Below are 449378 nucleotides of genomic sequence, written 5' to 3' on the forward strand. Positions count from 1 at the left end.
TGCGACAACGTCGACATCTTCATCATGCACCCGCACAACCGCGTGTCCGAGGTGCAGCGCCGGCAGATGACCACCATTCTCGGCGACAACATCCACAACATCGCCATCGAGGGCAACTTCGACGACTGCCAGGAGATGGTCAAGGCCAGCTTTGCTGATCAGGGCTTCCTCAAGGGCACTCGCCTGGTGGCGGTCAACTCGATCAACTGGGCGCGGATCATGGCCCAGATCGTCTACTACTTCCACGCCGCCCTGCAGCTGGGCGCGCCGGCGCGTTCGATAGCCTTCTCGGTTCCGACCGGCAACTTCGGCGACATCTTCGCCGGCTACCTGGCGCGCAACATGGGCCTGCCGGTCAGCCAACTGATCGTCGCCACCAACCGTAACGACATCCTGCACCGCTTCATGAGCGGCAACCAGTACGTCAAGGAAACCCTACACCCGACGCTGTCGCCGTCCATGGACATCATGGTGTCCTCGAACTTCGAGCGCCTGCTGTTCGACCTGCACGGCCGCAACGGCGCCGCCATCGCCGGTCTGATGGATACGTTCAAGCAGGGCGGCGGCTTCAGCGTCGAGGAAGACCGCTGGACCGAAGCGCGCAAGCTGTTCGATTCGCTGGCGGTGAACGACGAGCAGACCTGCGAGACCATCGCCGAGGTGTACAAGGAGTGCGGCGAACTGCTCGACCCGCACACCGCCATTGGCGTACGCGCTGCCCGCGAATGCCGCCGTAGCCTGGCCACGCCGATGGTCGTACTCGGCACCGCGCATCCGGTCAAGTTCCCGGAGGCGGTGGAGAAGGCCGGCATCGACGCGGTACCGGCACTGCCGCCGCACCTGAGTGATCTGTTCCGGCGCGAGGAGCGTTGCACCGTGCTGGCCAACGATCTGACGGTCGTGCAGCAGTTCGTTGCCGCTCACGGCAATCGCGGCAAGCCGCTCTAAGCGCAAAGCCCTGAAGAAAAAGCCGGCCTCTCAGGCCGGCTTTTTTATGCGTGCTACGAAGCGCTCGGCGAAGCGTTCGGCCAGGGCGGTGATGGTCAGGCTGGGATTGACGCCGACGTTGGCCGGGATGGCGCTGGCGTCGACCACATACAGGCCGGGGTGGCCGAATACCTGATGATCGACATCGATCACCCCGTCGGCGGGCGTTGCCGCCATGACTGCCCCGCCCAGCGGGTGAGCGGTGACCGACAGGTTGCCGAGGCTTTCCGGCAAAACGTTCATGGCGATGCCGTTGCTGACCTTGGCAAAGGCGCGGGCGGCGGCGTTGGCCTGCGGCAGGTAGGACGGTGCGCGCCGGCCGACGCTGACCGCCGACTGCAGGCTTTGGCGGCCGCCACGCAGCCAGTTGCGGGCGAAGGTCAGGCGCAACTGGTTGTCGGCCTGCTGCATCACCGTCAGTACCGAGACGCGCCGGTGCCAGTGGCGGGTGCGCCAGGCCAGGCTGCTGCCGAGCGGATGGCGCAGGATATGGCCGAGCACACGCAGGGCGCGGCTCAGCGGGCGGCTGCCGTCGATCAGCGGGCCCATGTAGAAGCGCATGAAGGCGTAACTGGCAGGAAAGCGGTTCTGCGTGATGTGGGTGCGCGGATCCGTATGGAAGTGGCTGGAAATCGTCGTGCCGTCGGTCAGGTCGATGTCCGGATCATGGCTGAGGATGCTGACGATGGCTTCGCTGTTGGTGCGCACATGTTCGCCCAGAGCGCGGGAGACGGCGGGCAGGGTGCGGAAGCGGTCGCGGGAATTGAAAAGGATTTCCAGGGTGCCGATCACGCCGGCGCTGAGGATGACCCGACGTGCGCTCAGTGGCGCCTGCGGCTGCTTCTGCCAGGGATGCCGGCGATGCAGGCGGTAGCCGCCGGCCCAGGGCTCGATATGGCTGACCCGGGTTTCGGCCAGCACCTCGGCGCCGGCCTGCCTGGCCAGGTGCAGGTAGTTGGTCTGCAGGCTGTTCTTCGCTCCGTGCGGGCAGCCGGTGATGCACTGGCCGCAGCGCGTGCAGCCGCTGCGCAGTGGCCCCCGGCCGTTGAAGAACGGGTCGTGCGGTGGCAGCGCCGGGTCGCCGAAATAGATGCCCTGCGGCACGCTGGAATAACTGTCGGCTGCGCCAAGGTGGGCAGCGGTCTGTTCCAGCCAGTGATCCTGCAGGCTGCGGTAGGGGTTCTCGGCGAGTCCCAGCATCTGCTCTGCGCGGGTGTAGTGGGGCGCCAGTTCGGTCTGCCAGTCCGGGCTCAGGTGGGCCCAGGCGTGATCCTGGTAGAAGGTCGCGCCGGGCTTGAGCAGTACGGCGGCATAGACCAGGCTGCCGCCACCGACGCCGATGCCGCGCACCACGCCGACGTGGCGGAACACGTCCTGTGCCAGCGGGCCGGTGAGTTTCAGCGAAGGTGCCCAGAGCAGGTGGCGGGTGGACTGGCCGCTGCGGGCGAAGTCCTTCGGCTGGTAATCCCGGCCCTGTTCGAGTACTGCCACCCTGAGCCCGGCCTCGCTCAGGCGCAGTGCGCTGACGCTGCCGCCAAAGCCGGAGCCGACAATGATCACGTCGTAATCAAACACCTGGCTCATGGTCACGGCTCAGCAGAAAGGGGAAGGCCAGGCGATTGAGCAGCGGCAGCTCGATGACGGTCATGCCCAGCAGGGTGTCGTCGTCGAGCTGGCGCAGCTCGTCACGCAACCAACGCCAGGGAATCGGGCCGGTGCTGCCGTAGCTCAGGTCTACCCCGGGTTTACCGTCGACCAGTGACGGCCGCTCGTTGCTGTGCATGGTGAATTTCTCCACCAGCTGTTCGCGGCGGCGCAGCACGTTGGTGGCGGTGAACGGGTCGATGAAACGCTTGCCCTGCCACCCTGGCAGGCCGCCCAGTGCGACGCTCGGTCCGGCGCCGAAACGTAGCCAGGCCGGGCCGATGAAGCGAGCGCGGTAGAACCCCTTGCGTGCTGTGGTGGGGGCGGGTGGTAACTCGCTGAAGACCTGGCGTAGTGTTTTCAGGGATGTGTAATCAAGCTTCGCTTGGGGCATCGGCGGGCATCCTGCACGGTGGCCGGTTTGGCTGTGATCAGCATGCCGAGCGAACGGGGCGTCGCCTAGCGCCTTGGCATGATCACCCTGCTAAATGGCTCCATGGCTGCGCAGTTCGCTGATCTGTCGGGCTTGGCGGTGCTCGCCTGTCTCAGGCTGCGGCGACCAGCGCCACCAGCGCCATCGTGATGATCAGCATCAGCCATATCAGAGCATTCATGCGGCTGGCGCGGATGGCCCCGGCACCGCGCAGAAACCTCGGTGGGTCGCTTTCCAGGTACTTGTCGATGCGGCGTTCGGCCTCCTGTTGGTCGGCTGCCAGGTATTCGCTCAGCAGGTCGATGGCTGCCTGGCGTTGGCCGGCATGCAGAAGGTGGCGGACTGCGGGTGGAAGTTCGTTCATGGCGCTGCCTGTCTCGGGGTGGCGGGTTGGGGTCATAACTGCGACCCGGTTAGCGCTTTTTCTTGTGCGCGTCGCAAGCGTCTGCGGTTTAATTCGACACCTCACGAATGGAAGTGTTTGCTCTAATCATGGATGAGCCCGAGTGCCTGCCTCTTTTCCCTCCTTTCTCTCTTCTCTTCGGCTTTTTGCGCCGCGGATGACCTCTTCGCGCTGATCTGACGAACGGCATCACATTTATCACATGTAATTACTTTACGACTTACATGTGAGGGTCTAGGCTGCGATTCATGGAAAGCAAATCATCAGCCCATTACCAGCGTCTTTATCGCCAGCGCCTGCGCGAGCAGGGGTTGGTAAAGAAGGAAGTCTGGATCTTGCCCGAGCACGCCCCCTTGTTGGTCGCGTTCGAGCGCAAACTGCGCCAGCCACAGTCGCTGCTGGCTTCGATGGAGAAGGAGGAGGGTATGAACATGCCTCAAGTTTGGACCGCTCAGGCGCTGCACGAGGCGCTGGCGGCAACGGAACTGTTCCAAAGCGGCCAGGCCAGTATCGAGCTGATTCAGGGCGCCGACGCCAGCCTGCACATCACCATGCGCGAATATGGCGATCTGCCGTTGTTCATCGCCGTGTTCGGCGAGCAGATCATCGTCGAAGCACTGCTCTGGCCCGCCAGCGACGTGCGTGATGCTGCGGCCTTCAACGAGGAAGTGCTGCGCACCCACAAGCTGTTCCCGCTGTCCTCCATCGGCCTGGAGAAGACGGTCGACGGGCGCGACTGCTACACCATGTTCGGCGCCCTGAGTTCCTACTCGAGCCTGTCTGACGTGGTATTCGAGATCGAGCTGCTGGCGGACAACGTGATCAAGGCCACCGAAGCCTACGAAGGCTTCCTCAAGTCTGACGCCTGAAAGGAGATAGGACGATGAATGTCTGGAGTAAGCTGCTGACGGCGCTGCGTGGCGGTGCCAATGAAATGGGCGAGGCGGTGGTCGACAGTCAGGCCCTGCGTATTCTCGACCAGGAAATCCGCGATGCCGATCTTGAACTGCGCAAATCCAAGGAAGCGCTGGCCGAGATCATGGCCAAGCACAAGCTGGCCAGCGACAAGGTGAGCAAGAGCGCGGCGAGCATTGCCGAGTACGAGCAGTACGCGCTCAAGGCGCTGGAGGCCGGCAACGAAACGCTGGCCAGGGAAGTGGCCGAGAAGATCGCCAACCTGGAGATCGAACAGGCCGGCGAGCGCGAGCAGGCCGAAGGTTTTGCCGCCAGCGTGGCGCAACTGCGCAAGGCCGTTACCCAGGCCGAAGGCAACATCAAGCGCCTCAAGCAGCAGGTGGATACGGTCAAGGCCACCGAGAGCGTACAGAAGGCGCAGATGGCCGTGGCCCAGCGCTACGGCGGCTCCCAGGCCAAGCTGCAGACGGCGGTGGAGTCGCTCGAGCGCATCAAGCAGAAGCAGGCCGAGCGGGCGGCGAAGATGGAAGCCTCGGCGGAACTGGCCGCTACCAGCGCGCCGGACGATTCGCTGGAGACCAAGCTGCGTGCGGCTGGCATCAAGGCCGACAATGCCAGTGCCGACAGCGTGCTGGCACGCCTGAAGGACAAATCCAAGGCTTGATCCTGGTGAAAGACACGGGGCGTTCGCGCCCCGCTTCCCTGATTCGGGAAAGGAAAAAATGGAACTCTTCCTGCAGACTTCGCTGTCATTCCCCACTGCCATCTACAGCTTCCTGCTGTGCGTGGCGGTCATCTACTGGCTGGTAGTAGCCGCCGGCCTGCTCGAGGTCGATCTGCTCGATATCGAGGCCGATTCGGTGATGGAAGGCAGCGGCCAGACCGAGGGCCTTGCCGGCCTGCTCTACAAGCTCAAGCTCGACGGCGTGCCGGTCACTCTGGTGCTCACGCTGCTGTTCTTCTTCGGCTGGTTCATTTGCTACTTCATCGAGCTGTGGCTGCTACGTCATCTGCCGCTGGGCATTCTGCGTTACCCGTTGGGACTGGTGGTCATCGCCGGCGCCTTCGTTGTGGCAGCGCCATTGTGCGCGGCGATCTGCCGCCCGCTGCGGCCGCTGTTTCACAAGGTCGAGGCCATCAGCAGCAAATCGGTGCTGGGCCAGGTGGCGGTGGTGCGCAGCGGTCGCGTCACTGCCAGTCATGGCGAGGCGGTGCTGGAAGATGGTGGTGCCGGTCTGATACTGCGCGTTCGCGCCGACGAGGCGTTGGGTTTCAAGCGTGGCGACCGTGTGGTGCTGCTCGAGTACCTGGCCGCCGAACATGCCTATCGCGTCATCACCGAAGAAGAATTTCGAGGCGTCTAGCCCGCCACCCATATGTAACAGAGGGCAGGCAGGTCATGCCGCACCTGCCTGCACAATTAGCAAAGGAGTGAAGCAGTAATGGAAAACCTCATCCCCTTCATTGTTGGGGCAGGGCTGGTCGTCCTCTTCGTGATCGCCCTGATCGCCTTGTTCAAGGCCTTCTACATCAAGGTTCCGCAGGGCACCGCGCTGATCGTCAACGACATGAGCTCGACGCCCAAGGTGCACTTCACCGGCTCCCTGGTGTACCCGGTGATCCACCTCAAGGAGTTCATGAAGATCTCCCTGATCACCCTGGAAGTCGATCGCCGCGGCAAGGACGGTCTGATCTGCCGTGACAACCTCCGTGCCGACATTACTGTGGCCTTCTACCTGCGCGTCAACGAGACCCAGGAAGACGTGCTCAAGGTGGCCAAGGCCATTGGCGTGGATCGCGCCTCCGACCGCGCTGCGGTCAACGAGCTGTTCAACGCCAAGTTCTCCGAGGCGCTGAAGACCGTCGGCAAGCAGTTCGACTTCGTCCAGCTGTTCGAGAACCGTCAGGACTTTCGTGATCGCATCGTCGAGGTGATCGGTAACGATCTCAACGGCTACGTGCTGGAAGACGTGGCCATCGACTATCTGGAGCAGACCTCCAAGGTATCGCTGGACCCGAGCAACATCCTCGACGCCGAAGGTATCCGCAAGATCACCGAGCTGACCGCTGCGCAGAACGTCATCACCAACGAACTGGAGCGCAACGAAGAGCTGGCGATCAAGAAGAAGAACGTCGAGACCCGCGAGGCCACCCTGGCTCTTGAACGCCAGCAGGCCGATGCCGAGGCTCGGCAGAAACGTGAGATCGAGACCATTCGCGCCCGTGAGGAAGCAGAAACCCTCAAGGTGCGCGAGGAAGAGCGCCTGAAGGCCGAGCAGGCGCGTATCCAGACCCAGCAGGAACTGGATATTCGGGCCGAGAACCACCAGCGCGAAGTGGAAGTGGCGCAACAGAACCGTCAGCGTGCCGTGGTCATCGAAATTGAGAAGGTCACTCGTGCCAAGGATCTGGAAGTGGTCGCCCGCGAGCGTGAGGTCGAGCTGCAGCGCATCGAGAAGGAAAAGGCGCTGGAAGAAGAGCGCAAGAACATCGCCGGGGTGATCCGCGAGCGCGTGGCGGTCGAGAAGACCGTGGCCCAGGAAGAAGAACGCATCAAGGAAGTACGCGAAGTCTCCGAGGCCGAGCGTCTCAAGCAGGTCGCCGTACTCAACGCTCAGGCCGAAGCCGAGCAGGAGCTGGTGCGCCAGGTCAAGCAGGCTGAAGCCGACGAGGTGCGCTCCAAGCACAAGGCCATCGAGATCAACACCCTGGCTCAGGCCGAATTGGAATCGGCGGCCAAGAGCGCCGAAGCCAAGAAGAAGCTGGCTGAAGGGATCGAAGCCGAGCGCGCTGCGCCGGGCCTGGCCGACGCGAAGGTGCGCGAAGTCACTGCTGCGGCAAAAGAGAAGGAAGGCCTGGCCGAAGCCCGCGTGGAGGCCGAGCGTCTGATCGCCGAAGCCAAGGGCGAGCAGGAAAAAGGTCTGGCGGAAGCGCGTGTGCTGGAAGCCCAGGCGGCCGCCAAGGAGAAAGACGGCCTGGCCGAAGCCAAGGTGCTGGAAGAGAAACTCAGCGCCCAGGCGCGTGGCGAAGAACAACTGGGTCTGGCCAAGGCCAAGGCGACCAAGGAGCAGGGTTCTGCCGAAGCCGCGATTCTGTTCGAGCGCCTGAGCGCCGAAGCCGAAGGCCTGGGCAAGAAGTTCGGTGCTCTGGATTCGCTCAGCGATGCGGCGCGTGCTCACGAAGAGTTCCGCATGCAGCTGGAGAAGAGCTTCGAGGAGGCCATGGCTGCCATCGCGGCAAACAAGGACATCGCCAAGGATCAGGCCGAGGTGCTGGCCGCGGCCATGGCCAAGGCGAAGATCGAGATCGTCGGTGGCGAGGGCGACTTCTTCAACTCCTTTGCCAAGTCGCTGTCGGTGGGCAAGGCCATCGAAGGTGTGGTCGGCAAGAGCCCGGTGGTGCAGGACGTGCTGTCGCGACTGTTGGCCGGCAAGGCGGCTGCAGCTCAGCCGGTCGCACCGAGCGCAGGCCCGGAGCAGGCCTGAGCACCTTGCCTGTAGGGTGGGCTTCAGCCCACCACTACCCATTGTGGGTGGGGCTCCAGCTGCGACAACCGTTGCCCGAGCCCCGGCGCATGGCCACCTAATTCGATCAATCAGGGAAATATGTGATGTCAGAGCCACGAGACTATCTGGAGATGACCTTCCGCTCGATCCAGTGCTTCAGCAACGATGGTCGTCTGGATGCGCAGGAGCTCAAGAGTCTGCTGGAGATCGCCGAGCGTGACGGCGTGATCGACGACAACGAAGTACGGGTGCTGCGCAAGATCATTGCCCAGGTTCGACCTGAAGAGATCGACGCGGCGCTGCGCGACAAGATTGCCATCGTCGAGAAGAAGATCGGCGCCTGACTTGCCGGATGGGTTCGCCCATCTGCCGCACGCCAGATTGCTGCGGCCCGATCTTCGCCGCGCAAGCGCCACCCGCATTCCCAGTCCCCTTACCTGGCTGAACAGGCGAGGGGGCTCGATGCCGAATATCCAGGAAGAACACGATGTCGGACGCACAAACACAGGACGTATTGGACCGGGCCGTTGCCGAAGGGGGCGCCTACGAGGTGCTGCACAAGCGCCTGCAGGAGCAGGGCCAGCGCCTGCGCGGACTGACCGAAGCACTCAATGGCCAGCGTCTGGCCGAGTTCGGCAGCAGTCAGATGGAAGCCATCGGCCGGGTACGCATCCGCACCGAAAACAACTGCATCGCCCGCGATATCGTCCAGGTCGGTGAGTGCCTGCTGTTCGGCTACAACGTGTTCATCGGCCTGAAGAAGGAAACCCACGTCGCCGACGTGTTCTCCCTCTATCGTCTGGTCGAGGGTGTCGAAGGCTTCGAGGCCGAGCCGGTGCCGCTGGAGGGCAGTTTCCTGTCCCAGGCCAGTTTCGTCGCCGATTTCAACGAGCTGTACACCTACTACAAGAACACCCGCCTGCTACAGCTGGCCATTCGCGACGGCAAGCTGCTGGCGAGTTTCCAGATTGGTGAGCGGATCACCGATATCCGTGTGTTCCGCTGGTCGATCTCCACGGACGGCAAGGACGTCCGCTACATCGACAACCGCGGCGAACGCGATATCGCGCTGCCGGCGCCGTTCGACTTCGAATGGCAGAAGACTTCCCGCGAGATGGTGGTCGCCGGCCGCCATCCGCACATGAACATTCTCGATACCCTGTTCGTCGAGACCATCGGTGGCGATCTGACCATCAAGGTCGAGAACAACACCGAGGACGGTCTGGGCATCTACCGCGAAACGGTGGTGGACAAGACCCAGTCGCTCGACGATGCGCAGATCGAATATGCCCGTCTGGGCAGCCTGATCCTGCTGAAGATCCTGCCGTACCGCGAGGAGCAGTGGCGCTACCTGGTGTTCAACAGCCTGACCAACCAGGTCGAACGCATCGACGCCATCGGCCTGGCCTGCGTACAGCTGCCGGAAGACCACGGCATCATCTTCCCCGGCGGTTACTACCTGCAGAGCGGCGAGTACAAGACCTTCGAGCAGCCCATGGGCGGCATGCGCTTCAAGCGCTCGGTGCGCTCACCCAACGGCGAGGACGTGTTGTACATCTTCTACCATCCAGAAGAAGGCCGTTCGGCGCTGTTCACCTACAACATGATCAACCGCCAGCTGCACAACCCGATCTTCGGCCACGGCTATGCGCGCCTGGAAGACGGGCGCATGGTTATCTTTTCCGCCGAGGGCAGCGAGCCGACCCGCATCCACCCGATGCAGATCTGGCAGACGCCGTTCGAGAGCGAGGACTACGCCGCCCGCCAGCCGGCGCGCAGCGGTTTCTTCGGGCGTATCGGCAACGCCGAGCTGGTGCGTGGCGTATCCGACCTGCTCAACCTCAGCCGCGAGATCGACAGCCGCGAAGTGTCGGTGGCGCGCTACACCCAGCTGTGCCAGAACACCCGCCGTCTGTTCGATGTCTACCACTGGCTGGGCGACGCCCAGTGCGCCGAGCTGGCGCCGCTGCTGCGTGAGATTGCCGCCACTGGCGAATTGGTGCTCGACGAATTCGAGAAGGTCGAGAGCATCCGCCAGCAGTCCGCCCGGGCCATGGCCGAGGCCGAGACGCGACAGAAGAGCCTGCTCTCCGGCCTGCTGGTGGATAGCTGGGACGAGGTGCAGCACTTCGTCGAAGCGCTCAATGGCATCAATGCCCAACGCGGCCAGTTGCTGACCATCCGCGACTACCGCTACATCGACGTGGCGCGTATCGATGCCATGGAGGCCGAACTGCTGGAAGCGCAGGAGCGCGTGGCCACTGCCACTTCCGCCTTCCTCGCCAGCGACGCCGCGCTGCAGCCCTACGTACAGCGTCTGAGCGAACTGGATGGCCTGGCGCAGAAGGCCGAAAGCGTCACCCAACTTAACGAGCCGCTGGCCGAGATGCAGGCCATGGCCGGTAACCTGGACATGCTCTCCAGCCTGATGGCCTCGCTGAAGATCGACGACGCCACCCAGCGCACCGCCATCGTCGAGTCGATTTCCGAGGTCTACGCCCACCTCAACCAGGCCAAGGCGCGTGCCGAGCAGCGGCGCAAGGGCCTGGGCTCGGCCGAGACGGTGGCGCAGTTCGGCGCCCAGTTCAAACTGTTCAGCCAGGGCATCACGAACGCCCTGGCGCTGGCGCAGGACCCGGAGAAGTGCGACGAACAGTTGTCGCGCCTGCTGGTGCAGCTCGAAGAGCTGGAAAGCCAGTTCGGTGATCACGAGGAGTTCCTCAGCGACATCCTCGGCAAGCGCGAAGAGCTGCTGGAGACCTTCGAGTCGCACAAGCAGAGCCTGCTCGACGACCGCCAGCGCCGTGCCCAGGGCGTGCTCGATGCCGCCCGGCGCATCCTCGACAGCCTGGGCCGGCGCACTGCGCGCCTGACCCAGATGGAAGAGCTCAATGCCTTCTTCGCCGCCGATCCGCTGATCCTCAAGTTGCGCGAGATGGCCGAGCGCCTGCGCGAGCTCAAGGACAGCGTCAAGGCCGATGATGTCGAGGCGCGCCTGAAGGCCGCCCGCGACCAGGCGGTGCGCGCCCTGCGCGACAAGAGCGAGCTGTTCGAGGAGGGCGGCAACGTCATCAAGCTCGGCCCGCGCCATCGCTTCAGCGTCAATACCCAGGAACTCGACCTGACCCTGATGCCACGTGGTGATCAGCTCTATCTGCACCTGACCGGCACCGATTTCCTCGAACCGCTGCATGACGAGACGCTGGACGGCCTGCGCGATTACTGGCAGGTGTCGCTGGAGTCCGAGTCGCCTGCGCTGTACCGCGCCGAATACCTCGCCGGCCTGGTGCTCGACGCCGCCGTGGCCGGCCGTGAAGGCCTGAGCCTGGATCTGCTCAAGACCCACCTGGCGCAGCCGGAAACCCTGACTCGCCTGATCCGCGACTTCGCCGCGCCGCGCTACAAGGATGCCTACGAGAAGGGCATCCATGACCACGACGCCGCGCTGATCCTCGCCCAATTGCTGCCGCTTCGCGAAAGCGCCGGGCTGCTGCGTTACGCGCCGGCGGCGCGGGGCTTTGCCGCGCTGTTCTGGAACCGCTGGGGGCAGGACATCGAGGCCGAGCTGTGGCCGGAGCGGGCGCGCAGCAGCCTGCACCTGCGCCAATTGTTCGGCAGCGAGGATGGCGTGCAGCGCCTGCGCGAAGAGATCGACGCGGCCATGCAGCGCTTCCTCGCTCAGCACCCGTTGCCAGTGGACGCGGCGCAGCGCCAGGCGGCAGCGGCCTATCTGGTCGAGGAACTGGCGGCCAAGCCCATCGAGTTCAGCTTCAGCAAGTATGCCCGGCAACTGCTCGACACCCTGCAGCAGCGCATGCAGGCCAGCCATGTCTGGGACGACTACCGCGCCGCGCTGGACAACCTGCGTGGCCGCCCGGTGCAGCGCTGGTCGCTGGCGCAGACCTGGTTCGACGGCCTGTGCGCGCAGGACGCCAGCATGGCCGAGCTGGCCGACTACGTGCCCGAAGCGATCGCCGTCAGCCTGCTGGATGACGAATTCCCGCGGCGTTTCACCGAGGTCGATCTGCGTTTCACCGTCAGCGGCCTGCTCGGCGATCATCCGCGTGTGCAGGACGGCACGCTGCTGCTGGCCATAGACGACTACTTCGCGCGCCTGCAGCAGCACCTGGATCACTTCGTGCCGCAACTGCAGCGCTACCAGGCGCTGCGCCAGGAAGTCATCAACCGCGAGCGCGATGCACTGCGTCTGAGCGAATTCAAGCCACGGCCGCTGTCGTCCTTCGTGCGCAACAAGCTGATCAACGACGTGTACCTGGGCTTTATCGGCGACAACCTGGCCAAGCAGATGGGCACCGCCGGCGAGAACAAGCGCACCGACCTGATGGGCCTGCTGATGCTGATTTCGCCGCCCGGCTACGGCAAGACCACATTGATGGAGTACGTGGCGCACCGTCTCGGCCTGATCTTCATGAAGATCAACGGTCCGGCCCTCGGTCACGAGGTGCGCTCGGTGGACCCGGCGCAGGCCCCGGACGCCACCTCGCGTCAGGAGCTGGAAAAGCTCAACCTGGCGCTGGAAATGGGCAACAACGTGATGCTCTATGTCGACGACATCCAGCACACCCATCCCGAATTCCTGCAGAAGTTCATCTCGCTGTGCGACGGCACGCGGCGTATCGAAGGCGTGTGGAAGGGCAAGACCAAGACCTACGACATGCGCGGCAAGAAGTTCTGCGTGGTGATGAGCGGCAACCCGTACACCGAGTCCGGCGACGTGTTCAAGATTCCCGACATGCTCGCCAACCGCGCCGACATCTACAACCTCGGCGACACCCTGGGCGGCATGCAGGAGGCTTTCGCGCTGAGCTACATCGAGAACAGCCTGACCTCCAACCCGGTGCTGGCGCCGCTGGCCACCCGCGACATGGCGGACGTCTACCGTTTCGTCGCCAAGGCCGAGGGCAAGCCGTTCTCCGCCAACGAGCTGAGCCATACCTACAGCGCCGCCGAGATCAACGAGATCACCGCCACCCTGCAGCGCCTGATGCAGGTGCGTGACGTGGTCGGTCGGGTCAACCAGCAGTACATCGTCAGCGCCGCGCAGGCCGACAGCTACCGCACCGAGCCGCCGTTCAAGCTGCAGGGCAGCTACCGCAACATGAACAAGATGGCGGAGAAGATCAGCTCGGTGATGAACGATGCCGAGCTGCTGCAACTGATCGCCGACCACTACCAGGGTGAGTCGCAGCTGCTCACCACTGGCGCCGAGGAGAACCTGCTCAAGCTCGCCGAATTGCGCGGCAACATGACGCCCGAGCAGGCCGAGCGCTGGGCGCAGATCAAGCGCGACTTCATGCGCAACAAGGCCATGGGCGGGAGCGATACGGATGTTGGCGGGCGTGTGGTGGCGCAGCTCAATGATCTGGTGGAAAGCGTGCGCGGCCTGGGTGCTGGCGGCAAGCCAGCCGGCGCGGCGCCGAGCATTCCCTGGGAACAGTTGCTGGCCGGGCTGGATAACCTGGGCAAGCTGCGCCCGCAGGTGGAGGTGGTTGCGCCGCCACAGCCGGGCACGCAAAAATTGCTCGAAAGCCTGGCCGATAGCCTGGAAAACAGCTTCCTGCCGCTGATCAGGGCGATGGACAAGAAGATCGACATCGATTTGCGTACCCACAATCGCATGCTGGAAATCTCCACGCAACTACGTGATCTCGGCACGCTGCTCGGGCATGAGCAGCGCAGCGATGCCGCGGACGACGAGGCGCCGTGAGGCGAGGCTGGCTAGTCGAGTTGCGCCCGCTGATCGTGATCAGCGGCGCGATGTTGCTGGTGCAACTGGTCAATGGCGCCCTCGGCGGCGCCTTGAACCTATGGGGCCTGGTGCCCCGGCATATCGAGGCGCTGCCCGGCATTTTCCTTGCGCCCTGGCTGCATGGCAGTTGGGCGCATCTGCTCAGCAACCTCAGCGGCCTGCTGGTGCTCGGTAGCCTGGTGCTGCTGCGCTCGCGCCGCGATTTCTTCTTCGCCAGTGCCTTCATCATCATCGGCAGCGGGGTGCTGGTCTGGCTGTTCGGCCGCACCGGCCTGCACGTCGGTGCCAGCGGCTGGCTGTTCGGCTTCTGGGGGCTGTTGCTGGCTCGGGCCTGGTTCGAGCGCAGCCTGCTCGACCTGTTGCTGGCGGTGCTGGTGTTCTTCCTCTACGGCGGCTGGTTCTTCGGCCTGCTGCCGCGTGCCGGCGTTTCCTTCGAATACCACCTGGCTGGCGCCTTCAGCGGCGTGCTATACGCTGCGCTGAGTCGCCGCCGCAATCAATGACGAAAGGGAATTTGCATGGACTTCAACCGCCTCGACCAAACCCTGCGCGACAGCCTCGCCGACCTGCGCCTGAGCAATGAAGAGCGCGACGAACTGCGTGAACTGGGCAACGACCTGAGCCCGGATCAGGTGCGCTTCATGCGCAACCGCGCCTTTGCTCTGGTGCGTGACCTGATCGCCAACCCCGAGGATGCCCTGCCGGCGCTGAAGTGGCTGGAGCAGGTGATCAAGACCCTGGAAGTGCGCTGTTCACCACTGCGCGGTCACAGCAGCGCGCACTTCAGCCCTGGCGAGAGTTGCCGCCAGCGCATCCGCGACCTGTGCCGCCAGGCCCGGGAGTCGGTGGATGTCTGTGTGTTCACCATCTCCGATGACCAGCTCAGCGACGAACTGATCGCCGTGCACCGCCGAGGCCTGGCCGTGCGCATCATCAGCGACAGCGAGAAGCGCTTCGACGTCGGCAGTGACATCCAGCAGCTGATCGATGCCGGCGTACCGCTGCGCATCGACAACAGCCCCTTCCACATGCACCACAAGTTCGCCCTGTTCGACGGCCGCCTGCTGCTCAATGGCAGCTTCAACTGGACCCGCAGTGCCAGCACCAGCAATGAGGAAAACCTGCTGGTGACCGACGACCCGCATCTGGTTGGCGAGTACCAGCGTGAGTTCGACAAGCTCTGGAGCCGTTATGCAAGCAATGAATGACGCATGCTTGCGCCACCTGTCCGGTGAGTATCCGCCTGTGGCGATTGACTGCGGCTGAAGGCTGGAGCGCTGTAACCGGTCCGCTATGGGGGCGCTCGGAACAGGTTCTATGATGAGCCTGCTTCCAGCCAGGCGGAAGCAGCAGAGACAGGCTATTCGAGGTAGACTTGTCGCCCTGTTTTTTCGCCAAGAAGCCCGCCATGGCCCTGCCGTCGACCACCTACAAGATCGAAATGAATCTCACGGACATGGATCGCAGCGTTTATGAAAACCTGCGTTTCACTGTCGCCCGTCACCCGTCCGAGACCGAAGAGCGTCTGGCTGTGAGGTTGATCGCCTACGCGCTGTTTTACGACGAGCTATTGGCCTTTGGTCGCGGTCTGTCGGATGTGGACGAGCCGGCACTGTGGCAGAAGAGCCTTGATGATCGGGTTCTACACTGGATCGAGGTGGGCCAGCCGGACAGCGAGCGCATCACCTGGTGCAGTCGCCGCGCCGAGCGCTTCAGCCTGGTGGCTTACGGCAATCTGCGGGTCTGGCAGGGAAAATGCCTCGAGCCGGTACGCAACCTGAAAAACATCAACGTGGTGGCTCTGGGGCAGGAGGCGTTGACCGATCTGGCGCAAGATCTGCCTCGCTCGCTGTCCTGGAGCGTGATGATCAGCGATGGCGAACTGTTCGTCACCGACGAGCGTGGACAGCACGAGATTCCGCTGGAGTGGCTGGTCGGCGAACGCTGAAGCCGGGCTACGGTTCGGTTCCCTCTCCCCTTGGGGGAGACAAACCCCGTCTCACCTGAAATAGACCCAAGATGCGCATCGAAGCCCGACCCTTACCTTCCCAGTTGCCTGATCTGGGCAATCTGCCGCCGCTGCTCACCCGTCTCTACGCCGCCCGTGGCGTGCAGTCCGCCGAGGAGCTGGACAAGGGCCTGGCGCGGCTTATTCCCTACCAGCAGCTCAAGGGCATCGACGCTGCCGTCGAGCTGTTGGTCGAGGCGCTTGCGCAGCGCCAGCGCATCCTGATCGTCGGCGACTTCGATGCCGATGGCGCCACCGCCAGCACGGTTGGCGTGCTTGGCCTGCGTCTGCTCGGCGCCGCGCATGTGGACTACCTGGTGCCGAACCGTTTCGAGTATGGCTACGGCCTGACCCCGGAAATCGTCGCCGTGGCGCTGCAGCGCAAGCCCGACCTGCTGCTGACCGTAGACAACGGCATCTCCAGCGTCGACGGCGTGGCCGCAGCCAAGGCCGCCGGGCTCAAGGTGCTGGTCACCGACCACCACCTGCCGGGGCCGGAACTGCCCGCAGCTGACGCCATCGTCAATCCCAACCAGCCGGGTTGCGCCTTCCCGAGCAAGGCCATGGCCGGCGTCGGGGTGATGTTCTACGTGCTGCTGGCGTTGCGCGCGCGTCTGCGTGAAAACGGCTGGTTTGCCAGCCGTGGGGAGCCGAACCTGGGCGAGTTGCTCGATCTGGTGGCCCTCGGCAGCGTCGCCGACGTGGTGCCGCTCGATGCCAACAACCGCATCCTGGTGCACCAGGGCCTGGCGCGCATTCGTGCCGGGCGCGCGCGGCCCGGGCTGCGCGCGATACTCGAAGTGGCTGGACGCGACCACCGGCGCATCACCTCCACCGATCTCGGTTTCATCCTCGGCCCGCGGCTGAATGCGGCCGGGCGCCTGGACGACATGAGCCTGGGCATCGAATGCCTGCTCTGCGACGACGAGGCGCTGGCCCGCGACATGGCGGTGCAGCTCGACCAGCTCAACCAGGATCGTAAGGCCATCGAGCAGGGAATGCAGCGCGAGGCGCTGGCTCAGCTCAAGGATCTGTCCCTGGACGACATGCCATTCGGCTTGTGCCTGTTCGAGCCGGACTGGCACCAGGGCGTGATCGGCATCCTCGCTTCGCGCCTGAAAGAGCGCTATCACCGTCCGGCCATCGCCTTCGCCGATGCCGGTGAAGGCATGCTCAAGGGCTCGGCGCGCTCGGTGCCGGGGCTGCATATCCGCGACGCACTGGACGCCGTGGCGGCGCGCCATCCGGGACTGATCAGCAAGTTCGGCGGGCACGCCATGGCCGCGGGGTTGTCGCTGCCGCAGGAAAACTTCGGCGCCTTCGCCGCTGCCTTCGACGCCGAGGTGCGCCGCCAGCTGTGCGAGGACGATCTGACCGGGCGGTTGCTGTCCGATGGTCAGCTCGATGCCACCGAGTTCCACCCGGAACTGGCCCGTGCCCTGCGCAATGCCGGCCCCTGGGGCCAGCATTTTCCTGAGCCGCTGTTCCATGGCGTGTTCCAGATCGTCAATCAGCGCATCGTCGGTGAGCGTCACCTGAAGCTGGTACTCAAGACCGAATGCGGCAGCGTGCAACTCGACGGCATCGCCTTCAACATCGACCGTGAGGTCTGGCCCAACCCCACCCTGCGTTGGGCTGAAGTGGCCTACAAACTCGACCTCAACGAGTTTCGCGGTAATGAGACGGTGCAGCTGATGGTGGCGCATATCGCCCCGCGCTAAGGCGCAAGGCTAGCCAGCGCCGCCTTGATCGCCGACGGGTTGGCTTCGCTGAAGGCCGTCTGCATCCAGGGCAATAGGCGGTAGTGCAACTGCCGAAATCGTTCGACGCTGGGCGTGGGTACTGGTGCGGGCTGTCAAGCGCCCCGGCGGTAATATCTGGAAGCATTCAGCCGGCTGCCGGGCAAACGTCCGAGGCCTACACTCGGCGAGATTTCCTCAGGAGGATGCGCGATGAATACCCGTGGCTTGCTCGATCAACTGCTCAAATCCGGTCAGGAGATGCTGCAACAGAAAGGTGCTGGTGGTGCCTCATCCGGGCTGGGTGGTGCGCTGGGTGGCCTGTTTGGCGGCGCTGCCAGCAAGGGCAAGGGGGGTGGCAGCGATCTCGGCTCGATGCTCAAGGGCGCCGGTGGCGGTGCAGCGCTAGCCATGCTTCTGGGCAACAAGCGGGTACGCAAGGTCGGTGGCAAGGTGGCGGTGTATGGCGGTCTGGCTGCACTGGGCGTGCTGGCCTACAAGGCCTACGGCAACTGGCAGGCGCAGCAAGCCCAGCAGGGTGGCGCGCAGCCGGTCGAGCCGCAAACCCTGGATCGCTTGCCGGTGCCGCAGGTCGAACAGCACAGCCGCGCCATTCTCAAGGCACTGGTGGCGGCAGCCAAGGCCGATGGGCATGTCGATGAACGTGAGCGTCAGTTGATCGAAGAAGAACTGGGCAAGCTGGCGCAGGACGCCGAGTTGCAGAGCTGGCTGCACACCGAGCTGAACAAGCCGCTGGATCCGGCCGACGTCGCGCGTGCTGCCAGCACGCCGGAAATGGCCGCAGAGATGTACTTGGCCAGCGTGCTGATAGTCGATGAGGAGCACTTCATGGAGCGCGCCTACCTCGAGGAGCTGGCGCGTCAACTGAAGCTGCCACTGGCGCTGAAGAGCGAGCTGGAGGCTCAGGTGCGCGCGCTCCCGGCTGGCGTCTGAGCCGTGTTCTCGTTTCAATCCGCATGCCGGGCATGTCCCGGCATCGCCTCACCCCCATGATCGTTCAGGTAGGCATCGACCGCCGCGCCAACGGTCGGTTGCAGGTGCCGTGCCTGACCGTCGTGCAGTAGGCCGAAGCGCCGCAGCTTGTCCTTGAGTGGCCCCTTCACCTCGGCGAAGTGCAGTTCGATGCCGGCCTCGGCGAGCATGCGCTCCAGCTCGCCGAGCATATCGGCAGAGGTCACGTCGATGCTGGTAACCGGCTCGGCCGCGATCACCACGCGGCGTACCGGTGCCGGAGCGCTTTCCAGCGCCTGCAGCAGGCATTGCTGAAACAGCTCGGCATTGGCGAAGAACAGCGGTGCGTCCCAGCGAAACAGCAACAGGCCGGGGATCTGTCGGGCATCGGGGTGTCGCTTGATGTCATGGTAGCCACGGATGCCCTCCACCTGGCCGAGAACGGTGTAGTACGGGCGCCAGCCGTCCCAGAGAAATTCGATCACCGCCAGCACCACGGCAATGCCGATGCCGGGGATCACGCCGAAGGTCACCACGCCGGCGAAGCAGGCCATCGACAGCCAGAACTCCCATTGCTGCACGCGGAAGATGCGCAGCAGATCGCTGACCACGAACAGGCCGATAACGGCGGCAATCACCACCGCAGCCAAGGCACTGGTGGGCAGGTATTGCATCATATCTGGGGCCAGTACTAGCAGTAGAGCGACACTCAGGGCGCCGACCACGCCGGCGATCTGGGTCTTGGCACCTGCTGCTTCGGCCACCGGTGTGCGTGACGCGCTGCTGCTGATGGGAAAGCCCTGGAACAAGCCGCCGGCCAGATTTGCCGCACCCAGGGCGACCAGCTCCTGATTGGGGTCTACCGGGCGTCCGGTACGGGCTGCGTAGGTGCGCGACAGCACGCTGGTGTCGGCGAACGCGACCAGGGCAACGGCGATACCACCCAGCACTACGCTGGCCAGATCGACACCGCTGAGACAGGGCAGGGTGAAGCTGGGTAGCCCCTGGGGCAGTTCGCCGAGCACCTGCACGCCCTGGCTATCGAGATCGAACAGAGCGACCGCCAGGGTTGCCAGGGTCACGGCGATGAGGATGCCGGGCAATTGCCGGAAGCGGCTCAGCAGCAGGATCAAGGTCAGGGTGCCGACGCCGACGAGCAGGCTGTAGAGATGAACCTGGCCCTCGCTCAGCGCGCTGACGATGGCCTGGATATCACTGAGCGAACCCTGGCTGTCGATGGAGAAACCGAACAACTTGGGCGTCTGGCTAATCAGCACGCTCAGCGCGATACCGTTCATGTAGCCATAGCGGATGGGCTTGGACAGCAGTTCGGTGATGAAGCCCAGGCGCAGCAATCCGGCAATCAGGCAGGTGAGGCCGGCCACTATGGCCATCATGCTGGCCAGCGTCACCGCACGCATCGGATCGCCGCCGGAGAGCGGCAGCACCACGGCGAGAATCAGTGCCGCCAGGGCCGAGTCCGGGCCGAGCACGAGAATCCGGCTGGGGCCGAACAGCGCGTAGGCCAGCAGCGGCACGATGGTCGCGTACAGACCATAGATGCCCGGCACGCCGGACGCCTCGGCATAGGCAATGCCCACCGGCACCAGCATGGTGGTCAGCACCAGGCCGGCGGCAATGTCCTTCGGCAGCCAGGCCAGGCGATAGTCCCTGAGCGTTTGCAGCCCCGGAAGCCAGCGCAGCCAGCCGCGCTGTCGCGATAAGCGGGGAAGGGGCTTGTGTGGCGTGCTGGCTGGCGCTGGTGGCATCACGGGTGGGCTCTGGCAGGATTACGTGCAAGTAAAGCGCAGAGCGCAGGTGCTTCACCATAGCTGCCAGGCGATGAAGGCGCATTCAGCATGCGCATCAGACCAAAAGACCATTCATCCCGGCCCCCGGCTTGTTTTAGGCTGAAGACCAACGACAAGAACGACACGCGAGGATGCCCATGTCGCAAGCGCCCTTGGATGCCTATGACTACCTGATCGTCGGTGCCGGTCCGGCCGGCTGTCTGTTGGCCAATCGGCTGTCTGCCGACCCTGGCGTCAGTGTGTTGCTGGTCGAGGCGGGCGGGCGCGACAACTACCCCTGGATCCACATTCCGGTCGGCTACCTGTACTGCATCGGTAACCCGCGTACCGACTGGTGCTACAGCACCGAGGCCGACCCCGGCCTGCATGGGCGCAGCCTCAAGTATCCGCGTGGTCGCGTGCTCGGCGGCAGCTCCTCGATCAACGGCATGATCTACATGCGCGGTCAGGCTGCCGACTACGACAGCTGGGCAGCGGCGGGCAATGCCGGCTGGGCCTGGCGCGATGTGCTGCCGCTGTTCAAGCGCTCGGAGCATCACTTTGCCGGCGCGAGCCAATGGCACGGTGGCGACGGCGAGTGGCGGGTCGAGCGCCAGCGTTTGTCCTGGGAGATTCTCGAAGCCTTCCGTGAGGCGGCGGCGCAGAGCGGTATCGCCAGCATCGATGACTTCAATGGCGGTGACAACGAAGGCTGCAGCTACTTTCAGGTCAACCAGAAGCGCGGCGTGCGCTGGAATGCCTCCAAGGCCTTTCTGCGTGATATCCGCCAGCGCCCCAATCTGCAGGTGCTGACCGGCGCCGAGGCCGAGCGACTGGAGCTGGAGGGCGGTCGTGTCCGTGCTCTGCATCTGCGTTGGCAAGGGCAGGCGCTACGCATTGCGGCGCGCCGCGAGATCCTGCTTTGCGCCGGCGCCATCGGCTCGCCGGCCTTGCTGCAGCGCTCCGGCATCGGCCCGCGGCCGCTGCTGGAGAAACTGGGGATCGGTGTCAGGCACGAGTTGCCCGGTGTTGGCGAGAATCTGCAGGATCACCTGCAGCTGCGCCTGATCTACCGCATCAGTGGTGTGAAGACGCTCAACCGCATTGCCGCTACGTCCTGGGGCAAGCTGGGCATGGCCCTGGAATACCTGCTCAAGCGCAGCGGGCCGCTGTCGATGGCGCCAAGCCAGTTGGGCGCTTTCGCCAAATCCGACCCTGAGCAGGCGCGCGCCAACCTGCAATATCACGTACAGCCGCTGTCACTGGAGCGCTTTGGTGAGCCCTTGCATGACTTCCCGGCCTTTACCGCTTCGGTATGCCACCTGCGCCCCCATAGCCGTGGCAGCGTGGCAATCGCCTCGGCTGATGCCGGTGCGGCGCCGCTGATTCGCCCCAACTACCTGAGCGACGAGCGTGATCTGCGCGTGGCCGCCGATGCCATTCGCCTGACCCGGCGCATCGTTGCCGCGCCGGCACTGGCCTGTTACCAACCGCAGGAATACAAGCCTGGCCCGGACTATCGCAGTGAAGAAGACCTGCAGCGCGCGGCGGGCGAGATTGGCACCACCATCTTCCATCCGGTGGGTACCTGTGCCATGGGCCAGGGCCGTGATGCCGTCGTGGATGCCCGTCTGCGTGTGCATGGCCTCGCCGGGCTGCGCGTGGTCGATGCCTCGATCATGCCGAGCATCACCTCGGGCAATACCTGCTCGCCAGTGCTGATGATCGCCGAGAAGGCTGCGCAGATGATCGCCGAGGACGCGCAGCCGGGTCGTGTAGCGGCTGGCGACTGAGGTGCGGCTTAGTTGTGCCCGCTCGTCGAGCTGACGTGGAACACGGCGCGGTTGCGCCCGGCATCCTTGGCCTGGTAAAGCGCCTCGTCGGCCAGTTGCAGGACGCTGTCGAGGTCTGCGTGATCAACGGGCCAGATTGCACCGCCGATACTGCAGCCGACGCGCGCTTCGCCGACCTCCAACGCGACGGGCTGGCCGAGCGCTGCGATGGCGCGTTCAGCGACCAGGCGCGCGTGATGCTGTGCGTCCTGCGCTGGTACTTGCAGCACCATGAGAAACTCGTCGCCGCCCAGGCGCGCGACCAGGTCGCCGTCACGCAGGCAACCACGCAGACGCTGGGCAATCTCGCGGAGCAGGTGATCGCCGGCGATGTGGCCATAGGTGTCGTTGACCGGTTTGAAGGCATCGAGGTCGAGATAGAGTATGGCCAGACAGCCATGCTGCAGGCGGCTGCGTTGCTGGGCCTGAGGCAGGAATTTTTCCAGTGCCATGCGGTTGGGCAGGCCGGTCAGGGCGTCATGATGGGCCAGGCTTTCCATCATCCCCAGTGCAGTCTGCTGCTGGGTCAGGCTGTTCACCAGATGGCGAATCGACTGGCTCAGTTGCTCGATTTCGCGGCTGCCTCTGAGGTTGGGTATTTCGCTGCTCTCACCCGCGCTGAGATGATCGGCGGCGTTGGCAATCTGTCGTAGCGGGCGGATGAAATAGCCGCTCAGCAGCCAGCCGAGCAGGGCGAACAGCAGTGCCAGGCCTGAGCCCCAGAGCAGGATGCTCTGCAACAAATCGCGTGCCGGAGCGTAAGCCAGCTCCAGCGGCTGGCGTGCCACGACCGTCCAGCCCAGCCCCGGGTAATCCTGGTAGCCCTGGCTCAGGGTCAGGCCCGTGAGGTACTCATTGCCGTCAGGCCATTGTTGCACCTGCCAGCGGCTTTTGCCGGGCTGTAGCCCTTCCAGCGCGGGCAGTTCGAGTTTCTGCCCGATCATCTGATGCGGGCCGAGCAGAATGCCCCGATCCTGGCCGATGACGAAGAACTCGACATTGCGCCGATCCTGCATGGGGCCGAGAATCGTCCGACGCACCTCATCGGCCCAGCCCCAGGACAGATGGCTGGCCAGAACACCAGCCAGGCTGCCGTCGCTGGCGAGAATAGGCAGGCTGATATCGACGAACTTCATCGCCTCGCCGCTTGGGTTGGGCAGCAACTTGGCCAGCAGCACGGCTTCGTGCACGTCACCGATGAACAAGCCGTTGCGTCCCTCCAGGTAAACCGGTCTCTGGGCGATGCTGACCCCCTCCAGAATGCCGTTGCTGGAGGCTAGAACCTGGCCGTTCGGGTCGGTGAAGCCGATCCAGGCGATGCTGGGGATTTCCTGCTGCAGGCTGTCGAGCAGGCGTCGCACCTCGCCAGCGTCCTCGGGCTGGCGCAGCGTCTGCAGGTTGCCGAGCACGCGCAATACGGCGGCGCGCGAGGCCATGTCACGATCCAGACGGTCGACCATCGCGTAGGACACTTCGGCCATGCTGCGGCCCTGATCCTGGCGAATTTGCTGACTGCTGTGCTGACCAATCAGGGTGCCCAGCAGCCAGCTCAGTGCGCTGACCAGCAAGGCGATGAAAAGGGCGATCTGGCTGCGCAGGCTGTACGAGGCGGGCATGAGGGATTCCAGAGTGGGCCACTGCATTCGGCTGTGCGCTGAGTATAGTGCGCCGTCGATCTGCTGTGGCGTGATCCACTCGCAATAGTGGGCTGCCAGTCTGTGCGGGCTCGGGTATAATCGCCGGCTTTTCCGTCCGATTTGCCGCGAGCGCCACTACCATGGAAATCAATCCGATCCTCAACGCCATCAAGGACCTGTCCGAACGCACCCAGTCAATTCGGGGGTATCTTTGACTACGATCACAAGCATGATCGCCTGATCGAAGTAAACCGCGAGCTGGAGGACGCCAGCGTCTGGAACAAGCCCGAGTACGCGCAAGCGCTGGGCCGTGAGCGCGCCATGCTGGCGCAGATCGTCGAAACCATCGATGACCTCACCGGCAGCCTGAGTGACTCCCGCGACCTGCTGGAAATGGCCGCCGAAGAGAACGACGAAGGCGCGGTGAAGGACATCGTCGCCGAAGTCGAGCGCCTGCGCGAAATCCTCGAAAAACTGGAATTCCGCCGCATGTTCAGCGGCGAGATGGATGCTAACAACTGCTACTTGGACATCCAGGCCGGCTCCGGCGGTACCGAGGCCCAGGACTGGGCCAACATCCTGCTGCGCATGTACCTGCGCTGGGCCGACAAGCGCGGCTTCACTGCCGAGATCGTCGAGCTGTCCGAGGGGGAGGTCGCCGGCATCAAGGGCGCCACCGTGCACATCAAGGGCGAGTACGCCTTCGGCTGGCTGCGCACCGAGAGCGGCGTGCACCGCCTGGTGCGCAAGAGCCCGTTCGACTCCGGCGCGCGTCGTCACACCTCGTTCTCGGCGGTGTTCGTGTCCCCCGAGATCGACGACAAGGTGGAGATCGAGATCAACCCGGCCGATCTGCGCATCGACACCTACCGCTCCTCCGGCGCCGGTGGTCAGCACGTCAACACCACCGATTCGGCGGTGCGTATCACCCACGTGCCGACCAACACCGTGGTGGCCTGCCAGAACGAACGTTCCCAGCACGCCAACAAGGACACCGCCATGAAAATGCTGCGGGCCAAGTTGTACGAGCTGGAGATGCAGAAGCGCAACGCCGCCTCGCAGGCGCTGGAAGACAGCAAGTCGGATATCGGCTGGGGCCATCAGATCCGTTCCTACGTGCTCGATGACTCGCGCATCAAGGACCTGCGTACCGGCGTCGAGCGCAGCGACTGCCAGAAGGTGCTCGATGGTGACCTCGACGGCTATCTCGAGGCCAGCCTCAAGCAGGGCCTGTAAGCCCAGTAACCCATCCGTGGGCGTCGGCCAGTCGGCGCCTGCTCAAATTTTGTACGACACGCCAGGCAGATAAAGCGACCATGAGCGACCAACAACTCGACCACAACGAACTGCAACAGGAAGAAAACAAGCTGATTGCCCAGCGCAAGGAAAAGCTTGCTGCCGTCCGTGAGCAGGGCATTGCCTTCCCCAACGATTTCCGCCGTGACAGCCTGTGCGCCGACCTGCAGAAACAGTACGAGGGCAAGAGCAAGGAAGAGCTGGAGGCCGCTGCCATCCCGGTCAAGGTGGCCGGTCGCATCATGCTCAACCGTGGCGCCTTCATGGTGCTGCAGGACACTTCCGGGCGTCTGCAGGTCTATGTCAATCGCAAGACTCTGCCGGCCGAGCAACTGGAAGCGGTCAAGCATTTCGACCTGGGCGACATCATCGCTGCCGAAGGTACCCTGGCGCGTTCCGGCAAGGGCGATCTGTACGTCGACATGCAGAACGTGCGTCTGCTGACCAAGTCGCTGCGCCCGCTGCCGGACAAGCACCACGGTCTGACCGACACCGAGCAGCGCTACCGCCAGCGTTATGTCGACCTGATCGTCAACGAAGAAGTACGCCACACCTTCCGCGTGCGCTCGCAGGTGATCGCGCACATCCGTCGTTTCCTCAACGAGCGCGGCTTCCTCGAAGTGGAAACCCCGATGCTGCAGACCATCCCTGGTGGTGCTGCGGCCAAGCCGTTCGAGACGCACCACAACGCCCTGGACATGGCCATGTTCCTGCGCATCGCCCCGGAGCTGTACCTCAAGCGCCTGGTGGTCGGTGGTTTCGAGAAAGTGTTCGAGATCAACCGCAACTTCCGTAACGAAGGCGTTTCGACCCGGCACAACCCCGAGTTCACCATGCTCGAGTTCTACCAGGCCTACGCCGACTACCGCGACAACATGGACCTGACCGAGGAGCTGTTCCGCGAACTGGCCCTGGCCGTGCTGGGCAGCACCGACGTGCCCTATGGCGACAAGGTGTTCCACTTCGGCGAGCCGTTCGTGCGTCTGTCGGTGTACGACTCGATCCTCAAGTACAACCCGGATATCACCGAGGCTGACCTCAACGACGTCGACAAGGCCCGTGCCATCGCCAAGAAGGCCGGCGCCAAGGTGCTCGGCCACGAAGGTCTGGGCAAGCTGCAGGTGATGATTTTCGAGGAGCTGGTGGAGAGCAAGCTGGAGCAGCCGCACTTCATCACCGAGTATCCGTTCGAGGTCTCGCCGCTGGCCCGTCGCAACGACCAGAACCCCAACGTCACCGACCGCTTCGAGCTGTTCATTGGTGGCCGCGAGATCGCCAACGCCTACTCCGAGCTCAATGATGCCGAGGATCAGGCCGAGCGCTTCCTCGCCCAGGTGGCCGAGAAGGACGCCGGTGACGACGAGGCCATGCACTACGATGCCGACTTCGTCCGCGCACTGGAGTACGGCATGCCGCCGACCGCCGGTGAAGGCATCGGCATCGACCGTCTGGTGATGCTGCTGACCAACTCGCCGTCGATCCGCGATGTCATCCTGTTCCCGCATATGCGTCCGCAGGCCTGATGGTCGATTAGAAAAGCCGCCTTCGGGCGGCTTTTTGCTGCCTGTCGTCCAGCTTTCGGAGCGTTTTAGCCGGTCGCCGGAGCAGCAAGCGAAACGGAGCCTTTTGGTTGCCCGTCCAACCCATTACTCTGCTTGCCATAATCAGAGCGTAGAGGATCGACCGACCGTGAGTTCCGTACCTGCCTCCCAGAACGCCACCCAGGCCGCCAATGCTGTCGTCGAAAGCGTCCAGTACCAGGGCCGCAAGGCCAGCCGTCAGGGCAGCGAGCAACGCCGTCAGGCGATTCTCGATGCAGCCATGCGCATCATCGTGCGCGAGGGTGTGCGTGCCGTGCGCCATCGTGCGGTAGCCGCCGAGGCGCAGGTGCCGTTGTCGGCCACGACCTACTATTTCAAGGATATCGACGACCTGATCACCGATACCTTTGCCCAGTTCGTCGAGCGCAGCGCCGCGCATATGGCGGCGTTCTGGGCCGGTACCCGGGGTGCGCTGGAAGAGATGGTCGGGCGCCTGGAGGGCGGCGAGCAGGCGCGCCGGCAGTTGGCCGAGGAGATTGCCGGGCTGGCGGTACAGTACGTGCAGCGCCAGCTGCGAGAGCGCCGTGATCACCTGATTGCCGAGCAGGCATTTCAGCAGGAAGCGCTGATCAACCCGCGCCTGCGTGAGCTGGTACGGGCCCACCGGCAGATTCTCCAGCAGGGCGTTACCCACTTCTTCGAGGTGCTGGGCTCGCGCCAGCCGGAGCAGGATGCCGTGCTGTTGACGGCCACCATCGTGCGGATGGAGTATCAGGGCCTACTGGACGGCGTGGATCATCTGGACAGCCAGGAAATGCTGGCCATCCTTAAGCGCTACATGAATCTGGTACTGGGGCTGTAACCGTCGATCATCGGGTCGCACGGCCTGCACAAGGAGAGCGTAATGAAAGCCTGGCGCGCACTGGTCGCCCTGTCCTTCCTGCTGTTGAGCGGTTGTCTGGTCACCTTCAAGGATCCGATCCCTGCCAACGAGGCCGCGCCCATTCCATTGCTGGGCGAATGGACCCGGCAGGACGAGTGGGGCGATCAGTTGTATCTGGAGATCACCCGCGCCGGCTCCAATCTCTATGAGGCGCGCATCTACGAAGGCAGCCCGGACAATGGCAGCCTCGAGGAATTCGGCTTCACCGTCGCTCACCATGGTCGCCGCTGGTACCTCTCGGCGGGCGTGCCGAAAAGCCTCGGCGCCAACTTCGCCATCGCCGGTTTCGAGCTGACCCGTGACAACGAGTTGGTGGTCTACAACCTCGACACCGAGCGCATTCTCCACGACATGAACATGGGCCTGCTGGAAGGGCAGACCGTCTCCATGCCCGAAGCAGACGGTGCGCTGATCACCAGCCCGCTGGACAAGGTGTTCGCCTACCTCGACGACCCGGCCAACGCCGATCTGTTCGTCGAAGTCGCGCGTTACCAGCGAGTGGCCGAATAGGAATTGCAATGAACAGCCAGCAAAAACTGGACGATTACCAACTCTGCATTCGCGCCCTGAGCGATCGTATCGTCGAGGCGCAGACCCCCATTCGTGTACTCGATGCGGTGAAGTGGGACGACAGCATCCGTGACGGTTTTCTCAAGGCCAAGGGCAAGCAGCCCCCGGCGGTGGACCGCGACTATTACCTGAGCCGGCCGCTGGCCTTCGATGCGGCTGCCAAACGGCTGGAGTTTCAGAACATTGAGCGTGACATCACCCGCCAGCTCGGCCAGTTCAACCCGGTCGGGCAGATCATGCGGCGCATGTGCAAGGAATACCGCATGGTCATCCGCATGCTCGAAGCGCGCGGCACCGAGGACTTCGGACTTATCAGCCAGGAGCTCTACGGCGCGGCCTCCGATGCCTTCCATGCCGGTGATCCGACCCTGGCCGATCTCGGCCTGATGCTCTCGGACTACCTCAACAACATCGCCGCGCGCGGCGATCTGGAAGACGAGCCCAAGGTGCTTGGCGCCGGTGACGCGGTGAGTATCCTGCAGCAGCGCCTGGCCGGCGTATTCGGTGACGACACCATCCGCGTGCTCGAGTCCGACGGCATCCTCGCCGATGCGGCGGCGGGCGCCGACTACATCAAGATCCGCAGCGATGCGCGCTTCAACGAGCGTGACGTCAAGGCGCTGGAGGTGCATGAAGGTCTGGTGCATGTCGGTACCACGCTCAATGGCCTGAACCAGCCGATCTGCACCTTCCTGTCCAAGGGCCCACCCTCGTCGACGGTGACCCAGGAGGGTCTGGCGATTCTGATGGAGGTGATCGCCTTCGCCTCCTACCCGACCCGTCTGCGCAAGCTGACCAACCGTACCCGCGCCATCCACATGGCCGAGGAGGGCGCTGATTTTCTCGAGGTGTTCGAGTTCTTCCGCGAGCAGGGTTACGGCCTGGAAGGCGGCTACAGCAATGCCAGCCGGGTGTTCCGCGGCTCCTTGCCGAACGGTCTGCCATTCACCAAGGATCTGTCGTACCTCAAGGGCTTCATCCTGATCTACAACTACATCCAACTGGCGGTGCGCAAAGGCAAGCTGGAGCAGATTCCGCTGCTGTTCTGCGGTAAGACCACCCTGGAAGACATGCGCACCCTGCGCCAGTTGGTGGACGAAGGTCTGGTGCTGCCGCCCAAATACCTGCCGCCGCAGTTCCAGGACATGAACGCGCTGTCGGCGTGGATGTGCTTTTCCAACTTCCTCAACCATCTGAGTCTGGACCGTATCGAGGCGGACTACGCCAACATCCTCTGACCGGCGCCGCTCAGGCGGCGCAGACTACTTCTGTAAAAGGACTTACTTCATGGAACACTCGGTTTTCGGGCGACAAGGACAGCTCACGGATAGGCTCATCAGCCCGGCCGTCTATAACCTGGTCATTGGCCTGACCCTGCTCTGGGGCTTGCTGTGCAACTGGTGGATGGTGGGCAATATCAGCACCGAGTGGCTACGCGGCATCAATCCCTGGGTATTCTTCGGCGGCTACTTCGCCTCGTGCATGCTCGGCGTCTCGCTGTTTGCCCGCTCCAACAACGCCCTGGTGAGCTTCATCGGCTACAACCTGGTGGTGGTGCCGTTCGGTCTGGTGGTCAATCTGGTGGTCAACCGCTATGACCCGAAGCTGGTGCAGGAGGCGATCCGGATCACCGCGCTGGTCACGGTGGGCATGATGATCCTGGGTACGCTGTTTCCGGCCTTCTTCAGGCGCATCGCTTCAGCGCTGACAGTGGCCCTGCTGCTGGTGATCGTCGTGGAACTGGTGGAAATATTCGCTTTCCGCGTCCATCACGGCATTCTCGACTGGATCGTAGTGGTGATCTTCTGCGGCTACATCGGCTACGACTGGGGGCGCGCCAACCGGATTCCGAAGACCCTGGACAACGCCATCGACAGCGCGGCGGCCCTGTACATGGACATCATCAACCTGTTCCTGCGCATCCTGCGGATACTGGGTCGTAAATGATTGGCTGATCCCGTGGTCTGTTTGCTGACGCGGGAAACCATCCGTGCCCGATAATCGCCGTGCCCGACAGACCAAGGAGACTCGTCCGTGCCCAGCCATCAACTCGAATACGAAATCCTCGGCGCATCAGCGCAATCGGTGGAAATCATCCTCGATCCCGGCGAGGCGGTGATCGCCGAGGCCGGGGCGATGAACTACATGACCGACGGCATACGCTTCGAAACGCGCATGGGCGACGGTTCGTCCAGCGGCCTGCTGGGCAAGCTGTGGAGCGCCGGCAAGCGCATGCTCACCGGCGAATCGCTGTTCATGACCCACTTCAGCAACACCGGCGAGCGCCAGGCACGGGTCGCCTTCGCCGCGCCTTATCCGGGCACCGTGGTGCCCATCGACCTGGCCACGATCGGCGGGCGGTTGATCTGCCAGAAGGATGCCTTTCTCTGTGCTGCGCACGGCACCAGCGTCGGCATCAGCTTCGCCAAGCGACTGGGCGCAGGTTTCTTCGGCGGTGAGGGGTTCATCCTGCAGAAGCTCGAGGGCGATGGCCTGGCCTTCGTGCATGCCGGCGGCACGGTGATTCGCAAGGAGCTGAACAACGAAACCCTGCGTCTGGACACCGGTTGTCTGGTGGCTTTCAGCAGCGGCATCGATTACGACATCGCCCTGGCCGGCGGGCTGAAAAGCATGTTGTTCGGTGGCGAAGGCATCCTGCTGACCACCCTCAAGGGCACCGGCACGGTGTGGATTCAGAGCCTGCCGTTCTCGCGTCTGGCCGAACGCGTCTATACCGCGACCGTACAGGCCCGTGAAGAGGTGCGTGCCGGTGGCAAGTAATCTGAGGAAGCTGGCCTTGCTGCTGGCCATGGCGTGGCTGGCCGGTTGCAGCGGCCTGTTGTTCTACCCCGAGCCGGGGCTGCCGATCACGCCCGAGCGCGCGGGCCTGGAATATCGGGATATAGAACTGCGCGCCGCTGATGGCACCCGGCTGCACGCCTGGTGGCTGCCGGCCAAGCCGGGTGTCGCGTTCAAGGGCACGGTGCTGCACCTGCATGGCAATGGCGGCAATCTGGCCTGGCACCTGGGCGGCGTGCACTGGCTGCCGGAACAGGGCTATCAGGTACTGATGCTGGATTACCGCGGCTACGGTCTGTCCGAAGGCAAGCCGCGTCTGCCCGAGGTCTATCAGGATATCGATGCAGCCTTCGCCTGGCTTGAGCAGGCGCCGCAGGTACAGGGCGCGCCGTTGTTTCTGCTGGGGCAGAGCCTCGGTGGTGCCCTTGGCGTGCATTACCTGGCGCAGCACCCCGAGCGCCTGTCGGCCTTGCAGGCCATTGCCCTGGACGGTGTGCCGGCCAGCTATCGCGATGTCGGCCGCTACGCCCTGAACAAGAGCTGGCTGACCTGGCCGCTGCAGGTGCCGCTGTCCTGGCTGGTGCCGGATAGTGACAGCGCGATTCACAGCATCGATCGGCTCGCCGGCATGCCCTTGCTGATCTATCACAGTGTTGACGATACGATCGTGCCGCTTTCCAATGGCCAGCGTTTGTATCAAGCTGCGCGCCCGCCACGTGCCTTTCAGGCTACTCGCGGCCCGCACGTGCAAACCTTTGCCGAGCCCGCCTGGCGTCAATCGCTGCTGGCGTTCTTCGCCGCGCCGCAGGCCTACGTAGAACAGGCGGGGACGGCCACCGAATCCGCAACAGAGAGTCCGCAATGACCGAACGCAATCCCATCCCCCTGATCCTCACGGGTGTCGCCAGCATCATTGGTACCATCGGCGTGCTCTGGTACTACGGCTATGTGCATTTCGCCAAACCGGAAGACGCGTTGCTGCTGTCCGACTTCACCATGCTCAAGACCATTCCGGGCGAGGACTACAAGGTTTCGCTGAAGCCCGCCAACCAGGTGGCGCAGTGCATCGACGGCGTGCTGGTCCTGTTCGACCTGCAGCAGAAGGGGCTGACCGGGGTACTGGTGGACAACAAGAAGCAGGCGGTGCGCTGCATGGGGCAGGAAACGCCGGCACTGGAACAGTAAGCAAAAGAAACCCGCCAAGCAGGCGGGTTTCTTCATTGTGGCGCTGCGTTCAGGCGCCGCTAGCCGAGCGCGGTGCGACTGGCTGGTTGTCGTTGGAGATGGTCACCTCCACTCGACGGTTCTGCGCACGGCCGGAATCGCTGGAGTTGTCCGCAACCGGATACTCCTTGCCGTAACCCTGGGCGACGATGCGTGTCGGCTCCACGCCGGCACGAATCAGCGCGCGACGTACCGATTCGGCGCGGCGCTCGGACAGGCTCTGGTTGTAGCTGGCCGAACCGACGCTGTCGGTGTAGCCCTCGACGATCACCTGGCGCTCCGGGTTTTCCTGGAGGAAGCGTGCCAGCTGGGTGACGTTAGGCAGTGCGCTGCTCTTGAGTTCGGCCTTGTTGAAGTCGAACAGCACGTCACCGAAGGTCACCAGAGTGCCGCGTTCGGTCTGCTTGGCGTTGAGGCTGTCCTGGAGTTTGCGAATCTGCGCGTCGCGGGCATCCAGCATCGCCTGAGTGCGTTGCGCTGAGGCGTTCTTCAGTTCGGCTTCAGCGCTACGCAGGGCGATGGTCTGCTTGGCCACCTCGACGCGCTGATTGGTCAGGTAGGCCAGCTGGTCGACCTTCTTCTCGTCTTCCTTGTCCAGGTAGGCCTTGTCGGCCTTGTTCAGCCAGTCCTGGGCTTCCTTGGTTTCCAGCGCCGCCAGTTTGGTCGCCTGCGGGTCGCTCTGCAGGGACGAAAAGTTGCTGCGCGCCGACTCCAGGTTGGCGTTGGGCTGGTGCGAGCAGGCGGCTAGGCCGACGCTCAGTGCCAGAAGGGCGGGGATCATCATGTGTTTACGCATGGCGTTCATCCTTTGATCTGTCAGCGAATGGGTGGGTGACATGCCGCTCACTGAGCGTTGCGCATGCCTTCCTCACGCAGGTCCTGAACACCCTGGCGGGCGTCCTGCAGCGCTTGTTCGGCCTTGGCGGCCTGGGCCTTGCGCTCGGCGACCCGGGCATCCCACTCGGCCTGCTCGGCCAGGCGGCGGGCTTTCTCGTAATCCTTGTCGTGCATGGCCAGCTCGGCTTCCTTGAACTTGTCCTGCGCCGCTTTCATTTCCACGGCGGCGAATTCGGTGCCTCCGGCGCTGATCGCCGCGTTCACGGCAGATTGCGTCACGGCGTATTGCTCGGTTGGCGGATTACCGGCGCAACCAGCGAGCACCAGGCTGCTACCCAGTACCAGGGCAGCCAGTTTGATCCCCTGCAGGCGGCTGTGAGGGGCTTTATCGGTACGGGTCTTCATGGCGGCTAACTCCATTTGAAACACTCCTATGAATGACGAAATCCGTGACAACTGGCCCGCCGTGTTGTCCGTCAAGAAAGAGGGTGGCATCACGGGAGGCCTGAAGTAGGGACTTGAACATTTCCTGAATAGTTCAGAAAAAAAGACAGCCTGCTCATGATCTGGCGGGCGACCCGGAACTCATCTGATCGGGCTTGGCGCGCTTCATAAGGAGAGCGGGGCTCCTGTGCGGGCCTTTGTTTCTAAGGGTGTTGAGGTGGTTTCAGGCTGGAGGAAGCCGCCGCCAGAAGGCTGAAAGCCTGCTGGCGCTGTCAGGACGAAGACGCTTTCAGGTAGGCGCTTCTCTGCCCTGATTGGATAATTTGAACGATATATCGAACGACTGCTGTCGATGTCGTCAGGGGCTTGTGCCCTGGGCCGATTCGAGCTCTCGCAGATACTTGCGTGACAGCGCCAGAAAGCGCGGTGTCGGGCCGATGTCTTCGTACAGCGGATCGCCCTGTTCGTCCAGGGCTACGACCTTGCTGCCGCGTACGTAGGGCAGACTGGCCTCCAGCTCTTCCAGTGCCGCGCCAATCAGTTCGCCCAGCAGTTCCTCGCTGTGATGCTTGGGATACATCTCGGTGAGCGCCGCCAGGCGGGCGGCCGCTTCGACATCCAGATGGATGTGATAGCGGGTCGGGGTCAGGTGCCCCCTGGCGTTTTGTTCCCAGTGTTTTGCCAGTTCGCGAATTCTCATGTCATCGCTCCTCACAAGGGCGCAGCGACGAATCGTCTGCGTCTATCGGCAAGCCTAGACCCGGCGCATGAGCTCGCATGGGCGCGCGTCGCACCCTTGTAAGAAGTTGGCGCGCTGGGCACTCTGTTGACAATGGTCAGGAGAAGGAGTGCGAAATGGCGGAAATAGATGCGCGCCTGCGTGAAGAGGTGCACCTGCTAGGCCAACTGCTCGGGCACACCATCAGCAACCAGTTGGGCGATGAGTTTCTCGACAAGATCGAACGCATACGCAAGGCGGCCAAGGCCGGTCGCCGTGGCTCCGACGCCGGCGCTGAGCAGCTCACCAGTACCCTGGGCGTCCTCGGTGACGACGAGCTGTTACCTGTGGCACGAGCCTTCAATCAGTTCCTCAACCTGGCCAATATCGCCGAGCAGCAACACCGGGTGCGTCGTCGCCGTGCGGATGAACCCGAGCCTTTCGAGTTGCGCGTGCTGGACGAACTGCTCGAGCGTCTGCTCGGCGCAGGGCAGGACGGCGATGAACTGGCGCGTCAGCTCGGGCGTGTGGATATCGAACTGGTGCTGACCGCCCACCCCACCGAGGTGGCGCGGCGTACCCTGATCCAGAAATACGACGCCATCGCCGCGCAACTGACGGCGCTGGATCATGGTGACCTGTCGCCGGCTGAACGTGAGCGCATCGTCGAGCGCCTGCAACGGCTGATCGCCGAGGCCTGGCATACCGAGGAAATCCGCCGTAGCAGGCCCAGCCCGGTGGACGAGGCCAAATGGGGCTTCGCCGTCATCGAGCACTCGCTGTGGCAGGCGGTGCCTCAGTTCCTGCGCCGTGTCGACAAGAGCCTGCAGTCCGCCACCGGTCTGCGTCTGCCACTGGAGGCGGCGCCGATCCGGTTCGCTTCTTGGATGGGCGGCGACCGCGACGGCAACCCCAATGTCACGGCACGGGTTACGCGCGAGGTATTGCTGCTGGCGCGCTGGATGGCGGCCGACCTGTATCTGCGCGATATCGATCATCTGGCTGCCGAGCTATCCATGCAGCAGGCCAGCGCTGATCTGCGCGCGCAGGTGGGCGACACTGCCGAGCCTTACCGCGCAGTGCTCAAGCAATTGCGCGAACGCCTGCGCGAGACGCGCAGTTGGGCGCAACAGGCCCTGATCGCCGATATCGCTCCCGGCGCGGCCGTGCTGCAGGACAACCGTGATCTGCTGGCACCGTTGCAGTTGTGCTACCAGTCGCTGCACCAGTGTGGCATGGGCGTGATTGCCGACGGTCCGCTGCTCGACTGCTTGCGCCGGGCGGCGACCTTTGGTCTGTTCCTGGTGCGTCTCGACATCCGTCAGGATTCCGCCCGCCACGCTGCGGCGCTGTCGGAGATCACCGATTACCTCGGCCTCGGTCGTTACGAAGAATGGGATGAAGAGGCGCGACTGGATTTCCTTCAGCGCGAGCTGGAGAGTCGCCGGCCGTTGTTGCCGGTCGACTATCGCCCCTCGGCCGATACCGCCGAGGTCCTGGCCACCTGTCGCGAAGTGGCCGCGGCTCCTGCCGCCTCGCTGGGTTCCTATGTGATCTCCATGGCTGGTGCCGCCTCCGACGTGCTGGCGGTGCAACTACTGCTCAAGGAAGCCGGAGTGCGCCGGCCGATGCGCGTGGCGCCGCTGTTCGAAACCCTGGCCGATCTTGATCAGGCGGGGCCGGTCATGGACCGTCTGCTGGGGTTGCCCGGCTATCGTGCACGCCTGCATGGCCCGCAAGAGGTGATGATCGGCTATTCCGATTCGGCCAAGGACGCCGGGACCACCGCCGCTGCCTGGGCGCAGTACCGCGCCCAGGAGGAGTTGGTGCGCCTGTGTAGCGAGCATCAGGTCGAGTTGCTGCTGTTCCACGGCCGCGGTGGCACCGTGGGCCGTGGCGGCGGCCCGGCGCATGCGGCCATTCTGTCGCAACCGCCTGGCTCGGTCGCGGGGCGTTTCCGTACCACCGAGCAGGGCGAGATGATCCGCTTCAAGTTCGGCCTGCCGGATATCGCCGAGCAGAATCTCAATCTCTACCTTGCCGCCGTGCTGGAGGCCACGCTGCTGCCGCCTCCTGCCCCGCAGCCAAGCTGGCGGGCGATGATGGATCGTCTCGCCGATGTGGGGGTGAAGGCGTATCGCGGCGTGGTGCGCGAGCATCCGCAGTTCGTCGAGTACTTCCGCCAGGCCACGCCGGAGCAGGAACTCGGACGTCTGCCGCTGGGCAGTCGCCCGGCCAAGCGGCGCGAGGGCGGAGTGGAGAGCCTGCGTGCGATTCCCTGGATCTTCGCCTGGACGCAGACACGCCTGATGTTGCCGGCCTGGCTGGGCTGGGAGCAGGCGCTTGGCCAGGCCCTGGCTGGTGGCGATGCCGAGCTGCTGAAGGACATGCGCGAGCACTGGCCGTTCTTCCGTACGCGCATCGACATGCTCGAGATGGTGCTGACCAAGGCCGATGCCGGAATCGCCGCGCTGTACGACGAGCGTCTGGTCGAGCCGGCACTGCAACCGCTGGGTGCGCAATTACGCGACCTATTGTCGCAGGTCTGTGCGGCGGTACTGGAAATGACCGGGCAGTCATGCCTGCTCGAGCACAGCCCGGAAACCCTGGAATCGATCAGCGTACGCAACACATATCTGGATCCGCTGCACCTGCTGCAGGCCGAGTTGCTGGCGCGTTGTCGACAACGTGAACAGGCGCCGGAGAGCCCTCTGGAACAGGCGCTGCTGGTCAGCGTGGCGGGTATCGCAGCGGGCCTGCGCAACACCGGTTGAGAGGTGGAAGGCGCCGGTCAGTGCACGCCTGCGCAGCGATGGATGCGCGCGCCGGGGCACCGGAGGTGGGTTTTTTATCCGACTTTTGGCGGCTTGTGCGGCTGGGATGCGCTGTGTATCTTGAGCAGCCTTCTGGCCGCTGACAGATCACCTCTGAAAACCACCTGCGTTGCTATCGCTGCGTTGAAGCCAGGCTCAAATGCTCATTTACACCCCGTAAACTCTGCTTTTTCGCCTGCCTTTGCCTTGCGCTGACCACCTCGCCTGGGTTTTTGGGGCTGCTCCGAGCTGCCGCTAACATTCAAGAGATTGGCCCCACGAGGCGAGTCCGACCGATTACTACATAACTCTTGAGGAGCACATCGATGCGCGTGATTCTGCTGGGGGCGCCCGGTGCCGGCAAAGGTACCCAGGCTCGCTACATCACCGAGAAATTCGGCATTCCGCAAATCTCCACCGGCGACATGCTGCGCGCAGCGGTCAAGGCTGGCACCGAGCTCGGTCTGAAAGCCAAGAGCGTGATGGATGCCGGCGGTCTGGTCTCCGACGACCTGATCATCAATCTGGTCAAGGAGCGTATCGCTCAGGACGATTGCGCCAAAGGCTTCCTGTTCGACGGTTTCCCGCGCACCATTCCGCAGGCTGAAGCGCTGCGCGATGCCGGTGTAACCCTGGATCACGTGGTCGAAATCGCGGTGGACGACGAGGAAATCGTCAAGCGTCTGTCCGGTCGTCGTGTACACCCGGCGTCCGGCCGCGTCTATCACACCGAGTACAACCCGCCGAAGGTTGCCGGCAAGGACGACGTCACCGGCGAGGAGCTGGTGCAGCGCGAAGACGACAAGGAAGAAACCGTGCGTCATCGCCTGTCTGTCTACCACTCGCAGACCAAGCCGCTGGTGGACTTCTACCAGAAGCTTTCCGCTGCGACCGGCACGCCGAAATACAGCCATATCCCGGGCGTCGGCAGCGTCGAAGACATCACCGCGAAGACCCTGGCGGCTCTGGACTGAGTCCACTCTGCCAGTCGTCAATGCACCAGGGCCCCGAAAGGGGCCTTGGTCGTTTATGGAACATGGATACGTTCTGGTCGCTCTCAAGCATGTCCCGGTTCGCCGGGCGGCTAGTATCGTGATGCAAGCCTCCGGCCTGTATCGGGGCGCGTCGACAACCTGTAAGGAAGAGGGCATTAAATGACCGAGAAACGCATCTGGCTGGGCCTTGCGATATCGCTGTTGAGCACTCCGCTGGTATTCGCCGAGACCGCCGTACAGGACAAGGCCGACTGTTCCGTGGCCGAATTCACCATGGGGTTGCGCTTTCAGCAACAGTCTGCGGAAGTGCAGGCGCTGCAGCTGCAGGCCTACAACATCGCCACGGAGAAACTCGACAAGGCCGTGGCGGCGGCGAAGGATCCATCCAGGCTGGCCATCGTCACCGACCTCGACGAGACCGTGATCGACAACAGCGCGCTGCTGGCCCGCGATCTGGCCAACTGTCACCAGTACGACGCCTGGGATACCTGGCTGCCCTGGGAGCGCGACGGTACGCCGGAGCTGATTCCCGGCGCGAAGAAATTCCTCGAGCATGCCGACAAGCTCGGGGTGACCATCCGCTACGTCTCCGATCGCGCCGAGGAGCAGAAGAAGTTCACCCTGGCCACCCTGAGCAAGCTGGGCTTGCCGCAGGTGTCGGAGGAGAGCGTACTGCTGCTCGGCCCGCCCAAGGTCGAGCGTCGTGCCATCGTCAGTGCCGATCATCAGATCATCATGCTGCTCGGCGATACCCTGCATGACTTCGATACGCGTTTTCGCAAGACCCCACTCGATGCACAACGCCAGACCGTCGCCGAGGAGTCCGACAAGTGGGGCGTGGAGTGGATCGTGTTCCCCAACGCCGGTTACGGTACCTGGTCCAAGGCCCCGCTCAAAGGCTGGGATGCCGAGCCGGTAGTCGAGCCCTGGTAAGAGCCTGTTCAGAGTCTGCTGTGCGTCGGCCCTGCCGCGTTAAAAACAGGCTTGGAAAGCCGCTTGCGGCTAACGCGCTTTAGCGCGGCCCGAAGGGCGAACGAAGTGAGGAATGCCCATGTACAAAAGTACAGTCGCCTGCGACCCCGGCCGTTCCTCGCCTGTTTGATTCGCTGGCGCTCACCCCTTAGGGCCAGCCTTCGGCTGTTACTCCCGTTGGTCGTTGCGCCTTGCATTGCTCTAGCTCGCGAGACTTTGAGCAGGCTCTAAGGGCGCCCGTCGGTCGCTCGGCGCTAGCCCGGCGCCGTCATGGTGCTGGAAAAAATGTCGTCGAGCCGGTCTAATGCCGGCTCTTTTCTTTAGCTGTCCGAATGCAATGACCACTCTCCTGGCCCTGGATACCGCCACCGAAGCCTGCTCCGTCGCGCTACTGCATGACGGTCGCGTGCTCAGCCATTACGAAGTCGCCCCGCGCCTGCACGCTCAGCGCCTGTTGCCGATGATCCAGCAACTGCTGGGCGACGCCGGTATCGCGGCTTCGGCGCTGGATGCCATTGCCTTCGGCCGTGGTCCCGGGGCATTCACCGGCGTGCGCATTGCCATCGGCGTGGTGCAGGGTCTGGCCTTTGCGCTGGATCGCCCGGTACTGCCGGTCTCCAACCTGGCCGTGCTGGCTCAGCGTTCGCTGCGTGAGCATGGCATGCATCAGGTCGCCGCAGCGATCGATGCGCGCATGGATGAAGTCTACTGGGGCTGCTATCAGGCCGAGGCCGGGGAAATGCGTCTGCTCGGCCAGGAAGCGGTGCTGCCGCCCGAGCAGGCCGAAGCACCGCGTGGTCACAGCGGTGAATGGTTCGGCGCGGGTACGGGCTGGGGCACCTTTGCCGCACGTATCGCTCTCAAACCCTCCGGGATGGATGGCAGCATGCTGCCGCATGCCGAGGACCTGTTGAGCCTGGCCCGTTTTGCCTGGACGCGCGGCGAGGCCCTGCCGGCTGACCAGGCGCAGCCGGTATACCTGCGTGACCAGGTGGCCACGCCGAAAGCGCCGCCGGCATGACGGCTGGTCGGCTGTTCGGCATCTAGACGCTCTTGGCATTTGCCAAGAGCGATGCCCGCCGCTACATTGCCAGCACTGTCCATTGTTCAGCCGAGCCCACCGAGCAGTTCTAGATGCGGATCGACGGTTACCTACCTTCCTACTCGCCAGATCGCGGCCCCCGTTCGGGAACTGCGGTTACGCCCTATCGCGAGGCGCAACGGGAAATCGAGGTCCGGCGTGAACAGCCTGCTGCCCCGGCCAGCAGCCAGGGCCTCGAACAGACCCCGCAGATTCGTCGCGTGCAGGCCGGCAGCAGTAATCCCGACAGCCAGCCGACCCGCTCGCAGAATCTTGGTTATCAACAACCCACGCTGAGCAATCGCGCCGCCCAGGCGCTGGCCAGTTACAGCACCACCGCCGCGTACGCCAACGACTACGACGCACAGCAAGTGCTCGGCCTCGATCTCTACGCGTAACTTCGTTTCATGGCGTGGCTCACGCCCTTCAGCCTGGTTGCCTGCATAGATCGATGAGCGTCGCGCTTCCCTATTTTCTTGGTTGTCCGTCCTGGAACGAACCAGCCTGGCGCGCCACGCTCTTTCCGCAGGACACGCGCCCCACAGATTTTCTCCGCCGCTATACCGAGGTGTTCAACGCGGTAGAGGGCAATACCACGTTCTACGCCAGGCCCAGCGAACAGACGGTGGCGCGCTGGGCGCTGGCGATGCCGGCGCACTTTCGTTTCTGCGCCAAGTTGCCGCGTGATATCAGCCACAGCGAAGACCTCTGCCAGCAGCTCGATGAGGTCGTGCAGTTTCGTCAGTTGCTGGCGCCTCTGGGTAACCGGGTTTCGCCTTACTGGCTGCAGTTGCCGGCCGCCTTCGGTCCTTCGCGCCTGGCCGAGCTGGCAACCTTCATCGAACAGTGGGGCGACTGGCCGCTGGCCATCGAGGTCCGGCACCCGGAGTTCTTCGCCAGGGGCGATGCCGAGCGCGTGCTCAATCGCCTGCTGCACGAGCGCGGTATCGAGCGCATCTGCCTGGACTCGCGCGCGCTGTTCAGTTGCGATTCGCAGGAGCCGGCCGTGCTGCACGCGCAGGCCAAGAAACCGCGTCTGCCGACACGGCCCACCGCGTTCAGCCGACATCCACAGCTGCGTTTCATCGGCCACCCAGAGCTACCGGCCAACGACCTCTTCATGCAGCCCTGGCTGGACAAGGTTGCCGGCTGGATCGAGCAGGGGCTCGCTCCCTGCGTTTTTGCGCATACCTCCGACAACCGCCTGGCACCCGAGCTGGCGCGGCGATTTCATCAGCAACTGATGCAGCGTCTGCCGGGCCTGGCCGAATTGCCGACGTTGCACACTGAGCCTGAACTGGAGCAGCTCGGCCTGCTCTGAAGGAAGATGGATATGCTGATACGGATAATTGGCCGTTTGCTGCTTCTCACCGTGCTGCTGGGCGTAGCACTGCTGGTGGCGCTATGGCGTGGCTGGCTGGAGGTGGCGCCGCGCTTCAACCCCTGGGCGCCGCTGGACGTGCGGGAAACACCGAACCTGCTGACATCATTCAAACTCTGGCGCCTGAGTGAGAACCGGGAGCTGTGCGGTCTGGCCCTGGCGACGTCTGACCTGCGTTTCACCCGGTTGCCTGACAGCACGCCGCACCCTGGCTGCCCGATTGAGAATGCCGTGCGTATCCACAGTGCCAATGTCGGCCTGAGCAGCAGTTTCATGGCCACCTGCCCGCTGGCAGTGAGCTTCGCCCTGTTCGAGCGTCATGGGTTGCAGCCCGCTGCGCAGGCGGTGTTCGGCCAGCCGGTCAGCCGTGTCGAACACGTTGGCAGTTTCGCCTGTCGCAGCATTGCCGGCAGTCAGCGACCCAGCCAGCATTCCTATGCCAATGCGCTGGACATGGTCGGCTTTCGCCTGCGCGACGGCCGGCGCATCAGCGTGCTGCACGACTGGCCGGGGGAGGGGGACAAGGCGCGCTTCCTGCGCCTGGTGCGGGAAGCGGCCTGCGACAGCTTCAACGTTACCCTGGGGCCGCAATACAACGCTGCCCATCGTGATCATTTTCACGTGGACATGGGCCTGTGGCGGATGTGCCGCTAACGCTTGGCCAGTAGCAGGTCGGCCGCCTGGCCGCTACGTCCATCGGCGAATTCGAACTGCCCCAGCTGAGCGATCTGGTCGTAGGCGCCGAGAGCGATGCTGACATCTCGGGCGCGCAGGTCGATGGCGCTGACGCCGGCCTCGCTCAGCGACTGCAACTGCTGACGGCCCTGCGCGTCGAAACGCAGCAGGCGCAGCTTGTCGAACACCGCATCGTCAGCATCGATACGACCATCGCCGTTGTCGTCGAAGCGCGCCAGTTCGGCGAAACCGTTGACGGCACCGTGCTGATCGCCGAACAGCTCGCGGCCATCGTCGATACGTCCGTTGCCATTGCGATCCAGAGCCAGAAGCGCGTCGTCGCCGGTGGGCACGCTGATCGAATCCAGGCGCCCGTCGGCATCCAGATCGAAGCGTATCGGTCGGCTCAGGCCGCTGGTGGAGAAGCCGTTGCCGCGCAGATCCAGCACCAGCGGGTCGACCTGTTGCGGGGCCTGTCCGCTGCTGACGTTGAGTTCCAGCTCGCGCTGCTCGATCACTGCCTGGCTGACAGCCGCTGCGCTGCCGGATATGGCAGGTGGCTGGGGTTCGGCGGTTTCCCGCAGCTCACGGGCAATCTCGCCGGGCTTCTGCTCGTCTTCGATACCCAGGGTGCGGCGCAGAATCTGATAATTGATCGATTCATGTGCTGCATTGCCGAGCTCCTCTTCCCTTGGGCGAGGGTTGGCAGAGCTGTTGCCTGGGCGTGGAACGGAGAGTACGTCGAACATGTTCACACTCGATGCGGCTGTCGGCGGCCGGGTCTGGCAGAATGCCGCTTCTTCGATATCGGCCGGGCGGCCGATGCTTTGAGTGAATTTTGGGCAGAACCAACCAATGACCGATGAGCGGCATAATGCCAGCATCCGGATCCAGGCCTTGCATCATCAGTACGCCGAGGCGGCGGCTCAATGGGCATCGCGTCTGGGGCTGGCACTTGAGGGGGAAACCGACTTCGCCTTGCAATTGGGTGATGACGGACTGCAACTGGTCGAACTGGGCGACAAGGCGCCCGGCCCGGTACGGGTGGACTTCGTCGAAGGGGCAGCGGCGCACCGGCGTCAGTTTGGCGGTGGCAGCGGGCAGATGATCGCCAAGGCAGTGGGAGTGCAGGCGGGGATTCGTCCGCGCATCCTTGATGCGACGGCCGGGCTGGGGCGCGATGCCTTCGTGCTCGCCAGTCTGGGCTGCGACATGACCCTGATCGAGCGTCAGCCGCTGGTTGCAGCGTTGCTGGAAGATGGTCTGCAACGCGCCCTGCGCGATCTCGAAGTGGCGCCCATCGTCGCACGCATGCGCCTGCTGAACGGTAATGCCATCGAGCTGATGCGTGCCTGGCAGGGCGAGGCGCCGCAGGTGATCTACCTCGACCCGATGTTTCCGTATCGTGACAAGAGCGCGCTGGTGAAGAAGGAGATGCGCCTGTTCCGCCCCTTCGTCGGCGACGATCTGGACGCGCCGGCGCTGCTCGAAGCGGCGCTGGCGCTGGCCACTCACCGTGTGGTGGTCAAGCGCCCGCGCAAGGCGCCGTCAATCGGGGGGAGCAAGCCGGGCTACGTACTGGAAGGAAAATCCAGCCGTTACGACATCTACCCGAAGAAGAAGCTGGAGCCTGTCGGGTAGCGGCTAGGCGTTCAGGTCCGATAGGCGCGCAGGAACAGTTGCACCGAATCCTGCACGTGATGTTCCGCGGCTTCATCGTCCAGCGGTTCGCCGCAGCCGATCAGCAGGCGGAAATGCGCGCCGCCCTTGAGCAGGCTGAAGAAGTGATCGGCGGCCAGGTGCGGATTGTCCAGGCTCAGCAGGCCGCGCTTGGCGGCCTTTTGCAGCAACTCTTCCATTTCTTCCAGCACGCGCTTCGGGCCGGCCTCGTAGAACATCTGCGACAGCTTCGAGCCCTGGCTGGCCAGGCTCACCATCATCCGATGCATTTCCACAGATTCGCGGCTGTTGATCAGCCTCAGGAAGCCCCGTGCAATGCCCAGCAGCTGGATTTCCAGCGGTACGTCATCCGGTAGTTCGAACAGCAGTTCCGGCAACTGTTCTTCGCACTTGGCCTTGATCGCCGCGGAGAACAGGGTCTCCTTGTCGGTGAAGTGGCTGTACACGGTGAGTTTGGAAACCCCGGCCTCGGCGGCGATTGCATCCATGCTGCTGCCGTCGTAGCCGTTACGCAGGAACAGGCACTTGGCCGCTTCGAGAATGGCGCGGCGTTTGGCGGGGTCCTTGGGGCGACCGGGACCGGATGGTTGTAACAACTTGTCAGGCATTGGCGAATTTTAATACTGGACTGGTGAGTTTGCTATTTTTACTATACCCGCCAGTACAAATATTCCAAAGGGCAATCCCGGATGCATCCATGCGTGCTTTCCGGAACCAGCCCCGAACCTTCCAAAGGTGTTGCACATGTCCCGCCACGTTCTCCCCCTGATCGCTTCTCTGGGTCTGGTCTTTGTATTGTCTGCCTGTGGCAATGGTGAGCAGATGGAGCAGCCGCTTCGCCCGGCCATGGTGGTGCAGCCGCAACCGGCCGCCGCTCTGGTCGACAGCTATCCGGGCGAGGTCCGCGCGCGCTATGAACCGGAGCTGGCCTTTCGCATAGGCGGCAAGGTGAGCAAGCGCATGGTGGACGTCGGTGATCGGGTGAAGAAGGATCAGGCGCTTGCCGAGCTGGACCCGCAGGACGTGCGCCTGCAGCTGGAAGCCACCCGCGCGCAGATGGCGGCGGCCGAGGCCAACCTGCAGACCGTGCGCGCCGAACGTGAGCGCTACAAGGCGCTGCTTGGGCGCAATCTGGTCAGCCGCTCGCAGTTCGACAACATCGAGAACCAGTATCGCGCCGGCGAGGCCCGCCTGAAGCAGGTCAAGGCCGAGTACGACGTGGCGCGCAACCAGACCGACTACGCCGTGCTGCGCGCGTCTCAGGATGGCGTGATCGCCCGTCGTACGGTCGAGGTGGGACAGGTGGTCGCCGCCGGGCAAACCGTCTTCACCCTGGCCGCCGATGGTGAGCGAGAGGTGTCGATCAGCCTGCCGGAACAGGGCTTCGGTCGTTTCGAGATAGGCCAGCAGGTGGAGGTGGAACTCTGGTCGCAGCCCGACCAGCGCTTCCCCGGCCGTATCCGCGAGATGGCGCCAGCGGCCGATCCGCAATCGCGTACTTTCGCCGCCCGTGTCGCCTTCACCGAGGGCAAGGTACCCGCCGAGCTGGGGCAGAGCGCGCGCGTATTCATCGCCAGCAGTGGCGAGGTGCCGCTGGCCGTGCCCCTGTCGGCACTCAGCGCGGAACAGGATCAGCCCTTTGTCTGGGTGGTAGATCCCGAGACACACGCCGTGCAGCGCCGTCTGGTGCGTGTTGGCGCCTATGGTGACGACCGCGTGCCGGTGCTGGAGGGGCTTTCCGCGGGCGAGTGGGTGGTGGCTGCAGGTGTGCAGATGCTGCGCGAGGGTCAGAAGGTACGCCCGGTCGACCGTGACAATCGCAATGTCGAACTGGCAGCCGAGGAGTAAGCCCGCATGAGCTTCAACCTGTCTGCCTGGGCGCTGCGCCATCGTCAGATCGTCCTCTACATCATGCTCCTGTTCGCCGTGGTCGGTGCGCTGTCCTATACCAAGCTGGGACAGAGTGAAGACCCGCCCTTCACCTTCAAGGCCATGGTGATTCGCACCAACTGGCCGGGGGCAAGTGCCGAAGAGGTGTCGCGCCAGGTCACCGAACGCATCGAGAAGAAGCTGATGGAGACCGGCGAGTATGACCGCATCACCAGCTTTTCCCGTCCGGGTGAGTCGCAGGTCACCTTCATGGCGCGTGACTCCATGCGCAGTTCGCAGATACCCGAGCTTTGGTATCAGGTGCGCAAGAAGATCAGCGACATTCGCCACACATTGCCGCCCGGTATCCAGGGGCCGTTCTTCAACGATGAATTCGGCACCACTTTCGGCAACATCTATGCGCTGACCGGCGATGGCTTCGACTACGCCGTGCTCAAGGACTACGCCGACCGGCTGCAACTGCAGCTGCAGCGGGTCAAGGACGTTGGCAAGGTCGAACTGGTGGGGCTGCAGGACGAGAAGATCTGGATCGAGCTGTCCAACACCAAGCTGGCGACCCTCGGCCTGCCGTTGTCGGCGGTACAGCAGGCGCTGGAGGCGCAGAACGCGGTGGCGGCTGCCGGGTTCTTCGAAACGTCCAGCGAGCGTATTCAGCTGCGCGTGACCGGGCGCTTCGAGTCGGTACAGGAAATTCGCGACTTTCCCATTCGCGTCGGTGACCGCACCTTCCGCATCGCCGATGTGGCCGAGGTCAAGCGTGGCTTCAACGATCCTCCCGCGCCGCGCATGCGTTTCATGGGCGAGGACGCCATCGGTATTGCGGTGTCGATGAAGGCCGGCGGCGATATCCTGGTCCTCGGCAAGGCACTGGAGGGCGAGTTCGCCCGATTGCAACAGACGCTGCCGCTGGGGATGGAGCTGCGCAAGGTATCGGATCAGCCGGCGGCGGTGAAAACCGGCGTGGGCGAGTTCGTCAAGGTGCTGGTGGAGGCGCTGGTGATCGTGCTTGCGGTCAGCTTCTTCTCCCTCGGCGTGCGCACCGGCCTGGTGGTGGCGCTGGTGATTCCGCTGGTGCTGGCGATGACCTTCGCCGCCATGTATTACCTGGGCATCGGGCTGCACAAGATCTCGCTCGGCGCGCTGGTGCTCGGCCTCGGTCTGCTGGTGGACGACGCGATCATCGCGGTGGAGATGATGGCGATCAAGATGGAACAGGGCTATGACCGCCTCAAGGCGGCCAGTTTCGCCTGGACCAGCACCGCGTTCCCCATGCTCACCGGTACCCTGATCACCGCCGCGGGCTTTTTGCCCATCGCCACGGCGCAGTCCGGTACGGGCGAGTACACCCGCTCGATCTTCCAGGTGGTGGCCATCTCGCTGATCGCTTCGTGGATCGCCGCGGTGATGTTCGTACCTTATCTGGGCGACAAGCTGCTGCCGGACCTGGCCAAGCTGCATGCGGCCAAACACGGCGGCAGCGACGCCGGTCACGACCCTTATTCGACGCCGTTCTATCGCCGTGTTCGCGCCGCGGTGGAATGGTGCGTGCGCCGTCGCGGTCTCGTCATCCTGCTGACCATCGGCCTGTTCGTCGCTTCGGTGCTGCTGTTCCGCTTCGTGCCGCAACAGTTCTTCCCTGCCTCCGGGCGCCTGGAGCTGATGGTCGACATCAAGCTGGAGGAGGGCGCTTCGCTGAGTGCAACCGAGGCCGAGGTGCATCGCCTGGAAGCACTGCTCAAGGAGCAGACCGGCATCGACAACTATGTTGCCTATGTCGGTACCGGTTCGCCACGTTTCTACCTGCCGCTGGATCAACAGTTGCCGGCGGCGAGCTTCGCCCAGTTCGTGGTTCTGGCTTCAAGCATCGAGGAGCGCGAGCGCTTGCGCACCTGGCTGATCCAGGTGATGAACGACGAATTCCCGGCGCTGCGCAGCCGCGTCAGCCGTCTGGAAAACGGCCCACCCGTAGGCTATCCGATTCAGTTCCGCGTCAGCGGGGAGCATATCGACGAGGTGCGTGCCCTGGCTCGTCAGGTGGCGGACAAGGTGCGCGAGAACCCGCATGTGGTGAACGTACATCTGGACTGGGAAGAACCGAGCAAGGTGGTGATTCTCAACATCGATCAGGACCGTGCGCGGGCGCTGGGGGTCAATACCGCCGAGCTGTCGCGTTTCCTGCAGGGCTCGCTGTCCGGAACCAGCGTCAGCCAGTATCGGGAAGGTAACGAACTGATCGAGATTCTCCAGCGCGGTACGCCGGAGGAGCGCAAGGCGCTGAGCCTGCTGCCGAGTCTGGCGGTACCGACCGACAGTGGTCGCAGCGTGGCGCTTTCGCAGGTGGCGACGCTGGAGTACGGCTTCGAGGAAGGCATCATCTGGCACCGCAATCGCCTGCCCAACGTCACCGTGCGTGCCGATGTGTATGGCAAGGAACAACCCGCCACTCTCACCAAGCAGATTCTGCCGACCCTGGAGCCGATCCGTGCCGAGCTGCCGGATGGTTATCTGCTGGAGGTGGGCGGTACGGTCGAGGACTCCGCGCGCGGGCAGAAATCGGTGAATGCCGGCGTTCCGCTGTTCATCGTGGTGGTGCTGACCCTGCTGATGCTGCAGCTCAAGAGCTTCTCGCGCTCGGCCATGGTGTTTCTCACCGCGCCGCTGGGGCTGATCGGAGTCACTCTGTTCCTGCTGATCTTCCGCCAGCCGTTCGGTTTCGTGGCCATGCTCGGCACCATCGCGCTGGCCGGGATGATCATGCGCAACTCGGTGATTCTGGTGGACCAGATCGAGCAGGACATCAGCCATGGTCAGGATCGCTGGCACGCCATCATCGATGCGACCGTGCGGCGCTTCCGCCCCATCGTGCTGACGGCGCTGGCGGCCGTGCTGGCGATGATCCCGCTGTCGCGCAGCGTGTTCTTCGGACCGATGGCGGTGGCCATCATGGGCGGCCTGGTGGTCGCCACGGCGTTGACCCTGCTGTTCCTGCCGGCTCTGTACGCGGCCTGGTTCAGGGTCAAGGAAAGCGAAGCGCGTTGACGGGGGATCTTCCGTTCTGACTCAGAGTCCGCCAGGGCCTGGGTCAGGATCGCGGACAATAAAAAAAACGGGAGCCTGGGCTCCCGTTTTTTTGGGTTCGGACTTATTCGTCCATCTGCGATTGCAGGTAGTTCTGCAGGCCGACGGCTTCGATCAGGCCGAGCTGGGTTTCCAGCCAGTCGATGTGATCTTCCTCGGAGCAGAGGATCTCTTCGAGCAGTTCGCGACTGGCGTAATCACCGATGCTCTCGCAATAGGCGATGGCGGCTTTGAGATCGCCATGAGCCTTGTGCTCGATCCTCAGGTCGCACTCAAGCATTTCCTTGGTGTTTTCACCGATCAGGATCTTGCCCAGGTCTTGCAGATTGGGGATGCCCTCGAGGAAGAGAATGCGCTTGATCAGCTTGTCAGCGTGCTTCATCTCGTCAATGGACTCGTGATACTCGTGCTCGCCGAGTTTTTTCAGGCCCCAGTCTTCATACATGCGCGCATGCAGGAAGTACTGGTTGATGGCGACCAGCTCGTTACCAAGAATCTTGTTCAGGTGTTGAATGACCTTCTTGTCGCCTTTCATGATCGCTCCTGCTTCTTCAATGACCGTAACGACCTTGAATTCTCGGTCTCGTTCCCTGTTATGTCAAACCTAAGTGTTTGAAAGATAAGTAAAAATAAAACCGAATAAGAATGTTTTCATTCCGCATCATGGCGCCAAGTTATTGAATTGGCGCAATAAAAAAGTTGTCGGTAGTTTGGTGATGAGGCGATCGGACGAATACTGGCATTTATTTATTTTTCCACACCCATGAAAAAGCCCCGCAGAGCGGGGCATGGATGCATGCAGAATCAGGCAGCGTGCGACGAGTGCGGATTGCGGCTGTTCAGGTAGTCCTGCACCCGGGCCTGCTCCGACGCTGTCATGAACAGGCCAAGCTTGTTGCGCCGCCAGAGAATGTCAGTGCTGCTGCGCGCCCATTCCTCGCGGCACAGATAATCCACCTCGAGGGTGTAGAGCCCGGCACCGAGATGTTCGCCGAGATCGGCCAGGTTGTGCGAGCCGTCGAGCAGGCGCCAGGTGCGACAGCCGTAAGTGGTAGCCCAGCGTCTGGCCAGGTTGGTGGGCAGCCAGTCGTGGCGTTTGCAGAGTGCTTCGACCAATGCGTTCTGGCTTTGCAGGTCTTCTCCGCCGGGTAGCGGCGCGCTGGCCGTCCAGCTCGGCCCGAGCTTGCTGAAGTAGGGCGCCAGTTGGTGCATGGCCGACTCGGCCAGCTTGCGGTAGGTGGTCAACTTGCCGCCGAATACCGACAGCAGAGGCGCTTCGCCCGGTGCGCCGGAGAGCGACAGGGTGTAGTCACGGGTAATGGCCGACGGCTCATCGGATTCGTCGTCGCACAGCGGCCGTACGCCTGCGAAGCTGTGCAGCACATCGTCGCGGCTGAGTTGCTGTTTGAAATGGTCATTGACCACCTTGAGCAGATAGTCGGTTTCCTCGGCGGTGATCGTGACCTGAGCCGGGTCGCCCTGGTATTCGCGGTCGGTGGTGCCGATCAGGGTGAAATGTTCCAGATAAGGAATGGCGAAGACGATGCGACGGTCTTCGTTCTGCAGGATATAAGCCTGCTCGCCGTCGTACAGGCGCGGTACGACGATGTGGCTACCCTGGATCAGACGGATGCCGTAGGGCGATTCCTGCCTGAGGTCTTCACGGATGAAACGCGCGACCCATGGGCCGGCGGCATTGACCAGCGCGCGGGCGCGAATGGACAGCAGGCTGCCGTCGCTGCGTTCCAGATGGATATGCCACAACCCCTTGCTGCGCCGAGCGCTGACGCAACGAGTACGCGGATGAATGTGCGCGCCCTTTTCCCGGGCAGCCATGGCGTTGAGCACCACCAGGCGGGCATCGTCCACCCAGCAGTCGGAGTATTCGAAACCGCGGCTGATTTCCGCTTTCAGCGGGCTGTCAGTACCAAAGCGCAGGCCGCGCGAGGCAGGCAGGCGTTCACGTTTACCCAGATGATCGTAGAGGAACAGGCCGGCGCGGATCATCCAGGCCGGACGCAGGTGCGGGCGGTGCGGCAGGACGAAGCGCATCGGCTTGACGATATGCGGCGCCTTGGCCAGCAGCACTTCGCGCTCGGCCAGGGCCTCACGCACCAGGCGGAACTCATGGTGTTCCAGATAGCGCAGGCCCCCGTGGATCAGTTTGCTGCTGGCCGAGGAGGTGTGGCTGGCGAGGTCATCCTTTTCGCAAAGGAACACCGACAGCCCCCGCCCGGCGGCATCGGCCGCAATGCCCACACCATTGATGCCGCCGCCAACAACAGCAAGATCGTAGACTTCCGCAACGGGGCTGGTAGATGGATCGTGGGTCATTTGGCACGCTCGGCTATTGGATTCGAATGTGTCGATGTTCACTTTCGAAAATATGCTAGACGATGATGCGCGACTACGCTAGCCCCGTGCGCGATTGCGCGCCGAGTGGCAGGCGTCTGGGGATGAGGGACAGGACGGATATCGGCCCGAACGGATCAGACCAGGTCGAGCTGAACCTTGTGGCTGTGCATCAGGCGCGTGATGGCAGCTGACGGCGCGCTATCGGTGAAGACCCGGTCGACCAGGGAAATCGGCCCCAGACGCACCACCGCGTTGCGCCCGAACTTGCTGGAGTCCACGGCGAGGAAAACCTGCCTGGCATTGTCGATGATCGCCTGGGATACACGCACTTCCTGGTAATCGAAGTCGAGCAGGCTGCCGTCGTCATCGATGCCGCTGATGCCGACGATGGCGTAATCAACCTTGAACTGCTGGATGAAATCCACCGCCGCCTGGCCGACGATGCCGCCATCGCTGCGTACCGTACCGCCGGCCACCAGCACCTCGAAGTCGGCCTTGGCGCTGAGCTGAGCAGCGACGTGCAGGTTGTTGGTGATGATCTTCAGGCCCTTGTGATTCTGCAGTTCGCGGGCGATGGCCTCGGTGGTGGTGCCGATGTTGATGAACAACGAGGCGTGATCAGGGATTTGTGCCGCCACGGCTTCGGCGATGCGCTGCTTCTCCTCACGCATCTGCCCGGCGCGCATGCCGTAGGCCGTGTTTTGAATGCTCGATGATTCACAGGCAGCGCCGCCGTGGGTGCGGCGCAACAGGCCGTGCTCGGCCAGCTGGTTGATGTCGCGGCGTATGGTCTGCGGGGTGACGGCGAACGCCTGGGCCAGTTCGTCGATGCTGACATAGCCGCGTTCGCGGGCGAGATTGAGGATGTCGTGCTGGCGGGGAGCGAGATTCATGAGCGCTTCCTGTGAGGGTTACCCATTATAGGCTGTAGATGCGGAGGATTTCGGCCTGTTAATGTAGGGTATCTTTCACAGCGTTTTCACATTCGAACATGACTCCTGCAATCGATCTGCTGAAGAAGGCCAAGGCCGAACACCGTGTGCACAGTTACCAGCATGACCCCAAGGCGCCGTCCTACGGGTTGGAGGCGGTGGAAAAGCTCGGTCTGGCGCCTGAGCGCGTGTTCAAGACGCTGCTCGCAGCCACCGAGAGGGGTGAACTGCTGGTGGCCGTCGTGCCGGTAGCCGGCAGCCTCGATCTCAAGGCGCTGGCGGCGGCAGCCGGAGCGAAGAAGGCTGATATGGCCGACCCGGCGGCAGCGCAGCGGGCCACCGGCTATCTGGTCGGCGGCATCAGCCCGCTGGGGCAGAAGAAGCGCTTGCGCACCTTTATCGACGACTCGGCGTGCCTGCATCCCACCATTCATGTCAGTGGCGGCCGGCGTGGGCTGGAGCTGGAGCTTTCGGCCGAGACCCTGGCCGAGCATACCAGGGGTGTTTTCGCTGCTATCGGCAAGGCCTGAAACGCGCGATAGGTTGCAAACAAAGTGGGTGATTTTGCGGTCAACAGCAGCGAACGCTGCAATAACAACAAGGAATCTTGCATGTCTCAATACCTGCTGGCCATCGATCAGGGCACTACCAGTTCCCGCGCCATCATCTTCAGTGCCCAGGGTTTGCCGGTCGCGCGTGCTCAGCAAGAATTCAGGCAGTACTTCCCGCAGGATGGCTGGGTCGAACATGACGGCGAGGAGATCTGGTCGTCCACGCTCAAGGTCTGTGGGGAGGCCATCGCCAACAGTGGCCTGTCAGCCGATGAGATCGCCGCCATCGGTATCACCAACCAGCGCGAAACCACGCTGGTCTGGGATGCCGCAACCGGCACGCCCATTCACCCGGCCATCGTCTGGCAGGATCGCCGCACCGCCGATTATTGCGCCGGGCTCAAGGAGCAAGGTCACGAAACGATGGTCGCGGCCAGAACCGGCCTGCTGATCGATCCGTATTTCTCCGCCACCAAGCTGCGCTGGATCCTGCACAACGTGCCTGGCGCGCAGGAGCGTGCGGAGCGCGGTGAGCTGCGTTTCGGTACGGTCGACAGCTTCCTGCTGTGGCGCCTGACCGGTGGCAAGGTGCACCGCACCGATGCCAGCAATGCGTCGCGTACGCTGATGTTCAACATTCACACCCAGCAGTGGGACGAAGAGCTGCTCGAGCTGTTCGGCATTCCTGCCAGCCTGCTGCCAGAGGTGCTCGATTGCGCTGCCGAGTTCGGTCATACCGAACCCGAGCTGCTCGGCACCAGCATTCCGGTGCTGGGCATGGCCGGCGACCAGCAGGCGGCCCTGATCGGCCAGGCCTGTTTCCAGCCGGGCATGGTCAAGAGCACCTATGGCACCGGCTGCTTCATGATCCAGAACACGGGTGAGCAACCGGTTACCTCGAAGAATCGCCTGCTCACCACCGTCGGCTATCGCCTCGACGGCAAGGTGACCTATGCCGTGGAAGGCAGCATCTTCGTTGCCGGCGCCGCGGTGCAGTGGCTGCGCGACGGCATCAAGCTGATCAGCCATGCGCGCGAGAGCGAGGCGCTGGCCGAGGCCACCGGGGAAGCCTGCGGCGTCTACCTGGTGCCGGCCTTCACCGGGCTGGGCGCACCTTACTGGGACCCGAAGGCGCGTGGCGCCATCTTCGGCCTGACCCGCGATACCGGGATCAAGGAGATCGTCACCGCCGGGTTGCAGTCTGTGTGCTACCAGACCCGTGATCTGCTCGAGGCGATGCGTCAGGACGGCGCTGCGGCGCCCAGCGCGTTGCGGGTGGACGGCGGCATGGTGGAGAACAACTGGGTCATGCAGTTTCTCGCCGACATTCTCGGCGTAAGTGTCGAGCGGCCCGAGGTCACCGAGACCACAGCGCTCGGCGTGGCCTATCTGGCAGGCCTGAAACTCGGCTTGTATCGCGACCTCGATGCCATCGCCAGCCACTGGCATCGCCAGCAGCGTTTCGAGCCGCGGATGAACGACGCGCATCGCGAGCGTCTCTACGCCGGTTGGCTGGACGCGGTGAAGCGGGTGCGCAGCGAGCCCTGATGCACCCCTGGCCGTAGGAGCGGCTGGGCGGCATTCCGCTTCAGCCGCGAGGCGCCTCAGGGAATCTGGAAAGCAGCAACTGTATCTGTTGCCGGTTACCTGGCGCAGGCATGCTGGCGTTTCTTGTCTGGCCAGGAACCCATCATGCCACTCGCTTTTCACCAAGTTGACGCCTTTACCGACCAGCCTTTCGCGGGCAATCCCGCCATGGTCTATCGCCTGGATGCCTGGCTGGATGCGGCGCTGATGCAGCGCATCGCCGCCGAGCACAATCTGGCCGAGACGGCCTTCGTGGTAACGGAAGGGGATGCCTGGCATATCCGCTGGTTCACCCCGACCAGCGAAGTGCCGCTGTGTGGCCATGCGACTCTGGCCAGCGCCAAGGTACTGTTTGACCTCTACCACGAAGCGGGCGACGTGCTGCAGTTCACCTGCCGGTCAGGGGCATTGCGGGTGACTCGCCAGGGCGGGCGGCTGGAGCTGGATTTCCCGGTGCGTCCGGTGGAGCCGGTGGCCGCGTCATTGCATGCAGATGTCGAATGCGCGCTGGGCCAGCCTGCGCAGCAGGTACTGGCATTGCTCAACGCCGATGGCAGTGTGCAGGAGTTGATGGTGGTACTGGCATCCGAGGCGCAGGTGCGCAGCTTCGCTCCCGATCTGCCGGCGCTGGCCGCACTGCCGGGCCTGGGCGTGCTGATCACCGGGAAGGGTGAGCGACATGACTTCGTCTCGCGTTATTTCGCGCCTGCCATTGGTATCGATGAGGACCCGGTAACCGGCTCGACTCATTGCATGCTGGTGCCGTACTGGGCCGAGCGCCTGGAACGAATCGAACTCAGCGCTTTTCAGTGCTCGGCGCGGGGCGGTGAGTTGTTCTGTCGCCTTGATGGCGAGCGGGTGAAGATCGCGGGCCACGCACGGCATATCGCCAGTGGCCAGCTGATGCTCTGATCAGTTGCTGCTGATCCGGCGCACGCCGCCGGAATCGCTCAGTTGCAACTGAGCGGCGACACTGCCCAGCGCAGGGAAGGCCACCAGGTGATCTGCGGCAATGCGGATGCCCACTTCGTCGCCTGGCTGGTGGTCGGCATGACTGGGGAAGATCGATTCCAGCTGGCTGCCGGTGGGCAGTTGCAGGCGGTACAGGGTGGCGGCGCCAAGGAAGGTCTTGCCGACGATGCGTGCTTTCAGATCGCTGCCTTCATCGGCAACGATGTCATCCGGGCGCAGCAGGACATCCACCGCGCTGCCTTGTGCCCAGGTGTAGGCGCGGTTGCCGCGGATCACGCCGAGTTCGGTCTGTACCGTATCCGGGCTGAGCAACTGGCCGCGAATGAAATAGCCCTGACCAATGAAGCTGGCGACGAAGGGGGTCAGTGGCTCGTGATAGAGGTTGAAGGGCGTGTCCCATTGCTCCAGGCGGCCATCCTTGAACACGCCGACATGATCACTGACGGCGAAGGCCTCTTCCTGATCGTGGGTAACCAGGATGGCGCTGGTGCCGCGGGTCTTGAGGATGTCGCGCACCTCGTGGCTCAGGCGCCGGCGCAGTTCGCCGTCGAGGTTGGAGAAGGGTTCGTCGAGCAGCAGCAGCTTCGGTTCCGGCGCCAGGGCGCGGGCCAGGGCGACACGCTGTTGCTGGCCGCCGGAAAGCTCGTGCGGGTAGCGCCTGGCCAGGTTGCCGAGCTTGACCAGCTCCAGCAGTTCCCGGGTCACGCGCTCGGCGTTGGCCTGTTTGCGAATGCCGAAGGCGACGTTATCCGCCACGCTGAGGTGAGGGAACAGGGCGTAATCCTGGAACACCATGCCGATGTGGCGTTTCTCTGGTGCCAGGGTGAAGCCGGCGCGGGAGATGATCTCGCCATCGAGTTCGATCTCACCTTCGAGCACCGGCTCGAAACCGGCGATGGCACGCAGCGTGGTGGTCTTGCCGCAGCCGGAAGGGCCTAACAGGCAGCCGATATCGCCGGCGTTGAGGTGCAGGTCGAGATCCTGCACCACCTTGTGGTTGTGGTAGCCGCAGTTCAGCCCGCGGAGCTGCAGCAGGGGCTGGCTCATGCGTGGTGGTACGCCGGCTCGACCAACAGTTCGAGCAGCGCCTTCTGTGCGTGCAGGCGGTTCTCGGCCTGATCCCAGGCAACCGAGCGCGGGTCGTCGAGCATGTCGACGCTGATTTCCTCACCGCGATGCGCCGGCAGGCAGTGCATGAACAGCACGTCCGGTGCCGCGTTATCGAGCAGGGCGGGGGTGACCTGATAAGGACGGAACAGCGCCATGCGCTGCTTGGCCTCGTCTTCCTGGCCCATCGAGGCCCACACGTCGGTGCTCACCAGATGCGCGCCGGCCACGGCTTCGCGCGGGTCGCGCAGTACCTGCACGCGGTTGCCGGCCAGGGCGAGGAAATCTGCGTTCGGCTCGTAACCTTCCGGGCAGGCAACCTTGAGCTGGAAGTCGAACTGGATCGCCGCTTCGATATAGGAGTTGCACATGTTGTTGCCGTCGCCGATCCAGGCCACCGTCTTGCCGGCGATGCTGCCGCGGTGTTCGAGGAAGGTCTGCATGTCGGCCAGCAACTGGCAGGGGTGCAGGTCATCGGACAGGCCGTTGATGACCGGCACTTTCGATTTGGCGGCGAATTCGGTGAGGTTGCTGTGGGCGAAGGTGCGGATCATCACGGCGTCGAGCATGCTCGACATGACGATGGCCGAGTCGCCGATCGGCTCGCCACGACCCAGCTGGGTGTCGCGCGGCGAGAGGAAGATGGCCTGGCCGCCGAGCTGGATCATGCCGGCTTCGAACGACAGGCGGGTGCGGGTCGAGGCTTTCTCGAAGATCATGCCCAACACGCGATTCTTCAGCGGCTCGAACAGCACGCCGCGGTTGCGCAGGTCCTTCAGCTCGATGGCTCGGCGGATCAACCCCACCAGTTCGTCCGGTGTGTAATCCATCATCGAGAGGAAGTGTCTGACGCTCATCGTTAACTACCTTTATCACTACAGTTCGCAAGCCTGTGTCCGGCGACAAAACCGACAAAAACAGCAGAGCTTGCGGCGGGAGGCCGCAGAATGCGACGAAATAGGGGAAGGCGCGATCCTATAAGGAAATGACGAGGTGGCGCAAGTTGGCACCCGCGGGCGCGCAGAATGCCGTTTTGTAAGCCTTTTGCCAATTCGACGTGCGAGCTGTCACAGAATCAAAAATCTGGCTTGCGAAGCTCTAGACCGGGCCTCTAGGATGCCGCCGCCTTTCCCAAGGCAATGTATTGCCCCCGCAATGGGGTCATCCATGGAATATATGTGCAAAGGAGTTTTGCATGAAACACGTAGCCTACGCCGCCGCTTTCTCCGCTCTCGCCCTGCTGACTGGTTGCGCCAGCCAGAACGTTAGCCAGCCGACTCTGCCCCTGGGTGGCAATGTCGACACTAACCTGAAAGCGGACGTCAAGGTTGGCGAATCCATCTCTGGTCAATCTTCGGTGAACATCCTGTTCGGTGTGTTCAAGCTGGGTGGTGACACTCAGTTCGCCGATGGCGTGACCTACGGTGGTGGCGAAGGTGGTTTCGCGCTGGGTCTCGACCCGGTTGCTTCCGCCAAGTCTGCAGCGGCCTACAAGGCGGTCAAAGCCTCGAACGCTGATGTAATTGTCGCCCCGCGTTACGAAGTGAACGTTCAGGACTACTTCGTATACAAGACTGTCAACGTCAACGTTACAGGCAAGAAGGGTACCGTGACCTCCATCCGTTAATCGGATCGTCGCGCGTGAATCGGCTGGCATGATGCCTGCCGATTCATGAGACGAACGCTGCTGGTGTCGTCTCCGGGCTCGGCTCATAGTTCATGACCTGCGACCTGACCGGTCGTCTCGGATCAGAACAAGAGGCCAGGCCATGACCAAGTCCCTCCATTACCGTGCGTGCCATCTGTGCGAAGCCATCTGCGGCCTCGCCATCGAAACCGAAACCCAGGCTGACGGCAGCACGCAGATTCGCTCGATCAAGGGCGATCCCCTGGACAGTTTCAGCCGTGGCCATATCTGCCCCAAGGCGGTGGCGCTGCAGGATATCCAGAATGATCCGGACCGTATTCGCCAGCCCATGCGCCGCATTGGCGAGCAGTGGCAGGCAATCGACTGGGATGAGGCATTCGTGCTGGTGGCCGAGCGCCTGAGCGCGATCCAGGCCGAACACGGGCAGCACGCGGTGGCCATTTATCAGGGCAACCCCAGCGTGCACAACTATGGCCTGATGACCCACAGCAACTACTTTCTTGGCCAGCTGAAAACCCGCAATCGCTTCTCCGCGACTTCGGTCGACCAGTTGCCGCACCATCTGACCAGCCATCTGATGTACGGCCACGGCCTGCTGATCCCGATTCCCGATATCGATCACACCGATTTCATACTGATCCTCGGCGGCAATCCGCTGGCCTCCAATGGCAGCATCATGACTGTGCCGGACGTGGAAAAACGCCTGAAAGCGATCCAGGCCCGAGGGGGCAAGCTGGTGGTGGTCGACCCGCGGCGCAGCGAAACCGCGGCCATTGCCGACCAGCATCTGTTCGTACGGCCGGGCGGGGATGCCGCACTGCTGCTGGCGCTACTGAATACGCTGTTCGAAGAGGGCCTGACCCGTGACAGCCATCTGCCGGTTGAGGGACTGGAGCCGGTGCGCGTGGCGATCGCCGAATTTCATGCCGAGGCGATGAGCGTGCGCTGTGGTGTGCCGGCCGACACCATTCGCCAGTTGGCGCGTGATTTTGCCGCAGCCGACAAGGCGGTCTGCTATGGCCGTATGGGGGTATCCACTCAGGCCTTCGGCACCTTGTGTCAGTGGCTGGTGCAGCTGATCAATCTGGTGACCGGCAATCTGGATCGCGTTGGCGGCGCGCTTTGCACCTCGCCGGCGGTGGACCTGGTGGCGAGCACCTCCGGTGGCCATTTCAACCGCTGGCAGAGCCGGGTGTCCGGCCTGCCGGAATACGGTGGCGAACTGCCGGTCTCGGCGCTGGCCGAAGAGATGCTCACCCCCGGCGAAGGGCAGGTCCGCGCGCTGGTGACAGTGGCCGGCAATCCGGTGCTGTCGACGCCCAACGGACGCCAGCTGGAACGGGCACTGGACGGCCTTGAGTTCATGCTCTCGGTGGATTTCTACATCAACGAGACCACCCGTTACGCCGACCTGATCCTGCCGCCGACCGCGCCGCTGGAGCACGATCATTACGACACCACCTTCAACGTATTTGCGGTGCGCAATGTCACCCGTTTCAACGAGGCTGTGCTGGCCAAGCCGGACGGTGCGCTGCATGACTGGGAAATCTTCGTCGGTCTGGCCAGGGCCTTCGCCGCGCGCAACAACCTCGAGCTGAAACCGACTCTGGCCCCCGAGCAGATGATCGACATGGGCCTGCGCTTCGGCACCTATGGTGACCGCAGCGCGCACAAGCTCAGCCTGGCCAGCTTGCGCGAGCATCCCCATGGGCTTGATCTGGGGCCTCTGCAGCCGAACCTGGCAGCGCGCCTGAAGACCCAGGGCAAGGCAGTGCAGGCGGCGCCCGAGCCGTTGCTGGCGGACCTGCTGCGCTTTGCCGGGCAGGAGCAGCCGGCGGCCCATGAGCTATTGCTGATCGGCCGCCGTCATGTGCGCAGCAACAATTCCTGGATGCACAACTATCACCGTCTGGTGAAGGGCAAACCGCGTCATCAGTTGCTGATGAATCCGGCGGATCTGGCCAGCCGTGGCCTGGCCGACGGGCAGCGCGTGCAGGTGCGTTCGCGCGTCGGCAGCATCGAGGTGGAGGTGACGGCCAGCGATGAGGTGATGGCCGGTGTGGTGAGTCTGCCGCACGGCTGGGGGCATGCGCGTCCGGGCGTGCAGCTGGACATCGCCCGCGCTCAGCCCGGCGCCAGCGCCAATGACCTGACCGATGAGCGCCGCCTCGATGCGCTGTCCGGCAATGCCGCGCTCAATGGCGTGCCGGTGGAGGTGGTGGCTGCGTAACGACCTGCTGCGCGTCGGCCCTGCTTCGTTAAAAACAGGCTCGGAAAGCCGCTTGCGGCTAACGCGCTTTAGCGCGGCCCGAAGGGCGAACGAAGTAAGTACTGCTCATTTACAACTCGTAAGGTCGAGCGCGACTCCGACCGCTCCTCGCCTGTTTTGACCAGCCGGAGGCTGTTACTAAAGTAGCGCCTTGCATGACTCTAGCTCGCGAGGTCGTAAACAGGTCTAGGGATGACGGCAAGGCCGAGCATTATGCTCGGCTTTTCGCTACAATCGCGCCACCGTGGCGACCGTCGGGTCGCGAAGTCTATGCTGAGGTGCCCCATGGATATCATCGAAACCATCAAAGAGCAGATCGCCAACAACACCGTTCTGCTGTACATGAAAGGCTCGCCCAACGCCCCGCAGTGTGGCTTCTCTGCCCGTGCTGCCCAGGTGGTGATGGGCTGCGGCGAGAAGTTTGCCTACGTCGACATCCTGCAGAACCCGGAAATCCGCGCCAACCTGCCGAAGTACGCCAACTGGCCGACCTTCCCGCAGCTGTGGGTCGCTGGCGAGCTGGTCGGTGGCAGTGACATCCTCACCGAGATGTACGAGAAGGGCGAACTGCAGACCCTGATCAAGGATGCCGTGAGCAAAGCCAGCGCCTGATTGCTTCTCGCAAAAAAGAACCCGCCTAGGCGGGTTCTTTGGTTTCTGCAGCAGGCTTTCTACTTCTGCAGCCACTGGCCATTCAGCTGGATGAACTGGCCCTTGGGCGTACGCTCGATGGCCTTCTTGCCGGCGATGGCTTCCACGTCGCTCAGGCTGATGCCGTTGTCCTTGGCCACCTTCTGGTATTCGGCGCGACGCGCCTCGTTGATCAGGCGGGCGATCTCGTCGGCCTGGCCGCCGGGCTTGACCACACCGAGATAGCCGTTGGGCTGCTCGCCCAGCTGGCCGCTGGCCTTGGCATTGCCCAGAGCACTCATGGCCTGGTTGAGGTTCAGGGCGTAGGCCGGCAGGCTCAGGGTCAGCGCCAGGAGCAGGGTCGAAATATATCGGGTCATCATGTTTCTCCTTAGAACAGGCCGCTGTCTTCGTTGAAGACATTGTCCAGCGCCTTGTCCACCTTGATGTAGATCTCGTGTTCGACCTTGACGTTGAGGTTGATGTTGATCGGCTCGTTGGGCATGGCCAGCTGTACCGTCGGGGTACAGGCCTGGCACAGCAGTCCCAGGCTCAGGGCTGCGAGGAGGCGGTACGTGCGCATGACGCTACTCCTTTGATTCCGGGGGGACACGCTGGCGCATCCGTTGCTGAATCCGTTGCTGGATGATGTCACTGACCTTGTCGGTCAGCTGCAGGCTAGCCAGCAGGGTCGGAATGTCTTCTTCGAGGTTGATGTTGAAGTGAATCGGGCGGCCCTGTTCGATGGCCGGGTTCTGTCCCTGTAAACGCATACCGAGGCGCAGTGTGCCGGACGGATCGTAGTCGAGGCTACTGCTGAGCACATCGTAGTGGAAGTCTTCCAGCGCATCGGTGACCAGCTTCATAGCCGGGTTGGCCTGACCCATGGCGCGGATGCGCGGCGAATGAAAGCGCAGGCGGCCGCCGGGGGCGCGTGCTTCGATCAGCCCCTGTTCGACGCTGATCGTCTCGCCCAGGCGCAGCGGCAGGGTTCCGTCGATCAGACCGTCGCCTTCCAGCCCTTCGGCCGGATAGACGCGAAACAGTTCCTGCAGATCCAGGCCGCTGAGTTTCAGTGGCAGCAACAGGCTGGGGCGATCCAGCGTCCAGGTCGCAGGCTCCAGATGCAGACGGCCGCCGAGGATACCCAGTTCGGCGCGCTGATGGCTGAGGCTGCCGGCCAGCGGATGCTGCAGACTGGCCTGGTAGCTGGCCTGTAGTTGCAGCGGGCCGAGCTCGATACCGGGGTCGATCTGTTTGGCGCTGAGGTTCGGCAGCTGCAGCGTCAGGCGGTCGCCCGCCAGTCGCAGCTGCAACTCGCCATCCACGCCGCTCAGCGTGCTGCGGTCGTAGATGCCGGCCAGTCCCTTGCCACTGAGCTGCGCCCGCAGTTGCAGGGGCTTGTCGCCGGGCAGCTCGAATCTGGCATTGCCCTGAAGGCGGCCGTTGTCCAGCGTCAACAGCGGCGGCCAGCTGGCCAGGGTTTGCGCCAGCGGATTGCCGGCGCGCAGGAAGAGTTCATCGAGCGTGGCGTTCAGTGCCAGCACATCGGCGGTGTTGGTCAGGCTAAGAGCCAGGCTCAGGCCCGAATCAGCCAGTAGGGTTCCACCGAACTTCTGGCTAGCGCTGTCTGCCTCCATCCGACCCTGCCACTGCCAGCCCTGAGCCTGCAGTTGCGGGTGGTTCAGGGTCTGCACGCGCAGCGTCAGAGGACCGGACAGCGTCGGCGCATGCGGTGCTCCGGCCAGGTCGAGGCCGGCGAGGGACAGCCGCGCCTGCTGCAGATCCAGATCGGCACCGCGCAGGCGCTGGATTTCCAGGCGGGAGTTGGCGGCGAGCGCGAGTTGCAGCCGTTGCGCCGTGGCATTGCCGGACAGGTCGAGATTGAGGTGCAGATCATCGGCTCGATTGTTGTCCAGGTCCACGCGCCTGCTGCGGGCATCGAGCTGCAACTGGCGCACTTCCAGTGCCCAGTCTCGCGCTTGTTGCAGGCCAAGCTCGGCGTTTGCCTGTACTTCGAGTGCCCCTTCTCCGGTGAGCTTCAGTTGCAGGGCCAGTTCGTTATCCGCATGGCGTTCCAGCGGCTGCAGTTGCAGCTGCAGACGGCCTGGCTGTAAACCTCTTGGCAATGCGGTCAGCCAGGGCGCCTCCTGGATATCGAGTTGCAGGTTGCCGTGCAGCTTGCGCGCTTGCCACAGACCGTTGGTGTTGAGCAGGTCGAGCTGCAGCTCACCGCTGAGCAGACCGAGGCCTGGCATTGGCCAGGGTTGCGGCAGCTGGGCGTCGACTCTCAGCCATCCCGGCGCAGCCAGCAGTTCGCCGAGCTGGCGGGCGGTTTGCGGCACCTGCAGTTGCCAGCGGGCGATGACGCCGGCTTGCTGCGGTGTCGCGGGCAGGTTGGCGGTGTCGAGTGACGTCCATTCGCTCAGCCAGGTGGCGACCCAGGTAATTTCCTGTAGCGCTGCGATCAGAAGGTTGCCGTTCCATTGCAGTGCATCGCCCTGAGCGGCCAGGTCGCTGCGCAGCTCCATCTGCTTTTGTTCGTCGAGGTGCAGGGTCATCTGCAGCTCGCGCGGGCTGTCCAGGGCGCCGTCGAGGCCCTGCCAGTGGGCCTGCAGAACTGCGCTGTGGTTTTCACGCAGCAGTCGCACATTTAGTTGCAAGGCATCGTCCAGCCGCAGCAGCTCGACTTCGCCATCGAGTGTGCAACGACCTTTGCTGCAAGGCAGCTGCGCCCGGATATCGCGCAGTTCGATTTGCCCCGGAAGCCAGTGCAGGGCATTGAGCACCGTTTGCAGGCTGGCACCCAGGTCGCTGTCGGCCGGGCTCTCCGCTTCTGTATCTTCCGGCCGCCAGTCCATCCGCACGCCTTGTGCAGTCAGGCGGTAGTGGGGGGCTTCGCTGGCCAGCCATTGCAGCTGCAACTGGCCGGCCTGGACGTGCAGTTCACCCTGGTGACGCTGCACCAGGCTTGCTTCGTGCAGCAGCAGGCCACGCCAGGTAAGGCTGATATCCTGCCAGTCCAGTTCGACATGCTGCTCGTCGAGCGCCCGCTGCAGGCGATAGCCGGCGTAGCCGGCCAGTAGCGCCAGCACCGCCAGAATCGCTACGCAGAGGCTCAGCCAGAAACGCCGGCGGCTCATGGGTTCTCCTTGCCGGATGCCGTTGCGGGACGGTACCCCAAGCACCGCAGAGTGCCAAGTCGATGCGTGGCGTTGTGTGCGCCAGCGGGGCGGGCCTGCATCGTTATCCTCTGCGAGATGCGGAGGGCGGCAATTGCCGCCATTGGCGATTGGCCGTTTGGATGCCCCGAAACAGAGCGCTGCGCGGATATGTCGCAGCGAGTTGTGCACAATGCTGAAGCAGGCTGTCACATCACTGTCAGAAACGCCGCTAAACGCTTGATTTTTCGTGGATGATTTTTAAGTCAATGAAAAATATGCATTTTTTTCATTGGTGAAAAAATCGACAGTTTGTCTGAGAGCCCCTGAATATCGGGCCTGGCACCTCTTTCGCCCAAGTTGTTCACGGAGTTATCCACAGCTTCTGTGGATTGTGGCGGAACTCTTCTCTGAAGCGGAAATCGGGCTGCGAGGCAAGACTTTACCTTCGGGAAAAAAGGAGTACAGTGGCGCGCCCCGGCAGCCACCCCCCGTTATTTATGCCTCGCGCTTTACCTCCTGCATCCACCGCAACCCGTTCCAGTTCTGCCCGCCTGCCCATGCGCGTTGCGCTATGGTTGCTCGACAGCCCGCGTCTGGGACAAACGCCCAGCGTCAAGCGCATCGCCGGCAACCTGCTCAAGCAGCCTGCGCGCAGAGGATGTGTGCAGGCGCAAAGTCGCCTGGGACAGTTGCTCTGCCGCGACTGCGACAATACCCGCGACCGCCGTATCGGTTATGAACTGCTGCGTCAGGCTGCGCGTGCCGGCGACCGCGGTGCTCAGCTGGAGCTGGAGCGCCTTTCGCGCTGAGTAGTCGAGCTGGCCCCTTGTGAATCGCCGGCTGGGTATACTGCTCGGCGGTCCAACATGGAGTGTCTATGCCAATCGATCCCCTCTCTCTTGCCATTGGTGCCGCCGTTGCGCTGGTTCCGCTGTTGGCCGCGCTCTGGTCACTGCAGCGCAGGCTGACCCGTGAGCAGGGCGAGCAGGCGCTGCTGCAGGAGCGCCTGGAGCATGCCCATCTGAGCCAGGCTGGTCTGCTGGCACAACTCGATGCCTGCCGCTCCGAGCTGGCCGAGATCAGCGAGATCAAGGTGGACCAGCAGACCGAGCTGGCCGGCCTGCGTCGTGAGAACGAACTGCTGCAGCAGGAACGGCAGATCGCCCGCGAGGCCGCGCAATCCTGGAACCAGCAGCGCGAGCGCAATGAAGCCGAACTGCGTCGTCTGACCGCAGAGTGCGCGGCCTTGGCGGCCGAGCTGCAGGAAAACCGCGACAACCAGCAGCAGCGCCTCGATGACCTGCAGGGCGCGCGCAACGAGCTGCGTGCGCAGTTCTCCGAGCTGGCGACGAAGATCTTCGACGAGCGTGAGCAGCGCTTCGCCGAAACCAGCCAGCAGCGCCTCGGTCAGTTGCTCGACCCGCTGAAGGAGCGCATCCAGGCGTTCGAGAAACGTGTTGACGAAAGTTATCAGCAAGAGGCGCGCGAGCGCTTTTCCCTGAGCAAGGAGCTGGAGCGTCTGCAGCAGCTCAACCAGCGCCTGGGTGACGAGGCGACCAGCCTGACCCAAGCGCTCAAGGGCCAGAAGACCCAGGGCAACTGGGGCGAGCTGGTGCTGGAGCGCGTGCTGGAGCACGCCGGCCTGGAGAAGGGGCGTGAGTACCAGACCCAGGTCAGCCTCAAGGGCGCCGGCGGCGAGCGCTTTCAGCCGGACGTGCTGATCCGCCTGCCCGGTGACAGGCAGGTGATCGTCGATGCCAAGGTCAGCCTGAGCGCCTATCAGCAGTATGTATCGACGGCGGAGGAGCCGATTCGACAGCAGGCGCTCAAGCAACATCTGATTTCGCTGCGCAGCCACCTCAAGGGCTTGTCCGGCAAGGACTACCAGCGCCTTGAGGGGCTGCACAGCCTGGATTTCGTCCTGCTCTTCGTGCCGATCGAGGCGGCTTTCGCAGCGGCGCTGCAGGCCGAACCGGACCTGTTCCAGGAAGCCTTCGAACAACAGGTGGTGATTGTCAGCCCGACTACCTTGCTGGCGACCCTGAGAGTGATCGACAGTCTGTGGCGCCAGGAGCGTCAGGGCCAGAATGCGCGCGAGATTGCCGAGCGCGCCGGCCAGCTGTACGACAAGTTCGTTGCCTTCGTCGCCGATCTGGACGAGATGGGCAGTCGCCTGCAGCAACTGGACAAGGCTTACGCCAGCGCGCGCAACAAGCTGGTCGATGGCCGCGGCAACCTCGTCGGCCGTGTGGAAAATCTCAAGCTGCTGGGCGCGCGGGCGAGCAAGAGCCTGCCGGGCGAACTGCTCGACCGCTCTGCAGATCTGCCGGCACTGGACGAACTGGGAGAGTGACTGGCCTCTGCCCGCTGTCGCAGCGGAGCTGGTCAAACGGGCCGACTGATGTCGGCCGTCTGTTTGGGTAGTCGCGCAGTGGGCCGTGGCTGCCGTCCTGGGCGTCGGGCGGTGAAGGGCAGGCGCCTGTCCCTAACCGCGCAGGACCAGATGACGGCTGAGCAGGGCGCGTAGCGCAGCCGGCTTGACCGGCTTGGGCAGGTAGTCGAGGCCGGCAGCATGCACTTCGGCGACCAGCTCCGGACGCCCGTCGGCGCTGATCACCACGCCGGGCACGGGCTCGCCCAGACGGGTGCGTAACCAGGCCATCAGTTCGGTGCCGGTCTCGCCCTCGTCGAGGTGGTAGTCCACCAGCGCCAGCTGCGGATGCACATCCTCGCTGAGCAGATGCTCGCACTCCAGGCGGTTGCGCGCTGTCCATACCTGGCAGCCCCAACGCGAGAGCAGGCTGTACATGCCGGTCAGGATGCTGTCCTCGTTGTCGATGCAGATCACCTGAGTGCCTTGCAGCGGCTGGCCATCGACCGCCGATACGACCGGGCTTTGTGCCTTCGGCGCCGGTTTTCTCGCCAACGGAACACTGACGCTGAACACGCTGCCCTTGCCCGGCCAGGAGCGCACTTCCAGGCGATGGCCGAGCACGCGGCACAGCCCGTCCGCAATCGCCAGGCCCAGCCCCAGGCCCTTCTCGGCACGGGTCTGGTGGCTGTCCAGGCGTTTGAACTCCTCGAAGATCACCTTGCGCTTGTCCTCGGGAATACCCATGCCGCGGTCCCAGACTTCCAGGCGCAACTGTCCGCCTTCGCGGCGTACGCCCAGCACCACGCGGCCCTTGGCGTAGCGGAAGGCGTTGGTCAGGAAGTTCTGCAAGATCCGCCGCAGCAGCTTGATGTCGCTGTCGATCAATTGCCGGCTGCCGTGCACGCGCAGGTCGATGCCCTGTTCGGCAGCCAGCACGCCGAATTCGGCGGCGAGGGTATCGAGCAGGCTGGACAGGGCGAAGGGGTGGCGATCCGGGGTGATCCGCCCGTTCTCCAGGCGCGAGATATCCAGCAGGTCGGTAATCAGGTCTTCGGCCGAACGCAGCGAGCTGTCCAGATGCCTGACCAGTTCCTGGGCTTCGCTGGGCAGGGCGTCGTCCTGGTGGGCCAGTGCCGCGGAGAACAGGCGTGCGGCGTTGAGCGGTTGCATCAGGTCGTGGCTGACCGCAGCGAGGAAGCGCGTTTTCGACTGGTTGGCGGCCTCGGCGTGGGCCTTGGCTTCGGTCAGCGCCTGGTTCAGCTTGGACAACTCCTGGGTCCGTTCGGCGACTCGCTGCTCCAGACTCTCGTTGGCGTCCTTGAGGGCACGCTCGGCTTCGCGGAACTCGGTGATGTCGGTGAAGCTCATGACGAAGCCGCCGCCCGGCATGGGATTGCCGATCAGCTCGATCACCCGGCCATTGGGGAATACCCGCTCATAGGTGTGGGCAGTGCCCTGGCGCATCCAGTACAGGCGCTTGGCGACGTTCTCTTCGACATCGCCGCCACCGAGCATGCCGCGTTCGGCGTTGAAGCGGATGATTTCGGCAATCGGCCGGCCAACGTAGATCAGGCCTTCAGGGTAGTCGAACAATTCCAGGTAGCGGTGGTTCCAGGCCACCAGGCGCAGCTCGCGATCGACCACGCTGATGCCCTGGGTGATGTTCTCGATGGCGCCTTGCAGGAGGGCGCGGTTGAACTGCAGCACTTCGCTGGCTTCGCCGACGATGCGCACCACGTCCTCGACCTGCATTTCGCGCCCTTCGATGGCCGCCTTGACCACCGCACGGGTGGAGGAGGCGCCCAGCACACCGGCGAGCAGCCGCTCGGTGTGGGCGATCCAGTCACTGTTGGCATGCTGGTTGGGATCGAAGTCGCGGCCCTTGCCCTGGCGCAGGGCAAAACGCAGGAAGCTCTTGCGCGCCCGCTCTTCACCGACGAAGCGACTCGACAGCATGATCAGGTCCTCGACCTGTACCGCCAGCAGGCTGCGACTGCTGGGTTTGGTGCCCAGGTCGTTGCCGATGAAGCGGCCGGCCTGCCAGTGCTCGGACACCCGAGTGCGCGAGAACCAGGACACCCAGGCGAACAGCAGGAAGTTGCCCGCCAGCGACAGCAGCACGCCGCGGGTCAGCGGGTCGACCTGCACGCCGATGGGGGCGTAGAGCAGGGTGGTCAGGCCGGGGAAGCTTTCCAGCGACCAGCCCATGCCCCGTGCTACCAGCGGCAGCACCAGAGTGTAGAACCACAATACCGAGCCGAGGATCAGTCCGGCGAACACGCCGCGGCGGTTGGCCTGTTTCCATACCAGCGCACCGAACATGGCTGGCGCCAGCTGGCCGATGGCGGCGAACGAGACCTGGCCGATGGTCGCCAGGCTGGCACCTTCGCCGAGCAGGCGATAGCAGACGTAGGCCAGCAGCAGAATCAGTACGATGCTGACCCGGCGGGCGGTGAGCATCCAGTGGCGAAATGCCTCGAACGGCCGCTCGGTACTCTGCCGGCGCAGCAGCCAGGGCAGTAGCATGTCGTTGGAAATCATGGTCGACAGCGCCACCGAGGCGACGATCACCATGCCGGTGGCCGCCGAGGCGCCGCCGATGAAGGCTAGTACCGCAAGCCCCGGGTGTGCCTCGGCCAGCGGCAGGCTGATAACGAAGGAGTCCGGTGTCACGCCGGCCGGCAACATCATCTGGCCGGCCAGGGCGATGGGCACGACGAACAGTACGGCCAGCACCAGATAGGCCGGGAATACCCAGCGAGCCAGGCGCAGGTCCTTGGGCTCGATGTTTTCCACCACGGTGACGTGGAACTGCCGTGGCAGGCAGACAATGGCGATCATGGCCATGCCGGTCTGTACCAGCATCGCCGGCCAGTTCACCGCTTCGTTCCAGAAGTCGTCCAGCTCGACGGTGTCGTGCGCCTGCTGCAGCAGGTCGTTGAAGCCGTTGTACAGGCCGAAGGTGACGAAGGCACCGACGGCGAGAAAGGCGAGCAGCTTGACCAGCGATTCGAAGGCAATCGCCAGCACCATGCCGCGGTGGTGCTCGGTGACATCGAGGTTGCGCGTGCCGAACAGAATGGTGAACAGCGCCAGCGCCAGCGATACGATCAGGGCGGTGTCCTGGGCACTGGTGCCGGTGTCCTGAGCCTGTGCGCCTATCAGTAGGTTGACCCCGAGCACGATGCCCTTGAGCTGCAGGGCGATGTAGGGCAGTACGCCGACCAGGCAGATCAGCGCGACGACGACGGCCAGCGACTGCGACTTGCCGTAGCGCGCGGCGATGAAGTCGGCGATGGAGGTGATGTTTTCCTGTTTGCTGATCATCACCATCTTCTGCAGCACCCATGGCATGGTCAGCAGCAGGATGATCGGACCGAGGTAGATCGGCAGGAACGACCACAGTTGTTCGGCAGCCTGGCCGACCGCGCCGAAGAAGGTCCAGCTGGTGCAATAAACGGCCAGAGACAGTGAATATACCCAGGCGCGGATCTTCGGCGGCATGGGCGCGCTGCGGCGGTCGCCATAGAAGGCGATGGCGAAAAGGATGGCCATGTAGATCAGGGCGACCGCGGCGATCAACCCGGGGGACAGCGACATGCAGACTCCGAAACGCAGAGGAACTAGATGAGCCTGGCCGCCGGGGCGAGGCTGATATCGATCAGTGTTGCACAAAGCCGCGGACTGTCGGCTGCGACCAAGGTCGCAGGGATGACGACAGGCTTTGCGACAGGGCTGGATTGTGCCGCAACGTCGGGCCTGATAGCGTGGGCCGTTTGTGAGCATGCCAAGGAAGGATTCCGAGGAAGTACCTATGTTCAAGCCGCAGCTGGTGACCTTGCAACGTGGCGCTTTGCGCCTGGAACCGCTTTCCGATGCGGATATTCCGGCACTGGTGGCATTGGCCGAGTCCAATCGCGAAGAGCTGTTGTACATGAGCGGCACCCAGCGTCTGGACTGGTATCGCAGTGCCCTGACCGATCTGCGCGAGCAACGCGCGTTGCCGTTCGTCATTCGTCTGGGCGACGAGCTGGTGGGCACCACGCGCTTCGCCGATTTCATGCATACCCTGCCGGCCTGTGAAATCGGCTGGACCTGGATCGACCGCAATCAGCATGGCAGCGGCCTGAATACCACCATCAAGTACCTGATGCTCAAGCATGCCTTCGACAACTGGGGCATGGTCCGGGTGCAGTTGAAAACGGCGGCCAGCAACCTGCGCTCGCAACGCGCCATCGAAAAGCTGGGTGCCGTGCGTGAGGGGCGGTTGCGCAATCACCGCCGGCTGGCCGATGGCCGCCTCGACGATACCGTGCTGTACAGCATCACCGATCTGGAGTGGCCGGCGCTGCGAGAGGCGATGGAGGCGGGCTTCGTCGCCTGAGCTGCATGCAAGCCCGCGAGCAGACCCGCTTCTGGCAGGCATCCGCGTTGAGCGGAGTCGAGCTGTTGCAGGCTCGCTACCTCGAACAACGCTTCGCGCCTCATGTCCATGAGGGCTTCGTCTTCACCGTGATCGAGCACGGTGCGCAGCGTTTTCACCACCGTGGCAGCGACCACCTGGCGCCACAGGGCAGCATGGTGCTGATCAACCCGGACGAAGTGCACACCGGTTCCAAGGCGCACGAGGATGGCTGGCGTTATCGCGGCTTCTATCCGGGTAATGATCAGGTGCTGGGGGCGCTGCAGGAGCTGGGGCTGGCCAAGACGGGCATGCCGTCGTTTTCCTTCAGCGTGCTGCATGATCCGCAGTTGCACAGCGCCTTCCTGCAACTGCATCGCCTGCTCGACGGCGGCGCCGAAGCACTGCAGCAGCAACTGGCCTGGCGCGAGGCGATTCTGCTGCTGTTCCAGCGTCACGCCAGGCTTGCCGAGCCAGCTGCGCCCGGACGTGAGCCCTGGGCCGTAGCCTGTGCCAAGCAGATGCTCGCCGACCGCCTGATCGAGCCGCCGTCCCTCGAAGAGCTGGCGGCTGCGGTCAACCTTTCACCTTTCCACTTCGCCCGGGTGTTTCGCCGTGCGACCGGTCTGCCGCCGCACGCATGGCTCAAACAGCGTCGTCTGGAACAGGCGCGGGCGTTGCTCAAGACTGGCTGCACGGCGGTCACCGTGGCGACGCAGCTGGGTTTTGCCGACCAGAGCCACCTGTCACGACAGTTCAAGCAGGTCTATGGCGTCAGCCCTGGCGAATATCGTAGCGCCGTGGCACGGATTGTGGCTGAGGGCGCGCCTCTTGGCGAACGGTGACAGTCAGCATAAAAAAGCCGGCGCTCCTTGCGGAGGCGCCGGCTTTTCAACCCGCTGTCCGATCAGAATTCGTGATCGGCGGTGTCCGGGTTCAGGTCGCTGATGCCCAGCTTGCCTGCTGCCTGCTCGATGGCGCCGGTCTGCTTGACCAGGGCTGCGATGGCGTCACGAACCAGTTGCTGGCCTTCGGCGTTGTCCGCTGCGATCAGCTGGTCGAAGTGCACGTTGTTCTTCTCGGCGCTGTCGACCAGGGCCTGCAGTTTGGCTTCGGTTTCCTGGAGGTCAGCCTTGAGCGTGGCATCGGCCTGGGCGTCGGCCTTGGCGACCAGCTCGGACAGGCTCGGGCCGGTCAGGGTGGTGCCGTCGGCTTTCTTGTATTCGCCCAGGTAAACGTTGCGAATGCCTTTACCGTTGTAGAAGTGCGAGTTGTGGGTGTTGTCGCTGAAGCAATCGTGCTCGTCTTCGGTGGAGTTGGCTTCCAGCGCCACTTTCATGCGCTCGCCAGCCAGTTCGCCGAGGGACAGGCTGCCCATGCCGAACAGCATCTTGCGCAGGCCGTTCTCGGCGGAGTCGGCGACCAGCTCGCTGCGGTAGTTGCCTTCCACGCCGTCTTTCCACTGTTCGACCATTTCATCCAGATCGCTGACCAGCAGGTCGGTGGCGGCTTTCAGGTAAGTGCGACGACGCTCGTTGTGACCACCGGTGGCGCCTTCGCCGACCAGATAGTCGGTGTAGGGGCGCTCGCCGGCGCCAGGGTTGGTGCCGTTCAGGTCCTGGCCCCAGAGGAGGAATTCGATGGCGTGGTAGCCAGTGGCGACGTTGGCTTCGGAACCGCCCAGTTCGTTCAGGCTGGCCAGCAGCTCGCCGGTGATCTCGCTGACATCGATCTTGTCTTCACCGACCTGAATCTCGGTGTTGGCGATGATGTTGGCCTGCGCGCCCGGGTTGCCCAGCGCGTGCTGGTAATCGTCGGCGACATAGTCGATCAGGCCTTCGTCCAGCGGCCAGGCATTGAGCTGGCCTTCCCACTCGTCGACTACCGGGTTACCGAAGCGGAACACTTCGGTCTGCATGTACGGCACGCGCGCGGCCAGCCAGGCTTCACGGGCGGCTTTCAGGGTCGCTTCGCTCGGATCGGCGAGCAGCGCATCGACTGCAGCCTGCAGTGCCTTGCCGGTGCTCGCGGCGTCGCTGAACACGGCCAGGGCGAGATCGGCGTAATGATTGACCACGGCCTTCGCCGCTGCCTCGTCGACCTTAGCCGCGGTGGCTGGAGCCGCGCTCTCGGTGGCGGCGGCAGGCGCTGCAGCCTGGGTGGCAGGGGCTTTGTCTTCGCCGCAGCCAGCGAGAGAAATGGCGATGGCCAGCAGGCTGGCGGAGGCCAGGGGCATACGAATCATGGCGGAGTCCTTTGCATGTACGAATGTGGACGGTACGCAGGGGTACCTGAAAAACCGCAACATAATGCAAATGTTTCGCATTATGTGTAAAGGCCATTATTCATCCTTGTGCAGGATATCGCTGCCCAAGGCCATCGCTGCCGCTAGAATGCCAGCACCTGATACGCAGTTCTGCATGGAGAAAACTGCATGAGCCTGACCGCCGTGATCGTTATCGTCGTCCTCGCCCTGCTCGGCGTCTACGCGGTGTCCCTCTACAACGGCCTGGTGCGCCTCAAGCATGGAGTGAGCAAGGCCTGGTCGAACATCGACGTGCTGCTCAAGCAGCGTCATGACGAATTGCCCAAGCTGGTGGAAACCTGCAAGCAATACATGCAGTACGAAGGCTCGACTCTGGAGCGGGTCATCGCCGCACGTAGCGCTGTGGCCAGCGCCCGCGAGCAGCATGACGTCGGTGCCCTGGGCAAGGCCGAGAGTGGTTTGCGCGCCGGCCTTGGCCAGTTGTTTGCGCTGGCCGAGAACTACCCCGAGCTGAAGGCCAACGACAGCTTCCAGCACCTGCAGCAGCGCATCAGCGGGCTGGAAAACGGCATCGCCGACCGCCGCGAGCTGTACAACGAAGCGGTCAACCTCAATAACGTGCGTATCGAGCAGTTCCCGGATGTGATCATTGCGCGCATGTTCAACTTCCCGGCTGCCGAACTGCTGGTGTTCAGCGACGCGGAAATGGCCGATGTGGATATGAAGTCGCTGTTCAAATGAGCTTCTGCCGATGATGCAGGCGGACCCCTTCGGCTTCTTCTTCACCCTGACGATTACCCTCTGCGCCTGCCTTGGCGGTGCCTGGTGGTGCCTGCGGCGCTGGTCGCAGGCGCGTCATTTGCTCGACACGCCGACTTCGAAGATTCGTTCTGCGGCACAGGGCTACGTCGAACTCTACGGGGTGCTTGAAGCGTTGCCGGACATGCAGATTCGCGGGCCGCTGACCGGCAAGCCATGCCTGTGGTGGCGCTTTCGTATCGAGGAGTACCGCTCCAGCGGCAAGAAGCGCAGCTGGCGGGTGATCGAGAGTGGCGCCAGTGACGCCTGGCTGCGCCTGGTCGATGGTACCGGTGAGTGCCTGATCGACCCGCGGGGTGCCGAGATCAAGGCTGCAGTGCGCGAGGTGTGGGAGGGCAATCTGCGCCACCCGCTGGGCCCGGCCAAGACCGGCCTGTTCGGCTTTCTCACCAGTGGTCAGCGTTATCGCTACAGCGAAGAGCGCTTTCACGTTGGCCAGCCACTCTATGCCATTGGCGACTTTCGTACCCTGGGCGCGGCGCAGCAGGGGTTCGACAGGCACGCTGCTCAGGGCGAGGTGATCCGTGAGTGGAAGGGGGACTACGCGGGGCTGCTGCGGCGCTTCGACAGCGACGGCAACGGTGAACTCGACGAACAGGAATGGAACCGCGTACGTCTGGCGGCGCAGCTGGAGGCCGAGGACCGGCACCGGCAGAAGGCCTACGAGCCTGCGCGGCACCAGATGGGCAAGCCTGGAGAGCGCCAGCCGTTCATCCTCTCCAACAGCGGAGAGGATGAACTGGCACGCAACTTCTACTGGCAGGCCGCTGGTGGCGCCGTGCTGTGTCTGGCCGGGGCATTGGCCACGGCCTGGTTGCTGGGTGTGCAGCACTGGTGAGGTGTTGGCCTTCGGCACACACAAACAAAAACGCCGCGATTCGTCGCGGCGTTTTTGTTTGCGCAGGTCAGAGTGTCGCAGCTGAGCTCAGGCGCCTTGCCTGCTTGAGGAACAGGGTCAGCTCACGCGCTGGCAGCGGCTTGCTGTACAGGTAGCCCTGACCCTCGTGGCAGCCCTGGGCAATGATGTAGGCCTCCTGTTCGGCGGTTTCCACGCCCTCGGCGATGACCTGCATGCCCAGACTCTTGCCCAACTGGATGATGGCGCGAACGATGGTCGCGTCGTCCTCGTCTTCGAGCAGGTCCTGCACGAAGCTCTTGTCGATCTTGATCTTGTCCAGCGGCAGGCTCTTCAGATAGCTCAGCGAGGAATAGCCGGTACCGAAGTCGTCGATGGCGATCAGCGCACCGGAGCGGCGCAGGCTGAGCAGGTGCTGGGCGGCGGTGCTGATGTCTTCCATCAGGCCGGTTTCAGTGACTTCCAGTTCCAGGCTCTTGGGCGGTAGGCGGTAGACCTGCATCAGGTTGTTGACTACGCGTGGCAGCTCGGAGTGGTGCAGCTGTACGGTGGACAGGTTGATGGCCATGCGCAGGTCGCTGAAGCCCTGGTCATGCCATTCGCGCAACTGGCGGCAGGTTTGGTCGAGAATCCATTCACCGATGGGGATGATGGTGCCGTTCTGCTCGGCCAGCGGGATGAACAGGTCCGGTGCGACGAAGCCATGTTGCGGGTGCTGCCAGCGCAGCAGCGCTTCGACGCCGACTACGCGGTGGTCGCGATAATCCACCTGCGGCTGGTAGACCAGATGTAGCTGGTTCTGCGCCAGGGCGTCACGCAGGTCTTTCTCCAGCTCACGGCGGCGGCGCATCTCGCTGTCGACGCTGGCGATGTAGAACTGGTAGCGGTTGCGCGAGCGACTCTTGGCCAGGGTCATGGTCTGTTCGGCTTTTTGCAGCAGCTTCTCGGTGCTGTCGCCGTCTTCCGGGAACAGGGTGATGCCGATGGTGGCGCGCAGGCGCACTTCATGCTGGTCGAGCAGGAAGGGCAGTTCCAGGTCGTCGAGCACGCTCTGCGCCAGTTCGGCAGCTTCATAAGGCTGTTCGATGTCGGCCTGAACCAGAGCGAACTGGTCGCCGCCCAGGCGGGCCAGCGCCCCCAGGCGACCGCTGTGGCTACGTAGGCGGTCGGAAAGAGCCAGCAGCAGCTGGTCGCCGCTCTGGTAGCTGAACTGCTCGTTGATACCCTTGAAGTCGTCGAGGCCGACGCAGAGTACGGCGACGCGGCGCTGCAGGCGGCCTGCATCTTCGAGAATCTGGTCGAGCTGCTGCTGCAGTTGCTGGCGGTTGGGCAGGCCGGTAAGAAAGTCGTACTGGGCCATGCGCAGCAGGCTGTTCTCGGCTTCACGACGCAGGTGGGTGTTGCGTTCGATGGAGGCCAGCAACTGATTGGCGGTGTTGATCCACAGACCCAGCTCGTTCTTCTCGTTGCCCTTGAGCATGGGCAGCTTGTGTTCGCTGGGGCGGTCCGGATTGATGTTGGTGAGATGCTCGATGATCTTCGACAGCGGTTTGGTCAGCAGCCAGTGGTAGACCAGATAGAGCACCAGGCCCATGGCCATGGCACGCAGCACGCCCGATATGAAGATGATGACCGAGTTGGTGACGAAGCTTTCGCCGTAGGGCGCTGTGTCCAGCGTGATATTGAGGTCGCCGTAGTATTCGCTGTAAGGACCGCGACCGACCAGTTTGGTAGAGAACTGCTGTTCCTGACCGAGAATCGGGTCGGTCAGCCAGCGCGTGGGCATCTGTGCCAGGTCGCGTGTGCGTTCGGCGAGCATCGGCTCATTGGGGTGACCGATGGACGCATAGCGCACCGACTCGTGCTGGAACAGACCCTCGATCACCTGCATGCCCATTTCCCGATCCAGGCTGTACACCGCCTGAGTCGAAGGATCGCGGAACATGCCGAGAATGCGGTGAGCGTCGTTGGCCACGGCCTGTCGGGTCTTGTAAGCGTCGAAGACGATTTGCGCACAACTCAGAACCACCCCGACAACGAGTGCGGAGAGCAGCACCACGCGGAGCAACTTGAGTGACAAGCTGTTCTTCAATTCCAGCTTCAAAGGCAATTCCTTATGTCGGTGCTTACGGCGTCAGCCAGACAAGAGTATTGGCAATCTAGTTCTGGCCGTCAAAGGGCCATCATGCCAAGTGGCACTATTTGTCCTACAAGAATCGTTCCCGATGCGAGTACGTGCAGGATGCCGAGCCACTGTTCTGTGTCGGTGCGATCGCGCCGGACTTGAGTGCCTTTGGTCCTGTTGTCTCCCCGGCGTCGTGGTGCCTCGCCAGTCTGCCGCATCACGAATCGACCGGCCCACCTCTCAAGAGAGCCTCGGAAACGAAAAACCCGGCCATATGGACCGGGTTTTCCTATTGCGGGAGCTGGACTCAGGCCGCGTAGTTCTGGGCAACGAAGTCCCAGTTGACTAGGTTCCAGAACGCCTCGACGTACTTCGGACGCAGGTTGCGGTAGTCGATGTAGTAGGCGTGTTCCCAGACGTCGCAGGTCAGCAGCGGGGTGTCGCCACTGGTCAGCGGGCAGCCGGCGCCGATGGTGCTGGCCAGGGCCAGGGAACCGTCAGCCTTCTTCACCAGCCAGCCCCAGCCGGAACCGAAGGTGCCGATGGAAACCTTGCTGAACTCTTCCTTGAACTTGTCGAAGGAACCGAAGGCGGCGTTGATGGCATCAGCCAGGGCGCCAGTGGGCTGGCCACCGCCGTTCGGCGACAGGCAGTTCCAGTAGAAGGTGTGGTTCCACACCTGAGCGGCGTTGTTGAAGATGCCGCCCGAGGAGGTCTTGACGATCTCTTCCAGGCTCTTGCCTTCGAACTCGGTGCCCGGCACCAGGTTGTTCAGGTTCACGACATAGGTGTTGTGGTGCTTGTCGTGGTGGAATTCGAGAGTCTCGGCGGAAATGTGCGGCTCGAGAGCATTCTTTTCGTAAGGCAGCGGCGGCAATTCAAAAGCCATGGTCTATCTCCTACTCAGGTCGTGTGCGATATGCGCCAGGCCGATCACGGGCGGCCCGTGGAGGGCGTCCGCAACGGCTGCGTCAGCTGCCATGCAAACACCTCTCTAAGCGGCGTCGAGTTTGTACCCTTTGCGCCGCAGACTCGGGATCATAGCACCCGGCTACGCCCATAACCACGCAACATCTGTGTGGGAAAGCCGGTGCCAGGGCCTTTGCGGCAGTGCTTTCGACCATCGTCCAGGCCAGCAGTTGCCTTGAGACGTCTGTGCAGGCCCTCGCGACCTGCAAGCAGGCGAGGTGAAGATGCGCAGGCCATGTGCCGTGAATGAAGATTCTGGGCCCTGCTGCAACGACGCCTGTACGGTGTACAGCGGACTTTGAACGGATTCTAGAGTGCGCCGGCCTTCTTCCAGGCCAGATAGCTGCTCACCAGCTCCGGGCCCAGCTCCCCCGGACGGGCATCGAGCGCAGGTACCTTGTAGGCGGCCAGACGCTCGTGCAGTTCGGCGCGGGCGTTGAGATAATCGAGTGTGCCGCAATAGGCCAGGGCCTGGTCGAACTGCTCCACCGGCGTCTGGCGCAAACGGTCCAGCGCTTCCTCGCGCAGGCTGGCGATCAGCACGCGATGCTGGCGTGACAGTCGGCGTACGGCAGCGAGCAGATCCTGATCGTCTTCGTCGCGCAGATTGGTCACCAGTACCACCAGTGCACGGCGGCGCTGACGCGCGAGCAGCAAGTCGGCAGCGGCGCTGAAGTCGGCCGGTTGCTGGCTGGTGTCGAGGTCATAGACGGCGTTGAGCAGCACGTTCAGTTGCGCAGGACCCTTGACCGGCGCTAGGTAGCGCGACTGATTGCCGGCGAAGGTCGCCAGGCCCACCGCGTCGCCCTGGCGCAGCGCCACGTAGCTGAGCAGCAGGCAGGCATTGAGGGCGTGATCGAAGTGCGACAGCTCGTCGTCCTGGCTGCGCATGCGGCGCCCGCAGTCGAGAAGGAAGATGATCTGCTGATCACGTTCGTCCTGATACTCGCGGGCGATGGGCGTGCGCTTGCGGGCGGTGGCCTTCCAGTCGATCTGGCGCAGGGTGTCGCCGTCACGAAATTCACGCAGCTGGTGAAACTCCAGGCCCAGGCCCAGGCCGCGACGTGGACGCTGGCGCACGCCCAGCTGGCTCAGCCAGTCGTCCACTGCCTTGAGTTGCGCACCGTAGAGACGGGCGAAATCCGGGTAGACGCGGCTTTCGTCAGCCAGTGGCAGCAGGCGCTTGGCCTGCCACAGACGCAGCGGGCTGGGCAGCGTCAGCTCGCACCGGGCGAAGTGGAAATGCCCGCGGATCAGCGGCTTGAGGCGATAGCTGACTTGTGTCTGCTGGCCGGGGTGCAGGGTGATGCGTTGCGGCAGGAAGTCGAAGGCCATGCCGTCAGGCACATGATCGAAAACCTCGATTTCCTGTGTCTGGGTGAAATCGTGATGGGCGATCAGCTGAACCTCGCTCCAGCGCCCCAGCGGCAGGTTTCCCGGCAGCACGCGCTCCAGACGCGGCGAGCCCTGGCGGCGCAGCCACAGCGCATCGACGGCAGCGATCAGCAGCAGGGCGAGCAGCAGCCCCCAGGCCAGCGGCATCAGGTGGTCGGCCAGGCGAATGCCGAGCAGGGGCAGGGCGCCGAGCAGCACGGCGGCGGCTAACAGGCCGCCGAGCAGCCCGAGGAGCAGGCGCGAAGGTTTCATAGGCGTGGTGCCGGTACCTGATCGAGCAACTGTTGCAGAACCTGATCCACCGACAGGCCTTCGATGTCCAGCTCGGGGGCCAGACGCACACGATGACGCAACACCGCCAGCGCACAGCCCTTGATGTCATCCGGCAGGACGAAGTCGCCGCCACGCAGCAGGGCACGGGCACGGGCACCGCGCACCAGGGCGATGGAGGCGCGCGGCCCGGCGCCCATGGCCAGGCCAGGCCAGCTGCGCGTGGCACGAGCCAGCCGTACAGCGTAATCGAGTACCTGATCATCCAGAGGCAGATCGCTGGCGATCTTCTGCAGCGCCATGACGTCCTTGGCCTGCAGAAGAGTACGCAGCGGGCTGACTTCGAGCATGTCGGCCTTGGCCGAACGGGTCACCTGGCGCACCATGTTCAGCTCTTCATCCTGCTGCGGATAATCCATGCGCAGTTTGAGCATGAAACGGTCCAGCTCGGCTTCCGGCAACGGGTAGGTGCCTTCCTGCTCGATCGGGTTCATGGTTGCCAGCACCATGAACGGCAGTTGCACCGCCAGGGCGCGACCTTCCAGGGTCACCTGGCGTTCCTGCATCACTTCCAGCAGGGCGGCCTGGGTCTTGGCCGGTGCGCGGTTGATCTCGTCAGCCAGCAGCAGGTTGGTGAAAACCGGGCCCTTGCGCAGCTTGAACTGCTCGCTCTGCATGTCGTAAACGGCATGGCCGGTGACATCGCTGGGCATCAGGTCCGGGGTGAACTGAATACGTGCGAAGTCGCCGCCGAAGCAGCGCGCCAGGGCGCGTACCAGCAGGGTCTTGCCGAGCCCCGGCACGCCTTCGACCAGCACATGGCCGCCGGCGATCAGCGCGGTGAGCACATCATCGATCACCGCGCCCTGGCCGATCACGGCCTTGCGCAGTTCGGCGCGCAGGGCCTGTGCCAGCTGGCTGGCGCGCTGACGTTGCTGCGCTTGCGGGGTGCTTGGCGGGGCACTCGGGGTTTCCTGCACCGGCAGGTTGTCGTTCTCTGGGATCTCGCTCATAGGGCATTCCTGAGGGTTTGCAGGTGGGCGACCTGGCGGGTGAAGTCACTGGCGGACAGACGCTGCGGCGGCAATGGGCGCATGGCCTGGCTGATGTCCTTGGCGGGCAGGCGGGTCAGGCGACCGAGCACCTGCCACTGATCGGCGACGGCGAGTTTCTCGAATCCAGGGTAGCGGCGTCGCGCTCGACGATTGATGTCCTGCTGCAGGCCCTTGAGCAGGCTGTGCTGGCCGCTGCGGCGCAGGAGGAAGTCGGCGCTGCCGCGCAGGTGTTCCTCGAGCTGACGACGGGCACGGCTGGCCGGAGCCTGCAGCGGGCCGTGGCGCACGCCGACGTGCCACAGGGTGGCGATGATCAGCAGGGCAAGCACCAGCAGGGCCAGCGGGAAATGGTGCAGAAGCATGCGTGCCAGGCCATCGCTGTCGGCGTGGTAGAGCAGGGTCACGGCGCTGTCCTGGCTCAGGTACCAGAGCAGCCAGGCATGGTCGTACTCGTTGATGTTGCGGTTCTGCCAGATCCACGGGTCACTGAGCACGGTGATCAGGCCGTCGCCGTGGTACAGCTGCAGCAGGTGCGTGGCGGCCTCGCTGTTGGCCCAGGCGTGCGCACGGTTCTGCGCGTCGTACAGATGATAATCGGTGTCGAAGGCGATATAGGCCGGCGCCTGCTCGTTCTCCAGGTAGAGCTTGGTGAGTTGCGGGTAGGTCTCGTGCTCTTCGTCCTGCTCGTTTTCCGCTTGCGCTTCGCTGGTTTCGTCGTCGTCCAGCTCGTCGCTCATGTACTGCTGGATGCCGAGCAGGTCGAGCAGCAGATCGCCGCTCTTGCCTTCATCTTCGTCCCACAGACGTTCGGCGATGAACAGCAGATGACCGCCATTGGCCGTCCATTGCAGCACGCGCTCGACCTGGCGCGGCGTCATGTTGCCGCGGTCGGCCAGCAGCATCAGGGTCTGGCCCTCGCTGGGCAGGCCGTCGAGCACTTCCAGACCTTCTGCGCGGTGGGCGGCGATGCCCTGCTTGCGCAGGAAATGTTCGGCGGCCAGATAGGGGCTGCTGGCAACCTCGGGGGCGGGGCCGTGCTCGACCACATCTTCATAAGGTTCGAGTTTGCCCAGCACATAACTGGCGATCAGCCCCACGGCCAGCAGCAGGGCCATGGCGAGGATGAATCCGGCGCGCCGACTCATGCCGCACGCTCCTGGCCGAACAGGCCGCGCCAGCCTTCGCAAAGGCCCTGGCGCAGCGCCTTGGATGGCAGGCGATGACCATAGGCCAGGGCCTGCCAGTGCTGGGTGAGCAGGCGACTGTAATCTTCCAGGCTCTGCTGGCCGAGGCCGGCAACCAGGCCGAGCACTTCCCCTTCGGTGTGCGATTGCTTCAGCGGCAGCCGGTGCTCGTGCAACAGGTGGCTGAGCAGGGCGCGGTAGAGCAGGCCCAGCGCCGCGCGCGGTTGTTCGGCCCAGAGCCGCTCGGCTTCGCTGGCGACGTCATCGGGCAGGCTCTCCGGGGCCAGCTCCAGGCCGAAGAGTTGCTGCGGTGCCACCGGTCGGCGCCGCGTCTGCAGACCGATGCGCTCGCCAAAGGCCTGCAGCCACTCGCGATAGCGCCACAGGATGAAAGCCAGCAACGCGGCCAGCGCCGCCCACAGCAGCACTTCGAAGATCTGCGCGACGATATCCAGACTCTTCCACCACTCGCCCAGCTTGAGCAGGTTCCTGAGCATGTCGAGGAAGGCTTCGACGTCTTCCGGGTTGGCTTCCTCGGCAGGCTTTTCTTCGCCCAGACGCCAGCGCGTGACGGTTTCGCGGTGCTGGAAGGGCGGTTCGTCGAGCAACGCTTCGATGCTGGCGCGGGCTGCCTGGCTGGTCAGCGGTTGCTTGAGCAGGCGAGGCGCATCGGGGCCTTGCGAGTCGCTCGGCTCAACTTCTTCGCTGACGATCGGCAGCGTGTCGGCCCAGGCCTTGTCGGGCAACTGCGTCAGCAGCAGGGCGCAACCGAGCAACAGGGCGTAGGCGCTGCCGGTCAGACGCTGGCGCAGACGGCGGAAGGTCAGCTCGATATCCCAGGCTTCCAGGGCGGTACGGCGGTTGAGATAGAGGGTGAAGCCGCAGGCGACATAGACCGGCTCCCAGAGGATCAGCAGCAGCACGTAGAGCAGGTTGGAAAGGTGCTCCAGCCAGAGCCACTGACCGTTTTCTGCGGCGATCAGACTTTCCCAGCTCCAGTCCAGCTCCATCTGTTGCGGCAGCATCATGTAGAACAGGGCGATCAGGCCCATCCACAGCGCTATTTCCAGATGCACACCGACCAGCGTCAGCCAGGTAGCGGCGCCGCTGTCACGCTGGCCGAGGACTACCAGGCGCTGACTGCGCGGTCGGCCGGAAAGACCTTCGAGCTGCTGCACGGGGAGGTCGAAACTGCGTGTCGGGCTGAGACGGCGCCAGGTCAGGCTGGCCAGCAGTTGCGGCCACAACAGTTTTGGCAGTGCGCGCAGAGACTGCTTCAGCGAGGGCGTATTGCCGAACAGCGCCTGCGAGAGGATGTACAGCGGCAGTCGCTCATAGGCCGGCTTGAGCCACCAGAACAGAACGATGGCCCAGCCCGGGTACTGCCAGAGCAGGGCGCAGAGCAGGGCGAACACGGGCAGGGTGACCAGTGCCCAGCTGGCCATCAGCAGGCCTGAGTGACGCCGGGCCAGCAGTACGCCGAGATCGATGGCCTCCCAGGCACTGCGCGGGCGGATGGCGACGCTGGCTTCAGTCAGGCGCATGCTGCCTCCGCCCGGCCAGTAGCAGATAGCCCAGTACCAGCACCCAGAGACCGACACCGACGATGTACTTGATGTTCGGACTGGCGAAGGTGGTGGACGACCAGAACGCTTCGATGAAGGCGGCCAGCAGCAGGAACAGGATCACCCCGCAGACCAGCTGAATCGCCGTGCCGGCCGCCAGGCGCAGGGCTTCGCCACGGGGCAGGCGGCCGGGGGCGAGCAGCGCCCATCCGAGCTTGAGACCTGCGGCGCCGGCCAGGGCTATGGCGGTCAGCTCGAAGGCACCGTGACCGATGACGAAGGACCAGAACGGCTCGCCATAACCGATGCGCGTCAGGTGGCCCGCCACGGAGCCGATCATCAGTCCGTTGAACAGCAGGAAGAACAGGCTGCCCAGTCCCAGCAGCAGACCGCTGGCGAAGGTCTGAAAGGCGATGCCGATGTTGTTCATGATGTAGAAGCCGAACATCACCCAGTCATCGCCGGAGCCCCGTTCGCTGAAGCGGCCGAGGCGGCGCGCGTCGGGATCGTACATGCGCTCCATCTCGCTGACCTGATCGGGGCTGACCAGGCTGAAGATCAGCTCGGGATAGAGGTAGGTCAGCAACCCCATCAGGGCCAGGCTGCCGAAGAACAGCAGGCTGGCCGCGCAGACGCTGCGCCATTCGCTGCGTACCAGGCGTGGGAAACCGCCGAACAGGAAGCGGACCATCTGCGCACCGAGGTGGCTGCGATGACGATAGAACTGCTGATGGCCGCGCATCGCCAGCTGTTGCAGCTGGTCGATCAGGTGACTGCTGTAACCGCGCGCCTGGGCCAGGGCCAGGTGCTGGCAGAGTTGTCGATAGCGGGCGGCGAAGCTCTGACAGGCCTGCGCCTCGGCCTTGCCGCGCTCGAGTGCGTCGAGCAGGTCGTTGAAGACATCCCAGTCAGGCTGATGGCGACTTTCGAACAGGCTCTGCTTCACGGTGCACTCCCCAGCAGGCCACGGGCAATACCATTGAGGCGCGGCTCGGCCTGCTCTGCAGGAACCTGCAACGGTTCGGCCAGAAGCGCAGCCAGTTCTGCTCTGCGTGCTGCGGACAATTGGCTGCCACGTTCGGCGAAACCGAGGATCGCGCGCTGCTCACCCAGGCTAAGCGGGAAGGGCGCGGATAGTGGTTCGGCGTCGGCGAGCTGCGGCTTGCTCAGCGGCGCGTCGCGATAGACCACCAGAGTACCGGCGGCAATATCGCCGAGGCGCTTGAACGCCGGATGGTTCAGGCAGCTGATGATGCCCAGGGTGTAACCGAACGGCAGGATGTCGACGAAGCGCAGCAGGTTGCGGGTCAGTGAAGCGGCCCAGCCGATGGGGGTGCCGTCATCGTGCACCACACGCAGACCGAGCATCTGCTTGCCGGGGGAGCGGCCCTGATTGAGCACCTCGAACAGCACCATGTACCACCAGGTCACCAGAAACAGCAGGATGGTGCCCAGACCCATGCCGAACTGACCGAGCAGGGCGAGAACAATGAACATCAGAGCGAGGATCAGGCCGCGAATGACCAGGTCGATGGCGAACGCCAGGGCGCGCGGAACCAGTCCGGCAGGTCGCAGATGCAGATCGATACCTTCCGGCGTTTCGATCTGATAGCGGGTGTCCAGAGGTGGCTGGGGGGATGAAAGGATTGCGCTTGAGCGTGAGGGCATCGGCGGACTGCATCAAGGAAAGCCCGATGCTAGCGAGCAGCGGGCTACGAACGCAACCGGGCCAGTGTTCTGGCCCGGGTGACGTCGGTTTATTGAGCGGCCGGCAGCACGCCGAATATGGTGCGATACAGCACACCCATGGCCACCACCATCAGCGGGATGGTCCACACCAGACCGATGCCCAGCGGGATGGCACTGACCATGACGATCAGACCGAGCACGATGAACAGACCGAATACCTTGAACCAGTGCTGGGTGATGGCCTTGCGCGAGGCTTCCAGCGCCTGCCAGGGCGACAGGCCGCGTTCGACCACCAGCGGGATGGCCAGCAGGTAGGCGACGCCCAGATAGATGCCAGGGATCAGCAGCAGGAACATGCCTAGATAGATCAGCAGCATCATCACCACCGCCGTGATGATCAGCGGCACGGTGCGGCCGAAGTGGCTGAAGATCTCGTTGAAGCTCAGTGGCTGCTCGGCGGCACGGCGAATGCCGACCATGTTGATGCCGGCCATGAAGGGGTAGGCCAGCGCCGACGCCAGCAGCGAAATCAGGATCTCGCCGACGAATACCAGAGCGATGCTGTCGCTCAGCGCACCGAAGATGCCAACGACGCCGCCGAGGATGAAGGTGGCAGCCAGAAGCACCACGTAGAACACCAGAAAACCACCGATGATGATGCCCTTGGTGCCCTTGACCTTGCTCCAGGACTCGCTCAGCAATTCGCCGATGCTGAAGTCGTAACCACGTGCCAGGGCCTCTTCGATGCTCGGTACCTGACCGGTAGGCGACTGTTGCAGGTCGCTGGCAGGTGCGGCATAGGGATTGGGGGTGATCACGTCACTCATGGCTGCGTCCTTGTACAGAGTGGGGGAAGGAGCACCAATGCTAATGGTTACAGCATTATTCTCAAGTGCAGTGCATCCGTTCATGCGGTGCCTGTGCGCTGGTTCATGCTTTGCCGGCGGTGCGGCGAGTCCGGAGGTCGATGATAGACTGCCGGCAATTTTGCCTTGGCCATGGAGCCGCCGATGACTTCCAGCATCTTCTGGTACGACTACGAGACCACCGGTATCAATCCGCGTTGTGATCGTCCGTTGCAGGTGGCGGGGATCCGCACCGACGAGGCGCTGAACGAGATTGGCGAGCCGCTGAACATCTACTGTCGGCCCAGCGACGACATCCTTCCCCACCCGGCTGCCTGTCTGGTAACCGGCATCGATCCGCAGCGTCTGCTGCAACAGGGTCTGGACGAGGGCGAGTTCATGACCCGCGTGCATGCCGCGCTCTCGGCACCGGGGACCTGTGGTGCGGGCTACAACAGCTTGCGCTTCGATGACGAGGTGACGCGCTACAGCCTCTATCGCAACTTCTTCGACCCTTATGCGCGCGAGTGGCAAGGCGGCAACAGTCGCTGGGACCTGATCGATCTGGTGCGTACCGCCTATGCGCTGCGGCCCGAGGGCATCGAGTGGCCTGAAGAAGAGGGGCGGGTATCGCTGAAGCTGGAGCGTCTGACCGAGGCCAACGGTATCGATCACGGTCAGGCACACGATGCGTTGTCCGACGTACGCGCGACCATTGGCCTGGCGCGCCTGCTGCGTGACCGGCAGCCTCGGCTTTACGATTTCCTCTATCAGTTGCGCAGCAAGCAGCGGGTCATGGATCAGATTCGTCTGCTGCAGCCGGTGTTGCATATTTCCGGACGTTTTTCCGCAGCGCGTCACTACCTGGCGCCGGTATTGCCGCTGGCATGGCATCCGCGCAATCGCAATGCACTGATTGTCTGCGACCTGCAGGCCGATCCGTCGCCCCTGCTGGAGCTGGATGCCGAGACCCTGCGCAGCCGCCTCTACACACGCCGCGAGGACCTGGCCGAGGGCGAGACGCCGGTACCGTTGAAATTGCTGCATATCAATCGCTGCCCGGTGGTGGCGCCGCTTTCGGTTCTGCGCGAGACGGATCGTCAGCGTCTGCAGCTGGACTGGTCGAGCTGCGAGCGCAATATGGAGGCACTGAAGAGCGGACAGCCGCTGTGGCAGGAAAAGCTGGCTGCCGTCTACCGTGAAGAATCCTTCGCAGGCAGTGGCGACCCTGAGCAGCAGCTCTATGACGGCTTTATCGGTGATCGTGATCGTCGTTTGTGCGAGCAGGTGCGCAGCGCTCAACCGCAGTCCCTGGCAAGCGACAAATGGCCATTCGACGATGCGAGACTACCGGAGTTGTTGTTTCGTTATCGCGCGCGCAACTTTCCCGAGAGTTTGTCGCCTGATGAGCGTCAGCGCTGGGTGGAGTTCTGCCGGCAACGGTTGAGCAATCCGGAGTTCGGTGCTCCTAATACGCTGGCGCAGTTTCACGCGGCGCTGGAGCAGTTGCGTGCCGACTGCAGGCCCGAACAATTGCAACTTCTGCAGCAGTGGCAGGCATATGCAGAAACGCTGCGTGCGCGTTTCGCCTTGGATGAGGTAGCTGTCTGAGTCGTATGAATAGGCTTGAACGGCGCGGGTGCGCCGATTCCGTTCGTCTGTTATCTGTAAGCCAAGTGCAGGTGGCGGGAACTTTTCGCAGGGAAATTATTGCGGCAGTCGATTTGCTTGGCCTGTAGTCAATTGGGCATGGCTAATTGCTATCACGTATTGCCCAAAACTGTCTTGTGTTCGAAGCGTAAAAAATATCGACAATAAAAAACGCCAGCATGGCTGGCGTTTTGCGGTGTAGCGCGGACGTTAGCCCAGCAGGGTGGCCCAGCCTTCGACGACGTCTGCGCCCCACTTGGCTTTCCACTCTTTCAGAGTCTTGTGGTTGCCGCCTTTGGTTTCGATGACTTCGCCGCTGTGCGGGTTCTTGTATTGCTTGACCTTGCGTGCGCGCTTTGTAACGGCCGGCTTGCTGGCTCGTGCGCCTTTGGTGCTTTTGGCATCCGGGTCGAGCAGAGCGATGATGTCGCGCAGCGACTTCTGATATTCACCCATCAGAGTGCGCAGCTTGCCTTCGAACTCCAGTTCTTTTTTCAGTTTGTCGTCTTGCGACAGGTTCTTCAGGCGCTCTTGCAGTTCTTTGATGGCTTCTTCTGTAGCGCGGTATTCATTGATCAGCGACATGGGCATACCTTGGCGTGAATAATTTTTGATTGTGAACAGTGGGCTAATAATAGTCAGGCACTAATAGCAAGTAAACAGCGGGTAATGAAATTACTACGGCGCAATGCAACCCTTTGTGTCGATGAGAGCTGAATTAAATCGACTGTTGCAATTAGACGGACAAGTATCCAGTGCTCTGGAACAGTGCATTACGCGGCGGATTGAACGTGGGCGTCTGCGCTCACGGCCTACTGCAGTTTTGCCGCCATGCCGCTAGAATGGCCGGCTTTATGCGCCGCCATTGGGATTTTCGTTATGCGCACGTTCAGATTGGTCATTTCCTGCCCCGACCGCGTCGGCATCGTTGCCAAAGTCAGTAATTTCCTCGCGACCTATAACGGCTGGATTACCGAAGCCAGTCACCACTCCGATACGCAGAGTGGCTGGTTCTTCATGCGTCACGAAATTCGTGCCGATTCTCTGCCGTTCGATCTGGATGGTTTCAAGCAGGCGTTCTCGCCCATCGCTCGCGAGTTTTCCATGGACTGGCGCATCACCGACTCGGCGCAGAAAAAACGCGTGGTGTTGATGGCCAGTCGGGAGTCGCACTGCCTGGCCGATCTGCTGCATCGCTGGCACAGCAAGGAACTCGACTGCGAGATTCCCTGCGTGATCGCCAACCATGACGATCTGCGCAGCATGGTCGAATGGCACGGCATTCCCTACTTCCACGTACCGGTCGACCCGACGGACAAGGCACCGGCTTTCGCCGAGGTGGAGCGTCTGGTCAAGGAGCATCGCGCCGATGTCATTGTCCTGGCGCGCTACATGCAGATCCTGCCTCCAGCGCTGTGCGCGGAATTCTCCCAGCGAGTGATCAACATTCACCACAGTTTCCTGCCGTCCTTCGTTGGCGCCAAGCCATACCACCAGGCGTCGATGCGCGGTGTGAAGCTGATTGGTGCAACATCTCATTACGTTACCGAAGAACTGGATGCCGGCCCGATCATCGAACAGGATGTAGTCCGCGTTACCCATCGCGACGACATCGAGGAGATGGTGCGCCTGGGCAAGGACGTGGAGAAGATGGTTCTGGCCCGTGGGCTACGCTATCACTTGGAAGACCGAGTGCTGGTGCACGACAACAAGACGGTGGTGTTCGACTGATCTTGCTGCGTGGGCCGGCCCGATGTACGTCAGAGGAGAATGCCCATGCTCAAGTCGATCAAGGTGCGCGATTACATGACTCGCCATCTGGTGACCTTTCGCGTCGAAACCGATCTGTTCAGCGCGATTCGCCTTCTGCTGGAGCACCGCATTTCCGGTGCCCCGGTGGTCAATGATCATGGCGAGCTGATCGGTTTGCTGTCGGAGGGCGACTGCCTGAACGGCATCCTCTCTGGTGCCTACTACGAGGCGACCGGGGGCACGGTCGGCGCCTACATGACCCGGGCGGTGGAAACGGTGTCCCCGGAAACCGACATCATCGAGGTGTCGCAGCGTTTCCTACGGGGGCGCCGCCGGCGCTTTCCGGTCGTCGAGGAAGGGCGCCTGGTCGGGCAGATCAGCCGCAGCGACGTGCTGCGGGCGGTCAAGGCCTTCGCCCAGCGCGACAACAACGCGCCCAAGGAGGCCAGTTGAACGACGATCCATTGGAGCGGGCAACAGCCAAGGCGCCGCCAACGCTCGGTGAGGGCTGCGTGCGCCGTTTTGACCCCGAGGCGCTGAGCGATTCGGCCGGCACCGATTTCGCCGGTGCTGCCGAACTGTGGCGCAGGCAGCAGGAAAATGCGGAGGAAGACCCCGGGCAGGACGCCTGAGGTTGGTTCGTTGCAGGCGCGAATGGGTTCGCGCCTGCCGCAGCTGCCGTGTCAGATGCGGAAGCTGTCGACCAGATGCTTGAGGCGTGCCGCCTGCTGCTCCAGGTCGGCGCAGGCACGCAGGGTTGCCTGCAGATTTTCCACACCCTCCTGGTTGAGAGTGTTGATCTCGGTGATATCCATGTTCAGGGATTCGATCACCGAGGTCTGTTCCTCGGTGGCGGTGGCTACCGACTGGTTCATCCCGTCGATTTCGCCGATGCGCGTGGTCACCGTGCCGAGGCGTTCGCCTGCCTGGTTGGCGATGGCCACGCTTTCCTCGCTGTAGCGCTGGCTTTCGGTCATGGTGGTGACCGACTCGCGCGAGCCGACCTGCAGCTCTTCGATCATCGTCTCGATTTCCTGCGCCGATTCCTGGGTGCGGTGGGCCAGGTTGCGCACCTCGTCGGCCACCACGGCGAAGCCGCGGCCCGCCTCACCGGCGCGTGCCGCCTCGATGGCTGCGTTGAGGGCCAGCAGGTTGGTCTGCTGGGAAATGCTCTTGATCACTTCGAGGATCTGACCGATATCCACGGTCTTGCTGTTGAGGGTTTCGATCTTGCTGCAGGCGTCGCTGATCTTCTGCGACAGATCGTTCATCGAGCGAATGGCCTGCTGCACCACCTGACCGCCGTCCTCGGCCTCGTGGCGGGCGTCGGTTGCCTGTTTCGAGGCTTCAGCGGCGTTGCGGGCAATCTCCTGGGCGGCGGCGCCGAGCTGGTTGATCGCCGCTGCCACGCTGTTGGTGCGGCTGGCCTGCTCGTCGGAGTTGGCCATCGAGGAATTGGAGGCGCCGAGTACCAGCTTGGCGACTTCGTTGACCTTGGTGGTGGTCTGGGAAACCTCGCGGATGGAGCTGTGGATGCGCTCGACGAAGCGGTTGAAGGAGCTGCCCAGTGCTCCGAACTCGTCCTGGGAGTGGATGGTCAGGCGCTTGGTCAGGTCGCCCTCGCCCTGAGCGATGTCCTCCATGGCCCGGCCCATGGCATACAGTGGCTGCATCAGCACGCGCAGCAGCACACCGAGCAGGGCAATGATCAGGATCACGGCGATGATCGTGGCGATGATCGCGGAGGCGCGGAACTCGGTGAGCATGGAGTAGGCGCTGGCCTTGTCCACGGACAGCCCGACGTACCAGTCCACCGACGGCAGGCCGGTGATCTGGCTGAAGGTATAGATGCGCGAAGCGCCGTCGAGGCTGGCCTCGCTGATGGCGCTGCTGATCTGCGGGGTGTCCTGCGCAAAGACCTCCTTGAGGTTCTTCATTACCAGGGACTGATCCGGGTGCACCAGGATCGTCCCGTCGCGGCTGACCAGGAAGGCGTAGCCGATGCCGTCGAGCTGCAGCGCGCCGAGGATATCGGTCAAGGTCTTCAGGCTGAGGTCGCCACCGACGATGCCGACCGAACCGGCCGGAGCTGCGATGGTGACGGTCAGGCCATTGCTGCCGGCATCGACATAGGGTTCGGTGAGTACGGAGCCGCCGGCGTTCCGGGCTGCGTTGTACCAGGAACGTGTACGGGGATCGTAATCGGACGGCAGTTCATCGTCAGGGCTCTGGAAGAAGTCGCCCGATGTGGTGCCCAGGTAGATGGAGACGAAATTGCTGCCGAGGGTTTTCTGCCTCAGTACCTGAAGAACCGCTGTTTCGCTGCTGTCGTGGCCGATGGTCTCGGCGGTGTTTTCCACTAGCAGGATGCGCCCGGAGAGCCAGTTGCGGATATTGCCGGAGGTGACGTCGCCCATCTCGCGCAGGTAGCTTTCCAGGTCGTCGCGGATGGCGTTGCGCTGCAGGTAATCGTTGTAAAGGCTGAAAAGGGTGAAGGCAGCCACCACGACCAGCGATGCTGCGAGAAGGATCTTGTGGCGAAACTGCAGGTTCTTTGTCATTTCGAACATTTCCGAAGATTTTTGAGGCGGTCTGGTTGGCGTCATCCGTCACGCACAAGAAGGTTCCGGGAAAACTGGGGTGAAAAGGCGTGATTCGCTATCGTCCTGCTACTAGTATCGGTTCAATAGCATTAAAGCTTTAGCCGGGGAGATGGCAAGATGCCTTTAGTTGCGCAGTTGGTGTTGGGGGCCGGCGTTGACGGTCAGTCTGTGGGGCAGCCGCTGCGGCTGGCCAACCGTCATGGTCTGATTGCCGGTGCTACCGGCACGGGCAAGACCGTTACGTTGCAGCGTCTGGTGGAGAGCTTCAGCGATGCCGGCGTCGCGGTATTCGCCGCTGACGTCAAGGGTGATCTGTCCGGACTGGGCGCCGCCGGTGCACCGCAGGGCAAGATTGCCGAGCGTATCGCCAGCATGCCATGGCTGAATCATCAGCCACAGGCCTACCCGGTGACGCTGTGGGACGTGCATGGTCAGAGCGGGCATCCTTTGCGCACCACGCTCAGCGAGATGGGCCCGCTGCTGCTCGGCGCTCTGCTGGAGCTGACCGACAGCCAGCAGGCGGCGCTCTATGCGGCTTTCAAGGTAGCTGATCGCGAGGGGCTGCTACTGCTCGACCTGAAGGACCTGAAGGCGCTGCTCGGTTACCTCAAGGATAATCCGCAGGTGCTCGGAGATGATGCCGCACTGTTTACCAGCACTTCCGCACAGGCCTTGCTGCGTCGTCTGGCAGGTCTCGAGCAGCAGGGCGCGGAAGCGCTATTCGGCGAGCCTGCATTGCAGCTCGAAGACCTGCTGCACCCGGATCGCGACGGCCGCGGGCGTGTGCATCTGCTGGATGCCTCGCGTCTGGTGCATGAATCTCCCAAGGTATATGCAACCTTTCTGCTCTGGCTGCTGGCCGAGCTGTTCGAGCAGTTGCCGGAGCGTGGCGATGCCGACAAACCAGTGCTGGCGCTGTTCTTCGACGAGGCCCATCTACTCTTTCAGGGCACACCGAAGGCGTTGCAGGAGCGCCTGGAGCAGGTGGTGCGGTTGATTCGCTCCAAGGGTGTCGGGGTGTATTTCGTTACCCAGTCGCCGGGCGACCTGCCGGATGATGTCCTGGCTCAGCTGGGGTTGCGCATCCAGCACGGCCTGCGCGCCTTCACCGCCAAGGAGCAGAAGGCCCTGCGCGCGGTGGCCGACGGTTTTCGCCCGAACCCGGCATTCAATACGCTCAGCGTGCTGACGGAGCTGGGCATAGGCGAAGCGTTGGTCGGAACCCTGGAGGAAAAGGGCACGCCGGCGATGGTTCAGCGTGTGGCCATTGCCCCACCGCAGTCGCGTGTTGGACCTCTTGCCGACCTCGAGCGTGCGGCACTGGTGCGCCAGTCGCCGCTGGCGGGGCGCTACGACAAGCCTGTTGATCGTGAGTCGGCCTATGAACTGCTCACTGCCCGTGCGGCTCAGGCCTCCGTTGAAGCTCCGGCGAAGCCGAGCGCGAAGACCAAGGCCGCTGCCCAGGAGCAGGGGCTGGGGCAGATGGCGGGTGATTTAATCGGCGGCGCTATGAAAAGCGCTTTGCGTCAGGCCGCCAACCAGCTTGGCCGGCAACTGGTGCGGGGACTGATGGGGTCGCTGATGGGGAGCAAGAAGCGTTAGAACCCGCCGACTGCAGCTGCGGTGGGCGCAGCTGCAGTGCCTTGCACTATTGCTCGGCGGTCGCTTCCTGTTGCTTCTGACGTTCTTTCTCGATCTTCTCGATTTCTTTTTCGAAGGCCTGGTCGAGCAGGCTGGGTTTCTTGCGCCAGGGTTTGCGGTCAGGGTCCGGCTGAGCGGCGTAGGTAATGACTTCTCCGCCGTAAACATCCTTGTAACGCTGCGCCTGGCGCTCGAGTTCGGCGCGCAGTTCGTCTTTCGTCACGTGTTTTACCTGTATGTTGTGACCGACCCACACGACACGTGAAACGCCTGGTTTCACTGCAGCGGTCAGGAATCGATCAGGGTGCTTTGCTTGGCAAGCGGACGGTTATGCAAAGTTTGCGCTTTGCATCGTCTACTTTTTCTTCGCTACTTATCTATCTGTAAGTTTTTTGCGAGAAAAGTTGCATTGTGCAACTGGCGATCATTATCTCCAACGTCCTCTGAAAGTCCAGCAGTCAGTCTGCCAGTGCCTGATAGTGCAAGCTGAAACTCAGTTGGCAGCTTTGTCCGGGAGCCAGTAACTGCAGACCTGGACGCTGTGGCAGATGATGTGCATTGACCGGGTGAGTCACGGGCTCGAAGCAGAAGAAGTTCTGCTCTTGCGGGCAGAACAACAGAAATACATCACAACCCTGGGCAGTGCAGACGAGTTGATAACCGGCGTCCTGTTGAATGATGCGGGCTTCGCCGGGCCATTGGGTGAAGGCATTGTCGACAAGTTGCTGCGGCAATAATGTTGGCTCGTCGAAGTTCCAGGCCTGGGGGCGTGCTACCCACTGACGGGAAAGTTTGTCTTCGCCACATAACCAGACGCCCTCGGCTTTCGCCTGTATCCGAGTGTGTGCATTGCGTGGCAGATAGGGATGCAGGCCGAGTCCATACCAGCTGGGCTGTTCGCCAAGATGGGTGGCCTGTAACGTCAGGCGCAGGCAGCCATCTGCGAGTTGGACATGCAGAGTGGCGCGGTAGGGGAACGGCGACTGGCTATCGAGTTGCAGGCTGGCGCTGTCGGATGTCACGGCGACTACCTGCCAGGGCTGTTGCCAGGCGGTGCCGTGAATCGGCAGCGGCTCATGGTCGGTATTGGCGCTCAGCGACTGCCAGCCGTCAGGCGTCTCGAAGCCGCCGCTACCGATCCGATTGGACCAGGGCAGCAATGGGTAGCAGGCAAGACGCCTGGGGTTGGCGGCGGTCAGCGCCTGTTCGTCGCTGTAACGAAGCAGCGGCCGGCCATCACTCAGGCGATTCCAGTTGACCAGACTTGCCCCCAGTTCCGGGGCCAGGGTCAGTTGTGTCAGGCTATCGCTCAGGGTCAGCAGAGTCGTAGGCATTTGGCGTTCCTGGCTGGCTGTAAATGTCGCGATTCATAGTGTCATCGTACAACTGCTGGGCTATCATTACGGCAAAGCCTCAAGTCGAGAAATCGTCCACCATGGAAACGCAGAACGCTCAACCCCGTGCTCGTCGCAAGCACCGCAGCCTGGCCCAGGAACTGGTGGCCGAGTTGTCGCAACGCATTCGCGACGGGCATATCAAGCGCGGTGAGAAGCTGCCGACGGAGTCGGCGATCATGGAAGAACAAGGCGTCAGCCGTACCGTGGTGCGCGAGGCCTTGTCGCGTTTGCAGGCCGCCGGCCTGGTGGAGACCCGTCACGGCATCGGCACCTTCGTGCTGGATACGCCCAGTGCCAGTGGTTTTCGCATCGACCCAGCGACCATCGTCACCTTGCGCGACGTCCTGGCCATTCTTGAGCTGCGCATCAGCCTCGAGGTGGAGTCTGCCGGAATGGCGGCCGCGCGCCGCAGCGATGCGCAACTGAAGGCCATTCGTGAAGCGCTGGATGCCATCAATGAAAGCGCCGCGCACGCCAGCGATGCTGTCTCCTCGGATTTTCAGTTCCATCTGCGCATCGCCGAGGCCACGGGCAATCGCTACTTCACCGATATCCTCAGCCATCTGGGTACCAGCATCATCCCGCGTACCCGGGTCAATTCCGCCGGCCTGGTGCGTGACGATCAGACTCACTACATGGCGCGTCTGGAGCGCGAGCACGAGCAGATCTTCGAAGCCATCGCGCGTCAGGACGCCGAAGCTGCGCGGGCGGCGATGCGTCTGCACCTGACCAACAGTCGCGAGCGCCTGCGCCAGGCGCACGAAGCGGCCGAGGCCGAAGCGCTGCACGGCTGAAAACGGATGAATTCTCTCGGCGGCCCTTGGCCGCCGAGTTCGTTTCTGCCGTGAGAAAAAGCGGGGGCGCATGACGCTCTCTAACGGCGATAGGCGAGAGCGACGATGCCGCCTACCACGATCAGGCCGCCGATCACCTGCAGAACCCCCAGTACCTGGCCCAGGATCATCCAGCCCAGGACCATGCCAGCCACCGGTTCCATGTTCATCACCGGTGCGTTGCGCGCGATGTTCAGACGCGGCATGCAGATGAACAGGGTGGAGAAGGCCGCGCCATAGAGCAGTACCAGGCAGGCCAGTGCGATCCAGCCGGCGCTGGCGTTGGGCAGGCTCAAACCACCGGGAATCAGGCCACTGGCTCCGAGCAGGGTGGAGGCACTGAACACCACGGCCAATGTCAGCATGCTGCGTACCGAACCGGCGAGGCTGGAGAGGCGATGCTCGGTCACCCACAGGGCGACAGCGAAAACGCCGGCAGCTGTCAGGCTGAACAGAATTCCCGCGATCCATTCGCCGTCCAGCACGGCGTTTCCCGTCAGGCGTCCCGGAACGTCGAGCACCAGTACCAGACCGAACAGGATGACGCCCATTATGCCCAGCGCCTGGCGCGTCGGTGCCGGGCCACCCAGCACCCAGGTGAGCAATGCCAGGAGGATCGGCGAAAGGTTCACCACCAGCAACGCCAGCGCCACTGGAATGCGCGCCACGGCCGAGTAGATGCAGAAACTCTGGATGGCGATCAGCAGGCCCAGAAGAATCTGCCAGCCCCAGGTCGCCGGCCCCAGTTTCAACGACTCGCGTCGCCACAGCACCAGCGCGACCAGCACCAGCAGGGTCACGCCAGCACGCGCGAGCATCGCCAGGAGCAGCCCCGTGTCGTGGTCGAAGGCGATCCGCGCGGCGATATGGTTGCCGGCGAACGAGCAGGCCAGCGACGCGAGGATCAGAACGGCGATGTGACGGGGAAATGGGGTGGAACCTTGCATGACTCAAATCCTGTCTTGTCATGGCCTGCAATCAGGCCCTAAAGCAAAACGCCGCCCGATGGGCGGCGTTTCGTTCACTGCCCGGGTTTGCTGTCAGAGCACCACGCTCGGCAGCCACAGCGAGATGGCGGGGATGTAGGTGACGGCCATCAGCACGGCGAACAGCGCGAGGTAGAACGGCAGCAGGGCCTTCACGGTGCTCTCGATGCTTACCTTGCCGATGGCGGCACCGACGAAGAGTACCGCACCGACCGGTGGCGTGATCAGACCGATACCCAGATTGACCAGCATGATCATGCCGAAATGCACCGGGTCGACGCCAAACGAGGTCACCACCGGCAGCAGGATCGGGGTCAGGATCAGGATCAGCGGCGCCATGTCCATCAGCGTGCCGAGGGCCAGCAGCATGAAGTTCACGCACATCAGGATCACGTAGCGGTTGTCCGAGAAGGTCAGGAACGCGGTGGTGATCTTCGACGGAATCTGCATCAGGGTCATGATGTAGCCGAAGCTGGCGGCGAAGGCGATCAGGATCATCACGATCGACAGCGTGCGCACCGTGCGATGCAGCATCTTCGGCAGCTCACTCCACTTGTAGTCGCGGTAGATGAACATGGTCACGAAGAAGGCCCAGACCACGGCAACGGCCGCCGACTCGGTGGCGGTGAACACGCCGCTGAGGATGCCGCCGAGGATGATGACCATGGTCATCAGGCCCCACAGTGCTTCGGCGCAGATCTTCAGCGCCTGGCGCAGCGGAATCACTTCACCTTTCGGGTAGTTGCGTTTCTTGGCGAACCATAGGCACAGCGCCGCCATGGTGAAGCTCAGCAGCAGGCCAGGACCGATGCCGGCGACGAACAGCGCGGCGATGGACACCGTACCGCCAGCGGCCAGTGAGTAGATCACCGAGTTGTGGCTGGGCGGGGTGAGCAGCGCCTGTACCGAGCCGGAGACGGTGACCGCGGTGGAAAACTCGCGCGGGTAGCCTTTCTTTTCCATTTCCGGGATCAGCACCGAACCGACCGAGGCGGTGTCGGCCAGGGAGGAGCCGGAGATGGCGCCGAAGAAGGTCGAGGCGGTGATGTTGACCAGCGACAGGCCGCCGCGGACGAAGCCCACCAGTACCCCGGCGAATGCCACCAGGCGCCGAGCCATACCGCCTTCGGCCATGATCGCGCCGGCCAGGACGAAGAACGGAATGGCCAGCAGGGAGAATTTGTTCACGCCGCCGGCGATCTGGATCATCACGGCGTGCAGCGGGATGTCGATGTACCAGGCGCCGATCAGGGTGGCCAGGCCAAGGGCATAGGCGACCGGGACGCGCAGCAGGATCAGGGCAATGAAGCTGCCCAGCAGAATGGCGGCATCCATTACACGGACTCCTTGGAATCTTCGCAGTTCTCGTAATCGACGACGCGACGCTTGTGCTGGTCGCCGTAGAGCAGTTGTTCGATGACGAACAGCAGGGTGATCAGGCCGCCCAGGGGAATTGGTGCGTAGCTGATACCGACGCGCATCCAGGTCAGCGTGCTGAGGTACTGATTCCAGGTGGCGACGCAAAGCTTGTAGCCCCAGATCAGCATGAACAGGGCGATGGCGCCCATGGCCAGGCGTACGAACAGGGTGAGGAAGGGTTGAGCGACTTCGGGAAGACGATCGCTCAGCACCTGTACGGCCATGTGCGCACCGGCGCGGTAGCTGGCTGCGGCGCCGACGAAGGTGAACAGCACCATCAGCAGGATGGCGATGGGTTCGGGCCAGCCCAGGCCCTGACCGAGTGTGTAACGGCTGAACACGCCCCAGGGGATGATCAGGGCCATGATCACGATGGCCAGGCTGGCGGTCGCGATACAGGCACGGTAGATGACGTCGTTGACGCCCAGAACCAGGTTTTTCATGAGACTTCACCGGTGGCGCGGCGCGGGCAGGGTTGCCGGCGCCGCGCGCTTGCGCGTGGATTACTGAACGGCTTCGATGCGCTTGATCAGATCGGCGAACTGCGCGCCGTACTTCTCACGTACCGGGGCGGTAGCGTCGTAGAATGGCTTGGTGTCGACTTCGATGAACTCGACGCCTTCAGCCTTGAGCTTCTCGTCGCTGGCCTTTTCCTTGGCAACCCACAGGTCGCGCTCTTCCAGCTGGGCCTCTTTGGCCAGCTTCTTGACCAGCTCCTGTTGCTCCGGAGTCAGCTTGTTCCAGGTGGTCTTGGACATCAGCAGCGGCTCGGGGAGGATCAGGTGGTGGGTCTGGGTGTAGTACTTGGCCGCACGGAAGTGGTTGTGCTCGAGCAGGGTCGGCGAGTTGTTCTCGGCGCCGTCGATCACGCCGCTTTGCAGGGCGCTGAAAATCTCACCGGTGTCCATGGCGATGCCATTGGCGCCCATGGCGTTGAGGGTGTCGATGAACAGCGGGTTGCCGATCACGCGGATCTTCATGCCCTTGAGGTCTTCCAGCTTGCGTACCGGCTTCTTGGTGTAGAGGCTGCGGCTACCGGCTTCCATCCAGGCCAGACCGACCATGTTGAAGTCGGAGTTGGTGATGGCGTCGAGGATTTCCTGACCGATTTCGCCGTCGACCACCTTGCGCATGTGTTCGATATCGCGGAACACGAAGGGCATGTTGAAGACGTTGGTGGCAGGCACCACCGGGCCAACCGAGCCGAGGCTGACACGGGTCAGCTGGACGGCGCCGATCTGGGTCTGTTCGATCACTTCCTTCTCGGAACCCAGCACACCGCCTGCGAACATGCGGGACTTGATTTCACCATTGGTGGCGGCTTCCAGTTTCTTGCCGAGGTTCTCCATGGCCACCACGGTCGGGTAGCCGGCAGGGTGGATTTCGGCAATCTTCAGGGTCGTCTCGGCCTGTACGAAGGAAGACAGACCGAGCGCTAAAGGAAGTGTGGCGAGAAGCAACTTGCGTTTGAGGTTCATGCGGAAAGCTCCGTCTTGTTGTTGTTGGTGAACAGCAGTGCAGTCCGGTGCCGCGAGCAGCCCGGGGTGAATCGGATCAGGGTTTGAAGGCAGGCTCCTCGATACCGCATACGCCCGCCTGTAGGGCGAAAACGCCGCCGGCCAGTGGCTGGTCGGAGAGGTCGCCGCCGGGGCGGATCGAGGTGACGAACAGGGTGTCCAGATTGGCGCCGCCGAAAGCGCACATGGCGGGCTTTTTCACGGGAACCGCCAGCGAACGGTCGAGGCGGCCATCCGGGGTGAAGCGATGGATCAGGCCTGCGTCGTTGCCGCAGATCCAGTAGCAGCCGTCGACATCCATCGCGGCGCCGTCGGGGCGGCCTGGATGCTGCTTCATGTCGATGAACAGACGACGGTTGTGCGGCGTACCGCTGTCGGTGTCGTAGTCGAAGGCCCAGACGCTCTGCACGGTCGGGTGCGAGTCGGAGAGGTACAGGGTGCGGCCATCGGGGCTGAAGGCCAGGCCGTTGGGCACGATGAAGTCATCGAGTACCTGTTGCAGCTGGCCGTCGTAGCGATACAGCGCCCCGACGCGTGCGCCCTGGGCCATGTCCAGCAGCATGGTGCCGGCCCAGAAACGGCCCTGACGGTCGCAGCGGCCATCGTTGAAGCGCATTTCCGGGCGGGCATGTTCGACGGTTGCCAGGCGTTCGGCCTGTACCTTGCCGTCGTCCTGCAGGCGCAGGTGGAAGATGCCGCTCTGCATGCCGGCGATCCAGCCGCCAGCCGGATGCATGGCGATGCAGGCGAGCATTTCCTCGGCCTGCCAGCTCTGTGTCTGGCCGCTGGCTGCAGACCAGCGATACAGGCGTCCGGCAGGTATGTCGGCCCAGTACAGGGCCTGTTCGGCTGTATGCCAGACCGGGCTTTCACCCGTGGCGTTGCGCGCATCGACAATCAGTTCGGCTGTCATGGCTGGGACGCTCTGTTTGTTGTTATGGCTGGGCGGTGTTGCGCTGTTTCAGTCGTCGCCGAACGGGCCAGCGGCCACGAAGGCGCCGCCCTGGTAAATACGGGCAGGGTCGTCAGCCGCCGGCATCGGCTGCGCTTCGACCTTGTCGCGAAACACTTCCGAGCTGTCCTTGGGCTGGAAGCCCAGGTGCGCGGCGTGGCTGTTGTCCCACCACAGGTCGCGGTTGTTCGACATGCCATAGACCACGGTGTGGCCTACGTTCGGGACGTAGAGGCAGCGTTCGAGCAGATGGGTGAGGTCGTCGTAGCTCAGCCAGGTGCTCATCATGCGGCGGTTGGCCGGCTCGGGGAACGACGAGCCGATGCGGATGCTGACGGTCTCGATGCCATAGCGATCGAAATAGAAGCTGGCCATATCCTCGCCGTAGGACTTGGACAGGCCGTAGTAGCCATCCGGGCGGCGCAGACAATTGGCGTCGAGGTGCTGGTCCTGCTTGTAGAAGCCGATGACGTGGTTGGAGCTGGCGAACACCACGCGCTTCACGCCATGACGGCGGGCCGCCTCGTAGATATGGAACACGCCACAGATGTTGGCACCGAGGATTTCTTCAAAGGGCCGCTCGACCGAGACGCCACCGAAGTGCAGGATGGCGTCGACGCCTTCGACCAGTTGATGCACTGCGGCCTTGTCTGCCAGGTCGCAGCGCACCACCTCTTCATGGGGGCCGGCAGCAGGGGCCATTTCGCCGATGTCGGACAAGCGCAGGATGTTCGCGTAGGGGCGCAGGCGTTCGCGCAGTACCTTGCCCAGTCCGCCGGCGGCGCCGGTCAGCAGCAAGCGATTGAAGGGGCGCAGTTCGCTGGAGTTCGTGGTCATGGCGGGGCCTGGACTCTTGTTGCTTGTTGTTATTGGTTGTCATACGTTGTCGTATGACTTGGATCGATTATCAGCACCAACCTGATCAATGTCAACGTGACGGAAAGGGAAAATTGAGGCGTACGCTTCGTCCGTCGCCTGGGCCAGCCGGATGCTCTCAGCCCAATCGGGAGCCGAGGCAGATTTGCAATGGATGGCTCTATCACGGTGCTTTATCGTGCTCGTGCGAAATATTGCGGAGGCGCGCAGATGGGATCGGGCGCATGGCGGGGCATAATCATTCCTTCGCCTTTGACTAAAGTTGTATGACAACGTATCTCGATGATGCCGTGTATAACAGTGGCTCAAGCGGGATGGAGGCATGACATGGGCAGAAAACCTGCCGGTATTCGCAGCAGTGCGGCACCGACTCTGATCGATGTCGCCAGGGTGGCAGGGGTGTCGCCAATCACCGTATCGCGCGCGCTCGGCCGTCCCGAGGTGGTGAGCGATGGGACCCGCAAGCGTGTGCTGGAGGCAGTGAGGGCCACGGGGTATGTGCCCAACCTCGCCGCGGGCTCCCTGGCATCCAGTCGCAGCCGGCTGGTGGCAATCTTTCTGCCGACCATCGCCAACTCGATCTTTGCCGACACCGTGCAGGCACTGACCGACCGCCTGGCCGGCGCCGGCTATCAGACCCTGCTGGGCCTGACCGGCTATAGCCCGGAGCAGGAGGAGGCCCTGCTCGAGGCGGTGCTGGGGCGGCGCCCGGACGGCATCGTGCTGACGGGAACCGAGCACACCCAGGCGAGCCGTGAACGCCTGGCGCGGGTCGGCATCCCCTTGGTCGAGGCCTGGGATTTGTGCGAGGACCCGATGGACATGCTCGTCGGCTTTTCGCACGAGGCGGTCGGCCAGGCGGTGGCGCGCTATCTGCTCGACAAGGGGTATCGTCGGGTGTCGGTGGTGAGCATTGATGACCCGCGTGGTCTGCGCCGTTATCGCAGCCTGGTGGCGGCGCTGCAGGGGCGCATCGCTGCGCCGGTGGCGGGGCAGATTCTGCCGGTGCCGGCGACGCTCGCGACTGGTCGCGAGGGCCTGGCGCGTCTGCTGCAGGAAGGCGCTGCCGGCGAGGTGGTGGTGTGCAGTTCCGATACGGTGGCGCAGGGGGTGATGGCCGAGGCGCTGAGCCGCGGCCTGCGCATCCCCGAGGATCTGGCGGTGCTGGGGTTCGGCGATCTTTCCAGTGCGGCGCACACCCATCCGCCGCTTTCTACCGTGCGGGTGGACGGGGCACGTATCGGCTGCGCCATCGCCGAAGCGCTGCTGGCGCGCATTGCCGAGCCGGCGGCCGCGCGTCAGCCGCTGCGGCTGGATGTCGGCTTCGAGCTGATCGAGCGCGCCAGCGCCTGAGACCGGCACGCCCGGTTCAGGCCAGGCGCAGGTGGTTGTCCCACAGGCCGGCCGGTAGCTGCAGGGCATCGGTGACGATACGCGCGCTGCGGCAATCGTACAGGCGGCAACGTCCCTGGCCCGAGGTGACGACGAAGCCGTCGACTACTGCACCGACACCTGCGCAGTCGGGTAGCGGCACGTCGAGGCGCACTTCGGCACTGTCCAGATCCCAGATGAAGAAGCGGTTGCCGCGCGGTGCGGTCATCGCCAGCAGGCGCAGTTCGTCATGGATGGCCACGCTGGCGGTGTACTGGTTCATCGCTGCGCGCTGCGCCTCGTCCAGGGCGAAAGGCTGATACGGCTGGCCGGGGCGCTTGATCGCCAGCAGCGGTACGGCGTCGTGCATGTCGCCCATGTACTGCTGGCCGCTGACCACGGTACCGTCGCGGGCCACCGCAAGATGACGAATGCTGTTCTGCTGCTCGGCCAGGTACTCCTTGCTGACCAGGCTGCCGTCGCGCTGCATCAGCACCAGGCTGGCTTCCATGGCATCGAGATTCATCTCGACGCGGCTTTCCGCTTCGGTGCGGATGCCGCCGTTGGCTACCACCAGGGTTTCGCCATCAGGCATCCACAGCAACTGGTGCGGGCCGATGCCATGGGTGCTGTGCTCGTCGCTGCGCTGCAGGCGTTCGCCGACCAGATGGTAGACACCGAGCACGCCGCGACCGGGTTCGGTGGTGTCGTTCTCGGTGGCGTACAGCCAGTCGCCGCCCTTGTGGAACACCGCATGGCCGTTGAAGTGGCGACCCGCCGGGGATTCGAGCGTTTGCAGCAGGCGGCCGTCGCGGGTGTCGATCAGGTAGCTTTCGGTGCTCGGGCGGCGGCCGACGAACAGTGCCAGCGGCAGGGCCGGGTGCGGCACCACATCGTGGCAGCGTTCGTTCACCGTTGTGGCAAAGGCACGCTGGCCGTCGAGGCGATAGCCGACCGCATAGTGCCTGCCATCGGCATCGTCTCGAGCCGACAGCAGCAGCGGTTGCCCGGAGGGGCCGAACAGCGTCCAGCCGCCGAATGCACCGGCAGCCGCCAGGCTGGCCGCTGCGGCGCCGAGACCGAGAAAGGTTCTGCGTTGCATCCGTCAGTCCCCGTCGTGGGCGTTGAAGCCGATCTGCACCCCGAGGGCCTTGGCCAGCTCGCTTTCCTGCAGGCGGTGCAGGCGGTTGAGGCTGTCGTACAGTTCGTTGAGCTGTTTGCGGCCGTCTTCGCTGGTCAGCAGTTCGGTCAGCGGCAGGTCGAAGGCGGCCAGGCGCTGGCGTGTATCGAGGTAGGCAGCGTCGATGCGTTGCACCAGCTCGGCCTGATCGCTGCCCAGCAGCGATTGCAGGCCGTCCTTGTTGTTGCCCTGCCAGAGCAGCTCGGCGCTGGCCAGTGCCGAGGCGAGGTTGGCCAGGCTGGCGCTGCTGCGCCAGGATTCGGCCTGGTAGGGCTGCGGAATGCCCTTGGTCTGTCGGCCGAGCGGCGCACCGAGCTTTTTCTTCATGCCGTCGATGCCGCTGACTTGAACGCGCAGCAGTTCCGCCACCGCTTCATTGGAGTCGGCGTAGCGCTCATTGGGGAACTGCTTGAGCTGCGCGGCCATGCCGCTCTTGTCCGTCTGCCATTGCGCCACGATGTCGGCGGCCAGGGCCTGCTGATGCTGGCCGATGGCCTGCAGCAACGGGCAGTAGCGGGCTTTCTGTTCATCCTGGGTCAGGTCGATGTCGGGGTCGAACAGTACGTACTCGGAGGCGGTCAGCCCCTGCACCACGACGCTGGCGCTGGCCAGGTCGGCCTGGGACAGTTGTGGCTTGCTCTTGAGCAGCGCCTCGACCTGGCGCTGCACCAGGTTCTTCTTGTCCGGCCAGAACTGCACCTGCCAGGCGCGGTTGCCCTCGGCCAGCGGGCCGAGCATCAGCGGCTGCAGCGCCGACCAGGCGCTCATTGCACCGAGAAAGGCCTGGCGCGCGGCGGGCAGATCGGCGCTGTCGGCGCAGAAGGCGGCAGCACGTTCGGCCAGTTGGCGATCGGCTTCCTGCCAGCTGGTGTAGGCCGGCAGCAATACGCCGTCGGTGAGTGCACCGGTGACCTTGGCGGTCTGATCCTGCTGGCCGCAGCCGACCAGGGCCAGGCCGAGCAGGGAGGCGATCAGGCTCTTGTGCAACATCTCGGGCTCCTTAAAGGGAATTGAGGAAGGCGAGCAGTGCGGCTCGCTCGTCGGCATCGAATTTCAGCACCTGCTGCTTGGCCGCTTCGGCTTCGCCGCCGTGCCAGAGTATGGCTTCCAGCAGATTGCGTGCGCGACCGTCATGCAGGAACTGGGTATGGCCGTTGACGGCCTGGGTCAGGCCGATGCCCCACAACGGTGGGGTGCGCCACTCGCTGCCGCTGGCGAGAAACTCCTCGCGGCCATCGGCCAGGCCTTCGCCCATGTCGTGCAGAAGCAGGTCGGTGTAGGGGCGGATCAACTGACTGGCCAGCTCCGGCTCGGCAGCGTCGGCCGAGGTGGTGAAGCTGGGGGTATGGCATTTCTGACAGCCGGCCTGATGGAACAGTCCCTTGCCCTTGAGCACTTCGGGGGCGTCGACGTTACGCCTCGCCGGCACGCCGAGGTTGCGGCTGTAGAACAGCACGCTGGCGAGGATGTTGTCGCTGACCTCCGGTTCGCCGCCATGGGGCACGGCCTGGCAGTCGGTTTGCGCGGCGGTGCAGTTGTCGTGTGGGAACAGGGTGGTGGTCAGGCCCATGTCATTGGCGAAGGCGTCGGCATTCTGCTGATTGAGGGTAGGCTGACCGGCTTTCCAGCCGAAACGACCGAGTACGCTGCGCTGCTGCTGGCGGTCCCAGACGATGTTGGGGCGCCCGGAGATGCCGTCACCATCGGCGTCATCCGGGTCGGCTGCGGCGAGGATGTCCTGTTCGGCGATGGCTTCGAGCAGGCCGAGGCCGATCATCGGCGGAGCGATACGGGTGGAGAACCGGGTCTCCGGATGCAGTTCGCCGTAACCGAGCTGGGTGATCTCCAGTTGCGGTTTGCGCAGCTCCACCAGCGTGCCGTCGGCGAAACGCACCGGCACACTGCTGTAGTTCACCCGCACCTTGCCTTCCGGGGCCACGCCGGGGTTGGCCATGTCCTGCAACTGAGTGCCGTAGGTGGGCTCGGCGACCACGCCCTGGCGTTGCAGCAACTCGGCATGCTCGGCCGCAGCAGGGATGGACAGACGTACCAGCATGGAGGCTGCGCTGAATGCACCCGGCTCGGGCGGGTGGCCGCGCCCGTCCTTGAGGTGGCAGTTCTGACAGGCGTTGGTGTTGAACAGCGGACCCAGGCCGTCACGTGCAGTGGTGGAGGCGGGCGCTGGCACCCAAGGATTGCGGAAGAAGCTGTTGCCGACGGAGAAGTCCAGACGCCGGCTAGGCGCCAGGTTGGCCGAGGGCTGGGAAAAGGCGTTGTGGTCGTACTTGCGTACCGTGGCGGCGCCAGCGGACAGGGCTTCGCCGGGTTCTGCCGCCGTGAACCTGGGTTGCTGATCGCAGGCGATCAGGATCAGGGACAGAAAGGGCAGCAGGCAGCGCTGGAACGGCGACATCGAGGAACTATCCGGGTGAGCAGGAAAACAGGGCTCCAAGGGTATCAGGCTGGCGTAATTTAAATAAGATCAATTAGCGTTATCTGAATGTGGCCAGAGGTCGCGGCAGGGCTTTGAAGGATACGAAGGGTGTATCGCCGGACATTGCGGTGGCCCGAGACTGCAACTGTGCGAGACGGAGCGCTAAGAGGTGTCCGGCCTGCGCTGCCATGTGACAACGAAACGGCCCCGCCAGTTGGCGGGGCCGTGATTTCCTGCAGATTCGCTCGGTTGCAGAGGGTAGCTCAGTGGCTGGGCTGCGGCCTCAATCCACCTTGAAATGGCTCACCAGCTGCTGCTGCTGGTCGGCCAGACGCGCCAGTTCGCGGCTGGTTACCGCAGTCTGCTCGGCGGCGGCGCTGACCTGGATGACCAGGTCGTTGATTTCGTTGACGTTGCGGTTGATCTCCTCGGACACCAGGCTCTGTTCCTCGGCAGCCGACGCCACCTGGATGTTGCGATCACTGATGCTGGCAATGCCGTCGGCGATTTCCACCAGCAGCTCGCCAGCTCTGACCACGTTGTTGGCGCCGGTCTGCGCCTTGTCCAGAGTTTCCTGCATGGAGCTGGCGGCGCGGTCGGAGCCGCTCTGCAGGTTGCTGATCATCTGCTGGATGCTGACGGTGGAGTCCTGGGTCTTCTGCGCCAGCTGACGCACTTCGTCGGCGACCACGGCGAAGCCGCGACCCTGCTCGCCGGCGCGTGCGGCCTCGATGGCGGCATTCAGGGCCAGCAGGTTGGTTTGTTCGGCAACGCCACGAATCACGTCGAGCACCGAGGAAATGGCGTCGCTCTCGCGCTTGAGGTCGATGATGATGCCGGCGGTCTGTTCGGCCTGTGTCGACAGGGCCTGAACAAGGCGTACAGTATTCTCGATTTCTGTCTTGCCCTGCACCGTGCTGTCGTTGACCCGGCGTGACATCTCCGCGGCTTCGGTGGTGCTGCGCGCGACATCGCGCACGGTCGCGCTCATTTCGTTGATGGCGGTGGCCACCTGATCCGTGCCCTGGCGCTGCTGCGCCACATTCTGGCTGGTCTGCAGAGCCACGGCCGAGGCCTCCTCGGCTGCGGTGGCGACCTGTGCCGCCGCGCCGCCGATTTCCTGGATCACTTCCTTGATCTGCTGGGCCATGTTGTCGAGGTTGCGTGCGATCACGCCGAACTCGTCGCCGCCTTCATAGTGGGTGTGAGCGGTCAGATCACGTTTGGCCAGGGCGACCAGGGTGTCGTTGACGTCGCTGACCGCCGATCTGATGTTGCCGATGATCAGCAGCGACAGTACCACCACGGCGGACAGCACGCCGAGCATGACGGCGATGGTCAGCCACAGGCTGCCGGTCGCCTCGTCATGCGCCTGCGTCGCCAGGTTGGCCACGTTCTGGCTCAGTTCGGTCTCCACCTCGCCCATCAGGTCGATACGGATGGTGGAAATCCTGAACCAGTCCTCGGCCGTTATGCCCAGCGGCTCACCGAGCGGTTTTTCGAAGGCCAGGCGTTGCAGGCGCGCCACCTCCTGCGAATCCGGCTGTTGCAGTACGTTGTCCAGCTTGCTGCGGAAACTGCTCGAGGCGCGACGCTGGAAGCCGTCCAGATAGGCCGAGAACTCGCCCAGGTTACGGCTGAAGCGCGACAGCAGGTCGGCATCGAAATGGTCCTGATTGAAGGTCAGGCTGAGCAGGACGCGTTCCCGCCCTGCGCGCTCCTTCATTTCCACGAACTGGTTGAGGGCGGCAAGCGCTCGCAGGATCTGCGGATCGTCGACGCTCGCCTCGAGGGAATGGGTGTAGCCGATCAGGGTGTTGATCAGGCTGGTGTAGCGGGAGCCCGATTCGGTGCTGCTCAGTGACAGGGCATCGACCTGCGGCCGCACTACGTTGAGTTCGTCGAGTGCACGCAGGGTTTCGTCCATGCCGGTAGAACCTTGTGCCTGTGCGCGCAGGTTGCTCGCCGCAAGGTCGGTGCCGCGGCGGAACTCGGCCAGTTTGTCCCCCATGTTTTTGCCGCTACTGCCGATGAATACGCCGCTGGCGCCACGTTCACGCTGCAGGGCGGTGATCACTGCGCTGATCTTTTGTGCCGCGCCGCTGGCGGTCACGGTGCGATTCATTTCGGTCAGTGTCTGGTACTTGCCGGTGACATAGACACCGGAAAAAGCCAGGAAACCGAGTAGTGGAAAGATCAATATGAGCAGTAGTTTCACGCTCAGCGGGGCATTCTTCAGCATCTATGCAAGGCCTCATCGTCTTGGATTGGATAGTTGGCAGACGAAGTTACGACGATTGCATCAGCTCTCCGGCCGATGTCTGAACAGGCTGTGAGGGATCTCGTGTCCCTCTGCTGGTGCGGTGTTGTTGTTGTGCTTCGTTGTATCGCTGCTCGGGGTGTTTCACGGACCTTGCCTGCTGTCCTGCTCAAGGCTGCGGCCGGAAACGACGGAACATACCTAGGGCATCGTATGCCCTGGGCTTTTCTTTAATGAAAGTGTCCGGTTGTACAGGTCGTTCGTCGCGATCCTGATTACGGAGTCAGGTTAAACGAGAATATTCACAGGTCTTTGATCTGTAGCAATATAGCGCTTTGCCATTATGCGCCGTTCGTCGCCGGGTGGATATTTTCTCCAGGGATTCGTTACGAACTACAAAGGCCGATCTGAGGTTTTGTCGCTGTTGCGTGCCTGCCGATCGCCGGTGGCGAGCAGCCCTGATCTGGAAGGAGCGCAGAGCTGTTTCCTGGATGGCGCCGGCTGATAGCGCATGAGTGGTGCGGTGCACATCGGTGGAGCGGAAGGTGGAGCGCGCCGCTGAGCAAGAATGTTCAAGACCTGCCTGGGCCTCTTGGTTAAGCTCGCCTGCCCAAGGAGGTTCCATGTCCCGTCATCACGAATTCACTCAGGGCGCCCGCGACATGCTGCCGATGCTGCTCGGCGCCATTCCCTTCGGCATCATCTTCGGCAGCCTGGCCGGGGCGGCCAGGCTCGATCCCTGGCAAACGCTGGGCATGTCTGCTCTGGTATTCGCCGGTTCCGCGCAGTTCATCGCCATCAGCCTGCTGGCGGGGGGCGCCGGTATCGCCGTGGTGCTGCTGACCACATTTGTGGTCAATCTGCGCCATGCCCTGTACAGCGCCAGCATGCAGCCCCATGTGCGCCACCTGCCCAAGCGCTGGCGCGTGCCACTGGCCTTCGGTCTGACCGACGAGGCCTATGCGGTGGTGGTGCAGCGTTATGCGCGGGGCGACAAGGGCACCTATCGCCATTGGTACTTCCTCGGCGCGGCACTGGCCATGTACTGCAACTGGCAACTGTGCACGCTGATCGGTGTGCTGTTCGGCCAGGCGGTGCCGAACATCGGCGCGTGGGGGCTGGACTTCGCCATGCTGGCGACCTTCATCGGCATCGTCGTGCCGATGCTGCGCAATCAGCCGCAGGTGGCCGCCGCTCTGGTCGCAGGTGCCGTGGCACTGGTCTGTCACGGCTTGCCCTACAAGCTCGGCCTGATGGCCGCTGCTGCCAGCGGCATCGTCGTCGGCGTGTGGTTGGAGCGGCGCAAGCCGGTACTGCAGGAGGAACTGGTCTGATGGATATCTGGTTGCTGATCCTAGGCATGCTGGCGATCACTTTCGTCACCCGCTACAGCCTGTTCGCCTTCCCCGACCTGCGTTTCCCGCCGCTGGTACGACAGGGGCTGCACTACGTGCCGACTGCCGTGCTCACCGCTATCGTGGTGCCCGGCATGTTGCTGCCGGACGGTCAGCACTGGGCGCTGGCCTGGAATAACGCCTACCTGCTGGCGGGCGTCGCCGCCATCGCCATCGCGGCGCTTTCGCGGCATCTGCTGGCGACCATTGGTGGCGGGTTGCTGGTGTTTTTCCTGTTGCGCTGGGCGTTCGGCCAGTTGCCCATCTGACGCGCCTTTCAGACCAGCGTGCTGACCTTCAGCTCGCGCTGGCTCAGGCGCAGGTATTGTTCGTTGGCATTGAGTAAAAGGGCCTGGTCGTCGACGCTCAGGTCTTCCTGGGCATGGCCTTGTGCCTGGCTGCGGTAGAGGTTTTCCCCGGGGCGGCGGCGCAGGCACTGGTAACGCTGCCGGCGCGGTTCCACCTTGAAGCTGAGCAGGTCGATGAAGGCGATCTGCATCTCGTCGCTCTGTCCGGTTTCCAGCGCGCTGCGCTGCAGCAGCGGGGTATGGGTGAAGGGCGAGGCGGAGAGCATGACATGTTGGCAGTTCTGCAGCTCGGGACGTAGCTCGCCGTTGAGCAGCCAGTTGCCACGAAGGTCACGCTGCAGGCTGAGGCTGCGTTGCCCCTGATTGTCGACCTTGAGCCAGAGACGACGGAAGCGCCAGCGCTCGTCGCAATCGATCAGGTAGTTGGCAACGATGCTGTTGCCCCTGATGACCTGCATGAGGTGGCTGGTGGCGTGGATGCCGTTGGCATCCTGGCTCAAAACCAGCGTTTCCACGCCGGGGGTGTGCCTGGGTTTCCATACCAAGGTCTGCTGCATCGCTCGACTCCGTGCCGGATGCGAAACAGGAGGGAAGGGCGGCTGCGCGCAGAACACGTTCCCTCGTGTTCAATGAGTTTTCGGCGCGCAGCATAAAGCGATATGCAATGTGATGTCTGTCAGCTTTTGCCGACAAGTGAGCAGGTTTTTGCGCTACAGATTCAGGCTTTGGGTTTGAGTGGTTGCTGCTCGAACTTTACCCCTTCCAGACCATGAACCATCAGTGCGCGGATATTGCCGTGGTCACTGCCCTGCGGGGTGGCCAGTACGCTGCGGTAGTGTTCGCCGAAGGCACGCAGCGCTTCCTCCTTGCTCAGGCCTTCCAGCAGTGCCAGGCCCAGGGTCTTGCAGGAGCCCTCGTTGTGCCCGGCGGCGTTTTCCACGTCGCCATTGCGGAAGGCGCTGGGTTGATAGTCATAGTGCTCGGCAACGAAGGCCAGGGTTTCACTGAAGGCGTAATCGTCCTGCTGCAGACGGCTGCGCAGTTCGGTTAGAGCGGTCATTCATGCTTTCCTTTTACAAAGGCGGCTTTCTGTTCGGCCGATGCTTCTTTCTGGTACCTGGCCTTCCAGTCGGCATAGGGCATGCCGTACACGGTTTCGCGGGCCTGGTCGGCGCTGACTTCGACGCCGAGGTCATCGGCGGCTGCCTTGTACCATTTCGACAGGCAGTTGCGGCAGAAGCCGGCCAGGTTCATCAGGTCGATGTTCTGCACGTCGGGCCGGGTGCGCAGGTGCTGGACCAGGGCGCGAAAGGTTGCGGCTTCCAGTTCGAGACGTTCTTGCTCGGTCATGGTGGGCTCTCCGGGGATGATGGCGGCGATGATAAGAGCCTCGCCGGGGAGCGACAAGCCGCCAGATGGCGGCCGTCAGCGGTGGCCGGCGAGGGTGATGGATACCGACTCGGCGAAACGCAGGGCGTGGGGTTTGTCCACTTCGACCTCGGCGTAACGCACGGCCTGGTGAGCCATCACCAGATCGAGGATTTCCTGGGTCAGGCGCTCGAGGAGGGCGAATCGGTTGCCTTCCACGTGGGCAATGATCGCCTTGGTGATGGTGCGGTAGTTCAGGGCGTGCTCGATGTCGTTGACCTGTACGGCGTCGACGGCCGGGTAGAGGATGGTCAGGTTGATCAGCACGTCCTGCTTGTTGTTGATCTCCTCTTCCTTGATGCCGATATAAGTGCGCAGGCGCAGATCCTTGACGCGGATGCGCGCCATCCCGGGTTCCAGTCGCGGCATTAGTTGTTCCGTCCGATCAATTGCAGAAATTCATGGCGAGTGTTGCAGGAGTCGCGGAACGCGCCAAGCATCACCGAGCTGCTCATCACCGAGTTCTGCTTCTCCACGCCGCGCATCATCATGCACATGTGCTTGGCCTCGATCACCACGGCGACCCCGGCGGCGTTGGTCACCTGCTGGATCGCGTCGGCGATCTGCTTGGTGAGGTTCTCCTGGATCTGCAGGCGGCGGGCGTACATGTCGACGATGCGCGCCACCTTGGACAGCCCGAGCACCTTGCCGGTGGGGACGTAGGCGACATGCGCCTTGCCGATGAAGGGCAGCAGGTGATGCTCGCACAGCGAGTAGAGCTCGATGTCCTTGACGATCACCATCTCGTCATTGGCGGACTCGAACAGCGCGCCGTTGACGATCTCCTCCAGCGACTGCTGATAACCGTGGCAGAGGTACTGCATGGCCTTGGCAGCGCGTTTCGGTGTGTCGAGCAGGCCCTCGCGCTCGGGGTTTTCACCGAGGCCTTTGATGATTTCGCGGTATTGCTGGGATAAGGGTTCGCTCATGGCAGTGTCCTGGGACAGTCGCTCACTTGAGGTGGCGGCCGCCGTTGAGGGTAAGGGTCGTTCCGGTTACGTAGGGATTGTCCAGCAGATAGCGCAGGCTCTGATAAAAGGCCTGCGGACCGGGCTCCATGCCCAGCGCCGATTTGGCCAGAGCCCTGGCCCGATAGGCCTCGTCATCACCCTCGTTGAACATCAGCAGCGCCGGGGCGATGGCGTTGACCTTGATGCGTGGCGCAAGGCGGGCGGCGAAAGACAAAGTCAGACTCTCCAGCCCGGCCTTGCTGGCGCAATAGGCGGGGCGATTGGCGCTGCCCTTGCGCACCACGTCGTCACTGACGTGAACAATGTCCGCCTGCGCCGACTGCAGCAGCAGTTCGCTGCAATGCAGGTTGATCAGGTAAGGGGCGAGCATGTGCACGTTGAACAGCTGGCGAAAGGCCTCGGCTTCTTCGCCCGGCGTCTCGTCCAGCCATTGCGAGGCGTTGTGCACTATTGCGCGCAGGCCGCTGCACTGTGCCCTGAGGCCGTCAATAAAGGCCAGAATCCCGCTCTCGTTACTGAAGTCGGCATGTAGGGCAATGGCGCCCCGTTCACGCAGCTGCGCAATGCTGTCGCGCTCCTCGCGGTAGCTGACGATCACCGGCTGGCCTTCGTCGAGCAGACGTTCGGCGCAGTACAGCCCGACCCTCTGGCCGGCACCGGTGATCAGGATGGGAAAGCTGGCAGCGCTCATATGCGACCTGTGCAAACGAAAGAAAGGCCTGGCTCGTACCGCCTCGGGATACCTGACCAGTGGCAGGCGGCATTCACCAGGCCGTGGGTAAAGCTATACCAGAGCTGCAGGTTGTACAAGCATGTGTGTCATGTGGTTTTGCTATCAGGTTCGGTTTCAAAGCCTATTCATTTGAGTTTTAAAGGTTTTTTCAAGATCTTTGGCGCTGGTTTGAGTTTGTACATGGCCTGTGCGTGGATTTATTTTGTACAGGTATTGATGTCTTGTACAACGAAAACGGCCAGCGAAGGCTGGCCGTTTCGGGAGAGAAGCAAGCTTTGTGTGCGTACTCAGGATTTACCGATACTGGCGGCTCGCCTGCTCAGACGCTGCGGGTAGTTGCCTTGCAGCCAGGGCTCCAGCAGGCGGGTGGAGAGGGGGATGAACAGGTAGGTCATCAGTGGCGTCAGTGCCAGTGTCGACAGCAGCACGCGAGTGACCAGTGACAGGTCGCCGAGCCAGGGCCCGAAAAGCAGGTTGAAGGCCAGGGAAACCGGAAAGAACGCCAGCCAGATCGCCACGCTCTGTTTCCAGCGGGGTGGCTGGCGGTTGGCACTGCCGAACCAGGCGTCGAGCCCTACAGCGCGCTTTTCATGAGGCTGGGCGAAGAGTCCTGCGCCACGCTGTAGCCAGGCCTGGCGTGAGGCGGAATGCTCCCAGGAGGCCATGGTCTGTTCGTCGCTGAAACGGAAAACGATCTGGAATTCATCGTCTCCGGCAGGTGGTGCCAGTACGCCGGAGCCAAGATAGCCGGGGAAGTCGGTAGCCAGGTGCTCACCTTCACGCAGCCAGGCGATGAAGTCGTGATAACGGCCGTTGGCGACGCGGCGCGCCACCATAAGGGTCACGGGGGACATTGTGTATCTCCTCGAATTTTGCCGTCAGCCGGGGTGTGGCATCGGCGCAACCGAACACGGGGTGGTGTGTTCGATGAAAATGCAGCAAGGATTATTCCCGTTTTGGAAAAATTAGTCAGCCCGGCCTGACGACGGGCCTCGGCTCGAGCGGCCGACGCCGCAACGTCGGCAAGATGTTCTGTCAGGGTGCGTCGGCTGTACCAGATTGGGGCGTTGGGAGCGGAACAGCTGATAGCTCTGTCCGGAAACGGGCATCGCGAAGTCGATCAGGGACAATTATGCAATGGCGCGTCTTGTATAGTTTCTGCACAATGTGAGCTCACCGACGCTGGGGGTACAATCCCCGCTTAATTCATTGCCGTGATGCCTGAAGCCATGCCTGAACTCGCCTCCGTCACATCGCTCGCGTCCAGTGCTCTGAAGCAGGAAGAACTGTTCCCCATTCGCGAGGTTTCCCGTCTTACCGGGGTCAACCCGGTCACCCTGCGCGCCTGGGAGCGGCGCTATGGCCTGATCCGGCCGACGCGTACCGACAGCGGTCATCGCCTTTATTCGCAGGCCGACATCGACGCCGTGCGCAGCATTCTGGCCTGGATCGAGCGCGGCGTGGCAGTCAGCAAGGTTGGCTCTATTCTGGCCAAGAGTGCCAGTAGCCGCAGTGTCGCCAAGCCGGCCTATGACGAAGTCAGTGGTGACGACTGGAGCCAGTGGCAGGATCAACTGCGCAGTGCGCTGCAGAATTTCGACGAACCGCGTCTCGAGCGCCTGTATGGTCAGATTTTCTCCTGTTATCCGCTGCCGGTGGTATTTCAGGACATTCTCATGCCGGTCTGGCAGGAGTTGCTGCTGCGCCAGGACGAAGTGGGCCAGCGTGGCGAGTGGCTGATGTTCGACGGATTCCTGCGTGGGCGTTGCTGGCAGCGTTTGCAGCTGGGCCGAGGGGAAGGCCGGAGCCGCGTGCTGCTGGTGGCGTTACCCAGCCATTGCCGCGAACTGGAATTGCTGGTTGCGGCCTTGCTGCTCGGCAGCCCGGACATCGAGATCACGGTTATGGGGCCAGGTGTGCCGATGAGCGATCTGGCGCTGATCTGCGAGCGCATGCGTCCGCAGGCGCTGGTGTGCTTCAGCAATCAGCCGCCAGGCGAAGAGTTCCCGCGGCAATTGCTGCGTCTGGCGCTCGGTCTGGAATGTCCGGTATTGCTCGCGGGGGATAGCTCCGATCTGGCCGAGGAGAGCCTTGCCGGCTCGTCCATCGCCTGTCTGGGCAACGAGGGGCGCTTGATGCAGCGTCGTCTGCAGCAGTTCCTGGCGGGCCATCTCGACACCTGAGAGGGCCTGCGCCACAGGCTCAGTCGACGGTTACGGTTTGCTGCTCGCAATGTTGATCGAACAGATACTGGCGCAAGGTCTGTTCATCCTCTGCATGCAGGGTCTGCAGGCGGTAGGCGTAACGCGTCTTGCTGACGCGTCTGGCCAGGCGCGCACGCAGTTGTACGCGCTGCTCCCTGGGCAGGAGTAGTTGCAGCAATTGATCCTTGGCTGGCGCACCGGACTTGTCGTACTCCACCAGCATGCCGTTATTGGAAAGCTCCAGCGCCCGCAGGCCGCTGGGGCGTTCCTTGCTATCCAGCAGTGCCAGCGCCGTCGGCAGGGCCAGTCGCCACGGCCGCTCGTTCACCCCTTGCTCGAAGATCAGCGGCGCACCCAGCTCCAGGCGCGACTGGCTCTGGTCATCCTGAATCAGGCGCAAAGGGAAACTGAGGTGCTGACTGTCGCTGTGGGTGCTCAGGCTCAGATGTTCTTCATTGCCCAGGCGATTCAACAGCTCACTGAGCCTTTCGCCCAGCGCCAATTGCGGCGCAGCACTCGGGCGTCGCGTATGCGATGGCTTGGAGAGAATCTGCTGGATGAAGTCCAGCTCGTCCTGAGTCAGCAGCGGGTCGCTTTGCATTGTTTTTTTAGCACGGCAAGGGGGCTAACCCTTGTGACTGCCGTACCGGACGATAGTTTTATCCGTTCGTCAGCTTTTCAGCCGCGCCAGCTCGGCCTTGAGTTCGGCCACTTCGGTCTCCAGTTCGCGCACGCGCTGCTTGGCTTCGACCTGCTCGGTAACATCCTTCTGAATGCCGATGTAGTAGGTCAGCTGGTCGCTCTCGTTGTGCACCGGGGTGATCGACAGCTCGTTCCAGAACGCACTGCCATCCTTGCGATAGTTGCGGATGATCTGCCGGCAGGGCCTGCCCGCCCTGACAGCATCGCGAATGGCCTGCAGGCCGATCTGCGCGCGATCGCCTGCCTGCAGGAAGCGGCAGTCCTGGTAGAGGATATCGTCGCAGCTGTAGCCGGTCAGGCGTTCGAATGCCGCATTGGCGTAGATCAGAATATTGTCTTCGCCCTCCTGCTCGGCCACCACGATCCCGTCGTTGGAGGCGTCGACTACCAGTTGCAGCAACTTGGCATTGATCATGGATTCGATATCCGCATACAGAGGTGCGCTGATTCTAAAACATCGGGTCGCACTGTCCACTTGCGGCATAATGCGCGGCGTTTTTACTGTTTCCGGAGTTGTCATGAAAGTCGCCATTGTCTCGGGCTCGGTCTACGGTACGGCCGGAGAAGTCGCACGCCACGCCGAGCGTCAGCTCAAGGCCGCCGGGCTGGAGGCCTGGCACAAAGCGAACATGAGTCTCGACGAGCTGCTGGATTTCGCGCCGGATGCTCTGCTCACCGTGACCTCCACCACGGGTATGGGTGAGCTGCCGGACAACCTGCTGCCGCTGTACAGCGAAATCCGCGACCGTCTGCCGGCCTGGGCTGGCAAACCGGCGGCAGTGCTGGCGCTGGGCGACTCCAGCTACGACACCTTCTGCGGAGGTGGCGAGCTTATCCGCGAGCTTTATGCCGAGCTGGGTCTGCGTGAGGTGGTCGAGATGCTGCGCCTGGACTCCAGCGAAACCGTGACCCCGGAGACGGATGCCGAGCCCTGGCTGCAAGCCTTCGCGGCGGCGCTGAAGGGCTGACCTGCACTGGCGGGCGCGTCAGCCCGGAGCTGGCGTGGCCGCGATAAGGGCGGCGAATATGTCCTTATCGCGCCGCGGCGTGACAGCGTCGTGACTCGCAAAGCCATCAAGATGGCTGCCAGGGCAACTACCGCCGTGCAGGCGCATGGCTAGACTGCGGACACCACCGATCAACAAGAACATCGAGGTGTCGCCGTGAATGCTCCGCTGAAACTCCCTGCCGTGAAGAATCAGGTATCCGAAGCCGAATGGCGTACCCGCGTCGATCTCGCGGCCTGCTACAGGCTGATCGCGCTCTACGGTTGGGATGACCTGATCTTCACCCATATTTCTGCCAAGGTGCCGGGGACCGAAGATTTCCTCATCAACCCCTATGGCCTGATGTTTCACGAGATCACCGCGTCGAGTCTGGTCAAGGTCGATCTGGCGGGCAACAAGCTGATGGACAGCCCGTTCGACATCAACCCTGCCGGTTACACCATCCACAGTGCGGTACACGAGGTGCGCCACGACGTGGGCTGCGTGCTGCACATCCACACCCCGGCGGGGATTGCCGTGTCGGCGCAGAAGCAGGGGCTGCTGCCGCTGTCGCAGCAGTCGCTGTTCGTCCTCGCCAGCCTGGCCTACCACGGCTATGAAGGGGTGGCGCTGAACCATGACGAGAAGGCGCGGCTGCAGGCAGACCTGGGCGACAAGAACTTCATGATCCTGCCCAACCATGGCCTGCTCACGGCTTTCGGCAGCATCGCCGACGCCTTCCTCGGCATGTTCACCCTGCAGCGGGCCTGCGAGATCCAGGTCATGGCGCAGAGCGGCGGTGCCGAGCTGATCCATATTCCGCAGCAGATTCTCGACGGTGCACGGGCGATGATCGCCGGCGTGATGAAAACGCCGCAGGGCATGGGCGGCTCGCTGCCCTGGCCGGCGCTGCTGCGCAAGCTGGACCAGCAGATGCCGGGTTACGACCAGTGAGTGGGCTGCCAGGCATCGCTCTGGATGAATGGCGCGCGCAAGGCCAGACGCTGGACTTTCGCGGTCACGCGATCCGTTACTGGATCGCCGGTGACCCGGCGGCCGAGCCACTGCTGCTGATTCATGGCTTTCCCAGCGCCAGTTGGGACTGGCATCGCCTGTGGGCGCCGCTGGCCGAGCGTTATCGGTTGATCGCTTGCGACATGCTCGGTTTCGGCTACTCGGCCAAGCCGCGCGGCCATGCCTACAGCCTGCTGGAGCAGGCCGATCTGCAACAGCTGCTGCTGGCGCATATTGACGAACAGCGCCCGTTGCACGTGCTGGCCCATGACTATGGCGACAGCGTGGCGCAGGAGCTGATCGCCCGGCATCAGGACGGGCACCTGCAACTGGCCAGTTGCGTGTTCCTCAATGGCGGTCTGTTCCCCGAAACCCACCATCCGGTGCGCGTACAGAAGCTGCTGCTCGGTCCTCTCGGGCCGTTGATCGGCCGGCTGTTCTCGCGGCGCAAGCTGGAGCAGGGTTTCTCGCGCATCTTCGGCCCAGGCACCCAGGCCAGCGCCGCCGAGCTGGATGCACTCTGGCAACTGGTGGCCTGCAACAACGGCCCGGCCGTCATGCATCGGCTGATTCGCTACATGCCCGAGCGGCGCCAGCAACGGCAGCGCTGGGTCACTGCCATGCAGGCGACTGACGTGCCGATGCGGGTGATCGATGGTGCCTTCGACCCTATTTCCGGTGCGCACATGGTGGCGCGCTATCGGGAGCTGATCGCCGACGCGGACACCGTTCTGCTTGAGGGTATCGGTCACTATCCACAACTCGAGGCCCCGGCTGCGGTGCTCGAGCACTATTTGCAGTTTCGTGATGCAAGGAGCTCACATGCGTAGACGTACCCTGCTCAAAGGCGCGGCAGCAAGCGGAGTTGCCGTGCTTGGCGCCGGCTACTGGGCATTGCCTACCGGCTCGCGGGCGGCTGCGGTCAGCCTGGATGGCGCGCGCGAGGTCCTGGCCGGGCTGCAGGGCAAGACGTTGCAGAGTCTGCGCGGCTGGAGCCCGAGCGAAGTGTTCAATCATTGCGCGCAGAGTATCGACTATTCCATCGACGGCTACCCCGAGCTGAAGCCCGCCTGGTTTCGCCATACGCTCGGGCCTGCGGCGTTCGCCGTGTTCAGCTCGCGCGGCGCCATGCGTCACCCGCTGGATGAAGCGATTCCCGGAGCCTCCGAACTGACCGAGCCGGCCAGTCAGGCGTTGGCGCTGCAGCGTCTGCAGGCGGCCTTCGAGCGTTTCGCCGGGCACCGGGGAGCGCTGCAGCCGCACTTCGCCTACGGCGCTCTGGATCATGCTGAATATGCCCTGGCGCATGTGTTGCACCTGTACAACCACCTGAGCCTGATCCGTCCGACCTGAACGTCGCGATAATTTTTCTCGAACCTCCTCGGCGCTGGGCGACTCACTAACTGTGTCACTCACAGAAAAGTCGAGGTCACTCATGAACAACATGAACAAGAAGTTATCTGCACTGCTGTTGAGCGGGATCATGGGCGCGATGGCACTGCCTGCCCTTGCCGAAACCGAATCCGATGGCACCAGCTCTCCGGGGCCGACCATGCCGTCCGCTCCGGGGGAGGCGCCAATGAATCCCGGCGATGAAGGCAACGGCATCCCGCCTGTTCAGGGTCCCAATACCGACGGCAATCCCGGTAGTGATGGCGGTGGCTCGGGCGATGGCACCGGCAGTGGTGCCGGTACTGGCGGCGGCAATGGTTCCGGCTCCGGTTCGGGCGCCGGTAGCTGACACGCATAAGGTCGCATTATCGACCGTCATTCAGGGGCCCCGCGCGCCTTGTTAAGCACGCGGGGCTGCCTGACACTCGGGAGCATTCACAACCTGCCCGAGGAAGCTGTTGATGAGCGATGCCATCCGTTTCGAAGATCAAGTGGTCATAGTCACCGGTGCTGGCGGAGGCCTGGGCCGTGCCCATGCGCTGCTGTTCGCCCGCCATGGCGCCAAGGTGGTGGTCAACGATCTGGGCGGCAGTACCCACGGTGAAGGGGCCAACGCCTCGGCCGCCGACAAGGTGGTTGAAGAGATCCGCGCGCTCGGTGGCACCGCAGTGGCCAACCATGATTCGGTTACCGATGGCGACAGGATCGTACAGACCGCGCTCGACCATTTCGGCCGCATCGACGTGCTGGTCAACAATGCCGGCATCCTGCGCGACAAGAGCTTCCACAAGATGGAAGACGCCGACTGGGACCTGGTCTACAAGGTTCACGTCGAAGGCGCCTACAAGACCACGCACGCCGCCTGGCCACATCTGCGCGAGCAGAATTTCGGCCGTGTGATCTTCACCTCGTCCACCTCCGGTATCTACGGCAACTTTGGCCAGAGCAACTACGGCATGGCCAAGCTCGGTCTTTACGGCCTGACCCGCACCCTGGCCATCGAAGGCCGCAAGAACAACATTCTGGTCAATGCCATCGCCCCAACGGGCGCCACGCGCATGACCGAAGGCCTGATCCCGCCGCAGGTGTTCGAGCAGCTCAAGCCCGAGCTGGTCAGCCCGCTGGTGGTGTACCTCGGCAGCGCGGCCTGCCAGGACACTGGTGGCCTGTTCGAGGTTGGAGGTGGCTGGGTCGGCAAGGTGCGCTGGGAACGTAGCCTGGGCGCCGGTTTCGATCCCAGGGCCGGTTTCAGCCCCGAAGACGTAGCTGCCCAGTGGCAGCGCATCTGTGACTTCGAAGGTGCAGCGCATCCGGCGGATAACGTCGAGGCGCTCAAGGAGATGATGGCGAACCTGCAGAAATACGCGCTCTGAGCGGTAAGCAGGTAAAAAAGGCCGACAGCGATGTCGGCCTTTTTCGTTGGCAGGCGGCATTTCTGACGCGCGATCGGCGAGGTGACGGACAAGCTAGACTCTGGTCTCGGGCCGCCCCCGGCAGTAGTACCCGGCTGTTACCTGTCGGAATGAACAGCGGCGAATAATGAGTTCGTTCCACCTACCTTCAGGAGACGATCATGGCTGCCAAGAAGATTCTCATGCTGGTCGGCGACTACGCCGAGGACTACGAAACCATGGTGCCGTTCCAGGCACTGCAGATGGTCGGCCACACCGTGCACGCAGTCTGTCCGGACAAGGTCGCCGGGCAGACGGTGCGCACCGCCATCCACGATTTCGAGGGCGATCAGACCTACAGCGAGAAGCCGGGTCACAACTTCGCGCTCAACTTCGACTTCGCCAAGGTACGTGCAGAGGACTATGACGCGCTGGTGGTTCCCGGTGGCCGTGCGCCGGAGTACCTGCGTCTGAATGGCGAAGTCGTGGCGCTGGTGAAGGCTTTCGCCGCAGCCGACAAACCCATTGCCGCCGTCTGCCACGGTGCCCAGCTGCTGGCGGCCGCCGGTGTGCTGGAAGGCCGCGAATGCAGTGCCTATCCTGCCTGTGGGCCGGAAGTGACGTTGGCCGGTGGCAAGTACGTGGACATTGCGGTGGATCAGGCACACGTGCAGGGCAAGCTGGTCACCGCGCCGGCCTGGCCTGCGCATCCGGCCTGGCTGGCAGCGTTTCTCCAGGTACTCGGCACGGAAATTCGCCTGTAACCGACGTGGCCCGGATGCCATCCGTAGGCGCATCATTTTACCCGGCTGCATCCGGGCTGCGACGCTCATGAGGAGACCAAGCCGATGTGCGAACTGTATGTGAAGGCCGACCCCATTCTGTATGAGTCGCGCTCGCGTTCATTGCGTATCCGCGGTGTGGTGACCACGCTGCGTCTGGAGAACCAGTTCTGGGACATCCTGCGCGAGATCGCCGAAGTCGACGGCATGACCACCAACCAGCTGATCGCCAAGCTGTACGAGGAGGTCATGGATTTTCGCGGCGAAGTGGTCAATTTCGCCTCGTTCCTGCGCGTCAGCTGCACCCGCTACCTGGCACAGAAGGCCGGGCGCCAGGCGCCGCTGCGGGTGGTCGGTGCAGGCGGCTGAGTTACTGGTACATCCAGAAATTCGGGTGTTCCTGTGCGCTCGGCGCGGCTGCTTGCTGGGTCGGGCGGGCTGGCTGAAAGATGCGCTTGATCAGGCTCATGCGAGGTACTCCTGTAAAGGTGAGTGACAGGCGTGCATGATCGAAGAAGCGATTCGATTGATAAAGCGGATTGCTTCTATCTTTGCAATCGAGTAAGTCTATTGTTGTTGCTGGGGACGCTCATATTGCGCCCCGGAGCGCCCGCGTGCAGAGGGAGGCGTTCAGCCTACCTGCGCAACCCAGTCGTTGAGGTTGTAATAGTTGCTGATGCGCGCGACCTTGCCGTCCTTGATCTCGAAGAAGGCGCCGGCCGGCAGTACGTAGGTCTGGCCGTTGGCCGGTGGCAGGCCTTCGTCGTCGGCCAGGTACTCGCCACGTACCACGAATTCGGCGGCGGCGCGGGTGCCTTCGGCGCTCTGCATGATCACGATGTCGGTCAGACGCTCGCGGTAGCAGCGGTTCATCTTGTCCATGAAGGCGGCGAAGGTGACCTTGCCGACCTGGCGTTCGCCCTGGTTGATGTCGTGCACCACGTCCTCGGTCAGCAGGTCGAGGAAGGCGGGCATGTCGCCGGCGTTGAACGCGGCGTAGTAGGCCTGAACCAGTTCGGTGGCGGTCATGGCTAAGTTCCTTTCGTAGCGTGGTTAGTGGTGGGTTGGCGCGCATGATAAGTTCGCGCTTTCGTGCCGGCATAGCCGCCGGCGTCACCCTGCTGCTGGCGAGCGACTCCAGATGGACATCGAATTGCTCCGGGGGCCACAGATAGCGCCCTACATCGAAGACCTGGCGCACCTGCGGATAATGGTCTTCCGCGAGTTTCCCTACCTCTACGACGGCAGCCTCGACTACGAGGCCGAGTACCTCGACACCTATGTGCGCAGCGCCGATAGCCTGTGCGTGCTGGTGCGTGACCAGGGGCGTGTGGTCGGCGCCTCCACGGCGCTGCCGCTGGCTGACGAAACCGCGGAATTCCAGCAGCCGTTCCTTGCGGCGGGCTGGGATGCTGCGCGGATTTTCTACTGCGCCGAATCGGTGGTGTTGCCGGACTGGCGCGGGCGTGGTCTGGGCGTGCGCTTCTTCGCCGAGCGTGAGGCGCATGCGCGTAAACTGGGCCGTTTCGACTGGTGCGCCTTCTGCGCCGTGCGGCGCCCCGCCGATCACCCGCGTCGGCCCGCCGACTATCAGCCACTGGACGCCTTCTGGGCACGCCGCGGCTATCGCCATCATCCCGAATTGCACACCCAGTACCACTGGCGCGACCTGGACGAAGCCGAGGAATCGGCCAAACCCATGTCGTTCTGGCTCAAGGAACTCACCTGATGATCAAGGTTGCCGCCTGCCAATATCACATCGATCTGCTGACCAGCTGGGAAGCCTACGCCGGGCACCTGACCACGCTGTGCGAGGACGCGGCCGGGCAGGGCGCCGAGCTGCTACTGCTGCCGGAGTACGCTGGCCTGGTGCTCACTGGGCAATTGCCGGAATCCGAGCGCAGCGATCTGCACGGTTCAATTGCCGGGATCCAGGCGCTGCTGCCGCGCTGGCTGAAACTGTGCGAGGGCCTGGCGCGGCGGCTGAAGATCCATCTGCAACCCGGTTCGGTGGCCGTGCTGGATGATGACGGCGTTTACCGCAACCGTGCCTGGCTGTTCGGCCCGGACGGCTGCCTGGGCAGCCAGGACAAACTGATGATGACCCGTTTCGAGCTGGAGCAATGGCAGATCGCCGCTGGCAGCGGGCTCAAGGCGTTCGACACGGCGTTGGGCAGGCTGGGCATCCTTATCTGCTACGACAACGAATTCCCGCTGCTGGCGCGCACCCTGGCCGAGGCTGGCGTCGATCTGATCCTGGCCCCCAGTTGCACCGATACCGAAGCGGGGTTCTATCGCGTGCGCATCGGTGCCCAGGCGCGCGCCCTGGAAAACCAGATCGCCGTGCTGCAGTCGCCCACGGTCGGCCTGGCACCCTGGTCGCCGGCGCTGGACGAAAATATCGGCCGCGCCGCGCTGTACGTGCCGTCGGACTACGGCATGCCGGCCAATGGCGTGATCGCCGAAAGCGAGGAGCTGTGCCCCGCGCGCAGTCACTGGCTGATCGCCGAGCTGGATCTGGCCGAGGTACGCCGTGTGCGCCAGCAGGGTCAGGTATTCACCCGGCGCGACTGGCCCCGGCAGTTCGAAGACGGCCGGCTGGTGTTGCGATGAACGCCCCGCAGACGCCGGATTCGCCGCTGCTTGCCTACGAACGGGCGCTGGCAGGCGGTTTTGTCGCCGATGCCGCGCAGCGCCGTGCCGTAGAAGCGCTGCAGCACTGCCATGAAGCCGTGCACCGTGGTGAGCAGACTCCTGGCGTGTACCTCTGGGGACCGGTCGGGCGTGGCAAGACCTGGCTGATGGACAGCTTCTACAACAGCCTGCGTGTGCCGGCGCGTCGGCAGCATTTTCATCACTTCATGCAATGGGTGCATCGCCGCCAGTTTCAGCTCACCGGCAACGCCGATCCGCTGCGTCTGCTGGCTGAGGAGCTGGGGCGAGAGGTGCGCGTGCTGTGTTTCGACGAGCTGTTCGTCAGCGACATCGGCGACGCCATGCTGCTTGGCCGCCTGCTCAGCCTGGTGGTGGCGCAGGGCGTGGTGCTGGTGGCCACCTCCAACCAGCCGCCGGATCAGCTCTATGCCGATGGCTACAACCGTGAGCGCTTCCTGCCTGCCATCGCCGCGCTCAAGGCGCACATGCGGGTGGTGACCGTGGACGGTGAACAGGACCATCGTCTGCATCCGGGCGCGCAGGTCCGGCGCTATTGGGTACAGCAGCCGCAGGTGCTGGCTGAGCAGTTCGCCCGTTTGAGCGAGAGGCAGGTCATCAGTCGCGAGCCTGTGGAACTCAGCCATCGCCGTATCGATGCCCTGGGGCATAGCCCGGCGGCGCTGTGGTGCCGCTTCCGCGATCTGTGCGAACAGCCGCTGGCCGCAGCCGATTTCATCGAACTGTGTGAGCGTTTTCCCGCCATTCTGCTCGCCGAAGTGCCGCGCCTGGGCGGCGAGCAGCGTGAGGGGCGCATCGCCCGAGGCACCGAGGACGGTGCCGAGCGGGTCGATGCAGGGGATCGGCAACTGCCGGCGTTGTCGCGTAATGACGATGCGGTACGCCGCTTCATCGCCTTGGTCGACGAGTGCTACGACCGCCGTGTGCCGCTGTACATCGAGGCCGAGGTGGCGCTGGAGGAGCTGTACACCCAGGGTTATCTCGACTTTGCCTTCCGCCGCACGCTGAGCCGTTTGCACGAGATGCAGCTGGAGCGCTTCGGGGCAAGCTGATTCAGCCGGCCAGGTACTGCTCCGTGGACACCACACTCGCATAGGCGAAGGCCAGTGCGGCCATATAGGCGGCGTGAACCTGAGCAGCCGCAATCGATTGCCCTTCGAATTCCTGGTCACGCGTTGCGCAGGCATCGTGGATCACCGTGGTGGCGTAGCCGAAGTCGCTGCTGGCACGTGCTGCAGCGTCGATACACATATGACTCATGGCGCCAACCAGGGTGATCTGCTCGATGCCGGCGGCGTCCAGCTGAGCCTTGAGGTCGGTGCCGAGGAAGGCGTTGACCCGATGCTTGAGCACCACCACTTCGCTCGCCAGGGGCTGCACCTGCGGATGGATGTTCGCACCAGCGCTGCCGGGGACGAAGAAGGGCGCGTCGGCGCTTTCGAATTCATGGCGTACATGGATCACCTTATCGTCCGCCTGGCGTGCTGCCGCCAGCACGCGGGCGGCGTTGGCGGTTGCTCCTTCCATGCCTTCGAGCGACCACTTGCCGCCGGCGAAATAGTCGTTCTGGATGTCGATCAGGATCAGGGCGCGCTTGCTCATGGTTGTCTCCGTGGGATGATGTGCGGCAAACCTTATCGCTCTGGCGAGCCTGCGAGGATGGGCGCGGCCGACAATCTGCGGGGAAAAACTGACAATGAGCGAACGCTGTCTGGAGATCGGCCTGTTGCTCTATCCCGGTGCCCAGCTGGCAGCGGTGTATGGCCTGGGCGATCTGTTCGCGGTGGCCAACCGCATGGCCACCGGGGAGGGGCGTGAGGGGCTGCCTCGGCTGCGGGTCAGTCACTGGCAGGCCGATGAAACAGGACAGCTTCAGCGCATGTTCGACAGCCTGCCGCAGGCCGAGGGTGCGCCGCAGGTGGTGATCTTGCCGCCCTGTCTGGACGATGCTGCCGAGCAGCCGCTCGCTGCCGTGTACCGTGACTGGCTGCGTGCACAGCACGGCGCCGGCGTGCTGCTGGCTTCGGTCTGTGCCGGCGCCTTTGCACTGGCCGAGTCCGGTTTGCTCGATGGGCGCACGGTGACCACCCACTGGGCACTGGCAGCGCAGATGGCGGCGCGTTTTCCGCAGGTGCAGGTATTGCCCGAACGCATGGTGATCGATGACGGTGACCTGATCACCGCCGGTGGTCTGATGGCCTGGACCGATCTAGGTCTGGCCATTGTTACTCGCCTGCTGGGGCCCACCATAGCTGCCGAGACCGCGCGCTTTCTGGTGGTGGACCTGAACCGCGAATCGCAGCGCCATTTCAGCAGCTTCGCGCCCAGCCTCGATCATGGCGATGCCGCAGTACTCGCCGTGCAGCGCTGGTTGCAGGGGGAGGAGGGCGCTGAGGCGAGCCTGGCCGATATGGCCGCGCGTGCCGGGCTGGGAGAGCGCACCTTTCTGCGTCGCTTTCGCGCCGCCACCGGGCTAAAACCCACCGAGTACTGCCAACAGCTACGCGTGAGCAAGGCGCGCGAAATGCTTGAGTTCACCCGCCAGAGCATCGACCAGGTGGCCTGGCAGGTGGGGTATCGCGACAGTGGCGCGTTTCGCAAGGTCTTCACTCGCCTGGTGGGCCTGTCTCCTGGCGATTACCGGCGGCGTTTCGGCACCACCTCGCGTTAGACCGAGTCTTCCGCCGCCTTACCTGCCGGATTGTCACGGGTCGGCATGGCGAGAATCTCCGGCAGCACGTCGCGGGCGAATACATCATGCAGGCGGCGCAATTCCGCTATCGGGTCGAGATGATGGTCGACGCGGATGTCCCATAGCGGGTACTGCTCCTGATCGACCACGTAGATCACCGCCGAGGATTCGCCGTGGCGATCGCCGCCGCAGTCGTCACCGGCCGCCAGGGCTTCGATCAGGCGCTCGATCAGCGGGCGCCTCTCATGCTCGCGGTAGGCGCGAGCGACCGCCTCCAGCACCTGCGGGCCGACCAGGCGATTGCCCTGTACGGAGAATTGCTCGCCAGTCAGCGAGCCGGCCCAGGGAATGCACTTATCGCCAGTCCAGCAGACCGTATCGCCGCGGGCGTCGATCAGGGCGCACTGGCGCAGCTCCATGCAGGGATCGCTGCTCCTGAGTCGCTGCAGTGCTTCCTGCGCCGAGAGCCCCTGACGCAGCAGGTCCAGCCCGTCCAGACCCAGATAGGGATTGACCTGCGCCTGAGTTGCCACCGCGCCCGCACCGGCTGTGGCATGACTGAGCAGTTTGCCGACGGCGGGCATGGCGGTGGCAGCAGCGACGCCGAACTGGCCTGTGCGCGGGCAACGCGCGATGATGGAAAAGGTCATGGCAACTCCTGGATGATTTTCAGCTTAGGCCATCACCTGGCCGCTATCGTTCCGCCTGGCTTTCCGCTGCTGCGCCTTTGCCTGATCAGCTCGGGCGTCGTCTAATGCGCAGCTGTTCACTGCCTGCTATGAGGAATGCCGCATGATCCTTGGTCAGTCGCTCGCGCAATGGCGCGCGGAGTTTCCGCTGCTCGACGAGCTGATCGCCCTGCGCGAGACCCATTGGTTCAACCCGGCTGTGGCGCCCGCTGCCGAGGCGCTGGGCGATGTCGGTTTGAATGCTGCCGATGTGGCTGATGCCCGCGCCCGCCTCGAGCGTTTCGCGCCTTATCTGGCCAGGGTTTTTCCGCAGACGGCCGGCAGCGGCGGCATCATCGAGTCGGACATCCTGCACCTGCCGCAGATGCAGGCGCTGCTGAGTGAGCAGATCCAGGCACCAAATGGCATTGGTGGGCTGTGGCTCAAGCGTGACAGCCATCTGCCCATCTCCGGTTCGATCAAGGCCCGCGGTGGCATCTACGAGGTGCTCAAGCATGCCGAGGAGCTGGCGTTGGGCGCCGGGTTGCTGAGCCTCGACGACGATTACGCCTGCCTCGACAGTGACGCGATGCGCGCCTTCTTCGGCGGCTATCAGGTGGCGGTCGGTTCCACCGGCAACCTGGGATTGTCCATCGGCATCATCAGTGCACGTCTGGGCTTCCAGGCCACGGTTCATATGTCCGCCGATGCGCGTCAGTGGAAGAAGGACAAGCTGCGCGCCCATGGTGTGACCGTGGTCGAGTACGCCAGCGACTACAGCGTTGCGGTGGAGCAGGGGCGGCGGCAGGCCGAGGCCGATCCGCGCTGCCACTTCGTCGACGACGAGAACTCCAGGCATCTGTTCCTCGGCTATGCGGTGGCCGGCGAACGCCTCAAGCAGCAGCTGGCGGCGGCCGGTGTCGTGGTCGATGCCGAGCATCCGCTGTTCGTCTATCTGCCTTGTGGCGTCGGGGGTGGGCCCGGTGGCGTGGCCTTCGGCCTGAAGCTGGCGTTCGGCGATGCGGTGCACTGTCTGTTCGCCGAGCCGACCCATTCACCGTGCATGCTGCTCGGCGTGCATACCGGCCGGCATGAAGAACTGGCGGTGCAGGATTTCGGCATCGACAACCGTACTGCGGCCGATGGCCTGGCGGTGGGGCGGCCATCGGGGTTCGTCGGCCGCGCCATGCATCGCCTGATCGACGGCTACTACACGGTCAGCGACGAGCAACTGTTCCGTTACCTGGCGTTGTTGGAACAGACCGAGGGCCAGCGTCTGGAGCCTTCGGCGCTGGCCGGGATGCCGGGGCTACTGCACGTGCTGGGCGAGCAGCAGGGCTATCGCCAGCGCATGGGGCTGACGCCACAGCGCATGGCGCAGGCGAATCATCTGGTCTGGGCGACCGGCGGCAGCATGGTGCCCCAGGCTGAAATGGACAGTTACCTGACGCGTGGCCGGCAACTGTTGCAGGACGCCTGACGGGCTGCGGATTCATGCCCTGAAAACGCAAAAGCCCGGCATATGCAGGCCGGGCTTTTTGCTTTGCAGCGTTGACGCTTACTTCACTTCCACCGCCAGGCTTTCGGCGATCTTCTTGTTCCAGATCGCGGGGCCAGTGATGTGTACGGACTCGCCGTTGGTGTCGACCGCGACGGTCACCGGCATGTCCTTCACTTCGAACTCATATATGGCTTCCATACCGAGTTCTTCGAAGGCCAGCACCTTGGACTTCTTGATCGCCTGGGCCACGAGATAAGCGGCGCCGCCGACGGCCATCAGGTACACGGCCTTGTTGTCCTTGATCGCGTCGATGGCGATCGGGCCGCGCTCGGATTTGCCGATCATGCCCAGCAGACCGGTCTGCTCGAGGATCTGACGGGTGAACTTGTCCATCCGCGTGGCCGTGGTCGGGCCAGCCGGGCCCACCACTTCGTCACCGACCGGATCGACAGGGCCGACGTAGTAGATGAAGCGACCTTTCAGGTCCACCGGCAGTTGCTCGCCCTTGTTCAGCATGTCGACCATGCGCTTGTGCGCAGCGTCGCGGCCGGTGAGCATCTTGCCGTTGAGCAGGACGGTCTCGCCCGGTTTCCAGCTCTGCACGTCTTCCGGGGTCAGGGTGTCGAGGTTGACGCGGCGCGCGCTCGGGCCGGCTTCCCAGACGATTTCCGGGTAAGCGTCCAGATCCGGCGCTTCCAGCGAGGCCGGGCCGGAGCCGTCGAGCACGAAGTGAGCGTGACGGGTGGCGGCGCAGTTGGGGATCATGCACACCGGCAGGGAGGCGGCGTGGGTCGGGTAATCCATGATCTTGACGTCAAGCACGGTGGTCAGGCCGCCCAGACCCTGAGCGCCGATGCCCAGCTGGTTGACCTTCTCGAACAGCTCCAGACGCAGCTCCTCGATACGATTCTGCGGGCCGCGCGCCTGCAGTTCGTGGATGTCGATGTGCTCCATCAGCACTTCCTTGGCCATCACCGCGGCCTTCTCGGCGGTGCCGCCGATACCGATGCCGAGCATGCCGGGCGGGCACCAGCCAGCACCCATGGTCGGCACGGTCTTCAGCACCCAGTCGACGATGGAGTCGGACGGGTTGAGCATGGCCATCTTCGACTTGTTCTCGGAGCCGCCGCCCTTGGCCGCGACGTCCACTTCCACCTTGTCACCAGGGACGATGGAGTAGTGGATCACCGCCGGGGTGTTGTCCTTGGTGTTCTTGCGGGCACCTGCCGGGTCGGCCAGGATCGAGGCGCGCAGGACGTTTTCCGGCAGGTTGTAGGCGCGACGCACGCCCTCGTTGATCATGTCGTCGACGCTCATGGTGGCGCCGTCCCAGCGCACGTCCATGCCGACCTTGATGAAGACGGTGACGATGCCGGTGTCCTGGCAGATCGGGCGGTGGCCAGTGGCACACATGCGAGAGTTGATCAGGATCTGCGCCATGGAGTCCTTGGCGGCCGGCGACTCTTCCTTCAGGTAGGCCTCGTGCATGGCCTGGATGAAGTCGACGGGGTGGTAATAGGAGATGAACTGCAGTGCGTCGGCAACGCTCTGAATCAGGTCGTCCTGCTTGATCACGGTCATTGGGGCGCTCCTCTATCAGGGAACATCTACAAGGAAGCGCCGGACAACGACCCGGCGCAACGGCGAAAAACTGTCGGGGGACGATTTCTACGTCGTCCTCGACGCTCGGCTTAGTGGCCGCCACGCAGGGCGGCAACGAAAAAGGCGCGGCAGTATACCGCGCCGGTCGTACAGGGCACAGCCGCCTAAGGTCGATGATGCTGGCTGCATGGGTTGTCGGCTCGCTAGGCAAGCTGTGATCACAGGGGTAGAGTAACGGCTAGATGCCAGTATGGGATGGAGCCCATGAGCTCAACTAAGCGCAGGGGCGTGCAACGCAGCCTGCAGAATCTCTTGCTCAAACGCTTCGCCATGGCCTTCGCTACCTACGCGATGATGGCCCTCGTCTGCTGGTTCGCTGTATTCAACGGAATGTTTCTCGGCTCGCTCAGCTCGGCCGCCTGGCTGACAGTCGGGGTGTTCGGCAGTCAGCTGGTGTTCCTCTGGCTGTTTCTTTCCGGGCGCAACCTGCGTTTCGAGGACCCCAGCCTGACCGAGGCTCAGGTGCTGGTCGCACTGGCCTGGCAGCCGCTGGTGCTTGGGCTGTACGACAGCGCCCGCGGCGTGATGATGGTCTTCTACGTGCTGATCCTCCTGTTCGGCGTGTTCCAGCTGGCGCCCAGGGTATTCGCGCGCTGCGCCGCCTTTGCCTTCTTCGGCTTCACCGCGATGGTGCTGGTGGAGGCCTACCGCATGCAGTTGGTGGATTCCAGCATGGCCTGGCTGCAGGTGTGGGTGCTGTTCATTCTGCTGGTCTGGCTGTGTCTGTTCTCCAGCTATGTGCAGGCCATGCGCAAGCGCATGCGCCAGCGCCGTTTCGCCTTGCAGGCGCATCAGGACACCCTGCGCGGAATGATGCGCCAGCTCGAGGAGCTGGTCGCCACCGATGAGCTGACCGGTCTGTTCAACCGCCGTCATTTCCTGCGTCTGGCCAGCCGTGAGCTGGAATACCTCGGGCGTGGGCGCCAGCACGGTCTGGCGCTGATCGACCTGGACCATTTCAAGCGGATCAACGATGCTCACGGTCATGCCGCTGGCGACCGGGTGCTGCAGACCTTCGCCGCGGTGGCCCGCGCCTGTCTGCGCGACGGCGATATCATTGCCCGCTACGGCGGTGAGGAGTTCGTGCTGCTACTGCCCAATACCGATGCCGATCAGTTCACCAGCTGCTGCGAGCGGCTGCGCGAGGCATTCGCCAAGGCCGAACCGGTGGGGGTGCAGGTCGAGTGCCTCAGCCTTTCCGTCGGCATGACGATGCTGACCGCCGGCGATGACCTCGACGACGCCCTGCAGCGCGCCGATCAGGCGCTTTACCAGGCCAAGCGCGGCGGGCGTAATCGCTGCGATGCCAGCTGGGAGCGTACGGGTGCCTGAACTGCGCGTGGGTGCCCGGCTACTGCAGGTAGCCCAGCAAACCAACCTGCTCGACGCCTTGCTTGGCGCTGACGTGGCAGTGCCCTACAGCTGCCGCGCAGGCAGTTGTCACGCCTGCCTGGTGCGCTGTGTCGACGGCGAACCGCAGGACCTGCGGCCCGAGGCATTGGCGCTGGACAAGCGAGCCGAGGGCTGGCGCCTGGCCTGCCAGTGCCAGGTGATCGGCGATCTGCAGGTCGAACCCTTCGATCCGCAGCGCGATGGCCTGGCTGCGAAGGTGGTCGACCTGGACTGGCCCGGTGCACAGGTTCTGCGCCTGCGTTTGCAGCCGTCGCGGCCGCTGCGCTACCGCACCGGTCAGCATCTGCTGCTGTGGAGCGGGCAGGGTGTTGCCCGGCCTTACTCGCTAGCCAGCGTGCCGGGCGAGGATGACTGGCTGGAGTTTCATATCGATTGCCGGCAGCCAGGCGCCTTCTGTGATGCCGCGCGGCGTCTGCAGGTTGGCGATGTGCTGCGCCTGGGCGAGCTGCGTGGCGGCGCACTGCATTACGACTCTGACTGGCAGACGCGCCCGCTCTGGCTGCTGGCCGCTGGTACCGGGCTGGCGCCTCTTTACGGGATTCTCCGCGAAGCCTTGCGTCAGGATCACCAGGGGCCGATACGAGTCATTCACCAGGCGCATGACGATGCTGGTCATTACCTCGCCGAGCCCCTGCAGGCGCTGGCTGCAGCTCATCCGAATCTGCAGGTGCAGTTGGCAACGGCGTCCGAGCAGGCGGCGGTTTTGGCGGATCTGCGGCTTGTTTCGCGGCAAACCATCGCCTTAGTCTGCGGCTCACCCGCCAGCGTGGAAGCCTTCGCCCGCCGCCTGTTTCTGATCGGCGTGCCGCGCAACCAGGTACTGGCCGACGTCTTTCTACCACGCGCATAGTCCGGCTGCGATGCCGGCAGGGAGTCGGTATGACCGTCTACGTCCTCGCCCAGCTGCGGTTTACCGACCGCTCTGCCTATGACCGTTATCAGGCCCGCTTCATGGAAGTGTTCCGCCGCTTCGACGGGCGCCTGCTGGCGGCCGACGAGCATCCGCAGGTACTGGAGGGTGACTGGCAGCGCGACAAGGTCGTGCTGATGGCGTTTCCCGATGCGGAAGCCGCCCGTGCCTTTACCGAGTCGCCCGAGTACCAGGCGATCTCCGTGGATCGCAAGGCCGGTGCCGATACGCTTTCCCTGCTGGTGCACGGTCTTGGCTGACACCGCGACAACAACGGAGCTGTAATGAGCGAACACCTGCAAATCGAACGTGACGGCGGTCTTCTGACCCTGCGCATGAACCGTCCAGACAAGAAGAACGCGCTGACCCGCGCCATGTATGCCGGCATGGCCGCAGCTCTGGACGAGGCCGACGCCGACCGGTCGGTACGTGCGGTGCTGCTGACCGGTGGCGAGAGCTGCTTTACCAGCGGCAATGATGTGGCCGATTTCATTCAGGCGCCGCCAAGCGGCTTGAACAGTGAAGTGTTCCAGTTCATGCGCGCGCTGTTCGATTTCAGCAAACCGGTTGTGGCCGCCGTGGCCGGCCCGGCCGTCGGTATTGGTACCACCTTGCTGCTGCATTGCGATCTGGTCTATGTCACCCGTGATGCGCAATTGAAGATGCCCTTCGTCAGCCTTGGCCTGTGCCCTGAATACGGCTCCAGCCTGATCCTTCCGCAGTTGCTCGGGCATGCACGTGCGGCCGAGTTGCTGCTGCTCGGCGAGAGCTTTTCCGGTGAGCAGGCGGCCCAGTGGGGCATCGCCAACCAGGCGCTGGACGATGGCGCGGCCGCACTGGGCAAGGCGCGCGAGGCCGCGCTGCGTTTTCTTCAGCTGGCGCCATCGGCTGTCGTCGACAGCAAGCGTCTGTTGCGCGCGCCAGGGCGCGAAGAGTTGCGCCGCGTGATCGAGGAGGAGGGCGCGCTGTTCGGCCAACGCCTACGTTCGCCCGAGGCCATCGAGGCGCTGACGGCATTCATGCAGCGGCGCAAGGCGGATTTCTCGCGGTTTTCCTGATTCTTCTCATTGCTCCCAAGGCGCGTCGACCAGGCTCTGCTGGAGAAAGTCGCACAGCGCCAGGACCTTGCGCGAAGCCCTGCGGGAGCGGGGGTACATCGCATAGATCGAATAGGGCTTGGGCCGCGCTTGGGGTAGCACCTCGATCAGCGAGCCGTCTTGCAGTTGCTGATGGATGAGGAAGCTGGGCAGCAGCGCAATACCCTGGCCGGCTGCTGCCAGCTCGCGCATGACCTCTCCGTTGTTGGTGGAAAAGCGCCCGCGCGGTGCTGCCGCGGACAGCTCGCCGTGTTCATCCTCGCCCTGAAATGACCAGAACTGTCGCGAAGCGACGTTGCTGTAGCCGATGCAGTCATGCGCGTGCAGCGCCTCGAGATTTTCCGGTATGCCGTGCAATTGCAGATACTCGGGGCTGGCGCAGAGTATCCGTGCGCTGCGGGCCAGTTCGCGAGCGATTAGGGCACTGTCGCCGATGCGTGAGACGCGAACGCAGACGTCATAACCTTCGCGCTCGAAGTCGCTGATGCGATCCTCCAGATACAGGCTGATCTGTAGCTGCGGATGCAGACGCATGAAGCGGGCGATCAGCGGCGCGAGCCAGAGAGTGCCGAAGCTCATGGGGGCCAGTACGTTCAGGCGGCCGCACAGGCCGCGGTCGTGGAGGCTCGCCGTCTCGGCTGCTTCGCTCAGTTCCTGCAGTGCTTCTTTGGCCCGCTGATAGAAGGCCAGGCCGGTGTCGGTCGGCACGACGCGGCGTGTGGAGCGCAGCAGCAGTTTGACGCCCATACGCTGCTCCAGGTCGCTCAGACGCTTGCTGACCACCGACTTCGATAGCGCCAGGTCGTCCGCTGCCCTGCTGACGCCCCCCAGCTCCACGACACGCAGAAAGGTTTCGATTTCCTGCAGATCCAGCTTCATGGGCGATTTCCCGAAAATGACTGCAGTGAGGATAACGCCCCTATATCAAGGGGCGCTGTTCGGTTTTTGCGAAAAGCTATTTCCCCGCCGCGCGGTCGATGCCGGCTGGACTTGCGACTAGGCTCAACGGTCTTCGGGATCGCTGTGATCTTGAGGCATGAGTCTTATCATCTGAACAGGAGTTTCCCCATGGCCTTCACTTACAAGCGTTTGGACAAGGACGATGCCGTCGTATTGTTGATCGATCATCAGGCCGGTCTGCTGTCGCTGGTGCGCGACTATTCGCCTGACGAGTTCAAGAACAACATTCTGGCCCTGGCGGATATTGCCAAGTTCTTCAATTTGCCGACCATCCTGACCACCAGTTTCGAGACCGGGCCGAACGGCCCGATCGTGCCGGAACTCAAGGCTATGTTTCCGGATGCGCCGTATATCGCCCGGCCGGGGCAGATCAATGCCTGGGACAACGAAGATTTCGTCAATGCGATCAAGGCCACTGGGCGCAAGCAGCTGATCATCGCGGGTGTGGTCACCGACGTCTGTGTAGCCTTCCCGACGCTCTCTGCGCTGGAGGCCGGCTATGACGTATTCGTGGTGACGGATGCCTCCGGAACGTTCAACACAGCCGTGCGTGACGCCGCGCTGGCGCGTATGGCTCATGCCGGTGCGCAACTGGTCAACTGGTTCAGTGTCGGTGGCGAACTGCATCGCGACTGGCGCAACGATGTTGAAGGTTTTGGCGGCATTCTCGGCGGCCACCTGCCGGCGTACGCCAACCTGATCCAGAGCTACAACCAGAAATGAAACGAGACCGCTGAAAATGAAAAAGGCCGCTCGATGAGCGGCCTTTTTCGTTGCTGCCAGCGTTACACCATCGGATCGCCGACGTGCAGGATCTTCATGGTGTTGGTGCCGCCGGTGCCATGGTAGCTGTCGCCCTTGGTCAGGATCACCCAGTCGCCCGGCTGCACCACACCACGTTTGAGCAGCTCGTCTACCGCAGCCTGGCTGACCTTGTTCGCCGGCAGGGAGGCCGGGTCGAACGGCACGGTGTAGACGCCGCGGAACAGCGCTACGCGGGCCTGGGCCTCGCGGTGCGGGGTGAAGGCGAAGATCGGGATCGACGAGCGGATGCGCGACATGATCAGCGGGCTGTAGCCACTTTCGGTCAGGCTGATGATGGCCTTGACGCCAGGGAAGTGGTTGGCGGTGTACATGGTCGCCAGGGCGACGCTCTCGTCGCAGCGCTCGAACTGACGGCCGATGCGGTGGCTGGATTTCTGGCTGGTCGGGTGCTTCTCGGCGCCCAGGCAGACGCGGGCCATGGCCTGCACGGCTTCGACTGGGTATTCGCCGGCGGCGCTTTCGGCCGACAGCATCACCGCGTCGGTGTAGTCCAGCGCGGCGTTGGCCACGTCGGAGACTTCGGCGCGGGTCGGCATCGGGCTGTGAATCATCGACTCCATCATCTGCGTGGCGGTGATCACGGCTTTGTTCAGGCGACGGGCGTGAGCAATGATCTTCTTCTGGATGCCGACCAGCTCGGCGTCGCCGATTTCCACGGCCAGGTCGCCACGGGCGACCATTACCGCGTCGCTGGCGCGAATCAGGCCGTCGAGGGCTTCGTCATCGGCCACGGCTTCGGCACGTTCGATCTTGGCCACCAGCCAGGCAGTGCCGCCTGCCTCGTTGAGCAGGCGACGGGCGTAATCCATGTCGGCGGCATCGCGCGGGAAGGACACGGCGAGGTAGTCCAGGTCCATTTCGGCGGCGACCTTGATGTCGGCCTTGTCCTTCTCGGTCAGCGCCGGTGCGGTCAGGCCGCCGCCACGGCGGTTGATGCCCTTGTTGTCGGACAGCGGGCCGCCGATCAGTACGCGGCAGTGCAACTCGTCCGCGCCCTTGAGTTCGACGCGCATCACCACGCGGCCGTCATCGAGCAGCAGTTCGTCGCCGACGTCGCAATCCTGGATCAGCGCCGGGTAGTCGATGCCGACCACTTCCTGAGTGCCCGCCGTGCGCGAGTGGCTGGAGGAGAGGCGGAACAGGTCGCCGTCCTTGAGCTCGATGCGCTTGTTCTCGAACTTGGCGATGCGGATCTTCGGGCCTTGCAGGTCGCCGAGCAGGGCGACGTGGCGGCCGTGCTTGGCGGCGAGTTCGCGTACCAGCGCGGCGCGCGCCTTGTGGTCGTCCGGCGTGCCGTGGGAGAAGTTCAGACGGGCCACGTCGAGACCGGCGAGGATCAGTTGCTCCAGCACTTCCGGCGAGCTGCTGGCCGGGCCCAGGGTGGCGACGATTTTGGTGCGGCGAAAGGTCATGCACGAACTCCCTAGTGAACTATGTCAGGGAGGCTACTACGACGTTCAGCTGTAGTCATTGTTCCCGTGCACTACCCTTTGCCTTCCGGTTTGATCACCAGCAGATCGCATTCGATGCGTTCCAGCACCCGCTCTGCGGTATGGCCTATCAACAGGCTATCCAGGTGACCGCGGGCGATGGCGCCCATCACCACCAGGCCTATATTGTGCTCGTGCACGAAGCGCGGAATGACTTCCTCGGTAAAACCGTCCAGCAGATGGGCATCCGCCCGATCGATGGCGTACTGGGCGATCAGCTTGTCGAAGGCCTCACGGTGTTCTCGGCTGCATCGTTTCACGTAGTCGTCATAGGCCTGCGCTACCTCGGCGTCGAACAGCAGCGAATGTGGCAGTGGCGCATGCGCATGCAGGTATTCGGCGTGCAGACCAAGGGCGGCCTGCAGGGCCTGGGCGGTGCGAATCAGCTGATGATCCAGGGCTGCGGGCTTGTCGGCGCTGTGCAGTGGGTCGAGCGCCGCGCACAGGCGCTGGCCTCGCAGCTTGGCATCGTGCACCAGCCAGAGTGGCACCGGGCAGCGGCGGATCAGTTGCCAGCTGGTGTCGCTCAGCAGCAGACGGCGCAGTGCGCTGCTGGGGTAGGTCGATTTGAACAGGATGTCCGGCTGCAGTACGGCAACGCGGGCGAGTATCTCCTCATGGCGGCGCTTGGCCCAGCGCACGTCCACCTGGATCTTGAAACCCTCGTCGCTCAGGTGGGCGACACTGGCGCGCAGATCTTCGCAGCTTTGCTGCAGGATGGCGTCACGGGCACGGTTGAGCAGCCGGTTGTCCAGCAGGCCGGTCTCCAGGCTTGGGTGGTACTCAACCTTCAGCAGGTGCAGCTCGGCGCCGACCTGGCGTGCTATGTCAACGGCCCGTTGCAGGGCGGGTTGTTGCTGGTGTTCGGCGTCGATGACGACCAACAGTCGTTGCAGGTTCATGGTGGCAGCCTCGCCTGGGTGGATACGGGTATTACAAACCTGATGGCGATGCGCGGCATTGACATGGGTCAGCGCATGCCCTGGCACTCAGTCGCCCTTGGATAACGGCACAAGCAGACGGAGCAGGCAGACGAAGGGTTGTCAGCAGCTCGCCTGCGCGCGGGCTGGAAGGGGCGATGCGACGGAGTCTAGTCAGCACGCCGGCTAATGCCAGGGCGCTGCCGGCAGGTCGGCGCTGTTCAGTTTTTCTCCGGGCGGTCGATACACTGCTCACTGGAGGACTTTCCCATGCGTACCCTGATCATTCTGGCCGTGGCCCTGGCTGCCACGGGTTGCACCCGTGTCTCGCTCGACCACCATCTGAACAACGCCTATCGCGCCTACAACGAAGGGGATTGTGCCCAGGTCGCGCTGGAGCTGTCGCAAGCCGAGCGCAAGAGCCGCTCGCGCAATTACCTGCAGCCGGAGATTTCCCTGCTGCGTGGCCAGTGTCTGGAGCGTGAAAGCCTGTTCGTCGACGCGGCACAAACCTATCAGTTCATCATCACGCGCTATCCGGCCAGCGAATATGCCTACCGTGCGCGTGCCCGCCTGCAGACCCTGGAGCAATTGGGGCATCACAGCCCGGCCCCTGCGGCCAAGACCATCCCCGCGCCGCTCTGAGCATTTCTCGGCGCCGCGGCGCGGTATAAGCTGGCGCATGGGCTCCATGGAGGATGAACATGCGTCACTTGCTGCTGATCGCCGCGCTGCTGCCGACTCTGGCGACGGCTGAAATCTATCGCTGGACGGACGAGCAGGGCCGCGTGCATTTCAGCGAGCGCCCCGTAGCCGGAGCTGAGACGGTAAAGGTGAAGCCGCAGGTGGTCGAGCGCGATGCCCAGACGCGTGAGCGGGAGGCGCGCACTCAGCGGTTCTACGATGCGCGGCGCGAAGAACAGCAGCAGGCAGAGGCCACGGCCGCCACGCGGCGCCAGGAGCGCAACAACGAATGCCGCGATCTGCGTCAGCGCCTGGCACAGATTCCCGAAGGTTATAGCTACTACCGTGAGGGCGCCGATGGCGAGCGCATCTACTACAGTGACAAGGAAACAGATGCCGCTCGTCGCCAGTTGCGCGAGTGGATAGCGCAACGCTGTACTTGAGGGTGGTTTAGCGGCCGCAGTGGGGCCATACTCAAGACCTTTTGTAGCGAACTGCCATCATGCGTAGCCAGCGCCGAATCGAACGCCATCAACTGCCCTACTATCTGAAGGTGTTCAACCGCATCACCGACAAACCGATGGGCTCCATCGGCAATGTCTCTCTCGACGGCCTGATGCTGATCAGTCAGCTGCCGATGCTGGTTGGCGCGCGTTTCGACATGCGTCTGAAGATTCCCGGCCAGCATGGCATGCATTTCATCGACTTCTCCGCCACTTGCCAGTGGTGCCGTGAAGACGTCACTCCAGGTGTCTACGATTCCGGTTTCGCGCTGGTCGCGCCACCTGCCGACTATGTCGAGATGATCGACGCCCTGCGTTACTACTTCAGCTTCCACAGCCTGGCGGCTTCCGCCTGATATTCCCCAGCTGCGAATCAGTGCATCGCCGGGACACGGGCCAGGTTGCGCAGCCGCTCGCTCAGTTTCAGGCGCAGGCCGTCTTCTTCGCAGAACAGCAGCGCACGCTCCAGGTCGTAGCGTTCGCCCTGCGGGCAGTCCAGTTGCCGGTAAACGTCGGCGCGGGCCAGATGGTCGCCCAGGTTTGCCGGCCCGAGTAGCAGGACACGTTCGGCATCCTTGAGCGCCGCCTCGGGGGCGTCGTGCTGCAGATGCAGCAGGCGCAGGTTGCGCGACAAGCGCTGCAGCATGGTCGGGGCGTCGGCCGTTTGCAGGTGCTCGGCGCTGAGTTCGACGCCCGTTCCCAACTGACGATGGAGGTGCTCACGGCAGTCGCGGGTGTACAGGCGGCGCCCGCCACACGGGTCGAGCAGGTGGTCAGCACCTGGTACGCGCAGCATGAAATGCCCGGGAAAGTTCACGCCTTGCAGCGGAATGTCCAGATGGCGCGCCATCTCCAGGGCTATCAGGGCCAAAGCCAGCGGCTGCCCGCGTCGGCGCCGCAGCACTTCATGGAGCAGAGCGTGGCGTGGACGCGTGACGCCTTCGTCGTCTTCCTGAAAATCCAGTTCGGCCAGCCTGCGCAGCAGCGGCTGGGCCAGTTCGCGGGCGGGCATGGCGGGGAGTCCGGCGCTGACCTGCAGCAACAGGTTGTGCAGATCGTTCAATGCCTGAGCGGGTTGAAGCTGCTCATCGTGTTCGGCGGCAATCCACAGCGCCGCCTCGAACAGGGCGGGGGGATCGCGTTGCAGGCACTGCAGGCAGGCTTGGCGTGGGCTCATCGCATTCTCCGCTGACTTCTGTTCTTGTAGCCCCTGGCGGGGGTGTCGTCCAGTGGGCTTCTCCTATACTGGGCGCTGAAGTCCGATCGGGAGCGCAGCCATGTTCAGCATGATGCAAGCCGCCCGCCTCGAGGCCCTGCACCTGGCCGTGGATCCGGCCAGCGGCCTCAAGGCCGTTATCGCCATTCACAACACCCGCTTCGGGCCTGCACTCGGCGGCTGCCGTTACCTGGCCTATGCCGATGAGCAGAGCGCTATCGACGATGCCATTCGTCTGGCTCAGGGCATGAGCTACAAGGCGGCGCTTGCCGGCATCGAGCATGGTGGCGGCAAGGCGGTGATTATCCGGCCGGCCCATCTGCCGTGCCGCGCTGCCCTGTTCGAGGCGTTCGGACGGTTCATCGAGACGCTCAACGGGCGTTACATCGCTGCCATCGACAGCGGTACCTCCAGCGCCGACATGGATTGCATCGCGCAATACACCAGTCACGTCACCAGCACCACGCGCGAGGGTGACCCGTCGCCGCACACGGCGCTGGGTGTGTTCGCGGGTATCCGCGCCACGGCCCAGGCGCGCCTGGGCAGCGATGATCTGGAAGGGCTGCGCGTGGCCGTGCAGGGGCTTGGCAATGTGGGTTTCGCCCTGGCCGAAGCACTGCACGCCGCTGGCGCCGAGCTGCTGGTCAGCGATCTCGATGCCGGTTGCGTGCAACTGGCCGTCGAGCAACTGGGCGCGCACCCGATTGCCAGTGATGCGCTGCTAACGACGCCTTGCGACATCCTTGCACCGTGCGGCCTGGGCGGGGTGCTGAACGCGCAGACGGTCGCTCATCTGCGTTGTGCTGCGGTGGCCGGTGCCGCCAACAATCAACTGGCCAGTCCTGATGTGGCCGACCAGCTGGAGGCGCGCGGAATCCTCTACGCGCCAGATTACGTGCTCAACGCCGGTGGGCTGATCTATGTCGCGCTGCGACATCGCGGCGAGGCGCTGCCGGCGATCACCGCGCACCTGGCGCAGATCAGCCGGCGGCTGACCGAAATCTATGCCCACGCCCAGGCTGAAAAACGTTCCCCGGCGCGAGTCGCCGACTACCTCGCCGAGCGCCTACTGTACGGCACCTAGCCGTTATCCGGGGCGATCCTGCAGGGCGGCGCGGTCAATGACCGTCGAATTCGCCCTGGTAACACACCGGCGAGCTGGGCGCGTCATGGCGCTGCAGTTCATCTTCGAGGAAATCGGCCAGTACGCGTGCGTTGTTGTGCGCCTCGTCGCGCGCCGCGTAGAGCAGCGTCAGCGTGCCGCTTGCCGCCCAGTGCAGCAGGCGTTGCCAGTGCTCGGGGTGGGCGCACAGTTCACGGCGGTAGGCGGTGCGGAACTCATCGAAGGCTTCGGCGCGATGGGCGAAGGACTTGCGCAGCTCACTGGAAGGAGCGACATCGGGTAGCCATTCATCGAGCGCCAGGGCCTCCCTGGACAAGCCACGAGGCCACAATCGGTCGATCAGTACGCGTTGGCCGTCACTGGCTTCTGCCTCGAGATAGACCCGCTTGCACCGGATCATGGAGCTGGCCTCCGTCGCCTGCGGCAATGCCGCACTTGGCGGTATCCGCGGGCTCGATTAGCGTGATGAGGGGAGGAGTCACCATGGACTATTTCATCATCGTCGTCACTACCGCAGCCGGCCTTTACTTTCACTGGTGGCTGTTTCGCCGTATTCGTCAGTGGAGCGATCGTGATCTTGCGCTGTCTTTCGCCGAAGGCGACGAGCACAAGCGCCAGTACATGCTGGAGCAACTGGCCCGTGCCCGGCGTGAAGGGGTCAAGCGGCGAGACTTGCCGGTCTGGCTGGAGCAGGCCGCAGCGCAGTATCCCGTCAGTAACGCATAGGTCGAAGCCCCGTTGGAGGAACGGGGCCGCGGTTCCTGGTCATTCGCTGGCGGTGTCGATTTCCAGTTCGTCGAGCGCGTCCGGCTGGCTCTTGAACGCCTTGGCGAATACATCGCGGTTCTTGGCCATGAAGATACCCAGCTCTTCGCCCTGTTCCTCGCTCAAGGATGGCACCGCCTTGTGCAGTACCTGACTCAGGCGCTCGGCCAGCTCCAGCATCTTGTCGTAACGGTCGGCTTCGGCCTTATCCATGAACAAGCGCTCCGGATCGCGGCTGCTGCGGTACACCACTTCGACGGCCATTCATCACCTCGTCTGCCTTCATATGTGTCGTAGGGATTTAACTGGTTTTTTATACAGTGGTGGCGAGGATAAAGGACTCGCTGCCGTTTGGCCAGTATTGCCTCCGACACAGAGGATAGAAGTCGCGACCGATGCCGGCCATTGGCCTGTGTCGTTCCGTCACATCCCTGCCTCATCCTCAAGCTGGTGTTTTTCCTGCATGCTCGACAGCGGGCATCGTTTCCGATGCCTGAACGTCATGCGTGCTTTGGGGAGAAGTGAAAAGATGAATTGGGCGGAACGTCTGCGTGAAGGCATGCATGGCCTGGCGGAGTCGCTGGGCAATCTGTTGATGGAGGCCTTCCATTACCTGGCGCTGTTCGCCATCGGGGCGATCACCGCGTGGGCGGGGGTGATGACTTTCATCGGCATGCTGGAAAAGGGTCACATCACGGTCGATGACATTCTGCTGCTGTTCATCTACCTGGAGTTGGCGGCGATGGTAGGCATCTACTTCAAAACCAACCACATGCCGATCCGCTTCATGATCTACGTGGCGATCACGGCGCTGACCCGTCTGCTGATTTCCGACATTTCCCACACGCACAAGCCGAGCTGGGGCGTGGTGATGGTGTCCGGGGCGATCCTGCTGCTGGCTCTGGCGATTCTGGTGGTGCGCTACGCCTCGTCACGTTTTCCGGCCGTGGCCGGCCCGCACCCCCGCAGCAAGGCGCGCAACCGCGAGGATGCCGAAGCCGAGCGCGACGATATGTCCGACTAAGCTGCCAGCGGGACGTCAGTCGAGCGGCGCGAACAGCGCCGCCAGATCATCCTCGTCCAACTGCCACTGGCCCTGGCTGCCGCCGTCGAGGACACCTTTGGCCAGGCTGGCCTTGGCCTGTTGCAGCTGCTGGATCTTCTCCTCGACGCTGCCGCGGGCGATCAGCTTGTAGACGAACACCGGCTTGTCCTGGCCGATGCGGTAGGCGCGGTCGCTGGCCTGGGCTTCGGCGGCCGGGTTCCACCAGGGGTCGAAGTGAATCACGGTGTCGGCGGCGGTCAGGTTGAGGCCGCTGCCGCCGGCCTTGAGACTGATCAGGAAAACCGGGAATTCCCCGGCCTGGAAGCGCTGTACCGGGGTACGTCGGTCCTGGGTGCTGCCGGTGAGCTTGGCGTAGGCGATCTTGCGCGTCTGCAGTTCCGTTTCGATCAGGGCCAGCATCGAGGTGAACTGGGAGAACAGCAGCACGCGGCGGCCTTCGTCGACCAGCTCCTCGAGCATGTCCAGCAGGGCGCTGAGCTTGCCCGAGTCGCTGGCGTTCAGTGCGCCGTGATCCTCGCCGAGCAGGCGCAGGTCGCAGCAGCTCTGGCGCAGGCGCAGCAGGGCTTCGAGGATCACGATGTGGCTGCGCGCCAGCCCCTGGCGGGCGATCTCGTCGCGTACCTTCTGATCCATCGCCAGGCGCAGGGTTTCGTAGCGGTCGCGCTGCAGCTGGGTCAGCTCGACCCAGTGGGTGATCTCGGTCTTCGGCGGCAGTTCGCTGGCCACCTGTTCCTTGGTGCGGCGCAGCAGGAACGGGCGGATGCGCCCGTTCAGATGATTCAGGCGCTGAGCATCGCCTCGTTTCTCGATGGGCGTGCGGTAGTCACGGGTGAAGGCCTTGGCGTCACCCAGCCAGCCCGGCATGAGGAAGTGGAACAGCGACCAGAGCTCACCCAGGTGGTTCTCCAGCGGCGTGCCGGTCAGGCACAGGCGCAGATCGGCCTGCACCTGAGCGGCGGCGCTGGCCGCCTTGCTGCGCGGGTTCTTGATGTTCTGCGCTTCGTCGAGGATCAGCAGGCGGTAGCGCTGCTGGTTCAGCGCCTTGAGGTCGCGCGGCAGCAGGGCGTAGGTGGTGAGGATCAGATCGTGTTCGGCGATCTCCGCGAACAGCGCCTTGCGCTTGCTGCCGTGCAGGGCCAGCACACGCAGCTGCGGGGTGAAGCGCGCCGCTTCGTCCTGCCAGTTGGGGATCAGGCTGGTGGGCATGACGATCAGTGCGGGCTTGTCGAGGCGCCTGGCCTGCTTCTCGCAGAGGATGTGCGCCAGGGTCTGCAGGGTCTTGCCCAGGCCCATGTCGTCAGCCAGCACGCCGCCGACGCGTAACTCGGCCAGGGTCTGCATCCAGTTCAGGCCCTGCACCTGATAGGTGCGCAGTTCGGCCTGCAGCCCCTCGGGCGGAGCAATTTCGCGCACTGCCAGGTTCTGCAGGCGCTCGGCGAAACCGCGCAGTTCATCACCGCCCTGCCAGCTCAGTTCCGGGCCATGGGCCAGTTCCGCCAGACGCGCGGCGTCGGCACGCCCCAGGCGCAGTGGCAGGTGGTCCTCGCCAGGGTCGCGGAAATACAGTTCGCCAAGCGTGGCCAATAGAGGCTTGAGGCGGGCGAACGGCAGGGCGATGCGTTTGCCGCCCTGCGGCAGGCTGACCAGCAGGCGATCCTCGTCGGCGCGCTGGGCCAGCGCTTCGGGTGCCAGCAGCCAGGGTGTGCGGCGAATGGCCTGGAGCAGAATCGGCAGCAGGCTCAGACGCTGGCCTTCGACTTCGATGCCCAGTTCCAGATCGAACCAGTTCTGCTGTGGGTCTTCCTCGACTTCTGCATACCAGTCTTGGACCTCGGCGAGGTTGTACTGGAAGTCCGGGCGCATGTGGATCTGCCAGCCCTCTGCGCGCAGTTGCGGCAGGTGATGTTGGACGAAATCCAGCCAGTCGCGCTCGCGCTCCAGCTCGAACGGCTCACCAGCCTCGGCCGGCAGGGCTTCGCTCTGGCGCAACGCCACCTGCAGGCCGAGGCTTTCCAGGCGCTTGCGCAGACCGGCTTCGGCCGCACCGTCGCGAATCAGGCGCAGATTGGTGTGTTCGTCGAGGCGCTTGACCAGATCCTTGGCCGGCTTGCCGAAAACCTTGTGCCCGGCGTAGTCGAAGGCCAGCGCGGCGCGGTGCTGGGTCTGCTCATGCATGCGTCCCTTGCGCGCGTCGAAATGCACGCGCACCTGGCTGCCCAGGCTGAGGATGGCGGAGGGCGCGGTACCTTCGAGGCGCGTTTCCGCCAGTTCCCTGTCCGCCACGATGATGTCCGAGAGGTCGCTGCCCGCGCGCTGCCGGGCTTCCAGGGTGAGCAGGGCGGCGACCACATGCTTGCAGTTGAAACCGACCGGGCAGTTGCAGTGGCCGGTCACGCTCCATTTACGCCCGTAGGGGTGCAGGGTGATGCGCTGCTGATAGGTCTGCCCGGCCGAGCCACGGCAATTGGCGAGCAGGCTGTTGTCCTTGAGGGTGAGCAGTTTGCTGCGTTTTTCCTCGGCGTAACCCTGGCCGCGGCGCAGGTCGCCGGCGCCGAATTCCGAACGCCAGTCTTCCTGGCGCAACTGGTGAATATCCAGAGGCATCAACGACGCCCCGGAGGGATAGGTAATGGGCGCATGACTGGGCCGTGGCAATGCAAAGCCGCAGATTTTCGCATAGCTGTGCGGCGATTAGCAGGCGGGGCGCAGAGATTGCCGACGAGTAGGGCGTGCGTAACCCGGCGTGGCAATGATGGCGGACTAGAGAAACGCCGCGCGGTACTGTCCCGGCGTGGCGCCCAGCCCCTGGCGGAAGCGGTTGCTGAAATGGCTGGCACTGGCGAAGCCGCAGGCCAGCGCCACTTCGCTGAGCGCGGGTTGTGACTGGCGCAGCATCTGGCAGGCGCGAGCCAGACGCCTTGCCAGCACGTAGCGATGCGGTGGCAGACCGAAACTGCTCTGAAACATGCGCGCGAAATGGTATTCGGACAGGGCGCAGAGCGCCGCCAGTTGGCTCAGCGGCAGCGGCGTTTCCAGATGCTGCTCGATGAAGTCGCGTACGCGCCGGCGTTGGCCTGGAGCCAGACCGCCCTTAAGGCGCAGGCCCTGACGCTGGCCAACCTGGTTGAGCAGGGCATGGTCGAGCAACTGGTGGGCCAGGCTGCTGGCCAGCAGGCGTTCACCCGGTTCCTGCCAGTCGAGGGAGCACAGCTGGCGAAAACGCGCCGCCTGCTCGGCATCTTCAAGGAAGGTTGCTTCCTCCAGTTGCAGACTGCGTGGTTCACGGTCGAGCAGGGCGACCGCACCGAGCGCGAACTGCTCCTGCTCGACATAGAGGTGAGCGAGCTGAATCTCGCCGTTGATGATCCAGGCCGACTGGTGCTCGGCCGGCAGGATGCACAGCTTGTCCGGCGCGCCCTTGTTGCCGGGCTGCTCGCGGCGAAAGGTGCCGGTGCCTCCGGCCAGGTAGCAGGACAGCGTGTGATGACTGGGGGCCAGGTAGTCGCGTGCGTCGTGGGCATTGCTCCAGCGGGCTGCAGCCATGCCGTTGCCCAGCTCGGCCATCGCATGCAACCGGGCGTTGGGCGAGCGGCTCATGCTCTGAAATACCTGCAGACGTTCGAATTGCGCCATCAGCTTCTCCTGATTCAGCCATGCTACGCCTGTCGACCGGCAAAACCAGTGGTCGCGAAAAAAATGCGCAAGTTTGCGCAAGTCTGGGGTCCTAATCTCTGGAGCACCTTTGGCTGGTGCCCGAATTTTTTTATTGCGACCCACGCGCAGTGTGAATACTCGGAGTATCGTGGCGTTCGCTGGAACACTCACCCGCATCCCGGATGCCCCTCCCGATGAAATTCCTGCGCCGGTTCGCTCTCGCCTCTGTGCTGGTCACTCCCGGCCTGCTGGCCGCTGCTCCGCCTGTCGATGACAAGTCGGCCTTCATCGCCGATCTGCTCGGGCGCATGACCCTTGAGGAAAAAGTCGGCCAGTTGCGCCTGATCAGCATCGGTAGCGACATGCCGCGCGAACGCATCCGCGAGGAGATGGCGGCGGGGCGTATCGGTGCCACCTTCAACTCGGTGGTGCGCCAGGACAACCGTCCGATGCAGGAGGCGGCGCTGCGCAGTCGCCTGGGCATTCCGGTGTTCTTCGCCTACGACGTCATTCACGGCCATCGCACTACTTTCCCCATTGGCCTGGGCCTGGCCTCGAGTTGGGACATCCCGGCCATCGAGAACAGCGCCCGGATCGCCGCCTTCGAAGCCAGTGCCGACGGCCTCGACATGACCTTCGCCCCGACCGTCGATATTTCCCGCGATCCGCGCTGGGGCCGTACCTCAGAAGGCTTCGGCGAGGACCCCTATCTGGTTTCGCGCATTGCCGAGGCGATGGTGCGTGGTTACCAGGGTGACGATCCCGCTGATCCGCAACGCATCATGGCCAGCGTCAAGCACTTCGCCCTGTACGGCGCGGTGGAGGGCGGGCGCGACTACAACGTGGTCGACATGAGCCCGATGCGCATGTATCAGGATTACCTGCCGCCTTACCGCGCCGCCATCGATGCCGGTGCCGGCGGGGTGATGGTGGCGCTGAACGCGATCAATGGCGTACCGGCCTCGGCCAACACCTGGCTGTTGCGTGATCTGCTGCGCCGCGACTGGGGTTTCAAGGGCGTGGTGCTCAGCGACCACGGCGCGATCACCGAACTTCTGCGTCATGGCGTGGCCGCCGATGGTCGCGAGGCCGCTCGCCTGGCTGTCACCGCAGGTGTCGGCATGAGCATGGCCGACTCCCTGTATGACCTGCAGCTGCCGGCGCTGGTGCGCAGCGGTGCGGTGCCGCAGAACGTGCTGGACGAAGCCGTCACCCATGTGCTGAACACCAAGTACGACCTCGGCCTGTTCCACGATCCGTTCCGCCGTATCGGCCGCGCCGAGGACGACCCGCCCGACGTCAATGCCGAAAGCCGTCTGCACCGCGCCGATGCCCGGGCCATGGCGCGTGATTCCCTGGTACTGCTGGAAAACCATGGCGACACGCTGCCCCTGAGCAGGAAGGCTACCGTCGCCCTGATCGGTCCGCTGGCCGACTCGCCGGTGGACATGCTCGGCAGCTGGTCGGCGGTCGGTGTGGCCGAGCAGGCAGTTACGTTGCGCAAGGGCCTGGAAGCGGCGCTCGAGGGGCAGGGCAAACTGCTCTACGCCGTGGGGGCCAACGTCACCGACGATGTGCACGTGATCGATTACCTCAACCAGCTCAACTGGGACCGCCCGGAAGTCGTGCCGGACAAGCGCACGCCACAGACAATGCTGGATGAGGCCGTGCGCCTGGCATCGCAGGCCGATGTCATCGTCGCCGCGGTGGGCGAAGCGCGGAGCATGTCCCACGAGTCCTCCAGCCGTACCCGCCTTGATCTGCCGGACAGCCAGCAGGCGTTGCTGCGTGCGCTCAAGGCCACCGGCAAGCCGCTGGTGCTGGTGCTGATGAACGGTCGGCCGCTGGCGCTCGGCTGGGAGAAGGAAAACGCCGATGCGATGCTGGAAACCTGGTACAGCGGCATCGAAGGCGGCCATGCCATCGCCGATGTGCTGTTCGGTGAACACAATCCCTCCGGCAAGCTGCCAATCACCTTCCCCCGTTCGGTGGGGCAGATTCCCAGCTACTACAACCACCTGCGCGTGGGCCGCCCCTACACCCCCGGCACGCCCGGCAACTACACCTCGCAGTACTTCGAGGAGCCCAACGGCCCGCTCTATCCGTTCGGCTATGGCCTGAGCTACAGCGACTTCCAGCTCTCTGCGCCCAGGTTGTCTGCCGAACGCATGAAGGCGGGCGAGAAGATTCACGTCAGCGTCACCCTGAAGAACGCCGGGCCAAGGTCTGGCGCGACCGTGGTGCAGCTGTATCTGCATGACGAGGCCGCTTCGGTGATCCGTCCGTTGAAGGAACTCAAGGATTTTCGCAGGGTCAAGCTTGAAGCAGGCGAGGTGCGCGAGCTGAGCTTCGAGATCGACGAAACCATGCTGCGTTTCTATGACGCCAGCCTGCAACTAGTTAGCGAGCCAGGTGCCTTCCGTGTCCAGCTGGGGCTGGATTCGGAGAGCGTGCAGGAGGCGCGTTTCGAACTGTTGCCTCGCCAATGAGGGCGGGGCCCGAGGAGGCGAAAACATACTCGCGGGAGCACCTGTGCCGGGTTTCGCGAACTGGTGATGATGCGCAGAGGTCACCGTCCGGTCGGCTTTCTGCAATGTGCTCGTATCGCCTTTGTACCCTTCGCCTTATTTCAATTTTCCGTAGCGGCCGCCCGTCGGTGGCCGCTACCTGTCAGTACGTGTTGCCCTGGAGGCTGTGTGTCGATGAGTCGTTGTTCTGGAGCCCGTATGGGCAGGGCCGGCAAGATGGCCCTCTGTATGCTTCCCCTGCTGTTTGCTGCCCAGAGCTGGGCTTTCGAACTGGATGATGTGGCCGTCAAGGCCAAGGCACTTGCCGCGGAAAGCTACAAGGCCGCGCAGAGCCGTTTGCCGGCTCCGCTACGCGAGCTGCCGTTCGCCGATTACCAGAAAGTGCGCTTCATCGAGGAGAAAGCCCTTTGGCGCGACGGCAAGACGCCGTTCCAGCTGTACTTCTTCCACCAGGGCATGCATTACGACGTGCCGGTGAAGATCAACGAAGTGACCGCCGAAGGAACCCGGGAAATCATGTACGACCCGTCGATGTTCGATTTCGGCGACCTCAACGTGAACCCCGATGACCTCAAGGACCTCGGTTTCGCGGGCTTCAAGGTCATCAACGAGATCAACGCCAATGGCCGGCATGACGAGGTGATGAGCGTGCTCGGCGCCAGCTACTTCCGCATCGTCGGCAAGGGTCAGGTATTCGGTCTGTCCGCACGTGGTCTGGCCATCGACACCGCGCTGCCGTCGGGTGAGGAGTTTCCGCGTTTCACCGAATTCTGGATCGAGAAGCCGCAAGCGGATCGCCGCAGCCTGGTGATCTATGCGCTGCTCGACTCGCCGCGCGCCACCGGTGCCTATCGCATGGAGATCAAGCCGGGCCGTGACAGCGTGCTGGACGTGCAATCGAAGGTTTACCTGCGCGAGAACGTCGAGAAGCTCGGCATCGCGCCGCTGACCAGCATGTACCTGTTCGGCGCCAACCAGCCCTGGCCGCGCCCGAACTATCGTCCGCAACTGCATGACTCCGACGGCCTGGCCATCCATGCCGGCAATGGCGAATGGATCTGGCGCCCGCTGAACAACCCGCAGCGTCTCAACGTAAGCAGCTACCGTATCGACAACCCGCGCGGCTTTGGTCTGATGCAGCGCGGCCGCGATTTCAACCAGTATCAGGATCTCGACGACCGCTATGAGCTGCGTCCCAGTGGCTGGGTGGAAACCGTCGGCGACTGGGGGAGCGGTCATGTCGAGCTGGTGGAGATTCCGACCCCGGACGAAACCAACGACAACATCGTCGCCCTGTGGCGCCCGGACAGTCTGCCAGCCCCGGGCGAGTCGCTGGATATGGCCTACCGCCTGCATTTCAGCCTCGACGATGCCGCCCTGCATGACCCGCAACTGGCGATGGTCAGCCAGACCCGCCTGTCCGAGGGCGATATCAAGCAGGCCAACCTGATTCGTCAGGCTGACGGCAGCACCGCGCTGGTGGTCGACTTCGTCGGTGAGCAACTGGCCAAGCGTTCGCCCGATGCCGCGCCTGTGGCTCAGGTCAGCGTCGATGACAACGCCGAGTTGCTGGAAGACAACCTGCGCTACAACCCGGTGAGCAAGGGCTGGCGCCTGACCCTGCGGGTCAAGGTCAAGGACCCGGCCCAGCCGGTGGAGATGCGTGCCGCCCTGATCGAGGACGGCAAGCCTGTGTCGGAAACCTGGAGCTATCAGCTGCCTTCCCATGAATAACGCCCTAGACGCTACACAGATCCGGGATTACCTGGGTGAACTGCCGCTCGATCCCGAGCAGCAGCAGGCTCTGGCCCAGCGACTGCAAGAGGAGGGTGGCGATCTCGCTGCGCTGCACCGCGCCCTGCAAGAACGGCAGTGCAACGTGGCCGGGCCCCTCGAAGCAACCCGCGAGATGCTCGACTCGGTGCCGGCCCGGCTGGCGCTGGGCTGGCCGGATGCACTCGAGCGTGGCTGCCGCATGGTGCAGGATCATCAGGGCCGTCCGACCATCGAGTCGACGCCGCCGATCAAGCGCACGCGCATGGTGCCGGAGCCCTGGCAGACCAACATCCTGCAACGTGGTTGGCGTCGCCTGAAGGGCGAAAAGCCCGCACCGCGCCCGCGTACGCGCGAGAGCGAGGACTTTGCCGAAGAGCGCTGGCGTCATGTCGCCGCGGTGCGTCGTGCCGCCCTGCTGGTATTGATGGTGGTACAGACGGTGGTCGCCACCTGGTACATGAAATCGGTGCTGCCCTATCAGGGCTGGTCGCTGGTCGATCTGGGCCTGGTGTTCGAGCAGCCGCTGCGCGAGTCCGCCCGGCAGATCCTGCCGTATGTGGTGCAGACCAGCATCCTGACGCTGTTCGCCTTGCTGTTCTGCTGGGTGTCGATGGGCTTCTGGACCGCACTGATGGGGTTCTTCCAGCTGCTCAAGGGGCGTGACCGCTACAGCATTTCGGCCAGCAGTTGCGGGGATGAGCCGATTTCACCACGGGCACGTACCGCACTGGTGATGCCGATCGCCAACGAGCACGTCCCGCGTGTGTTCGCCGGCCTGCGCGCGACGTTCGAGTCGCTCAAGGCCACCGGGCAGCTCGAACACTTCGATTTCTTCATCCTCAGCGACAGTAACGACCCCGATATCTGCGTGGCCGAACAGCAGGCCTGGATGGAGCTGTGCCGCGAAGTGGAAGGCTTCGGCCATATCTTCTACCGTCGGCGCCGGCGCCGGGTTAAGCGCAAGAGCGGCAACATCGACGACTTCTGCCGGCGCTGGGGCAGCAACTACTGCTACATGGTGGTGCTCGATGCCGACAGCGTGATGAGCGGTGAGTGTCTGACGCGCCTGGTGCGCCTGATGGAGGCCAACCCGGGTGCCGGCATCATCCAGACCGCACCCAAGGCCTCGGGCATGGATACCCTCTATGCGCGTCTGCAGCAGTTCGCCACCAGCGTGTACGGGCCACTGTTCACCGCCGGTCTCAACTTCTGGCAGCTGGGTGAATCGCACTACTGGGGCCATAACGCGATCATCCGCGTCAAACCCTTCATCGAGCACTGCGCCCTAGCACCGCTGCCGGGTACCGGCTCGTTCGCTGGTGCGATCCTCTCCCACGACTTCGTCGAGGCCGCGTTGATGCGCCGCGCAGGCTGGGGCGTATGGATCGCCTACGACCTGCCGGGCAGTTACGAGGAACTGCCGCCGAACCTGCTCGACGAACTCAAGCGCGACCGCCGCTGGTGCCACGGCAACCTGATGAACTTCCGCCTGTTCCTGGTGCGCGGCATGCACGCGGTACACCGCGTGGTGTTCCTCACCGGGGTCATGTCCTATCTGTCGGCACCGCTATGGTTGCTGTTCCTGGTGCTGTCGACCTGTCTGCTGGCGATCCACACGCTGATGGTGCCGGAGTACTTCCTGCAACCCAACCAGCTCTATCCCCTATGGCCCCGCTGGCAGCCGCAGGAGGCCGTCGCCCTGTTTTCCGCCACTATGACCCTGCTGTTCCTGCCCAAGCTGCTCAGTGTGCTGCTGATCTGGATCAAGGGCGCGGAGGCCTATGGCGGTCGCATGCGCGTGCTGTTGTCGATGCTCCTGGAGGCGTCCTGCTCGGTGCTGCTGGCGCCGGTGCGCATGCTGTTTCACAGTCTGTTCGTCACCGCCGCCTTCCTTGGCTGGTCGGTGCAGTGGAACTCGCCGCAGCGCGTGGATGACTCGACGCCCTGGAGCGAAGCCTTCCGTCGCCACGGTACCCAGGTGCTTATCGGCCTCGGCTGGACGGCGCTGGTGGCCTGGCTCAATCCGGACTTCCTCTGGTGGCTGGCGCCCATCGTCGTGTCGCTGGTGCTGTCGCCGGCGGTGTCGGTGCTGACCAGTCGCACGGCGCCTGGCCTGGCGGCGCGGCGCAACAAGCTGTTCCTGATTCCGGAAGAGCACAAGGTGCCGGTGGAGCTGAGCAACACCGCCAGGTACGAGCAGTTGAACAATTCACATGCGTTGCACAAGGGCTTTCTGCGTGCGGTGGTCGATCCGCTGTACAACGCCCTGGTCTGCGCGATGGCCCGTGCCCGCCACGCCAAGGTGGTGCCCGCCGCCGACGCGCTGCGCGAAGAGCGTATCGGGGAAATCCTCGACGCCGGGCCTGAAGGCAAGGTCGAGGCGACCCGCTGGCGTCTGCTCAACGACCCCGACGGCATGGCGCGTCTGCACGCGCGGATCTGGCAGGAAACGCAATATCGCGCCTGGCGCGAAGCACTGCGCGATGCCTGATCTGCCGACACGCTCCCACATCGGGGGCGTGTCGTGCTGTCTTTCTGACATACCCGTTAACATCTGCAGCTGCATCTGACCCCAGCAGCACGGCACCATTGCGTCTGGCTCGGGTCTATGCACGCACCGCAGCGTTTTGGTTGCCCGACCTGAATACCGTTTTCATTGATGACATTGGAGAGAAACACGATGTCGAGTCTGCATGACTCCGCTCAGCGCTACGGCGCCGTTACACGCCTGCTGCACTGGGGCATGGCCGTCTTGCTGGGATGGCAGTTCGTCACCGTTCTGGCCCATGCCCTGCTGGAAGACAGTGCGCTGGACAAGTTCGCCTGGAGTACCCACAAGTCAGCAGGACTGTTGCTGATGGTGCTGGTAGTGATTCGTCTGCTCTGGGCGCTGTACAGCCGAAACCGTCGGCCGGCAGCGGTCAGCACCCTGGCCCGTGTCGGCCACCTGGCGCTGTATGGACTGATGTTCGTCATCCCGTTCGTTGCCTTGCTGCGTCAGTACGGTTCGGGTCGGGAATTCGTCGCCTTCGGCATGAGCGTCATGCCAGGGTTCAACGGCAAGATCGAATGGATGACCGCTCCGGCGGGCCTGCTGCATGGCAATCTGGGCTGGCTGCTGCTGTTCATGGTGATCGGCCACGCGGCCATGGCGTTCATCCATCGCCGCCAGGGCGACGAGGACGTGCTGGCACGCATGATCGGCCGCTGAATCGGCCGGGTATGGCAAAAGGCTTACACGCCCTGGCGGCAACCGCCACTGTCGCCGGCCCGGCTCGATCCTTAATCTACGCACATCCCCTGCAGCGACGGAATGCTGAGGCTCAAGGAAGATGACCAGGCCAAGATGGCTACCGACAGGATGTCGGATGGTTGGGAAGAAACCCGCTTCGGCGGGTTTTTTGTCGTCTGCAGAAAAGTGCTCGGTGCCTGTTCGTATCAGGCCGGCGGCTGCTGTTCGGCCCGACCGGCCGCCAGGCTCCGGGTGGCGCCCTGGGTCTTGCGTGTGTACCACAGCACCCGGCTCACGCCGCGGGTGATGGCGACGTAGGCCAGACGCCGGGCCTCGTCCTGCATGGCCTGGTCGTAGCTGCCGCTGAAGAAGCCACAGTGGGTATAGAGCGCATTGCGCAGTGGGTGTTTTTCCACCGGCAGGCAGTCGTCGAGGATGATTGCCACCTCGGCCTGCAGCCCCTTGGCGCGGTGAATGGACAGGGCCTTGACCGGCAACGTCTTGTCCAGTTGCGCTCGCACCTGCTGCAGCGGCTCGTTGCGTCGGCTGAGCAGCAGCACGGCGGTGCGGTCCGCATTAGGGCGCTGGCTGACGTGCTGGCACTGGGCGGTGATCTCCTTGAGCAGCGTCGGCAGGCCGTTGGCCAGGTCGAAGCGCTGGATCAGCCTGACGCCATGGTCGCCCGGTTGCATGGCCCTGGCCGCGACGCAGGTCTTGGCCTGCTTGTTGTGCACTTCGGCCAGCACCTTTTCGGCATCACGTATCACCGGCTCGATGCTGCGATAGTTGGTGCCCAGCAGCAGAGTGGTGCTCTTGCCGCGGCCACGGCTGGGGAAGTGGCGGTCGAAATCAATGAACAGCTCGGGCGAGCTGCCGCGCCAGCCGTAGATCGATTGCCAGTCGTCGCCGATGGCCATCAGGCTGATGCGCTCGCCCGCAGCGTGCAGACGGCGGTGCACGGCCTGCAGCCACAGCACGATCTGCGGCGAGATGTCCTGGAATTCGTCGATCAGCAGGTGGCTCAGGGCGAGCAGGGCGGGGCCGGGTTTGCCATCTTCGCTGCTCAGTCGCTCGCTCAGCTGTGCGAACGCGCCATTGAAACTCATCAAACCCTGATTGTGCAGCAGCGCGCTGAAATGCTGGTGGAAGCGCTGCATGGCCTCGATGAAGTCCCGTTCGCGCGTTGCGCAGTTCAGCGCTTTTACATCGACACGGTCGAGACGAATCCCCAGGCTTTCGGCGAAGTCGATCTGCCCGTGCAGCAGCTCGAACAGCGGCAGGGCGGCGAATTCACCGGGCAGCTTGCAGACGTCCAGTGGCGCCCTGGTCCTGCCCTGTGGCGGCTCCTCAGGCGCCGGCAGCTTGAGCAGGCGGTGTGTCAGGGCGCGAAAGCGCGCATCGTCGGCATAGGCGTTCTGGTAGGCCTGCTTGAGCAGACGCTGCTGCGCGGGGCGCAGGCGCCCGCCAGCGAGCGGGTTGTCCGGCTCGTCGCCGGGGTCGTCCAGTTGCTCGAACCAGCGCGGGTTGCCCAGGCTTTCCTTGGCCAGCGTCGCCATGGCTGCGTGGAAGGTGCGCACGCACTGGCGCGCATCATGCGGGTAGCGCCAGAAGTCGAGCAGGCGTTGCAGGCGCTCGCGCAGCTCGTGGCAGGATGCGTTGGTGAAGGAGATCACCGTCAGGCGTTTCGGCTCGACCTCCAGGTGGCAGAGCAGGAACACCACCCGCAGCACCAGGGTGCTTGACTTGCCCGAGCCGGCACCGGCGAAGATGCGCGCCAGCGGTGCGCGGCAGAGAATCATCGCCCACTGTTCGTCCGACGGGGCGCCGATCAGCCCGGCATTCACCGCCTGAGTCACGCGCTCGCGCATGGCCTGCACCTGGGCGTCTTCGATCTTCAGCCGGGTGGCGGGGTAGATGCCTGCGGGGCCAGGCTTGCTGCTGGCGGCATTGCGGCTGCCGGCTTTCTTGTTGGTGGTGGACTTCTTCTTGCTCTGCTTGCGTGCGGGCTTGCGCGGTTGCGCAGCTTCGCGCTCGGCGCGCAGGTAGGCGGTGGTACGGGGGAAGTAACGGGCGAGGGCGCTGGAGAGCAGTTGTCTGTAGCGCGCGACGGCGGAAAGCATGCGGTGGTGATGACCTGGCTGGCAAAGCCGGAATGATAAGCCCTGGGGCGCGATGGCAGGCAAGGATGGCGCTTTGATAAATGCGCAACTTTGTGCAAGCGCGTGGCGCGTGGCGGTTCCAGACTGTGCTCAGTCCTGGGAGATTCTCGATGAACCTGTCGCTTTACCTGTTGACCGTACTGATCTGGGGCACGACCTGGATCGCCATCAAGCTGCAGATGGGCGAGGTGGCCGTCGCCGCCTCCATCGCCTACCGTTTCGCCCTGGCTTCGCTGGTGCTGTTCGCCATGCTCTGGTTCAGCGGCCGTCTGCAGCCGCTGGACCGCCGTGGCCAGGGCATCTGTCTGGTGCAGGGGCTGTGCCTGTTCTGCCTCAACTTCCTGTGCTTCTACACCGCCAGCCAGTGGATCCCCAGTGGCCTGATCGCGGTGATCTTCTCCACCGCCACGCTGTGGAACGCGATCAATGCGCGGCTGTTCTTCAGGCAGCGCATCGCGCCCAACGTGCTGTTCGGTGGTGCGCTGGGGCTGGCCGGCCTTGGCCTGCTGTTCTGGCCGGAACTGGCCGGGCACGAGACCAGCCGCGAAAGCCTGCTGGGTATCGGCCTGGCGCTGTGCGGCACGCTGTTCTTTTCTGCGGGCAACATGCTCTCCAGCCTGCAGCAGAAGGCCGGGCTCAAACCGCTGACCACCAATGCCTGGGGCATGCTTTACGGCGCGCTGATGCTGGTGGGCATCTGCCTGGTCAGCGGCACGCCGTTCACCTTCGAGTGGAGCGCACGCTATGTCGGCTCGCTGCTGTACCTGGCGATTCCCGGCTCGGTGATCGGCTTTACCGCCTACCTGACCCTGGTCGGACGCATGGGGCCGGAGCGCGCCGCCTACTGCACGGTGTTGTTCCCGGTGGTGGCGCTGAACATCTCGGTATTTCTCGAGGGGTACCGGTGGACGGTTCCGGCGTTACTCGGTCTGGGCCTGGTCATGCTGGGTAACGTGCTGGTGTTTCGCAAACCCAAGCCGGTGCTTACCGAGGCGCAGGCCTAGGAGCGCCCGCGCGCCCTTCGATCAACTCCTGCGAATCAGCGTGCGCAGCATGAAGCGGTTGGGATGGCTGGCGTCGGCCACATCGCGTGGCACCGGCAGTGGCTCGTTTTCCAGCCAGGCAGCGATCAATTCGCCCGATAGCGGAGCGGTGATCAGCCCGCGTGAGCCATGGCCGCTGTTGATGTACAGGCCGGGCAGCCAGGGGCAGGGTGTTTCCGGGATCTGCCGGGCGTCCCTGGCCAGTACGGCGTAGGCCTCGTTGAACGCCTGCTGCTCGGCCAGCGGGCCGACCAGCGGCAGGTAGTCCGGGCTGGTGCAGCGAAACGCCGCGCGACCTTGCAGTGTCGCCGGGTCGAGCGTCTGCGCATCCAGGCGTTCGGCCAGATCAAGGGAGATTTCCCGCAGCAGCTCCAGATTGCCTGCATGCTCGGCGACGCTGGGCGTCAGATCAGCGCTATGGAAGTCGAAGCTGGCGCCCAGCGTGTGTTCGCCGCCGCGCGGCGGGGCGACGTAACCTTCGGCGCAGACCACGGTGCGCAGCGCGCTGCTGGCCGCACTGGCCGGCAGGCGGCTGATCTGCCCGCGGATGCGCTTCAGCGGCAGGTTCGCCTCCGCCAGCAGGCGGGAGATTTCTGCGGCGCAGGCCAGTACCAGTACCGGGGCCTCGGCCAGCGTTGCGTTCTCCCCGGCCACGCGCCAGCGGCCATCCTGACGGCTCAGGCTCAACGCCTCCTGATAGGGGCGCAGTTCGATCAGCGGATGCTGTACCAGTTGCCGGCACAGCGCCGGTGGATGCACCCAGCCGGCATCCGGGTAGAACAGGCCGCCGGCGGGCAGGCCGATACCGGCAAGCTGCTCGGCTTCGTCCTGGCTCAGCGCATGCAGCAGGTCGCTTGGGAAGGCCGCAGCCAGTTTGCTCTGACGCTCGGCTTCCTTGGCATCGAAGGCCAGTTGCAGCACGCCGCAGGCATCCCAGTCGATGCCGCGTTGCAGGCGCTCGAGCAGACGACGGGTATGGCCGAAACCGGCGACGATCAGCCGCGACAGCGCGGTGCCGTGGGCCGACAGCTTGAGGTAGAGCACGCCCTGGGGGTTGCCCGATGCCTCGCGGGCGACATCGTCGTGGCGCTCCAGCAGGGTCACGCGCCAGCCGCGTGCGGCCAGGCTGGCGGCGGTGGCACAACCGGCCAGGCCGGCGCCGATCACCACGGCCTGGCGTTCGCCGGTAGGCAATGCGGGGCGGGCGAACCAGGGCACCGCACGCTGCATCTGCTGCGCCTGGAAAGGGCCGGCCAGCATCTCGCGCTTGTGGCCGAAGCCCTTGACCCGGACCATGGCGAAGCCCGCCGCGATCAGCCCGCGACGGACGAAACCGGCGCTGGTGAAGGTGGCCAGTGTGGCGCCGGGTGCCGACAGTCTTGCCAGTTCCGTGAACAGGGCGTCTGTCCACATTTCCGGGTTCTTCGACGGGGCGAAGCCGTCGAGGAACCAGGCATCGACCCTGGCGTCCAGTTGCGGCAGGCATTCGAGCACGTCGCCGACCATCAGCGTCAGCACAACACGCCCGCCGTCGAGCAACAGGCGCTGGAAGCCGGGATGGATGGCGCGGTACTGCGCCAGCAGTTGCCCGGCGTAGGGCGCCAGTTCCGGCCACAGGGCCAGGGCGCGTTGCAGATCCGCCTGGGTCAGCGGGAATTTCTCCACGCTGACGAAATGCAGCCGCGCATCCTGCGGGGCATGTTCGGCGAAGGCCTGCCAGGCACAGAGAAAGTTCAGCCCGGTGCCGAAGCCGGTTTCGCCGATGATCAGGCGTCCGCCAGCCGGCAGTGCCTGGCAGCGTTCGATGATGCGGTTGTGGGCAAGGAAGACGTGACGGGTCTCCTCCAGGCCGTTGGCGCGGGAGAAGTACACATCGCCGTAGCTGCGCGACAGCGGCTGGCCGTGCTCGTCCCAGTCGAGCTGGGCGTTGTGAACGTCGGACATGATGGGCCCCCGATAAAACAGGCGGCGATTCTAGCAGGCCTTTGCAAACTGTCTGCGTTGGCAATCTCGGATCGTTTTCGCCTTGTCTTGCCTTCCTCGCCTGTGTGCTTTTCCCGGCGCAGGTCAACCCGCAGCCAGTCGCCGTCAGGCAAAGTGGCGTTCCATCAATTAGTCTCTGATGACCATTGCAGGGAGGTCGTTGCATGTTCGAATCCGCCGAGATCGGCCGCAGTATCGACAAGGCCACGTTCGAGGCCGAAGTACCGGCGTTGCGCGAAGCCTTGCTGGAGGCGCAGTACGAGCTCAAACAGCAGGCGCGCTTCCCGGTCATCGTGCTGATCAACGGCGTCGAGGGTGCCGGCAAGGGCGAGACGGTCAAGCTGCTCAACGAGTGGATGGACCCTCGGCTGATCCAGGTCAGCACCTTCGATATCCAGACCGATGAAGAGCTGGCGCGGCCACCGGCCTGGCGCTATTGGCGCCAACTGCCGCCCAAGGGACGCATGGGCATCTTCTTCGGCAACTGGTACAGCCAGATGCTGCAGGGCCGCGTGCACGGCAAGTTCAAGGATGCCGTGCTAGACCAGGCCATCGACGGCGCCGAGCGTCTGGAACGCATGCTCTGCGATGAGGGTGCGCTGATCTTCAAGTTCTGGTTCCACCTGTCCAGGAAGCACATGAAGGCGCGCCTGGAAGCGCTCAGGGACGACCCGCTGCACAGCTGGCGCATCAGCCCACTGGACTGGCAGCAGTCGAAGACCTACGACAAGTTCGTGCGCTACGGCGAGCGCGTGCTGCGCCGCACCAGCCGCGACTATGCACCCTGGTACGTGGTCGAGGGTGTCGACCACTATTACCGCAGCCTCACCGTCGGGCGCATCCTGCTCGAAGGTTTGCAGGCAGCATTGGCCAACCCGCAGCGCAGCCAGATTCAGCCGCACGCGGCGCCGCTGGCGTCCAGCCTGGAAAACCGCGGCCTGCTGGCCAGCCTGGATATGACCCAGGCCCTGGGCAAGGACGACTACAAGGAACAACTGGCCGCCGAGCAGGCGCGTTTGTCCGGCCTGATGCGCGACAAGCGCATGCGCAAGCACGCATTGATTGCCGTGTTCGAAGGCAACGACGCCGCTGGCAAGGGCGGCGCCATCCGCCGCGTGACCGGTGCGCTCGACCCGCGCCAGTACCGCATCGTGCCGGTGGCGGCGCCGACCGAGGAAGAACGCGCACAGCCCTATCTCTGGCGCTTCTGGCGGCATATCCCGGCGCGTGGACATTTCACCATCTTCGACCGCAGCTGGTACGGCCGCGTGCTGGTGGAGCGGGTCGAGAGCTTCTGCAGTCAGGCCGACTGGCTGCGCGCCTACGGCGAGATCAACGATTTCGAGGAACAACTGACCAACGCCGGGGTGATTCTGCTGAAGTTCTGGCTGGCCATCGACCAGAAAACCCAGCTGAAGCGTTTCAAGGAACGCGAGCAGATCCCGTTCAAGCGCTTCAAGATCACCGAGGAGGACTGGCGCAACCGCGACAAGTGGGACGACTACGCCGATGCGGTGGGCGACATGGTCGACCGCACCAGCACCGAGATCGCGCCCTGGACGCTGGTAGAGGCCAATGACAAGCGCTTCGCCCGGGTCAAGGTGCTGCGCACCATCAATGACGCCATCGAGGCGGCGTTCGCCAGGGATTGAAGCTTGTCGCGGCTAAAGCGCATGCCGTTCAGCCGCTCTCACAGGTTACAACGGGGTCTGCTTTGATCGCGGCTGAAGCCGCTCCTACGGAAGATGTCTATTCGTCTGTAGGAGCGGCTTCAGCCGCGATACTTTTGTGTCGATCCCAAAGCTGCGGATTGCATCCGGGCTACGTCCTGCATCGAGCTGTATACGCCACATCAATGATGGTCGCGCCCCGTGATCGACTGGATTTATCTTCACGCCATTCGCCATCCAATAACAACGAGGTGCGTCATGCGTGAAGTGGTGATCGTCGATAGCGTCCGGACTGGCCTGGCCAAGTCCTTCCGCGGCAAGTTCAATCTGACCCGGCCGGACGACATGGCCGCTCACTGCGTCGATGCGCTGCTGGTGCGCAACGGCATCGACCCGCAGCTGGTCGACGACTGCATCGTCGGCGCCGGCTCCAACGAAGGCGCGCAGGGCATGAACATCGGCCGCAATGTGGCCGTACTCTCGCGTCTGGGCAATCCGGTGGCGGGTATGACCCTCAACCGTTTCTGCTCCTCGGGCCTGCAGGCCATCGCCATCGCCGCGAACCAGGTGGCATCCGGTTGCAGTGACATCATCGTCGCCGGCGGGGTCGAGTCCATCACCATGACCCTGAAAAGCATGAACATGGACAACCTGTTCAACCCGCTGCTGCAGCAGGACAATCCCGGCATCTACTACCCCATGGGCAAGACCGCCGAGATCGTCGCCAACCGCTACGGCATCACCCGTGAAGCCCAAGACGCCTATGCCCTGCAGAGTCAGCAACGCACCGCCCGAGCCCAGGCCGAAGGCCTGTTCGCCGACGAAATCGTGCCGATGACGGTGAAGTATCAGGTGGAAGACAAGGCCACCGGCGAGAAGAAGATCCTCGACGGCGTGGTCGAGGCAGATGACTGCAACCGTCCGGACACCACCCTGGAATCCCTGGCCAAGCTGCAACCGGCGTTCGATCCGGCGGGCAGCGTGACGGCCGGTAATGCCTCGCAGCTGTCCGACGGTGCCTCCATGACCCTGGTGATGAGCCTGGAAAAGGCGCTGGAGCTGGGTCTGACGCCCAAAGCTTACTTCCGTGGCTTCACCGTGGCCGGCTGCGAGCCGGACGAAATGGGCATCGGCCCGGTGTTCTCGGTGCCCAGGCTGCTCAAGGCCAAGGGCCTGAACGTGGCCGACATCGACCTGTGGGAACTCAACGAAGCCTTCGCCTCGCAGTGCCTGTACTGCCGCGACCGGCTGGAGATCGACAACGACAAGTACAACGTCAATGGCGGCTCCATTTCCATCGGCCACCCGTTCGGCATGACCGGCTCGCGTCAGGTCGGTCACCTGGTGCGCGAGCTGCAGCGCCGCGAGCTGCGCTACGGCATCGTCACCATGTGCGTCGGTGGTGGTATGGGCGCATCTGGCCTGTTCGAGGCCTATCGCGGCTAAACGATTTCAGGAGCGCTGTGCGTACGGGCGGTTATCCAGTGGCTGGCCGTGCGCACGGCGCAACCTGGGGTTTGTACCCAGCGCTGTTTATACTCGCGCTCTGCCTTTGACCGGAGCGCCTGCCGATGCCCTTTGCCGAAAACCTGATCGCTTTCACCCTGGCGGCCACGCTGCTGACCCTGACACCGGGAATCGACACTGCGCTGGTGTTGCGCACCGCGGCGGTAGAGGGCCGGCAGCAGGCGTTTCGCGCGGCGCTGGGCATCAATGCCGGTTGCCTGATCTGGGGCGCTGCCGTGGCCTTCGGCCTGGGCGCGCTGCTGGCGGTTTCCGAGTTCGGCTACAACCTGCTCAAGTACTGCGGCGCGGCCTATCTGGCCTGGCTCGGGCTGAACATGCTGCTGCGCCCGCGTACCTCGCTGGCGCCGCAACAGGCCAGCGGCGCACCTGGCGCCAACTGGTTTCTGCGCGGCCTGCTGGGCAACGTGCTCAATCCCAAGGTGGGGATCTTCTACCTGTCCTTTCTGCCGCAGTTCATTCCGCAAGGGCAGCCGCTGATTGCCTGGACCTTCGGCCTGGTGGGCATTCACGTGGCGCTCAGCCTGGTCTGGGCGCTGCTGCTGATCGGCGCCACCCGGCCGCTCGGCCACTGGTTGCGGCGTGAGGCGGTGATCAGGTGGATGGATCGCAGCACCGGGCTGATCTTCATGCTGTTCGCCGCGCGCCTGGCGTTCAGTCGGCGCTGATTCCGGACCTGACCTCATCATGAGGTACGCTGCGTCGGTGCAACAGATAGCCAGGCGGTGACGATGGATAGGTTTCAGGAAATGAAGGTGCTGCTGGCCGTGACCGAAGCCGAGAGCTTCGCCGGCGGCGCCAAGCTGCTGGGCATTTCACCCCCAAGTGTGACCCGCGCCGTCGCCGCGCTGGAGGCGCGTCTCGGTACCCTGCTGCTGGCGCGCAGCACCCGCAGCCTGCGCCTGACCGAAGCCGGCCAGCGCTATGTCGAAGACTGCCGACGCATTCTGCTGGAGCTGGAGGAGGCAGAGGAACTGGCCGCCGGTGGCAGCGTGCGGCCGCGTGGGCGGCTGACCGTGACGGCGCCGGTGATGTTCGGTGAACTGTTCCTGATCCCGCGCATCGCCCAGTACCTGGATACCTACCCGGACGTGGAAATCAACGCGCTGCTGGTCGATCGCGTGGTGAACATGATGGAGGAGGGTATCGACGTGGCCGTGCGTATCGGCTCGCTGCCCGAGGGGGATCATCCTGCGTTGCAGGTCGGGCAGATTCGCCCGGTGGTCTGTGCCGCGCCTTCCTTCCTCGAGCGGACCGGGCGCCCGCAGCATCCGGATGAGTTGCGCGATGCGCCCATCGTCATGTCCAGCGCCAGCGGTCTGCTGACGCATTGGAACTTCGTTGGCGCCGATGGCGGATTCGGCTTCACTCCTGCGCCACGCTTTACCGTCAGTTCCAACCAGGCGGCAATCGGCGCCGCGCGCCTGGGCTGGGGCTACACCCGGGTGCTGTCCTACCAGGTTGCCGATGCGGTTGCCCGTGGCGAAATCGAGCTGGTACTCGAGGCCTTCGAACCACCGGCCTTGCCGGTGCACATCATTCATCAGGGAGGGCGGCAGGTCTCGGCCAAGGTGCGCACCTTCGTCGACTTCTGCGCCGCCAGTTTTCTGGCCGATCCGGCCCTGCGCGCGGCTGGCGCCTCCTCTTCCGCATGAGCCAGCACCGCGAAATGCAGATATTCCTCGCCGTGGCGCAGGCGGGCAGCCTGGCCGCGGCGGCCAGAGCGCTGCAGCTGTCGCAGGCCACGGTGATGCGTAGCGTGGCTGCGTTGGAAAGCCGCCTGGACAGTACCCTGCTGCTGCGCGGACCACGTGGCGTCAGTCTGAGCCCGGCAGGTGCGGCTTTTGCCGACAGCTGCCAGCGCATACTGCAACGACTGGACGAGGCCGAGCAGTCGGTAACCGGGTTGCATGCCAACCCTGCCGGGCAACTGACCCTGGCCCTGCCGCTGTTGATGGCGCACCAGGTGCTGACGCCCATCGCCGTGGATTACCTGGCGGCATTTCCCGAGGTGAGCCTGGCTAGCCTGGCCCGCGAAGAGCTGCCGCGGCTGCTGGAAGAGGGCATCGACCTGGCTGTGGTAGTCGGGCACCTGCCCAGTTCGTCCGGTTTTGCCGTGCCTCTGGGGCAGGTGCGCCCGCTGATCTGTGCCGCGCCTGCCTATCTGCAGCATTGGGGCAGGCCCGCCAATCCGCAGGCCCTGGCGGAACATCGCACCATCGCCACCTCGTCGACCGGCCACGTGGGTGAGTGGCGCTTTGCCCAGGAAGCGGTGAAGGTCGTGCCACGGTTGACCTGCAGCACACCGCAGGGCTCCATTCGTGCGGCACTCGCCGGTTTTGGGTTGACGCGCTGTCTGAGTTACGAAGCCCATCATGAGCTGCAGTCAGGGCAGCTGCTGGCCGTACTCGAGGATTTCGCCGCGCCGCCCGTGCCGGTGCATCTGTATTACCGCGAAGGACGTCGTGCTGCCGCGCGGGTGCGCAGCTTCCTCGATTTCGCCGTGCCGCGTCTGCGCGCTCATCCGGCATTCAGGGTTGGGTAATTGCGGAAAGTGAAATAGTGGATTGTCTTGAGTGGTGATTCTTATCCGATGTGGGCGGGGCGAACATGGCTCCACCGTCGCGAAGGCATCTCGCCTCGCGGTGACCCGCCCATTCTCGAAGGAAGATCGCCATGTCCCGCCCCGCCATCCTGCTGTACAACTTTCCCCGTTCCGGTCACGCCCACCGTGCCGAGCTGATGCTCTCGCTGCTGCAGTTGCCCACCGAGATGGTCTTCGTCGATCTGGCCAAGGGGGAGCACAAGACGCCTGAATTTCTGGCCCTCAACTCCTTCGGCCAGGTACCGGTAATCGATGACGGCGGCACTATCGTCAGCGATTCCAACGCCATCCTGGTTTACCTGGCCAAGCGTTATGGCAACGCAGACTGGCTGCCCGAGGAACCGGCCGCTGCAGCCCGGGTACAGCGCTGGCTGTCGGCGGCAGCAGGGCCCCTGGCGTTCGGTGCCTGTGCCGCACGACTGGTGACGGTGTTCGGTTACACCTTCAACACCGAAGAAGTGATCAACCGTGCTCACGGTCTGTTCACCGTGATGGAAGGTGAGTTGAGCGAAACGCCGTTTCTCACGGGTGACAAGCCGAGCATCGCCGACATCGCCAACTACTCGTACGTTGCCCATGCCCCGGAAGGCAACGTCTCGCTGGAGGCCTACCCGAATATCCGCGCCTGGCTGGCACGCATCGAGGCACTGCCGGGTTTCGTGCCCATGCCACGTACTGCCGCCGGTCTGCAGGCCTGATACACCGTCGCTGCCGGGTTAACCGGCAGCACCTCTGAAGGAGGGCGCAGCGTGCACCAGCTTCCCAGCCACCGACAGTCGCCCTGGCATGCCGGTGAAAAGCAACTGCAGGAAAAGGTCGGCGTCGCCGAGCGCATGGAAGTGCTTGGGCAGAAAGTGATCCGCGACTACATGCCGGATCAGCATCGCGAATTCTACCGCCAGCTGCCGTTCATGATCGCCGCTGCCGTCGATGGCGCCGGCCAGCCATGGGCCACGCTGATCGAGGGGGAGCAAGGCTTCGTCACCTCGCCCGACCCGCGTCAGCTGTCGTTCGATCTTTCTGCCATGGCGCTCGATCCGCTTGACCCGGCCAGCAGCGGACTGGGGGCCGGCGAGGCGATCGGCCTGCTCGGCATCGAGCTGCACACCCGGCGGCGCAATCGCATCAACGGGCATATCCGCCAGGCCAGCGCGCAGGGTCTGGAGATAGCGGTGGAGCATTCCTTCGGCAACTGTCCGCAGTACATCCAGTTGCGCCAGTACCGTCGCGTGCACGAGCGCGGCGGCGAGCGTCTGGATGCGACCGAACTGGATGCGCGTGCCCGCGCGATGGTCGAGGGCGCCGACACCTTCTTCGTCGCCAGCTACATTGAGCACGAGGATGGCCGTCGCTCGGTGGACGTCTCCCATCGGGGCGGTCGCGCCGGTTTCGTGCGGGTCGAGGGCAATCGCCTGACCATTCCCGACTACGCCGGCAACCTGCACTTCAACACGCTGGGCAACCTCAGCGTCAATCCGCGCGCCGGCCTGCTGTTCGTCGACTTCACCAGCGGAGACGTGCTGCAACTGGGCGGCCGCGCCGAGATCATTCTCGAAAGCCCGCTGATCAACGCCTTCGAGGGCGCCGAGCGGCTGTGGACTCTCGACGTCGAGCAGGTGGTGCTGCGCCCGGCGGCGACCTCGTTGCGCTGGGCCTTCGAGGAATATGCACCGACCAGCCTGATGACCGGAACCTGGGCGGAAACCGAAGCGCGCCTGCGCGAGCGTGAGCGGCGCAACACCTGGCAGCGCTGGCGTGTGCAGAGCCTGCAGCAGGAGAGCAGCGATATTCGCTCATTCGTGTTGACGCCGGAAACGGGCGCCGCACCGAGTTTCGCCGCTGGCCAGCACCTGCCCATCCGTGTCACCACCGCTGCGGGCGAAACCCTGCTGCGTACCTATAGCCTGTCCAGTGCGCCGTCGGACGGTCAACTGCGTATCAGCGTCAGGGCGCAGGGTGTGGTTTCGCAGTATCTGCATGAGCAGGTACAGGTGGGAGATGTGCTGGAGGTGCGTCCACCACTGGGCAGCTTCACCCTGGACAGCGACAGTAACCGGCCGCTGGTGCTGATCGGCGCCGGCGTCGGCATCACGCCGCTGCTGTCGATGCTGCGTGAGCAGGTAGCGCTGGGGCAGGGCAGACGCGTGCATTTCTTCCAGGGCGCACGGACGCTCGCCGATCTGCCGTTTCAGGCCGAGCTGCGCGAACTGGTGCAACGTGCGGGTGGCTTGCTGCAGGTTCACCGTGCTCTCAGCGCTGCGGAGCAGGGCGCAGTGCTCGGGCGCGACTACGAGCAGCAGGGGCGCATCGATCTGGCGCAGATCAAGGCTGCGCTGCCGTTCGATGACTACGACTTCTACCTGTGCGGGCCGGCCGCCTTTACCCAGGCGATCTATGACGGCTTGCGCGATCTGAACGTTACCGACACACGTATCCATGCCGAGGCGTTCGGTCCCTCGACGCTCAGGCGTCGTACGGACGGCCAGACGACTGGCTTCGTGCAGCCGCCAGCCGCGAGTGACCCGGTGCCGGTGCATTTCAGTGCATCGAGCAAGGAAGCACGCTGGTCGCCGGACAGCGGCAGCCTGCTGGAACTGGCGGAAAGTCGCGGCCTGACGCCCGAGTTCAGCTGCCGTGGCGGCTCCTGCGGTACCTGCAGAACGCGTCTGGTCAGCGGTCAGGTGCACTATCCGAATCCGCCCGCCGAAGTGCCGCAGGACGGCAGCGTGCTGATCTGTTGCGCGGTGCCGGCGCAGAGCGAGCATGGCGTGCAACCGCTGGTGCTCGAACTGTGAGACGGCCGCACCCATGAGGCAGGAGGCCGAGAGCCGTTACCCCTGGCCTGACGTCGAATCCGGGGATTCATGACTGCCGCGAAGTGGGACGGCGACCCGATTGCGGGCGATAGCCAGGTGGTCAGTTGCTCAGATGCGCCCGTACTGCTGGCGATATTGCGCCGGCGTCATACCGGTCAGTGCCTTGAACATGCGCCGCAGGTTGGCTGGGCTGCTGAAGCCCAGTTCCGCGCTGAGCGTACTGAGCGGTGACGATGTCATGGCCAGGCGCTCGCTGACTTGATAGAGCTTGATGCGCCTGGCGTAGCTCGCCACCGGTTCACCCGTTTCTGCACGCACCTTGCGCGCCAGGGTGCGTTCGGACATTGCCAGCCTGCTGGCCAGGCCCTGCACGGTCAGTTGCTCGGCCGGTGTCTGCTCGATCAGGGCATGCAGGCGACGCAAAAGTCCGGGCGGTTGCTGCATCAGGCTGGCGCCCTGGAATGCGCTGTGAGGCACGGCTGGGCGGGGCAGCACCATCAACTGGCTGAGATCCTTGAAGGCGTCCTCGCTGACCTGACGCTCGATCAGCCCCTGGGCGATGGGCAGATAACCGTTGACCCCGGAGGCAGTGGCCACGCCCTGGGCGAACACGCAACTGCTCTCGCTCTGCCAGCGCACCCGCGCGAAGCGCTCGCGCATCATGTCCGCCAGCCACCAGGTTACCGTCGCCGCCTGATCATTGAGATGGCCGCTGGCCGCGAGCAGGCCGACCCCCGTGCAGTAGCTCCATAACTGCACGCGTTTGCTGGTGGACGAGAGTGTCTTGATCAGCCTGGTGTTGTTTCTCAGCACGGCATCGACCTGCTGCACCGACTCGGCCCAGAAACCCGGAACCAGTACTGCATCCAGCGTGCGCGGATCGAACCCGGTGCCCGCCTGCAGCACGACGCCATGGGCGCACTGCACCGGCCCGGCCTGCTCGGCGATATAGCGAACCTCGAAAAGCGCGTTTGCGCTCCGGCGATTGGCCGCATGCAGCAGGTCGGCGAAGGCGAGCAGCCCGGCCGGCATACAGTCGTGATACAGCAGCAAGCCAATGCGCATGAGTGATGGCCTGAAATGAATCTAAGATGTCCAATACTGCCATTATTGGCCGGAGATCGGATAGGCAGCATGGAACTCCCAGAACGCGAGGGCTTTCCATGAAGATTCAGCAGCTGCGCAACGCCACCATCATCGTCGAATTCGCTCAGCACCGTGTGCTGGTCGATCCCATGCTGGCCCCACAGGGCGCCCTGCCGCCGCTTCGACTGTTCGGTGCCCGGCAACGCAACCCGCTGGTGGAGCTGCCAAGCGGCGCCCGGGACGCGCTGGAGTCGGTCACCCACTGCCTGATCACGCACTGCCAGAAGGGGCATTTCGATCATCTGGATCGCGCCGGCACCCGGTGGCTGCGCGAGCGGCAGATTCCGGTGATCTGTACGCCGCATGATGCTGATTACCTGATGCAGCGCGGTCTGAACGTGCAGCCATTGCTGCCGGGGCATGAACGTTCCGTTCCCTTCCTTGGCGGACGTATACGCACCATTCGCTGCACCCATGGCCGCGGACTGGTCGGGCGCTTGATGGAGCACGGAGTCGGTTATCTGATCGAGATGCCGGGAGAACCGAGCCTGTATCTGGCGGGCGACACGCTGCTCACCGATGCCGTTCGCGCCTGCGTGCGCGAGCACCAGCCTGCGGTCAGCGTGGTGCCGGCAGGCGGCGCGCGTTTCGATCTGGGCGGCGACATCATCATGGGTATCGAGGAGGTCATCGAGTTCGCCCGGCTGAGCCGCGGTGCGGTAGTGGCCAACCATCTGGAAGCCATCAGCCACTGCCCGGTCAGCCGCGTGGCGCTGGCCGAAGCTGCTGCCCGCGCGCAGGTCGAACTGCTTATTCCGCGGGACGGCGAGGTGCTGGAGTTCTGAGTGGAAAGGGCGGCGGTCACCGCGCGCTTTCTCGGCTGAAGGCGAAGCGACCAAAGTTAACTTTAATGTCAACAGGGCTCGGCGTCCCTCATGACGCTGGCCGGGTGCTCAGCGGTCTACTGCAGCCTTCTGCTGGTGCGCCTTGCGCAGCCTGTCCAGGCGTTCGAGCGTCGAATCATCTGCGCCTGGTCCGGGACGCACTCCCAGCTCTTCAAGGGTGAGCGATTGGCCGTTGATGTCCATCAGCTGAACCGGAGCGAGCGGCGCCCCGGTCTTGCGATTGATGGGAACCATCGGGGCGCCACCCGCCAACGGGTTCCACTTATCCCCCCATTGCATCATCGCGATGATGATCACGTGCAGGGCTCGGCCTTTTTCGGTCAGGGTGTATTCGGTGCCGGCACCGACAGAGTGCTTGGTGACGATCCCGTACTCCTGAAGCAGCTTCAGGCGTTTGGAGAGGATGCCCTTGGATATCTCCAGGTTGCGCTGGAATTCATCGAACTTTGTCGTGCCCCAGAGCAGTTCGCGAATGATCAACAGGTTCCACCAATCGCCCAATACATCTACCGAACGGGCGACAGAGCAATTGCGATCCTCGAAGGTAACTCGTTCCACGTGCATGTCTCCGGGCGGGGTGGGGCGGCGCCGACACGAAAGTTATTGACAGGTTTCATGATAGCACCTGGTTTCCGTTGCTTTGGTTCTGTAATAGAACCTTTTCGCAGGGCAATCTATCGGAGGTCTATTCATGAACAAGCAACTCCTTACTGCGACGGCCTTCTTTGTCGTTGCCACCGCACAGGCCGAACCTCATGGCAGCTGCATTACCAATGAACTGGAGGACCACCTGATCACGGCTGATCTCGCGGTTGCCGCCGGCAACTGCCACCTGGCTCGTGCCGGTAATGAGGGCGAGGCAGTGTCGGCTCTGGAGTATGCGCATAGCTGGTTCCGACAAGCGCAGGAACTCGGTTCCAGTCAGGCACGCCAAGGTTTGGATGTCGTCGAACGGAAGTTGGCGCAGGCAGGGCGAAACCCATGATTAATGCCATCAGTATCTCGCTACCCCGTGCCTGGGAAGGCAGAACTACTGCACCATAATCCGACGGCCACAGCGATCCTGTTGAGCACTGGGCTCGAGCATTGCGATTACTACCAGCAGTGCCGATGTGGCTTAGAGCGCATGACGCGCCGTACGAATGGCAGCCCTACGTACCTCTGCTGTTTTTGCTTATGCGCTGGGCGCCTCGTCAGGTTTGCCTGGATTCATCTTGGAGAGCAGTCGCTTGGCGTTGGACGCGCAGTCCAGGTCGTCCGGTCTGGTTTCGACCTCGTTGATCGCCGCCAGCAGGTGCGTTCTGCTCCGGGCCAGGCGTAGCTCCAGCGCTTCGATGTCTCTCACTTTGGCTCGCAGGATGTCGAGCAGATATACAGATGTAGCGAAACGCATTGGCTCTTTTTCATTTGGAATTATGCAGACGCGGCTATCCACGCCTGCATAAGCTTTGCCTGTGCAGTTCGACGCTCAGATCGCCTGACCGCCGGATACCTCGATGCGCTGGGCGTTGATCCAACGATTCTGCTCGCCGAGCAGGCTGGCGATCATCGGGCCGATGTCGTCCGGTACGCCCACCCGACCCAGTGCGGTCATGTCCGCGAACACCTTGTTCAGATCCGGCATGTCACGTACGGCGCCGCCCAGGAAGTCCGTCTCGATGGCACCAGGAGCCACTGTATTGACTGCGATCCCCCGGCTGCCCAGTTCCTTGGCCATGTATAGGCTCAGCACTTCCACTGCGCCCTTGACCGCCGAGTAGGCGGAGAAACCGGGATAGGACACGCGAGTCAGCCCCGAAGAGATATTGACGATGCGACCGCCATCGACCATCAGCGGCAGCAATGCCTGGGTAAGGAAGAACACGCCTTTGAAGTGCACGTTCACCAGGGCATCGAACTGCGCTTCGGTGGTGTCGGCAATCGACGCCATGTCGCCATGGCCGGCATTGTTGATCAGGTGATCGAAGCTCTCGCGTTGCCAGGTCTCGCTCAGCGCCTGGCGCAGGCGTTGCACGAAACCCGCAAAGCTGGCGACGTTGCCCGCGTCGAGTTGCAGGGCGACCGCCTTGCGGCCCAGGGCCTGGATTTCGGCAACCACGGCCTGTGTGGTATCGGCCTGGCTGTGGTAGGTGACGACGACGTCGCTTCCCTGGCGGGCGATGCTCAGCGCGGTGTTGCGGCCGAGACCACGGCTGGAGCCGGTTACGATGGCGATCTTGGTCATGGTAAAAACCTCTCATGGGTGAACGGGATTGAATTGTGTGGCTTGTGGCGCAACCCCGTCCTTACCGAAACCTCGACGCTTTTTGCCTATTTCTCCAAGAGGAAAGACATGCTCCGGATCAGCCCCAGGAGTCGACGATGAGCACCGCATTGCTCGAGGTCGTCCGCGATTATCTGGACAGAAATGGCGACACCGGCGGGCTTGCGCAAAGTCCCGTTCCCGGCCTGACCGTCATTCGCACACCTGCATCGAGTGGGCTGGATTACGCCATCACCCGACCGCTGGTCTGCCTGGTACTGCAGGGCAGCAAGCGAGTCATGATGGGAACCCGCAGCTTCGATTTCAGCGCAGGTGATTCCCTGTTGATCACCGCCGATGTACCCACGGTCAGCCAGATCATCCAGACGAGCCGGGAAGCGCCCTATATCTCGCTGGTTATCGATCTCGATCCTGCACTGCTCACCGAGCTGATGGAGGAAATGAAGGCGGTGCCGAGTGCAGAGGCGGAGCCGATCCGCATCGAGCCGACCGATAGCGAAGTTGCCGAAGCGGCGCTGCGCCTGATGCGTCTGCTCGATCGTCCGGCTTCGGCGGCGGTGCTGCATGCTTCCTACGTACGTGAATTGCATTACTGGCTGCTGGCGGGGCGACATGGCCCGGCGATCAGTCGCCTGGGCTGGCCGGACGGCCATGCACAGCGCATTGCGCGGGCGGTGAAGGTGCTGCGCACCGAGTTCGCTCGGCCGCTGCCGGTGGAGCGCCTGGCATCCGTGGCAGGCATGAGTCCCTCGTCCTTCCATCATCATTTTCGCAACCAGACGTCACTGACGCCGCTGCAGTTTCAGAAGCAGCTGCGTCTGATCGAGGCGCGTCGCTTGATGACCGGGGAGGGCGCCAGCGCCAGCAGTGCAGCGTTCGCGGTGGGCTACGAAAGCGTGTCGCAGTTCAGCCGTGAATACCGCCGTCTGTTTGGCCTGCCGCCGGCCAGGGACGCCAGTGTCGCCTGTTGATCGGGAACGGTTTTCTCACCTGCAGCCCGGAAAATAATCGGCGGGTTCGAAACGTTCGCTCGCGTCCATGCGAATCCCACGCAGGTTGCGCGTCTCCAGATAGGAGGCATAGAGGGGCTCTGCGAAATAGCTGATCAGGATCGAGCGTCGGCGCATGCCGAGCCGGTTCAGACTGCCGCCGTGTATCAGGTCCACGTCGAACACCAGGATGTCACCGGCCGCGCCCGCAATCTGCACTGAGCAGGACTCGTCGTTGAAATCGACTGGTGGCTCGCCGGCAGGCGGACGGTGGCTGGCCGGGACGATACGGGTGGCACCGTTGTCCGGGCCGTAGTCATCGAAGTAGACGATGGCGTTGACGGTATCGCCAGGACGCTGCGCCGAGAGGTCGCGGTGCAATTGCTGATGACCACCTCCATTCAGTGGTTCGCGGCCTTCCACCTGAGCAAGGAAGAAACGCTCGCCGATCAGTTCGCCGACCACTGCCAGCAGCCGTGGCAGGCGGCACACGGCCTGAATCATGGCATTGTCGTCCAGCAGCGAGTGATGCCAGTCCGCGCCGCGCGGTACCGGCCATTGATTCGAGGGTGTAATGCCCGCATCGAACGCGGTGCGCAAGTCATCCAGCCACTCGACAGGAACCGCTTGGCGCAGCAATGCATAGCCATCCCGCTGGAGTTGTTCACGGTCAGTCATGGTCGGGTTCCTGCCATCCATGCCGCCAGAAGAAAGCAGCTGGCAGTCAAAGAGGCAAGCTCGTTTTTCAGTACCTGTCCTTCCGCCCACAAATTCAGCGCAGGGCCTGGCCAAGACTGAATACAATGGGCGCCTGAAATTTCCGCTCCATGCATATGGTTGCACCGTACGAGGAAACCGCCCCATGGCCTCCGCAGACAAACAGAAGAAGCGTGCCCAGCGGGCCAAGACCAAGGCCAGGCAGAACCGCATGGGCAAGCCCAGAGCCCAGGCCAATGTCGTCCATCCGATCCTGGCCAATCCGCTGATCGACGAGCCGTTCGATGATGTCGAGATCGATCTGAGTACCTTCGATTTCAAGGACATCGAAGAGAACGGTTTCGACCCGGCGCATTTCGATGACCTGTTTCAGGCGATGAAGGCCGCCGAGGGCATCAGTCTGCTCGCCATGTGCCTGGTGTTCCTGCAGTACCCGGTGCTGGAGCTGGTGGTCGCCGAGGAGTCCGAAGACGCCGCGACCGATTTCATGATGGGCCTGCTGATCGTCTATCGCGCCATCTTCCACGACGAAGACGAAGACGCCGCAATCGCCTGGATCGGCAGCGAAGCCTTCCAGAGCGCCTACAACGAAGCCTCGGCGATCCTGCAGCAGAAGAACGCCCGCGCCTGAGTGGTCACGGCGATCACCCCTTCAGCGCGGCCTCGATCCTGGTGATATCGATCTTGCTCATGCTTATCATCGCCTCGAAGGCGCGCTTGGCCGCCGCGCGGTCGGGGCTGGCGACGGCCTCGCTGAGCACACGCGGGGTGATCTGCCAGGAAATGCCCCATTTGTCCTTGCACCAGCCGCAGGCGCTGGCCTGGCCGCCGTTGTCGATGATGGCGTGCCACAGTCGGTCGGTTTCGGCCTGATCGTCGGTGGCGACCTGAAACGAGAACGCCTCGTTGTGCTGGAACACCGGGCCGCCATTGAGCCCGATGCAGGGCAGGCCGATGACGCGAAACTGTACCGTCAGCACGTCGCCTTCCTTGCCCGAGGGATAGTCGGCCGGAGCGTGGTGGACGGCGAGCACGGCGCTGTCCGGGAAGGTATTGGCATAGAAGGTTGCGGCCTCCAGGGCATCGTGGTCGTACCAGAGGCAGATGGTGTTCTTGCTGATCATGTGTGGTCTCCACGGCAGTGGGGGAAACCGCCAAGTCTAGCTGCCAGGGCCGGCGTGATCGGGACGTCCGTCGGTTGCCTACTGCCGGTGCCAAGGCGCGTCGCCGTGTGGCCTGGCAAATCCGCCGGTGCTTTCTAGTATCAACATGAGCCGCGGACACTGCTGGGCGTAGGGAGTCGGCGAGGACGGGCTCTTCCATGTCATCAAGGAGGAAACCCACATGAGCCTCTTGCTCGGCCCAATCCTGCACTTTCGCGGTATCCACGACGGCCTGTACCAGGTCTCCGCACTGGTCGTGGTGGACAAGGGCGATCCCAAGCCGCAACCGGTCGTCAGCCATTGCCGGGTCGACGCCCTGACCCGCATCGCCGCCATTCCCTTCGTCAAGCCGACCCAGGATGTCTGGCGCGCCGATCTGTCGGTGGAGCAGCAGCCTGGCAGCGCGCGCCACTGCAGCTGCAGCATGGCCGGCGGCAAGGCCAGTTTCCACGTGCCGCCGGCCGGGATCTCGCCGCGCGTGGCCTATGCCTCGTGCAACGGCTTTTCCGCCGACAAGTACCGCAAGAAGGTCAAGGAGCGGCAGAGCGAGCGCTGGTTCGACATGGCCGCACGGCACCGGATCAAGGGCGAGGAGTTCAACCTGCTGATGATGGGCGGCGACCAGGTCTATACCGACGACCTGATGGTGGTGCCCGGGGAGATGAAGGACTGGGCGGACCAGTGGCACAGCAAGCAGGTGGCGACCCGGTGGAACCGCAAGTTCGAGAAGCAGGTGGACGAGTACTTCGCCCAGCTCTACGTGCAGCGCTGGAGCCAGAGCGGCCCGCGCGAGATGCTGCAGGCGATTCCCTACATTGCCATGTGGGACGACCACGACATCATCGACGGCTGGGGCTCGTACCCGCAGGAGCTGCACCAGTGCGACGTCTACCAGAACCTGTTCCGCCTGGCGAGCCGCTACTACCGGCTGTTCCAACAGCAGCTGGGCGAGGGCGAGGTACACCCGGCCGCGGTGCCCGGCCAGTCACCCAAGGCCCGCGGCATGAGCCTGGCCTATTCCGGGCTGGGCGAATTCGCCTTGCTCGTCCCGGACCTGCGCAGCGAGCGCCAGCCGGACCTCACCGTCGACGGCGTATTCAGCCCCACGCGGATCATGTCGGAGTACACCTGGGACGCCGTCTACACCTGGATGGACAAGCTCGATACCACGCGCCACCGGCACCTGATCGTCTTCTCCAGCCTGCCGGTGGCCTACCTCGATCTGAACGCCGCCGAGGTGGCGCTCAATGCGCTGCCGGGACAGTGGGAACTAGAGGACGATCTGCGTGACCACTGGCGCAGCAAGCCGCACCGTGATGAACGGCAGCGGCTGATCAAGCGCCTGCTGAACTTCTCGGCGCGTGGCGCGCGGGTGACCATCGTCAGCGGCGACGTGCACGTGGCTGCGGCGGCGGTGATCGAGTCGAGCCTGCCGCAGCACGGCAACGGGGCCGGTGCCATCTTCCAGCTGGTCTCCACCGGGATCGTGCACACGCCACCGCCGGCCGTGGCGGTGTATTTCATGGAGAAATTCGGTGCCGGGGAGGAAACGGTGGAGTACGGCGTGCGGGCGCGGATGCTGCCGATCGGCTTCAAGGGCCATTATCTGGTGCCGGAGCGCAACTGGCTGAGTCTGGAGCCCGACAGCAAGAGTCGGATCTGGGCCAACTGGCACGTCGAGGGGCACGAACACCTGCTGACCCAGGTGATCGACCCGGTGGTGCTGCCCAGCGTGGTGCAGCCGGTGAGCATCCCGACCCCGGCCTGAGCCGCCGGGGCTGGCAGCGCCGTGGTCTAGCCGACCACCCAGCGCTGCCTCGCCCAGCCGCTGAAGCCGTCCACCGCCAGCACCAGCACCAGCATGGCCAGGATCACAGTGGCGGCCTGGGCTTCCTGGAACAGGCTGAGGGACATGTAGAGCATCTGCCCGAGGCCGCCGGCGCCGACGAAACCGAGCACGCTGGCCATGCGGATGTTGTTCTCCCAGCGGTACAGCGAGTAGGCCACCAGCTGCGGCCAGACGCCCGGCAGGGTGCCGTAGCAGAACGCGGCGACGCGCCCGCCGCCGCTCTCGCGGATGGCCTCGGCCGGTTCACGCGGGGTGTTTTCCAGCGCCTCGGCGAACAGCCGGCCGAGCACGCCGGCGGTGTGCAGGGCCAGCGCCAGGGTGCCGGCATTCGGGCCGAGGCCGGCAGCCAGCACCATCAGCGCCGCCCATACCAGCTCGGGGATGGCGCGCAGCGCATTGAGCAGCAGCCGCGTGGCGTGCAGGGCCAGGCCGCCGAAGCGTCCCGCGGCCGGCAGTGCCAGAGCCAGACCGAGCAGGGCGGCGAGCAGGGTGCCGATGGCCGACATGGCCAGGGTTTCCAGCGCACCACGGCCGATCGCCTGCAGGTGCGGTGCGGAGAAGTCGGGCTGGAGGAAGGCGCCGGCGTACTGGCCCATCTGCGCCAGGCTGTCGCCACCGACCAGCGCACCGAGATCGATACCCAGGTAGACGAACGAGGCGATCACTGCCACCAGGATGGCAGCCAGCAGGATCAGGTTACCGGTTCTCATGTCAGCCTCACGCGTAGCAGACGGCTGAGCAGGTCCGCGAGCAGCACCAGCAGCAGGAAGGTGAGCAGCATGCTGGCGACTTCGCCGCCGGCGAACATGCGCAGCGACAGGTCGATCTGCTGGCCCAGCCCGCCGGCGCCGACGAAGCCCATCACCACCGAGGCGCGGATCGCGCATTCCCAGCGGTAGACGGTGTAGGAAAGCATCTCCCCGGCTGCGTTGGGCAGTACGCCGTAGGCGAAGGCGGCCAGACGGCTGGAGCCGGCGCCGAGCAGGGCGCGGGCCGGGCGGGCATCGACCGACTCGAAGATTTCCGCATACACCTTGCCGAGCATGCCGGCGTAGGTGATGGCGATGGCCAGCACCCCGGCGGTGGGGCCGAGGCCGACCGCGCGCACGAACAGCAGCGCCCAGACGATCTCCGGCACGCTGCGCAGGAAGATCATCAGACCGCGTACCGGCCAGCGCGCCAGTTGCGCCCACCAGGCCGGACGGCCGCCACGGTGCACGGCCGACAGCGACAGGGCGCGGCTGGCCAGCAGGGAGGCGGGAAAGGCGATCAGCAGTGCCAGGCTCATGCCGGCGGTGGCGATGGCCAGGGTTTCCAGCGTGGCGCGGCCAAGCAGGGCGAGGAACTCGGCGTCATGCGCCGGTGGCCAGAAGCCCTGCAGGAAGTTGGCCATGGTGCGGGCGTTGTCACCGTTGAACAGCACCGCCAGGTCCAGTTCGCTGATGCGAATGCCAGGCCACAGCAGCACCAGCGCCAGCAGGGTGAGCAGCAGGCGGGGCAGTGCGGCGGGGTCGCGTGGAGCAGTCTTCAGCATCGCGGGATCTGCACCGTCTGGGGTTGCACCGGCGAACTCGGCGCGGCCTGCAACTGCTCGTTGGCATACAGCGCGTCCAGCTGTTCGGGCCGCACCTCGGCGGCCGGCAGGTCGAAGGCGATGCGCCCGTCGCGGATACCGATCACCCGTGGGAAGTGCGCCAGCGCCAGATCCACGGCATGCAGGCTGGCAACCAGGGTCATGCCGCGTTCGGCTGCTTCGCGGTTGAGCACCGCCAGGGTGTGCCCGGCCAGTACCGGGTCCATGGCCGAGACCGGCTCGTCGGCGAGGATCAGCTCCGGCGCCTGGTACAGCACGCGGGCGATGCCGACGCGCTGCAGTTGGCCGCCGGAGAGCTGGTCGCAGCGTTGGAAGAGCTTGTCGGCAATGTCCAGGCGGGCCAGGGCGGCCTGGGCACCGGCGGCGTCCAGCGGGTGCAGCAGGTTGAGCAGGCCCTTGGCCAGCGACCACTGGCCGAGCTTGCCGGCCAGCACTGCCGTGACCACGCGCTGGCGCGGCGGCAGCGGCGGTGCCTGATGCACCAGGCCGATGCGTGAGCGCAGGCGCTGGCGTTGGCGGGCCGGCAGGCGCCAGGGATTCTGTTGCAGCAGGTCGATCTTGCCCCGCGACGGTTGCAGGCTGGTGGCCAGCAGGCGCAGCAGGGTGGTCTTGCCGGCGCCGGAGGGGCCGATGATGGCCACCCGTTCGCCGGGGGCCAGGCTCAGATCGATACCATCGAGCGCGACCTTGCCGTTGGCGTGGGCCAGGCCCACGCCACGCAGGGTGACACTCACTTCAGCAGGCCGGCAGCGCGGGCGGCCTCCTCGATGCCCTGGTAGTTCTCGGGCTTGGTGTCGATGAAGCGGCTGGCGGCCTGCAGGTCGAGGATTTCCTTGTGCTCGGCCTTCGCCGGGTCGAGGGCAAGAAATGCGTTCTTGATCTTGGCCTGCAGCTCGGGGTCGAGATTACCGCGTACGGTCCAGTTGTAGTCGAAGTAGGTCGGGGTGGTGGCGAAGACCTTGACCTTGTCCAGATCGACCTTGTTGCTGTCGACCAGCTTCTGCCAGACCGAGGCGTTGAGCACGCCGGCGTCGGCCTTGCCGGCCTGGACCCAGGCGACGGTGGCGTCGTGGGCGCCGGAGTAGGCCACGCGGCTGAAGAATTCTTCCGGCTTGACGCCGTCCTGCAGCATGAAATAGCGCGGCATCAGGCTGCCGGAGGTGGAGGAGATGGAACCGAAGGCGAAGGTCTTGCCCTTGAGGTCCTGCAGCGATTTCACCGCCGGGTCGGAGGTGATGAATTTGCTGGTGAACTCGGCGTCCTGTTCACGCTGCACCAGCGGTACGGCATTGCCGGTTTTCAGGTGCGCCTGGACAAAGGTGAAGCCGCCCAGCCAGGCCATGTCGATGCGGTCGGCGGCGAGCGCCTCGACCACCGCGGCGTAGTCGGCCACCGGCACGAACTGCACCTTCATGCCCAGTTCCTGTTCCAGGTAGGCGCCCAGCGGCTTGAACTTGCGCAGCAGTTCGGTGGGGGCTTCGTCGGGGATGGCCGAGACCTTGAGGACATCGGCGGCTTGGGCGAATACGGCGGATACGGACAGCGCGAGACCGGCGGCGAGCGCCAGGGTGTTCTTGAACATTTCGGTTTCTCCGGTTCAATAGCGGGGAAGGCGCGCGGAGTATAGTGGCCCCGCGCCGCGCTTGCAGCACGTATGCGCTGACACTGGCGTTAATATGCGCGCTGGACATGAACTGCCTGGAGTTGATCGATGACTGCAACGCTGCCCGCCCTGGCTTTCGCCGGGATTGGCCTGATGGGCCTGCCGATGACCCGCCGCCTGCTCGCTGCGGGTTTCCCGCTGACCCTGTGGAACCGCACCCCGGACAAGTGCGCACCGCTAGTGGAACAGGGCGCGCATCGTGTGGAGAACCCCGCCGAGCTATGCCGCGATGCCAACGTGGTGATGCTCTGCCTGGCCAATACCGAGGTGGTGCGCGAGGTGGTGTTCGGCCCGGGCGGGATCGTCGAGGGTGCGCGGCCCGGGCAGTTGCTGGTGGACTTCTCCAGTCTGGATCCGGCTGCCACGCGCGAGATGGCGGCAGAGCTGGAAGCTCGCACCGGCATGCGCTGGGTCGATGCGCCGGTGTCTGGCGGTACGCCGGGCGCCGAGGCCGGCACGCTGGCGATCATGGCCGGCGGCCGCGAGGAGGACGTGGAGCGCGTTCGCCCGGTGCTGGCGCACCTGGGCCAGCGCCTGACGCGTATGGGCGAGGTGGGGGCGGGGCAGGTGACCAAGGTGTGCAACCAGATGATCGTTGCCTGCAATGCGCTGGTGATTGCCGAGGTTGTGGCGTTGGCCGAGCGTGCCGGCGTCGACACCAGCCTGATCGCTCCTGCACTTGCTGGCGGTTTCGCCGATTCCAAGCCGCTGCAGATCCTCGCGCCGCAGATGGCCGCCAGCCGGTTCGAGCCGATCAAGTGGCACGTGCGCACCCTGCTCAAGGATCTCGATACGGCGGTGAAGCTCGCGCGTGAGGAGGGCGGCTCCACGCCCATGAGCGGCCTGGCCGCGCAACTGATGCGCCTGCACGGCAGCAAGGGCTTTCTCGAGCGCGACCCCGCCACGCTGGTGGAAATGCTGCGGGAGCAGCGCCCATGAAGATCGCTGCCAACCTGTCCATGCTGTTCACCGAGCTGCCGCTGCGCGAGCGTGTGCTGGCGGCGATGCGAGAAGGATTCGACGGTGTGGAAATCCAGTTTCCCTACGAGCTGCCGGCCATCGCCTTGAAGGAAGTGCTGGAGCTCAGTGCTCTGCCACTGGTGTTGATCAACGCTCCGGCCGGCGACCTGATGAGCGGTGGCCCCGGCCTGGCCGCAGTACCAGAGCGCCGGGCGCAGTTCGACGCTGCTTTGCAGGAGGCGCTGACCTACGCCGCCATGGTGCGCCCGGCCTGCATCAACGTGCTGCCCGGTCGCCTGGCTGAAGGTGTGAGTCGTGAGCAGGCACTGGATTGTCTGATCGCCAACCTGCGCAAGAGCGCCGAGGCCTTTGCGCCGCTGGGTATTCGCGTGCTGGTGGAAGCGATCAACCCCATCGACATGCCGGGTTTCCTGATCAACACGCCGGAGCATCTCGATGAGCTGCTGCGCGCGGTGGATCACCCGAATCTGGCCGCACAGTACGACCTCTATCACATGGCGCGCCAGGAGCTGGACGTGGCGGCGGGCATGCGTCTGCTGGCCGGGCGCATCGGCCATGTGCAGTTCGCCGACGTCCCGGGGCGTGGTGCGCCGGGCACGGGTGAGCTGGTGTTCCCGGCGTTGCTCGGGGCCTTACGTGACAGCGGTTACAGCGGTTGGCTGGGCGCCGAATACAAGCCAGGTGAGGTGGGCACGCAGGCGAGTCTGGGCTGGTTGGCTCAGTGGCGGCAACGTAGCTAGGCGGCTGCGTATCGGTCTCGCTGCGCAGGCCGCACCCTACCGGCGATTGCCTCGGTTACAGTGCGCCTGCAAACTTTCCGGCGCAGGATGTTCGCCGCCCGCGGACTGCCTCAAGGCACCAGCAGGATCTTGCCGTCACGCTCGCCGCTGGCGGCAGCCGCTACGGCTTCCTTGATATGTGCCAGGTCGTAGGTGGCAGCCACACAGGTCTTCAGTTTGCCGCTGGCGATCAGTTGCACCAGTTCGCCGAAGACCTTCATCTGCTGCGCCGGGCTGGCCTGCTGAAACCATTTGGCCAGCCAGAAGCCGCGCAGGGTCACGTCGCGGAACACGAACGAGGCCGGCGAAACCTGGCAGGGCTGTCCGCTCATCATGCCGTAGTTCACCAGTACGCCACCGTTGGCCAGCGCCGCAGCCAGGTGATCGGTGCTGACGCCGCCGACAGCGTCGATCCCCAGGCGTACCTCGGCGCCGCCCGTGGCTGTACGCACACGCTTGGCCAGGTCTGGGCCATCCACCAGCACCAGGTCGCCGCCTTCGGCCTCGACAGCGGCAACAGCCGATTCGCGGCGCACCACGTTGATGGTCTTGAAGCCGCGCAACCTGGCCAGCTGGATCAGATAACTGCCGACGCCCGAGTTGGCGGCGTTCTGGATCACCCAGTCGCCCGGCTTGAGGTCGACGAATTCGCTGAGCAGCAGCGAAGCGGTCGGCGGGTTGACGGTGAGCATGGCCAGTTGCAGCGGGTCGGCATCCGGCAGCGGGATGAGCTTGTCCGCCGGCGCGTTCAGGGCCGTCACCCAGGTGCCGCAACCCACCGGCAGCAGCACGGTCTGGCCGACCTTGAAATTGCCGACGCCCTCACCGAGCGCTTCGATCTTGCCGACACCCTCGTTGCCGCCGATAGCCGGCAGCGGCGGCAGCATGCCATAGGCGCCGGTCAGGGTCAGCACGTCGGATGGGTTGATCGGTGCAGCCAGTACCCTGATCCGCACCTGCCCGGCGGCAGGCTCCGGCAGCTGCAGCGGCACGGCGCTGATGACGTCCTGCGGCACCGGGCCGCGGTGCTGGTATTCGGCTTTGAGCATGGTCGGATCTCCTGGAGGCAGGCGCAAGAATGCGTGCAGCCAGTCTAGCTGTGATAGGGCAAAGCGGAATGAATCGGCCGGCATCCACTCGGCTTATGAAAGGCCAGTAGCCGTCTATGCTCAGGCAGGTCCGACAGCGGGGTAGACGTTGTTCAGATGGTGACCATGAACAACCCGCGTTATCGAGAAGAGGCGCTGCAATCGATCGCAATCGCCTGCTCTACAGTGGCCGTACCGATGTGGTGGTGGACGACAGGCGGATCGTTCGCTACTTCGAACATGAGTTGAGCGAGCAGGTCGACGTGACCCAGTCTCTGGACTGGTTCGGGATCTTCCCTCCCGACGCCCTACCGCATCGGCTTTCGTCTGGACGAGCAACGGCTGCGCTTCGATGAAGGATTGCGCAGGTTGCGCGAGTCCGGCGACTACCGGCACATCGAGCAGCGTTATCTGGCCGACTGAAACCTGAGGAAACTTTTGCAGGGCTGCCTCGGCTGCAAGGCTGTTGCACCATGACCGTCTGCCTGACGACTGGAGACGCACCATGCAGCGCCTTAAACCCATCGCAGCCCTGGGCCTGATCGTCCTGCTCGGTTCCCAGTACAGCCTTGCCGAAGACCGCCAGCTTGCCTCGGAGCTGGGCCCGCTGCAGGTCCATACCGTCGCCAAAGGCCTGGCCAATCCCTGGGCCGTGGCCTTCCTGCCGGATGGCCAGGGCTATCTGGTCAGCGAGCGGCCGGGTGCGTTGCGCCGGGTCAGTGCCGAGGGCGAGGTGTCCGCGCCATTGCGCGGGGTGCCTGATGTCTTTGCGGTTGGCCAGGGCGGTCTGCTCGATGTGGTGCTGTCGCCGGGTTTCGCCGAGGATCGCCTGGTCTATCTGTCCTACGCCGAGGAAGGCGACGGCGCTGCCGGAACGGCGGTGGGGCGCGGCAAGCTGTCGGCCGATGCTTCGGCTCTGGAGAACTTCGAGGTGATCTTCCGCCAGCAGCCCAAGTTGTCCAGCGGCACGCACTTCGGCTCGCGTCTGGTGTTCGACCGTGACGGCTATCTGTTCATCGCCCTGGGTGAGAACAACAACCGGCCCACCGCGCAGGACCTGGACAAGCTGCAGGGCAAGCTGGTGCGCATTGATCCGGACGGGCGCATACCCGAGGACAATCCCTTCATCGGCCGCGCTGGTGCGCGGGACGAGATCTGGTCCTATGGCCATCGCAACCAGCAGGGCGCGGCGCTCAATCCCTGGAGCGGGCGTTTGTGGACCCACGAGCACGGCCCGCGTGGTGGTGATGAAATCAATATTCCCGAGGCCGGCAAGAATTACGGCTGGCCGCTGGCCACCCACGGCATCAACTACTCGATGCTGCCGATTCCCGAGGCGAAGGGCAAAACGGTCGAGGGCACCGAGGCGCCGCATCATGTCTGGGAGAAATCACCGGCCATCAGCGGCATGGCTTTCTATGACGCCGAGCGTTTCCCGGGCTGGCAGCAGAATCTGTTCATCGGCGCGCTGGCCGGCCAGGCGCTGATTCGCCTGCAGCTCGACGGTGATCGGATAGTGCATGAGGAGCGGCTGCTACAACCGCTGAAGGCACGGATACGCGATGTACGGCAGGGACCGGACGGCTATATCTACGTGCTGACGGATGCGCCGCAGGGCAGGTTGCTGCGCCTGGGGCTGGCGAGCGAGTAGAGCGGGGGAGCTGGAGGGGCCGGGTGCGCCATGCGCACCCGGGGCCGATCACTTCTTGCTGATGGTGATCTGGCGGGTGCCGCCGTAAGTCTGGCCGCTCACGCCCTTGGCGATCTGCTGGATCTCGCCACCGCTCTGCAGGAAGGCAGCGATTTGCGCCTCGATGGACTCGCGGGTTTCCACGGCAGGGGCGGGTTTGCTGACTCGGTTGGCAGATGACTTGACGCGAAGGGTGGCCATGACCTTGATCTCTTTCAGATTGGCGGCCGGTCATTATGCCTCAAACCGCCCGTTCCTGCTTGGATAATCACCCTGTCAGCTGCCATGGCGGTGCGCACGCGCGGTTCTTCCCGGCGCTTTATGGCTTGTATTCCAGACACTTATGCGGCCAGAGGACCGGCTGTCGATTCTTCACGCGGCAAGCCCTGACATCCCTGATCTCGGGTAGAATGGCCGGCTGTTTTGACGAGGTGGAACACGATGGCCGTTATCGGGCGGATGAATTCTTTGCAGGTGGTCAAGCACACCGACTTCGGTCTTTATCTGGACGGTGGAGCGGACGGCGAGATCCTCCTGCCCAAGCGCTACATCCCCAAGGACACGCCAAGCGAAGTCGAGGACTGGCTCAACGTGTTCATCTACCTCGACAGCGAAGACAAGCTTATCGCCACCACCCTCAAACCGAAGATCCAGCTCGGCGAGTTCTCCAGCCTCAAGGTGGTGGATATCAATCGCGTCGGCCTGTTCCTCGACTGGGGCCTGCCCAAGGATCTGCTGTTGCCGCATTCGGAAGAGAAGCGCCCGCTGCAGATCGGCGATTACTGCGTGGTCTATCTCTATCTCGACAAACGCACCCGCCGTCTCACCGCCACCGCGCGTCTGGATCGTTATCTGGACCAGGTGCCGGCCAGCTATCAGGTCGGCCAGGAAGTCGACCTGCTGGTGGCCGAACGTACCGACCTCGGTTTCAAGGCCATCATCGACGGCAAGCACTGGGGCCTGATCCACAAGAACGAGCTGTTCAAGTTCATCCGCAGCGGCATGCGCGAAAAAGGCTATATCAAGGAACTGCGCGCCGACGGCAAGATCAGCCTGAGCCTGCAGCCTATTGGCCATGAGGCCGCCAGTGGTCTGGCCGAGCAGATCATCGAGCGCCTGCGCGCGCAGGGCGGAGTACTGGCGCTGGGTGACAAGAGTCCGCCCGAGCTGATCGCCGAACAGTTTCGGGTGAGCAAGGGCAACTTCAAGAAGGCTATCGGCGGGCTCTACAAGCAGGGCCTGATCCGCATTCACGACGACCGTATCGAACTGCTCGACAACTGAGACAACAGTGACTTGAGCGGCGACGCGGCAACTCGCATAATGCCGGCGTTTTCCGCCGGTGTAGCTCAGTCGGTAGAGCAGCGCACTCGTAACGCGAAGGTCGCAGGTTCGATTCCTGTCTCCGGCACCATTCTCCGCAAAGGGTCAGCTTCGGCTGACCCTTTGTCGTTTCAGGGCTGAAAATCCCTCGCGCTGTTGTCAAAGCCGGTGTGATGATGGTTTCGGGTTACCGGTGCGCGACGCCTGGCCCTGCCCAGATGGGAGTAGTTCATGTTCATTCGTTCGCTCGTATTGATCCTGGTTGCGCTACTGGCCGGCGCTGCGTACGCCGATCAGCCGCAGACCATTCGCGTTATTCCCAAGAGCTACGTCAGCCCCGGTGCCAGTGGCAGCGTCTCGGGCTCGTCGAGCTACCAGCAGCACAATCTGTATGGCGGGCAACGTCTGCCACAGGGCACCGTGCGTCAGGAAAGCCATTACGGCAGCCAGTCCATCGAGACCCGTGGCGGCATTCGCCAGAGCACCGAGTATCCCGGAGGGCTGATCATCGAACGCCAGCCGGGCGGCGGCAGTTACCAGCAGCAACGCAGCCGCTGATTGTTCAGTGGCGAGCGGCTGGCGCGTCTGAGGGGCTTGGCGCGTCGGCAATCACTGCCCGGTTGCGCCCCTCGCTCTTGGCTTTGTACATGCATTCGTCGGCGCGCTGCAGCCAGCTTTCCCAATGTTCGCCGCCATGCAGTACTGCTCCGCCGATGGAAACGGTCACCGCCCCGCCCGGGCTTTTCAGCTCAGTGGCGACCTTGTTCAGCAGGTTCTGCGCAGCGGCGCGCAGGCCCTCGGCGTCGGTGCTGGGCAGCAACAGCAGAAACTCCTCACCGCCAAAACGGAACAGGCGATCATCCTTGCGGCAGTAGCGCTTGATCAGCTCGACGAAAGCGACCAGTACCTGATCGCCGACGTGATGGCCGAAACGGTCGTTGATCTGCTTGAAGTGGTCCAGGTCCATCACCAGTAGCCCATAGCTGTCACTGTGGCGGCGATGACTGGCCATGGCAGTCTTCAGTTCTTCATTCATTGCCCGGCGGTTGCGCGCGCCGGTGAGTGGGTCGTGGATCGCCAGCAGTTGCAGCTGGTCGCGCTGATTACGCGTGCGAAAGGCGAAGATGAAGCTGAGCACGCTGGCCATCAGGCCGGTGACCAGGAACGACACCATCTGGTAGTGGCTCTCGAACACGCTGCCGGGTATCAGCAGAGCGTGGCCGGCCAGGCTGACGAGTACCAGGGCGGTTGCCAGCAGGGCCTTGCCGGGGGAAACCATGAAGAAGTTGAAGAGGATCAGCGGGTAGATCCAGAACAGGCCGTTGACCCCAAGATTGATGACGACCAGCGTGGCGTTGACCGAGAACACCGTGGCCAGGTAGATGCCGGGTTTCACCGTGTCGCGGGCGATCCAGGCATAGAGCACGGCAAATACCGTGGACAGGACGATGATGGTGTCGGCGACGCCGACCAGATAGTTGCCGGTCAGCAGGCGGTAGACGGCATAGGGCGAGATGCCGATGATGCCGAACAATCCCATCAAAGTGATGATCGACAGCTGGAAATCGTTGCGCAGGCGCGTCAGCAAACGAGCAGTCTGGGTAGCCATGGCGTTACTTTTTAGTTGTTATGAAACAAGCATGCAGAGCTTGGACCGCGAATGGCAAGGGGCATTGCGGGGCAAAGTGCCAGTATTTCTGTCCGGCCCGACAGGAGGTCAGTGGATGCTCAAGGCAACCAGGGACTTGCTGCGCTGATATCGCAACAGCCGCTCAGCCAGCTCGGCGGGCAGGGCATCGCTGGCGCCGAAACCCTGCCGCTGATAGAAACCTTGCAGGTCGGGATGGCAGAACAGCCAGACCTTTTCCGGATGCGCAGCCAGGCAGCTTTTCAGCAATGCGCAAGCCACGCCGGCACCGCGTTGCTCGGGGGCGACGAACAGCGAGGTCAGCCATTGTCCTTGTGCGACAGGAGTCAGGCACAGCGCTGCGATGATATCGCCGGCATGCTGCGCAACCCACACCTCATCGCCGGCCCGGGCGCGCATGGGCGAACGATGGCTGCGGTAAAACTTGTTGGCCAGTGGCCTGAGTTCGGACGGCAGGCAGCGGTGGGCAGGGGTGAGCATGGCGATGTTGCGCAACGGGTGGGGTGGGCTATTAAACCACCGCTTTTTGGTTAACGGCTGCGCATTTGCCGCCTGCCGCCCCGTGACAGCCGCAGGTCGGTCGCCGCATCATGGCGCATTCCGCACACCGCTCAAGGATTTGCCGAGTGTCGAAGTCTTCCCAGTCGCCGGTGATATACGCCGCCCATAGCGTGACCGGACGGGTGCGCACGCACAACGAGGACGCCCTGATCTGTCGCCCCGAGCTGGGCCTGTGGGCACTGGCCGACGGCATGGGCGGGCATGCCCGTGGTGAAGTGGCCAGCGCTGCCGCGCTCGACGGCCTGGTCAGCGCGGTGGAGCAGGGCCGGGATCTGCGCACAGCGGTGCAGATGGCGCATGCGGCCGTCCTTGCCGCCGCGGCGGGCGATCATGAGCGCGCAGGGATGGGCAGTACGCTGGTGGCGGTGAAGCTGGACGGCACAGCATTCGAACTGACCTGGGTCGGCGACAGCCGTGCCTACCGCGTCGGTATCGATCATGTCGAGCAGCTCAGCCACGATCACAGCTGGGTTCAGGCCATGGTGGATAGCGGGCAGATGAGCCGCGCCGAGGCCCGTGAACACCCGCGGCGCAATCTGATCCTGCAGTGCCTGGGCCAGGGCGAGCCGCCTGAAGCGGATGTGCAGCGCGTGTGTCTGGACCCCGACGAGCTGCTGCTGTTGTGCAGCGACGGTCTTACCGCAGAGCTGGACGACGACGAGATCCAGCGTTGCTGCGCCGAGGCCGCTAGCCTGGAATCCATGGTGGAAGAGCTGATAGATCTGGCAAATGGCCATGGCGGCAGGGACAATATCACCTGCATCGTCCTCGCCTTCGGGCCGCCTGCCGATGACGGCGACGGTGTGGCGCCAGCGCCAGGCCTGTTGCGCAAACTGTTCAATCTCCGCTAACCGACCTTCATTCGAGCCGCATGAGCCAGCCTTCTATCACCATACCGGGATATGACATCCATGGCCGCCTGGGCAAGGGCGGCATGGCCGAGGTCTATCTGGTCACCGAACAGGCGCTGCAGCGCAAGGTGGCGCTGAAAGTACTTTCCCAGGGCGATGACGATTTCAGCCAGCGCTTCATCAAGGAGGGTCATATCGTTGCCTCGCTGCAGCATCCCTCCATCGTCACCATCTACCGTATCGGCCAGTTGAGCGATGGGCGGCACTTCTTCGCCATGGAGTATCTGCCAGGCGGCGACCTTGGCCAGTACCGGGGCACGGTGCTGGAACCTGCCCACGCCCTGCGCATCATCCGGCAGATCGCCAGCGCGTTGGCGATGGTGCACGGCAAGGGCCTGCTGCACCGCGACATCAAGCCCGGCAACATCCTCTTTCGCGGCGATGGCACTGCCGTGCTCACCGATTTCGGCGTGGCCAAGGAGTTGCAATTCGACAACGAGCTGACCCAGTCCGGCATCGCCGTGGGCAGCCCTGCCTATATCAGCCCGGAGCAGGCGCAATGCCAAGCGCTGGATGCGCGCAGCGACATCTACAGCTTGGGCGTACTGCTGCAGGAGATGCTGACCGGCAGCAACCCGTTTCGCGGCGCCAACTACACCCAGACCCTGATGAATCACCTGCAGCTGGAACCGCCGCTCCTGCCCGAGCACCTGGCCGGGCTGCAGTGGCTGCTCGATCGCATGCTGGCCAAGGACCCGGAGGATCGCTTCGCCGATTGCCATGTCCTTCTGGCCAGCCTCGACGAGCTGCAGGACAGCGAACAGGACCGGACCCGCCTGAGCGCAGCGGTCTCGCTCCCTTCACCGGCACGCAACCGGCGCTGGCCGGTCTGGGGCGCGCTTGGCGTGCTGCTGCTCGGCCTTGCCGGTGTGGGCGGCTATTACGGATACCAGCAGCAGAAGATCGGCAGCTTGCTGGCCACTGCCGAGGCGCGGCTGGCCGGGGGGCAGGTACTCGCCGCCGGGCAGGACAGCGCCGACTACTACTTTCAGCAGTTGCTGGCGCTCGATCCCGACAACCAGCAGGCGCTTGATGGCCTGGAGCGAGCCCAGCAGCTGCGCATCCAGCAGTTGCTGGATCTTGCCGAGCAGCGCCTGGAGCAGGGGCTGCTGGTGCTGCCGGAGAATGACAGCGCGGCGCACTACTTCCGCCAGGTGCTGGCTCAGGAGCCGGACAACCTGCTGGCACTGGCCGGTATAAACCGGGTCGCCCGGCGTTTCATCGAACAGACCGAAGCGGCCTATGCCCGTCGCGAGTTCAACCTGGCGCTGGAAAACATCAAGCTGGGCCTGGAGGCCGAACCGCACAACGAGCAGCTACTGGCGCTTTACGATGGCCACGAGCAGCGCGTCGCCGACGCCACGAAGCGGCCCCGCACGGCCACGCAGCCGGCGCGGCAGAATCCGATAAAACGTCTGCTGAACAACCTTTTCGACTGACCCGAGGGGAACACGAATGCTCCGATTGCAGTTCCTGGATAACCGTCAGGCGCCGGTCTGGCTGACCGAGGAGCGCCTGACCATCGGTCAGGACAGTCGTAATCAACTGGTGCTCAACGACCCGGAAGTGGTCAGCTTCCATGCCGAGATCCGTCAGGATCACGGCTATTACTACCTGAGCGATGTCAGCCAGGGTGGCACGCTGGTCAATGACCAGCGCATCGGCTCGCTGTTTCAGCTGCGTGCGGGAGACCGCCTGCGCATCGGCTCCGCCGAGCTGCTGCTGGTCGATCCGAGCCGGGCGCCGGCACGCCCGCAACCGCAGGCACCGCGCTGGTTCCTGCAGGTGATCCAGGGCGAGCACCAGGGGCGCAAGTTCCATATCCACGGTTCGATGACCTTCGGCCGCTCAAGTAAGTGTGAACTGTGTTTCAGCGACGCGGAACTTTCACGCCGGCATTGCGAGTTCTTCCTCAAGGACGACGTGCTCGAGGTCAAGGATCTTGCCTCGGCCAACGGCCTGACGGTCAACCAGCAGAAAGTCAGGAATGCGGTCTTGCAGCCAGGTGACCAGTTGAAGATGGGCTCGGTGACGCTACTGGTCATTGGTCCCAAGGTCAGCGTGAGCGATGCCCCTGACGAGGATGCCACCCAGTTCGTGCGGGTCGCCGATCTGCCTTTGCCGTCAGCCGCGCGCAAGCCGGCGGCCGCTCCGCGCACGCCGGCCCCGCGCAGCAACGGTGCCGCGGCCGCCAACCCGCTGCGTGCGGCTGCCGCTGCCCGCGGCGCACCGGCTCAAACGCAGACCGGGCAGGCCGCCGGCAGGCTCTGGCTGGGCGGTCTGTCGCTGCTGGCGCTGGGCTTCTGCCTGGGCGCTGCGCTGATGTACACGCTGCGCTGAGGGCCCGTCAGGCCGGGGTCAGGCGCCGCCTTTGCGCGCGAATCTCCGGCAGGTCTCTGCGGCGCAGATACACCCGCAGCGGTTCGGTGATATTCACCCGCTCATCGATGTTCTGTTCCTGCAGCCAGCCGAGGCGCTGCCGGTCCAGGCGCATCAGTGCGTCCTGATCCTGGCTCCAGACGTATTCGCAGGTGGGCGTGATGGTTTCGGCCGGCACGTCGAGGCCGAAGCTGTCCTCGGAAAAGCGCAACAGGTACTGGCCGGTCTTGGCGTTGAAGCCGACGAAACCCTGCAACTGGTCGGCGGCCTCGCAGATCTGGTTGGACGTGATACTCATGGCAAACCTCGCTTCCTATGGGTTTGCATGCAAGGCGAATGGTTCTGTTTATCGGCGCAGCCTAACGCCTGAGCCGATCACTTTACGTTGCCATGGATCAAGAAAGCCGTTGCAGGGCGGGCAGCACCTGCTGGCGAAGCAGTGGGGCCAGGTCATCGGGCAGGGGCAGAGTGGTATCGAGCCAGCGCAGCTCTTCCAGCTCGGCGGCGGCTTGAACCTCATGGGGCAGTACGGCGCGATAGATATCGGCCTGCACCCAGGTATCGGCTTCGTTGGCAGCGGGGGCGTTGAACTGGCCGAGCGGTTGCAGCGCAGCGGCGTCTAGTTGCAGCTCAAGCTCTTCCAGCAGTTCGCGCCTGAGCGCAGTCAGAGCGTCTTCGCCCGGCTCGTGCTTGCCGCCAGGCAGCATGAAGAAACGGGTGTTGCGCTTGCGTACCAGTAGCAGTCGGCCACGCTCGTCGAACAGACAGGCGGCAGAAATGTACAGAGTGGTGGTTTTCATGGAATAAGCAGCGGGCGCCCTTTCAGGGTGCCCGGCGACCTCAGCCGGCGAGGCCGACATAGACGTTCTGCACATCGTCGTGACCGTCGATGGCTTCGAGGAAGGCTTCGACTTCTTCCATCTGCTCCGGCGTCAGGCTGGTTACCGGGTTCTTCGGGCGGTAGCCGAGTTTGGCCGAGTTGACGGTGAAGCCCTGCTCCGGCAGCGCCTTGCACACGGCATCGAGGTCGGTCGGGTCGGTGATGAACAGGGTCGCACCCTCGTCATCGGGGACGAAGTCCTGGGCACCGGCTTCGATGGCGGCCAGTTCCGGGTCCGAGCCGTTTTCAGTGCTGGCTTCGATCAGGCCGACGTGGTCGAAGTCCCAGCTTACCGAGCCGGAGGCACCGAGCTGGCCCTTGCGGAACAGCACGCGGATTTCCGCGACGGTACGGTTGACGTTATCGGTCAGGCACTCGACGATCACCGGCACCTGGTGCGGGGCGAAACCTTCGTACTGGGTGCGTTCGTAGTTGATCACCTCACCCGATAGCCCCGCGCCTTTCTTGATGGCGCGCTCCAGGGTGTCCTTGGGCATGGAGGCCTTCTTGGCCTGATGCACGGCCAGGCGCAGCTTGGGGTTCATGTCCGGGTCGGCGCCGTTACGCGCGGCGATCATGATTTCCTTCACCAGCTTGCCGAAGATCTTACCTCGTGCATTGGCTGCGGCTTCTTTGGGTTTGGCTTTCCACTGGGCGCCCATCTGGGGTCTCCTGGCCGATAGGTGAAACGGCGTCGAGGCGCGCGGGGCGCATGACGGTTGGATAGGGGGCGGATTCTAGCAGGCTGCCAAAACGCCGGCGACCGGTGCTTGCCCGCTTTGCCCGACCCTAGATATAGCGCCAGATCAGCTGCAGCCCGGCCAGCAGAATACCCAGCCTGGCGATGCGGTAGAACCACAGGTGGTTGACGCGTGACTGCAACCACAGCCCGCTCCATACCCCGAGCGGCACGATGGGGGCGAGCATCAGGCTGAGCAGCAGGTTCTCCCGGGTGAACTGGCCGAGCGCCGCGTAGGGGAACAGCTTGGCCGCGTTGGTCAGCAGGAAGAACAGGTTGATGGTGGCGACGAAGCGCACCTTGTCCAGTTGCTGCGGCAGCAGGTGCATCATCACCGGCGGGCCGCCGGCGTGGGCGACGAAGCTGGTGAAGCCGGCCAGGCTCGACAGCAGGGTGCCACGGCCCTTGTGCAGTGGCCGCGGCGCCTGGTTGCCCGCCAGCAGACCCAGGCCGACGAAGGCGATGGCGATGCTGCCGATCAGCAGGCCGATGGCGCGTTCGTCGAAAAAGCCGAAAGTCAGCGAGCCGATGCCGATACCGATCACCGCGCCCGGCAGCATGAACTTGAGGTTGGCCGTATCCCACTTGCCCCAGTAGGCCTTCAGGCCGACCACATCGGCCAGGCAGAGAATCGGCAGCATCACCGCCACGGCCTGCTTCGGCGAGGTGGCCAGTGCCAGCAGCGGCACGGCGATGCCTCCCAGCGCACCACCGAAACCGCCCTTGGACAGGCCGGTGAGAAACACCGCCGGCAGGGCGAACAGCAGGAAGTCGTGCAGGGTCATGGGCTTGGCGTAACAGCGTTGAAGAGCGCGCAGGTTAGCAGTCGCGCGCGGCTGTGTGGCTTTTTTCCGTGCCCTCTGTGTCTGTCTGCATCGGGGTGAGGCTGCTCTAATGCCTGCTCAATCAAGGCGAGGCCTGTACTCATGACACCCAAGGATCTGCTGCTGGCGCTGCTGGTGATCGTCGTCTGGGGAATGAATTTCGTGGTGATCAAGGTCGGCCTGCATGGCATGCCGCCGATGCTGATGGGTGCCCTGCGTTTCATGCTCGCGGCCTTCCCGGCGATTCTCCTGGTGCGTCGGCCGCAGGTGCCGCTGCGCTGGATGCTGGCCTACGGCATGACCATTTCGCTGGGGCAATTCGCCTGCCTGTTCTATGCCATGTACGTCGGTATGCCGGCGGGCCTGGCATCGCTGGTGCTGCAGTCGCAGGCGTTTTTCACCCTGTTCTTCGCGGCGATGTTTCTTGGTGAGCGGCTGCGCGGCAGCAATCTGTTCGGTCTGCTGGTGGCCGCCAGCGGTCTGGTATTGATCGGCCTGCAGGGCGGCCAGGCGATGACCCTGGCCGGGTTTGCCCTGACCATCGCAGCCGCGTCGATGTGGGCTCTGGGAAACGTGGTGACGCGCAAACTGGGCAAGGTCAATCTGGTCGGTCTGGTGGTCTGGGGCAGCCTGATCCCGCCGCTGCCGTTCCTGGCGTTGTCCTTATGGCTGGAAGGACCGGAGCTGATCATCCGCTCGCTGAGCACGCTTGGCCTGGATTCGCTGCTGGTGCTGGCCTACCTCGCATTCGGCGCGACCATTCTCGGCTATGGCCTGTGGAGTCGCCTGCTGTCGCGTTATCCGGCCAGTCAGGTGGCGCCGTTCTCGCTGCTGGTGCCGGTGGTGGGCATCAGTTCCTCGGCGCTGCTGCTGGGGGAACGGCTTGGCGGTCTGCAGATGGTCGGCGCGGCACTGGTGATGGCCGGCCTGCTGATCAACGTATGGGGCGGGCGTTTGCTCGACAGCTGGCGCCAGCGCGCGCCGGATGTCGTTTAAGGCGGAGCGGGGCGCTTCTGCTGGCCCTGCCTTGCCGGCAGGCGATGCCGAGCCGCAGCGGCTTACAGGTCACTGCTCCGGCGCGCCCGGCAGTTCGTTGATTTCCAGGCGGTTGCGGCCATTGGCCTTGGCTCGATACAGGGCCTGATCCGCCGCCTCGATCAGGCTCACCGCCAGACTGGCGCTGTCCTGTGGACCGGGTATCAGGCTGGCTACGCCGACGCTCACCGTGATCCGGTGGAACGGGCTGCCCTGATGCGGCAGGTTGCATTGCGCCAGGCTTTCCATGAAGCCGAGGGCGACGGCTTCGGCGCCCTCGGAGGTGGTGTTCGGCAGGATCACCACCAGCTCCTCGCCGCCGTAGCGCGCAGCCAGGTCGCCGGGCCGGCGCATGCATTGCTTGAGGACGTTGGCAACGTTGCGCAGGCACTCGTCGCCTGCCAGGTGTCCGTAGTGATCGTTGTAGCGCTTGAACAGGTCGATATCGAGCAGCATCAGCGCCAGATGCGAGCCCCGGCGATGCGCCCGGCGAATCTCCACTTCCAGCGCCTGGTCGAAACTGCGGCGGTTGGCCAGACCGGTCAGGGCGTCCTGCGAGGCCAGTATTTCCAGTCGCGCATTGGCGTCGAGCAGTTCCTCCCGGGCAATGAGCAACTGACGTTCGACCCGCGAGCGGCGGCGCACATCGACCAGCAGGCGCTGCCCGATGAAGCCGACAGCGAGCAACAGGATCATCACCACCGTGGCGAACAGCCTGGCATCGCGACGCCAGGCTGTCAGCGCCTCATCGCGCCCGAGGGCGACCATGGTGATCAGCGGCATGTTGCTGTTGCGGCGGAAGGCGTACAGCCGTTCGACGCCATCGAGACGCGAAATCTGCGTGGTCAGGGCATGGTCGCGCTCGCGCAACATTTGAAAGATCGGCGAGCTCGACCAGTCCAGTCCCACGTCCTGCTCACGGAACGGCTGGCGAAACAGCAGAATGCCGTCGCTGGTGGACAGGCTCATCACCCCTTGCCTGCCCAGGTCCAGGCTGCCAAAGAGCTGGAGGAACTGCTCCACGCTCAGGGTGATGGCGACGACGCCGGAGAAACTGCCGTCAGCATCGTTCAGGCGCCGGCTGACGGTGAATATCCAGTCGCCGTTCAGTCGGCTCCTGATGGTCGGACCGATGAAGATTTCGGGCGAGGGATTGTCGCGGTGATGGATGAAGAACAGGCGGTCGGCTGCGTTGGGGCGTGCGTTGATATCGCCGCGTGATACCAGCAGGCGGTCGCCCTGTGCGTTATAGATGATGATGGTGCTGGCCAGTTTGAGGACCTGGCTTTGTTGCTGCACCAGCTTCTGCAGGCGTTCGAGGTGTGCGCGATCCTTGCCTTCCTGCTCCAGGCGTTCGGCCAGATCCACCAGTACCAGTTCGGATTGGCGGATGACGCCTTCGCTGTATTTGTCCAGGGCATGGGCCAGGTTGAGGTTGGCCACGTTCAGGTCGTTCAGCGCGCGCTCACGGGAGAACCAGATCTGCCAGGTGGTCAGTAACGCCAGCGACAGGCAGATGAACAGCAGCAGGATGGACGCGAGCCGAGTGCCGTGTTTCATAGACCCAGAGCCCTACGACGAGGACTGATAAAGGCTTGGGGTGAAAGAGCCAGCACAGCTGGCTCTGCTCTTGTCGAGGGTCAGTCCTGGCGGCTGGTGACTTCCAGCAGGTGATAGCCGAACTGGGTCTTGACCGGGCCTTGCACGACACCGACCGGCGCGCTGAAGACCACGGTGTCGAACTCCTTGACCATCTGGCCCGGACCGAAAGAACCCAGGTCGCCGCCGTTACGGCCGGACGGGCAGCTGGAGTTGTCCCTGGCCAGTTGGGCGAAATCGGCACCACCTTCGATGGCGGCTTTCAGTTCGTTGCACTTGTCTTCGCTGGCAACCAGGATGTGGCGGGCAGTGGCGCGAGCCATGGGAATACCTCCTAACGTTAGAGGTGCAGAGCCTAGCGCAATCACCCGGACAAGCAAACGGAAAGCTGTTTCGACCATTGTCCAGCCGTTGAATCTGTCTCTGCCGGGCCGCTTTTGCGAAAGGGCTTGAAGGCATGGCCAGGCAAAAGCTTGCCCAAGGCTGGCAAGCAACTGCCGTCGTGAATGCCGAACTCCCCGTGTTTACTGGCTTTCAGGGCTGGCCCGAAACCTGCTTTGCAGGTAGGGAATGCGTTTTGGGCGGGAGGCCATATGACCAGTATCAACAACAGCATGCCTGCCATGCTCAGCTACTACGGCAGCCAGGTCAGCAATCGTTCCAGTAGCGCCAGTGGTGAAACCGGTGGCCAGGCCGGCGAGGACCCGCTGGCCGATCTGCGGCGTTTCGCCAAGCAGATGGTCGCGCGCAGTGAGGGTGGGCTGCTGCGTGCAATGAATGGAGGTGCGGCGACGGCCAGCAATGGCTTGCAGCGCAGTTCCGAGAGTCAGCCAGCGGAGCCTTCGGTGATTGCGTTGCCGGATGTGATGCAACTGGATCGCGACGATGCCGCCAAGCTGCTGGCGCAGGTCCAGAAGATGGTGGACGCCGGTCTGGACGGCAGCGTCCGCATCGCCGGCCACAATGGCGACAAGCAGACCGACTCGCTGGAAACCTATCGCCAATGGCTGCAGGAAAAGGGCGGGATCAGCGTTTTCGCCTGATCACTCCACAGCCGCCCTGGTGTCGCCCATATCTTCCTCGCTGAGCACGAGGTTGCGTCCGGCGCGTTTGGCTGCGTAGGTGCGTCTGTCAGCGGCCAGCATCAGCTCGTCCAGCGATTGCCCGTCCGTGCCCAGGTTCGCTACGCCGGCGCTCAGCGTCATCGGCAGGACAGTGCCATCGATGGTCAAAGGTTGCTCGGCCAGGCGCCGGCGCAGGCTTTCAGCGATGTCGTGGGCCTGCTTCGCCGTGCTGCCAGGCAGCAGTAAGGCAAACTCCTCGCCACCCAGGCGACAGAACAGGTCATTGATGCGCAGCCGTTGAGTCAACACCCTGGTGAAATGCGTCAGGGCGCGGTCGCCGGCTTCATGACCGAAGCGGTCGTTGATCTGCTTGAAGTGATCGATATCAATGAACACCAGCGACAAGGGCGTGTCATTGCGCAGTGCATGGGCACGCTCGCGCTTGAACACCTCGGCCAGCTTCAAGCGATTCGGCAAACCGGTCAGGGCGTCGCTGGTGGCCTGCTCGGTCAGGCGCTTTTCGTTGCGCACGCGGCTGCATTCGTAGAGATGGGCGAAAATCATCACTGCCAGGCTGGACAGGCCCAGATTGGCGATGATCTCGACGTTATGCAGCAGACTGTCCGAATGAAATCTCCGGGTGAAGACGAACAGGCCGATGCTGACGAACAGCACCGAGCCGTACATGCCCAGACGCAGCCCCAGCAGCAGATAGCAGATGATCGGAATTGACTGAATCCAGGCGAACACCGCGAAGCTGGTGTGGGTCTGAGCCAGCGCCACGATCATGATGCTGAAGAACGGTACCAGGTAAATCGCGGTCAATAGCTGCAGGTTGCGCGTTCGGTCGAGGACGCACAGCAGATACAGCGATACCGCGGCATAACCGATCTCCAGGCCTGCCAGCAGCCAGTTGTCGTGCAGCAGATTGACCGCGGAGAAGAACAAACCGCCGCATAAGGTGATCCATAGCAAGGCTTTCAGGATCGGGCGCCTATGTCGCTCGTTCTGGGTGGAATAACCGGGCATCAGTGTCCTCGAGCGAGGTGAAGCAAGTGCGTAAGTGCAGCAGTGCCACAGGGCGAGCCATGCAGGAACCCTGCCGGGCACTGGCAGGACCAGTGTTCGCGAAGCATTCGAAGGGACGAGGAAGCCGGCCATGATGGCGCGCCGGAAAATACGTCAGAATCACGACGTTAGTTGGGAGAGGACAGTATGACAACAACAAGGAACAAATGGGGCTGGCAGTGCTGTCTGTTGGTGCTGTTGTTGGCGGGGGGAGCCGGCTCGGTGCAGGCCAGCGAGGATCTGGCACTGATCGAGACGATCAACGCCTATCGCAGTGAGGTGCAGCGCTGTGGCGTGCTGGCCTCCGAACCGCTGCCGCCACTGACCAACGATCCGCGCCTGATACTGCCTGCCAACGGCACCGGCGATCTGCAGGATTCGCTGAGCGCCGCCGGCTATCCACTGGTCAACGTCCAGGCCATTACGCTTTCCGGTCCCCGCAATGCGCAAGCTGCGATGCAGGCGTTGAGCGAGAGCTTCTGCCGCGTGCTGCTCGACCCGCAGTTCATCGACATTGGTGTCAATCAGCAGGACCGCGACTGGCGCATCGTGTTGGCACGACCGCTACTGAGCGGTCGCCTGCAGACCTGGCAGACCGAGGGGGAGAGCCTGCTGCTGCTGATCAATTCCGCTCGCGCCGAGGCGCGCCAGTGCGGCGACCAGGCGTTTGCCGCCACCGCGCCGCTGGTATGGAACGCTGAGTTGGGCAGTGCTGCCGAGAGCCACAGCCGCGCCATGGCCAACGGCAACTTCTTTTCCCATCAGGGGCGTGACGGTCTGACGCCGGGTGATCGGGCCGAGCTGGCAGGTTATGGCGGCAGCAGGGTGGGCGAGAACATCGCCGCTGCGCTGGATAATACCGCCAAGGTGGTCGAGGGCTGGCTGGCCAGCCCAGGGCACTGCGCCAACATCATGAACCCCGAGTTCAGCGAGCTGGGGGCTGCCTACGCCAGCGACCCACAAAGCGACGCCGGCATCTACTGGACGGCCTTGTTCGGCGGGCAGTGAACGACTCAGCTGATGCCGAACACTCTGGCTAGGTGCTGCTCGTAGCGCGCCACGTCTTGCTCGATGTTCGGCACCTTCATCACGTCGTTGCACAGGAAGGTGGGCAGGGCGCTCATGCCGAGGAACTCGTTGGCCTTGTGGAAAGGGAAATACACCGCGTCCACGCCCTTGCCCTCGAAGAAGTCGGTGGGGTCTTCGAACGCCTGCAGCGGCGCGTTCCAAGTGAGCGACAGCATGTACTGCTTGCCCTGGATCAGCCCGCCGCTGCCGTACTTCTGCGACGCATCGGAGCGAGTGCGGCCATCGTTGGCGTAGAGGCTGCCGTGACCGGCGGTGAACACCTCGTCCATGTACTTCTTCACCGTCCAGGGCGCGCCCATCCACCAGCCGGGCATCTGGTAGATCACCACATCGGCCCAGAGAATCTTCTGCACTTCTTCCTCGACGTCGTAGCCCTCGTCGATGAAGGTGGTGCGGATGTCGAATCCGGCGCGGTCGAGGAAAGCCGCTGCCGCCTCGTGCAGAGTGGCGTTGTAGCGGCCCTGAGAGTGGGCGAACTGCTTGCCGCCGTTGAGCAGAAGGATCTTTTTCATGAATGTCTCCTGGAAATGATGGGCGAAGGTTAAGTAATGGGATGGCTGGGAAACAGCCGCCGCCAGGCAAAGGATTGTTGACTGAAAGTCATGAAATAACGGGTGGGTCATGCGCTAGAGTGCGGGTCGATTGTTTCCCGTCGGAGTCGCACCCCATGTATGCCTTCATTGTTCAGGCTCACACCAAGCCACAGCAGGCCGATGCCTTCGAACGTCTGTTTCGCGCCTATGTCCAGCCCAGTCGCGCCGAGCCTGGTTGTGTCGAGTACCACATGCTGCGCGATGCGCAGGATTCTACGTTGTTCATCTTCTATGAGGTCTGGGCATCGAAGGAGGCGTTGGCCGAGCACATGGCGCTGCCGCACATGCGCGCTTTTCATGAGCGGCGCATGGACTACCTGCGTAGCGATCTGGTCATCCGCGAAGTCGAGATGCTCAGCCCGACCCGAGCCGTAGCGGCGTAACACGGGCGCCGTTGGCAGCAGTAAGCGCAGCGGGGCCGCGCAGGCGGCCCCGAATCCCGCGGGTCAGTGGCTGTAGCCGGTCGGTTTGTTGCGAATGGTCTTGAGCAGGTCGTCCGGGCTGATGTGACCGACCACCTGGGCCGCTGCGCTGCCCGGCTGCGGCAGGTCGAGGATGTGCCCTTTCATCTTGCCGATCACGTGCATCTCGCACGGCTTGCAGTCGAACTTCAGGGTCAGCACTTCATCGCCATGCACCAGTTGCATCGGCGCCACATTGGTGCGCACGCCAGTCACGCCCTTGGCCTGTTTCGGACACAGGTTGAAGGAGAAGCGCAGGCAGTGCTTGGTGATCATCACCGGCACCTCGCCGGTTTCCTCGTGCGCCTCGTAGGCCGCGTCGATCAGCTGGACACCGTGACGGTGGTAGAAGTCGCGGGCCTTCTGGTTGTAGACGTTGTAGAGGAACGACAGATGCGACTCGGGGTACACCGGCGCCGGGTCGGTCTCGGCCTTGCGCGAGCCGCGCGGGTGGGCGGCGACGCGGGCTTCGGTGAGCTTGTCGATGGCATCGCGACGCAGCGCCTTGAGCTGCGAGTTGGGCACGAAGAACGCCTGCGGTGCGTCGAGGGTGACGCCCTGGGCGTGATAGATGGTGGTACCGAGCTGGGTCAGCAGGTCGCGCAGGCCATCGAGTGCCTGCTCCGGCTTGTTGGCGGCGCCGAACGGGCCGGGCAGGGCGACCTCGACGCTGATGCCTTCTTCACTGGTAGCGGTCAGTTTTAGCGCATCCTCGCGCAGCACGGCCTTCCAGCTCACGCCGATACGGCGCTCGGCACTGGTGCGTTGCAGGGCCTGCTGCCAGTTATGGTCGAGGTTGCGGCTCAGCGGATGATTCGGACGCAGACGGAACAGGCCCTCGGGCATTTCGTTGGGCTCGACGCGGTAGCGGTAGCGCTTCTCGCCGTCTTCCTCGAATTCACCCTTGAGTTCGGCGATGTTGGCGCGAAAGCCCACGACCTCGCGCTTGACCAGCACGTTGAGTCCGTCGCCGTTGGACAGTGGCTCGTGGGTGACGGCGATCAGGTCGCGCTTGTTCACCTTCTCGACATGGCCGACAGGCAGCCCGGTGAAGGTCGGTGAATCGAAGGCGCCGATGTCCACCTTGCGCTCGGTGACGAAGTAGTCGGTGCTGCCGCGGTGGAAGGTCTTGTCCGGATCGGGTACGAAAAAGTGCGCGGTGCGGCCGCTGGAGGCACGGGCCAGATCCGGGCGGTCCTCGAGGATGGCATCGAGCTCGCGGCGGTAGTGGGCGGTGATGTTCTTCACGTAGGCCACATCCTTGTAGCGGCCCTCGATCTTGAACGAGCGCACGCCGGCCTCGACCAGGGCACGCAGGTTGGCGCTCTGGTTGTTGTCCTTCATCGACAGCAGGTGTTTCTCGTAGGCGATCACGCCGCCCTTTTCATCCTTGAGGGTGTAGGGCAGGCGGCAGGCCTGGGAGCAGTCGCCGCGGTTGGCGCTGCGTCCGGTCTGCGCGTGGGAAATGTTGCACTGGCCGGAGAAGGCCACGCACAGCGCACCGTGAATGAAGAACTCGATGGTCGCATCGGTGGCGTCACTGATGGCGCGGATTTCCTGCAGATTCAGCTCGCGGGCCAGCACCAGCTGGGAGAAACCGGCCTGGTCGAGGAACCTGGCCCGTGCCAGGGTGCGGATGTCGGTCTGGGTGCTGGCGTGCAGCTCGATGGGCGGGATATCCAGCTCCATCACCCCCATGTCCTGCACGATCAGCGCATCCACGCCCGCGTCGTAGAGTTGGTGGATCAGCGCACGCGCCGGTTCCAGCTCATCGTCATGCAGGATGGTGTTGATCGTGGTGAACACCCGCGCGTGATAGCGGTGGGCGAACTCCACCAGCCTGGCGATATCGCTCACTTCGTTGCAGGCGTTGTGCCGCGCGCCGAAGCTCGGGCCGCCGATGTAGACGGCGTCGGCGCCATGCAGGATGGCCTCGCGGGCGATCTCGACATCACGCGCAGGGCTGAGCAGTTCCAGGTGGTGTTTGGGCAGGGACATGGTTTTTTCTATTGGCAGGCTGAAGGCACGGAGGTCGCGCATTGTACCGGGCCTGGATGATCGGGGCATCCGCCATGTGCCGGACGGCGGATCGGGCTGTTTGCAACGCCTCAACTGTGGGACAGTAGCGCCCTTTTTCACGGCGAGGTCTGACGATGGACAACAGGGGACTGGAGAAGCTCGATCAGTGGCTGCTCAAGTACGGCAACGATGACTCGATCCTCTCTGCCAGCGAGCTGGACGGCTTCTTCGCCGCCGTCGTCTCCGCGCCGCGCCAAGTCGCGCCTGCCGTCTGGTACGCGGCGATCTGGGCCGACCAGCCGCCGCAGTGGCCGAGCGACAAGGATGGCGAGCGCTTCATGAAGCTGGCGGTGGAACTGATGAGCGAAGCCACCTACATGCTCAGCGAGGAGCCGGATGATTACGAGGCGATCTTCCTCGCCGACGACAACGGCAAGGGCGAAAAGCTGATCGTCTCCGAATGGTGCGCGGGCTATTTGCGTGGTGCTGCGGTGGCCGGCTGGCTGGAAGAGTCGCTGCCCGAGCCGGTGGCGGCCGCCCTGGCGCTGATCACCCTGCACGGCGACGAAAGCGGTAGCGAGCGGCTCAAGGCCATGTCCGATGCGGAATATGACGCCAGCACGGCGATGATCGAACCGGCTGCCGTCGAGCTCTACCAATACTGGCAGCAGAACCTCGACCCGCTGCTGCCGGTGCGCCGCGAGGAGGCCAAGGTGGGTCGCAACGACCCGTGCACCTGCGGCAGCGGCAAGAAATACAAGCAGTGCTGCATGCGCTGACGCCGACTCAGCTGGCGCCGGTCTTGCGTTGTGCTGAGCTGAAATACCCGCCCCGGTCAGGCGGGTATTTCGCTGCCGGGTTTACTGACGTGGCGCCAGGCTGCTTTCGCCCGTGACCGACCACAGGCGATAGCGCACCTCGACATCATCCGGCGCATAGATCACCAACGGCAGCCTGCTGTTGTAGCGCAGCAGTTGCGGCTCGCCGCCGACAGGTACGAAGGCCTGCTTGCGGCTGTCGTCCGGGCAGGCCATCAGCGTGCTCATGGCCGGGCCGACCTGGCCCAGTTCGTAGTAGCTGTAGCCCCAGCCTTCCACGGTCTTTTCCTGCCACTGGCCGCCCAGACGCTGATGGTTGCAGTCCACTTCCAGGGTCTTGCCGGCGATGATCTCGACCTTGTACTCGGCTTCGTTGGCCTGTGCCGGCAGCTCGATCACATGGCGGCTGTAGCCTTCGGCGGCTGCGGGGAAGGGTTTCAACGCCTCGGGCGTGGCGGCGCAGGCCGCCAGCGGCAGTGTGCAGGCGAGGGCGAACAACGGCAGTTTGAGTCGGTTCATGATGATTCCTTTGAAGGGCTTTTGAGCCATCCGTGAAAGGGAAGCCACCGAGGCGGCGAAGCAGCACAGACCCTTTTCAATAGGTCAGGTTCCCTTAGGTTTCAAGCCATTTTCGGCACCTCGCCAGGGCGTCTCGTCGGAGGCTTTCAGTCTGGTGGGCAGGGTTCGCGGCAGGGAGTCCATTAACAAAGCACTCTGGGCGAGCTCATGGCCAGACTGCGCAGGGTATCGTGGCTTTCGCTTTCCAATCAGGCCTCCATTCGTAAGATAGGCCTGGTATTTCACTTACCTTCCACCCTCTCTACCGCCGCGTCACTTTCACCGCTAGAGTGCCGGCGCTTTCATCGAACAGGAAACAGAACATGTCCGACCTCGACTCAACCGCCTCGCGCAGCTGGAAACTGCCTGCGCGCGCCATGCCGGTGGCCTTCGCCTTCTACATGTCGGGCATCATGGCGATGCTGATGACGCTGGTCATCACTGCCGCGAACCGCGGTATCGGCGAGGGTTATCTGCAGGCAGCGCTCAGCGCATACAGCCTGGCGATGCCTGTGGCTTTCGTCTGCGTGATGCTGGTACGGCCGATCGTACTCAAGCTGGTGAGCCTGACGGTGCGGGCGCCCTGAGAAATCCCGGGTAGCCCTGCTGGGGGCCGCCTTCGACGCCGACAAGGCGAACCGGTGTGCGCCTTGCGAGGCGCACACCGACAAGGGCGCGATGATCAGGCGAAGACGAAGTACTTGCGCACGGTCTCGACCACTTCCCAGGTGCCTTTCATGCCGGGCTCGACCACGAAGATGTCGCCGGCCTTGAGGTGAATCGGTTCCATGCCATCCGGGGTGATGATGCAGTAGCCTTCCTGGAAGTGGCAGTACTCCCACTTCACGTACTCCACGCGCCATTTGCCGGGCGTGCAGATCCAGGTTCCCATGATCTTGCTGCCGTCGTCGGAGGTGTAGGCGTTGAGGTTGACGGTGTGCGGGTCACCTTCGATGCGCTCCCACTTGCAGGCGTCGACGACGGGCATCGGCTGGGTATCGCGCAGAACGGTGATCGGTTTATTGGCCATTGGCGCTCCGGTATCGGTCGGAAAGGGCCTTCACCATAGAGCGGGGTGGCAAGGGGCGGTTGCCGGGACGCGACGCGGGGCTATTCATTCGCGCTGTGTGCGCGGCCTTGCGGCTCCTGTCGGACGCGATTCACCAGGCCGGCCCTGATCTTTGCTGGCGGGCGCTGCGATATTTCTCCATCCTCTGCGGTTGCTGCCGCTGCGCCTGGGATATGATGCGCGCCCCTCGAAATCCTGGCGGGTCATCATGTCCGGCAACGCCCTCTATACCGACTTGTCGGGCTATTACGATCTGATGTGCGCGGACATCGACTACGCCGCGCAAAGCCACTGCGTGCAGCGCCTGCAGCAACTGTTCGGCAACGGCGGCAAGCGTCACCTCGACCTGGCCTGCGGTACCGGCCCGCATGTGCGCCATTTTATCGATGCCGGCTACACCAGCGGCGGCCTGGACATCAACCAGCCAATGCTCGACCGCGCCGCCTTGCGCTGCCCCGAGGCGCGCTTTTCCCGGCAGGACATGTGCGGTTTTCAGGTCGACGAGCCGCTGGATCTGATTACCTGCTTCCTGTACTCGATCCACTACAGCGCCAGCATCGAACGACTCAAGGCCTGCATTTCCAGCGTGCATGCGGCTCTGGCCCCGGGCGGCGTGTTCTGCTTCAACGCCGTGGACAGACAGCGCATCGACAACGCTTCGTTCGTTTCACACAGCGCCTTGCATGGCGAAGGGCAGTTCCGCTTCAGCTCCGGCTGGTACTACCCGGGCGACGGCGAGCAGCAGGCGTTGCGCCTGCGCATCGAGCGTACCCAGGCCGAACGGACCGAGATATGGAACGACGAGCACCCGATGGTAGCGGTGAGTTTCGCCGAGCTGCAGGCGCTGCTGGCGCCATACTTTGAAGTGCAGGCGCTGGAGCACGACTATCAGCGCCTGACGCCATGGGATACCAAATCCGGTAACGCGCTGTTCGCCTGTAGCAAGCGCTGACCGACGCTCCTGAGCTCTACCTGCCGGCCCTTTGCTCTATCCGGGGGCGCATAACCCCGTCAGTGTTCCGCTTCACTCTTCATGGTCAGCCGCTGGGCATGGGGGCGCGTCCGGCGCCGACGGCTGCGGACGCCAGACGAGTCAAGGTGCCATCGATCAGGCGGGCTGCGCCTGGCGGGCAACGGTCATTTCCCCTTGCAGTTGCGCGACCAGCGCATCCACCTTGTTCAGTGCCTGGGCAACCGATGCGGCAAGCAGTTCGCCGTCGACCTCCTGCCCCTCGATGGCGATCTGGTGCACACGGGTGATGCCGATGAAGCCGAGCGCGGTGATCAGGTTCGGCTCCAGATGGTTCATGTGCGCCATCTCGCCGCCGGCATCGAAACCGATGCCGCCGCGTGCGGTGAGGATCACCACATGGCGTGGCCGGTCGGCCAGCATGGGCACATAGGGATCGAGCAGGTTGCTCTCGTCCACCTCCACGGTACGACCGGGGCGCACGATCTGATCGATCCACGCCTTGAGCGCGGCGGGCATGCCGAAGTTGTACAGCGGCGTGCCGATCACCAGCACATCGGCGGCAATCAGTTCGTCCACCAGACGATCGCTTTCGGCCAGCGTCTCACGCATCCAGGCTTCACGCTTGGGCTCGGGAGTGAAGGACGAGGCGATCCAGTCATGGCTGATGATCGATGGCGGGTTCTGGCCGATATCGCGGTAGGTGATGACGTCCTGCGGGCGTCGCGCCTGCCACTGGCTGACGAAGCGATGGCTGAGGTTGCGGCTGTGGGAACCGTGCAGATCCTGGCCGGCGAAGCCAGGGCGGGCGCTGGCGTCGAGATGCAGAATATGGGTCATGGTGAATCTCCTGCTTGAATTTGAATTCATCTGTGATTGGCAGCAGACTCAGGCTAGAGTCGCCCAATGTTGGCGACAAACGATCAATATTTTGTGAAACGGATGAGGAAATCTCAGCTATGGGTCGACGCCGGCTACCTCCGTTATCCGCCTTGCGGGCCTTCGAGGCGGCGGCTCGTCACGAGAGTGCCAAGCAGGCGGCGGAAGAACTCTCCGTGACGGCTACGGCGATCAGTCATCAGATCCGCGCGCTGGAAGAATCCCTCGGCGTCGCGCTGTTTCTGCGCAAACCGCGCCAGTTGGAACTGACCATGGCCGGGCGCGAGTTGCAGCAGGTGCTGGAAAGCGCCTTCGACAGCATCGGCGCAGCGGTCGAACGGCTCAGCGCCGCACCGCGCCGGCACGCGGTCACCCTCAGTACCACGCCTGCGATTGCGGTGCGCTGGCTGCTGCCCTGGGTCTGCCTGCTGCGTGACTCCCATCCGCATATCGACCTGCGCATTCACGCCTCGCACGAGCCGGTGGCGCTCGACGGTGTCACTGCGGATATCGCCATCCGCTATGGCGATGGCCGCTGGCCCGGGCTGGTGGCGGAAAAACTCTTCGACAACACCTTCGTTCCGGCGTGCAGCCCGCTACTGGAGCTGCACGACGTCACCGATTTGCCCAGGCATACGCTGATCCATTTCCGCAACCAGGCGGTGATGTCCGCACCGCTGGATTGGGCCGTCTGGCAGAAGAAGGCCCAGGTGACGGGGCTGGATGTCGGTGCCGGGCTGGTGTTCTCCGACGAGACCCATGCCGTCTCGGCGGCCATCGGCGCCCAGGGCGTGGCGCTGATGAGTCGGCAATTGATCGAAGACGAGCTGAAGGCTGGACGACTGGTGCAGCCCTTCGGTCCCGAGCTGGAAGGCAAGCCGTTCTATTTGGTGTACCCGGAAAGCCGGCGCAACGACCCGAGTATCCAGGCCGTGCGGCAATGGATCCTGACGGTGCCAGGCGGGTTGTGTTCGATCTAGAGGCAGTGGCCGGTATTTGCCGGGCGGATATCAAGCGCGCTAGGCGCCGGGTCGGGGCGCATAGCGTTTCGTCATCACCGCCCATTGCAGTGTGGGTGCCTCCTCCAGCTTCAGCGACCCGACCCTGAGTTGCACCATTGCCGGATCGTTGCCTGCATAAGCGACTGCTTCGTCGATGGCCCGCGTCCAGTCATGCTCGTCAAACCCAGCGCCGACCAGGATGGCGCTTCCACTCGCGGCGGACTGGTCGACGGCAAGAAGGCGCGACATGTACCAGAAGTCGTCGGACGCGCTGAGAAACAGCTTGCCGCGGTTGTTGTTGGCGAACGGGACTTTCAGTTCGATGTAGTGGTAGCCGTGGCCTGCGGCATCACGTACCCACAGGTCGCATTGCTTGGTTTCACGGTCCATCTGTCCGCGCCGCTGATCCAGCCAGACCTTGTACTCGACTCCCACATCCGTCTGCGGCTGCAGCTGGTAGCGTTCGGTCAGCCAGAGATAGAGCTCGATCTTCAGCCAGCCCTCGAAGCCGTTTCGCAGTTTCGACAGCTGGTACAGGGCAGGGGCGCGGCGAGTTTGCAGGTCGTCGAGAAACGCCGCAAAGGTGTCCGCGACATGGATGATGCCGGGCATCACAACTCCTTGGCATTCGTCCGGTTATCGGGCGGCAGGTAATAGGCGTCCCACAGCTTGTTGCGGAATTTGTTGCTTGGGTCGACGCGCCTTTTCAGCGCGAAGAACGCTTCGGCGTGTGGATAGGCGGCGAGGAACTGCTCACGGCTGGCGTGGATTTGATAAGGCAGGTAGTAGCTGCCCTGGTGGGCGATGGCGAGGTCGATCAGTTGCCGTGTCCAGTTGGCCACGGCGGTGCGCTCGTCGGGCGAGACGCCCTGGCGGTAGTAGATCACCAGCGCGAAGGTGTCTTCGCGGGCCCAGGCCAGCAGCGTACCCGGGTCGGCCTTGGCATGGCGGATGGAGATATTGGCCACCTTGACCTTGTGCTTCTTGAGCACATTTCCCATACCCGCGACGAAGTGCTCCAGCTGGGCTTGCGGGACGAAATACTCCTGCAGCACGTAACTGTAGCCAGGGCCGGATATGGGCTGCAGCTCGCGCACATCCAGACTGGCTTCATGGTTGCGCCACTGCACCTGTGGTCGTTTGAGCAGCAGCGGGTCGACCAGGCTTTCGCGTACCTTGGCGCTGCCATTGCTGCCGGCCACAGCCAGTGCGGCGCGCATGGCCTTGTAGTCACGCTCCAGCGGCACCAGGCGTTCGGTCACGGTCAGCGGTGCGTCGGTACGCAGGTAGGACACGGCACGCACGCTGTCGTAGTCGTCGGTGTAGAGGATGCCGTTGTGCATCACCATGTCCGGGTTGTCGAGGACCTGGCTGGCGAAGAACTGCGCATAGTCACTGAGCGGCATGACTTGCGTCTGACGCATCAGCCTGCTGTTCTCCACCAGCGGCAGGGTGGCCTCGACGATGACGCCCAGCCCGCCGTAACCGCCGATGGCGCCATGGAACAGCTCGCTGTTGTGCGTCGGGCTGGCGTCCACCACCTGGCCGTCGGCCAGCACCAGGCGCAACGAACGCACGCCGAGCACCAGCGGCCCCTGGCCGACGTAACGGCCATGGGCATTGACGCTGAGCGCGCCGCCAACGGTGAAGTTGGCGTAGGACTGCATGATCTGCGGCGACAGGTCGTGTGGGTCGATGTACTCCAGCACTTCGCGCCAGGTGATGCCGGCCTGTACACGAATCTCCCGGCGCTCTGCGGAAAACTCCAGCACCCGGTTGAAGCGGCGCATATCCAGCTGCAGGGCTTGCTCGGTCGCAGTCTGCCCGCCCATGCTGTAGCGCCCGCCGCCAATGGCGATAGGCCCGGGATGCGCGCGCACCGCCTCGACGATCTGTTCCAGCTCGGTAGGCGCCAGCACCTGCGCCACCTCGATGGGGTTCATGCCGCTGACGTCGTTGACGATTTCCACGGCATGGGTGGCCTGGCACAGCAGCAGGATAAGGAGGGGGAGAATGCGCATCGGACGTCCCTGTTCGCGGCAATGAAGCGGATGATCTTGGTGGCGCGGTGCATCGGTGGAAATGGCCTGCCATCGAGCGAGCGCTGGCGGCCATTGTTCCTCAACTGCTGTGGCGAGTGTCAATTGAAATAGCGGTGGCCCCCGCGGCTGGTACTCGTCGTGGCGGTCAGCCAGGGCCGGGCGGATTCAGGCCGGCAGCGCCGGGCGCACGCGCAAGGTCAGGCCGGCATGCACCGCCAGCGTGGCGATCACCAGCGCGCCACCGTAGAGCGTCGCATTGGCCGGCGTCTCGTGCAGGAAGTACCAGACCCACAGCGTACCCAGCACGGTTTCCAGCAAATAGAACAGCGCCACTTCGGCTGAAGGCAGGTAGCGGGTGGCGTTGTTGATCAGCAAGGTGGCCAGCGGCATTTGCACCAGGCCCATGATGGCCAGCGCCCAGTAGCTCGAAGCACCCAGCGCGAAGGGCTGCGCGTTGGGCCAGGCGATCAGTGCCGCCGCCAGCCCGCCGAGGGCGATCAGCGGCATGCGTTCCAGCGCCGGATGGCGGCGCAGCAGTGTCAGGTTGGCACCCACCGCCGCCGAGGACAGCAGCGCATAGCCGTTGCCGGCCAGGTCGCTGGCATCAAAGGCGCCGGCGAATACCAGCATGATGCCCAATGCCGCCACGCCAATGGCCAGCCAGGTGCGCAGCGCCACCTGCTCGCCGAGAAAGAAACGGGTGAACAGCGCGGCGAACAGCGGCGCCGTGCAGAGAATGACCACCACGTTGGCGACCTGGGTATGGATCACCGCAAGCACGAAGAAGATCGAGATCAGCGCCAGCAGCAGGGCAGAGCAGGCACTGAGCAGCGGATGCGCGCGAACGCTGGCGCGGCTCTTGGCCGACAGCGAGAACACGCCGAGGGCCAGGAACATCAGCAGCCCGCGCCAGAATACGATGCTCCAGCCATCGGCCTGGGCCAGACGTACCAGCAGGCCATCGAAGCTGAGAATCGCGATGCCGCTGGTCACAAGCAGCAAGCCCCGTGCTGAATCATTCATCCGTGGGTCCTCGGTAGGTCGTTGTCGGTATCGTGTCCTGGGCTGGCGAGCCCTCGAACGCGGGCGCAGCCAGTGCTAGCCCCGATGATGGCCGCGATCTGTGCCACTAACCTGCCCAGAAGCGCCCCGAGCACTGCGGTTAGCGACCTTGGCTGCGCGCACCGAGCGTGAGCCTGCCAATCGCAGACGACGTGGCGGTTCAGTGCAGCGCGCGCGAGGGCAGGCGTTCGTCGACCAGCTGCTGCGCCTGGAGCGCGAGCGCATCGAGATGCTGGTCGCGCTGCTTTTCCGCCTGCTGCATGGCGCGCTGGCCGTGCTGCTTGAGCAGGTAGGCGTGAATCTGCCGGACCTCCGTGGAGGCGAACACCGGCGCCAGGTCGGCGACGGCGAACATGCCGCTGGAGCGATAGTCGCGGCTGTTCATCACCACCTGCGCACCCTGGGCGGCCAGCACCTGCAAACCCATGGACTCGAACAGCGGCACCTTGTCCGCGGTGCAGGCCAGTTCCAGGTGCGGGCGTTGCTCCAGTACGCGTTGCAGCAGCGCCCGACCGATGCCCTGGGCGCGATGCTCGCTGTGCACAGCCAGATAGGCGAGAGTGCAGGCGGCAGCATCGTCCGGGCTGGGCAGGTACAGGGCAAACCCGAGCACACGGGCCGGATCTTCATCGTCCAGCGCCAGCAGCAACTGCACGGGGCCTTCGGCGTCGCCGTTCATGGTCTGCAGGTGCAGATGCAGCTCATAGCCGATCACGTACTGGTAAAGCTGGTACAGCGGGTTGCTCGGCAGCAGCGGTACCGCGCTGATGTCGGCGAAATAGTCGACCACCATCTGTTGCACCTGGCTCTTCAGTGACTCGGGCGACGGGCTGCTGAGGTGGGCAAGGGTGAACATCGGCAGATGGGTTCCGCTGGACAAGGGGGCACGATTGTAACCCGCAGGTAGCGCTCAGATCGTTTCCCGCAGATCGGCGCCGGCTGCTCCCGCTTCTTCCCCCGTCCGATCTACTACCCGCGTGCTGTTTCGCCCGCCGCGCTTGGACTGATAGAGCAAGGTGTCGCCTTGCTCTATCAGCGCCGCCAGGCTGGCCGGTGGCTGATCGAACAACGTGGCGCCTATGCTCAGGGTCACGGTCTGCGGAGTGGCAAAGGCTTGTGACGCCATGAGGTTGAAGCGCTGGCGCAGCGCATTGCCCAATGTCACGACGGACTCGTTCGACGTGTCGCTCAGCAGGATGACGAACTCGTCGCCACCCAGGCGTGCCGTCAGCGCGCGCTCCGGCAGATACGAGCGCAGTATCTCGGCGAGACTGATTAGCAGGCGGTCTCCCGCCAGATGGCCGTGAAGGTCGTTGACCAGCTTGAAGTTGTCGATGTCGATCAGCAACAGGGCGCCGGTGCGAGCGGGCGAGGTTTCCTTCAGCAGGTCGCCAGCTCGTGCCTCCAGCGCACGACGGTTGTACAGCGACGTCAGCGGATCGCGCGCGGCCAGGCGCTCGATGCGTTTTTCGCGGCGCCAGCGCACGGTACCGGTCATCGACAGGGAAATCAGCATCAGAGCCATGGCGCCTTCCACCAACGAAACCTGAATGATCAAACCGCGAAAGGCGCTGAGGTCGATCAGCGTGCCGGGCACCACGGCGGTCATGGCCTTGGCTACGTAGAAAAGGCCATGCACCAGCAATACATAACGCAACTGGGCGGCGCCCACGCTCAATGAATTGCCATGGGGGCGCAGCAGAACGCTGGCCTTGAGCGTGACCAGGGCGACCAGCATCGAGTTGGTGAGCAGCATGACCCTGGACCACTGCGGCCCATCCGGCAGGAGCAGCATCGCCAGCCAGGCGACAAAGACCAGGTACCAGGCCCGCGAGAAACGCGCCTCGGTGAAGCGGGCCACGCCCAGCAGGAACAACCAGTGGGCCGTCACCAGCAGGCCATTGGCCAACCAGATGCCGATCAGGATCAGGCCGCTGCCACGCAGCAGGGCCAGGGTTGAGCCGATGGTGATGGTTGCGAAGCCTGCGCTCCAGAACAGCAAGGGCGACTCCCGCACGTTATGCCACTCCACCGCCAGGTACAGCGCAGCAGCCGCGGCGAGGGCGACGGTCAGGGTCAGCATGGTCGGGGCGTCGAACGCCATGTTCTGGGTAGCCTGTGTGGATTGCACGATGAAGGATGCCTCGGCGTATGCCGGGCTTTTGGGGCGGCAGATTGTAAGGGCTCGCGGAGAATTTCAAAGGGCTGGCGGTCGGGTGCCTGCAGTGGTCCCACGCTTCGCGTCATGAACGCCAGCGCCATCCTGGCCTGGAGCGTCTCGGGTAGCATGGCGGCACATCGAACAGCGACCCGGAAGAGCCATATGCCATCGCCGAAACGAAAATACTCAGGCATCGAGCGCGAGCTGATCCGCGCGTTGACCCTTGCCTGCGAAACGGCGAAAAGCGAAATCGTCGGCTTCCAGTGGCTGACTCATGGTGTGGACTACGAACAGTTTCCGCAGAGCCTTGTGGTGACCTGGATGTTCGATAGCGAGGCGAGCAGGGCGCGGGCACTCGCCAGCCCGGACAAGGCGAGAATGCTGGCGCTGACCCTGGCGGCTTTCGACGAGGTGGGCATCAGCGTATCGCGCATCGTCGACCACGTGGCGTTCTCGGTCGAACGACCGGCAAGGGGCAAGCGTGGCTAAGGACATTGAAAACCCTTGCGTGTCGCTGTGTCAGCTCAACAGCGAGCTGTGCGTCAGTTGCGGGCGCACGCGCGAGGAAATCCGCAAATGGCGGGGCATGAAACGGCCCGAGAAGATGGCCACCGTGCAGAAGGCCGCAGCAAGGATGAAGGTGATTGCCAGGAAGAAAGGCAAGAACTAGCAAGACGGGCCGGATGGGAACTGCTGTCCCTACCGACCCGGTGCTCATGCACTATTACTGCGGCTCGGCTAAAAACGGTGCGACGCTACCGAATGGATAACTGCCCATTCCAATGCGCAAGGGGGCGATGGTCTTCGGTATGTTGGTGCCGACGACCAGCACATTATCAACAAGCACCTGCTCGCCGGGGTTACGGTTATCCGCTGCGACGATCAGGTAATAAGTGCCGCTGTGAGTAACCTGGCCCGCTAGCTCTTGATTAACCACACCGATCTGGCCACGTATCTGGCCAAAGCCACGACCAATCACTGTTGATTTCTCATCCAGCAAAATCAAGTAAGGCGATAAAACATACTTGCTAAAGCCAAGGCAACTGTTCACGCACCAGGAGTGAACCTTGATCAGAAAGGGCTTGTTGGCCTTGGGGTCGACGGAAAATACACGGTAGTTGGACGGTACCCCATCGACTAACAGACGAGGCTCCTGCGCACTGATCTGCCATTGTTTTGGACGCCATCCTGGGTTGATCTGCATGGGCTCGACAGTGGCATTGCGAACTGCTTCTGCGGGTGTTTTGGCCAGGGGGGTAGTGGAACCGACTACTTGCTCCTGATAGAGCCGCTGCGGGTTGGCGCTGCAGGCTATCAAACCCAGGCAAAGGCTCAGAAGAAGGATAAGGCGCATTGTATTTTCCTTGAAATGGGAAAAGTGCATAACGAATCTATCGTTCGGCTAAGGCGAATCAGCATGCAATGCTGAGCGAAGAACTCCTTCTGCGCAGGATCATCGGGCCGTTTCGCCGAAGCGATAATCCACCGCTACCAGCCGATCCAGTGAGTTGCCGTAATGAAAGGTGAATGGTCGCCCGGCAGCCATGATCCGCTTCAGGCAGCTTGCCTCGAACTTGCCAAGGTCGTTGGTGGTAAGGCCGCCTCTGTGGTCGATCAAACCTAGCTCACCGAAGAAGAACACCAGCTCATCGGCCTGGTTGTTACGGGCGTTGGCGCTGGTGATCAGCTTGTAGCGGTAATGGCCTTCGGCAACGGCCTGATCGAGGTCGCTGTTGCCGATACTCACCGACGTAGGCAGGCGGAAGCTCTGTGTCGCCAGAAACTGGTTGAGCATGTCGACGCTGCCGTGCTCGCCGGGGGCGTTCAACTGATAGTGGATTTGCGGCAGCGGCTTCTCCAGGCCCAGGGTGACCTGGCAGTGCACCGGGCTGGACTGGTACAGGCGGACACCCGGCGCCTCGCGCTCCTGGTACATCAGTCGTGGCGTGTCGAAGTATTCGATGCGGCTGGTGAATTGCGGGCGCATCATGTTGGCCTTTGCCTGCAGCATCCGGATCGTGTCGGCAAATGGATCACCCTTTACCACTTCGGGCTCCTGCTGCTTGATGCGCAAACGCACCTGTTGCGCCTCGGCACGTGCCTTGAGCAGATCGTCGAAGTAGGTGGTCAGGCTTGCCTGCTGTTGCTGGCTCAGCGCGTCTTCGGGGAAGGAGACGGCCACTGCCTTGCCATCGTTGCGTGTGTCGAGCGTCGCCTGGCTGCTGTCGATACCGGCGTTTTGCAGGCCATCGAGGATCGCTTGCTGGTATTGCGAGTCGAGCCCCCAGCCACTGGAAACAGGTTGCTCGAAGTGCAGAACCAGGCGTTCTTCCTTGCAGGCGCCAAGCAGTATCAGCGCGCCAAGCAGCAGGATGCGATGGACGTTCATTAGACCTCTCCCTAGGTCAGCAATGGGCCGCGCATGATAGCGCCTGGTTTGTGCGGGGGAAGGGAAGTGGGGCACGACCGTGGGAATTCCCCTGCGGGGCGTGGGCGATCAACCTTAGCTAACGTCCAGCTGGCGCTGGGTGATGTCCTTCATCTTGGCGCCGAGGATCGCCGCCTCGATTGCCTTCACCGTGTCCTTGGCCGGAGGCATTTCGAAGACGGCACTTTCGGCGAGGGTGTACAGGCGCTCGCCGCTATTCAGGGTCAGTTCGAGAAATGCCACGTGCTCCGACCAGGAGCGGTAGCGGCGCACCATGAAAAGGCTGTGCCTGGCCTTGGTCGAGCTGATTTTCGCCAGGGGAATCCGGCGGTTGCCGTCCTCGCTGCACAGCACCAGTTCGTCCGCGTGGATGAAGGCAGGTTGGCTTTTGGCGATCCGGCGCCATTCCACGATGAAGCGGCCCAAGATGATCAGCATGACGCAGGGCAGAGGCGAGAGCAGGGCGAATTCATCGTTTGCCAGGCCCTTCAGGGTGATGCCGGCCATGAGCAGCAGGAAGAGAAGGGTGATGATCCTGTAGAACTGGACATTGCCGAAGTCCGAGTGGGGCAGTAAACGAACTTCCATGCGTCATTTTTCCTGGGGGTTATTGCTGCGGAGTTGGGACAGCGTATTGCATCTGTTGTGGTGCTGCTGGGTCTGCTCCGCAAAAACGCGGGTGCAGCGATCTGTGGTGCTGAAAGTCACTCACCGTTTTCAATCAAGGAGTCCAGGAGTCCAGGCCTCTTGCTACGGAGTGAACTCGCCGCTTGTGTGTCGTTCTTGATACCGGTTCCGCCCTTACGGCGGGTCACTTCTGGCAAACGCCCCAGAAGTAACCAAGAGGTCTTTGCCCCTGGCATCCGGCCCGACTTCGTCGGGTTCCCTCGCTCCATCGTCGTTCCAGGGGCACGCCGCGAAGGGCCATCCCTGGCCCATCGCGGCTCTCGCGGCATCCATGCCGCTCAACCCCTTACACAACGATTCCACTCGGCCTCCTGACGGGGCGTTTGGCGTTGCCTAGGCGATTGGTGTTCCCAAAACACTAAAGAGCCAGAGCATCGTGGCAACGCCACGATGCTCTGGCTCTTTAAGCTCTGCTCTTGTTTGTTGCTCTGCCTTCCACAAAACGCTCATGCACCGCGATCCCCGAATCCCGTCAGGAGGCCGAGTGGAGGTGCTGTAGAGAGGGGCGTTTGGCATGGATGCCAAACGAGGAGTGATGGGCCAGGGATGGCCCCTCGCGACGACCCTCGGAGCAGCGCCGGAGCGAGGGGAGTTTCGCGCAGCGAAACCCGGATGCCGGGCGCGCTTTCTCTTTGGTTACTTTCTCTTTCGCGCGAGCAAAGAGAAAGTGACTCGCCGTAAGGGCGAAAAGGGTTATGGACGGCGCCGGTAAATCTTGGTCTGTCCCCGATTATCGCTTCATCCACCATTGCGGTGGTTGACCGGGCTACTCGCTTTAATTGGAAACTTTATGGATATTAATTTGACAAACTATTGTTGTTTTTGCTGGATTATCATTTTTTTTGTAGAGGACTATCCGCTCGGAAAATAATCCCAGAAGCCAGCTACCACATACAGCGTAGAATGTTGTGTCGTCTAATTTTGTGGATTTGTTCTTTATAGCGTATATGAGCTGAATATCTGAAGCTTGCAAGTTTATTTCTCTCTTCTTGGGTGGCTCTTGCTTTAGATCGTATTCAGTTAAATCATTTTCTTTCATCCATTTTATTATTGCAGATCTGAACTTGTTTTCCTTGGATAACATAACGAATCTTGGCGACATTTCAATCAATGCAAAAATAATCGCTGTAGAATAAAATCCTATATCGTCATTCCATATTGCAATCAGTTTTCCTGCAAGTACTGCGGCAATGAATATTGAAAATGTTCTGATCATTTCCGCTTCCCTCTGGTGTATGCTGATTTTTGAGCGACGCGGAGCGTGGGAACAATAAAAAAATCTGTCCTCTTTTCCGCTCAGCTATATCCACTCATAGTCCGGTTCTTCATTTTCAAGGTGATCTGCTGGTGTGGTTTGGTTTTTGTAATGGGGTTTTGTTTTTATTATGGTTAATAGTTCTTCTGATGTTATCTCTTGAGAGTCTTTGTAGGCGGTTTGATGGTATAGGCTTAGTATCTTTGGGTGGGATTTTAGTCTTTTTTGGTTGAATGTTTTTAAGAATGAATATTTTTCTATGTAGTATTTAAGGTCTTTGCCTTGGGGTGTTAGGCAGTTGGCGAATATTAGGTCTATTTCGGCAGAGCTGAATTGGGCTCTAAGCATGTTTGCGTATTGTCTTTGCTCAAGGTAGTTTCTTCGGTCTTTAGATAGCTGCTCTCGTAATTCTCTGAGAGTTTTTGCTTTCCCGGGTGAGAGAGAAGACTTTCCATAGCTGTCGATGTATTTCAGTATCTGATATAGACTTCGGAAATAGTGACCTATTTCAAGTTGATGTTTTCCGATTAGCGATCTGGCTCGCGCTCGAAATGCAGTGGTTTCTCTTTCTGGGAAATCACCTCTGCTGATTTGATTGAAAGGAATATGATCTTTTGCAATCTGTGCTAATGCTTCTCGGCCAGTGTGTAGCTTGTTATCGCTGTCTAGGTATTTTATGTTTTCAGTTATTTTCATGTGTGCGTTTAATAATCCAAAAAAAGCAGACTCAAAGCTTTGTCTTTCAAATATCTTGGTCTGGTTTTCTTGGGTTTTATGCGATGATTTTGCATCTTCTCGAGCTATTCGCGATTCCTCTCTAGCTTCTTTTAGTTCGTCGCTTTGTATTTTTAGCGTGTAGAGTAGGGTGAGAAAGGCTATGAAGCTCAAGGCAGGATTTAGTATGCCGCCAACGAAGTCTCCAATTTGTCCCCAGTGTTCTGCTGTTTTTGAGTTTGATATAGATAATATTGGTATGTCTATTCCAAATTGAAAGCGAATGATTACGAGCGCTGCAACAAATAGGCAGAGTGTTACTGCTATTGCCAATATGTACGTCATAGGGCGATGTTCTCGCCATAAAGTACCTAACAAATTGCGCATTCCCATACTAATTATTTCCAATAAAAAGCCCCGCACTAGGCGGGGCTTCTTATTTTCGCTTCAACCCCAACATCCATGGCAGGTGTAGGGTCAATCTACTCTGATGTCAGCGAGCCATCAATCCCAGCTCAACGCCCCACCAGTCTGATACTCGATCACTCGCGTCTCGAAGAAGTTCTTCTCCTTCTTCAGGTCCATGATCTCGCTCATCCACGGGAAGGGGTTGGTGGTGCCTGGGTACTCTTCCTTCAGGCCGATCTGGGTCAGGCGGCGGTTGGCGATGAATTTGAGGTAGTCCTCCATCATCGCGGCGTTCATGCCCAGTACGCCGCGCGGCATGGTGTCACGCGCGTATTCGATCTCCAGCTGGGTGCCCTGCAGGATCATCTGGGTCGCTTCGTCCTTCATCTGGGCATCCCACAGGTGCGGGTTCTCGATCTTGATCTGGTTGATCACGTCGATGCCGAAGTTCAGGTGCATGGACTCGTCACGCAGGATGTACTGGAACTGCTCGGCGGTGCCGGTCATCTTGTTGCGGCGGCCCATGGAGAGGATCTGGGTGAAGCCGCAGTAGAAGAAGATGCCTTCCAGTACGCAGTAGTAGGCGATCAGGTTCTTGAGGAACTGACGGTCGGTTTCCGGGGTGCCGGTGTTGAAGTTCGGGTCGGAGATCGAGCGGGTGTACTTCAGGCCCCAGGAGGCCTTCTTCGCCACGCTCGGGATCTCGTGGTACATGTTGAAGATCTCGCCTTCATCCATGCCCAGCGACTCGATGCAGTACTGGTAGGCGTGGGTATGGATCGCTTCCTCGAAGGCCTGGCGCAGAATGTACTGGCGGCACTCAGGGTTGGTGATCAGGCGGTACACGGCCAGTACCAGGTTGTTGGCAACCAGGCTGTCGGCAGTGGAGAAGAAGCCGAGGTTGCGCATGACGATGCGGCGCTCGTCTTCGCTGAGACCGTCTGTGGATTTCCACAGGGCGATGTCGGCGTTCATGTTCACTTCCTGCGGCATCCAGTGGTTGGCGCAACCATCCAGATACTTCTGCCAGGCCCAGTCGTACTTGAAGGGTACGAGCTGGTTGAGGTCGGCGCGGGCGTTGATCATCTGCTTGTCGCCGACCTGTACGCGTGCAGCGGCGCCTTCCAGATCGTCCAGACCTTCCTGGATGTCGAGGTCGTTCAGGGCCTTCTTGGCGCGGGCGACGGCGTCGGAGTCGTTGGCGTCGACGGCGCGGGCCTGCTCGACCGAACCGGCAGCTTCGTTGTCGAGCTTGTCGAAATTGGTGCCGGCGCTCTGCGCGTTGGCTTTGCTTGCGGCGGCTGCTTCTGCGCCGTCTTCCTTGTCGAATTCATCCCAGCTCAGCATGGCTTGGCTCCTGCGTGAGGGCCGGTGAATAAACCGGCCTGTATGGATATACAGATAATTTGAATTATGTTCCGTTGCGTGATGCGCGCAAGGGTAAACCGGTACCACTGGTCAGCAGGCGGTGGATTGCCGGCTGGCCGTTGCCCCTCGACCCGGAGGAGGAGGGGCGGGAATTTGGTGGGGGAGGGGTGACGGTTCTGCCTGGGCTTTGGGTCGCGGCTAAAGCCCCTCCCACATGTACAAGCCGAACCGCTTTCCCTCTCCCTAACCCTCTCCCGCAAGCGGGAGAGGGGACTGATAGTGTGTTGCTCTAGCTTTTTATCCAACCCTTCGAGCGTGTAGCTGAGCGAGTGAGCGCTAGGCGCCTGGTAGGTCGGAGCCCCTGAGCGTACTGCAGTACGTGATGGGGGCCGGCCTACCGGGCAACGACGCGGGCGCCGCTCAGATACGCGCGCCAGCCTTACGCTTACTGACAAGCTTCGCAGTCGGGTTCGTCGATGGCACAGGCTTTCGGTACGGGCGCCGGGGCCGGGGCGGCCTGCTGGGCAGGCGCCTGGGCCTTGGCCGAGAAGCCTTCGTCGCCACCAGCGGAAACTGCGTTGAGCTTGCCGGTGTTGATGGTGGACTTCTCGGTGCTGGTGGCGGCCAGGGCACGGAGGTAGTAGGTGGTTTTCAGACCACGGTACCAGGCCATGCGGTAGGTCACGTCCAGCTTCTTGCCCGAGGCGCCGGCGATGTACAGGTTCAGCGACTGAGCCTGGTCGATCCACTTCTGGCGACGGCTGGCGGCGTCGACGATCCACTTGGTTTCCACTTCGAAGGCGGTGGCGTACAGGTCTTTCAGGTCCTGCGGGATGCGCTCGATCTGCTGCACGGAGCCGTCGTAGTACTTCAGGTCGTTGACCATGACCGGGTCCCACAGGCCACGGTTCTTCAGGTCGCGAACCAGGTAGGGGTTGATCACGGTGAATTCGCCGGAGAGGTTCGATTTCACGTACAGGTTCTGGTAGGTCGGCTCGATCGACTGCGACACGCCAATGATGTTGGAGATGGTCGCGGTCGGCGCGATGGCCATGATGTTCGAGTTGCGGATGCCTTTCTTCACGCGCTCGCGGATCGGCGCCCAGTCCAGGGTCTCGGACAGGTCGACGTCGATGTACTTCTGGCCGCGGGCTTCGATCAGGATCTGCTGGGAGTCCAGTGGCAGGATGCCTTTGCTCCACAGCGAGCCTTCGAAGGTGCTGTAGGCGCCGCGCTCTTCGGCCAGATCACAGGAAGCCTGGATGGCGTAGTAGCTGATCGCTTCCATGGAGCGGTCGGCGAACTCGATGGCCGCGTCGGAGCCGTAGGCGATGTGCTGCAGGTACAGGGCGTCCTGGAAGCCCATCAGGCCGAGGCCGACCGGACGGTGCTTGAGGTTGGAGTTACGCGCCTGCGGCACGCTGTAGTAGTTGATGTCGATGACGTTGTCGAGCATGCGCACGGCGGTCTTCACGGTGCGGCCGAGTTTCTCGATGTCCAGCTTGCCGTCGACGATGTGGTTGACCAGGTTGACCGAACCCAGGTTGCAGACGGCGATCTCGTCGGCATTGGTGTTCAGGGTGATCTCGGTGCACAGGTTGGAGCTGTGGACCACGCCCACGTGCTGCTGCGGGCTGCGCAGGTTGCACGGGTCCTTGAAGGTCAGCCACGGGTGGCCGGTCTCGAACAGCATCGAGAGCATCTTGCGCCACAGGTCCTTGGCCTGGACGGTCTTGTACAGCTTGATCTTGCCGTACTCGATCAGGGCTTCGTAGTACTCGTAGCGCTCCTCGAAGGCCTTGCCGGTCAGGTCGTGCAGGTCCGGTACTTCGGATGGCGAGAACAGGGTCCACTTGCCGTCTTCGAAGACGCGCTTCATGAACAGGTCCGGAATCCAGTTGGCGGTGTTCATGTCGTGGGTACGACGACGGTCGTCACCGGTGTTCTTGCGCAGTTCGAGGAATTCCTCGATGTCCATGTGCCAGGTTTCCAGGTAGGCGCAGACCGCGCCCTTGCGCTTGCCGCCCTGGTTCACGGCCACGGCGGTGTCGTTGACTACTTTCAGGAAGGGTACGACGCCTTGGGATTTGCCGTTGGTGCCCTTGATGTAGGAGCCCAGCGCGCGCACCGGAGTCCAGTCGTTGCCCAGGCCGCCGGCGAATTTGCTCAGCATGGCGTTGTCGTGGATGGCGCCGTAGATGCCCGACAGGTCGTCCGGCACGGTGGTCAGGTAGCAGGAGGACAGCTGCGGACGCAGGGTGCCGGCGTTGAACAGGGTCGGGGTCGACGCCATGTAGTCGAACGAGGACAGCAGGTTGTAGAACTCGATGGCGCGGTCTTCCTTCTGCGGCTCTTCGATGGCCAGGCCCATGGCCACGCGCATGAAGAACACCTGCGGCAGTTCGAAGCGGATGCCGTCCTTGTGGATGAAGTAGCGGTCGTACAGGGTCTGCAGGCCGAGGTAGGTGAACTGCTGGTCACGCTCGTGGTTGATGGCGCGGCCCAGTTTCTCCAGGTCGAATTCCTTCAGCTTGGCGTCCAGCAGCTCGAACTCCACGCCTTTCTCGACGTAGGCGGGCAGGGCCTTGGCGTACAGGTCGGCCATTTCGTGGTGAGTGGCGCTGCCGGCGATGCCGAGGAAGCCCAGGGCTTCGGAGCGGATGTTGTCCATCAGCAGACGGGCGGTGACATAGCTGTAGTTCGGCTCACGCTCGACCAGGGTACGGGCGGTCATCACCAGGGCGGTGTTGACGTCCTTCTCGGCCACGCCGTCGTACAGGTTCTTCAGGGTTTCGCGCTCGATCAGCGAGCCGTCGACTTCGGCCAGGCCTTCGCAGGCCTCGCGGATGATGGTCTGCAGGCGGCCCATGTCCAGCGGCTGCAGTTCGCCAGCGGCGTTGGTGATGCGGATGCTCGGGTGCGGCTGGGCGATTTCGCTGCCGGCACTGGCCTTGCGCTTGCTGGCCTGGGCTTCGCGGTAGATCACGTAGTCACGGGCGACTTTCTGCTCGCCGGCGCGCATCAGGGCCAGTTCGACCTGGTCCTGGATCTCTTCGATGTGGATGGTGCCGCCGGACGGCATGCGGCGCTTGAAGGTGGCGGTGACCTGCTCGGTCAGGCGCGCCACGGTGTCATGGATACGCGACGAAGCGGCAGCGGTGCCGCCTTCTACTGCAAGGAAGGCCTTGGTGATGGCGACGGTGATCTTGTCATCGGTGTAGGGGACGACAGTGCCGTTGCGCTTGATCACGCGCAGTTGGCCGGGAGCGGTGGCAGCCAGATCCTGAGAGGATTCAGCGGCCTGCGGCGCCACGGCCTGCGGGTTCTCGCGAGTAGTGTCGGTATGCATGGAGATCTCCGTGTTCTGTAATTTTTGGTTGGACGTCACGATTGGAAACCGTGCCTTGTCCGCCGTTCATTCCATTAACAACTGAGCCGCACGCGGCAACGGGGCCGGGTACGGGGTGTCGCAAGAGCTGGCAGGGTGGGCACGACTTCAAGTGCCGTCCTGGCGCATCAGTCACAGCGGGGCGTTGCTGCACCCCGCCTACTACATATAGTGGTCGACTGGCGGACTCGGCCGCTGTCTGACCGGCTCACGACGCAGCGTTTGTCGTTGCGGCGTGGCTGTAACCCAGGCCTGGCCTGGGTCAGAGTAAAACGATTGACCGGAACATCTGGGAAACCCTGCGAAAAGGGCTTGCGCGATTCGTTCTTCTTGTGTCCGGTTTCTGGCGTCGACCCAACATCTGGTGGGTGCCGCGCAATGGGGATACAAGATAGTGCGCTGTTGGAGGCATTGCAAGGCGCGAAAAAAATAACAACCTGTGGATAAGGTGTGGGTGTCTTGTGGGCGCCTACAGCGTAAGCCGCGTGTTCTCTGGCTCTGACCCTCGGCGACCGTTCGTCGCCCCTGAAGGAAGGATTTCGCAGAGTTGGCGAAGCTGCTCGGCGGCGCACAGACTACCACTATATATAGTGCTTTTGGCATGTGCTGTGCTTGGCCAGGCTGGCCGGTCCGGGTACTGGTTTGCCGCTCGCGCCGGGATGCGCGCAGCCCCTAGAATGGCTGCTGTATTTGCGGCGCTTGCCGGTATGCGAAGGGGAGAGGGTGTGGAACAAGAAGCGTGGCAGATTCTGATCGTCGAGGATGACCAGCGCCTGGCGCAGTTGACCCGCGAGTATCTGGAGGGCAATGGCCTGCGCGTGGCCATCGAGGCCGACGGTGCCCGTGCGGCGGCGCGGATTCTCGCCGAGCAGCCGGATCTGGTGATTCTCGACCTGATGCTGCCGGGGGAAGACGGTCTGAGCATCTGCCGCAAGGTGCGCGATGGCTACAGGGGCCCGATTCTGATGCTCACCGCGCGTACCGACGATATGGATCAGGTGCTGGGCCTGGAGATGGGCGCCGATGACTACGTGTGCAAGCCGGTGCGCCCGCGCGTTTTGCTGGCGCGCATCCGCGCCCTGTTGCGCCGCCGCGAGGGGGGGGGGAGCGAGCGTGACGAGAGCCAGCCGCGGCGCCTGCAATTCGGCGCGCTGGCCATCGACAGTGCCATGCGCGAGGCCTGGCTGGGTGAGCAGGGCATCGAGCTGACCAGCGCCGAGTTCGATCTGCTGTGGCTGCTGGCGGTCAATGCCGGACGCATCCTGTCACGCGAGGAAATCTTCAATGCGCTGCGCGGCATCGAGTACGACGGTCAGGACCGCTCCATCGATGTGCGCATCTCCCGAATCCGCCCGAAGATCGGCGACGACCCGATGCATCCGCGGATGATCAAGACAGTGCGCAGCAAGGGCTACCTGTTCGTCGCCGAGGCCGCCGAAGCGCTGCCGCACGGCGACGCGTCGCCGCTGCTGCGCGATTGAACCTGCGGCCATGAACTCGATCTTCCTGCGCATCTATGGCGGCATGCTCGCCGCGCTGGTGCTGGTGGGGCTGCTTGGCATCGGCACGCTGCACCTGGTCAACGAGGTGCGCGGCGACCTATACCGCGAGGGCCTGGCGCGCGGCACCTTCCGCCTGATGGCGGACAACCTGCTGCCGATGAACGAGGTGGAGCGCAAGCGCGCTCTGGTGGTGTGGTCGCGCCTGCTCGGTATCCCGCTGGAATTGCAGGAGCTCAGCGACGTGCCGCTGGAAAGCAGCGAGCGCAGCCGTTTGCAGCGCGGCCACGTGCTGGTGCGGCAGACCGGGCCGCACTCGGCCAAGGTCTACGGCCTGCTCGACGGCAAGCAACCGCTGCTGCTGACCGGCGAGATCCAGCAGATCAGCGAGCAGCTGGCGCGGGCCACCAACTACCTGCTGATCGACGAACTGATCCGCTATCCGGTGGATGAGCAGCCGCAACGCCTGGCCGAGCTGAAGGAGGCCAAGCAGTTCGGCTTCGACCTGCAACTGGTGCGACTGGAGAACGCCACCATCGACCTCGATCAGCGGCGCCGTATCGACGAAGGCGACACGGTGATGGCGCTGGGCAAGGGCGGCGACTCCATCTATGTGTTCTCCGGCATCGTCGACACCCCCTGGGTGCTGGAGATCGGCCCGCTGTACCAGATGAACCCCTATCCGCCGCAGTTGCTGGTGCTGATCTGCGCGGTCGGCCTGAGCCTGATCGGGCTGATCGTCTACCTGCTGGTGCGCTCGCTGGAGCAGCGCCTGCGTGTGCTGGAGGGCGCCGCCACGCACATCGCCAGCGGCCGCCTGGATGCGCGCGTGCCGACGCGTGGTGCCGACTCGGTCGGACGCCTGGCCAGCAGCTTCAACGCCATGGCCGAGCACCTGCAGACGTCGCTGAGCACGCAGCGCGAGCTGGTGCGGGCGGTATCCCACGAACTGCGCACGCCTGTGGCGCGGCTGCGTTTCGGCCTGGAGATGATTGCCGACGCGCCGAACGAAAGCGCCCGGCGCAAATACATGGATGGCATGGACAGCGATATTCAGGACCTCGACAAGCTGGTCGACGAGATGCTGACCTACGCGCGCCTGGAACAGGGCTCGCCAGCGCTGAATTTCCAGCAGGTGGATCTCAAGGCCCTGATCGATCAGGTGATAGACGAGCTGGCGCCACTGAGCAACAAGGTGCGGCTGGAGTGCGGTGCGGTGCTCAGCGTGCAGGCCGACGGCGCCTGCTGGGTCGAAGCCGAGCCGCGCTACCTGCATCGGGCGGTGCAGAACCTGGTGAGCAATGCCATGCGTTACGCGGAAGGGCGGGTGCTGATCAGTTGTCAGGTCGGTTACAAGCGTTGCCGCATCGATGTCGAAGACGACGGGCCAGGCGTGCCGGAAGAGGCCTGGGAGCGTCTGTTCAGTCCCTTCCTGCGTCTCGACGACAGCCGTACGCGCGCCTCCGGTGGCCATGGCCTGGGCTTGTCCATCGTGCGCAGGATCATCTACTGGCATGGTGGTCGTGCACAGGTCGCTCGCAGTGGAAGCCTCGGCGGTGCGCATTTCAGTCTGGTGTGGCCGCTGCGTCAGGGAGAGTAGGAAGCGTTTGGGCCTGGTGAGCACGGCGCCGCCTGCGGATCGCGGGTGGGGTGCGCCGTGCTCGGCGAATGATCAGGCTTCCACCGCCACCAGGCTCAGCACCTTGTTATCGAACAGGGTGAACTGGCCATCCAGTTCGGCGCCGCTTCGCCAGTCCGCGTGCAGGTCGGTCAGCAGGCACAGGCGCGCGTTGTCCTGATCGATCTCCAGCAGCTCGGCGTCCTGGAAATAGAAGCGCGTCAGGGTCAGCGGGTAGAGCGCCTTGAACAGACTTTCCTTGAGCGAGAAGGTCAGGCTGATGCGCGCGGCGCGAGCTTCTTCATCCAGGCCTTGCAGGCGTTGCAGTTCGGCAGCGGTGAGGATTTCGCCCTGCAGGCGCCGGGCGCGTTCGGCCGGTAGCAGGCGCTCGACATCCAGGCCGAGGGTGCGCCATCGGCTGGCGGGCGCAACCAGCGCAGCGGCCCAGTTGTCACCGTGGGTGATGGAACCGACCACGCCTGCCGGCCATTGCGGGGCGCGGTCTTCGCCCACTGCCGGCACGCTGGCCTGGCCGGTCAAACGGCGCAGGGCTTCGCGGGCACAGAGGCGCCCGGCCAGGTACTCGGCCTGACGCTTGGCTGCGCCGCGCACGGGCGGGATGACGCAGCGGGCGAGATCATCTTCGGCGAGCAGGGCGGGGTCGAAGCGCGTGCTGATCAGCTGCGCGCCGGCGAGGGTGCGCGGCAGCGGGTCGTGATCGTCGAGGGGGCTGCAGCAGGCCGGGTGGTAGGCGTTCATGGGCGTGATTGTGCCGCGCGCCGGACCGTGCAGTCATCCGCCGTTTACATTTCTTTGCAGGCAGTTAACAAAGCTAAACGGACGTTGCGCCCGGGTTTTGCCAGACTGTAGTGGCATTCCTTCAGGGAGTGCAGGTGAGGTTGTAGTCAGTGCGAGGGCACTGACGTTTTCTCCGAGTTCGAGAACGGTAGCCCGGTTGGGCTGCCGTTTTTTTTGCGCCGCGTTCAGTGGCGCGCGCGTTGTAGGAGGCGCTTCAGCGGTGAAAGCATCGCGGCTACGACTGCATGGATGCAGGAGGTAGAGCGAAGCAGGATGCCCGAGCCGAAAGCCCCTCCCACGAAGGAGGGAACCGCCAAGGCGTTCGCATTTGCCCTGTGGCTTTCAGGCAGGCATTTGCAGTCAAATGCCAGTGCGGGCAAAAACCGACTCCCGCGAGGACCATGGACGATGACCCAACAATCGCAATTCGCCCTGCTTGGCAAGAAGCGCTTCCTGCCGTTTTTCGTGACGCAATTGCTCGGCGCCTTCAACGACAACATCTTCAAACAGTCACTGATTCTCGCCATCCTCTTCAAGCTCAACACCGGCGTCGACCGCGATCTTCTGGTCAACCTCTGCGCCTTGCTGTTCATCCTGCCGTTCTTTCTGTTCTCCGCCCTTGGTGGCCAGTTCGGCGAAAAATTCGCCAAGGATTCGCTGATCCGCAAGATCAAGGCGGCCGAAATTCTGATCATGCTCGCCGGTGCTGCCGGGGTGTTGCTGGATAACCTGCCGCTGATGCTCGTCGTGCTGTTCGCCATGGGCACGCAGTCGGCGCTGTTCGGCCCGGTGAAGTATTCAATCCTGCCGCAGCACCTCAGGGAGGAGGAGCTGGTGGGTGGCAATGCGCTGGTGGAAATGGGCACCTTCCTGGCGATTCTGGCGGGCACCATTGGCGCCGGGATCATGATGGCCAGCAGCAGCTATGCGCCCATCGTCGCCGGTTCGGTGGTCGGCGTGGCGCTGCTCGGCTATCTGGCCAGCCATGGCATCCCCAGGGCTGCGGCGGCGATGCCGGGGCTGCCGCTGGACTGGAACATCTTTCGCCAGTCCTGGGTGATCCTCAAGCTTGGTCTGGGCCAGCGCCCGGCGGTTTCGCGTTCGCTGGTGGGCAACTCCTGGTTCTGGTTTCTCGGCGCGATCTACCTGACGCAGATTCCGGCCTACGCCAAGGAATGGCTGTATGGCGACGAGAGCGTGGTGACGCTGATTCTCACCGTGTTTTCGCTGGGGATCGGCCTGGGTTCGATGCTCTGCGAGCGCATGAGCGGGCACAAGGTGGAGATCGGTCTGGTACCGTTCGGCTCCATCGGCCTGACCCTGTTCGGCATGCTGCTGTGGTGGTTCTCCGGCGGTTTCCCCGAAGGCGCAGCACCCCATGACTGGCTGGCGCTGCTGGGCTATGGCCAGGCCTGGTGGATTCTCGGCTGCATTCTCGGCATCGGCCTGTTCGGCGGCTTCTACATCGTGCCGCTGTATGCGCTGATCCAGTCGCGCACCGCCGAGCACGAGCGGGCGCGGGTGATCGCGGCCAACAACATCCTCAACGCGCTGTTCATGGTGGCCTCGGCCATCGCCGCGATTCTGTTCCTCAGCGTTGCCGGGCTGTCGATTCCGCAGCTGTTTCTGGTGGTGTCGCTGATGAACATCGCGGTCAACAGCTACATCTTCAAGATCGTCCCCGAGTTCAGCATGCGCTTTCTCATCTGGCTGCTCGGGCATTCGATGTACCGCGTCGAGCACAAGGGACTGGACGCCATTCCCGACGAGGGACCGGCGGTGCTGGTGTGCAACCACGTGTCCTTCGTCGATGCGCTGCTGATCGGCGGGGCGATTCGCCGGCCGGTGCGCTTCGTCATGTACTACAAGATCTACGATCTGCCGGTGCTCAATTTCGTCTTCCGCACCGCCGGCACCGTGCCGATCGCCGGGCGTAGCGAGGACCTGCTGATCTACGATGCCGCGTTCAAGAAGATTGCCGAGTACCTGCGCAATGGCGAGCTGGTGTGCATCTTCCCCGAGGGCAAGCTGACCGGGGATGGCGAGATCAACGAGTTCAAGGCGGGGGTCGAGCGCATCCTCGAAGAAAATCCGGTGCCGGTGATCCCCATGGCGCTGCAGGGGCTGTGGGGCAGCTTCTTCAGTCGCGATCCGCACAAGGGGCTGTTCAGGCGCCTGTGGTCACGGGTGTGTCTGGTAGCTGGTGCGCCGCTGGCGCCGGAGCAGGCCAGGCGCGAGGCGCTGCAGGCGCAGGTGGCAGAGTTGCGTGGGGATTGGCGATAGCGAAGGGTCGTGTGGGAGGGGCTTTCGGCTCGGGCATCCTGCTTCGCTTCCTGCATCCATGCAGTCGCAGCGGCGAAAGCGTCGCGGCTAAAGCCCCTCCCACATGACTGGATCCCGGCTTTCTCAGTGGCTCAACTTGAGCCCGATCAAGCCGCAGACGATCAGCGCGACGCTGACCAGGCGCAGCAGCGCCATCGACTCGCCGAACAGGATGATGCCGGCGATCACCGTGCCCACCGCGCCGACGCCGGTCCAGATGGCGTAGGCGGTGCCCAGTGGCAGTTCCTTCATGGCCAGGCCGAGCAGGCCGAGGCTGACCAGCATGGCGCAGGCGGTCAGCAGTGTGGGCAGTGGGCGGGTGAAACCATCGGTGTATTTCAGACCGATGGCCCAGCCGACCTCGAACAGGCCGGCGAGAAACAGAATGATCCAGGACATAGTCACCTCCAGTGGCTGAAGGGGCCGTCCCCGGATGAGCCACCCTGAACTCAGGGTGTGGAGGTCGTCCTCGCGTGCACCGTTATTGTGCATATCGGCGCGTCCGGAGCAAGGCGCCCCGGATTGGTGCGAGGCGTTGAATCACTCGGCGCTTTGTTTCGCGTCCTGGCCCATGCGGCGGTAGAAGGTCGCCAGCATCGGGCCGGAGAGGTTGTGCCAGACGCTGAACAGGGCGCTGGGCACGGCGGCCAGCGGGCTGAAATGTGCGCTGGCCAGCGCGGCGCCGAGGCCGGAGTTCTGCATGCCGACTTCGATGGACAGCGTCTTGCGCTGCGCCAGCGACATGCCGAACAGGCGCCCGGCCAGATAGCCCAGGCCCAGGCCGATGCCGTTGTGCAGGATGACCACGGCCATGATCAGCAGGCCGGATTCGGCAATCTTGCCCTGGCTGGCCGCGACCACCGCGGCGACGATGGCGACGATGCTGACCACGGAAATCAGTGGCAGTACCTCGACGGCGGTCTTCACCCGTTCGCCGAGCAGGCGCTGCGCGATCAGGCCAAGGGCGATGGGCACCAGCACCATCTTGAGGATGGAAATGAACATGGCACTGAACGACACCGGCAGCCATTCCGAGGCCAGCAGCCAGATCAGTGCGGGGGTGACCAGCGGGGCGAGCAGGGTGGTGACGGCGGTGATCGATACCGACAGCGCCAGGTCGCCACGGGCGAACCAGGTGATCACGTTGGAAGCGGTGCCGCCCGGGCAGCAGCCCACCAGGATCACACCCACGGCAATTTCCGGCGGCAGCACGAACACCTGGCACAGCAGCCAGGCGGTGCCGGGCATGATGATGAACTGGGCCAGGACGCCAAGCAGCACGGCCAGCGGGCGGCGGGCGACCTCCTGAAAGTCCGCGCCTTTGAGCGTCAGGCCCATGCCGAACATGATCAGCCCGAGCAGCGGCACGATCCAGGCAGTCAGTGGCAGGAACCAGCCGGGCAGGAAGAAAGCCAGGACGGCGAACAGCAACACCCAGACGGCGAAGGTGTTGCCGATGAAACGGCTGAGGGCGATCAATGCTTGCATGGGGCGAGGCCTGGGTTTTTCCGGAAACCGGAAAGCCTACCAGAAGCGACCTGGTCTGCCGCGGCAAAATGGGCAGGGCATCGCGAGCAAAACCTTTGCTGGGGCGCCTTGTCCGAATCTCTACAGAGACTCTTCGTCTGCCGGGTAACGGCTTGCCGTCAGGCTTTCCTTGATCTTGCGCAGGTGCGGCTGGAAGTCCACGCCGCGGCGCAGGGTGACGCCGGTGGCGAGCACATCGAGCACGGTGAGCTGGATGATGCGCGAGGTCATCGGCATGTAGATGTCGGTGTCTTCCGGCAGCGGAATGTCCAGGCTCAGGGTGCTGGCCTTGGCCAGGGGTGAGCCGGCTGCGGTGAGACCGAGTACCGAGGCGCCGTTCTCACGCGCCAGGCGTGCCACTTCTACCAGCTCGCGGGTACGCCCGGTGTAGGAAATGATCACGAACAGGTCGCCGGTATGCGCTACTGAGGCGATCATGCGCTGCATCAGCACGTCGGAATGCGCCGAGACGGCAAGGTTGAAGCGAAAGAACTTGTGCTGCGCGTCCAGCGCCACCGACGCCGAGGCGCCGAGGCCGAAGAAGTGGATCTGTCGCGCCTGGATCAGCAGGTCGACGGCGCGGCTGACGTGCTGTGGGTCGAGGCTCTGGCAGGCGCTGTCCAGTGAGGCGATGGTGCTGCCGAAGATCTTGCGCGTGTAAGCCTCGGGGCCGTCGTCGGCCGACACCGCGCGGCTGACGTAGGCGGCGCCGCTGGCCAGGCTCTGCGCCAGCTGCATCTTCAGTTCCGGGTAGCCGTTGGCGCCGAACGAACGGCAGAAGCGATTGACCGTCGGCTCGCTGACGCCGGCCGCCTGGGCCAGTGCGGCGATGCTGAAGCGCGTGGCCTGCTGTGGGTCATGCAGAATCACTTCGGCGACCTTGCGTTCGGCCTTGTTCAGGTCGTCCAGGCGGCTCTGGATCTGTTCCAGCAGGTTACGCACTCGGTCCATGGGGGCTCCTAACAGGCGATTTAACGGGCTTGGCGGCAGGGCAATAGGCAGCCAGACAGCCGGCCTATCCTACTGATGAGACCCCAGGGCCACCACAAGCTTGTCGGTGTTCGTAAAAAATGTTGTTGCTATGACAACATTTTTTCTTGATAAATGCAGTATCACCCGGTATTTCTAGTTCATCTTGATAAAAGAACAAACTCATGCCTGCGATGAAACTTGAATCCTGCACCTTGGCCCTGTTCGGCGCGCTGGGCGATCTGGCTCTGCGCAAGCTGTTTCCCGCGCTTTACCAGCTCGATCGCGCTGGTTTGCTGCACGATGGTACGCGCATTCTCGCGCTGGCCCGTGATGGCGGCGAACCGAGTCGTCATCTGCATGCCATCGAACAGGCGTTGCGTCTGTACGTGCCGGCCAAGGAGCTGACGGAGCCTGACCTGGTGCGCTTCCAGGCGCGCCTGAGTTACCTGACGATGGACTTTCTCCAGGCCAATGACTATGCCGCGCTCCTCGAGCATGTCAGCCCGCAGGATCAGCTGATCGCCTATTTCGCCACCCCGGCATCGGTGTATGGCGGCATCTGCGCCAATCTGGCAGCCGTCGGGCTGGCCGAGGGCACGCGGGTAGTGCTGGAAAAGCCGATCGGCCATGATCTTGCGTCCTCCCGTGCGGTCAACGATGCCGTGGCCCAGGTGTTCCCGGAGAACCGCGTCTATCGCATCGACCATTACCTGGGCAAGGAAACGGTGCAGAACCTTATTGCCCTGCGCTTTGCCAACAGCCTGTTCGAAACCCAGTGGAACCAGAACCACATCTCCCACGTGGAAATCACCGTGGCGGAGAAGGTCGGCATCGAGGGGCGCTGGGGCTACTTCGATCAGGCCGGGCAACTGCGCGACATGATCCAGAACCACCTGCTGCAGCTGCTCTGCCTGATCGCCATGGACCCGCCCAGCGATCTGTCCGCCGACAGTATCCGTGACGAGAAGGTCAAGGTGCTCAAGGCGCTGGAGCCGATCAGTGTCGAGCAGCTCGGTCAGCGCGTGGTGCGCGGCCAGTACGTCGCTGGCAGCAGTGATGGGCGGCCGGTGCCGGGCTATCTGGAGGAAGAGAATTCCAACACCCAGAGTGATACCGAAACCTTCGTCGCCCTGCGTGCCGACATCCGCAACTGGCGCTGGGCCGGTGTGCCGTTCTACCTGCGTACCGGCAAGCGCATGCCGCAGAAGCTGTCGCAGATCGTCATTCATTTCAAGGCGCCGCCGCACTACATCTTCGCCCCGGAGCAGCGTCAGCTGATCGGCAACAAGCTGATCATCCGCCTGCAGCCGGACGAGGGCATCGCCCTGCAGGTGCTGACCAAGGATCAGGGCCTGGACAAGGGCATGCAGCTGCGCAGCGGTCCGCTGCAACTGAGTTTCTCCGACACCTACCGCAGCGCGCGCATCCCCGATGCCTACGAGCGCCTGCTGCTGGAAGTGATGCGCGGCAACCAGAACCTGTTCGTGCGCAAGGACGAGATCGAATATGCCTGGCAGTGGTGCGATCAGTTGATCGACGGCTGGCAGCGCCTCGGCGAAGCGCCGAAACCCTACACCGCCGGCAGCTGGGGTCCCATGGCCTCGGTTGCGTTGATTACCCGGGATGGCAGGAGCTGGTATGGCGATCTCTGAACTGAAACTGCCGCAGGGCGTGCAGGCCCGCGCCCATGACGACGCCGGGCAAATGGCTCAGGCGATGGCGGTGTGCGTAGCCGATGCGCTGCGTGGGGCCATCGCCGGGCGTGGTCGGGCCACCCTGGTGGTGTCCGGCGGCCGTAGCCCGGTGCCGTTCTTCGAAGCGCTGGCGCAGCAGCAACTGCCCTGGGCGCAGGTGTTGATCAGCCTGGCCGATGAGCGCTGGGTGCCGATCAACCATGCCGGCAGCAACGAAGCGCTGGTGCGTCGTCATCTGCTGCGTGGCCCGGCGGCCGAGGCACGCTTTGTCAGCCTCTATCAGGTGGCTGGCAGCCTGGAGCAGGCGGCCGAACTGGCTGATGGAGCGGTCGCCGAACTGCCGCCCATAGACGTGCTGGTGCTGGGCATGGGTGATGACGGCCACACCGCCTCGCTGTTCCCGAACAGTCCCAATCTGCACCAGGCGCTGCAACCCGACTGCGCACGTCGCGTGCTGCCGATGCTGGCGCCGAGCGAGCCGGCGCAGCGCCTGACCCTGACCGTGCCGGTGCTGGCCAGTGCTCGCCTGCCGCTGCTGGCAATCCAGGGCCAGACCAAACTGAACATCCTCAGCGCGGCGCTGATGCCTGGTGAAATCACCGAGCTGCCGATTCGCGCGTTCCTGCATGCCCCTCTCGAAATCCATTGGTGCCCCTGACATGACCAGCCCTGACCAGGCCCAGCGCGCGCGCATGGCCAACAAAATCACCGAGATCGACCGCATCTGCGCTCAGGCGCGGATCATGCCGGTGATCACCATCGCCCGTGAGGCGGACATCCTGCCGCTGGCCGACGCCCTGGCCGCCGGTGGCCTGCGTGTGCTGGAAGTGACCCTGCGCTCGGAGCACGGTCTGGAGGCGATTCGTCGTCTGCGCGCCGAGCGCCCCGATCTCTGCGTCGGCGCCGGCACCGTGCTGGACGAGGAGATGCTTGCCGCGGCGACCGCTGCCGGTGCGCAATTCATCGTCACCCCGGGCAGCACGCGCGAGCTGCTGCTGGCGGCGCTGGACAATCCGCTGCCGCTGTTGCCCGGGGTGAGCAGCGCCTCGGACCTGATGGTCGGCTACGCGCTCGGCTACCGCCGCTTCAAACTGTTCCCGGCCGAGGTCTGCGGCGGCGTGGCTGCGCTCAAGGCGTTGTCCGGACCTTTCGGCGGCGTGCGTTTCTGCCCGACCGGGGGCATCAGCCCGGACAACCTGCAGCGCTACATGGCGCAACCCAACGTGATGTGCGTCGGTGGCACCTGGATGTTCCAGCGTGACTGGGTGGACAACCGCGACTGGGCGCGCATCCAGCAATGCAGTGCCGAGGCCGTGCAGCTGCTGGCCTGATACCCGCACGGCAGCGCCGCCGTTACCGGCGGCGCTGCCGTGCGATCTTCCCGCTTAATAATCTGTGCCTTGTCGGTCGCCTGCTACGTCCTCTGATCCCTCGTGCTGGCTTCAACAAGAACAATTCTCCAGCGAAACCCGAAACATCCGCAGTTGGAGAATCTCATGAACATCTGGTTCGCTAATCTCAGCGTGACCCGCAAACTTGCCCTCGGCTTCGGCCTGGTGCTGGCTCTTACCATGGCGCTGGCCTGGACGGCCTGGAGCGGCCTGAGCAACGTCATCCAGCGCAGCAGCTGGATGAGCGAAATCTCCCAGTTGAACGCCAACCTGACCAACCTGCGTATCGCCCGCCTGCAGTTCATGCTGGCCAGGGGCGATGCCCCGAGCAGCGAGCGCCTGCTGAGCAATCTCGACATCTATCTGCAGCAACAGAAAAAACTGCTCGGCACCTTCACCAACCCGGCGAGCGTCAAGCTGCTGCAGGAGCAGGATCGCTACAACCAGGATTACCAGCGCTCCCTGGCCGGGATGCGTGCCGCCTACGCCGCCGCGGCAACGGTACGGGATCAGATGAATGCCGAAGACCAGCAGCTGGGCACGCTGCTGGCGGCGATGCGGCGCAGCGTCGAGCTTCTCCCCGAGGACGACGCCAGGCGTTTCCCGCAATTGCAGGCGCTGACCACCACTCAGGGCGAGCTGTTGCGCGTGCGTTATCTGCTCGAGCGTTATGACAGTGCGCCCGATGCGCAGACCGAGCAGGCCCTGTCCGAGCGCATCGCCATGGCCCGGGCCAGCCTCGATACGCTGGGGCAGGCTTTCGGCAGCACCCAGCAGGACGCGGTACGTCGTATCGACGCCGCGCTCAAGCAGTTCGGACAGACCGTGCAGGCCGTCAGGAACGCCACCGCGGATATCGCCCGTACCCGTCAGGAGATGACCGATCAGCAGGGCGAGATCGTCCGTATCAGCGAGACGCTGTACAAGTCGCAGATCGAGCGCATGGCCATCGAGAGCGCCGAGGCGCGTATCTGGCAGATCACCGCCGTGCTCCTGGCGCTGCTCTTCGGCGTGCTGGCCGCCTGGATCATCACCCGGCAGATCACCCGTCCGCTGCAGGACACCCTGGGCGCAGTGCAGCGCATCGCCGAGGGCGATCTCACCGCTACTGTGCAGGTCGACCGCCGTGACGAGATGGGCCAGCTGCAGCAGGGCATCCAGTACATGGCCAACACCCTGCGCGAGCTGATCAGCGGCATCCGTGACAGCGTGGCGCAGATCGCCAGCGCGGCCGAGGAGCTGTCGGCGGTCACCGAGCAGACCAGCGCCGGCGCCAAAAGCCAGAAGAGCGAGACCGATCAGGTTGCCACCGCAATGCACGAGATGTCGGCCACCGTGCAGGAGGTCGCGCGCAATGCCGAGCAGGCTTCGCTGGCGGCCAACCAGGCCGATGGCCAGGCGCGTGTGGGTGATCAGGTGGTCGCCGAGGTGATTTCGCAGATCGAGCGTGTGGCGGCCGAAGTCAGTCGCTCCAGCGAGGCGATGGATAGCCTGCAGCAGGAGAGCAACAAGATCGGCAGCGTCATGGACGTGATCAAGTCTGTGGCCGAGCAGACCAACCTGCTGGCGCTCAACGCCGCCATCGAGGCCGCGCGTGCCGGCGAGGCCGGGCGCGGTTTCGCCGTGGTCGCCGATGAGGTTCGCGGCCTGGCGCAGCGCACGCAGAAGTCCACCGAGGAGATCGAGGCGCTGATCGCCGGCTTGCAGAGCGGCACCCAGCAGGTCGCTGCGGTGATGCGCAACAGCCGCAATCTGACCGACAGCAGCGTCGAGCTGACGCGCAAGGCTGGCGATTCGCTGGGCAGCATCACCCAGGCGGTGTCCAACATCCAGTCGATGAACCAGCAGATCGCCGCCGCGGCGGAAGAGCAGAGCGCCGTTGCCGAGGAAATCAGCCGCAGCATCCTCAGCGTGCGTGACGTCTCCGAGCAGACGGCCACCGCCAGTGACGAAACGGCCAAGTCCTCGGCCGAGCTGGCACGCCTGGGTGGTCAGCTGCAGTCGATGGTCAGCCGTTTCCGCGTTTGATCCTGCCTGCGCGGCGTACTCCCTGAGGCGCCGCGCAACCTGCCTCTACCGTGGTCGCAGTTGGCGGCCCGTCACAATACCTCTATCGCCCGTCTATTCTTCCATCGCCCTCTCGACAACTGCATAGAACCCCGCCCTGGGTTCAGTGTCAGCCATAGGGTGGCACCCCTGCGCGCCACTTCGACTCGACGAGGGAAATAGGGGCGTATTGCCCCGGTCCCGAGCCTGGCTTCCCGGCAGATTCTCGACCGAGGGTTCAGGCGCCGAGTTCACCGATTTGCGCGAGCAGCAACACCGTATCCGCGCGCATCAGCAGTGAAAAACAAGGAGAGCAACGATGAAGATACATGCCTATCTGATGTTCGACGGCCAGTGCGAGGAAGCCTTCAATTTCTACGCCGAGCTGCTGGGCGGCAAGCTGGAGCTGATGCGCTTCGGTGAAAGCCCGGATGCCGGCGAGATACCGCCGGAGTTTCACGAGCGGGTGATGCATGTGTGCCTGACGGCGGATGACCAGATCCTGATGGCGTCGGACACCATCCCGCAGTATCCGCACGAGGGCATCAAGGGCTGTTCGATCTCGCTGCAGGTGGACAACGTGCCGGAGGCCGAACGCCTGTACCAAGCGCTGTCGGCCGGTGGCCAGGTGCAGATGGAGCTGCAGGCCACCTTCTGGGCGACCCGCTTCGCCATGCTTACTGACCGCTTCGGCGTACCGTGGATGATCAACTGCGTGATCGACAGTCAGGAAGGTTGAGCCCACTCCATGTCACCTGCGAGGGCAGATGGTCATAGCATCTGCCCGCCGTGCTGCGGCGCGCCCTCCGACTGGTTCGGGGCCAGTCCGGAAACAAGGAGTGCGCTTCGCGGCTGAAGCCGCTCCTACGCTGTTGTTGCTCCGCTAGGCGCGGCCGGGGCCGCGAACTTCCTTTCAGCTCGCCAAGGTCAGTGGCTCGGGCTCTTCCTGAACCTGCACGCCTGCCAGGAAGTCCTCGCCCCAGCGGCGGATATCGTTGAAGCAGACGATATCGAACAGCTCGCGCAGACGCGCCTGGGCCTCGCTTTTGGGCAGGTTCAGCGCCAGGTAGCAGGTCTGCGCCAGGTCCGCCGGATCGTGCGGGTTGGTCAGCAAGGCACCCTTGAGTTCGGCCGCAGCACCGGCGAACTCCGACAGCACCAGCACTCCGCGCCCGCCGAGCAGTCCCTGTGCGGCGACGAACTCCTTGGCCACCAGGTTGAGGCCATCACGCAGTGGGGTGATCCACATGACGTCGGCCATGGCGTACCAGGCGCTGACCTCTTCGAACGGCAGGCTGCGGAAGAAGAACTGCAGCGGTGTCCAGCCGATGCGGGCGAAGCGTCCATTGATGCGCCCCACGGCCTGTTCGATCTGCGTCTGCAGCTCGTCGTACACCGTCATCTCGCGTGCTGCCGGCACGCAGACCGTCACCAGGGTGACCTTTCCGAGCAGTTCGGGATTGTCGTCGAGCAGGCGCTCGTAAGCGTTGAGCTTCTCCAGGATGCCCTTGGTGTAGTCGAGGCGCTCCACCGCGAGGATCAGCTTCACGCCCTTCATCTCTTCGCGCAGCTGGCCCATCAGTTCCTTGATCTTCGGTGCCTCCAGGGCATTGCGCACACGGTCGATGTCGAGGCCCACCGGGTGTGCGCCGAGCTTGACCTGGCGGGTACCGGTATCCAAGGCCGTGGTCATGCTTTCCAGTCCCACGGCGCAACCGTAGGTGATGAAGCGTGGCGCGCAGCTTTGCCGTTCCAGAGTCTTGAGCGGGAACACGCCACGGGCGACGTCGACGAAGTTCTCCACCTGACGCGGGATATGGAAACCGATGTAGTCGCATTGCAGCAGGCTGCCGACGATCTGTCGCCGCCAGGGCAGCACGTTGAACACGTCGGCCGAGGGGAAGTAGGTGTGGTGGAAGAAGGCGATGCGCAGGTCCGGGCGCAGTTCACGCAGGTAGGCCGGGACCATCCACAGGTTGTAATCGTGCAGCCAGACGATGGCGCCCTCGGCGGCTTCCAGCGCGGTGCGTTCGGCGAAGGCACGGTTGACTCTGAGGAATACCTGCCAGTCGTCCTCGTTGAAGGTGGCACGCTCCCAGAAGGTGTGCAGGGTGGGCCAGAAGGCCTCCTTGGAGAAGCGCTTGTAGAAGATGTCCACCTCCTCCTTGCTCAGCTTGACCCGCGCGGCGGTGAGCTTGGGATAGCGTTCGGCGTCCACCGTGGTGTGGCTGTCGAACGGTTCGTCGCCATCCTCGTGCACGGCCCAGGCGACCCAGGAACCGGGGCGGCCATCGCCGAAGAAGCTGAGCAGGGTGGGGATGATGCCGTTGGGTGAGGTGGGGCGTCGGCGCTGCAGCTTGCCGGCGGCGTTGCGGTATTCCTCGTAGGGCAGGCGGTGGTAGACCATCACCAGCTCGGCCTTGCCCGGCTGCGCGGCCTGACGGCGCTCGGCGGCGATACCGTGTTCACCGAGGAACCCGAAATGGGCGAAGGCTTCGAGAATGCCGCCGCAGCCCGGCCGGCTGGCGTGCAGAGTGCGCGAGTGGCTGCGCGTGGCGTCCAGCAGCGCCGCTTCCGACTGGCCGACGCAGACGCCATGGAAGCTGGCGCTGAGCATCGACAGGTCATTGAGCGTATCGCCAGCCGCCAGCACCTGGTCGTGATCAAGCTCCAGCCAGTCGGCCAGGGCCTGCAGGCTGCTGCCCTTGTTCACGCCCCTGGGCAGAAAATCCAGGTACAGCTCGGCGGAGTAGAGCAGGTCGCAGCCCAGCTCATCGGCGATCTCGCGTAGCGCCGGGTTGGCCGCCTGCTCGGGCGTGCAGAAGTAGGAGCAGCGGCGCGCCTGTGGCACGTCCTGGCGCTCCAGGCCGAACGGCTCGATGGCACCGGCCACCTGGCTTTCGCCGGGCCAGCGGGCATCGACCACGCTCTGCAGCGGCTGGATCGGCTGCAGGCTGTCGCCATGCACCAGGGTCGCGCCGACGTCGGCGATGATGTAGTCCGGCTGCGGCAGCGTCGGGTCGGCCAGCAGCGGCAGCACCGCTTCCAGGCTGCGCCCGGTGACGTAGGCGAGCTTGATCTCGGGATGGGCGGCGATGGTCTGGTAGAGGCTCAGGCGATCTTCGGGATCGCCGGCGAGAAAGGTTCCATCCAAGTCGGTGGCTAATAGCATCGTTGTTTCTCCAGAAGTGGCCGGTGCGGTGCGCTCAGGTGAGCGGCCGACGGGCCGGGGTTCTGGCTGCTTGGGGTAGGCTCAAGGCCTTGCCGAAACAGCCTTTAAGAGCCTGTCCCAAGACTGCTGCGCGTCGGCCATGCTGCGTTGCAGCCGAGCTCAGAATGCTCATTTACAACTCGTAAAGTCGAACGCGACTCCGATCGCTTCTTCGCTCGACTTCGTGGGGCCGCCATCGGTATTGCCTGGCTCTAGCTCGCGAGTCTTTGAACAGGTTCTATGACTTCAGGACCGAGTTGTCGTCTCCTCCATCTGTTCGTGGTCTTGCGCCGGCGCATCGGGCATCAGCTCCAGCACCGTCGGACTGGTCCGTAGCATCGGCACGAAGTGTGCGGCGTCGCCGCTGACCAAGTCGCTGACATGGCGCAGCCGATAAACGGTGTAGGCAGCCAGCAGGCCGAGGGTGCTGGCGAAGTACAGCGGCAGCGCGCTGGCGCCCAGTTGCTCCATCAGTACGCCGGCCAGCAGCGGCCCGCACACCGAGCCGATGCCGTTGACCATCAGCAGGCTGGCCGAGCCGGACAGGATCTCGTCACTGTGCAACTGGTCGATCAGCTGCGCCACGGCGATGGGGTAGATGGCGAAGGCCAGGCCGCCCCAGATGAATATCGCGCCGAGCAGCAGCGGGCCTGCCGGCAGCAGGCTCATGATCAGCGCCAGAGCGACTGCCAGTATCACCACCCGCAGCAGCACCTGGCGTCGGTCGTGGCGGTCCGAGTAGAGGCCGATGGGCCATTGCAGCAGGGCGCCGCCGAGGATTGTGGCGGTCATCAGCAGGCCGACGCCGGACGTGTCGAAGCCGGCGAGGCTGGCGTACACCGGCGCCATGCCCCAGAAACCACCCATCGCCAGGCCGGACAGGCCCGCGGCGATGATCGCCAGCGGTGCGACTCGCCACAGTTGGCGCAGGTTGGTTGGTGGCGATTCGGGCAGCGCCGGTTGTGCCTGGCGGGTGAGGGTGATGGGCATCAGCGCGGCGCTGATCAGAATCGCGGCAATGGCAAACAGGGTGAACTGCACCGGATCGGCCAGGTGCAGCAGTTGCTGGGCCAGCGCCAGGGCGCCGAGGTTGACTGCCATGTACACGGCGAAGACCTGGCCGCGTTTCTCGTTGGGCGCCTGGGCGTTGAGCCAGCTCTCGATGACCATGTACAGCGTCACCAGGCCCAGGCCGTAGAGCACGCGCAGCAGCAACCAGACCCACGGATCGATCAGCAGCAGATGGAGCAGGGCGGCGATGGCGGCCAGCGCGGCGCAACAGGCGAACGCGCGGATATGCCCGATGCGCCGGACCAGCGGAGTCGCCAGCCAGGTGCCGAGGAGGAACCCGACGAAGTACCCGGACATGATCAGGCCGAGCATCGTGGTGGAGTAGCCTTCAGCCACGCCACGCAGGGTCAGTAGGGTGTTGAGCAGGCCATTGCCAAGCAGGAGTAACGCGACCCCGCTCAGCAATGAACTGATGGGGGCAATCAGGGACCACATGCAAACTACCCTAGGGAACTGTGCCACTGATGGCAAGCATGAAGCACGCCAGTAGATCTGCGAGGGTTTTGTATCTGTCTGATTTCAAAGGTTTATTTTTGCCGATAAGCGGTTGTGTGATTTTCATGCGGTGAAAGATCGCACCGTCATGGTGCCTGCTCGGCAATCTGCAGAGGCAGCAGCGGCTGCTCCGTCTCCGCCAATGTGCGATTGATGCGCGTGATGAAATCGTTGATCTCCTCGCGATCACGTCGTTCGCTCAGATGGCGTTCGGCAGTGTCTCGCACGCTGCGTGCATGGCGCAGAAGGTCGGCGCGTTGCCGGCTGCTGGCAGGGCGGTGCAGCAGGTTCTTGAAGGCCTGCAGCAGGCTGGCCAGTACACAGACATCGGCGGCGCCATAGGTGCGTATCGGACCCAGCAGTTGCAGCAGCAGCTGGTCCAGCGAAAGCTCCTGGTAGCACAGCCGCGGCGGCCCGTCGGGCTGGCTGGCGAAGTCGCGTTCGGCCAGCGCCAGGCGCCGGCTCAACAGCACGCTGAGCAGGTCCACGGCCTTGATTGCCGTGCCCGGATCGTTGATGCCGGGGCTCAGGGCCTTCACGGCGATCTCCGACATCTGCCGGCAGCCGAAGAAGTAATGGCTGCTGGCGTACTCCTCGATGAAGAAATCGAAGCAGTCGAGCAACTGCTGGCACACGCCGTCATCCAGCTGGCGTTCCAGGCGAAACAGCGGATGGCCCTCGCTGACGAAGAAGCCGCGGTGGGCCAATACCGTCATCCGTACCTGATGACGTTGTAGCAGCGCGTTGACCTCCTTGACGTTGAGTTCCTTGAAGTAGCCGTTGCGCCGCGCATGCACGGTGACCCAGGCGCTGTCGTCCGGCCATTGCGTCCGGGCGGCGCGCGCAGCCGGGCCGTTCATGCAGACGTCGAGTTTTTCCAGGCTGGCGTTGTAGAGGTTGCCGAGAATGTGCTCGACCTGAATCGACTGCGAAATCGAGCGGATGAAGTGCACGAACAGGCCAAGGCAGACGATGCCCAAGGCCAGGGTTATGAGTACGCCGAAGCTGGGGATCCGCTCATCATTGCCCTGCTCGATGGTGGTGATCAGCAGCAGGGCGTAGAGGATGGTACCGAGGTAGAAACCCAGGGTTTTCTGATGCCCCTTGCTGCTGATCAGGCCGGGAATCACCCGTGGTGACAGCGACGCTGCGGCGTTGTTGAGCACCACCATGACCATCGAGAAACTGAACACCATCAGTGACAGGATGCCCGCTACCAGCGTGCCGAGGATCAGCCTGGCATTGTCAGCATTGCTGACCAGGCCAAGATCGAACTGTTTCTTGAGCGCCAACATCCATGGCTGGTACTCGGCCACCATGGTCAGCAGGCATAGCACGAAGAAGCCGGTGGCGATCAGCGTCGGATAGAACGCCAGGCTGTGGAGAATGCGCTGGTAGGCGCGAAAGAGGATGTTGCTGGGTGCGGCCATTGGCGAATCCGTCGTGAATGGCGATGACCGCACTATAGCCGTTAAGGGGCAGGCGGCAGCTCTAGAGACTGCCGCCTGCCTGCCTCAGTTCACGCAGACTCGGGCAATGGCGGCTGCCAGTTGGTCAAGTCGCTTGCCATCCAGCCCGGCGACGTTGGCGCGGCCGCTGCCCACCATGTACACGCTGAACTCCTCGCGCAGGCGTTGTACCTGCAGCGGCGACAAGCCGGTGTAGGAGAACATGCCGCGCTGTTCGGCAATATGCGCGAAACGCTCGCTCAAACCGTGTGGCGCAAGCGCTTGGACCAGGCCGCGGCGCAGGCTGGCCACGCGCTGGCGCATACCTTCCAGCTCGTCCAGCCAGAGGCCCTTCAGTTCGTCGTCGCCGAGTATCTGCGCTACCACCGCCGCGCCATGGGAGGGCGGCGTCGACCACAGGTTACGGGCGATGGAGGCCAGCTGGCTGCGGATGTCGATGAGTTTCTCGGCGTTGCCGGCGCAGACGATCAGGGCCCCGGTGCGCTCGCGATACAGGCCGAAGTTCTTCGAGCAGGAACTGGTGATCAGCAGCTCCGGCAGCTCGGTGGCGAACAGACGCACGGCCCAGGCGTCCTCCTCCAGCCCGTCGCCAAAGCCCTGATAGGCGAAGTCGATCAGCGGCAGCAGTTCGCGTGCCTTGACCACTTCCAGTACGCGCTTGAAGTCGCGCGGTGTCAGGTCGAACCCGGTGGGGTTGTGGCAACAGGCATGCAGCAGCACCACGTCGCCTTTGGGCAGGTGGGTGAGGGCGGCGATCATGGCCTCCACGTCGAGGCGGTTGTCGGCGCCGACGTACGGATAGTGGCCGACCCTGAGCCCGGCTTCGGCGAACAGGGTTTCATGGATCGGCCAGGTCGGATCGCTCAGCCAGATGCCGCGTCCGGGCAGGCAGTGACGGATGAAATCACCCGCCAGGCGCAGCGCACCGGTACCGCCGGGCGTCTGCGTGGCGCCGGCGCGCCGTTCGGTGAGCAACGGTGAGTTCGCACCGAGTACCAGCTGGCTCAGGAGCGCGCCGAACGCCGCGTCGCCGTGGCCACCGACATAGGTCTTGGTCTGCTCGAGGTCGATCAGGCGCTGCTCGGCCAGCTTCACCGCGCGGGGAACCGGCGTCAGGCCCTGGGCGTCCTTGTACACGCCGACGCCAAGGTCCAGGCGCGCCGGGTTGGTGTCCAGCCGATAGGCTTCCATCAGGCTGAGGATGGGGTCGCCCGGCACGCGGGCGACCTGGGCAAAGTGGCTCACTTGCGGCCCTCTGCGCTGGCGGCCAGCACATCGGTACGTGCGGCCATGATGAAGTCGTTGCGGTGCAGGCCGCGCATCTCGTGGCTCCACCAGGTGACGGTGACCTTGCCCCATTCGGTGAGCAGGGCCGGATGGTGGCCCACTTCCTCGGCGATGGCGCCAACGGCATTGGTAAAGGCCAGGGCATGGCGGAAGTTCCTGAACAGGTACACGCGCTCCAGCTCCATATGGTCGCCACGCACCTCGATGTTCCAGTCGGGGATCTCGCGGATCAGCTCGGCCAGTTCTTCATCGGACACTTTCGGCGCATCGGCGCGGCAGGCTTCGCATTGGGCTTGGGCAAGACTCATGGGGTTCTCCTGGGTTTTGTAGCCCGGATGAAATCCGGGGCCATGTCTGAGGGCCATCCCGGATTTCATCCGGGCTACTCGCTGGTGTATGGCCGCCACGCTCAGGGCGAATCGAGAGGATAGCGGCGACCATGTAGAAAAGGACGTTACGCTCTACGCGGCTTTCGGCGGAAATTTCGGCGCGTGCAGGCCGAGCGCCATGGCCTGATGCACCAGCGCCATGATGTCCTCCTGAGCCAGCTCGAACAGGCGCTTGAGCTCGGGCAGGACGAAGTACACCGGTTGCAGGATGTCGATGCGGTACGGCGTGCGCATCGCTTCCAGCGCATCGAAGGGCTGGTGCTCGGGTGCTTCGGACAGGGCGTAGAGGGTTTCCTTCGGCGAGGAGAGAATGCCGCCACCATAGATGCGCCGGCCCAGCGGGGTGTCAAGCAGGCCGAACTCGATGGTCAGCCAGTACAGCCGCGCCAGGTAGACGCGCTGTTCCTTCGTGGCCTTGAGGCCGAGCTTGCCGTAGGTGTGGGTGAATTCGGCGAACCAGGGGTTGGCCAGCAACGGGCAGTGGCCGAAGATCTCGTGGAAGATGTCCGGCTCCTGCAGGTAGTCCAGCTCCTCGGGCGTGCGGATGAAGGTGGCAACGGGAAACTGCTTGCTGGCCAGCAGCTCGAAGAATGTCTGGAAGGGGATCAGCGCCGGCACCCGTGCTACGCGCCAGCCTGTGGTGGATTCGAGCACACGGTTGATCTCGCCGAGCTGCGGAATGCGCTCTATGGGCAGGCCGAGTTGCTCGATACCGTCCAGGTATTCCTGGCAGGCGCGGTTCTGGATCACTTCCAGCTGGCGGGTGATCAGGGTATTCCACACCTGATGCTCGCTTTCCGGGTAATGGATAAAGCCACTGTCGTCCGGTTCCCGGGCCAGGTACTGCGTACTCTTCATCGCTGCCTCCTTCAGGGGGCTGTTGTTCTTGTCCTGACCCCAGCATGCCGCTGATTGCTCGGGTTGAAACGGTGCCGGCAAAGCGCACAGCCCAGGCTTGCGCTCGGAAACTGTAAAATTTTGATTACGATATTGCCGGTATGGCGATCTGTCGGCTTGCTGATGCGCTTTGGTGTCACATATTCTTGACGAAAATTATGCGCCATCGTCGAGTTCTGCGACCCGGCGGCTACAACAACAAGAGCCTTCGCCATGCGTATCAAGGTCCACTGCCAGAACCGAGTTGGCATCCTGCGTGACATCCTCAACCTGCTGGTCGACTACGGCATCAACGTCGCCCGTGGCGAAGTGGGGGGCGAGCAGGGCAACGCCATCTACCTGCACTGTCCGAATCTGATCAATCTGCAATTCCAGTCGCTAAGGCCGAAGTTCGAGGCCATTGCCGGCGTATTCGGCGTCAAGCGTGTGGGGCTGATGCCCAGCGAGCGTCGTCATCTGGAACTCAATGCGTTGCTCGGTGCGCTGGATTTCCCGGTACTGTCGATCGACATGGGCGGCAGCATCGTCGCCGCCAACCGCAGCGCTGCACAGCTGCTCGGAGTGCGTGTGGACGAGGTGCCGGGCATGGCATTGTCGCGCTACGCCGAGGATTTCGACCTGCCCGAGCTGGTACGCGCCAACAAGACGCGGATCAACGGCCTGCGGGTGAAGATCAAGGGCGACGTGTTTCTCGCCGATATCGCGCCGCTGCAGAACGAGCACGACGACAGCGAGGCGCTGGCCGGCGCCGTGCTGACCCTGCATCGCGCCGACCGCGTGGGTGAGCGCATCTACCATGTGCGCAAGCAGGAGCTGCGCGGCTTCGACTCGATCTTCCAGAGCTCGAGGGTGATGGCGGCGGTGGTCAGGGAAGCGCGGCGCATGGCGCCACTGGATGCGCCGCTGCTGATCGAGGGTGAAACCGGCACCGGCAAGGAGTTGCTGGCACGTGCCTGCCACCTGGCCAGCCCGCGTGGGCAGTCACCGTTCATGGCCCTCAACTGCGCCGGCCTGCCCGAGTCCATGGCCGAAACCGAGCTGTTCGGTTACGGCCCCGGCGCCTTCGAAGGGGCGCGCCCGGAAGGCAAGCTCGGCCTGCTGGAGCTGACCGCCGGCGGCACGCTGTTTCTCGATGGTGTCGGCGAGATGAGCCCGCGCCTGCAGGCCAAACTGCTGCGCTTTCTGCAGGACGGCTGCTTCCGCCGTGTCGGCAGCGATGAGGAGGTGTACCTGGACGTGCGGGTGATCTGCGCCACCCAGGTCGATCTGTCCGAGCTCTGCGCCCGCGGCGAGTTTCGTCAGGACCTGTATCACCGTCTCAACGTGCTCAGCCTGCATATTCCGCCACTGCGCGAGTGTCTCGACGGGCTGGAGACACTGGTCGAGCACTTTCTCGACTCGGCCAGCCGGCAGATCGGCTGTGCGCTGCCGAAGCTGGCGCCACAGGCCTTCGAGCGCATGGCCCGCTACCACTGGCCGGGCAACGTGCGGCAGCTGGAGAACGTGCTGTTCCAGGCGGTTTCGCTGTGCGACGGCGGCACGGTGAAGGCCGAGCATATACGCCTGCCAGACTACGGTGCGCCGCAGCCGTTGGGCGAGTTTTCGGTAGAAGGCAGTCTCGACGATATCCTCGGGCGCTTCGAGAAGGCGGTGCTGGAGCGGCTGTTTCGCGATCACCCGAGCAGTCGCCAGCTGGGCAAGCGGCTCGGTGTTTCCCACACCACCATCGCCAACAAGCTGCGACAGCACGGCCTGGGCAAGGAGTAGGTCCTCAGCGGCCTCCGCGCCAGGCCGCGACCACGCGCTCGCGCATGGTCCTGCGATCCTGCAGGCGGTCGATCATCCGCTCGGCCAGGTCGAGCCAGTAGGTATCGGCCTCGGCCTGCACCACGGTAAGGCCCGAAGCCAGATTGGCCCAGGCCGCTGGCAGGCGGCCGTGACGCAGAGCGAAGCCGCCGTCGCGGTCGCGTGCCAGATAGCGTACGCGGGTGATGCCGGCCAGCAGGATTCGGCCGTAGCACATCAGGCAGGGTTCGAGGCTGACGTAGAGCGTCAGACCGCGACGGTCGACCTGTGCATGCCCGGTTTCGAGCTGATCGAGCACCTGCATCTCGGCGTGGGCGGCGCTGGCGTAGGTCGAGGCGAACACCTGGTTGCGCCCGCTGCACAGTAACTCGCCCGCCTCATCCACCAGCAGGGCGCCGACTGCGTAACAGCCGTCCTCTATTGCCAGCAGGGCCTGCTCGCAGCACAGCCTGGCCCAGGTGTCATCGGCATGAGTGCTGGCGGGCGCCTGCTGCAACAGGGCCAGATGCTCGGGGGTCATGGCGTCTCCGGGGCCGTGAATGTCGCCGGAGGATTATGGCCCGCGCTGCGTGCGCTGCCCTACGACCTTGGTGCAATAGGCAGGTTGTGCAGGTGCAGCGACACTGGGCACGTCCCGATCATCCTGCGTGATATGGGTGCAAGCGTTTCCGCATTCCTCTCTGGGAATGCATTGAATGGGCGGGCGACCAATTGGTCGCCCTTTTTTTGTCTCCCGATTTCTCGCCGGGCCGCCCTAGACGCCCTGATTCAGCCGGTCGATCAGCGCCCGCACGCTCCCTGGCAAGGCATCCAGCTCGCGCACCAGCATGCTGCGCTCGCGTACCGCCCAGGCTTCATCGAGCTGCAGTATCGCCAGCTGCATGGTACGGCTGTGGCGGCGTGCGGCCGACTCGGGGATGATGCCGATGCCGACGCCGCCCTCGATCATCCGGCAGATCGCCTCGAAGCTCGATACCTGGATACGCAGCGCCAGATTGCCGCCGAGCTTCTCCACCTTTTCGCGCAGGAAGCTCAGCAGCGTGCTGCCTTCGTGCAGGCCGATGTGCTGGTAGGCGAGGGTATCGTGGAAACTCACCGACTGCCGTTGCGCCAGGGCGTGGCCCAGCGGTACCGCCAGCACCAGGCGGTCGGTGCTGAAATGCAGCGCCTGCAGGCCAGGCGCCTGCACCGGGCCGGCGATGATGCCCAGATCCGCCGCGCCATCCAGCACGCCACGGACGATGTCGCGGCTCAGGCGCTCCTGCAGGTCGACGGTGACGCCGGGGCGTTCGGCGAGAAAACCGGCCAGCACCTCGGGGAGAAATTCGGTGACTGCCGTGGTGTTGGCGAAGATGCGGATATGCCCGGCGGCATCGGTGCCGTACTCGGTGAACTCGCTTTTCAGGTAATCCACCTGGCGCATGATCAGCCGCGCATGCTGCAGCAGGCGCTGGCCGGCCGGGGTCAGCTCGACACCACGGCTGTCCCGGTACAGCAGGCGGCTACCGAGCTGGTTTTCCAGTGCCTTGATCCGCGCACTGGCGGCGGCCGGCGAGAGAAACGCCTTGCGCGCGCCCTGAGTCAGACTGGGCGACTCGGCGATATGGATGAACAGGCGCAGGTCGGGCAGATCGAAATGCATGGGGTTCCTCTGCTTCTGTGGGAGGGGCTTCAGCCGCGACGCCCTGGCTTCCTCAGAAAGCATCGCGGCTAAAGCCCCTCCCACCTAGAAATATGGCGTTCAGATTAACCGAACGCCGGTTTAAATAAATGCAGATTCTCTGAACGCAGGACGCGTCGCATGCTCCAGCTCACACAAGAACCGAGCTGGAACCTGCCCCATGAGTGATTCTGCTTTTTCCGCCTGGATCGGTCGTAGCGAAGAAACCCACGACCAACTCAGCCGCAATCTGGTCAAGCGCATCGCTGCCACCTTTGGCGAAGCCACGCCTGCTCATGGCGAGGCGCTGCCGCCGCTGTGGCACTGGGCGTTCTTTCAGGAACCGGTCGCCGAGAGCGGTCTGGGCGCAGACGGCCATCCGGCGCGCGGTGGCTTTCTGCCGCCGGCCGACAACCGCAACCGCATGTGGGCCGGCGGTCGTGTCGAGTTCTTCCAGCCGCTGCGTGTGGGCGGCGAAGCCAGCCGGGTATCGACCATCAGGCACATCGAGGAAAAGCACGGCCGCACCGGCGCGCTGCTCTTCGTCACCGTTCAGCACGACTACCTGCAGGACGGCCAGCTGGCCATCCGCGAAGAACAGGACATCGTCTACCGCGAGCCGACGCCACCCAAGACCGGCAGTGGCGAGCCGCTGATCGCCGGCGACTGGCGCGAGGCCGTGACCCCGAGCAGCACCATGCTGTTCCGCTACAGCGCGGTGACCTTCAACGGCCATCGCATCCATTACGACTGGCCCTATGTCACCGACACCGAAGGCTACCCCGGCCTTGTGGTGCACGGCCCGCTGATGGCCACCCTGAACCTGGGCGCCTTCTGCCGCGCCAATCCGCAGGCGCGTCTGCGCCGCTTCGCCTTCCGTGGCCTGCGCCCGATGATCGCGCCGCAGCCGTTCGAGGTTGGCGGACGCATCAGCGGCGACGGGCAGGCCGAGCTCTGGGTCGGCAACGAGTCCGGCCTGGCACAGCGCGCCGAAGTGCAATTCGACTGATTTCGTATGGCCTGGGGAACGAACCGGGCCATGACTTACCGAGGACCTGTGATGAACTACAACAACAACGAAGAACTCAATGCCATCCGCGAAGGCGTGCGCGCCCTGTGTGCCGAATTCCCTGCCGAGTACTGGCGCAAGATCGACGAGGAGAAGGGCTTCCCGGAAGAGTTCGTCAAGGCCATGACCGAAGCCGGCTGGCTGTCGGCGATGATCCCGGAAGAGTACGGCGGTTCGGGCCTGGGCCTGGCCGAAGCCTCGGTGATCCTCGAGGAGGTCAACCACTGTGGCGGCAACTCCGGCACCATCCACGGCCAGATGTACAACATGTTCACCCTGCTGCGTAACGGCAGCGAGGAGCAGAAGCGCTACTACCTGCCGAAGCTGGCAAGCGGCGAGCTGCGCCTGCAGTCGATGGGCGTGACCGAGCCGACCACCGGCACCGACACCACCAAGATCAAGACCACGGCGGTGAAGAAGGGTGACAAGTACGTCATCAACGGCCAGAAGGTGTGGATCTCCCGAGTTCAGCATTCCGACCTGATGATCCTGCTGGCGCGCACCACGCCGCTGGCCGAAGTGCAGCGCAAGGCCGACGGCATGTCGATCTTCCTCGTTGACCTGCGTGAAGCCATCGGCAACGGCCTGACCGTGCAGCCGATTGCCAACATGGTCAACCACGAGACCAACGAGCTGTTCTTCGACAACCTGGAAATCCCCGCCAGCAGCCTGATCGGTGAAGAGGGCAAGGGCTTCCGCTACATCCTCGACGGTCTCAACGCCGAACGTACCCTGATCGCCGCCGAGTGCATCGGCGACGGCCGCTGGTTCACCGAAAAATCCGCCCAGTACGCCCGCGACCGCGTGGTGTTCGGTCGCCCGATCGGCCAGAACCAGGGCGTGCAGTTCCCCATCGCCGAAGCCCATATCGAGCTGGAAGCGGCGGACCTGATGCGCTGGCGCGCCTGTGAGGAATACGACGCCGGGCGTAATGCCGGTGCCGCGGCCAACATGGCCAAGTACCTGGCGGCCAAGGCTTCCTGGGAAGCGGCCAACGCCTGCCTGCAGACCCACGGCGGTTTCGGCTTCGCCAACGAATACGACGTCGAGCGCAAGTTCCGCGAGACCCGTCTGTACCAGGTGGCGCCGATCTCCACCAACCTGATCCTGTCGTACGTCGCCGAGCACCTGCTCGAGCTGCCGCGTTCGTTCTGAGGAGCCTGTCATGAGCACGGATACCCGGAAACTCGCGGCCTTCCTCGCCGGGCTGCGTTACGACGATCTGCCGGCCCACGTACTGGATCGCACCGAAGACCTGTTCCTCGACTGGCTGGGCTCGGCCCTGGCCAGCGAGGGCGCGCGGCCGATCCCGCTGTTCGAGGCCTACGCACAGAAGATGGGCCCGGCCGATGGTCCGGCGCGCATCCTGGTCAACGGTCGCGGTACCTCGGCGTACTTCGCCGCGCTGGTCAACGGCGCTTCTTCGCATCTGGTGGAACAGGACGACCTGCACAACAGCTCGGTGCTGCACCCGGCCACCGTGGTATTCCCAGCAGCCCTGGCGGCCGCGCAGGATCTCGGCAAGTCCGGCCGTGAGCTGCTGCTGGCCTCGGTTGCCGGCTACGAGGCGGGCATCCGCATCGGTGAGTTCCTCGGTCGCTCGCATTACCGCATCTTCCACACCACGGCCACGGTGGGCACGCTGGCCGCTGCGGTGGCCGTGGGCAAGCTGCTGGATTTCGACCAGAAGCAGTTCGTCCATCTGCTCGGCAACGCCGGCACCCAGGCCGCCGGTCTGTGGGAGTTCCTGCGTGACGCCGCTGACTCCAAGCAGCTGCACACCGCCAAGGCGGCGGCCGACGGCCTGCTCGCGGCGTACTTCACCGAGCAGGGCCTGACCGGCGCGCAGAACATTCTCGAAGGCGAGCAGGGCATGGCTGCGGGCATGTCCAGCGACGCCAATCCGGCCGCGCTGTCCGACCGCCTCGGCAGCCGCTGGGCGCTGGTGGAAACCTCGTTCAAGTTCCACGCCTCCTGCCGCCACACCCATCCGGCCGCCGATGCGCTGCTCGATCTGATGTGGCGCGAGGGCCTGCGTCACAGCGACATCGCCCAGGTCATCACCCACGTGCACCAGGGCGCCATCGACGTGCTCGGCCGCGTGGTGGTGCCGCAGACCGTGCACCAGGCCAAGTTCTCCATGGGCACCGTGCTCGGGCTGATCGCCGTGCATGGCAAGGCCCAACTCACCGAGTTCGAGAACCTGGCGCTTACCGACGCCGATGTCGCCGCCTTCCGCGACAGGGTCAGCATGCGCCTCGATCCCGAGGTCGACGGCGCCTATCCGGCGCGCTGGCTGGGCCGCGTCGAGGTGATTACCACCGACGGTCGCACCCTGCGTGGCGCCATCGACGAGCCCAAGGGCGACCCGGGCAACAGCCTCAGCCGCGCCGAGCTGGAAGACAAGTTCCGCCGCCTGCTGGCTTTTGCCGGCAAGCGCAGCAGCGACGAGGCGGGTGTGCTGATCGAAAGGGTCTGGCGTTTGCGCGAGGCCGATGACCTGAGCCAGCTGGCCTGACCGAGGACACGGACATGAACAACGCACAACAAATCCGGCCACTGGACGGCATCACCGTGGTCAGCCTGGAGCACGCCATCGCCGCGCCGTTCTGCACCCGCCAGCTCGCCGATCTCGGCGCGCGGGTGATCAAGGTCGAGCGTCCCGGCAGCGGCGATTTCGCCCGTGGCTATGACGAGCGCGTCGATGGCCTGGCCTCGCACTTCGTCTGGACCAACCGCTCCAAGGAAAGCCTGACCCTCGACCTCAAGCAGGACGATGCGATGCAGGTGCTCGGCAGCCTTCTGGCCAAGGCCGACGTGCTGGTGCAGAACCTGGCACCGGGCGCCGCCGCGCGCATGGGGCTGTCGTTCGAAGCGCTGCACGAGCGCTTCCCGCAACTGATCGTCTGCGACATCTCCGGCTACGGCGAAGGCGGCCCTTACGAGCAGAAGAAGGCCTACGACCTGCTGATCCAGAGCGAGGGCGGTTTCCTCTCCGTTACCGGCGGGCCGGGCGAGGAGGAGATGGCCAAGGCCGGCTGCTCCATCGCCGATATCGCTGCCGGCATGTACGCCTACACCGGTGTGCTGTCGGCGCTGATGCTGCGCGGCAAGACCGGCGTCGGCAGCCGCGTCGACGTGTCGATGCTGGAGAGCCTGGTGGAGTGGATGGGCTACCCGCTGTACTACGCCTACAAGGGTGACACGCCGCCACCGCGAGCCGGCGCCGCGCACTCGACCATCTATCCCTACGGCCCGTTCCCCGCCGGTGACGGCGGCACAGTGATGCTCGGCCTGCAGAACGAGCGCGAATGGCAGGCGTTCTGCGCCAAGGTGCTGGAGCAGCCGGAACTGGCCGACGACGAGCGTTTCTCCGCCAACTTCAAGCGCTCGGCCAATCGCGGTGAACTGCGCGCGCTGATCGTCGAAGCCTTCTCGCGCATGAGCACGGCGCAGGTGATCGAACGTCTGGAGCTGGCGCAGATCGCCAATGCCCAGGTCAACGACATGGCCGGCGTCTGGGCTCATCCGCAACTGCAGGCGCGTCAGCGCTGGCGTCAGGTCGACAGCCCCAGTGGCAGTCTGCCGGCGCTGCTGCCGCCAGGGCGCAACAACGCCTTCGAACCGCGCATGGACGCCATTCCGGCGCTGGGTGAGCACACCGATACGCTGCTTGCGGAACTGGGCTACGGCGCCGGTGACATTCAGCGCCTGCATCAACAGGGGGCCGTGTGATGAGTCAGTCCATCATTCGCAGTGCCCTGTTCGTGCCGGCCAGCCGGCCGGAGCGCATCCCCAAGGCGCTCGCCGTGGGCGCCGATGCGGTCATCGTCGATCTGGAAGATGCCGTGCAGGAAAGCCTCAAGGTCCAGGCACGGGGCAATCTCGATACCTTCCTGCGTGACAACCCCGAGGCGCGCCTGCTGGTGCGCATCAACGCCCCCGAGCACGCCGAGCACGCGGCCGATATCGAACTCTGCGGCCGTCATCCCGGTGTCATCGGCGTGCTGCTGCCGAAAGTCGAAAGCGCGGCCCAGGTCGCCACGGTGGCCGCTTGCGGCAAGCCGGTGTGGCCGATCATCGAAAGTGCGGCGGGGCTGCTGGAACTGGCAGACATCGCACGGGCCTCGGGTGTCGAGCGCCTGTCCTTCGGTGCGCTCGATCTGGGCCTGGATCTTGGTCTGAGCAGCGGCAGCGCCGCGGCTGAACGCATGCTCGATCAGGCTCGCTACGCCCTGTTGCTGCATTCGCGCTCTGCCGGTCTGGCGGCGCCGCTGGACAGCGTGTTTCCGGCCATCGAAGACCGCGAAGGCCTGGCCCGCACCGCGCGCGATGCCCGCGACATGGGCTTCGACGGTTTGCTGTGCATCCATCCGACGCAGGTCGAAGTCATCCATCGTGCGTTGCACCCGGCCGACGCAGAGCTGGCCTGGGCGCGCCGCGTGATGGCGGCGGCCAACAGCGGCGAAGGGGTCTTCGTGGTCGACGGCCAGATGGTCGACGCCCCGGTGCTGGGCCGTGCCCGCCGCCTGCTGCTACGCGCCGGGGAGAGCCCGGCCTGAATACCGGCCGGCGGCGTTGCGTCGCCGGTCATTTCCTCCCACGTACCGACCTACAAAAACAACGAGGTAACGTCATGTTCAAACTCACCGCCAAGGCGCTCGCCTGCGCCGCGATTCTCTCCTGCGCCGGCCTGGTACAGGCTGCCAATGAGCCCATCCTCATCAAGTTCGCCCATGTGGTGGCGGACAACACGCCCAAGGGACAGGGCGCGCTGTTGTTCAAGAAACTGGCCGAGGAGCGCCTGCCCGGGCGGGTCAAGGTGGATGTGTACCCCAATTCTTCGCTGTTCGGCGATGGCAAGGAAATGGAGGCGCTGCTGCTCGGCGAGGTGCAGATGCTGGCGCCGTCGCTGGCCAAGTTCGAGCAGTACGCCAAGGCGGTGCAGATCTTCGATCTGCCATTTCTGTTCGACAACATGGAGGCAGTCGATCGCTTCCAGGCCAGCCCCGAGGGGCGCGGCCTGCTGACCTCCATGGAGGACAAGAACATCACCGGCCTGGCCTACTGGCACAACGGGCTGAAGGTGATGTCGGCCAACAAGCCGCTGCGCAAGCCATCCGACGCGCGTGGCCTGAAGTTCCGTGTACAGGCTTCGGCGGTGCTCGAGGAGCAGTTCAAGGCGGTGCGCGCCAACCCGCGCAAGATGAGCTTTGCCGAGGTCTATCAGGGGTTGCAGACCGGCGTGGTCAACGGCACCGAGAACACCTGGTCGAACTACTACAGCCAGAAGGTGCACGAGGTGCAGAAGCACATGACCGAGTCCGATCACGGCCTGATCGACTACATGGTGATCACCAACACCAAGTTCTGGAAGGGCCTGCCGGATGACGTGCGTAGCGAGCTGGAAACCATCATGGCCGAGGTCTCCGTCGAGGTGAACAGGCAGGCTGATGACTTGAACCGCAAGGCCAAGCAGGACATCGCCAAGGCCGGTACCACCGAGATCATCGAGCTGACCCCGCAGCAGCGCGCCGAATGGCGTGAAGCCATGCGCCCGGTGTGGAAGAAATTCGAGAATGAGATCGGCGCCGAGCTGATCCAGGCGGCGGAGAAGTCCAACCAGCAGTGATGTTGTGCTGCAAATGAAAAAGCCCGGTGCTTGCACCGGGCTTTTTTTGTCGCGGTTAAAGTCCCTCCCGCAACATTGGAAGAGCGTAGCCTTTGGGGTATGGCTAAAGCTGCACGCCGCTCAGCCCTCCCTCAGACCAGCGTCATCCTGTGGGAGGGCTTTGGCCGCGACTTGCTGCCGAGCCTCACAGCCCGGCTTCCTGCATCCACCTGGGCTTGGGATAACGACGGTCGGACTTGCCTGCCTTGAGAATGGCGCCCGGTACGTCGTGGCCGATCAGCCCGGGCAGGGTGGCGGCGGCTTCGAGCAGCGCGTCGAGATTCACCCCGGTTTCCAGGCCCATGCGCTGGAACATGTGCACCAGGTCCTCGGTGCAGATATTGCCGCTGGCACCCGGCGCGTAGGGGCAGCCACCGAGGCCGCCGAGCGAGGCGTCGAAGCGGTCGATGCCGGCATTCAGTGCCGCCAGGGCGTTGGCCAGGCCCATGCCGCGGGTGTTGTGAAAGTGCGCGGTGAACACCGCTTCCGGCCAGCGCTGCAGCGCTTCGCGGCAGATGCGCTCGACCTGCGCCGGGTCGGCCATGCCGGTGGTGTCGCAGAGGGTCACGCCCTGCACGCCGATCTCCAGCAGGCGCTCGGTCAGTTCATGGACACGGGCCTCGGGCACCTCGCCCTCGAACGGGCAGCCGAAGGTGGTCGACAGCGAGGCGTTGATGAATACGTCGCTGCCGCGGGTAACCTCGATGATCTCGCGAAACTGCGCCAGGGACTGCTCCGGCGTCATGCGCAGATTGGCCAGGCCGTGGGTGTCGCTGGCCGACATCACCAGGTTGATCTCGTCCACCTCGCACGACAGTGCGCGCTCGCAGCCCTTCACGTTGGGCACCAGCACGGTGTACTCGACGCCGGGCACGCGCTGGATGCTGCGCATTACCTCCTCGGCGTCGCGCAGGTTGGGGATGGCCTTGGGCGAGGTGAATGAAGTCACCTCGATCTTGGCCAGGCCGGTGTGGGACAGGCGGTCGATCAGGGCGATCTTGTCCTCGGTCGGGACGAAGGTGGCTTCGATCTGGAAGCCGTCGCGGGTGGCGACGTCCTGGATGTACAGGCGTTTGCTCATGGGAATCCTCAATCTCCGGGCGTTCCCGTGCTCTGCGCGGGAACGCATCTGGCGGCGCTTGCGCCGGCTGCTGGTACGGATGGATGCGCAGCATCCCGGGGGCTCCCACGCGGGGCGTGGGAGCCATCTGGCTAGATGATCCCGCGCTCGCGCAGACCGGCGACCTGCTCCGCACTCAGGCCGAGGCCAGCGAGGATGTCGTCGCTGTGCTCGCCCAGTTGCGGGCCACCGGTGCCGATGCGGCCAGGCGTGCGGCTGAGTTTGGGCAGTACGCCCGGCACCTTGAGCGGGCCGACGCTGGTCTGCACCTGCTCGATCATCTGCCGCGCCAGGTAGTGCGGGTCCTGCACGATGTCAGCGGCGGTGTAGGGGTAACCGGCGGGTACGCGGGCACCCTTGAGCGCTTCGATCACTTCGTCGCGGCCGCGCTGCGCGGTCCACTCGGCAATGGCACCGTCGATCAGCTCGGCGTGCTGACTGCGTCCGTCGTTGTGCTCCAGGCGTGGGTCATTGCCCAGGTCGTCGCGGCCGATCAGGCTCATCAGGCGCTTGTAGATGCTGTCGCCATTGCCGGCGATCAGCACGTAGCTGCCGTCTTTGCAGGGATAGGAATTGGACGGGGTGATGCCGGGCAGGGCGCTGCCGGCCGGCTCGCGGATGTAGCCGAAGGCGTCGTATTCCGGAATCAGGCTTTCCATCATGGCGAACACCGACTCGTACAGCGCCACGTCGATCTCCTGGCCCTCGCCGCTGCGGTTGCGCTCCTGCAGGGCCAGCAGCACGCCGATCACGCCATACAGCGAAGACAGCGAGTCGCCGATGCTGATACCCACGCGTACCGGTGCCTGGCCCGGGTAGCCGGACAGATGGCGCAGGCCACCCATGGCTTCGCCGATCACGCCGAAACCGGGCAGGTCGCGATAGGGACCGGTCTGCCCGTAGCCGGAGATGCGCAGCATGATCAGGCGCGGGTTGATCGCTTTCAGCGCGTCATAACCCAGGCCCCAGCCTTCCAGCGTGCCGGGGCGGAAGTTTTCCACCAGCACGTCGGCTTCGGCCACCAGCTTGCGCACGATGTCCTGGGCTTCAGTCTGTTTCAGATCGAGGGTCAGCGAACGCTTGTTGCGCGACTGCACGTGCCACCAGAGCGAGGTGCCGTCCTTGATCTTGCGCCACTTGCGCAGCGGGTCGCCGACGCTCGGCGGCTCGATCTTGATCACGTCGGCGCCGAATTCGCCGAGTAGCTTGCTGGCGAAGGGACCGGCGATGAGCTGGCCCATCTCGATCACCTTGAGCCCCTGCAGGGCCATGTTGCTGTTGTTGCTCTGAGTCATGGCTGCACCCGATTTGCCTGTGCGTTTCTTGTGCAGCGCAGAATGGCGCAGCGGCGCGGTGCCGACAATTGCTCAATGGCCAAGCTAGGCTTCGCGTATCACGAAGTGGCATGCTGTAAATCAGCTTTATGGCAGCCTCGCTTCGCCAGGCACGAAATGGAGACTCATCATGCGCCGTATCGATTTCGTCACTCTCAAGCTGTTCGTCGCCATTGCCGACGAGCGCAGCCTGACCCGCGCCGCCGAGCGCGAACATCTGGCCCTGGCAGCGGTCAGCAAGCGCGTCAGCGACCTGGAAAACCAGCTCGGCATCGCGCTGCTCTATCGCCAGCCCAAGGGCGTCGAGCTGACCCCGGCCGGGCATGCGCTGCTGCACCATGCGCGCAACATGATGGACAACCTCGAGCAGCTCAACGCCGACCTCAGCGAGTTCAGCGAAGGGGTCAAGGGGCATGTGCGCATCCATGCCAACACCTCGGCCGTGATCGAGTTCCTGCCCGAGGATCTGGCCAGCTTCAGCCGCCTGCACCCGCAGGTGAAGATCGATCTGGAGGAGCGGGTCAGCAGCGAGACCATTCGCGCCGTGCGCGAAGGTCTGACCGATATCGGCATCTTCGCCGGGCACGTACCGGCCGAGGATCTGCAGGTGTTCACCTACCGCCACGACCAGCTGGCGCTGGTGACGCCGCGCGAGCATCCACTGGCCGAGCGCGATGGCCTGTTCCTGCGCGAGGCGGTGGGCTTCGACTTTATCGGCCTGCAGCAGGACGCTTCCCTGCACAGCCTGCTGCAGCACTCGGCGCACAGCCAGGGCGTGGCCCTGCGCCTGCGCATCCAGGTACGCAGCTTCGAAGCCATCTGCCGGATGATTCACACCGGCATGGGCGTCGGTGTGCTGCCTGATCAGGCGGTACGTACCTACCTGCCGTCGCTCGATGTGCGGGTGATCCCGCTGCACGACCCCTGGGCCCGGCGCGAACTCAAGGTGGCGGTACGAAATCAGGACAACCTTTCGCTGACCGCGAAGCAGATGCTCGATCATCTGCGTAACAGTGGGGAGACAGAGGTGGATTCTGCGCTGCCTTCGTGAATGCCGAAGGCTCGGTTGTTCAAATGTGAATTTCAGCCGGCGGGGAGGGCGGAGTAGAGTCCGGGGCAATCGAAGGGGTTTTTCCCTCGACGCTCAGACAAAAACAACAGGAGCCTTCCATGAAGTTCTCATTCGTCCGTCGTGGGGTGGCCGGCATGCTCGCCGGTTGCGCACTGCTTGGCGCACTCTCGGCACACGCAGCCGATCCGATCTTGATCAAGTTTTCCCATATCACCGCCGACAGCACGCCGAAGGGCCAGGGCGCGCTGATGTTCAAGAAACTGGTGGAGGAGCGCCTGGCCGGCAAGGTCAAGGTCGATGTCTACGCCAACTCCTCGCTGTATGGCGATGGCAAGGAAATGGAAGCCCTGCTGCTCAACGAAGTGCAGATGCTGGCGCCGGCACCGTCCAAGCTGGAGCAGTACACCAAGCAGCTGCAGCTGTTCGACATGATGTTCCTGTTCGATGACGTGGCCGCTGCGCAGCGTTTCCAGTCCTCGGACAAGGGCAAGGCGCTGCTCAAGTCGATGGAGAGCAAGGGCATTACCGGCCTGGCCTACTGGCTCAACGGCATGCGTCAGCTCACCGCCAACAAGCCACTGGTCGAGCCCGGCGATGCCCGTGGGCAGAAGTTCCGCGTACAGCCGTCCGACCTGCAGGCCGCGCAGTACAGCGCCCTGCGCGCGGTGCCGCGCAAGATGAGCTTCGCCGAGATCTATCAGGGGCTGCAGACCGGTGTGGTCAATGCCCAGGACAACCCCTGGTCGAACATCTACTCGCAGAAGTACTTCGAGGTGCAGAAGTACATGACCGAGTCCAACCACGCCATCGGCAACTACCTGCTGATCACCAACACCAAGTTCTGGAACGGCCTGCCGGCGGATATCCGCAGCGAGCTGGAACAGATCGTCGACGAGGTGACCGTCGAGGTGAACAAGCAGGCCGAGGCGCTCAACGCCGAAGCGCGTCAGGCCATCCTCGCTACCGGCAAGAGCGAGATCATCACCCTGACGCCCGAGCAGCGTGCCGCCTGGCGTGACGCGGTACGTCCGGCCTGGAAGAAGTTCGAAGCCGATATCGGCGCCGACTTGATCGAAGCTGCGCAAGCCGCGAATCAGCAGTGAGCCCATGACCGCCCCGGGCCACGCATCCGGGGCGGTCTTTCATTCGCCGTCGCCTAAGGCGGCGTTTGCCAATAACGAATATCGCCCCGTTCCAGGCTCGGTTAGATTCGTCCGACTCCTGACAATCACAAGAACCTCGCGGAGATGCCATGAACGCCTTGCGGCGCGTCTGGGAGCACTTCGAGGAAGGCTTCATCGCTTTCCTCCTGGCAACCATGACGCTGATCACTTTCGTCTACGTGATCCTCAACAACTTCTACACCCTGTTCTACTGGCTGGGTGACTTCTTCGGCGGTAACGAGGCTTTGCTCGCTATCGGCGACTTCATTCTCGACCTTGCCCAGGCGATGACCTGGAGCAATGCCCTGACCAAAGCCCTGTTCGGCTGGCTGATCTTCTTCGGCCTGGCCTATGGCGTGCGCACCGCCGGCCACATCGGCGTCGACGCCTTGGTCAAACTCGCCCCGCGCGGTGTGCAGCGCGTGATCGGTGTGATCGCCTGCTCGGCCTGCCTGGGCTACGCCGGCCTGATCGCCGTTGGCAGCTTCGACTGGGTCAGCACCCTGTTCAAGGCCGGTATCGGCGCCGAAGACCTCGGCCACTACGGCATCCAGCAGTGGCACATCGGTATGATCGTGCCGTTCGGTTACGCCATGGTGTTCATCCGCTTCCTGGAAATCTTCGTCCGTATCCTGCGCAACGAGCAGACCGGCCTCGGCCTGGCTGACGAAGCCGCCGATGCGCTGAAAATCAATGAGCACGAGGAGGCCAAATAATGACCGTTCTGTTCCTCTTCCTGCTGCTGTTCCTGCTGATGTTCATCGGCGTGCCGATCGCCGCGTCGCTCGGCCTGGCCGGCTCGATCACCATCATGCTGTTCAGCCCGGACTCGGTACGCTCGCTGGCGATCAAGCTGTTCGAGACCTCCGAGCACTACACCCTGCTGGCGATCCCGTTCTTCCTGCTCTCCGGTGCGTTCATGACCACCGGTGGCGTGGCCAAGCGCCTGATCGACTTCGCCAACGCCTGCGTCGGCCACATCCGTGGCGGCCTGGCCATCGGTGCGGTGCTGGCGTGCATGCTGTTCGCCGCGCTGTCCGGCTCCTCGCCGGCCACCGTAGCGGCCGTGGGCTCCATCGCCATCGCCGGCATGGTGCGTTCTGGTTACCCGCAGGCGTTCGGTGCTGGCATCGTGTGTAACGCCGGTACTCTGGGCATCCTGATTCCGCCGTCGATCGTGATGGTGGTGTACGCCGCCGCCACCGAGCAGTCGGTGGGCAAGCTGTTCATGGCTGGTGTTATCCCCGGCATCATGCTCGGCGTGGTGCTGATGGTGGCGATCTACATCGTCGCGCGCATCAAGAAGCTGCCGGCCCTGCCACGCGCCAGCTTCCGCGAGTGGCTGCGCGCCGCGCGTGAAGCGTTCTGGGGCCTGCTGCTGATGGTGATCATCCTCGGCGGCATCTACAGCGGCATGTTCACCCCGACCGAGGCTGCGGCCGTGGCGGCGGTCTACGCCGGCTTCGTCGCCCTGTTCGTGTACAAGGACCTGAAGATCCGCGAGTGCCCGAAAGTGCTGCTGGAGTCCGGCAAGCTGACCATCATGCTGATGTTCATCATCGCCAACGCCATGCTCTTCGCCCACGTGCTGACCACCGAGCAGATCCCGCAGACCATCACCGCCTGGGTGGTGGATCTGGGCCTGCAGCCCTGGCAGTTCCTGCTGGTGGTGAACATCGTGCTGCTGGTGGCCGGTGCCTTCATGGAGCCGTCGGCGATCATCCTGATCCTCGCACCGATCCTGTTCCCGATCGCCATGCAACTGGGCATCGACCCGATCCACCTGGGCATCATCATGGTGGTGAACATGGAAATCGGTCTGATCACACCACCCGTGGGGCTGAACCTGTTCGTCACCTCGGCGGTGACAGGTATGCCGCTGACGGCAGTGATCCGCGCGGCGATGCCATGGCTGATGCTGTTGCTCGGTTTCCTGGTGATCATCACCTATGTGCCGGCGGTATCCCTGGCCCTGCCGAACTGGCTGGGGATGAGCTAGGACAACCGTTGATACCGTGTCTACCTCTGCGCCCGGCCTTGTGCCGGGCTTTTTTATCCGTGCGCCGCGACGTCTGCATGGCGCTGCAAAATTGGCTTGGAAGGCGCTGGGCAGGGCCTCGAGACCATGGTCTTAGAGCGGTAAGACCATGGTCGAATGGCCACACGAAGGGTCGGTGGATACAAAAGGCACCATACAAAAACAACTACCCACCGAGGTGATTCCATGAGTGCTGCGTCTATTTACCCTGTGCGTCCCGAGGTGGCCGCGCGGACCCTCACTGACGAGGCCACCTACAAGGCCATGTACCAACAGTCGGTGGTCAACCCCGAGGGTTTCTGGCGTGAGCAGGGCAAGCGCATCGACTGGATCAAACCCTACACCAAGGTCAAGCAGACCACCTTCGACGACCACCACGTCGACATCAAGTGGTACGCCGACGGCACCCTCAACGTCTCCTACAACTGCCTGGACCGCCACCTCGAAGAGCGCGGCGATCAGGTAGCGATCATCTGGGAAGGCGACGATCCTTCCGAGCACCGCGAAATCACCTACCGCCAACTGCACGAAGAGGTGAGCAAGTTCGCCAACGCCCTGCGTGGCCAGGACGTGCACCGTGGTGACGTCGTCACCATCTACATGCCGATGATTCCCGAAGCCGTGGTGGCCATGCTGGCCTGTGCGCGCATCGGCGCCATCCATTCCGTGGTCTTCGGCGGCTTCTCTCCGGAAGCGCTGGCCGGCCGCATCATCGACTGCAAGTCCAAGGTGGTGATCACCGCCGACGAAGGCCTGCGTGGCGGCCGCAAGGTGCCGCTGAAGGCCAACGTTGACGATGCGCTGACCAACCCGGAAACCGCCAGCGTGCAGAAGATCATCGTGGTCAAGCGCACCGGCTCCGACATCAAGTGGAACCAGCATCGCGACATCTGGTACGAAGACCTGATGAAGGTTGCCGGCAGCGTCTGCGCGCCGAAGGAAATGGGCGCCGAAGAGGCGCTGTTCATCCTCTACACCTCCGGCTCCACCGGCAAGCCCAAGGGCGTGCTGCACACCACCGGCGGTTACCTGACCTACGCTTCGCTGACCCACGAGCGCGTGTTCGACTACCGTCCGGGCGAGGTCTTCTGGTGCACCGCCGACATCGGCTGGGTCACCGGCCACACCTACCTCGTCTACGGGCCGCTGGCCAACGGCGCCACCACTCTGATGTTCGAGGGCGTGCCGAACTATCCGGACGTGCGCCGCGTGGCGCAGATCGTCGACAAGCACAAGGTCAACATCCTCTACACCGCCCCGACCGCCATTCGCGCCATGATGGCCGAGGGCAAGGCTGCGGTCGAAGGTGCCGATGGTTCCAGCCTGCGTCTGCTGGGTTCGGTCGGCGAGCCGATCAACCCGGAAGCCTGGCAGTGGTACTACGAGAACGTCGGCCAGAGCCGTTGCCCGATCGTCGACACCTGGTGGCAGACCGAAACCGGAGCCTGCCTGATGACCCCGCTGCCGGGCGCCCATGGCCTGAAGCCGGGCTCCGCCGCACGGCCGTTCTTCGGCGTGCAGCCGGCGCTGGTGGACAACCTGGGTAACATCATCGAAGGCCCTGCCGAGGGCAACCTGGTGATCATCGATTCCTGGCCGGGTCAGGCACGTACCCTGTACGGCGACCACGACCGCTTCGTCGACACCTACTTCAAGACCTTCCGCGGCATGTACTTCACCGGTGACGGTGCGCGTCGTGACGAGGACGGCTACTGGTGGATCACCGGACGCGTGGACGACGTGCTCAACGTTTCCGGCCACCGCATGGGTACCGCCGAAGTGGAAAGCGCCATGGTCGCCCACCCGAAAGTGGCCGAGGCCGCAGTGGTTGGCGTGCCGCACGACATCAAGGGTCAGGGCATCTACGTCTACGTCACCCTGAACGCCGGCGAGGAGCCCACCGAGCAGCTGCGTCAGGAACTGAAGAACTGGGTGCGCAAGGAGATCGGCCCGATCGCCACTCCGGACGTGATCCAGTGGGCGCCGGGCCTGCCCAAGACCCGCTCGGGCAAGATCATGCGCCGTATCCTGCGCAAAATCGCAACCGCCGAATACGATGCACTCGGCGACATCTCCACCCTGGCTGATCCCGGTGTGGTGCAGCACCTCATCGATACTCACAAGCAGATGCAATCCGCCTGCGCCTGATCGGCCAAGCACCGAAAAGCCCCGCCCGGCCACAAGCCCGGCGGGGCTTTTTCATTCCGCCGGTGCATTACAAAGTTGTAATGCTCCTGTCAGCCTGGCGTTGGTAGCGGCTGCGTACCTTTGCATCGTCGGCCACCCGGATGGGTGGCTCAAACCACAGACGAATGCGAGGGCAATGCCATGAACAAGATGGGTAGCTGGCTGGCGGCGGGTGCGCTGCTGATGATGAGTGCCGGGGCAGTGATGGCCGCCGATGTGGCGCCGGTCAAGGCCAACAACGTGGTGCTGGTGCACGGCTCCTGGGCCGATGGCTCCAGCTGGTCGGAGGTGATCGCGCGGCTGCAGGCGGCCGGGCTGAATGTCACCGCGGTGCAGAATCCGCTGACCTCCGTGGCCGATGACGTGGCCGCCACCCAGCGCGTGCTGGACCAGCAGGACGGCCCGACAGTGCTGGTAGGGCATTCCTATGCCGGCACTGTCGTGAGCGAGGCGGGTGTCGATCCCAAGGTCAGTGCGCTGGTCTACGTGGCAGCGCGGGCACCGGACGCCAACGAGGATTTCGTCGCGCTGTCGGCACGCTATCCCACCATGCCGGTACGCGCCGGTACCCAGGAGCACGACGGCTTCGTCACGCTCAAGCAGGACGCCTTCCTCAAGTACTTCGCCAGCGACGTGCCGCGTGACAAGGCCCTGACGCTCTACGCCGTGCAGCAACCCATTGCCAAGACCCTGTTTTCCGCGCGCACCCATGCCGCGGCCTGGCACGACAAGCCGTCCTGGTATGCGGTCTCCAGCAACGACCAGACCATCAATCCGGACCTGCAGCGTTTTCTGGCCAGGCGCATGGGCGCCAGCACCATCGAATTGCCGTCGAGCCACCTGTCGCTGGTTTCCCACGCCGATGAGGTGGCCGATCTGATCCTGCAGGCCGCCGGTCGCCAACCCTGATCCTTTCCGTCGAATGACCCAAGGGCGGCCGCGCCGCCACGACTCCTACCGAGGTAACCGAAATGAAAAACTTCCTGTTCGCCACCGCCATGCTGCTCGCCGCTGGTTCCGCCTTTGCTGGCACCCCGTCGCATGCGCCGGTCATCCACGACAAGGACGGCTTCTTTGTCCACCTGGACGTGGACAAGGTACTGTCGACCTCCGACGTGTCCTCGAGCTGCGGCGTGGTGCCGGCGCAGCTACGCTACCTGGACCACCAGGGGCGCGAGCACGTACTGGATTATCAGGTGCTGGGTGGCGGTTGCAGCGACCATTGAGAGCAGATGCCCGGGTGACCGTCCTGCCGCAGCGGGCGGGCGCCCCGGCGCCATCGCGAGACAAGGTGAACAACGATGAACATCCTCGTCGTCGAAGATGAGATCAAGGCCGGAAACTACTTGTGCAACGGCCTGCAGGAACTGGGGCACTCGGTCAGTCTGGCGCGCAACGGCCTCGACGGTCTGCACCTGGCGCTGGAGAACCCCTTCGACGTCATCGTTCTGGATGTGATGATGCCGGCACTGGACGGCTGGGAAGTGTTGCGCCGCCTGCGCAGGCAGACCGACACGCCGGTACTGTTCCTCACTGCCCGCGACGATGTCGCCGATCGCATCAAGGGGCTGGAACTGGGTGCCGACGATTACCTGGTCAAGCCGTTTTCCTTCGCCGAGCTGGTGGCCCGCCTGCGCACCCTCAACCGCCGCGGACCGCTGCGCGAGGAGGAGTTCCTGCAGGTCGGCGATCTGCAGATCGACGTGTTGCGTCGGCGGGTCAGCCGCGACGGTGTGCGCCTGAATCTGACCAACAAGGAATTTGCTCTGCTGCACCTGTTCGCCAGCCATCAGGGACAGGTGCTGTCGCGCACCCTGATCGCTTCACGGGTGTGGGACATGAACTTCGACAGCGATACCAACGTCGTCGATGTCGCCGTGCGCCGCCTGCGCATGAAGGTCGACGATCCTTTCGGCAGCCGGCTGATCCACAGTGTGCGGGGCATCGGCTACCGCTTCGACCTGCAGCCATGAAGCCCGCCAGCATTCTCGCGAGGCTCGCTGCGGTACGGCATTCGCTGACCCTGCGCCTGGCGCTGCTGTTTGCCCTGCTCAGTTTCGCTGCCCTGGCCGGCCTCGGCGTGGCGCTCTACCACGGCCTGGAGCGCGAGCTGATGCGCCGTGACGATGCCGCGCTGGTGTACCGCGTCGAGCAACTGCGGCGGTTTCTCGCCGACGGCAGCACTCTGGACCTGTTGCGCACCCGACCGACGCTGTTCGAGAACATGCTGGGCAATCACGAGTCCCTGCTGCTGGTAGGGGCGGCGGGTCAGCCGCCGTTGCTGCTGGTGAACCCCGGCGGGCTGCAGGTGCCGGATCTGCCTGCGGTGGACGTGAGCCGTTCGCTGCAACTGGACGACGTCCACCACCTGCCAGGTGTGGACGGTGTACCGATGTCGGCCCTGGCGGTGAGCATCGAGGCCGGTGAACTGGGCCGGCTGCAGGTGATCACCGGGCGTCTGATGAACGAGCGTACTGCGGTGCTGGCCAGCTACCGGCTGACGGTCTTTGTGCTTGCCGGCTTCGCCGCATTGCTGCTGGCCGTGTGTGGCTACGTGCTACTGCACCGGGGCCTGCGACCGCTGTCGCGGCTGGCTCGACACACCCGTCGCATTGGCGTCGGCAACCTCGGTCAGCGACTCGATGAGCAGGGCGCGCCACTGGAGCTGCGACCGATGATCGAGGCCTTCAACACCATGCTCGAACGCCTGGCTCGCGGCTTCGCCCAGCTCAGCCAGGTTTCCACCGATATGGCCCACGAGCTGCGCACACCGATCAACAACCTGCTCGGCGAAACCCAGGTAGCTCTACAGCAGAACCGCAGCGTGGACGACTACCAGCAGTTGCTGGCTTCCAACGTCGAGGAACTCGAACGACTGGCGCGGATGCTGGAGAACATGCTGTTTCTCGCCCGGACCGACCCGGCCGAGGCGCTGCGCCAGCGTCAGCTGCTGGACGCTGCCGACGAACTGGAGCGGATCGCCAGTTATTTCGAGGGGCCGGCGGCGGACGTCGGGATCAGCATCCGCTGCACGGGAACGGGGGCGATCTGGGCCGAGCCGATGCTGCTGCGTCGCGCGCTGGCCAATCTGTGCGCCAATGCCATCCGCTATGGCGCCGCGGATTCCGAGCTGTTCATTTGCGCCGAGTGCGATGAGGGCGGGACACGCCTGGCGGTGATCAATCACGGGCCGAGCATCGACCCCGAGCATCTGCCCAGGCTGTTCGAGCGCTTCTACCGGGTCGATGCTTCGCGTGAGAGTTCGGCGCAATCCAGTGGGCTGGGGCTTTCCATCGTGGCGACCATCATGCAGCTGCACCAGGGCCGTTATGCGGTGAGCAGTGCCGATGGGGTGACCTGTTTCGAGCTGTTCTTTCCCGCCCGCAGCGAGGCGGGCTGAGAGGAGGGCGGCAGCAGGATGCTGCCGCCGTGCGGCACTCAGAGGGCGCCGAATACCTTCTTCGCCAGGCTGGTGGCGGCAGCGGCCGGGTTCTGACGGATACTGGCTTCCTGCTTGGCGATCATCTCGAACAGGCCATCGAGTGCCTGCTCGGTCACGTAGCTTTCCACCGTGCTGCTCTTGGCGTCGACCACGCCGAAGCTGGCGGCCTGGCCGGCGAAGGCGTTGTATTGCTGGGCCAGGCCGACCTGGTCGGTGGCCTGCTTGACGATGGGCAGGAACCTGGCGCGGATCTGCTCGCGGCTGCTCTTGTTCAGGTACTGGGTGGCCGAGTCCTGCGGGCCGCTGAGAATCGACTTGGCGTCGGCCACGGTCATCTTCTTCACCGCGTCGATCAGCAGCGCCTGAGCCTCGGGAACGGCTGCCTCTGCAGCCCTGTTCATGCTCGCCTCGAGCTGGTCGACCTGGGCGCCCATGCCCATCATCTTCATGGTCTTGGCGGCTTTGCCGAGTTTGCCCGGCAGCTCGATGCGCACGTCCGGGTTGTTGCTGAAGCCGCCGGGTGTGCCCAGCTGCTTGACCGCTACCTGGGCACCCTGGATGAGTGCGTCCTTGAGACCACCGCTTGCATCCTGCTGGCTCAGGTCGGAAAGAGACAAAGCAAAAACGTTGGCCGAAAGCAGCAGGCCAGCGGCGAGGGTGGTGAGGCGCAGCATGGTGTTCATCCTTGCATCGTGGGTAATGGCGTCAGCTTAACCGAGTCTGCGGTGCTGACAAGCCAGGCGATGGGAGTGGATGGGCAGCGCGCATGGCTATGGCTATGATCAGGGTCATGAATTCACCATTGCCCCTGCGTAATCCATGCCCACCGGGTGCCTGCGACTGTCAGCGCGACGAGCTGCTGGACAGGCCGGGTGCCGATACGCGCATCCTGTTGCTGACGCGCAACGAGGAACAGCGTTTGCTCGAGCGCCTGGAGAACCTGCAGAGTCTGGAGGATCTGCAGCGCATGCAGCAGCGCATGTACGAGCAGCTGGGCATTCGCCTGCATATCGAGCCCGCGCATGGCGAGGTACGCAGCATGCGCGGCATCCACATGCAGTTCGACGCGCATCCGGGGCTGTGTCGCAAGACCCGGCAGGGCATCCCGGCGGCGATCCGCCGGGCCATGGAGAAGAACCCGGAAATCGCCTGGCGCCTGCTCGATTCCTTCGACCTGTTCGGCAGTTTGTAGCCGGGGCGCGGGCCGGCAGCACCGCTGGCGCCGATCCTCGTCACGTCATGGCTGCGCGGCAGCGCGGCGGAAGAACAGCGTCACCTGGCCCAGTTCGATGCCGAACTTGCTCATGCTCGAGCGGTTGATCAGGGTGTCGTCGTCCATCAGGTACATCCAGTCGTCGAAATAGACCACGTAGGTGCTGCCGTCCACCGGCAGGTTGAGGTGGTAGCGCCAGCGCAGGGCGTTGCCGGCCACTTCACCGGTGGCGCGGCCGACCACGTCATCGGCGGTGCCCACCCAGCGTCCGGCGCCATCCGGGGTCAGGGTCCAGACCCGGCGCTGGCGGGTGCCGTCGCTGTACAGGAAGCGCTCGTCGAGGATCAGCCTGTCGCCATCGCGACGGCTCTGGATATCGACGTGGAAGCGTTTGATCACCTCCCCGGAGCGATCCTGAAACATGCCCCAGGCCTGTACCGGGCCGGAGAAGAAGGTGGGCAGATCGAGCGCCGGTTTCTCGTTGGCGTAACGCTCGACCGGCACCTGGCCGCAACTGATCAGCATAAGGCTGCTCAGCAGGATGATCAGGGCTTTCATGACGTACCTCACGGGTTGAGGCCGAGCAGCGCAGTGCGCAGCCTCGGGCTGCGGGTTTGCGGGTCGAGCCAGATGGAAAAGAAGGCGCGGGCGAATTCGGGGTCGTCGATGACGTGCTGCAGCTTGCCGTCGACGTAGAACCGGCAGCCCCTGTCAGGCAGGAAGACACCGGTGAGGCGCGTGCCGTCTGCGACATCGACGAAGGCCTGGCGCATCTGTTGCGCCCAGTCTTGCTCTCGCTGGCGTGCGAGTGGCGCGGCGCTGATCCGGCGAATTTCGTCGAGGCTGGTGTCGACCAGGGTTTCCCGGCTGATGGAGCGGCGGTAGGTCAGCTCCAGAGCGAAGGGGTGTGAGAAATCCGCTTGCGGTGTCGCACTCCACAGCCTGGCGCCGTACACCGGGAAGCCGAACCAACTGAAATCCCCGCTGCCGATCAGGCGTGCCTCGGGCAGCTGTTCGCGCCAGCCGTCCTGGTTGTCGTTGGCCTGCGCCAGGGGGCTGCCGAGCAGTATCGCCAGCAGCAGGGGAGTACAGAGGCGCGATCTCAGGGTTGCCATGAAGCATCCTCCGCAACGGGAGCGCGCGGCCAGTGCTGGCCGCGGGTGGCGAATAAAAAGATCCGGCAACCAAAAAGGGGAGAAGTGGGTTGCCGGATTGCGCAGTTCGTCTGCCGCCGCTGATCAGGCGGCGAACTCCTCATCGCTGAAGGCCATCAGCGTCGCCTTGCCTGCCCTGATCTCGCTGAGCAGGGCGTCGCTTTCCGGAAGAATGCGGGCCATGAAGAAGTCGGCGGACTTGATCTTGGCGGCATAGAAGTGGGTTTCCGTGCTGCCGGCATCCAGCTGGCGCCGAGCCAGATGCGCCTGACGCGACCACAGCCAGGCCAGGGTGGTCAGGCCGAACAGGCGCAGGTAGGGCGTCGCCGCAGAGGCCGCCTGCTCAGGGTCCCTGCTGCCTTCGCTGGCCAGCCACAGGGTGGCCTGTTGCAGCTGTTTCAACGCCCGGGTCACGGCCGCGGTGTGCGGCGCTTCGGCGTTATGCCCGAGCCAGTCCTCGACCAGGGCGAAGAACTCCCTTACCGCGCGGCCGCCGCCAAGGGACAGCTTGCGGCCCACCAGATCCAGCGCCTGGATACCGTTGGTGCCTTCGTAGATGCGGGTGATGCGGCTGTCGCGTACCAGTTGCTCGATGCCCCAGTCTTCGGTGAAGCCCGAACCGCCAAGTACCTGCAGGCCCTCGTTGGCGCAACTGAAGCCTTCGTCGGTGAGGAAGGCCTTCACCACCGGCGTGAGCAATTGCACCAGATCATCGGCACGGCTGCGCGCCTCGGTATCCTCGGCGCCGTGAGCGATGTCCTGTTGCAGGCCGGCGAAGTAGGCGAGGGCACGGCAGCCCTCGATCATCACCTTCTGCCGCAGCAGCATGCGCCGCACGTCCGGGTGCACCATGATCGGGTCGGCCGGTTTGTCGGCTGCTTTGGGCCCTGAGATCGAACGGCTCTGCAGGCGCTCGCGGGCGAAGCCGAGGGCGATCTGGTAGGCGCTTTCGGCCACGCCCAGACCCTGCATGCCGACCATCAGGCGCGCCGAGATCATCATGGTGAACATGCAGCTCAGGCCCTTGTTCGGTTCGCCGATCAGCCAGCCCTTGGCACCCTCGAAGTTCATTACGCAGGTGGCTGAGCCCTTGATGCCCATCTTGTGCTCTAGGCCGCCGCAGAACACCGGGTTGCGGCTGCCGTCCTCGAGCAGCTTGGGCACCAGGAACAGGGAGATGCCTTTCACGCTGTCAGTGGCATCCGGCAACTTGGCCAGCACCAGATGCACGATGTTGTCGACCAGATCGTGTTCGCCGCCGGTGATCCAGATCTTGGTGCCGCTGAGCGCATAGCTGCCGTCGGCCTGCGGCACGGCGCGGGTGCGTATCAGCCCGAGATCGGTGCCACACTGCGGTTCCGTAAGGCACATGGTGCCGGTCCACTCGCCGCTGATCAGGCGCGGCAGATAGGTTTGCTGCTGTTCGGTTGTGCCGTGGCTGGTCAGGGCGTTGATGGCGCCATGGGTCAGCCCCGGGTACATGCCCAGCGACAGGTTGGCCGAGCAGGTCATCTCTTCCACCAGCATGTTCAGCACGTGCGGCAGCCCCTGGCCACCGAACGCCGGGGAGCATGCCAGGGCCGTCCAGCCGCCTTCGGCGAACTGTCGGTATGCGGCCTTGAATCCGTCCGGGGTACTCACGCTGTGTGTCACCGGATCGTACTGACAACCCTGTTTGTCGCCGGGGCCGTTGACTGGTGCGAGCACGTTCTCGGCGAGCCGGGCTGCCTCCTCGAGAATCGCAGCGCCGAGGTCGGCGCTGAACTCGCGATGTTCAGGCAGGGTTTGCAGCTGGGTATAGGCGTCGAGCAGTTCTTCGAAGACGAAGCGCATATCACGTAGCGGAGCACGGTAAGACGGCATGGTGATTTACCTATAGCTGTACATAGGTTGATGTGTGTACAGTTTTTGTATAGCTATATATGCCCTTTTGCAAGTCCTTGTCTGTGCGTTCGTGCATTGACTGCTGCGTCACGGCGCTTCTTGTGCAGGTTGTACAGGTTCTATCGGATCCGGAGATGAAAACGCCCGGCACATGTTCGACATGGCCGGGCGTGGGGCAGTGCGTTGCGCACCAGCGAATCACTCTGGCAATCGAGAGCGGGCGCAGGCCGCGCCGCCGATCAGAGCTCGTGTTTCACGGCCACTGCATTTCACCTTTGAGCACCTTGGCGCTCAGTTCCAGGCTGCTGTCATCCTCGAGGTCCGGGTAGCGCGCCTTCATCGCCGCGATCAGCGCGTCGCTGTCCTTGGCGTTGGGCAGTTCCTGCTGCAGTGCCAGCAGGTAGTCGCGGGTGAAGCGCAGGTCGTCCAGATTCATGGCCGCTTCGCCCAGGTAGTGGCCCGGAATCAGCGTGGCCGGTTGCAGGGCTTCGAGTTCATCCAGCGACTTCAGCCAGTTCTGTCTGGCCTCGACGCTCTGTGCGTCGGCCACCCACAGATGGATGTTTGCGCTGGTCAGCACGCCGCCGACCACGGCCTTGATGCCGGGAAGCCACAGGCTGGTGTGCTGCGGGTCATGGCCGACCACCTCGATGCGCTGGCCTTCCAGTTGCAGCAGGTTGTCTTGCAGCGGCTCCGGGACAAGGGTGCGCGACGGTGCGCTGTCCTTGAGAATCGGCCCCCAGTAGGCCAGCTTGGGCGCGCGGGTCTTCTCGATGTAGGCGACCGTGGCCGGGGTGGCCAGGACCCTGGCTTCGGGATAGGCGCGGGTGAGCACGTCGAGGCCGAAGTAGAAGTCCGGGTCGCCATGGCTGATGAATATGGTGGTCAGGCGCTTGCCGCTGGCCCGGATGCGTTCGACCAGCGCCTCGGCCTGCTGGTTGGAGAACTGGGCGTCCACCAGAATCGCGTCCTTCTCGCCGCTGATCAGGGTCGAGCTGACCGGAAATACGGCAGTTTCGCGAGGGTTGTAGGTTTCCAAGGTCAGCGGCTGGGCGAGCGCGCCGCCGGCAGCCGCGAGCAGGCCGAGGCCGGCGATCAAACGGGTAGTGAAAGACATGACGATCTCCAGGTAGGTGCGAGTGAGCGCATCTTATGCACTGCCAGGTGAGCAAAAAGCCCCGTAAGATGGCCATATTCATTGCGTAAATCGAGCGAATAACCATGGATCGACTGACGGCGGCACGAGTATTCGTCGAAGTGCTGGAGCGCGGCAGTCAGACCGCCGCGGCCGAAGCTCTGGACATGTCGAGGGCGATGGTCTCGCGCTATCTCGCCGAGCTGGAGGGCTGGGCCGGCGTGCGTCTGTTGCACCGCAGCACGCGGCGCCTGAGCCTGACCGCGGCCGGCGAGCAGATGCTGCCGCAGTGCCGCGAAATGCTGGAACTGGCCGAGCGCATGCAGGCCCTTGGTCAGGGACTGGATGACACCCCGCGCGGTACCTTGCGCATCACCTGCAGCCAATCCTTTGCCCAGGCCTGGCTGGTGCATGCACTGCAAGCCTTCACCGAGCGTTATCCGCGGGTCAGTGTCGACCTGCTGGTGGGCAGCGAGGCGGTCAATCTGGTGGAGGCACGTATCGACCTCGCGCTGCGCATCACCAATCAGCTCGACCCCAACCTGATTGCCCGGCGCCTGGCTGTCTGCCGTTCGGCGGTCTGCGCCAGTCCGGACTACCTGGCGCGGCACGGTACGCCCCAGCGCCCGGAAGATCTGGCGCGGCACAACTGCCTGGCCTACGCCTATTTCGGCCGCAGCCTGTGGGAGTTCGAGCATCAGGGGGAGGCGAGCGCTGTTTCGGTATCCGGCAACCTCAGCGCCAACGAGTCAATGGTGCTGCTGGAGGCGACGCTGGCAGGTGCCGGCATCAGCCTGCAACCTCTCTATTCGGTGGATGCACTGCTGCGTGAAGGTCGCCTGGTACGTTTGTTGGCCGACTACCAGCCGCCGGAGTTGGGCATCCATGCGCTCTACGGCACGCGCAGGCAGATGCTGCCGGCGATGCGTCTGCTGCTGGACTTCCTGGCCGAGCGGCTGGCCAGTGCAGCGTACTGGCCGCATTAGAAGCGGCTTGCATTTGGGCAGACCTCTTCAACAATTGAGAGTGATCGGACAAGGACCTTTCCATGTCAGCACTCTCGACCTTCGGCAAACGCGTTCGCCTGCTTTGGCAAGGTGCGGATCTGGCACTGGTCGGCCAGCAGCGCGAGCGGCGCATGCGTCTGCTGGCGAGCCTGGTCATGGTGAGCATGGGTCTGCTCTGGGGACTCTTCTTTTCTTTCCGCGGCTACTGGGCCATCGTGGTGATGGACGTGGTCATCATCCTCAGCGGTCTCACCGTATTCTGGCTGACCCTGCGCCACCGCGTGCGCACGGCCAACCTGATCCTGTTCAGTGCGCTGATCCTGCTCATCGCCGCCTCGACGCTGCTGCTCGACCCTCCCACGCTAGCGGCGCCGCGCGCCACGCATCTGTATCTGCTGCCGGTCGCCGTGGGCGCATTGATGGCCTTTCGCGACGAGCCGCTGGGGTTGCGTTACGGCATATCCCTGCTCAGCCTCCTGCTGTTCCTGGGGCTGGCTGCTTCCAACTGGCGACCAACCGACCTGCATGCCTTGCCGGACGACGTTCGGGTAATCGGCTCCTGGTTGCAGGGGGTGGTGGCGATGGCACTGTTCTTCGGGCTGCTGCATATCCTGCAAACCGACACGGCCGAGCGCTCGGAGCTGGATCATGACCTGCGTGCAGCGGTGCGCGAGCAGCAGTTCGTGCTGTATTACCAGCCGCAACTCGATGACAACGGGCGGGTGACGGGCGCCGAGTTGCTGATTCGCTGGCTGCACCCGCAACGCGGGCTGCTGGCACCCGGCGAGTTCATCGATCACGCCGAGCACACCGGGCTGATCATTCCCATCGGCCAATGGGTGCTGGAACAGACGGCCGCGCAACTGCGGCAGTGGAAGGATGATGCGCTGTATCGCGATCTCGGTCTGGCAGTGAACATCAGCCAGAAACAGTTCAGCCAGGCCAGCTTCGTCGCCGAGATTCTCGGCCTGATCGAGCGCCATGGCATCGATGCCCAGCGCCTGGAACTGGAGTTGACCGAGACACTGATCGTCCGTGATCTGGAGGACCTGGCACGCAAGATGACGGCACTGGTCGAGCAGGGCGTGCGCTTTTCGCTGGATGATTTCGGTACCGGTTTTTCTTCGCTCAGCCATCTCAAGCGTCTGCCGCTGAGCAAGCTGAAGATCGACCGCTCGTTCATCTGCGATGTGCTCACCGACGCCAACAGCGAAACCATCGTGCGCACCGTGATCGCCCTCGGTCGGAGCATGGGCATGACGGTGATCGCCGAAGGGGTGGAAACCGGGGCGCAGCGGCGCTTTCTGGCCGACAACGGCTGCACCCGGTTTCAGGGGTATCTGCTTGGCCGGCCGATGCCGCTGGCGGATTTCTGCGCCTTCGTGTAGCGCCACAATGCCTGAATCGGCGTTCCGTCCATCCATCATCGCCGGCTCCGAGTGAACTCGGAGCCAGGCTGCAATGTCTGTCTGCTGTCGGCCCGCACCGGCAGGAATGGATGGCTATTTGCCGCTAGTGTGGCGTCTTCGTCGCGGATTCTGCCTGGATCATGCCTGAGCATGCTTTCGAGCGCGTGGCCGGCACGTTCATCCCGTTCGCCGGGTTCGTCTGACTGCCACGTGAAGATCGCCCCATGTTTTTATTTCGTCATGTTCCTCTCCAACCCCGCATTCTCGGCGCCTGCCTACTGCTCGGTGGCCTGCTCGGCAGCGTACAGCCTGTTCTTGCCGAAGACGCGCCGAGCAATCAGCGCTGGGTCAGCGACAGCCTCAACACCTACGTGCGCAGCGGCCCCACCGACGGCTACCGCATCGTTGGCACCCTGACCTCCGGGGAGAAAGTGGAGCTGGTGCGCACTCAGGGCGACTACAGCCAGGTGCGCAGTGAAAGCGGCAACACGGTATGGATTCCCAGCCGCGACCTGCAGTCGGTGCCCGGCCAGGCCGAGCGCCTGCCGCAGCTGGAGCAGAAGGTCGCGGAGCTCAGCGCCGAACTCAAGGGCATCGACGATGCCTGGGAGGTGCGCGTGCAGGGCATGCAGGAAACCCTGGACTCACGCAAGAAACTGATCGACGAGCTGCAGGCTGCGCGTGGTGCGCTGGATGCCGAGCTGACCACCACCCGTTCGCAGCTGCGCGATGCCCAGGCGCAACTGGGTAACGAACAGCAGCAGGTGCTGATGCGCTACATGGCCTATGGCGGCAGCATCGCCGGCGCCGGGCTGCTGCTCGGCCTGATCCTGCCGACCATGCTGCGCGTACGACGCAAACGTAACGATCAGTGGGTATGAGCCCGCGCCGCCTCTGCTGCCTTTGATACAGCAGAGGCGGCAGACTCAGGCGCGAGCCGTCAGGTGGCGGGCGATGCCCTTCTTCAGCGGCAGCAGGCCCTGCGCCACGCGCAGACCGGCGCCGCGCAACAGACGCGCGGGAAGGTGATCGTTGGTGTACAGCTCCACCAGCAGGTTGGTGGCCTGATACAGCGGCCAGGTGGCCATGCGCAGCTGGCGCTCGTAACGCGCCAGCGGTGCCGCAGCGCCGACGTCCCGAGGTTTTCCACGCGCGGCGAGCAGCGCGTCACTGAGCAGCTGCACGCCGATCAGGCCGAAGTTGAAGCCGTGTGCGGTGACCGGATGCATGCCCACGGCGGCATCACCGAGCAGGGCGCAGCGGTTGCCGACCATGCGTCGTGCGTAGGCGCCAACCAGTGGATAGGCGTGGCGGCTGCTGACCAGCTGCATGGCGCCGAGGCGGTGGTCGAAGCGCTTCTCCATCTCGCGGGTGAAGATCGCTTCGTCCAGTTTCTGCAGGCGCTCGATTTCGCGCGGCGGCAGGGTCAGCACCATCGACGATTGCCGGCCATTGAGCGGCAGCAGGGCCAGCGTCTGGCCATAGCCGAACCATTCCCAGGCGATCTGCCGATGATCCTCTTCGTGCTGCATGCGGCACACCAGCATGGTCTTGCCGAAGTCCTTGAGCTGTGCGCCGATGCCGAGCTGGCGGCGGGTCTCGGAGAAGCGGCTGTCGGCGGCGACCAGCAGGCGTGGTTGCAGCACCTGGCCGTCATCCAGCACCAGCTTTACCTCGTTGGGGGGCTGCTCGATGGCGCGCACGCTGGTTTCACACAGCAGTTGCACATCGGCGCATTCGCTCACCGCCTGATAGGCAGCGCGGCGAATGGCCTGGTTGGCCACCAGGTGGCCGAGGCGTTCGGCACCGGCCTGTTCGGCGCGGATCTTCAGGGCGAACAGCGAGGGACCGTTGAATACCTGTGCATCGCGCAGTACGGCGATGTCGTCAGCCGGCAGGCGTGCCCACAGGCCGAGGCGTTCGAGCAGCGCCTGCGAGGCATGGGTGAGGGCGATCTCACGACCGTCGAAGGCCGGTTCGGCCACTGCCTGCTCGGCCTGACGCTCCAGCACGACGATGGACAGACCGTGCCCGGACAGGGCGCGGGCCAGGCAGAGACCGGCCGGGCCGGCGCCGACGATGACGATATCGGGTGACATGCTGCAGCTCTCCGTGCGAACTCGGGAAGGCCCGAGTCTAGGCGGCTGGTGGCTTGCAACTATTGTCCGGGATCATGTCGAAGGTGTGATGTGCCTCCCACAGCGCGACACAGGCTGGCGCTGTCTAACAAATATTGTTGTTATTACTACTTTGTCCCGGTTGATAGGCGTAATTTTCGGGTTTACTGTGTTTCGCGTTGTCTAAACTACAAAAATAAATCGAGTTTTGGAGTCGATAGCATGTCCCCTCGCTTTTCTGCGATTGCCATTGCGCGACCTGTCCTCGTCATGGAGGCATTCAGGTGAAACTGGCGCTGGTCGGCGACATCGGTGGTACCAACGCACGCTTCGCCCTGTGGCGTGACGATCATCTGGAGGCGGTACAGGTTCTGGCGACCGCCGATTTTTCCGGGCCGGAGCAGGCCATCATGGCCTATCTGCAAGCCCAGGGCCTGCCGCCGGGGGCCATCGGCTCGGTGTGCCTGGCCTGCGCGGGGCCGGTCGGCGGAGATCTGTTTCGTTTCACCAACAATCACTGGAGCATCGATCGCGCCGCCTTCTGCCAGAGGTTGCAGGTCGACGAGCTGCTGCTGATCAACGATTTCTCTGCCATGGCGCTGGGCATGACGCGCCTGACCGAGCGCGAGCGGATGGTGGTGTGCGAGGGGCAGGCGCAGGCAGAGCGGCCGGTTCTGGTGATCGGCGCCGGTACCGGGCTGGGTGTCGGTACGCTGCTGGAGCAGGCCGACGGTCGCTGGCTGGTGCTGCCAGGCGAGGGCGGGCACGTCGACCTGCCTGTCGGCAGTCCGCGCGAAGCCGAGCTGTGGCAGATTCTCCATCGGCAACTGGGCCACGTAAGGGCCGAGGACGTGCTCAGCGGCAATGGACTGCTGGTTTTGTACCGCGCCATCTGCGAGCTGGACGGCCAGCGGCAGCAACACCGGACGCCGGCTGAGATCACCGCTGCCGGCCTGGCCGGCGAACCCGTCGCCGCCGAGGTGCTGGAGCAGTTCAGCTGCTGGCTCGGGCGCGTTGCCGGCAACAACGTGCTGACGCTGGGCGCACGCGGCGGCGTATATATCGTCGGTGGTGTGGTGCCGCGTTTTGCCGAACGCTTTCTCGCCAGCGGTTTTGTCGCAAGCTTCCGCGACAAGGGCTGCATGAGCCATTACCTTGACGGCATTCCGGTGTGGCTGGTGACGGCCGAGTATCCCGGTCTGACCGGCGCCGGCGTGGCCTTGCAACAGGCGTCGGAGCGTAGCCCGGAGTCAACCCGGAAGAACCCTTGATAGACCCCCGGATTTCATCCGGGCTACACAGCCATAACAAGAAAGGTGGCGGACCATGAGCCAGCCCGGCAAGTCGATTCTGCTGGTCGATGACGACCAGGAAATACGTGAACTGCTCGATACCTACCTGAGCCGCGTCGGCTTTCAGGTGCGTGCCGTTGCCGACGGTGGCGCCTTTCGCCAGAGCCTTTGCGCCGAGTCGGCCGATCTGGTGATTCTCGATGTGATGCTGCCCGACGAGGATGGCTTCAGCCTGTGCCGCTGGGTGCGCGAGCATCAGCGCTTCGCCCAGGTGCCGATCATCATGCTCACCGCCAGTTCCGACGAGGCCGACCGGGTGATCGGCCTGGAGCTGGGTGCCGACGACTACCTCGGCAAGCCGTTCAGCCCGCGCGAGCTGCTGGCGCGAATCAAGGCATTGCTGCGGCGCGCGCAGTTCACCCAGGAGCGCAGCGGCGAGGTGCTGGCATTCGACGACTGGCGCCTGGACATGGTCAGCCACCGCCTGTTTCATCTTGACGGCGAGGAGGTGTTCCTGTCCGGCGCCGATTTCGCCCTGCTCAAGCTGTTTCTCGATCACCCGCAGCAGATCCTCGACCGCGACACCATCGGCAATGCCACCCGTGGCCGCGAGGTGATGCCGCTGGAACGCATCGTCGACATGGCGGTGAGCCGCCTGCGCCAGCGCCTGCGCGATACCGACAAGCCGCCGCGGCTGATCCGCACCGTGCGCGGCAGCGGCTATCAACTGGCGGCGACCGTCAGCGCGCAGGCCGGCGATGGCCGCTGAAGCGCGGCGCTGGCTGCCGCTGCCGCGCTCGCTGCTCGGGCGCATGCTGCTGCTCACCCTGCTGGCGATACTTGCGGCGCAGACGCTGTCCAGCGTCATCTGGCTGTCGCAGCTGCGCGCTACCCAGCTCGAAGGCCTGGTGACCACGGCGCGCAGCCTGGGTCATTCGATGTCGGCCAGCGTGCGCTACTTCCGTTCCCTGCCGGTGAACTACCGGCCGCTGGTGCTCGACCAGTTGCGCAGCATGGGCGGCACGCGCTTCGTGGTCAGCCTCAACGACCGCCCGTTGCAGATGAAGCTGCTACCGGCCACGCCGCGCAAGCAGGCGGTGACCGAGACTGTGACCGAGGTGCTGCGTCAGGCGCTGGGCAATGCAGCGGACATCTCGGTGACCTTCGTCAAGCCGGACGACCTGCTGATCTTCAACGGCGGCCTGAAACTCGACGAGCTGCCACGATCCTGGGCGCACTATGCGCTGACCCTGGAGCCGCTCAACCCGCCGGTGCTGGTGACGCAGATCCAGCTGGCGCCGGGGGAGTGGCTGTATATCGCCTCGCTGCTGCCCGAGCCCTACACCAATCTTGAAGAGCCTTTCCTGCCCACCCAGCAGATCTGGTTCATCCTCCTGACCAGTGTGTTCCTGCTGGTATTCATCGGCCTGCTGGTGCATCTGCAGAGTCGTCCGCTCAAGCGCCTGGCGCGTACTGCCCGGCACATGTCGCTGGGGGCGGAAGTGGAGCCGGTCGCCGAAGGCGGTGGTCGCGAGGTGGTGGAGGTGGCGCGTGCCTTCAACGCCATGCGCGAGCGCATCAGCCGGTACCTGACCGAGCGCAGCCAGCTGTTCAGCGCCATTTCCCATGACCTGCGCACACCGATCACGCGCCTGCGTCTGCGCGTCGAACTGCTCGACGACGAGAGCCTGCAGAGCAAGTTCGGCCGTGATCTCGATGACCTGGAGCTGCTGGTCAAGGGCGCGCTGCAATGCGTGAAGGACACCGACATCCACGAGAACATCGAGCCGGTCGACCTCAATCACCTGCTGCATGGGCTGATCGAGCCCTATCTCGGTTCGGGCCGGGTGACCCTCGATGGTGCCGCACTGGCGGCCTATCCGGGCAAGCCGCTGGCTCTGCGTCGCTGCATCGGCAACCTGCTGGACAACGCCCTGAAGTACGGCGAGCGCGCACACCTGCATATCGAGGACGATGACGAAGCCTTCGTCCTGCATGTCGACGACGAGGGGCCGGGGGTGCCCGAGCAGAAGCTCGAGCAGGTGTTCGAGCCGCACTTTCGCCTTGCCAGCCAGCAGCAGGGCTACGGCATGGGCCTCGGCATCGCCCGCAACCTGGCGCACAGCCACGGCGGCGAGCTGAGTCTGCGCAACCTGCGTGACGGAGGGCTGCGCGTGACCCTCTGGCTGCCGCGTCAACCCCGCTGAATCTGTGTCCGTGACCCCTCGATCTGAACTGCAGAATGCGCGGCATGCCGCCCCATGTAACCTGCCGGCGCCGCTTTGTAACAGCCTGGTGACCATCCAATACCCTTTGTTACCCCCGCCGTAGCGGGGGCTGGGTAGACTCGTTCGCAATGCAAGCACCACGACTTGCTCGCGAATAACAACAACAAGGTGTCTCATTCCATGAAAGCGATCTCTCGCCTCTCCTGTGCCATCTCCCTCGCAGTCCTGCTGCCCCTTTCCGCCACTGCCGGTGAAGTCGAAGTGCTGCACTGGTGGACCTCCGGTGGGGAAAAACGCGCCGCCGACACCCTGCAGAAACTGGTCGAAGCCCAGGGCCACAAATGGAAGGATTTCGCCGTTGCCGGTGGTGGTGGTGAAGCGGCCATGACCGTGCTGAAGACCCGTGCGGTGTCCGGCAACCCACCCGCCGCGGCGCAGATCAAGGGCCCGGATATTCAGGAGTGGGGCGAGCTGGGTCTGCTTGCCGACCTCAACGAGGTTGCCGCCGAACAGAAGTGGGACGACCTGCTGCCACCGCAGGTGGTCGAGGTGATGAAGTACCAGGGCGACTACGTGGCGGTGCCGGTCAACGTGCACCGGGTCAACTGGTTGTGGATCAACCCCGCGGTATTCGAAAAGGCCGGCGCCACGCCGCCGACCACCCTCGATGAATTCTTCGCCGCCGCCGACAAGCTCAAGGCGGCCGGCTTCATCGCCATCGCCCATGGTGGCCAGCCGTGGCAGGACGGCACCGTGTTCGAAGACCTGGCTTTCAGCATTCTCGGCCCCGAGGGCTTTCGCAAGGCCTTCGTCGAACAGGATCGCGACACCCTGACCGGCGACAGGATGGTCGAAGTGTTCGCAGCCCTGCAGAAACTGCGTGGCTATATCGACGCCGACGCCGCCGGGCGTGACTGGAACAGCGCCACTGGTCTGGTGATCGATGGCAAGGCCGGCATGCAGATCATGGGCGACTGGGCCAAGAGCGAGTGGACTGCTGCCGGCAAGGTCGCCGGCAAGGACTACGAATGCCTGGCCTTCCCCGGCACCCAGGGCAGCTTCGCCTTCAATATCGACTCGCTGGCCATGTTCAAACTGAGCAATGCCGACAACCGCAAGGCCCAGGAAGACCTGGCGCGCACGGTGATGGGCAACGAGTTCCAGGCGTTCTTCAACCAGAACAAGGGCTCGATCCCGGTGCGCATGGACCAGGACATGAGCAGCTTCGACGCCTGCGCGCAGAAGTCCATGGCCGACTTCAAGGAAGCCGCTGCCGATGGTGGTCTGCAGCCGAGCCTGGCCCACGGCATGGCCGCCTCCAGCTATGTGCAGGGTGCGGTGTTCGACGTGGTGACCAACTTCTTCAACGACCCCAAGGCCGACCCCAAGCGCGCCGCCCAGCAACTGGCCGCGGCGATCCAGGCGGTGCAGTGAGTCTGCGGGCCGCCCACGTGGCCCGGTGTACAAGGCGGGCATAGCCCGCCGCTTTCAAGCCTTCCATCCCGGGCGCATGTCTCCAGGCATGCATCACGGGATCGGCCGCGCCGCGTTTCCCTACTGTAGGGATTGGCAGCGGCGCAATCTGCAATGACGGAGTGATCCATGAGTTCAAATGCAGTCCTCGCCAAAGCCTCACCGCTCGATGCCCTGCAGCGCTGGTTGCCCAAGCTGGTGCTGGCGCCGAGCATGGTCATCGTGCTGGTGGGCTTCTACGGCTACATCGGCTGGACCTTCCTGCTGTCGTTCACCAACTCGCGCTTCATGCCCAGCTACAACTTCGTCGGGCTGCAGCAGTACATGCGCCTGTGGGATAACGACCGCTGGTGGGTGGCGAGCCAGAACCTGCTGGTCTTCGGCGGCCTGTTCATCGCCATCAGCCTGGTCATCGGTGTGTTTCTGGCGGTGCTGCTGGACCAGCGCATCCGCCGCGAAGGCTTTATCCGCACCATCTTTCTCTACCCCATGGCACTGTCGATGATCGTCACCGGCACCGCCTGGAAGTGGCTGCTCAACCCCGGTCTGGGTCTGGACAAATTACTGCGCGACTGGGGCTGGGAGGGCTTTCGCTTCGACTGGCTGGTGGACCCGGATCGCGTCGTCTACTGCCTGGTGATGGCCGCCGTGTGGCAGTCCTCGGGCTTCGTCATGGCGCTGTTCCTTGCCGGGCTGCGCAGCGTCGATCAATCGATCATCCGCGCTGCCCAGGTCGACGGTGCCAGCCTGCCGAGCATCTACCTGCGCATCGTCCTGCCGAGCCTCGGACCGGTGTTCTTCAGTGCGCTGATGATCCTCGCCCACATCGCCATCAAGAGCTTCGACCTGGTCGCCTCGATGACCGCCGGTGGCCCCGGCTACGCCTCCGACCTGCCGGCGATGTTCATGTACGCCCACACCTTCACCCGAGGCCAGATGGGCCTCGGCGCCGCCAGCGCGATGCTGATGCTCGGCGCGGTGCTGGCGATCCTGGTGCCGTATCTGTATTCCGAACTGCGAGGCAAACGCCATGACTGATTCCGTGCTCGATGCGCGTCTGGCGCCACATCCAGTGTCTCGGGTGAGGGCCTTCAGCCTCAGCCGCCTGGCCATCCACGCCACCCTGATCCTGGCCTGCGCGGTGTACCTGGTGCCGCTGCTGGTGATGTTGCTGACCAGCTTCAAGACCCCCGACGACATCCGCAGCGGCAACCTGCTGTCGATCCCGGACGTGTTCACCCTGATCGGCTGGCTCAAGGCCTGGGACGGTGTCGGCGGCTACTTCTGGAACTCGGTGAAGATCACCGTCCCGGCGGTGCTGATCTCCACGCTGCTCGGCGCGCTGAACGGCTACGTGCTGGCCATGTGGCGCTTTCGCGGTTCGCAGCTGTTCTTCGGTCTGCTGCTGTTCGGCTGCTTCCTGCCGTTCCAGGTGATCCTGCTGCCGGCGTCCTTCACCCTCGGCCAGCTCGGCCTGGCCAATACCACCGAGGGCCTGGTGCTGGTGCACGTGGTCTACGGCCTGGCCTTTACCACGCTGTTCTTCCGCAACTTCTACGTGAGCATTCCCGAGGCGCTGGTGCGCGCTGCGCGTCTGGATGGCGCCGGCTTCTTCACCATCTTCGCGCGCATCCTGCTGCCGATGTCGGTGCCGACCATCATGGTCTGCCTGATCTGGCAGTTCACCCAGATCTGGAACGACTTCCTCTTCGGTGTGGTGTTCGCCAGCGGCGACACCCAGCCGATCACCGTGGCGCTGAACAACCTGGTCAACACCAGCACCGGGGCCAAGGAATACAACGTCGACATGGCCGCGGCGATGATCGCCGGGCTGCCCACCCTGCTGGTCTACGTCCTGGCCGGTAAGTACTTCCTGCGCGGTCTCACTGCCGGCGCGGTGAAAGGCTGATGCCTTCAAGATTGGAGAAATGACATGGCTACCCTCGAACTGCGCAACGTCAACAAGTCCTACGGCAGCGGCCTGGCGGACACCCTGAAGAACATCGAACTGGCCATCGACTCCGGCGAGTTCCTGATCCTCGTCGGCCCCTCCGGCTGCGGAAAATCCACCCTGATGAACTGCATCGCCGGGCTGGAGGACATCAGCGGCGGGGCGATCCTGGTCGATGGCGCCGACATCAGCGGCATGAGCCCGAAGGATCGCGACATCGCCATGGTGTTTCAGTCCTATGCGCTGTACCCGACCATGACGGTACAGGACAACATCGCCTTCGGCCTGAAGATGCGCAAGCTGCCGCCTGCCGAGATCGAGGCCGAGGTGGCACGGGTGGCCAAGCTGTTGCAGATCGAGCATCTGCTGGGGCGCAAGCCCGGCCAGCTGTCCGGCGGCCAGCAGCAGCGCGTGGCCATGGGCCGGGCGCTGGCGCGGCGGCCGAAGATCTATCTGTTCGACGAGCCGCTGTCGAACCTCGATGCCAAGCTGCGTGTGGAGATGCGCACCGAGATCAAGCTGATGCACCAGCGTCTGAAGACCACCACGGTGTACGTCACCCATGACCAGATCGAGGCCATGACCCTGGGCGACAAGGTGGCGGTGATGAAGGACGGCATCATCCAGCAGTTCGGTACCCCGCAGGAAATCTACAACGACCCGGCCAACCAGTTCGTCGCCAGCTTCATCGGTTCGCCGCCGATGAACTTCGTCCCGCTGCGTGTGCAGGTGCGTGAGGGCCAGTGCTTTGGCCTGCTCGATTCTGGGCAGGCGCGTTGCGAGCTGCCGCTGGGCGCGGCGGCGGAGCTGGAAGGGCGCGAGCTGATCCTCGGCGTGCGTCCCGAGCAGATCCAGCTGGCCGGCGCCGCCGCGGCGCTGCCGAGCCTGCGCGCCGAGGTCGAGGTGGTCGAGCCGACCGGCCCCGACACCCTGGTGTTCGTCAGCCTCAACCAGACCAAGGTGTGCTGCCGCCTGGCGCCGGATGCCGCGCCGCAGGCCGGCAGCAGCCTCGACCTGCAGTTCGATCCGGCGCGCGTGCTGCTGTTCGACGCCAGCAGCGGCGAGCGCCTGCGCCCGGGAAAGCACCAGGCCACTGACAACAAGGTGGCCCAGTTCAAGGCTGTTTAGCCATGCAGCCCGGATGAAATCCGGGGATTGCCCAACCTCGCCGGATTTCATCCGGGCTACAGCGCATCAAGGTAACGAAACCCCGTCGCTGCGGCGGTTATCCGCAGCATCGCTCAATAAAAACAATCAGGAGCAACGATGAAGACCACACAGCAAACCCTCACCTGTTCGCTCGGTGCCCCCTGCCTGCTGGCACTGGCCTTGGCCACGCCGCAGGCGCAGGCCCTGGAGTTCAGCGGTTATGTGCGCAGCGGTATCGGTGGTGCGGATACCGGCGGCACGCAGCAGTGTTTCCAGTTGCCCGGCGCTCAGTCGAAGTACCGCCTGGGTAACGAGTGCGAGCAGTACATCGAGCTGGACCTGCGCCAGGACCTGTTTCGCCTGGATGACGGCTCGGTGATCAGCGTCGAGGGCATGGCCCAGCTCTACAATCAGTACGGCCATACCCCGAAGTTCACCGGCGATTACGGCTTCGCGCGGATGAACCAGATGTACGCGGAGTGGAGCAACATGCCGGCGCTGGGTGGCGGTTCGCTGTGGGCCGGGCGGCGCTTCTACAAGCGTAACGACATCCATATCTCCGACTTCTACTACTGGAACCAGAGCGCTACCGGTTTCGGTATCGACGAAATGAAGATCGGCGATCTGAAGTACAGCTACGTGTTCTCGCGCAAGGACAACTACGATCAGGAGCCCTACATCAACCGTCACGATTTCAACGTCGGCGGTTTCCAGGTCAACCCGGGTGGCGAGCTGGAAGTGGGCGTCAGCTACATCGACAAACCGGACAGCACCGACAGCCACAGCGGTTGGGCGGTCACAGCGCAGCACAAGCAGCAGGACTTCCTCGGCGGGGTCAACACCTTCGCCCTGCAGTACGGGCGCGGGCCGGGTACCGGTCTGGGCTACACCGGTGATCCGACTCTCGACAGCAGCAACCGCAGCTGGCGCCTGGTGGAGTTCTTCGACTTCCAGATGACCCCACGTCTCGGCGGCCAGGTCGAGCTGGTCTATCAGAAGGACAAGCGCCCGGATGGCGCGGATCAGAACTGGCTGTCCATCGGCGGCCGTACCAGCTACGCCTTCACCGAGCAGTTCAAACTGGTCGGCGAGATCGGCCGCGATCAGGTCGAGGCGCCCGGCGGCACGCGCAAGCTAACCAAGTTCACCATCGCACCGACCTGGTCGCCCGCCGGCCCCGGCTTCTGGGAACGCCCGGAAATCCGCCTGTACTACACCTACGCCAGCTGGAACCGCGCGGCGCAGCAGGCCGCCAATCTGCTGGCCGACGGCTCGGCCCTGTCCGAGAACGGCGCCTTCGGCAGCGCCCGCCACGGCTCCAACTTCGGCGTGCAGGTCGAATACTGGTGGAAGTAGCCAGTCGGTAGGGTGGATCGCGCCTCACTGATCCACCGTGGCTGCCAGGGTGGATGAAAAGGGCCCATCCACCCTGCGAAGCGCATTGCCGCGCCGCCAGAACCGTAGCCCTGATGCAATCCGGGGTGATTGATGCACCGGCCCCGGATTTCATCCGCACGTAAGGCGCGTCGTGCGCACCGGCGTCAGAGCAGGCCCGCCACCAGACGCCCGAGTACTTCCATGGCCTGCTCGCTGCGCGGATTCCACGGGTGCCCGTAGTTCAGGCGTGCGCAGTGGCGAAAGCCCTGGCTGGCGGAGAAGATCGGCCCCGGCGCCAGGCTGATGCCCTGAGCCAGGGCCAGGCGCAGCAACTGCAGCGAGTCCAGACGCTCGGGGAATTCGAACCAGAGGAAGTAGCCGCCCGACGGCCGCGTGACCCGCGTGCTGGCGGGAAAGTGCCGGGCGGCGGAGGCGAGCATGGCGCTCTGCTGCATTTCCAGGGCATGGCGCAGCTTGCGCAGGTGACGGTCGTAGCCGCCGTGCTGCAGGTAATCGGCCAGCGCTGCCTGGGCTGGCACCGAGGGCGAGATGGTAGTCATCAGCTTGAGCCGGGCGATCTGCTCGGCATAACGGCCGCCAGCCACCCAGCCTATGCGATAGCCCGGCGCCAGGCTCTTGGAGAAGGAGCCGCAGTGCATCACCAGACCTTCGCGGTCGAAGCTCTTCACCGGCTTGGGCGGGTGGCTGCCGAAGTACAGCTCGGCGTACACGTCGTCCTCGATCAGCGGCACCTGATGTTCGACCAGCAGGTCGTACAGCGCCTGCTTCCTGGCCTCGCTCATGCTCGCGCCGAGCGGGTTCTGCAGGCTGCTCATGAACCAGCAGGCCTTGATCGGCAGTTGCCTGAGACTGTCGGAAAGGGCGCCCAGGTCGATGCCTTCGCGCGGGTGTACGGGAATTTCCACGGCCTTGAGCTGCAGGCGTTCCAGCACCTGCAGGCAGGCGTAGAAGGTTGGTGATTCGATGGCCACCAGATCGCCCGGCTGGGTCACGCACTGCAGGCAGAGATTGAGCGCCTCCATGGCTCCGTTGCTGATCACCAGCTCCTCCATCGGCAGCATCACGCCACTGACCATGTAGCGCAGGGCGATCTGTCGGCGCAGGTCGGCGTTGCCGGCGGTCATGTCGGCGATGATCTCGTGCGGCGAGAGCATGCGCAGCGCGTGCGCCATGCTCTTGGCCAGGCGCGGCAGCGGGAACAGGTCGGGGCTGGGGAAGGCCGAGCCGAAGGGCACGGTGTGCGGGTCCTTGAGCGAGGCGAGCACGGAGAACACCAGCTCGCTGACGTCGACCTCGGTGGTCTGCGCGGCGTGGCCGGTCAGCTCAGGCTCATGCAGCGGGCGTTTGGCGTGTTCGCGCACGAAATAGCCGGAACGGGCGCGGGCCTGGATCAGGCCGCGGTCTTCCAGCAGGTAGTAGGCCTGGAATACGGTGGACGGGCTGACGCCATAGGTGCGGCTGGCATGGCGTACCGAGGGCACCTTCTCGCCGGGGCCAAGCACGCCGGTACGGATCAGCTCGGCGATCTCGTCGGCAAATTTTTCGTAGCGTTTCATCCTGTCCTGGTTCACCGCCGCAAAGGGTACGGGCGAACACTTTACGGGGTGAACGGCAGACATGGCAGTGCCTCGTGAAGGGGAGGGCGTACATCGGATGCAGGAGCGGATTCATCCGCGATGAATGCGGCGCAGCGGTTTCGCGGCTGAAGCGGAATGCCGCCCAGCCGCTCCCACAGGTTCGGGCTACGCTGCGCGCCCATTCGCCGCGGGGCGAAGTGCTAGCGCAGCGGCGCGAGGAAGGTGCTCCGGGTGCTGACGCGACTGTCCGCATCGGCCTGGTCGCGTACCTCGAAACGCAGGGTCTGCGGGCCGGCAGCGTTGTGCGAGGCCGTAAGCGCGACGCTTACCGGAAGGTCGCGAATCTCCCCTGGCGCCAGGTTCAGCGTGCTCGGGCCGTGCAGTTCGAAGGCGCCGGCATCGACCAGGTCGATGACATAGCTGCGCGCTTGCTGGGTCTTGTTGATGATCTTCAGGCTGTAGATGTTCTCGATCTGGCCCAGCGAGTTCTCGCGGAACAGGCCACGGTCGCGGGTCACGTCCAGGGAAATCAGCGGACGTTCGGCCAGTGCCCAGACGAAGGCACCGATCATCACCGCCAGCATGGCCGCGTAGCCGACCAGACGAGGGCGCAACCAGTGGGTCTTGCCACCGGCCAGCTCGTTCTCCGAGCTGTAGCGCACCAGGCCGCGGGCATAGCCGAGCTTGTCCATGATGCTGTCGCAGGCATCGACGCATGCGCCGCAGCCGATGCATTCCAGTTGCAGGCCGTCGCGGATGTCGATGCCGGTAGGGCAGACCTGCACGCAGACCGTGCAGTCGATGCAGTCGCCCAGACCTTCGGCCTTGTAATCGGCATCCTTGCGACGCGGGCCGCGGTTTTCGCCACGGGCGGCGTCGTAGGAAATGACCAGCGTATCGCTGTCGAACATCACGCTCTGGAAGCGCGAGTAGGGGCACATGTCGCGGCACACCTTTTCCCGCAGCCAGCCGGCGTTGATATAGGTGGCAGCCGTGAAGAACAGCACCCAGAACGCCGTGGTGGCGCCGACTTCGAGCGTCGCCAGGTCCACCGTCAGCTGGCGCACCGGGGTGAAGTAGCCGACGAAGGCCAGGGCCGTGGCCAGGCTGACCGCCAGCCACAGAGCGTGCTTGGCGCTGCGCCGAGCCAGCTTCTGCAGCGACCAGGGCGCGGCGTCGAGCTTGATGCGCTGGCCGCGGTCGCCCTCGGTGATCTGCTCCACGCGCATGAACACCCAGGTCCATACGCTCTGCGGGCAGGCGTAGCCGCACCAGACGCGGCCAGCCAACACGGTGATGAAGAACAGGCCGAAGGCGGCGATGATCAGGATCGCCGAGAGCAGGATGAAATCCTGTGGCCAGAAGGTCGCGCCGAAGATATGGAACTGACGGTTATCCAGATCCCAGAGCACGGCCTGGCGGCCGTTCCAATCGATCCAGGCGGTGCCGAAGAACAGCAGGAACAGCAGGCCGGCACCGAGCAGGCGCAGGTTGCGAAAACGCCCGGTGAAGCTGCGCGTGTGGATTGGGCCGCCGGCCTGGGCCGGTGTCAGGCGGATGGGTTTGGCGGTATCGAGGCTCCGCACGGGGATCATGTCGGTCATTTCATTGCCCTCATCAGGCGTTAATCAGGCTGGCGCCATGATCCGAGGGCAGCTGATAACGGAACAGACTCAGGTTTCCGAATAAAAAGCGGATCAGATGATCCGGGGAGTGCAGGGGAAGCGCCGTAGGGGCCGCCAAGCCGCGCAGTTTCTGGGGTTTATGGCTTTGATGTCTGACCCTGCGGATGCTGCTGCGGCATCGCGTCGCGCCAGTCAGCGCCCAGCACCGGTCACTGTTGTGTCATCTGATACGTTTTTTTAAGGCTTTTCTGGCGCTGTTTTCAGTGCACGTCTGGCAGGCATAGTCGACGGCCCGTGATCAGGAGGCCTGCCGGCATGTACCAATACGACGATTATGACCGCGCGCTGGTGCGCGAGCGCGTCGCCCAGTTTCGCGACCAGGTACAGCGGCGCCTGGCCGACGAACTGAGCGAAGAGGAGTTCCTGCCGCTGCGCCTGCAGAACGGCCTGTACCTGCAGAAGCACGCCTACATGCTGCGCGTGGCGATCCCCTACGGCACCCTGTCGGCCAGGCAGATGCGCGCACTGGCGCATATCGCCCGCGAGTACGACCGCGGTTACGGCCACTTCACCACGCGGCAGAACATCCAGTTCAACTGGATCGAACTGGAACGCGTGCCGGACATTCTCGACTGGCTGGCCGAGCACGACATGCATGCCATCCAGACCTCCGGCAACTGCGTGCGCAACATCACCACCGAGGCGTTTGCCGGCGTCGCTGCCGACGAGTACCTGGACCCGCGCCCGCTGGCCGAGATCCTCCGCCAGTGGTCGACGGTCAACCCGGAATTTCTCTTCCTGCCGCGCAAGTTCAAGATCGCCCTGTGCGCCGCCGAGCAGGACCGTGCGGCGATCCAGGTGCATGACATCGGCCTGCAGCTGTACCGCGACGAAGCAGGCGAATTGCGCCTGCGCGTGCTGGTCGGTGGTGGCCTGGGGCGTACTCCGATCATCGCCCAGACCCTGCGTGAAGGCCTGCACTGGCAGGACTGCCTGTCCTACGTCGAGGCCATCCTGCGTGTGTACAACCGCCATGGCCGGCGCGACAACAAGTACAAGGCGCGGATCAAGATTCTGGTCAAGGCGCTGGGCATCGAAGACTTCGCCGCCGAGGTGGAGCGCGAGTGGCAACCGATCAAGGACGGCCCGGCACGCCTTACCGAGGATGAGTACGAACGCGTCGCCGCCTCCTTCCACAAACCGGCCTACGTGCCGCAGGACGCCCTCGACCTCGACTTCGGCACCCACCTGGCGCGCGACGAGGCCTTCGCCCGCTGGGTCTCGCGCAACGTCATGGCGCATCAGGTGCCTGGCTACCTCAGCGTGGTGCTGTCGACCAAGCCGGGCATCAGTGCACCGCCCGGTGACGTCACCGCCGAGCAGATGGAGGCGCTGGCGGACTGGAGCGAGCGCTACGGCTTCGGCGAGATTCGCGTCGCTCACGAACAGAACCTGGTGCTACCCGATGTACGCAAGGCCGACCTCTACGCGCTATGGCGGGAAGCCGAAGCGGCGGGGCTGGGCACGGCCAATGCCGGCCTGCTCACCGACATCATCGCCTGCCCCGGTGGTGATTTCTGCTCGCTGGCCAATGCCAAGTCGATCCCCATTGCCCAGGCCATCCAGCAGCGTTTCGACGACCTCGACTACCTGCATGATCTGGGCGAGCTGAGCCTGAACATCTCCGGCTGCATGAACGCCTGCGGCCACCACCATATCGGCAACATCGGCATCCTCGGCGTCGACAAGAACGGCAGCGAGTGGTACCAGCTCACCCTCGGCGGCAGCCAGGGCCAGCAGGCGGCGCTGGGCAAGGTGATCGGCCCGTCGTTCGCTGCCGAGCAGGTGCCCGAGGTGATCGAGCGCATCGTGCGCACCTATGTCGATCAGCGGGAGGTCAACGAAGGCTTTCTCGACACCTTCCAGCGCATCGGCCTGGAGCCATTCAAGGCGAGCGTGTACAGCCGCGAGGAGGTGGCATGAACAACCTGATTCGCCTGGTCGAGGGCCAGGCCTGCATCGTCAGTGATGATCCCTGGCAACTCGACGCTGAAGGGGACGCGCCGCTGATCCTGCCGCTGGCGGCCTGGCGCGAGCGACAGCCTGTGGAAGTGCTGGAGGGCAGGGTGATGAGCGCAGATGGCCTGCTGCTGCAGGTCGACGACGAGCCGGAAGCGCTGCTGCCGTTTCTTGCCAGCCTGCCGCTGATCGCCATCGAGTTTCCCAGCTTCCGCGACGGCCGTGGCTACAGCCAGGCCTATCTGTTGCGCACCCGCCTGGGCTGGCGCGGCGAGTTGCGCGCGGTCGGCGACGTGCTGCGTGATCAGCTGGCGCACATGCGTCAATGCGGCTTTGATGCCTTCGCCGTGCGTGCCGACAAATCGGTGGAAGATGCAATCAAGGGCCTCGAAGGGCTCAGTGTGTTGTATGGTCGCTCGGCTATCGAACCGCGTCCGCTGTTTCGCCGGGGACGCCATAAGGAGGAATCGAGATCATGATGGTGCGTGGCCTGTTCTGGCTGGTATTGCTGCAGTTGTTCGGCGTGGCCCTCAACCATTGGCTGTTGCCGATGTTGCCGGCCTCGATCATCGGCCTGCTGCTGCTTTCGGTCTGGCTGATGTGGCGCGGCGCGGTGCCGGAGCCGCTGCAACAGGCTGCCGGCGGCCTGCTGCCATATCTGCCGCTGCTGCTGGCCGTACCGGCCTCGGGGATCATGACCAGCAGTGATCTGCTGCTCGGCGAGCTGCCGGTGATTGTCACGGCGCTGGTGCTGTCGTTGCTGGTGACCGTACCTTTCTGCGGCTGGCTGCTGCAGGCGCTGATCCGCCGTCAGGAGCGCAAGGGATGACCCAGCTCACTCACCACCCACTGTTCGCCATCGCCCTGACGCTGGCCGCCTTTCTCATTGCCGCCTGGCTCTATCGCCGCAGCGGCTGGCTGGTGCTGCAGCCAGTGCTGGTTTCGGTCACGCTGATCGTCAGCACGCTGCTGCTGTGCGGGGTCGACTATGCCACCTACCGCGCCGGTGCCGAGCCCGTGGCCTGGCTGCTGGGGCCGGCCACCGTGGCCCTGGCGGTACCGCTGCAACACAACATCAAGCGCATCCGCCAGCTGTTCTGGCCGGTGCTGATCACCCTGACCGCCGGTGGCGTCCTGTCGGTGGCGCTGACCCTGGCCATCGGCTGGGCACTGGGTGCCGACTGGAGCGTGGTGATGAGCCTGGCGCCGAAATTCGTGACCATGCCGATTGCCATGCCGGTTGCCGAGCAGATTGGCGGCGTGGCGTCGCTAGCTGCGGTGATGGTGATGCTTACCGGCGTGATTGGCACGGCCATGGGGCCGCTGCTGCTGCGCTGGGCCGGGGTGGACCACCCGGCTGCCCGCGGCCTGAGCTACGGCATCAACGCTCACGCCATCGGCACTGCGCACGCTCTGCAGGAGGGCGAGGAGTGCGGCGCCTTCGCTGCCCTGGCGATGAGTCTGCTGGGCATCGGCACCGCCCTGCTGTTGCCGCTGCTGCTGGCCTGACCCCGCGCAACCCCGCCTCTATCGCGGCTAGGCCGCTCCTGCAGCAGCTGCGCAGCTCTTGCAGGAGCGGCCTAGCCGCGATGCTTCTGGGCTGCTGCCAAAGCCCACGGCTCCGGCCAAGGGCTGGAATGATCATTCGCTTAGCGTCATCAGGATATCGGCATACCAGGTGCAGTTCAGGCCCAGAGCCTCGTCCTGCTGCTCGTCGCGGTCGCCGAGCAGGCGGGTGGAGTGGATGCCGAGCAGGTGCCAGGGTAGCTCGCCGTCGACGCTGGCGCGCTTGACCACCGGCGCGCCGCTGATGCCGCGATGGGTGCGGCCATCGGTGAGGAAATAGCCGAGCCCGTGGAAGCGCAGGCCGAAGGACGAAGCCAGCCCGGCCTGGCGTGCCACCGGCATGCGGTGCAGGTTGTCCTGAAAGCCCAGCGGGAAGCCCACCACCAGCAGGGGCGAGCCGATTTCCACAGGCTCGTCGGCCTGCAGCAGATGCCGTTCGCTGAAAGCCTGGTAAACGCTGCCTGGTGGCAACGCTGAACGATCGAGTTCGATCACCGCCACGTCGATCTCGCCGGCTGTATCGATGCCCTGACGCCACAGGCGTTCCTCGTCCTGGTAGAGGGCGATGGTGAAATCCGCCGTGCTGGCCAGATTCTCCGCGTCGGTGTGCAGCTCGATCTGCAGGGCGTCAGGTCGATGGGCGCTGGGTTCGTCGAGCAGCACATGGCGGCTGGTGACCAGAAACAGACGGCCGTCGCGCTGAAAGAAGAAACCGCTGGCGTTGGTCAGTACCTGCCCGGCCGCCAGGGTGGAGATGCGCGTTGCGCTGAGCATCAGGGAGTCGATCATGGCCATGGCCTCCTGCCGGTCTGTGGCCTAGTGCTGACCACGAAACCTGACAGGGGTTCGGCCGGGCGAAACCGGCGTGCCGGGCTACTGCGCCGAGCGGATGCTGCGCACGGCCTGGGCGGCCGTGCGACACCCGGTGCGGACATCACGGCGCTGCCGGTTCGTCCTCGTTGCGGTCCAGTGCCACCTGGCGGATGGACAGGCGAATCTCCGCCGGCAGTACGCGCTTGGCGGCGCCTTCGGCCAGTTCGCTGAGCAGCGGGTGATGGCTGAGCTTGCCGGCTTCGTCCTGACGCAGCACGCCCTGGTCCAGCAGGCTCTGGATGAAGTGGCGGAACAGGCTCTTGTCGAAGAACTCCGGGGCGTTCAGGCCATGCAGGATCGACAGGCGCTGGGCCATGGTGGTGCACAGGTCTTCCAGCTCCTCGGCGCTGATCCTGTTCTGCCCGGCGTTGAGCAGCAGAGCGATGGCCATGTAGAAACGCTGCAGGGTCTGCGCCACCGAGCGCGACAGCAGGGTCAGCAGTACGAACTGGCGAGAGCTGGGGGCCGGACGGATGTACATGTCGCCTTCGACCTTGAGCAGGCCCTGTTCGACGAACGCCGCCAGCCACTGGTCGATCACGCCTTCCAGCTCGCTCTGCTCCCAGCGGATGAACAGCTCGGACTGCAGATACGGATACAGCGCGCCGGTATAGCGCAGGATCTGCTCGCGGCTGATCCGCGAGCTGCTCTGGAAGAAGCTCGCCAGCAGCGCCGGCAGGGCAAAGATGTGCAGCACGTTGTTGCGGTAGTAGGTCATCAGGACGGCGTTCTGCTCATCCAGATAGAAGATCTTGCCCAGCGCGTCCTTTTGCTCGGCCAACAGATCCATGCCCTTGACGTGCTCGATCAGCGCCGTACCGTCACCCTCCGGCAGAGTGGTGTGCGGCGAGTAGGGCACCGCACGCAGCAGGGCCAGATAGAGGTCGAGCACCCGCGTCAGGGCGCGGTCGTCCAGGGCCAGCTTGCTGGTGGACAGCAGCGCCAGGGCAACCAAGTTGACCGGGTTGATCGAGGCCGCTTCGTTGAGGTGGCGCGCCACATGTTCGCCCAGGCGGTTGATGGTTGCGTTGAGCCATTCCGGGCGGTACTGCGGGCCCAGCTCCTGCTCACGCCAGCCGGGCTGCTGCTGGTCGAGGAACTCGGCCAGCTTGATCGGCTCGCCGAAGTTCACCGAGACCTGGCCGAAGCGCTGCTTGAGTGCGCCGAGCACCTTGAACAGGTCGAAGATCGACTCCTTCTTCTTGCTCGCGCCGCGCAGCTCGCCCAGGTAGGTGCGACCCTCCAGTACGCGTTCGTAGCCGATGTACACCGGCACGAAGACGATGGGCAGGCGATTGCTGCGCAGGAAGCTGCGCAGGGTGATGGCCAGCATGCCGGTCTTCGGCCTGAGCATGCGCCCGGTGCGCGAGCGGCCGCCCTCGACGAAGTACTCCACCGGGTACCCCTTGCTGAACAGGGTGTGCAGGTATTCGTTGAATACCGCGGTGTACAGCGGGTTGCCCTTGAAGGTGCGGCGCATGAAGAAGGCGCCGCCGCGGCGCAGCAGGCCGCCGATCACCGGCATATTCAGATTGATGCCAGCGGCGATGTGCGGTGGCGTCAAACCGTTGCGGAACAGCAGGTAGGACAGCAGCAGGTAGTCGATATGGCTGCGATGGCAGGGCACGTAGATGACTTCGTGGCCCTGGGCGATATCGCGCACGCCTTCGACGTTATGCACCTTGATGCCGTCGTAGATCTTGTTCCAGAACCAGCTCAGCACCAGCTCGAGGAAGCGGATCACCGTGTAGGTGTAGTCCGAGGCAATCTCGTTGCCATAGCGCAGCGCCTGGGCTTCGGCCTTCTCCAGGCTGATCTTCTCGCGCTCGGCTTCCTCGGCAATCGCCTGGCGCACCATCGGGTCATGCACCAGGCCCTTGACCAGGTTGCGCCGGTGCGAGACGTCCGGGCCGATCACCGCGGCCTTCTGGTTGCGGAAGTGCACGCGCAGGATGCGGTGCACCATGCGCAGGGTGCGCTCGCGGCCCTTGTCCTGCTCGACCAGCTCGCGCAGATGGATCGGCGTGGAGAACTGCACGCGGGTCTTGCGTCCGAGAATCAGGATGCTGACCAGCCGGCGCAGGCGTCCGGTGACTGCCCAGCTGTCGGCGAACAGCAGTTTCCAGGCGCTGGTCTCGTGGTCCGGCGACTGGCCCCAGAACACGCTTACCGGCACGATCTGCGCGTCGTCCACGGCCTGCTGGCTGAGGGCGGTGACTACGCGATCCAGGGTCGGCGAGATGCCGCGCTTGTCGTGGCGGCCGAACCAGTCCGGCTCCGGCGTCAGGTAGAAGAAGGCGGCGGGCTCGATATGCTCCCCGACAGCCACCGGCAATATCGGGCGCGGCAGGCCGGCCTTGGTGCATTCGCGGTCGACCACCGCCAGGTCGCTCACCGAGGGCTGCTGCAATACGTAGAACACCGGCTTGCTGCGGTCGAGCTTGAGGGTGAAGGCGGACTGATTGATGGTTTCCGAGCGTACCCAGAGGTACAGCAGGCGGCGCAGTGCGCTGAAGGCCATGCGGCGGAAAGGGGAGCGGGTCATACGGACTCTTGAACAGTTGAACGAGCGTAGGCTCGGAAGGGCGCTAGTTTGCCGCAACCCCGTCTGCCGGGCAAAAAACTTCCAGGAGAAGTTGCTGCGCCGCTACGCCGGCCGAATACCTAGGCCAGTTTCATCACCACCACGCCGGCTGCGATCACCACGCAGGCCAGCAGGCGAATCGGCCGCAGAGATTCCTTGAGCAAGACCATCCCCAGCAGCACGGCGAACACCACGCTGGTCTCGCGCAAGGCAGAAACCAGCGCCACCGGCGCCTGGGTCATGGCCCAGATGACGATGGTATAGGCCGCCATCGACATCGCTCCGCCAGCCAGACCGCCGCGCCAGTGCGGGCCCAATTGCAGGAAGGCGCGTGGCCCACGGCTGATGGCCAGTACCGCCGTCATCACCACGCCGTTGACCGTGAACAGCCAGAGTGAATAGCTCAGCGCGTCGCCATTGTTGCGCGCACCCATGGCATCGCTGAGGGTGTAGCCGGCGATGAACAGTGCTGTCATCAGCGCGCAGAACAGCATCATTCCCTGCGGCGTCTTGTGCTGGCCACCGCGCAGGGCCATCAGCCAGATGCCTGTCACCAGTACCAGCAGCCCCAGCAACTGCATTGCACTCAGACCGTCGTGCAACAACAGCAGCGAGAGCAGGGCGACCATCAGTGGCGAGCTACCCCGCGCAATCGGGTAGACCTGGCCCAGATCACCGTACTGATAGGCGCGGGCGAGGAAGAAGTTGTAGCCGACATGCAGCAGTGCCGACAGCGCGATCCACGGCCAGGCCGAAGCCTGCGGCAGCGCCACCAGCGGCAACGCGCAGAACGCCACCAGGCCAGCGCCGATCTGGATCAGGGTGGCGGTGAGAAAGCGGTCTAAACCGATCTTGAGTAGGGCGTTCCAGCCTGCGTGCAGGGCAGCGGCGACGATGACGGCGAGAAAGACCGTGGTTTCCAAAGTGGGCCTCTGAGGCAGGCGGTGTCGAGGAAATCTAACTGGAGCAGTGGGGTAGCGGCCCGACGCGACATGGCGGGGCGCCCTGGCAGTCTGCCGCAAGCCCGATTTCCGGGCAAAGCCCATTACAGCCGGCAGCGCAGTGATGCGGCATTCGATGCAGTCGATGAAGACGCCACTCGGATTGCCGCATGGATGGGCATGAGGTTTTGCGGGGCTAGCGGTCAGCGACAGGCCGGTGTGAGTTTCCATATGGGCCGCCACTAGCAGCTGCTTGCGCCATCTCCACTCCAGCAGGCCCATATACCGCTAACGCCCGAATTAGGACGGCCCGCGAAGCGGGTCAGGAAGAGTGAGTTGTCAGGGCGCACTCCCGCATAGAGAGTCATCAAGCTCGCTTCTTTGCATGCTAGAGACAACTCCAGAATCCACCTCCAACCGCAATACAGTGCGATGCACCTCCTGTCCATCTGGAGTAGTGCACATAGGCGAAAATCTCGCGAAGAAAACTCCGCTGAGCCAGTCTGCATGAACGCGGTCGCCAAACTCGGGATACACCTGCTCCAAGGGCATATCACCACTGCATCGACTTAAGCCGACTAACCAGATTTTCTGGTCAACCAGTTCGAACCGGCCCACAGGCCCGCCTATAGCAGAGCAGGCTTCAGCCCGCTTTGCGGCAAACAGGCGTTCTGTTCTGGGTAACTCAAGCCAGCAGCATTTCTCTGGATGGATCGGTCCGAGTTCATTTCCAACAAGCAGCGTATCAGCCAATGGCTGGGTTGCCGAAATCGGAGGAACGACGGCCATCAGCAGACCGAAGAGTACAAAGCGGAGATTGCAATGGTTCATGTGTACTTAACGTTTGGTTAAGGGCCGGGCTTTAGCCCGTCCCAGTGAGCGAAGCGAGTGATTTGAGCAGCTTGTTAGGCAATTAATCGCTGTTGTCATGCCAAAAAACATCGCCCTCATCAATATCTTCATCGTGAGCGTGAGCTATTGGGTGTTGGTTGGGGTTCAGCTGCTTTCCTCGATTGCCTTGTGCTTGGTCGTATTGCCGGTTTGTGCCGCTGGTGCCCTTGTTCGGGTTAACCTGATTTGCCTCATTGTCTTGAGGGGATATTTCTTTGAAGGCTTTCTCTAAGTCCATGATTAAGTTCCTCAGCTTGTATTTTTATAGAGCCTAACGTTTGGTTAAGGGGCCGGCTTTAGCCGGTCCCAGTGAGCGAAGCGAACGGTTTGAACCAATTGTTATGCGCATGCTACAACCCATTTGCAATGGCTTTTTGAATTATAGGCGCTACGGTTGTTTTGTTTATTCCGCGATCAATGCAGTATTTTGACTCAAGCCAGTTTGATAATTTCTTTTGCCCCTTGCTCGCATTACATGAGCAGCAGCATAGCGAGATGTTTTCTCGGGTAATTATCTTTGCATCATTGATTATGTGCTCCCAGCTGGCGCGCGTTTTCTTAGAGACTTTGGTGGTTGTGAACTCTACACCGCAATAAACGCATTTTTTGTCTCTTTCACGGACTTCCTTTTCGAGCCAGCTTGGGATGTTCCAACTGTTTGCCATATAGCTGCCTTGAGCGCTTGTGCATAACGTTTGGTTAAGGGGCGGGCTTTAGCCCGTCCCAGTGAGCGAAGCGAACGTTTTGAACCAGTTGTTAGACGTTGCTTGCACGCTTTCCTCGTAGGGCTTCAAAGATACCCATTGAGAGTTTTGGGTTGTAAGTCTTTCCTTTGAAAGACGTGATGCTTAGCCTGAGCAGGCTATATATTAGATAAAGCCCGAAAATTATGATTAATATGTTTGTGAGTAAGCCGCTTGATACGAGTGGTATTGTGAACTCTCCATCGCGGGATACGATTAGTAGTGAGCCAATTACTAGTCCGATAACGATGCTTATTAGAATTAGTGAAATGATTAGGTCAAAGGCCTTTAGTGTCGTGTCTTTTGCTAGATTTAGCGATAGCTTCTTGTATATGAAGTAAAGGATTGCAGGTAAGACTGGGAGTAGCCAAGGGGCAACTAAGTATGATGCAGCCAGAACCATAAGAGGTGTTGCTGCGGCAGTGGTACGATCCTTCGTCGTGTTGTTCACGTAATTTTCCTGCAATGTCTAACGTTTGGTTAAGGGGCGGGCTTTAGCCCGTCCCAGTGAGCGAAGCGAGCGTTTTGAACCATTTGTTAGGCGCAATGTTGGCGCTGACTCAATACGGCGCTTAACAGCTCAGGAATCCACTCGGGTTTGAATATGGTTGAATTCTCATTTTGCATTTCTTTAAGACTCCACCATTTCCACTTTTGAATAGTGCATTTTTCTTCGTCGGTCCATTCTGCGGCGAATATATTTGAATTTGGTGGGCACTTTACTAAATAGTATTTTTCTAGCCAGCGCGCAGGTGTTGAACGTGCTACAGCATATACTTCATCTCGCTCTTTCAAGAGATTTCCAATTTTCAGAGTAAGCCCGGTTTCCTCGTATAGCTCCCGTGCGGCTGCATCGGTGTAGCTTTCTCCCGACTTAAGCTCGCCGCCAGCGGTTGCCCAGAATGGTGCTTGATGCTCGTCCTTGTATAAAAATAACAAAAGACGTCCTTCGCTATCCACGATAAATAATCTAGAGGATTTTCTGACTTCCATTTCTGCCCCAAGCGTAATGCGTGCTTTGATTGAATTGTGCCTAACGTTTGGTTAAGGGGCCGGCTTTAGCCGGTCCCGAGTGAGCGAAGCGAACGACTTGAACCACTAGTTAGAGGTGCAGGCTCAAATATTTGCGGCAATACTTTGTTTTATTTCAAATTCAACATAGTCATTGAGTGAAACTTCGTCATGCGGCCACTTGGCGATGTTTATTATTATAGTTCCGCGCTTCTCGGCTTCGGTTTTCAAGGCGCCGCCAACCTTGTTTTCAGCGGTTATAATTATTGAGCCTAGACCCAAAGCCAGGAGGTCTCTGTCGGTCTCGTTTTTCCTTAATTTTGACTTTCTTGGCGGGCCAAGATTTTTTTGTGTTTCTTCCAAGAATTTAAGTTGTTCATCCGTGGCGAAAGACCCGGCATCAAAGCCACCAATATATCTGAGATTGTTTTCAGGGTTTTCTAAATCGCTGAACCCAAAAAATGATGCTTCATTAATGTACTGTTCCCCGATCAGTGATAATGCGTAAGCCTTGACGGATTTATCTTCGGGGATGTCGTATATTTCTTGTCGAACACCTTTGGTTATTATTATTTTGTAGATTTCTTCTGGAAATTCTTCTGCAAGGTTAACTTGGTGTTTGCATAGGGTGTTGATTGCGCAAGAGTCAATGTAAATCTTGAGGAGGTTTTGCATGAGATTTCCTTGCGCCTCTAACGATTAAGCTAAGGGCCGGCTTTAGCCGGTCCCAGTGAGCGAAGCGAACGATTTGAGCGCATTGTTAGGTGCTACTCATTTCTCGATATTTACGCCTGATCTTTGTGATTAGTTCAGGCTCGTCAATACCGTAATCCAAGCAAACAATTTTGCCTTTAATTTTTCCCCAGTTTTCTGGCTTATACTCCATGTCGGGATTGGGGTAGTAATTGCTATATTCTCCGTCGTTTGCGAGCTTGATCTCTTCAAAAGTTACTGGTTGGAGTGCTCTGTACATAACAAGAACGAGTCCCAGAGGATCGGAGAATCGAACTGGGCATAAGTGTGCCCATCCGAATTTTGGCTTCCATTCTCTCCACATCTCTGCTTCCCATCTATTGCAACGTGCTCCTCGAATAATATTTCTTATTCGAGGCACTTTTATTGCCCATCTTGATGTAATAAAAACTCTTCTATATACACCTGTAGGCATTCGATGGGTACCTAACGATTAAGCTAAAGGGCCGGCTTTAGCCGGTCCCAGCGAGCGAAGTGAGCGCTTTGAGCGCATTGTTAAACCCCAGTTACAAGTTTTTCTTGATGGCGCTAATTCGTTGTGCTTCCTCTAGCTTTTTGCGCTGAAGATAAAGAGAAATCAGGCCTGGCTCGGATTCTTTTTTAGAGAGCAAAAGTGCAAGAAAGCTAACTATGGGTGTTGAAATTAGTAAGATAAACAAGAATATCTCATGCTTTCCTGGCATTCCTTTGTCGTAGATCAGATAGCCAATCATTCCCATGAGCGCAATATTCAGGAGGATTGCAAGTTTTCGCATAATTCCCTCTGGGGTCTAACGTTTGAGCTAACCGGCGTGCAAAAGCAGAGTGAAGCGCCGCTTTTGCACGTCCGTGTTGAGCGATTTGTTAGCGGAATACATCAGAATTTAATCGAGCGTTTGACTCGCTCAAGTATCGGGCGCCATACAATCGCATCCGACTGCCTGTGCGACAAGGTTATTTCAATAAGACGATTGGAAACAGGAATCTTGTATTGCGTCACTTGCCAAGGAGAAGGCCCATTAACCCCCGCGCGAATGTAAGGCATTACGAGCACTCGGTAATTATTGAGCCGCTCAATGCGGACAGGCTGCATCTCAATTATCTTTGGGCCGCCAGACGCCTCAAGTTGCCTGAACATTTTTAACATTTCAGTTCCAACCTCTTGGAGGTCTGCGGGGGTAGCTGCTGCAAGATCGGATTGTGTGTAATCGGGGGGGGACGTGACACTTACACGAATCGTCGCACCGGTTGGATTAGGCGTAGCATTCATCGCCAGCAAGGATTCTTTTCGACCACTTGATCCTTCGATGCCGGCATTATCAGTCATTGCTTGGCCAGCAGCGCCGAGATTTTTGCGATTTTCCAGAGACAATACCGTCCAATGAGATGGAACATCGAGTGAGATGCCGTAGGCCAACTGAACACTACGAAATGAAGTGTCTTGCGCGAATGCTGAATGTGCAAGCAGCGTTAAGGCAATAAACGCGGCAAGAAATAGATGTTTGATATTCACTCTCATTGCTCCCCTCCTGCGCTAGGCGGTTGCTTTTTCTCTTGTCTATTAAGAAATGAGAAAAACAGCCAAGTAAATACAAATGCGCCCCCCATATCGAGTGGGTTTTGTGGACTGATCGGCACGCCGACGCTATCGGAAATGGCCTGATACCTGAGCACCTTCAGCACCGATAGCGCGACCACACTCACAATAAACATCAAAATGGTCAACGACCATGCAGCCAGGCGAGACGCCGACTTCTGCTTAAATGCAGTCACGTTCAGTAGCTTTGCCGCACCAAACACGAGCAGTCCGTAAATGAGCCAATCGACGAGCATGGGTAGTTCTTCTATCCGCTAACGATTAAGCTAAGGGGCCGGCTTTAGCCGGTCCCAGTGAGCGAAGCGAACGATTTGAGCGCATTGTTATGCGCTGAACTGGCCAAGAACGGCCATTAGCAAAATGGCAAATACGAGAATTCCAACGCAGCATACATATGCCTCATTTCTGGAGCCGCTTAACCACTCGTTTTTTGGGTATTTCCCAAAAGTGGCCACTTTTACAAATGGCCACCCTATGGCGTAGAAAAATGTTCCAAGTATTATTTCCGTTACTAAGTAGCCAAAAAACCGGACTACGAGGCTGAGAAGTTCTTCCATGTGTCTCCAGCGTATAACGATTAAGCTAACGGGCGGCCAAAAGCGCAGCTTTTGGACGTCCAGCGAACGGAGTGAGCGACAGTTGAGCGCATTGTTAGGCTACACCTCAGGGTGCTTTCTGTAGAGACTGAAGAGGATAGGCTTTGGTGGTGAGCGTCTAGTTCTCATAGCCATCTCTTTTGTCCCTTTTGGTATACGTTGATAGCAATCTTTTTGCCGATATTCTCTGGTTTACAGCAGTACAAGCCGGGACCATAGGGGCATCCCCAATATTGTTTACTATTAGGGTGGCGAGCATTCGATTGCTTTCGGTCTCGCAATACAAATTTCTCACCGCATCCTGCGCAAATGCGCTCTTTTTTCTGGAGGCCAAGAATTTTTAACCAGTCCATATGCGTGACCTCGCGCGTTAATGCACTACAGTACTTTCAGGCTGCTAACGTGAAGCTTGTTGGTAAATGGTGGCTGCTTCCTTCGACTTAGACGGCCAAGTATGACCACACTCACATACGCACTGATATGAGCCGTTCTTGTTGCGACCAGTGACTCTTACACGCCTGAATATCTCAGGGCTGACTTTCCCTCGTGCAATGCGATGACCATTGGCGTCGCGGCATTTGCTGCAATAAATAGCTTGAGTTGTCACTGGGTGCCTCCGGTAGTTTTTGTAGCCTAACGTTTGGTTAAGGGGCGGGCTTTAGCCCGTCCCAGTGAGCGAAGCGAACGGTTTGAACCTATTGTTAGGATTTGCCTTCGCGGAGTTGTTCGTTTAATGCACGAGCTTTTTTCTTGCATAAAATCATTGTTTTATAAGCAAGATTTTTGAATGCCATGTGATCTAGCTCTTCTAGAACTTGCTCAATAGGGACGAAACTGACACCGAATCCGGTGCTTGTTGATGGAATGCGTTTCACAGGCCTTAGATCGTAGTCTGTATGTGCGGCGACACGATTTCTTAGGTTTATAACTTTATTGTGAAGTACATATTCGTCAGGGCTAAGATCTTTCTCTAGTTTAAGCGAAACTTTTTGAGTGGCGCCCGATCCGTCGCTTTTTAAAAAGGGGCGAGAGTAGGCAACAATTGCCGCAACCATCAGGCCTCGTTTTATTATTGCTTGATCAGTTTCTGTGTAGGCTTCCAGATATTGATGCGCCTCACAGGTATCGTCGTCAGACAGACTTGCCCTGTTGAATTGCAGTTCAATGTTGTTTGAGCGCAGCATTATTAATGCTACTCCTAACTATTAATTAGACGACACGTATGTCGCGTTCCTACGCGACACCTGTCGCATAATCTTCCTTGTCGTCTTGCAAGTCCTTGTCTAGCTTGAAGGTTGTCGCGACAAACGCGACAGCACTCAGGGAGAAACGCGACATGGATGACGGCAAGCCCAAGTTGCTGGATCAACTGCGCCAGCAGATTCGAGTCAGAAACTATTCCATCCGTACCGAAGCTGTCTATGCCGAATGGGTAAAGCGTTACATCCGCTTTCACCACTACCGTCATCCGGCAGAGATGGGGGCGGCGGAAATCGAGGCTTTTCTCACCCATCTTGCAGTTAAGCGCGACGTGTCCGCCTCGACGCAAAACCAGGCGCTGGCCGCTCTGCTATTCCTCTACAAGGAGGTGCTCAAGCTGGATTTGCCCTGGTTGCAGGGTGTCGTACGGGCGAAGAAACCTAAGCATCTGCCGGTGGTACTAACCCGTGTTGAGGTCGACGCCCTGTTGGCTCAACTGCAGGGCGATAGCTGGATCGTTGCGAATCTGCTCTATGGTGCTGGGTTGCGATTGCTTGAGGCGCTGCGGCTACGAGTCAAGGATGTCGACTTTACCCGGCGGGAAATCATCGTGCGTGATGGTAAGGGCCAGAAAGACCGGGTAACCATGCTGCCAATGCGTGTTGTCGAGCCGTTACGGCAACATTTGAACAAGGTGCAGCATGTGCATCAGGGGGATCTGGCCGAAGGTTTCGGCGAGGCTAATTTGCCGTTCGCGCTGGCGCGCAAGTATCCGAATGCGGTGAAGGAGTGGGGATGGCAGTTCATTTTCCCGTCGAGCAATCGCTCTCAGGATCCTCGCGGGCACGGTATTTATCGCCATCACCTGCATGAGAAAACCATCCAGCGGGCTGTGCGTGAGGCGGCGCGGCGTGCTGGTTTGATCAAGCATGCGACGCCACATTCGTTACGCCATTCCTTTGCCACGCATCTGCTGGAGGCAGGTCAGGACATTCGCACTGTTCAGGAGTTGCTCGGCCACTCTGATGTGAAGACCACCATGATCTACACCCATGTGCTCAACCGCGGGGGGCTTGCGGTGTTGAGCCCTCTGGATCGCTGACCACATATTCCATTTACTACTTGTTTCGGGATGCTGACTGAACTTTTCAGTTTTGCTACGGTCTTGCCCTCGTCCGGGCCGGTGGTTTGCGTGCTCGGCGTTCTTGCGGCCTGCGCGTGTGCGGTGGTTTCGCTGAGCGCAGTGCCCTTCGCGACGGTGAGAGGCCATGATCGAAATAAGAAACCTGACCAAGCGTTTTGCGCAGCACACGGCGGTCAATGACCTGTCGTTCCAGGTCCAGCCAGGGGAAGTGCTGGGCTTTCTCGGTCCCAACGGGGCCGGCAAATCCACCACCATGAAGATGCTCACCGGCTTTCTTGCGCCGACTTCCGGCACGGCGAGCATCCTCGGTTGCGATATCCAGACCCAGACCCTCAAGGCCCAGCGGCAGATCGGTTATCTGCCGGAAGGCGCGCCGTGCTACGGCGATATGACGGTGCGTGGCTTTCTTGAATTTATCGCCGAGGTGCGCGGTTTTCGTGGTGCCGAGAAGACGCTGCGCGTACAGCGCGCTGTGGAGCAGGTGGAGCTGGAAAAGGTGCTGGAGCAGAGCATCGAGACGCTGTCCAAGGGCTTCAAGCGCCGCGTTGGCCTGGCCCAGGCGATTCTGCATGATCCGCGCGTGCTGATCCTCGACGAGCCCACCGACGGCCTCGACCCCAACCAGAAGCATCAGGTGCGCCAGCTTATTCAGGGGCTGGCCCGCGACAAGATCGTGATCATTTCCACTCATATTCTCGAAGAGGTAACGGCGCTGTGTACCCGCGCAGTGGTGATCGCCAAGGGCCGCTTGCTGGCCGATGGTACGCCGCTGGAGCTGGAAAGCCGCTCGCGCTATCACCAGGCGGTGACGCTGGTGGCCGATGAAGCGCTGGATCAGGCAGCCCTCGCGGCGCTGCCGGGCGTCGCCGGTGTCGAGGAGAACGCCCGCGAGCACAGCCTGAGCGTGCTGGCGCAGCCGGGCGAAGTGATCTTCCCGCAGGTCAATGCGCTGATTGCCGAGCGCGGCTGGAAGGTCAAGGAACTCAACGTGGAACGCGGCCGCCTGGATGAGGTGTTCCGCACACTGACCCGGGGAGAGCAGCCATGACCCAGTTGCCCGTGATCTTCAAACGCGAGCTGGCGAGCTATTTCGCCACGCCGCTGGCCTATGTGTTCATCGTCATCTTCCTGGTGCTGTCCGGGGTGTTCACCTTCTATCTGGGCGGCTTCTTCGAGGGCGGGCAGGCCAATCTGTCGGCCTTCTTCAATTTCCACCCCTGGCTCTATCTGTTCCTGGTGCCGGCGATTGCCATGCGCCTGTGGGCGGAGGAGCGCAAGTCCGGCTCCATCGAGCTGCTGATGACCCTGCCGATCACCCGCTTCGAGGCGGTCACCGGCAAGTTCCTGGCGGCCTGGGTGTTCGCCGGCATCGCGCTGCTGCTGACCTTCCCGATGATCATCACGGTCAACTACCTGGGCGAGCCGGACAACGGCGCCATCGTCACCGGCTATATCGGCAGCTGGCTGCTGGCCGGGGCTTATCTGGCCATCGGCTCGTGCATGTCGGCGCTGAGCAAGAACCAGGTGATCGCCTTCATCCTCGCGGTCAGCGCCTGCTTCCTGTTTATCGTCAGCGGCTTTCCCATGGTGCTCGACGCCTTCGCCTGGGCGCCGCAGTGGCTGGTCGATGCCATCGCCTCGCTGAGCTTCCTGGTGCGCTTCGACGCCATCAGCAAGGGCGTGATCGATCTGCGCGACCTGCTGTATTTCCTCTCGCTGATCGCCGCCTGGCTGACCGCCACTGCTGTGGTCATCGACCTGAAGAAAGCCGACTGAGGAGCGCCCATGAAAAAGCTGATCTATTCCGGCGCCGGGCTGCTGCTGATCGCGGTGGCCTTTGTCGCCTTCAACCTGCTGGCCGGTCTGGGCCTGGGCGGTGCGCGCCTGGACCTGACCGAGCAGAAGCTCTACACCATCTCCGCCGGCACCAGGCAGATCCTTGGCGAGCTGGACGAGCCGGTCAACCTGTACTTCTTCTACTCGGACAAGGTGGCCAAGGACCTGCCGGCGCTGCGCAACTACGCCCAGCGTGTGGAAGAAATGCTCAAGGCGTACCAGGCGCAGGCGAACGGCAAGATCCGCCTGCATATCATCGATCCCGAGCCGTTCTCCGAGGACGAGGACAAGGCCGCCGAGTTCGGCCTGCAGGGCATCCCGCTGCAGCAGGGTGGTGACTCGATCTACTTTGGCCTGGCCGGTACCAACGCGCTGGACGACACCCAGGTGATCCCGTTCTTCGCCCTGGATCAGGAGGAACATCTCGAATATGAGCTGAGCCGGCTGGTGCAGACCCTGGCCAAGCCGGAGCTACCGGTGGTCGGGGTGCTCTCCGGGCTGCAGATGACCGGCGGCTTCGACATGATGGCGCGGCAGCCGACGCCGCCGTGGATGGTGCTGGAGCAGGTGCGTCAGTTGTTCCAGATCGAGAACCTCAGGACCGATGTCGACCAGATTCCCGAGCAGGTCTCGGTGCTGTGGCTGGTTCATCCGAAGAACCTGCCCGAGCAAACCCTGTATGCCATCGATCAGTTCGTGCTGCGCGGCGGCAAGCTGATGGTGTTCGTTGATCCTTACGCGGAAGCGGATAGCGGCGACATGCCGGGCGAGATGGCGGTGGACAAGGGCTCGAACATCGAGGCGCTGTTCAAGGCCTGGGGCCTGCGCATGGTGCCGGACAAGGTGCTTGGCGACGGCTCCTATGCCATGTCGGTCAACCGTGGCCAGGGGCAGCGCCCGGTGCGTCATGCTGCCTGGTTGAGTCTGCCGCGCAAGGCGCTGGACCAGGCCGATATCGCCACTGCCGGGCTGGAGAGCGTCACCGTGGCCACTGCCGGCATTCTCGAGCCGCTGGAGGGGGCGAAGACGCGTTTCACGCCGCTGATGCAAAGCTCCGAGTACGCCATGCCCTTTGAGGCCCAGCGCTTCGCCATGCTCAGCAATCCGGAGGAGCTGATTCGCGAGCTGGAGCCGACCGGCGAGCGCTACACCATCGCCGCGCGCATCGACGGCCCGGCGCAAAGCGCCTTCCCCGATGGCATCGAAGGTCGCAAGGACGGGCTCAAGCAGGCTGAGAACATCAACGTGATCGCCGTGGCCGATACCGACATCCTCAGCGACCGCATGTGGGTGCAGGTGCAGGAGTTCTTTGGCCAGCGCATGCCGCAGCCCTGGGCCGACAACGGCAGCTTTACCATCAATGCGCTGGACAACCTGACCGGCTCCGAGGCGCTGATCAGCGTGCGTTCGCGTGGTCGCTTCAGTCGTCCGTTCGTGGTGGTCGAAGAGCTGCAGCGCGCTGCCGAACAGCGCTTCCGCGACAAGGAGCAGGCCTTGCAGGCGCGTCTGGCCGAGACCGAGCAGCAACTGGCGGCGTTGCAGCGCAACGATGACCCGAACCAGGCACTGGAGCTGACGCCGGAGCAGCAGGGCGCATTGCAGCGCTTCATCCAGCAGAAGCTGGAAATCCGAAAGGAACTGCGCGACGTGCGCTACCAGCTCAACGCCGATATCGAGGCCCTGGGCCGTACGCTCAAGGTGATCAACATTGCTCTGGTACCGGCGCTGCTGACTCTTGGGGTGTTGGCGCTGTGGCTGTGGCGGCGCCGTCGTCACGCGTGAGGGTTATCACCTGTGGGAGGCGCTTCAGCGGCGACAGTTGCGGCTAAAGCCCCCTCCCACGAACCTTGCGTAGGGTGGATGTCGCTGTTTACATCCTCCGCAACGGTGGATCGGTGAAGCGTGATCCACCCTACGCCGCTTCCGAGTCATCAACAGTGAGATGGGTATGGGACGTAAAGGTCTGATCGCATTGATCGTCATCGTGCTGCTTTGTGTGCTGGGTTACCTGGCCGTGCAGCACAGCCAGCAGCAGAACGTGGCGCAAATCGAGCAGGCGCCTTGGCTGGCGGCCGAACAGGGCTACCTGAACACCTTGCAGGCGCTGGAGGTCGAGCAGCCGGGGCAGCCGTCGGTGCGCATCGAACGTCGCGGCGAGCAATGGGTGGTGCCGGCCAAGGCCGACTATCCGGCCGCACCGCAAGCGCTGGCGGAACTGCTGCGAGCGCTGCGTGAGGCACGCAGCATCGAGGCCAAGACCGCCAACCCGCAGTGGCATGGCCGTCTGGGGTTGGCCGAGGAAGGCGAGGCTGAGGAGCAGGCGTTGCGTCTGAAGCTGCAATTCGAGGGGCATCCCGATCTGGGCCTGCGCCTGGGCAACCCGTCGCGTCAGGGCAGCGGACAACTGGTACGACGTGCCGGCGAGGATCAGGTCTGGTTGATCGACCAGCAGTTGCAGGTGCCGACTCGCGAGCTGGACTGGCTGGACCGGCGTATCAGCGATATTCCCTTTACCGCTATCGCGCGCGTGGAGTTGCGCTATGCCGACGGTGAAAAGCTCACGCTGAAGCGTGCCGATGCCCAGCAATACAACTTCTCCGTGGAGGAGCTGCGCAAGGAGCAGAAGCTCAGCTTCGAGGGTGCGGCCAATAGCGTCGCCCTGGTCTTCTCCAACCTGCAGTTCGCCGATGCCGCACCCTTGGCGCAGGTGGGTTTCAAACAGGCGCCGATGCTGCAGTTCAGTCTCGCGGGGTTTGACGGGCAGAAGTTCGAGGGTGCGCTGTATCAGCAGGGCGAGCAGCACTGGCTGGTGCTTGGCGAGCACCAAGGGTTCTCGACTGGCGAAGTAAGTGCGCGCAATGACTGGGCCTATCGACTGGAGCATGAACAGGTCCAGCGGCTGGCGATAAAGTTGCGAGATCTGTTGGCCAAAAGCTCGTAAATAAGGCTGTAACCCTTATAACTTCTGGGTTCGTGCCGGCTTCAAAAAAGTGCTTTTCAGTCACAATTCATGCTTTATACTCGGCCTTCGGCTGTAGCAAGAACGCGAATCGCTGGACCTGCTCCAAGCTCGATTGCCGGGGTGGCGAATGCTGAGAAGAACGTTTTTACCGAGCCGTCAAAGCGCCTTCGGGACATAAAAAAAATAGCGAGTTTGGAGAAGTTGGTAATGGCAGATCGTGAGACCGGAACCGTCAAGTGGTTCAATGATTCCAAGGGTTACGGGTTCATTCAGCGCGAAAGCGGCCCGGATGTTTTCGTTCACTACCGCGCCATCCGCGGCGAAGGCCACCGCACCCTGGTCGAAGGCCAGAAGGTCGAGTTCGGCGTGACCCAGGGCCAGAAAGGCCTGCAGGCGGAAGACGTCTCCGCACTCTGAGCTCCAGCTCGAATGTAAAAAAGGCCCGTCATCGACGGGCCTTTTTCGTTTATGGCGCAGGGTGGCTCTGTAGCCGGATCAGTCCGGGCAGCGGTCGAATTGCGCTGCTTTGCTCATCAGGCGGGCGAGGCGACCGCCTTTATTCGGTACGCCAGACGATCTCGGTTTCACCCTCGGCATCGACCTTGATCCAGCGGTCGGCCTCTTCGTCACTTTCATCTTCCACCCAGGTGCCCGGAGCGCAGCGGATCTGCACGCCGAGGGCGGCATGGGCGGCGCGGGCGCAGGCCAGGTCATCGGCCCAGGGCGTGGCGTCGCTTTCCAGGTACAGGCTGTGCCATTTGCCCACGGCCTTTGGCAGCCAGGTCACCGGCACGTCACCGGCCTTGCACTTGAAGGTCTGGCCCTTCTGCTGCCACTCGCTGCACGGGCCCAGGGCCTCACCCAGCCACTGCGTCACGGCATCACGCTCGGCGTCTTTCAGGTAGATCTCGATGTCGGGTTGGCGCATGGCATTCAGTCCTGAGTTTTGACGATCCAATCGTAGCGGATGGCGACGGTAACTTCGAAGGGCTCGGCAATTACCGCTTCACGGCGTTCGGCACTGGCGCGCCAGCCGTGCGGCGTCATGGCCAGCAGATCGGCACGGGCCTGGGCATCGGCCAGGTGCAACGGAAACTGCAGCGTCTCGCTGTGGGCCAGCTGCATGCCCGCCGGGATCAGCGCCAGGTGTTTTTCGTCGTCGTAGTCGCGCACTTCGTCGTACAGCTTCTGGCGCAGTTCCATCAGATGCACGCGGGTCGGCCCCATGCGAAGCAGACCACCGCCGGGGACGAGCAGGCGTTTGGCCTCGCTCCAGTCGAGAGGGCTGAATACGCTGGCCAGCAGCTCGCAACTGGCATCGGCCAGAGGCACGCGGGCCATGCTTGCCACCAGCCAGCTCAGCTGCGACGCACGTTTGCAGGCACGCTTGACCGCCTCGCGGGAAATATCCAGGGCGTAACCATCGGCGTGGGGCAGGGCGCTGGCGATCTGCTCGGTGTAGTAACCCTCGCCACAACCGATATCCAGCCAGCGCGCAGGTCTGTACTGAGCTGCCAGTGCGGCCAGGCGTGCGGCCAGCGGCGCGTAATGACCACCTTCGAGAAAACGTCGGCGTGCCTCGACCATGGCGGCGTTGTCGCCCGGGTCGCGGCTGTTCTTGTGCTGCACCGGCAGCAGGTTGTAGTAACCCTGCCGTGCGCGGTCGAAGCTGTGCCGGTTTGCGCAGGCCAGGCCGCTGGCGCTGGGCTCAAGCGGCGTCTGGCAGATAGGGCAGATCAGGCTCATGCCAGCAATTTCACCATCGTCTGGTAGTAAACCTCGGTAAGCAGGTCCAGATCGCTGGCCAGCACCCGTTCGTTGATCTGATGGATGGTGGCATTGACCGGGCCGAGTTCGACCACCTGGGTGCCCAGGGTGGCGATGAAGCGGCCGTCGGAGGTGCCGCCGGAGGTCGAGGGCGTGGTTTCGCGGCCGGTGACGCTCCTGATGCTGGCCGCCACGGCATCCAGCAGATCGCCTGGCTGAGTGAGGAAGGGCAGGCCGGACAGCGCCCAGTCCAGGTGGTAGTCCAGGCCGTGCTTGTCGAGGATGGCGGCAACGCGCTGCTGCAGACCCTCGACGGTCGATTCGGTGGAGAAGCGGAAGTTGAACACCGCTTTCAGTTCGCCGGGAATGACGTTGGTGGCGCCGGTGCCGGAATTGAGGTTGGACACCTGGAAGCTGGTCGGCGGGAAATAGTCGTTGCCGTGGTCCCAGTGCTCGGCAGCCAGCTCGGCCAGCGCCGGGGCGGCCAGGTGGATGGGGTTCTTCGCCAGGTGCGGGTAGGCCACGTGGCCCTGCTTGCCGTAGACGGTAAGGGTGCAGCCGAGCGAGCCGCGGCGGCCGTTCTTCACCACATCGCCGAGCAGGGTGGTGCTGGAAGGTTCGCCGACGATGCACCAGTCCAGACGCTCGTTGCGCTCGCGCAGGCGCTCGACCACCGCCTTGGTGCCGTGCTGCGCCGGGCCTTCCTCGTCGCTGGTGATGAGAAAGCTGATGGCACCCTTGTGGTTCGGGTAGTCGGCGACGAAGCGCTCCACCGCGATGATCATGCTCGCCAGACTGCCCTTCATGTCCGCTGCGCCACGGCCGCAGAGCATGCCGTCTTCATCGATGCACACATCGAACGGCTGGTACTGCCAGGCATCCAGCGGGCCGGTGGGTACCACGTCGGTATGGCCGGCGAAGCACAGCACCGGGCCGTCGCCACCACGTCTGGCCCAGAAGTTTTCCACCTCTTCGATGCGCATGGGCTCGACTTCGAAGCCGCAGGCGGCCAGACGGCGCATCATCAGCTCCTGGCAGCCCTCATCGACCGGCGTCACGGACGGGCGGCGAATCAGGTCGAAGGCGAGCTCCAGGGTCGGGGTGAGGGTGGCGGTCATTGCGGCTCCGGTACGGCGGCTGGCGTGAAGGCTGGCCATCTTAAAGCAAAAGTCGTTGTCGATCAGGTCATCAGGCGCGTGGTGTGGCGCATTCGCTGTGATGCGGCCAGTTGCGACGGGCCGACGGCTGACCTCATGCCGGGCTTGGGTGGGCAAGGTGCTATCCCTATAATGCGCGGCTTCCTGCAGGGGGTGAGATGAGTACAGACGATCAGCGATTCGGCGGCATAGCCCGGCTTTACGGCCAGGACGGCTACCAGCGTCTGGCCGCGGCGCATGTGGCGGTGGTCGGCATCGGCGGTGTTGGGTCCTGGGCGGCCGAGGCCCTGGCGCGTTCGGGGGTTGGCGAAATTTCCCTGTTCGACCTGGATGACGTCTGCATCACCAACACCAATCGTCAGGTGCACGCGGTCGAAGGCGCGGTAGGCAAGGCCAAGGTCGACGAGATGGCCGCGCGTATCCGCGCCATCAACCCAGCGTGCGTGGTGCATGCGGTGGCGGATTTCGTCACCCGTGAAACCATGGCCGAGTACATTACCGAGCAGCTCGACGGCGTGATCGACTGCATCGACAGCGTTCCGGCCAAGGCGGCGCTGATCGCCTGGTGCAAGCGGCGCAAGATCCAGATCGTCACCACCGGGGGCGCCGGCGGGCAGGTCGACCCTACGCAGATTCAGGTCACCGATCTGAACAAGACCTTCAATGATCCCCTGGCTGCCAAGGTGCGCTCGATGCTGCGCCGTGACTATGGCTTTTCCCGCACGCCGGGGCGCACTTACAGCGTGCCCTGCGTGTTCTCTACCGAACAGCTGCGCTATCCCAAGCCGGATGGCACGGTGTGCCAGGCCAAGGGCTTCGTCGGTGAAGGGGTGAGGCTCGACTGCGCCGGCGGTTTCGGCGCGGTGATGATGGTTACTGCCAGCTTCGGCATGGCGGCGGCGGCCAAGCTGGTGGACAAGCTGGTGGCGGGCGCCCGTCGCCCGGCAGAGCGCCAGTCCAGAGGTTGAACAAGTCAGGCGCATGGTGCGCTTGACCAGGCTGTGCGAAGGAGAGGTGCAGCGAAAGACAGGGACAGGTCGAACATGATCCGTAGCTGAGGTGCTTTGTGTCGTACCTGTTTATTTGCGTTTCGTTGACGAGACGCTGGGCACGGATGCTCGTTTCCCTGGTGCTGTCCCTGTTATCGATCGCGTTGCAGCCGGCTCAGGCCGAACCGCAGACGCTGCGTATCGGTACCGGCGACTGGGCGCCTTACGTCGACCAGTCGCGCAGCGACGGCGGCGCTCTGCCCAGACTTGTCAGCGCGGTTTTTGCCGAAGCGGGCTACCGCGTCGAGTTCATCTTTCATCCCTGGGCGCGCAATGTGCTGATGCTGCAGCAGGGCCAGTTGCACGCGATCATGCCCTATAGCTGCACGCCCAGCCGGCTCAATTTCGGTATCTGCAGCGATGCGCTGGTACGGGGGGAGATCGTGCTGTTTCATCGGCGTGATCAGGCGTTCGAATGGAGTGCGGTGGAGGATCTGCTGAAGTACCGGATCGGCACCACGCTCGGTTATTCCTATGGGCCGGCGTTCGATGAGGCGTTGCAGGCCGGACGTCTGAATGTCACGCAGAACGGCAAGGAGGACACCAGCTTTCGCCTCCTGGAACTGGGGCGCGTCGATCTGCACCCACAGGACCGGGCAGTGGGCTACGCCATGCTGCGTCGCCTGTTTCCGGAGGATGGCGGCAACATCGTCCACCACCCGCGTCAGTTGAATACCGAGCCGCTGCGCCTGCTGTTTCGCAAGGACGACCCCGAGGGCATCAGGCTGGTGCGCCTGTTCAATGCCCGCTTGCGCAGTTTCGCCGAGCGCGGCGACCTGCAGCGTCTGCAGCAGGCGCTCAATTCCGGTGATGCCGATGACTGGGTACCCAGCACTTCGGCTCTGGCGGCGCGGGACTGAGCCGCGTCCTTCAACCTTTTCTCAAGAGTTTCCTCATGCTCAATAACGATGTACTGCGCAGCCTGCGTTATCTGCTGGACGTCAGCGACGGCACGCTGGAGGCGTTCTGCCAACTGGCGGATTATCCCGTCGAGCCGGGGCTGATCCCGGCCTGCCTGCTGCGTGAGGACGAGCCCGGTTACCGCTCCTGCAGCGACGTCCTGCTGGCTCATGTGCTCGAAGGTCTGGTTTTCCACAAACGTGGCAGGGACGAGAGTCGGCCGCGTTTGCCGGTGGAAAAGCGCCTGAGCAACAACCTCATCCTGAAGAAGCTGCGTGTGGCCTTCGAGCTGCGTGATGACGACGTGCAGGCGATTCTGCAGGCGGCCGATCTGCCAATGACCAGAACCGAACTGGGGGCCTTGTTCCGCGCCCCGGGCCACAAGCACTACCGTGAGTGTGGCGACCAGATTCTGCGCAATTTCCTGCGGGGTTTGACGCTGCGCGAGCGTGGCGCTGGCGACTAACGGGCCAACTCGCGCATTCGCATCAGGACGGCGTTGAGGCCGTTGCTGCGAGAGGGGGAGAGCTGACGTTGCAGGCCGAGCTGGCTGAACCAGTCGGCCAGGTCGAGCGCGGCCAGCTGTTCATCGCTGAGGCCTTCCACCCGGGCCAGCAGCACGGCGAGCAGACCTCGCAACAGGCGGGCATCGCTGCTGGCGCGAAAGTGCAGGCGCCCGTCGCGGCGCTCGGCGACGAGCCAGACCAGGCTTTCGCAGCCATGTACGCGGTACTCGTCGACTCGCTCTGCATCGTTCAGCGGTTCCAGGCGTTCGCCCCACTGCATGAGCAGGCGGGCGCGCTGTTCCCAGCCAGGGCAGGAGGCGAAGGCGTCCAAGGCTTCCTGTGCGGACGCTGGCAGCTCGGCCGTCATCGCAACAGCTCCAGGGCGCTATCCAGAGCACTGAAGAATCGCTGCAGGTCGTTGCCATCGTTGTACAGGCCCAGCGAAACACGAATCGCACCGCTCAGGCCCAGGCCTTTCATCAGTGGCATGGCGCAGTGGTGCCCGGCACGCACGGCGATGCCCTGTTCGCTGAGCAGCTGTGCCAGGTCGGCGTTGTGTACGCCATCGACGCAGAAACTGGCCAGTGCCAGCTGCGGTTCGCCAAGCAGGCGAACGCCGTGGCGTGTCTGCAGGCCGGCCAGCAGTTCGGCATGCAGCGCCTCTTCATGACGCAGCACCGCCGCTTGATCGAGGCTGTTCAGCCAGTCCAGCGTGGCGCCCAGCGCTATCACCGCGGAAACCGCCGGCGTGCCGGCCTCGAAGCCGAGCGGTGCCGGGCGAAAGCGCGCTTGCTGATAATCAGCGTCGAGCACCATCTCGCCGCCGAACTGCCAGTGCCGCAGCTGGCTCAGCGCCTCGCCGCGTCCATAAAGCAGGCCGACGCCGTCCGGACCGTAGAGCTTGTGTGACGAGCATACGTAAAAATCGCAGCCCAGCGCCTGCAGGTCATGACGGCCATGCACCGCACCCTGGGCACCGTCGACCACGCTGAACGCGCCATGCGCGCGTGCCAGGGGCAGCAGTTCGCTCAGCGGCTGCCAGCGCCCCAGTACGTTGGACAGCTGCGAAACCGCCAGCAGGCGGGTGCGCGGTCCGATCAGCCGGGCGGCCTGGTTCAGGTCGATCATGCCTGTGTCATCCAGCGGCAGGATCACCAGTTCCAGACTGCGGCGTCTGGCCAGTTGCTGCCAGGGCAGCAGGTTGGCGTGGTGCTCCAGCGCGCTAATGACGATCTGCTCGCCTGGCTGCAGCAGGTGCTCCAGGCCGTAGGCCAGCAGATTCAGCGATTCGGTGCTGCCGCGGGTAAAGATGATCTCCTCGGCGCAGGCGGCATTCAGCCACTGCGCGGCCTTGCTGCGCGTTGCCTCGAAGGCGCGGGTGGCGCGCTCGCCCGGCAGGTGCTGGGCGCGGTGCACGTTGGCCGCGCCGCTGGCCAGGTAGCCGAGCAGGGCGTCCAGCACCGCCTGCGGTTTCTGCGCAGTGGCGGCACTGTCCAGATAGGTCTGGCCTTCGGCTTCGAGGGCGAGAATGCCGGGGAAGTCGGCGCGCCAGGGGGAGGTCAGGGGCATGAAATCTTCCAGAGGGTATCTGGCGGTCAAAGCCGGGTTCAACGCGTCAGGTGAGCCGCAATGAACACGCCGGGGCGGACGCTATGGCCCGCTCCCGGCGCGCTGCCGTATCGGCAAGCGTAGTCGCGTTGCTGCGACTTTTTAGTTGTGCGCGTGCAGCGCCTCGTTCAGCTCGATGGCCGACTTGTGTGTCTTGCACTCCACGGCGCCGGTCAGCGAATTGCGGCGGAACAGCAGGTCCGGCTGGCCGGCCAGGTCGCGGGCCTTGACCACCTTGACCAGGGCGTTGCCCTCGTCGAGCAGGTTCACCTTGGTGCCGGCAGTGATGTACAGGCCGGCTTCCACGGTATTGCGGTCGCCCAGCGGAATGCCGATACCGGCGTTGGCGCCGATCAGGCAGCCTTCGCCGACGCTGATGATGATGTTGCCACCACCGGACAGGGTGCCCATGGTCGAGCAGCCGCCGCCCAGGTCGGAACCCTTGCCAACGAACACGCCGGCGGAAACGCGGCCTTCGATCATGCCCGGGCCTTCGGTGCCGCCATTGAAGTTGACGAAGCCTTCGTGCATCACGGTGGTGCCTTCACCGATGTAGGCGCCCAGGCGTACGCGGGCGCTGTCGGCGATACGTACGCCGGCTGGCACCACGTAGTCGGTCATTTTCGGGAACTTGTCCACCGAGAACACTTCCAGCAGCTTGCCCTTCAGGCGTGCTTCCAGTTGACGCTCGGCCAGTTCGTTCAGGTCGACGGCGCCCTGGCTGGTCCAGGCGACGTTGGGCAGCAGCGGGAAGATGCCGGCCAGGCTCAGGCCGTGCGGCTTGACCAGACGATGCGACAGCAGGTGCAGTTTGAGGTAGGCCTCCGGGGTGCTGGTCAGCGCGGTGTCCTCGGCCAGAAAAGTGGCGACCAGCGGGTTGTGACTTTCAGCCAGGCGGGTCAGCAGCGCCGACTGGGCAGCGTCCACACCTTTCAGCGCTTCAGCCAGATCGGCCGCCTGCGCGGTGGTGAAGGCGATGGCCTGGTTGCCACCGGTATAGCCCAGCTTCTCGGCGGCCTTGGCCACCAGTTCGCTGGCCGGGTTGAGAACCGGCAGGGCATAGAAGACTTCCAGCCAGTTGCCCTGGCGGTTCTGGGTGCCAACGCCGAAGGCGATGCTGAAGAGAGAAGTGCTCATAGATGGGTTCCTTGCAACGAATCGGGTGAGATTGATCAGGCCAACGCGGCTTGGTAGTTGTCCGGTTTGAAGCCGACCAGGGTCTTGTCGCCCAGGTCGAGTACCGGGCGCTTGATCATCGAAGGCTGGGCCAGCATCAGTTCGATGGCCTTGGCCTGGTCGAGGTCGGCTTTCTGCGCGTCATCGAGCTTGCGGAAGGTGGTGCCGGCACGGTTGAGGACGGTCTGCCAGCCATGCTCGTTGCACCATTTTTCCAGGCTGGCGCGGTCGATCCCGGTCGTCTTGTAGTCATGGAAGGTATAGTCGACCCGATGCTCGTCGAGCCAGGTGCGGGCCTTCTTCATCGTGTCGCAGGCCTTGATCCCATACAGGACGTAACTCATTGATCTTCCTCTGATGAATGGCGTGCCGGGAGGTACGAAAAAACGGCTGCACATTATGCCATGGAGTCCGCCGGCGTGGCGGTCGGTGTCGCGCGGCGGTTTCGAGGCGTCTAGAATCGACAATCCTCACAGCCTTCGCCGGTCGTTCCTCCCCATGCAGCTTCTTCACACTATCCTGATCATGCTGTTCGTGGTCAGCGGCACCCGTATCAGCGCCCAGTTCATTCCCCTGCCTCTGCCGCTGCTGCAGATCCTGATCGGCGCGCTGCTGGCGATGCCGGTGCTGGGACTGCATGTGCGACTGGAGCCGGAGCTGTTCCTCTTGCTGTTCATCCCGCCGCTGCTGTTCGTCGACGGCTGGCGCATGCCCAAGGGGCAGTTCCGCAAGCTGCGTACGCCGATCCTGCTGCTGGCCTTCGCCCTGGTGTTCTTCACCATCCTCGGCGCCGGCTACTTCATCCACTGGCTGCTGCCGCAGGTGCCGCTGGCTGCCTGCTTCGCGCTGGCGGCGGTGCTGTCGCCCACCGATGCCGTGGCGGTCTCGGCCATCACCCACGGCCGCCTGCCGGGCACGCTGAACAACCTGCTGCAGGGCGAGGCGCTGATGAACGATGCCTCGGGCCTGGTGGCCTTCAAGTTCGCCGTCGGGGCGACCCTGACCGGGGTGTTCTCGATTGGCGACGCCGGCTTCCAGTTCGTGCTGGTGGCGTTCGGCGGCCTGGCCATCGGGGTGGCCCTCAGCTATCTGCTGGGGCGCCTGCGCGGCTGGATGATCGCGCAGGGCTGGGAGGACCCGGCGCCGCACGTCCTGCTGCTGTTGCTGCTGCCCTTTGCCGCCTATGTCGCCGCGGAGCACCTCGGGCTGTCAGGGATTCTCTCGGCGGTGGCTGCCGGGATGATGCAGAGCCGCCTCGACCTGCTGCCCAGACAGACCACCACGCGGCTGCTCAACCGCAGTGTCTGGACCCTGCTGGAGTTCACCTTCAACGGGCTTATCTTCCTGCTGCTCGGGCTGCAGCTGCCGGACATCCTCGAAGCCGCGCTGGCCGGGCACGATGACCCCTGGTTCTACGGCCTGTGGGCCCTGGGCTGCGTGGCGGCGATCTATGCGGTGCTGATGCTGCTGCGCTTTATCTGGGTATATGGCTACTGGCGCAGCTCCGGTGCGTTCCGCCGCTGGCGTGGCCGGCCGACGCGCTTCGCCGGGCAGTCGCGCATCGCTCTGAGCTGGGTACTGACGCTTGGCGGTGTGCGCGGTGCGGTCACCCTGGCCGGCGTGATGTCCCTGCCGCTGGTACTGAACAACGGTGAGGCGTTTCCCGAGCGCGACCTGCTGATCCTGGTCGCGGCCGGGGTGATCCTGCTCTCGCTGCTGATGGCCAGTGCCGCGCTGCCGCGGATCCTGCCGCTGGTGCCGCAGGACAACGCCGCGTTGCGCGAGCAGGAGCTCAACCAGCACCGTACCAAGGTGCTGGAATCGGCCATCCGCTATCTGGAGAGCGTCGAGGACGAACCAGCCGTGGACGCCGAGAGCGCCATCGCTCAAGTGGAAATCAAGGCCAAGCTGATGAGCGAGTACCACGACCTGCTGCTGCGCAGCCGTGAGGTCGACGATGCTCGCGAGCAACAGCGGGAGATGGATCGTCTGGAATACCGGCTGCGTCTGCAGGCCCTGCGCGTGCAGCGCCTGGAGCTGTACCGGATGCGCAAGGAGGACGAGCTGGACGACGACGTGCTGGCAGAGATCCTGCGCGACCTCGACATCGCCGAGGCCCGCCTGCACAAGGGCTGACGGCGTACCGCGAACCTCCTGCCTGGGCAGGAGGTTCGTTGTTGACGCCAGATTCAGGCCTTGCGGAGGAAGCGGGCGATGCGTTCAGCGGCCTCGATGCACTCGGCCTGAGGCGCGACCAGCGCCATGCGCACGCGGCCTGCGCCCGGGTTGACACCGTTGACCTCGCGCGAGAGGTACGAGCCCGGCACCACCGTCACATGCTCGCTGGCGAACAGCTCGCGGGTGAACAGGGTGTCGTCACCCGGTGTACGTGCCCACAGGTAGAAGCCGCCGTCCGGCCTCTGCACGTCCATCACCGGGGCGAGGATGTCCAGCACCGCGTCGAACTTCTCGCGGTACAGATCGCGGTTGGCACGCACGTGCGCTTCGTCATTCCAGGCCGCCACGCTGGCCAGCTGGGTTTGTACCGGCATGGCGCAGCCGTGGTAGGTGCGGTACAGCAGGAAGGCCTTGAGAATCTCGGCATCGCCGGCCACGAAGCCCGAGCGCAGGCCCGGCAGGTTGGAGCGTTTGGACAGACTGTGGAACACCACGCAGCGTTTGAAATCGCTGCGGCCCAGTTCGGCGCAGGCGGTCAGCAGGCCGGGTGGTGGGGCATCCTCGTCGAAGTACAGTTCGCTGTAGCACTCGTCGGCGGCGATGACGAAGTCATGCTCATCGGCCAGAGCGATCAGTTTCTTCAGCGTCTCGACCGGGATCAGCGCGCCGGTGGGGTTGCCCGGCGAGCAGAGGAACAGGATCTGGCAGCGTTGCCAGACCTGCGCCGGCACGGCGTCGAAGTCCGGGTTGAAGCCATGGGCTTCCAGGCAGGGCAGGTAGTGCGGCTCGGCGCCGGCAAGAAAGGCTGCGCCTTCGTAGATCTGGTAGAAGGGGTTGGGGCTGATCACCAGGCCCCTGGCGTCGCGGTTGACCACTGTCTGGGTAAAGGCGAACAGCGCTTCGCGTGTGCCGTTGACCGGCAGCACATGGCGCGCGGCGTCCAGCCAGCCCGCAGGGACGCCGAAGCGGCGTTCGCACCAGCCGGCAATGCTCTGGCGCAATTCGGGCAGACCCAGGGTAGTGGGGTAGACGGCCAGCTTGTCGAGATTGGCGGTCAGCGCCTGGCCGACGAACTCCGGAGAGCGGTGCTTCGGTTCGCCGATGGACAGGGCGATGGCACGCTTGTCGGCCGGCGGTTGCACGCTGCCGAGCAGGGCGCGCAGTTTCTCGAAGGGGTAGGGCTGGAGCTGGTCGAGAGCTGGGTTCATCGGTACTTCCGCAAATCAGATGGAAAATTGGGCCGGCTGGATACTGGGTTCGGACAGACGACGGATGATGGTTTCCTGCAGGCGTGCGCAGAGTTCGGGGTCGGACAGCGGCTGGCCCTTGTCGTCGGTAATGAAGAACACGTCCTCGACGCGCTCGCCGAGGGTGGCGATCTTGGCGTTCTGCAGCGACAGATCGTATTCGAGGAAGATTCGTCCGATCCGCGCCAGCAGGCCCGGACGGTCCGGAGCAGTCAGTTCGAGGATGGTCACCGGACGTTGCGCGTCGTTGTGAATGGTCACCTGCGGGGCGAAGGCGAAGTGCTTGAGCTGGCGCGGTACCCGGCGCTGGATGATGGTCGGGTAGTCGTCGGGATTCTTCAGCGCTTCGATCAGTCCTTCGCGAATCTGCTGGATGCGCGCCGGGTTGTTGCCGATCGAGCCACCGTCGGCGTCCAGCACCACATAGGTGTCCAGGGTGAACTGGCTGGTGGAGGTGATGATCCGCGCGTCATGAATGTTCAGGTTGAGCTGGCTCATCGCGGCCACGGTCACGGCGAAGAAGTCGTGCTGGTCCGGTGCGTAGATGAAGATCTGCGTCCCGCCTTCGAACTCGCGCTGGGTGGTTTCCTTCATCAGAACCAGCGGGCCGCCATCGTTGGGGTGCTGGAGAATGGCGTCGGTGTGCCAGGCCACGTCGCTGGCGGTGTGGCGCAGGAAGTAGTCGTCGCCAAGCTGGCTCCACAGTTGTTCGGCATCGTCCGGGTCGGTGCCACCGCGCACCAGGATGTCCAGTGCGGCGCTCTGGGTCTGGCGAATCTGTTCTTCGCGATCCAGCGGGTTTTCCAGACCACGGCGCAGGGCGCGCTTGGTCTCGGTGTAGAGCTGACGCAGCAGACTGGCGCGCCAGGAATTCCACAGGCTGGGGTTGGTGGCGTTGATGTCGGCCACGGTCAGCACGTAGAGATAATCCAGATGCGTCTGGTCGCCGACGAACTGGGCGAAATCGTGGATGACCTGCGGATCGGAGAGGTCCTTGCGCTGCGCGGTGGTGGACATCACCAGGTGGTTCTGTACCAGCCAGACGATCAGCGCGCTGTCCCAGGCAGGGAGATGGTGGCGGCGGGCGAAGGCTTCGGCGTCCACCGCGCCCAGTTCGGAGTGATCGCCGCCGCGGCCCTTGCCGATGTCGTGGTACAGGCCGGCGAGGTAGATCAGCTCCGGCTTGGGCAGCTTGTCGATCAGCTTGCTGGCCAGCGGAAACTTCTCGGCAAGTTCCGGCCAGCGGAACTTGCGCAGGTGCTTGATCAGGTTGAGCGTGTGCGCATCGACCGTATAGATGTGGAACAGGTCGTGCTGCATCTGCCCGACGATATGACCGAACTCCGGCAGGTAGCGGCCGAGAATGCCGTAGCGGTTCATCCTGCGCAGATTGCGGTGGATGCCTTCCTTGCACTTGAACAGTTCGATGAACAGGCTGGTGTTGCGAATGTCCTTGCGGAAGTCATCGTCGATCAGGTGCCGGCTGTCGCGCAGCAGGCGGATGCTGTCGGCGCGCACGCCCTTGATCTCCGGGTGCTGCGCCATCAGCACGAAGATCTCGATGATGGCGAAGGGCGTGCGCTTGAAGACGTTCGGGTGGGTGACTTCGATGTAGCGGTCGCGCACCTGGAAGCGGCTGTTCAAAGGCGTGGCCGGGCTGCTGTCGCCGGCGCGCAGGATGACTTCCTCGAAGTGCTGGTTGATCAGGTCCGATAGTTCGGAGATGCCCATGACCACGCGGTAGTACTTCTGCATGAAGTGTTCGATGCTGCGCTTGCCATCACCATCCTGATAACCGAACAGGGCGGCGATCTTCGCCTGGTAGTCGAACAGCAGGCGGTCTTCGGCGCGGCCTGCGAGCATGTGCAGGGCGTAGCGCACTTTCCACAGGAATTCCTGGCTGGAGGAGAGCAGGGTGTATTCGCTTTCCAGCAGGAAGCCCTGGCCGACCAAGGCTTGCAGGTTGAGCGTGTCGAACTGGCGGCGGGCTACCCAGAGTACGGTCTGGATATCGCGCAGACCGCCGGGCGAGCCCTTGACGTTGGGCTCGAGGTTGTATTCGGTGTCGTTGTACTTGGCGTGGCGCGCTCTGCGTTCGTCACGCTTGGCCTGGTAGAAGTGCTTGCTCGGCCACATCTGGTCTGTGCTGGTGACCTGCTGCATGCGCTGACGCAGACGCTCCGGGCCGGCGATGGTGCGGCTTTCCATCAGGTTGGTGATTACCGTCAGGTCGGCGCGCGCTTCTTCGGCGCACTCATCGACCGAGCGCACGCTCTGGCCGACTTCCAGGCCGATGTCCCAAAGCAGGGTGAGGAAGCCTTCGATGGGTTCGCGGAAGATCTCGTGATCGCTGCTTTCGAGAAGAATCAGCAGGTCGATGTCCGAGTAGGGATGCAGCTCGCCCCGGCCGTAGCCGCCGACGGCGAGCAGGGCGATGTCGGCATCCTCGCTCCAGGTGAAGCGTTTCCAAGCTTCCTGCAGGATCTGGTCGACGAACCAGGCGCGGTCTTCGACCAGGCGGCGAATGTCGCGGCCGGCGAGAAAGCGCGCATCCAGCACTTCGCGCGCACTGCGAATGACCTTCTTGAATGCTGCGATGGGGCTGGACTTGAGCGCCAGCTCGGCCTGGAACTGACCGCGGTCAAACAGTTCGGGGTCCATCTGCGGCATTGCAGTTGCCTTCTTCTATAGGGTTTTTCGGTCGGTCTTCTGGCGGGCGCGGCGCGCCCGGGTGCGTTTTAGTGGCCGGAGGAAGTGCGGGCGATGGTGTCGTCGCTGCGCAGGGTCAGGATCTCGTAGCCGTCAGCGGTCACCAGTACGGTGTGCTCCCACTGTGCGGAGAGCTTGCGGTCCTTGGTGATGGCCGTCCAGCCGTCACCGAGCAGGCGGGTTTCCGGGCGACCCTGATTGATCATCGGCTCGATGGTGAAGGTCATGCCTTCCTTGAGTTCCATGCCGGTGCCGGCCTTTCCGTAATGCAGTACCTGCGGCTCTTCATGGAACACGGCACCGATGCCGTGACCGCAGTATTCGCGGACCACGGAGAAACCGTTCTTCTCGGCATGCTTCTGGATTACTTCGCCGATGTCACCCAGGCGGGCGCCCGGCTTGACCAGTTCGATGCCTTTATACATGCATTCCTGAGTGACCTTGGCCAGGCGCTCGGCCCATTCGGCGACCTTGCCGACCATGAACATCTTGCTGGTATCGCCGTGGTAGCCGTCCTTGATCACGGTGATATCGATGTTCAGCACGTCGCCATCCTTCAATGGCTTCTCGTTGGGGATGCCGTGGCATACCACGTGGTTGATCGAGGTGCAGATCGACTTGGGGAAGCCCTTGTAGTTGAGCGGGGCAGGGATGGCCTTCTGCACGTTGATAATATAGTCATGGCAGATGCGGTCCAGCTCTTCGGTGGTCACGCCCGGCTTGACGTGCTCGCCGATCATCTCCAGCACTTCGGCGGCCAGGCGGCCAGCCACGCGCATTTTCTCGATTTCTTCGGCGGATTTGATGGTGACGGTCATAGGAGTTCTCGAGCGCGAACGGGAAAGGGCGTTATCTTAGCAGCTTCGCCACGCCAGCCCCAAAGGCCTGTCGCACCTGGTCGGTATGACGTAGTCGGGTTCTTTGCGTGCTCTTGTAGCCTGTGCCGGCTTTCTGTGGTATAAAACGCGCCGCTTTACGGGCATAGCGCCCGAAGGCTTAAACCCACACACGTATCGACACGGTTTCCTGGGTGCCCGCAAGGGTTGGAAGCTGGGATGCGTGGAGGCCTAACCCGACTTATCAAGGAACTATCATGTCCCAAGTCAACATGCGCGATATGCTGAAGGCCGGTGTGCACTTCGGCCACCAGACCCGTTACTGGAACCCGAAAATGGGTAAGTACATTTTCGGCGCGCGCAACAAGATTCACATTATCAACCTCGAAAAAACCCTGCCGATGTTCAACGACGCTCTGTCGTTCGTTGAAAAGCTGGCTGCTGGCAAGAACAAGATCCTGTTCGTCGGCACCAAGCGTTCCGCTGGCAAGATCGTTCGTGAAGAAGCTGCTCGCTGCGGCTCGCCGTTCGTCGATCACCGCTGGCTGGGCGGCATGCTGACCAACTACAAGACCATTCGTGCTTCGATCAAGCGCCTGCGCGAACTGGAAACCCAGTCCCAGGACGGCACCTTTGCCAAGCTGACCAAGAAAGAAGCCCTGATGCGTACCCGTGATCTGGAAAAACTGGATCGCAGCCTGGGTGGTATCAAGGACATGGGCGGTCTGCCGGACGCTCTGTTCGTGATCGACGTTGACCACGAGCGCATCGCTATCACCGAAGCCAACAAGCTGGGCATCCCGGTTATCGGCGTTGTCGATACCAACAGCAGCCCGGAAGGCGTTGACTACATCATCCCGGGTAACGACGACGCCATCCGCGCCATCCAGCTGTACATGGGTGCCATGGCCGACGCCGTGATCCGTGGTCGCAGCAACGCTGGCGGCGCGACTGAAGAGTTCGTCGAAGAAGCTGCTGCCGAGAGCGCCGAAGGCTAAGCGGTAACGCCAAGCATTTAGCGTTATGCGCTGTGCAAGAAGGGGGCTAGGCCCCCTTTTTGCCACTCAAAGATTTGATTTGGTTGAAGACCTACCGAGAGGATTTTCAAGATGGCAGAGATTACTGCAGCCCTGGTTAAAGAACTGCGCGAGCGTACCGGCCAAGGCATGATGGAATGCAAGAAGGCCCTGGTTGCTGCTGGTGGCGACATCGAGAAAGCCATTGATGACATGCGCGCTTCCGGTGCCATCAAGGCTGCCAAGAAGGCCGGCAACATCGCCGCTGAAGGCTCCATCGCCGTTCGCGTTGAAGGTGGCCGTGGCGTGATCATCGAAGTCAACTCGCAGACCGACTTCCTGGCTCTGCAGGACGACTTCAAGGCTTTCGTCAAAGAGAGCCTCGACGAAGCCTTCGACAAGAACCTGGCCGACGCTGCTCCGCTGATCGCTTCCCGCGAATCGGCTCGTGAAGCTCTGGTTGCCAAGTGCGGCGAGAACGTCAACATCCGTCGTCTGACCGCTGTTTCCGGCGAAACCGTGGGTGCCTACCTGCACGGCCACCGCATCGGTGTTCTGGTTGTCCTGAAAGGCGGCAACGATGAACTGGCCAAGCACGTTGCCATGCACATCGCTGCCTCCAACCCGGCTGTTGTATCGCCGGACCAGGTTTCCGAAGAGCTGGTTGCCAAGGAAAAGGAAATCTTCCTGCAGCTGAACGCCGAGAAGATCGCCGGCAAGCCGGAAAACATCGTAGAGAACATGGTCAAAGGCCGTATCGCCAAGTTCCTGGCCGAAGCCAGCCTGGTCGAGCAAGCCTTCATCATGGATCCGGAAGTCAAGGTCGGTGAGCTGGTGAAGAAAGCCGGTGCCGAAGTCGTTTCCTTCGTTCGTTACGAAGTGGGCGAGGGTATCGAGAAGGCCGAGACCGACTTCGCTGCCGAAGTTGCCGCTCAGGTTGCTGCCAGCAAGCAGTAATCGGCGGTTAGGCCAGTTGTCCCAGAGAGGCTGCCCGCTTGCGCGTGCGGCCTCTTTGCCGAATAAGGGGCGACAAATATACAAGCGGCCGTGCAACCTACGGTCGCCGGCACGTTCGAAGTGCCGGATAATTGCAGCGCGCAAGCGTGTTACAGAAGAATTTCATATCGCCGCAGGAGAGACTTGCAATGGCTCAGCAGACGACTGGTCGCCAACCTCGCTACAAACGCATTCTGCTCAAACTTAGCGGCGAAGCCCTGATGGGCTCGGAAGATTTCGGCATCGATCCCAAGGTGCTCGATCGCATGGCGCTGGAAGTCGGTCAGCTGGTCGGCATCGGCGTGCAGGTCGGTCTGGTGATCGGTGGCGGCAACCTGTTCCGCGGCGCAGCACTATCCGCTGCCGGCATGGATCGCGTCACCGGCGACCACATGGGCATGCTGGCGACCGTGATGAACGCGCTGGCCATGCGCGATGCGCTGGAGCGCTCGAACATTCCGGCGCTGGTCATGTCGGCGATTTCCATGGTCGGTGTGACCGACCATTACGACCGTCGCAAGGCCATGCGTCATCTGAAGACCGGTGAGGTGGTGATCTTCGCTGCCGGTACCGGCAACCCGTTCTTCACCACCGATTCGGCTGCCTGTCTGCGTGCCATCGAGATCGATGCCGACGTGGTTCTGAAGGCGACCAAGGTCGATGGCGTGTACACTGCCGACCCGTTCAAGGACCCGCATGCCGAGAAATTCGAGCGCCTGACCTACGACGAGGTGCTCGACCGCAAGCTGGGCGTGATGGATCTGACCGCCATCTGCCTGTGCCGTGATCACGCCATGCCGCTGCGGGTCTTCAACATGAACAAGCCCGGCGCCCTGCTGAACGTTGTAGTGGGTGGCGCTGAAGGAACTCTGATCGAGGAGGATGCACAATGATCAACGACATCAAGAAAGACGCTCAGGAACGCATGAGCAAGTCCCTGGAAGCGCTGGGCCGCAACCTGGCTTCCATTCGTACCGGTCGTGCCCATCCGAGCATTCTCGATAGCGTCAAGGTCCCGGCCTGGGGTAGCGACATGCCGCTCAATCAGGTCGCTGCGATCACTGTCGAAGATGCGCGTACCCTGAAGATCGTCGCTCACGACAAGAACCTCAGTGCAGCCATCGAGAAGGCCATCCTGACTTCCGATCTGGGGCTGAATCCGAGCAGTGCCGGTACCACCATTCGTGTACCGATGCCGGCCCTGACCGAGGAAACCCGCAAGGGTTACACCAAGCAGGCGCGTGGCGTTGCCGAAGATGCCAAGGTTGCCGTGCGCAACGTGCGCCGTGATGCTCTGGCCGAGCTGAAGAAGCTGTCCAAGGCCAAGGAAATCAGCGAGGACGAAGAGCGTCGCGCCGCTGACGAACTGCAGAAGATCACCGACAAGTTCATTGCCGAGGTGGACAAGGCTCTTGAGGTCAAGGAAGCGGACCTGATGGCCGTTTGACGGCTGGGCACCCACATGGACAAGAACAAGCAGGGGGCGGTGCCGCGGCATGTCGCCATCATCATGGATGGCAACAACCGTTGGGCGAAGAAGCGCCTGTTGCCGGGTGTGGCTGGGCACAAGGCCGGGGTCGATGCGGTTCGCGCGGTGATCGAGGTGTGTGCCGAGTCGGGCGTCGAGGTGCTGACCCTATTCGCCTTCTCCAGTGAAAACTGGCAGCGCCCGGCCGAAGAGGTCGGTGCGCTGATGGAGTTGTTCCTCGGCGCCTTGCGGCGCGAGGCGAAGCGTTTGCTCGACAACGACATAAGCCTGCGCATCATTGGTGACCGTTCGCGTTTCCATCCCGAGCTGCAGGCTGCCATGCGTGAAGCGGAGCAGCTGACCGCAGGAAACCGTCGCTTTACCCTGCAGGTCGCGGCCAACTACGGCGGGCAGTGGGATATCGCTCAGGCCGCTCAGCGCCTGGCGCGTGAGGTGCAGGCGGGGCATCTGCAGCCCGAAGACATCACCCCGCAATTGCTTCAGGGGTGTCTGGCTACCGGTGATCTGCCTTTGCCCGACCTGTGCATACGCACCGGTGGCGAGCACCGCATCAGCAATTTCCTTCTGTGGCAGTTGGCATACAGCGAACTGTACTTCTCCGACCTTTACTGGCCGGACTTCAAGCACGAGGCCATGCGCAAGGCGCTGGCCGATTTCGCTACCCGCCAGCGTCGCTTCGGCAAGACCAGCGAGCAGGTGGAAGCTGAGGCGCGCTCTTAATGCTCAAACAACGATTCATTACGGCGCTGGTGCTGCTACCCATCGCTCTGGGTGGGTTTTTCCTGCTCGACGGCGGTGCTTTCGCGCTGTTCATCGGTGCGGTGGTCACTCTGGGTGCCTGGGAGTGGGCGCGTCTTGCAGGGTTCGAGGCGCAGTTGCTGCGTGTGGTCTACGCAGTGGTCGTGGCTGCGCTGCTCGGCTTGCTCCATCTGCTCCCGGCTGTCGCTCCGGTTCTGCTGGTGCTGGCAGTTCTCTGGTGGTTGGTCGCGACCCTGTTGGTGCTGACTTATCCCGATAGCAGCCGTTACTGGGGTGGTGTGCCGGGTCGTTTGCTGATCGGCCTGCTGATTCTCCTGCCGGCATGGCAAGGGCTGGTTCTGCTTAAGCAATGGCCGCAGGCCAATGGGCTGATTATCGCGGTGATGGCGCTGGTCTGGGGGGCGGATATCGGTGCCTACTTCGCCGGCAAAACCTTCGGCAAGCGCAAACTGGCGCCCAAGGTCAGCCCGGGCAAGAGCTGGGAAGGCTTGTATGGTGGCCTCGCGGCCAGCCTGCTGATCACTCTGGCGGTCGGGCTGCAGCAGGATTGGTCGAGCAAGGGGCTGTTTCTTGCCATGGCCGGTGCTGCTGTGGTGGTGCTGATCTCCGTGGTCGGTGATCTGACCGAGAGCATGTTCAAGCGTCAATCCGGAATCAAGGACAGCAGCAACCTGCTGCCGGGTCATGGGGGCGTGCTGGATCGTATCGACAGCCTGACCGCGGCCATTCCCGTGTTCGCCACGCTGCTGTGGCTGGCTGGTTGGGGTTCGCTGTGAGCGCAGTGCAGCAGGTCACCGTGCTGGGGGCTACCGGCTCCATCGGTCTCAGCACGCTGGATGTGATCGCCCGCCATCCGGAACGCTACCAGGTTTTCGCTCTGACCGGTTTTTCCCGACTGGCGCAATTGCAGGCGCTGTGCCTGCAGCATCGGCCACGCTACGCGGTAGTACCAGATAGCGACTCGGCGCGCGCCCTGCAGGCCGAGTTGCGTGCAGCCGGGCTTGTCACTGAAGTGCTGGTCGGCGAAGAGGGGCTTTGCTCGGTATCTGCCGATGCGGCTGTCGACTGCGTGATGGCTGCCATAGTCGGGGCTGCCGGGCTCAAGCCGACGCTGGCAGCAGTAAAGGCTGGCAAGAAGGTGCTGCTGGCCAACAAGGAGGCGCTGGTGATGTCCGGCGCTCTGTTCATGCAGGCGGTGCGGGAGAGTGGTGCCACCCTCCTGCCGATCGACAGTGAGCACAACGCCATCTTCCAGTGCCTGCCGGGAGACTATGCGCGCGGGCTGCAGGCTGTTGGCGTGCGTCGCGTGCTGCTGACGGCGTCCGGCGGTCCGTTTCGCCAGACGCCGCTTGCCGAGCTGGAGCGTGTCACGCCGGAACAGGCTTGTGCGCATCCGAACTGGTCGATGGGGCGCAAGATCTCGGTTGATTCGGCGAGCATGATGAACAAGGGGCTGGAGATGATCGAGGCCTGCTGGTTGTTCGATGCCCGCCCCGAGCAGATCGAGGTGGTCATCCACCGGCAGAGCGTGATCCATTCCCTGGTCGATTACGTCGACGGTTCGGTCCTCGCCCAGCTGGGCAATCCGGACATGCGTACGCCTATTGCTCATGCTCTGGCCTGGCCGGAGCGTATCGAGTCGGGGGTGCCGCCTCTGGACCTGTTCGCCGTCGGTCGCCTGGATTTCGAGCGTCCGGACGAGCAGCGCTTTCCCTGTCTGCGCCTGGCCCGCGAGGTGGCGCAGGTTGGGGGCAGTGCACCGGCGATGCTCAATGCGGCCAACGAGGTGGCGGTGGAGGCTTTCCTGCAGCGGCGCATCCGCTTCACCGATATCGCAGGTATGATCGAGTCCGTGCTGAACGCGCAGCCGTCGCAGGCTGTCGAAGCGCTCGACGCGGTATTCGAGGCGGATGCACGGGCGCGTGAGCTGGCCGGTCAGTGGCTCGCGGGCCGTTGATGGGACTGCCGTCGCAGCGGCGTGTGCCAGAACCTGAGCGGCCCATGGGGCTGGAGAAAGTGAAATGAGTGGGTTGTATATGCTGGTTGGCACCCTGATTGCGCTGGGTGTCCTGGTGACTTTTCACGAATACGGACACTTCTGGGTGGCCCGTCGCTGCGGCGTCAAGGTTCTGCGTTTTTCCGTCGGTTTCGGTACGCCGCTGCTGCGCTGGCATGATCGCCACGGCACGGAATTCGTCGTGGCCGCCATCCCGCTGGGTGGCTACGTCAAGATGCTCGATGAGCGTGAAGGCGATGTTCCGCCCGAGTTGGTCGAGCAGTCCTTCAATCGCAAGAGCGTGCGCCAGCGCATCGCTATCGTCGCCGCCGGCCCGGCGGCCAATTTTCTGCTGGCGCTGCTGTTCTTCTGGTTCGTGGCCATGCTCGGTAGCCAGCAGGTGCGTCCGGTCATCGGTGCGGTGCAGCCGGAGAGCCTGGCGGAAGCGGCCGGGTTGCGCGCGGGGCAGGAAATCGTCGCGGTCAATGGTCAGGCCACCAGCGGTTGGGCAGCGGTCAATCTGCAGCTGGTACGGCGTCTGGGCGAAAGTGGCACGCTGGAGCTGCGGGTGACCGAGCCGGGTTCCACCGCCGAAACGCCCAGGCAGGTGCAACTGGACAACTGGCTGCGTGGTGTCGATGAGCCCGATCCGATCGGCTCGCTGGGTATTCGTCCCTGGCGTCCGGTGCTGGAACCGGTGCTGGCTGAAGTCGACCCCAAGGGGCCGGCCCACGCCGCAGGGCTGCGGGCGGGTGATCGTCTGCTGGCGCTCGACGACCAGCCGCTGGCCGATTGGCAGGACCTGGTCGACCGCGTACGTGCGTTGCCGGGTGAGACGGTCGCGCTGCATTTCGAGCGCGACGGGCAGGTTCAGGATGTACGCCTGACCCTGGCGTCGCGAGGGGAGGGTGAGGCCCGCAGTGGCTACCTGGGTGCCGGCGTTCAGGGTGTCGAATGGCCGCCGGAAATGCTCCGCGAGGTGCGTTACGGCCCGCTCGAAGGTGTCTTCGAAGGTATGCGTCAGACCTGGGCCATGAGCCTGCTGACCCTCGATTCGCTGAAGAAAATGCTGTTCGGAGAGCTCTCGGTAAAAAACTTGAGTGGGCCGATAACCATTGCTAAAGTGGCGGGCGCTTCAGCTGAGTCAGGGCTGGGGGATTTCCTGAAATTCCTTGCATATCTGAGTATTAGCCTGGGGGTTCTCAATCTGCTTCCCATTCCCGTACTGGATGGTGGGCATCTGCTGTTTTATCTGGTCGAGTGGGTGCGTGGTCGCCCCTTGTCTGAGCGGGTTCAGGGTTGGGGGATGCAGATCGGCATCAGTCTGGTCATCGGGGTCATGCTGCTTGCCCTGGTCAACGATCTCAGCCGTCTGTAAGCATTGCTGAATACGTTCTTTGAGATTTAAAGAAGTGTCGCTCAGGCGGCAGTTTTTATCGTCAGTTGGAATAAGAAAGGACTTCATGAAACGTCTGCTGCTACCTGCGGTACTGTCCGCATTGATGATCGCCGAAGTTCACGCTGAGTCCTTCACCATCTCCGATATACGCGTCAATGGCCTGCAGCGGGTGTCTGCGGGCAGCGTGTTTGGCGCGCTGCCGCTCAACGTGGGCGAGCAGGTGGATGATCGCCAGCTGGTCGATGCCACCCGCTCCCTGTTCCGCACCGGCTTCTTCCAGGACATCCAGCTTGGTCGCGATGGCGACGTGCTGGTCGTCACCGTGGTCGAGCGTCCTTCCATCTCCGGTATCGAGATCGAAGGCAACAAGGCCATCACCACCGAAGATCTGCTCAAGGGCCTGAATCAGTCCGGTCTGGCCGAAGGCGAGATCTTCCAGCGCGCCACCCTCGAAGGTGTGCGTAACGAGCTGCAACGCCAGTACGTTGCCCAAGGCCGCTATTCGGCCGAGATCGAGGCCGAAGTGATTCCGCAGCCGCGTAACCGCGTGGCGCTGAAGATCACCATCAACGAAGGTACCGTGGCAGCCATTTCCCACATCAACGTGGTCGGCAACACCGTATTCTCCGATGAAGACCTGGTGGATCTGTTCGAGCTGAAGACCACCAACTGGCTGTCCTTCTTCAAGAACGACGACAAGTACGCCCGCGAGAAGCTGTCCGGTGACCTGGAGCGTCTGCGTTCCTACTACCTGGACCGCGGCTACATCAACATGGATATCAGCTCTACCCAGGTATCCATCACCCCGGACAAGAAGCACGTCTACATCACCGTCAACGTCGAAGAGGGCGAGAAGTACAGCGTCCGCGACGTGAAACTGTCCGGTGATCTCAAGGTTCCGGAAGAGGACGTGCGTGCACTGCTGCTGGTCAAGGAAGGGCAGGTCTTCTCGCGCAAGATCATGACCACCACCAGCGAACTGATCACCCGTCGCCTGGGTAACGAGGGTTATACCTTCGCCAACGTCAACGGCGTGCCGGAAGCGCACGACGAGGACAACACCGTCTCCATCACCTTCTTCGTCGACCCGGGCAAGCGTGCCTACGTCAACCGCATCAACTTCCGCGGCAATACCAAGTCCGAAGACGAGGTGCTGCGCCGTGAAATGCGTCAGATGGAAGGTGGCTGGGCTTCAACCTACCTGATCGACCAGTCCAAGGTTCGTCTGGAGCGTCTGGGCTTCTTCAAGGAAGTCAACGTCGAAACCCCGCAGGTACCGGGTACCGACGATCAGATCGACGTCAACTACAGCGTCGAAGAGCAGCCGTCCGGCTCCATCACCGCCAGTGTCGGTTTCGCCCAGAACGCCGGTCTGATTCTGGGTGGTTCGATCAGTCAGAACAACTTCCTGGGTACCGGTAACAGGGTCAGCATCGGTCTGACCCGCAGTGAATACCAGACCCGCTACAGCTTCGGCTTCGTTGACCCCTACTGGACCGTCGATGGTGTCAGCCTGGGTTACAACGCTTTCTACCGCACCACCGACTACGACGAGCTCGATGTCGACGTATCCAGCTACTCGGTGGACAGCCTCGGTGCCGGTATCAACATCGGTTACCCGATCAGTGAGACCTCGCGTCTGAGCTACGGCCTGACCGTGCAGCAGGACAGTATCGATACCGGTCGTTATACCGTTGACGAAATCTTCGATTTCATCGATGCCGAGGGTGACAACTACCTGAACTTCAAGGGCTCCATCGGTTGGTCCGAGTCGACCCTGAACCGTGGCGTTCTGGCCAACCGCGGCCATTCGCAGAGCTTGGTATTTGAAACCACCTTGCCAGGTAGCGACCTGTCGTTCTACAAGCTCGACTACCGCGGCCAGGTGTTCACCCCGATCAGCGACAACTACACCCTGCGCTTCCACACTCAGCTGGGTTATGGCGAAAGTTACGGTAGCACTGCGGAACTGCCGTTCTACGAACATTACTACGCAGGTGGTTTCAATTCGGTGCGTGGCTTTGAGGACAGCAGCCTCGGCCCGCGCAGCACGCCAAGCACCGGCACCAAGCCAGGCACCCTGCGTGACCCGGATCAAGACCCGCTGCCGTTCGGTGGTAACGTTCTGGTGCAGGGCGGTGTCGAGATGCTCTTCCCGCTGCCATTCGTCAAGGATCAGCGTTCGCTGCGTACCGCGCTGTTCTGGGACGTGGGTAACGTGTTCGACACCAACTGCTCGTCCAGTCAGAAGAAGCTCAGCGACAGCTGCGACATCGATTTCAGCAACCTGGCCAGCTCCGTGGGTGTTGGTCTGACCTGGATCACCGCGCTTGGCCCGCTGAGTTTCAGTCTGGCCATGCCGATCAAGAAGCCGGATGATGCCGATACCCAGGTATTCCAGTTCTCCCTGGGCCAGACCTTCTAAAAGTCATTCACCGAAAGCCAACAGTTTTGTTGCAGGAGTGCATTGTGCGTAAGTTGACTCAACTGGTTCTGTTCACCGCCGCTCTGATCGCCACTCCGGCGTTCGCCGAGATGAAGGTGGCCGTGCTGAACTATCAGATGGCGCTGCTCGAGTCGGATGCGGCCAAGCGCTATGCGGTGGATGCCGAAAAGAAATTCGGTCCCCAGCTGAACAAGCTCAAGACCCTGGAAAGCGACGCCAAGCGCATTCAGGATCGCATGGTAAAAGACGGCGAGAAAATGCAGCAGGCCGAGCGCGAGCGCCTCGAGCTCGAATTCAAGCAGAAGGCCCGTGACTTTCAGTTCCAGTCCAAGGAGCTGAACGAAGCCAAGGCCATCGCTGACCGCGAGATGCTGGCCAAGCTCAAGCCGAACCTGGACAAGGCCGTCGAGGAAGTGATCAAGAACGGCAACTTCGACCTGGTGCTCGAGCGCGGTGCGGTGATCGATGTCAAACCTCAGTACGACATCACTCGCCAAGTCATCGAGCGCATGAACCAGATGCGCTGAGTATGAGTGTGACAGTTACTCTCGGCCAGCTGGCCGAGCGCCTTGGCGCCACCTTGCGTGGCGCTGAAGCCAAGGTCATCACGGGCCTGGCCACCTTGCAGGAGGCCGGGCCCGAGCAATTGAGCTTCCTGGCCAACGCCCAGTACCGCAAGTACCTGGCGCAGACCCAGGCCGGCGCCGTGTTGCTGACCGCAGCCGACGCCGAAGGCTACGCTGGTGATGCCCTGATCGTTGCCAATCCCTATCTCGCCTACGCTCAGCTTTCCCACCTGTTCGATCGCAAGCCCAAGGCTGCCGCCGGCATTCATGCCACTGCTCAGGTGGCTGAGGATGCCGTGGTCGATCCGAGTGCCAGCATCGGCCCCTATGCGGTCATCGAGAGCGGTGCACGCATCGGTGCTGAGGTCAGCATCGGTGCCCATTGCGTGATCGGCGCTCGCAGCGTGATCGGCGATGGCGGCTGGCTGGCTCCGCGCGTGACGCTGTACCACGACGTACGGATCGGCAAGCGTGTGGTGATCCAGTCCGGTGCGGTGATTGGCGGTGAAGGTTTCGGGTTTGCCAACGAAAAGGGCGTCTGGCAGAAGATCGCGCAGATCGGTGGGGTGACCATCGGCGACGACGTCGAGATTGGTGCCAACACCACGGTGGATCGCGGTGCGTTGTCCGACACCCTGATCGGCAATGGCGTGAAGCTGGACAACCAGATCATGATCGCGCACAACGTGCAGGTCGGTGACAACACCGCCATGGCCGGTTGCTGCGGCATTTCCGGCAGCACCAAGATCGGCAGGAACTGCATGATCGCCGGCGGTGTGGGCATGGTGGGTCATATCGAGGTGTGCGACAACGTGTTCGTCACCGGAATGACCATGGTGACCCGTTCCATCACCGAGCCGGGCGCCTATTCTTCCGGTACCGCCATGCAGCCGGCAGGCGAGTGGAAGAAGAGCGCAGCCCGCATTCGTCAGCTGGACGAGATGGCCAGGCGTCTGCGTGAGCTGGAAAAACAGCTGGCCGCCGTGACCCAGACGGCAAACGTCTCATCTGATGCCTGAGCACGGCGTGACCGTGCTCTTTTCTTTTCATACAGGCTAAACCGGACATGATGGACATCAACGAAATTCGTGAATATTTGCCGCACCGCTATCCGTTCCTGCTGGTGGATCGTGTGGTGGACCTGGACGTCGAAGGCAAGACTGTTCGCGCCTACAAGAATGTCAGCATCAATGAGCCGTTCTTCAACGGACATTTCCCGGAACACCCGATCATGCCGGGTGTGCTGATCATCGAAGCCATGGCGCAGGCTGCCGGTATCCTCGGCTTCAAGATGATGGGCGTCAAACCGGCCGATGGCACCCTGTACTACTTCGTCGGTTCCGACAAGCTGCGCTTCCGTTCACCCGTGACTCCTGGCGATCAGCTTGTACTGGAGGCGAAGTATCTGAGCGACCGTCGCAGCATCTGGAAATTCGAGTGCCGTGCCACCGTCGATGGCAAGGAAGTCTGCTCTGCTGAAATCATCTGTGCGGAACGCAAGCTATGAGTTCGATTGACCCTCGAGCGATCATCGACCCCAGTGCCAGATTGGCTGACGACGTCGTCGTCGGCCCCTGGAGCATTGTCGGGCCCGATGTGGAAGTCGGCGAGGGTACAGTCATCGGCCCGCACGTAGTGCTCAAAGGGCCGACCGTGATTGGCAAGCACAACCGTATCTACCAGTTTTCCTCGATTGGTGAAGACACCCCGGATCTGAAGTACAAGGGGGAGCCGACGCGACTGGTGATCGGCGATCACAACACGATCCGCGAAGGCGTCACCATTCACCGTGGCACCGTGCAGGATCGCAGCGAAACCACCGTTGGTGATCACAACCTGATCATGGCCTATGCCCATATCGGCCATGACAGCGTGATAGGCAATCACTGCATCCTGGTCAACAACACGGCGCTGGCCGGACATGTCTGGGTAGACGACTGGGCCATCCTGTCCGGTTATACCCTGGTGCATCAGTTCTGCCGTATCGGCGCGCACAGCTTCTCCGGCATGGGCACCGCCATCGGCAAGGACGTTCCGGCGTTCGTCACGGTATTCGGCAACCCGGCCGAGGCGCGCAGCATGAACTTCGAAGGCATGCGCCGCCGCGGTTTTTCCGCTGAAGCCATCGCCGCCTTGCGCAAGGCCTACAAGCTGGTCTATCGCCAGGGATTGACGGTGGAACAGGCGCTGAATGAGTTGGCCGAGTCCGCTGCGCAATTCCCGGAAGTGGCGATCTTCCGTGACTCCGTCCAGGCTTCCACCCGCGGCATCACCCGCTGATTCCTATGGCCAGACCCCTTCGCGTCGCACTGGTCGCCGGTGAGGCGTCCGGTGACATCCTCGGCTCAGGCCTGATGCAGGCCATCAAGCAACGCTATCCGGATGCCGAGTTCATCGGCGTCGGTGGCGCGCGCATGGAGGCCGAGGGGCTGAAATCCTACTTCCCCATGGAGCGTCTGGCAGTCATGGGGCTGGTCGAAGTGCTCGGCCGGCTGTTTGAACTGCTCGGTCGCCGCCGTCAGCTCGCTCGTGACCTCATTGCGGCGCAGCCGGACGTGTTCATCGGCATCGATGCGCCCGACTTCAACCTGGGCCTGGAACTCAAGCTGCGCCGTGCCGGTATCAAGACCGTGCATTACGTCAGCCCTTCGGTCTGGGCCTGGCGGCAGAAGCGGGTGCTGAAGATTCGTGAAGCCTGCGACCTGATGCTGACCCTGTTTCCCTTCGAGGCGCAGTTCTACGATGCGCATCAGGTGCCGGTGCGCTTCGTCGGTCATCCGCTGGCCGACGCGATACCGCAGCAAGCGGACCGTGCCGCTGCGCGCGAAGCGCTGGATCTGCCGCAGGATGAGCCTGTGATCGCCCTGATGCCGGGGAGTCGCGGCGGTGAGGTTGCGCGCCTCGGCGAGCTGTTTCTAGACGCCGCGATCCGCCTGCGTGCACTGCGCCCCGGTGTTCGTTTCCTCCTGCCTTGCGCCACGCCCGAACGCCGCGCGCAACTGGAGCAGATGCTCGCCGGGCGTGACCTGCCTTTGACGCTGCTCGACGGTCGATCCCATGAGGTGCTGGCCGCTTGCGATGCGGTGCTGATCGCCTCCGGTACCGCGACTCTGGAGGCATTGCTGTACAAGCGTCCGATGGTGGTGGCCTACCGCGTGGCGCCGCTGACCTATCGGATCCTCAAGCGTCTGGTGAAAAGTCCCTATATCTCGTTGCCCAACCTGCTGGCCGAGCGTTTGCTGGTACCCGAGCTGATTCAGGACGCGGCCACGCCGGATGCGCTGGCTCAGGCCGTGGCGCCGCTGATCGACGGGGGGCAGGTGCAGACCGAGGGTTTCGATGTGATCCATCGTGCATTGCGCTGCGACGCTTCGGTGTCGGCGGCTGACGCTGTGCTCAGACTGGCTGGGCGAGCCTGATGCAGCTGGGACTCGACTTCACGTTGGTGGAAGAGCTGGTCGCCGGCGTTGACGAAGTCGGCCGTGGCCCGCTTTGTGGCGCCGTGGTGACGGCGGCGGTGATTCTCGATCCGGCGCGGCCGATCATGGGGCTGAACGACTCGAAGAAGCTCACCGAAGCGCGCCGCGAAGTGCTGTTCGACGAGATCCGCGAGAAGGCCCTGGCCTGGTGCATCGCCCGCGCCGAAGTGGAGGAAATCGACCGCCTGAACATCCTGCATGCCACCATGCTGGCGATGCAGCGGGCTGTCGAGGGTTTGAATGTGATGCCGAAACTGGCGCTGATCGATGGCAATCGCTGCCCCAAGCTTGCAGTACCCAGTGCTCCGGTGGTCAAGGGCGACAGTCGGGTGCCGGCCATTGCCGCCGCCTCGATCCTGGCCAAGGTCAGCCGAGACCGCGAGATGGTCGAGATGGACCGTCTCTACCCCGGCTACGGAATCGCCGGTCACAAGGGCTATCCCACTCCCGTTCATCTCGAAGCGCTGCAGCGTCTGGGGCCGACGCCCATCCATCGGCGTTCCTTCGCTCCGGTACGCGCGCTGCTCGAGCCTGCGGCCGCAAATTGCATCGTCGCTGCGATCTGAACCTCTGGCCCTAAGCCAGACCCTCTTAGGCTACAATCGGCGCTTTGTCGTTTTCACCTGCAAGGCCGCCCATGACCCAAGCTTTCGTCCACCTGCGTCTGCACACCGAATACTCCCTGGTCGATGGTCTGGTACGGGTCAAACCGCTGATCAAGGCTGTCGCCGGGGCCGGCATGCCGGCGGTGGCCGTCACCGATATGAGCAACATGTGCTCGCTGGTGAAGTTCTACAAGGCCGCCATGGGCGCCGGCGTCAAGCCCATCTGCGGTGCCGATATCTGGATGGCCAGCGCCGAGGAAGACGGCCCGCTGACTCGCCTGACCTTGCTGGTGATGAATGCCAAGGGTTACCGTAATCTTACCGAGCTGATCTCCCGCGGCTGGGCCGAAGGGCAGAGCAACGATCTGGTGATCATCCAGCGCGACTGGGTCAAGGACGCTGCCGAGGGTCTGATCGCATTGTCCGGTGCGCGGGAGGGCGAGGTCGGCCAGGCGTTGCTGGCCGGTGATGAGGCGCTGGCCGAAACGCGCCTGCGCGAGTGGATGGCGGCGTTTCCGGACCGTTTCTATCTGGAAGTGCAGCGCACCAGTCGTGTCGGTGATGAAGAATACCTGCACGCGGCCGTGGCCCTGGCCGATCGTGTCGAGGCGCCGCTGGTAGCCACCAACGATGTGCGTTTCATCAAGCAGGATGACTTCGAAGCGCACGAAACGCGCGTCTGTATCGGTGAAGGCCGCACCCTGGACGATCCGCGCCGGCCGCGCAATTACTCCGATCAGCAGTACCTGAAAAACGCCGCAGAAATGTGGGAGCTGTTTTCCGACTTGCCGGAGGCGCTGGAAAACACCGTCGAGATCGCCAAACGCTGCAATATCGAAGTGCAGCTCGGCAAATACTTCCTGCCCGATTTCCCCACGCCCAATGGCATGGGTATCGACGACTACCTGCGTCATGCCTCCTTCGAGGGCCTCGAAGAGCGTCTCAAGGTACTGCTGCCCAAGGACACGCCGGACTACGAGGCGAAGAGGCAGGTCTATGTCGACCGTCTCAACTTCGAGCTCGATATCATCATCCAGATGGGTTTCCCCGGTTACTTCCTGATCGTTATGGACTTCATCCAGTGGGCCAAGAACAACGGCGTGCCGGTCGGTCCTGGCCGGGGGTCGGGTGCCGGCTCGCTGGTGGCCTACGTGTTGAAGATCACCGACCTCGATCCGCTGGCCTACGACCTGCTGTTCGAACGCTTCCTCAACCCTGAACGTATTTCCATGCCCGACTTCGACGTCGACTTCTGCATGGATGGTCGTGACCGGGTGATCGACTACGTGGCCGAGAAATACGGGCGCAACGCGGTGAGTCAGATCATCACCTTCGGCTCGATGGCGGCCAAGGCCGTGGTGCGCGACGTGGCGCGCGCGCAGGGTAAGTCCTACGGCCTGGCCGATCGCCTGTCGAAAATGATTCCCTTCGAAGTCGGCATGACTCTGGAGAAGGCCTACGAGATGGAGGAGCCGCTGCGCGAGTTCCTCAAGAACGACGAGGAAGCCCAGGAAATCTGGGACATGTCGCTCAAGCTCGAAGGTATCGTCCGCGGTACCGGCAAGCACGCCGGTGGCGTGGTGATCGCGCCGACCAAACTCACCGACTTCTCGCCAATCGCCTGTGACGAGGAGGGTGGTGGTCTGGTGACACAGTTCGACAAGGACGACGTCGAACAGGCCGGCCTGGTCAAGTTCGACTTCCTCGGTCTGCGTACCCTGACCATCATCAAGTGGGCGATGGAGACCATTCATCGCATCCAGAAGCGCGATGGCGCCTCGGACGAGGAACTGGTCAACATCGACTTTATCCCCCTGGATGACAAGAAAACCTACGACATGCTGCAGAAGGCGGAGACCACTGCAGTCTTCCAGCTTGAATCGCGCGGCATGAAGGAACTGATCAAGAAGCTCAAGCCCGACTGTCTGGAAGACATGATCGCACTGGTGGCTCTGTTCCGCCCCGGTCCGCTGCAATCCGGCATGGTGGACGACTTCATCAACCGCAAGCACGGCCGTGCCGAACTGTCCTATCCGCACCCGGACTATCAGTACGCCGGCCTGGAGCCGGTGCTCAAGCCCACTTACGGCATCATCCTGTACCAGGAGCAGGTGATGCAGATCGCTCAGGTGATGGCTGGTTACACCCTCGGCGGTGCGGACATGCTGCGCCGCGCCATGGGCAAGAAGAAGCCCGAGGAGATGGCCAAGCAGCGCGGCGGCTTCATCGAGGGCTGCGCGAACAACGGCATCGATGCCGAGCTGGCGGGCAACATCTTCGACCTGGTGGAAAAATTTGCCGGTTACGGCTTCAACAAGTCGCACTCCGCCGCCTACGGCCTGGTTTCGTACCAGACTGCCTGGCTCAAGGCGCATTACCCGGCACCATTCATGGCTGCGGTGCTGTCGGCGGATATGCACAACACCGACAAGGTGGTGATCCTGGTGGAGGAGTGTCGCAACATGAAGTTGCGCATCGATCCGCCGGACGTGAACGTGTCCGAGTTCAAGTTCACCGTCAATGACGATGGTCGTATCGTCTACGGTCTCGGCGCGGTCAAGGGTGTGGGCGAGGGGCCGGTCGAGGCCATCGTCGAATGCCGTGCTGAAGGCGGGCCGTTCAAGGATCTGTTCGACTTCTGCAACCGCGTCGACCTCAAGCGCATCAACAAGCGCACCCTGGAAGCGCTGATTCGCAGTGGTGCGCTGGATCGCCTGGGTCCGTATTACCAGGACGAGCTCAAGGCCTACCAGGCCAGCGTGGACAAGAACCGCGCCGTGCTGCTGGCTTCCATGGAGGAGGCCGTGCAGTCTGCCGAGCAGACCGCTCGTAGCGCCGAAAGTGGTCACATGGACCTGTTCGGCGGCCTGTTTGCCGAGCCCGAGGCAGACGTCTACGCCAACCACCGCAAGGCTCGCGAACTGCCGATCAAGGAGCGTCTGAAAGGCGAAAAGGACACCCTGGGCATCTACCTGTCCGGTCACCCCATCGACGAATACGAAGGCGAGATCCGTCGTTTCGCCCGTCAGCGCATTGTCGAGCTGAAGCCGGCGCGCGATACCCAGACCATTGCCGGGATGATCGTCAACCTGCGGGTGATGAAGAACAAGAAGGGCGACAAGATGGGCTTCATTACCCTCGACGACCGCTCCGGCCGCATCGAAGCGTCGCTGTTCGCCGATGCTTTCGCCAGTAACCAGGCTCTGCTGCAGAACGACGCGCTGGTGGTGGTCGAGGGTGAAGTGAGCAATGACGACTTTTCCGGCGGCCTGCGTCTGCGCGCCAAGCGCGTGATGAGCCTTGAAGAAGCGCGTACCAGTCTGGCTGACAGCCTGCGGGTAAAGGTGGCAAGCGACGCGCTCAAGGGTGATCGCCTGCGCTGGTTGGCCGAGCTGTGCAGCAAGCACAAGGGCGCCTGCCCGGTGACCGTCGACTACAGTGGCGAGGAGGCCCGCGCCTTGCTTCAATTCGGCGATGCCTGGCGAATCGACCCGGCGGACACTTTGATTCAGGCATTGCGTGACCAGTTCGGGCGCGACAACGTCTTTTTGCACTACCGCTGATATCTGAGAGGAAAATTCCTCTTCGTGACAGCAGAGGCACCCGAGGGTGTCGACCCGCTGCGCCCTATCCCTTAAGGTAGGGCGCCCAATGGATACAGCTCCCCGGCCACTTGGCCGTCGACGCAAGACGGATGACTATGAACCCGAATTTCCTCGATTTCGAACAGCCGATCGCCGACCTGCAAGCCAAGATCGAAGAGCTACGTCTGGTTGGTAATGACAACGCGCTGAACATCGGCGACGAGATTGCCCGCCTGCAGGACAAGAGCAGCGCCCTGACCGAAAGCATCTTCGGCAATCTGACCAGCTGGCAGATCGCGCAGCTCGCGCGCCATCCGCGCCGCCCCTACACCCTGGACTACATCCAGCACATCTTCACCGAGTTCGATGAACTGCACGGTGACCGTCACTTCTCCGATGACGCCGCCATCGTTGGTGGCGTGGCGCGCCTGGGTGATCAGCCGGTGATGATCATCGGTCACCAGAAGGGCCGCGAAGTGCGCGAGAAGGTGCGCCGCAACTTCGGTATGCCGCGCCCCGAGGGCTATCGCAAGGCCTGCCGTCTGATGGAAATGGCCGAGCGCTTCAAGATGCCGATTCTCACCTTCATCGATACTCCCGGCGCCTATCCGGGCATTGATGCCGAAGAGCGCGGCCAGAGCGAGGCCATTGCCTGGAACCTGCGGGTGATGGCGCGTCTGAAAACCCCGATCATCGCAACCGTGATCGGCGAGGGTGGTTCCGGCGGTGCGCTGGCCATCGGCGTCTGCGATCAGCTGAACATGCTGCAGTACTCCACCTATTCGGTGATTTCGCCGGAAGGCTGTGCCTCGATCCTGTGGCGTACCGCCGAAAAGGCGCCGGATGCCGCCGAGGCCATGGGCATCACTGCCGAGCGTTTGAAGGACCTGGGCATTGTCGATCAGGTTATCGCCGAACCACTGGGCGGCGCGCACCGTGATCCGGCCGCAGCCTCGGAGTCGATCCGTCAGGAGCTGATCAAGCAGCTGGCCAGTCTGCAGGAGCATGATACCGATGCACTGCTCAAGCGCCGTTATGATCGCCTGATGAGCTACGGCATCGCCTGAGTCGTTCTGTGCACATCTCAACGGGCCTTCGGGCCCGTTGTTGTTTAAGCTTGAACAATGACTGCTCTCGAACTACGCCTGCGCCAGGCTTTGCAGCCATGGCGTACGGTTCCTGCCTGGCGTATCGCATTCTCCGGTGGCCTGGATTCCAGCGTGCTGCTGCATTTGCTCGCCGACTGGGCGCGACAGGAACAATTGCCGCCGCTCAGTGCCGTGCATGTTCACCACGGCCTGCAAGCGGCGGCCGATGCCTGGCCAGGGCATTGCGAGCGCGTCTGCGAGCAGTTGGACATTCCTCTGGAAATCGTCAGGGTCCAAGTGGTGCCAGGCGCGAGTATGGAGCAGGCCGCGCGGCGTTCGCGTTACGCGGCATTCAGTGATCGGCTGGGGCAGGGCGAAGTGTTGCTTGGCGCCCAGCATCGTGACGATCAGGCCGAAACCCTGCTGTTTCGTTTGCTGCGGGGTGCGGGTGTGCGCGGGCTGGCTGCCATGCCGGCCAGTCGGTCACTGGGACAAGGCGTGCTGGTGCGGCCGCTGCTCGACTGCTCGCGCGCCGAGTTGCAGGCTTATGCGCAAAGTCATGGTCTGGTTTGGGTCGAGGACCCGAGCAATGCCGACCAGCGTTTCAGCCGCAATTTTCTGCGCAGGCAGGTAATGCCGCTGCTGGCTGAGCGCTGGCCTCAGGTCACTGCAAACTTTGCGCGCAGCGCCGGTCACCTGAGCGAAGCTGGGCAACTGCTGGATGAGCTGGCGCTGCTGGATATGGCGACAGCGCGTGGCGAGTCGGCCTTTCCCTGGTTGCCGCTGCCCTCTCTGGATCTTGCGGCTGTCGCCGCGCTGAGTGATGCGCGGCAACGCAATCTATTGAGGCACTGGTTGGCACCGTTGAGCCGAATGCCTGATAGCGATCACTGGGCTGGTTGGTATGACCTGCGTGATGCGGCCACGGATGCGACACCGATCTGGAAGCTGGCCGAGGGTGAGTTGCACCGCGCCGATGGTCGCTTGTGGTGGCTCAGTGGTGACTGGCTGATACCGCCGCAGCCGCTGGATCTACCCGTCGGTCCGCTTGCCGGACCGGTCGAGCTGCCTGGCAACGGTCGCGTGCATCTGTCTGGTGAGCTGCCGCCTGGTCGCTGGCATCTGCGTTACCGTCGGGGTGGCGAGTCGCTGCAGTTGGCGGAGCGTGGCAGGCGGGACCTCAAGCGTCTGCTCAATGAAATGCGCGTGCCGGCATTCGTCCGTCCGCGTCTGCCGCTGCTGTTCGATGGCGATGAACTGATGGCGATAGCGAATCTGACGCAAGCGCCGGGAATAGAGACCTGCGGGGTGCATCTGCACTGGTCGCCGCCTATCGGCGCGCAAGGTTTGAGCTGGTAAGGCCTTTCGGGTAGACTACGCTCCCGTCTTAATACAGCTTTTGCCGACTCCCTCAGGGAGCTTGGCGAGCTTGCCATTGTGTTGTCGATGGCGCTCCTTCGCTTTCCCCGGCGGCACTGACCGCTTAAACGCAGACTTCTAGGGTTTTTCATGACGCGCTACATCTTCGTCACGGGTGGTGTTGTTTCTTCATTGGGGAAAGGCATCGCCTCGGCTTCACTGGCGGCCATCCTGGAGGCGCGGGGCCTGAAGGTCACCATGCTCAAGCTGGACCCTTACATCAACGTCGATCCGGGCACCATGAGCCCGTTCCAGCACGGTGAGGTGTTCGTCACCCACGACGGCGCCGAGACCGACCTCGACCTGGGTCACTACGAGCGCTTCATCCGCACCACGATGAGCAAGAGCAACAACTTCACCACCGGCCGCGTGTACGAAGACGTGCTGCGCAAGGAGCGCCGTGGTGACTACCTGGGTGCCACCATCCAGGTCATCCCGCACATCACCGACGAGATCAAGCGCCGCATCATCAAGGGTGCCGGTGATGCCGACGTGGCCTTGGTGGAAATCGGCGGCACCGTGGGCGACATCGAGTCGCAGCCGTTTCTCGAAGCCATTCGCCAGCTGCGTGTGGAAGTGGGCGCCAAGCGCGCCATGCTGATGCACCTGACTCTGGTACCGTACATCGCCACTGCCGGCGAGACCAAGACCAAGCCTACTCAGCACTCGGTCAAGGAGCTGCGTTCCATCGGCCTGCAGCCTGATGTGCTGGTGTGCCGTTCCGATCATCCGATCGATGTGTCATCGCGTCGCAAGATCGCCCTGTTCACCAACGTCGAAGAGCGCGCGGTGATCAGCCTGGAAGACGTCGACACCATCTACAAGATCCCGGGCGTGCTGCATGCCCAGGGCCTGGACGACTTCGTCGTCGAGCGGTTCGGCCTGCAGTGTGGCCCGGCCGACCTGTCCGAGTGGGATCGCGTGGTTGATGCCAAGCTCAACCCGGAAAAAGAAGTCACCATCGCCATGGTCGGCAAGTACATGGAGCTGCTGGACGCGTACAAGTCGCTGATCGAAGCGATGAGCCACGCCGGCATCCAGAACCGCACCAAGGTCAACCTGCGCTACATCGATTCCGAAGACATCGAGAATCAGGGCACGGCACTGCTCGAAGGCGTCGACGCCATCCTGGTGCCGGGCGGCTTCGGTCTGCGTGGCGTGGAAGGCAAGATCAAGACCGTGCAGTACGCTCGCGAGAACAAGATCCCGTACCTGGGTATCTGCCTCGGCATGCAGGTGGCGGTGATCGAATACGCCCGTAACGTGGTGGGCTGGGCCGATGCCAACTCCTCCGAGTTCGACATGGCTAGCGGCCACCCGGTGGTCGGCCTGATCACCGAGTGGCAGGACGCGACCGGCGAAGTGGAAACCCGCAGCGTGAACTCCGACCTGGGCGGCACCATGCGCCTGGGTGCCCAGGAGTGTCAGTTGCAGCCCGGCTCGCTGGTGCATGGCTGCTATGGCAAGGACGTGATCGTCGAGCGCCACCGCCACCGTTACGAAGTGAACAACAACCTGCTGCCGACGTTGACCGAGGCGGGCCTGAAGGTCACTGGTCGTTCCGGTGACGGCGCGCTGGTCGAAGTGGTCGAGGCGCCGGATCACCCCTGGTTCGTCGCTTGCCAGTTCCACCCGGAATTCACCTCCACGCCGCGCGACGGCCACCCGCTGTTCAGTGGTTTCGTCAATGCTGCGCTGGCGCAGAAAGCGAAGAAGGTCTGACCCATGGCGCAGAAGATCATCAAGGTCCGCGATATCGAGATCGCCAACGACAAGCCGTTCGTGCTGTTCGGTGGCATCAACGTACTCGAATCGCGTGACCTGGCCATGCAGGCCTGCGAGGAATACGTACGGGTGACCGAGAAGCTCGGCATCCCATACGTGTTCAAGGCCAGCTTCGACAAGGCCAACCGCTCCTCCATCACCTCCTTCCGTGGTCCGGGCCTGGAAGAGGGCATGAAGATCTTCGAGGAAGTGAAGAAGACCTTCGGCGTGCCGGTGATCACCGACGTCCACGAGCCGCATCAGGCTGCTGCCGTAGCCGAGGTTTGCGACATCATCCAGCTGCCAGCCTTCCTTTCGCGGCAGACCGATCTGGTGGTGGCCATGGCCAAGACCGGTGCGGTGATCAATATCAAGAAGGCGCAGTTCCTCGCCCCGCAGGAGATGAAACACATCCTGCGCAAGTGCGAGGAGGCCGGTAATGACCAACTGATTCTCTGCGAGCGCGGCTCCTCCTTCGGTTACAACAACCTGGTGGTGGACATGCTCGGCTTCGGCATCATGAAGCAGTTCGAATACCCGGTGTTCTTCGACGTGACCCATGCCCTGCAGATGCCGGGTGGCCGTTCCGACTCCGCTGGTGGTCGTCGTGCCCAGGTCACCGATCTGGCCAAGGCCGGCATGAGCCAGGGTCTGGCGGGTCTGTTCCTGGAGGCGCATCCGGATCCGGAGAACGCCAAGTGCGACGGCCCATGCGCCTTGCGCCTGAACAAGCTGGAGCCGTTCCTCGCTCAGCTCAAGCAGCTTGACGATCTGGTGAAGAGTTTTCCGCCAATCGAGACTGCCTGAACCGAGCGCAATCCGGTAAAGTGCCGCCCCAGCAAAATCCCCCTGACCCGTGAGTCAGAGTGAGCCGTCGATCTGCCCTCGGGCGGCGGCGGCCCAGTGCAGCCTGCTGCTGCCGTCTTATCGTCAACCTTTGGAGCGTTATCAAGAATGGCAAAGATCGTCGACATCAAGGGTCGTGAGGTTCTCGACTCCCGTGGCAACCCCACTGTGGAAGCCGATGTAATTCTGGAAGGTGGGATTGTCGGCAGCGCTTGCGCTCCGTCTGGCGCCTCCACCGGCTCGCGCGAAGCGCTGGAGCTGCGTGACGGCGACAAGAGCCGTTACCTGGGAAAGGGCGTGCTGAAAGCCGTCGCCAACATCAACGGCCCGATCCGCGACCTGCTGCTGGGCAAGGACGCGGCTGATCAGAAGGCTCTGGACCGCGCGATGATCGAACTCGACGGTACCGAGAACAAGGCCAAGCTGGGCGCCAACGCCATCCTCGCCGTCTCCCTGGCTGCTGCCAAGGCTGCTGCACAGGCCAAGGGTGTGCCGCTGTACGCGCACATCGCCGACCTCAACGGCACGCCGGGTGTGTACTCCATGCCGGTGCCGATGATGAATATCATCAATGGCGGCGAGCATGCCGACAACAACGTCGACATTCAGGAATTCATGGTCCAGCCGGTTGGTGCCAAGACCTTCGCCGATGCCCTGCGCATGGGCGCCGAGATCTTCCATCACCTGAAAGCCGTGCTCAAGGCTCGTGGCCTGAATACTGCCGTCGGTGACGAAGGCGGCTTCGCGCCGAACCTGGCATCCAACGAAGATGCCCTGGCTGCCATCGCCGAAGCAGTGGCCAACGCCGGCTACAAACTGGGCGACGACGTCACCCTGGCTCTGGACTGCGCCTCCTCCGAATTCTACAAGGACGGTCAGTACGACCTGGCTGGCGAAGGCAAGGTGTTCAGCGCTGAAGGTTTCGCCGACTACCTGGCCGGCCTGACCCAGCGTTACCCGATCATCTCCATCGAAGACGGCATGGACGAGTCCGACTGGGCCGGCTGGAAAGTGCTGACCGACAAGATCGGCGAGAAGGTGCAGCTGGTCGGCGACGACCTGTTCGTTACCAACACCAAGATTCTCAAGCGCGGCATCGACGAGAAGATCGGCAACTCGATCCTGATCAAGTTCAACCAGATCGGCTCGCTGACCGAGACCCTGGAAGCCATCCAGATGGCCAAGGCCGCCGGCTTCACCGCGGTGATTTCGCACCGCAGCGGCGAGACCGAAGACAGCACTATCGCCGACCTGGCCGTGGGTACTGCCGCTGGTCAGATCAAGACTGGTTCGCTATGCCGCTCCGATCGCGTGTCCAAGTACAACCAACTGCTGCGTATCGAAGAGCAGCTGGGTGGCAAGGCACCATACAAGGGCCGTGCCGAGTTCCGCGGCTAACAACTGCGTGGTAGAAAAGGGCGACGCAAGTCGCCCTTTTTCGTGGACGCTTCGTCGATCTCTGGGAACCATTGCACGGATGCAGGTACAGAAACCCCATGTCACTCATCAGTCGGCTTCTTTTCAAGCATGAACGCAGCCCCTACCATGCCGATGACTCAATCTGCGAGCCGCTCCATGCGTAGTCCCTACTGGCTGTTCATCGCGCTGATCCTGTTGCTGGCCGGTCTGCAGTATCGTCTGTGGATCGGTGAGGGCAGCCTGGCCCAGGTAAGCCGTCTGCAGCAGCAGATTGCCGAACAGCAGGGCGAGAACGAGCGCCTGCTGGAGCGTAACCGCATCCTCGAGGCCGAGGTGATGGAGCTCAAGCGCGGCATGGAAACCGTCGAGGAGCGCGCGCGGCAGGAGCTGGGCATGCTCAAAGAGGGTGAAACCCTCTACCTGCTTACCGAATGACCACTTCCTTCTGGCTGGTGATTCCGGCGGCTGGCGTCGGCGCGCGCATGGCGGCCGACCGTCCCAAGCAGTACCTGGAGATCGCCGGGCGCTGCATTCTCGAACACAGCCTGCATTGCTTTCTCGATCATCCCGGCCTGCAGGGCGCGGTGGTGTGCGTGGCGCTGGACGATCCGTTCTGGCCGCAGCTTGCGGTTGCCAGTGATCCGCGTGTGCGTCGCGCGCCGGGTGGTCGTGAACGGGCCGATTCGGTACTGGCCGGGTTGCAGGTACTGCTTGCCGAGGGGGCAGGTGCAGAGGACTGGGTGCTTGTGCATGACGCAGCGCGCCCCAATCTCGTCCGGCAGGACCTGGATCGTCTGCTGACAAGCCTGGCCGATGATCCGGTGGGTGGCCTGCTGGCGGTGCCGGCGCGCGATACGCTCAAGCGTGCCGGGGCCGATGGCCGGGTGGAACAGACCGTGGATCGCAGCGTGATCTGGCAGGCTTACACGCCGCAGATGTTCCGCCTGGGCGCATTGCATGACGCGCTGAGCAAGGCTCTGCAGGCGCGGGTGGCGATTACCGATGAGGCCTCGGCCATGGAGTGGGCGGGGCAGGCGCCGCGTCTGATCGAAGGCCGGGCGGATAACCTCAAGGTCACCCGCCCGGAAGATCTGCACTATCTGCAATCTTTATGGCCGCACGGCCATTGAGTCCCTTTGCGCGTCAGTGCGCCCAGCGCTTGGCATCCTTGCCCAGGTTGCGATCCAGTGCGTGGCTCAGCTTGTTCATGGCACCATCGATGGCCTGATGCAGTTCTTCGGCATCGTGGGATACCGTCAGCGGATCGCGGCCCTTCATCCGCGCCTCGACCTTGCAACGCTTGTCCTGAGGACCGCTCTTGAGCGCATTCTCATCGGAAAGGTGGACCTCGATCCGGGTGAGGTGGTCCTCGTAGCGTTGGAGTTTGCTGCGGACGCGACTGCTGATGTCTTCCTGGAAGGCCATCGAAGAGGCGACGTGCTTACCGCTGTTGACCAGAACCTGCATAACCATTTCCTCATGCTGGTGAGTTCGTGAGGCCCCTTTGCCGGGGGGGCACTGGTTGTGACGCGGTTGCCTCGTTCAAGTTTCGCCCCGGCTTGTGACATTCCATGACGGTTCAGCCTGGTGACAAGATTGTTGCAGAGCATCAGGCCGGATCTAGGTACTCGGCACGCTGGCTCAGGCCAAGGCGCAGCGCGTCGATCAGCTGGCGTACCTTTGGCGACAGGTGACGTTGCTGCGGGTAGAGCGCCCAGACCGCGGTATTGGGTGGGCGGTGCTGCTCCAGCAGGGAGATCAGCCGTCCGCTGCGCAGGTGTTCGAGCACGTAGTAGTCCGGCAACTGGCAAAGGCCGAACCCACGCAGGGCTGCGTCGAGCACGGCCTGGCCGCTGTTGCAGCGCCAGTTGCCCTGCACACGCACCTGGGTTTCCCGGCCATTTTCGGCAAAGCTCCAGTGCTCGCTGCTACCGATCAGGCAGTTATGACGGGCCAGCTCTGACAAAGAATGCGGACGACCGTAGCGCTGCAGGTATTCGGGAGCGGCGCACAGATACATTTCGCGGGGTGCCAGGCGTGCCGCCATCAGCCGCGAGTCCTGCAGGCGCCCCAGGCGAATGGCCAGGTCCAGGCCTTCGTGCAGCAGGTCGAGCTGACGGTTGGACAACTCGATATCCACCCGCAACTGCGGATGACGGGCCATGAAATCGTTCACCAGCGGCACGATGAAGCGTTCGCCGTACGCCACCGCACAGGTCATGCGCAGCAGGCCCTTGGGCTCTGCGCCGAGGTCGCCGACCGCCCGCAATGCCTCTTCGCGGGCGTCCTGCAAGCGCTGGCAGTGTTGCAGGAACAGCTGACCCGCTTCGGTCAGGGCCACGCGGCGGGTGCTGCGGTAGAACAGGCGGCTTTGCAGTCGATCTTCCAGGCGCGCTACCTGACGGCTGACCTGTGAGGTGGACAGGCCCAGCCGCTCGGCAGCCGCGCTGAACTGGCCGCATTCTGCGACCGCGACGAACTCGTCCAGACCTTCCCAGCGGCTCATAGGCATTCTTTCCAGTGGAGAATAGGGAAACGCCCCGGATTGCCTCGGGGCATCTCTTTATCGGTGCGAAATATTATCCCTGTATGGCAATAATGTTTTGCTCTTGGTGAGATTATCTCGTTTTGGCCATGAACTAGACTGCCGGCCATTGTCCACGACTCCCAGGAGAGCTGTCATGATCAAGTCCCGTGCTGCCGTCGCCTTTGCCCCGAACGAGCCCCTGAAGATCGTCGAGGTGGACGTCGAGCCGCCGAAGGCCGGCGAGGTGCTGGTACGCATCGTCGCCACCGGTGTGTGCCATACCGATGCCTACACCCTGTCCGGTGCCGATTCCGAAGGCGTGTTCCCAGCGATCCTGGGCCATGAGGGCGGTGGCATCGTCGAAGCGGTAGGCGAGGGCGTCACGTCCGTGCAGGTTGGCGATCATGTGATTCCGCTCTACACCGCCGAATGTCGCGAGTGCAAATTCTGCCTGTCGGGCAAGACCAACCTGTGCCAGAAGGTGCGTGCCACCCAGGGCAAGGGTCTGATGCCGGACGGCACCACCCGCTTCAGCTACAACGGTCAGCCGATCTATCACTACATGGGCTGCTCGACCTTCTCCGAGTACACCGTGCTGCCGGAAATTTCCCTGGCCAAGATTCCGAAGGAGGCGCCGCTGGAAAAGGTCTGCCTGCTCGGTTGTGGCGTCACCACCGGCATCGGCGCCGTGCTCAACACCGCCAAAGTGGAAGAGGGCGCTACCGTGGCCATCTTCGGCCTGGGCGGTATCGGCCTGGCAGCGATCATCGGTGCCAAGATGGCCAAGGCCTCGCGCATCATCGCCATCGATATCAACCCGTCCAAGTTCGACGTGGCCCGCGAGCTGGGTGCCACCGATTTCGTCAATCCGAAGGAGCATGACAAGCCGATCCAGGATGTGATCGTCGAAATGACCGATGGCGGCGTGGACTACAGCTTCGAGTGCGTCGGCAATGTCGACCTGATGCGTGCGGCGCTGGAGTGCTGTCACAAGGGGTGGGGCGAGTCGACCATCATCGGCGTGGCACCGGCCGGCGCCGAGATCAGCACCCGTCCGTTCCAGCTGGTGACCGGCCGCGTCTGGCGCGGCAGTGCCTTCGGTGGCGTGAAGGGGCGTACCGAGCTGTCCAGCTACGTCGAGAAGTCGCAGAGCGGCGAAATCCCGCTGGATACCTTCATCACCCATACCATGGGCCTGGAGCAGATCAACGACGCCTTTGACCTGATGCATGAAGGCAAGAGCATTCGCACCGTTATCCACTTCTGATGATGCCGGGCCGGGGGGCGTGCAGCCCCCGGCGCTCGACGGAGCCACTCATGACTCTCGAAATCGTTTCCAGCAACAAGAGCTGCGGCGGCTGGCACAAGCGCTACCGTCACCGCTCCACCGCGCTCAACTGCGACATGGTGTTCGCCGTCTACCTGCCGCCGCAGGCGGAGCAGGGCGCCCGGCTGCCGGTGTTGTACTGGCTGTCCGGCCTGACCTGCACCGACGAAAACTTCATGCAGAAGGCCGGCGCGCAGAAGCTGGCGGCCGAGCTCGGCCTGATCATCGTCGCCCCGGACACCAGCCCGCGTGGTGAAGGTGTGCCGGATGACCCGGACAAGGCCTGGGATTTCGGCCTCGGCGCCGGCTTCTATCTCAACGCCACCCAGGAACCCTGGGCGCGCCACTACCGCATGTACGACTACGTGGTGCAGGAGCTGCCGGCCCTGATTGAGGCCAATTTCCCGGTCAGCGACAGGCGCGGCATCGCCGGCCACTCCATGGGGGGCCACGGTGCGCTGATCTGCGCGCTGAAGAATCCTGGCCGCTACCAGTCGGTCTCGGCCTTCGCGCCGATCAGCAACCCGTTCAACTGCCCCTGGGGCGAGAAGGCCTTCTCCAACTACCTCGGCGACGACCGTTCGCGCTGGCGCGAATGGGATGCCTGCGCGCTGCTGGCCGAGGCCACGGAGAAGCTGCCGATCTTGGTGGACCAGGGCGACCGCGACGACTTCCTCGACGTCCAGCTCAAGCCCCAGGCCCTGCAGGCGGCGGCCAAGGCCGCCGGCCATCCGCTGACTCTGCGCATGCAGCCGGGCTATGACCACAGCTATTACTTCATCGCCAGCTTCATTGACGATCATCTGCGCTACCACGCGCAGGCGTTGCACCAGGCATAGTCCGCTCTCTGGGCGAATTTCCCGGATTTCATCCGGGTTGCGGAGCAATGCGGTTAGAATCACGCCCTGACTTTTTCAGGGCGTTGTTCTTTATGCGTATCGGTCATGGCTATGACGTACACCGCTTCGGCGAAGGCGATTTCATCACCCTCGGCGGCGTACGGATTCCCCATAAGTTTGGTCTTGTCGCTCACTCCGACGGTGACGTGCTGCTGCACGCGCTGAGCGATGCCCTGCTCGGCGCGGTGGCGCTGGGCGATATCGGCAAGCATTTCCCCGATACCGATCCGACCTTCAAGGGCGCCGACAGCCGCGCGCTGCTGCGTCATGTGATGGGCCTGGTACGCGGCAAGGGCTACGTGGTGGGCAATGTCGACGCCACCATCATCGCCCAGGCGCCGAAGATGGCGCCGCATATCCCGAACATGCGTGAGCGTATTGCCGAAGACCTTGGCGTCGAACTGGATCAGGTCAACGTCAAGGCCACTACCACCGAGAAGCTTGGCTTCACCGGGCGTGAGGAAGGTATTGCGGTGCACGCCGTCGCCTTGCTGGTCAAGGCATGAACGAGCTGCAACTGCTTGGACCGCGCGCCCATGGCGAGCCTTGTGGCCGCGCCGTGCTCAAGGCTACGGCCGAGGATTTCCAGGTCGATGAGGTGCTGGATATCCCGCTTACGAACCAGGGTGAACACCTGTGGCTTTGGGTGGAAAAGCGCGGTCTGAATACCGAAGAAGCGGCCCGTCGCATCGCCCGTGCCGCCGGCCTGCCGCTCAAGGCGGTCAGTTACGCGGGGCTCAAGGATCGCCAGGCGCTGACCCGGCAGTGGTTCAGCCTGCACCTGCCGGGCAAGGCCGATCCCGACCTGGCAGCCGCGCAAGGGGATGATCTGCGCGTCCTGCGCAGTCAGCGGCATAACCGCAAGCTGCAGCGTGGCGCCCATTCCGCCAACGGTTTCACCCTGCGCCTGACGGCGCTCGACGCTGACCGGGATGCCCTTGAGCGGCGCCTGCAACGTATCGCCGCGCAGGGCGTGCCCAACTACTTCGGCCTGCAGCGCTTCGGCTTCGATGGCGGCAACGTCGAGCAGGCGCGCGATTTCGCCTCGCGTCAGGAGCTGCCTGTTCAGCGCAATCTGCGATCGCGTCTGCTCTCGGCCGCGCGCAGCTACCTGTTCAATCAGGTGCTGGCCAGGCGGGTGGCAGCCGGTACCTGGAATCAGGCGCAGGTTGGCGATCTGCTGGCTTTTACCGGCAGCCGCAGTTTCTTCATGGCGGGCGAGGAGGAATGTACTGATCCGCGCCTGGCCATTCTCGATCTGCATCCCACCGGGCCGCTGTGGGGGGATGGTCCGCTGCCGACCGGTGGCACCACCCAGCAGCTGGAGCAAGAGGTGGCCGATGAGGCCGCGCAGCTGGTGCAATGGCTGATCAAGGCGGACATGGCGCACGAACGGCGAATTCTGCGCCTCCCCATCGGCGGCCTGTCGTGGCATTATCCCGAGCCCGATATTCTGCAACTTGCATTCGTCCTGCCGGCCGGGTGTTTCGCTACCGTGGTGGTGCGCGAATTGCTCGATCTGGTGCCAGCAGGGCAGACGGATACTCCATGCGAATTCTGATTTCCAACGACGACGGGGTGAACGCGCCCGGTATCGCCGCGTTGCACCAGGCGCTGGCCGACTACGCCGAGTGTGTGGTGATCGCTCCTGCCGAAGACAAGAGCGGTGTCAGCAGCGCGCTGACACTTGATCGTCCGCTGCATCCAATGACACTTGGCAACGGTTACATCAGCCTCAACGGTACGCCGACCGATTGCGTGCACCTGGGGTTGAACGGTCTGCTCGAACAGACTCCGGATATGGTCGTTTCCGGTATCAACCTGGGGGCCAATCTGGGTGATGACGTGCTCTATTCCGGCACAGTCGCCGCCGCGCTGGAAGGTCGTTTCCTGAGCAGGCCGGCATTCGCCTTTTCGTTGCTGTCGCGTCTTCCGGACAATCTGCCGACCGCCGCCTATTTCGCCCGCAAGCTGATCGAAGCGCACGAGCGTCTTGAACTGCCGCCGCGTACCGTACTCAACGTCAATGTGCCGAATCTGCCTATCGAGCATATTCGTGGTGTGCAGCTGACCCGTCTCGGTCACCGCGCGCGTGCAGCAGCGCCGGTCAAGGTGGTCAACCCGCGCGGCAAGGAGGGTTACTGGATCGCGGCTGCCGGCGATGTCGAAGACGGTAGCCATGGCACCGATTTCCACGCCGTGATGCAGGGGTATGTATCGATCACGCCGCTAAGGCTTGATCGCACGTTCAATGAGGCTCTCGAAACTATGGATGGCTGGTTGGAGGGCATTTTCTGATGCGTGGCCAGGACGATATGCAACTCAGCGGGATCGGCATGACCTCGCAGCGTACCCGTGAGCGATTGATCCAGCGCCTCTACGAGGAGGGGCTGTCCAACGCGCGGGTACTGGAAGTAATCCGCCGTACACCGCGCCATCTGTTCGTCGACGAGGCGCTGGCGCACCGGGCCTATGAGGACACCGCGTTGCCCATCGGTCATAACCAGACGATTTCCCAGCCGTACATGGTCGGCCGCATGACCGAGCTGCTGCTGGCTGCCGGTCCACTGGACAAGGTTCTGGAAATCGGCACCGGGTCCGGCTACCAGACCGCCGTGCTGGCGCAACTGGTAGAGCGTGTATTCTCGGTGGAGCGCATTCAGGTGCTGCAGGATCGTGCCAAGGAACGACTGGTCGAACTCAAGCTGCGCAACGTGGTCTTTCGCTGGGGCGATGGCTGGGAGGGCTGGAATGCCCTTGGTCCTTACAACGGCATCATCGTCACAGCGGCCGCCGCCAACGTGCCGCAGGCGCTGCTGGATCAGCTGGCGCCAGGCGGGCGGATGGTCATCCCGGTGGGCAGTGGCGATGTGCAGCAGTTGCTGTTGATCGTGCGTGAGGAACATGGTGGTTTCACCCAGCACGAGCTTGATCCGGTGCGCTTCGTGCCGCTACTCAACGGGCCATTGTCGTGAGGTCGGCCAGGGACGATGAAAGATAACCTGCTGTTGTACTGCAAGGGGTTAGCCATGGGCGCCGTGGATGTGGTGCCGGGCTTCTCCGGGGGCACGGTGGCGCTGATCACTGGCATCTATCACCGCTTGCTGGCTGCCTTCGCTGCGATGCCGGAGGCATTTCTGCTGCTGCTTCGCGGCCGTATCAGTGATGCCTGGAGACGTTGTGACGCTACCTTCCTGCTGGTGCTGATGCTCGGCATTCTGACCAGCATCTTTACCTTGGCCAAACTGATCAGCTATCTGATGGCGGCACATCCGGTGCTGCTTTGGGCCTTTTTCTTCGGCCTGGTGCTGGTCTCGGTCTATCTGGTGGGGCGTGAAGTGAGCGTCTGGCGACCTGTCTGCCTGGTGGTTGCTGCGCTGGGCCTTGCGCTGGCGTTGTTCATCACTCTGTCGGCGCCCATGCAGCTGGCCGCAGATCCGCTGATCCTCTTTATTGCGGGTGCCATTGCCATCAGCGCCATGCTGCTGCCAGGAATTTCCGGCAGTTTCATCCTGGTGCTGCTGGGACTGTATCCGGTTGTACTGGGGGCGGTGAAGAATCTCGACATCCCGGTGCTGGCCCTTTTCAGTGCAGGTTGTGCACTGGGCCTGCTGGTCTTCTCTCGCTTTCTGACCTGGTTGTTGTCGCGACTGCGTGATCTGACCATGGCCTTCATGGCAGGGCTCATGCTCGGTTCGCTGGTCAAGGTCTGGCCCTGGAAGCAGACACTGACCTGGCAGACCAATCGCCACGGTGAGTCCTATCCGCTGCTTCAGGAGAATCTGTTGCCGCAGCGCTTTGTCGAGGTGACCGGGCAGGCACACCAGGCGGGGCTCGCCATCTGTCTGGCAATCAGCGCGGTGGTGCTGGTGCTGTTGCTGGAATGGCTGGCGCGGCGGCGTGCCGCTTCGCTCGGACAACCGGTATCCTGAATGGGCGATGCAATTGAGAAGGAGCCTGGGGTGATTCGTTCGGCCAGACGGGGATCGAACCCTCTGCATGTGCTGGCGCCTGCCATGCTGCTGGCGCTACTGGGTGGTTGTGCCAACTCGCCGCCCGGAGGCGTGGAAGTGGTCGACCGCTCTCAGGGGCAGGGCAGGGCGACGGTGGCGCAGCGTCAGCCGGTACGTACCGGTCAGTATGTGGTGCAGCGTGGCGATACGCTGTATTCCATTGCCTTTCGTTTCGGCTGGGACTGGAAGGCGCTGGCCGCTCATAACGGTCTGCGCGATCCCTACCTGATTCGGGTGGGGCAGATCATCCGTTTCGACAGCCGGGCACCGACAGCCAGCCAGCAGGTTGCTGTCGCGCCGCGACCGACGCAGCCGGCTGCTGCGGCTACTGCCAGACCGGCCGTCTCCCGGCCGCCGGCTGCTGGGACGACCAGCAGCACGCCGGTAACGGTGACGAAGCCTCCCTCGGGCAGCGCAACTGTGAACACGCCGGTTCAGCCGGTGGCGCGCTCGGCCAGCGGCTGGGCCTGGCCGGCCAACGGTACGGTGATCAGTCGTTTTTCCTCAAACGGTAGTTTGAATAAAGGCATTGATATAGCTGGGGAATTAGGACAGCCTGTTTTAGCTGCGTCTGATGGATCGGTGGTGTACGCCGGGAGTGGTTTGCGGGGCTACGGCGAATTGATCATCATCAAGCACAGCGACACCTACGTAAGTGCTTACGGTCATAACCGCAGGTTGTTGGTACGGGAGGGGCAGCAGGTCAAAGCCGGGCAAAGCATTGCCGAAATGGGGTCCACAGGGGCCGACCGGGTGAAGCTGCACTTCGAGATTCGCCGCCAAGGTAAACCTGTCGATCCGCTGCAATATCTGCCACGTCGCTGACCCGTCGCTGACCCGTTCCATCACGTAGGAGGGACGGGCTCAGGTGTGGCCAGGACGGTTCCGCCAGAGTCTGTTGTCGAACTCAGCTAAGGACAACAACAATGGCTCTCATAAAAAAAGAAGTGCCGGAGTTTGACGTCGACGATGAGCTGCTCCTGATGGAGCCGGGCATCGTTTTCGGCGAGGTTCAGGGCGATGATGAAGCACTGGTCACTCGTACCAAGGCCAAGAGCGCCACACCTTCCAAGCAGCACAAGTACATCGACTACACCCGGGCGCTAGACGCCACTCAGCTTTATCTCAACGAAATCGGTTTCTCTCCCTTGCTCACTCCCGAAGAGGAAGTGCACTTCGCGCGTCTGGCGCAGAAGGGCGATCCTGCCGGGCGCAAGCGCATGATCGAGAGCAACCTGCGTCTGGTCGTCAAGATTGCCCGACGTTACGTCAATCGAGGCCTTTCTCTGCTCGACCTGATCGAAGAGGGGAACCTAGGCCTGATTCGCGCCGTGGAGAAATTCGATCCGGAGCGGGGCTTCCGTTTTTCGACTTATGCGACCTGGTGGATCCGCCAGACCATCGAACGCGCGATCATGAACCAGACGCGAACCATCCGTTTGCCGATTCATGTGGTCAAGGAGCTCAACGTTTATCTGCGTGCAGCTCGTGAACTGACCCAGAAGCTGGACCATGAACCTTCCGCGGAAGAAATTGCCAACCTGCTGGAAAAACCGGTAGGCGAGGTCAAGCGCATGCTTGGCCTCAACGAAAGGGTGTCGTCGGTAGACGTCTCGCTCGGTCCTGATTCGGACAAGACGCTACTCGACACCCTGACCGACGACCGCCCGACCGACCCCTGCGAGCTGTTGCAGGATGATGATCTGTCGCAGAGCATCGATCAGTGGCTTTCGGACCTGACCGACAAGCAGCGTGAAGTGGTCGTGCGTCGCTTCGGATTGCGCGGACATGAGAGCTGCACACTGGAAGAGGTAGGTCAGGAAATCGGCCTGACTCGCGAGCGTGTGCGGCAGATTCAGGTCGAAGCGCTCAAGCGTCTGCGTGAAATTCTGGAGAAGAATGGCCTGTCCAGTGACGCATTGTTTCAGTGAGGTATCGCCTCGTTAGCTAAACCCGGCTCTGGCCGGGTTTTTTATGCGCTCTCATGTACGTCTTTACTTACAGTCGCTGTCAGTTTTTGTGCTGAAGCGAACTGCTTTTGGTTGTGGGTTCTATCTAAGTAACTGTTTTTAAAGTGAATTAAATATTTATTGAACGAACTGGGTAGATTTTGTTCAGGTTGTGCGGTGACTCCGAGCGGCTAATATCACACCCGTGCTCAGGGACATGCACAGATCATCAGGATGATGATCAGGATCATCGCAAGAAGCGATTCATCAGGACGATGAGTTGGGAAACAAAGGGATTAGGGAATAAAAGTGGGCGGCGCGAGCCGCCCCTTTTTTTGCCCGGCGTTTCTGGAGGGCAACCCGAGCTGCCGGAGCAGGCGTCGAAAGACCTTGCTGCAGAAAGCAAAAGACCCGCACATGGCGGGTCTTCGTTGTTCCGGGGCGAACTCAGCGCTCCAGATACTGCAGCTTGTCCTTCACGCCATCCCATTCCTCGGCGTCCGGCAGTGCATCCTTCTTCTCGGTAATGTTCGGCCAGACTTCGGCCAGATCGGCATTCAGCTCGATATATTCCTGCATATCCTCGGGCACTTCGTCCTCGGAGAAGATTGCCTGAGCCGGGCACTCCGGCTCGCACAGGGCGCAGTCGATGCACTCGTCCGGGTGGATCACCAGGAAATTCGGGCCTTCATAGAAGCAATCAACCGGGCAGACTTCCACGCAGTCGGTGTATTTGCATTTGACGCAGTTGTCGGTAACGACGAAGGTCATGTCTGATTCTCTCCTCGGGCGGCGGCCTGGACCCTTTCTGCGAAGGGCTACCAGGCGTTCTGTCTATGGCCGCGGCTCAGGCTGTAAACCGGGCGGTCGTAAAATTGCGCGCGATTCTAGCAGTTTGTTGTATTGAACGTTAGATCTGCGTCTTCCATGTATATAACAGCTCCAACGCCTTACGCGGAGTCAGATCATCCGGATTGATCTTGCTCAATTGCTCTATCAATGGGTGCGGTACGCTGGCGAACAGGTCACTTTGCATCGGCACCTGGGGTTGCCCGGGTTCCTGGCGCGGCAGATCGTGCGGCAGGCTGGTCGCTTCCAACCGCGCCAGATGCTCGCGGGCGCGACTGATTACCGTGCCTGGCACGCCGGCCAGTTGCGCCACCGCCAGACCATAGCTCTGGCTCGCAGGCCCTGGCTGAACGTGATGGAGAAACACGATGCGTTCGTTGTGCTCGGTGGCAGAAAGGTGGACGTTGGCCACCACCGGCTCGCTTTCCGGCAGCACGGTCAGCTCGAAGTAGTGGGTGGCGAACAGGGTGAAGGCGCGTAGGCGTGCCAGGTGTTCGGCCGCCGACCAGGCCAGCGACAGGCCGTCGAAGGTACTGGTGCCGCGACCCACTTCGTCCATCAGCACCAGGCTGCGCTCGCTGGCGTTGTGCAGGATGTTGGCGGTTTCACTCATTTCCACCATGAAGGTCGAGCGCCCGCCGGCCAGGTCGTCGCTCGAACCGATACGGGTGAAGATGCGGTCGACCAGGGACAGTTCGCAGGCTGCGGCGGGAACGAAGCTGCCTATATGGGCCAGCAGCACGATCAGTGCGGTCTGACGCATGTAGGTGGATTTACCACCCATGTTCGGCCCGGTGATGATCAGCATGCGGCGACTGTCATCGAGATCCAGGTCGTTGGCCACGAAGGGCGTGGTAAGCACCTGCTCGACTACCGGGTGACGGCCCTGGTCGATGCGCATGCACGGTTCATCGACGAAGCGTGGACGGTTCAGGTCGAGGTTCAGCGCGCGTTCGGCGAGGTTGCTCAGTACATCCAGTTCGGCCAGGGCTGCAGCGCTGTCCTGCAGCGGCGCCAGGTGGCCGATCAGTCTCTCGAGCAGTTCGTCGTAGAGCATCTTCTCGCGGGCCAGAGCGCGGCTCTTGGCCGACAGTGCCTTGTCCTCGAACTCCTTCAGTTCCGGAGTGATGAAGCGCTCGGCGCCCTTGAGCGTCTGCCGGCGGATGTAATCAGTCGGAGCGGATTCGGCCTGTTTGGTCGGCAACTCGATGAAGTAGCCATGCACGCGGTTGTAGCCCACCTTGAGGTTGGCCAGGCCGGTTCGGGCTTTCTCGCGCGCCTCCAGATCCATGAGGAACTGGCCGGCGTTCTCGCTCATCGCCTGCAGCTCGTCCAGCTCGGCATCGTAGCCGGTCTTCAGTACGCCGCCGTCGCGAATCACCGCTGGTGGATTGTCAATGATGGCGCGGGCCAGGAGATCGGCCAGCTCCGGGTAGGTGGCAATGGTTGTGGCCAGATGCTTGAGGTGCGGTGTTTCCAGCGAGGCCATCGCCTGCTGCAGTTCGGGCAGCGCGGCGAGGGCGTCACGCAGGCGGGCCAGATCGCGTGGGCGGGCGTTGCGCAGGCCGATACGGGCGAGGATGCGTTCCAGGTCGCCGATTTCCTTGAGCTGCGGTTGCAGTGTCTCGAAACGATAGCCGTCGAGCAGGCACGCGATGGCATCCTGGCGGGACTCCAGCACCGCGCGGTCGCGCAGCGGGCGGTTCAGCCAGCGCCCCAGCAGGCGGCTGGCCATGGCGGTCTGGCAGCGATCCATCACCGATTGCAGCGTATTGTCGCGGCCGCCGGAGAGGTTGATGTCCAGCTCCAGATTGCGGCGGCTGGCGCCATCGAGGATCACGGTGTCGTCCAGGCGCTCGTGACGCAGGCTGCGCAGGTGCGGCAGGGCAGTACGCTGGGTTTCCTTGGCATAGCTCAGCAGGCAGCCTGCGGCGCCGATGGCCAGGGTCAGATTCTCGCAGCCGAAGCCTTTCAGATCCTGAGTGCCGAACTGCTGGCACAGGCTCTTGAAGGCGCTGTCGCGATCGAAGTCCCATGGCGCACGGCGGCGTGAGCCCTTGCGCTTCTCGGCGGGCAGGCCCTGCGGCCAGTCGTCCGGGATCAGCAGCTCGGCTGGGTTCAGGCGCTCCAGTTCGGCCAGCAGATTTTCCCAGCCCTTGATTTCCTGAACGCTGAAGCGGCCGCTGGTGATGTCCAGCACGGCTAGGCCGAACAGGCGCTCATCGCCCAGTACGGCGGCCAGCAGATTGTCGCGATGCTCGTCGAGCAAGGCTTCGTCACTGATGGTGCCGGGGGTGATGATGCGTACCACCTGGCGTTCCACAGGTCCCTTGCTGGTGGCCGGGTCGCCGATCTGCTCGCAGATCACCACCGATTCGCCCAGCTTGACCAGCTTGGCCAGGTAGCCTTCGACCGAATGGAAGGGAATGCCGCACATGGGGATCGACTGGCCAGCCGACTGCCCGCGTGCGGTGAGGGTAATGTCCAGCAGCTTGGCTGCCTTCTTCGCGTCTTCGTAGAAAATCTCGTAGAAGTCACCCATGCGATAGAACATCAACTGGTCCGGGTGCTGGTTCTTCAGCTTCCAGTACTGTTGCATCATCGGGGTGTGTGCGGAGAGATCGGTCATGCCGTGCCTTACGTGCGGTGGGTGTGACGAAACGGGGAATCTTCCCATACTTCGCCTTTGCCGTGGACCCCGTCAGGCAGGCGATATGGCCTGCTACTGAATTGCAGCGGCTGGCGCTCATGGCCATTTCCACTGCCCGCGCAAGATGTGTAGGGTTGGGCACTCGATGAAGGAGGCGAACATGGACAGAATCAGTCAGCTGGCCGAGCAGCTTGGCGAGGCGCTGAAAAAGCAGGCCGCCCAGGTCAGTACTGCAGAATCCTGCACGGGAGGCGGTATCGCCGAGGCGATTACGCGCATACCGGGCAGCTCGGCCTGGTTCGAGGCCGGGTATGTGACCTACTCCAATGAGCAGAAAACCCGGCAGCTTGATGTTTGCGCTGATCTTTTCGCCAGCGTCGGCGCGGTCAGCCGGGAAGTGGTCGAAGCCATGGTACGCGGTGCGCAGGCGCACAGTCGGGCGCGTTACGCCGTTGCGGTCAGTGGCGTGGCAGGCCCTGATGGCGGCTCGCCGGAAAAGCCGGTTGGCACCGTCTGGCTGGCCTGGGGCGATGGCGAGAGCCTCTATAGCGTGCGCAAGCAGTTCTCCGGTAACCGTGACGAGGTGCGCCGACAGACGGTCGAGGCCGCTCTGGCGGGGCTTCTGCGCCTGTTGGAGAAGGAAAATCCCGCATTGGGGTAGGCGGGCGACTTGCCCTGTGGAATAATACTGTCTACTTATACAGTTGTTGGCGGCCGCTGAGGCCCTTCAGAGTACGTGAGGATGGTAATGGACGAGAACAAGAAGCGCGCTTTGGCGGCTGCCCTGGGGCAGATCGAGAAGCAGTTCGGCAAGGGCGCAGTCATGCGCATGGGCGATCATGAGCGTCAGGCGATTCCGGCCATTTCCACCGGCTCGCTGGGTCTGGATATCGCGCTGGGTATTGGCGGTTTGCCGAAAGGCCGTATCGTCGAGATCTACGGCCCTGAATCTTCCGGTAAGACCACGCTGACCCTGTCGGTCATTGCCGAAGCGCAGAAGCAGGGTGCCACCTGTGCCTTCGTCGATGCGGAGCATGCGCTGGATCCCGACTATGCCGGCAAGCTCGGTGTCAACGTCGATGACCTCCTGGTATCGCAGCCGGACACCGGCGAACAGGCTTTGGAAATCACCGACATGCTGGTGCGCTCCAATGCCATCGACGTGATCATCGTCGACTCCGTGGCGGCCCTGGTGCCCAAGGCGGAAATCGAAGGTGAGATGGGCGACATGCACGTCGGCCTGCAGGCCCGACTGATGAGCCAGGCGCTGCGCAAGATTACCGGCAACATCAAGAACGCCAACTGCCTGGTGATCTTCATCAACCAGATTCGTATGAAGATCGGCGTGATGTTCGGCAGCCCGGAAACCACTACCGGTGGTAACGCGCTGAAGTTCTATTCCTCGGTTCGTCTGGACATCCGCCGTACCGGCGCGGTGAAGGAAGGCGAAGAGGTGGTGGGTAGCGAAACCCGCGTGAAGATCGTCAAGAACAAGGTCGCTCCTCCGTTCCGCCAGGCCGAATTCCAGATTCTGTATGGCAAGGGTATCTACCGTAATGGCGAGATCATCGACCTCGGCGTGCAGCAGGGCCTGATCGAGAAATCAGGCGCCTGGTACAGCTATCAGGGCAACAAGATCGGCCAGGGCAAGGCCAATGCCGCCAAGTACCTGGAAGACAATCAGGAAGTGGCTCGCGAGATCGAAAATCAGATCCGCCAGAAGCTGTTGGTCAGCAGCGCTCCGGCCAAGGCTTCTGCTGACGATCTGGCCGACGCAGAAGTCGACTTCTAAGCCGTCAGCGCATGTCCGTCATACTGGATAATCCGCTTGCCGTCAGGCGAGCGGCCATGGATCTGCTGGCGCGACGTGAACATGGGCGCGTCGAACTGACGCGCAAGCTGCGCAAGCGCGGCGCACCCGAGGAAATGATCGAGGCTGCGCTGCAGCGCTTGGCCGAAGAGGGCTTGCTCTCGGAGGCCCGCTATCTGGAAAGCTTTGTCGCCTATCGGGCACGCGCCGGCTACGGTCCGCAGCGTATCCGTGAGGAACTGACGCAGCGAGGGCTGGCGCGCAGCGATATCGATCAGGCGTTGCGCGAGAGTGGTATCGACTGGTTCGAACAACTGCGTGAAACCTGGCAGCGCAAGTATTCCGGTCGTCTTCCCGGTGATGCCCGTGAGCGTGCCCAGCAGGGCCGTTTTCTGGCTTACCGTGGCTATTCGCTGGATATGATCGGGCGTCTGTTACGCGGTTGTGACGAGTAGTTGATCATTCCGCTGTCTGCACGGTCAGCTGGCGCAGGTGACTCGGTACGTCAGGTGCGCCAGCCAGACGCAAGCCTTCGCCCAGAGCCGTGGCGTCCTGGTGTTCCTTGGGCAGTAGAAGAAACTCGGGTGTGCCGGCTTTCTTCAGCAACGACAGCCGTGCATAGGGGATCGCATTGTCCAGCAGCAGCCCCATGAACGCAGGGTCGCTCCAGGCCGCTTCAGGCATGGCCAGCACGTGGTAGCAATTCTGCAAATCGTCCAGGCCGGCCTCATTCAAGCGGTAACGGACCAGATTGGCTGGCAGCTGTACCTCCAGCCCACGCCTGCGGGCGTAGGCAATTGCCCCGGCGAAGGACTCGCCTTGCATCTCACCTGACCAGAAGGTGCGCGAGCCACGCCAGTTGGCTTGACGCAACTCGATCGGCTCGCCAGCGAGAAAGCGCGGCAGTGCGAGGCTGATGGTCCTGACGAAATCTTTGTAACTGATGATGCGAACCTGCTTGCAGTGCTCGCTGGCCGCGTAGTCTTCGAAGCTTGCATAGCCTGGCGCCGGAAGCGGGCAGGCGAAACCGTCGATCATGCGCAGGTCGAAGGCCTGCAAGTGCTGCGTTTGCGCTTCCACGACCTGAGTCAGTGCTGCGTGGGCCTGGGCCTTGTCTTCCTGCACCGGGCCCGAGAGTGCGCCGCGAGGCAGGTTGAGCAGCAGCTGCAGTTGCGGGCCTTCGTGCCAGCAGATGCTCTTGACCGCGGCGGGCAGGGGTTTGAAGGGCAGGCGCAAGGCGCTCGCTCTGGCAAAGATCTGCCGTGAGCCACGCCCGAGCAGGCCCATGCGCTGAGCAAGAGCTGCCAGACGGCTGCTGAGGGTTGAGGATTCGGACAGGCTCATGGCCGACAGATCGTTCCTGAGGCGTCTATTGCAGTGTGGCAGACGCGCACGACTGTTGCCCATATGGCGCTGCGTAGCGCATGAGCGCCAGCGGCTGTACAGGTCTGTGGCAAAATAGCCGCATTCATTTGCGAGGGCGCCTCCATGCCCAGCTTGGTGCTGGATATTGCGTTATCGGCCGAACGATTGCAGGCCATCTATCGTGGCCACGCCAACCGGATTATGGCGCAAAGCCGAGACGGGCGCCGCGTCAGTTTGCCGGCCCACCACCTGCGGCCGTATCTGACCCACGCCGGCATCTATGGTTCCTTCGTGCTGGAATTCAGCAATACCGGCGAGTTGCTGAGCTTACGCCCTTTGGACTGATCTGGCGCGCTTGCCTCGCGCCGATGGTGCCAGCGCGGCTATAATCGCCGGTCTGCCAACCCTCTACCTGTCGAGCTAAGCCTGCCCATGTATTCCCTGGCCCGCGAGCTGCTGTTCAAACTGTCCCCGGAAACCTCTCACGAGCTGTCCATCGATCTGATCGGTGCCGGCGGCCGGCTGGGGCTCAATGGTTTGCTGACCAAGGCGCCGGCCAGCCTGCCGGTGAACGTGATGGGCCTGCAGTTCGCCAATCCCGTCGGTCTGGCGGCGGGGCTGGACAAGAACGGTGATGCCATCGATGGCTTCGCCCAGCTCGGTTTAGGTTTCGTCGAGATCGGTACCGTGACGCCGCGGCCGCAGCCGGGCAATCCCAAGCCGCGTCTGTTCCGTCTGCCCGAGGCCGAGGCGGTGATCAATCGTATGGGGTTCAACAACCACGGCGTCGATCATCTGCTGGCGCGGGTACGTGCCGCGAAGTTCAAGGGTGTGCTGGGCATCAATATCGGCAAGAACTTCGATACGCCGGTCGAGCGTGCGGTGGATGATTACCTGACCTGCCTGGACAAGGTCTACGCCCATGCCAGCTACGTCACGGTCAACGTCAGTTCGCCCAACACTCCAGGGCTGCGCAGCTTGCAGTTCGGCGATTCGCTCAAGGAGCTGCTCGAGGCGCTGCGTCGCCGTCAGGAAGACCTAACCCAGGAACATGGCAAGCGCGTGCCGCTGGCGATCAAGATTGCCCCGGACATGAGCGATGAGGAAACCGCGTTGGTCGCTTCTGCGCTATTGGGCGCGGATATGGATGCGGTGATTGCCACCAATACCACCCTCAGCCGCGAAGGCGTCGAGGGCCTGGCCCACGCCGACGAAGCTGGTGGTCTCTCCGGTGCGCCGGTGCGTGACAAGAGCACGCACATCGTCAAGGTGCTGGCTGGCGAACTGTCGGGCCGTCTGCCGATCATCGCGGTTGGTGGTATTACCGAGGGCAAGCACGCAGCGGAGAAGATTGCTGCAGGGGCGAGCCTGGTACAGATCTATTCGGGATTCATCTACAAGGGGCCGGCATTGATTCGCGAGGCGGTGGATGCGATTGCGGCGTTGCGCAAATAAGCGGCATGAATAAATAGGGCTCCCGAAGGAGCCCTTGGGCTTGCGCCCGCCGCCCGGAGGGGGTCGGCATGGTGAAGTCGGGTGTGATCCTGATCAGCCGACAGCGTGAAGTTCGTTGAGTCGATGAATACCGGCTGTGCCGGTCAGCCCATCCCAGTTGTCGCCGCGGCCCTCACGCCAGCCATTGAGCCAGGCCTGACGAACCGAGGGTAGGGTAAAGGGGCAGAGTTCGCGGGATTTACCATTGATGCCGTATTGATAGCCGCGCAAAAAAGCTCTTTCTAACGGATCACGCTTAAGTCTTCTCATAGGGTGTTGCCCTCACTGTTGACTGTTATGTCCCGTTGGCCCTGTAGCAGGGCCGGGCAGAAATCGTTCTGCCTACGAAAGCCCGCTGCCGGCGTGGCGGACTTTCTGTGCCTTCGCCGTTGCAGCGAAAGCCTTAGGTAGTGTTCTAACGAATGCACCGAGGGCTGTGAATGATCGATTTGTCATAAGGGCGTAACCTAAATGCGGGTCATGCCATAAGGGCGCTGGGAATATGTCCAGCCTCTGAGAGCGAAGCGCCGCCATAGCTGGCTGTGCGCGCCGATGCCTTCATTTTGCTAGTGCAAATGAGAGTGCTTACTTATTCCGACGAAGGGTCGCACTGTGACCTTTTGTCACTTATTTTGAGTCGAGGTGCGGCGAGGCACCTCCCTGATTGCCATAGGCAGCGGAACATTCATGTCTGATCGTTACGAAATCGTGCTGACCTGCCCCAAAGGGCTCGAAGGCCTGTTGCTGGAAGAGGCCAAGGCGCTGGGCCTGGAGGAGGCGCGTGAACAGACCGCCGCCGTCCGTGGGCAGGCCGAGATCGAGGTGGCCTACCGGCTGTGCCTGTGGTCGCGGCTGGCCAACCGCGTGCTGCTGGTACTGTCGCGCTTTGCCATGAACAACGCCGATGAGCTGTACGAAGGCGTCAAGGCGGTGGACTGGCAGGACCATCTTGAGCCGGCTGGCAGTCTGGCGGTGGAGTTCAGCGGCAATGGCTCCGGCATCGACAACACCCATTTCGGCGCGCTCAAGGTCAAGGATGCGATCGTCGACCGGCTGCGCACGGCTGGCGGCGAGCGTCCCAGCATCGACAAGCTCAACCCCGATTTGCGCGTGCATCTGCGCTTGGATCGCGGTGAGGCGGTGCTGTCTCTGGACCTCTCCGGGCACAGCCTGCACCAGCGGGGTTATCGTCTGCAGCAGGGCGCTGCGCCGCTGAAGGAAAACCTCGCCGCCGCGGTGCTGATTCGCGCCGGCTGGCCGCGTATCGCCGCCGAGGGCGGCGCGCTGGCCGACCCCATGTGCGGGGTGGGTACCTTCCTGATCGAGGCCGCGTTGATGGCTGCCGACATCGCGCCCAATCTCAAGCGCGAACGCTGGGGTTTTTCCAACTGGCTCGGGCATGTGCCGGCCATCTGGAAGAAGCTGCATGCAGAGGCCGAGCAGCGTGCTGCGGTGGGGCTGGCCAAGCCGCCGCTGTGGATTCGTGGTTATGAAGCCGACCCGCGTCTGATCCAGCCGGGGCGCAACAACGTCGAGCGCGCAGGCCTCTCGGATTGGGTGAAGATCTACCAGGGTGAGCTGGGCAGTTTCGAGCCGCGTCCGGACCAGAATCAGAAAGGCCTGGTGATCAGCAACCCGCCCTATGGCGAACGCCTGGGCGACGAAGCCAGTCTGCTGTACCTCTATCAGAACCTTGGTGAGCGTCTGCGTCAGGCCTGCCTGGGTTGGGAAGCGGCGGTGTTCACCGGCGCACCGGAGCTGGGCAAGCGCATGGGCCTGCGCAGCCACAAGCAGTACTCCTTCTGGAACGGTGCACTGCCGTGCAAGCTGTTGCTGATCAAGGTGCAGACCGAACAGTTCGTCACCGGTGAGCGACGCACCAAGGCAGCCGCCGAGCCCCTGGCCGAAGCACCGCAGCAGGCGCGTCTGTCCGAAGGCGGGCAGATGTTCGCCAACCGTTTGCAGAAGAACCTCAAGCAACTGGGCAAGTGGGCGCGCCGCGAAGGCATCGAGTGTTACCGTCTGTACGATGCCGACATGCCGGAGTACGCCCTGGCGGTCGACCTCTATGGCGACTGGGTGCATGTGCAGGAATACGCCGCGCCGCGTTCGGTCGATCCGGACAAGGCTCAGGCGCGTCTGCTCGACGCGCTGGCGGCAATCCCGCAGGCGCTGGGGGTGGCGCAGAATCGTGTGGCGATCAAGCGTCGTGAGCGCCAGACCGGCACCAAGCAGTATCAGCGTCAGGCTGCCCAGGGGCAGTTCATGGAGGTCAGTGAGGGCGGGGTCAAGCTGCTGGTCAATCTCACCGACTATCTGGATACCGGGCTGTTTCTCGATCACCGCCCGCTGCGCCTGCGCATCCAGCGCGAGGCAGCCGGCAAGCGCTTCCTCAACCTGTTCTGCTACACCGCAACGGCGACCGTGCATGCGGCCAAGGGCGGAGCACGCAGCACCACCAGTGTCGATCTGTCGAAAACCTACCTGGACTGGGCGCGGCGCAACCTGTCGCTCAACGGTTTTTCCGACAAGCATCGTCTGGAGCAGGGGGATGTGATGGCCTGGCTGGGCGAGGATCGCGGTGAGTACGATCTGATCTTCATCGATCCGCCGACCTTCTCCAACTCCAAGCGCATGGAGGGTGTGTTCGATGTGCAGCGCGACCATGTCGAGTTGCTCGACATGGCCATGGCTCGCCTGGCGGGTGGCGGTGTGCTGTATTTCTCCAACAACTTCCGCAAATTCCAGCTCGAGGAGAGTCTGGTGGCGCGTTACCAGGTCGAAGAAATCAGCGCGCAGACCCTGGATCCGGATTTTGCCCGCAACCCGAAGATCCACCGGGCCTGGCGTTTCACTGCGCGCTGACTGCTACAAAAATCGTCAGCGCTTGGGCTGCTGGTAGGTTTCCAGCAGAACCTGGTCAAGGACCGAGGCGGCGCCCCAGGGTTTGGGGTCGTTGAGGATGGCGACCACGGCCCAGTCCTGACCATTGCTGTCGCGGCTGTAGCCGGCGATGGCACGCACATTGTTCAGAGTGCCGGTCTTGATGTGCGCCTCGCCCACCAGCGGTGTGCGTTGCAGACGCCGGCGCATGGTGCCGTCCATCGCCACCAGCGGCATGGAACTGCGGAATTCCGCTGCATAGGGGCTGCGCCAGGCAGCCTGGAGAATCTGCGCCATCTCGCGGGCGCTGATGCGCTCGGCGCGTGACAATCCGGAGCCGTTCTCCATCACCAGATGCGGTGCGGTAATGCCCTTGCGTGCCAGCCAGTTGCGGATGACCCGCTGCGCAGCCATGGCGTCGTCCTGATCGGCTTCGGTACGGAATTGTGCACCGATGCTGAGGAACAGCTGCCGGGCCATGGTGTTGTTGCTGTACTTGTTGATGTCGCGGACGATCTCCACCACATCCGGTGAAAAGGCGCGTACCAGCATGCGCGCATCGTCCGGGACGATGCCCTGGCGGTCCTTGCCGAGAATCTTGCCGCCCAGTTCCTGCCAGATGCCACGTACCGCGCCTGCGGCGTAGCTGGGGTGATCCAGCAGAGACAGATAGGTCTGCGCGCTGCAGCCTTCGGCCAGCTGGCCGCTGACGATCAGTGTGGTGCCGTCGAACTGGTCCACCGTGTTGTAGCGAATGTCCGGCCAGGATGGGCACTTGCCGGCCTTGAGCAGACGCACCTGATTGTCGATGCGTATCGATGCGATGGGTGGGTCCATGGCGATACTCACCTTGCCGTCTTCGGCACGGGTGATGAAGCGTTGCGCCTTGAGGTTGACCAGCAGCGAGTCCGGGTTTACCAGGAAGGGCTTGTTGGCGTCGCCGCCGTCGTCATTGAAGGCCGGCAGCTGAGGGGCGACGAAGAAGCTGCGATCCAGCACCAGATCGCCCTGGACCTGACGTACGCCGTTGATGCGCAGGTCGCGCAGCAGCAGCCAGAGCTTTTCCATGTTCAGTTTCGGGTCGCCGCCACCCTTGAGGTAGAGATTGCCGTGCAGCACGCCGTCCTTCAGGGGGCCGTCGGCATAGAACTCGGTCTGCCACTGATGATTGGGGCCCAGCAGTTCCAGTGCCGCGTAGGTGGTCACCAGCTTCATGGTGGAGGCCGGGTTGACCGAAACATCGGCGTTGAACTGCAGGCCACCGGTCTGCCCGCCCAGGGGGACGGTCATCACTGACAGCGAATTGTCGGGGATCTTGTTGGCCTTGAGCGCCTGCTCCACCTTGCTCGGTAGTGTGGCGCCGGCGGCGTGGCAGGAGAGGGCGAGGGGGAGAAGCACGGCGCTCAGCGCCAGTTGGCGAAACCGCTGAATCATGTACAGAACCTTCCGCAGCCAGGCGGGAGTAACGAAGGAGACAGACAAGCGACAGTCCGGCTCGGAGAAAAGTTGCCGATATTATGCCGCAAGAGCCGGTCCGCAGTCGGCCCCGTCCGCCTGGAAACCTCGCGACAGACAGCAGGTGTTCGGCCTCGACGGGGACCGCTCGGGACACAAAACGGGCGCTCGGCCGGCGAAACTGCTAGAGTGCCGCGCGTTATCACCTTTGAGGATTGTTTCATGGCGACCAACCGTTCCCGCCGTCTGCGCAAGAAGCTCTGTGTCGATGAATTTCAGGAGCTGGGCTTCGAGCTGACCCTGAACTTCAAGGCCGACCTGAGCGACCAGACTCTCGACGATTTCGTCGATCAGTTCCTCGACCAGGCCATTGCCGGCAATGGTCTGGATTACGTGGGTGGCGAAGACTACGGTCTGGTCTGCCTGGCCAAGCGTGGCTCGGTCAACGAGGAGCAGCGCGCCGCCGTCGAAGCCTGGCTGAAGGGCCGTGACGAGCTGCAGAACTACGAGATCAGCCCGCTGCTGGACGTCTGGTATCCGGAAAACCCGATCAACCAGGCCTGATCGCGATCTGGCGCCGGGTTCTCCGGCGCCTTGCGCTATGGGCAGTTTCCCTGCCTGTTGCCGACGTGCGGGGCACCGGGTGCAGCCTAGGTGCTCTCGACCTTTTCCAGTAGCAATTGCTCATCTACTTCATCGATCTGTTCGGGTTGCATGAACCGCTCGGCGTAATGCCGATGGATGCCGCTGCGGAGGAACAGAGCGAACAGCTGCGGGTCGATGTGCGCTCCCTTGCACATGGCGACCATGATGTTCAGCGCCTCTGACAACGTCTTGCCCTTCTTGTAGGGTCGATCCACCGCCGTCAGGGCTTCGAAGATATCGGCGATGGCCATCATCCGTGCCGGCAAACTCATTTGCTCGCGCGTCAGACGCTTGGGATAGCCGCTGCCGTCCATCTTTTCGTGATGGCCGCCGGCGATCTCGGTGACGTTCTGCAGGTGTTTGGGGAAGGGCAGGCGGTCGAGCATCAGGATGGTCTGCACGATGTGGTGATTGATGATGTAGCGCTCCTCGGCCGTCAGGGTGCCGCGCGCGATGCTCAGGTTGTGCAACTCGCCCCGGTTGAACTTGTATGTTGGCACTTCCAGCTTGAAGCCCCAGCGGTTGTCCGGGGCGATCAACTCCTGCTCCGGTCGCTCAATCAGGTGATCGAGACGGTCTGCCAGCAGCGGTTCTTCCACCGGCAGGCTGGCCGGCGCCGAGCGCTCCAGACGCTTGGCCTCTTCCCAGGACACTCCCAGCCGGTTATCGAGGGTTCGCAGCCAGCGACGTTCGGCGATCTGCCGCAGGCGCTGCTGATCGGCATCGGCCATGGCCTCGCCCCCTAGGTTGATGCGCGCGATGAAGGCGAATTCGTCGTCCAGCTCGCTCACCAAGCGGTCGCGCAGCGCAGCCAGTGCGCTTTCCTCCCCGCCTTCGGCACGACCACGCCAGTAGGCTATCCAGGCATCGCGCTTGAGTACCTCGAAGCGCATGCGAACCTCGTGAATTCGGTCGTAGAGCGTTTCCAGCTTGGTCGCCTTGTCCACCACGTATTCGGGCGTGGTGACCTTGCCGCAATCGTGTAGCCAGGCGGCAATGTGCAGGGCTTCCCATTCTTCTTCGCTGGGGTTGTAGTCACGAAACTCGGGGGCGTCACTCTCGGCGGCAGCGTGCGCCAGCATCAGGGTGATTTCCGGTACCCGCTGGCAGTGACCGCCGGTATAGGGGCTCTTGGCGTCGATGGCGTCCGCGATCAGCTGGATGAAGGCGTCGAGCAACTGTTTCTGCCGCGCCAGCAGACGCTGGCTTTCGATGCACAGGGCGGCGCTGCCCGAGACTGCTTCGACGAAGGCGATACGGTCCGGGCTGAGCATGCTTTCGCAGTCCTCGCCGGTATCGCGTTGCAACAGCACCAGCACACCCACGGTATCGCCCTGGCGGTTGTGCAGACCGGTGGCGATCAGGTGCAGGCGCGGACTGTCCATGGCCGATAGCAGTCTTTGAAAACTGCCTGCCTGATCGAAGCCGATGGAGGTGGCAACGCTCTCGCCGCTGGCCGGGCGTTGCAGCCAGTCGGGCAGGGTCGGATCGTCCTGATTGAGCGCGTGGATCCCCAATTCGGCGAGGTTGCGGCCCTGACCATCGATCACCAGGCTTTGCGGTTCCAGCCGGCCGCTGTCGTTGTCACGCAGGTAGAGCAGCCCGCCCTGGGCCTTGCTGATGGATACCGTGGCGTCCATCACCCGCTTGATCAGGGCATCGAAATGGGTTTCCGCGGAAAGGCTGGCGGCGATATCGAGGAAGCTCGACAGGGTGTCCTTCATGCTGCTCATCGACACCGCCAACTGATCCACCTCGAGAATCGGTGAGCGTCCGCTGGCCGGATGGCTAAAGTCGAAGCGGCGGATGGCCTGAGCTTCCTCTACCAGGGCACAGAGGGGTTTGACCACCAGGCGCGAGGTGAGCCAACCCAGCGGCAGGCACAACAGCAGGGTGGTCAGGGTGATCAATGCGCCCTGCCAGCGGATGCGGTAAGCCTCGGCCAACAGCTCCTGTTCGGGCACCAACAGGGCCAGATGAAGTCCCTGTGGGCCGCCTTCCTGAATATGGCGGTGGGCCATGGCCCAGCGCTGCCTGGCCAGCTCGATGATGCCCTCGTCCTGTTTGTTGAGCTGACCTGAGAGCAGTTCACCCAGTGCCGGGTTGAGCTCGCTGACCTGGACCAGCGATATCTCGCCGTCGACCTCCCTGAGCAGGCGGCTGCTATCGGGGTAGGCCACCGCGTTGCCGTCGTTGTCGGCCAGCACCACCTGGCTATTGGGTGTGACTCGGTGGTTCGCCAGCGTGGCAGAGAGATCGTCGAGGGTAAGGTCGGCTGCGATCACGGTGGTCAGGCCGCTGCGCCTGGCCAGGGTGGTGCCGATTTCCTGGGTTGAGAAGAATGGATAGGGCGCGGTGGTGATCTGCCCACCGTCATCGCGGGCGCGCCTGAACCAGTTGCGCCGCCTTGGATCGAAAGGCTCGTTGAGATTCTGTCTTCGGGTGAGCTGGTTCAGCGAGCCGTCATAGAACAGATAGTCGCTCTCGGTTCCGGCGCTGCTGCGGTCGATGGTCCAGACCTGATAGGTAGCATTGGCCGGTGCATTGAAGTGCTGTTTGAGTTGCTCGCTGTGCAGCGGCCTGACCATGAAGAAATCGCCGTCCTCATAACCGAGGTAGATCGAGGCCAGCTTGGGATTGTCGCGCAGTGCCTGGGCAAGCAGCGGCAGCATCTTCAGGCGTTCATCGAGGGTGGTAGCCTGGGTGGCGGGGTTTAGTGCCAGCAGGCTGAGCAGGTGACGGATGGGGCGATAGGTGCTGTCCAGGTCGCGCTGCACGTCGTGCTGGATGCGTTCGAAGAGTGTCGAGCTGCTGGAGAAGATCAGCTGGCTGGTTTGCTGGTAATTGAACAGCCCCAGTACGACACCGGTGAGCAGCAGCAGAAGGGTGAACAGAACGCTGATATGAACGTGTAGTGGAAAACGGCGTTCACGCGCAACGGTGGTATTGACCATCACACTTCACTCCTTGAGGGCGCGGCAGGCTTTCAAAGCATAGTGAAGAGTGAGCGAATGTGCCGAAACGTTATAAGGACTGTTGCGACCTGTCCCCGGTGTTTCTGGGTTTGTTCAGTTGCAGGCGCAGGCCATGTACCAGAAGGGCTACCGTCAGGGTCAGCGCGACACCGATCAGCGCGTTGAGCAGGCGTACCTCCGCCCGGTCCCAGTCCTGCGCCAGGCTCTCGGTCAGCAGCACGAAGCAGAGGCTGGTCTGCAGCACGAACAGGCCGTAGTGATTGGCTTGCAGCGCGCGACTGAGGATGACCAACAGCAGCAGGGTCATCACCATCATCGGCGGGCTTTGCAGGTTGTGGCCGAAGAGGATCAGCAAGCCGGCCGCAGCGAGGCTGGCCAGGCTGGCCTGCAGCGCGCGCACCAGGCTGCCCTGGAACTCCAGTTGCAGCGTGCTGATGACGGTGAGCGTCAGCCAGTAACCGCGCGACAGCCCAGCCAGGTTGACGATCAGGCCGGAGGCGGCGAAGGCCAGCATGCAGGCCAGCGCGTGCAGGCGCCATTGCTGACGGGGCAGACGCTGAGCGTGACGCTTGAGCGCCTTGAGAACGGCGAGAAAACGCGGCATGTACGGCCACATGCGCAGACCGTGCAGGCCGCGCAGGCCGAAAGCCAGCAACGTGACCCACAACCCGCCGAGGATGAACAGCATGGCCACTGCGTAGGGGTTGTGCAGGTTGCCGATGCCAAACTGCCCCTGGCCCAGGCACAGGCAGATGCACAGACCGATGCCCAGCTTGGCGGCCTCGCTGCCGAAGCGTTGCAGCCAGGCCAGCAGGAGGCCGAATGCGGCGAAAATGCCCAGGCTGGCAAGTGGATGGCTGGCGCCCCAGAAACCCAGGCCGGCGCTGCAGGCACCGAGAACGGTCAGTAGCAGCATGCGCAGCATGCCGAAGCGGTGCAGCGGATTGGCCTGGGCGGCCTGGAAGGCACCGGCCGATGCCCAGAGGAAGCCGCTGTGAGCGGTGAACAGACCGAGCAGCAGCGGCAGGGCGCAACCCAGCCCGGCGATCACCGCCGGGCCCCAGGCCGGCGGACCGGCATGCCAGGTAAAACTGTTGCGGATCAGCTTCTTCATGTGCGCCTGTCGTCAGACCGGGCTCGAGCGGCCGGTCATTTCCCTCGCCATTTCCGTAGCGTAGCTGTCGGTCATGCCGGCGATGAAATCGATCACCCGCATGAACGAGCGATACAGCGGCCAGCCCGGTTCCGGAGCGTAGTAGCTGAGCAGGTCGAGAATACGTCGGTGCTTGAATGACAGCGGGCGACCGCTGTGCTGTTCCAGTGCCGCACCGCAGAAGGCATTGAGGAGAATTTCCAGCGTGGTATAGGCGCCGATCTCGTGCAGCGTCTTGCGCTTGTCGTGGAAGATCTTTTCCCGCGCCAGAGACTTTGCGCTCTGTACGCAGCGCTTGGCCGCGCCGTGCATGTGTTCCACCAGGTCGCCCTGCAGGGTGCCGGCGAGCAGCGCGTGCTGCTGTTCGACGAAGGCGCCGGCAGCGGCGTTGGTCAGATGCTCGATGGCCTTGCCGCGCAGGATTGCCAGTTTGCGTCGACGCGAATCTCTTGGGCCCAGCTGGCGGTAGGTTTCCGGCAGATCGTCGCCTACCAGATCGAGCAGCAGCGCCTCGACTTCGGTGTAGTCGAGCAGCTCCATCTCTACGCCATCTTCCAGATCGATCAGGCCGTAGCAGATGTCGTCTGCTGCCTCCATCAGATAGACCAGCGGATGACGCGCCCAGCGCTGGGCCTCCAGTTGCGGCAGCTCGAGCTTGGCGGCGATCTGTTCGAGCAGCGGCAGTTCGCTCTGGTAACAGCCGAACTTGTGTTTCTTGTAGCCCTGGGCATCGGCGTGGCGGGCCGTCCAGGGGTACTTGAGGTAGGTGCCGAGGGTGGCGTAGGTCAGCCGCGTGCCGCCGTCGAACTGGTGGTATTCCAGTTGGGTGAGCACACGAAAGCCCTGCGCATTGCCTTCGAAATTGAGAAAGTCGCAGCGCTCGGCATCGCTCATCGCATCCAGCCAGCCGCGTCCGGCGGCCTGCTGGAACCAGTGGCGAATGGCATCTTCGCCGGAGTGGCCGAACGGCGGGTTGCCGATGTCATGGGCCAGGCAGGCGGACTGCACCACCATGCCCAGATCGCTGGGTGTGCACCAGTCCGGCAGTTCCTCACGCAGCATCTCGCCGACACGCATGGCCAGGGAGCGACCGACGCAGCTGACTTCCAGTGAGTGGGTCAGGCGGGTGTGGATATGGTCGTTGCTGGAAACCGGATGCACCTGCGTCTTGCGCCCCAGGCGGCGGAAGGCACCGGAGAAGATGATGCGGTCATGATCCTTGTGAAAGGGACTGCGTCCGAGCTCTGCCGAGCTGGGAGCGGGTTTGCCAAGACGTTCGCGGGTAAGCAGGGTGTGCCAATCCAAGGCCGATCCTCGCCAGGTTGATCCGGACTCCTAGCTTGGTTGTTCGTGCCGCCGCCTGCAACCCCGGCTTGGCTACAGGCCCGCAGCGTCGATGTCCACCAGCAGCAGGCGGCGACCGTTGTCGATGAACTGGCCCGCGGTCAGGCAGTACTGGTTGGTAGTGGCGTCACGGTAGGTGGTGGAAAGGGTCAGGCGCCGTTCTTCCCAGCCTTCGGCCAGCAACTGGTAGAAGTAGGGACGCCACGACCAGTTGTGCCCGAGGTAGCGGTCATCGACGTGCCAGGCTTGCTGGCGCCATTCCAGATTCGGCGTCAGCTGGGTGCCGTGGCGATCGCACTGATAGATGCGCAGCAGCCAGGGATAGCTGTCCGGTGCGCTCAGTTGTGTCGCCGGTGCGCCGCTTTCGGCCCACAGCCTGAGTTCGGTCATCAATGCGGTGAGCTGTTGACGCAGGCTGACCAGGCGCGCGCGCTCCGCGAGCTTCTGCTGCACGTAGCTGTCGCGCAGGCGCGCGAAACGGCCGACGAAGGCATCGCTGGCGAACAGTGCCTCTTCCGGTTTGGCGAACAGGAAACCCTGTACGTAACGGGCGCCGCATTCCAGGGCGAAGTTCAGTTCGGCTTCGGTTTCCACCCCTTCGGCGATGATCCAGCAGCCGGTCTTCTCCGCCATCTGCGCCAGGGCCTTGACCACCTCACCGCTGGGGCCGCCGCGCGCTGCCTCCTGAAACAGACGCATGTCCAGCTTGAGAATGTCCGGCTGCAGCGCCAGCACGCGGTCGAGCTGCGAGTAGCCGGCACCGAAGTCGTCAATGGCGATACGTGCGCCTGCTTCGCGGTAGCGGGCGACCACATCGGGCAGGCGCTGGCTGGCGCCGCCCAGTTCGGTGATCTCGAAGACGATACGCGTCGGATCGATGCCGCTGCGCTGCAGCTGGATCAGGCTCGGCAGCGGTTGTGCAGGGCGCAGGCGGCTGATCCAGCGAGGTGAGATGTTCAGGCTGAGAAACCAGTCGGCAGGCGCCTGGTGGAAGCGATTCAGGGCATTCTCGCGCACCTGGCGATCGAGACGTCGCAAGGCGGCCGGTGGGGTTTTCGGATCGGCGAAAAGCGGTCCGGCAGAATGCGCCTGGCCGGCGGCGTCACGCAGCCGGGCCAGCGCCTCGACACCGGCGATGCGGCCGGTGGCAGTGTCGATAAAGGGTTGGAAGACGGCAAACGGCAGTCCGTCGATCACCTGTGATGTCCTTAGCGCTCAGCGGTTGAGCCACCTGGTGGTGGCAGGGGGCTCAACCTAGCAAGATCGCGGCCAGCCTGGCGCTATCGAGTGGGTGGGCGCCCACTCTCTCGTTGCATGCGTCGCAGCAGTGGCATGACGATCAGCGCCAGGCGCAGCCAGCGGCGCCAGCCACGTTTGCGGCCGAACAACCCGGCCAGGGCCAGAGCACCGCCAGTGAGCAAAAATGGTGCATTGCCTGCGCGCAGGCGCTGCCCGTATTCGCGTACCTGCTGCAGCGGATGGGCGACCTGCAGGAGTTCATTGCGCAGCTCCTGGCGATGCATCTCCAGGCGCATGCGCAGCACGGCCTTACGCATTTCACGGCGCGACGCGCCCGGGGGAATGTTGGGGGTCATGGCAGCAGTTGCTCGCGGTCGCGTTGCAGTTCTTCCAGAGTGGCGCTGAAGGGCGTCTCGGCATTGTGCAGGCTTACCAGCAGCCAGGTAGCACAACCGATCAGGCCTGCTGCGTAGAACAGACACAGGCCGGTCGCGACCAGCAGACGGTGGCTGTCCCAATAGAGGATGAGCAGCAGCGCCGACAGTCCGATCAGTAGCAGCAGGGCGAACGCCAGGCTCAGGCTTCCCAGCATCAGCGCGCGCAGCGCCTGGTTGCGCTGGTCTTCGAGTTCGTGGGCCAGCAGCGCCACGTGGCCTTGAAACAGGCCCAGCAGCGCGGCACCCAGACGTCGTGGGGATGGTCCGTTGGACATGGGCGTGGTCAACGGCGGCTGATCAGCATGCCGAGCACCAGGCCGATGGCGGCCGACAGACCTAGCGCCTGCCACGGATGCTTGTGCACGTAGTCCTCAGTGGCATCGACGGCGATCTTGCCCTGCTGGCGCAAGTTGGCTTCGGCGTCGTGCAGGGTTTCCCGCGCGCGATCCAGGCTGCTGCGGATGTCGTCGCGCAGCGCTTCGGCCTGTTCGCCGGCAAGACTGGCGGAGTGTTGCAGGAGCTTCTCGGTGTCGCTGACCAGAGCCTGGAACTCGTCCAGCAGGGCGTCCTTGGTGCTTGGAGTAGCGGCTTTGCGTGGCATGGTGAGCAGTCCTCTGCGTTGTGTATGTATGGTTTACGAGTGCTCTGCGGCGTGAAGGGTTCCACAAGAATAGTCGTTAAGTGATTTGTCCGGCGTTTGATCCGGCAGATTGCACTGTGCTGTTGGCGAAGGCCGGCAAGTGCCCTGCAATGGGGTTTTCAGGCGCGGCTCAGGGGACTTAATTCATGACGCCATGCTTCATTGGGGTGCATGGCTATGGGGGTTGCTCTGATATGGTGCGCTTTCTCTGCTTGCGAAGTTTTCCGGCCCAATGGAGAACATCACAGTGTCGGGAGCACCTTGAGCATTCATCTGAGCGAGGAAGGAAATGCACCACTGCCGATCTGTCGATCCATTAGGGCGGGGCAGTGAATCAGGGGTGAATATCTGTCGGACGCCACTGATCGGCGTTCGGAGCGGGCAATAAAAAACCGGGCATGTGCCCGGTTTTCATGTTCGTGTGCCGATCAGTCGCGGCGACCTTCCACCGCCTTGCCGGCGACGGTACCGTCCTTGAGCATGATCTGATATTCCTTGCCGTCGGTTTCCACCTGATGCAGGCGCACCAGCAGGTGGCCCCAGTCCTTGGCGAACCACAGTACGGTCTTGCGGTTGCTCTGGGTGGGGTCGCGCACGCGCTCGACCTTGATTGCATCGATCAGACCGGCCTTGGTGCGCACCACTTCTTCGCCCAGTACGCGGAAGTCGTAGGTTTCGATTTCGTCACCATCGACCACCTGATAGCTCGCGCTCTTCTTGCCGGCGGCAACGTCCTGCTGCAGGGCGATCTGGTAGGTCGACTTGTCCAGCAGGCCGCGATTGAGTGGCAGGCGCACGGCATCGCCACGATCACTGCCGATGACCTGTTTCTGTTCCCAGTCGAAGTCCTGCTCGACCTTCTTGCCTTTGCCCAGGCCGCTGCGGTTGAGGCGGTAGGTGAGCGGCAGCAGGGCGCCGTTGTCGACGCGGAAGGTGCTCTCTTCGGTGAGGCCGGCAACCAGCATCGAAGCTTCGAAGTTGAGCGTCCAGCGGCCGTCGCTCTCGCGCTTGAGGCTGCGCTCGGCGCTGCCGCTTACCGGTAACTGCTTCCAGTCCGCGGTGTAGCTGGCGGAGAAAGGCTGCAACTCATCGGCCAGGGCTGGCAGGGCGAACAGTGTCAGGGCGAACAGCAGGGCACGACGCATAGAGTCTCCTAGGTTCGAATCAGGTGACCGCTGGCTGGCAGCGGCTGGCCATCCAGCATTGCGCCTTGCGCGGCAAGACGCAAGCGGCCTTCGGCAAACCAGCGTACGGCCAGGGGATAGATCTGGTGTTCCTGCTGGTGCACCCGGCTGGCCAGACTTTCGGCCGTGTCGTCTGCCATCACTGGCAGCACAGCTTGTACGACCAGAGGGCCACCATCGAGTTCCTCGGTGACGAAGTGCACGCTGCAGCCGTGTTCGCCATCGCCGGCCTCCAGCGCCCGCTGGTGGGTGTGCAGTCCCTTGTGCCTGGGGAGCAGTGACGGGTGGATGTTCAGCAGGCGACCGGCGTAGTGCTGGACGAAGCCCGGCGTGAGAATGCGCATGAAACCGGCCAGTACGACAAGGTCGGGCTGATGCGCGTCGATGGCCCGGATCAGGGCCGCATCGAAGGCTTCGCGGCCGTCGAACTGCTTGTGGTCAAGCAGTTCGGTCGCGATGCCGGCCTGTTTCGCCCGTTGCAGACCGTAGGCATCGGCGCGGTTGGAGATAACCGCAGCGATACGGGCCGGATTGCCGTCGTGGGCGATGCTGTCGATCAGCGCCTGCAGATTGCTGCCTGATCCGGAGATCAGGACGACGACATTGCAGGACATCAGTGGGCTTTCAGGTTGTTCAGCTGAACCTGGGCTGCACCTTCTGCCGCCTCGGTGATCTGGCCGATGACCCAGGGGGCTTCGCCGCTGGCGCGCAGGCTGGCCAGGGCCGTCTCGACCTGGTCCTGGGCGACGCAGATGACCATGCCGACGCCGCAGTTCAGCACGCGGTGCATTTCGTGCTCGTCGACGTTGCCTTTTTCCTGCAGCCAGTCGAACACCGCCGGGCGGGTCCAGCTGGCGACGTCGATAACGGCCTGGGCACCTTGCGGCAGTACGCGAGGGATGTTGTCCAGCAGACCACCACCGGTGATGTGGGCCATGGCCTTGACCGCACCGGTGTCCTTGATCAGCTTGAGCAGCGGCTTGACGTAGATGCGGGTCGGTGCCATCAGCAGATCGGCCAGGGCCTTGCCGTCCAGTTGTACCTGCTCGATGTCGGCGCCGGAGACTTCGATGATCTTGCGGATCAGCGAGTAACCATTGGAGTGCGGGCCGGACGAGGGCAGGGCGATCAGCGCGTCGCCGGTGACCACCTTCGAGCCGTCGATGATTTCGCTCTTCTCCACCACGCCGACGCAGAAGCCGGCCAGGTCGTAGTCTTCGCCTTCGTACATGCCCGGCATTTCGGCGGTTTCACCACCGACCAGGGAGCAGCCGGCCAGCTCGCAGCCGGCGCCGATGCCGGTGACCACGGTGGCGGCCACGTCGACGTTGAGCTTGCCGGTGGCGTAGTAGTCGAGGAAGAACAGCGGCTCGGCGCCGCACACGACCAGGTCGTTGACGCACATGGCGACCAGATCCTGGCCGATGCTGTCGTGCTTGTTCAGGTTCAGCGCCAGGCGCAGCTTGGTGCCGACACCGTCAGTACCGGACACCAGTACCGGTTGCTTGTAGCCGGCCGGGATCTCGCACAGGGCGCCGAAACCGCCCAGGCCACCCATGACTTCCGGACGGGCAGTGCGCTTGGCGACGCCTTTGATGCGCTCGACCAGGGCTTCACCTGCATCGATATCGACGCCTGCGTCCTTGTAGCTGATGGAGGGTTGCTTGCTCATAGATCCGGGCCTTTGGATGGGGAGTTCGTGTAGGCGCCGACGTGGCGCAGGCTCTTGCGGGGAGCCCGGCGCGCGTACCGGCTGGCGAAGGCGCGCGATTTTATCAGGCTTGCCCGGTAGCGGCCACTCGCGTGCATGCCCTTCGTCGCAGGCATTGGCTCTGGTTGCCGGGGCAGGGGCGGCTGTTTAAGGTATAGGCCTTTGCGCACCTATCCCTTCGCGAGAGTTCGCCCAATGCGTCTGTCTGTCCGCCTGATGATCTTCTGTCTGTCCTTCCTGAGCCTGTCGGCATTGGCCGCGCCGGTTGCCGGCCTGTATCAGGTGCGTGAGCCCGTGGCGGATGAGCAACCGGAAAGCCGTGACGCGGCCATGCAGAAAGCCCTGCAGACCCTGGTGCTGCGCCTGACCGGCGATGCCAGGGCGTTGCAGAACCCTGCGCTGGAAGGGTTGCGCAAGGACCCGCAGCAGATCGTCAGCCAATACGGTGTCGAAGATAATGCGCTGGTGGTCGAGTTCGATCCGGCCAGTACCGATCGGCAGTTGCGCCAGGCGGGCCTGGCCCTGTGGGGCGCCAACCGCCCGGCCATTCTCACCTGGTGGCTCAGTGAATCGCCTGAGGGCAGTCAACTGATTGGCGAGAGCCAGAATGCCTCGGCATCGTTGCGCGACGCTGCCCGGCATCGCGGTCTGCCACTGCGTCTGCCGCTGGCAGATCTGAGCGAGCAGGCGCTGGCCAGTGCCGATGTCTTGCTGGCCAACGATCCGCAGGCACTGCGCGAGGTATCCGAGCGTTATGGTGCCGACGCCCTGCTCGCGGTACGGGCAAACGAAAGCGGTGGCAAATGGCAGGCCATCTGGCGCGTGTGGCTGGGGGACGAGCGTGAACAGGGCAAGGCCGAGGGCGCCGACCTGGATGCGCTGGCCGATGCGCTGATGCTCGCCGTTGCCGAACGCCTGGCGCCTCGTTTCGTCGTCAAGCCCGGAGCGGCGCAAAGCCTGACGCTGGTGATCGAGGGGGCTGATCTTGAGCGTTTCGCGGCGCTGGAGCGTTTGCTCGAGCCATTCGCCGCGCGCCTGCAGGAGATCGACGGTCAGCGTCTGGTTTATCAGGTCAGTGCCAGCCCGGAACAACTGCGCGCGCAACTGGCACTGGCCCAATTGCAGGAGGTCAGTGAGCCGCTGGATGCCGCCGAGTCCGTGGATAACCCGGAGGGCACCGCCGGTGAGGCTCCGCAAGTGAAGCCGCGCACCGATCAGCTGCGCTTTCGCTGGTAGAATTTCCGCGTCAAGACCCAGCCCAGTTCCACGGCGCCCTTGCAGGCGTCGTTTCGCATCGAGGACGCGAACATGACCGATTCCACCCGCTGGCTATGGATGGCCGGGCTGTTTCTGCTCGGCTGGCTGCTGTACCTGTTGCACCCGATTCTTTCCCCGTTTCTGGTGGGCATCCTGCTGGCCTATCTGGGGGACCCACTGGTCGATCGCCTCGAACGTCACCGTTTGTCGCGCACCGGCGGGGTGGTGGTGGTTTTCACCCTGTTCGCCCTGCTGTTGCTGATTCTCCTGCTGGTGCTCGTGCCCATGCTGGGGCGCCAACTGGTGCGCCTGTATCAGCTGGCGCCGGAGATGCTCGACTGGTTGCAGGGCACAGCACTGCCCTGGTCGCAAGCGCACCTCGGGTTGCAGGATGACGTGCTGCAGCTCGATCAGCTCAAGCAGGTGTTCGCCGACAACATCGGCAAGACCACCGATGTGCTCAAGGTCGTGCTGGCTCAGGCCACGTCCTCGGGGCTGGCGCTGCTGGCCTGGCTCGGCAATCTGTTTCTGGTCCCGGTGGTGAGCTTCTACCTGATGCGTGACTGGGATGTGCTGGTCGAGCGCGTGCGAGGGTTGCTGCCACGTCAGCGCGAGGGGCTGGTGGTCCGGCTGGCCGGTGAATGCCACGAGGTGCTTGGCGCGTTCCTGCGCGGTCAGTTGCTGGTGATGCTGGCGCTGAGCGTGATCTATTCCGCTGGCCTGATGCTGGTGGGGCTGGAGCTCGGGCTGTTGATCGGCGTGTTGGCCGGCCTGGCGAGCATCGTGCCCTATATGGGTTTCATCGTCGGCATCGGCGCGGCGCTGAGTGCGGCGCTGTTCCAGTTCGGCCTCGAGCCCTATCCGCTGATCGGCATCGGTGTGGTGTTCATGATCGGCCAGTTGCTCGAAGGCATGGTGCTGACGCCCATGCTGGTGGGGGACCGCATCGGTCTGCATCCGGTGGCGGTGATCTTCGCCATTCTCGCCGGTGGGCAGCTGTTCGGCTTTACCGGTGTGCTGCTGGCCCTGCCGGTTGCTGCGGTGATCATGGTTCTGCTGCGCCATGCTCATGATTTGTATAAACTTTCCGGCCTTTACGGAGAGTCCAACAGCGGTTCCGATGAACCGCCGAGCCCTGCATGAAACCTATCCAGCTGCCTCTGGGGGTGCGTCTGCGTGACGACGCCACCTTCGCCAACTACTATCCCGGCGCCAATGCCGCGGCCCTGGGTTATGTCGAGCGCCTGTGCGAGGCCGATGCCGGCTGGACCGAGAGCCTGATCTACCTGTGGGGCGCCGAAGGCGTCGGGCGCAGTCATCTGTTGCAGGCGGCCTGCCTGCGTTTCGAGCAGCGGGGCGAGGCAGTGGTCTATCTGCCGCTCGGTGAGGTGGTGGAGCACGGCCCGGAGCTGCTCGACAACCTCGAACTGTGCGAGCTGGTCTGTCTTGACGATCTCGATGCTGTGGCGGGCCGCAGCGACTGGGAAGAGGGCCTGTTCCACCTGTTCAATCGCCTGCGCGACAGCGGTCGGCGCCTGCTGCTGGCCGGCACCGTGTCGCCCCGCGAGCTGCCGGTCAACTTGCCGGATCTCAAATCGCGACTGACTCTGGCGCTGGTTTTCCAGCTGCATGAGCTGTCCGACGAGGACAAGTTGCGTGCCCTGCAATTGCGCGCTTCGCGTCGGGGACTGCAGATGAGCGACGAGGTCGGTCGTTTCATCCTCACCCGTGGTGAGCGCAGCATGAGTGCGCTGTTCGAACTGCTGGAGCGTCTCGATCAGGCCTCGCTACAGGCGCAGCGCAAGCTGACCATTCCCTTCCTCAAGGAAACGCTGGGCTGGTAAGGGCATGTGCCTCTTCTCGGCTTCCTGCATGAAACCGCTGATTTCCTGAGCGCAACGCTGCGGCTGCGTCTGCAGAATGAAGTGCAGTCCCTCCAAGCAAGGCTGACGAATGTCGCTGCACGCATGCGCCAGCTGCCTGGCTACCTTGTGTGCGACCAGACGATCCCGCTGTGGCCATAGATGCAGGGCGGGCAGGTCGAGCCGCTGTAGCGGTGCTTGCAGCGTCGCCAGCGTATGAAGGCGCGCGCGTATCAGTGCCTTGTCCAGACCACGGATTTCCTTCTGTACCAATTGCAGAGTCTGGTCGCTCGCGTTCTGGCCAAGGCACATTGCACGTAGCAGCCACGGCTGCGTAGCGAGTCGCAAGGATATGGGCAGGCGCTTCAACAGGGGCAGGGCAGCGCCAGGGGCTATCAGAAACGAGGCTGCGAAGATCACGCCCTGCAGTCCAGGCGGCTTGCGCATGGCGAGCCGATAAGCAACGGGGCCGGAAAAGGATTCGCCCAGCAGTACGAACGGGGTGCTGGGCAGTCGCTCGGCTATCTTGTGTGCCAGGGCGTCGTAATCCTGCGGCCCATGTTCCGGCAGCTCGAGGACCTGACAATCGATATCCCCAAGCTCGGCGAGCAGGGGGGCGAAGAGGGCACTGCCGCCATTGAGGCCAGGCAGCAGCACCAGGCGCATCAGGCTTCCCCGGCCTTCTTGCGGTCGTACTGAAAGCGCCAGCGGGTGTAGAGCAGGGCGCAGCAGAACAGGCCGAAGCTGATGACCGCCTCCAGGGCGCCGAACAGCGCGCGTGCCGGGTCGATGGCGGCGAGTACGCCCTGAATGAAGTAGATGTTGACCACGAAGCAGGCCCAGGCGTGAGCACGGGCATTGCCCATGGCGATGCCGGGCGCCAGCAGGGCCAGCGGCAGCAGCTGGATGACCAGTACCACGCCGACGCGGGCACCGTGCAGGTCAGCGAAGGCCAGGTTCCATACCAGCAGCAGGGTCAGCAGGGAGAGAAAACTGAACAGGCTCAGCGCCCGGCTGAGTTTGACCCGCGGCTCCAGCCATTCGAGGCTGGGCAAAGGCTTTTTGACTCGTGCCACGATCAGTGCTCCAGTTTGCCGGCGATCTGCGCCAGGCGTTGGCCCAGCGCGCGGCACAGGGCGATTTCATGTTCGTCCAGCGCACGCTTGCCGTCGCCACCGGCATGGTGGCTGGGACCGTACGGGGTGCCACCACCGCGGGTTTCGAGCAGGGCTGACTCGCTGTAGGGCAGGCCGCAGAGCAACATGCCGTGGTGCAGCAGTGGCAGCATCATCGACAGCAGGGTGGTTTCCTGGCCGCCATGCAGGCTGGCGGTGGAGGTGAACACGCCGGCCGGCTTGCCGACCAGCTCACCGGTGAGCCACAGGTTGCTGGTGCCATCGAGGAAGTATTTGAGTGGCGCGGCCATGTTGCCGAAGCGGGTCGGGCTGCCGAGAGCCAGACCCGAGCAGTTCTTCAGATCGTCCAGAGAGGCGTACATGGCGCCGTCCTCGGGTACGCTCGGCGCGACGGCTTCGCACTCGCTGGAAACGGCCGGCACCGTGCGCAGGCGTGCTTCCAGACCTGCCATCTCGACGCCACGGGCAATCTGTCTGGCCATCTGCGCGGTAGCGCCATGGCGGCTGTAGTACAGCACCAGGATGTAAGGCGTGCTCATGCCAGCAGCTCCAGAACCTTCTCCGGCGGACGGCCGATCACCGCCTTGTCCCCTGCAATCAGGATCGGACGCTCGATCAGTTTGGGGTGCTTGACCATGGCCTCGATCAGTTGCGCTTCGCTGAGGCCGGTATCGCTCAGGCCAAGTGCCTTGTACTCGTCCTCACCGGTGCGCAGCAGGTCACGGGCGGTGATGCCCAGCTTGCCCAGCAGACTCTTGAGTTCGCTGGCGCTGGGCGGCGTTTCCAGGTAGCGCACAACTCTCGGTTGCAGGCCGCGGGCTTCGAGCAGCTCCAGAGCGCCGCGGGACTTGGAACAGCGCGGGTTGTGGTAGAGGGTCAGGTCGGTCATGGTGGCTCGCATCCGGCTTGAAGTGGCGGCTATTCTAACCGCCTGCAGCGCGGATGCACGCGAACCGATAGGCTGCTTCAGTGCGACTTTTTCTCGCGGCGCACGGTCTGTTTAGGTTTGGAGCCAACAGGCGTTGAAAAACGTAGGCGACGACTGCATGGATGCAGGAGGTAGGGCGAAGCAGGAAGCCCGAGCCGAGGCAGCCAGTGCAATAGCGTGGCGGCCCCGCAAAAACAGGCGAAGGACGCTCGGAGTCGTGCTCGACTTTACGAGCTGCAGATGAGCATTTGCGTCTGTTTCTAACGTAGCAATGGCAACGCAGGTGGTTTTTCAGCGGCCTGCTAAGGAGAGGTCATGCAGGTTCGTCTCAAGGACTGGGTGGGATTCTGGCTGAGCCTTTACCGGCGCTTCGTGGAAAACCGTGGTGCAGGCAACGCAGCGGCGTTGACCTACACCACGCTGTTCGCCGTGGTGCCGATGATGACCGTGACCTTCGCCATGCTCTCGGCGATTCCGGCATTTCAGGGCGTTGGCGAGGATATCCAGGGTTTCATCTTCCGCAACTTCGTGCCTTCCACTGGCGAGACGGTGCAGGAGTATCTGCGAGAGTTCACCACGCAAGCGCGGCAACTGACCTGGTTCGGCGTGGGCCTGCTGGCGGTTACCGCCTTCCTCATGCTGGTGACCATCGAGAAGACCTTCAACGTGATCTGGCGGGTGCGCAAGCCACGTCGTGGAATGTCCAGTTTCCTGCTCTACTGGGCGATCCTCAGCCTCGGACCACTGTTACTCGGTGCAGGGTTCGCCGTCAGTACCTATATCGCCTCGCTCTCGCTGGTTTCCGGACCGGATGCCGTGGTTGGCGCCAAGACACTGCTGGGCTTCGCTCCGCTGCTGTCGAGCATCGCCGCCTTCACGCTGCTCTATGCGGCGGTCCCCAATACTCGCGTGCCGTTGCGTCACGCGCTGCTTGGCGGTCTGTTCGCCGCCATTCTGTTCGAGATCGCCAAGGCGCTGTTTGGCCTCTACGTACGCCTCTTCCCCGGCTACCACCTGATCTATGGCGCCTTCGCCACGGTGCCGCTGTTCCTAGTGTGGATCTATCTGTCCTGGTTGATCGTGCTGCTCGGCGCCGAGCTGGTATACGGCCTGTCACAACCGCGGCACTGGCGCCGTGAGCCCATTCCCCGGGGCTTGATACTGTTGGTGGTGCTGCGTCTTCTGCTGAAGTGTCAGCAGAAGGGCGAAGCCCTGCACTACGGTGACATGCAGCGCGCAGGGTGGCGCCTGCCGGATGACGAATGGGGCCAGGTGATGGACTTCCTCCAGCGCGAGCACCTTGTGTGCAAAGCCAGTGGCTGCGGCTGGGTGTTGTGCAGGGACCTACACGCGCTCCCGGTCTACCAGTTGCTCGAGTCCAGCCCCTGGCCGTTGCCGAGCCTGTCGCAACTCCCGGCACAACTCGATGAGCCGTGGTATCCGGCGTTGCGCAAGGGGCTGGAGCGCCTGCAGGCCGAACGCGAGGAGCAATTTGGTTCCAGCCTGGCGGAATGGCTGCCAGGAAAGGGATGACGAAATCTGTCCGGTAGAGGGTGGCGTTGTATGTGTCAGGTGACAAAAAACGTCAGTAAACGGCCTTGTCCTGTTGCGTTGTGGCTCTGATACCAAGCGGGAGGTCACGAAACACAGTATCCGAGCGCTGGCACGCTTTTGGCAGACCCAGGAGCATTTGCTATCGAACTGCCAGCAGGGCAGGGTCGCTAAGGATGCATGCAGTAATGACAGGCAAAGACAGGGTTATTCACCTTCATCGACGTGATCCGCAGGAAGCGCTGACGCGGCTCAATCGTATAACCGGGCTGAGTTTCGCGCGCTGGCCGGAGTCGTTGCTCGAACACGCGGTCCGCGAAGATCCGCAGCCTGCAGCTGCCGATACGAATGCGCTGCCCTTGCGCGGCCCTGAGGTTTCCTCCGCCTGAAAGCAAAACCCCGCGACGATGCGCGGGGTTGCCTGTTGCATGCTCTCTCAGGCCGTGGCCTGGCGGCTCTCGCTATTGGCCTGTTCGACCGCCTGAACGAAGAACTCTTCGACGACCAGGCTCTGCGGCGGTACTGCCGAGCGCAGGCGCACCTGCATGTCTTCGATCTTCTGCCGCACCGGCATGCGGGCGATGCCCGAGAGCAGGATCCTGCCATAAGCGTTGACCTTGCCATGATCGACGCTGACTTCGCGGCGTTTGTCGCCGTCGCGATAGCTCACCATCAGCGACACCGGCAGATTGGCCAGCCCGGGCAGATGCAGCCAGGTGGCGACGTTGTATTCGGCCACACGACCTTCATAGGGCGTGACCAGCAGTTGAGCGACGTCGACGATGCGCGAGGGCACGGAGCCAATCAGCTTGTCTTGCACTTGGGACATGGTGGAATTCCAGGCTGGGTAAGACTTGAGTGCCAGGAATTATAAGCAGTCAGCCATTGGCGAAACTGTGCACTCGGCAGACAGACCACGTGACTAGGGTCGCAGTTTCGCGCATCAGGCCAGACGCAGCGGGTGGCGGGTTACTGCCGAAGTCTGCAGGTTGCTCTCGGGAAGCGGGACGATCGCCTGGTTGTGCACGTTGGCCAGTTGCAACCACAGATGTTCGTCGACGCTGAACTGGCCATTGGGCAGCCACAGGCCGTGATACCAGCCGTTGCCTGGCGCCGGGGTGCTCTGCAGTACACCAGGGTGGGTCTGGGCGTTGGGCGCGCGGCGCAACCACACCGGCCGTGGCAGCCCCTTGAGATAACGCAGGCCGAGGTGCAGACCCCCGCTGCCCTGGTGGCGCCAGCGCACCAGCGCCAGCGTCGGAGTACCGCTGGTGAGCAGCAGCACCAGTTGGCCAACCTGCAGTTGTCCGCCTTCATTGACGTTGCACAGCAGGCGCGCCCCCCCGGGGCTGGCGTCGAGAAGCTGTGCCTCGGTGCGTTGCGGAAGCTTGTCCAGCAACTGGGCATGAATGGCCGGGAGGCCGACCACCAGGCTGCACTGGCCATCGAGCTCGGCACGTTCGTGACGACGCTGCTGGCGTCCCAGCCAGTGCTGGCGCACTCGTTCCAGAAGCTGACGTTGCTCGGCGCTTTGCAGCGGCGCCGGCTCATGCAGGGCGATCAGCAGCGCGCCCAATTCAAAGCGGCGCAACAGGGTCGTGTCGCCGGTGATCGGCTCTTCGAAGCCCAGACAGGCCTGGGAATGACTGAGGTCGATGACCGGACCTTCGGCTTCATCTTCCTCATCCCAGGCTTGCAGCCGGGGCAGTGAGGCCAAGGGCGCCAGTGCGCTGAAAAGCGTAAGGCATTCGCCTTCGTCGAGGTGGAAGGGATTGCTCAGGGCCATCAGCAGCATCTGCTGGTACAGGCCCCGCAGGTCGCTGGCCGGTTTCGGCTCGAAAGCCGCGGCTACCGGCTCGTCCAGGCACTGCTGGTGTTCGCCGATCCAGTACAGCAGGTGGCTGTCGCGCCAGAGGGATGCTGGCGGTTCCTGGTAAAGCTGATAGTGGCGCAGCAGCTGCTGGGCAAGAAAATGCTGAGCCATGTACAGGCACCAGGCCAGATGCGGCAGCGATGGCTGGCGGCCTTGCAGGATCTGTAGCAGCAGGCGCTTGAAACCGATCGCCAGTTCGCTGCACAGGCGCAGGAACAGCGCACTCGGTGGATGCTGGCGATTGGCGAGGCCGGCGTAGTGGCGGTACTCGTCACTGAAATTTTGCAGCGCACGTTGCCTTTCCAGTAAGGTCAGACCGCTGCGATTGAGCGTGAACAGCAGCCCCAGCACCTGTTGCAGTCCGTGCTCCGGCTCCATGTTCCGGGAAGCTGCGAGGCGCTGGGCGATCTCCGCCGGCGATACGCTGTTGTCCTCGCGGATATCCGGTACTTCCAGACGCAGCGCATTGAGCGTCATATCAACCCCGAGTGGACGAGGATCGAGTACATGGGCTTACGGCTCCGGGTGGTCTACAAGACAGTTCTGGGAATCTGCGCCGGTCTGCTGCTGTCGGCTTGTGCCGAGGATTTTGGCCCTGATCAGCATGGACGAAAGGTAACGGCTGACAGCCTGGATGGCCAGTGGCTAGTTATCAATTATTGGGCTGAATGGTGTGCGCCATGCCGTACGGAGATTCCCGAGCTCAATGCCCTGGAAGAGTCGTTGAAAAATCGCTCGGCGCGGGTGATCGGGGTCAACTTCGATGCATTGCAGGGCGATGACCTCAAGCGTGCGGCGGACAGCTTCGATATCCGCTTCACCGTGCTGGCGCAGGACCCGGCGGCGCGTTTCGAGTTGCCGCGCAACGATGTGCTGCCAGTGACCTATATAGTCGATGCCGATGGCAAGCTGCGGGAGCGCCTGGTAGGCGAGCAGACGGCCGCCGGCTTGCGAGCGCATCTCGAACGCCTGCGCGGCGAATAAGGCAACGCCTGGTGTCGTGCACCGCAAGCAGCAGATGCACGACGCCCCTTTGCTCTACCAGCCCGGCACACCGCTCATGTCCGGCAGGTGGTGGGCGATGCCCTTGTGGCAATCGATACAGGTGGCTTCACCGTTGGCCAGAGCGCTGGAGTGCATCTGTCGGGCGCGCGGGCTCTGCTTGGTGAAATCCATGTAGTCGAAGTTATGGCAGTTGCGGCACTCCAGCGAGTCGTTGGCCTTGAGCCGCGCCCATTCGTGTTCGGCCAGCTCACGGCGTTTTTCCAGAAACTTGTCGCGGGTGTTGATGGTGCCGAAGATCTTGCCCCAGACCTCCTTGGATGCCTGCATCTTGCGCGCGATCTTGTCCGTCCACTGGTGCGGCACGTGGCAGTCCGGGCAGGTGGCCCGTACTCCGGAGCGGTTGCTGTAGTGAATGGTGTCCTGCAGTTCGACGTACACGTTGTCGCGCATCTCGTGGCAGGAAATGCAGAACTGCTCGGTATTGGTGGCCTCCAGCGCGGTGTTGAAGCCGCCCCAGAAGATGATCCCGGCGATGAAACCGCCGAGGCTGAGAAAACCCAGGCTGTAGTGCACGCTCGGGCGTCGCAGGATGCCCCAGTATTCCTTGAACAGGGCCATTAACGACTTCATAGGGCCTCCTCAGGGGTTCGCTGTGCCGGCTGCTTCGTCTTCGAGCAGGTGGTCGATATTGCGGAAGCTGTTGCCGACCAGCGGTTTGACCTCCTGCTGGGTGACGTGGCATTGGGTGCAGAAGTAGCGCCGCGGCGATACGGCTGCCAGCGGCTGGCCGTCACGGTCCATGTAATGAGTGATGCTGATCATCGGCGCCTGGCTGCGTGCGCTGCCGGCCCGGCTATGGCAGGTCAGGCACTTGTTGCCATTGGCGTCGACCTGATAACCGCGAATGCTGTGCGGAATGGTCGGTGGCTGTTCCGGGTAGTTGCGCTCGCGGCGCACGTCCTTGTTTTCCTCGTTGCCCAGCACCGGTGCGGGTTGTGTCTGGCTGAGGGTGCCGCCGGGGCGGCGGCCGTCCGGCGCGGGTGCGTCGAGCGGATAGCTGAGCTCGCCGGCGATGGCCAGGCCAAAGGCGGCGAGCAGTAGCAGAGGCAGAAAACGCAAGCTCATGACGGTTCTCCTCAGGCCAGGCTGACCAGTTCGATCTTCACCGCACACTTCTTGTAGTCGGTCTGCTTGGAGATCGGATCGGTGGCGTCTAGGGTGACCTTGTTGATCAGTTTGTTGGCATCGAAGAAGGGTACGAAGACCAGGCCGCGTGGTGGCTTGTTGCGCCCACGGGTTTCGATGCGTGCGCGGATTTCGCCGCGCCGGCTGATCACCCTGACCTCGCTGCCGCGCCGCGCCTTGAGCGCCTTGGCGTCTTCCGGGTGCATGTACACGAGGGCGTCAGGAACTGCACCGTGCAGTTCCTCGACACGCTGGGTCATGCTGCCGGTATGCCAGTGCTCCAGCACGCGGCCGGTACTGAGCCAGAACGGGAAATCGTCATCCGGCGCCTCGGCTGGTGGCTCGTAGGGCAGGGCGAAGATCAGTGCGCGTTTGTCCGGGTAGCCATAGAACTGCACGCCGCTGCCTTTCTCCACATAGGGATCGTGGCCCTCGCGGTAGCGCCAGCGCGTTTCCTTGCCGTCGACCACCGGCCAGCGCAGCCCGCGTTCGGCGTGATAGCTGTCGAACGGCGCCAGGTCATGGCCATGGCCGCGGCCAAACTGCGCATATTCCTCGAACAGCCCCTTCTGCAGGTAGAAACCGAAGGCTGCTGCCTCGTCGTTGGCATAGCCGGCCTCGATCTGCTCGCTGGGGAACTGATCGACCTGGCCATTGGCGAACAGCACCTGATAGAGCGTCTTGCCCTTGTACGCCGGGGCCCTGGCCAGCAACTCGGCAGGCCAGACCTCGTCGGTGGTGAAACGCTTGGAGAATTCCACCAGTTGCCAGAGGTCGGACTTTGCCTCGCCAGGGGCTTTCACCAACTGATGCCAGAACTGCGTACGACGTTCGGCGTTGCCGTAGGCCCCTTCCTTTTCCACCCACATGGCACTGGGCAGAATCAGATCGGCAGCCTGGGCGGAAACCGTCGGATAGACATCGGAGACGATGACGAACGCCCCCGGGTTGCGCCAGCCCGGCAGGACCTCCTGCATGATGTTCGGGCCGGCCTGCATGTTGTTGCTGACCTGGGTCCAGTAGACCTTGAGCACGCCGTCCTTGAGCTTGCGGCTCTGTTCCACGGCGTGGAATCCCGGTTTTTCCTGAATGGTGCCGGCCGGCAGCTTCCAGATTTTCTCGGCGGTTTCGCGGTGTTTCGGATTGGCCACCAGCAGGTCGGCGGGCAGACGGTGGGAGAAGGTGCCCACTTCGCGCGCAGTGCCGCAGGCCGAGGGCTGGCCGGTGAGCGAGAAGGGGCTGTTGCCCGGCTCGCTGATCTTGCCGGTGAGCAGGTGCAGGTTGTAGATCAGGTTGTTGGCCCAGACGCCGCGGGTGTGCTGGTTGAAACCCATGGTCCAGAACGACATGACCTTGCGCTTGGGATCGGCGTACAGCTCGGCCAGTGCCTTGAGGCGTTCGGCCGGTACACCCGACTCCCTGGCGGTGCGTTCCAGGGTGTAGGGTTTGACGAAGGCGGCGAACTGCTCGAAGGACATGTCTTCCCAGGTGTTGGCCTTGGCAGCGTTCTTGGCCTGCATCTCCAGCGGGTCATCGGCACGCAGACCGTAGCCGATGTCGTCGGCGCCGCGGGCGAACCTGGTGTGTTTGCCGACGAAATCCTTGTTCACCGCGCCACTTTCGATGATGTGGTTGGCGATGTAGTTGAGGATCAGCAGATCGGTCTGCGGTTTGAACACCAGGGGAATGTCGGCCAGGTCGAAACTGCGGTGCTCGAAGGTGGAGAGCACGGCGACCTTGGTGTTCGGATGGCTGAGGCGACGATCGGTGACCCGGCTCCAGAGGATCGGATGCATCTCGGCCATGTTCGAGCCCCACAGCACGAAGGTGTCGGCCGCTTCGATGTCGTCATAGCAGCCCATCGGTTCGTCCATGCCGAAGGTGCGCATGAAGCCCATTACCGCCGAGGCCATGCAGTGGCGTGCGTTGGGGTCGATGTTGTTGCTGCGAAAGCCGGCTTTCATCAGCTTGTTGGCGGCGTAGCCTTCCCATACCGTCCACTGGCCGGAGCCGAACATGCCGACGGCCTCCGGGCCGTGCTCGGCGATGGCCTGCTTGATCTTCTGCGCCATGATGTCGAAGGCCTGATCCCAGCTCACTGGCTGGAATTCACCCTGCTTGTCGTACACACCGTTCTTCATGCGCAGCAGCGGCTGGGTGAGGCGGTCGACGCCGTACATGATCTTCGACAGGAAGTAGCCCTTGACGCAGTTGAGGCCGCGGTTGACCTCGGCCTTGACGTCGCCGTGGGTGGCCACCACGCGGTTGTCGCGGGTGGCGACCATCACGCTGCAGCCTGTGCCGCAGAAGCGGCATGGGGCCTTGTTCCAGTCCAGGCGGGTCATGTCAGTTTCGGTAATCAGATTGCTGGCGGTGCTGATCAGCGGCAGGCCGGCCGCCGTTGCAGCGATGGCGGCAGCGTTGGCTTTGGCGAATTCACGGCGGGAAAGCTTCATTCTGAGGCTCCTTCGTTTTCGAGGAGTTCGTGGTAGACCAGAGCGGCGTTGAGTACGCCCGGCAATGCGTTGATCTGCTCGATTCGCGTGAGAATCTGGCGTTCGTGATCGGTTTCCAGCACCACCACCAGCTTGCCCTGGGGGCTCTCCTGGTGCAGTTCGAGACCATCTAGCTGGCGCAGGTTGGCTTTCACCGCAGCGAGCATCTCGGGGCGTACGTGTACCAGCAGGCTGGATATATGCAGGAGGGCGGCCATGTTCCGTGGCTCCGTCGGGTAAGGATCAGGTGGGTGGGCCAGGTGGCCCCAGCAGCATCTGCATGAACCAGATGATGAAACCGTAGCCGCCGACTAGGGCGACGGACAGGAGAGGGAATAGGCAGACCACGAGGAAGACGAACAGACGAGTTTCCTTGCCTTTCGTGGCTTTGCGTTCGGGCGTGGTTTCCATCCGCTCGGCTCCGTTGCGTTTCTTGACTCAGGCTAGACCTTACTCTTGGTAAGGGCAAACTCAGTTGAGCAGGATCAATGCGGGGGCAGATGTTCTGACGGATGAGCGCATTCGGAATTATCGATAGCGTGCTAATATTTGCTTCTGGTTCCATTGCCGGCACGCGACCGTTGGGATCGGCTTCGGCTGTCTATCCTTTGCTTGCCCGCATCACGCTTCGTGAGTCTTCCCTATGTCCGCTTCCCATCTCAGTCGTGGTAGCGCTGGTTATCGGCGTGCCACCCTGGCGCTGTTCTGTGCCGGCTTTGCCACCTTCGCCATGCTCTATTGCGTGCAGCCATTGCTACCGCTGCTGGCCACGCACTTTCGTGTGTCGGCCGCCAGCAGCAGCCTGGCTCTGTCGCTGACTACCCTGAGCCTGGCGCTGTGCCTGCTGGTATCCGGCGCGCTGGCCGAAAGCTGGGGGCGCAAACCGGTGATGGCGGCAGCGCTGGGCCTGGCGGCGATGTTGGGGATTGCTTGCGCGCTGGTGGAAGAATGGCGCAGCCTGCTGCTCCTGCGCGCGCTGCTGGGGCTGGCGCTGAGCGGTTTGCCGGCACTGGCCATGGCCTATGTCGGTGAGGAGTTTGACCCCGAGGCGTTGCCGGCCGCGATGGGCCTGTATATCGGTGGCACGGCGCTGGGCGGCCTGCTCGGGCGCCTGCTGGCCGGCCTGCTCAGCGATATCGGCGGCTGGTCGTGGGCGCTGGGCGGAATCGCCGGGCTGGGGCTGCTGGCGTTGGGGCTGTTTCTCTGGCTGTTGCCGCCTTCGCGACATTTCACGGCTCAGCCGCTGTCCATGTGTGGCCTGCTGCGCAACTTCGCCCTGCATCTGGGCAATCCGCGCCTGCGCATTCTGTTCGGCCTGGCCTTTCTGCTGATGGGCGGCTTCGTTGCACTGTTCAACTACGTTGGTTTTCGCCTGGCCGGTGAGCCCTTCAACCTCTCGTCCACGGTGATTGGCCTGCTGTTCACCGTTTACCTGCTGGGTATTTTCAGTGCCGGCTGGGCCGGGCGACTGGTTCCACGTTTTGGCGCACGCCAGGTGCTGCATGGCGGCATCGGTCTGATGCTGCTGGGGGTGGCCCTTTGCGCTGCGCCGTGGCTCGCGGCTGCCGTGGCGGGACTGGCATTGTTCACGCTGGGTTTCTTCGCCGCTCACGCGGTGGCCAGCGGGCAGGTCGGTATTCACGCGCAGGGCGCCAAGGCCCAGGCGTCGGCGCTGTATCTGTGTGCCTATTACCTCGGCTCCAGCCTGGTGGGCTATGTCGGTGGTTATGTCTGGGAACACGCCGGATGGCTGGCATTGCTCGCCGTGCTGGCTGGCCTGTTCATTGCCGCTGCCGCTCTGGTGCGGCGTATTTAGGCTGTTTGTCGCTCGTTCAGTGCAGGTTCAAGGAGGGTTCAGCGGTGATTCAGTAGTCTTCCCCCAGACTTGTTGCCGAGTTGATCAGAACTGCAACGAGAGGAACGATTCGATGAAAATCACCCTGAACCGTATCGCATTCGCTACCTGTCTGGCCCTGGGTGCAACCGCTGCCCAGGCCAACGACAATTTCGTCGGTCTGACCTGGGGCCAAACCGACAACAATATCCAGAAGTCCAACGCGCTGAATGCCAACCTCGGCAACCCGAAGCTGGACAAGGTGATCGACGGCAAGGGTACCTGGGGCATCCGCGCTGGTCAGAAAACCGCCGATAGTCGCTATTACGCGACCTACGAAAACGTCTCCGACAGTCACAATGGCTACAAGCTGCGCCAGCAGAATCTGCTCGGCAGCTACGACATGTTCGTTCCGCTGGGCAGCAACAACACCAAGCTGTTCGGCGGCGTGACCGGCGGTCTGGTCAAGCTCGAGCAGGAGAGCCGCGGCTTTTCCCGCGACAGCGACATCGGGCTTGCCGCAGGCCTGCAGGCCGGTATCCTCCAGGAACTGAACAGCAATACCTCGATCGAAGCTGGCTATCGCTATCTGCGTACCAATGCCAGCACGGAAATGGCGCCGCATGGGGCCGGCAAGGCCGGCTCGCTGGACCTGCACAGCAGTTCGCAGCTCTACCTCGGTGCTGACTTCGCCTTCTGACGATGGCTTAGCGTTACCAGGCCGGGCATCTGCCCGGCCTTCGTATAACTGAATAAGGGGGACGTCCCATGAAATTGCTGGTGGTGGAGGATGAGGCGCTGCTGCGTCACCATCTGTTCACTCGCCTCAGTGAAAACGGGCATGTGGTGGATGCCGTGCGCACTGCCGAAGAGGCACTGTATCGAGCTGAGTCCTTCAATCATGACCTGGCCCTCGTCGATCTCGGTTTGCCGGGCATGAGCGGCATCGATCTGATCCGCCAACTGCGCAGCCAGGACAAGAATTTTCCAATCCTGATACTCACCGCGCGCGGCAACTGGCAGGACAAGGTCGAGGGGCTTTCCTGCGGTGCAGATGACTATGTGGTGAAGCCTTTTCAGTTCGAAGAGCTGGAGGCCCGCCTCAACGCACTGCTGCGGCGTTCTTCCGGGTTCACCAAGTCGACCATCGAGGCCGGTTCCCTGGTGCTGGACCTCAACCGCAAACAGGCCACGGTGGATGAGCAGTCCCTGCAACTGACGGCCTACGAATACCGCATTCTCGAATACCTCATGCTGCACCACCAGCAGGTGGTGGCCAAGGAGCGCCTGATGGAGCAACTCTATCCGGGTGATGACGAGCGTGATCCGAATGTCATCGAGGTTCTGGTCGGGCGCCTGCGGCGCAAGCTGGATACCGTGCTGGACAGCAAGGCGATAGAAACCGTGCGCGGTCAGGGCTACATGTTCAACGAGCGCTGCAAGTGAGGCGGGCGCGCGGCTTTTTGCGCAAGCTGCGCATTCGCTTCGGCTCCCTGCGCCTGCGCCTGATGCTGGTCAGCGCGGCGCTGGCGATGTTGTTCATGCTGTTGTTGATGCCCGTGCTGCAGGGCGTGTTTCTCATGGCCCTCGAACAGACCGTGGCAAAACGCCTGGCTTCCGATGCGGCGGCATTGATCTCCGCTGCGCGCATTCAGGACGGCAAGCTGCACATGCCGGACAAGATGCCGGACGAGGAATTCGACAATCTCGATTCGCACCTGCTGGGTTTCATCTTCGACCGTGACGGTCAGCTGATCTGGCGTTCACGCTCCTCCATGGACGAACTGGTGCGCTACCTGCCGCAGTACGACGGTCGTGGCCACGAGTTCATGCGGATTCGCGACGAGGCCGGCCAGGAATATTTCGTGTATGACATCGAAGTAGACCTGCTGCGGGGTGACGAAACAGCCCTGAGCATCGTGACCATGCAGCCGACGCGCGAGTATCAGGGGCTGTTCAACGGTTTCGTCTGGCAGTTGCGGCTGTGGCTGGGCATCGCGCTGCTGGTATTGCTGGGGCTGCTCTGGTTCGGCCTGACCTGGGGTTTTCGCAGCCTGCGAGGCCTGAGTGACGAACTCGACGGCGTAGAGGCGGGTACCCGCCAGCGTCTGAGTGACCAACACCCGCGCGAACTGTTGCGCCTGACCAATTCCCTCAACCGGCTGCTCGACAGCGAGCGGCGTCAGCGCGAACGTTATCGCGACTCACTGGAAGACCTTGCCCATAGCCTGAAAACACCGCTCAGCGTGCTCCAGGGCATCGGTGAAACCCTTGCCGCACAGGCCGAGAATCGCGAGCAGGCACAACTGATGCAGGCGCAGATCGAACGCATGAGCCAGCAGGTCGGCTACCAGTTGCAGCGTGCCAGTCTGCGGCGCAGTGGCCTGGTGCGCCATCGTGAGCAGGTCTGGCCGTTGCTCGACGGCCTGTGTCTATCGCTGGACAAGGTCTACCGCGACAAGCGCGTGGAAGCGACCCTGGAAGTGCCTGAGCACAGTCAGATCACCATGGAACGTGGCGCGCTGATGGAGCTGCTCGGCAATCTTCTGGAGAACGCCTACCGCCTGTGTCTGCATCGCGTACGCGTCAGGCTGCAGCCATTGGCCGGTGGCTGCCTTCTCACCATCGAGGACGACGGCCCCGGCGTACCGCACCACCAGCGTGAACGGGTGCTACAGCGCGGCGAGCGGCTGGACGCGCAGAACCCGGGGCAGGGCATCGGCCTGGCGGTGGTGGAAGACATCATCGAAAGCTACGACGGCGAATTGAGTCTGGAGGACTCGGAGCTGGGCGGTGCCTGTTTCAGGGTGCGGTTGTACGACTGAGTGGCAGCCGTTAGCCGTTGCCGCTGGGAGGTTGCTGGGCAACAACATCATTCCTATGGTTTCCATCCTCCTGCGCAGAGCTCCTGCAGGTTCTGCGCTTCCTGATGGTTCATGATCAGCTGGTCCCGCAGTGAGCGAAGCGAACGGTTTGAACCTGTTGTTATGCGGTTGTTAGGACAGGCAGCAATACCTCTCACCCCTCCTGCGCCCGATAAGCGCCAGGCGTCAACCCAGTCCATTTCTTGAAGGCGCGGTGAAAGGCCGAGGGCTCGGAAAAGCCGAGCTGTTCGGCGATGTCCTGAATCGCCAGTTCGTCGCGGCCCAGGTGGTAGATGGCGAGGTCGCGGCGCAGGTGGTCCTTGAGTTCCTGAAAGCTGGTGCCTTCTTCGCGCAGATGGCGGCGCAGGGTTTGCGGGCTGGTGTGCAGGTGCTGGGCGACCTGTTCCAGGTCCGGCCAGGTGCGGCAGTCACGACCGAGCAGGCGCCGAATCTGGCTGATCAGGCTGTCGCCACCATCGGGGCGTGCCAGCAGGTCGGCCGGGGAGTGCTGGAGGAACTGCTTGAGGGTGCGTTCGTCCTGCAGCAGGGGCATCGTCAGGTAGCGGGCATGGAACAGCAGGCTGTTTTGCCCGGCGGCGAAGCGCCGGTTACAGGGGAACAGCAGTTCGTATTCGGCGGCGTGCCCGGGTTCGGGGTAGGCGAAGGTGGCTTCTTCCAGGCGGATGCGCTGGCCGATCAGCCAGCTACCCAGGCGGTGCCAGATGACCAGCAGGCTTTCCACCAGGAAGTGGTCCGGGTCCCACAGCGTACTGCCGTCCACACTCAGCCGTGCCCAGTCGCCTTCGCGCTGCAGTTGAATGCGGGGCGCGTCGGGAAACAGGCCGTAGAACATCGCGCCGCGGCTCAGGGCCCGTTCCAGGCTGCGGCAGTGGATGATGGCATGACCCATCATGGCGAACGTGCCCCGTCTGCTCGGCTGACGGCCAAAGCCCAGGTACTCGTCGTCCAGCGCTTCCCACAGCAGTTGCATCAGCCGGGCGAATTGCTCGGGGGCAATGCGCGCGCGTGGCTCGACGAGCACGGCTGGCTGGATGCCGGCCTGACGCAGAATCGCCTCACAGGCCAGGCCGTGACGGTCGGCACCGCGCAGGGCAGCGCGGACGAAGTGGCTGGCGATGGTGCGTTCACGCATGTTGGGGTTCCGACTGCGAAAGGTGGTCGATGGTAGGCAGCTGCGCTTGGCTTGGGCAAGCCAGCCGAGCGATTGGGTCAACCGAGGCTGAGCACATGGGTCATTGAGGGGGCGAGGGGCGGCCCTTAACCTCGGGGGCATAACAAGTAGCGGAGGACCCGCCCCATGCAACGCAACCATTTCGACACCGAGCACAACCTGTTCCGTGATGCTTTCGCGGCGTTTCTCGACAAGGAGGTGGTGCCCCATCAGGAGGAATGGGAAGAGGCCGGTGTGGTTGATCGCAGCGTGTGGCGCAAGGCCGGCGCGATGGGCTTTCTGCTGCCCTGGGCGGACGAGGAATACGGTGGCGCGGGGCTCAAGGATTTTCGTTACGAGCAGATCATGTGCGAGGAGCTGGCGCGCATCAACGAGCCCGGCTTCATGATCCCGCTGCACTCGGCGCTGTGCGGCCCCTATATCGCCGAGTACGGCAATGCCGAACAGAAGGCGCGGTTGCTGCCGGGCATCATCAGCGGCGAGAGCATCCTCGCTGTGGCGATGACCGAGCCTTCGGCCGGCTCCGATCTGGCCGGCATGCGCACCACGGCGGTGGACAAGGGTGACCACTGGCTGCTCAACGGGTCCAAGGTGTTCATCTCCAATGGCTACCTGGCCGATTTAGTCATAGTCGCGGCCAAGACCGATCCTGCCAGCAAGCACGCCATGGGTCTGTTTCTGGTTGAGCGCGGCATGCCTGGATTCGAGCGCGGCAAGAAGCTGAAGAAGCTCGGCATGCACAGTCAGGACACTGCCGAGCTGTTCTTCAATGACGTCAGGGTGCCGAAGGAAAACCTGCTGGGTGATGCCAAGGCCGGTTTCTTCTACCTGATGAACATGCTCGCCCAGGAGCGCCTGACCAATGCTTGCGGCGCAGTGGCGGGGGCCGAGGCTGCGCTGCAGACCACCATCGAATACGTGAGGGAGCGCCAGGCCTTCGGCCGCCCGGTGGCGCACTTTCAGAACACCCGCTTCAAACTGGCGGAAATGCGCACGCAGATCGACGTGGCACAGGTGTTTACCGACCGCTGCGTGATGGATCACAACCAGATGAAGCTCACCCCGGAAGTGGCTGCCGAGGCCAAGCTGTTCACCACCGAACTGCTCGGCAAGGTGGTGGATGAGGGCGTGCAGCTGCACGGTGGCTGGGGCTACATGTGGGAATACCCGATCTGCAAGATGTACGCGAATGCGCGGATTCAGCGGATCTTCGCCGGTACTTCGGAGATCATGAAGGAGATCATCAGTCGCGGGATGAAGTTGTAGGTTTCCCCACGCAGGCGTAGACGAGGTCTATCGTCATAGCGCGCTCACTGTGATGAGCGGGAGAACCATAACTACAAGAAGGCGATCTTCCATGACCCTGCAACTGCCTCTCGAGCGCTTCAACCACTGGCTGGACCGGCAGCCTGACGCCATCTGGCTGCGTCAGCCGGTCGATGGTGTCTGGCGTGACCACAGCTGGCGCCAGGTCGATGATCAGGCAAGGCGCCTGGCCAGCGCGCTGCTGGCACTGGGTTGCGTGCCGGGCGAACGCGTTGCTCTGCTGGCGAAGAACTGCGCCGAATGGTTCATCAGCGATCTGGCGATTCAGCATGCGGGACTGGTCAGCGTGCCGCTGTATCCGCTGCAGGCCCCGGAGCAGATCGCCTATGTGCTGGAGCATGCCGGCTGCAAGGTGATTCTGGTGGGCAAGCTGGATGAACCGGACAAGCTGGCCACCGGCATCGCACCGCATATCACCCGCATTGCCATGCCTTATCCGACCATGCCCGCCGAGCATCAGTGGCAGGCCTTGCTGGCTGCGCACGAGCCTCTTTTCGGCACGCGTACGCAGCGTGACGAGGATCTGCTGTCGATTCTCTATACCTCCGGCACTACCGGTCAGCCCAAGGGCGTGATGCTCTCGGCCCGCGCCATGGCGTTCTCATCGACCAACGCCACAGCGGAGCTGAGCATGACCCCGCAGGATCAGTTCTTCTCCTACCTGCCGCTGTCACATGCCGCCGAGCGCTTTCTGGTGGAGTTCAACAGCCTTTACTGCGGTGCCCCGGTGGGGTTCGTCGAATCGCTGGAGACCTTCGCCAGCGACTTGCGCCATGTGCGCCCGACGGTGTTCTTCTCGGTGCCACGGCTGTGGACGCGCTTTCAGCAAGGCGTGCTGGAGAAGCTGCCGGCGCACAGGCTCGAGCGTCTGCTGCGCATTCCGCTGCTCGGGCGCCTGGTGGCGCGCAAGATCCGCGCAGGGCTGGGGCTGGATCGGGCGCGGGTACTCGTATCGGGGGCTGCGGCAATCTCCACCGGGCTGCTGGAGTGGTACCAGCGTCTGGGCATGACCATTTGCGAGGGCTACGGCATGACCGAGCACTTCGCCTACGGCTGCTTCAATCGTCCGGGGCAGGTGCGTTTCGGCACCGTCGGCAGGCCGATGCCGCATCTGCAGGTGCGCATCAGTGACAGTGGCGAGATTCTGCTGCGTAGCGAGACGCTGATGCAGGGTTATTACCGCGAACCCGAGAAAACCGCTGAAACGCTCAAGGATGGCTGGTTGCACAGCGGTGATCGTGGCCAGCTGGATGAGGCGGGCTACCTGCGCATTACCGGGCGGGTGAAGGACATCTTCAAGACCAGCAAGGGCAAATACGTGGCGCCGGCACCCATCGAGGGCGAGATCGCCAAGAGTCACTGGGTCGAGCAGGTATGCCTGATGGGCAGCAATCTCGACCAGCCGCTGGCCCTGATCGAACTGTCGCCGGCTGCCCGCCAGCAATCGCGCGAGGTGATCGAGCAAGCGCTGTCGTCACACCTGCATGCGGTCAATCAGCAGTTGCAGCCGCATGAGCGCGTCAGCCATTTCTATCTGGTCAGCGAGGGCTGGACGGTGGATAACGGCAGCATGACGCCGACCATGAAGATTCGCCGCAATGTACTTGAGGTGCGTTATGCCGAGGTCATTGACGGTCTGGTCAGCGATGCCGTCATCGTCTGGGAACACTGATTCACCTTACGCCATTACCTGTTTTCTGGAGTCACCATGTCTGGTCCCCTGTCGTCACTGAAGATTCTCGATTTTTCCACGCTGCTGCCGGGGCCGTTCGCGTCGCTGTTGCTGGCCGACATGGGCGCGGAAGTGCTGCGGGTGGAGTCGCCTACGCGCATGGATCTGGTGCGCGTGCTGCCGCCGCACGATGGCGGGACGTCCACCAGCCACGCCTATCTGAACCGCAACAAGCGCAGCATCGCCCTGGACCTCAAGCGCCCCGAAGCGGTGGAGGTGGTCAAGCAACTGGTGAACGAGTACGACATCGTGCTCGAACAGTTCCGCCCTGGCGTGATGGACAAGCTGGGTGTCGGTTACGAGGCGCTCAAGGCGATCAACCCACGGCTGATCTACGTGTCGATCACCGGTTACGGCCAGAGCGGGCCTTATCGCGATCGTGCCGGGCACGACATCAACTACCTGGCACTGGCCGGCATCGCCAGCTACACCGGCCGCCAGGATCGTGGCCCGTTGCCGCTGGGCGTGCAGTTGGCCGATCTGGCGGGCGGTTCGCTGCATGGGGTGATCGGTTTGCTGGCAGCGGTGGTGCAGCGCCAGATCAGTGGCCAGGGCCAGCAGGTCGACGTGAGCATGACCGACTGCGCCTTCAGCCTGAATGGCATGGCCGGTGCCGGCTATCTTGCCGGCGGGGTCGAGCCCGACATGGAAAACCAGGCGCTCAATGGTGGCAGTTTCTATGACTACTACCGCACGCGCGATGGCCGCTGGTTCTCCGTCGGCAGCCTGGAACCGCAGTTCATGCAGCAGTTCTGCGCTGCCATTGGCCGCCCCGAACTGGCGGCGCGGGGGCTGTCGCAGAAGCCCGAGGACCAGCGCGCGCTGAAGCGCGAGATCGAGATCGAGTTCGAGAAACGCGACTTTGCCGAGTGGAGCCAGATGTTCGCCGAACTGGATGCCTGCGTCGAGCCCATGCTGCCGCTGTCCGAGGCGGTGCAGCATCCGCAGATCAGGGCGCGCGAGCTGGTTGTGGAAGTGCCGCGTGAAGGTTTGCCAGCGCAGGCACAACTGGCCTGCCCGCTGAAGTTCTCCGACGGCTTGCCGCCGCCCCGGCATGTGGGCGCGGCAGTTGGTGCGCATACCGAACAGGTGCTGGCGGAGCTGGGCTACGACGCCGAGCGAATCGCCGCGCTGCGCGAGGCGCGCGTGTTCGGTTGAAGCGAGCAAGGGCGGCAGATCATTCCTGGCGCTGCTCGCCGGTGAAATGCAGGGTCGCCTTGCAGCGGCGGCAGTAGTAGCGACGCCCCTTGGCTACCAGCGCGTGACGTTGAGCGGAGAAGGGGAATTCGCCGTCCACGCAACTGCAGCGGTAGATGAAGCGCTTGACCTTACGGCGTTCGACTTCGTAACTGTGGCAGCGATGCGCAGGCAGCTCGTAGACGCCGCGCATGATCAATTGCCATTCCTCGCCGTGGGGTTGAATGCGCGGGCCGAACAGCTGGTGGGCGATCATGTGAGCGACTTCGTGGGGCACCGTCTGGCGCAGGAAGTCTTCATGGTTGGCCCGGTACAGGGGCAGGTTGAAGCGCAGCTTGTTTTCCGTCAGGTGCGCGACGCCCGCCTTCTGCCCACGCAGCTTGAAGCTGATCTCGGGGCGGGCGAAGCGTTGCTTGAAGAAGGCTTCCGCCTGTTGGTAGCAGGCTTCTACGCGGGCGTGAATCTGTTCGGGCATGGCTGGCGCAGGTACGGGCTGAGGGCGGATTATGCCGCAAGCAGCCCGTCTGCGCAGGTATCACTCGTCCCCTGGCGGCTGCATGCGTTCCTGTTGCGTGCCGCGGCTCTGATCCTGTTGCACCGTTCGCTGATAGTCCGGCTCAAGGGTGTAGGTCCAGAACAGGATCATGCTGACCAGTACGGTGACCACCACCAGCAGACCAACGCCGATCATCGATGAGGCGTAGAGAAAGCCCTGCTGATTGTCGATGCGCATGAAGCGCGGCAGGCCGACGTAGATCAGATAAGAGGTATGCGCGCAGGCCGCCAGCAGAACCAGTATCGCCAACCAGCGGGTAGGGTAGAGCGCGGCGATGCCTGCGAGAAAGAAAGGGGTGCAGGCGTAGGCAATGAACCCGATGCACTGGTTGAACGTGGGCCTGGCCTCGAAGGTGCGCGACATGTATCGCAGGAAGTAGCCCATGATGACTACGCCGATCAGCGTCGCCAGATAGAGCAGTACGCTCAACTGCAGAGCGCTTGTCGCCTCAAGACGAATGCGCTCTTTCTCGACCAGGCTCCATCCGACCCAGTGGGTGCCGATGAACAGGCACACCGCGGGTAACAGGCTGAAAAGCAGGAGATAGGGCAGATAATTGGCGCTGTTGCGCTCTTCGTCCTGACGAATCGCCGTCCAGGCGCGGTCCGGGCGGGTGAGAAGGGTATAGAGGTTCGCATACATGGTCTGTCCATCCGCTGACTGCCTTTATAGGTGGGGCAGCCGTAGCGGCCTGGGGTTCAACTCAAATTTTCCACCGCTACGGACAAGAAAAAGGCCGCCCGAGGGCGGCCTGCCGTTTCGTCGATTGTTGATCAGCTGATGTAGACCGGGCCGATGCCCATGCCCCAGAGAATGACCGAGCTGGCGATCATCGCCACCAGCACGACCAGACCGACTGCCAGCACCGAGCTGGAGAACATGAAGCCCTCGTCGTCGGGAATGTTCATGAAGGTCGGTATGCCGACATAGAGCAGGTAGACGGTGTAACAGATCGCTACCGTACCGACGACCATGCCCAGCCACAGATGCGGGTAGAGCGCTGCGAGACCTCCGATGAACAGCGGGGTGGCGGTATAGGCGGCGAAGACCACGCACTGGCTCAGGCTCGGATTGGCATCGTAGGTGCGCGCCATCCAGTGGATGAAAGCGCCCATTACGGCCACGCCAGCGAGCATCGCCAGATAGGACATGATGGTCATCACCATCGCACTGCCTTCGGTAAGCATGACGGGCGCTCGGTCACCGATGGCCCAGCCAACCTGGGTGGTGCCGATATAGGCTGAGATGGCGGGAATCGCCGCGAGAATCAGAACGTGGGTGAGGTACATGTGGCTGATGGATTCCTCCTCGCCACGGATTTCTTGCCATTCTTGATCGGGATGGGTGAAGAGCCCCCAAACGTGGTGGATCATGCCAGACACCTCCTTTTCTTATGACGGTCGCCCCCCTGCGCAAGCCCGGTTTGCATGCTGCTGCACCAAGCGCCAGACCGAATCTATGCGACCTTGTGTCGCAGTATAGGCAGGGCCAGGAGCCGGCGTGGTGTCTGGCTTTAGAGCAAATCGCTCTCTAGCTGCTAGTGGTAATAGCGCTCAAGAATTTCCATGGCCAGGTTGATCGACTGCAACCGCTCTGTGCTGCCGCCCCGATCCGGATGATGCACGCTGACCATTTGTCGGTAGCGCTGCTTGATGCGAGGCAAATCGAGCGTTCGCTCGTGGGCGAGTTCGAACAGCTCCAGTGCTGCCTGCTTTTCGTCGCCGCCCTGCATGCGCGTCCAGAAGCTGGTCAGCAGACGTTCCACATCGCGTTCGTCGGTCTCGCGCAGGTGGCTCATGTCCAGATAGTAGTCGCGCAGCTCGTCGCGTTCGCTCAGCGCTGCGCTACCCGGTTGATAGGGCAGCAGGCGGATGCACAGCGGGCTGATTTCGAGCAGATATGCCTGCTGCTGCCAGAGCCGGTCGCGCAAGCGGTAGAGCGCGTTGAACAGCAAGAAATGCGTGCGAAACAGCACCAGCTTGTCGGTCAGCGGCAGGTTGGGCAGATGGCCGCTGTGGCGCGTCTTGAGCTGCTGGATCAGGGCATATTCGGCCAGCCCGTCGGGGGCTGCCTGCAGCAGCTGCAGGACCTGTTCGGCGAGGTCCTGGCTGGAGTCGAGGTCGTCGTTCATCGGCCGAGACTAGCATTTAGTTGCCGGTGGGGTGGGGCCGCGGCGCCATTGTGCGTAAAATGTCGCGCTTTCGTTCCCACCCCCTCGGATTTCGACGCACCATGGGCACCCTCTCGGTCAACCAGAACAAACTGCAGAAGCGCATTCGCCGCCTGGCCGGCGAGGCCATCACCGACTTCAACATGATCGAGGATGGCGACAAGGTGATGGTCTGCCTGTCCGGCGGCAAGGACAGCTACACCATGCTCGACGTGCTGCTGTATCTGCAGAAGGTGGCGCCGATCAGGTTCGAGATCGTCGCGGTGAACATGGACCAGAAGCAGCCCGGCTTCCCCGAACACGTGCTGCCGCAGTACCTGGAGTCCATCGGTGTGCCGTATCACATCATCGAGAAGGACACCTACTCGGTGGTCAAGGAGAAGATCCCCGAGGGCAAGACCACCTGCTCGCTGTGCTCGCGCCTGCGTCGTGGCACCCTGTACACCTACGCCGACGAGATCGGCGCGACCAAGATGGCCCTGGGGCACCATCGCGACGACATCCTGGAAACCTTCTTCCTCAACATGTTCTACGGCGGTACGCTCAAGGCCATGCCGCCCAAGTTGCTCTCCGACGACGGCCGCAACGTGGTGATCCGCCCGCTGGCCTACTGTGCCGAAGCCGATATCGAGGCCTACAGTCAGCTCAAGGAATTTCCCATCATCCCGTGCAATCTCTGTGGTTCGCAGGAGAACCTGCAGCGCCAGGTGGTCAAGGAGATGCTGCAGGAGTGGGAGCGCAAGAGCCCGGGGCGTGTCGAGATCATGTTCCGCGCCCTGCAGAACGTGCACCCCTCGCAACTGGCCGACCGCAACCTGTTCGATTTCAAGAGCCTGAAGATCGACGACAGCGCCACGCCGCGCTTTGTCGATGTGATGAGCCTGTAAGACTCACGGCCAAAGCCCTCTCCGCAAGCGATGCGGGCAGTGGGGGGCTTTGGCGGGGCACTTGCAGGTCGCAAAGGCCTGGAGTATGGTTCAGCCATCGTTTCGGAGAATTCCATGTCCGCCAGTCTCAACCTCCTGTCCATGCTGCAAGCCGGTGCCGCGCGCACCGTGTTGGCGTGTGCGCAGTCGGTCGCGACTGCGGCGTATTATTTCTTTGGGTATTGGTTTAGCCACAGGCTCGCCTGATACCCACAGGCGGCCTGAGAAACCAGGGTCGCCACCAGAGACGTTTTCCAGAAAACCCCCGGTCGGCAACCCGACCGGGGGTTTTGTTTTTTTCCGGCCTAAAACGGCCACAGATCGAGGATGCACAGATGAACCGTTATTACCGCAACTACCGCTACGACTGGCGATTTAGCAGCGTCACCACCGCCCTGCCACCTTTGCAACGAACACTAAGTTAGCGCCGCGCGGCGCAGGCCGCGCCGGCCAAAGGAACCGCCAGATCATGAATGCTTCCGTCTCCGCTCAACTCGCTTCGTCCGTCACCACTGTCGCCCGCCGCAGCGCCCAGCCGCTGCCCAGCCCCGCCGTATTGCGCCAGCGCCTGCCGCTGCCTGCTGCGCTCGCCCAACGTATTGCCGCTGACCGCGCCGCCATCCGCGCCGTGCTCGATGGTCACGATTCCCGCCTGCTGGTGGTGGTCGGCCCCTGTTCCCTGCACGACCGCGCCTCGGCGCTCGAATACGCCGAGCGTCTGGCCGAACTGGCGCCGCAGGTCGACGACCAGCTGCTGCTGGTGATGCGCGCCTACGTGGAAAAACCGCGCACCACCGTGGGCTGGAAGGGGCTGCTGTACGATCCGCACCTCGATGGCAGCGCCGACATGGCCGAGGGCCTGCGCCTGTCGCGGCAGTTGATGCTGGAGATTCTCGACCGCGGCCTGCCGCTGGCCAGCGAGTTGCTGCAACCGATGGCGGCCGGTTACTTCGATGATCTGCTCGGCTGGGCCGCCATCGGTGCGCGTACCAGCGAGTCGCAGGTGCATCGCGAGATGGTCAGTGGTCTGGATCTGCCGGTGGGTTTCAAGAACGGCACCGACGGCAGCGTCGGCATTGCCTGTGATGCCATGCGCTCGGCGGCGCACCCGCATCAGCATTTCGGCATCGACGATCTGGGCCATCCGGCGTTGCTGCACACCGCCGGCAACCCGGACACCCATCTGGTGCTGCGCGGCGGCCACGGTGCGCCGAATCACGATGCCGCCAATGTTGCCGCTGCGCGCGAGGCTTTGCAGCGCCAGGGCATCGCGCCGCGCATCATGGTCGACTGCAGCCATGCCAACAGCGGCAAGGACCCGCTGCGCCAACCGGCCGTGCTGGAGAGCGTGATCGACCAGCGCCTTGCCGGCGATACCAGCCTGCGCGGGGTGATGCTGGAGAGTCATCTGTTCGACGGTTGCCAAGTGCTCGGCGGAGACCTGCGTTACGGCGTGTCGATCACCGACGGCTGCCTGGGCTGGGCTGGCACCGAAGCGGCGTTGCGCCAGGCGGCCGAGCGTTTGCGTGGTTGAGCCTTGCGGGAGGCGGGGCTCTGCGTGCAGGCTTCGTCATCCGTTTCATGAAGGATTCGATTCATGCATGACTACAAGTGGCTGCACGAGTTCTGCCTCAACCGTTTCGGTTCTGCCAAGGCGCTGGAGGCCAAGCTGCCGCAGCCGCGCAGTGAGGCCGAACTACGCGCGCTGAGCGATGACCGCTACCTGTCGCTGATCAGCCTGCGCATCTTTCGCGCCGGGCTCAAGCACAGCCTGGTAGATGCCAAGTGGCCGGCCTTCGAGGAAGTGTTCTTCGGCTTCGATCCGGAAAAGGTGGTGCTCATGGGCGCCGAGCGCCTGGAGAATCTGATGCAGGATGCGCGGCTGATCCGTCATCTGGGCAAGCTGAAAAGCGTGCCGCGCAATGCCCAGTTCATCCTCGATGTACGCCGCGAGAAGGGCAGTTTCGGCGCGCTGATCGCCGACTGGCCGGTGACCGACATCGTCGGCTTGTGGAAATACCTGGCCAAGCACGGCAATCAGCTCGGCGGGCTGTCGGCACCGCGTTTCCTGCGCATGGTGGGCAAGGACACCTTCATCCCGACCGACGACATGGTCGCGGCATTGAAGGCGCAGGGTGTGATCGACAAGGCCCCGACCAGCCAGAAGGAGCTGGCCGCCGTGCAGGCCGCCTTCAATCAGTGGCAGGCCGAGAGCGGCAGACCGCTATGCCAGCTGTCGGTGATGCTGGCGCACACGGTCAATCATTGAGCGATTGCTGCAGCGCATCGAGCCACTCTCTGGGTACGTCGCGCTTCATTGCCAACTGGCATTGCTGGCTGTCGGGATCGAAGACGATCACCGCTTCACCCTTGTCCAAAGCGCGGCGTACCCGTTGTACACGGGTTTCCAGCGGTGTTTCATCACCGTTATCGGTACCGTCGCGGGTGACGAAGTCTTCGATCAGGGCGGTCAGGGTATCGGCTTGCAGCAGGTGAGCGGGGATCAACACAGCGAATGGACTCCAGTGGTTGGCGCTCATGATAGAGCCATGAGGCGCCACACGGCGAGCGCGCTCAGACCGGGTTGCCGGAATGCTTCAGAAAGCGCTCCAGCGTGCTGTAAAGCAGCCCGCTATCCAGCGGCTTGCCGAGGAAGTCATTCATCCCGGCGTCCAGACCATGCTGGCGGTGTTCTTCAAGGATATGCGCAGTGAGCGCGATGACCGGTACTGCGGCTAGCTGCCGGCTGTGCTCCAGGCGACGGATCTGCCGGGTGGCTTCGAAGCCGTCCATGACCGGCATTTCGCAATCCATCAGAATCAGCTGCACGGCTGCGGGGTCACGGCTGTACTCATCCACGGCGGCCTTGCCGTTGGTGACCAGGCGCACGCCGTAACCGCGTTTCTTCAGGAACCCCTGAACCACCAGCTGGTTCACCGGGTTGTCTTCCGCCACCAGGATGCAGGGGGCGTCGCTACTGTCGCTGCGGATGTTTCTGACCAACTGATGTACCTGTGCTTTGGGTTCTTCGTACAGCCCGGTGAGTGCCTGACGCAGCGCGTTGACCGCCACCGGCTGGGCCAGGTGTTGCAGACGCAGGCCCTGGCTCGCCGGCAATTGCCGGCAGGCCTCGGGCGGGCAGATCAACAGCACGCGCTGCTGAGCCTGCAGTTTTGCCCTGATCGAATCGAGCCAATGGTTGACGCTGCCGGGCCAGGGCGCCATCAGTATCAGCAATGGCGGCGCGGCGAAATGTTCCAGGTAGTCCTGCAGTCGTTCCGGGGTCTGGCAGCGCTCGGTGCGCATGCCCCAGCGGCCGAGCAGGCGGCTCATGGCGTCCAGACCCAGGCCATCGAGTGAGGCGATCAGGGCGGTACGGCCTGCCAGCAGGCGGCTGAGTTCTCCGGGCGTCTCCTGTGCGCTCAGCAAGGGGATGTCGAAGGCAAAGCGCGAGCCCTGGCCGAGGGTGCTCTGCACCTCGATGCGGCCACCCATCATCTCCACCAGTTCCTTGCTGATGGCCAGCCCCAGGCCGCTGCCGCCATACCGGCGTGTGGTACTGGAGTCGCCCTGGGCGAAGGACTCGAACAACTGCGCCAGAGCCTGTTCACTGATGCCGATACCGCTGTCGCTGATGGCGAAGACCAGATGCGGCTTGCCGGAGCTATCACTGCGGCAGCTGACGCTAACTGCCACATGACCTTCCGCGGTGAACTTGAGGGCGTTGCTGAGCAGGTTCATCAGCACCTGCTTGAGCCGTGTCGGGTCGCCCTGAATGTGCCGTGGTACGCCACTTTCCAGGCTGACGTAGAGGCGCAGACGCTTGTCCAGCGCCTGGCCGGTGAACAGGCTGAGGGTATCGGAGATCATGTCTTCGAGATCGAACTCGATCTGCTCCAGGCTAAGCTTGCCCGACTCGATGCGGGCGTAGTCGAGGATGTCGTTGATCACCGCCATCAGCGAGCTGCCGGAGCTGGAAATGGTGTCGACATAAAAGCGCTGACTGCGATCCAGCGATGTTTCGCGCAGCAACTGCAGCATGCCCAGCACGCCATTGAGCGGAGTGCGGATCTCGTGGCTCATCTTGGCCAGGAAGCGGCTCTTGGCCTGACTCTCGAAGGCAGCCTGCTCGGCGGCGCGGCGGGACTGGAAGCCTTCCTCCTTGAGCAGGTTGATACGGTCGGCGAGGCCAATCGAGAGGGTGATCAGCTCGATGGTCACGCCGATCTTCACCACCGTGGCGCCGAATACGCCGAGCACTTCCAGCCCCAGCGAACCGGTGGTGGCCTGGATGAAGGCGAACAGCAGGATGGCCCAGGCCAGGGTGTAGTAGGAGCCGTAGCGCACGCCGCGGCGCCAGACGTAGATGCCGGTCAGCAGGAGGATCAGCGAGACCAGGGAAACGGTGACGCTGGCCAGGATGTTCCAGGCTGCGAAACCGATCAGCGGCACTGACAGCAGGCAGCCGACGCAGATCAGCATCAGCAGGCGCAGGCAGGTGTCCAGACGGGGAAAGTACTGCCGGGCATGAAGGAAATGGCGGCTGAACTGGATGGCCGTGAGGCAATGCAGGTACATCAGGATGTAGATGCTCACCGACTGCAAGGTCACGTGTTCGGGCAGCAGTTTGAACAGCATGCCGTCGAAGCAGGCGGCGAGCAGGCCGACATTGAGATTGTAGGCCAGGTACCAGAGATAGGCCGATTCGCGCAGCGACAGGTAGAGGAACAGGTTGTAGCAGAACATGGCGAACAGCACGCCGTAGAAGGCGCCGTTGAAACCCATCAGATTTTCCTGCGCGGCTGCGCTGGCGCCGTAAGTAGCGAAGAACAACGGCACGAATACCGTGCTGGTGGTTTCCACGCGGACCAGCAGCGTGCTGACGCCGGGTTCGAGCTGCATGGGAAACCAGAAGTTACGGACCTGCACCGGCCGCTGGGAGAAGGCGAAGCTGTCGCCGCTTTCCTGCTGCAGGTGCTTGCCGTCAGGGGTGATCAGGTGAACCTGCAGGTGGTCGAGCAACGGATAGTTGATTTCGAGGTAGCCGCCCAGCTCCTGTTCTAGGGTATTGACCAGGCGAATCCTGAACCACCAGACGGAAGCGTTCTTGCCGAGGTTGATATGGTCGCCGTCGACTTCGTGGAAAAGGTCGTCATCCAGTCCCAGCACCTGCTCTGCGCCAAGGGAGCCGTGCACATCTTCGTAGTAACCGGTGTAAGAGCCCAGAGGCAGGCGCAGGTCGTCGCTATCCAGCGGCGCAGGCGTCAGCGCCCAGCTCGGGCAGGCGAGCCACAACAGCAGCAGGGCCAGGTAAAGGCGAGGCATCCGTGAACCTCACAGGGTGTCGGCAAATCGCGTTGTTTGCCAGACGCCATTCGCAGTGGGCCATGCAGCATGGCCGGGAGTCATTTTTAACGTCGTGTGGCGACGCCCCGAAGGTAACCGGCCGGGAAGGCTGGCCATAAAAAGGGGAGCTGATGCTCCCCTGTCGTCCTTCGTGTCACTTTGCCTTTATGCGTGCGCGCCTTCAAGCGTCTCGGTCGTGTTGCCCAACCAGGCTGTCCACGGGTGGGACGCGGGTATCACTTTCCATCTGCGCGTCATGCTCCAGCTGATGGCTGAAACGTTCCAGCGAACCCTGCGCCGGCTGGGCATCGCTGGCGAATACCGGCGGGCTCATCATGTAGGCGGTGAGCAGGCTGCTGAGAGCCTTGAGGCTGTCGATATGGGTGCGCTCGTAGCCGTGGGTGGCGTCGCAGCCGAAGGCCAGGAGGGCGGTGCGGATGTCATGGCCGGCGGTCACCGCCGACTGCGCATCGCTGTGGTAGTAGCGAAACAGGTCGCGGCGCACCGGCACATCCTGTTCGGCGGCCAGGCGCAGCAGCTGGCGTGACAGGTGATAGTCGTACGGGCCACCGGAGTCCTGCATGGCCACGCTGACCGCATGTTCGCTGGATTGCTGGCCTTGGGCGACCGGGGCGATGTCGATGCCGACGAACTCGCTGACGTCCCAGGGCAGGGCGGCTGCGGCACCCGAGCCGACTTCCTCGGTAATGGTGAACAAGGGATGACAATCGATCATCGGTTGCAGTCCATGGTCGCGAATCGCCTTGAGCGAGGTCAGCAGCGCCGCGACGCCGGCCTTGTCGTCCAGGTGGCGGGCGCTGATATGGCCGCTTTCGGAAAATTCGGGCAGTGGGTCGAAAGCGACGAAATCGCCCACCGAGATTCCCAGCGAGTCGCAATCGGCGCGGGTGGCGCAGTAGGCATCCAGGCGCAGCTCGACGTGGTCCCAGCTGATCGGCAGAGTGTCGACGGCGGTGTTGAAGGCGTGTCCCGAAGCCATCAGCGGCAGTACGCTGCCACGGATAACGCCGTTGTCGGTGAACAGGCTGACACGACTGCCCTCGGCGAAGCGGCTCGACCAGCAACCGACCGGTGCCAGGCCCAGGCGGCCGTTGTCCTTGATCTCGCGGACGATGGCACCAATGGTGTCGAGATGCGCGGAAACCGCGCGGTCAAAGCGTTCGTACTCGCTCTGGCGCCCGCGCAACGTGGCGCGGATGGTGCCGCGGCGGGTCAGTTCGAAGGGGATTTCCAGCTCTTCGAGGCGTTCGGCGACGTAGCGCACGATGGTGTCGGTGAAACCGGTAGGGCTGGGGATGGCGAGCATCTCCAGCAGGACCTTCTGCAGGTAATCCAGATCGGGTTCGGGTAGTTGTTGCATGCAAGCTCCTCGCGTTTGTATTGCCCCTCTCCCGGGTGCGGGAGAGGGCCGGGGAGGGTGTTCAGCTGGTTGCCTGGCTGAGCGGGAACAGCAGATCGACGAAGCGCTCGGCAGTCGGCTGCGGTTCGTGGTTGGCCAGGCCGGCCCGCTCGTTGGCCTCGATGAACACGTAATCGGGTTGATCGGCTGCAGGTACCAGCAGGTCGAGGCCGACAACCGGGATTTCCAGGGCGCGGGCGGCCTTGATCGCCGCGTCGCGCAGTACCGGGTGGAGAATCGCGGTGACGTCTTCCAGGGTGCCGCCGGTATGCAGGTTGGCTGTCTTGCGCACGGCCAGACGCTGGCCGGCCGGCAGCACGCTGTCGTAGTCGAGGCCGGCACCGTGCAGCGTGCGCAGGGTTTCGGCGTCCTTCGGGATACGGCTCTCGCCACCGGTGGCGGCCTGACGACGGCGGCTCTGAGCGTCGATCAGTTTGCCGATGCTGTGGAGACCATCGCCGATGATCTCGGCCGGTCGACGGATCGCTGCGGCCACTACCTCGTAGCCGATCACCAGGATGCGCAGATCATCGCCTTCGTGATAGCTCTCCAGCAGCACGCGCTGATCGAATACGCGGGCGCGTTCGATGGCTTCCTGCACTTCAACTGTCGTACGCAAGTCGACCGCCACACCCTGGCCCTGCTCGCCATCCACCGGCTTGACCACTACCGACCCGTGCTCGGCGAGGAAGGTGGCATTGTCTTCGGCGCTGCCCGCCAGGCGCTGGGCCGGCACGCTGAGACCGGCGCGCGACAGGGTGCGATGGGTCAGGCGCTTGTCCTGGCACAGGGTCATGCTCACGGCGCTGGTGAGGTCGCACAGCGACTCCCGGCACCGAATGCGCCGGCCGCCATGGCTGAGGGTGAACAGTCCGGCCTCGGCGTCATCCACCTGCACCTCGATGCCGCGGCGCAGGGCCTCGTCGACGATGATGCGCGCGTAAGGGTTGAGTTCGGCCTGGGGGCCGGGGCCGAGAAACAGTGGCTGGTTGATGCCGTTCTTGCGCTTGAGGCTGAAGGTCTGCAGCTCGCGGAAACCCAGCTTGGCGTAGAGCTTCTTGGCCTGCTTGTTGTCGTGCAGCACCGACAGGTCGAGGTAGCTCAGGCCACGGCTCATGCCGTGCTCGATCAGGTGACGTACCAGCACTTCGCCGACCCCGGGGCGGCTGCAGTGAGGGGCTACCGCCAGACACCACAGGCTGCTGCCGTTTTCCGGATCATGGAAGGCACGCTGGTGATTGAGCCCCATGACGCTGCCGATCACCGCGCCGCTGTCTTCGTCCTCGGCCAGCCAGTAGGTCGGGCCGCCTTCGCTGTAGGGTGTGAGCTTGGCCGGGTCGATGGGCAGCATGTTGCGGGTCTGGTACAGGCAGTTGATCGCCTGCCAGTCCGCTTCGTTCTGCGCCCTACGAATGCGAAAGCCACGGAAACTGCGGCGCGCCGGACGGTAGTCGGTGAACCACAGACGCAGCGTGTCGGACGGGTCGAGAAACAGCTGTTGCGGTGCGTGAGCGAGCACCTGATGTGGTGCGGCGACATACAGGGCGATATCACGCTCGCCGGGTTGCTCGTTGAGCAGCGCTTCGGCCAGCACGGTGGGGTCCGGGTAGGTGTGGCCGATCAGCAGGCGGCCCCAGCCGCAATGGATGGCCTGCGGCTGACTTGGCTGGCTGGCGTGATCTTCAGCCAGGCGCGCTTGCAGGCGCTCGTAGGAGGGCGTCTGGCCGCGCAGCAGGCGTTGGTTGAAGGCAGTGGAGCGCATGGAATAGTCCCTGTCCGTGTTCATTACGTCCGGTCTGAGCCGGATCGTCATTGAGTCGCGACAAATCCCGGTCTTGCCGGGCTACGACCATTGATCCCGCAGGAGCGGCCAAATGGCCGCTCCTTCTCTGTTACAGACCCTGTTCGCTCAGCCACAGGTTGAGCGCCGCCAGTTGCCACAGCTTGGAACCGCGTAGCGGTGTGAGCTGGCTCTGCGGGTTGGTCAGCAGCTGGTCGAGCATGTTCGGGTTGAACAGGCCGCGATCCTGGCTCGGATCGAGCAGCAGGTCGCGCACCCAGCCAAGGGTGGCGCCCTCCAGGTGCTTGAGACCGGGAACCGGGAAGTAGCCCTTGGGCCGGTCGATCACCTCGCTGGGAATGACTTTGCGCGCGGCTTCCTTGAGCACGTACTTGCCGCCTTCGGGCAACTTGAACTGAGCTGGAATGCGCGCGGAAAGCTCGGCCACGCGGTAGTCGAGGAACGGTGTGCGTGCCTCCAGGCCCCAGGCCATGGTCATGTTGTCCACGCGCTTGACCGGGTCATCGACCAGCATCACCGTGCTGTCCAGGCGCAGCGCCTTGTCCACCGCCGCATCTGCCCCCGGCATGGCGAAATGCTCGCGAACGAACTCGCCGGCCATGTCGTCGGTCAGCCAGGCCGGTTGCACGCAGGCTGCGTATTCGTCGTGCTCGCGGTCGAAGAAGGCCGCGCGGTAGGCGGCGAAGGCATCCTTGGCGCCGTCGACCTGCGGGTACCAGTGGTAGCCGGCGAACAGTTCGTCGGCGCCCTGGCCGCTCTGCACCACCTTGCAGTGCCTGGCCACTTCCCGCGAGAGCAGGTAGAAGGCGATGCAGTCATGGCTGACCATCGGCTCGCTCATGGCGCGGAAGGCTTGCGGCAACTGCTCGAGAATCTCGTGCTCGCCGATGCGCAGCTGATGGTGGCGGGTGGCGAAGCGCTGGGCGATCAGGTCCGAATACTGGAACTCATCACCACGTTCGCCGCCGGCGTCCTGAAATCCGATGGAGAAGGTCAGCAGGTTCTCCACACCCGCTTCGCGCAGCAGACCGACCAGCATGCTCGAATCGACGCCGCCGGAGAGCAGCACGCCGACGTCGACGGCGGCGCGCTGGCGAATGGCCACGGCCTCGCGCATGGTTTCCAGCGTCTGATCGCGCCATTCTTCAAGGCCGTAGCTGGCCTCGTCACCTTGCGGGCCGAACTGCAGCGTCCACCAGGTCTTCTGCTCGACCTTGCCGTCGGCGTCGATGCGCATCCAGGTGGCCGGTGGCAGTTTTTCCACGCCTGCCAGGATGGTGCGTGGCGCCGGTACCACGGCATGGAAGTTCAGGTAGTGGTTGAGCGCGATCGGGTCGAGTGTCCCGGCGATATCGCCGCCCTTCAGCAGGGCCGGCAGCGACGAGGCGAAGCGCAGGCGTTCGCCGGTACGCGACAGGTACAGCGGTTTGACGCCGAGACGGTCGCGGGCGATGAACAGGCTCTGTTTGTCGCGCTCCCAGATCGCGAAGGCGAACATGCCGTTGAGCTTGGGCAGCAGGGCTTCACCCCAGGCGTGATAGCCCTTGAGCAGTACCTCGGTGTCACCACCGGAGAAGAAGCGGTAACCCAGTGCTTCCAGTTCGCTGCGCAGTTCGGGGTAGTTGTAGATGGCGCCGTTGAACACCATCGAGAGGCCGAGATCGCTGTCGATCATCGGCTGGCCCGAAGCCTCGGCCAGATCCATGATCTTCAGGCGGCGATGGCCCAGGGCGATGGGGCCCTGACTATGAAAGCCATGGGCGTCGGGGCCGCGAGGGGCCAGGTGATGAGTGATGCGCTCGACTGCCGCCAGGTCCGCGGGGCGTCGATCAAAACGTAGTTCTCCAGCTATTCCGCACATAGTTCCTTACCGGTGTTGCCGTTGGGGAGTGGCTCGTGGCCGAGCCTTTTACACCAAAACAAGAAAATGCTTTCATGTCAAAGTATTGGTGGTTAAGGATTGGTGTTTATGAGTGTTAAAAAAGTTCCTGCTGAAATAGGTTTGTCATCTGTCATGGCCTTTGAAATGCCACTATTCCAGGCGCTGCGGCGCCTGCAGCAGGCAGGGGAAGTACATGCCAAGCGTCTGGCCCGCTTTGGTGGGCTGACCCCCATGCAACTGATGGTTCTGCAGGTCCTGGCCAGCGAGACGCGCATGACCGCCAGTGTGCTCAGCAGTCGCGTCAGCCTGACGGCGGCGACGCTTTCCGGCCTGCTCGACCGTCTGGAAGAACGCGGTTTCCTGCAGCGCCAGCGCGATGATCAGGATCGACGACGGCAGTGGCTGCTGATCAGCGATGCCGGCCGCGAGCTGATCCAGCAGGCGCCATCGCTGATGCCGCCGGAGTTCAACCGGCGTTTTGCCCAGCTGGCCGACTGGGAACGCCACAGCCTGACGGCGGCGTTGTTGAGAGCGGCTGAACTGTGCGGCGAGATGGACTGAAGTGCAGCGTGCTTTTTTCAGAAAAAATTCAAGCAGGGTGTTGACTTAGCTTCGCCACCTGCATAAAGTGCGCGCCTCGCTAAGGCACATGGGTGGTTAGCTCAGCCGGGAGAGCATCTGCCTTACAAGCAGAGGGTCGGCGGTTCGATCCCGTCACCACCCACCATAGCGAATTCGGACGCAAGTCCGGCCGACGCGCAGCGGTAGTTCAGTCGGTTAGAATACCGGCCTGTCACGCCGGGGGTCGCGGGTTCGAGTCCCGTCCGCTGCGCCATTATTTCCCAGATCGACGTTTAGTCGGTTTGAGATGGCAAACCCGCAAGGGTGTCATCAGACGTTACAGAGTTCCTTTGGACGCAAGTCCAGCCGACACGCAGCGGTAGTTCAGTCGGTTAGAATACCGGCCTGTCACGCCGGGGGTCGCGGGTTCGAGTCCCGTCCGCTGCGCCATATACGAAACCCGTCGATCGCAAGATCGACGGGTTTTTTATTGCCTTGGCTCCGGGCAATCGCTTGCGGCTTCTCGCCATCTTTTCTTCAAGTGCGCAATGCAGCCTGCTGTCGATCAGTTGACATGACCGGGGAGAGCCGCCGATGGAGGATCATCAGCAGGCGTTGCTCAAGCGGATGCGGTCGCTCAGGACGCGTCTGACGGTGTTGTCGAGGATGACGCCACCGAGCTCTGAGCTTCACCGCTGGCCCTGCGCTGGGCGCGACGATAGTCGCCCGGCGTCTGCCCCAGCCAGCGTTTGAAGGCGCGCTGGAACGCCTCGGCCGAGGCGAAGCCGAGCAGGTAGGCGATTTCACCGAAGGCCAGCTCGGTGTCACGAATATAGGCCGTGGCCAGGTCGCGCCGAGTTTCGTTGAGGATGGCGCGAAATTGCGTGCCTTCCTCGGCCAGCTTGCGCCGCAGGGTCCAGCTCGGCAGGTGCAGGCTGCGGGCGACTTCGTCCAGGTCCGGCTCGTGCCCATGCAGCAATGGGCCGAGTAGCTGGATCACCCGTTCGCGCAGGCTGCGCGTACGGGTCAGCTGATCCAGTTCCCGTTCACACAACTCCACGAGATGTCGCCAGGTGCCCGGGCAGTGCTGCGGATTGCGCAGTGCCAGGGTGTCATTGCTCAGGCGCAGGCGGTTGGCGCCGGCGGCGAACTCCACCGGGCTGCCGAACTGCATCTCGTAGCGCTCGCCATAGTCCGGCGCGGGAAATTCGATCTCGACCTTTTCCGGTGTGACGGGATGGCCGACCACCTGGCCCAGGTTGGTCTGCCAGCCGGCCAGTACCGAATCCACCACGAAGCGGTTGTAGGCGTTGTACGGGCTGATGGAATAGAAATGCAGCCAGGCACCGCGGGTGTCTTCGCTGAAGCCCGAACGCCCCCGGTAGTTGGCGGCGTAAAGCGCCTCGAAGCGCGTCAGCGTGCGCGCCGCTTCACGCAGATCGGGCGCCTGTGCGGCGCAGATGCCGGCCAGGCCGACCTGGCTCAGGCGACTGTGGCGGCCCATGTCCAGGCCCAGTGCCGGGTTGCTGCACAGGGCGATGGCGCTGTGGCCAAGGCGCATGAAGCGCGGAATCGACAGGCGTGCGCGCGGTTCGCTGAGGCGAGCGGCATCCAGACCGAACTGTTCGAGCAGTGGCTCGGGAGGCTGACCCTGCTCGCGCAGTGCATCGGCCAGCGCCTGGGTGAAACCGACGGAGAGGTCGCCGAGGCGAACACGTGAGGTTTTCATCGCTGGCGGTTGATCCGTTGTCCGCCGTGTTCGCTGCTGGCGGGGCCGGCTGACAACATTGGTGGGAACAGAAGGGTGATCAGTAGGCGCATTGATGTGGGCATCTGGCTTCGTTGCGATGCAGGTTAGGTTGGTCGTGACGTGCTGCCAAGGTGTATTGCTCTTTTTGATCATTATCTTGTTAGTTTTGCTCATTGAGCATGGCCGGCAGCCTCTTTATCGTCTGGCTCCATAAACGACCGCGGGACCATGAAGCCGCGGCACTCCGTGAACTGCACCGTGATGTGGAGATTTCCATGACTGCTCGCTACCCGCACATGCTGGCCCCGCTCGACCTCGGCTTCACCACGCTGAAGAACCGCACGCTGATGGGCTCCATGCACACTGGCCTGGAAGAGAAACCGGGCGGTTTCGAGCGTATGGCGGCCTATTTTGCCGAGCGCGCCCGCGGCGGCGTCGGACTGATGGTCACCGGCGGCATCGGCCCGAACGAGGAGGGTGGCGTGTATGCCGGCGCAGCCAAGCTGAGCACGCAGGAAGAGGCCGAGAAGCACAAGATCGTCACCCAGGCGGTACACGAGGCCGGTGGCAAGATCTGCATGCAGATCCTGCATGCCGGGCGTTATGCCTACAGCCCGAAGTCGGTGGCGCCGAGCGCCATCCAGGCGCCGATCAACCCGTTCAAGCCGCGTGAACTGGACGAGGAAGGCATCGAGAAGCAGATCGCCGACTTCGCCAACTGCGCCGCGCTGGCGCAGCAGGCCGGTTACGACGGGGTCGAGGTGATGGGTTCGGAAGGCTACTTCATCAACCAGTTCCTGGTCGCCCACACCAACCACCGCACCGACCGCTGGGGCGGCAGCTTTGATAACCGCATGCGTCTGCCGGTGGAGATCGTCCGCCGCGTGCGTGAGGCAGTCGGGCCGAACTTCATCATCATCTATCGCCTGTCGATGCTCGACCTGATCGAAGGCGGCAGCACCTGGGACGAGATCGTGACGCTGGCCAAGGCCATCGAGAAGGCCGGCGCCACCATCATCAACACCGGTATCGGCTGGCACGAGGCGCGTATCCCGACCATCGCCACCAAGGTGCCGCGTGCGGCCTTCACCAAGGTCACCGCCAAGCTCAAGGGCGAAGTGAGCATTCCGCTGTGTACCACCAACCGCATCAATACCCCGGAGGTGGCGGAGCAGGTTCTGGCCGAAGGTGACGCCGACATGGTGTCGATGGCCCGCCCGTTCCTCGCCGACCCGGACTTCGTCAACAAGGCTGCCGCAGGTCGCGCCGACGAGATCAATACCTGCATCGGCTGCAACCAGGCCTGCCTGGATCACACCTTCGGCGGCAAGCTGACCACCTGCCTGGTCAACCCGCGCGCCTGCTACGAGACCGAGCTGAACTACATCCCCACCACTGCGGTGAAAAAGATCGCCGTGGTCGGTGCCGGCCCGGCCGGGCTGGCTGCCGCTACCGTCGCCGCCGAGCGCGGCCACAGCGTGACCCTGTTCGACGCGGCCGGCGAGATCGGCGGCCAGTTCAACGTGGCCAAGCGTGTGCCAGGCAAGGAAGAGTTCTTCGAGACCCTGCGCTACTTCAAGCGCAAGCTGGAAACCACCGGCGTCGACGTGCGCCTGAACAGTCGTGTATCGGCTGACGAGCTGGTCAAGGGCGGTTTCGACGAGATCATCCTGGCCACCGGTATCGTGCCGCGCACGCCGGAGATCCCGGGTATCGACCATCCCAAGGCGATCGGCTATCTGGACGCCATTCTCGAGCGCAAGCCGGTCGGTCAGAAGGTGGCGGTGATCGGCGCCGGGGGTATCGGCTTCGACGTTTCCGAGTACATCACTCACCAGGGCAAGGCTACCAGTCTCGACCGTGATGCGTTCTGGAAGGAGTGGGGCATCGACACTGCGCTGGAAGCCCGTGGCGGCGTGGCTGGTGTGCAGCCGCAACCGCACCCGGCGGCGCGCGAGGTGTTTCTGCTGCAGCGCAAGAAGAGCAAGGTTGGCGACGGCCTGGGCAAGACCACCGGCTGGATTCACCGCACCAGCCTGAAGAACAAGAAGGTACAGATGCTCAACTCGGTGGAGTATCTCAAGATCGATGATGCCGGACTGCATATCCGCGTTGCCGATGGCCAGCCGCAGGTGCTGCCAGTCGACACCGTGATCGTATGCGCCGGCCAGGATCCGCTGCGTGAGTTGCAGCAAGGGCTGGAGAGTGCCGGTCAACGCGTACACCTGATCGGTGGTGCCGATGTTGCTGCCGAACTGGATGCCAAGCGCGCCATCAACCAGGGTTCGCGCCTCGCCGCCGAGCTGTGACGAAAACGCCCCGCCTCGTGCGGGGCGTTTTGCATGTGGCTGACAATAACAAGGAGAAACCCCATGTCCACCGATCTTCACCTGCAGTCGCAGGCGGCTGCCACCCTGCAGCGCTGGCATCAGTTCGTCGCCGCCAGGGATCTGAGCGCCTTGCCCGAACTGCTGCACCCGCACGCAGTGTTTCGTTCACCCATGGCGCACAAGCCCTATCCGGGCGCGCAGGCGGTCAACCTGATTCTCAATACCGTACTCAAGGTGTTCGAGGACTTCGCCTATCATCGGGAATTGGCCTCGGCCGATGGTCTCAATGTGGTGCTGGAGTTCTCTGCGCGGGTCGGCGAGCGCGAGCTGAAGGGGATCGACATGATCCGTTTCGACGAGGCGGGGAAAATCGTCGAGTTCGAGGTCATGGTGCGGCCGATGAGCGGGCTGCAGGCGCTCGGCGTGGAAATGGCGCAGCGCCTGGCGCCGTTTCTCGCTGCGGCCAAAGGCTGAGATCAGGTAGCCCGCTGCAAGAGCGGGCTCGTTCGCGCTATTTGAGCACGCCAACTTCGCGATAGAAGCGCTCGGCGCCCGGATGCAGAGGGATCGGTAGGCCATTGATTGCCTGTTCCAGACGGATGGCCTTGGCGGCCGGGTGTGCCTGGGCCAGGTGATCGAGGTTGCCGAAGAGCAGCTTGGTCATCTGATAGGCGACATCGTCGGAAACGCTAGTCTGGCTCACCAGTACGTTGGTGATGGTCGCCGTTGTTACATCGCTGCTCTGCCCCTTGTAGGTGCCGGCAGGGATGATGCCTGACTGATAGGCGCCGCTGCCGATGCGCGACACCACCTGTTCCGGAATGGCCACGAAGGTGATCGGCATGCGTTCGGCCAGTTCGCGGATTGCCGCCATGCCCAGGCCGGCTGACTGCAGGGTGGCATCGAGCTGGCCTTTCTCGATCAGCTCGACCGACTCGGCGTAGGGCTTGAACGCCACCTGGCCCATGTCTTCGTAGCTCAGGCCCGCGGCCTTGAAGATTGCCCGGGCATTGAGTTCGGTACCCGAGCGGGGTGCCCCGACGGAGATTCGCTTGCCGCTTAGGTCTTCCAGGCTCCTGATGCCCGATGCCTGGCTGGCGACGATCTGAATGTAGTTCGGGTAGATGCCGGCGATGGCGCGCAGGCGATCGCGCGGCGCTCTGAAACCTGCTTCCTCGTCACCTTTCCAGGCATCGGCCACCGAGTCGCCGAGGGCAAAGGCCAGTTGGCCACGGGCGATCTGCAGCAGGTTGAGGTTCTCCACCGAGGCCTTGGTGGCGCGCACGCTGGTGGTCGAGCCTTCGATGCGTTCGCGATAAAGCTCGGACAGACTCAGACCCAGCGGGTAATAGACCCCACTGGTGCCGCCAGTGAGGATGTTGATCGAGGTTGGGTTGGCGTGAGCATTGGGGCTGCTGGCCAGGATCGCGGCAGCGACGATCAGGCCAACACGCTTGGCTAGGCGCATGGGAGTTCTCCGTTGTTGTTGTATTTCGGGCGGGCAGCGAGTCAGTGCCGCGAGGGTTCGCAACAACGGGAACAGGTATTCGCCAGGTGGATCGAGCAGGAAGGGATGGCAGGGGAGCGTTGAAAAACCATGGAACTGACCTCTTGTCTTTTTTATTAGTCCGGTCACGCGGCAGAGCGCGACCTGGTCGAGGCTCGAGCAGATGACGTGCCAGGTTGACGGAGCGTTGTTCCAGAGCGGATGAGGTTTTTATCAGTGCCTTGTATGGGCGGAAGTTCGCTTATTGTGGTGGGCGTTTTGGCGGGAAACCGCTGATGAACCATGTCTGGCGGCCCGGAATTCGGCTGAGGGTGTGCGCTACATTGCGCTCTTGTCACATTTTTGCGTGAGCGGCGTGCAATCCGGCCTGGCTCGCAGGGTCAGTGCCAACCCAGTCACATTGCGGGAGGAGGGTTTTCCCCTAGACTTGCCTGACCGATTAGGGACGGCATCAATCGTCAAAGCAGGATGGGCTTTGGCGATGGTGCCGTACGCGCATATCCCCCGTTGGTTCAGAGGGCCTTCGATGAGCATGCAGAACAAGCCGCAGATGGTGGAAGCCGTGATGTTCTTCAGTGAACGCGGTATCTGCAAACAGATGATGTTCCCTGAGTTCGAGGCCTTGCTCGACGGTGTGGTGAACATGCCCGAATTTGCCGACGAGCAGATGCGCGCGGTATTCGTGGTGATCAACCCGCGTCTGCTGGTCAGGGCTGCGGTGTTCTTCCTGCTGGATTTCGACGAGGACGGTCGCCCCGACAAGGGCTGGAACATTCCGTTGCAGCATCTGGGCGAGCGGGCCGGTCGTGGTCCTGATCTAGGCGCGGGGCCGATCCGCCTGGCCTGCCGCAGCCAGTGTCCGGTGTCCTGGCACCAGATGCATCTGTGGGATCCCAGTCTCGCGCCGGGGCAGAACGACCTGGTGCTGCTGCGTGATGCGGTCAAACGCAATCAGCTCGGTCTATTGGTCGAGGACGACAGTGCCCAGACGGTAGTTGCCGAACGTTTGCAGGTGGCCTCCGAAGACAAGTGGTATGCCCCGGATCCGGCCAAGGAAGTGGCCGATCAATTGGCGCAGAAGATGGATCAGGAACATCGCGCCAAGACTGCGCAACTGATTCAGCAGCAGCGCCTGCGCATCACCAGTCTGACCCAGCAGCACGAGGAAGAGCTGGCCAAGTTCAAGCTGGCCAGTGAGGAGCAGAGCAAGCATCTGCAGGCGCAGCTTCATGGCCTGCACCAGGCGCTGCGTCAGCAGGAAGAGCTCAACGCCAGCCTCAAGGCGCAGCTGGCGGCTCAGGCCGAAAGCTTCCAGAACAGCCGTGAAGAGATGACGCAACAGTTGCGCGCACTGGAGCATCATGGTCGCACTGAGGGCGATATCCTGCGTGCCCAGTTCGATAGTGAGGTGCGTGCCAAGGTCGCGGCGGCCGTGGCGGAGTACAAGGAGCAGATCGCCGTACGCGATGTCGAACTGGCCTATCGCAACGAGCTGGACGCTCAGCAGCAGGCAGAGATCGAGCGCCTCAAACGTGAGCGCGATGCCTTCGCCAGCCAGGGCGGTGATCAGGTGCTGGAGCGCCTGGCCAAACTCGGTGTGGTGTTCGTGGTATACCACCCCGGTGCCGGGCACCTGACCATTCCGCTGCAGGACGTCGCCCGCTATCAGGACAACCCCATGGCGTACGCTGCAGGCAAATGCTTCGTTTCCGAAGAACAGTATCGTCACTGGCTGGCGCACTATCAGCAGCCGAGCTGCGATGCGACCCTGCCCAGCGGCGAACGCTGCGCCATTCCCATCGACCGTGTCGACACGCCCAGCCGTTTCACCCTGGGTGAATCGAACTGCTGTGCACGGCACAAGGCGAGCAGTCGTCTGCGCACCGTCAGCTGATCTTGCCGGTACTTATTCCCTACTGGCGCCCGCAGGCGCCACTGCAAGCGCTGAAGTTTCCCTGGCTCGACGCTGCCGGCGTCGAACTCGCCTGTCTGCGCCTCGATCTCGTCGATCTGCTGGTATCCGGCAACAAATGGTTCAAGCTCGCACCCTATCTCGAGCAGGCTGCCGCTACGGGCGCGCAGGGCGTGATCAGTCTTGGCGGGGCGCATTCCAATCATCTGCATGCCCTGGCCGCTGCGGGGCAGCGCTTCGGCTTTGCTACCGTTGGCCTGCTGCGCGGTGAGGCGCAGCGGACACCCACCATCGACGATCTGCAGCGCATGGGCATGGAGCTGCACTGGTTGGGTTATGGCGGTTATCGCGCGCGTCATCAGCCAGATTTCTGGACGCCTTGGCTGGCCCGCTACAGCCGTTATCAGGTGGTAGGCGAAGGTGGTTTGGGGCTGCCGGGAGCGCGAGGCTGCAGCATCCTGGTTGAGATGGCCGAGGCACAACTGGCGACGATCGGCTGGAACGATTTCGATGCCTGGTGGCTGGCCGCCGGGACGGGCACCACACTGGCCGGCGTGCTACTGGGCGAGCCGCGCCGCACTGTATTCGGGGCGCTGGCCGTGCCGGCTGATCATGGTGTTGCCAGTCAGGTTTCGAGGCTGTTGGGCGAGGCAGGTGAGACGGGGCGGGACTATCGACTGGTTGAAGCCGCCCGCGGCGGTTTTGCCCGAATCGACGAAGCGCTGCGCCAGTTCATCCTGCAATCCGAGCAGGCTTGTGGTCTGCCACTGGAGCCGGTGTATACCGGCAAGGCGCTCATGGCGTTGCGCGAATTCTGCGAGAGCGGTCAACTTGCACGCGGCAGTCGGCTGATCTTCATTCATACTGGCGGCCTGCAAGGGCGTCGGGCGCTGATGGGCGCGCACGCCGACTACACTCAGGTCTGACCAGCGGAGCCTGGAATCTTCATGAGCGAACCCCTTACCCATGAACAGTTACGCAGCCTGACGCCGCTCAACGCGCTCTCCGAGCAGCAGTGGCGCGAGTTGCGCAGCCAGTTGGTGCCGCAGCCTCTGCTGGCCGGGCAGTTGCTGTTTCGTCAGGGCGATCAGGCGCGCCTGACCTGCTATCTGCTGGCCGGCGAGCTGCAGTTGCAGGATGCCGAGGGGAACACGCAAAGGGTGCAGGCGGGCAGCGAGATCAGCTGTCACCCCTTGTCACCCGGTTTGCCACGTCTGCATGACGCGCGTGCCCTGACCGATGTCAGCGTGCTGATGATCGACAGTGCCACGCTGGACCGCCTGCTGACCTGGCGCCTGGCGCATCAGGACCTGTTGCTGGCGCTGCAACACAGCGGCGCCGATATCGAGTGGCTGGAGCGACTGCTGGAAAACCCGCTGTTCTCCAAGGTGCCTCCGGCCAACGTGCAGAACATGCTGGGGCGTCTGCAAAGAATCGAGCTGGCGGCGGGCAGTCGGGTTCTCGAAGAGGGCGCCAGCGGCGATTGCTGTTATTTCCTGGAAAGCGGTCGTGCCGAGGTGATCCGCAGCGCCGACAGTGATCGTCAGGTGCTGGCGGAGCTGGAAGTGGGTGCCTGCTTCGGTGAAGAAGCCCTGCTTGCCGACCGGCCACGCAACGCCACGGTGACCATGGTCGAGGACGGCAGCGTGCTGCGTCTGGACCGCCAGGATTTCTTCGCCCTGCTCAAGGCTCCCGTGGTGGCCGAAGTGTCTCTGGGTGAGGCCTCCAGGTTGCTGGCGCAAGACGCGCAGTGGCTCGATGTCCGCTTGCTGGAAGAGTACGAGAAGGCGCACGCACCCCAGGCCCTGCACATGCCGCTGCAGCTGTTGCGCCTGAAGGCGCGTCTGCTGGATCGTTCGCGCACCTATCTGTGCTACTGCGACAGTGGCAAGCGCAGCAGCAGCGCGGTGTTCCTTCTCTCGCAGCTGGGGTATGGCGTATACGCCTTGCGTGACGGGCTCGATGGCCTGCCGGCGGTGCAGCGCGATGCCTTGCTCTGCGAAAGCGGGGCCGGCTATCTGGCGCGCTCCGGTGGGCGTACCGAGCGCAGTCGTTGAGCAGGGCTGGCTCTGGGGCAAGCGTAGCCCGGATGAAAACCGGGGATTGCAGGCGCGTGCGACCCGGATTGCATCCGGGCTACGAGTGCGTCGGCCACTGATCGTTGACCAGAAAGATTCGTTCGGCCTCTCGCCAATCCCCGGCTTGATCTTCTTCCAATCGTACCAGCAGCTGTGCCTGAGCCTCTGGGCGCAGCGTGTTCAGCCATTGCTCAAACATTTCATCAGGCCAGATTCCATCGGCACTCACCCGCGCCGGTGCGAGCCAGGAAAGTCTTGGCAGCGGTTGCCAGTGGGCATTGGCTCTTGCTGTGGTGAAGTCGCTCCAGTTGCGTCGATACAGCCAGCTGCCCCGGCAGTGTTCGGGCATGGCTCCGCGGGGCGCCGGGCAGCCGTCCGGCCAGGGGTAGAAGAGATAGCCGCCGAGCCAGAAGGCGGAGCGGGGTTCGCCAAGCTGTAGCTCGTTCAGCGGCCCACGGGCCTCGCGCCGGGACGACAGGGGCAGTTGATGGTGCGCCAGATGGCTCAGTTTCAGGTCGAGTCGGTCATGGCTGCCGGGCCCTAGCCAGTCTGCCGCGTCGCAGCTGTTGGTACCCAGATAGAACTTCACCGCCAGCTCCAGATGGTGTTCGCCCTCGTCGTCGCGCAGCAACAGGTCCAGCTCGCCCAGGGTATGGCCGTTATGGCGGATTGGCAGGTTGGCGGCGACCACTTCGACGTCCGGCGCAGCGTGCAGGGCGAACTGCCACAGGCGTTCGTAGTACAGCCCGAGGCGCCGTGCCGGTTTTTCCGCCAGCCAGGCGAGCAGGGCGCCGGCGTCGCGATCCTGCTGCATGAACCAGTCTGCCAGGCGCTGCGGTTGAACAGCCCAGCGGCTGGCCTGCAGGGGATGACGCTGGACTTTCGTGGTCTCACCCAGCAGGGGCGGCGAGAGCAGGGCCCAGGACAGGTCGCGTACCGCCGGGGTACGCAGGCTGGGCAACAGGTCGTGCAACAGGTCGGGAGCGATCATGAGCCGAGCATAGCGCAGTCATGGTGCTGGTTTGCTGCGGCCCGGGCCTTTGGCCGATAATCCCCCATCGTTCTTATCTGTCTGGCGGGAGTCCCATGGAGCAATTTCGCAATGTCGGCATCATCGGGCGCCTGGGGAGCACGCGGGTTCTGGAAACCGTGCGCCGCCTCAAGCGCTTTCTGATCGATCGCCACCTGCATGTGATTCTCGAAGACACCATCGCCGACGTGCTGCCCGGGCACGGCCTGCAGACGTCTTCGCGCAAGATGCTCGGTGAGGTCTGCGACCTGGTGATCGTGGTCGGCGGTGATGGCAGCATGCTCGGAGCCGCCCGCGCCCTGGCCCGGCACAAGGTTCCGGTGCTGGGGATCAACCGTGGCAGCCTGGGCTTTCTTACCGACATTCGCCCCGATGAACTGGAGCTCAAGGTAGCCCAGGTGCTGGAAGGCCAGTACCTGACCGAGAACCGCTTTCTGCTCGAGGCCGAGGTACGCCGCCAGGGCGAAGCCATCGGCCAGGGTGACGCGCTCAACGACGTGGTGCTGCATCCAGGCAAATCGACGCGGATGATCGAGTTCGAGCTGTATATCGACGGCCAGTTCGTTTGCAGTCAGAAGGCCGACGGCCTGATCGTCGCCACTCCCACGGGCTCGACCGCCTATGCGTTGTCCGCCGGCGGGCCGATCATGCATCCGAAACTCGATGCCATCGTGGTGGTGCCGATGTATCCGCATACCCTGTCCAGCCGGCCGATCGTGGTCGACGGCAACAGCGAGCTGAAGGTGGTGGTGTCGCCGGACATGACCATCTATCCGCAGGTGTCCTGCGACGGGCAGAACCATTTCACCTGCGCGCCGGGCGACACTCTGCATGTGGCCAAGAAGGCGCAGAAGCTGCGGCTGATCCATCCGCTGGATCACAATTACTACGAGGTTTGCCGTACCAAGCTCGGTTGGGGCAGCCGCCTGGGAGGACAGGACTGAATGTCCCTCGACCCCCATCGTGGCTATGACCTGATCGGTGATATCCACGGTTGTGCGCGCACCCTCGAACGTTTGCTCGAACGCCTGGGTTACAGCCGGCAGAGCGGTGTCTGGCGCCATCCGACGCGCATGATGATCTTCCTCGGCGACCTGATCGACCGCGGTCCGGGCATTCGTGAAGTCCTGCACCTGGTGCATGACATGGTGAGTGCCGGCCAGGCGCTGTGCATCATGGGCAACCACGAATTCAACGCCCTGGGCTGGAGCACGCCGGCACCACCGGGGAGTGGGCGTCAGCATGTGCGCGAGCACAGCCCGCGCCACCAGCGTCTTATGCGCGAGACCTTGACGCAGTTCGAGGCTTATCCGCAGGAGTGGCGCGAATTCCTGCGCTGGTTCTACGAAATGCCCCTGTTCATTGATGCCGGGCGTTTCCGCGTCGTGCATGCCTGCTGGGACGCCGAGCTGATCGCGCCGCTCAAGGCGCAGTTCCCTGATGGCTGCATAGATGAACACTTCCTGCAGGCGTCGGCCGTGCCGGGAAGCTTCGCCAACATGGCGCTCGATCGTCTGCTGCGTGGCACCGACATGCGTCTGCCGCACGGCCTGACCCTGACCAGCGGCGACGGCTTCACCCGTTCCTATTTCCGCACCAAGTTCTGGGAAGAGAATCCGCAGACCTACGGCGATATCGTCTTCCAGCCCGATGCATTGCCGGAGCTGGCGGCGCAGACCCCGCTGACCGAACTGCAGAAGGACGAACTGCTCAGGTATGGCGCGCATGAGCCGCTGCTGTTCGTCGGTCACTACTGGCGGCGCGGCAAACCGGCGCCGATCCGCGCGAACCTGGCCTGCCTGGACTACAGCGCGGTGGTCGGTGGTCGTCTGGTCGCCTACCGTCTGGATCAGGAAACGCGCCTGGACGCGGGCAAGTTCGTCTGGGTCGACGTTGACCCGCAGGAGGCTCCGCGATGACGACAGTTGTGGTGTTGCGCTTGCCGCTGGATACCGACCTGAGCGGTTTCGTCGCTCTGTTGCAGCGCCTACGTGTGCCGCACCGTGTGGCGGAAGAGGGCGGGCAGCAGGTGCTCTTTGTGCCGGGTGAGGAACTCGCTGAACAGGTGCGTGAGCTCTACTCCCGTTATCCGCAGGGCGACGCTGGAACCCAGTTGCCACGCCCCCAGGCTCCGGCGCGCGAGAGTTTCCTGGTGCAGTTGTGGCGCAGTCCGGTGACGGCCCTGATGCTGGTGAGCACCTTCATCGTGTTTGCGGTAACCCTGGCGGGCGAGAATTTTGCCGCCATTCGCTGGCTGAGCTTCGTCGACTTTCGTATCGACGGCGAGCGCATTTACCTGACCTATCTGAGTGCCACGCTCGACAGCGGTCAGTGGTGGCGCCTGATCACGCCGATGCTGATCCATTTCGGCTGGCTGCACCTGGCGATGAACAGCCTGTGGTACTGGGAGTTGGGGCGGCGCATCGAGTTTCGCCAGGGCTCCATCGGGTTGCTCGGGCTGAGCCTGCTGTTCGGTCTTGCGTCGAATTTCGCCCAGTACTGGTGGGCCGGACCTTCGCTGTTTGGTGGCTTGTCCGGGGTGCTGTATGGCCTGCTCGGGCATTGCTGGATCTACCAGCGTCTGGCGCCGAACGCGGCCTATCGCCTGCCGCCCGGAGTTCTGGTGATGATGCTGGCGTGGCTGGCGATCTGCATGACCGGCATCTTCGAACTGCTGCAGTTCGGTGCAATTGCCAACGCCGCGCATGTCGGCGGTCTGCTCACCGGCTGCCTGACCGGCCTGCTTGGCGGTATGCTGGCCCGACGCTGATTCATCTGGCGGGTCGAGCCCGCCCTACGGTTTAACTGGAGATCTCTATGTCGTCCTTTCTCGAAGCCATCGACAACATCACCCCGGAAATCTACGAGAGCCTCAAGCTGGCCGTGGAAATCGGCAAGTGGCCCGATGGCCGCAAGCTGACTCAGGAACAGAAGGAACTGACCCTGCAGGCGATGATCGCCTGGGAGACGCAGAACCTGCCGGAGGAAGAGCGTACCGGCTACATGGGCCCGCAGGAGTGCAAGTCCAAATCCGAGCCGGTGCCCAACCTGCTGTTCAAGTCTTCGGATACCGTCCACTGATGACTGAGCTAGGACGTGGCTCGCTGAGCAAGATGAAGGCGCGTCTGGACGCGCCGGTACAGTATGCGTTCCGCCTCGGTGACGAGGAGGTGCCGGTCAACCCGCTGGTGGGCAAGAGCCTGCGTCTGGAGTACCTCGGCGCCATTCATTGCACGCACTGCGGGCGCAAGACCAAGACCAGTTTCAGCCAGGGCTACTGCTACCCCTGCATGCAGAAACTGGCGCAATGCGACATCTGCATCATGAGCCCGGAGCGCTGCCACTTCGAGGCCGGTACCTGCCGCGAGCCGAGCTGGGGCGAGCAGTTCTGCATGACCGACCATATCGTCTACCTAGCCAACTCCAGTGGGGTGAAGGTCGGCATCACCCGCGCCAGTCAGGTGCCGACGCGCTGGATCGACCAGGGTGCGACTCAGGCGTTGCCCATCCTGCGTGTGGCGACTCGGCAGCAGTCCGGCTTCGTCGAGGATCTGCTGCGTAGCCAGGTGGCGGACAAGACCAACTGGCGGGCGCTGCTCAAGGGCGATGCCGCGCCGGTCGACCTGGTTGCCATTCGCGAGCAGGTCCTGGATGCCTGCGCCGGGGGCATTACCGCGCTGCAGCAGCGCTTCGGCCTGCAAGCCATCCAGCCGCTGTCCGCTGCCGAAGTGCTGGAAATTCGCTATCCCATCGAGGCCTATCCAGCCAAGATCACCAGCTTCAATCTGGACAAACAACCGCTGGCCGAAGGTACTCTGCTCGGTATCAAGGGCCAGTACCTGATGTTCGATACCGGCGTGATCAATATCCGCAAGTACACCGCCTACCAGCTGGCCGTCCACGAGATCGCCGCCTGACACCCGATTGCCACCGGCGCCCGATGCGCCGCAGACGAGAGGCCAAGAGCCATGCGCACCGAACAATCCAAGACCATTTACCTGAAGGACTATCAGGTTCCCGATTACCTGATCGACGAAACTCACCTGACCTTCGAACTGTTCGAGGATCACAGCCTGGTGCATGCGCAGCTGGTCATGCGGCGCAACCCGGAAGCCGGCGCCGGCCTGCCGCCGCTGGTGCTCGATGGCCAGCAGCTGGAGCTGCTGGAACTCAAACTCGACGACCGTGAGCTGGGCGAGGGCGACTACACCCTGACCGACAGCCATCTGACCCTGCAGCCGAGCGCCGAGCGCTTTGTCATCGACAGCAGCGTGCGCATCCATCCGGAGAGCAACACCGCGCTGGAGGGGCTGTACAAGTCCGGCAAGATGTTCTGCACCCAGTGCGAGGCCGAGGGCTTCCGCAAGATCACCTTCTACCTCGACCGCCCGGACGTGATGAGCAAATTCACTACCACGCTCAGCGCCGAGCAGCATCGCTATCCGGTGCTGCTGTCCAATGGCAACCCGATCGCCAGCGGCAGCGAGGAGGGCGGTCGCCATTGGGCCACCTGGGAAGACCCGTTCAAGAAACCGGCCTACCTGTTCGCCCTGGTCGCCGGTGACCTCTGGTGCGTGGAAGACAGCTTCACCACCATGAGCAAACGTGAAGTGGCGCTGCGCATCTATGTCGAGCCGGAGAACATCGACAAGGTGCAGCACGCCATGGACAGCCTCAAACGCTCGATGAAGTGGGACGAGGAGGTCTACGGCCGCGAGTACGACCTGGACATCTTCATGATCGTCGCGGTCAGCGACTTCAACATGGGCGCCATGGAGAACAAGGGGCTCAACATCTTCAACTCCAGCTGTGTGCTGGCCAAGGCCGAAACCGCCACCGACGCCGCTCATCAGCGCGTCGAGGCGGTGGTGGCGCACGAGTATTTCCACAATTGGTCGGGCAACCGCGTGACCTGCCGCGACTGGTTCCAGCTGTCGCTCAAGGAAGGCTTCACCGTGTTCCGTGACAGCGAGTTCTCCGCCGACACCCATTCGCGGGTGGTCAAGCGCATCGAGGACGTGGCCTACCTGCGCACCCATCAGTTCGCCGAGGACGCCGGCCCCATGGCCCACCCGGTGCGTCCGGATGCGTACATGGAGATCTCCAACTTCTACACCCTGACCATCTACGAGAAGGGTGCCGAAGTGCTGCGCATGATCCACACCCTGCTCGGCCCGGAGCTGTTCCGCAAGGGTTCGGATCTGTACTTCGAGCGCCACGATGGTCAGGCCGTGACCTGCGACGATTTCGTCAAGGCCATGGAAGATGCCAGTGGCATCGACCTGACCCAGTTCAAGCGCTGGTACACCCAGGCCGGCACGCCGCGTCTGGAGGTCGTTGAGGCCCATGATGCCGTTGCGCAGACCTATAGCCTGACCTTCCGCCAGAGCTGCCCGGCCACCCCGGGGCAGAGCGAGAAGCTGCCGTTCGTGATTCCCGTGGCGCTCGGCCTGCTCGATGCGCAGGGTAATGAACTGCCGCTGCGCCTGCAGGGTGAGGCTGCAGCGCAGGGCAGCAGTCGCGTGCTGTCGGTGACCGAGGCCGAGCAGACCTTCACTTTCGAGGGTCTTGCCGAAAAGCCGCTGCCGTCGCTGCTGCGCGGCTTCAGCGCGCCGGTCAAGCTGGGTTTCCCTTACGACCGCGACCAGCTGATGTTCCTCATGCAGCATGACAACGATGGCTTCAACCGCTGGGAAGCCGGCCAGCAGCTGTCCGTGCAGGTACTGCAGGAACTGATCGGCCAGCATCAGCGCGGCGAGGCTCTGGTGCTGGATCAACGCCTGGTCAGCGCGCTGCGTACGCTGCTGGAAGACGAGACACTGGATCAGGCCATGGTCGCGGAAATGCTCTCGCTGCCGGGCGAGGCCTATCTGACCGAGATCAGCGAGGTGGCTGATGTCGAGGCCATCCACGCGGCTCGCGAGTTCGCCCGCAAGGAGCTGGCCATGGCGCTGTTCGCCCCGTTGTGGGCGCGCTATCAGGCCAACCGCGAAGTCTCCAGGGCCTCCCCGTACGTCGCCGAGGCGGCGCATTTCGCCCGCCGCAGCCTGCAGAACATCGCACTGTCCTATCTGATGCTCAGCGAGAAGCCGGAGGTGCTGGCAGCCTGCGTCGAGCAGTTCGAGAATGCCGACAACATGACCGAGCGCCTGGCCGCGCTGGCCGTGCTGGTCAACTCGCCGTTCCAGCAGGAGCGCGACAAGGCTCTGGCGATGTTCGCCGACTACTTCAGGGACGACGCGCTGGTCATGGATCAGTGGTTCAGCGTGCAGGCCGGCTGCCCGCTGCCGGGCGGCCTGGAGCGCGTACATGCGCTGATGCAGCACGAAGCCTTCACCCTGAAGAACCCGAACAAGGTACGTGCGCTGATCGGGGCCTTCGCCAATCAGAACCTGATCAACTTTCACCGCGCCGACGGAGCAGGCTACCGCTTTCTCGCCGATCAGGTGATCACCCTCAATGCGCTCAATCCGCAGATCGCTTCACGCCTGCTGGCTCCGCTAACCCGCTGGCGCAAGTACGGCCAGGCTCGCCAGGCACTGATGAAGGCAGAGCTGGAGCGCATCCTCGCCTCTGGCGAGCTGTCCAGCGACGTCTATGAGGTGGTGAGTAAAAGCCTGGCGTAAGACGGGGTTGGCTCTACAGGAAGTGTTACCGGCCTATGGCTGGTAACACTTTTTTGTTACCCAACGAAATATGCAGGCCGCTGGTTATGTGTTTGTACGCTTAAATTCGAGTGTCGTTGCTTGACAATGAGACGCTATTTGTACCCGCTAACCCGTACAAAACGGGGGGTGATTGGCATAAAACGTCGGATCGTAGGACAAAGTGCGCCACTTTTTCTGGTCTTTTGGTCAGTGGCTGATCAGTCACGAAAAGAAACCATCCAACGGCTCTCCCACGGCTGTTTGCGCTGATACAACTGTTTGAATTGGCACCATGGTTGCAATGCCGAGCAGGACTTGACCGCGTGCAAGCTCTCGCTGGTCGTTGGAACACGTCGCTACAAAATAAAAAACAGAAGCCGTCGCCAGTACGGCATATCGCGACCCGGATACGGGATCGCTCAAAAGAATGATCTGTCCACGGAGTGAGTCTCGATGGAAATTAAGTCCCGCAAGCCCGTTCTACGTTTTGCCCCGGCCAAGGCCGGCTTTGCGTTCGCTGGTGTTCTGCCGCTGCTGGTTGCAGCTCAGGCGCAGGCGGTGGAGTTCAGCTTCGCCGACAACGAAATCACCGGCTCCATTGACACCACCATCTCCTACGGCCAGCTGTGGCGCGTACAGGGCCAGGACAAGACCAACAACGACATCAACACCAACGACGGTAACCGCAATTTCAACACTGGCCTGGTTTCCGAGGTATTTAAGATTACCTCCGATCTGGAAGCTTCGTACCAGAATTACGGGGTTTTCGTCCGTGGCACCGCGTTCTATGACACACAGATCATGGACAAGCGCAACGATTACTACGATACCAGCCTGGCTTATCAGCCGAGCCAGAACGTCCCGAAAGACGACAGCTTTACTCGTGGTACTCGCCATTCTGCTGGTCGTAATGCAGAAATCCTCGATGCCTACGTTTACGGCAACTGGGATATCGCCAATATGCCGGTAAGTGCGCGATTTGGTAAGCAGGTATTCAACTGGGGCGAGGGTCTGTTCTACCGTGGCGGCGTGAATACTACCAACCCAGTGGACGCTGGCAAGTTCCGTCTGCCAGGCGCAGAGGTCAAGGAAGTGCTGGTTCCGGTTGAGGCGCTGAGCTTTGCCATCGGTCTGACCGACAACCTGTCCATGGATGCCTTCTACCAGTTCAACTGGAAAGAATCGGCGATTGATCCGGTAGGTACGTTTTTCTCGGAAACAGATTTGTTCGGGGAGGGGGGGAATACCGCTTACAACAACTTTGCGGGCACTGCTCTGGCTCCAGCTATTGCGGGCTATAACGGTTTGGCTGCCGGTCTGATGGGCGCTCCTGCCCTCGCGGGTGCACGTGCGGCTGGCATGTTTCAGAATGGCGTGAATGCATCATACGGCGATATCTTGAAAGTCGCTGATGTGACGAGTGATGTTAACGCTAAGAATGATGGCCAGTACGGCTTTTCATTCCGGTATATTGCCGAAGAATTGAACTCCACGGAATTTGGCTTCTATTTTGTTAATTATCATGCCAAAGAGCCGACCATTTATGCTGATCTGAATGGTTATGAGGGTGTTAATTTGCAGGCCTTGGCTACTGTGTTGGGGGGAGGGGTTTTTGACCCTGCGCTTGTTCCAACTGCCGGTGGTTTGGCGACAGTTGATCTGCTAGGCTCCACCCAGGCCAAGCGCGAATATGCCGAAGATATTCGCATGTACGGCTTCAGTTTCAATACCACGATCAACGAAACCTCGGTTTTCGGTGAACTGGCTTACCGCCCCAATCTGCCGGTCGGCATCTCGGCCACCAACGACCTGCTCGGCGATATCGTGCTTCAGGGCGCACAGCTTGCGGATACTTCTGGTATCACCGGCCCCAATGCCGGTACGGCTCTTATTTCCGGGCAGTGGGTTGGGCGTGATGGTTCGGTCAGCAACTCTCGCCGTGTTGAGGCATTCAATATCTCTGTCGGTGCGATCCATAATTTCGGCAATGTGTTGAGCTTCGATTCGCTGTTCGGTGTCGCTGAGATTGCTTCTGAGCACCTTCGCGCTGACAGTCTGAAATACCAGGCAGTTGATGGCGATCGTTGCATTGCTGGTCGCGCTAATACGTCATATTCAACAGATGCTGCTATGGCGAAACAGGACTGTGCTTCGCGTGATGCTTATGGCTATACCTTAGTGTTGTCTGGTACTTGGAACGACGTATATGCAGGTGTGAATCTGTCGCCCTTTGCTGTTTTCAAGCACGACTTTCAGGGCAATGGTCATCAGACCGGTAACTTTATTGAAGACCGTAAGGCTTATACCGTCGGTCTACGTGCTAGCTATCTGAACAGCCTAGAAGCCGAGATTCAATACACCGAGTTCATGGGCGGTGGCCAAAGTAACTCAGGCCGTGACCGCGACAACATCGGTCTGAACGTCAAGTACTCCTTCTAATACCTATAACCAGAAACACGCTGGGCGCTTGCGGGCGCCTGGCAACTCTTCACGGAGAATTACCCATGCTGAACAAGCACAGGCTGATGGCCGTAGCCGTAGCGCTGGCGTTTTCCGCCGGTTCCGCGCTGGCTGCCGTTTCCCCGCAGGAAGCCGCCAAGCTCGGTGACACCCTGACTCCCTTCGGCGCCGAAAAAGCCGGCAACGCCGCAGGCACCATTCCGGCCTGGACCGGTGGCATCACCCAGGCCCCGGCTGGTTACAGCCGCTCGGGCCAGCACCACGTCAATCCGTTCCCGGACGACAAGCCGCTGTTCACCATCACCGCGGCCAACCTGAGCCAGTACGAGGCCAATCTGACCCCGGGTCAGATCGCCATGTTCAAGGCCTATCCGGAAACCTATCAGATGCCGGTGTATCAGACCCGCCGATCCGGCTCTGCGCCGCAGTGGATCTATGACAACACCATCAAGAACGCCACCAGCGCCAAGCTGGCCGATGGCGGGAACGGTTTCAGCAACGCCTATGGCGGCATCCCGTTCCCGATTCCGCAAAATGGCGTGGAAGCGCTGTGGAACCACATCGCCCGCTATCGCGGCACCTACATCGTGCGTCGCGCCTCGGAAGTGGCGGTGCAGCGCAATGGTTCCTACTCGCTGGTCACCTCGCAGCAGGAAGCGCTGTTCAAGTACTACCTGCAGAACGGCTCCTTCGCCGATCTGAACAACATCATGTTCTACTACCTGTCGTTCACCACCAGTCCGGCGCGTCTGGCCGGTGGTGCGACCCTGGTTCACGAGACCCTGGATCAGGTCAAGGAACCGCGTCAGGCCTGGGGTTACAACGCCGGCCAGCGTCGCGTGCGTCGTGCACCTAATCTGGCCTACGACACGCCGATCGCTGCCGCAGACGGTCTGCGTACTGCCGATGACACCGACATGTTCAACGGTGCTCCGGATCGCTATGACTGGAAACTGGTGGGCAAGAAGGAAATCTACATCCCGTACAACAACTACAAGGTCACCAGCCCTGAGGTTAAGTACAAGGATCTGCTGCAGGTCGGTCACCTGAACCCTGCGCTGACCCGTAACGAGCTGCATCGCGTATGGGTCGTCGAGGGTACGCTGAAGTCCGGCGCCCGCCATATCTATTCCAAGCGTACCCTGTTCCTCGACGAGGACAGCTGGCAGGCTGCGGTAGTGGATCAGTACGACGGCCGTGGTGAGCTGTGGCGCGTTTCCATCGCCTACCTGAAGAACTACTACGACCTGCCGACCACCTGGTCTGCGCTCGATGTGTTCCACGATCTGCAGGCGCGTCGTTACCACGTGCAGAACCTGGACAACGAAGAGAGCAACACCATCGACTTCACCCAGGCGGTTCCGGACGACGGTTATTTCAAACCGGCTGCCCTGCGTCGCCGCGGCACTCGATAATAATCGTGTAGCCTCAAATGAAGGCCGCTACAGTTGTAGCGGCCTTTTCGTATCAGTATGGCGAATAGGCTTCTATAACGCGGGTTCTGCCTTAACAAAACATAACGTCTCGCCGATTGTCAGGCCTTTCCGAAGCTCGCTAGGATGGGCAGCCTGCTAATCAGCAGTACCGCCTATAACAAGAAAGGGGGAAGGTATATGAGTGAGCCCGTCATGCGGCGCACCCGGTCCGGTCTGGCGCCCAGTTCGGCGCGCAAATCGGCGCTCCGTGTCCATTCGCCGCTGGCTAAAGCGCTCTCGCTATGCAGTGTGCTTTCCATTCTGGCTTTTGCTGCCGCACCCTTGCAGGCCGAGACTTCGGCTGCGGCTGACGCCGGTTACGCGATCGAGTCACCCAAGGCTGTGCACAGCCTGCTGCTCGATATCGTCAATACCGGTGAGCGCCTGGTTGCCGTTGGCAACCGTGGTCACATTCTCTATTCCAACGATCAGGGACAAAGCTGGCAGCAGGCCAAGGTGCCAACGCGGCAGATGCTGACCTCCCTGTTCTTCGTCGATGCCCAGCATGGCTGGGTGGTCGGTCACGATGCGCAGATTCTCGCAACGGCCGATGGCGGCCTGACCTGGACCAAGCAGTTCGAAGATCTCGAGCGCGAAGCGCCGCTGCTGGATATCTGGTTCAAGGATCTGCAAACCGGTTATGCCGTAGGGGCCTACGGCGCGCTGCTGGAAACCCTGGACGGCGGCGAGACTTGGGACGACATTAGCGATCGTCTCGACAATGAAGATGCCTATCACCTCAACTCGATCGCTGCGGTAAAGGACAGCGGTCTGTTCATCGTTGGCGAGATGGGGGCCATGTTCCGATCCGCTGATTGGGGTGAAACCTGGGAGACGATCGAGGACGCGCCCTATGAAGGCTCGCTGTTTGGCGTGACCGGTACCGATCAGAGCGGTGTGCTGCTGGCCTACGGGCTGCGCGGGCACCTGTTCCGCTCGACGGATTTCGGCGACAGCTGGCAGCAGGTCCGCCTGGAGACGGCGGGCAACGGCCCGTTGGAGTTCGGTCTGGCGGGGGGCTCCCTGCTCGATGATGGCTCCGTGGTGATCGTCGGTCACGGCGGCACGGTGCTGCGAAGCGGGGACGGCGGGCGCAGTTTCGGCTTGTTCAATCGTCCGGATCGTCAGTCCCTGTCGGCAGTGGCCGCAGGCGACGAGGGCCAACTGGTTCTGGTGGGGCAGGGCGGCGTTCGCCTGGCCACCTCGACTGGCGCCAAGCCGACAGCACAATAATAAGGGGTAGTCATCGATGTCCGTTCATCACCAGGACAAGGCGAGCTTTCTCGAGCGCCTGATTTTCAACAACCGTCCAGCAGTCATCCTGTTATGTCTGCTGACCACCATCTTCCTGCTCTACCAGGCTACCCAGGTACGGCCCTCGACCAGTTTCGAGAAGATGATTCCGCTGTCGCATCCATTCATCGAGAAGATGATGGAGCACCGCAACGACCTGGCCAACCTCGGCAACACCGTACGTATTTCGGTGGAAGCCACTGAAGGCGACATCTTCAGCAAGGACTACATGGAGACGCTGCGGCAGATCCATGACGAGGTGTTCTACATCAATGGGGTCGACCGCTCCAACCTGAAGTCGCTGTGGAGCCCCAGCGTGCGCTGGACCGAGGTGACCGAGGAAGGCTTCGCGGGCGGCGAAGTGATCCCGCAGACCTACGACGGCAGCCCACAGAGTCTTGAAGAGTTGCGCAGCAACGTGCTCAAGTCCGGGCAGATCGGCCGCCTGGTGGCGAACAACTTCAAGTCCAGCATCATCGACGTGCCGCTGCTCGAGTCCTACCCGGATCCGAACGACCAGGGCACCCTGATCAAGCTGGATTACCAGAAGTTCTCCCATGAGCTGGAAGAGAAGATCCGCGACAAGTACCAGCAGCAGAACCCCAACGTGCAGATCCATATCGTTGGCTTCGCCAAGAAGGTTGGTGATCTGATCGATGGTCTGATCATGGTGGTGGGCTTCTTCGCCATCGTGCTGTTGATCACCTTCGTCCTGCTGTACTGGTTCAGCTGGTGTATCCGCTCCACTATCGGCGTACTGGTGACCACGCTGATCGCTGTGGTCTGGCAGCTGGGTCTGATGAATCTGGTGGGCTTCGGGCTCGATCCCTACTCGATGCTGGTGCCGTTCCTGATTTTCGCCATCGGGGTTTCCCACGGCGTACAGAAGATCAACGGTATCGCCCTGCAGTCCAGTGGCGCCGAGAACTCGCTGATGGCGGCGCGGCGCACCTTCCGTCAGCTGTTCCTGCCGGGGATGATCGCG

General features: G+C 63.2%; 424 protein-coding genes, 4 tRNA genes and 2 pseudogenes (2 of these 430 running past the window's edge). 239 read left to right on the plus strand and 191 right to left on the minus strand.

The annotated features are described in order from the left end of the window. Positions 1-948: the 3' portion of a threonine synthase gene (gene thrC, locus OEG79_RS05355; RefSeq protein ID WP_264147768.1), read on the plus strand. The gene continues 462 nt to the left of window position 1, outside the view; the window shows 948 of its 1410 coding nt (coding positions 463-1410); its start codon lies off the left edge, out of view; it ends in the stop codon at positions 946-948. 30 nt (positions 949-978) lie between these two features. Here thrC and OEG79_RS05360 read toward each other — a convergent pair whose 3' ends face one another. The 3 genes from OEG79_RS05360 to OEG79_RS05370 all read right to left on the minus strand — a co-directional run bounded on the left by OEG79_RS05360 (position 979) and on the right by OEG79_RS05370 (position 3428). Then, complete coding sequence (locus tag OEG79_RS05360; RefSeq protein ID WP_264147769.1) at positions 979-2571, minus strand: GMC oxidoreductase; 1593 nt, start codon at positions 2569-2571, stop codon at positions 979-981. Next, complete coding sequence (locus tag OEG79_RS05365; RefSeq protein WP_264147770.1) at positions 2555-3025, minus strand: hypothetical protein; 471 nt, start codon at positions 3023-3025, stop codon at positions 2555-2557. The genes OEG79_RS05360 and OEG79_RS05365 overlap by 17 nt, the downstream gene beginning before the upstream one ends. Before the next feature lie 151 nt (positions 3026-3176). Next, the gene (locus OEG79_RS05370; RefSeq protein ID WP_264147771.1) at positions 3177-3428 is read right to left on the minus strand and encodes a hypothetical protein; all 252 of its coding nucleotides are present in this window, start codon (positions 3426-3428) and stop codon (positions 3177-3179) included. Positions 3429-3715: 287 nt separating this feature from the next. Between OEG79_RS05370 and OEG79_RS05375 the strand changes: the two genes are divergently transcribed. From OEG79_RS05375 to OEG79_RS05425, 11 genes are all read left to right on the plus strand, one after another. Continuing rightward, entirely contained in the window at positions 3716-4336 is a 621-nt protein-coding gene (locus OEG79_RS05375; protein WP_264147772.1) for a YjfI family protein, read from the plus strand. Between the two features lie 14 nt (positions 4337-4350). Next, the gene (locus OEG79_RS05380; RefSeq protein ID WP_264147773.1) at positions 4351-5046 is read left to right on the plus strand and encodes a PspA/IM30 family protein; all 696 of its coding nucleotides are present in this window, start codon (positions 4351-4353) and stop codon (positions 5044-5046) included. A 58-nt stretch (positions 5047-5104) separates the two neighbouring features. After that, on the plus strand, positions 5105-5746 hold the full coding sequence (locus OEG79_RS05385; protein ID WP_264147774.1) for a YqiJ family protein: 642 nt from the start codon (positions 5105-5107) through the stop codon (positions 5744-5746). A gap of 78 nt (positions 5747-5824) precedes the next feature. Further along, the gene (locus OEG79_RS05390; protein WP_264147775.1) at positions 5825-7867 is read left to right on the plus strand and encodes a flotillin family protein; all 2043 of its coding nucleotides are present in this window, start codon (positions 5825-5827) and stop codon (positions 7865-7867) included. A gap of 125 nt (positions 7868-7992) precedes the next feature. After that, positions 7993-8232, plus strand: coding sequence for a hypothetical protein (locus tag OEG79_RS05395; protein ID WP_041979694.1), 240 nt, complete (start codon positions 7993-7995; stop codon positions 8230-8232). Positions 8233-8375: 143 nt separating this feature from the next. Further along, the gene (locus tag OEG79_RS05400) at positions 8376-13616 is read left to right on the plus strand and encodes a DNA repair ATPase (protein ID WP_264147776.1); all 5241 of its coding nucleotides are present in this window, start codon (positions 8376-8378) and stop codon (positions 13614-13616) included. Beyond that, positions 13613-14161, plus strand: coding sequence for a rhomboid family intramembrane serine protease (locus tag OEG79_RS05405; protein WP_264147777.1), 549 nt, complete (start codon positions 13613-13615; stop codon positions 14159-14161). Before OEG79_RS05400 ends, OEG79_RS05405 begins: the two co-directional genes overlap by 4 nt. Positions 14162-14176: 15 nt before the next feature. Then, positions 14177-14866: a phospholipase D-like domain-containing protein gene (locus tag OEG79_RS05410; protein WP_264147778.1), complete on the plus strand. Its 690-nt coding sequence runs from the start codon at positions 14177-14179 to the stop codon at positions 14864-14866. A 200-nt stretch (positions 14867-15066) separates the two neighbouring features. Further along, a complete protein-coding gene (locus tag OEG79_RS05415) occupies positions 15067-15606 on the plus strand; it encodes a YaeQ family protein (protein WP_220802330.1) in 540 nt (179 codons plus the stop codon). A gap of 71 nt (positions 15607-15677) precedes the next feature. Beyond that, positions 15678-17387: a single-stranded-DNA-specific exonuclease RecJ gene (gene recJ, locus OEG79_RS05420; protein WP_264147779.1), complete on the plus strand. Its 1710-nt coding sequence runs from the start codon at positions 15678-15680 to the stop codon at positions 17385-17387. A 231-nt stretch (positions 17388-17618) separates the two neighbouring features. Further along, a complete protein-coding gene (locus OEG79_RS05425; RefSeq protein WP_264147780.1) occupies positions 17619-18359 on the plus strand; it encodes a tellurite resistance TerB family protein in 741 nt (246 codons plus the stop codon). Between the two features lie 14 nt (positions 18360-18373). Here OEG79_RS05425 and OEG79_RS05430 read toward each other — a convergent pair whose 3' ends face one another. Then, complete coding sequence (locus OEG79_RS05430) at positions 18374-20146, minus strand: SulP family inorganic anion transporter (RefSeq protein WP_264147781.1); 1773 nt, start codon at positions 20144-20146, stop codon at positions 18374-18376. A gap of 179 nt (positions 20147-20325) precedes the next feature. Here OEG79_RS05430 and OEG79_RS05435 point away from each other — a divergent pair, with 179 nt between their 5' ends. Continuing rightward, a complete protein-coding gene (locus OEG79_RS05435) occupies positions 20326-21960 on the plus strand; it encodes a GMC family oxidoreductase (RefSeq protein WP_264147782.1) in 1635 nt (544 codons plus the stop codon). Positions 21961-21968: 8 nt separating this feature from the next. On the opposite strand, the gene OEG79_RS05440 is transcribed toward OEG79_RS05435, so the two are convergent. Beyond that, a complete protein-coding gene (locus OEG79_RS05440) occupies positions 21969-23615 on the minus strand; it encodes a GGDEF domain-containing protein (RefSeq protein ID WP_264147783.1) in 1647 nt (548 codons plus the stop codon). 161 nt (positions 23616-23776) lie between these two features. Here OEG79_RS05440 and prfB point away from each other — a divergent pair. The 9 genes from prfB (at position 23777) to OEG79_RS05485 (ending at position 31970) form a co-directional block, all read left to right on the plus strand. Continuing rightward, positions 23777-24872, plus strand: a protein-coding gene (gene prfB, locus OEG79_RS05445) for a peptide chain release factor 2 (protein ID WP_143500989.1) whose coding sequence is annotated in 2 segments (ribosomal slippage) — positions 23777-23848 and positions 23850-24872 — 1095 coding nt in all. Because the reading frame shifts where the segments join, the coding sequence is not laid out codon by codon here. 80 nt (positions 24873-24952) lie between these two features. After that, the gene (gene lysS, locus OEG79_RS05450) at positions 24953-26455 is read left to right on the plus strand and encodes a lysine--tRNA ligase (protein ID WP_041979707.1); all 1503 of its coding nucleotides are present in this window, start codon (positions 24953-24955) and stop codon (positions 26453-26455) included. Positions 26456-26621: 166 nt separating this feature from the next. Then, entirely contained in the window at positions 26622-27335 is a 714-nt protein-coding gene (locus tag OEG79_RS05455; RefSeq protein WP_264147784.1) for a TetR/AcrR family transcriptional regulator, read from the plus strand. Positions 27336-27377: 42 nt separating this feature from the next. Further along, a complete protein-coding gene (locus OEG79_RS05460) occupies positions 27378-27926 on the plus strand; it encodes a hypothetical protein (protein WP_264147785.1) in 549 nt (182 codons plus the stop codon). Between the two features lie 8 nt (positions 27927-27934). Then, entirely contained in the window at positions 27935-29224 is a 1290-nt protein-coding gene (locus OEG79_RS05465; protein ID WP_264147786.1) for a flavohemoglobin expression-modulating QEGLA motif protein, read from the plus strand. A 49-nt stretch (positions 29225-29273) separates the two neighbouring features. After that, entirely contained in the window at positions 29274-29933 is a 660-nt protein-coding gene (locus OEG79_RS05470; protein WP_264147787.1) for a Bax inhibitor-1 family protein, read from the plus strand. A gap of 87 nt (positions 29934-30020) precedes the next feature. Then, the gene (locus tag OEG79_RS05475) at positions 30021-30767 is read left to right on the plus strand and encodes a TIGR00266 family protein (RefSeq protein WP_264147788.1); all 747 of its coding nucleotides are present in this window, start codon (positions 30021-30023) and stop codon (positions 30765-30767) included. A 28-nt stretch (positions 30768-30795) separates the two neighbouring features. Further along, positions 30796-31650, plus strand: coding sequence for an alpha/beta hydrolase (locus OEG79_RS05480; RefSeq protein ID WP_264148678.1), 855 nt, complete (start codon positions 30796-30798; stop codon positions 31648-31650). Then, a complete protein-coding gene (locus tag OEG79_RS05485) occupies positions 31647-31970 on the plus strand; it encodes a hypothetical protein (protein ID WP_264147789.1) in 324 nt (107 codons plus the stop codon). The genes OEG79_RS05480 and OEG79_RS05485 overlap by 4 nt, the downstream gene beginning before the upstream one ends. A gap of 49 nt (positions 31971-32019) precedes the next feature. Here OEG79_RS05485 and OEG79_RS05490 read toward each other — a convergent pair whose 3' ends face one another. The 3 genes from OEG79_RS05490 to OEG79_RS05500 form a co-directional block, all read right to left on the minus strand. Next, on the minus strand, positions 32020-32805 hold the full coding sequence (locus tag OEG79_RS05490) for an OmpA family protein (protein WP_264147790.1): 786 nt from the start codon (positions 32803-32805) through the stop codon (positions 32020-32022). 47 nt (positions 32806-32852) lie between these two features. Next, a complete protein-coding gene (locus tag OEG79_RS05495; RefSeq protein WP_264147791.1) occupies positions 32853-33266 on the minus strand; it encodes a DUF4398 domain-containing protein in 414 nt (137 codons plus the stop codon). Positions 33267-33648: 382 nt separating this feature from the next. Further along, positions 33649-33990: a pilin assembly protein gene (locus OEG79_RS05500; RefSeq protein ID WP_264147792.1), complete on the minus strand. Its 342-nt coding sequence runs from the start codon at positions 33988-33990 to the stop codon at positions 33649-33651. A gap of 155 nt (positions 33991-34145) precedes the next feature. Here OEG79_RS05500 and ppc point away from each other — a divergent pair, with 155 nt between their 5' ends. The 3 genes from ppc to OEG79_RS05515 all read left to right on the plus strand — a co-directional run bounded on the left by ppc (position 34146) and on the right by OEG79_RS05515 (position 38749). Next, entirely contained in the window at positions 34146-36782 is a 2637-nt protein-coding gene (ppc, locus tag OEG79_RS05505; protein WP_264147793.1) for a phosphoenolpyruvate carboxylase, read from the plus strand. A gap of 365 nt (positions 36783-37147) precedes the next feature. Further along, positions 37148-37795 carry an adenylate kinase gene (adk, locus tag OEG79_RS05510; RefSeq protein WP_264147794.1) on the plus strand — a complete coding sequence of 216 codons (648 nt, stop codon included), beginning with the start codon at positions 37148-37150 and terminating at the stop codon, positions 37793-37795. Positions 37796-37975: 180 nt separating this feature from the next. Continuing rightward, positions 37976-38749, plus strand: coding sequence for a 5'-nucleotidase, lipoprotein e(P4) family (locus tag OEG79_RS05515; protein WP_264147795.1), 774 nt, complete (start codon positions 37976-37978; stop codon positions 38747-38749). A 69-nt stretch (positions 38750-38818) separates the two neighbouring features. Here the strand turns inward: OEG79_RS05515 and OEG79_RS21240 are convergent, their stop codons facing one another. Next, entirely contained in the window at positions 38819-38875 is a 57-nt protein-coding gene (locus OEG79_RS21240) for a hypothetical protein (RefSeq protein ID WP_413247537.1), read from the minus strand. Between the two features lie 250 nt (positions 38876-39125). Between OEG79_RS21240 and tsaB the strand changes: the two genes are divergently transcribed. The 4 genes from tsaB (at position 39126) to OEG79_RS05535 (ending at position 41904) form a co-directional block, all read left to right on the plus strand. Further along, the gene (gene tsaB / locus OEG79_RS05520; protein ID WP_264147796.1) at positions 39126-39809 is read left to right on the plus strand and encodes a tRNA (adenosine(37)-N6)-threonylcarbamoyltransferase complex dimerization subunit type 1 TsaB; all 684 of its coding nucleotides are present in this window, start codon (positions 39126-39128) and stop codon (positions 39807-39809) included. A gap of 113 nt (positions 39810-39922) precedes the next feature. Next, on the plus strand, positions 39923-40267 hold the full coding sequence (locus OEG79_RS05525; protein ID WP_264147797.1) for a hypothetical protein: 345 nt from the start codon (positions 39923-39925) through the stop codon (positions 40265-40267). Positions 40268-40320: 53 nt separating this feature from the next. Then, positions 40321-41190, plus strand: coding sequence for a DUF72 domain-containing protein (locus tag OEG79_RS05530; RefSeq protein ID WP_264147798.1), 870 nt, complete (start codon positions 40321-40323; stop codon positions 41188-41190). Positions 41191-41202: 12 nt separating this feature from the next. Continuing rightward, entirely contained in the window at positions 41203-41904 is a 702-nt protein-coding gene (locus OEG79_RS05535; RefSeq protein ID WP_264147799.1) for an extensin family protein, read from the plus strand. On the opposite strand, the gene OEG79_RS05540 is transcribed toward OEG79_RS05535, so the two are convergent. Further along, on the minus strand, positions 41901-42674 hold the full coding sequence (locus tag OEG79_RS05540) for a hypothetical protein (RefSeq protein WP_264147800.1): 774 nt from the start codon (positions 42672-42674) through the stop codon (positions 41901-41903). The two genes, OEG79_RS05535 and OEG79_RS05540, sit on opposite strands and share 4 nt — an antisense overlap. Positions 42675-42780: 106 nt before the next feature. Between OEG79_RS05540 and OEG79_RS05545 the strand changes: the two genes are divergently transcribed. Next, complete coding sequence (locus OEG79_RS05545) at positions 42781-43566, plus strand: class I SAM-dependent methyltransferase (protein ID WP_264147801.1); 786 nt, start codon at positions 42781-42783, stop codon at positions 43564-43566. 11 nt (positions 43567-43577) lie between these two features. Here the strand turns inward: OEG79_RS05545 and OEG79_RS05550 are convergent, their stop codons facing one another. After that, a complete protein-coding gene (locus OEG79_RS05550; protein ID WP_264147802.1) occupies positions 43578-44213 on the minus strand; it encodes a TetR/AcrR family transcriptional regulator in 636 nt (211 codons plus the stop codon). Positions 44214-44349: 136 nt separating this feature from the next. On the opposite strand from OEG79_RS05550, the gene OEG79_RS05555 reads away from it, so the two are divergent. Both OEG79_RS05555 and OEG79_RS05560 read left to right on the plus strand, forming a co-directional pair. Further along, on the plus strand, positions 44350-45453 hold the full coding sequence (locus OEG79_RS05555) for an efflux RND transporter periplasmic adaptor subunit (protein ID WP_264147803.1): 1104 nt from the start codon (positions 44350-44352) through the stop codon (positions 45451-45453). Between the two features lie 6 nt (positions 45454-45459). Next, positions 45460-48534, plus strand: coding sequence for an efflux RND transporter permease subunit (locus OEG79_RS05560; protein WP_264147804.1), 3075 nt, complete (start codon positions 45460-45462; stop codon positions 48532-48534). 103 nt (positions 48535-48637) lie between these two features. Here OEG79_RS05560 and bfr read toward each other — a convergent pair whose 3' ends face one another. The 3 genes from bfr to OEG79_RS05575 form a co-directional block, all read right to left on the minus strand. Beyond that, positions 48638-49108 (minus strand): bacterioferritin, encoded by a 471-nt coding sequence (bfr, locus tag OEG79_RS05565; protein ID WP_264147805.1) that lies wholly within the window; start codon positions 49106-49108, stop codon positions 48638-48640. A 269-nt stretch (positions 49109-49377) separates the two neighbouring features. Beyond that, the gene (gene glpD, locus OEG79_RS05570; protein ID WP_264147806.1) at positions 49378-50907 is read right to left on the minus strand and encodes a glycerol-3-phosphate dehydrogenase; all 1530 of its coding nucleotides are present in this window, start codon (positions 50905-50907) and stop codon (positions 49378-49380) included. Positions 50908-51062: 155 nt separating this feature from the next. Further along, positions 51063-51821: a DeoR/GlpR family DNA-binding transcription regulator gene (locus tag OEG79_RS05575; RefSeq protein WP_264147807.1), complete on the minus strand. Its 759-nt coding sequence runs from the start codon at positions 51819-51821 to the stop codon at positions 51063-51065. A gap of 98 nt (positions 51822-51919) precedes the next feature. Between OEG79_RS05575 and ybaK the strand changes: the two genes are divergently transcribed. The 3 genes from ybaK to OEG79_RS05590 all read left to right on the plus strand — a co-directional run bounded on the left by ybaK (position 51920) and on the right by OEG79_RS05590 (position 54910). Further along, positions 51920-52390: a Cys-tRNA(Pro) deacylase gene (gene ybaK, locus OEG79_RS05580; protein WP_264147808.1), complete on the plus strand. Its 471-nt coding sequence runs from the start codon at positions 51920-51922 to the stop codon at positions 52388-52390. An 81-nt stretch (positions 52391-52471) separates the two neighbouring features. Beyond that, complete coding sequence (glpK, locus tag OEG79_RS05585) at positions 52472-53959, plus strand: glycerol kinase GlpK (protein ID WP_264147809.1); 1488 nt, start codon at positions 52472-52474, stop codon at positions 53957-53959. Between the two features lie 144 nt (positions 53960-54103). Next, entirely contained in the window at positions 54104-54910 is an 807-nt protein-coding gene (locus OEG79_RS05590) for a PhzF family phenazine biosynthesis protein (RefSeq protein WP_264147810.1), read from the plus strand. Here the strand turns inward: OEG79_RS05590 and OEG79_RS05595 are convergent, their stop codons facing one another. Both OEG79_RS05595 and argF read right to left on the minus strand, forming a co-directional pair. Then, entirely contained in the window at positions 54911-56017 is a 1107-nt protein-coding gene (locus OEG79_RS05595; protein WP_264147811.1) for an ABC transporter ATP-binding protein, read from the minus strand. It abuts the gene before it with no gap. Next, positions 56014-56934: an ornithine carbamoyltransferase gene (argF, locus tag OEG79_RS05600; protein WP_264147812.1), complete on the minus strand. Its 921-nt coding sequence runs from the start codon at positions 56932-56934 to the stop codon at positions 56014-56016. Before argF ends, OEG79_RS05595 begins: the two co-directional genes overlap by 4 nt. 338 nt (positions 56935-57272) lie before the next feature. Between argF and OEG79_RS05605 the strand changes: the two genes are divergently transcribed. The 3 genes from OEG79_RS05605 to grxD all read left to right on the plus strand — a co-directional run bounded on the left by OEG79_RS05605 (position 57273) and on the right by grxD (position 60606). Continuing rightward, complete coding sequence (locus tag OEG79_RS05605) at positions 57273-57704, plus strand: hypothetical protein (RefSeq protein ID WP_264147813.1); 432 nt, start codon at positions 57273-57275, stop codon at positions 57702-57704. A gap of 142 nt (positions 57705-57846) precedes the next feature. Further along, positions 57847-59955 (plus strand): molybdopterin oxidoreductase family protein, encoded by a 2109-nt coding sequence (locus OEG79_RS05610; RefSeq protein ID WP_264147814.1) that lies wholly within the window; start codon positions 57847-57849, stop codon positions 59953-59955. 324 nt (positions 59956-60279) lie between these two features. Next, positions 60280-60606, plus strand: coding sequence for a Grx4 family monothiol glutaredoxin (gene grxD, locus OEG79_RS05615; RefSeq protein ID WP_264147815.1), 327 nt, complete (start codon positions 60280-60282; stop codon positions 60604-60606). 59 nt (positions 60607-60665) lie between these two features. Here grxD and OEG79_RS05620 read toward each other — a convergent pair whose 3' ends face one another. Genes OEG79_RS05620 through OEG79_RS05630 form a run of 3 tightly spaced genes read right to left on the minus strand, consistent with a single transcriptional unit; the run spans position 60666 to position 63767 of the window. Beyond that, positions 60666-61004: a YdbL family protein gene (locus OEG79_RS05620; RefSeq protein ID WP_264147816.1), complete on the minus strand. Its 339-nt coding sequence runs from the start codon at positions 61002-61004 to the stop codon at positions 60666-60668. 11 nt (positions 61005-61015) lie between these two features. After that, on the minus strand, positions 61016-61207 hold the full coding sequence (locus OEG79_RS05625) for a YnbE family lipoprotein (protein ID WP_013716754.1): 192 nt from the start codon (positions 61205-61207) through the stop codon (positions 61016-61018). A 4-nt stretch (positions 61208-61211) separates the two neighbouring features. After that, the gene (locus OEG79_RS05630) at positions 61212-63767 is read right to left on the minus strand and encodes a YdbH domain-containing protein (RefSeq protein WP_264147817.1); all 2556 of its coding nucleotides are present in this window, start codon (positions 63765-63767) and stop codon (positions 61212-61214) included. 578 nt (positions 63768-64345) lie between these two features. Here OEG79_RS05630 and OEG79_RS05635 point away from each other — a divergent pair. Beyond that, on the plus strand, positions 64346-64597 hold the full coding sequence (locus OEG79_RS05635; protein WP_264147818.1) for a sel1 repeat family protein: 252 nt from the start codon (positions 64346-64348) through the stop codon (positions 64595-64597). A 182-nt stretch (positions 64598-64779) separates the two neighbouring features. Further along, positions 64780-66141 carry a DNA recombination protein RmuC gene (gene rmuC, locus OEG79_RS05640; protein WP_264148679.1) on the plus strand — a complete coding sequence of 454 codons (1362 nt, stop codon included), beginning with the start codon at positions 64780-64782 and terminating at the stop codon, positions 66139-66141. 132 nt (positions 66142-66273) lie between these two features. Here the strand turns inward: rmuC and OEG79_RS05645 are convergent, their stop codons facing one another. Next, positions 66274-69762, minus strand: a complete 3489-nt coding sequence (locus OEG79_RS05645) for a PAS domain-containing hybrid sensor histidine kinase/response regulator (RefSeq protein ID WP_264147819.1) — start codon at positions 69760-69762, stop codon at positions 66274-66276. A 214-nt stretch (positions 69763-69976) separates the two neighbouring features. On the opposite strand from OEG79_RS05645, the gene OEG79_RS05650 reads away from it, so the two are divergent. Next, on the plus strand, positions 69977-70546 hold the full coding sequence (locus OEG79_RS05650; RefSeq protein ID WP_264147820.1) for a GNAT family N-acetyltransferase: 570 nt from the start codon (positions 69977-69979) through the stop codon (positions 70544-70546). 5 nt (positions 70547-70551) lie between these two features. Next, positions 70552-71409, plus strand: coding sequence for a helix-turn-helix transcriptional regulator (locus OEG79_RS05655; RefSeq protein WP_264147821.1), 858 nt, complete (start codon positions 70552-70554; stop codon positions 71407-71409). 62 nt (positions 71410-71471) lie between these two features. Here the strand turns inward: OEG79_RS05655 and OEG79_RS05660 are convergent, their stop codons facing one another. Then, positions 71472-72809 (minus strand): imelysin family protein, encoded by a 1338-nt coding sequence (locus OEG79_RS05660; protein ID WP_013716745.1) that lies wholly within the window; start codon positions 72807-72809, stop codon positions 71472-71474. A gap of 189 nt (positions 72810-72998) precedes the next feature. Here OEG79_RS05660 and OEG79_RS05665 point away from each other — a divergent pair, with 189 nt between their 5' ends. Beyond that, positions 72999-73571: a LemA family protein gene (locus OEG79_RS05665; protein ID WP_264147822.1), complete on the plus strand. Its 573-nt coding sequence runs from the start codon at positions 72999-73001 to the stop codon at positions 73569-73571. A 10-nt stretch (positions 73572-73581) separates the two neighbouring features. Continuing rightward, positions 73582-74487 (plus strand): E3 ubiquitin ligase family protein, encoded by a 906-nt coding sequence (locus tag OEG79_RS05670; protein WP_264147823.1) that lies wholly within the window; start codon positions 73582-73584, stop codon positions 74485-74487. Positions 74488-74554: 67 nt separating this feature from the next. Here the strand turns inward: OEG79_RS05670 and OEG79_RS05675 are convergent, their stop codons facing one another. From OEG79_RS05675 to OEG79_RS05715, 9 genes are all read right to left on the minus strand, one after another. Further along, on the minus strand, positions 74555-76609 hold the full coding sequence (locus tag OEG79_RS05675; protein WP_264147824.1) for a putative bifunctional diguanylate cyclase/phosphodiesterase: 2055 nt from the start codon (positions 76607-76609) through the stop codon (positions 74555-74557). A 328-nt stretch (positions 76610-76937) separates the two neighbouring features. Further along, complete coding sequence (locus tag OEG79_RS05680; protein WP_003462535.1) at positions 76938-77519, minus strand: superoxide dismutase; 582 nt, start codon at positions 77517-77519, stop codon at positions 76938-76940. A gap of 389 nt (positions 77520-77908) precedes the next feature. After that, positions 77909-79246 (minus strand): DUF58 domain-containing protein, encoded by a 1338-nt coding sequence (locus tag OEG79_RS05685; protein WP_264147825.1) that lies wholly within the window; start codon positions 79244-79246, stop codon positions 77909-77911. Beyond that, positions 79243-80277, minus strand: a complete 1035-nt coding sequence (locus tag OEG79_RS05690; RefSeq protein WP_264147826.1) for an AAA family ATPase — start codon at positions 80275-80277, stop codon at positions 79243-79245. The genes OEG79_RS05685 and OEG79_RS05690 overlap by 4 nt, the downstream gene beginning before the upstream one ends. After that, a complete protein-coding gene (locus tag OEG79_RS05695) occupies positions 80274-81464 on the minus strand; it encodes a DUF4350 domain-containing protein (protein WP_264147827.1) in 1191 nt (396 codons plus the stop codon). Before OEG79_RS05695 ends, OEG79_RS05690 begins: the two co-directional genes overlap by 4 nt. Then, a complete protein-coding gene (locus tag OEG79_RS05700; protein ID WP_264147828.1) occupies positions 81461-83047 on the minus strand; it encodes a DUF4129 domain-containing protein in 1587 nt (528 codons plus the stop codon). Before OEG79_RS05700 ends, OEG79_RS05695 begins: the two co-directional genes overlap by 4 nt. Beyond that, the gene (locus tag OEG79_RS05705; RefSeq protein WP_264147829.1) at positions 83034-84014 is read right to left on the minus strand and encodes a stage II sporulation protein M; all 981 of its coding nucleotides are present in this window, start codon (positions 84012-84014) and stop codon (positions 83034-83036) included. The genes OEG79_RS05700 and OEG79_RS05705 overlap by 14 nt, the downstream gene beginning before the upstream one ends. Further along, the gene (locus OEG79_RS05710; RefSeq protein WP_264147830.1) at positions 84011-84736 is read right to left on the minus strand and encodes an RDD family protein; all 726 of its coding nucleotides are present in this window, start codon (positions 84734-84736) and stop codon (positions 84011-84013) included. Before OEG79_RS05710 ends, OEG79_RS05705 begins: the two co-directional genes overlap by 4 nt. Before the next feature lie 89 nt (positions 84737-84825). Beyond that, the gene (locus tag OEG79_RS05715; protein ID WP_264147831.1) at positions 84826-85584 is read right to left on the minus strand and encodes a hypothetical protein; all 759 of its coding nucleotides are present in this window, start codon (positions 85582-85584) and stop codon (positions 84826-84828) included. A gap of 183 nt (positions 85585-85767) precedes the next feature. Between OEG79_RS05715 and sbcB the strand changes: the two genes are divergently transcribed. After that, entirely contained in the window at positions 85768-87213 is a 1446-nt protein-coding gene (gene sbcB, locus OEG79_RS05720) for an exodeoxyribonuclease I (protein WP_264147832.1), read from the plus strand. 249 nt (positions 87214-87462) lie between these two features. On the opposite strand, the gene mvaT is transcribed toward sbcB, so the two are convergent. After that, positions 87463-87837 (minus strand): histone-like nucleoid-structuring protein MvaT, encoded by a 375-nt coding sequence (mvaT, locus tag OEG79_RS05725; protein WP_264147833.1) that lies wholly within the window; start codon positions 87835-87837, stop codon positions 87463-87465. 294 nt (positions 87838-88131) lie between these two features. Between mvaT and purU the strand changes: the two genes are divergently transcribed. The 3 genes from purU to OEG79_RS05740 are packed head-to-tail and all read left to right on the plus strand — an operon-like array spanning position 88132 to position 89636. Further along, on the plus strand, positions 88132-88983 hold the full coding sequence (gene purU / locus OEG79_RS05730; RefSeq protein ID WP_264147834.1) for a formyltetrahydrofolate deformylase: 852 nt from the start codon (positions 88132-88134) through the stop codon (positions 88981-88983). Positions 88984-89028: 45 nt separating this feature from the next. Then, positions 89029-89457: a CBS domain-containing protein gene (locus OEG79_RS05735; protein ID WP_264147835.1), complete on the plus strand. Its 429-nt coding sequence runs from the start codon at positions 89029-89031 to the stop codon at positions 89455-89457. Further along, positions 89454-89636, plus strand: coding sequence for a hypothetical protein (locus OEG79_RS05740; protein ID WP_264147836.1), 183 nt, complete (start codon positions 89454-89456; stop codon positions 89634-89636). Before OEG79_RS05735 ends, OEG79_RS05740 begins: the two co-directional genes overlap by 4 nt. Positions 89637-89687: 51 nt before the next feature. On the opposite strand, the gene OEG79_RS05745 is transcribed toward OEG79_RS05740, so the two are convergent. Next, entirely contained in the window at positions 89688-91565 is a 1878-nt protein-coding gene (locus tag OEG79_RS05745; protein ID WP_264147837.1) for a methyl-accepting chemotaxis protein, read from the minus strand. Positions 91566-91724: 159 nt separating this feature from the next. On the opposite strand from OEG79_RS05745, the gene OEG79_RS05750 reads away from it, so the two are divergent. After that, entirely contained in the window at positions 91725-93209 is a 1485-nt protein-coding gene (locus OEG79_RS05750; RefSeq protein ID WP_264147838.1) for a DUF853 domain-containing protein, read from the plus strand. A gap of 46 nt (positions 93210-93255) precedes the next feature. Here OEG79_RS05750 and OEG79_RS05755 read toward each other — a convergent pair whose 3' ends face one another. Both OEG79_RS05755 and OEG79_RS05760 read right to left on the minus strand, forming a co-directional pair. Next, complete coding sequence (locus tag OEG79_RS05755) at positions 93256-93471, minus strand: hypothetical protein (RefSeq protein WP_264147839.1); 216 nt, start codon at positions 93469-93471, stop codon at positions 93256-93258. A 235-nt stretch (positions 93472-93706) separates the two neighbouring features. Then, a complete protein-coding gene (locus tag OEG79_RS05760; RefSeq protein ID WP_264147840.1) occupies positions 93707-94582 on the minus strand; it encodes an aldose 1-epimerase in 876 nt (291 codons plus the stop codon). A 101-nt stretch (positions 94583-94683) separates the two neighbouring features. On the opposite strand from OEG79_RS05760, the gene OEG79_RS05765 reads away from it, so the two are divergent. Further along, positions 94684-95439 (plus strand): FadR/GntR family transcriptional regulator, encoded by a 756-nt coding sequence (locus OEG79_RS05765; protein ID WP_264147841.1) that lies wholly within the window; start codon positions 94684-94686, stop codon positions 95437-95439. A gap of 80 nt (positions 95440-95519) precedes the next feature. On the opposite strand, the gene OEG79_RS05770 is transcribed toward OEG79_RS05765, so the two are convergent. The 6 genes from OEG79_RS05770 to OEG79_RS05795 form a co-directional block, all read right to left on the minus strand. Further along, positions 95520-96425, minus strand: a complete 906-nt coding sequence (locus OEG79_RS05770) for an EamA family transporter (protein WP_264147842.1) — start codon at positions 96423-96425, stop codon at positions 95520-95522. Positions 96426-96518: 93 nt separating this feature from the next. Next, the gene (locus OEG79_RS05775) at positions 96519-97799 is read right to left on the minus strand and encodes a TRAP transporter large permease (protein ID WP_017362750.1); all 1281 of its coding nucleotides are present in this window, start codon (positions 97797-97799) and stop codon (positions 96519-96521) included. Beyond that, positions 97799-98326, minus strand: coding sequence for a TRAP transporter small permease (locus OEG79_RS05780; RefSeq protein WP_264147843.1), 528 nt, complete (start codon positions 98324-98326; stop codon positions 97799-97801). Before OEG79_RS05780 ends, OEG79_RS05775 begins: the two co-directional genes overlap by 1 nt. A gap of 60 nt (positions 98327-98386) precedes the next feature. Then, positions 98387-99361, minus strand: coding sequence for a TRAP transporter substrate-binding protein (locus OEG79_RS05785; RefSeq protein ID WP_264147844.1), 975 nt, complete (start codon positions 99359-99361; stop codon positions 98387-98389). Positions 99362-99437: 76 nt separating this feature from the next. After that, positions 99438-100313, minus strand: coding sequence for an SMP-30/gluconolactonase/LRE family protein (locus OEG79_RS05790; protein ID WP_264147845.1), 876 nt, complete (start codon positions 100311-100313; stop codon positions 99438-99440). 48 nt (positions 100314-100361) lie between these two features. Beyond that, positions 100362-101189: an NAD-dependent epimerase/dehydratase family protein gene (locus OEG79_RS05795; protein WP_264147846.1), complete on the minus strand. Its 828-nt coding sequence runs from the start codon at positions 101187-101189 to the stop codon at positions 100362-100364. Positions 101190-101555: 366 nt separating this feature from the next. On the opposite strand from OEG79_RS05795, the gene OEG79_RS05800 reads away from it, so the two are divergent. Beyond that, the gene (locus tag OEG79_RS05800; RefSeq protein WP_264147847.1) at positions 101556-102581 is read left to right on the plus strand and encodes a LacI family DNA-binding transcriptional regulator; all 1026 of its coding nucleotides are present in this window, start codon (positions 101556-101558) and stop codon (positions 102579-102581) included. A gap of 16 nt (positions 102582-102597) precedes the next feature. Here OEG79_RS05800 and OEG79_RS05805 read toward each other — a convergent pair whose 3' ends face one another. From OEG79_RS05805 to OEG79_RS21250, 5 genes and pseudogenes are all read right to left on the minus strand, one after another. Next, positions 102598-103701, minus strand: coding sequence for a DUF1513 domain-containing protein (locus OEG79_RS05805; protein WP_264147848.1), 1104 nt, complete (start codon positions 103699-103701; stop codon positions 102598-102600). 3 nt (positions 103702-103704) lie between these two features. Further along, the gene (locus tag OEG79_RS05810; protein ID WP_264147849.1) at positions 103705-104769 is read right to left on the minus strand and encodes an imelysin family protein; all 1065 of its coding nucleotides are present in this window, start codon (positions 104767-104769) and stop codon (positions 103705-103707) included. A 10-nt stretch (positions 104770-104779) separates the two neighbouring features. Then, complete coding sequence (locus OEG79_RS05815) at positions 104780-106192, minus strand: di-heme oxidoredictase family protein (RefSeq protein ID WP_264147850.1); 1413 nt, start codon at positions 106190-106192, stop codon at positions 104780-104782. A gap of 304 nt (positions 106193-106496) precedes the next feature. After that, positions 106497-107363 carry a methyl-accepting chemotaxis protein gene (locus OEG79_RS21245; RefSeq protein ID WP_413247538.1) on the minus strand — a complete coding sequence of 289 codons (867 nt, stop codon included), beginning with the start codon at positions 107361-107363 and terminating at the stop codon, positions 106497-106499. A 42-nt stretch (positions 107364-107405) separates the two neighbouring features. Further along, a pseudogene (locus OEG79_RS21250) lies at positions 107406-108455 on the minus strand (nitrate- and nitrite sensing domain-containing protein); the annotation flags it as partial. Positions 108456-109096: 641 nt separating this feature from the next. On the opposite strand from OEG79_RS21250, the gene OEG79_RS05825 reads away from it, so the two are divergent. Both OEG79_RS05825 and OEG79_RS05830 read left to right on the plus strand, forming a co-directional pair. Continuing rightward, the gene (locus OEG79_RS05825) at positions 109097-109807 is read left to right on the plus strand and encodes an AzlC family ABC transporter permease (protein WP_264147852.1); all 711 of its coding nucleotides are present in this window, start codon (positions 109097-109099) and stop codon (positions 109805-109807) included. Then, positions 109807-110136 (plus strand): AzlD domain-containing protein, encoded by a 330-nt coding sequence (locus OEG79_RS05830; protein WP_264147853.1) that lies wholly within the window; start codon positions 109807-109809, stop codon positions 110134-110136. The genes OEG79_RS05825 and OEG79_RS05830 overlap by 1 nt, the downstream gene beginning before the upstream one ends. Positions 110137-110144: 8 nt before the next feature. Here the strand turns inward: OEG79_RS05830 and OEG79_RS05835 are convergent, their stop codons facing one another. From OEG79_RS05835 to OEG79_RS05865, 7 genes are all read right to left on the minus strand, one after another. After that, on the minus strand, positions 110145-110732 hold the full coding sequence (locus OEG79_RS05835) for a putative glycolipid-binding domain-containing protein (protein ID WP_264147854.1): 588 nt from the start codon (positions 110730-110732) through the stop codon (positions 110145-110147). Positions 110733-110893: 161 nt separating this feature from the next. Next, positions 110894-111235: a HopJ type III effector protein gene (locus tag OEG79_RS05840; protein WP_264147855.1), complete on the minus strand. Its 342-nt coding sequence runs from the start codon at positions 111233-111235 to the stop codon at positions 110894-110896. Beyond that, positions 111232-111525, minus strand: a complete 294-nt coding sequence (locus tag OEG79_RS05845) for a DUF1244 domain-containing protein (protein ID WP_264147856.1) — start codon at positions 111523-111525, stop codon at positions 111232-111234. The genes OEG79_RS05840 and OEG79_RS05845 overlap by 4 nt, the downstream gene beginning before the upstream one ends. Positions 111526-111600: 75 nt before the next feature. Next, positions 111601-111972 (minus strand): dihydroneopterin triphosphate 2'-epimerase, encoded by a 372-nt coding sequence (gene folX / locus OEG79_RS05850; protein ID WP_024309111.1) that lies wholly within the window; start codon positions 111970-111972, stop codon positions 111601-111603. Next, complete coding sequence (gene folE, locus OEG79_RS05855) at positions 111972-112532, minus strand: GTP cyclohydrolase I FolE (RefSeq protein WP_264147857.1); 561 nt, start codon at positions 112530-112532, stop codon at positions 111972-111974. The genes folX and folE overlap by 1 nt, the downstream gene beginning before the upstream one ends. A 22-nt stretch (positions 112533-112554) precedes the next feature. Next, the gene (folM, locus tag OEG79_RS05860) at positions 112555-113265 is read right to left on the minus strand and encodes a dihydromonapterin reductase (protein WP_264147858.1); all 711 of its coding nucleotides are present in this window, start codon (positions 113263-113265) and stop codon (positions 112555-112557) included. A gap of 329 nt (positions 113266-113594) precedes the next feature. Further along, complete coding sequence (locus OEG79_RS05865; protein ID WP_264147859.1) at positions 113595-114161, minus strand: antibiotic biosynthesis monooxygenase; 567 nt, start codon at positions 114159-114161, stop codon at positions 113595-113597. Between the two features lie 375 nt (positions 114162-114536). Between OEG79_RS05865 and OEG79_RS05870 the strand changes: the two genes are divergently transcribed. Next, on the plus strand, positions 114537-115490 hold the full coding sequence (locus OEG79_RS05870; protein WP_264147860.1) for a MerR family transcriptional regulator: 954 nt from the start codon (positions 114537-114539) through the stop codon (positions 115488-115490). Positions 115491-115509: 19 nt separating this feature from the next. Here the strand turns inward: OEG79_RS05870 and OEG79_RS05875 are convergent, their stop codons facing one another. Together OEG79_RS05875 and OEG79_RS05880 are read right to left on the minus strand one after the other, a co-directional pair. After that, the gene (locus OEG79_RS05875; RefSeq protein ID WP_264147861.1) at positions 115510-116112 is read right to left on the minus strand and encodes a PilZ domain-containing protein; all 603 of its coding nucleotides are present in this window, start codon (positions 116110-116112) and stop codon (positions 115510-115512) included. 69 nt (positions 116113-116181) lie between these two features. Then, complete coding sequence (locus OEG79_RS05880) at positions 116182-116628, minus strand: PAS domain-containing protein (protein WP_264147862.1); 447 nt, start codon at positions 116626-116628, stop codon at positions 116182-116184. A gap of 103 nt (positions 116629-116731) precedes the next feature. Between OEG79_RS05880 and OEG79_RS05885 the strand changes: the two genes are divergently transcribed. The 8 genes from OEG79_RS05885 to OEG79_RS05920 all read left to right on the plus strand — a co-directional run bounded on the left by OEG79_RS05885 (position 116732) and on the right by OEG79_RS05920 (position 122147). Then, on the plus strand, positions 116732-117181 hold the full coding sequence (locus tag OEG79_RS05885; protein ID WP_264147863.1) for a flavodoxin: 450 nt from the start codon (positions 116732-116734) through the stop codon (positions 117179-117181). A 195-nt stretch (positions 117182-117376) separates the two neighbouring features. After that, on the plus strand, positions 117377-118153 hold the full coding sequence (locus tag OEG79_RS05890) for a class II aldolase/adducin family protein (RefSeq protein WP_264147864.1): 777 nt from the start codon (positions 117377-117379) through the stop codon (positions 118151-118153). Continuing rightward, positions 118150-119043 (plus strand): alpha/beta fold hydrolase, encoded by an 894-nt coding sequence (locus OEG79_RS05895; RefSeq protein ID WP_264147865.1) that lies wholly within the window; start codon positions 118150-118152, stop codon positions 119041-119043. Before OEG79_RS05890 ends, OEG79_RS05895 begins: the two co-directional genes overlap by 4 nt. After that, entirely contained in the window at positions 119036-119566 is a 531-nt protein-coding gene (locus tag OEG79_RS05900; RefSeq protein WP_264147866.1) for a DUF1569 domain-containing protein, read from the plus strand. Before OEG79_RS05895 ends, OEG79_RS05900 begins: the two co-directional genes overlap by 8 nt. 82 nt (positions 119567-119648) lie before the next feature. Then, positions 119649-119954 carry a hypothetical protein gene (locus OEG79_RS05905; protein ID WP_264147867.1) on the plus strand — a complete coding sequence of 102 codons (306 nt, stop codon included), beginning with the start codon at positions 119649-119651 and terminating at the stop codon, positions 119952-119954. Positions 119955-120066: 112 nt separating this feature from the next. Next, entirely contained in the window at positions 120067-120978 is a 912-nt protein-coding gene (locus OEG79_RS05910) for an SDR family oxidoreductase (RefSeq protein WP_264147868.1), read from the plus strand. Positions 120979-121175: 197 nt separating this feature from the next. After that, the gene (locus tag OEG79_RS05915) at positions 121176-121760 is read left to right on the plus strand and encodes a DJ-1/PfpI family protein (RefSeq protein ID WP_264148680.1); all 585 of its coding nucleotides are present in this window, start codon (positions 121176-121178) and stop codon (positions 121758-121760) included. An 84-nt stretch (positions 121761-121844) separates the two neighbouring features. After that, positions 121845-122147, plus strand: a complete 303-nt coding sequence (locus OEG79_RS05920) for a ribbon-helix-helix domain-containing protein (RefSeq protein WP_264147869.1) — start codon at positions 121845-121847, stop codon at positions 122145-122147. A gap of 261 nt (positions 122148-122408) precedes the next feature. Here OEG79_RS05920 and OEG79_RS05925 read toward each other — a convergent pair whose 3' ends face one another. Continuing rightward, positions 122409-122807, minus strand: coding sequence for a nuclear transport factor 2 family protein (locus OEG79_RS05925; RefSeq protein ID WP_264147870.1), 399 nt, complete (start codon positions 122805-122807; stop codon positions 122409-122411). Positions 122808-122919: 112 nt separating this feature from the next. Here OEG79_RS05925 and OEG79_RS05930 point away from each other — a divergent pair, with 112 nt between their 5' ends. From OEG79_RS05930 to zapE, 3 genes are read left to right on the plus strand one after another with little or no spacing between them, the layout of a single operon-like run. After that, positions 122920-123507, plus strand: a complete 588-nt coding sequence (locus OEG79_RS05930) for a GNAT family N-acetyltransferase (RefSeq protein WP_264147871.1) — start codon at positions 122920-122922, stop codon at positions 123505-123507. Beyond that, positions 123507-124391 (plus strand): carbon-nitrogen hydrolase family protein, encoded by an 885-nt coding sequence (locus OEG79_RS05935; protein WP_264147872.1) that lies wholly within the window; start codon positions 123507-123509, stop codon positions 124389-124391. The genes OEG79_RS05930 and OEG79_RS05935 overlap by 1 nt, the downstream gene beginning before the upstream one ends. Continuing rightward, positions 124388-125503 (plus strand): cell division protein ZapE, encoded by a 1116-nt coding sequence (zapE, locus tag OEG79_RS05940; RefSeq protein WP_264147873.1) that lies wholly within the window; start codon positions 124388-124390, stop codon positions 125501-125503. The genes OEG79_RS05935 and zapE overlap by 4 nt, the downstream gene beginning before the upstream one ends. A 1-nt stretch (position 125504) precedes the next feature. Here zapE and OEG79_RS05945 read toward each other — a convergent pair whose 3' ends face one another. Further along, complete coding sequence (locus OEG79_RS05945; RefSeq protein WP_041979834.1) at positions 125505-126053, minus strand: cysteine hydrolase family protein; 549 nt, start codon at positions 126051-126053, stop codon at positions 125505-125507. A gap of 94 nt (positions 126054-126147) precedes the next feature. On the opposite strand from OEG79_RS05945, the gene OEG79_RS05950 reads away from it, so the two are divergent. Then, positions 126148-127122, plus strand: coding sequence for a GlxA family transcriptional regulator (locus OEG79_RS05950; protein ID WP_264147874.1), 975 nt, complete (start codon positions 126148-126150; stop codon positions 127120-127122). On the opposite strand, the gene OEG79_RS05955 is transcribed toward OEG79_RS05950, so the two are convergent. Next, a complete protein-coding gene (locus OEG79_RS05955; protein ID WP_264147875.1) occupies positions 127119-127793 on the minus strand; it encodes a DUF1028 domain-containing protein in 675 nt (224 codons plus the stop codon). The genes OEG79_RS05950 and OEG79_RS05955 overlap by 4 nt on opposite strands. A 142-nt stretch (positions 127794-127935) precedes the next feature. Here OEG79_RS05955 and dsdA point away from each other — a divergent pair, with 142 nt between their 5' ends. Then, a complete protein-coding gene (gene dsdA / locus OEG79_RS05960) occupies positions 127936-129291 on the plus strand; it encodes a D-serine ammonia-lyase (RefSeq protein ID WP_264147876.1) in 1356 nt (451 codons plus the stop codon). Positions 129292-129369: 78 nt separating this feature from the next. Here the strand turns inward: dsdA and OEG79_RS05965 are convergent, their stop codons facing one another. Continuing rightward, positions 129370-130893: a fumarate hydratase gene (locus tag OEG79_RS05965; protein WP_013716649.1), complete on the minus strand. Its 1524-nt coding sequence runs from the start codon at positions 130891-130893 to the stop codon at positions 129370-129372. Between the two features lie 411 nt (positions 130894-131304). Here OEG79_RS05965 and OEG79_RS05970 point away from each other — a divergent pair, with 411 nt between their 5' ends. The 4 genes from OEG79_RS05970 to OEG79_RS05985 are packed head-to-tail and all read left to right on the plus strand — an operon-like array spanning position 131305 to position 134355. Further along, on the plus strand, positions 131305-132306 hold the full coding sequence (locus OEG79_RS05970) for a diguanylate cyclase domain-containing protein (RefSeq protein WP_413247539.1): 1002 nt from the start codon (positions 131305-131307) through the stop codon (positions 132304-132306). Next, on the plus strand, positions 132299-133237 hold the full coding sequence (locus tag OEG79_RS05975) for an iron-sulfur-binding ferredoxin reductase (protein ID WP_264147878.1): 939 nt from the start codon (positions 132299-132301) through the stop codon (positions 133235-133237). The genes OEG79_RS05970 and OEG79_RS05975 overlap by 8 nt, the downstream gene beginning before the upstream one ends. Before the next feature lie 29 nt (positions 133238-133266). Continuing rightward, the gene (locus OEG79_RS05980) at positions 133267-133557 is read left to right on the plus strand and encodes a DUF1330 domain-containing protein (protein WP_264147879.1); all 291 of its coding nucleotides are present in this window, start codon (positions 133267-133269) and stop codon (positions 133555-133557) included. Between the two features lie 24 nt (positions 133558-133581). Then, complete coding sequence (locus OEG79_RS05985; RefSeq protein ID WP_264147880.1) at positions 133582-134355, plus strand: enoyl-CoA hydratase-related protein; 774 nt, start codon at positions 133582-133584, stop codon at positions 134353-134355. A 6-nt stretch (positions 134356-134361) separates the two neighbouring features. On the opposite strand, the gene OEG79_RS05990 is transcribed toward OEG79_RS05985, so the two are convergent. Further along, positions 134362-135273, minus strand: coding sequence for a LysR family transcriptional regulator (locus OEG79_RS05990; RefSeq protein WP_264147881.1), 912 nt, complete (start codon positions 135271-135273; stop codon positions 134362-134364). A 189-nt stretch (positions 135274-135462) separates the two neighbouring features. Between OEG79_RS05990 and ycaC the strand changes: the two genes are divergently transcribed. Then, positions 135463-136077 carry an isochorismate family cysteine hydrolase YcaC gene (gene ycaC, locus OEG79_RS05995; protein WP_264147882.1) on the plus strand — a complete coding sequence of 205 codons (615 nt, stop codon included), beginning with the start codon at positions 135463-135465 and terminating at the stop codon, positions 136075-136077. A gap of 62 nt (positions 136078-136139) precedes the next feature. Here ycaC and pyk read toward each other — a convergent pair whose 3' ends face one another. Both pyk and OEG79_RS06005 read right to left on the minus strand, forming a co-directional pair. After that, positions 136140-137591 (minus strand): pyruvate kinase, encoded by a 1452-nt coding sequence (gene pyk / locus OEG79_RS06000; protein ID WP_264147883.1) that lies wholly within the window; start codon positions 137589-137591, stop codon positions 136140-136142. Positions 137592-137662: 71 nt separating this feature from the next. Further along, complete coding sequence (locus tag OEG79_RS06005; protein ID WP_264147884.1) at positions 137663-138571, minus strand: universal stress protein; 909 nt, start codon at positions 138569-138571, stop codon at positions 137663-137665. 288 nt (positions 138572-138859) lie between these two features. On the opposite strand from OEG79_RS06005, the gene OEG79_RS06010 reads away from it, so the two are divergent. Genes OEG79_RS06010 through OEG79_RS06020 form a run of 3 tightly spaced genes read left to right on the plus strand, consistent with a single transcriptional unit; the run spans position 138860 to position 140132 of the window. After that, entirely contained in the window at positions 138860-139234 is a 375-nt protein-coding gene (locus OEG79_RS06010) for a tetratricopeptide repeat protein (RefSeq protein WP_264147885.1), read from the plus strand. Between the two features lie 59 nt (positions 139235-139293). After that, positions 139294-139716 carry a DUF4124 domain-containing protein gene (locus OEG79_RS06015; protein WP_264147886.1) on the plus strand — a complete coding sequence of 141 codons (423 nt, stop codon included), beginning with the start codon at positions 139294-139296 and terminating at the stop codon, positions 139714-139716. Between the two features lie 59 nt (positions 139717-139775). Next, positions 139776-140132, plus strand: a complete 357-nt coding sequence (locus tag OEG79_RS06020; RefSeq protein ID WP_264147887.1) for a PilZ domain-containing protein — start codon at positions 139776-139778, stop codon at positions 140130-140132. A gap of 17 nt (positions 140133-140149) precedes the next feature. On the opposite strand, the gene OEG79_RS06025 is transcribed toward OEG79_RS06020, so the two are convergent. Continuing rightward, the gene (locus OEG79_RS06025) at positions 140150-140953 is read right to left on the minus strand and encodes a SirB1 family protein (protein WP_264147888.1); all 804 of its coding nucleotides are present in this window, start codon (positions 140951-140953) and stop codon (positions 140150-140152) included. 100 nt (positions 140954-141053) lie between these two features. Between OEG79_RS06025 and OEG79_RS06030 the strand changes: the two genes are divergently transcribed. Continuing rightward, positions 141054-142076 carry a Leu/Phe/Val dehydrogenase gene (locus tag OEG79_RS06030; protein WP_264147889.1) on the plus strand — a complete coding sequence of 341 codons (1023 nt, stop codon included), beginning with the start codon at positions 141054-141056 and terminating at the stop codon, positions 142074-142076. A gap of 34 nt (positions 142077-142110) precedes the next feature. On the opposite strand, the gene OEG79_RS06035 is transcribed toward OEG79_RS06030, so the two are convergent. Next, on the minus strand, positions 142111-142515 hold the full coding sequence (locus OEG79_RS06035) for a DUF488 domain-containing protein (RefSeq protein ID WP_264147890.1): 405 nt from the start codon (positions 142513-142515) through the stop codon (positions 142111-142113). A gap of 83 nt (positions 142516-142598) precedes the next feature. Between OEG79_RS06035 and OEG79_RS06040 the strand changes: the two genes are divergently transcribed. Then, positions 142599-142841, plus strand: a complete 243-nt coding sequence (locus OEG79_RS06040; RefSeq protein ID WP_264147891.1) for a hypothetical protein — start codon at positions 142599-142601, stop codon at positions 142839-142841. A gap of 39 nt (positions 142842-142880) precedes the next feature. Here OEG79_RS06040 and OEG79_RS06045 read toward each other — a convergent pair whose 3' ends face one another. After that, the gene (locus tag OEG79_RS06045; RefSeq protein ID WP_264147892.1) at positions 142881-143144 is read right to left on the minus strand and encodes a YebG family protein; all 264 of its coding nucleotides are present in this window, start codon (positions 143142-143144) and stop codon (positions 142881-142883) included. A 265-nt stretch (positions 143145-143409) separates the two neighbouring features. Here OEG79_RS06045 and OEG79_RS06050 point away from each other — a divergent pair, with 265 nt between their 5' ends. Beyond that, the gene (locus tag OEG79_RS06050; protein WP_264147893.1) at positions 143410-143904 is read left to right on the plus strand and encodes a phosphate-starvation-inducible protein PsiE; all 495 of its coding nucleotides are present in this window, start codon (positions 143410-143412) and stop codon (positions 143902-143904) included. Positions 143905-143919: 15 nt separating this feature from the next. Here the strand turns inward: OEG79_RS06050 and OEG79_RS06055 are convergent, their stop codons facing one another. Together OEG79_RS06055 and OEG79_RS06060 are read right to left on the minus strand one after the other, a co-directional pair. Continuing rightward, on the minus strand, positions 143920-146550 hold the full coding sequence (locus tag OEG79_RS06055) for a DEAD/DEAH box helicase (protein ID WP_264147894.1): 2631 nt from the start codon (positions 146548-146550) through the stop codon (positions 143920-143922). Positions 146551-146706: 156 nt separating this feature from the next. Further along, positions 146707-147579 carry a helix-turn-helix domain-containing protein gene (locus tag OEG79_RS06060; RefSeq protein WP_264147895.1) on the minus strand — a complete coding sequence of 291 codons (873 nt, stop codon included), beginning with the start codon at positions 147577-147579 and terminating at the stop codon, positions 146707-146709. Positions 147580-147794: 215 nt separating this feature from the next. Between OEG79_RS06060 and bglX the strand changes: the two genes are divergently transcribed. The 4 genes from bglX (at position 147795) to OEG79_RS06080 (ending at position 155115) form a co-directional block, all read left to right on the plus strand. Continuing rightward, positions 147795-150089: a beta-glucosidase BglX gene (gene bglX / locus OEG79_RS06065; protein ID WP_264147896.1), complete on the plus strand. Its 2295-nt coding sequence runs from the start codon at positions 147795-147797 to the stop codon at positions 150087-150089. Positions 150090-150326: 237 nt separating this feature from the next. Further along, a complete protein-coding gene (locus OEG79_RS06070; protein WP_264148681.1) occupies positions 150327-151862 on the plus strand; it encodes a glucan biosynthesis protein G in 1536 nt (511 codons plus the stop codon). Then, a complete protein-coding gene (mdoH, locus tag OEG79_RS06075; RefSeq protein ID WP_264147897.1) occupies positions 151855-154395 on the plus strand; it encodes a glucans biosynthesis glucosyltransferase MdoH in 2541 nt (846 codons plus the stop codon). The genes OEG79_RS06070 and mdoH overlap by 8 nt, the downstream gene beginning before the upstream one ends. Before the next feature lie 189 nt (positions 154396-154584). Further along, a complete protein-coding gene (locus OEG79_RS06080) occupies positions 154585-155115 on the plus strand; it encodes a cytochrome b (RefSeq protein ID WP_264147898.1) in 531 nt (176 codons plus the stop codon). A gap of 227 nt (positions 155116-155342) precedes the next feature. On the opposite strand, the gene OEG79_RS06085 is transcribed toward OEG79_RS06080, so the two are convergent. Then, positions 155343-157256: a DEAD/DEAH box helicase gene (locus tag OEG79_RS06085; protein WP_264147899.1), complete on the minus strand. Its 1914-nt coding sequence runs from the start codon at positions 157254-157256 to the stop codon at positions 155343-155345. A 149-nt stretch (positions 157257-157405) separates the two neighbouring features. Between OEG79_RS06085 and OEG79_RS06090 the strand changes: the two genes are divergently transcribed. Then, positions 157406-158299, plus strand: a complete 894-nt coding sequence (locus tag OEG79_RS06090) for a DMT family transporter (protein WP_264147900.1) — start codon at positions 157406-157408, stop codon at positions 158297-158299. A gap of 21 nt (positions 158300-158320) precedes the next feature. Here OEG79_RS06090 and mnmC read toward each other — a convergent pair whose 3' ends face one another. Next, positions 158321-160282 carry a bifunctional tRNA (5-methylaminomethyl-2-thiouridine)(34)-methyltransferase MnmD/FAD-dependent 5-carboxymethylaminomethyl-2-thiouridine(34) oxidoreductase MnmC gene (gene mnmC, locus OEG79_RS06095; RefSeq protein ID WP_264147901.1) on the minus strand — a complete coding sequence of 654 codons (1962 nt, stop codon included), beginning with the start codon at positions 160280-160282 and terminating at the stop codon, positions 158321-158323. Between the two features lie 203 nt (positions 160283-160485). Here mnmC and pap point away from each other — a divergent pair, with 203 nt between their 5' ends. From pap to OEG79_RS06130, 7 genes are all read left to right on the plus strand, one after another. Beyond that, positions 160486-161973: a polyphosphate:AMP phosphotransferase gene (gene pap, locus OEG79_RS06100; RefSeq protein WP_264147902.1), complete on the plus strand. Its 1488-nt coding sequence runs from the start codon at positions 160486-160488 to the stop codon at positions 161971-161973. Between the two features lie 276 nt (positions 161974-162249). Continuing rightward, positions 162250-163437 carry a thiolase family protein gene (locus OEG79_RS06105; protein ID WP_264147903.1) on the plus strand — a complete coding sequence of 396 codons (1188 nt, stop codon included), beginning with the start codon at positions 162250-162252 and terminating at the stop codon, positions 163435-163437. Between the two features lie 125 nt (positions 163438-163562). After that, positions 163563-164183: a LysE family translocator gene (locus OEG79_RS06110; RefSeq protein WP_264147904.1), complete on the plus strand. Its 621-nt coding sequence runs from the start codon at positions 163563-163565 to the stop codon at positions 164181-164183. Between the two features lie 63 nt (positions 164184-164246). Continuing rightward, positions 164247-165170: a LysR family transcriptional regulator gene (locus tag OEG79_RS06115; RefSeq protein WP_264147905.1), complete on the plus strand. Its 924-nt coding sequence runs from the start codon at positions 164247-164249 to the stop codon at positions 165168-165170. After that, positions 165167-166060, plus strand: a complete 894-nt coding sequence (locus OEG79_RS06120) for a LysR family transcriptional regulator (RefSeq protein WP_264147906.1) — start codon at positions 165167-165169, stop codon at positions 166058-166060. The genes OEG79_RS06115 and OEG79_RS06120 overlap by 4 nt, the downstream gene beginning before the upstream one ends. A gap of 131 nt (positions 166061-166191) precedes the next feature. Then, positions 166192-166818, plus strand: coding sequence for a glutathione S-transferase family protein (locus OEG79_RS06125; RefSeq protein WP_264147907.1), 627 nt, complete (start codon positions 166192-166194; stop codon positions 166816-166818). A gap of 51 nt (positions 166819-166869) precedes the next feature. Continuing rightward, entirely contained in the window at positions 166870-168915 is a 2046-nt protein-coding gene (locus OEG79_RS06130; RefSeq protein WP_264147908.1) for a pyridoxamine 5'-phosphate oxidase family protein, read from the plus strand. Between the two features lie 129 nt (positions 168916-169044). Here the strand turns inward: OEG79_RS06130 and OEG79_RS06135 are convergent, their stop codons facing one another. After that, positions 169045-170001 (minus strand): GlxA family transcriptional regulator, encoded by a 957-nt coding sequence (locus OEG79_RS06135; RefSeq protein WP_264147909.1) that lies wholly within the window; start codon positions 169999-170001, stop codon positions 169045-169047. A 98-nt stretch (positions 170002-170099) separates the two neighbouring features. Here OEG79_RS06135 and OEG79_RS06140 point away from each other — a divergent pair, with 98 nt between their 5' ends. Then, entirely contained in the window at positions 170100-170867 is a 768-nt protein-coding gene (locus tag OEG79_RS06140) for an MBL fold metallo-hydrolase (RefSeq protein ID WP_264147910.1), read from the plus strand. Positions 170868-170975: 108 nt separating this feature from the next. On the opposite strand, the gene OEG79_RS06145 is transcribed toward OEG79_RS06140, so the two are convergent. Then, positions 170976-171485, minus strand: coding sequence for a winged helix-turn-helix transcriptional regulator (locus OEG79_RS06145; RefSeq protein ID WP_264147911.1), 510 nt, complete (start codon positions 171483-171485; stop codon positions 170976-170978). A 133-nt stretch (positions 171486-171618) separates the two neighbouring features. On the opposite strand from OEG79_RS06145, the gene OEG79_RS06150 reads away from it, so the two are divergent. After that, on the plus strand, positions 171619-171912 hold the full coding sequence (locus OEG79_RS06150; RefSeq protein WP_264147912.1) for a hypothetical protein: 294 nt from the start codon (positions 171619-171621) through the stop codon (positions 171910-171912). 189 nt (positions 171913-172101) lie between these two features. Here the strand turns inward: OEG79_RS06150 and OEG79_RS06155 are convergent, their stop codons facing one another. Both OEG79_RS06155 and OEG79_RS06160 read right to left on the minus strand, forming a co-directional pair. Beyond that, positions 172102-172320, minus strand: a complete 219-nt coding sequence (locus tag OEG79_RS06155) for a hypothetical protein (RefSeq protein WP_264147913.1) — start codon at positions 172318-172320, stop codon at positions 172102-172104. A 75-nt stretch (positions 172321-172395) separates the two neighbouring features. Further along, positions 172396-173151, minus strand: coding sequence for an SDR family NAD(P)-dependent oxidoreductase (locus OEG79_RS06160; protein WP_264147914.1), 756 nt, complete (start codon positions 173149-173151; stop codon positions 172396-172398). Positions 173152-173288: 137 nt separating this feature from the next. Between OEG79_RS06160 and OEG79_RS06165 the strand changes: the two genes are divergently transcribed. Continuing rightward, the gene (locus tag OEG79_RS06165) at positions 173289-174161 is read left to right on the plus strand and encodes an AraC family transcriptional regulator (RefSeq protein ID WP_264147915.1); all 873 of its coding nucleotides are present in this window, start codon (positions 173289-173291) and stop codon (positions 174159-174161) included. A 15-nt stretch (positions 174162-174176) separates the two neighbouring features. Here OEG79_RS06165 and OEG79_RS06170 read toward each other — a convergent pair whose 3' ends face one another. Further along, positions 174177-174857 (minus strand): phytanoyl-CoA dioxygenase family protein, encoded by a 681-nt coding sequence (locus tag OEG79_RS06170; protein WP_264147916.1) that lies wholly within the window; start codon positions 174855-174857, stop codon positions 174177-174179. A 184-nt stretch (positions 174858-175041) separates the two neighbouring features. Between OEG79_RS06170 and OEG79_RS06175 the strand changes: the two genes are divergently transcribed. Beyond that, a complete protein-coding gene (locus tag OEG79_RS06175; protein ID WP_264147917.1) occupies positions 175042-175527 on the plus strand; it encodes a hypothetical protein in 486 nt (161 codons plus the stop codon). Between the two features lie 13 nt (positions 175528-175540). Here the strand turns inward: OEG79_RS06175 and OEG79_RS06180 are convergent, their stop codons facing one another. Continuing rightward, on the minus strand, positions 175541-176020 hold the full coding sequence (locus OEG79_RS06180; RefSeq protein WP_264147918.1) for a VOC family protein: 480 nt from the start codon (positions 176018-176020) through the stop codon (positions 175541-175543). A gap of 220 nt (positions 176021-176240) precedes the next feature. On the opposite strand from OEG79_RS06180, the gene OEG79_RS06185 reads away from it, so the two are divergent. Beyond that, on the plus strand, positions 176241-177827 hold the full coding sequence (locus OEG79_RS06185; protein ID WP_264147919.1) for an alkaline phosphatase D family protein: 1587 nt from the start codon (positions 176241-176243) through the stop codon (positions 177825-177827). A gap of 26 nt (positions 177828-177853) precedes the next feature. Here OEG79_RS06185 and phnE read toward each other — a convergent pair whose 3' ends face one another. The 4 genes from phnE to OEG79_RS06205 are packed head-to-tail and all read right to left on the minus strand — an operon-like array spanning position 177854 to position 181084. Beyond that, positions 177854-178618 carry a phosphonate ABC transporter, permease protein PhnE gene (phnE, locus tag OEG79_RS06190; protein ID WP_264147920.1) on the minus strand — a complete coding sequence of 255 codons (765 nt, stop codon included), beginning with the start codon at positions 178616-178618 and terminating at the stop codon, positions 177854-177856. Further along, positions 178615-179442 (minus strand): PhnE/PtxC family ABC transporter permease, encoded by an 828-nt coding sequence (locus tag OEG79_RS06195; protein WP_264147921.1) that lies wholly within the window; start codon positions 179440-179442, stop codon positions 178615-178617. The genes phnE and OEG79_RS06195 overlap by 4 nt, the downstream gene beginning before the upstream one ends. Continuing rightward, a complete protein-coding gene (locus tag OEG79_RS06200; protein WP_264147922.1) occupies positions 179436-180236 on the minus strand; it encodes a phosphonate ABC transporter ATP-binding protein in 801 nt (266 codons plus the stop codon). The genes OEG79_RS06195 and OEG79_RS06200 overlap by 7 nt, the downstream gene beginning before the upstream one ends. After that, a complete protein-coding gene (locus tag OEG79_RS06205) occupies positions 180233-181084 on the minus strand; it encodes a putative selenate ABC transporter substrate-binding protein (protein WP_264147923.1) in 852 nt (283 codons plus the stop codon). The genes OEG79_RS06200 and OEG79_RS06205 overlap by 4 nt, the downstream gene beginning before the upstream one ends. Positions 181085-181213: 129 nt before the next feature. Between OEG79_RS06205 and OEG79_RS06210 the strand changes: the two genes are divergently transcribed. Together OEG79_RS06210 and OEG79_RS06215 are read left to right on the plus strand one after the other, a co-directional pair. Beyond that, positions 181214-182104, plus strand: coding sequence for an NAD(P)-dependent oxidoreductase (locus tag OEG79_RS06210; RefSeq protein ID WP_264147924.1), 891 nt, complete (start codon positions 181214-181216; stop codon positions 182102-182104). Then, the gene (locus tag OEG79_RS06215; protein ID WP_264147925.1) at positions 182101-182886 is read left to right on the plus strand and encodes a hydroxypyruvate isomerase family protein; all 786 of its coding nucleotides are present in this window, start codon (positions 182101-182103) and stop codon (positions 182884-182886) included. The genes OEG79_RS06210 and OEG79_RS06215 overlap by 4 nt, the downstream gene beginning before the upstream one ends. Positions 182887-182996: 110 nt before the next feature. Here OEG79_RS06215 and OEG79_RS06220 read toward each other — a convergent pair whose 3' ends face one another. After that, positions 182997-183974 (minus strand): zinc-dependent alcohol dehydrogenase family protein, encoded by a 978-nt coding sequence (locus OEG79_RS06220; RefSeq protein ID WP_264147926.1) that lies wholly within the window; start codon positions 183972-183974, stop codon positions 182997-182999. A 544-nt stretch (positions 183975-184518) separates the two neighbouring features. Here OEG79_RS06220 and OEG79_RS06225 point away from each other — a divergent pair. Beyond that, entirely contained in the window at positions 184519-185664 is a 1146-nt protein-coding gene (locus OEG79_RS06225) for a PQQ-dependent sugar dehydrogenase (RefSeq protein ID WP_264147927.1), read from the plus strand. A 48-nt stretch (positions 185665-185712) separates the two neighbouring features. Here OEG79_RS06225 and OEG79_RS06230 read toward each other — a convergent pair whose 3' ends face one another. Beyond that, the gene (locus OEG79_RS06230; protein WP_264147928.1) at positions 185713-185904 is read right to left on the minus strand and encodes a hypothetical protein; all 192 of its coding nucleotides are present in this window, start codon (positions 185902-185904) and stop codon (positions 185713-185715) included. Between the two features lie 240 nt (positions 185905-186144). Between OEG79_RS06230 and OEG79_RS06235 the strand changes: the two genes are divergently transcribed. From OEG79_RS06235 to OEG79_RS06245, 3 genes are all read left to right on the plus strand, one after another. Next, entirely contained in the window at positions 186145-186987 is an 843-nt protein-coding gene (locus OEG79_RS06235; RefSeq protein ID WP_264147929.1) for a S1 RNA-binding domain-containing protein, read from the plus strand. A gap of 54 nt (positions 186988-187041) precedes the next feature. Further along, positions 187042-187117 (plus strand) — tRNA-Thr (locus OEG79_RS06240). Between the two features lie 140 nt (positions 187118-187257). Beyond that, complete coding sequence (locus tag OEG79_RS06245; RefSeq protein WP_264147930.1) at positions 187258-187584, plus strand: hypothetical protein; 327 nt, start codon at positions 187258-187260, stop codon at positions 187582-187584. Positions 187585-187588: 4 nt separating this feature from the next. Here the strand turns inward: OEG79_RS06245 and OEG79_RS06250 are convergent, their stop codons facing one another. Further along, positions 187589-188635 carry a GGDEF domain-containing protein gene (locus OEG79_RS06250; RefSeq protein WP_264147931.1) on the minus strand — a complete coding sequence of 349 codons (1047 nt, stop codon included), beginning with the start codon at positions 188633-188635 and terminating at the stop codon, positions 187589-187591. A 108-nt stretch (positions 188636-188743) separates the two neighbouring features. Continuing rightward, entirely contained in the window at positions 188744-189154 is a 411-nt protein-coding gene (locus tag OEG79_RS06255; protein WP_264147932.1) for a GNAT family N-acetyltransferase, read from the minus strand. 110 nt (positions 189155-189264) lie between these two features. Here OEG79_RS06255 and OEG79_RS06260 point away from each other — a divergent pair, with 110 nt between their 5' ends. From OEG79_RS06260 to OEG79_RS06270, 3 genes are read left to right on the plus strand one after another with little or no spacing between them, the layout of a single operon-like run. Then, positions 189265-190086 carry a PP2C family protein-serine/threonine phosphatase gene (locus OEG79_RS06260; protein ID WP_413247527.1) on the plus strand — a complete coding sequence of 274 codons (822 nt, stop codon included), beginning with the start codon at positions 189265-189267 and terminating at the stop codon, positions 190084-190086. A 20-nt stretch (positions 190087-190106) separates the two neighbouring features. Then, positions 190107-191585, plus strand: a complete 1479-nt coding sequence (locus OEG79_RS06265) for a serine/threonine-protein kinase (protein WP_264147934.1) — start codon at positions 190107-190109, stop codon at positions 191583-191585. A 16-nt stretch (positions 191586-191601) separates the two neighbouring features. Continuing rightward, positions 191602-192486: an FHA domain-containing protein gene (locus OEG79_RS06270; RefSeq protein ID WP_264147935.1), complete on the plus strand. Its 885-nt coding sequence runs from the start codon at positions 191602-191604 to the stop codon at positions 192484-192486. A gap of 7 nt (positions 192487-192493) precedes the next feature. Here OEG79_RS06270 and OEG79_RS06275 read toward each other — a convergent pair whose 3' ends face one another. From OEG79_RS06275 to OEG79_RS06290, 4 genes are all read right to left on the minus strand, one after another. Continuing rightward, a complete protein-coding gene (locus OEG79_RS06275; RefSeq protein WP_264147936.1) occupies positions 192494-192823 on the minus strand; it encodes a DUF2025 family protein in 330 nt (109 codons plus the stop codon). Between the two features lie 97 nt (positions 192824-192920). Next, positions 192921-193325: an NUDIX hydrolase gene (locus OEG79_RS06280; RefSeq protein ID WP_264147937.1), complete on the minus strand. Its 405-nt coding sequence runs from the start codon at positions 193323-193325 to the stop codon at positions 192921-192923. A 40-nt stretch (positions 193326-193365) separates the two neighbouring features. Then, positions 193366-194067: a YebC/PmpR family DNA-binding transcriptional regulator gene (locus tag OEG79_RS06285; RefSeq protein ID WP_264147938.1), complete on the minus strand. Its 702-nt coding sequence runs from the start codon at positions 194065-194067 to the stop codon at positions 193366-193368. 127 nt (positions 194068-194194) lie between these two features. Beyond that, positions 194195-194929: a sulfite exporter TauE/SafE family protein gene (locus OEG79_RS06290; RefSeq protein ID WP_264147939.1), complete on the minus strand. Its 735-nt coding sequence runs from the start codon at positions 194927-194929 to the stop codon at positions 194195-194197. Between the two features lie 141 nt (positions 194930-195070). Between OEG79_RS06290 and OEG79_RS06295 the strand changes: the two genes are divergently transcribed. Further along, positions 195071-195964, plus strand: coding sequence for an EamA family transporter (locus OEG79_RS06295; RefSeq protein ID WP_264147940.1), 894 nt, complete (start codon positions 195071-195073; stop codon positions 195962-195964). A 69-nt stretch (positions 195965-196033) separates the two neighbouring features. On the opposite strand, the gene OEG79_RS06300 is transcribed toward OEG79_RS06295, so the two are convergent. Beyond that, positions 196034-197563 carry a diguanylate cyclase domain-containing protein gene (locus OEG79_RS06300; RefSeq protein WP_264147941.1) on the minus strand — a complete coding sequence of 510 codons (1530 nt, stop codon included), beginning with the start codon at positions 197561-197563 and terminating at the stop codon, positions 196034-196036. A gap of 80 nt (positions 197564-197643) precedes the next feature. Further along, positions 197644-197925, minus strand: coding sequence for a peptidylprolyl isomerase (locus OEG79_RS06305; protein WP_264147942.1), 282 nt, complete (start codon positions 197923-197925; stop codon positions 197644-197646). 270 nt (positions 197926-198195) lie between these two features. Here OEG79_RS06305 and OEG79_RS06310 point away from each other — a divergent pair, with 270 nt between their 5' ends. Further along, the gene (locus OEG79_RS06310; RefSeq protein WP_264147943.1) at positions 198196-198645 is read left to right on the plus strand and encodes a hypothetical protein; all 450 of its coding nucleotides are present in this window, start codon (positions 198196-198198) and stop codon (positions 198643-198645) included. Here the strand turns inward: OEG79_RS06310 and OEG79_RS06315 are convergent, their stop codons facing one another. Then, complete coding sequence (locus tag OEG79_RS06315) at positions 198646-199695, minus strand: GGDEF domain-containing protein (RefSeq protein WP_264147944.1); 1050 nt, start codon at positions 199693-199695, stop codon at positions 198646-198648. Positions 199696-199881: 186 nt separating this feature from the next. On the opposite strand from OEG79_RS06315, the gene OEG79_RS06320 reads away from it, so the two are divergent. Next, entirely contained in the window at positions 199882-200742 is an 861-nt protein-coding gene (locus tag OEG79_RS06320) for a CAP domain-containing protein (protein ID WP_264147945.1), read from the plus strand. Between the two features lie 5 nt (positions 200743-200747). Here the strand turns inward: OEG79_RS06320 and OEG79_RS06325 are convergent, their stop codons facing one another. Next, complete coding sequence (locus tag OEG79_RS06325; protein ID WP_264147946.1) at positions 200748-201335, minus strand: NAD(P)H-dependent oxidoreductase; 588 nt, start codon at positions 201333-201335, stop codon at positions 200748-200750. 155 nt (positions 201336-201490) lie between these two features. Between OEG79_RS06325 and OEG79_RS06330 the strand changes: the two genes are divergently transcribed. Further along, positions 201491-201799 (plus strand): putative quinol monooxygenase, encoded by a 309-nt coding sequence (locus OEG79_RS06330; RefSeq protein ID WP_264147947.1) that lies wholly within the window; start codon positions 201491-201493, stop codon positions 201797-201799. Between the two features lie 63 nt (positions 201800-201862). Here the strand turns inward: OEG79_RS06330 and OEG79_RS06335 are convergent, their stop codons facing one another. Then, on the minus strand, positions 201863-203875 hold the full coding sequence (locus OEG79_RS06335; RefSeq protein ID WP_264147948.1) for a peptidase U32 family protein: 2013 nt from the start codon (positions 203873-203875) through the stop codon (positions 201863-201865). A gap of 155 nt (positions 203876-204030) precedes the next feature. Here OEG79_RS06335 and OEG79_RS06340 point away from each other — a divergent pair, with 155 nt between their 5' ends. Beyond that, positions 204031-204675, plus strand: a complete 645-nt coding sequence (locus OEG79_RS06340; RefSeq protein WP_264147949.1) for a YecA family protein — start codon at positions 204031-204033, stop codon at positions 204673-204675. 81 nt (positions 204676-204756) lie between these two features. On the opposite strand, the gene eco is transcribed toward OEG79_RS06340, so the two are convergent. Continuing rightward, positions 204757-205233 carry a serine protease inhibitor ecotin gene (gene eco / locus OEG79_RS06345; protein ID WP_264147950.1) on the minus strand — a complete coding sequence of 159 codons (477 nt, stop codon included), beginning with the start codon at positions 205231-205233 and terminating at the stop codon, positions 204757-204759. A gap of 362 nt (positions 205234-205595) precedes the next feature. Here eco and OEG79_RS06350 point away from each other — a divergent pair, with 362 nt between their 5' ends. Next, positions 205596-205859: a DUF2798 domain-containing protein gene (locus OEG79_RS06350; protein WP_264147951.1), complete on the plus strand. Its 264-nt coding sequence runs from the start codon at positions 205596-205598 to the stop codon at positions 205857-205859. 95 nt (positions 205860-205954) lie between these two features. Here the strand turns inward: OEG79_RS06350 and OEG79_RS06355 are convergent, their stop codons facing one another. After that, a complete protein-coding gene (locus OEG79_RS06355; protein WP_013716543.1) occupies positions 205955-206302 on the minus strand; it encodes a cupin domain-containing protein in 348 nt (115 codons plus the stop codon). Between the two features lie 247 nt (positions 206303-206549). Between OEG79_RS06355 and OEG79_RS06360 the strand changes: the two genes are divergently transcribed. Next, positions 206550-207293 (plus strand): class I SAM-dependent DNA methyltransferase, encoded by a 744-nt coding sequence (locus tag OEG79_RS06360; RefSeq protein WP_264147952.1) that lies wholly within the window; start codon positions 206550-206552, stop codon positions 207291-207293. A gap of 156 nt (positions 207294-207449) precedes the next feature. On the opposite strand, the gene OEG79_RS06365 is transcribed toward OEG79_RS06360, so the two are convergent. Continuing rightward, the gene (locus OEG79_RS06365) at positions 207450-208151 is read right to left on the minus strand and encodes an FMN-dependent NADH-azoreductase (RefSeq protein ID WP_264147953.1); all 702 of its coding nucleotides are present in this window, start codon (positions 208149-208151) and stop codon (positions 207450-207452) included. Between the two features lie 119 nt (positions 208152-208270). Here OEG79_RS06365 and gcvA point away from each other — a divergent pair, with 119 nt between their 5' ends. Continuing rightward, positions 208271-209170 carry a transcriptional regulator GcvA gene (gene gcvA / locus OEG79_RS06370; protein ID WP_264147954.1) on the plus strand — a complete coding sequence of 300 codons (900 nt, stop codon included), beginning with the start codon at positions 208271-208273 and terminating at the stop codon, positions 209168-209170. A gap of 39 nt (positions 209171-209209) precedes the next feature. Here gcvA and OEG79_RS06375 read toward each other — a convergent pair whose 3' ends face one another. From OEG79_RS06375 to OEG79_RS06395, 5 genes are all read right to left on the minus strand, one after another. Further along, positions 209210-209803: a hypothetical protein gene (locus OEG79_RS06375; protein WP_115291050.1), complete on the minus strand. Its 594-nt coding sequence runs from the start codon at positions 209801-209803 to the stop codon at positions 209210-209212. Then, the gene (locus OEG79_RS06380; protein WP_264147955.1) at positions 209803-211212 is read right to left on the minus strand and encodes an FAD-binding oxidoreductase; all 1410 of its coding nucleotides are present in this window, start codon (positions 211210-211212) and stop codon (positions 209803-209805) included. The genes OEG79_RS06375 and OEG79_RS06380 overlap by 1 nt, the downstream gene beginning before the upstream one ends. Before the next feature lie 186 nt (positions 211213-211398). Beyond that, complete coding sequence (locus OEG79_RS06385) at positions 211399-212256, minus strand: DMT family transporter (RefSeq protein WP_264147956.1); 858 nt, start codon at positions 212254-212256, stop codon at positions 211399-211401. Between the two features lie 199 nt (positions 212257-212455). Further along, positions 212456-213151, minus strand: a complete 696-nt coding sequence (locus OEG79_RS06390; protein WP_264148682.1) for a GNAT family N-acetyltransferase — start codon at positions 213149-213151, stop codon at positions 212456-212458. 54 nt (positions 213152-213205) lie between these two features. Next, the gene (locus OEG79_RS06395; protein WP_264147957.1) at positions 213206-214399 is read right to left on the minus strand and encodes a GGDEF domain-containing protein; all 1194 of its coding nucleotides are present in this window, start codon (positions 214397-214399) and stop codon (positions 213206-213208) included. Positions 214400-214618: 219 nt separating this feature from the next. Between OEG79_RS06395 and OEG79_RS06400 the strand changes: the two genes are divergently transcribed. After that, entirely contained in the window at positions 214619-214945 is a 327-nt protein-coding gene (locus tag OEG79_RS06400; protein ID WP_264148683.1) for a hypothetical protein, read from the plus strand. Further along, on the plus strand, positions 214938-215126 hold the full coding sequence (locus OEG79_RS06405) for a DUF1289 domain-containing protein (protein WP_017362144.1): 189 nt from the start codon (positions 214938-214940) through the stop codon (positions 215124-215126). Before OEG79_RS06400 ends, OEG79_RS06405 begins: the two co-directional genes overlap by 8 nt. Positions 215127-215180: 54 nt before the next feature. Here OEG79_RS06405 and OEG79_RS06410 read toward each other — a convergent pair whose 3' ends face one another. From OEG79_RS06410 to OEG79_RS06440, 7 genes are all read right to left on the minus strand, one after another. After that, positions 215181-215810 carry a hypothetical protein gene (locus OEG79_RS06410; RefSeq protein WP_264147958.1) on the minus strand — a complete coding sequence of 210 codons (630 nt, stop codon included), beginning with the start codon at positions 215808-215810 and terminating at the stop codon, positions 215181-215183. Between the two features lie 99 nt (positions 215811-215909). Beyond that, positions 215910-216845 (minus strand): hypothetical protein, encoded by a 936-nt coding sequence (locus tag OEG79_RS06415; RefSeq protein WP_264147959.1) that lies wholly within the window; start codon positions 216843-216845, stop codon positions 215910-215912. Between the two features lie 114 nt (positions 216846-216959). Next, positions 216960-217472: a hypothetical protein gene (locus tag OEG79_RS06420; protein WP_264147960.1), complete on the minus strand. Its 513-nt coding sequence runs from the start codon at positions 217470-217472 to the stop codon at positions 216960-216962. A gap of 874 nt (positions 217473-218346) precedes the next feature. Next, positions 218347-218787 (minus strand): hypothetical protein, encoded by a 441-nt coding sequence (locus tag OEG79_RS06425; protein WP_264147961.1) that lies wholly within the window; start codon positions 218785-218787, stop codon positions 218347-218349. A gap of 84 nt (positions 218788-218871) precedes the next feature. Further along, positions 218872-219933 carry a putative phage abortive infection protein gene (locus OEG79_RS06430; protein ID WP_264147962.1) on the minus strand — a complete coding sequence of 354 codons (1062 nt, stop codon included), beginning with the start codon at positions 219931-219933 and terminating at the stop codon, positions 218872-218874. Positions 219934-220044: 111 nt separating this feature from the next. Further along, positions 220045-221295, minus strand: a complete 1251-nt coding sequence (locus OEG79_RS06435; protein WP_264147963.1) for a ribonucleotide-diphosphate reductase subunit beta — start codon at positions 221293-221295, stop codon at positions 220045-220047. 466 nt (positions 221296-221761) lie between these two features. Next, entirely contained in the window at positions 221762-224665 is a 2904-nt protein-coding gene (locus OEG79_RS06440) for a ribonucleoside-diphosphate reductase subunit alpha (RefSeq protein ID WP_264147964.1), read from the minus strand. Between the two features lie 764 nt (positions 224666-225429). On the opposite strand from OEG79_RS06440, the gene OEG79_RS06445 reads away from it, so the two are divergent. Together OEG79_RS06445 and OEG79_RS06450 are read left to right on the plus strand one after the other, a co-directional pair. Beyond that, the gene (locus tag OEG79_RS06445; protein WP_264147965.1) at positions 225430-226185 is read left to right on the plus strand and encodes a response regulator; all 756 of its coding nucleotides are present in this window, start codon (positions 225430-225432) and stop codon (positions 226183-226185) included. 10 nt (positions 226186-226195) lie between these two features. Then, on the plus strand, positions 226196-227803 hold the full coding sequence (locus OEG79_RS06450; RefSeq protein ID WP_264147966.1) for an ATP-binding protein: 1608 nt from the start codon (positions 226196-226198) through the stop codon (positions 227801-227803). Positions 227804-227875: 72 nt separating this feature from the next. On the opposite strand, the gene OEG79_RS06455 is transcribed toward OEG79_RS06450, so the two are convergent. After that, positions 227876-228580: a 4'-phosphopantetheinyl transferase family protein gene (locus OEG79_RS06455; RefSeq protein WP_264147967.1), complete on the minus strand. Its 705-nt coding sequence runs from the start codon at positions 228578-228580 to the stop codon at positions 227876-227878. 447 nt (positions 228581-229027) lie between these two features. On the opposite strand from OEG79_RS06455, the gene OEG79_RS06460 reads away from it, so the two are divergent. After that, positions 229028-230902, plus strand: coding sequence for an MFS transporter (locus OEG79_RS06460; RefSeq protein ID WP_264147968.1), 1875 nt, complete (start codon positions 229028-229030; stop codon positions 230900-230902). A gap of 123 nt (positions 230903-231025) precedes the next feature. Here the strand turns inward: OEG79_RS06460 and sugE are convergent, their stop codons facing one another. From sugE to OEG79_RS06475, 3 genes are all read right to left on the minus strand, one after another. Beyond that, positions 231026-231340 (minus strand): quaternary ammonium compound efflux SMR transporter SugE, encoded by a 315-nt coding sequence (gene sugE / locus OEG79_RS06465; RefSeq protein WP_264147969.1) that lies wholly within the window; start codon positions 231338-231340, stop codon positions 231026-231028. Between the two features lie 141 nt (positions 231341-231481). Then, the gene (locus OEG79_RS06470; RefSeq protein WP_264147970.1) at positions 231482-232429 is read right to left on the minus strand and encodes a bile acid:sodium symporter family protein; all 948 of its coding nucleotides are present in this window, start codon (positions 232427-232429) and stop codon (positions 231482-231484) included. 120 nt (positions 232430-232549) lie between these two features. Further along, positions 232550-233410 (minus strand): MurR/RpiR family transcriptional regulator, encoded by an 861-nt coding sequence (locus OEG79_RS06475; protein WP_177323712.1) that lies wholly within the window; start codon positions 233408-233410, stop codon positions 232550-232552. A 212-nt stretch (positions 233411-233622) separates the two neighbouring features. Between OEG79_RS06475 and zwf the strand changes: the two genes are divergently transcribed. From zwf to OEG79_RS06500, 6 genes and pseudogenes are all read left to right on the plus strand, one after another. Further along, a complete protein-coding gene (gene zwf, locus OEG79_RS06480) occupies positions 233623-235092 on the plus strand; it encodes a glucose-6-phosphate dehydrogenase (protein ID WP_024308987.1) in 1470 nt (489 codons plus the stop codon). After that, positions 235079-235792 carry a 6-phosphogluconolactonase gene (gene pgl, locus OEG79_RS06485; RefSeq protein WP_264147971.1) on the plus strand — a complete coding sequence of 238 codons (714 nt, stop codon included), beginning with the start codon at positions 235079-235081 and terminating at the stop codon, positions 235790-235792. The genes zwf and pgl overlap by 14 nt, the downstream gene beginning before the upstream one ends. Before the next feature lies 1 nt (position 235793). After that, on the plus strand, positions 235794-236465 hold the full coding sequence (locus OEG79_RS06490; protein WP_264147972.1) for a bifunctional 4-hydroxy-2-oxoglutarate aldolase/2-dehydro-3-deoxy-phosphogluconate aldolase: 672 nt from the start codon (positions 235794-235796) through the stop codon (positions 236463-236465). Between the two features lie 300 nt (positions 236466-236765). Beyond that, a pseudogene (locus tag OEG79_RS21255) lies at positions 236766-237698 on the plus strand (methyl-accepting chemotaxis protein); the annotation flags it as partial. A gap of 150 nt (positions 237699-237848) precedes the next feature. Beyond that, positions 237849-238553 (plus strand): methyl-accepting chemotaxis protein, encoded by a 705-nt coding sequence (locus OEG79_RS21260; protein ID WP_413247540.1) that lies wholly within the window; start codon positions 237849-237851, stop codon positions 238551-238553. 337 nt (positions 238554-238890) lie between these two features. Continuing rightward, on the plus strand, positions 238891-239310 hold the full coding sequence (locus OEG79_RS06500) for a VOC family protein (RefSeq protein ID WP_264147974.1): 420 nt from the start codon (positions 238891-238893) through the stop codon (positions 239308-239310). Positions 239311-239484: 174 nt separating this feature from the next. Here the strand turns inward: OEG79_RS06500 and ggpS are convergent, their stop codons facing one another. From ggpS to phhA, 6 genes are all read right to left on the minus strand, one after another. Continuing rightward, positions 239485-241743, minus strand: coding sequence for a glucosylglycerol-phosphate synthase (gene ggpS, locus OEG79_RS06505; RefSeq protein ID WP_264147975.1), 2259 nt, complete (start codon positions 241741-241743; stop codon positions 239485-239487). Between the two features lie 285 nt (positions 241744-242028). Further along, positions 242029-243288, minus strand: a complete 1260-nt coding sequence (locus OEG79_RS06510) for an MFS transporter (RefSeq protein WP_264147976.1) — start codon at positions 243286-243288, stop codon at positions 242029-242031. 146 nt (positions 243289-243434) lie between these two features. Beyond that, the gene (locus OEG79_RS06515) at positions 243435-244778 is read right to left on the minus strand and encodes a DUF2254 domain-containing protein (RefSeq protein ID WP_264147977.1); all 1344 of its coding nucleotides are present in this window, start codon (positions 244776-244778) and stop codon (positions 243435-243437) included. A gap of 84 nt (positions 244779-244862) precedes the next feature. Continuing rightward, positions 244863-246062 carry an amino acid aminotransferase gene (locus tag OEG79_RS06520; protein ID WP_264147978.1) on the minus strand — a complete coding sequence of 400 codons (1200 nt, stop codon included), beginning with the start codon at positions 246060-246062 and terminating at the stop codon, positions 244863-244865. After that, positions 246059-246412 (minus strand): 4a-hydroxytetrahydrobiopterin dehydratase, encoded by a 354-nt coding sequence (locus OEG79_RS06525; protein WP_037056381.1) that lies wholly within the window; start codon positions 246410-246412, stop codon positions 246059-246061. The genes OEG79_RS06520 and OEG79_RS06525 overlap by 4 nt, the downstream gene beginning before the upstream one ends. A gap of 153 nt (positions 246413-246565) precedes the next feature. Then, on the minus strand, positions 246566-247351 hold the full coding sequence (gene phhA, locus OEG79_RS06530) for a phenylalanine 4-monooxygenase (RefSeq protein ID WP_264147979.1): 786 nt from the start codon (positions 247349-247351) through the stop codon (positions 246566-246568). Between the two features lie 252 nt (positions 247352-247603). Between phhA and OEG79_RS06535 the strand changes: the two genes are divergently transcribed. Further along, positions 247604-249157, plus strand: a complete 1554-nt coding sequence (locus OEG79_RS06535) for a sigma-54-dependent transcriptional regulator (protein ID WP_264147980.1) — start codon at positions 247604-247606, stop codon at positions 249155-249157. Between the two features lie 4 nt (positions 249158-249161). Here OEG79_RS06535 and OEG79_RS06540 read toward each other — a convergent pair whose 3' ends face one another. Further along, positions 249162-249716 carry a nucleoside deaminase gene (locus OEG79_RS06540; RefSeq protein ID WP_220802518.1) on the minus strand — a complete coding sequence of 185 codons (555 nt, stop codon included), beginning with the start codon at positions 249714-249716 and terminating at the stop codon, positions 249162-249164. Between the two features lie 234 nt (positions 249717-249950). Beyond that, positions 249951-250838, minus strand: a complete 888-nt coding sequence (locus OEG79_RS06545; protein ID WP_264147981.1) for a LysR substrate-binding domain-containing protein — start codon at positions 250836-250838, stop codon at positions 249951-249953. A 199-nt stretch (positions 250839-251037) separates the two neighbouring features. On the opposite strand from OEG79_RS06545, the gene OEG79_RS06550 reads away from it, so the two are divergent. From OEG79_RS06550 to OEG79_RS06575, 6 genes are all read left to right on the plus strand, one after another. Continuing rightward, entirely contained in the window at positions 251038-251865 is an 828-nt protein-coding gene (locus tag OEG79_RS06550; protein ID WP_264147982.1) for a MaoC family dehydratase N-terminal domain-containing protein, read from the plus strand. Positions 251866-251916: 51 nt separating this feature from the next. Then, on the plus strand, positions 251917-253080 hold the full coding sequence (locus tag OEG79_RS06555) for an acyl-CoA dehydrogenase family protein (protein WP_264147983.1): 1164 nt from the start codon (positions 251917-251919) through the stop codon (positions 253078-253080). Positions 253081-253090: 10 nt separating this feature from the next. Then, entirely contained in the window at positions 253091-254443 is a 1353-nt protein-coding gene (locus OEG79_RS06560; protein ID WP_264147984.1) for an MmgE/PrpD family protein, read from the plus strand. A gap of 14 nt (positions 254444-254457) precedes the next feature. Beyond that, positions 254458-255660, plus strand: a complete 1203-nt coding sequence (locus tag OEG79_RS06565) for a CaiB/BaiF CoA transferase family protein (protein ID WP_264147985.1) — start codon at positions 254458-254460, stop codon at positions 255658-255660. Next, positions 255660-256487: an HpcH/HpaI aldolase/citrate lyase family protein gene (locus OEG79_RS06570; protein ID WP_264147986.1), complete on the plus strand. Its 828-nt coding sequence runs from the start codon at positions 255660-255662 to the stop codon at positions 256485-256487. The genes OEG79_RS06565 and OEG79_RS06570 overlap by 1 nt, the downstream gene beginning before the upstream one ends. A 74-nt stretch (positions 256488-256561) precedes the next feature. Beyond that, a complete protein-coding gene (locus OEG79_RS06575; RefSeq protein WP_264147987.1) occupies positions 256562-257557 on the plus strand; it encodes a TRAP transporter substrate-binding protein in 996 nt (331 codons plus the stop codon). Positions 257558-257741: 184 nt separating this feature from the next. On the opposite strand, the gene OEG79_RS06580 is transcribed toward OEG79_RS06575, so the two are convergent. Both OEG79_RS06580 and OEG79_RS06585 read right to left on the minus strand, forming a co-directional pair. Next, positions 257742-258677, minus strand: a complete 936-nt coding sequence (locus OEG79_RS06580) for a hydroxymethylglutaryl-CoA lyase (protein WP_264147988.1) — start codon at positions 258675-258677, stop codon at positions 257742-257744. Between the two features lie 131 nt (positions 258678-258808). Further along, on the minus strand, positions 258809-260011 hold the full coding sequence (locus OEG79_RS06585; RefSeq protein WP_264147989.1) for a CaiB/BaiF CoA transferase family protein: 1203 nt from the start codon (positions 260009-260011) through the stop codon (positions 258809-258811). Between the two features lie 169 nt (positions 260012-260180). On the opposite strand from OEG79_RS06585, the gene OEG79_RS06590 reads away from it, so the two are divergent. The 9 genes from OEG79_RS06590 (at position 260181) to OEG79_RS06630 (ending at position 269910) form a co-directional block, all read left to right on the plus strand. Then, entirely contained in the window at positions 260181-261101 is a 921-nt protein-coding gene (locus tag OEG79_RS06590) for a LysR family transcriptional regulator (protein ID WP_264147990.1), read from the plus strand. Positions 261102-261220: 119 nt separating this feature from the next. Beyond that, positions 261221-262225 (plus strand): TRAP transporter substrate-binding protein, encoded by a 1005-nt coding sequence (locus OEG79_RS06595; protein ID WP_318840848.1) that lies wholly within the window; start codon positions 261221-261223, stop codon positions 262223-262225. A gap of 149 nt (positions 262226-262374) precedes the next feature. Beyond that, positions 262375-263001, plus strand: coding sequence for a TRAP transporter small permease (locus tag OEG79_RS06600; RefSeq protein WP_264147991.1), 627 nt, complete (start codon positions 262375-262377; stop codon positions 262999-263001). Further along, positions 263001-264284, plus strand: coding sequence for a C4-dicarboxylate TRAP transporter large permease protein DctM (gene dctM, locus OEG79_RS06605; RefSeq protein WP_264147992.1), 1284 nt, complete (start codon positions 263001-263003; stop codon positions 264282-264284). The genes OEG79_RS06600 and dctM overlap by 1 nt, the downstream gene beginning before the upstream one ends. A 225-nt stretch (positions 264285-264509) precedes the next feature. After that, positions 264510-266471 (plus strand): acetate--CoA ligase, encoded by a 1962-nt coding sequence (gene acs, locus OEG79_RS06610; protein ID WP_264147993.1) that lies wholly within the window; start codon positions 264510-264512, stop codon positions 266469-266471. A gap of 180 nt (positions 266472-266651) precedes the next feature. Further along, positions 266652-267419 carry an alpha/beta hydrolase gene (locus OEG79_RS06615; protein ID WP_264147994.1) on the plus strand — a complete coding sequence of 256 codons (768 nt, stop codon included), beginning with the start codon at positions 266652-266654 and terminating at the stop codon, positions 267417-267419. 62 nt (positions 267420-267481) lie between these two features. After that, positions 267482-267736: a DUF2790 domain-containing protein gene (locus tag OEG79_RS06620; protein WP_264147995.1), complete on the plus strand. Its 255-nt coding sequence runs from the start codon at positions 267482-267484 to the stop codon at positions 267734-267736. 75 nt (positions 267737-267811) lie between these two features. Beyond that, positions 267812-268483, plus strand: a complete 672-nt coding sequence (locus OEG79_RS06625) for a heavy metal response regulator transcription factor (protein ID WP_264147996.1) — start codon at positions 267812-267814, stop codon at positions 268481-268483. After that, the gene (locus OEG79_RS06630; protein ID WP_264147997.1) at positions 268480-269910 is read left to right on the plus strand and encodes a heavy metal sensor histidine kinase; all 1431 of its coding nucleotides are present in this window, start codon (positions 268480-268482) and stop codon (positions 269908-269910) included. The genes OEG79_RS06625 and OEG79_RS06630 overlap by 4 nt, the downstream gene beginning before the upstream one ends. 38 nt (positions 269911-269948) lie before the next feature. On the opposite strand, the gene OEG79_RS06635 is transcribed toward OEG79_RS06630, so the two are convergent. Further along, complete coding sequence (locus OEG79_RS06635) at positions 269949-270626, minus strand: DUF4197 domain-containing protein (protein WP_264147998.1); 678 nt, start codon at positions 270624-270626, stop codon at positions 269949-269951. Positions 270627-270742: 116 nt separating this feature from the next. Between OEG79_RS06635 and OEG79_RS06640 the strand changes: the two genes are divergently transcribed. Further along, positions 270743-271144 carry a hypothetical protein gene (locus OEG79_RS06640; RefSeq protein WP_264147999.1) on the plus strand — a complete coding sequence of 134 codons (402 nt, stop codon included), beginning with the start codon at positions 270743-270745 and terminating at the stop codon, positions 271142-271144. 45 nt (positions 271145-271189) lie between these two features. Here OEG79_RS06640 and OEG79_RS06645 read toward each other — a convergent pair whose 3' ends face one another. The 4 genes from OEG79_RS06645 to OEG79_RS06660 form a co-directional block, all read right to left on the minus strand. Next, positions 271190-271723, minus strand: a complete 534-nt coding sequence (locus tag OEG79_RS06645) for a DUF3833 domain-containing protein (protein ID WP_264148000.1) — start codon at positions 271721-271723, stop codon at positions 271190-271192. A gap of 8 nt (positions 271724-271731) precedes the next feature. Then, the gene (locus tag OEG79_RS06650) at positions 271732-272280 is read right to left on the minus strand and encodes a chalcone isomerase family protein (RefSeq protein ID WP_264148001.1); all 549 of its coding nucleotides are present in this window, start codon (positions 272278-272280) and stop codon (positions 271732-271734) included. 123 nt (positions 272281-272403) lie between these two features. Further along, positions 272404-274182, minus strand: a complete 1779-nt coding sequence (locus tag OEG79_RS06655; protein WP_264148002.1) for an acyl-CoA dehydrogenase C-terminal domain-containing protein — start codon at positions 274180-274182, stop codon at positions 272404-272406. Between the two features lie 274 nt (positions 274183-274456). Beyond that, positions 274457-275320: an MBL fold metallo-hydrolase gene (locus OEG79_RS06660; protein ID WP_264148003.1), complete on the minus strand. Its 864-nt coding sequence runs from the start codon at positions 275318-275320 to the stop codon at positions 274457-274459. A gap of 104 nt (positions 275321-275424) precedes the next feature. Here OEG79_RS06660 and OEG79_RS06665 point away from each other — a divergent pair, with 104 nt between their 5' ends. The 3 genes from OEG79_RS06665 (at position 275425) to OEG79_RS06675 (ending at position 278635) form a co-directional block, all read left to right on the plus strand. Beyond that, on the plus strand, positions 275425-276324 hold the full coding sequence (locus tag OEG79_RS06665; RefSeq protein ID WP_264148004.1) for a LysR family transcriptional regulator: 900 nt from the start codon (positions 275425-275427) through the stop codon (positions 276322-276324). A gap of 62 nt (positions 276325-276386) precedes the next feature. Further along, the gene (locus OEG79_RS06670) at positions 276387-277733 is read left to right on the plus strand and encodes a putative bifunctional diguanylate cyclase/phosphodiesterase (RefSeq protein WP_264148005.1); all 1347 of its coding nucleotides are present in this window, start codon (positions 276387-276389) and stop codon (positions 277731-277733) included. Positions 277734-277978: 245 nt separating this feature from the next. Beyond that, positions 277979-278635 carry a TIGR04211 family SH3 domain-containing protein gene (locus OEG79_RS06675; protein WP_264148006.1) on the plus strand — a complete coding sequence of 219 codons (657 nt, stop codon included), beginning with the start codon at positions 277979-277981 and terminating at the stop codon, positions 278633-278635. A gap of 45 nt (positions 278636-278680) precedes the next feature. Here the strand turns inward: OEG79_RS06675 and ubiM are convergent, their stop codons facing one another. Next, complete coding sequence (gene ubiM, locus OEG79_RS06680) at positions 278681-279853, minus strand: 5-demethoxyubiquinol-8 5-hydroxylase UbiM (protein WP_264148007.1); 1173 nt, start codon at positions 279851-279853, stop codon at positions 278681-278683. 302 nt (positions 279854-280155) lie between these two features. On the opposite strand from ubiM, the gene OEG79_RS06685 reads away from it, so the two are divergent. From OEG79_RS06685 to OEG79_RS06720, 8 genes are all read left to right on the plus strand, one after another. Next, positions 280156-281142, plus strand: coding sequence for a glucokinase (locus tag OEG79_RS06685; RefSeq protein ID WP_264148008.1), 987 nt, complete (start codon positions 280156-280158; stop codon positions 281140-281142). A 55-nt stretch (positions 281143-281197) separates the two neighbouring features. Continuing rightward, positions 281198-281932, plus strand: a complete 735-nt coding sequence (locus OEG79_RS06690; RefSeq protein ID WP_264148009.1) for a response regulator — start codon at positions 281198-281200, stop codon at positions 281930-281932. Beyond that, positions 281922-283370: an ATP-binding protein gene (locus tag OEG79_RS06695; RefSeq protein ID WP_318840849.1), complete on the plus strand. Its 1449-nt coding sequence runs from the start codon at positions 281922-281924 to the stop codon at positions 283368-283370. Before OEG79_RS06690 ends, OEG79_RS06695 begins: the two co-directional genes overlap by 11 nt. 201 nt (positions 283371-283571) lie before the next feature. Further along, a complete protein-coding gene (locus OEG79_RS06700) occupies positions 283572-284825 on the plus strand; it encodes an ABC transporter substrate-binding protein (RefSeq protein ID WP_264148010.1) in 1254 nt (417 codons plus the stop codon). 168 nt (positions 284826-284993) lie between these two features. After that, positions 284994-285902, plus strand: a complete 909-nt coding sequence (locus OEG79_RS06705) for a carbohydrate ABC transporter permease (protein ID WP_264148011.1) — start codon at positions 284994-284996, stop codon at positions 285900-285902. A 4-nt stretch (positions 285903-285906) separates the two neighbouring features. Further along, the gene (locus OEG79_RS06710; RefSeq protein WP_413247541.1) at positions 285907-286773 is read left to right on the plus strand and encodes a carbohydrate ABC transporter permease; all 867 of its coding nucleotides are present in this window, start codon (positions 285907-285909) and stop codon (positions 286771-286773) included. A 24-nt stretch (positions 286774-286797) separates the two neighbouring features. After that, positions 286798-287943, plus strand: coding sequence for an ABC transporter ATP-binding protein (locus OEG79_RS06715; protein ID WP_264148013.1), 1146 nt, complete (start codon positions 286798-286800; stop codon positions 287941-287943). Positions 287944-288081: 138 nt separating this feature from the next. After that, the gene (locus OEG79_RS06720; RefSeq protein ID WP_264148014.1) at positions 288082-289320 is read left to right on the plus strand and encodes a maltoporin; all 1239 of its coding nucleotides are present in this window, start codon (positions 288082-288084) and stop codon (positions 289318-289320) included. Positions 289321-289505: 185 nt separating this feature from the next. On the opposite strand, the gene mapR is transcribed toward OEG79_RS06720, so the two are convergent. Then, positions 289506-290918 (minus strand): GntR family transcriptional regulator MpaR, encoded by a 1413-nt coding sequence (mapR, locus tag OEG79_RS06725; protein WP_264148015.1) that lies wholly within the window; start codon positions 290916-290918, stop codon positions 289506-289508. A 221-nt stretch (positions 290919-291139) separates the two neighbouring features. Further along, on the minus strand, positions 291140-292543 hold the full coding sequence (ccoG, locus tag OEG79_RS06730) for a cytochrome c oxidase accessory protein CcoG (RefSeq protein ID WP_264148016.1): 1404 nt from the start codon (positions 292541-292543) through the stop codon (positions 291140-291142). Between the two features lie 336 nt (positions 292544-292879). On the opposite strand from ccoG, the gene OEG79_RS06735 reads away from it, so the two are divergent. The 4 genes from OEG79_RS06735 to OEG79_RS06750 are packed head-to-tail and all read left to right on the plus strand — an operon-like array spanning position 292880 to position 296092. Then, positions 292880-294547 (plus strand): nitrite/sulfite reductase, encoded by a 1668-nt coding sequence (locus OEG79_RS06735; RefSeq protein ID WP_264148017.1) that lies wholly within the window; start codon positions 292880-292882, stop codon positions 294545-294547. Further along, positions 294544-295062, plus strand: a complete 519-nt coding sequence (locus OEG79_RS06740) for a DUF934 domain-containing protein (protein ID WP_264148018.1) — start codon at positions 294544-294546, stop codon at positions 295060-295062. Before OEG79_RS06735 ends, OEG79_RS06740 begins: the two co-directional genes overlap by 4 nt. Then, entirely contained in the window at positions 295059-295412 is a 354-nt protein-coding gene (locus OEG79_RS06745; protein ID WP_264148019.1) for a CidA/LrgA family protein, read from the plus strand. The genes OEG79_RS06740 and OEG79_RS06745 overlap by 4 nt, the downstream gene beginning before the upstream one ends. After that, complete coding sequence (locus OEG79_RS06750) at positions 295409-296092, plus strand: LrgB family protein (protein WP_264148020.1); 684 nt, start codon at positions 295409-295411, stop codon at positions 296090-296092. The genes OEG79_RS06745 and OEG79_RS06750 overlap by 4 nt, the downstream gene beginning before the upstream one ends. A 132-nt stretch (positions 296093-296224) precedes the next feature. Here the strand turns inward: OEG79_RS06750 and OEG79_RS06755 are convergent, their stop codons facing one another. The 12 genes from OEG79_RS06755 to OEG79_RS06810 all read right to left on the minus strand — a co-directional run bounded on the left by OEG79_RS06755 (position 296225) and on the right by OEG79_RS06810 (position 307301). Then, on the minus strand, positions 296225-296938 hold the full coding sequence (locus tag OEG79_RS06755) for a S1 family peptidase (RefSeq protein WP_264148021.1): 714 nt from the start codon (positions 296936-296938) through the stop codon (positions 296225-296227). A 145-nt stretch (positions 296939-297083) separates the two neighbouring features. Continuing rightward, on the minus strand, positions 297084-299567 hold the full coding sequence (plsB, locus tag OEG79_RS06760) for a glycerol-3-phosphate 1-O-acyltransferase PlsB (RefSeq protein WP_264148022.1): 2484 nt from the start codon (positions 299565-299567) through the stop codon (positions 297084-297086). Between the two features lie 119 nt (positions 299568-299686). After that, entirely contained in the window at positions 299687-300529 is an 843-nt protein-coding gene (locus OEG79_RS06765) for an EamA family transporter (protein WP_264148023.1), read from the minus strand. Positions 300530-301460: 931 nt separating this feature from the next. Continuing rightward, positions 301461-301676 carry a hypothetical protein gene (locus OEG79_RS06770; protein WP_264148024.1) on the minus strand — a complete coding sequence of 72 codons (216 nt, stop codon included), beginning with the start codon at positions 301674-301676 and terminating at the stop codon, positions 301461-301463. Positions 301677-302194: 518 nt separating this feature from the next. Beyond that, on the minus strand, positions 302195-302632 hold the full coding sequence (locus OEG79_RS06775) for a hypothetical protein (RefSeq protein ID WP_264148025.1): 438 nt from the start codon (positions 302630-302632) through the stop codon (positions 302195-302197). 86 nt (positions 302633-302718) lie between these two features. After that, on the minus strand, positions 302719-303174 hold the full coding sequence (locus OEG79_RS06780; protein WP_264148026.1) for an NUDIX hydrolase: 456 nt from the start codon (positions 303172-303174) through the stop codon (positions 302719-302721). 123 nt (positions 303175-303297) lie between these two features. Next, positions 303298-303867: a hypothetical protein gene (locus OEG79_RS06785; RefSeq protein ID WP_264148027.1), complete on the minus strand. Its 570-nt coding sequence runs from the start codon at positions 303865-303867 to the stop codon at positions 303298-303300. 584 nt (positions 303868-304451) lie between these two features. Next, positions 304452-304700, minus strand: a complete 249-nt coding sequence (locus OEG79_RS06790) for a hypothetical protein (RefSeq protein ID WP_264148028.1) — start codon at positions 304698-304700, stop codon at positions 304452-304454. Positions 304701-304801: 101 nt separating this feature from the next. Further along, on the minus strand, positions 304802-305443 hold the full coding sequence (locus tag OEG79_RS06795) for a hypothetical protein (protein ID WP_264148029.1): 642 nt from the start codon (positions 305441-305443) through the stop codon (positions 304802-304804). Further along, a complete protein-coding gene (locus tag OEG79_RS06800) occupies positions 305440-305757 on the minus strand; it encodes a hypothetical protein (RefSeq protein WP_264148030.1) in 318 nt (105 codons plus the stop codon). Before OEG79_RS06800 ends, OEG79_RS06795 begins: the two co-directional genes overlap by 4 nt. Positions 305758-305844: 87 nt before the next feature. Next, positions 305845-306078, minus strand: a complete 234-nt coding sequence (locus OEG79_RS06805; protein ID WP_264148031.1) for a hypothetical protein — start codon at positions 306076-306078, stop codon at positions 305845-305847. 740 nt (positions 306079-306818) lie between these two features. Continuing rightward, positions 306819-307301: a hypothetical protein gene (locus tag OEG79_RS06810; RefSeq protein WP_264148032.1), complete on the minus strand. Its 483-nt coding sequence runs from the start codon at positions 307299-307301 to the stop codon at positions 306819-306821. 152 nt (positions 307302-307453) lie between these two features. On the opposite strand from OEG79_RS06810, the gene OEG79_RS06815 reads away from it, so the two are divergent. From OEG79_RS06815 to OEG79_RS06840, 6 genes are all read left to right on the plus strand, one after another. Continuing rightward, positions 307454-308419 carry an integron integrase gene (locus OEG79_RS06815; RefSeq protein ID WP_264148033.1) on the plus strand — a complete coding sequence of 322 codons (966 nt, stop codon included), beginning with the start codon at positions 307454-307456 and terminating at the stop codon, positions 308417-308419. Between the two features lie 166 nt (positions 308420-308585). Beyond that, positions 308586-309509: an ABC transporter ATP-binding protein gene (locus tag OEG79_RS06820; RefSeq protein WP_264148034.1), complete on the plus strand. Its 924-nt coding sequence runs from the start codon at positions 308586-308588 to the stop codon at positions 309507-309509. After that, positions 309506-310237 (plus strand): ABC transporter permease subunit, encoded by a 732-nt coding sequence (locus OEG79_RS06825; protein WP_003244158.1) that lies wholly within the window; start codon positions 309506-309508, stop codon positions 310235-310237. Before OEG79_RS06820 ends, OEG79_RS06825 begins: the two co-directional genes overlap by 4 nt. Positions 310238-310246: 9 nt before the next feature. Next, positions 310247-312079, plus strand: a complete 1833-nt coding sequence (locus OEG79_RS06830; RefSeq protein ID WP_264148035.1) for a GldG family protein — start codon at positions 310247-310249, stop codon at positions 312077-312079. Between the two features lie 166 nt (positions 312080-312245). After that, positions 312246-313238: a DUF4340 domain-containing protein gene (locus tag OEG79_RS06835; RefSeq protein WP_264148036.1), complete on the plus strand. Its 993-nt coding sequence runs from the start codon at positions 312246-312248 to the stop codon at positions 313236-313238. A 228-nt stretch (positions 313239-313466) separates the two neighbouring features. Then, positions 313467-313676: a cold-shock protein gene (locus OEG79_RS06840; protein ID WP_013716441.1), complete on the plus strand. Its 210-nt coding sequence runs from the start codon at positions 313467-313469 to the stop codon at positions 313674-313676. A gap of 139 nt (positions 313677-313815) precedes the next feature. Here the strand turns inward: OEG79_RS06840 and OEG79_RS06845 are convergent, their stop codons facing one another. Genes OEG79_RS06845 through dapE form a run of 3 tightly spaced genes read right to left on the minus strand, consistent with a single transcriptional unit; the run spans position 313816 to position 316144 of the window. After that, positions 313816-314187 (minus strand): hypothetical protein, encoded by a 372-nt coding sequence (locus tag OEG79_RS06845; RefSeq protein ID WP_264148037.1) that lies wholly within the window; start codon positions 314185-314187, stop codon positions 313816-313818. Between the two features lie 5 nt (positions 314188-314192). Beyond that, on the minus strand, positions 314193-315005 hold the full coding sequence (locus OEG79_RS06850; RefSeq protein ID WP_264148038.1) for a putative RNA methyltransferase: 813 nt from the start codon (positions 315003-315005) through the stop codon (positions 314193-314195). Further along, positions 315002-316144 carry a succinyl-diaminopimelate desuccinylase gene (gene dapE / locus OEG79_RS06855; RefSeq protein ID WP_264148039.1) on the minus strand — a complete coding sequence of 381 codons (1143 nt, stop codon included), beginning with the start codon at positions 316142-316144 and terminating at the stop codon, positions 315002-315004. The genes OEG79_RS06850 and dapE overlap by 4 nt, the downstream gene beginning before the upstream one ends. A gap of 197 nt (positions 316145-316341) precedes the next feature. Between dapE and tcdA the strand changes: the two genes are divergently transcribed. From tcdA to OEG79_RS06870, 3 genes are all read left to right on the plus strand, one after another. Next, positions 316342-317151 (plus strand): tRNA cyclic N6-threonylcarbamoyladenosine(37) synthase TcdA, encoded by an 810-nt coding sequence (gene tcdA / locus OEG79_RS06860; RefSeq protein WP_264148040.1) that lies wholly within the window; start codon positions 316342-316344, stop codon positions 317149-317151. A 146-nt stretch (positions 317152-317297) separates the two neighbouring features. Beyond that, entirely contained in the window at positions 317298-318092 is a 795-nt protein-coding gene (locus OEG79_RS06865; RefSeq protein WP_264148041.1) for a substrate-binding periplasmic protein, read from the plus strand. Between the two features lie 35 nt (positions 318093-318127). Continuing rightward, complete coding sequence (locus tag OEG79_RS06870) at positions 318128-318598, plus strand: DUF1456 family protein (protein WP_264148042.1); 471 nt, start codon at positions 318128-318130, stop codon at positions 318596-318598. Here the strand turns inward: OEG79_RS06870 and OEG79_RS06875 are convergent. The 4 genes from OEG79_RS06875 to OEG79_RS06890 all read right to left on the minus strand — a co-directional run bounded on the left by OEG79_RS06875 (position 318595) and on the right by OEG79_RS06890 (position 321766). Then, positions 318595-319005: a SufE family protein gene (locus OEG79_RS06875; RefSeq protein WP_264148043.1), complete on the minus strand. Its 411-nt coding sequence runs from the start codon at positions 319003-319005 to the stop codon at positions 318595-318597. The genes OEG79_RS06870 and OEG79_RS06875 overlap by 4 nt on opposite strands. Then, positions 319002-320207, minus strand: a complete 1206-nt coding sequence (locus OEG79_RS06880) for an aminotransferase class V-fold PLP-dependent enzyme (protein WP_264148044.1) — start codon at positions 320205-320207, stop codon at positions 319002-319004. Before OEG79_RS06880 ends, OEG79_RS06875 begins: the two co-directional genes overlap by 4 nt. A 141-nt stretch (positions 320208-320348) precedes the next feature. Beyond that, complete coding sequence (gene dapD, locus OEG79_RS06885; protein ID WP_264148045.1) at positions 320349-321383, minus strand: 2,3,4,5-tetrahydropyridine-2,6-dicarboxylate N-succinyltransferase; 1035 nt, start codon at positions 321381-321383, stop codon at positions 320349-320351. 35 nt (positions 321384-321418) lie between these two features. Beyond that, positions 321419-321766, minus strand: coding sequence for an ArsC family reductase (locus OEG79_RS06890; RefSeq protein ID WP_264148046.1), 348 nt, complete (start codon positions 321764-321766; stop codon positions 321419-321421). 154 nt (positions 321767-321920) lie between these two features. On the opposite strand from OEG79_RS06890, the gene OEG79_RS06895 reads away from it, so the two are divergent. Further along, the gene (locus OEG79_RS06895; RefSeq protein ID WP_264148047.1) at positions 321921-323558 is read left to right on the plus strand and encodes a Na+/H+ antiporter; all 1638 of its coding nucleotides are present in this window, start codon (positions 321921-321923) and stop codon (positions 323556-323558) included. 53 nt (positions 323559-323611) lie between these two features. Here OEG79_RS06895 and dapC read toward each other — a convergent pair whose 3' ends face one another. The 3 genes from dapC to map form a co-directional block, all read right to left on the minus strand. Continuing rightward, the gene (gene dapC / locus OEG79_RS06900) at positions 323612-324808 is read right to left on the minus strand and encodes a succinyldiaminopimelate transaminase (RefSeq protein ID WP_264148048.1); all 1197 of its coding nucleotides are present in this window, start codon (positions 324806-324808) and stop codon (positions 323612-323614) included. 15 nt (positions 324809-324823) lie between these two features. After that, a complete protein-coding gene (locus OEG79_RS06905; RefSeq protein ID WP_264148049.1) occupies positions 324824-327517 on the minus strand; it encodes a [protein-PII] uridylyltransferase in 2694 nt (897 codons plus the stop codon). Between the two features lie 68 nt (positions 327518-327585). Continuing rightward, the gene (gene map, locus OEG79_RS06910; RefSeq protein ID WP_264148050.1) at positions 327586-328374 is read right to left on the minus strand and encodes a type I methionyl aminopeptidase; all 789 of its coding nucleotides are present in this window, start codon (positions 328372-328374) and stop codon (positions 327586-327588) included. Positions 328375-328649: 275 nt separating this feature from the next. On the opposite strand from map, the gene rpsB reads away from it, so the two are divergent. From rpsB to ispD, 23 genes are all read left to right on the plus strand, one after another. Next, positions 328650-329390 (plus strand): 30S ribosomal protein S2, encoded by a 741-nt coding sequence (gene rpsB / locus OEG79_RS06915; protein ID WP_161867631.1) that lies wholly within the window; start codon positions 328650-328652, stop codon positions 329388-329390. Positions 329391-329501: 111 nt separating this feature from the next. Next, positions 329502-330365 carry a translation elongation factor Ts gene (tsf, locus tag OEG79_RS06920; RefSeq protein ID WP_264148051.1) on the plus strand — a complete coding sequence of 288 codons (864 nt, stop codon included), beginning with the start codon at positions 329502-329504 and terminating at the stop codon, positions 330363-330365. Between the two features lie 188 nt (positions 330366-330553). After that, positions 330554-331297 carry a UMP kinase gene (pyrH, locus tag OEG79_RS06925; protein WP_264148052.1) on the plus strand — a complete coding sequence of 248 codons (744 nt, stop codon included), beginning with the start codon at positions 330554-330556 and terminating at the stop codon, positions 331295-331297. Next, the gene (frr, locus tag OEG79_RS06930; protein ID WP_264148053.1) at positions 331294-331851 is read left to right on the plus strand and encodes a ribosome recycling factor; all 558 of its coding nucleotides are present in this window, start codon (positions 331294-331296) and stop codon (positions 331849-331851) included. The genes pyrH and frr overlap by 4 nt, the downstream gene beginning before the upstream one ends. A gap of 15 nt (positions 331852-331866) precedes the next feature. Next, positions 331867-332613, plus strand: a complete 747-nt coding sequence (gene uppS / locus OEG79_RS06935; protein WP_264148054.1) for a polyprenyl diphosphate synthase — start codon at positions 331867-331869, stop codon at positions 332611-332613. After that, positions 332613-333428 (plus strand): phosphatidate cytidylyltransferase, encoded by an 816-nt coding sequence (locus OEG79_RS06940; RefSeq protein ID WP_264148055.1) that lies wholly within the window; start codon positions 332613-332615, stop codon positions 333426-333428. The genes uppS and OEG79_RS06940 overlap by 1 nt, the downstream gene beginning before the upstream one ends. Then, positions 333425-334609: a 1-deoxy-D-xylulose-5-phosphate reductoisomerase gene (gene ispC / locus OEG79_RS06945; RefSeq protein ID WP_264148056.1), complete on the plus strand. Its 1185-nt coding sequence runs from the start codon at positions 333425-333427 to the stop codon at positions 334607-334609. The genes OEG79_RS06940 and ispC overlap by 4 nt, the downstream gene beginning before the upstream one ends. 64 nt (positions 334610-334673) lie before the next feature. After that, complete coding sequence (gene rseP, locus OEG79_RS06950) at positions 334674-336026, plus strand: sigma E protease regulator RseP (protein ID WP_264148057.1); 1353 nt, start codon at positions 334674-334676, stop codon at positions 336024-336026. Positions 336027-336111: 85 nt separating this feature from the next. After that, entirely contained in the window at positions 336112-338472 is a 2361-nt protein-coding gene (gene bamA, locus OEG79_RS06955) for an outer membrane protein assembly factor BamA (protein WP_264148058.1), read from the plus strand. 44 nt (positions 338473-338516) lie between these two features. Further along, positions 338517-339020 (plus strand): OmpH family outer membrane protein, encoded by a 504-nt coding sequence (locus OEG79_RS06960; RefSeq protein WP_013716416.1) that lies wholly within the window; start codon positions 338517-338519, stop codon positions 339018-339020. Further along, a complete protein-coding gene (gene lpxD, locus OEG79_RS06965; protein ID WP_264148686.1) occupies positions 339017-340078 on the plus strand; it encodes a UDP-3-O-(3-hydroxymyristoyl)glucosamine N-acyltransferase in 1062 nt (353 codons plus the stop codon). The genes OEG79_RS06960 and lpxD overlap by 4 nt, the downstream gene beginning before the upstream one ends. Before the next feature lie 47 nt (positions 340079-340125). Further along, positions 340126-340566: a 3-hydroxyacyl-ACP dehydratase FabZ gene (fabZ, locus tag OEG79_RS06970; RefSeq protein WP_017363778.1), complete on the plus strand. Its 441-nt coding sequence runs from the start codon at positions 340126-340128 to the stop codon at positions 340564-340566. Then, positions 340563-341339 carry an acyl-ACP--UDP-N-acetylglucosamine O-acyltransferase gene (lpxA, locus tag OEG79_RS06975; protein ID WP_264148059.1) on the plus strand — a complete coding sequence of 259 codons (777 nt, stop codon included), beginning with the start codon at positions 340563-340565 and terminating at the stop codon, positions 341337-341339. Before fabZ ends, lpxA begins: the two co-directional genes overlap by 4 nt. Positions 341340-341344: 5 nt before the next feature. Beyond that, complete coding sequence (gene lpxB / locus OEG79_RS06980) at positions 341345-342478, plus strand: lipid-A-disaccharide synthase (RefSeq protein WP_264148060.1); 1134 nt, start codon at positions 341345-341347, stop codon at positions 342476-342478. Next, entirely contained in the window at positions 342478-343104 is a 627-nt protein-coding gene (gene rnhB / locus OEG79_RS06985) for a ribonuclease HII (RefSeq protein WP_264148061.1), read from the plus strand. The genes lpxB and rnhB overlap by 1 nt, the downstream gene beginning before the upstream one ends. Positions 343105-343175: 71 nt before the next feature. Further along, complete coding sequence (dnaE, locus tag OEG79_RS06990) at positions 343176-346706, plus strand: DNA polymerase III subunit alpha (RefSeq protein WP_264148062.1); 3531 nt, start codon at positions 343176-343178, stop codon at positions 346704-346706. A gap of 137 nt (positions 346707-346843) precedes the next feature. Further along, complete coding sequence (locus OEG79_RS06995) at positions 346844-347794, plus strand: acetyl-CoA carboxylase carboxyltransferase subunit alpha (protein ID WP_264148063.1); 951 nt, start codon at positions 346844-346846, stop codon at positions 347792-347794. 57 nt (positions 347795-347851) lie between these two features. Then, the gene (gene tilS, locus OEG79_RS07000; protein ID WP_264148064.1) at positions 347852-349174 is read left to right on the plus strand and encodes a tRNA lysidine(34) synthetase TilS; all 1323 of its coding nucleotides are present in this window, start codon (positions 347852-347854) and stop codon (positions 349172-349174) included. Positions 349175-349324: 150 nt separating this feature from the next. Next, positions 349325-350956, plus strand: coding sequence for a CTP synthase (locus OEG79_RS07005; RefSeq protein ID WP_264148065.1), 1632 nt, complete (start codon positions 349325-349327; stop codon positions 350954-350956). A gap of 3 nt (positions 350957-350959) precedes the next feature. After that, entirely contained in the window at positions 350960-351805 is an 846-nt protein-coding gene (gene kdsA, locus OEG79_RS07010; protein ID WP_264148066.1) for a 3-deoxy-8-phosphooctulonate synthase, read from the plus strand. A gap of 147 nt (positions 351806-351952) precedes the next feature. Beyond that, on the plus strand, positions 351953-353242 hold the full coding sequence (gene eno / locus OEG79_RS07015; RefSeq protein WP_264148067.1) for a phosphopyruvate hydratase: 1290 nt from the start codon (positions 351953-351955) through the stop codon (positions 353240-353242). Between the two features lie 177 nt (positions 353243-353419). Beyond that, complete coding sequence (locus OEG79_RS07020; protein WP_264148068.1) at positions 353420-353698, plus strand: septum formation initiator family protein; 279 nt, start codon at positions 353420-353422, stop codon at positions 353696-353698. Next, entirely contained in the window at positions 353695-354393 is a 699-nt protein-coding gene (ispD, locus tag OEG79_RS07025) for a 2-C-methyl-D-erythritol 4-phosphate cytidylyltransferase (RefSeq protein WP_264148069.1), read from the plus strand. The genes OEG79_RS07020 and ispD overlap by 4 nt, the downstream gene beginning before the upstream one ends. A gap of 13 nt (positions 354394-354406) precedes the next feature. Here the strand turns inward: ispD and hpf are convergent, their stop codons facing one another. Then, the gene (gene hpf, locus OEG79_RS07030) at positions 354407-354730 is read right to left on the minus strand and encodes a ribosome hibernation-promoting factor, HPF/YfiA family (RefSeq protein ID WP_264148070.1); all 324 of its coding nucleotides are present in this window, start codon (positions 354728-354730) and stop codon (positions 354407-354409) included. A gap of 142 nt (positions 354731-354872) precedes the next feature. Continuing rightward, on the minus strand, positions 354873-355769 hold the full coding sequence (locus OEG79_RS07035; protein ID WP_264148071.1) for a LysR substrate-binding domain-containing protein: 897 nt from the start codon (positions 355767-355769) through the stop codon (positions 354873-354875). A gap of 175 nt (positions 355770-355944) precedes the next feature. Here OEG79_RS07035 and OEG79_RS07040 point away from each other — a divergent pair, with 175 nt between their 5' ends. The 9 genes from OEG79_RS07040 to rpoS all read left to right on the plus strand — a co-directional run bounded on the left by OEG79_RS07040 (position 355945) and on the right by rpoS (position 363960). Beyond that, a complete protein-coding gene (locus OEG79_RS07040) occupies positions 355945-357057 on the plus strand; it encodes an S-(hydroxymethyl)glutathione dehydrogenase/class III alcohol dehydrogenase (RefSeq protein WP_264148072.1) in 1113 nt (370 codons plus the stop codon). 50 nt (positions 357058-357107) lie between these two features. Further along, the gene (gene fghA, locus OEG79_RS07045) at positions 357108-357956 is read left to right on the plus strand and encodes an S-formylglutathione hydrolase (RefSeq protein WP_264148073.1); all 849 of its coding nucleotides are present in this window, start codon (positions 357108-357110) and stop codon (positions 357954-357956) included. A gap of 92 nt (positions 357957-358048) precedes the next feature. After that, a complete protein-coding gene (gene ispF, locus OEG79_RS07050) occupies positions 358049-358522 on the plus strand; it encodes a 2-C-methyl-D-erythritol 2,4-cyclodiphosphate synthase (protein ID WP_264148074.1) in 474 nt (157 codons plus the stop codon). Then, complete coding sequence (gene truD / locus OEG79_RS07055) at positions 358519-359577, plus strand: tRNA pseudouridine(13) synthase TruD (RefSeq protein ID WP_264148075.1); 1059 nt, start codon at positions 358519-358521, stop codon at positions 359575-359577. The genes ispF and truD overlap by 4 nt, the downstream gene beginning before the upstream one ends. After that, positions 359565-360314, plus strand: coding sequence for a 5'/3'-nucleotidase SurE (gene surE, locus OEG79_RS07060; protein ID WP_264148076.1), 750 nt, complete (start codon positions 359565-359567; stop codon positions 360312-360314). The genes truD and surE overlap by 13 nt, the downstream gene beginning before the upstream one ends. A 38-nt stretch (positions 360315-360352) precedes the next feature. After that, positions 360353-360991: a protein-L-isoaspartate(D-aspartate) O-methyltransferase gene (locus OEG79_RS07065; protein WP_264148687.1), complete on the plus strand. Its 639-nt coding sequence runs from the start codon at positions 360353-360355 to the stop codon at positions 360989-360991. 15 nt (positions 360992-361006) lie between these two features. Continuing rightward, complete coding sequence (locus tag OEG79_RS07070; protein ID WP_264148077.1) at positions 361007-361948, plus strand: DUF368 domain-containing protein; 942 nt, start codon at positions 361007-361009, stop codon at positions 361946-361948. 84 nt (positions 361949-362032) lie between these two features. Further along, on the plus strand, positions 362033-362854 hold the full coding sequence (locus OEG79_RS07075) for a peptidoglycan DD-metalloendopeptidase family protein (RefSeq protein ID WP_264148688.1): 822 nt from the start codon (positions 362033-362035) through the stop codon (positions 362852-362854). Between the two features lie 101 nt (positions 362855-362955). After that, entirely contained in the window at positions 362956-363960 is a 1005-nt protein-coding gene (rpoS, locus tag OEG79_RS07080) for an RNA polymerase sigma factor RpoS (RefSeq protein WP_264148078.1), read from the plus strand. Positions 363961-364425: 465 nt separating this feature from the next. On the opposite strand, the gene fdxA is transcribed toward rpoS, so the two are convergent. Both fdxA and mutS read right to left on the minus strand, forming a co-directional pair. Next, positions 364426-364749, minus strand: coding sequence for a ferredoxin FdxA (fdxA, locus tag OEG79_RS07085; protein WP_264148079.1), 324 nt, complete (start codon positions 364747-364749; stop codon positions 364426-364428). 139 nt (positions 364750-364888) lie between these two features. Then, positions 364889-367456, minus strand: a complete 2568-nt coding sequence (gene mutS, locus OEG79_RS07090; protein ID WP_264148080.1) for a DNA mismatch repair protein MutS — start codon at positions 367454-367456, stop codon at positions 364889-364891. 181 nt (positions 367457-367637) lie between these two features. On the opposite strand from mutS, the gene OEG79_RS07095 reads away from it, so the two are divergent. The 3 genes from OEG79_RS07095 (at position 367638) to recX (ending at position 369742) form a co-directional block, all read left to right on the plus strand. Next, entirely contained in the window at positions 367638-368138 is a 501-nt protein-coding gene (locus tag OEG79_RS07095; protein ID WP_264148081.1) for a CinA family protein, read from the plus strand. Between the two features lie 87 nt (positions 368139-368225). Further along, on the plus strand, positions 368226-369269 hold the full coding sequence (gene recA, locus OEG79_RS07100) for a recombinase RecA (protein ID WP_264148082.1): 1044 nt from the start codon (positions 368226-368228) through the stop codon (positions 369267-369269). A gap of 11 nt (positions 369270-369280) precedes the next feature. Then, on the plus strand, positions 369281-369742 hold the full coding sequence (gene recX, locus OEG79_RS07105; protein WP_264148083.1) for a recombination regulator RecX: 462 nt from the start codon (positions 369281-369283) through the stop codon (positions 369740-369742). Positions 369743-369746: 4 nt separating this feature from the next. Here recX and OEG79_RS07110 read toward each other — a convergent pair whose 3' ends face one another. Beyond that, positions 369747-370631, minus strand: a complete 885-nt coding sequence (locus OEG79_RS07110) for a DUF6685 family protein (RefSeq protein ID WP_264148084.1) — start codon at positions 370629-370631, stop codon at positions 369747-369749. 144 nt (positions 370632-370775) lie between these two features. On the opposite strand from OEG79_RS07110, the gene OEG79_RS07115 reads away from it, so the two are divergent. Together OEG79_RS07115 and OEG79_RS07120 are read left to right on the plus strand one after the other, a co-directional pair. Next, positions 370776-370997 carry a DUF2835 domain-containing protein gene (locus OEG79_RS07115; protein ID WP_024308878.1) on the plus strand — a complete coding sequence of 74 codons (222 nt, stop codon included), beginning with the start codon at positions 370776-370778 and terminating at the stop codon, positions 370995-370997. Between the two features lie 87 nt (positions 370998-371084). Beyond that, complete coding sequence (locus OEG79_RS07120; protein ID WP_264148085.1) at positions 371085-372107, plus strand: quinone-dependent dihydroorotate dehydrogenase; 1023 nt, start codon at positions 371085-371087, stop codon at positions 372105-372107. 93 nt (positions 372108-372200) lie between these two features. On the opposite strand, the gene rmf is transcribed toward OEG79_RS07120, so the two are convergent. Beyond that, positions 372201-372416, minus strand: coding sequence for a ribosome modulation factor (gene rmf / locus OEG79_RS07125; RefSeq protein WP_003244273.1), 216 nt, complete (start codon positions 372414-372416; stop codon positions 372201-372203). A gap of 417 nt (positions 372417-372833) precedes the next feature. On the opposite strand from rmf, the gene rlmKL reads away from it, so the two are divergent. Beyond that, on the plus strand, positions 372834-375011 hold the full coding sequence (gene rlmKL, locus OEG79_RS07130) for a bifunctional 23S rRNA (guanine(2069)-N(7))-methyltransferase RlmK/23S rRNA (guanine(2445)-N(2))-methyltransferase RlmL (RefSeq protein WP_264148086.1): 2178 nt from the start codon (positions 372834-372836) through the stop codon (positions 375009-375011). A 15-nt stretch (positions 375012-375026) separates the two neighbouring features. On the opposite strand, the gene dacB is transcribed toward rlmKL, so the two are convergent. Beyond that, positions 375027-376463 (minus strand): D-alanyl-D-alanine carboxypeptidase/D-alanyl-D-alanine-endopeptidase, encoded by a 1437-nt coding sequence (gene dacB, locus OEG79_RS07135; RefSeq protein WP_264148087.1) that lies wholly within the window; start codon positions 376461-376463, stop codon positions 375027-375029. Positions 376464-376706: 243 nt separating this feature from the next. Here dacB and OEG79_RS07140 point away from each other — a divergent pair, with 243 nt between their 5' ends. Then, positions 376707-377048 (plus strand): YggL family protein, encoded by a 342-nt coding sequence (locus OEG79_RS07140; protein WP_013716381.1) that lies wholly within the window; start codon positions 376707-376709, stop codon positions 377046-377048. An 86-nt stretch (positions 377049-377134) separates the two neighbouring features. On the opposite strand, the gene OEG79_RS07145 is transcribed toward OEG79_RS07140, so the two are convergent. From OEG79_RS07145 to purM, 10 genes are all read right to left on the minus strand, one after another. Further along, complete coding sequence (locus OEG79_RS07145) at positions 377135-380083, minus strand: HD domain-containing phosphohydrolase (RefSeq protein WP_264148088.1); 2949 nt, start codon at positions 380081-380083, stop codon at positions 377135-377137. Positions 380084-380153: 70 nt separating this feature from the next. Further along, positions 380154-381218 carry an FUSC family protein gene (locus tag OEG79_RS07150; RefSeq protein ID WP_264148089.1) on the minus strand — a complete coding sequence of 355 codons (1065 nt, stop codon included), beginning with the start codon at positions 381216-381218 and terminating at the stop codon, positions 380154-380156. 12 nt (positions 381219-381230) lie between these two features. Beyond that, complete coding sequence (locus OEG79_RS07155) at positions 381231-382562, minus strand: deoxyguanosinetriphosphate triphosphohydrolase (RefSeq protein ID WP_264148090.1); 1332 nt, start codon at positions 382560-382562, stop codon at positions 381231-381233. A 72-nt stretch (positions 382563-382634) separates the two neighbouring features. Further along, the gene (locus OEG79_RS07160) at positions 382635-383798 is read right to left on the minus strand and encodes an EAL domain-containing protein (RefSeq protein ID WP_264148091.1); all 1164 of its coding nucleotides are present in this window, start codon (positions 383796-383798) and stop codon (positions 382635-382637) included. 83 nt (positions 383799-383881) lie between these two features. After that, positions 383882-384196, minus strand: coding sequence for a hypothetical protein (locus OEG79_RS07165; protein ID WP_264148092.1), 315 nt, complete (start codon positions 384194-384196; stop codon positions 383882-383884). Next, a complete protein-coding gene (locus OEG79_RS07170; RefSeq protein WP_264148093.1) occupies positions 384193-384552 on the minus strand; it encodes a phage holin family protein in 360 nt (119 codons plus the stop codon). The genes OEG79_RS07165 and OEG79_RS07170 overlap by 4 nt, the downstream gene beginning before the upstream one ends. An 8-nt stretch (positions 384553-384560) precedes the next feature. Then, positions 384561-384878, minus strand: coding sequence for a DUF883 family protein (locus OEG79_RS07175; RefSeq protein WP_264148094.1), 318 nt, complete (start codon positions 384876-384878; stop codon positions 384561-384563). A gap of 467 nt (positions 384879-385345) precedes the next feature. Next, positions 385346-386062: a DUF3108 domain-containing protein gene (locus tag OEG79_RS07180; protein WP_264148095.1), complete on the minus strand. Its 717-nt coding sequence runs from the start codon at positions 386060-386062 to the stop codon at positions 385346-385348. A gap of 8 nt (positions 386063-386070) precedes the next feature. Next, a complete protein-coding gene (gene purN / locus OEG79_RS07185; protein WP_264148096.1) occupies positions 386071-386715 on the minus strand; it encodes a phosphoribosylglycinamide formyltransferase in 645 nt (214 codons plus the stop codon). After that, entirely contained in the window at positions 386715-387773 is a 1059-nt protein-coding gene (gene purM / locus OEG79_RS07190) for a phosphoribosylformylglycinamidine cyclo-ligase (protein ID WP_264148097.1), read from the minus strand. The genes purN and purM overlap by 1 nt, the downstream gene beginning before the upstream one ends. A 234-nt stretch (positions 387774-388007) precedes the next feature. On the opposite strand from purM, the gene OEG79_RS07195 reads away from it, so the two are divergent. From OEG79_RS07195 to hda, 3 genes are all read left to right on the plus strand, one after another. Further along, complete coding sequence (locus OEG79_RS07195; protein ID WP_264148098.1) at positions 388008-389048, plus strand: DUF2066 domain-containing protein; 1041 nt, start codon at positions 388008-388010, stop codon at positions 389046-389048. Positions 389049-389120: 72 nt separating this feature from the next. Then, positions 389121-390212 carry an AI-2E family transporter gene (locus tag OEG79_RS07200; RefSeq protein ID WP_264148099.1) on the plus strand — a complete coding sequence of 364 codons (1092 nt, stop codon included), beginning with the start codon at positions 389121-389123 and terminating at the stop codon, positions 390210-390212. Further along, the gene (gene hda, locus OEG79_RS07205) at positions 390209-390913 is read left to right on the plus strand and encodes a DnaA regulatory inactivator Hda (protein WP_264148100.1); all 705 of its coding nucleotides are present in this window, start codon (positions 390209-390211) and stop codon (positions 390911-390913) included. The genes OEG79_RS07200 and hda overlap by 4 nt, the downstream gene beginning before the upstream one ends. Here the strand turns inward: hda and OEG79_RS07210 are convergent. Genes OEG79_RS07210 through arsC form a run of 4 tightly spaced genes read right to left on the minus strand, consistent with a single transcriptional unit; the run spans position 390857 to position 392956 of the window. Then, positions 390857-391597 carry an alpha/beta fold hydrolase gene (locus OEG79_RS07210; RefSeq protein WP_264148101.1) on the minus strand — a complete coding sequence of 247 codons (741 nt, stop codon included), beginning with the start codon at positions 391595-391597 and terminating at the stop codon, positions 390857-390859. The two genes, hda and OEG79_RS07210, sit on opposite strands and share 57 nt — an antisense overlap. Next, positions 391597-392007, minus strand: coding sequence for a DUF2069 domain-containing protein (locus tag OEG79_RS07215; protein ID WP_264148102.1), 411 nt, complete (start codon positions 392005-392007; stop codon positions 391597-391599). The genes OEG79_RS07210 and OEG79_RS07215 overlap by 1 nt, the downstream gene beginning before the upstream one ends. A 2-nt stretch (positions 392008-392009) precedes the next feature. Continuing rightward, the gene (wrbA, locus tag OEG79_RS07220; RefSeq protein ID WP_264148103.1) at positions 392010-392606 is read right to left on the minus strand and encodes an NAD(P)H:quinone oxidoreductase; all 597 of its coding nucleotides are present in this window, start codon (positions 392604-392606) and stop codon (positions 392010-392012) included. Next, on the minus strand, positions 392603-392956 hold the full coding sequence (gene arsC / locus OEG79_RS07225; RefSeq protein WP_264148104.1) for an arsenate reductase (glutaredoxin): 354 nt from the start codon (positions 392954-392956) through the stop codon (positions 392603-392605). The genes wrbA and arsC overlap by 4 nt, the downstream gene beginning before the upstream one ends. A 354-nt stretch (positions 392957-393310) precedes the next feature. Here arsC and OEG79_RS07230 point away from each other — a divergent pair, with 354 nt between their 5' ends. Further along, a complete protein-coding gene (locus tag OEG79_RS07230) occupies positions 393311-394528 on the plus strand; it encodes a YihY family inner membrane protein (protein WP_264148105.1) in 1218 nt (405 codons plus the stop codon). A 206-nt stretch (positions 394529-394734) separates the two neighbouring features. Then, a complete protein-coding gene (locus OEG79_RS07235) occupies positions 394735-394935 on the plus strand; it encodes a hypothetical protein (protein WP_264148106.1) in 201 nt (66 codons plus the stop codon). Positions 394936-394982: 47 nt separating this feature from the next. Here OEG79_RS07235 and OEG79_RS07240 read toward each other — a convergent pair whose 3' ends face one another. Then, a complete protein-coding gene (locus OEG79_RS07240; protein ID WP_264148107.1) occupies positions 394983-395375 on the minus strand; it encodes a hypothetical protein in 393 nt (130 codons plus the stop codon). A 114-nt stretch (positions 395376-395489) separates the two neighbouring features. Then, positions 395490-396896 carry a PilZ domain-containing protein gene (locus OEG79_RS07245; RefSeq protein ID WP_264148108.1) on the minus strand — a complete coding sequence of 469 codons (1407 nt, stop codon included), beginning with the start codon at positions 396894-396896 and terminating at the stop codon, positions 395490-395492. Between the two features lie 30 nt (positions 396897-396926). On the opposite strand from OEG79_RS07245, the gene OEG79_RS07250 reads away from it, so the two are divergent. Further along, positions 396927-397403, plus strand: a complete 477-nt coding sequence (locus tag OEG79_RS07250; protein ID WP_264148109.1) for a TlpA family protein disulfide reductase — start codon at positions 396927-396929, stop codon at positions 397401-397403. 54 nt (positions 397404-397457) lie between these two features. On the opposite strand, the gene OEG79_RS07255 is transcribed toward OEG79_RS07250, so the two are convergent. From OEG79_RS07255 to napE, 5 genes are read right to left on the minus strand one after another with little or no spacing between them, the layout of a single operon-like run. Continuing rightward, a complete protein-coding gene (locus OEG79_RS07255; RefSeq protein ID WP_264148110.1) occupies positions 397458-398054 on the minus strand; it encodes a cytochrome c3 family protein in 597 nt (198 codons plus the stop codon). A gap of 9 nt (positions 398055-398063) precedes the next feature. After that, a complete protein-coding gene (locus OEG79_RS07260; protein WP_264148111.1) occupies positions 398064-398549 on the minus strand; it encodes a nitrate reductase cytochrome c-type subunit in 486 nt (161 codons plus the stop codon). Between the two features lie 11 nt (positions 398550-398560). Next, positions 398561-401065: a nitrate reductase catalytic subunit NapA gene (gene napA / locus OEG79_RS07265; RefSeq protein ID WP_264148112.1), complete on the minus strand. Its 2505-nt coding sequence runs from the start codon at positions 401063-401065 to the stop codon at positions 398561-398563. Then, entirely contained in the window at positions 401062-401322 is a 261-nt protein-coding gene (locus OEG79_RS07270) for a chaperone NapD (protein ID WP_264148113.1), read from the minus strand. The genes napA and OEG79_RS07270 overlap by 4 nt, the downstream gene beginning before the upstream one ends. A 25-nt stretch (positions 401323-401347) precedes the next feature. Then, positions 401348-401515, minus strand: coding sequence for a periplasmic nitrate reductase, NapE protein (gene napE, locus OEG79_RS07275; RefSeq protein ID WP_264148114.1), 168 nt, complete (start codon positions 401513-401515; stop codon positions 401348-401350). 232 nt (positions 401516-401747) lie between these two features. On the opposite strand from napE, the gene OEG79_RS07280 reads away from it, so the two are divergent. From OEG79_RS07280 to OEG79_RS07295, 4 genes are all read left to right on the plus strand, one after another. Further along, entirely contained in the window at positions 401748-402920 is a 1173-nt protein-coding gene (locus OEG79_RS07280; RefSeq protein ID WP_264148115.1) for an MFS transporter, read from the plus strand. A 112-nt stretch (positions 402921-403032) separates the two neighbouring features. Beyond that, positions 403033-403638, plus strand: coding sequence for a porin family protein (locus tag OEG79_RS07285; protein ID WP_264148116.1), 606 nt, complete (start codon positions 403033-403035; stop codon positions 403636-403638). 68 nt (positions 403639-403706) lie between these two features. Further along, positions 403707-404384 carry a response regulator gene (locus OEG79_RS07290; RefSeq protein ID WP_264148117.1) on the plus strand — a complete coding sequence of 226 codons (678 nt, stop codon included), beginning with the start codon at positions 403707-403709 and terminating at the stop codon, positions 404382-404384. Continuing rightward, positions 404381-405763 (plus strand): ATP-binding protein, encoded by a 1383-nt coding sequence (locus OEG79_RS07295; RefSeq protein ID WP_276486939.1) that lies wholly within the window; start codon positions 404381-404383, stop codon positions 405761-405763. Before OEG79_RS07290 ends, OEG79_RS07295 begins: the two co-directional genes overlap by 4 nt. A 193-nt stretch (positions 405764-405956) precedes the next feature. Here OEG79_RS07295 and OEG79_RS07300 read toward each other — a convergent pair whose 3' ends face one another. Next, positions 405957-406955 carry an AraC family transcriptional regulator gene (locus tag OEG79_RS07300; RefSeq protein WP_264148118.1) on the minus strand — a complete coding sequence of 333 codons (999 nt, stop codon included), beginning with the start codon at positions 406953-406955 and terminating at the stop codon, positions 405957-405959. Positions 406956-407120: 165 nt separating this feature from the next. On the opposite strand from OEG79_RS07300, the gene OEG79_RS07305 reads away from it, so the two are divergent. The 3 genes from OEG79_RS07305 (at position 407121) to OEG79_RS07315 (ending at position 411210) form a co-directional block, all read left to right on the plus strand. Continuing rightward, positions 407121-408260: an acyl-CoA dehydrogenase family protein gene (locus OEG79_RS07305; RefSeq protein ID WP_264148119.1), complete on the plus strand. Its 1140-nt coding sequence runs from the start codon at positions 407121-407123 to the stop codon at positions 408258-408260. Between the two features lie 91 nt (positions 408261-408351). Then, a complete protein-coding gene (locus OEG79_RS07310) occupies positions 408352-409992 on the plus strand; it encodes an AMP-binding protein (RefSeq protein WP_264148120.1) in 1641 nt (546 codons plus the stop codon). A 36-nt stretch (positions 409993-410028) separates the two neighbouring features. Next, positions 410029-411210 carry a CaiB/BaiF CoA transferase family protein gene (locus OEG79_RS07315; RefSeq protein ID WP_264148121.1) on the plus strand — a complete coding sequence of 394 codons (1182 nt, stop codon included), beginning with the start codon at positions 410029-410031 and terminating at the stop codon, positions 411208-411210. A 19-nt stretch (positions 411211-411229) separates the two neighbouring features. On the opposite strand, the gene OEG79_RS07320 is transcribed toward OEG79_RS07315, so the two are convergent. From OEG79_RS07320 to OEG79_RS07335, 4 genes are all read right to left on the minus strand, one after another. Continuing rightward, positions 411230-411724, minus strand: a complete 495-nt coding sequence (locus OEG79_RS07320) for a SprT family zinc-dependent metalloprotease (RefSeq protein WP_264148122.1) — start codon at positions 411722-411724, stop codon at positions 411230-411232. Positions 411725-411784: 60 nt separating this feature from the next. Beyond that, a complete protein-coding gene (locus OEG79_RS07325) occupies positions 411785-412447 on the minus strand; it encodes a Yip1 family protein (RefSeq protein ID WP_264148123.1) in 663 nt (220 codons plus the stop codon). A gap of 131 nt (positions 412448-412578) precedes the next feature. Beyond that, entirely contained in the window at positions 412579-413178 is a 600-nt protein-coding gene (locus tag OEG79_RS07330; protein WP_264148124.1) for a Yip1 family protein, read from the minus strand. Positions 413179-413342: 164 nt separating this feature from the next. Beyond that, positions 413343-413936, minus strand: coding sequence for a DNA-J related domain-containing protein (locus OEG79_RS07335; RefSeq protein WP_264148125.1), 594 nt, complete (start codon positions 413934-413936; stop codon positions 413343-413345). 101 nt (positions 413937-414037) lie between these two features. Between OEG79_RS07335 and ttcA the strand changes: the two genes are divergently transcribed. The 3 genes from ttcA (at position 414038) to OEG79_RS07350 (ending at position 417170) form a co-directional block, all read left to right on the plus strand. Beyond that, positions 414038-414862, plus strand: a complete 825-nt coding sequence (gene ttcA, locus OEG79_RS07340) for a tRNA 2-thiocytidine(32) synthetase TtcA (protein ID WP_264148126.1) — start codon at positions 414038-414040, stop codon at positions 414860-414862. A gap of 508 nt (positions 414863-415370) precedes the next feature. Then, complete coding sequence (locus tag OEG79_RS07345; RefSeq protein WP_264148127.1) at positions 415371-416435, plus strand: 3-deoxy-7-phosphoheptulonate synthase; 1065 nt, start codon at positions 415371-415373, stop codon at positions 416433-416435. A gap of 63 nt (positions 416436-416498) precedes the next feature. After that, positions 416499-417170, plus strand: a complete 672-nt coding sequence (locus OEG79_RS07350; protein ID WP_264148128.1) for a DNA-3-methyladenine glycosylase I — start codon at positions 416499-416501, stop codon at positions 417168-417170. Here OEG79_RS07350 and OEG79_RS07355 read toward each other — a convergent pair. From OEG79_RS07355 to OEG79_RS07375, 5 genes are all read right to left on the minus strand, one after another. Then, the gene (locus OEG79_RS07355; protein WP_264148690.1) at positions 417160-417411 is read right to left on the minus strand and encodes a YheU family protein; all 252 of its coding nucleotides are present in this window, start codon (positions 417409-417411) and stop codon (positions 417160-417162) included. The two genes, OEG79_RS07350 and OEG79_RS07355, sit on opposite strands and share 11 nt — an antisense overlap. Before the next feature lie 64 nt (positions 417412-417475). After that, the gene (locus tag OEG79_RS07360; RefSeq protein ID WP_264148129.1) at positions 417476-420226 is read right to left on the minus strand and encodes a hybrid sensor histidine kinase/response regulator; all 2751 of its coding nucleotides are present in this window, start codon (positions 420224-420226) and stop codon (positions 417476-417478) included. Positions 420227-420428: 202 nt separating this feature from the next. Beyond that, positions 420429-421628, minus strand: a complete 1200-nt coding sequence (locus OEG79_RS07365) for an osmoprotectant NAGGN system M42 family peptidase (RefSeq protein WP_264148130.1) — start codon at positions 421626-421628, stop codon at positions 420429-420431. 61 nt (positions 421629-421689) lie between these two features. After that, positions 421690-423429 (minus strand): N-acetylglutaminylglutamine synthetase, encoded by a 1740-nt coding sequence (gene ngg, locus OEG79_RS07370; protein ID WP_264148131.1) that lies wholly within the window; start codon positions 423427-423429, stop codon positions 421690-421692. A 130-nt stretch (positions 423430-423559) separates the two neighbouring features. Continuing rightward, positions 423560-425329: an N-acetylglutaminylglutamine amidotransferase gene (locus OEG79_RS07375; protein WP_264148132.1), complete on the minus strand. Its 1770-nt coding sequence runs from the start codon at positions 425327-425329 to the stop codon at positions 423560-423562. Positions 425330-425437: 108 nt separating this feature from the next. Here OEG79_RS07375 and OEG79_RS07380 point away from each other — a divergent pair, with 108 nt between their 5' ends. From OEG79_RS07380 to OEG79_RS07395, 4 genes are all read left to right on the plus strand, one after another. Further along, the gene (locus OEG79_RS07380; RefSeq protein ID WP_264148133.1) at positions 425438-425911 is read left to right on the plus strand and encodes a MarR family winged helix-turn-helix transcriptional regulator; all 474 of its coding nucleotides are present in this window, start codon (positions 425438-425440) and stop codon (positions 425909-425911) included. Between the two features lie 90 nt (positions 425912-426001). After that, a tRNA-Val gene (locus OEG79_RS07385) sits at positions 426002-426077 on the plus strand. Between the two features lie 31 nt (positions 426078-426108). Beyond that, a tRNA-Asp gene (locus OEG79_RS07390) sits at positions 426109-426185 on the plus strand. Between the two features lie 99 nt (positions 426186-426284). After that, a tRNA-Asp gene (locus OEG79_RS07395) sits at positions 426285-426361 on the plus strand. 187 nt (positions 426362-426548) lie between these two features. Here the strand turns inward: OEG79_RS07395 and OEG79_RS07400 are convergent. Beyond that, positions 426549-427640 carry an AraC family transcriptional regulator gene (locus OEG79_RS07400; protein ID WP_264148134.1) on the minus strand — a complete coding sequence of 364 codons (1092 nt, stop codon included), beginning with the start codon at positions 427638-427640 and terminating at the stop codon, positions 426549-426551. A gap of 296 nt (positions 427641-427936) precedes the next feature. On the opposite strand from OEG79_RS07400, the gene OEG79_RS07405 reads away from it, so the two are divergent. Both OEG79_RS07405 and OEG79_RS07410 read left to right on the plus strand, forming a co-directional pair. Further along, the gene (locus OEG79_RS07405; protein ID WP_264148135.1) at positions 427937-429970 is read left to right on the plus strand and encodes an NADPH-dependent 2,4-dienoyl-CoA reductase; all 2034 of its coding nucleotides are present in this window, start codon (positions 427937-427939) and stop codon (positions 429968-429970) included. A 63-nt stretch (positions 429971-430033) separates the two neighbouring features. Then, complete coding sequence (locus OEG79_RS07410; RefSeq protein ID WP_264148136.1) at positions 430034-430465, plus strand: nuclear transport factor 2 family protein; 432 nt, start codon at positions 430034-430036, stop codon at positions 430463-430465. A 37-nt stretch (positions 430466-430502) separates the two neighbouring features. Here the strand turns inward: OEG79_RS07410 and OEG79_RS07415 are convergent, their stop codons facing one another. Then, the gene (locus OEG79_RS07415) at positions 430503-431459 is read right to left on the minus strand and encodes a TAXI family TRAP transporter solute-binding subunit (protein ID WP_264148137.1); all 957 of its coding nucleotides are present in this window, start codon (positions 431457-431459) and stop codon (positions 430503-430505) included. Between the two features lie 565 nt (positions 431460-432024). Between OEG79_RS07415 and OEG79_RS07420 the strand changes: the two genes are divergently transcribed. The 3 genes from OEG79_RS07420 to OEG79_RS07430 are packed head-to-tail and all read left to right on the plus strand — an operon-like array spanning position 432025 to position 435467. Then, the gene (locus OEG79_RS07420) at positions 432025-433392 is read left to right on the plus strand and encodes a chromosome partitioning protein ParA (protein ID WP_264148138.1); all 1368 of its coding nucleotides are present in this window, start codon (positions 432025-432027) and stop codon (positions 433390-433392) included. A gap of 2 nt (positions 433393-433394) precedes the next feature. Beyond that, a complete protein-coding gene (locus tag OEG79_RS07425) occupies positions 433395-434336 on the plus strand; it encodes a 1-aminocyclopropane-1-carboxylate deaminase/D-cysteine desulfhydrase (RefSeq protein WP_264148139.1) in 942 nt (313 codons plus the stop codon). A gap of 21 nt (positions 434337-434357) precedes the next feature. After that, a complete protein-coding gene (locus tag OEG79_RS07430) occupies positions 434358-435467 on the plus strand; it encodes a cyclic nucleotide-binding domain-containing protein (protein ID WP_264148140.1) in 1110 nt (369 codons plus the stop codon). 79 nt (positions 435468-435546) lie between these two features. Here the strand turns inward: OEG79_RS07430 and OEG79_RS07435 are convergent, their stop codons facing one another. Then, on the minus strand, positions 435547-436479 hold the full coding sequence (locus OEG79_RS07435; RefSeq protein ID WP_264148141.1) for a DUF1853 family protein: 933 nt from the start codon (positions 436477-436479) through the stop codon (positions 435547-435549). 95 nt (positions 436480-436574) lie between these two features. Between OEG79_RS07435 and OEG79_RS07440 the strand changes: the two genes are divergently transcribed. From OEG79_RS07440 to OEG79_RS07485, 10 genes are all read left to right on the plus strand, one after another. Then, positions 436575-437462, plus strand: a complete 888-nt coding sequence (locus OEG79_RS07440; RefSeq protein ID WP_013716320.1) for an NAD(+) kinase — start codon at positions 436575-436577, stop codon at positions 437460-437462. Continuing rightward, positions 437463-438437, plus strand: a complete 975-nt coding sequence (locus OEG79_RS07445) for a metallophosphoesterase (protein ID WP_264148142.1) — start codon at positions 437463-437465, stop codon at positions 438435-438437. After that, the gene (locus OEG79_RS07450) at positions 438434-439288 is read left to right on the plus strand and encodes a rhomboid family intramembrane serine protease (RefSeq protein ID WP_264148143.1); all 855 of its coding nucleotides are present in this window, start codon (positions 438434-438436) and stop codon (positions 439286-439288) included. The genes OEG79_RS07445 and OEG79_RS07450 overlap by 4 nt, the downstream gene beginning before the upstream one ends. 47 nt (positions 439289-439335) lie before the next feature. Next, positions 439336-439599 (plus strand): YeaC family protein, encoded by a 264-nt coding sequence (locus OEG79_RS07455; protein ID WP_264148144.1) that lies wholly within the window; start codon positions 439336-439338, stop codon positions 439597-439599. Continuing rightward, positions 439599-440435, plus strand: a complete 837-nt coding sequence (locus OEG79_RS07460) for a DUF2797 domain-containing protein (protein ID WP_264148145.1) — start codon at positions 439599-439601, stop codon at positions 440433-440435. Before OEG79_RS07455 ends, OEG79_RS07460 begins: the two co-directional genes overlap by 1 nt. Before the next feature lie 51 nt (positions 440436-440486). Then, on the plus strand, positions 440487-443144 hold the full coding sequence (pepN, locus tag OEG79_RS07465) for an aminopeptidase N (RefSeq protein ID WP_264148146.1): 2658 nt from the start codon (positions 440487-440489) through the stop codon (positions 443142-443144). A gap of 474 nt (positions 443145-443618) precedes the next feature. Continuing rightward, positions 443619-445604 (plus strand): DUF1302 domain-containing protein, encoded by a 1986-nt coding sequence (locus OEG79_RS07470; RefSeq protein ID WP_264148147.1) that lies wholly within the window; start codon positions 443619-443621, stop codon positions 445602-445604. Positions 445605-445669: 65 nt separating this feature from the next. Further along, positions 445670-447040, plus strand: a complete 1371-nt coding sequence (locus tag OEG79_RS07475; protein ID WP_264148148.1) for a DUF1329 domain-containing protein — start codon at positions 445670-445672, stop codon at positions 447038-447040. 198 nt (positions 447041-447238) lie between these two features. Continuing rightward, positions 447239-448333, plus strand: coding sequence for a WD40/YVTN/BNR-like repeat-containing protein (locus OEG79_RS07480; protein WP_413247528.1), 1095 nt, complete (start codon positions 447239-447241; stop codon positions 448331-448333). 16 nt (positions 448334-448349) lie between these two features. After that, positions 448350-449378, plus strand: the 5' end (the start) of a protein-coding gene (locus OEG79_RS07485) for an efflux RND transporter permease subunit (RefSeq protein ID WP_264148149.1). Its footprint extends 1350 nt past the window's final position; the window shows 1029 of its 2379 coding nt (coding positions 1-1029); the start codon lies at positions 448350-448352; the stop codon falls past the right edge of the window.

This window comes from Pseudomonas sp. Z8(2022), from assembly GCF_025837155.1.
In the GTDB taxonomy this organism is placed as follows: domain Bacteria; phylum Pseudomonadota; class Gammaproteobacteria; order Pseudomonadales; family Pseudomonadaceae; genus Aquipseudomonas.

Excerpts from the sequence above, each read along its gene's own strand:
- OEG79_RS05360 (WP_264147769.1), bottom strand. The coding sequence starts at position 2,571 with ATGAGCCAGGTGTTTGATTACGACGTGATCATTGTCGGCTCCGGCTTT.
- OEG79_RS05365 (WP_264147770.1), bottom strand. The coding sequence starts at position 3,025 with ATGCCCCAAGCGAAGCTTGATTACACATCCCTGAAAACACTACGCCAG.
- OEG79_RS05370 (WP_264147771.1), bottom strand. The coding sequence starts at position 3,428 with ATGAACGAACTTCCACCCGCAGTCCGCCACCTTCTGCATGCCGGCCAA.
- OEG79_RS05375 (WP_264147772.1), top strand. The coding sequence starts at position 3,716 with ATGGAAAGCAAATCATCAGCCCATTACCAGCGTCTTTATCGCCAGCGC.
- OEG79_RS05380 (WP_264147773.1), top strand. The coding sequence starts at position 4,351 with ATGAATGTCTGGAGTAAGCTGCTGACGGCGCTGCGTGGCGGTGCCAAT.
- OEG79_RS05385 (WP_264147774.1), top strand. The coding sequence starts at position 5,105 with ATGGAACTCTTCCTGCAGACTTCGCTGTCATTCCCCACTGCCATCTAC.
- OEG79_RS05390 (WP_264147775.1), top strand. The coding sequence starts at position 5,825 with ATGGAAAACCTCATCCCCTTCATTGTTGGGGCAGGGCTGGTCGTCCTC.
- OEG79_RS05395 (WP_041979694.1), top strand. The coding sequence starts at position 7,993 with ATGTCAGAGCCACGAGACTATCTGGAGATGACCTTCCGCTCGATCCAG.
- OEG79_RS05400 (WP_264147776.1), top strand. The coding sequence starts at position 8,376 with ATGTCGGACGCACAAACACAGGACGTATTGGACCGGGCCGTTGCCGAA.
- OEG79_RS05410 (WP_264147778.1), top strand. The coding sequence starts at position 14,177 with ATGGACTTCAACCGCCTCGACCAAACCCTGCGCGACAGCCTCGCCGAC.
- OEG79_RS05415 (WP_220802330.1), top strand. The coding sequence starts at position 15,067 with ATGGCCCTGCCGTCGACCACCTACAAGATCGAAATGAATCTCACGGAC.
- recJ (WP_264147779.1), top strand. The coding sequence starts at position 15,678 with ATGCGCATCGAAGCCCGACCCTTACCTTCCCAGTTGCCTGATCTGGGC.
- OEG79_RS05425 (WP_264147780.1), top strand. The coding sequence starts at position 17,619 with ATGAATACCCGTGGCTTGCTCGATCAACTGCTCAAATCCGGTCAGGAG.
- OEG79_RS05430 (WP_264147781.1), bottom strand. The coding sequence starts at position 20,146 with ATGCCACCAGCGCCAGCCAGCACGCCACACAAGCCCCTTCCCCGCTTA.
- OEG79_RS05435 (WP_264147782.1), top strand. The coding sequence starts at position 20,326 with ATGTCGCAAGCGCCCTTGGATGCCTATGACTACCTGATCGTCGGTGCC.
- OEG79_RS05440 (WP_264147783.1), bottom strand. The coding sequence starts at position 23,615 with ATGCCCGCCTCGTACAGCCTGCGCAGCCAGATCGCCCTTTTCATCGCC.
- lysS (WP_041979707.1), top strand. The coding sequence starts at position 24,953 with ATGAGCGACCAACAACTCGACCACAACGAACTGCAACAGGAAGAAAAC.
- OEG79_RS05460 (WP_264147785.1), top strand. The coding sequence starts at position 27,378 with ATGAAAGCCTGGCGCGCACTGGTCGCCCTGTCCTTCCTGCTGTTGAGC.
- OEG79_RS05465 (WP_264147786.1), top strand. The coding sequence starts at position 27,935 with ATGAACAGCCAGCAAAAACTGGACGATTACCAACTCTGCATTCGCGCC.
- OEG79_RS05470 (WP_264147787.1), top strand. The coding sequence starts at position 29,274 with ATGGAACACTCGGTTTTCGGGCGACAAGGACAGCTCACGGATAGGCTC.
- OEG79_RS05480 (WP_264148678.1), top strand. The coding sequence starts at position 30,796 with ATGGCGTGGCTGGCCGGTTGCAGCGGCCTGTTGTTCTACCCCGAGCCG.
- OEG79_RS05485 (WP_264147789.1), top strand. The coding sequence starts at position 31,647 with ATGACCGAACGCAATCCCATCCCCCTGATCCTCACGGGTGTCGCCAGC.
- OEG79_RS05490 (WP_264147790.1), bottom strand. The coding sequence starts at position 32,805 with ATGCGTAAACACATGATGATCCCCGCCCTTCTGGCACTGAGCGTCGGC.
- OEG79_RS05495 (WP_264147791.1), bottom strand. The coding sequence starts at position 33,266 with ATGGAGTTAGCCGCCATGAAGACCCGTACCGATAAAGCCCCTCACAGC.
- OEG79_RS05500 (WP_264147792.1), bottom strand. The coding sequence starts at position 33,990 with ATGAGAATTCGCGAACTGGCAAAACACTGGGAACAAAACGCCAGGGGG.
- ppc (WP_264147793.1), top strand. The coding sequence starts at position 34,146 with ATGGCGGAAATAGATGCGCGCCTGCGTGAAGAGGTGCACCTGCTAGGC.
- adk (WP_264147794.1), top strand. The coding sequence starts at position 37,148 with ATGCGCGTGATTCTGCTGGGGGCGCCCGGTGCCGGCAAAGGTACCCAG.
- OEG79_RS05515 (WP_264147795.1), top strand. The coding sequence starts at position 37,976 with ATGACCGAGAAACGCATCTGGCTGGGCCTTGCGATATCGCTGTTGAGC.
- tsaB (WP_264147796.1), top strand. The coding sequence starts at position 39,126 with ATGACCACTCTCCTGGCCCTGGATACCGCCACCGAAGCCTGCTCCGTC.
- OEG79_RS05525 (WP_264147797.1), top strand. The coding sequence starts at position 39,923 with ATGCGGATCGACGGTTACCTACCTTCCTACTCGCCAGATCGCGGCCCC.
- OEG79_RS05530 (WP_264147798.1), top strand. The coding sequence starts at position 40,321 with ATGAGCGTCGCGCTTCCCTATTTTCTTGGTTGTCCGTCCTGGAACGAA.
- OEG79_RS05535 (WP_264147799.1), top strand. The coding sequence starts at position 41,203 with ATGCTGATACGGATAATTGGCCGTTTGCTGCTTCTCACCGTGCTGCTG.
- OEG79_RS05540 (WP_264147800.1), bottom strand. The coding sequence starts at position 42,674 with ATGTTCGACGTACTCTCCGTTCCACGCCCAGGCAACAGCTCTGCCAAC.
- OEG79_RS05545 (WP_264147801.1), top strand. The coding sequence starts at position 42,781 with ATGACCGATGAGCGGCATAATGCCAGCATCCGGATCCAGGCCTTGCAT.
- OEG79_RS05550 (WP_264147802.1), bottom strand. The coding sequence starts at position 44,213 with ATGCCTGACAAGTTGTTACAACCATCCGGTCCCGGTCGCCCCAAGGAC.
- OEG79_RS05555 (WP_264147803.1), top strand. The coding sequence starts at position 44,350 with ATGTCCCGCCACGTTCTCCCCCTGATCGCTTCTCTGGGTCTGGTCTTT.
- OEG79_RS05560 (WP_264147804.1), top strand. The coding sequence starts at position 45,460 with ATGAGCTTCAACCTGTCTGCCTGGGCGCTGCGCCATCGTCAGATCGTC.
- bfr (WP_264147805.1), bottom strand. The coding sequence starts at position 49,108 with ATGAAAGGCGACAAGAAGGTCATTCAACACCTGAACAAGATTCTTGGT.
- glpD (WP_264147806.1), bottom strand. The coding sequence starts at position 50,907 with ATGACCCACGATCCATCTACCAGCCCCGTTGCGGAAGTCTACGATCTT.
- OEG79_RS05575 (WP_264147807.1), bottom strand. The coding sequence starts at position 51,821 with ATGAATCTCGCTCCCCGCCAGCACGACATCCTCAATCTCGCCCGCGAA.
- ybaK (WP_264147808.1), top strand. The coding sequence starts at position 51,920 with ATGACTCCTGCAATCGATCTGCTGAAGAAGGCCAAGGCCGAACACCGT.
- glpK (WP_264147809.1), top strand. The coding sequence starts at position 52,472 with ATGTCTCAATACCTGCTGGCCATCGATCAGGGCACTACCAGTTCCCGC.
- OEG79_RS05590 (WP_264147810.1), top strand. The coding sequence starts at position 54,104 with ATGCCACTCGCTTTTCACCAAGTTGACGCCTTTACCGACCAGCCTTTC.
- OEG79_RS05595 (WP_264147811.1), bottom strand. The coding sequence starts at position 56,017 with ATGAGCCAGCCCCTGCTGCAGCTCCGCGGGCTGAACTGCGGCTACCAC.
- argF (WP_264147812.1), bottom strand. The coding sequence starts at position 56,934 with ATGAGCGTCAGACACTTCCTCTCGATGATGGATTACACACCGGACGAA.
- OEG79_RS05605 (WP_264147813.1), top strand. The coding sequence starts at position 57,273 with ATGAAACACGTAGCCTACGCCGCCGCTTTCTCCGCTCTCGCCCTGCTG.
- OEG79_RS05610 (WP_264147814.1), top strand. The coding sequence starts at position 57,847 with ATGACCAAGTCCCTCCATTACCGTGCGTGCCATCTGTGCGAAGCCATC.
- grxD (WP_264147815.1), top strand. The coding sequence starts at position 60,280 with ATGGATATCATCGAAACCATCAAAGAGCAGATCGCCAACAACACCGTT.
- OEG79_RS05620 (WP_264147816.1), bottom strand. The coding sequence starts at position 61,004 with ATGACCCGATATATTTCGACCCTGCTCCTGGCGCTGACCCTGAGCCTG.
- OEG79_RS05625 (WP_013716754.1), bottom strand. The coding sequence starts at position 61,207 with ATGCGCACGTACCGCCTCCTCGCAGCCCTGAGCCTGGGACTGCTGTGC.
- OEG79_RS05630 (WP_264147817.1), bottom strand. The coding sequence starts at position 63,767 with ATGAGCCGCCGGCGTTTCTGGCTGAGCCTCTGCGTAGCGATTCTGGCG.
- OEG79_RS05635 (WP_264147818.1), top strand. The coding sequence starts at position 64,346 with ATGCGCGTTGCGCTATGGTTGCTCGACAGCCCGCGTCTGGGACAAACG.
- OEG79_RS05645 (WP_264147819.1), bottom strand. The coding sequence starts at position 69,762 with ATGTCGCTGTCCCCCGGGTTGATCGCCGCGGTCGCCCTGATCTACATG.
- OEG79_RS05650 (WP_264147820.1), top strand. The coding sequence starts at position 69,977 with ATGTTCAAGCCGCAGCTGGTGACCTTGCAACGTGGCGCTTTGCGCCTG.
- OEG79_RS05655 (WP_264147821.1), top strand. The coding sequence starts at position 70,552 with ATGCAAGCCCGCGAGCAGACCCGCTTCTGGCAGGCATCCGCGTTGAGC.
- OEG79_RS05660 (WP_013716745.1), bottom strand. The coding sequence starts at position 72,809 with ATGATTCGTATGCCCCTGGCCTCCGCCAGCCTGCTGGCCATCGCCATT.
- OEG79_RS05665 (WP_264147822.1), top strand. The coding sequence starts at position 72,999 with ATGAGCCTGACCGCCGTGATCGTTATCGTCGTCCTCGCCCTGCTCGGC.
- OEG79_RS05670 (WP_264147823.1), top strand. The coding sequence starts at position 73,582 with ATGATGCAGGCGGACCCCTTCGGCTTCTTCTTCACCCTGACGATTACC.
- OEG79_RS05680 (WP_003462535.1), bottom strand. The coding sequence starts at position 77,519 with ATGGCTTTTGAATTGCCGCCGCTGCCTTACGAAAAGAATGCTCTCGAG.
- OEG79_RS05685 (WP_264147825.1), bottom strand. The coding sequence starts at position 79,246 with ATGAAACCTTCGCGCCTGCTCCTCGGGCTGCTCGGCGGCCTGTTAGCC.
- OEG79_RS05690 (WP_264147826.1), bottom strand. The coding sequence starts at position 80,277 with ATGAGCGAGATCCCAGAGAACGACAACCTGCCGGTGCAGGAAACCCCG.
- OEG79_RS05695 (WP_264147827.1), bottom strand. The coding sequence starts at position 81,464 with ATGAGTCGGCGCGCCGGATTCATCCTCGCCATGGCCCTGCTGCTGGCC.
- OEG79_RS05700 (WP_264147828.1), bottom strand. The coding sequence starts at position 83,047 with ATGCGCCTGACTGAAGCCAGCGTCGCCATCCGCCCGCGCAGTGCCTGG.
- OEG79_RS05710 (WP_264147830.1), bottom strand. The coding sequence starts at position 84,736 with ATGCCCTCACGCTCAAGCGCAATCCTTTCATCCCCCCAGCCACCTCTG.
- OEG79_RS05715 (WP_264147831.1), bottom strand. The coding sequence starts at position 85,584 with ATGAGTGACGTGATCACCCCCAATCCCTATGCCGCACCTGCCAGCGAC.
- sbcB (WP_264147832.1), top strand. The coding sequence starts at position 85,768 with ATGACTTCCAGCATCTTCTGGTACGACTACGAGACCACCGGTATCAAT.
- mvaT (WP_264147833.1), bottom strand. The coding sequence starts at position 87,837 with ATGTCGCTGATCAATGAATACCGCGCTACAGAAGAAGCCATCAAAGAA.
- purU (WP_264147834.1), top strand. The coding sequence starts at position 88,132 with ATGCGCACGTTCAGATTGGTCATTTCCTGCCCCGACCGCGTCGGCATC.
- OEG79_RS05735 (WP_264147835.1), top strand. The coding sequence starts at position 89,029 with ATGCTCAAGTCGATCAAGGTGCGCGATTACATGACTCGCCATCTGGTG.
- OEG79_RS05745 (WP_264147837.1), bottom strand. The coding sequence starts at position 91,565 with ATGACAAAGAACCTGCAGTTTCGCCACAAGATCCTTCTCGCAGCATCG.
- OEG79_RS05750 (WP_264147838.1), top strand. The coding sequence starts at position 91,725 with ATGCCTTTAGTTGCGCAGTTGGTGTTGGGGGCCGGCGTTGACGGTCAG.
- OEG79_RS05760 (WP_264147840.1), bottom strand. The coding sequence starts at position 94,582 with ATGCCTACGACTCTGCTGACCCTGAGCGATAGCCTGACACAACTGACC.
- OEG79_RS05765 (WP_264147841.1), top strand. The coding sequence starts at position 94,684 with ATGGAAACGCAGAACGCTCAACCCCGTGCTCGTCGCAAGCACCGCAGC.
- OEG79_RS05770 (WP_264147842.1), bottom strand. The coding sequence starts at position 96,425 with ATGCAAGGTTCCACCCCATTTCCCCGTCACATCGCCGTTCTGATCCTC.
- OEG79_RS05775 (WP_017362750.1), bottom strand. The coding sequence starts at position 97,799 with ATGGATGCCGCCATTCTGCTGGGCAGCTTCATTGCCCTGATCCTGCTG.
- OEG79_RS05780 (WP_264147843.1), bottom strand. The coding sequence starts at position 98,326 with ATGAAAAACCTGGTTCTGGGCGTCAACGACGTCATCTACCGTGCCTGT.
- OEG79_RS05785 (WP_264147844.1), bottom strand. The coding sequence starts at position 99,361 with ATGAACCTCAAACGCAAGTTGCTTCTCGCCACACTTCCTTTAGCGCTC.
- OEG79_RS05790 (WP_264147845.1), bottom strand. The coding sequence starts at position 100,313 with ATGACAGCCGAACTGATTGTCGATGCGCGCAACGCCACGGGTGAAAGC.
- OEG79_RS05795 (WP_264147846.1), bottom strand. The coding sequence starts at position 101,189 with ATGACCACGAACTCCAGCGAACTGCGCCCCTTCAATCGCTTGCTGCTG.
- OEG79_RS05800 (WP_264147847.1), top strand. The coding sequence starts at position 101,556 with ATGGGCAGAAAACCTGCCGGTATTCGCAGCAGTGCGGCACCGACTCTG.
- OEG79_RS05805 (WP_264147848.1), bottom strand. The coding sequence starts at position 103,701 with ATGCAACGCAGAACCTTTCTCGGTCTCGGCGCCGCAGCGGCCAGCCTG.
- OEG79_RS05810 (WP_264147849.1), bottom strand. The coding sequence starts at position 104,769 with ATGTTGCACAAGAGCCTGATCGCCTCCCTGCTCGGCCTGGCCCTGGTC.
- OEG79_RS05815 (WP_264147850.1), bottom strand. The coding sequence starts at position 106,192 with ATGTCGCCGTTCCAGCGCTGCCTGCTGCCCTTTCTGTCCCTGATCCTG.
- OEG79_RS21245 (WP_413247538.1), bottom strand. The coding sequence starts at position 107,363 with ATGGCCCAGCAGATCAAGGAAGTGATCCAGGAAATCGGCGGCGCGGCG.
- OEG79_RS05825 (WP_264147852.1), top strand. The coding sequence starts at position 109,097 with ATGTCCCGTCATCACGAATTCACTCAGGGCGCCCGCGACATGCTGCCG.
- OEG79_RS05830 (WP_264147853.1), top strand. The coding sequence starts at position 109,807 with ATGGATATCTGGTTGCTGATCCTAGGCATGCTGGCGATCACTTTCGTC.
- OEG79_RS05835 (WP_264147854.1), bottom strand. The coding sequence starts at position 110,732 with ATGCAGCAGACCTTGGTATGGAAACCCAGGCACACCCCCGGCGTGGAA.
- OEG79_RS05840 (WP_264147855.1), bottom strand. The coding sequence starts at position 111,235 with ATGACCGCTCTAACCGAACTGCGCAGCCGTCTGCAGCAGGACGATTAC.
- OEG79_RS05845 (WP_264147856.1), bottom strand. The coding sequence starts at position 111,525 with ATGACCGAGCAAGAACGTCTCGAACTGGAAGCCGCAACCTTTCGCGCC.
- folX (WP_024309111.1), bottom strand. The coding sequence starts at position 111,972 with ATGCCGCGACTGGAACCCGGGATGGCGCGCATCCGCGTCAAGGATCTG.
- folE (WP_264147857.1), bottom strand. The coding sequence starts at position 112,532 with ATGAGCGAACCCTTATCCCAGCAATACCGCGAAATCATCAAAGGCCTC.
- folM (WP_264147858.1), bottom strand. The coding sequence starts at position 113,265 with ATGAGCGCTGCCAGCTTTCCCATCCTGATCACCGGTGCCGGCCAGAGG.
- OEG79_RS05865 (WP_264147859.1), bottom strand. The coding sequence starts at position 114,161 with ATGTCCCCCGTGACCCTTATGGTGGCGCGCCGCGTCGCCAACGGCCGT.
- OEG79_RS05870 (WP_264147860.1), top strand. The coding sequence starts at position 114,537 with ATGCCTGAACTCGCCTCCGTCACATCGCTCGCGTCCAGTGCTCTGAAG.
- OEG79_RS05875 (WP_264147861.1), bottom strand. The coding sequence starts at position 116,112 with ATGCAAAGCGACCCGCTGCTGACTCAGGACGAGCTGGACTTCATCCAG.
- OEG79_RS05880 (WP_264147862.1), bottom strand. The coding sequence starts at position 116,628 with ATGATCAATGCCAAGTTGCTGCAACTGGTAGTCGACGCCTCCAACGAC.
- OEG79_RS05885 (WP_264147863.1), top strand. The coding sequence starts at position 116,732 with ATGAAAGTCGCCATTGTCTCGGGCTCGGTCTACGGTACGGCCGGAGAA.
- OEG79_RS05900 (WP_264147866.1), top strand. The coding sequence starts at position 119,036 with ATGCGTAGACGTACCCTGCTCAAAGGCGCGGCAGCAAGCGGAGTTGCC.
- OEG79_RS05905 (WP_264147867.1), top strand. The coding sequence starts at position 119,649 with ATGAACAACATGAACAAGAAGTTATCTGCACTGCTGTTGAGCGGGATC.
- OEG79_RS05910 (WP_264147868.1), top strand. The coding sequence starts at position 120,067 with ATGAGCGATGCCATCCGTTTCGAAGATCAAGTGGTCATAGTCACCGGT.
- OEG79_RS05920 (WP_264147869.1), top strand. The coding sequence starts at position 121,845 with ATGTGCGAACTGTATGTGAAGGCCGACCCCATTCTGTATGAGTCGCGC.
- OEG79_RS05925 (WP_264147870.1), bottom strand. The coding sequence starts at position 122,807 with ATGACCGCCACCGAACTGGTTCAGGCCTACTACGCCGCGTTCAACGCC.
- OEG79_RS05930 (WP_264147871.1), top strand. The coding sequence starts at position 122,920 with ATGGACATCGAATTGCTCCGGGGGCCACAGATAGCGCCCTACATCGAA.
- OEG79_RS05935 (WP_264147872.1), top strand. The coding sequence starts at position 123,507 with ATGATCAAGGTTGCCGCCTGCCAATATCACATCGATCTGCTGACCAGC.
- zapE (WP_264147873.1), top strand. The coding sequence starts at position 124,388 with ATGAACGCCCCGCAGACGCCGGATTCGCCGCTGCTTGCCTACGAACGG.
- OEG79_RS05945 (WP_041979834.1), bottom strand. The coding sequence starts at position 126,053 with ATGAGCAAGCGCGCCCTGATCCTGATCGACATCCAGAACGACTATTTC.
- OEG79_RS05950 (WP_264147874.1), top strand. The coding sequence starts at position 126,148 with ATGAGCGAACGCTGTCTGGAGATCGGCCTGTTGCTCTATCCCGGTGCC.
- OEG79_RS05955 (WP_264147875.1), bottom strand. The coding sequence starts at position 127,793 with ATGACCTTTTCCATCATCGCGCGTTGCCCGCGCACAGGCCAGTTCGGC.
- dsdA (WP_264147876.1), top strand. The coding sequence starts at position 127,936 with ATGATCCTTGGTCAGTCGCTCGCGCAATGGCGCGCGGAGTTTCCGCTG.
- OEG79_RS05965 (WP_013716649.1), bottom strand. The coding sequence starts at position 130,893 with ATGACCGTGATCAAGCAGGACGACCTGATTCAGAGCGTTGCCGACGCA.
- OEG79_RS05970 (WP_413247539.1), top strand. The coding sequence starts at position 131,305 with ATGTTTCTCGGCTCGCTCAGCTCGGCCGCCTGGCTGACAGTCGGGGTG.
- OEG79_RS05980 (WP_264147879.1), top strand. The coding sequence starts at position 133,267 with ATGACCGTCTACGTCCTCGCCCAGCTGCGGTTTACCGACCGCTCTGCC.
- OEG79_RS05985 (WP_264147880.1), top strand. The coding sequence starts at position 133,582 with ATGAGCGAACACCTGCAAATCGAACGTGACGGCGGTCTTCTGACCCTG.
- OEG79_RS05990 (WP_264147881.1), bottom strand. The coding sequence starts at position 135,273 with ATGAAGCTGGATCTGCAGGAAATCGAAACCTTTCTGCGTGTCGTGGAG.
- ycaC (WP_264147882.1), top strand. The coding sequence starts at position 135,463 with ATGGCCTTCACTTACAAGCGTTTGGACAAGGACGATGCCGTCGTATTG.
- pyk (WP_264147883.1), bottom strand. The coding sequence starts at position 137,591 with ATGACCTTTCGCCGCACCAAAATCGTCGCCACCCTGGGCCCGGCCAGC.
- OEG79_RS06005 (WP_264147884.1), bottom strand. The coding sequence starts at position 138,571 with ATGAACCTGCAACGACTGTTGGTCGTCATCGACGCCGAACACCAGCAA.
- OEG79_RS06010 (WP_264147885.1), top strand. The coding sequence starts at position 138,860 with ATGCGTACCCTGATCATTCTGGCCGTGGCCCTGGCTGCCACGGGTTGC.
- OEG79_RS06015 (WP_264147886.1), top strand. The coding sequence starts at position 139,294 with ATGCGTCACTTGCTGCTGATCGCCGCGCTGCTGCCGACTCTGGCGACG.
- OEG79_RS06020 (WP_264147887.1), top strand. The coding sequence starts at position 139,776 with ATGCGTAGCCAGCGCCGAATCGAACGCCATCAACTGCCCTACTATCTG.
- OEG79_RS06025 (WP_264147888.1), bottom strand. The coding sequence starts at position 140,953 with ATGAGCCCACGCCAAGCCTGCCTGCAGTGCCTGCAACGCGATCCCCCC.
- OEG79_RS06030 (WP_264147889.1), top strand. The coding sequence starts at position 141,054 with ATGTTCAGCATGATGCAAGCCGCCCGCCTCGAGGCCCTGCACCTGGCC.
- OEG79_RS06035 (WP_264147890.1), bottom strand. The coding sequence starts at position 142,515 with ATGATCCGGTGCAAGCGGGTCTATCTCGAGGCAGAAGCCAGTGACGGC.
- OEG79_RS06040 (WP_264147891.1), top strand. The coding sequence starts at position 142,599 with ATGGACTATTTCATCATCGTCGTCACTACCGCAGCCGGCCTTTACTTT.
- OEG79_RS06045 (WP_264147892.1), bottom strand. The coding sequence starts at position 143,144 with ATGGCCGTCGAAGTGGTGTACCGCAGCAGCCGCGATCCGGAGCGCTTG.
- OEG79_RS06050 (WP_264147893.1), top strand. The coding sequence starts at position 143,410 with ATGAATTGGGCGGAACGTCTGCGTGAAGGCATGCATGGCCTGGCGGAG.
- OEG79_RS06055 (WP_264147894.1), bottom strand. The coding sequence starts at position 146,550 with ATGCCTCTGGATATTCACCAGTTGCGCCAGGAAGACTGGCGTTCGGAA.
- OEG79_RS06060 (WP_264147895.1), bottom strand. The coding sequence starts at position 147,579 with ATGGCGCAATTCGAACGTCTGCAGGTATTTCAGAGCATGAGCCGCTCG.
- bglX (WP_264147896.1), top strand. The coding sequence starts at position 147,795 with ATGAAATTCCTGCGCCGGTTCGCTCTCGCCTCTGTGCTGGTCACTCCC.
- OEG79_RS06070 (WP_264148681.1), top strand. The coding sequence starts at position 150,327 with ATGGGCAGGGCCGGCAAGATGGCCCTCTGTATGCTTCCCCTGCTGTTT.
- mdoH (WP_264147897.1), top strand. The coding sequence starts at position 151,855 with ATGAATAACGCCCTAGACGCTACACAGATCCGGGATTACCTGGGTGAA.
- OEG79_RS06080 (WP_264147898.1), top strand. The coding sequence starts at position 154,585 with ATGTCGAGTCTGCATGACTCCGCTCAGCGCTACGGCGCCGTTACACGC.
- OEG79_RS06085 (WP_264147899.1), bottom strand. The coding sequence starts at position 157,256 with ATGCTTTCCGCCGTCGCGCGCTACAGACAACTGCTCTCCAGCGCCCTC.
- OEG79_RS06090 (WP_264147900.1), top strand. The coding sequence starts at position 157,406 with ATGAACCTGTCGCTTTACCTGTTGACCGTACTGATCTGGGGCACGACC.
- mnmC (WP_264147901.1), bottom strand. The coding sequence starts at position 160,282 with ATGTCCGACGTTCACAACGCCCAGCTCGACTGGGACGAGCACGGCCAG.
- pap (WP_264147902.1), top strand. The coding sequence starts at position 160,486 with ATGTTCGAATCCGCCGAGATCGGCCGCAGTATCGACAAGGCCACGTTC.
- OEG79_RS06105 (WP_264147903.1), top strand. The coding sequence starts at position 162,250 with ATGCGTGAAGTGGTGATCGTCGATAGCGTCCGGACTGGCCTGGCCAAG.
- OEG79_RS06110 (WP_264147904.1), top strand. The coding sequence starts at position 163,563 with ATGCCCTTTGCCGAAAACCTGATCGCTTTCACCCTGGCGGCCACGCTG.
- OEG79_RS06115 (WP_264147905.1), top strand. The coding sequence starts at position 164,247 with ATGGATAGGTTTCAGGAAATGAAGGTGCTGCTGGCCGTGACCGAAGCC.
- OEG79_RS06120 (WP_264147906.1), top strand. The coding sequence starts at position 165,167 with ATGAGCCAGCACCGCGAAATGCAGATATTCCTCGCCGTGGCGCAGGCG.
- OEG79_RS06125 (WP_264147907.1), top strand. The coding sequence starts at position 166,192 with ATGTCCCGCCCCGCCATCCTGCTGTACAACTTTCCCCGTTCCGGTCAC.
- OEG79_RS06135 (WP_264147909.1), bottom strand. The coding sequence starts at position 170,001 with ATGCGCATTGGCTTGCTGCTGTATCACGACTGTATGCCGGCCGGGCTG.
- OEG79_RS06140 (WP_264147910.1), top strand. The coding sequence starts at position 170,100 with ATGAAGATTCAGCAGCTGCGCAACGCCACCATCATCGTCGAATTCGCT.
- OEG79_RS06150 (WP_264147912.1), top strand. The coding sequence starts at position 171,619 with ATGAACAAGCAACTCCTTACTGCGACGGCCTTCTTTGTCGTTGCCACC.
- OEG79_RS06155 (WP_264147913.1), bottom strand. The coding sequence starts at position 172,320 with ATGCGTTTCGCTACATCTGTATATCTGCTCGACATCCTGCGAGCCAAA.
- OEG79_RS06160 (WP_264147914.1), bottom strand. The coding sequence starts at position 173,151 with ATGACCAAGATCGCCATCGTAACCGGCTCCAGCCGTGGTCTCGGCCGC.
- OEG79_RS06165 (WP_264147915.1), top strand. The coding sequence starts at position 173,289 with ATGAGCACCGCATTGCTCGAGGTCGTCCGCGATTATCTGGACAGAAAT.
- OEG79_RS06170 (WP_264147916.1), bottom strand. The coding sequence starts at position 174,857 with ATGACTGACCGTGAACAACTCCAGCGGGATGGCTATGCATTGCTGCGC.
- OEG79_RS06175 (WP_264147917.1), top strand. The coding sequence starts at position 175,042 with ATGGCCTCCGCAGACAAACAGAAGAAGCGTGCCCAGCGGGCCAAGACC.
- OEG79_RS06180 (WP_264147918.1), bottom strand. The coding sequence starts at position 176,020 with ATGATCAGCAAGAACACCATCTGCCTCTGGTACGACCACGATGCCCTG.
- OEG79_RS06185 (WP_264147919.1), top strand. The coding sequence starts at position 176,241 with ATGAGCCTCTTGCTCGGCCCAATCCTGCACTTTCGCGGTATCCACGAC.
- phnE (WP_264147920.1), bottom strand. The coding sequence starts at position 178,618 with ATGAGAACCGGTAACCTGATCCTGCTGGCTGCCATCCTGGTGGCAGTG.
- OEG79_RS06195 (WP_264147921.1), bottom strand. The coding sequence starts at position 179,442 with ATGCTGAAGACTGCTCCACGCGACCCCGCCGCACTGCCCCGCCTGCTG.
- OEG79_RS06205 (WP_264147923.1), bottom strand. The coding sequence starts at position 181,084 with ATGTTCAAGAACACCCTGGCGCTCGCCGCCGGTCTCGCGCTGTCCGTA.
- OEG79_RS06210 (WP_264147924.1), top strand. The coding sequence starts at position 181,214 with ATGACTGCAACGCTGCCCGCCCTGGCTTTCGCCGGGATTGGCCTGATG.
- OEG79_RS06215 (WP_264147925.1), top strand. The coding sequence starts at position 182,101 with ATGAAGATCGCTGCCAACCTGTCCATGCTGTTCACCGAGCTGCCGCTG.
- OEG79_RS06220 (WP_264147926.1), bottom strand. The coding sequence starts at position 183,974 with ATGCTCAAAGCCGAATACCAGCACCGCGGCCCGGTGCCGCAGGACGTC.
- OEG79_RS06225 (WP_264147927.1), top strand. The coding sequence starts at position 184,519 with ATGCAGCGCCTTAAACCCATCGCAGCCCTGGGCCTGATCGTCCTGCTC.
- OEG79_RS06230 (WP_264147928.1), bottom strand. The coding sequence starts at position 185,904 with ATGGCCACCCTTCGCGTCAAGTCATCTGCCAACCGAGTCAGCAAACCC.
- OEG79_RS06235 (WP_264147929.1), top strand. The coding sequence starts at position 186,145 with ATGGCCGTTATCGGGCGGATGAATTCTTTGCAGGTGGTCAAGCACACC.
- OEG79_RS06245 (WP_264147930.1), top strand. The coding sequence starts at position 187,258 with ATGTTCATTCGTTCGCTCGTATTGATCCTGGTTGCGCTACTGGCCGGC.
- OEG79_RS06250 (WP_264147931.1), bottom strand. The coding sequence starts at position 188,635 with ATGGCTACCCAGACTGCTCGTTTGCTGACGCGCCTGCGCAACGATTTC.
- OEG79_RS06255 (WP_264147932.1), bottom strand. The coding sequence starts at position 189,154 with ATGCTCACCCCTGCCCACCGCTGCCTGCCGTCCGAACTCAGGCCACTG.
- OEG79_RS06260 (WP_413247527.1), top strand. The coding sequence starts at position 189,265 with ATGGCGCATTCCGCACACCGCTCAAGGATTTGCCGAGTGTCGAAGTCT.
- OEG79_RS06265 (WP_264147934.1), top strand. The coding sequence starts at position 190,107 with ATGAGCCAGCCTTCTATCACCATACCGGGATATGACATCCATGGCCGC.
- OEG79_RS06270 (WP_264147935.1), top strand. The coding sequence starts at position 191,602 with ATGCTCCGATTGCAGTTCCTGGATAACCGTCAGGCGCCGGTCTGGCTG.
- OEG79_RS06275 (WP_264147936.1), bottom strand. The coding sequence starts at position 192,823 with ATGAGTATCACGTCCAACCAGATCTGCGAGGCCGCCGACCAGTTGCAG.
- OEG79_RS06280 (WP_264147937.1), bottom strand. The coding sequence starts at position 193,325 with ATGAAAACCACCACTCTGTACATTTCTGCCGCCTGTCTGTTCGACGAG.
- OEG79_RS06285 (WP_264147938.1), bottom strand. The coding sequence starts at position 194,067 with ATGGGCGCCCAGTGGAAAGCCAAACCCAAAGAAGCCGCAGCCAATGCA.
- OEG79_RS06290 (WP_264147939.1), bottom strand. The coding sequence starts at position 194,929 with ATGACCCTGCACGACTTCCTGCTGTTCGCCCTGCCGGCGGTGTTTCTC.
- OEG79_RS06295 (WP_264147940.1), top strand. The coding sequence starts at position 195,071 with ATGACACCCAAGGATCTGCTGCTGGCGCTGCTGGTGATCGTCGTCTGG.
- OEG79_RS06300 (WP_264147941.1), bottom strand. The coding sequence starts at position 197,563 with ATGAAACACGGCACTCGGCTCGCGTCCATCCTGCTGCTGTTCATCTGC.
- OEG79_RS06305 (WP_264147942.1), bottom strand. The coding sequence starts at position 197,925 with ATGGCTCGCGCCACTGCCCGCCACATCCTGGTTGCCAGCGAAGACAAG.
- OEG79_RS06310 (WP_264147943.1), top strand. The coding sequence starts at position 198,196 with ATGACCAGTATCAACAACAGCATGCCTGCCATGCTCAGCTACTACGGC.
- OEG79_RS06315 (WP_264147944.1), bottom strand. The coding sequence starts at position 199,695 with ATGCCCGGTTATTCCACCCAGAACGAGCGACATAGGCGCCCGATCCTG.
- OEG79_RS06320 (WP_264147945.1), top strand. The coding sequence starts at position 199,882 with ATGACAACAACAAGGAACAAATGGGGCTGGCAGTGCTGTCTGTTGGTG.
- OEG79_RS06325 (WP_264147946.1), bottom strand. The coding sequence starts at position 201,335 with ATGAAAAAGATCCTTCTGCTCAACGGCGGCAAGCAGTTCGCCCACTCT.
- OEG79_RS06330 (WP_264147947.1), top strand. The coding sequence starts at position 201,491 with ATGTATGCCTTCATTGTTCAGGCTCACACCAAGCCACAGCAGGCCGAT.
- OEG79_RS06335 (WP_264147948.1), bottom strand. The coding sequence starts at position 203,875 with ATGTCCCTGCCCAAACACCACCTGGAACTGCTCAGCCCTGCGCGTGAT.
- OEG79_RS06340 (WP_264147949.1), top strand. The coding sequence starts at position 204,031 with ATGGACAACAGGGGACTGGAGAAGCTCGATCAGTGGCTGCTCAAGTAC.
- eco (WP_264147950.1), bottom strand. The coding sequence starts at position 205,233 with ATGAACCGACTCAAACTGCCGTTGTTCGCCCTCGCCTGCACACTGCCG.
- OEG79_RS06350 (WP_264147951.1), top strand. The coding sequence starts at position 205,596 with ATGTCCGACCTCGACTCAACCGCCTCGCGCAGCTGGAAACTGCCTGCG.
- OEG79_RS06355 (WP_013716543.1), bottom strand. The coding sequence starts at position 206,302 with ATGGCCAATAAACCGATCACCGTTCTGCGCGATACCCAGCCGATGCCC.
- OEG79_RS06360 (WP_264147952.1), top strand. The coding sequence starts at position 206,550 with ATGTCCGGCAACGCCCTCTATACCGACTTGTCGGGCTATTACGATCTG.
- OEG79_RS06365 (WP_264147953.1), bottom strand. The coding sequence starts at position 208,151 with ATGACCCATATTCTGCATCTCGACGCCAGCGCCCGCCCTGGCTTCGCC.
- gcvA (WP_264147954.1), top strand. The coding sequence starts at position 208,271 with ATGGGTCGACGCCGGCTACCTCCGTTATCCGCCTTGCGGGCCTTCGAG.
- OEG79_RS06375 (WP_115291050.1), bottom strand. The coding sequence starts at position 209,803 with ATGCCCGGCATCATCCATGTCGCGGACACCTTTGCGGCGTTTCTCGAC.
- OEG79_RS06380 (WP_264147955.1), bottom strand. The coding sequence starts at position 211,212 with ATGCGCATTCTCCCCCTCCTTATCCTGCTGCTGTGCCAGGCCACCCAT.
- OEG79_RS06385 (WP_264147956.1), bottom strand. The coding sequence starts at position 212,256 with ATGAATGATTCAGCACGGGGCTTGCTGCTTGTGACCAGCGGCATCGCG.
- OEG79_RS06390 (WP_264148682.1), bottom strand. The coding sequence starts at position 213,151 with ATGTTCACCCTTGCCCACCTCAGCAGCCCGTCGCCCGAGTCACTGAAG.
- OEG79_RS06395 (WP_264147957.1), bottom strand. The coding sequence starts at position 214,399 with ATGGCGTTCGACGCCCCGACCATGCTGACCCTGACCGTCGCCCTCGCC.
- OEG79_RS06400 (WP_264148683.1), top strand. The coding sequence starts at position 214,619 with ATGCCATCGCCGAAACGAAAATACTCAGGCATCGAGCGCGAGCTGATC.
- OEG79_RS06410 (WP_264147958.1), bottom strand. The coding sequence starts at position 215,810 with ATGCGCCTTATCCTTCTTCTGAGCCTTTGCCTGGGTTTGATAGCCTGC.
- OEG79_RS06415 (WP_264147959.1), bottom strand. The coding sequence starts at position 216,845 with ATGAACGTCCATCGCATCCTGCTGCTTGGCGCGCTGATACTGCTTGGC.
- OEG79_RS06420 (WP_264147960.1), bottom strand. The coding sequence starts at position 217,472 with ATGGAAGTTCGTTTACTGCCCCACTCGGACTTCGGCAATGTCCAGTTC.
- OEG79_RS06425 (WP_264147961.1), bottom strand. The coding sequence starts at position 218,787 with ATGATCAGAACATTTTCAATATTCATTGCCGCAGTACTTGCAGGAAAA.
- OEG79_RS06430 (WP_264147962.1), bottom strand. The coding sequence starts at position 219,933 with ATGGGAATGCGCAATTTGTTAGGTACTTTATGGCGAGAACATCGCCCT.
- OEG79_RS06435 (WP_264147963.1), bottom strand. The coding sequence starts at position 221,295 with ATGCTGAGCTGGGATGAATTCGACAAGGAAGACGGCGCAGAAGCAGCC.
- OEG79_RS06440 (WP_264147964.1), bottom strand. The coding sequence starts at position 224,665 with ATGCATACCGACACTACTCGCGAGAACCCGCAGGCCGTGGCGCCGCAG.
- OEG79_RS06450 (WP_264147966.1), top strand. The coding sequence starts at position 226,196 with ATGAACTCGATCTTCCTGCGCATCTATGGCGGCATGCTCGCCGCGCTG.
- OEG79_RS06455 (WP_264147967.1), bottom strand. The coding sequence starts at position 228,580 with ATGAACGCCTACCACCCGGCCTGCTGCAGCCCCCTCGACGATCACGAC.
- OEG79_RS06460 (WP_264147968.1), top strand. The coding sequence starts at position 229,028 with ATGACCCAACAATCGCAATTCGCCCTGCTTGGCAAGAAGCGCTTCCTG.
- sugE (WP_264147969.1), bottom strand. The coding sequence starts at position 231,340 with ATGTCCTGGATCATTCTGTTTCTCGCCGGCCTGTTCGAGGTCGGCTGG.
- OEG79_RS06470 (WP_264147970.1), bottom strand. The coding sequence starts at position 232,429 with ATGCAAGCATTGATCGCCCTCAGCCGTTTCATCGGCAACACCTTCGCC.
- zwf (WP_024308987.1), top strand. The coding sequence starts at position 233,623 with ATGCCTGCGATGAAACTTGAATCCTGCACCTTGGCCCTGTTCGGCGCG.
- pgl (WP_264147971.1), top strand. The coding sequence starts at position 235,079 with ATGGCGATCTCTGAACTGAAACTGCCGCAGGGCGTGCAGGCCCGCGCC.
- OEG79_RS06490 (WP_264147972.1), top strand. The coding sequence starts at position 235,794 with ATGACCAGCCCTGACCAGGCCCAGCGCGCGCGCATGGCCAACAAAATC.
- OEG79_RS21260 (WP_413247540.1), top strand. The coding sequence starts at position 237,849 with ATGTCGGCCACCGTGCAGGAGGTCGCGCGCAATGCCGAGCAGGCTTCG.
- OEG79_RS06500 (WP_264147974.1), top strand. The coding sequence starts at position 238,891 with ATGAAGATACATGCCTATCTGATGTTCGACGGCCAGTGCGAGGAAGCC.
- ggpS (WP_264147975.1), bottom strand. The coding sequence starts at position 241,743 with ATGCTATTAGCCACCGACTTGGATGGAACCTTTCTCGCCGGCGATCCC.
- OEG79_RS06510 (WP_264147976.1), bottom strand. The coding sequence starts at position 243,288 with ATGTGGTCCCTGATTGCCCCCATCAGTTCATTGCTGAGCGGGGTCGCG.
- OEG79_RS06515 (WP_264147977.1), bottom strand. The coding sequence starts at position 244,778 with ATGGCCGCACCCAGCAACATCCTCTTTCGCGCCTACCAGCGCATTCTC.
- OEG79_RS06525 (WP_037056381.1), bottom strand. The coding sequence starts at position 246,412 with ATGAGTCTTGCCCAAGCCCAATGCGAAGCCTGCCGCGCCGATGCGCCG.
- phhA (WP_264147979.1), bottom strand. The coding sequence starts at position 247,351 with ATGAAGAGTACGCAGTACCTGGCCCGGGAACCGGACGACAGTGGCTTT.
- OEG79_RS06535 (WP_264147980.1), top strand. The coding sequence starts at position 247,604 with ATGCGTATCAAGGTCCACTGCCAGAACCGAGTTGGCATCCTGCGTGAC.
- OEG79_RS06540 (WP_220802518.1), bottom strand. The coding sequence starts at position 249,716 with ATGACCCCCGAGCATCTGGCCCTGTTGCAGCAGGCGCCCGCCAGCACT.
- OEG79_RS06545 (WP_264147981.1), bottom strand. The coding sequence starts at position 250,838 with ATGCATTTCGATCTGCCCGACCTGCGCCTGTTCATCCATATCGCCGAG.
- OEG79_RS06550 (WP_264147982.1), top strand. The coding sequence starts at position 251,038 with ATGAGTGATTCTGCTTTTTCCGCCTGGATCGGTCGTAGCGAAGAAACC.
- OEG79_RS06555 (WP_264147983.1), top strand. The coding sequence starts at position 251,917 with ATGAACTACAACAACAACGAAGAACTCAATGCCATCCGCGAAGGCGTG.
- OEG79_RS06560 (WP_264147984.1), top strand. The coding sequence starts at position 253,091 with ATGAGCACGGATACCCGGAAACTCGCGGCCTTCCTCGCCGGGCTGCGT.
- OEG79_RS06565 (WP_264147985.1), top strand. The coding sequence starts at position 254,458 with ATGAACAACGCACAACAAATCCGGCCACTGGACGGCATCACCGTGGTC.
- OEG79_RS06570 (WP_264147986.1), top strand. The coding sequence starts at position 255,660 with ATGAGTCAGTCCATCATTCGCAGTGCCCTGTTCGTGCCGGCCAGCCGG.
- OEG79_RS06575 (WP_264147987.1), top strand. The coding sequence starts at position 256,562 with ATGTTCAAACTCACCGCCAAGGCGCTCGCCTGCGCCGCGATTCTCTCC.
- OEG79_RS06580 (WP_264147988.1), bottom strand. The coding sequence starts at position 258,677 with ATGAGCAAACGCCTGTACATCCAGGACGTCGCCACCCGCGACGGCTTC.
- OEG79_RS06585 (WP_264147989.1), bottom strand. The coding sequence starts at position 260,011 with ATGACTCAGAGCAACAACAGCAACATGGCCCTGCAGGGGCTCAAGGTG.
- OEG79_RS06590 (WP_264147990.1), top strand. The coding sequence starts at position 260,181 with ATGCGCCGTATCGATTTCGTCACTCTCAAGCTGTTCGTCGCCATTGCC.
- OEG79_RS06595 (WP_318840848.1), top strand. The coding sequence starts at position 261,221 with ATGAAGTTCTCATTCGTCCGTCGTGGGGTGGCCGGCATGCTCGCCGGT.
- OEG79_RS06600 (WP_264147991.1), top strand. The coding sequence starts at position 262,375 with ATGAACGCCTTGCGGCGCGTCTGGGAGCACTTCGAGGAAGGCTTCATC.
- dctM (WP_264147992.1), top strand. The coding sequence starts at position 263,001 with ATGACCGTTCTGTTCCTCTTCCTGCTGCTGTTCCTGCTGATGTTCATC.
- acs (WP_264147993.1), top strand. The coding sequence starts at position 264,510 with ATGAGTGCTGCGTCTATTTACCCTGTGCGTCCCGAGGTGGCCGCGCGG.
- OEG79_RS06615 (WP_264147994.1), top strand. The coding sequence starts at position 266,652 with ATGAACAAGATGGGTAGCTGGCTGGCGGCGGGTGCGCTGCTGATGATG.
- OEG79_RS06620 (WP_264147995.1), top strand. The coding sequence starts at position 267,482 with ATGAAAAACTTCCTGTTCGCCACCGCCATGCTGCTCGCCGCTGGTTCC.
- OEG79_RS06625 (WP_264147996.1), top strand. The coding sequence starts at position 267,812 with ATGAACATCCTCGTCGTCGAAGATGAGATCAAGGCCGGAAACTACTTG.
- OEG79_RS06630 (WP_264147997.1), top strand. The coding sequence starts at position 268,480 with ATGAAGCCCGCCAGCATTCTCGCGAGGCTCGCTGCGGTACGGCATTCG.
- OEG79_RS06635 (WP_264147998.1), bottom strand. The coding sequence starts at position 270,626 with ATGCTGCGCCTCACCACCCTCGCCGCTGGCCTGCTGCTTTCGGCCAAC.
- OEG79_RS06640 (WP_264147999.1), top strand. The coding sequence starts at position 270,743 with ATGAATTCACCATTGCCCCTGCGTAATCCATGCCCACCGGGTGCCTGC.
- OEG79_RS06645 (WP_264148000.1), bottom strand. The coding sequence starts at position 271,723 with ATGAAAGCCCTGATCATCCTGCTGAGCAGCCTTATGCTGATCAGTTGC.
- OEG79_RS06650 (WP_264148001.1), bottom strand. The coding sequence starts at position 272,280 with ATGGCAACCCTGAGATCGCGCCTCTGTACTCCCCTGCTGCTGGCGATA.
- OEG79_RS06655 (WP_264148002.1), bottom strand. The coding sequence starts at position 274,182 with ATGCCGTCTTACCGTGCTCCGCTACGTGATATGCGCTTCGTCTTCGAA.
- OEG79_RS06660 (WP_264148003.1), bottom strand. The coding sequence starts at position 275,320 with ATGTCTTTCACTACCCGTTTGATCGCCGGCCTCGGCCTGCTCGCGGCT.
- OEG79_RS06665 (WP_264148004.1), top strand. The coding sequence starts at position 275,425 with ATGGATCGACTGACGGCGGCACGAGTATTCGTCGAAGTGCTGGAGCGC.
- OEG79_RS06670 (WP_264148005.1), top strand. The coding sequence starts at position 276,387 with ATGTCAGCACTCTCGACCTTCGGCAAACGCGTTCGCCTGCTTTGGCAA.
- OEG79_RS06675 (WP_264148006.1), top strand. The coding sequence starts at position 277,979 with ATGTTTTTATTTCGTCATGTTCCTCTCCAACCCCGCATTCTCGGCGCC.
- ubiM (WP_264148007.1), bottom strand. The coding sequence starts at position 279,853 with ATGTCACCCGATATCGTCATCGTCGGCGCCGGCCCGGCCGGTCTCTGC.
- OEG79_RS06690 (WP_264148009.1), top strand. The coding sequence starts at position 281,198 with ATGAGCCAGCCCGGCAAGTCGATTCTGCTGGTCGATGACGACCAGGAA.
- OEG79_RS06695 (WP_318840849.1), top strand. The coding sequence starts at position 281,922 with ATGGCCGCTGAAGCGCGGCGCTGGCTGCCGCTGCCGCGCTCGCTGCTC.
- OEG79_RS06700 (WP_264148010.1), top strand. The coding sequence starts at position 283,572 with ATGAAAGCGATCTCTCGCCTCTCCTGTGCCATCTCCCTCGCAGTCCTG.
- OEG79_RS06705 (WP_264148011.1), top strand. The coding sequence starts at position 284,994 with ATGAGTTCAAATGCAGTCCTCGCCAAAGCCTCACCGCTCGATGCCCTG.
- OEG79_RS06715 (WP_264148013.1), top strand. The coding sequence starts at position 286,798 with ATGGCTACCCTCGAACTGCGCAACGTCAACAAGTCCTACGGCAGCGGC.
- OEG79_RS06720 (WP_264148014.1), top strand. The coding sequence starts at position 288,082 with ATGAAGACCACACAGCAAACCCTCACCTGTTCGCTCGGTGCCCCCTGC.
- mapR (WP_264148015.1), bottom strand. The coding sequence starts at position 290,918 with ATGAAACGCTACGAAAAATTTGCCGACGAGATCGCCGAGCTGATCCGT.
- ccoG (WP_264148016.1), bottom strand. The coding sequence starts at position 292,543 with ATGACCGACATGATCCCCGTGCGGAGCCTCGATACCGCCAAACCCATC.
- OEG79_RS06735 (WP_264148017.1), top strand. The coding sequence starts at position 292,880 with ATGTACCAATACGACGATTATGACCGCGCGCTGGTGCGCGAGCGCGTC.
- OEG79_RS06740 (WP_264148018.1), top strand. The coding sequence starts at position 294,544 with ATGAACAACCTGATTCGCCTGGTCGAGGGCCAGGCCTGCATCGTCAGT.
- OEG79_RS06745 (WP_264148019.1), top strand. The coding sequence starts at position 295,059 with ATGATGGTGCGTGGCCTGTTCTGGCTGGTATTGCTGCAGTTGTTCGGC.
- OEG79_RS06750 (WP_264148020.1), top strand. The coding sequence starts at position 295,409 with ATGACCCAGCTCACTCACCACCCACTGTTCGCCATCGCCCTGACGCTG.
- OEG79_RS06755 (WP_264148021.1), bottom strand. The coding sequence starts at position 296,938 with ATGATCGACTCCCTGATGCTCAGCGCAACGCGCATCTCCACCCTGGCG.
- plsB (WP_264148022.1), bottom strand. The coding sequence starts at position 299,567 with ATGACCCGCTCCCCTTTCCGCCGCATGGCCTTCAGCGCACTGCGCCGC.
- OEG79_RS06770 (WP_264148024.1), bottom strand. The coding sequence starts at position 301,676 with ATGGACTTAGAGAAAGCCTTCAAAGAAATATCCCCTCAAGACAATGAG.
- OEG79_RS06780 (WP_264148026.1), bottom strand. The coding sequence starts at position 303,174 with ATGGAAGTCAGAAAATCCTCTAGATTATTTATCGTGGATAGCGAAGGA.
- OEG79_RS06785 (WP_264148027.1), bottom strand. The coding sequence starts at position 303,867 with ATGCAAAACCTCCTCAAGATTTACATTGACTCTTGCGCAATCAACACC.
- OEG79_RS06790 (WP_264148028.1), bottom strand. The coding sequence starts at position 304,700 with ATGCGAAAACTTGCAATCCTCCTGAATATTGCGCTCATGGGAATGATT.
- OEG79_RS06795 (WP_264148029.1), bottom strand. The coding sequence starts at position 305,443 with ATGAGAGTGAATATCAAACATCTATTTCTTGCCGCGTTTATTGCCTTA.
- OEG79_RS06800 (WP_264148030.1), bottom strand. The coding sequence starts at position 305,757 with ATGCTCGTCGATTGGCTCATTTACGGACTGCTCGTGTTTGGTGCGGCA.
- OEG79_RS06805 (WP_264148031.1), bottom strand. The coding sequence starts at position 306,078 with ATGGAAGAACTTCTCAGCCTCGTAGTCCGGTTTTTTGGCTACTTAGTA.
- OEG79_RS06810 (WP_264148032.1), bottom strand. The coding sequence starts at position 307,301 with ATGCTGCGCTCAAACAACATTGAACTGCAATTCAACAGGGCAAGTCTG.
- OEG79_RS06815 (WP_264148033.1), top strand. The coding sequence starts at position 307,454 with ATGGATGACGGCAAGCCCAAGTTGCTGGATCAACTGCGCCAGCAGATT.
- OEG79_RS06820 (WP_264148034.1), top strand. The coding sequence starts at position 308,586 with ATGATCGAAATAAGAAACCTGACCAAGCGTTTTGCGCAGCACACGGCG.
- OEG79_RS06825 (WP_003244158.1), top strand. The coding sequence starts at position 309,506 with ATGACCCAGTTGCCCGTGATCTTCAAACGCGAGCTGGCGAGCTATTTC.
- OEG79_RS06830 (WP_264148035.1), top strand. The coding sequence starts at position 310,247 with ATGAAAAAGCTGATCTATTCCGGCGCCGGGCTGCTGCTGATCGCGGTG.
- OEG79_RS06835 (WP_264148036.1), top strand. The coding sequence starts at position 312,246 with ATGGGACGTAAAGGTCTGATCGCATTGATCGTCATCGTGCTGCTTTGT.
- OEG79_RS06840 (WP_013716441.1), top strand. The coding sequence starts at position 313,467 with ATGGCAGATCGTGAGACCGGAACCGTCAAGTGGTTCAATGATTCCAAG.
- OEG79_RS06845 (WP_264148037.1), bottom strand. The coding sequence starts at position 314,187 with ATGCGCCAACCCGACATCGAGATCTACCTGAAAGACGCCGAGCGTGAT.
- OEG79_RS06850 (WP_264148038.1), bottom strand. The coding sequence starts at position 315,005 with ATGAGCCTGATCTGCCCTATCTGCCAGACGCCGCTTGAGCCCAGCGCC.
- dapE (WP_264148039.1), bottom strand. The coding sequence starts at position 316,144 with ATGACCGCCACCCTCACCCCGACCCTGGAGCTCGCCTTCGACCTGATT.
- tcdA (WP_264148040.1), top strand. The coding sequence starts at position 316,342 with ATGAGTACAGACGATCAGCGATTCGGCGGCATAGCCCGGCTTTACGGC.
- OEG79_RS06865 (WP_264148041.1), top strand. The coding sequence starts at position 317,298 with ATGCTCGTTTCCCTGGTGCTGTCCCTGTTATCGATCGCGTTGCAGCCG.
- OEG79_RS06870 (WP_264148042.1), top strand. The coding sequence starts at position 318,128 with ATGCTCAATAACGATGTACTGCGCAGCCTGCGTTATCTGCTGGACGTC.
- OEG79_RS06875 (WP_264148043.1), bottom strand. The coding sequence starts at position 319,005 with ATGACGGCCGAGCTGCCAGCGTCCGCACAGGAAGCCTTGGACGCCTTC.
- OEG79_RS06880 (WP_264148044.1), bottom strand. The coding sequence starts at position 320,207 with ATGCCCCTGACCTCCCCCTGGCGCGCCGACTTCCCCGGCATTCTCGCC.
- dapD (WP_264148045.1), bottom strand. The coding sequence starts at position 321,383 with ATGAGCACTTCTCTCTTCAGCATCGCCTTCGGCGTTGGCACCCAGAAC.
- OEG79_RS06890 (WP_264148046.1), bottom strand. The coding sequence starts at position 321,766 with ATGAGTTACGTCCTGTATGGGATCAAGGCCTGCGACACGATGAAGAAG.
- OEG79_RS06895 (WP_264148047.1), top strand. The coding sequence starts at position 321,921 with ATGCAGCTTCTTCACACTATCCTGATCATGCTGTTCGTGGTCAGCGGC.
- dapC (WP_264148048.1), bottom strand. The coding sequence starts at position 324,808 with ATGAACCCAGCTCTCGACCAGCTCCAGCCCTACCCCTTCGAGAAACTG.
- OEG79_RS06905 (WP_264148049.1), bottom strand. The coding sequence starts at position 327,517 with ATGCCGCAGATGGACCCCGAACTGTTTGACCGCGGTCAGTTCCAGGCC.
- map (WP_264148050.1), bottom strand. The coding sequence starts at position 328,374 with ATGACCGTCACCATCAAATCCGCCGAAGAAATCGAGAAAATGCGCGTG.
- rpsB (WP_161867631.1), top strand. The coding sequence starts at position 328,650 with ATGTCCCAAGTCAACATGCGCGATATGCTGAAGGCCGGTGTGCACTTC.
- tsf (WP_264148051.1), top strand. The coding sequence starts at position 329,502 with ATGGCAGAGATTACTGCAGCCCTGGTTAAAGAACTGCGCGAGCGTACC.
- pyrH (WP_264148052.1), top strand. The coding sequence starts at position 330,554 with ATGGCTCAGCAGACGACTGGTCGCCAACCTCGCTACAAACGCATTCTG.
- frr (WP_264148053.1), top strand. The coding sequence starts at position 331,294 with ATGATCAACGACATCAAGAAAGACGCTCAGGAACGCATGAGCAAGTCC.
- uppS (WP_264148054.1), top strand. The coding sequence starts at position 331,867 with ATGGACAAGAACAAGCAGGGGGCGGTGCCGCGGCATGTCGCCATCATC.
- OEG79_RS06940 (WP_264148055.1), top strand. The coding sequence starts at position 332,613 with ATGCTCAAACAACGATTCATTACGGCGCTGGTGCTGCTACCCATCGCT.
- rseP (WP_264148057.1), top strand. The coding sequence starts at position 334,674 with ATGAGTGGGTTGTATATGCTGGTTGGCACCCTGATTGCGCTGGGTGTC.
- bamA (WP_264148058.1), top strand. The coding sequence starts at position 336,112 with ATGAAACGTCTGCTGCTACCTGCGGTACTGTCCGCATTGATGATCGCC.
- fabZ (WP_017363778.1), top strand. The coding sequence starts at position 340,126 with ATGATGGACATCAACGAAATTCGTGAATATTTGCCGCACCGCTATCCG.
- lpxA (WP_264148059.1), top strand. The coding sequence starts at position 340,563 with ATGAGTTCGATTGACCCTCGAGCGATCATCGACCCCAGTGCCAGATTG.
- lpxB (WP_264148060.1), top strand. The coding sequence starts at position 341,345 with ATGGCCAGACCCCTTCGCGTCGCACTGGTCGCCGGTGAGGCGTCCGGT.
- rnhB (WP_264148061.1), top strand. The coding sequence starts at position 342,478 with ATGCAGCTGGGACTCGACTTCACGTTGGTGGAAGAGCTGGTCGCCGGC.
- dnaE (WP_264148062.1), top strand. The coding sequence starts at position 343,176 with ATGACCCAAGCTTTCGTCCACCTGCGTCTGCACACCGAATACTCCCTG.
- OEG79_RS06995 (WP_264148063.1), top strand. The coding sequence starts at position 346,844 with ATGAACCCGAATTTCCTCGATTTCGAACAGCCGATCGCCGACCTGCAA.
- tilS (WP_264148064.1), top strand. The coding sequence starts at position 347,852 with ATGACTGCTCTCGAACTACGCCTGCGCCAGGCTTTGCAGCCATGGCGT.
- OEG79_RS07005 (WP_264148065.1), top strand. The coding sequence starts at position 349,325 with ATGACGCGCTACATCTTCGTCACGGGTGGTGTTGTTTCTTCATTGGGG.
- kdsA (WP_264148066.1), top strand. The coding sequence starts at position 350,960 with ATGGCGCAGAAGATCATCAAGGTCCGCGATATCGAGATCGCCAACGAC.
- eno (WP_264148067.1), top strand. The coding sequence starts at position 351,953 with ATGGCAAAGATCGTCGACATCAAGGGTCGTGAGGTTCTCGACTCCCGT.
- OEG79_RS07020 (WP_264148068.1), top strand. The coding sequence starts at position 353,420 with ATGCGTAGTCCCTACTGGCTGTTCATCGCGCTGATCCTGTTGCTGGCC.
- ispD (WP_264148069.1), top strand. The coding sequence starts at position 353,695 with ATGACCACTTCCTTCTGGCTGGTGATTCCGGCGGCTGGCGTCGGCGCG.
- hpf (WP_264148070.1), bottom strand. The coding sequence starts at position 354,730 with ATGCAGGTTCTGGTCAACAGCGGTAAGCACGTCGCCTCTTCGATGGCC.
- OEG79_RS07035 (WP_264148071.1), bottom strand. The coding sequence starts at position 355,769 with ATGAGCCGCTGGGAAGGTCTGGACGAGTTCGTCGCGGTCGCAGAATGC.
- OEG79_RS07040 (WP_264148072.1), top strand. The coding sequence starts at position 355,945 with ATGATCAAGTCCCGTGCTGCCGTCGCCTTTGCCCCGAACGAGCCCCTG.
- fghA (WP_264148073.1), top strand. The coding sequence starts at position 357,108 with ATGACTCTCGAAATCGTTTCCAGCAACAAGAGCTGCGGCGGCTGGCAC.
- ispF (WP_264148074.1), top strand. The coding sequence starts at position 358,049 with ATGCGTATCGGTCATGGCTATGACGTACACCGCTTCGGCGAAGGCGAT.
- truD (WP_264148075.1), top strand. The coding sequence starts at position 358,519 with ATGAACGAGCTGCAACTGCTTGGACCGCGCGCCCATGGCGAGCCTTGT.
- surE (WP_264148076.1), top strand. The coding sequence starts at position 359,565 with ATGCGAATTCTGATTTCCAACGACGACGGGGTGAACGCGCCCGGTATC.
- OEG79_RS07065 (WP_264148687.1), top strand. The coding sequence starts at position 360,353 with ATGACCTCGCAGCGTACCCGTGAGCGATTGATCCAGCGCCTCTACGAG.
- OEG79_RS07070 (WP_264148077.1), top strand. The coding sequence starts at position 361,007 with ATGAAAGATAACCTGCTGTTGTACTGCAAGGGGTTAGCCATGGGCGCC.
- OEG79_RS07075 (WP_264148688.1), top strand. The coding sequence starts at position 362,033 with ATGCTGCTGGCGCTACTGGGTGGTTGTGCCAACTCGCCGCCCGGAGGC.
- rpoS (WP_264148078.1), top strand. The coding sequence starts at position 362,956 with ATGGCTCTCATAAAAAAAGAAGTGCCGGAGTTTGACGTCGACGATGAG.
- fdxA (WP_264148079.1), bottom strand. The coding sequence starts at position 364,749 with ATGACCTTCGTCGTTACCGACAACTGCGTCAAATGCAAATACACCGAC.
- mutS (WP_264148080.1), bottom strand. The coding sequence starts at position 367,456 with ATGACCGATCTCTCCGCACACACCCCGATGATGCAACAGTACTGGAAG.
- OEG79_RS07095 (WP_264148081.1), top strand. The coding sequence starts at position 367,638 with ATGGACAGAATCAGTCAGCTGGCCGAGCAGCTTGGCGAGGCGCTGAAA.
- recA (WP_264148082.1), top strand. The coding sequence starts at position 368,226 with ATGGACGAGAACAAGAAGCGCGCTTTGGCGGCTGCCCTGGGGCAGATC.
- recX (WP_264148083.1), top strand. The coding sequence starts at position 369,281 with ATGTCCGTCATACTGGATAATCCGCTTGCCGTCAGGCGAGCGGCCATG.
- OEG79_RS07110 (WP_264148084.1), bottom strand. The coding sequence starts at position 370,631 with ATGAGCCTGTCCGAATCCTCAACCCTCAGCAGCCGTCTGGCAGCTCTT.
- OEG79_RS07115 (WP_024308878.1), top strand. The coding sequence starts at position 370,776 with ATGCCCAGCTTGGTGCTGGATATTGCGTTATCGGCCGAACGATTGCAG.
- OEG79_RS07120 (WP_264148085.1), top strand. The coding sequence starts at position 371,085 with ATGTATTCCCTGGCCCGCGAGCTGCTGTTCAAACTGTCCCCGGAAACC.
- rmf (WP_003244273.1), bottom strand. The coding sequence starts at position 372,416 with ATGAGAAGACTTAAGCGTGATCCGTTAGAAAGAGCTTTTTTGCGCGGC.
- rlmKL (WP_264148086.1), top strand. The coding sequence starts at position 372,834 with ATGTCTGATCGTTACGAAATCGTGCTGACCTGCCCCAAAGGGCTCGAA.
- dacB (WP_264148087.1), bottom strand. The coding sequence starts at position 376,463 with ATGATTCAGCGGTTTCGCCAACTGGCGCTGAGCGCCGTGCTTCTCCCC.
- OEG79_RS07140 (WP_013716381.1), top strand. The coding sequence starts at position 376,707 with ATGGCGACCAACCGTTCCCGCCGTCTGCGCAAGAAGCTCTGTGTCGAT.
- OEG79_RS07145 (WP_264148088.1), bottom strand. The coding sequence starts at position 380,083 with ATGGTCAATACCACCGTTGCGCGTGAACGCCGTTTTCCACTACACGTT.
- OEG79_RS07150 (WP_264148089.1), bottom strand. The coding sequence starts at position 381,218 with ATGAAGAAGCTGATCCGCAACAGTTTTACCTGGCATGCCGGTCCGCCG.
- OEG79_RS07165 (WP_264148092.1), bottom strand. The coding sequence starts at position 384,196 with ATGACCCCCAACATTCCCCCGGGCGCGTCGCGCCGTGAAATGCGTAAG.
- OEG79_RS07170 (WP_264148093.1), bottom strand. The coding sequence starts at position 384,552 with ATGTCCAACGGACCATCCCCACGACGTCTGGGTGCCGCGCTGCTGGGC.
- OEG79_RS07175 (WP_264148094.1), bottom strand. The coding sequence starts at position 384,878 with ATGCCACGCAAAGCCGCTACTCCAAGCACCAAGGACGCCCTGCTGGAC.
- OEG79_RS07180 (WP_264148095.1), bottom strand. The coding sequence starts at position 386,062 with ATGCGTCGTGCCCTGCTGTTCGCCCTGACACTGTTCGCCCTGCCAGCC.
- purN (WP_264148096.1), bottom strand. The coding sequence starts at position 386,715 with ATGTCCTGCAATGTCGTCGTCCTGATCTCCGGATCAGGCAGCAATCTG.
- purM (WP_264148097.1), bottom strand. The coding sequence starts at position 387,773 with ATGAGCAAGCAACCCTCCATCAGCTACAAGGACGCAGGCGTCGATATC.
- OEG79_RS07195 (WP_264148098.1), top strand. The coding sequence starts at position 388,008 with ATGCGTCTGTCTGTCCGCCTGATGATCTTCTGTCTGTCCTTCCTGAGC.
- OEG79_RS07200 (WP_264148099.1), top strand. The coding sequence starts at position 389,121 with ATGACCGATTCCACCCGCTGGCTATGGATGGCCGGGCTGTTTCTGCTC.
- hda (WP_264148100.1), top strand. The coding sequence starts at position 390,209 with ATGAAACCTATCCAGCTGCCTCTGGGGGTGCGTCTGCGTGACGACGCC.
- OEG79_RS07210 (WP_264148101.1), bottom strand. The coding sequence starts at position 391,597 with ATGCGCCTGGTGCTGCTGCCTGGCCTCAATGGCGGCAGTGCCCTCTTC.
- wrbA (WP_264148103.1), bottom strand. The coding sequence starts at position 392,606 with ATGAGCACGCCTTACATCCTGGTGCTGTACTACAGCCGCCATGGCGCT.
- arsC (WP_264148104.1), bottom strand. The coding sequence starts at position 392,956 with ATGACCGACCTGACCCTCTACCACAACCCGCGCTGTTCCAAGTCCCGC.
- OEG79_RS07230 (WP_264148105.1), top strand. The coding sequence starts at position 393,311 with ATGCAGGTTCGTCTCAAGGACTGGGTGGGATTCTGGCTGAGCCTTTAC.
- OEG79_RS07235 (WP_264148106.1), top strand. The coding sequence starts at position 394,735 with ATGACAGGCAAAGACAGGGTTATTCACCTTCATCGACGTGATCCGCAG.
- OEG79_RS07240 (WP_264148107.1), bottom strand. The coding sequence starts at position 395,375 with ATGTCCCAAGTGCAAGACAAGCTGATTGGCTCCGTGCCCTCGCGCATC.
- OEG79_RS07245 (WP_264148108.1), bottom strand. The coding sequence starts at position 396,896 with ATGACGCTCAATGCGCTGCGTCTGGAAGTACCGGATATCCGCGAGGAC.
- OEG79_RS07250 (WP_264148109.1), top strand. The coding sequence starts at position 396,927 with ATGGGCTTACGGCTCCGGGTGGTCTACAAGACAGTTCTGGGAATCTGC.
- OEG79_RS07255 (WP_264148110.1), bottom strand. The coding sequence starts at position 398,054 with ATGAAGTCGTTAATGGCCCTGTTCAAGGAATACTGGGGCATCCTGCGA.
- OEG79_RS07260 (WP_264148111.1), bottom strand. The coding sequence starts at position 398,549 with ATGAGCTTGCGTTTTCTGCCTCTGCTACTGCTCGCCGCCTTTGGCCTG.
- napA (WP_264148112.1), bottom strand. The coding sequence starts at position 401,065 with ATGAAGCTTTCCCGCCGTGAATTCGCCAAAGCCAACGCTGCCGCCATC.
- OEG79_RS07270 (WP_264148113.1), bottom strand. The coding sequence starts at position 401,322 with ATGGCCGCCCTCCTGCATATATCCAGCCTGCTGGTACACGTACGCCCC.
- napE (WP_264148114.1), bottom strand. The coding sequence starts at position 401,515 with ATGGAAACCACGCCCGAACGCAAAGCCACGAAAGGCAAGGAAACTCGT.
- OEG79_RS07280 (WP_264148115.1), top strand. The coding sequence starts at position 401,748 with ATGTCCGCTTCCCATCTCAGTCGTGGTAGCGCTGGTTATCGGCGTGCC.
- OEG79_RS07285 (WP_264148116.1), top strand. The coding sequence starts at position 403,033 with ATGAAAATCACCCTGAACCGTATCGCATTCGCTACCTGTCTGGCCCTG.
- OEG79_RS07290 (WP_264148117.1), top strand. The coding sequence starts at position 403,707 with ATGAAATTGCTGGTGGTGGAGGATGAGGCGCTGCTGCGTCACCATCTG.
- OEG79_RS07300 (WP_264148118.1), bottom strand. The coding sequence starts at position 406,955 with ATGCGTGAACGCACCATCGCCAGCCACTTCGTCCGCGCTGCCCTGCGC.
- OEG79_RS07305 (WP_264148119.1), top strand. The coding sequence starts at position 407,121 with ATGCAACGCAACCATTTCGACACCGAGCACAACCTGTTCCGTGATGCT.
- OEG79_RS07310 (WP_264148120.1), top strand. The coding sequence starts at position 408,352 with ATGACCCTGCAACTGCCTCTCGAGCGCTTCAACCACTGGCTGGACCGG.
- OEG79_RS07315 (WP_264148121.1), top strand. The coding sequence starts at position 410,029 with ATGTCTGGTCCCCTGTCGTCACTGAAGATTCTCGATTTTTCCACGCTG.
- OEG79_RS07320 (WP_264148122.1), bottom strand. The coding sequence starts at position 411,724 with ATGCCCGAACAGATTCACGCCCGCGTAGAAGCCTGCTACCAACAGGCG.
- OEG79_RS07325 (WP_264148123.1), bottom strand. The coding sequence starts at position 412,447 with ATGTATGCGAACCTCTATACCCTTCTCACCCGCCCGGACCGCGCCTGG.
- OEG79_RS07330 (WP_264148124.1), bottom strand. The coding sequence starts at position 413,178 with ATGATCCACCACGTTTGGGGGCTCTTCACCCATCCCGATCAAGAATGG.
- OEG79_RS07335 (WP_264148125.1), bottom strand. The coding sequence starts at position 413,936 with ATGAACGACGACCTCGACTCCAGCCAGGACCTCGCCGAACAGGTCCTG.
- ttcA (WP_264148126.1), top strand. The coding sequence starts at position 414,038 with ATGGGCACCCTCTCGGTCAACCAGAACAAACTGCAGAAGCGCATTCGC.
- OEG79_RS07345 (WP_264148127.1), top strand. The coding sequence starts at position 415,371 with ATGAATGCTTCCGTCTCCGCTCAACTCGCTTCGTCCGTCACCACTGTC.
- OEG79_RS07350 (WP_264148128.1), top strand. The coding sequence starts at position 416,499 with ATGCATGACTACAAGTGGCTGCACGAGTTCTGCCTCAACCGTTTCGGT.
- OEG79_RS07360 (WP_264148129.1), bottom strand. The coding sequence starts at position 420,226 with ATGCCTCGCCTTTACCTGGCCCTGCTGCTGTTGTGGCTCGCCTGCCCG.
- OEG79_RS07365 (WP_264148130.1), bottom strand. The coding sequence starts at position 421,628 with ATGCAACAACTACCCGAACCCGATCTGGATTACCTGCAGAAGGTCCTG.
- ngg (WP_264148131.1), bottom strand. The coding sequence starts at position 423,429 with ATGCGCTCCACTGCCTTCAACCAACGCCTGCTGCGCGGCCAGACGCCC.
- OEG79_RS07375 (WP_264148132.1), bottom strand. The coding sequence starts at position 425,329 with ATGTGCGGAATAGCTGGAGAACTACGTTTTGATCGACGCCCCGCGGAC.
- OEG79_RS07380 (WP_264148133.1), top strand. The coding sequence starts at position 425,438 with ATGAGTGTTAAAAAAGTTCCTGCTGAAATAGGTTTGTCATCTGTCATG.
- OEG79_RS07400 (WP_264148134.1), bottom strand. The coding sequence starts at position 427,640 with ATGAAAACCTCACGTGTTCGCCTCGGCGACCTCTCCGTCGGTTTCACC.
- OEG79_RS07405 (WP_264148135.1), top strand. The coding sequence starts at position 427,937 with ATGACTGCTCGCTACCCGCACATGCTGGCCCCGCTCGACCTCGGCTTC.
- OEG79_RS07410 (WP_264148136.1), top strand. The coding sequence starts at position 430,034 with ATGTCCACCGATCTTCACCTGCAGTCGCAGGCGGCTGCCACCCTGCAG.
- OEG79_RS07415 (WP_264148137.1), bottom strand. The coding sequence starts at position 431,459 with ATGCGCCTAGCCAAGCGTGTTGGCCTGATCGTCGCTGCCGCGATCCTG.
- OEG79_RS07420 (WP_264148138.1), top strand. The coding sequence starts at position 432,025 with ATGAGCATGCAGAACAAGCCGCAGATGGTGGAAGCCGTGATGTTCTTC.
- OEG79_RS07430 (WP_264148140.1), top strand. The coding sequence starts at position 434,358 with ATGAGCGAACCCCTTACCCATGAACAGTTACGCAGCCTGACGCCGCTC.
- OEG79_RS07435 (WP_264148141.1), bottom strand. The coding sequence starts at position 436,479 with ATGATCGCTCCCGACCTGTTGCACGACCTGTTGCCCAGCCTGCGTACC.
- OEG79_RS07440 (WP_013716320.1), top strand. The coding sequence starts at position 436,575 with ATGGAGCAATTTCGCAATGTCGGCATCATCGGGCGCCTGGGGAGCACG.
- OEG79_RS07445 (WP_264148142.1), top strand. The coding sequence starts at position 437,463 with ATGTCCCTCGACCCCCATCGTGGCTATGACCTGATCGGTGATATCCAC.
- OEG79_RS07450 (WP_264148143.1), top strand. The coding sequence starts at position 438,434 with ATGACGACAGTTGTGGTGTTGCGCTTGCCGCTGGATACCGACCTGAGC.
- OEG79_RS07455 (WP_264148144.1), top strand. The coding sequence starts at position 439,336 with ATGTCGTCCTTTCTCGAAGCCATCGACAACATCACCCCGGAAATCTAC.
- OEG79_RS07460 (WP_264148145.1), top strand. The coding sequence starts at position 439,599 with ATGACTGAGCTAGGACGTGGCTCGCTGAGCAAGATGAAGGCGCGTCTG.
- pepN (WP_264148146.1), top strand. The coding sequence starts at position 440,487 with ATGCGCACCGAACAATCCAAGACCATTTACCTGAAGGACTATCAGGTT.
- OEG79_RS07470 (WP_264148147.1), top strand. The coding sequence starts at position 443,619 with ATGGAAATTAAGTCCCGCAAGCCCGTTCTACGTTTTGCCCCGGCCAAG.
- OEG79_RS07475 (WP_264148148.1), top strand. The coding sequence starts at position 445,670 with ATGCTGAACAAGCACAGGCTGATGGCCGTAGCCGTAGCGCTGGCGTTT.
- OEG79_RS07480 (WP_413247528.1), top strand. The coding sequence starts at position 447,239 with ATGAGTGAGCCCGTCATGCGGCGCACCCGGTCCGGTCTGGCGCCCAGT.